Annotated in this window: 369 protein-coding genes, 4 tRNA genes, 1 other RNA gene, 3 pseudogenes and 3 riboswitches (2 of these 380 only partly in view); of the genes and pseudogenes, 204 read left to right on the forward strand and 173 right to left on the reverse strand. The window is 66.1% G+C overall.

What is annotated here, in order from left to right; all coding sequences use genetic code 11:
- The 3 genes from DESTE_RS13345 to ahbB form a co-directional block, all read right to left on the reverse strand.
- On the reverse strand, positions 1 to 139 hold the beginning of the coding sequence (locus DESTE_RS13345) for a cobalt-precorrin 5A hydrolase (RefSeq protein ID WP_245590849.1). Its footprint begins 1,298 nt before the window's first position; only the first 139 of its 1,437 coding nucleotides appear in the window; it begins with the start codon at positions 137 to 139; its stop codon lies beyond the left edge, outside the window.
- 185 nt (positions 140 to 324) lie between these two features.
- Complete coding sequence (hemL, locus tag DESTE_RS13350; RefSeq protein ID WP_035068138.1) at positions 325 to 1,602, reverse strand: glutamate-1-semialdehyde 2,1-aminomutase; 1,278 nt, start codon at positions 1,600 to 1,602, stop codon at positions 325 to 327.
- A gap of 287 nt (positions 1,603 to 1,889) precedes the next feature.
- A complete protein-coding gene (ahbB, locus tag DESTE_RS13355; protein WP_035068139.1) occupies positions 1,890 to 2,390 on the reverse strand; it encodes a siroheme decarboxylase subunit beta in 501 nt (166 codons plus the stop codon).
- 480 nt (positions 2,391 to 2,870) lie between these two features.
- Between ahbB and DESTE_RS13360 the strand changes: the two genes are divergently transcribed.
- Entirely contained in the window at positions 2,871 to 3,863 is a 993-nt protein-coding gene (locus DESTE_RS13360; protein ID WP_035070398.1) for an NAD(P)H-dependent glycerol-3-phosphate dehydrogenase, read from the forward strand.
- A 15-nt stretch (positions 3,864 to 3,878) separates the two neighbouring features.
- Here the strand turns inward: DESTE_RS13360 and DESTE_RS13365 are convergent, their stop codons facing one another.
- The gene (locus DESTE_RS13365; protein WP_035068140.1) at positions 3,879 to 4,274 is read right to left on the reverse strand and encodes a secondary thiamine-phosphate synthase enzyme YjbQ; all 396 of its coding nucleotides are present in this window, start codon (positions 4,272 to 4,274) and stop codon (positions 3,879 to 3,881) included.
- Between the two features lie 356 nt (positions 4,275 to 4,630).
- Here DESTE_RS13365 and selB point away from each other — a divergent pair, with 356 nt between their 5' ends.
- A complete protein-coding gene (selB, locus tag DESTE_RS13370; RefSeq protein WP_035068141.1) occupies positions 4,631 to 6,583 on the forward strand; it encodes a selenocysteine-specific translation elongation factor in 1,953 nt (650 codons plus the stop codon).
- A gap of 136 nt (positions 6,584 to 6,719) precedes the next feature.
- Here the strand turns inward: selB and DESTE_RS13375 are convergent, their stop codons facing one another.
- The 4 genes from DESTE_RS13375 to DESTE_RS13390 all read right to left on the reverse strand — a co-directional run bounded on the left by DESTE_RS13375 (position 6,720) and on the right by DESTE_RS13390 (position 10,115).
- Positions 6,720 to 6,983, reverse strand: coding sequence for a hypothetical protein (locus tag DESTE_RS13375; protein WP_035068142.1), 264 nt, complete (start codon positions 6,981 to 6,983; stop codon positions 6,720 to 6,722).
- Positions 6,984 to 7,397: 414 nt separating this feature from the next.
- On the reverse strand, positions 7,398 to 8,324 hold the full coding sequence (locus tag DESTE_RS13380) for an ATP-binding protein (protein WP_035068143.1): 927 nt from the start codon (positions 8,322 to 8,324) through the stop codon (positions 7,398 to 7,400).
- Positions 8,312 to 9,643 (reverse strand): P-loop NTPase, encoded by a 1,332-nt coding sequence (locus DESTE_RS13385; RefSeq protein ID WP_051384468.1) that lies wholly within the window; start codon positions 9,641 to 9,643, stop codon positions 8,312 to 8,314. The genes DESTE_RS13380 and DESTE_RS13385 overlap by 13 nt, the downstream gene beginning before the upstream one ends.
- A gap of 82 nt (positions 9,644 to 9,725) precedes the next feature.
- Positions 9,726 to 10,115 (reverse strand): DUF5320 domain-containing protein, encoded by a 390-nt coding sequence (locus DESTE_RS13390; RefSeq protein WP_035068144.1) that lies wholly within the window; start codon positions 10,113 to 10,115, stop codon positions 9,726 to 9,728.
- Positions 10,116 to 10,350: 235 nt separating this feature from the next.
- Between DESTE_RS13390 and DESTE_RS13395 the strand changes: the two genes are divergently transcribed.
- The 4 genes from DESTE_RS13395 (at position 10,351) to DESTE_RS13410 (ending at position 14,312) form a co-directional block, all read left to right on the forward strand.
- Positions 10,351 to 11,793, forward strand: a complete 1,443-nt coding sequence (locus DESTE_RS13395) for a sigma-54 interaction domain-containing protein (protein WP_035068145.1) — start codon at positions 10,351 to 10,353, stop codon at positions 11,791 to 11,793.
- A 287-nt stretch (positions 11,794 to 12,080) separates the two neighbouring features.
- Entirely contained in the window at positions 12,081 to 12,512 is a 432-nt protein-coding gene (locus tag DESTE_RS13400; protein WP_051384469.1) for a NifB/NifX family molybdenum-iron cluster-binding protein, read from the forward strand.
- Between the two features lie 4 nt (positions 12,513 to 12,516).
- Complete coding sequence (locus DESTE_RS13405) at positions 12,517 to 12,915, forward strand: NifB/NifX family molybdenum-iron cluster-binding protein (RefSeq protein WP_035068146.1); 399 nt, start codon at positions 12,517 to 12,519, stop codon at positions 12,913 to 12,915.
- Between the two features lie 2 nt (positions 12,916 to 12,917).
- The gene (locus DESTE_RS13410; protein ID WP_035068147.1) at positions 12,918 to 14,312 is read left to right on the forward strand and encodes an iron-sulfur cluster carrier protein MrpORP; all 1,395 of its coding nucleotides are present in this window, start codon (positions 12,918 to 12,920) and stop codon (positions 14,310 to 14,312) included.
- Between the two features lie 123 nt (positions 14,313 to 14,435).
- Here DESTE_RS13410 and pnp read toward each other — a convergent pair whose 3' ends face one another.
- From pnp to rimP, 9 genes are all read right to left on the reverse strand, one after another.
- Positions 14,436 to 16,724: a polyribonucleotide nucleotidyltransferase gene (gene pnp, locus DESTE_RS13415; protein WP_035068148.1), complete on the reverse strand. Its 2,289-nt coding sequence runs from the start codon at positions 16,722 to 16,724 to the stop codon at positions 14,436 to 14,438.
- 230 nt (positions 16,725 to 16,954) lie between these two features.
- Complete coding sequence (rpsO, locus tag DESTE_RS13420) at positions 16,955 to 17,224, reverse strand: 30S ribosomal protein S15 (protein ID WP_007526356.1); 270 nt, start codon at positions 17,222 to 17,224, stop codon at positions 16,955 to 16,957.
- Between the two features lie 23 nt (positions 17,225 to 17,247).
- On the reverse strand, positions 17,248 to 18,174 hold the full coding sequence (gene truB / locus DESTE_RS13425; protein WP_035068149.1) for a tRNA pseudouridine(55) synthase TruB: 927 nt from the start codon (positions 18,172 to 18,174) through the stop codon (positions 17,248 to 17,250).
- A 5-nt stretch (positions 18,175 to 18,179) separates the two neighbouring features.
- The gene (locus tag DESTE_RS13430; protein WP_035068150.1) at positions 18,180 to 19,172 is read right to left on the reverse strand and encodes a DHH family phosphoesterase; all 993 of its coding nucleotides are present in this window, start codon (positions 19,170 to 19,172) and stop codon (positions 18,180 to 18,182) included.
- A gap of 327 nt (positions 19,173 to 19,499) precedes the next feature.
- The gene (locus tag DESTE_RS13435; RefSeq protein ID WP_035068151.1) at positions 19,500 to 19,790 is read right to left on the reverse strand and encodes a DUF503 domain-containing protein; all 291 of its coding nucleotides are present in this window, start codon (positions 19,788 to 19,790) and stop codon (positions 19,500 to 19,502) included.
- 123 nt (positions 19,791 to 19,913) lie between these two features.
- The gene (gene infB / locus DESTE_RS13440) at positions 19,914 to 23,186 is read right to left on the reverse strand and encodes a translation initiation factor IF-2 (protein ID WP_035068152.1); all 3,273 of its coding nucleotides are present in this window, start codon (positions 23,184 to 23,186) and stop codon (positions 19,914 to 19,916) included.
- Positions 23,183 to 23,434, reverse strand: coding sequence for a YlxR family protein (locus DESTE_RS13445; protein ID WP_035068153.1), 252 nt, complete (start codon positions 23,432 to 23,434; stop codon positions 23,183 to 23,185). The genes infB and DESTE_RS13445 overlap by 4 nt, the downstream gene beginning before the upstream one ends.
- 7 nt (positions 23,435 to 23,441) lie before the next feature.
- A complete protein-coding gene (nusA, locus tag DESTE_RS13450; protein WP_035068154.1) occupies positions 23,442 to 24,797 on the reverse strand; it encodes a transcription termination factor NusA in 1,356 nt (451 codons plus the stop codon).
- A gap of 23 nt (positions 24,798 to 24,820) precedes the next feature.
- Positions 24,821 to 25,537: a ribosome maturation factor RimP gene (rimP, locus tag DESTE_RS13455; RefSeq protein ID WP_035068155.1), complete on the reverse strand. Its 717-nt coding sequence runs from the start codon at positions 25,535 to 25,537 to the stop codon at positions 24,821 to 24,823.
- A gap of 441 nt (positions 25,538 to 25,978) precedes the next feature.
- Here rimP and flgF point away from each other — a divergent pair, with 441 nt between their 5' ends.
- The 11 genes from flgF to fliW all read left to right on the forward strand — a co-directional run bounded on the left by flgF (position 25,979) and on the right by fliW (position 38,341).
- Entirely contained in the window at positions 25,979 to 26,758 is a 780-nt protein-coding gene (gene flgF, locus DESTE_RS13460; RefSeq protein ID WP_035068156.1) for a flagellar basal-body rod protein FlgF, read from the forward strand.
- Between the two features lie 415 nt (positions 26,759 to 27,173).
- Positions 27,174 to 27,956 (forward strand): flagellar basal-body rod protein FlgG, encoded by a 783-nt coding sequence (gene flgG, locus DESTE_RS13465; protein WP_035068157.1) that lies wholly within the window; start codon positions 27,174 to 27,176, stop codon positions 27,954 to 27,956.
- Positions 27,957 to 27,972: 16 nt separating this feature from the next.
- On the forward strand, positions 27,973 to 29,013 hold the full coding sequence (gene flgA, locus DESTE_RS13470) for a flagellar basal body P-ring formation chaperone FlgA (RefSeq protein WP_035068158.1): 1,041 nt from the start codon (positions 27,973 to 27,975) through the stop codon (positions 29,011 to 29,013).
- A gap of 54 nt (positions 29,014 to 29,067) precedes the next feature.
- A complete protein-coding gene (locus DESTE_RS13475; RefSeq protein ID WP_035068159.1) occupies positions 29,068 to 29,784 on the forward strand; it encodes a flagellar basal body L-ring protein FlgH in 717 nt (238 codons plus the stop codon).
- Positions 29,785 to 30,401: 617 nt separating this feature from the next.
- Positions 30,402 to 31,526 carry a flagellar basal body P-ring protein FlgI gene (locus DESTE_RS13480; protein ID WP_035068160.1) on the forward strand — a complete coding sequence of 375 codons (1,125 nt, stop codon included), beginning with the start codon at positions 30,402 to 30,404 and terminating at the stop codon, positions 31,524 to 31,526.
- Between the two features lie 206 nt (positions 31,527 to 31,732).
- Entirely contained in the window at positions 31,733 to 33,439 is a 1,707-nt protein-coding gene (locus DESTE_RS13485) for a peptidoglycan DD-metalloendopeptidase family protein (protein WP_035068161.1), read from the forward strand.
- Between the two features lie 4 nt (positions 33,440 to 33,443).
- Complete coding sequence (flgN, locus tag DESTE_RS13490) at positions 33,444 to 33,908, forward strand: flagellar export chaperone FlgN (RefSeq protein WP_035068162.1); 465 nt, start codon at positions 33,444 to 33,446, stop codon at positions 33,906 to 33,908.
- Complete coding sequence (gene flgK, locus DESTE_RS13495; RefSeq protein WP_035068163.1) at positions 33,909 to 36,017, forward strand: flagellar hook-associated protein FlgK; 2,109 nt, start codon at positions 33,909 to 33,911, stop codon at positions 36,015 to 36,017. It begins immediately after the preceding gene.
- A gap of 18 nt (positions 36,018 to 36,035) precedes the next feature.
- Positions 36,036 to 37,559, forward strand: coding sequence for a flagellar hook-associated protein FlgL (gene flgL / locus DESTE_RS13500; protein ID WP_035068164.1), 1,524 nt, complete (start codon positions 36,036 to 36,038; stop codon positions 37,557 to 37,559).
- Between the two features lie 12 nt (positions 37,560 to 37,571).
- A complete protein-coding gene (gene csrA, locus DESTE_RS13505) occupies positions 37,572 to 37,811 on the forward strand; it encodes a carbon storage regulator CsrA (RefSeq protein WP_007526389.1) in 240 nt (79 codons plus the stop codon).
- Entirely contained in the window at positions 37,787 to 38,341 is a 555-nt protein-coding gene (gene fliW, locus DESTE_RS13510; protein WP_084559464.1) for a flagellar assembly protein FliW, read from the forward strand. The genes csrA and fliW overlap by 25 nt, the downstream gene beginning before the upstream one ends.
- A 149-nt stretch (positions 38,342 to 38,490) precedes the next feature.
- Here the strand turns inward: fliW and nifA are convergent, their stop codons facing one another.
- Positions 38,491 to 40,218, reverse strand: coding sequence for a nif-specific transcriptional activator NifA (gene nifA / locus DESTE_RS13515; protein ID WP_035068165.1), 1,728 nt, complete (start codon positions 40,216 to 40,218; stop codon positions 38,491 to 38,493).
- A 267-nt stretch (positions 40,219 to 40,485) separates the two neighbouring features.
- Complete coding sequence (locus tag DESTE_RS13520; RefSeq protein WP_245590850.1) at positions 40,486 to 43,125, reverse strand: mechanosensitive ion channel family protein; 2,640 nt, start codon at positions 43,123 to 43,125, stop codon at positions 40,486 to 40,488.
- A 382-nt stretch (positions 43,126 to 43,507) separates the two neighbouring features.
- Between DESTE_RS13520 and DESTE_RS13525 the strand changes: the two genes are divergently transcribed.
- From DESTE_RS13525 to DESTE_RS13550, 5 genes are all read left to right on the forward strand, one after another.
- Entirely contained in the window at positions 43,508 to 44,653 is a 1,146-nt protein-coding gene (locus tag DESTE_RS13525; protein WP_051384470.1) for a hypothetical protein, read from the forward strand.
- Between the two features lie 3 nt (positions 44,654 to 44,656).
- Positions 44,657 to 45,964, forward strand: coding sequence for a c-type cytochrome (locus DESTE_RS13530; RefSeq protein ID WP_035068166.1), 1,308 nt, complete (start codon positions 44,657 to 44,659; stop codon positions 45,962 to 45,964).
- Positions 45,965 to 46,032: 68 nt separating this feature from the next.
- A complete protein-coding gene (locus tag DESTE_RS13535; protein WP_035068167.1) occupies positions 46,033 to 47,955 on the forward strand; it encodes a cytochrome c3 family protein in 1,923 nt (640 codons plus the stop codon).
- Positions 47,956 to 48,237: 282 nt separating this feature from the next.
- Positions 48,238 to 51,270 carry a formate dehydrogenase-N subunit alpha gene (gene fdnG, locus DESTE_RS13545; RefSeq protein WP_156925365.1) on the forward strand — a complete coding sequence of 1,011 codons (3,033 nt, stop codon included), beginning with the start codon at positions 48,238 to 48,240 and terminating at the stop codon, positions 51,268 to 51,270.
- A 7-nt stretch (positions 51,271 to 51,277) separates the two neighbouring features.
- Entirely contained in the window at positions 51,278 to 52,012 is a 735-nt protein-coding gene (locus DESTE_RS13550) for a 4Fe-4S dicluster domain-containing protein (protein ID WP_035068170.1), read from the forward strand.
- Between the two features lie 144 nt (positions 52,013 to 52,156).
- Here DESTE_RS13550 and DESTE_RS13555 read toward each other — a convergent pair whose 3' ends face one another.
- Positions 52,157 to 52,765, reverse strand: coding sequence for a TetR/AcrR family transcriptional regulator (locus DESTE_RS13555; RefSeq protein ID WP_035068171.1), 609 nt, complete (start codon positions 52,763 to 52,765; stop codon positions 52,157 to 52,159).
- 394 nt (positions 52,766 to 53,159) lie between these two features.
- Here DESTE_RS13555 and DESTE_RS13560 point away from each other — a divergent pair, with 394 nt between their 5' ends.
- Genes DESTE_RS13560 through DESTE_RS13575 form a run of 4 tightly spaced genes read left to right on the forward strand, consistent with a single transcriptional unit; the run spans position 53,160 to position 59,847 of the window.
- On the forward strand, positions 53,160 to 53,849 hold the full coding sequence (locus DESTE_RS13560) for a TetR/AcrR family transcriptional regulator (protein ID WP_051384471.1): 690 nt from the start codon (positions 53,160 to 53,162) through the stop codon (positions 53,847 to 53,849).
- Positions 53,850 to 53,866: 17 nt separating this feature from the next.
- Positions 53,867 to 55,117: an efflux RND transporter periplasmic adaptor subunit gene (locus DESTE_RS13565; protein WP_035068172.1), complete on the forward strand. Its 1,251-nt coding sequence runs from the start codon at positions 53,867 to 53,869 to the stop codon at positions 55,115 to 55,117.
- 18 nt (positions 55,118 to 55,135) lie between these two features.
- Positions 55,136 to 58,330 carry an efflux RND transporter permease subunit gene (locus tag DESTE_RS13570; RefSeq protein WP_035068173.1) on the forward strand — a complete coding sequence of 1,065 codons (3,195 nt, stop codon included), beginning with the start codon at positions 55,136 to 55,138 and terminating at the stop codon, positions 58,328 to 58,330.
- A complete protein-coding gene (locus DESTE_RS13575; RefSeq protein ID WP_084559466.1) occupies positions 58,327 to 59,847 on the forward strand; it encodes an efflux transporter outer membrane subunit in 1,521 nt (506 codons plus the stop codon). Before DESTE_RS13570 ends, DESTE_RS13575 begins: the two co-directional genes overlap by 4 nt.
- 154 nt (positions 59,848 to 60,001) lie before the next feature.
- Here the strand turns inward: DESTE_RS13575 and DESTE_RS13580 are convergent, their stop codons facing one another.
- The gene (locus tag DESTE_RS13580) at positions 60,002 to 61,408 is read right to left on the reverse strand and encodes a sigma-54-dependent transcriptional regulator (protein ID WP_035068174.1); all 1,407 of its coding nucleotides are present in this window, start codon (positions 61,406 to 61,408) and stop codon (positions 60,002 to 60,004) included.
- A 10-nt stretch (positions 61,409 to 61,418) separates the two neighbouring features.
- Positions 61,419 to 64,907: an ATP-binding protein gene (locus DESTE_RS17300; RefSeq protein WP_281172075.1), complete on the reverse strand. Its 3,489-nt coding sequence runs from the start codon at positions 64,905 to 64,907 to the stop codon at positions 61,419 to 61,421.
- A 572-nt stretch (positions 64,908 to 65,479) separates the two neighbouring features.
- Here DESTE_RS17300 and DESTE_RS13590 point away from each other — a divergent pair.
- The 12 genes from DESTE_RS13590 (at position 65,480) to DESTE_RS13645 (ending at position 82,088) form a co-directional block, all read left to right on the forward strand.
- Entirely contained in the window at positions 65,480 to 65,767 is a 288-nt protein-coding gene (locus DESTE_RS13590; RefSeq protein WP_015946165.1) for a phage regulatory CII family protein, read from the forward strand.
- A 254-nt stretch (positions 65,768 to 66,021) separates the two neighbouring features.
- Positions 66,022 to 68,160: an ATP-binding protein gene (locus DESTE_RS17305; protein WP_245590851.1), complete on the forward strand. Its 2,139-nt coding sequence runs from the start codon at positions 66,022 to 66,024 to the stop codon at positions 68,158 to 68,160.
- Between the two features lie 57 nt (positions 68,161 to 68,217).
- Positions 68,218 to 68,670 carry a response regulator gene (locus DESTE_RS13600; RefSeq protein WP_035068175.1) on the forward strand — a complete coding sequence of 151 codons (453 nt, stop codon included), beginning with the start codon at positions 68,218 to 68,220 and terminating at the stop codon, positions 68,668 to 68,670.
- A 175-nt stretch (positions 68,671 to 68,845) separates the two neighbouring features.
- Positions 68,846 to 71,548 (forward strand): PAS domain S-box protein, encoded by a 2,703-nt coding sequence (locus DESTE_RS13605; RefSeq protein WP_245590852.1) that lies wholly within the window; start codon positions 68,846 to 68,848, stop codon positions 71,546 to 71,548.
- A gap of 66 nt (positions 71,549 to 71,614) precedes the next feature.
- Entirely contained in the window at positions 71,615 to 73,432 is a 1,818-nt protein-coding gene (locus tag DESTE_RS13610) for a methyl-accepting chemotaxis protein (protein ID WP_035068177.1), read from the forward strand.
- A 75-nt stretch (positions 73,433 to 73,507) separates the two neighbouring features.
- On the forward strand, positions 73,508 to 73,873 hold the full coding sequence (locus tag DESTE_RS13615; protein WP_035068178.1) for a response regulator transcription factor: 366 nt from the start codon (positions 73,508 to 73,510) through the stop codon (positions 73,871 to 73,873).
- 101 nt (positions 73,874 to 73,974) lie between these two features.
- Positions 73,975 to 75,462, forward strand: a complete 1,488-nt coding sequence (locus DESTE_RS13620) for a PAS domain-containing sensor histidine kinase (RefSeq protein WP_035068179.1) — start codon at positions 73,975 to 73,977, stop codon at positions 75,460 to 75,462.
- A gap of 250 nt (positions 75,463 to 75,712) precedes the next feature.
- Positions 75,713 to 76,525 (forward strand): HD-GYP domain-containing protein, encoded by an 813-nt coding sequence (locus DESTE_RS13625; RefSeq protein ID WP_035068180.1) that lies wholly within the window; start codon positions 75,713 to 75,715, stop codon positions 76,523 to 76,525.
- A 279-nt stretch (positions 76,526 to 76,804) separates the two neighbouring features.
- On the forward strand, positions 76,805 to 77,263 hold the full coding sequence (locus DESTE_RS13630) for an RrF2 family transcriptional regulator (RefSeq protein ID WP_035068181.1): 459 nt from the start codon (positions 76,805 to 76,807) through the stop codon (positions 77,261 to 77,263).
- Positions 77,264 to 77,677: 414 nt separating this feature from the next.
- Entirely contained in the window at positions 77,678 to 78,418 is a 741-nt protein-coding gene (locus DESTE_RS18085) for an RrF2 family transcriptional regulator (protein ID WP_156925366.1), read from the forward strand.
- Complete coding sequence (locus tag DESTE_RS13640) at positions 78,415 to 80,793, forward strand: PAS domain S-box protein (protein ID WP_156925367.1); 2,379 nt, start codon at positions 78,415 to 78,417, stop codon at positions 80,791 to 80,793. Before DESTE_RS18085 ends, DESTE_RS13640 begins: the two co-directional genes overlap by 4 nt.
- Positions 80,790 to 82,088: a hybrid sensor histidine kinase/response regulator gene (locus DESTE_RS13645; RefSeq protein ID WP_051384473.1), complete on the forward strand. Its 1,299-nt coding sequence runs from the start codon at positions 80,790 to 80,792 to the stop codon at positions 82,086 to 82,088. The genes DESTE_RS13640 and DESTE_RS13645 overlap by 4 nt, the downstream gene beginning before the upstream one ends.
- Here DESTE_RS13645 and DESTE_RS13650 read toward each other — a convergent pair.
- From DESTE_RS13650 to tmcD, 11 genes and pseudogenes are all read right to left on the reverse strand, one after another.
- Positions 82,085 to 82,366, reverse strand: coding sequence for a type II toxin-antitoxin system RelE/ParE family toxin (locus tag DESTE_RS13650; protein WP_035068183.1), 282 nt, complete (start codon positions 82,364 to 82,366; stop codon positions 82,085 to 82,087). The two genes, DESTE_RS13645 and DESTE_RS13650, sit on opposite strands and share 4 nt — an antisense overlap.
- Positions 82,363 to 82,614 carry a CopG family ribbon-helix-helix protein gene (locus DESTE_RS13655; protein ID WP_035068184.1) on the reverse strand — a complete coding sequence of 84 codons (252 nt, stop codon included), beginning with the start codon at positions 82,612 to 82,614 and terminating at the stop codon, positions 82,363 to 82,365. The genes DESTE_RS13650 and DESTE_RS13655 overlap by 4 nt, the downstream gene beginning before the upstream one ends.
- Before the next feature lie 117 nt (positions 82,615 to 82,731).
- Positions 82,732 to 84,780, reverse strand: coding sequence for a hybrid sensor histidine kinase/response regulator (locus DESTE_RS13660; RefSeq protein WP_035068185.1), 2,049 nt, complete (start codon positions 84,778 to 84,780; stop codon positions 82,732 to 82,734).
- A 413-nt stretch (positions 84,781 to 85,193) separates the two neighbouring features.
- Complete coding sequence (gene divK, locus DESTE_RS13665) at positions 85,194 to 85,589, reverse strand: DVU0259 family response regulator domain-containing protein (RefSeq protein ID WP_035070439.1); 396 nt, start codon at positions 85,587 to 85,589, stop codon at positions 85,194 to 85,196.
- 348 nt (positions 85,590 to 85,937) lie between these two features.
- A pseudogene (locus tag DESTE_RS18470) lies at positions 85,938 to 86,270 on the reverse strand (response regulator); the annotation flags it as partial.
- A gap of 266 nt (positions 86,271 to 86,536) precedes the next feature.
- A complete protein-coding gene (locus tag DESTE_RS13670; protein WP_035068186.1) occupies positions 86,537 to 87,454 on the reverse strand; it encodes a universal stress protein in 918 nt (305 codons plus the stop codon).
- A 5-nt stretch (positions 87,455 to 87,459) separates the two neighbouring features.
- The gene (locus tag DESTE_RS13675) at positions 87,460 to 88,026 is read right to left on the reverse strand and encodes a hypothetical protein (protein WP_035068187.1); all 567 of its coding nucleotides are present in this window, start codon (positions 88,024 to 88,026) and stop codon (positions 87,460 to 87,462) included.
- Positions 88,027 to 88,111: 85 nt separating this feature from the next.
- Positions 88,112 to 88,558 (reverse strand): acidic tetraheme cytochrome c3 TmcA, encoded by a 447-nt coding sequence (gene tmcA, locus DESTE_RS13680; RefSeq protein WP_084559469.1) that lies wholly within the window; start codon positions 88,556 to 88,558, stop codon positions 88,112 to 88,114.
- Positions 88,559 to 88,577: 19 nt separating this feature from the next.
- Positions 88,578 to 89,915, reverse strand: a complete 1,338-nt coding sequence (gene tmcB / locus DESTE_RS13685; RefSeq protein ID WP_035068188.1) for an electron transfer complex ferredoxin TmcB — start codon at positions 89,913 to 89,915, stop codon at positions 88,578 to 88,580.
- Positions 89,916 to 90,026: 111 nt separating this feature from the next.
- A complete protein-coding gene (gene tmcC, locus DESTE_RS13690; protein ID WP_035068189.1) occupies positions 90,027 to 90,686 on the reverse strand; it encodes a TmcC family electron transfer complex membrane anchor subunit in 660 nt (219 codons plus the stop codon).
- A 21-nt stretch (positions 90,687 to 90,707) separates the two neighbouring features.
- Positions 90,708 to 92,060, reverse strand: coding sequence for an electron transfer complex subunit TmcD (tmcD, locus tag DESTE_RS13695; protein ID WP_035068190.1), 1,353 nt, complete (start codon positions 92,058 to 92,060; stop codon positions 90,708 to 90,710).
- A 626-nt stretch (positions 92,061 to 92,686) separates the two neighbouring features.
- On the opposite strand from tmcD, the gene DESTE_RS13700 reads away from it, so the two are divergent.
- Together DESTE_RS13700 and DESTE_RS13705 are read left to right on the forward strand one after the other, a co-directional pair.
- Positions 92,687 to 94,096 (forward strand): outer membrane homotrimeric porin, encoded by a 1,410-nt coding sequence (locus DESTE_RS13700; RefSeq protein ID WP_035068191.1) that lies wholly within the window; start codon positions 92,687 to 92,689, stop codon positions 94,094 to 94,096.
- Positions 94,097 to 94,586: 490 nt separating this feature from the next.
- Positions 94,587 to 95,408: a hypothetical protein gene (locus DESTE_RS13705; RefSeq protein ID WP_035068192.1), complete on the forward strand. Its 822-nt coding sequence runs from the start codon at positions 94,587 to 94,589 to the stop codon at positions 95,406 to 95,408.
- 14 nt (positions 95,409 to 95,422) lie between these two features.
- Here the strand turns inward: DESTE_RS13705 and DESTE_RS13710 are convergent, their stop codons facing one another.
- Genes DESTE_RS13710 through DESTE_RS13720 form a run of 3 tightly spaced genes read right to left on the reverse strand, consistent with a single transcriptional unit; the run spans position 95,423 to position 98,042 of the window.
- Positions 95,423 to 96,193, reverse strand: coding sequence for an OmpA/MotB family protein (locus DESTE_RS13710; protein WP_035068193.1), 771 nt, complete (start codon positions 96,191 to 96,193; stop codon positions 95,423 to 95,425).
- A 3-nt stretch (positions 96,194 to 96,196) separates the two neighbouring features.
- The gene (locus DESTE_RS13715; RefSeq protein WP_035068194.1) at positions 96,197 to 96,949 is read right to left on the reverse strand and encodes a motility protein A; all 753 of its coding nucleotides are present in this window, start codon (positions 96,947 to 96,949) and stop codon (positions 96,197 to 96,199) included.
- A gap of 1 nt (position 96,950) precedes the next feature.
- Positions 96,951 to 98,042 carry a FapA family protein gene (locus DESTE_RS13720; protein ID WP_035068195.1) on the reverse strand — a complete coding sequence of 364 codons (1,092 nt, stop codon included), beginning with the start codon at positions 98,040 to 98,042 and terminating at the stop codon, positions 96,951 to 96,953.
- 435 nt (positions 98,043 to 98,477) lie between these two features.
- Here DESTE_RS13720 and DESTE_RS13725 point away from each other — a divergent pair, with 435 nt between their 5' ends.
- Positions 98,478 to 99,479 (forward strand): GlxA family transcriptional regulator, encoded by a 1,002-nt coding sequence (locus DESTE_RS13725; RefSeq protein WP_035068196.1) that lies wholly within the window; start codon positions 98,478 to 98,480, stop codon positions 99,477 to 99,479.
- A gap of 288 nt (positions 99,480 to 99,767) precedes the next feature.
- A complete protein-coding gene (locus DESTE_RS13730) occupies positions 99,768 to 100,364 on the forward strand; it encodes a DJ-1/PfpI family protein (protein ID WP_035068197.1) in 597 nt (198 codons plus the stop codon).
- Between the two features lie 95 nt (positions 100,365 to 100,459).
- Here DESTE_RS13730 and DESTE_RS13735 read toward each other — a convergent pair.
- Positions 100,460 to 100,536: transfer RNA gene (locus DESTE_RS13735), tRNA-Glu, on the reverse strand.
- Between the two features lie 111 nt (positions 100,537 to 100,647).
- Complete coding sequence (locus DESTE_RS13740) at positions 100,648 to 101,226, reverse strand: DciA family protein (RefSeq protein WP_245590853.1); 579 nt, start codon at positions 101,224 to 101,226, stop codon at positions 100,648 to 100,650.
- A 552-nt stretch (positions 101,227 to 101,778) separates the two neighbouring features.
- Here DESTE_RS13740 and DESTE_RS13745 point away from each other — a divergent pair.
- The 4 genes from DESTE_RS13745 (at position 101,779) to pstA (ending at position 108,007) form a co-directional block, all read left to right on the forward strand.
- Complete coding sequence (locus tag DESTE_RS13745; RefSeq protein ID WP_035068198.1) at positions 101,779 to 104,298, forward strand: methyl-accepting chemotaxis protein; 2,520 nt, start codon at positions 101,779 to 101,781, stop codon at positions 104,296 to 104,298.
- Between the two features lie 159 nt (positions 104,299 to 104,457).
- A complete protein-coding gene (locus DESTE_RS13750) occupies positions 104,458 to 105,492 on the forward strand; it encodes a PstS family phosphate ABC transporter substrate-binding protein (protein ID WP_035068199.1) in 1,035 nt (344 codons plus the stop codon).
- A 91-nt stretch (positions 105,493 to 105,583) separates the two neighbouring features.
- Positions 105,584 to 106,828 carry a phosphate ABC transporter permease subunit PstC gene (gene pstC, locus DESTE_RS13755; RefSeq protein WP_035068200.1) on the forward strand — a complete coding sequence of 415 codons (1,245 nt, stop codon included), beginning with the start codon at positions 105,584 to 105,586 and terminating at the stop codon, positions 106,826 to 106,828.
- 9 nt (positions 106,829 to 106,837) lie between these two features.
- A complete protein-coding gene (gene pstA / locus DESTE_RS13760; protein WP_035068201.1) occupies positions 106,838 to 108,007 on the forward strand; it encodes a phosphate ABC transporter permease PstA in 1,170 nt (389 codons plus the stop codon).
- 98 nt (positions 108,008 to 108,105) lie between these two features.
- Here the strand turns inward: pstA and DESTE_RS13765 are convergent, their stop codons facing one another.
- The 3 genes from DESTE_RS13765 to DESTE_RS13775 form a co-directional block, all read right to left on the reverse strand.
- Positions 108,106 to 108,741: a papain-like cysteine protease family protein gene (locus DESTE_RS13765; protein ID WP_035068202.1), complete on the reverse strand. Its 636-nt coding sequence runs from the start codon at positions 108,739 to 108,741 to the stop codon at positions 108,106 to 108,108.
- A gap of 379 nt (positions 108,742 to 109,120) precedes the next feature.
- The gene (locus DESTE_RS13770) at positions 109,121 to 109,636 is read right to left on the reverse strand and encodes a hypothetical protein (RefSeq protein WP_035068203.1); all 516 of its coding nucleotides are present in this window, start codon (positions 109,634 to 109,636) and stop codon (positions 109,121 to 109,123) included.
- 576 nt (positions 109,637 to 110,212) lie between these two features.
- Positions 110,213 to 111,445 (reverse strand): Fic family protein, encoded by a 1,233-nt coding sequence (locus DESTE_RS13775; RefSeq protein ID WP_035068204.1) that lies wholly within the window; start codon positions 111,443 to 111,445, stop codon positions 110,213 to 110,215.
- 486 nt (positions 111,446 to 111,931) lie between these two features.
- Between DESTE_RS13775 and DESTE_RS13780 the strand changes: the two genes are divergently transcribed.
- The 5 genes from DESTE_RS13780 to ahcY all read left to right on the forward strand — a co-directional run bounded on the left by DESTE_RS13780 (position 111,932) and on the right by ahcY (position 117,991).
- Complete coding sequence (locus DESTE_RS13780; RefSeq protein ID WP_035068205.1) at positions 111,932 to 112,915, forward strand: AAA family ATPase; 984 nt, start codon at positions 111,932 to 111,934, stop codon at positions 112,913 to 112,915.
- Between the two features lie 119 nt (positions 112,916 to 113,034).
- A complete protein-coding gene (locus DESTE_RS13785) occupies positions 113,035 to 114,468 on the forward strand; it encodes a vWA domain-containing protein (protein WP_051384474.1) in 1,434 nt (477 codons plus the stop codon).
- Between the two features lie 2 nt (positions 114,469 to 114,470).
- The gene (locus tag DESTE_RS13790) at positions 114,471 to 114,929 is read left to right on the forward strand and encodes a hypothetical protein (protein WP_035068206.1); all 459 of its coding nucleotides are present in this window, start codon (positions 114,471 to 114,473) and stop codon (positions 114,927 to 114,929) included.
- A 433-nt stretch (positions 114,930 to 115,362) separates the two neighbouring features.
- Positions 115,363 to 116,304: an ArsR/SmtB family transcription factor gene (locus DESTE_RS13795; protein WP_035068207.1), complete on the forward strand. Its 942-nt coding sequence runs from the start codon at positions 115,363 to 115,365 to the stop codon at positions 116,302 to 116,304.
- Positions 116,305 to 116,551: 247 nt separating this feature from the next.
- Positions 116,552 to 117,991 carry an adenosylhomocysteinase gene (gene ahcY / locus DESTE_RS13800; protein WP_035068208.1) on the forward strand — a complete coding sequence of 480 codons (1,440 nt, stop codon included), beginning with the start codon at positions 116,552 to 116,554 and terminating at the stop codon, positions 117,989 to 117,991.
- A 75-nt stretch (positions 117,992 to 118,066) separates the two neighbouring features.
- Here the strand turns inward: ahcY and DESTE_RS17705 are convergent, their stop codons facing one another.
- Positions 118,067 to 120,610, reverse strand: a complete 2,544-nt coding sequence (locus tag DESTE_RS17705) for an NACHT domain-containing protein (protein ID WP_156925368.1) — start codon at positions 120,608 to 120,610, stop codon at positions 118,067 to 118,069.
- Positions 120,611 to 120,846: 236 nt separating this feature from the next.
- Between DESTE_RS17705 and dhaK the strand changes: the two genes are divergently transcribed.
- The 3 genes from dhaK (at position 120,847) to ptsP (ending at position 125,437) form a co-directional block, all read left to right on the forward strand.
- Complete coding sequence (gene dhaK / locus DESTE_RS13810; protein WP_035070451.1) at positions 120,847 to 121,911, forward strand: dihydroxyacetone kinase subunit DhaK; 1,065 nt, start codon at positions 120,847 to 120,849, stop codon at positions 121,909 to 121,911.
- A gap of 358 nt (positions 121,912 to 122,269) precedes the next feature.
- A complete protein-coding gene (gene dhaL, locus DESTE_RS13815) occupies positions 122,270 to 122,902 on the forward strand; it encodes a dihydroxyacetone kinase subunit DhaL (RefSeq protein WP_035068210.1) in 633 nt (210 codons plus the stop codon).
- A gap of 3 nt (positions 122,903 to 122,905) precedes the next feature.
- Positions 122,906 to 125,437, forward strand: coding sequence for a phosphoenolpyruvate--protein phosphotransferase (gene ptsP, locus DESTE_RS13820; RefSeq protein ID WP_035068211.1), 2,532 nt, complete (start codon positions 122,906 to 122,908; stop codon positions 125,435 to 125,437).
- A 357-nt stretch (positions 125,438 to 125,794) separates the two neighbouring features.
- On the opposite strand, the gene flgM is transcribed toward ptsP, so the two are convergent.
- Together flgM and DESTE_RS13830 are read right to left on the reverse strand one after the other, a co-directional pair.
- Positions 125,795 to 126,106 carry a flagellar biosynthesis anti-sigma factor FlgM gene (gene flgM, locus DESTE_RS13825; protein WP_035068212.1) on the reverse strand — a complete coding sequence of 104 codons (312 nt, stop codon included), beginning with the start codon at positions 126,104 to 126,106 and terminating at the stop codon, positions 125,795 to 125,797.
- 46 nt (positions 126,107 to 126,152) lie between these two features.
- The gene (locus tag DESTE_RS13830) at positions 126,153 to 126,569 is read right to left on the reverse strand and encodes a DVU0524 family FlgM-associated protein (RefSeq protein ID WP_015946213.1); all 417 of its coding nucleotides are present in this window, start codon (positions 126,567 to 126,569) and stop codon (positions 126,153 to 126,155) included.
- Positions 126,570 to 127,117: 548 nt separating this feature from the next.
- Between DESTE_RS13830 and DESTE_RS13835 the strand changes: the two genes are divergently transcribed.
- Positions 127,118 to 127,783, forward strand: a complete 666-nt coding sequence (locus DESTE_RS13835) for a Maf family nucleotide pyrophosphatase (RefSeq protein WP_051384475.1) — start codon at positions 127,118 to 127,120, stop codon at positions 127,781 to 127,783.
- An 81-nt stretch (positions 127,784 to 127,864) separates the two neighbouring features.
- Complete coding sequence (locus DESTE_RS13840) at positions 127,865 to 128,383, forward strand: phosphatidylglycerophosphatase A family protein (RefSeq protein ID WP_051384658.1); 519 nt, start codon at positions 127,865 to 127,867, stop codon at positions 128,381 to 128,383.
- Between the two features lie 258 nt (positions 128,384 to 128,641).
- Here DESTE_RS13840 and DESTE_RS13845 read toward each other — a convergent pair whose 3' ends face one another.
- The gene (locus DESTE_RS13845) at positions 128,642 to 129,406 is read right to left on the reverse strand and encodes a LysE family translocator (protein WP_035068213.1); all 765 of its coding nucleotides are present in this window, start codon (positions 129,404 to 129,406) and stop codon (positions 128,642 to 128,644) included.
- Between the two features lie 752 nt (positions 129,407 to 130,158).
- Here DESTE_RS13845 and DESTE_RS13850 point away from each other — a divergent pair.
- The 7 genes from DESTE_RS13850 (at position 130,159) to DESTE_RS13880 (ending at position 137,304) form a co-directional block, all read left to right on the forward strand.
- A complete protein-coding gene (locus DESTE_RS13850; RefSeq protein WP_035068214.1) occupies positions 130,159 to 132,021 on the forward strand; it encodes a sigma-54-dependent Fis family transcriptional regulator in 1,863 nt (620 codons plus the stop codon).
- 222 nt (positions 132,022 to 132,243) lie between these two features.
- Positions 132,244 to 133,038 (forward strand): sulfotransferase-like domain-containing protein, encoded by a 795-nt coding sequence (locus DESTE_RS13855; protein ID WP_035068215.1) that lies wholly within the window; start codon positions 132,244 to 132,246, stop codon positions 133,036 to 133,038.
- Between the two features lie 115 nt (positions 133,039 to 133,153).
- A complete protein-coding gene (locus DESTE_RS13860) occupies positions 133,154 to 133,981 on the forward strand; it encodes an ABC transporter ATP-binding protein (RefSeq protein ID WP_035068216.1) in 828 nt (275 codons plus the stop codon).
- Positions 133,982 to 134,010: 29 nt separating this feature from the next.
- Positions 134,011 to 134,796: an ABC transporter ATP-binding protein gene (locus DESTE_RS13865; protein ID WP_035068217.1), complete on the forward strand. Its 786-nt coding sequence runs from the start codon at positions 134,011 to 134,013 to the stop codon at positions 134,794 to 134,796.
- Positions 134,797 to 134,857: 61 nt separating this feature from the next.
- A complete protein-coding gene (locus DESTE_RS13870; RefSeq protein ID WP_084559472.1) occupies positions 134,858 to 135,730 on the forward strand; it encodes an ABC transporter permease in 873 nt (290 codons plus the stop codon).
- 63 nt (positions 135,731 to 135,793) lie between these two features.
- Positions 135,794 to 136,810: an ABC transporter substrate-binding protein gene (locus DESTE_RS13875; protein ID WP_035070463.1), complete on the forward strand. Its 1,017-nt coding sequence runs from the start codon at positions 135,794 to 135,796 to the stop codon at positions 136,808 to 136,810.
- A gap of 224 nt (positions 136,811 to 137,034) precedes the next feature.
- The gene (locus DESTE_RS13880; protein WP_035068218.1) at positions 137,035 to 137,304 is read left to right on the forward strand and encodes a CBU_0592 family membrane protein; all 270 of its coding nucleotides are present in this window, start codon (positions 137,035 to 137,037) and stop codon (positions 137,302 to 137,304) included.
- 109 nt (positions 137,305 to 137,413) lie between these two features.
- On the opposite strand, the gene DESTE_RS13885 is transcribed toward DESTE_RS13880, so the two are convergent.
- The 9 genes from DESTE_RS13885 to hmcA form a co-directional block, all read right to left on the reverse strand.
- Positions 137,414 to 137,809, reverse strand: a complete 396-nt coding sequence (locus DESTE_RS13885; protein WP_035068219.1) for a response regulator — start codon at positions 137,807 to 137,809, stop codon at positions 137,414 to 137,416.
- A 194-nt stretch (positions 137,810 to 138,003) separates the two neighbouring features.
- Positions 138,004 to 138,456 carry an Rrf2 family transcriptional regulator gene (locus tag DESTE_RS13890; RefSeq protein ID WP_007526516.1) on the reverse strand — a complete coding sequence of 151 codons (453 nt, stop codon included), beginning with the start codon at positions 138,454 to 138,456 and terminating at the stop codon, positions 138,004 to 138,006.
- Positions 138,457 to 138,564: 108 nt separating this feature from the next.
- The gene (locus DESTE_RS13895; protein ID WP_035070466.1) at positions 138,565 to 138,921 is read right to left on the reverse strand and encodes a response regulator; all 357 of its coding nucleotides are present in this window, start codon (positions 138,919 to 138,921) and stop codon (positions 138,565 to 138,567) included.
- Positions 138,922 to 139,161: 240 nt separating this feature from the next.
- Complete coding sequence (gene hmcF, locus DESTE_RS13900; RefSeq protein WP_035068220.1) at positions 139,162 to 140,553, reverse strand: sulfate respiration complex iron-sulfur protein HmcF; 1,392 nt, start codon at positions 140,551 to 140,553, stop codon at positions 139,162 to 139,164.
- Between the two features lie 57 nt (positions 140,554 to 140,610).
- Positions 140,611 to 141,291, reverse strand: coding sequence for a sulfate respiration complex protein HmcE (gene hmcE, locus DESTE_RS13905; RefSeq protein ID WP_035068221.1), 681 nt, complete (start codon positions 141,289 to 141,291; stop codon positions 140,611 to 140,613).
- Between the two features lie 171 nt (positions 141,292 to 141,462).
- A complete protein-coding gene (gene hmcD, locus DESTE_RS18090; RefSeq protein WP_015946222.1) occupies positions 141,463 to 141,600 on the reverse strand; it encodes a sulfate respiration complex protein HmcD in 138 nt (45 codons plus the stop codon).
- A gap of 19 nt (positions 141,601 to 141,619) precedes the next feature.
- Positions 141,620 to 142,786, reverse strand: a complete 1,167-nt coding sequence (gene hmcC, locus DESTE_RS13910) for a sulfate respiration complex protein HmcC (protein WP_035068222.1) — start codon at positions 142,784 to 142,786, stop codon at positions 141,620 to 141,622.
- 1 nt (position 142,787) lies between these two features.
- A complete protein-coding gene (gene hmcB / locus DESTE_RS13915) occupies positions 142,788 to 143,915 on the reverse strand; it encodes a sulfate respiration complex iron-sulfur protein HmcB (protein WP_035068223.1) in 1,128 nt (375 codons plus the stop codon).
- A 21-nt stretch (positions 143,916 to 143,936) separates the two neighbouring features.
- Positions 143,937 to 145,619 (reverse strand): sulfate respiration complex hexadecaheme cytochrome HmcA, encoded by a 1,683-nt coding sequence (gene hmcA, locus DESTE_RS13920; protein WP_035068224.1) that lies wholly within the window; start codon positions 145,617 to 145,619, stop codon positions 143,937 to 143,939.
- An 895-nt stretch (positions 145,620 to 146,514) separates the two neighbouring features.
- Here hmcA and DESTE_RS13925 point away from each other — a divergent pair.
- A complete protein-coding gene (locus DESTE_RS13925; protein ID WP_425411695.1) occupies positions 146,515 to 147,339 on the forward strand; it encodes a sugar phosphate isomerase/epimerase family protein in 825 nt (274 codons plus the stop codon).
- A 154-nt stretch (positions 147,340 to 147,493) separates the two neighbouring features.
- Here DESTE_RS13925 and DESTE_RS13930 read toward each other — a convergent pair whose 3' ends face one another.
- Both DESTE_RS13930 and mscL read right to left on the reverse strand, forming a co-directional pair.
- On the reverse strand, positions 147,494 to 148,546 hold the full coding sequence (locus tag DESTE_RS13930; RefSeq protein WP_035068226.1) for an MBL fold metallo-hydrolase: 1,053 nt from the start codon (positions 148,544 to 148,546) through the stop codon (positions 147,494 to 147,496).
- Positions 148,547 to 148,871: 325 nt separating this feature from the next.
- Positions 148,872 to 149,321, reverse strand: a complete 450-nt coding sequence (gene mscL, locus DESTE_RS13935) for a large conductance mechanosensitive channel protein MscL (protein WP_035068227.1) — start codon at positions 149,319 to 149,321, stop codon at positions 148,872 to 148,874.
- Positions 149,322 to 149,990: 669 nt separating this feature from the next.
- On the opposite strand from mscL, the gene DESTE_RS13940 reads away from it, so the two are divergent.
- From DESTE_RS13940 to DESTE_RS13960, 5 genes are all read left to right on the forward strand, one after another.
- The gene (locus tag DESTE_RS13940) at positions 149,991 to 151,109 is read left to right on the forward strand and encodes a branched-chain amino acid ABC transporter substrate-binding protein (protein ID WP_035068228.1); all 1,119 of its coding nucleotides are present in this window, start codon (positions 149,991 to 149,993) and stop codon (positions 151,107 to 151,109) included.
- A gap of 102 nt (positions 151,110 to 151,211) precedes the next feature.
- The gene (locus tag DESTE_RS13945; protein WP_035068229.1) at positions 151,212 to 152,120 is read left to right on the forward strand and encodes a branched-chain amino acid ABC transporter permease; all 909 of its coding nucleotides are present in this window, start codon (positions 151,212 to 151,214) and stop codon (positions 152,118 to 152,120) included.
- Positions 152,121 to 152,430: 310 nt separating this feature from the next.
- The gene (locus DESTE_RS13950) at positions 152,431 to 153,678 is read left to right on the forward strand and encodes an ABC transporter permease subunit (RefSeq protein WP_035068230.1); all 1,248 of its coding nucleotides are present in this window, start codon (positions 152,431 to 152,433) and stop codon (positions 153,676 to 153,678) included.
- The gene (locus DESTE_RS13955) at positions 153,678 to 154,490 is read left to right on the forward strand and encodes an ABC transporter ATP-binding protein (RefSeq protein WP_035068231.1); all 813 of its coding nucleotides are present in this window, start codon (positions 153,678 to 153,680) and stop codon (positions 154,488 to 154,490) included. The genes DESTE_RS13950 and DESTE_RS13955 overlap by 1 nt, the downstream gene beginning before the upstream one ends.
- Entirely contained in the window at positions 154,483 to 155,187 is a 705-nt protein-coding gene (locus DESTE_RS13960; RefSeq protein ID WP_015946238.1) for an ABC transporter ATP-binding protein, read from the forward strand. The genes DESTE_RS13955 and DESTE_RS13960 overlap by 8 nt, the downstream gene beginning before the upstream one ends.
- Before the next feature lie 433 nt (positions 155,188 to 155,620).
- On the opposite strand, the gene DESTE_RS13965 is transcribed toward DESTE_RS13960, so the two are convergent.
- Entirely contained in the window at positions 155,621 to 156,889 is a 1,269-nt protein-coding gene (locus tag DESTE_RS13965; protein WP_035068232.1) for a LeuA family protein, read from the reverse strand.
- Between the two features lie 640 nt (positions 156,890 to 157,529).
- Here DESTE_RS13965 and nifH point away from each other — a divergent pair.
- The 10 genes from nifH (at position 157,530) to nifB (ending at position 168,759) form a co-directional block, all read left to right on the forward strand.
- Entirely contained in the window at positions 157,530 to 158,360 is an 831-nt protein-coding gene (gene nifH, locus DESTE_RS13970; protein WP_035068233.1) for a nitrogenase iron protein, read from the forward strand.
- A gap of 44 nt (positions 158,361 to 158,404) precedes the next feature.
- Positions 158,405 to 158,755, forward strand: a complete 351-nt coding sequence (locus DESTE_RS13975; RefSeq protein WP_035068234.1) for a P-II family nitrogen regulator — start codon at positions 158,405 to 158,407, stop codon at positions 158,753 to 158,755.
- The gene (locus DESTE_RS13980) at positions 158,752 to 159,126 is read left to right on the forward strand and encodes a P-II family nitrogen regulator (protein WP_035068235.1); all 375 of its coding nucleotides are present in this window, start codon (positions 158,752 to 158,754) and stop codon (positions 159,124 to 159,126) included. The genes DESTE_RS13975 and DESTE_RS13980 overlap by 4 nt, the downstream gene beginning before the upstream one ends.
- Positions 159,127 to 159,357: 231 nt before the next feature.
- Complete coding sequence (gene nifD / locus DESTE_RS13985; RefSeq protein WP_035068236.1) at positions 159,358 to 160,992, forward strand: nitrogenase molybdenum-iron protein alpha chain; 1,635 nt, start codon at positions 159,358 to 159,360, stop codon at positions 160,990 to 160,992.
- Between the two features lie 21 nt (positions 160,993 to 161,013).
- Positions 161,014 to 162,390, forward strand: a complete 1,377-nt coding sequence (gene nifK, locus DESTE_RS13990) for a nitrogenase molybdenum-iron protein subunit beta (RefSeq protein ID WP_035068237.1) — start codon at positions 161,014 to 161,016, stop codon at positions 162,388 to 162,390.
- A 229-nt stretch (positions 162,391 to 162,619) separates the two neighbouring features.
- Positions 162,620 to 163,870 (forward strand): radical SAM protein, encoded by a 1,251-nt coding sequence (locus DESTE_RS13995; RefSeq protein ID WP_035068238.1) that lies wholly within the window; start codon positions 162,620 to 162,622, stop codon positions 163,868 to 163,870.
- 24 nt (positions 163,871 to 163,894) lie between these two features.
- On the forward strand, positions 163,895 to 164,197 hold the full coding sequence (locus DESTE_RS14000) for a (2Fe-2S) ferredoxin domain-containing protein (protein ID WP_035068239.1): 303 nt from the start codon (positions 163,895 to 163,897) through the stop codon (positions 164,195 to 164,197).
- 203 nt (positions 164,198 to 164,400) lie between these two features.
- On the forward strand, positions 164,401 to 165,825 hold the full coding sequence (gene nifE / locus DESTE_RS14005; RefSeq protein ID WP_035068240.1) for a nitrogenase iron-molybdenum cofactor biosynthesis protein NifE: 1,425 nt from the start codon (positions 164,401 to 164,403) through the stop codon (positions 165,823 to 165,825).
- Between the two features lie 10 nt (positions 165,826 to 165,835).
- A complete protein-coding gene (locus DESTE_RS14010) occupies positions 165,836 to 167,458 on the forward strand; it encodes a nitrogenase component 1 (protein WP_245590854.1) in 1,623 nt (540 codons plus the stop codon).
- Between the two features lie 17 nt (positions 167,459 to 167,475).
- Positions 167,476 to 168,759: a nitrogenase cofactor biosynthesis protein NifB gene (gene nifB, locus DESTE_RS14015; RefSeq protein WP_035068241.1), complete on the forward strand. Its 1,284-nt coding sequence runs from the start codon at positions 167,476 to 167,478 to the stop codon at positions 168,757 to 168,759.
- Positions 168,760 to 169,011: 252 nt separating this feature from the next.
- Here nifB and DESTE_RS14020 read toward each other — a convergent pair whose 3' ends face one another.
- From DESTE_RS14020 to DESTE_RS14060, 9 genes are all read right to left on the reverse strand, one after another.
- Positions 169,012 to 169,722, reverse strand: coding sequence for an ABC transporter ATP-binding protein (locus DESTE_RS14020; protein ID WP_035068242.1), 711 nt, complete (start codon positions 169,720 to 169,722; stop codon positions 169,012 to 169,014).
- Positions 169,709 to 170,434 (reverse strand): ABC transporter ATP-binding protein, encoded by a 726-nt coding sequence (locus DESTE_RS14025; RefSeq protein ID WP_035068243.1) that lies wholly within the window; start codon positions 170,432 to 170,434, stop codon positions 169,709 to 169,711. The genes DESTE_RS14020 and DESTE_RS14025 overlap by 14 nt, the downstream gene beginning before the upstream one ends.
- Positions 170,431 to 171,558: a branched-chain amino acid ABC transporter permease gene (locus DESTE_RS14030; protein WP_084559473.1), complete on the reverse strand. Its 1,128-nt coding sequence runs from the start codon at positions 171,556 to 171,558 to the stop codon at positions 170,431 to 170,433. Before DESTE_RS14030 ends, DESTE_RS14025 begins: the two co-directional genes overlap by 4 nt.
- An 18-nt stretch (positions 171,559 to 171,576) precedes the next feature.
- Complete coding sequence (locus tag DESTE_RS14035; protein ID WP_035068244.1) at positions 171,577 to 172,470, reverse strand: branched-chain amino acid ABC transporter permease; 894 nt, start codon at positions 172,468 to 172,470, stop codon at positions 171,577 to 171,579.
- Between the two features lie 57 nt (positions 172,471 to 172,527).
- Positions 172,528 to 173,757, reverse strand: a complete 1,230-nt coding sequence (locus tag DESTE_RS14040) for an ABC transporter substrate-binding protein (protein WP_035068245.1) — start codon at positions 173,755 to 173,757, stop codon at positions 172,528 to 172,530.
- A gap of 224 nt (positions 173,758 to 173,981) precedes the next feature.
- The gene (gene gabT, locus DESTE_RS14045; RefSeq protein ID WP_035068246.1) at positions 173,982 to 175,283 is read right to left on the reverse strand and encodes a 4-aminobutyrate--2-oxoglutarate transaminase; all 1,302 of its coding nucleotides are present in this window, start codon (positions 175,281 to 175,283) and stop codon (positions 173,982 to 173,984) included.
- Between the two features lie 575 nt (positions 175,284 to 175,858).
- Positions 175,859 to 177,610 carry a sigma 54-interacting transcriptional regulator gene (locus DESTE_RS14050; protein ID WP_035068247.1) on the reverse strand — a complete coding sequence of 584 codons (1,752 nt, stop codon included), beginning with the start codon at positions 177,608 to 177,610 and terminating at the stop codon, positions 175,859 to 175,861.
- A gap of 353 nt (positions 177,611 to 177,963) precedes the next feature.
- The gene (locus DESTE_RS14055; RefSeq protein WP_035068248.1) at positions 177,964 to 179,328 is read right to left on the reverse strand and encodes an NAD-dependent succinate-semialdehyde dehydrogenase; all 1,365 of its coding nucleotides are present in this window, start codon (positions 179,326 to 179,328) and stop codon (positions 177,964 to 177,966) included.
- A 612-nt stretch (positions 179,329 to 179,940) separates the two neighbouring features.
- Positions 179,941 to 180,474, reverse strand: a complete 534-nt coding sequence (locus tag DESTE_RS14060; protein ID WP_035068249.1) for a rhodanese-like domain-containing protein — start codon at positions 180,472 to 180,474, stop codon at positions 179,941 to 179,943.
- Between the two features lie 379 nt (positions 180,475 to 180,853).
- Between DESTE_RS14060 and ilvN the strand changes: the two genes are divergently transcribed.
- The 4 genes from ilvN (at position 180,854) to DESTE_RS14080 (ending at position 184,949) form a co-directional block, all read left to right on the forward strand.
- Complete coding sequence (gene ilvN / locus DESTE_RS14065) at positions 180,854 to 181,336, forward strand: acetolactate synthase small subunit (RefSeq protein ID WP_035068250.1); 483 nt, start codon at positions 180,854 to 180,856, stop codon at positions 181,334 to 181,336.
- Between the two features lie 426 nt (positions 181,337 to 181,762).
- Positions 181,763 to 182,737 carry a phosphate acyltransferase gene (locus DESTE_RS14070; RefSeq protein ID WP_245590855.1) on the forward strand — a complete coding sequence of 325 codons (975 nt, stop codon included), beginning with the start codon at positions 181,763 to 181,765 and terminating at the stop codon, positions 182,735 to 182,737.
- 82 nt (positions 182,738 to 182,819) lie between these two features.
- Positions 182,820 to 184,115, forward strand: a complete 1,296-nt coding sequence (buk, locus tag DESTE_RS14075; protein WP_051384661.1) for a butyrate kinase — start codon at positions 182,820 to 182,822, stop codon at positions 184,113 to 184,115.
- A 273-nt stretch (positions 184,116 to 184,388) separates the two neighbouring features.
- The gene (locus tag DESTE_RS14080) at positions 184,389 to 184,949 is read left to right on the forward strand and encodes a TetR/AcrR family transcriptional regulator (protein ID WP_035068251.1); all 561 of its coding nucleotides are present in this window, start codon (positions 184,389 to 184,391) and stop codon (positions 184,947 to 184,949) included.
- A gap of 164 nt (positions 184,950 to 185,113) precedes the next feature.
- On the opposite strand, the gene DESTE_RS14085 is transcribed toward DESTE_RS14080, so the two are convergent.
- The 6 genes from DESTE_RS14085 to DESTE_RS14110 all read right to left on the reverse strand — a co-directional run bounded on the left by DESTE_RS14085 (position 185,114) and on the right by DESTE_RS14110 (position 194,726).
- The gene (locus tag DESTE_RS14085) at positions 185,114 to 186,820 is read right to left on the reverse strand and encodes a DUF4139 domain-containing protein (RefSeq protein ID WP_084559475.1); all 1,707 of its coding nucleotides are present in this window, start codon (positions 186,818 to 186,820) and stop codon (positions 185,114 to 185,116) included.
- Positions 186,821 to 187,204: 384 nt separating this feature from the next.
- Complete coding sequence (locus tag DESTE_RS14090; protein ID WP_035068253.1) at positions 187,205 to 187,603, reverse strand: cupin domain-containing protein; 399 nt, start codon at positions 187,601 to 187,603, stop codon at positions 187,205 to 187,207.
- Positions 187,604 to 187,771: 168 nt separating this feature from the next.
- Positions 187,772 to 190,195 carry a penicillin-binding protein 1A gene (locus DESTE_RS14095; RefSeq protein ID WP_035068254.1) on the reverse strand — a complete coding sequence of 808 codons (2,424 nt, stop codon included), beginning with the start codon at positions 190,193 to 190,195 and terminating at the stop codon, positions 187,772 to 187,774.
- An 11-nt stretch (positions 190,196 to 190,206) separates the two neighbouring features.
- Positions 190,207 to 191,097, reverse strand: coding sequence for a YkgJ family cysteine cluster protein (locus tag DESTE_RS14100; RefSeq protein ID WP_245590857.1), 891 nt, complete (start codon positions 191,095 to 191,097; stop codon positions 190,207 to 190,209).
- A gap of 1 nt (position 191,098) precedes the next feature.
- A complete protein-coding gene (locus DESTE_RS14105; RefSeq protein WP_084559476.1) occupies positions 191,099 to 192,871 on the reverse strand; it encodes an ArnT family glycosyltransferase in 1,773 nt (590 codons plus the stop codon).
- A gap of 346 nt (positions 192,872 to 193,217) precedes the next feature.
- Positions 193,218 to 194,726 (reverse strand): aldehyde dehydrogenase family protein, encoded by a 1,509-nt coding sequence (locus DESTE_RS14110; RefSeq protein WP_281172060.1) that lies wholly within the window; start codon positions 194,724 to 194,726, stop codon positions 193,218 to 193,220.
- 452 nt (positions 194,727 to 195,178) lie between these two features.
- On the opposite strand from DESTE_RS14110, the gene DESTE_RS14115 reads away from it, so the two are divergent.
- Together DESTE_RS14115 and DESTE_RS14120 are read left to right on the forward strand one after the other, a co-directional pair.
- A complete protein-coding gene (locus tag DESTE_RS14115) occupies positions 195,179 to 196,570 on the forward strand; it encodes an NAD(P)/FAD-dependent oxidoreductase (protein WP_035068255.1) in 1,392 nt (463 codons plus the stop codon).
- 267 nt (positions 196,571 to 196,837) lie between these two features.
- Positions 196,838 to 197,065, forward strand: coding sequence for a hypothetical protein (locus DESTE_RS14120; protein WP_035070487.1), 228 nt, complete (start codon positions 196,838 to 196,840; stop codon positions 197,063 to 197,065).
- A 179-nt stretch (positions 197,066 to 197,244) separates the two neighbouring features.
- Here DESTE_RS14120 and DESTE_RS14125 read toward each other — a convergent pair whose 3' ends face one another.
- Positions 197,245 to 198,114 carry a hypothetical protein gene (locus tag DESTE_RS14125; protein WP_035068256.1) on the reverse strand — a complete coding sequence of 290 codons (870 nt, stop codon included), beginning with the start codon at positions 198,112 to 198,114 and terminating at the stop codon, positions 197,245 to 197,247.
- 561 nt (positions 198,115 to 198,675) lie between these two features.
- Between DESTE_RS14125 and DESTE_RS14130 the strand changes: the two genes are divergently transcribed.
- The 4 genes and pseudogenes from DESTE_RS14130 (at position 198,676) to DESTE_RS18590 (ending at position 200,728) form a co-directional block, all read left to right on the forward strand.
- Positions 198,676 to 198,752, forward strand: a tRNA-Glu gene (locus tag DESTE_RS14130).
- Positions 198,753 to 198,999: 247 nt separating this feature from the next.
- Positions 199,000 to 199,800 carry an alpha/beta fold hydrolase gene (locus DESTE_RS14135; RefSeq protein WP_219729294.1) on the forward strand — a complete coding sequence of 267 codons (801 nt, stop codon included), beginning with the start codon at positions 199,000 to 199,002 and terminating at the stop codon, positions 199,798 to 199,800.
- Positions 199,801 to 199,964: 164 nt separating this feature from the next.
- Positions 199,965 to 200,195, forward strand: a pseudogene (locus DESTE_RS18585) (transposase); the annotation flags it as partial.
- Positions 200,196 to 200,242: 47 nt separating this feature from the next.
- On the forward strand, positions 200,243 to 200,728 hold the full coding sequence (locus DESTE_RS18590) for an IS5 family transposase (RefSeq protein ID WP_281172061.1): 486 nt from the start codon (positions 200,243 to 200,245) through the stop codon (positions 200,726 to 200,728).
- 284 nt (positions 200,729 to 201,012) lie between these two features.
- On the opposite strand, the gene DESTE_RS14140 is transcribed toward DESTE_RS18590, so the two are convergent.
- Both DESTE_RS14140 and DESTE_RS17720 read right to left on the reverse strand, forming a co-directional pair.
- Entirely contained in the window at positions 201,013 to 201,324 is a 312-nt protein-coding gene (locus DESTE_RS14140) for a type II toxin-antitoxin system RelE/ParE family toxin (protein WP_035068258.1), read from the reverse strand.
- The gene (locus tag DESTE_RS17720; RefSeq protein ID WP_084559478.1) at positions 201,311 to 201,556 is read right to left on the reverse strand and encodes a type II toxin-antitoxin system ParD family antitoxin; all 246 of its coding nucleotides are present in this window, start codon (positions 201,554 to 201,556) and stop codon (positions 201,311 to 201,313) included. Before DESTE_RS17720 ends, DESTE_RS14140 begins: the two co-directional genes overlap by 14 nt.
- Before the next feature lie 169 nt (positions 201,557 to 201,725).
- Between DESTE_RS17720 and DESTE_RS14145 the strand changes: the two genes are divergently transcribed.
- Positions 201,726 to 203,645: an SWIM zinc finger family protein gene (locus DESTE_RS14145; RefSeq protein ID WP_035068259.1), complete on the forward strand. Its 1,920-nt coding sequence runs from the start codon at positions 201,726 to 201,728 to the stop codon at positions 203,643 to 203,645.
- A gap of 48 nt (positions 203,646 to 203,693) precedes the next feature.
- Here the strand turns inward: DESTE_RS14145 and DESTE_RS14150 are convergent, their stop codons facing one another.
- Positions 203,694 to 204,740, reverse strand: a complete 1,047-nt coding sequence (locus tag DESTE_RS14150; RefSeq protein ID WP_035070490.1) for a Fic family protein — start codon at positions 204,738 to 204,740, stop codon at positions 203,694 to 203,696.
- A 203-nt stretch (positions 204,741 to 204,943) separates the two neighbouring features.
- Between DESTE_RS14150 and DESTE_RS14155 the strand changes: the two genes are divergently transcribed.
- The 6 genes from DESTE_RS14155 to DESTE_RS14180 all read left to right on the forward strand — a co-directional run bounded on the left by DESTE_RS14155 (position 204,944) and on the right by DESTE_RS14180 (position 214,613).
- Positions 204,944 to 206,812: a transporter substrate-binding domain-containing protein gene (locus DESTE_RS14155; RefSeq protein ID WP_084559479.1), complete on the forward strand. Its 1,869-nt coding sequence runs from the start codon at positions 204,944 to 204,946 to the stop codon at positions 206,810 to 206,812.
- Complete coding sequence (locus DESTE_RS14160; protein WP_051384478.1) at positions 206,809 to 208,257, forward strand: sigma-54-dependent transcriptional regulator; 1,449 nt, start codon at positions 206,809 to 206,811, stop codon at positions 208,255 to 208,257. Before DESTE_RS14155 ends, DESTE_RS14160 begins: the two co-directional genes overlap by 4 nt.
- A gap of 364 nt (positions 208,258 to 208,621) precedes the next feature.
- Positions 208,622 to 209,482: a substrate-binding domain-containing protein gene (locus DESTE_RS14165; protein WP_035068260.1), complete on the forward strand. Its 861-nt coding sequence runs from the start codon at positions 208,622 to 208,624 to the stop codon at positions 209,480 to 209,482.
- A gap of 242 nt (positions 209,483 to 209,724) precedes the next feature.
- Positions 209,725 to 210,945, forward strand: coding sequence for an alpha-hydroxy-acid oxidizing protein (locus DESTE_RS14170; RefSeq protein WP_084559481.1), 1,221 nt, complete (start codon positions 209,725 to 209,727; stop codon positions 210,943 to 210,945).
- Positions 210,942 to 212,918, forward strand: coding sequence for a cytochrome b/b6 domain-containing protein (locus DESTE_RS17310; RefSeq protein WP_051384479.1), 1,977 nt, complete (start codon positions 210,942 to 210,944; stop codon positions 212,916 to 212,918). Before DESTE_RS14170 ends, DESTE_RS17310 begins: the two co-directional genes overlap by 4 nt.
- Positions 212,919 to 213,293: 375 nt before the next feature.
- Entirely contained in the window at positions 213,294 to 214,613 is a 1,320-nt protein-coding gene (locus DESTE_RS14180; RefSeq protein WP_245590858.1) for a diguanylate cyclase, read from the forward strand.
- Positions 214,614 to 214,655: 42 nt separating this feature from the next.
- On the opposite strand, the gene DESTE_RS14185 is transcribed toward DESTE_RS14180, so the two are convergent.
- Entirely contained in the window at positions 214,656 to 216,083 is a 1,428-nt protein-coding gene (locus DESTE_RS14185) for a UDP-N-acetylglucosamine 2-epimerase (RefSeq protein ID WP_035068262.1), read from the reverse strand.
- A gap of 722 nt (positions 216,084 to 216,805) precedes the next feature.
- On the opposite strand from DESTE_RS14185, the gene DESTE_RS14190 reads away from it, so the two are divergent.
- The 3 genes from DESTE_RS14190 (at position 216,806) to DESTE_RS14200 (ending at position 220,787) form a co-directional block, all read left to right on the forward strand.
- Positions 216,806 to 217,270: a hypothetical protein gene (locus DESTE_RS14190; protein WP_245590859.1), complete on the forward strand. Its 465-nt coding sequence runs from the start codon at positions 216,806 to 216,808 to the stop codon at positions 217,268 to 217,270.
- Between the two features lie 252 nt (positions 217,271 to 217,522).
- Positions 217,523 to 220,342, forward strand: a complete 2,820-nt coding sequence (locus DESTE_RS14195; protein WP_035068263.1) for a PAS domain S-box protein — start codon at positions 217,523 to 217,525, stop codon at positions 220,340 to 220,342.
- A gap of 271 nt (positions 220,343 to 220,613) precedes the next feature.
- Positions 220,614 to 220,787 (forward strand): twin-arginine translocase TatA/TatE family subunit, encoded by a 174-nt coding sequence (locus tag DESTE_RS14200; RefSeq protein ID WP_035068264.1) that lies wholly within the window; start codon positions 220,614 to 220,616, stop codon positions 220,785 to 220,787.
- A 199-nt stretch (positions 220,788 to 220,986) separates the two neighbouring features.
- On the opposite strand, the gene DESTE_RS14205 is transcribed toward DESTE_RS14200, so the two are convergent.
- Positions 220,987 to 222,309 carry a nucleoside recognition domain-containing protein gene (locus DESTE_RS14205; protein ID WP_245590860.1) on the reverse strand — a complete coding sequence of 441 codons (1,323 nt, stop codon included), beginning with the start codon at positions 222,307 to 222,309 and terminating at the stop codon, positions 220,987 to 220,989.
- Between the two features lie 530 nt (positions 222,310 to 222,839).
- Here DESTE_RS14205 and DESTE_RS14210 point away from each other — a divergent pair.
- Complete coding sequence (locus DESTE_RS14210) at positions 222,840 to 224,066, forward strand: chemotaxis protein (RefSeq protein ID WP_035068265.1); 1,227 nt, start codon at positions 222,840 to 222,842, stop codon at positions 224,064 to 224,066.
- 497 nt (positions 224,067 to 224,563) lie between these two features.
- On the opposite strand, the gene DESTE_RS14215 is transcribed toward DESTE_RS14210, so the two are convergent.
- From DESTE_RS14215 to DESTE_RS14225, 3 genes are all read right to left on the reverse strand, one after another.
- Entirely contained in the window at positions 224,564 to 226,528 is a 1,965-nt protein-coding gene (locus DESTE_RS14215; RefSeq protein ID WP_035068266.1) for a sigma-54-dependent transcriptional regulator, read from the reverse strand.
- Between the two features lie 145 nt (positions 226,529 to 226,673).
- Positions 226,674 to 227,966: a peptidase U32 family protein gene (locus DESTE_RS14220; RefSeq protein ID WP_156925372.1), complete on the reverse strand. Its 1,293-nt coding sequence runs from the start codon at positions 227,964 to 227,966 to the stop codon at positions 226,674 to 226,676.
- A 105-nt stretch (positions 227,967 to 228,071) separates the two neighbouring features.
- A complete protein-coding gene (locus DESTE_RS14225) occupies positions 228,072 to 228,983 on the reverse strand; it encodes a PHP domain-containing protein (protein WP_035068267.1) in 912 nt (303 codons plus the stop codon).
- A gap of 282 nt (positions 228,984 to 229,265) precedes the next feature.
- On the opposite strand from DESTE_RS14225, the gene DESTE_RS14230 reads away from it, so the two are divergent.
- The 7 genes from DESTE_RS14230 to DESTE_RS14260 all read left to right on the forward strand — a co-directional run bounded on the left by DESTE_RS14230 (position 229,266) and on the right by DESTE_RS14260 (position 233,863).
- Complete coding sequence (locus DESTE_RS14230) at positions 229,266 to 229,466, forward strand: Trm112 family protein (RefSeq protein ID WP_035068268.1); 201 nt, start codon at positions 229,266 to 229,268, stop codon at positions 229,464 to 229,466.
- Between the two features lie 318 nt (positions 229,467 to 229,784).
- Positions 229,785 to 230,198, forward strand: coding sequence for an Hsp20/alpha crystallin family protein (locus DESTE_RS14235; RefSeq protein WP_035068269.1), 414 nt, complete (start codon positions 229,785 to 229,787; stop codon positions 230,196 to 230,198).
- A gap of 207 nt (positions 230,199 to 230,405) precedes the next feature.
- The gene (locus tag DESTE_RS14240; RefSeq protein WP_156925373.1) at positions 230,406 to 230,951 is read left to right on the forward strand and encodes an Hsp20/alpha crystallin family protein; all 546 of its coding nucleotides are present in this window, start codon (positions 230,406 to 230,408) and stop codon (positions 230,949 to 230,951) included.
- A gap of 150 nt (positions 230,952 to 231,101) precedes the next feature.
- Entirely contained in the window at positions 231,102 to 231,650 is a 549-nt protein-coding gene (yfcE, locus tag DESTE_RS14245; protein WP_035068270.1) for a phosphodiesterase, read from the forward strand.
- A gap of 93 nt (positions 231,651 to 231,743) precedes the next feature.
- The gene (locus tag DESTE_RS14250) at positions 231,744 to 232,889 is read left to right on the forward strand and encodes a tRNA dihydrouridine synthase (RefSeq protein WP_425411696.1); all 1,146 of its coding nucleotides are present in this window, start codon (positions 231,744 to 231,746) and stop codon (positions 232,887 to 232,889) included.
- Positions 232,890 to 233,052: 163 nt separating this feature from the next.
- Complete coding sequence (locus tag DESTE_RS14255; protein ID WP_035068271.1) at positions 233,053 to 233,415, forward strand: MerR family transcriptional regulator; 363 nt, start codon at positions 233,053 to 233,055, stop codon at positions 233,413 to 233,415.
- Positions 233,408 to 233,863, forward strand: coding sequence for a carboxymuconolactone decarboxylase family protein (locus tag DESTE_RS14260; protein ID WP_051384480.1), 456 nt, complete (start codon positions 233,408 to 233,410; stop codon positions 233,861 to 233,863). Before DESTE_RS14255 ends, DESTE_RS14260 begins: the two co-directional genes overlap by 8 nt.
- Before the next feature lie 188 nt (positions 233,864 to 234,051).
- Here the strand turns inward: DESTE_RS14260 and DESTE_RS14265 are convergent, their stop codons facing one another.
- The 6 genes from DESTE_RS14265 to nifU all read right to left on the reverse strand — a co-directional run bounded on the left by DESTE_RS14265 (position 234,052) and on the right by nifU (position 239,748).
- A complete protein-coding gene (locus DESTE_RS14265) occupies positions 234,052 to 234,588 on the reverse strand; it encodes a hypothetical protein (protein WP_035068272.1) in 537 nt (178 codons plus the stop codon).
- Between the two features lie 319 nt (positions 234,589 to 234,907).
- Positions 234,908 to 235,330: a VOC family protein gene (locus DESTE_RS14270; RefSeq protein ID WP_156925375.1), complete on the reverse strand. Its 423-nt coding sequence runs from the start codon at positions 235,328 to 235,330 to the stop codon at positions 234,908 to 234,910.
- A 162-nt stretch (positions 235,331 to 235,492) separates the two neighbouring features.
- A complete protein-coding gene (gene epsC / locus DESTE_RS14275; protein WP_035068273.1) occupies positions 235,493 to 236,446 on the reverse strand; it encodes a serine O-acetyltransferase EpsC in 954 nt (317 codons plus the stop codon).
- Positions 236,447 to 236,505: 59 nt separating this feature from the next.
- On the reverse strand, positions 236,506 to 237,438 hold the full coding sequence (gene cysK, locus DESTE_RS14280) for a cysteine synthase A (protein WP_035068274.1): 933 nt from the start codon (positions 237,436 to 237,438) through the stop codon (positions 236,506 to 236,508).
- 268 nt (positions 237,439 to 237,706) lie between these two features.
- Entirely contained in the window at positions 237,707 to 238,906 is a 1,200-nt protein-coding gene (nifS, locus tag DESTE_RS14285; RefSeq protein ID WP_035068275.1) for a cysteine desulfurase NifS, read from the reverse strand.
- Positions 238,903 to 239,748, reverse strand: a complete 846-nt coding sequence (gene nifU, locus DESTE_RS14290) for a Fe-S cluster assembly protein NifU (protein WP_035068276.1) — start codon at positions 239,746 to 239,748, stop codon at positions 238,903 to 238,905. The genes nifS and nifU overlap by 4 nt, the downstream gene beginning before the upstream one ends.
- A 296-nt stretch (positions 239,749 to 240,044) precedes the next feature.
- On the opposite strand from nifU, the gene DESTE_RS14295 reads away from it, so the two are divergent.
- Positions 240,045 to 240,326, forward strand: a complete 282-nt coding sequence (locus DESTE_RS14295; RefSeq protein WP_156925376.1) for a hypothetical protein — start codon at positions 240,045 to 240,047, stop codon at positions 240,324 to 240,326.
- A gap of 64 nt (positions 240,327 to 240,390) precedes the next feature.
- Here DESTE_RS14295 and DESTE_RS14300 read toward each other — a convergent pair whose 3' ends face one another.
- Both DESTE_RS14300 and DESTE_RS14305 read right to left on the reverse strand, forming a co-directional pair.
- Positions 240,391 to 241,374 (reverse strand): HD-GYP domain-containing protein, encoded by a 984-nt coding sequence (locus tag DESTE_RS14300; RefSeq protein ID WP_035068278.1) that lies wholly within the window; start codon positions 241,372 to 241,374, stop codon positions 240,391 to 240,393.
- A gap of 276 nt (positions 241,375 to 241,650) precedes the next feature.
- On the reverse strand, positions 241,651 to 242,667 hold the full coding sequence (locus DESTE_RS14305) for an HD-GYP domain-containing protein (RefSeq protein ID WP_035068279.1): 1,017 nt from the start codon (positions 242,665 to 242,667) through the stop codon (positions 241,651 to 241,653).
- Between the two features lie 315 nt (positions 242,668 to 242,982).
- On the opposite strand from DESTE_RS14305, the gene DESTE_RS14310 reads away from it, so the two are divergent.
- On the forward strand, positions 242,983 to 244,566 hold the full coding sequence (locus DESTE_RS14310; protein ID WP_245590861.1) for a methyl-accepting chemotaxis protein: 1,584 nt from the start codon (positions 242,983 to 242,985) through the stop codon (positions 244,564 to 244,566).
- 350 nt (positions 244,567 to 244,916) lie between these two features.
- On the opposite strand, the gene DESTE_RS18595 is transcribed toward DESTE_RS14310, so the two are convergent.
- The 8 genes from DESTE_RS18595 to DESTE_RS14350 form a co-directional block, all read right to left on the reverse strand.
- Positions 244,917 to 245,408 carry an amphi-Trp domain-containing protein gene (locus DESTE_RS18595; protein ID WP_051384481.1) on the reverse strand — a complete coding sequence of 164 codons (492 nt, stop codon included), beginning with the start codon at positions 245,406 to 245,408 and terminating at the stop codon, positions 244,917 to 244,919.
- A 66-nt stretch (positions 245,409 to 245,474) separates the two neighbouring features.
- Positions 245,475 to 246,692 (reverse strand): GAK system CofD-like protein, encoded by a 1,218-nt coding sequence (locus DESTE_RS14320; RefSeq protein ID WP_035068280.1) that lies wholly within the window; start codon positions 246,690 to 246,692, stop codon positions 245,475 to 245,477.
- A gap of 11 nt (positions 246,693 to 246,703) precedes the next feature.
- On the reverse strand, positions 246,704 to 247,843 hold the full coding sequence (locus DESTE_RS14325; protein WP_084559482.1) for an HprK-related kinase B: 1,140 nt from the start codon (positions 247,841 to 247,843) through the stop codon (positions 246,704 to 246,706).
- Positions 247,840 to 248,802 carry a GAK system ATP-grasp enzyme gene (locus DESTE_RS14330; RefSeq protein ID WP_051384482.1) on the reverse strand — a complete coding sequence of 321 codons (963 nt, stop codon included), beginning with the start codon at positions 248,800 to 248,802 and terminating at the stop codon, positions 247,840 to 247,842. The genes DESTE_RS14325 and DESTE_RS14330 overlap by 4 nt, the downstream gene beginning before the upstream one ends.
- Positions 248,784 to 250,559 (reverse strand): PhoU domain-containing protein, encoded by a 1,776-nt coding sequence (locus DESTE_RS14335; protein WP_035068281.1) that lies wholly within the window; start codon positions 250,557 to 250,559, stop codon positions 248,784 to 248,786. The genes DESTE_RS14330 and DESTE_RS14335 overlap by 19 nt, the downstream gene beginning before the upstream one ends.
- A gap of 179 nt (positions 250,560 to 250,738) precedes the next feature.
- A complete protein-coding gene (locus DESTE_RS14340; RefSeq protein WP_035068282.1) occupies positions 250,739 to 251,011 on the reverse strand; it encodes an amphi-Trp domain-containing protein in 273 nt (90 codons plus the stop codon).
- A 135-nt stretch (positions 251,012 to 251,146) separates the two neighbouring features.
- Positions 251,147 to 252,493, reverse strand: a complete 1,347-nt coding sequence (locus tag DESTE_RS14345; RefSeq protein ID WP_245590862.1) for a hypothetical protein — start codon at positions 252,491 to 252,493, stop codon at positions 251,147 to 251,149.
- Positions 252,477 to 253,199: a GAK system XXXCH domain-containing protein gene (locus tag DESTE_RS14350; protein WP_051384483.1), complete on the reverse strand. Its 723-nt coding sequence runs from the start codon at positions 253,197 to 253,199 to the stop codon at positions 252,477 to 252,479. The genes DESTE_RS14345 and DESTE_RS14350 overlap by 17 nt, the downstream gene beginning before the upstream one ends.
- Before the next feature lie 841 nt (positions 253,200 to 254,040).
- Between DESTE_RS14350 and DESTE_RS14355 the strand changes: the two genes are divergently transcribed.
- A complete protein-coding gene (locus DESTE_RS14355) occupies positions 254,041 to 255,252 on the forward strand; it encodes a M48 family metallopeptidase (RefSeq protein ID WP_035068284.1) in 1,212 nt (403 codons plus the stop codon).
- 165 nt (positions 255,253 to 255,417) lie between these two features.
- On the opposite strand, the gene DESTE_RS14360 is transcribed toward DESTE_RS14355, so the two are convergent.
- Positions 255,418 to 257,052, reverse strand: coding sequence for a glutamate synthase-related protein (locus DESTE_RS14360; protein WP_035068285.1), 1,635 nt, complete (start codon positions 257,050 to 257,052; stop codon positions 255,418 to 255,420).
- Between the two features lie 527 nt (positions 257,053 to 257,579).
- Here DESTE_RS14360 and DESTE_RS18095 point away from each other — a divergent pair.
- Positions 257,580 to 257,723, forward strand: coding sequence for a hypothetical protein (locus DESTE_RS18095; RefSeq protein WP_156925377.1), 144 nt, complete (start codon positions 257,580 to 257,582; stop codon positions 257,721 to 257,723).
- A 31-nt stretch (positions 257,724 to 257,754) separates the two neighbouring features.
- Positions 257,755 to 258,171 carry a secondary thiamine-phosphate synthase enzyme YjbQ gene (locus DESTE_RS14365; protein WP_035068286.1) on the forward strand — a complete coding sequence of 139 codons (417 nt, stop codon included), beginning with the start codon at positions 257,755 to 257,757 and terminating at the stop codon, positions 258,169 to 258,171.
- Between the two features lie 77 nt (positions 258,172 to 258,248).
- On the opposite strand, the gene DESTE_RS14370 is transcribed toward DESTE_RS14365, so the two are convergent.
- The 5 genes from DESTE_RS14370 to DESTE_RS14395 all read right to left on the reverse strand — a co-directional run bounded on the left by DESTE_RS14370 (position 258,249) and on the right by DESTE_RS14395 (position 263,009).
- The gene (locus DESTE_RS14370) at positions 258,249 to 259,220 is read right to left on the reverse strand and encodes a membrane protein (RefSeq protein WP_035068287.1); all 972 of its coding nucleotides are present in this window, start codon (positions 259,218 to 259,220) and stop codon (positions 258,249 to 258,251) included.
- 247 nt (positions 259,221 to 259,467) lie between these two features.
- Positions 259,468 to 260,178 carry a flagellar brake protein gene (locus DESTE_RS14375; protein ID WP_035068288.1) on the reverse strand — a complete coding sequence of 237 codons (711 nt, stop codon included), beginning with the start codon at positions 260,176 to 260,178 and terminating at the stop codon, positions 259,468 to 259,470.
- 101 nt (positions 260,179 to 260,279) lie between these two features.
- Positions 260,280 to 260,750 carry a ribonuclease HI gene (gene rnhA / locus DESTE_RS14380; protein ID WP_015946296.1) on the reverse strand — a complete coding sequence of 157 codons (471 nt, stop codon included), beginning with the start codon at positions 260,748 to 260,750 and terminating at the stop codon, positions 260,280 to 260,282.
- 88 nt (positions 260,751 to 260,838) lie between these two features.
- A complete protein-coding gene (locus tag DESTE_RS14385) occupies positions 260,839 to 261,363 on the reverse strand; it encodes a TPM domain-containing protein (protein ID WP_035068289.1) in 525 nt (174 codons plus the stop codon).
- Positions 261,364 to 261,614: 251 nt separating this feature from the next.
- Positions 261,615 to 263,009 carry a phosphomannomutase/phosphoglucomutase gene (locus DESTE_RS14395; protein ID WP_035068291.1) on the reverse strand — a complete coding sequence of 465 codons (1,395 nt, stop codon included), beginning with the start codon at positions 263,007 to 263,009 and terminating at the stop codon, positions 261,615 to 261,617.
- An 83-nt stretch (positions 263,010 to 263,092) separates the two neighbouring features.
- Here DESTE_RS14395 and hflK point away from each other — a divergent pair, with 83 nt between their 5' ends.
- The 8 genes from hflK (at position 263,093) to ribB (ending at position 274,499) form a co-directional block, all read left to right on the forward strand.
- Positions 263,093 to 264,304, forward strand: coding sequence for an FtsH protease activity modulator HflK (hflK, locus tag DESTE_RS14400; RefSeq protein WP_035068292.1), 1,212 nt, complete (start codon positions 263,093 to 263,095; stop codon positions 264,302 to 264,304).
- A 1-nt stretch (position 264,305) separates the two neighbouring features.
- Positions 264,306 to 265,160: a protease modulator HflC gene (hflC, locus tag DESTE_RS14405; RefSeq protein ID WP_035068293.1), complete on the forward strand. Its 855-nt coding sequence runs from the start codon at positions 264,306 to 264,308 to the stop codon at positions 265,158 to 265,160.
- Between the two features lie 383 nt (positions 265,161 to 265,543).
- A complete protein-coding gene (locus DESTE_RS14410; protein ID WP_035068294.1) occupies positions 265,544 to 266,239 on the forward strand; it encodes a LexA family transcriptional regulator in 696 nt (231 codons plus the stop codon).
- 276 nt (positions 266,240 to 266,515) lie between these two features.
- Positions 266,516 to 268,423 (forward strand): response regulator, encoded by a 1,908-nt coding sequence (locus DESTE_RS14415; RefSeq protein WP_051384484.1) that lies wholly within the window; start codon positions 266,516 to 266,518, stop codon positions 268,421 to 268,423.
- A gap of 388 nt (positions 268,424 to 268,811) precedes the next feature.
- A complete protein-coding gene (locus tag DESTE_RS14420; protein WP_035068295.1) occupies positions 268,812 to 271,031 on the forward strand; it encodes a PAS domain-containing sensor histidine kinase in 2,220 nt (739 codons plus the stop codon).
- A gap of 272 nt (positions 271,032 to 271,303) precedes the next feature.
- A complete protein-coding gene (locus tag DESTE_RS14425) occupies positions 271,304 to 272,197 on the forward strand; it encodes a sigma-54-dependent transcriptional regulator (RefSeq protein ID WP_281172062.1) in 894 nt (297 codons plus the stop codon).
- Positions 272,115 to 272,765: an AAA-type ATPase lid domain-containing protein gene (locus tag DESTE_RS18600; protein WP_281172063.1), complete on the forward strand. Its 651-nt coding sequence runs from the start codon at positions 272,115 to 272,117 to the stop codon at positions 272,763 to 272,765. Before DESTE_RS14425 ends, DESTE_RS18600 begins: the two co-directional genes overlap by 83 nt.
- Before the next feature lie 576 nt (positions 272,766 to 273,341).
- A riboswitch (FMN riboswitch) is annotated at positions 273,342 to 273,501 on the forward strand.
- A 284-nt stretch (positions 273,502 to 273,785) separates the two neighbouring features.
- Positions 273,786 to 274,499 carry a 3,4-dihydroxy-2-butanone-4-phosphate synthase gene (ribB, locus tag DESTE_RS14430; protein WP_051384485.1) on the forward strand — a complete coding sequence of 238 codons (714 nt, stop codon included), beginning with the start codon at positions 273,786 to 273,788 and terminating at the stop codon, positions 274,497 to 274,499.
- Between the two features lie 245 nt (positions 274,500 to 274,744).
- Here the strand turns inward: ribB and DESTE_RS14435 are convergent, their stop codons facing one another.
- On the reverse strand, positions 274,745 to 276,349 hold the full coding sequence (locus tag DESTE_RS14435) for a YihY/virulence factor BrkB family protein (protein ID WP_245590863.1): 1,605 nt from the start codon (positions 276,347 to 276,349) through the stop codon (positions 274,745 to 274,747).
- Between the two features lie 333 nt (positions 276,350 to 276,682).
- Between DESTE_RS14435 and DESTE_RS14440 the strand changes: the two genes are divergently transcribed.
- Together DESTE_RS14440 and DESTE_RS14445 are read left to right on the forward strand one after the other, a co-directional pair.
- Positions 276,683 to 277,846: a lytic murein transglycosylase gene (locus DESTE_RS14440; RefSeq protein ID WP_051384486.1), complete on the forward strand. Its 1,164-nt coding sequence runs from the start codon at positions 276,683 to 276,685 to the stop codon at positions 277,844 to 277,846.
- A gap of 282 nt (positions 277,847 to 278,128) precedes the next feature.
- Positions 278,129 to 282,190, forward strand: coding sequence for an ATP-binding protein (locus DESTE_RS14445; protein ID WP_035068296.1), 4,062 nt, complete (start codon positions 278,129 to 278,131; stop codon positions 282,188 to 282,190).
- Positions 282,191 to 282,249: 59 nt separating this feature from the next.
- On the opposite strand, the gene DESTE_RS14450 is transcribed toward DESTE_RS14445, so the two are convergent.
- From DESTE_RS14450 to rfbC, 9 genes are all read right to left on the reverse strand, one after another.
- Positions 282,250 to 283,314 (reverse strand): amino acid ABC transporter permease, encoded by a 1,065-nt coding sequence (locus tag DESTE_RS14450; protein ID WP_156925378.1) that lies wholly within the window; start codon positions 283,312 to 283,314, stop codon positions 282,250 to 282,252.
- Positions 283,315 to 283,415: 101 nt separating this feature from the next.
- The gene (locus DESTE_RS14455; protein WP_156925379.1) at positions 283,416 to 284,294 is read right to left on the reverse strand and encodes a transporter substrate-binding domain-containing protein; all 879 of its coding nucleotides are present in this window, start codon (positions 284,292 to 284,294) and stop codon (positions 283,416 to 283,418) included.
- Positions 284,295 to 284,446: 152 nt separating this feature from the next.
- The gene (locus DESTE_RS14460; protein ID WP_035068297.1) at positions 284,447 to 285,388 is read right to left on the reverse strand and encodes an amino acid ABC transporter permease; all 942 of its coding nucleotides are present in this window, start codon (positions 285,386 to 285,388) and stop codon (positions 284,447 to 284,449) included.
- A 128-nt stretch (positions 285,389 to 285,516) separates the two neighbouring features.
- Positions 285,517 to 286,770, reverse strand: a complete 1,254-nt coding sequence (gene qrcD / locus DESTE_RS14465) for a menaquinone reductase integral membrane subunit QrcD (RefSeq protein ID WP_035068298.1) — start codon at positions 286,768 to 286,770, stop codon at positions 285,517 to 285,519.
- 9 nt (positions 286,771 to 286,779) lie between these two features.
- Positions 286,780 to 287,547, reverse strand: a complete 768-nt coding sequence (gene qrcC, locus DESTE_RS14470) for a menaquinone reductase iron-sulfur cluster-binding subunit QrcC (RefSeq protein WP_035068299.1) — start codon at positions 287,545 to 287,547, stop codon at positions 286,780 to 286,782.
- A 12-nt stretch (positions 287,548 to 287,559) separates the two neighbouring features.
- On the reverse strand, positions 287,560 to 289,635 hold the full coding sequence (gene qrcB / locus DESTE_RS14475; protein ID WP_035068300.1) for a menaquinone reductase molybdopterin-binding-like subunit QrcB: 2,076 nt from the start codon (positions 289,633 to 289,635) through the stop codon (positions 287,560 to 287,562).
- 12 nt (positions 289,636 to 289,647) lie between these two features.
- Entirely contained in the window at positions 289,648 to 290,283 is a 636-nt protein-coding gene (gene qrcA, locus DESTE_RS14480) for a menaquinone reductase multiheme cytochrome c subunit QrcA (protein WP_035068301.1), read from the reverse strand.
- 165 nt (positions 290,284 to 290,448) lie between these two features.
- Positions 290,449 to 291,975 carry a mannose-1-phosphate guanylyltransferase/mannose-6-phosphate isomerase gene (locus DESTE_RS14485; RefSeq protein ID WP_156925380.1) on the reverse strand — a complete coding sequence of 509 codons (1,527 nt, stop codon included), beginning with the start codon at positions 291,973 to 291,975 and terminating at the stop codon, positions 290,449 to 290,451.
- Positions 291,972 to 292,553 (reverse strand): dTDP-4-dehydrorhamnose 3,5-epimerase, encoded by a 582-nt coding sequence (gene rfbC, locus DESTE_RS14490; protein ID WP_035068302.1) that lies wholly within the window; start codon positions 292,551 to 292,553, stop codon positions 291,972 to 291,974. The genes DESTE_RS14485 and rfbC overlap by 4 nt, the downstream gene beginning before the upstream one ends.
- Before the next feature lie 241 nt (positions 292,554 to 292,794).
- On the opposite strand from rfbC, the gene DESTE_RS14495 reads away from it, so the two are divergent.
- The 19 genes from DESTE_RS14495 (at position 292,795) to DESTE_RS14555 (ending at position 311,478) form a co-directional block, all read left to right on the forward strand.
- Positions 292,795 to 294,444 (forward strand): response regulator, encoded by a 1,650-nt coding sequence (locus DESTE_RS14495; RefSeq protein WP_035068303.1) that lies wholly within the window; start codon positions 292,795 to 292,797, stop codon positions 294,442 to 294,444.
- A 203-nt stretch (positions 294,445 to 294,647) separates the two neighbouring features.
- Positions 294,648 to 294,739: transfer RNA gene (locus DESTE_RS14500), tRNA-Ser, on the forward strand.
- Between the two features lie 286 nt (positions 294,740 to 295,025).
- Positions 295,026 to 296,231, forward strand: a complete 1,206-nt coding sequence (gene gmd, locus DESTE_RS14505; RefSeq protein WP_035068304.1) for a GDP-mannose 4,6-dehydratase — start codon at positions 295,026 to 295,028, stop codon at positions 296,229 to 296,231.
- Positions 296,232 to 296,248: 17 nt separating this feature from the next.
- Positions 296,249 to 297,187 (forward strand): GDP-L-fucose synthase, encoded by a 939-nt coding sequence (gene fcl, locus DESTE_RS14510; RefSeq protein WP_035068305.1) that lies wholly within the window; start codon positions 296,249 to 296,251, stop codon positions 297,185 to 297,187.
- Positions 297,184 to 299,022, forward strand: a complete 1,839-nt coding sequence (locus DESTE_RS14515; protein ID WP_051384488.1) for an ABC transporter ATP-binding protein — start codon at positions 297,184 to 297,186, stop codon at positions 299,020 to 299,022. The genes fcl and DESTE_RS14515 overlap by 4 nt, the downstream gene beginning before the upstream one ends.
- Positions 299,023 to 299,163: 141 nt before the next feature.
- On the forward strand, positions 299,164 to 299,739 hold the full coding sequence (locus tag DESTE_RS17730) for a class I SAM-dependent methyltransferase (protein WP_198015367.1): 576 nt from the start codon (positions 299,164 to 299,166) through the stop codon (positions 299,737 to 299,739).
- A gap of 32 nt (positions 299,740 to 299,771) precedes the next feature.
- Entirely contained in the window at positions 299,772 to 300,656 is an 885-nt protein-coding gene (locus tag DESTE_RS18100) for a glycosyltransferase family protein (protein WP_156925381.1), read from the forward strand.
- Between the two features lie 635 nt (positions 300,657 to 301,291).
- The gene (locus tag DESTE_RS17735; protein WP_198015368.1) at positions 301,292 to 301,924 is read left to right on the forward strand and encodes an FkbM family methyltransferase; all 633 of its coding nucleotides are present in this window, start codon (positions 301,292 to 301,294) and stop codon (positions 301,922 to 301,924) included.
- A 1-nt stretch (position 301,925) separates the two neighbouring features.
- On the forward strand, positions 301,926 to 302,885 hold the full coding sequence (locus tag DESTE_RS18105) for a hypothetical protein (RefSeq protein WP_156925382.1): 960 nt from the start codon (positions 301,926 to 301,928) through the stop codon (positions 302,883 to 302,885).
- Complete coding sequence (locus tag DESTE_RS18110) at positions 302,885 to 303,565, forward strand: hypothetical protein (RefSeq protein ID WP_156925383.1); 681 nt, start codon at positions 302,885 to 302,887, stop codon at positions 303,563 to 303,565. The genes DESTE_RS18105 and DESTE_RS18110 overlap by 1 nt, the downstream gene beginning before the upstream one ends.
- Positions 303,562 to 304,461: an alpha-1,2-fucosyltransferase gene (locus tag DESTE_RS17740; RefSeq protein ID WP_084559486.1), complete on the forward strand. Its 900-nt coding sequence runs from the start codon at positions 303,562 to 303,564 to the stop codon at positions 304,459 to 304,461. The genes DESTE_RS18110 and DESTE_RS17740 overlap by 4 nt, the downstream gene beginning before the upstream one ends.
- A complete protein-coding gene (locus tag DESTE_RS17320) occupies positions 304,458 to 305,456 on the forward strand; it encodes a glycosyltransferase (protein ID WP_084559487.1) in 999 nt (332 codons plus the stop codon). The genes DESTE_RS17740 and DESTE_RS17320 overlap by 4 nt, the downstream gene beginning before the upstream one ends.
- A gap of 144 nt (positions 305,457 to 305,600) precedes the next feature.
- Positions 305,601 to 306,107: a glycosyltransferase family 2 protein gene (locus tag DESTE_RS18115; RefSeq protein WP_156925384.1), complete on the forward strand. Its 507-nt coding sequence runs from the start codon at positions 305,601 to 305,603 to the stop codon at positions 306,105 to 306,107.
- The gene (locus tag DESTE_RS18120) at positions 306,094 to 306,528 is read left to right on the forward strand and encodes a hypothetical protein (protein ID WP_156925385.1); all 435 of its coding nucleotides are present in this window, start codon (positions 306,094 to 306,096) and stop codon (positions 306,526 to 306,528) included. The genes DESTE_RS18115 and DESTE_RS18120 overlap by 14 nt, the downstream gene beginning before the upstream one ends.
- Positions 306,525 to 307,802: a glycosyltransferase gene (locus tag DESTE_RS14535; protein ID WP_035068308.1), complete on the forward strand. Its 1,278-nt coding sequence runs from the start codon at positions 306,525 to 306,527 to the stop codon at positions 307,800 to 307,802. Before DESTE_RS18120 ends, DESTE_RS14535 begins: the two co-directional genes overlap by 4 nt.
- Positions 307,759 to 308,631, forward strand: coding sequence for a glycosyltransferase family 2 protein (locus DESTE_RS14540; RefSeq protein ID WP_245590864.1), 873 nt, complete (start codon positions 307,759 to 307,761; stop codon positions 308,629 to 308,631). Before DESTE_RS14535 ends, DESTE_RS14540 begins: the two co-directional genes overlap by 44 nt.
- 4 nt (positions 308,632 to 308,635) lie before the next feature.
- A complete protein-coding gene (locus DESTE_RS14545) occupies positions 308,636 to 309,430 on the forward strand; it encodes a DUF5672 family protein (protein WP_035068310.1) in 795 nt (264 codons plus the stop codon).
- A 99-nt stretch (positions 309,431 to 309,529) separates the two neighbouring features.
- Positions 309,530 to 310,324 carry a glycosyltransferase family 2 protein gene (locus tag DESTE_RS14550; RefSeq protein ID WP_051384490.1) on the forward strand — a complete coding sequence of 265 codons (795 nt, stop codon included), beginning with the start codon at positions 309,530 to 309,532 and terminating at the stop codon, positions 310,322 to 310,324.
- A 17-nt stretch (positions 310,325 to 310,341) separates the two neighbouring features.
- Complete coding sequence (locus DESTE_RS14555) at positions 310,342 to 311,478, forward strand: glycosyltransferase family 4 protein (protein WP_051384491.1); 1,137 nt, start codon at positions 310,342 to 310,344, stop codon at positions 311,476 to 311,478.
- A gap of 158 nt (positions 311,479 to 311,636) precedes the next feature.
- Here the strand turns inward: DESTE_RS14555 and DESTE_RS14560 are convergent, their stop codons facing one another.
- Positions 311,637 to 313,439, reverse strand: coding sequence for a PAS domain S-box protein (locus DESTE_RS14560; RefSeq protein WP_245590865.1), 1,803 nt, complete (start codon positions 313,437 to 313,439; stop codon positions 311,637 to 311,639).
- Positions 313,440 to 313,608: 169 nt separating this feature from the next.
- Here DESTE_RS14560 and DESTE_RS14565 point away from each other — a divergent pair, with 169 nt between their 5' ends.
- Positions 313,609 to 314,847 (forward strand): OmpP1/FadL family transporter, encoded by a 1,239-nt coding sequence (locus tag DESTE_RS14565; RefSeq protein ID WP_035068311.1) that lies wholly within the window; start codon positions 313,609 to 313,611, stop codon positions 314,845 to 314,847.
- A gap of 98 nt (positions 314,848 to 314,945) precedes the next feature.
- Here the strand turns inward: DESTE_RS14565 and DESTE_RS14570 are convergent, their stop codons facing one another.
- Complete coding sequence (locus tag DESTE_RS14570) at positions 314,946 to 315,710, reverse strand: SagB/ThcOx family dehydrogenase (RefSeq protein WP_084559488.1); 765 nt, start codon at positions 315,708 to 315,710, stop codon at positions 314,946 to 314,948.
- A 413-nt stretch (positions 315,711 to 316,123) separates the two neighbouring features.
- Between DESTE_RS14570 and DESTE_RS14575 the strand changes: the two genes are divergently transcribed.
- From DESTE_RS14575 to DESTE_RS14585, 3 genes are all read left to right on the forward strand, one after another.
- Entirely contained in the window at positions 316,124 to 317,869 is a 1,746-nt protein-coding gene (locus tag DESTE_RS14575; protein WP_035068312.1) for a methyl-accepting chemotaxis protein, read from the forward strand.
- A 228-nt stretch (positions 317,870 to 318,097) separates the two neighbouring features.
- Entirely contained in the window at positions 318,098 to 318,568 is a 471-nt protein-coding gene (locus DESTE_RS14580; RefSeq protein ID WP_035068313.1) for a cytochrome c family protein, read from the forward strand.
- Between the two features lie 256 nt (positions 318,569 to 318,824).
- Positions 318,825 to 320,846: a methyl-accepting chemotaxis protein gene (locus DESTE_RS14585; protein WP_035068314.1), complete on the forward strand. Its 2,022-nt coding sequence runs from the start codon at positions 318,825 to 318,827 to the stop codon at positions 320,844 to 320,846.
- Positions 320,847 to 320,984: 138 nt separating this feature from the next.
- Here DESTE_RS14585 and DESTE_RS14590 read toward each other — a convergent pair whose 3' ends face one another.
- The 4 genes from DESTE_RS14590 to DESTE_RS14610 form a co-directional block, all read right to left on the reverse strand.
- Positions 320,985 to 322,739, reverse strand: coding sequence for a 4Fe-4S binding protein (locus DESTE_RS14590; RefSeq protein ID WP_035068315.1), 1,755 nt, complete (start codon positions 322,737 to 322,739; stop codon positions 320,985 to 320,987).
- 16 nt (positions 322,740 to 322,755) lie between these two features.
- Complete coding sequence (locus DESTE_RS14595) at positions 322,756 to 323,736, reverse strand: DUF362 domain-containing protein (RefSeq protein ID WP_035068316.1); 981 nt, start codon at positions 323,734 to 323,736, stop codon at positions 322,756 to 322,758.
- Positions 323,737 to 324,393: 657 nt separating this feature from the next.
- A complete protein-coding gene (locus DESTE_RS14605; RefSeq protein WP_035068318.1) occupies positions 324,394 to 324,699 on the reverse strand; it encodes a hypothetical protein in 306 nt (101 codons plus the stop codon).
- A 478-nt stretch (positions 324,700 to 325,177) separates the two neighbouring features.
- The gene (locus tag DESTE_RS14610) at positions 325,178 to 325,504 is read right to left on the reverse strand and encodes a hypothetical protein (RefSeq protein ID WP_035068319.1); all 327 of its coding nucleotides are present in this window, start codon (positions 325,502 to 325,504) and stop codon (positions 325,178 to 325,180) included.
- Positions 325,505 to 326,134: 630 nt separating this feature from the next.
- Here DESTE_RS14610 and lepA point away from each other — a divergent pair.
- From lepA to DESTE_RS14630, 4 genes are all read left to right on the forward strand, one after another.
- The gene (lepA, locus tag DESTE_RS14615; RefSeq protein ID WP_035068320.1) at positions 326,135 to 327,940 is read left to right on the forward strand and encodes a translation elongation factor 4; all 1,806 of its coding nucleotides are present in this window, start codon (positions 326,135 to 326,137) and stop codon (positions 327,938 to 327,940) included.
- 527 nt (positions 327,941 to 328,467) lie between these two features.
- A complete protein-coding gene (gene lepB, locus DESTE_RS14620; RefSeq protein ID WP_035068321.1) occupies positions 328,468 to 329,064 on the forward strand; it encodes a signal peptidase I in 597 nt (198 codons plus the stop codon).
- A gap of 300 nt (positions 329,065 to 329,364) precedes the next feature.
- Positions 329,365 to 330,978, forward strand: coding sequence for a YifB family Mg chelatase-like AAA ATPase (locus DESTE_RS14625; protein ID WP_035068322.1), 1,614 nt, complete (start codon positions 329,365 to 329,367; stop codon positions 330,976 to 330,978).
- 83 nt (positions 330,979 to 331,061) lie between these two features.
- On the forward strand, positions 331,062 to 331,727 hold the full coding sequence (locus DESTE_RS14630; RefSeq protein ID WP_035068323.1) for a hypothetical protein: 666 nt from the start codon (positions 331,062 to 331,064) through the stop codon (positions 331,725 to 331,727).
- A 26-nt stretch (positions 331,728 to 331,753) separates the two neighbouring features.
- On the opposite strand, the gene DESTE_RS18125 is transcribed toward DESTE_RS14630, so the two are convergent.
- The 19 genes from DESTE_RS18125 to DESTE_RS18130 form a co-directional block, all read right to left on the reverse strand.
- Complete coding sequence (locus DESTE_RS18125; protein ID WP_156925386.1) at positions 331,754 to 332,377, reverse strand: hypothetical protein; 624 nt, start codon at positions 332,375 to 332,377, stop codon at positions 331,754 to 331,756.
- Positions 332,378 to 332,464: 87 nt separating this feature from the next.
- On the reverse strand, positions 332,465 to 334,933 hold the full coding sequence (locus tag DESTE_RS14635; RefSeq protein ID WP_035068324.1) for an ATP-binding protein: 2,469 nt from the start codon (positions 334,931 to 334,933) through the stop codon (positions 332,465 to 332,467).
- Between the two features lie 569 nt (positions 334,934 to 335,502).
- A complete protein-coding gene (locus DESTE_RS14640; protein ID WP_051384492.1) occupies positions 335,503 to 335,991 on the reverse strand; it encodes a TadE/TadG family type IV pilus assembly protein in 489 nt (162 codons plus the stop codon).
- Between the two features lie 18 nt (positions 335,992 to 336,009).
- Positions 336,010 to 337,230 carry a VWA domain-containing protein gene (locus tag DESTE_RS14645; RefSeq protein ID WP_035068325.1) on the reverse strand — a complete coding sequence of 407 codons (1,221 nt, stop codon included), beginning with the start codon at positions 337,228 to 337,230 and terminating at the stop codon, positions 336,010 to 336,012.
- A gap of 64 nt (positions 337,231 to 337,294) precedes the next feature.
- Entirely contained in the window at positions 337,295 to 337,753 is a 459-nt protein-coding gene (locus tag DESTE_RS14650; protein ID WP_084559490.1) for a TadE/TadG family type IV pilus assembly protein, read from the reverse strand.
- 105 nt (positions 337,754 to 337,858) lie between these two features.
- Positions 337,859 to 339,040: a tetratricopeptide repeat protein gene (locus tag DESTE_RS14655; protein WP_035068326.1), complete on the reverse strand. Its 1,182-nt coding sequence runs from the start codon at positions 339,038 to 339,040 to the stop codon at positions 337,859 to 337,861.
- Positions 339,041 to 339,113: 73 nt separating this feature from the next.
- Positions 339,114 to 340,094: a type II secretion system F family protein gene (locus tag DESTE_RS14660; RefSeq protein WP_035068327.1), complete on the reverse strand. Its 981-nt coding sequence runs from the start codon at positions 340,092 to 340,094 to the stop codon at positions 339,114 to 339,116.
- Positions 340,095 to 340,106: 12 nt separating this feature from the next.
- Positions 340,107 to 341,072, reverse strand: a complete 966-nt coding sequence (locus DESTE_RS14665) for a type II secretion system F family protein (protein ID WP_035068328.1) — start codon at positions 341,070 to 341,072, stop codon at positions 340,107 to 340,109.
- 32 nt (positions 341,073 to 341,104) lie between these two features.
- On the reverse strand, positions 341,105 to 343,030 hold the full coding sequence (locus tag DESTE_RS14670; RefSeq protein WP_035068329.1) for a TadA family conjugal transfer-associated ATPase: 1,926 nt from the start codon (positions 343,028 to 343,030) through the stop codon (positions 341,105 to 341,107).
- 2 nt (positions 343,031 to 343,032) lie between these two features.
- A complete protein-coding gene (locus tag DESTE_RS14675) occupies positions 343,033 to 344,475 on the reverse strand; it encodes a transcriptional regulator (RefSeq protein ID WP_035068330.1) in 1,443 nt (480 codons plus the stop codon).
- A gap of 12 nt (positions 344,476 to 344,487) precedes the next feature.
- A complete protein-coding gene (locus DESTE_RS14680) occupies positions 344,488 to 344,814 on the reverse strand; it encodes a hypothetical protein (RefSeq protein WP_035068331.1) in 327 nt (108 codons plus the stop codon).
- On the reverse strand, positions 344,811 to 346,295 hold the full coding sequence (locus DESTE_RS14685; RefSeq protein WP_035068332.1) for a type II and III secretion system protein family protein: 1,485 nt from the start codon (positions 346,293 to 346,295) through the stop codon (positions 344,811 to 344,813). The genes DESTE_RS14680 and DESTE_RS14685 overlap by 4 nt, the downstream gene beginning before the upstream one ends.
- A complete protein-coding gene (cpaB, locus tag DESTE_RS14690) occupies positions 346,292 to 347,116 on the reverse strand; it encodes a Flp pilus assembly protein CpaB (RefSeq protein ID WP_035068333.1) in 825 nt (274 codons plus the stop codon). Before cpaB ends, DESTE_RS14685 begins: the two co-directional genes overlap by 4 nt.
- Positions 347,117 to 347,128: 12 nt before the next feature.
- Positions 347,129 to 347,719: a prepilin peptidase gene (locus tag DESTE_RS14695; RefSeq protein WP_035068334.1), complete on the reverse strand. Its 591-nt coding sequence runs from the start codon at positions 347,717 to 347,719 to the stop codon at positions 347,129 to 347,131.
- Between the two features lie 198 nt (positions 347,720 to 347,917).
- Entirely contained in the window at positions 347,918 to 348,094 is a 177-nt protein-coding gene (locus DESTE_RS14700; RefSeq protein WP_007526888.1) for a Flp family type IVb pilin, read from the reverse strand.
- 41 nt (positions 348,095 to 348,135) lie between these two features.
- On the reverse strand, positions 348,136 to 348,312 hold the full coding sequence (locus tag DESTE_RS14705; RefSeq protein ID WP_035068335.1) for a Flp family type IVb pilin: 177 nt from the start codon (positions 348,310 to 348,312) through the stop codon (positions 348,136 to 348,138).
- Positions 348,313 to 348,364: 52 nt separating this feature from the next.
- Complete coding sequence (locus tag DESTE_RS14710; RefSeq protein WP_015946373.1) at positions 348,365 to 348,541, reverse strand: Flp family type IVb pilin; 177 nt, start codon at positions 348,539 to 348,541, stop codon at positions 348,365 to 348,367.
- 497 nt (positions 348,542 to 349,038) lie between these two features.
- Entirely contained in the window at positions 349,039 to 350,658 is a 1,620-nt protein-coding gene (locus tag DESTE_RS14715) for a sigma-54-dependent transcriptional regulator (protein ID WP_035068336.1), read from the reverse strand.
- 462 nt (positions 350,659 to 351,120) lie between these two features.
- Complete coding sequence (locus DESTE_RS18130) at positions 351,121 to 352,224, reverse strand: tetratricopeptide repeat protein (protein WP_198015369.1); 1,104 nt, start codon at positions 352,222 to 352,224, stop codon at positions 351,121 to 351,123.
- A 316-nt stretch (positions 352,225 to 352,540) separates the two neighbouring features.
- Between DESTE_RS18130 and DESTE_RS14725 the strand changes: the two genes are divergently transcribed.
- The 6 genes from DESTE_RS14725 to DESTE_RS14750 all read left to right on the forward strand — a co-directional run bounded on the left by DESTE_RS14725 (position 352,541) and on the right by DESTE_RS14750 (position 358,800).
- Positions 352,541 to 353,164 (forward strand): hypothetical protein, encoded by a 624-nt coding sequence (locus DESTE_RS14725; protein ID WP_035068338.1) that lies wholly within the window; start codon positions 352,541 to 352,543, stop codon positions 353,162 to 353,164.
- A gap of 508 nt (positions 353,165 to 353,672) precedes the next feature.
- Positions 353,673 to 354,800, forward strand: coding sequence for a branched-chain amino acid ABC transporter substrate-binding protein (locus DESTE_RS14730; RefSeq protein ID WP_035068339.1), 1,128 nt, complete (start codon positions 353,673 to 353,675; stop codon positions 354,798 to 354,800).
- Between the two features lie 294 nt (positions 354,801 to 355,094).
- Positions 355,095 to 356,000, forward strand: a complete 906-nt coding sequence (locus tag DESTE_RS14735) for a branched-chain amino acid ABC transporter permease (RefSeq protein WP_035068340.1) — start codon at positions 355,095 to 355,097, stop codon at positions 355,998 to 356,000.
- Positions 355,997 to 356,989, forward strand: a complete 993-nt coding sequence (locus DESTE_RS14740; RefSeq protein WP_035068341.1) for a branched-chain amino acid ABC transporter permease — start codon at positions 355,997 to 355,999, stop codon at positions 356,987 to 356,989. The genes DESTE_RS14735 and DESTE_RS14740 overlap by 4 nt, the downstream gene beginning before the upstream one ends.
- Complete coding sequence (locus tag DESTE_RS14745; protein WP_035068342.1) at positions 356,986 to 357,753, forward strand: ABC transporter ATP-binding protein; 768 nt, start codon at positions 356,986 to 356,988, stop codon at positions 357,751 to 357,753. Before DESTE_RS14740 ends, DESTE_RS14745 begins: the two co-directional genes overlap by 4 nt.
- Before the next feature lie 330 nt (positions 357,754 to 358,083).
- Positions 358,084 to 358,800 carry an ABC transporter ATP-binding protein gene (locus DESTE_RS14750; protein WP_035068343.1) on the forward strand — a complete coding sequence of 239 codons (717 nt, stop codon included), beginning with the start codon at positions 358,084 to 358,086 and terminating at the stop codon, positions 358,798 to 358,800.
- 299 nt (positions 358,801 to 359,099) lie between these two features.
- Here the strand turns inward: DESTE_RS14750 and DESTE_RS14755 are convergent, their stop codons facing one another.
- Positions 359,100 to 359,504 (reverse strand): response regulator, encoded by a 405-nt coding sequence (locus DESTE_RS14755; protein WP_035068344.1) that lies wholly within the window; start codon positions 359,502 to 359,504, stop codon positions 359,100 to 359,102.
- Between the two features lie 408 nt (positions 359,505 to 359,912).
- Between DESTE_RS14755 and purT the strand changes: the two genes are divergently transcribed.
- Positions 359,913 to 361,094 carry a formate-dependent phosphoribosylglycinamide formyltransferase gene (gene purT / locus DESTE_RS14760; RefSeq protein ID WP_035068345.1) on the forward strand — a complete coding sequence of 394 codons (1,182 nt, stop codon included), beginning with the start codon at positions 359,913 to 359,915 and terminating at the stop codon, positions 361,092 to 361,094.
- A gap of 335 nt (positions 361,095 to 361,429) precedes the next feature.
- Positions 361,430 to 362,668: a tRNA guanosine(34) transglycosylase Tgt gene (gene tgt / locus DESTE_RS14765; protein ID WP_245590866.1), complete on the forward strand. Its 1,239-nt coding sequence runs from the start codon at positions 361,430 to 361,432 to the stop codon at positions 362,666 to 362,668.
- 184 nt (positions 362,669 to 362,852) lie between these two features.
- Here tgt and DESTE_RS14770 read toward each other — a convergent pair whose 3' ends face one another.
- Positions 362,853 to 364,949 (reverse strand): sensor domain-containing diguanylate cyclase, encoded by a 2,097-nt coding sequence (locus DESTE_RS14770; protein WP_035068346.1) that lies wholly within the window; start codon positions 364,947 to 364,949, stop codon positions 362,853 to 362,855.
- Between the two features lie 774 nt (positions 364,950 to 365,723).
- Here DESTE_RS14770 and DESTE_RS14775 point away from each other — a divergent pair.
- The gene (locus DESTE_RS14775) at positions 365,724 to 368,024 is read left to right on the forward strand and encodes a thioredoxin domain-containing protein (protein WP_035070579.1); all 2,301 of its coding nucleotides are present in this window, start codon (positions 365,724 to 365,726) and stop codon (positions 368,022 to 368,024) included.
- A 204-nt stretch (positions 368,025 to 368,228) separates the two neighbouring features.
- Positions 368,229 to 368,319, forward strand: a riboswitch (glycine riboswitch).
- Between the two features lie 3 nt (positions 368,320 to 368,322).
- A riboswitch (glycine riboswitch) is annotated at positions 368,323 to 368,419 on the forward strand.
- 497 nt (positions 368,420 to 368,916) lie between these two features.
- Here the strand turns inward: DESTE_RS14775 and DESTE_RS14780 are convergent.
- Positions 368,917 to 369,975, reverse strand: coding sequence for a DUF2459 domain-containing protein (locus DESTE_RS14780; protein WP_035068347.1), 1,059 nt, complete (start codon positions 369,973 to 369,975; stop codon positions 368,917 to 368,919).
- A gap of 261 nt (positions 369,976 to 370,236) precedes the next feature.
- Here DESTE_RS14780 and DESTE_RS14785 point away from each other — a divergent pair, with 261 nt between their 5' ends.
- Positions 370,237 to 370,638, forward strand: a complete 402-nt coding sequence (locus DESTE_RS14785) for a hypothetical protein (protein WP_035068348.1) — start codon at positions 370,237 to 370,239, stop codon at positions 370,636 to 370,638.
- A 124-nt stretch (positions 370,639 to 370,762) separates the two neighbouring features.
- Here the strand turns inward: DESTE_RS14785 and DESTE_RS14790 are convergent, their stop codons facing one another.
- From DESTE_RS14790 to DESTE_RS14800, 3 genes are all read right to left on the reverse strand, one after another.
- Positions 370,763 to 372,619 (reverse strand): diguanylate cyclase, encoded by a 1,857-nt coding sequence (locus DESTE_RS14790; protein WP_035068349.1) that lies wholly within the window; start codon positions 372,617 to 372,619, stop codon positions 370,763 to 370,765.
- Between the two features lie 278 nt (positions 372,620 to 372,897).
- The gene (locus DESTE_RS17325; protein WP_051384493.1) at positions 372,898 to 373,590 is read right to left on the reverse strand and encodes an MgtC/SapB family protein; all 693 of its coding nucleotides are present in this window, start codon (positions 373,588 to 373,590) and stop codon (positions 372,898 to 372,900) included.
- A 219-nt stretch (positions 373,591 to 373,809) separates the two neighbouring features.
- Entirely contained in the window at positions 373,810 to 375,108 is a 1,299-nt protein-coding gene (locus DESTE_RS14800) for a BPL-N domain-containing protein (RefSeq protein ID WP_051384494.1), read from the reverse strand.
- A 195-nt stretch (positions 375,109 to 375,303) separates the two neighbouring features.
- Here DESTE_RS14800 and DESTE_RS14805 point away from each other — a divergent pair, with 195 nt between their 5' ends.
- From DESTE_RS14805 to DESTE_RS14830, 6 genes are all read left to right on the forward strand, one after another.
- Entirely contained in the window at positions 375,304 to 377,988 is a 2,685-nt protein-coding gene (locus DESTE_RS14805; protein ID WP_035068351.1) for a valine--tRNA ligase, read from the forward strand.
- 413 nt (positions 377,989 to 378,401) lie between these two features.
- Positions 378,402 to 378,854: a DUF3795 domain-containing protein gene (locus DESTE_RS14810; RefSeq protein WP_035068352.1), complete on the forward strand. Its 453-nt coding sequence runs from the start codon at positions 378,402 to 378,404 to the stop codon at positions 378,852 to 378,854.
- Between the two features lie 221 nt (positions 378,855 to 379,075).
- Positions 379,076 to 380,587: a uroporphyrinogen-III C-methyltransferase gene (gene cobA / locus DESTE_RS14815; protein WP_035068353.1), complete on the forward strand. Its 1,512-nt coding sequence runs from the start codon at positions 379,076 to 379,078 to the stop codon at positions 380,585 to 380,587.
- A gap of 520 nt (positions 380,588 to 381,107) precedes the next feature.
- The gene (locus DESTE_RS14820; RefSeq protein ID WP_035068354.1) at positions 381,108 to 381,542 is read left to right on the forward strand and encodes an MOSC domain-containing protein; all 435 of its coding nucleotides are present in this window, start codon (positions 381,108 to 381,110) and stop codon (positions 381,540 to 381,542) included.
- A 72-nt stretch (positions 381,543 to 381,614) separates the two neighbouring features.
- Positions 381,615 to 382,298: a phosphoribosylglycinamide formyltransferase gene (gene purN, locus DESTE_RS14825; RefSeq protein WP_035068355.1), complete on the forward strand. Its 684-nt coding sequence runs from the start codon at positions 381,615 to 381,617 to the stop codon at positions 382,296 to 382,298.
- 463 nt (positions 382,299 to 382,761) lie between these two features.
- Positions 382,762 to 383,373, forward strand: coding sequence for a LysE family translocator (locus DESTE_RS14830; RefSeq protein WP_035070584.1), 612 nt, complete (start codon positions 382,762 to 382,764; stop codon positions 383,371 to 383,373).
- A 105-nt stretch (positions 383,374 to 383,478) separates the two neighbouring features.
- On the opposite strand, the gene DESTE_RS14835 is transcribed toward DESTE_RS14830, so the two are convergent.
- From DESTE_RS14835 to DESTE_RS18495, 3 genes and pseudogenes are all read right to left on the reverse strand, one after another.
- Positions 383,479 to 385,980: a sensor histidine kinase gene (locus DESTE_RS14835; protein WP_051384495.1), complete on the reverse strand. Its 2,502-nt coding sequence runs from the start codon at positions 385,978 to 385,980 to the stop codon at positions 383,479 to 383,481.
- Entirely contained in the window at positions 385,977 to 386,753 is a 777-nt protein-coding gene (locus DESTE_RS18490) for an ABC transporter substrate-binding protein (protein ID WP_051384496.1), read from the reverse strand. The genes DESTE_RS14835 and DESTE_RS18490 overlap by 4 nt, the downstream gene beginning before the upstream one ends.
- Positions 386,747 to 387,238, reverse strand: a pseudogene (locus tag DESTE_RS18495) (ABC transporter substrate-binding protein); the annotation flags it as partial. The pseudogene DESTE_RS18495 and the gene DESTE_RS18490, both read right to left, overlap by 7 nt.
- A 226-nt stretch (positions 387,239 to 387,464) precedes the next feature.
- On the opposite strand from DESTE_RS18495, the gene amrA reads away from it, so the two are divergent.
- The 9 genes from amrA to DESTE_RS14885 all read left to right on the forward strand — a co-directional run bounded on the left by amrA (position 387,465) and on the right by DESTE_RS14885 (position 399,136).
- A complete protein-coding gene (amrA, locus tag DESTE_RS14845) occupies positions 387,465 to 388,169 on the forward strand; it encodes an AmmeMemoRadiSam system protein A (protein WP_156925388.1) in 705 nt (234 codons plus the stop codon).
- Positions 388,170 to 388,569: 400 nt separating this feature from the next.
- The gene (locus DESTE_RS14850) at positions 388,570 to 389,736 is read left to right on the forward strand and encodes an MFS transporter (protein ID WP_035068358.1); all 1,167 of its coding nucleotides are present in this window, start codon (positions 388,570 to 388,572) and stop codon (positions 389,734 to 389,736) included.
- A gap of 58 nt (positions 389,737 to 389,794) precedes the next feature.
- Positions 389,795 to 390,346, forward strand: a complete 552-nt coding sequence (locus DESTE_RS14855) for a hypothetical protein (RefSeq protein ID WP_156925389.1) — start codon at positions 389,795 to 389,797, stop codon at positions 390,344 to 390,346.
- Between the two features lie 7 nt (positions 390,347 to 390,353).
- Complete coding sequence (locus DESTE_RS14860; protein ID WP_035068360.1) at positions 390,354 to 391,286, forward strand: universal stress protein; 933 nt, start codon at positions 390,354 to 390,356, stop codon at positions 391,284 to 391,286.
- A gap of 3 nt (positions 391,287 to 391,289) precedes the next feature.
- On the forward strand, positions 391,290 to 393,920 hold the full coding sequence (locus DESTE_RS14865) for a PAS domain-containing sensor histidine kinase (RefSeq protein ID WP_035068363.1): 2,631 nt from the start codon (positions 391,290 to 391,292) through the stop codon (positions 393,918 to 393,920).
- On the forward strand, positions 393,898 to 396,069 hold the full coding sequence (locus tag DESTE_RS14870) for a sigma-54-dependent Fis family transcriptional regulator (protein ID WP_035068364.1): 2,172 nt from the start codon (positions 393,898 to 393,900) through the stop codon (positions 396,067 to 396,069). Before DESTE_RS14865 ends, DESTE_RS14870 begins: the two co-directional genes overlap by 23 nt.
- A 473-nt stretch (positions 396,070 to 396,542) precedes the next feature.
- A complete protein-coding gene (locus DESTE_RS14875) occupies positions 396,543 to 397,364 on the forward strand; it encodes an ABC transporter substrate-binding protein (RefSeq protein WP_035068366.1) in 822 nt (273 codons plus the stop codon).
- A 213-nt stretch (positions 397,365 to 397,577) separates the two neighbouring features.
- Entirely contained in the window at positions 397,578 to 398,273 is a 696-nt protein-coding gene (locus tag DESTE_RS14880) for an ABC transporter permease (protein ID WP_035068369.1), read from the forward strand.
- Positions 398,274 to 398,320: 47 nt separating this feature from the next.
- Entirely contained in the window at positions 398,321 to 399,136 is an 816-nt protein-coding gene (locus tag DESTE_RS14885; protein WP_245590867.1) for an ABC transporter ATP-binding protein, read from the forward strand.
- A 432-nt stretch (positions 399,137 to 399,568) separates the two neighbouring features.
- On the opposite strand, the gene acs is transcribed toward DESTE_RS14885, so the two are convergent.
- The 7 genes from acs to DESTE_RS14920 form a co-directional block, all read right to left on the reverse strand.
- Positions 399,569 to 401,707: an acetate--CoA ligase gene (gene acs, locus DESTE_RS14890; protein ID WP_245590868.1), complete on the reverse strand. Its 2,139-nt coding sequence runs from the start codon at positions 401,705 to 401,707 to the stop codon at positions 399,569 to 399,571.
- A 2-nt stretch (positions 401,708 to 401,709) separates the two neighbouring features.
- Entirely contained in the window at positions 401,710 to 402,843 is a 1,134-nt protein-coding gene (locus tag DESTE_RS14895; protein ID WP_035068372.1) for a LytR/AlgR family response regulator transcription factor, read from the reverse strand.
- Between the two features lie 497 nt (positions 402,844 to 403,340).
- Positions 403,341 to 405,365 carry a methyl-accepting chemotaxis protein gene (locus DESTE_RS14900; protein ID WP_035068374.1) on the reverse strand — a complete coding sequence of 675 codons (2,025 nt, stop codon included), beginning with the start codon at positions 405,363 to 405,365 and terminating at the stop codon, positions 403,341 to 403,343.
- 394 nt (positions 405,366 to 405,759) lie between these two features.
- Positions 405,760 to 407,550: an amino acid ABC transporter permease gene (locus DESTE_RS14905; protein WP_035068377.1), complete on the reverse strand. Its 1,791-nt coding sequence runs from the start codon at positions 407,548 to 407,550 to the stop codon at positions 405,760 to 405,762.
- 191 nt (positions 407,551 to 407,741) lie between these two features.
- Positions 407,742 to 408,569, reverse strand: a complete 828-nt coding sequence (locus DESTE_RS14910) for a transporter substrate-binding domain-containing protein (RefSeq protein WP_035068379.1) — start codon at positions 408,567 to 408,569, stop codon at positions 407,742 to 407,744.
- A 219-nt stretch (positions 408,570 to 408,788) separates the two neighbouring features.
- On the reverse strand, positions 408,789 to 409,520 hold the full coding sequence (locus DESTE_RS14915) for an amino acid ABC transporter ATP-binding protein (RefSeq protein WP_015946413.1): 732 nt from the start codon (positions 409,518 to 409,520) through the stop codon (positions 408,789 to 408,791).
- Between the two features lie 524 nt (positions 409,521 to 410,044).
- A complete protein-coding gene (locus DESTE_RS14920) occupies positions 410,045 to 411,469 on the reverse strand; it encodes a sensor histidine kinase (RefSeq protein ID WP_035068382.1) in 1,425 nt (474 codons plus the stop codon).
- Between the two features lie 562 nt (positions 411,470 to 412,031).
- Between DESTE_RS14920 and DESTE_RS14925 the strand changes: the two genes are divergently transcribed.
- Together DESTE_RS14925 and DESTE_RS14930 are read left to right on the forward strand one after the other, a co-directional pair.
- Positions 412,032 to 413,003, forward strand: coding sequence for a tetratricopeptide repeat protein (locus tag DESTE_RS14925; protein WP_084559492.1), 972 nt, complete (start codon positions 412,032 to 412,034; stop codon positions 413,001 to 413,003).
- A gap of 251 nt (positions 413,004 to 413,254) precedes the next feature.
- Positions 413,255 to 413,587 carry a PilZ domain-containing protein gene (locus DESTE_RS14930; RefSeq protein WP_035068385.1) on the forward strand — a complete coding sequence of 111 codons (333 nt, stop codon included), beginning with the start codon at positions 413,255 to 413,257 and terminating at the stop codon, positions 413,585 to 413,587.
- Positions 413,588 to 413,806: 219 nt separating this feature from the next.
- Here DESTE_RS14930 and DESTE_RS14935 read toward each other — a convergent pair whose 3' ends face one another.
- The 7 genes from DESTE_RS14935 to DESTE_RS14965 all read right to left on the reverse strand — a co-directional run bounded on the left by DESTE_RS14935 (position 413,807) and on the right by DESTE_RS14965 (position 421,349).
- Positions 413,807 to 414,751, reverse strand: coding sequence for a YceI family protein (locus DESTE_RS14935; protein ID WP_035068388.1), 945 nt, complete (start codon positions 414,749 to 414,751; stop codon positions 413,807 to 413,809).
- A 139-nt stretch (positions 414,752 to 414,890) separates the two neighbouring features.
- On the reverse strand, positions 414,891 to 415,817 hold the full coding sequence (locus DESTE_RS14940; protein ID WP_035068390.1) for a pirin family protein: 927 nt from the start codon (positions 415,815 to 415,817) through the stop codon (positions 414,891 to 414,893).
- Positions 415,818 to 416,140: 323 nt separating this feature from the next.
- A complete protein-coding gene (locus tag DESTE_RS14945; RefSeq protein WP_035068393.1) occupies positions 416,141 to 416,464 on the reverse strand; it encodes a hypothetical protein in 324 nt (107 codons plus the stop codon).
- A 326-nt stretch (positions 416,465 to 416,790) separates the two neighbouring features.
- The gene (locus tag DESTE_RS14950) at positions 416,791 to 417,990 is read right to left on the reverse strand and encodes an aminopeptidase (protein ID WP_035068395.1); all 1,200 of its coding nucleotides are present in this window, start codon (positions 417,988 to 417,990) and stop codon (positions 416,791 to 416,793) included.
- Between the two features lie 521 nt (positions 417,991 to 418,511).
- Positions 418,512 to 420,224 carry a tetratricopeptide repeat protein gene (locus tag DESTE_RS14955; RefSeq protein ID WP_035068398.1) on the reverse strand — a complete coding sequence of 571 codons (1,713 nt, stop codon included), beginning with the start codon at positions 420,222 to 420,224 and terminating at the stop codon, positions 418,512 to 418,514.
- Positions 420,225 to 420,815 carry a hypothetical protein gene (locus DESTE_RS14960; protein WP_035068400.1) on the reverse strand — a complete coding sequence of 197 codons (591 nt, stop codon included), beginning with the start codon at positions 420,813 to 420,815 and terminating at the stop codon, positions 420,225 to 420,227.
- Between the two features lie 63 nt (positions 420,816 to 420,878).
- Positions 420,879 to 421,349, reverse strand: a complete 471-nt coding sequence (locus tag DESTE_RS14965; protein WP_035068403.1) for an AraC family transcriptional regulator — start codon at positions 421,347 to 421,349, stop codon at positions 420,879 to 420,881.
- Between the two features lie 315 nt (positions 421,350 to 421,664).
- Here DESTE_RS14965 and DESTE_RS14970 point away from each other — a divergent pair, with 315 nt between their 5' ends.
- Positions 421,665 to 421,940, forward strand: a complete 276-nt coding sequence (locus DESTE_RS14970) for an HU family DNA-binding protein (protein WP_007526990.1) — start codon at positions 421,665 to 421,667, stop codon at positions 421,938 to 421,940.
- Between the two features lie 160 nt (positions 421,941 to 422,100).
- Here DESTE_RS14970 and DESTE_RS14975 read toward each other — a convergent pair whose 3' ends face one another.
- Both DESTE_RS14975 and DESTE_RS14980 read right to left on the reverse strand, forming a co-directional pair.
- Entirely contained in the window at positions 422,101 to 422,505 is a 405-nt protein-coding gene (locus DESTE_RS14975; protein WP_084559493.1) for a helix-hairpin-helix domain-containing protein, read from the reverse strand.
- Between the two features lie 32 nt (positions 422,506 to 422,537).
- On the reverse strand, positions 422,538 to 423,896 hold the full coding sequence (locus tag DESTE_RS14980; protein ID WP_035068406.1) for a glycerate kinase type-2 family protein: 1,359 nt from the start codon (positions 423,894 to 423,896) through the stop codon (positions 422,538 to 422,540).
- Positions 423,897 to 424,269: 373 nt separating this feature from the next.
- On the opposite strand from DESTE_RS14980, the gene DESTE_RS14985 reads away from it, so the two are divergent.
- Positions 424,270 to 424,824, forward strand: a complete 555-nt coding sequence (locus DESTE_RS14985; protein ID WP_035068408.1) for a BON domain-containing protein — start codon at positions 424,270 to 424,272, stop codon at positions 424,822 to 424,824.
- A 121-nt stretch (positions 424,825 to 424,945) separates the two neighbouring features.
- Positions 424,946 to 425,104: a rubredoxin gene (locus DESTE_RS14990; protein ID WP_035068411.1), complete on the forward strand. Its 159-nt coding sequence runs from the start codon at positions 424,946 to 424,948 to the stop codon at positions 425,102 to 425,104.
- A gap of 138 nt (positions 425,105 to 425,242) precedes the next feature.
- Here the strand turns inward: DESTE_RS14990 and DESTE_RS14995 are convergent, their stop codons facing one another.
- The 5 genes from DESTE_RS14995 to DESTE_RS15015 all read right to left on the reverse strand — a co-directional run bounded on the left by DESTE_RS14995 (position 425,243) and on the right by DESTE_RS15015 (position 430,459).
- The gene (locus tag DESTE_RS14995) at positions 425,243 to 426,346 is read right to left on the reverse strand and encodes a pyridoxal-phosphate-dependent aminotransferase family protein (RefSeq protein WP_035068412.1); all 1,104 of its coding nucleotides are present in this window, start codon (positions 426,344 to 426,346) and stop codon (positions 425,243 to 425,245) included.
- 328 nt (positions 426,347 to 426,674) lie between these two features.
- Positions 426,675 to 427,646 carry a glutamate racemase gene (gene murI / locus DESTE_RS15000; protein WP_084559494.1) on the reverse strand — a complete coding sequence of 324 codons (972 nt, stop codon included), beginning with the start codon at positions 427,644 to 427,646 and terminating at the stop codon, positions 426,675 to 426,677.
- Positions 427,637 to 428,530, reverse strand: a complete 894-nt coding sequence (locus DESTE_RS15005) for a pyridoxamine kinase (protein ID WP_035068414.1) — start codon at positions 428,528 to 428,530, stop codon at positions 427,637 to 427,639. Before DESTE_RS15005 ends, murI begins: the two co-directional genes overlap by 10 nt.
- Positions 428,531 to 428,715: 185 nt before the next feature.
- Positions 428,716 to 429,336: an NYN domain-containing protein gene (locus DESTE_RS15010; RefSeq protein WP_035068416.1), complete on the reverse strand. Its 621-nt coding sequence runs from the start codon at positions 429,334 to 429,336 to the stop codon at positions 428,716 to 428,718.
- 169 nt (positions 429,337 to 429,505) lie between these two features.
- The gene (locus tag DESTE_RS15015) at positions 429,506 to 430,459 is read right to left on the reverse strand and encodes a sulfite exporter TauE/SafE family protein (protein ID WP_035068419.1); all 954 of its coding nucleotides are present in this window, start codon (positions 430,457 to 430,459) and stop codon (positions 429,506 to 429,508) included.
- A 536-nt stretch (positions 430,460 to 430,995) separates the two neighbouring features.
- Here DESTE_RS15015 and DESTE_RS15020 point away from each other — a divergent pair.
- From DESTE_RS15020 to ffs, 6 genes are all read left to right on the forward strand, one after another.
- A complete protein-coding gene (locus DESTE_RS15020) occupies positions 430,996 to 432,084 on the forward strand; it encodes a TOBE domain-containing protein (protein WP_035068421.1) in 1,089 nt (362 codons plus the stop codon).
- A 408-nt stretch (positions 432,085 to 432,492) separates the two neighbouring features.
- Positions 432,493 to 433,797, forward strand: coding sequence for a histidinol dehydrogenase (gene hisD, locus DESTE_RS15025; RefSeq protein ID WP_035068424.1), 1,305 nt, complete (start codon positions 432,493 to 432,495; stop codon positions 433,795 to 433,797).
- A 281-nt stretch (positions 433,798 to 434,078) separates the two neighbouring features.
- A complete protein-coding gene (locus DESTE_RS15030) occupies positions 434,079 to 434,975 on the forward strand; it encodes a phosphoribosylaminoimidazolesuccinocarboxamide synthase (RefSeq protein ID WP_035068426.1) in 897 nt (298 codons plus the stop codon).
- A 140-nt stretch (positions 434,976 to 435,115) separates the two neighbouring features.
- Positions 435,116 to 435,880: an enoyl-ACP reductase FabI gene (locus DESTE_RS15035; RefSeq protein WP_035068428.1), complete on the forward strand. Its 765-nt coding sequence runs from the start codon at positions 435,116 to 435,118 to the stop codon at positions 435,878 to 435,880.
- A gap of 709 nt (positions 435,881 to 436,589) precedes the next feature.
- Positions 436,590 to 436,681, forward strand: a tRNA-Ser gene (locus tag DESTE_RS15040).
- Between the two features lie 21 nt (positions 436,682 to 436,702).
- Positions 436,703 to 436,798, forward strand: an RNA gene (gene ffs / locus DESTE_RS17770) — signal recognition particle sRNA small type.
- A gap of 215 nt (positions 436,799 to 437,013) precedes the next feature.
- Here ffs and DESTE_RS15045 read toward each other — a convergent pair.
- From DESTE_RS15045 to mnmL, 4 genes are all read right to left on the reverse strand, one after another.
- Positions 437,014 to 437,316, reverse strand: a complete 303-nt coding sequence (locus tag DESTE_RS15045) for a hypothetical protein (RefSeq protein WP_035068431.1) — start codon at positions 437,314 to 437,316, stop codon at positions 437,014 to 437,016.
- A gap of 74 nt (positions 437,317 to 437,390) precedes the next feature.
- Entirely contained in the window at positions 437,391 to 437,717 is a 327-nt protein-coding gene (locus tag DESTE_RS15050; RefSeq protein ID WP_035068435.1) for a hypothetical protein, read from the reverse strand.
- 8 nt (positions 437,718 to 437,725) lie between these two features.
- Complete coding sequence (locus DESTE_RS15055; RefSeq protein WP_035068437.1) at positions 437,726 to 438,373, reverse strand: methylated-DNA--[protein]-cysteine S-methyltransferase; 648 nt, start codon at positions 438,371 to 438,373, stop codon at positions 437,726 to 437,728.
- Between the two features lie 268 nt (positions 438,374 to 438,641).
- On the reverse strand, positions 438,642 to 439,778 hold the full coding sequence (gene mnmL / locus DESTE_RS15060; protein WP_051384499.1) for a tRNA modification radical SAM protein MnmL/YtqA: 1,137 nt from the start codon (positions 439,776 to 439,778) through the stop codon (positions 438,642 to 438,644).
- Positions 439,779 to 439,859: 81 nt separating this feature from the next.
- Here mnmL and DESTE_RS15065 point away from each other — a divergent pair, with 81 nt between their 5' ends.
- The 13 genes from DESTE_RS15065 to DESTE_RS15125 all read left to right on the forward strand — a co-directional run bounded on the left by DESTE_RS15065 (position 439,860) and on the right by DESTE_RS15125 (position 452,442).
- Complete coding sequence (locus tag DESTE_RS15065; protein WP_007527040.1) at positions 439,860 to 440,900, forward strand: rod shape-determining protein; 1,041 nt, start codon at positions 439,860 to 439,862, stop codon at positions 440,898 to 440,900.
- Positions 440,901 to 440,985: 85 nt separating this feature from the next.
- Entirely contained in the window at positions 440,986 to 442,002 is a 1,017-nt protein-coding gene (mreC, locus tag DESTE_RS15070) for a rod shape-determining protein MreC (protein ID WP_051384500.1), read from the forward strand.
- A 197-nt stretch (positions 442,003 to 442,199) separates the two neighbouring features.
- A complete protein-coding gene (locus DESTE_RS15075) occupies positions 442,200 to 442,670 on the forward strand; it encodes a DEAD/DEAH box helicase family protein (RefSeq protein ID WP_035068440.1) in 471 nt (156 codons plus the stop codon).
- Positions 442,654 to 444,912: a penicillin-binding protein 2 gene (gene mrdA, locus DESTE_RS15080; RefSeq protein ID WP_035068443.1), complete on the forward strand. Its 2,259-nt coding sequence runs from the start codon at positions 442,654 to 442,656 to the stop codon at positions 444,910 to 444,912. The genes DESTE_RS15075 and mrdA overlap by 17 nt, the downstream gene beginning before the upstream one ends.
- Positions 444,909 to 446,024 carry a rod shape-determining protein RodA gene (gene rodA, locus DESTE_RS15085; protein ID WP_035068446.1) on the forward strand — a complete coding sequence of 372 codons (1,116 nt, stop codon included), beginning with the start codon at positions 444,909 to 444,911 and terminating at the stop codon, positions 446,022 to 446,024. Before mrdA ends, rodA begins: the two co-directional genes overlap by 4 nt.
- A 59-nt stretch (positions 446,025 to 446,083) precedes the next feature.
- Entirely contained in the window at positions 446,084 to 446,425 is a 342-nt protein-coding gene (locus DESTE_RS15090; protein WP_035068447.1) for a bactofilin family protein, read from the forward strand.
- 186 nt (positions 446,426 to 446,611) lie between these two features.
- Positions 446,612 to 447,028: a F0F1 ATP synthase subunit B gene (locus DESTE_RS15095; RefSeq protein WP_015946448.1), complete on the forward strand. Its 417-nt coding sequence runs from the start codon at positions 446,612 to 446,614 to the stop codon at positions 447,026 to 447,028.
- A 39-nt stretch (positions 447,029 to 447,067) separates the two neighbouring features.
- Positions 447,068 to 447,637, forward strand: coding sequence for a F0F1 ATP synthase subunit B (locus DESTE_RS15100; RefSeq protein ID WP_035068449.1), 570 nt, complete (start codon positions 447,068 to 447,070; stop codon positions 447,635 to 447,637).
- Positions 447,634 to 448,185: an ATP synthase F1 subunit delta gene (gene atpH, locus DESTE_RS15105; protein WP_035068451.1), complete on the forward strand. Its 552-nt coding sequence runs from the start codon at positions 447,634 to 447,636 to the stop codon at positions 448,183 to 448,185. Before DESTE_RS15100 ends, atpH begins: the two co-directional genes overlap by 4 nt.
- A gap of 4 nt (positions 448,186 to 448,189) precedes the next feature.
- A complete protein-coding gene (gene atpA, locus DESTE_RS15110) occupies positions 448,190 to 449,698 on the forward strand; it encodes a F0F1 ATP synthase subunit alpha (RefSeq protein ID WP_007527059.1) in 1,509 nt (502 codons plus the stop codon).
- Positions 449,699 to 449,712: 14 nt separating this feature from the next.
- Complete coding sequence (locus DESTE_RS15115) at positions 449,713 to 450,594, forward strand: F0F1 ATP synthase subunit gamma (protein ID WP_035068454.1); 882 nt, start codon at positions 449,713 to 449,715, stop codon at positions 450,592 to 450,594.
- Between the two features lie 17 nt (positions 450,595 to 450,611).
- On the forward strand, positions 450,612 to 452,027 hold the full coding sequence (atpD, locus tag DESTE_RS15120) for a F0F1 ATP synthase subunit beta (protein ID WP_035068456.1): 1,416 nt from the start codon (positions 450,612 to 450,614) through the stop codon (positions 452,025 to 452,027).
- Positions 452,028 to 452,037: 10 nt separating this feature from the next.
- Positions 452,038 to 452,442: a F0F1 ATP synthase subunit epsilon gene (locus DESTE_RS15125; protein ID WP_035068458.1), complete on the forward strand. Its 405-nt coding sequence runs from the start codon at positions 452,038 to 452,040 to the stop codon at positions 452,440 to 452,442.
- Between the two features lie 582 nt (positions 452,443 to 453,024).
- Here DESTE_RS15125 and DESTE_RS15130 read toward each other — a convergent pair.
- Positions 453,025 to 453,261, reverse strand: coding sequence for a hypothetical protein (locus DESTE_RS15130; RefSeq protein ID WP_035068462.1), 237 nt, complete (start codon positions 453,259 to 453,261; stop codon positions 453,025 to 453,027).
- A 581-nt stretch (positions 453,262 to 453,842) separates the two neighbouring features.
- Here DESTE_RS15130 and DESTE_RS15135 point away from each other — a divergent pair.
- The 6 genes from DESTE_RS15135 to mnmA form a co-directional block, all read left to right on the forward strand.
- Entirely contained in the window at positions 453,843 to 454,190 is a 348-nt protein-coding gene (locus DESTE_RS15135) for a DVU0772 family protein (protein WP_035068465.1), read from the forward strand.
- Between the two features lie 442 nt (positions 454,191 to 454,632).
- Complete coding sequence (gene dnaK, locus DESTE_RS15140; protein WP_035068466.1) at positions 454,633 to 456,549, forward strand: molecular chaperone DnaK; 1,917 nt, start codon at positions 454,633 to 454,635, stop codon at positions 456,547 to 456,549.
- A gap of 402 nt (positions 456,550 to 456,951) precedes the next feature.
- On the forward strand, positions 456,952 to 458,964 hold the full coding sequence (locus DESTE_RS15145) for a type 1 periplasmic-binding domain-containing protein (protein ID WP_245590869.1): 2,013 nt from the start codon (positions 456,952 to 456,954) through the stop codon (positions 458,962 to 458,964).
- A 24-nt stretch (positions 458,965 to 458,988) separates the two neighbouring features.
- Positions 458,989 to 459,276, forward strand: coding sequence for an Asp-tRNA(Asn)/Glu-tRNA(Gln) amidotransferase subunit GatC (gene gatC, locus DESTE_RS15150; RefSeq protein WP_035068468.1), 288 nt, complete (start codon positions 458,989 to 458,991; stop codon positions 459,274 to 459,276).
- A 449-nt stretch (positions 459,277 to 459,725) separates the two neighbouring features.
- The gene (gatA, locus tag DESTE_RS15155) at positions 459,726 to 461,237 is read left to right on the forward strand and encodes an Asp-tRNA(Asn)/Glu-tRNA(Gln) amidotransferase subunit GatA (RefSeq protein WP_035068470.1); all 1,512 of its coding nucleotides are present in this window, start codon (positions 459,726 to 459,728) and stop codon (positions 461,235 to 461,237) included.
- A 45-nt stretch (positions 461,238 to 461,282) separates the two neighbouring features.
- Positions 461,283 to 461,373 carry the beginning of a tRNA 2-thiouridine(34) synthase MnmA gene (gene mnmA / locus DESTE_RS15160; RefSeq protein WP_035068471.1) on the forward strand. 965 nt of this gene lie beyond the right edge of the window, so the window shows 91 of its 1,056 coding nt (coding positions 1-91); the start codon lies at positions 461,283 to 461,285; its stop codon lies beyond the right edge, outside the window.

Consider the following 461,373-nt stretch of genomic DNA (forward strand, 5'->3'; position numbering starts at 1 on the left):
TCGGCACGCACAGCCGTTCCGGCAGGTACAGCACTCCGCCCAGTTTTCCGGCAATGCGCCGCGCCAACGCGGCCCCGCCGGGGGTCAGCGCGTACACGGCCATGGGCCGTTCGGAGGTCTGGCGGGGCGTGTGGGGCATGGCGGTCATGACGGGGTTGGGTGTGCTTTCGCGGGCTGTTCTTTCGGGGGGGCGGTTGGCCCACGGCTCGTCCGCCGGTTCCGTGCCGGCGCGTTCGTGCGTCCGGGGCCACAACGCAAACGGGGGCGGGGCCGTACCGGCATCCGCCCCCGTGGTCGTCGGTTGGTGGCTGCGGCGCGCCGTGGCTAGGCCGTCAGGGTAATGGACCGGGCGGCGTCCAGCAGCGCGGCAAGGTCCGCGTCGGTATGGGCGAACGAGACCATGGCCGCCTCGAAGGGCGACGGCGCAAGGTAGATGCCCTTGTCGCGCATCTGCTTGTAATAGCTGGTGTACAGGGCCGCGTTGGCGGTCTTGGCGCTGGCGAAGTCGGTGACCGGCTGGTCGGTGAAGAACACCGTGAACATGGAGGCGATGGTGTTCACCCGCACCGGCACGCCCTTGGCCGCCAGAATGGTTTGCAGTTCCGCGGCCAGCGCGGCCACGCGGGCTTCCAGCGCGTCGTAGTCGGACTTCTTCAGTTCCGTCAGGGTGGCGATGCCCGCCGCCATGGCCAGCGGGTTACCGGACAAGGTGCCCGCCTGATACACCTCGCCGCAGGGGGCGATGCGGCGCATCAGGTCGGCCCTGCCGCCATACGCGCCCACGGGCAGGCCGCCGCCGATGATCTTGCCGAGGGTGGTCAGGTCGGGCGTGATGCCGAAACGCTTCTGCGCCCCGCCGTAGTTCACGCGAAAGCCGGTGATCACCTCGTCGAAGATCAGCAGCGCGCCGTGCTCGGTACACAGGTCGCGCAGGCCCTGCAGAAAGCCGTCCACGGGCAGGACCAAGCCCATGTTGCCCGCCACCGGTTCCACGATGATGGCGGCGATGTCCTTGCCGTGCAGGGCGAACAGTTCCGCCACGGCGGTCAGGTCGTTGTAGGGGGCCAGCAGGGTGTCGCGCACCGTTGCTTCGGGCACGCCGGGGGTGCCGGGGATGGACAGGGTGGCCACGCCCGAACCGGCGCTGGCCAGAAAGGCGTCCGCGTGGCCGTGGTAGCAGCCCACGAACTTGATCATCTTGTTGCGACCGGTGACGCCGCGCGCAAGGCGCAGGGCGCTCATGGTGGCTTCCGTGCCCGAATTGACCATGCGCACCATTTCCACGGCGGGCAGGGCGTCGATGACGGCTTCGGCCAGGATCACTTCATCCTCGCAGGGTGCGCCGTAGCTGGTGCCCCGGTCCACGGCGGCGTGGATGGCGCTGGCCACCACGGGGTGGGCGTGGCCGAGAAGCATGGGGCCCCAGGACTGGACGTAGTCGACGAAGGTATCGCCGTCCACGGTGGTCAGGTGGCTGCCCTTGGCGTGGGCCACGAACAGGGGGTCGCTGTCCACGCCCAGGCAGGCGCGCACGGGGCTGTTGACCCCGCCGGGGATGAGTTGCTGGGCGCGTGCGAAAAGTTCCTTGGAGCGGTGGTCCATGCTGCGTTCTCCGTGGTGTCGCCGAATGGGGTGGCGGTAGTTGGCGAAGCGTGCGGTGGCTTGCGGGGCAGATTGGTGGCGTAGCCTGTGGTTATCGCGGTGTCGTTGTCAGCGGAAACCGCCTTGCCCGGCGGACAAAAATAGTAATTCCTCGCATCACGTCCGCATCAGCCATCCGCACCGGAAGACCGGCGCGGAGTGTAAGGAAGAAAGGCAGTCTCTCGGAATATGGAAGGGGAAAAGAAGCGGACAGGCGGCAGGGCCGCGAGCCGGTCGTACGTCCCTGCCTATTCCGGAAAATAGACCATGGAGGTCTTTTTCAGCTCGCGCAGCGATTCGAGCACGGCGTACTCGTCGAGCACGGTTTCGCGGCGCAGCTGTTCGATCACTTCCAGGTGTTCCGTCTCGTGGCGGCCATGGATCATGGTGTACAGTTCGTACGGCCAGTCGGGCGCGGACGAGGGGCGGTAGTAGGCGTGCGAGATCAGCGGGTGTTCGGCGGCCTGCTTGCCAGCCTCTTCGGCCTGCTGTTCGGTGACGCGCCAGGCCACCATGGCGTTGTGGGTCCACCCGGCGCGCTGGTGCTTGATGCTGGCGCCGAAGCGGCGGATGGAACCGTCTTCCTTCATGCGGCGCAGCAGGTCGAGCACGGTGGCCTCGTCGGCGCCCACGGCGGCGGCGATGTCTGCGTACGGGGTGGCGCTGTCGGGCAGGTTCTTCTGTACGATGGCCAGAATGCGGCGTTCAATGTCCGTGAATCGGGGCGCGGTGTCGTCGGGACGGCTCATGCGTGGTCCTCGTTCGGTTGCGGTTCGACACACGCTGATACCCCGTCCCACCGGACGACGCAACCCGCAGGCAGGGTGAGGGGGGGGCGGGTATGGGCTGGGACCGTGGGACCGGGGCGTGTGGCCGTGGCGCGTGGCCGTGGCGCGTCCGGGCGTGCGCGCAACGTGGCAGCAGGGCAAGGGATGGGGGCAGAACGACGCGTGCCGTGTGCCGTGCGCGGGGGGGTGACCGGACAGCGTGGCAGCGGGGCGGCGCCGGGTACCGATTCGGGCGGGAGACATCGCCCGTCCGTCACTCGTCCGTCATCATCCGGCACCGGATTGCCGTATGAGGTCGCGGCGCGCCTGCCTTGTGGCGGCTCGCGCTTTGCCATATCCTTTCGCACCATTGATGGACTCGGCACGTCTGACATACTTGGCACACTTGGCACACCACGGGCCGCTTGCGGCCACGGAGAACACGACATGACCAGCGACGCCATGCGCATCGCCGTCATCGGGGGCGGCAGCTGGGGCACGGCCCTGGCCCACCTGCTGGCGGGCAAGGGCTACGATGCGCGCCTGCTGCTGCGCGACGCCGATGTGGCGCAGGCCATCAACACCCGGCACGAAAACCCGCGCTACCTGGCGGGGCTGGCCCTGCATCCCGGCGTGCGCGCGCATGTGGCCGCCGGTGAGGCGCTGGAAGGCGCGGACGTGGTGCTTTCCGTGGTGCCCTGCCAGCAGGTGCGCGGGGTGCTGCGCGGGCTGCGGCCCCTGTTGCCGCGCGAGGTGGTGTTCGTCAGCGCCAGCAAGGGCGTGGAGGCGGGCAGCATGCGCACCATCGCAGAGATGGTGGCCGAGGAACTGGCCGGGCTGGACCCGCACTACGCGGTGCTTTCCGGGCCGTCCTTCGCGGCAGAGGTGGTGCGCAACCTGCCCACCGCCGTGGTGCTGGGCTGCACGGATGCGGACCTTGGCGCGCGGCTGCGCGAGGTGTTTTCCACCCCCGGCTTCCGCACCTATTCCAGCACGGACGTGCGTGGCGTGGAGCTTGGCGGCGCGGTGAAGAACGTCATCGCCATTGCCGCCGGGCTGTCCGACGGTCTCGGCTTCGGCAGCAATGCGCGGGCCGGGCTGATCACGCGCGGGCTGGCGGAAATGTCCCGTCTGGGCGAGGCGCTGGGCGCGCGGGCGTCCACCTTCATGGGTCTTTCCGGGCTTGGGGATCTGGTGCTGACCTGCACCGGCGACCTTTCGCGCAACCGGCAGGTGGGGCTGCGCCTTGCCGAGGGGCGGGCGCTGGCCGACATCGTCACCGAGATGCGCATGGTGGCCGAAGGGGTGAAGACCACAGAGGCCGTGCACGACCTTGCCGCCGCCATGGGCGTGGACATGCCCATCACCGACGCCATGTACAGCGTGCTGCACGACGGCGCGAACCCGCACGACGCGGTGCGCGAACTGATGACGCGGGAGCTGAAGGAAGAGTAGCCTGCCCTGTTCTGGCTACCCCGGCAACCACTGCACCCACAGCTTCCTGTCGCGCGGGCCGTCGAATTCGCAGAAATACACCCCCTGCCATGTGCCAAGGCGCAGCCGCCCGCCATCCACGATGAGCAGCAGGGACGGCCCGAACAGGCTGGTCTTGATGTGCGCGTCGCTGTTGCCTTCGGCATGGCGGTAGTCGCCGCGCCGGGGGACGATGGTGCCCATGTTCACGGCAATGTCGCGGGCAACATCCGGGTCGGCGGCCTCGTTCACGGTCACCGCGCCGGTGGTGTGCGGGCAGAACAGCACCAGCGCACCATCGGTCCAGCTCTTGCGGGTCACCAGTTCCTGTAGCTCTTCGGTCACATCCAGCAATTGTTCGCGCGTGGTGGTGCGCAGGGACAGCGTTTCCATGGGGATCTCCTTTGGGGGAATCTGGACGCGTTTTCGCTGTTTTATCAGTGCACACAGCGTGTTGCGGGTGTGTTTGCCGTCCTGCCAGCTTGAGTCCGTGCTGCTTTTTGCCTACAACCACATGACGATGCGAGGCAAGTGAGGTTTATGCCGGGGTGTTGCTCCCGCGCCTGCCTGCCTGCGTCTGTGCCGCTTCCATGCAGCCCCTGCGAACATTGAGGGGTGCAGGGGACAGCGTCCCCTGCCCGCCGGAGGCACAATAAAAATCTCCGGCATTGGGCGCAGCGGATACAACCGCCCGCCGGAGGCATCTACAAACGCTCTCCGCCGAAGGCACAACACCCGGGAGTACACGCATGCCTGTCGTCATGGGCACCGCAGGACATATCGACCACGGCAAGACCTCGCTGGTCCGCGCGCTGACCGGCATCGACTGCGACCGGCTGGAAGAGGAAAAGCGGAGGGGCATCACCATCGAGCTCGGCTTCGCGTTCTGCGATCTGCCGGGCGCCGGGGCTGATGGCGGTCGGCTGGGCATCGTGGACGTGCCGGGGCACGAACGCTTCGTCAAGAACATGGTGGCCGGGGCGTCGGGCATCGACTTCGTCATGCTGGTCATTGCGGCGGACGAAGGGGTGATGCCCCAGACCCGCGAACATCTGGAAATCTGCTCGCTGCTGGGCATCCGGCACGGATTGGTGGCCCTGACCAAGGTGGACATGGTGGACCCGGAATGGCTGGACTTGGCGCAGGAGGACGTGGCCGGGTTCCTGGCCGGGACGTTCCTTGAGGGCGCGCCCATCTTTCCGGTGTCCTCAACCACCGGGCAGGGGCTGGATGCGCTGCGCGAACACCTGGCCATGCTGGAGCGCGAACTGCGCCCGGTGCGCCGCAGCGACCTGTTCCGGCTGCCCGTGGACCGCGTGTTCACCATGAAGGGGCACGGCACGGTGGTCACCGGCACCATGGTGTCCGGCAGCGTGAAGGTGGGTGACGAGGTGCTGCTGTACCCCGGCGGCGCGCAGACGAAGGTGCGCAGCCTGCAAAGCCATGGCGGCCCGGTGGACGTGGCCCCTGCAGGGCGGCGCACCGCGGTCAACGTGCAGGGGCTGGACGTGGAGGACGTGCAGCGCGGCGACGTGCTGGCCCACCCCGGCACGCTGTTTCCGTCCTTGCGCTGGATGACCCGGCTGACCTGCCTGTCGTCCGCGCCCACGCCGCTGAAGAACCGCACCGAGGTGCATTTTCACCACGGCGCGCGCGAGGTGCTGGCGCGGCTGTACTTCCCCGACCGGGACAAGCTGGCCCCCGGAGAAACCGCACTGTGCGAGGTGCGCTTTACCGAACCCATGGTGGGCGTTGCGGGCGACCGCTGCGTGGTGCGCTCGTTCTCGCCGCTGCGCACGGTGGCCGGTGGCGCGGTGCTGCACCCGCTGGGGCTGGACCTGCGCCGCAAGGACGCTGAATTTGCCGACAAACTGGCCTTGCTGGAAGGGTTGCCCGACGTTCACGAGGCGGGCGACGCCGCCACGCAGGAGGCGGCCACCCAGGCCCTGCTGCGGCTGGCCGGTTCCGCCGGGGCGCGGTTTGCCCAGCTTTCGGTGCTGACCAACCTGGAATCCAAGCGGCTGGACAAGGCCCTGCAAGCCCTGGGGGCCAAGGGGCGGGTGTTCTGCTTTGACCGGGACGAGCGCGCCTACGTGGACGCGGAGACGGTGCGCCGTCTGGCGGCGGGGTGCCTGACCCGCGCGGCGGAATACCACGCCCGCGAACCGCTGAAACCGGGTATGGCGCGCGGGGCGCTGTCCGCCGGGTGGGGGCGGGGGCTGCATCCCAAGCTGGTGCATTTCATCATCGAGCGGCTGCTGAAGGCGGGCGAACTGGTGGCCGAAGGCGACGTGCTGCGCCTGCCGGGGCACAAGGTGTCGCTGGCGTCGGACCAGGAGGGCCTGCGCGCAAAGATTCGCACGGCCTATGCAGAAGGGGGCAGCAGCCCGCCCAATGCCAAGGACGTGCTGGAACCGCTGGGGCTGGAATTCAAGGAAGCGGCGGCGGTGTTCAAGCTGTTGCAGGACGCCGGGGAACTGGTGAAGGTGAAGGACGGCCTGTACTTTCCCGGCCCGGTGATGGCGGATCTGAAGGCCCGCGTGACCGCGTGGTTCGACACCCACGACGACCTCGACCCGGCGGGGTTCAAGGAACTATCGGGCGGCCTTTCTCGCAAGTACGTGATTCCGTTGCTGGAATATTTCGACAAGGAGCGCGTGACCATTCGCGTGGGGGACAAGCGCCAACTGCGAGGACGGTAGCCAGCAGAGCGCCTCGCGCGCGGGCTGCCCGCCTGGCAACGCGGGCAGGCATGCGGGAGCAGCCTTTTTCAAGGCATGAAAAAGCGCCGCCACCGGAGGGTTCCGGTGGCGGCGTTCTGTGTCTGTCTGCGGAAAATCAGAACAACAGCGCGCGCAGGCTGCCCAGAAGGCCGCCGAAAGTGCCCTGAGATGGCCCGGCCATGCCGGGCGGCAGCGGCAGCACCACGTCTCCGGCGTCGGGGTCTGGCTGGGCGGCAAGGCGCTGGCGCAGGGCCGCGTAGGCCTGGTCCAGGCGTTCCTCTTCGCTGCGGCGTTTGCGCTCGGCATCGCGCATGGTGCGTTCGTGGCGCTCCATGGCGTCCTGGTGCCGCTTCAGCAGGTGTTCGACATCGTCGTGCATCACGAACCTCGCTGTGGCCGGATCCCGCTTGCAGGCCCCCCGGCAATGACGTGCGGAGTCATTCTTCCTGTACGCAGGTCACGAATATCTTTAGAAAATTGTTGCTCGAAATATAGCGCTCCCACGCATTTTCTGTCAATCGCATGAGATGCGCGGGTAAGGAAAAACCTGTGGTCCGGCTGACGACCCGCAGGTTCTCATGTCATGTCGCAGGGATTCGGCAACATACGGTTCCGGCGGCGAAAGAGGGACACTTGTCGTGGCGTGCTATTTCGCACAAGACAGATGTGCAGGGTGGCGATGCCGTGGCATGTCCGCCGAAGGTGCCGGGCGATTCCGTCAGGTCCCAGGTGCCGTGGGCGTCATGCCTCTGCTTCTGCTGACGTGGCCGTCATACCTCTGCTGACGTGGCCGTCATGCCTCTGCTGACGTGGCCGTCATGGCCTGCAACCTGCGCCACACCTCGCGAAACAGGGCGCCTTCGGCATGGGGCGCGAATTCCGGCACGGAAAGCCCGGCGAACTGGGCGGCCATGAATACCGGTGAATGGGGCATGCTGCCGAGCATGGGCAGGCCGTGGTCGGCGCAGAATGCCTCGATCTGGCGAGCCATGCCGACGTGGATGTCCGCCTTGTTCAGCAGCACGGACGCATGCACGCCGAAATGCCTGGTCAGGGCATGTACCCGTTCCAGATCGTGCAGGGCAGAAACAGTGGGCTCCGTCACCAGCAGGGCCGTGTCCGCCCCGGCCAGCGAGGCGATGACCGGGCAGCCCACCCCCGGCGAACCATCGATGAGCACGGTGTCCGCGCCCAGCGCTTCGGCGATTTCGCGGGCGCGGGTGCGCACCGTGCTGACCAGCTTGCCGGAATTTTCCTCGCCGATGCCGAGCGCCGCGTGCACCATGGGGCCGAAGCGAGTGTCGGAAACGTACCATTCGCCGCAGTGGCGTTCATCCAGCGCCACGGCCCCCTCGGGGCAGACGTGGGCACAGGCGCCGCAACCTTCGCACATTTCGCGCGCCACCTGCGGCGGCGCGTTCAGGGCGCCGTAGCGGCAGGCTGTGGTGCAGGCGCCGCAGCGGGTGCACAGGGCGGCGTCAATGCGGGCCAGCACGCCGCTGTGAAAGTCGTGCCGCTCGCGCACCACGGGCGCCAGCAGCAGGTGCAGGTCCGATGCGTCCACGTCGCAATCGGCCAGCACCAGTGCGGGCGGGGGCGTTTCGCCTTTACATGCGGCGTCCTTCGGGGCCGCGTCTTCTCGGGCAACCGCAGCCAGTGCCGCCGTGACGCTGGTCTTGCCCGTGCCCCCCTTGCCGCTGATGACCACTATCTGCCGCATGTTGGCTCCTTGCCGCCCGTGGTTGCGCCGGTTTCTTCTCTTGTTGTGCCCGGAGCCGCCACGCCTGTCGAACTAGTTGAACCGGCCAGATCAGCCAGATCAGCCAGACCGGCCAGATCAGCCAAGCCTGCCGACTCCGCCGGACCGGCCAGTCCCAGGCCGTCCCATGGTCGGCGCGGACCGTCGGCACCCCTGGCCATGTCTTCCAGCACATCCGCCAGCCGTGCGTAGGCCGCGCGCACCTCGGGCGCGGCGTCGTGCATCAGGCTGCCCGTGGCTCCGCATTCCGCAGCCGCCCGGCTGAAGGGGATGACGCCCAGCAGGGGCACGCCTTCTTGCGCGGCCCAAGTGCGGACGGGGTCACCGGGTGGGGTGCATCCGGCGGTTTCTGTCGGCGGCTGTGCGGCGGGCAAGCCCATGCCGCCCCCCATTCCGGCCCGATTCAGCACCACGGCATGAGGCAGGCGCAGGTGGCGCGCAAGGCTTAGGGCCAGGCGCAGGTCGTGCAGGCCGAAGGGGGACGGTTCGGCCACCAGCAACAGCAGGTCGGCGTCGTGCACGGCGTTGATGGCGGCGCAGGCGACGCCCGGCGGACAATCGCAGATGACGAAGGCGCACGACTCCGGTGCGGGTCCGTCCTTCGGGGCGGTGGCGCACGGCGGGACGGTCGGGAACGGCGCGTCCTTCACCGCCTTGATCAGCGGGGTGGCCATGGCCTCGCCGATGCGCAGCACCCCGTCACGAAAGCGCAGGGCGGGGGCGGCGTCCGGACGTGCGAGGCCCCTTTCCGCCGTGGCGGCCCTGCCGGTTTGGTCCGCTCGGCCTGTTTGGTCTGCCCGGTCTGCCCGGTCTGTTTGGTCTGCCCGGTCTGGCCTGTTCACCATATTCCCCCTGTCCGCACCGTTGCCCATGGTCGGGCGAATGCGGGCGATGCCGCCGCGCACCTCGCCCACCAGGCGCGTGGCATAGGTCATGGCGCCCGTGGGGCAGACCAGCGCGCACAGGCCGCAGCCGTGGCACAGGTCCGGAAAGTCCAGCACCGTATCACCCATGAACGCCAGCGCCTTGAAACGGCAGGCATCCACGCAGCGGCGGCATGCAGCGCCAAGGCACAGGGTTTCGTTCACCCGGGGTACGGGCAGGGTGCACTGTTCGCGCGTCTTCCATTCCACGGGCAGGAACAGATGCGCGTTGGGTTCCTCCACGTCGCAGTCGGCAAGCGCCACGTGGTGTCCCCGCGCGGCAAGCAGCGCGGCAAGGTTCACGGCCACGGTGGTCTTGCCCGTGCCCCCCTTGCCGCTGGCAATGGCCAGTTTCATGCGGCCTCCGTTGCCGTACCGAATGCATGCAGGCCGCCGGGGACGGCGTTTCCCGGGCGGCCTGTCCGAATTGCGGCGGCTGTCATTGGTCGTCGCCGGTGGCAGGCGGCATGGCCGGGCCGCGTCCGCGCCCGAATCCGGCTCCGCGTCCCCTGCCACGTCCCAGACCGTATCCCTGCCCATATCCCTGTCCAGATCGCTGGCCAGCGCCCCTGCCGAAGCCCCTGCCGCTCTGCGCGCCATTGCCCGCACCGTTTCCCGGTCGCAGGGCGTCGATGACGTCACGCGCCGTATCCAGCACGTTGCCGAGGTTGGCGGCCAGTTCATCAAGGGCGGAAGCTTCGGCGTTGGCAGCATCGTCCATGGGCGGACCTGCCTGTCCGCGTCGCGCCCGCGCCGTGCCGCAGCGGCCCACGCCGCGCCCGGTGCCGGGGCCGCGTCCCATGGGGCCTGTTCCGTTCATGCCAGGCATATGCGCCTCCTGGTTGCAGGTGAAGCCGTGACCACACGGCCACATCCGACAGTGAGCATGAACCGTTCCAGCCTGTTCCCGCCAATGATGCCAGTGGATTAGACGCGCCAGAAACCACGCGGAGAAAAAACGGGCGCAAAACGCGCCCATGTGGTAGGTGAGTGCTTGCATACATTGTGAGGCGTTACTTTCCACGTCGTATCCGGATGACACCCGCCGGAACAAGGAGCGGACCATGGCCCTGCCGCGTGACATATCCTGCGAGACCATCATGGAAAGCGTGGCCGACGGCGTGTTCACCGTGGACCTTGACTGGCGCATCACCTCGTTCAACCGGGCGGCGGCGGAGATCACCGGGGTGCCCCCGCACGAGGCCCTGGGCAGGCGCTGCCGCGACGTGTTCCATTCCAGCATCTGCGACGGGGCCTGCGTGCTGCGGGCGTGCATCGAGCAGGACATGCCGCTGGGCAACCGCTCGGTGTTCATCCTGCGCCCGGACGGGCGCAAGGTGCCCGTAAGCATCAGCGGCGCACCCCTGCGCGACCGGCGCGGCAGGCTGATGGGCGGGGTGGAGACCTTCCGCGACCTGTCCGCCCTGCACCTGATGCGCAAGCAACTGGACGGCCAGCACACGGTGGAGGACATCGTCACCCGCAGCGCGGCCATGATCCGCCTGCTGGGCATCCTGCCCCAGGTGGCGGCCAGCGACGCGCCGGTGCTGGTGCTGGGCGAATCGGGCACCGGCAAGGAACTGTTCGCGCGCGCCATCCACAACCTCAGCCCCCGGCGGGGCAGGCCCTTCGTGGGGGTGAACTGCGGGGCCCTGCCGGAACACCTGCTGGAATCGGAACTGTTCGGCTACAAGGCCGGGGCGTTCACCGACGCGCGGCGCGACAAGCCGGGCCGCTTTGCCCTTGCGGACGACGGCACCATCTTTCTGGACGAGATTGGCGACATGCCGTTGCCCCTGCAGGTGAAGCTGCTGCGGGTGCTGCAGGAAAAGGTGTACGAGCCGCTGGGCGCGGTGCGCCCCCAGGCCGCGCCCGCGCGGGTCATCGCCGCCACCAACCGTGACCTGGAACGCCTGGCGGGCGAGGGGGGATTCCGCAGCGACCTGTACTACCGGCTCAACGTGGTCATGCTGCGCCTGCCCGCCCTGCGTGAACGGCCGGAGGACATCCCCCTGCTGCTCGACCACTTCGTGGCGCAGCGCAACCTGCTGAGCGGCAAGGAGATCGAGGGCGTGTCAGAGGACGTGCTGCACCTGCTGCTGCGCTATCCCTTCCCCGGCAACGTGCGCGAGATGGAGAACATCGTCGAGTACGCGTTCATCCTGTGCCAGCGCGGGTTCATTCAGTTGGAACATCTGCCGGAATACCTGCTGGGTGCGCAGAGCACGCCCGTTGGCCAGGCTGCCGGTCCTGCCGGATATGGCGAGGGACAGATGACGGCGCATGCTGCGGAGCAAGGACGGATCACGCCCCCCCAGGCCGTGCCTGCCCGACCCACACCCGCCCAGGCCGTGACAAGCAGTCCGCGCACCATGGCCACCGCCAAGCTGGACGCCGTGCGCGAGGCGTTGCGGCGGCACGGCGGGCGGGTTATGGCCGCCTGCCGCGAACTGGACATATCCAAGGATACCCTGCGGCGCATCCTGAAGGGCGGCGGGGCGGATTGAGGCCGCGGCCTGCGCGGGGCGCAGGGCCGGGAAGATTTTACCTGTGCTGATGCATGGTTATATGGCAGTGGCGAGTGAAACGTGGCTGCCGTGCTGTCACTGCAGGATGAATACGGGCGCAAAATGCGCCCGTATTTCGTTTGTGGGCGTGTTTTACGCCACCATTATGGGGCCTGCATGGTGCTTCGAAGGGCAGAGCGCGCGTAACATGCCGTGATTTAATAATGTTTCAGGATGGCATCCTGCATGCTTCAGGGGGGACACGGCCGCCGCGCCGTGGGGACACCATGAATGCCCATGTCTGCCTTGCCTGCTTCGAGGACCGCCTTGCCACGCTGCTGGAAACAGCTGCCGAGCTGCGCTGCGTGCGCATGACCGGCGGCGTTCCGGCGGAACGGACCGTCCTCCCCGTGCCGGATGGCGGCCCCGCGCCGCTCATCGACGTTCTGTCGCGCCATGGGGTTTCCCTGTTGGTGTGCGGGGGCATTCGCCCCTGCTGGCGGAGCGCCGTGGAGATGGCCGGGATAGCCGTCCTGCCGTGGCTTTCGGGCAGCGAGACCGACGTGTTGTCCGCCCTTGTCCGGGGCAGGACGGACACACTTGCCATGCCCGGTTGCCGCCCGCTTCCGGGCAGGGGCGGCGGGCCACGGCGCGGCGGCCCATGCACCACAACAGGCGCGGGCTGCTTTCGGCGGCGGCGTCGCAACGCAGGAGAATGACAGGATGCAGGTTCTCATCACCGTGCAGGACGCAGCACCGGGCAATCCGCCCGGCGTTGCGGGGGCCGACGCCCTTCTTGATGCCCGTCTGGACCCGCGCTTCGGGCGCGCGCAGGGCTATCTGCTGTGCGATACGGCCACGGGGGCGGTGCGCAGGCTGGATGCGGCCTCCAACATGTCGCTGGCGCAGGGCGCGGGCATTCAGGCCGCGCAAGCCGCCGCCGACGCCGGGGCCGAGGCCGTGATTACCGGCCATGTGGGGCCCAAGGCCTTTACCGCGCTGCGCCGGGGCGGCATCGCCATCTATCTTTCAACGCACGCCACCGCGCGTCAGGCCCTGCGGGCGCTGGCGGACGGCAATCTGGCCCCGGCGGCGGAGCCGGACCGGGAGGGACACTGGTAGCCATGGGTACGGACACGCACGAACAGGAGCACCGTTGCGGCTGTGGCGGGGCCGGTTGCGGCGGCGAACAGCATGTGGAGGCCACCGGGGGCTGCTCCGGATCGGGCTGCGGCGGGCACGGGGATCATGCTGCGCATGACGGGCATGACGCCAACGGCCCGGCAGACGGCACGGAAACCCCGGTGCGCATGGCCGGGCGGGTGGGCGCCAGGCTGGTGGTGCTGAGCGGCAAGGGCGGCGTGGGCAAGAGCACCGTGGCCGTGAACCTTGCCGTGGGGCTTGCCCGCACCGGGCGCAAGGTGGGCCTGCTGGACGTGGACGTGCACGGTCCCAGCGTGCCGCGCATGCTGGGGCTTGGCCGGGCCCGGCCCGTGGCGGGCGATGGCTGGATGGCCCCGGTAAGCGCGGGGCCGAACCTGCGGGTGATGTCGCTGGGGTTCTTTCTGCCCGACCCGGAAGTGCCGGTGATCTGGCGCGGCCCGGTGAAGATGGGCATGGTGCGCCAGTTTCTGGTGGACGTGCGCTGGGGCGATCTGGACGTGCTGGTGGTGGACTGCCCCCCCGGCACCGGGGACGAGCCGCTTTCGGTGCTGCAACTGCTGGGTGAGGATGCACACGCGGTCATCGTCACCACGCCGCAGGGCGTGGCCGTGGACGACGTGCGCCGGTCCGTGGGGTTCTGCCGCCAGCTCGGCAACCCCATCCTGGGCATTGTCGAGAACATGGGCGGCTATGTGTGCCCCAAATGCGGCGAACTGACCCCGCTGTTTCCCGCCGGGGGCGGCCAGCAGCTGGCCCGTGAGACCGGCGTGCCGTTTCTGGGCAGCATTCCCCTGCACCCCGATCTGACCAGTGCCGGTGATGCCGGGCACAGTCTGCTGGAGGCGGACCCGTCCGGCGGACAGGAACCGGTGCATCCGGTAATCCGGGCCTTTCAGCCGGTGGTGGGCGCCGCCGGGGCGGTGTGCCCGGCTGGTGATTCCGGAAAGCCCGGCGATTCCATACCGGGCACCCCGGCCAACAGCAACGGCGGCCCTGCGTCGCAAGGAGCATCGGACATGAAGATCGCCATACCGCTGGCGGCGGGCAGGCTGTGCCAGCACTTCGGCCATTGCGAGCAGTTTGCCGTGCTGACCGTGGACCCGGGCGACGGCACCGTGAAGGGACAGGAACTGCTGACGCCCCCGCCGCACGAGCCGGGCGTGCTGCCCGCGTGGATCGCGGACACGGGAACCCGGCTGGTCATCGCCGGGGGCATGGGGGCACGGGCCCGCCAGTTGCTGGAAGAGCGGGGCGTACAGGTGCTGGTGGGCGCTTCCGCCGCAGACCCGGCAGATATTGTGGCCGCGTGGTTCGGCAACCGGCTGGATCTTGGCGCGAACACCTGCGATCATTGATGCCAAGCCGCTAAGCCGTGCGGGCGTTCCCCCCGCCAGGCCGTGCGGCGCGGCAATGAAAAACGGGCGCGGGGATATCTCCCCGCGCCCGTCTGTATTGCGCTTTGCTGTGATGCGGTGCGCCTAGCGGCGGTCGCCGCCACGGCCACGGTCGCCACCACGGCCACCGCGATCGCCGCCACGGCGGTCGCCGCCCCGGTCACCACGGTCGCCACGGCCACCGCGATCACCACGGTCGCCCCTGTCCCCACGGTCACGCGGCGGGCCGGAGGGGCGGGCAGTGTCTTCGGGGTTCCATTCGACGCCCTGCTCTTCCAGCAGCACGGCCTTGCGGCTGGCACGGATGCGGTCGCCGTTGATCTCGATGACCTTCACGGTCATGTCTTCGCCAAGGCGCGCCACGTCGCCAGCCTGTTCCACGCGGTTGGTGTCCAGCTGCGAGATGTGCACCAGGGCTTCGAGGTTGGGCAGGATTTCGACGATGGCGCCGATTTCCAGCACCTTGCGCACCTTGCCCACGTAGTTCTTGCCCAGTTCCGCGCGCTGGTCGTAGTACTGCACCATTTCGCGGGCCATTTCCATGGCTTCGTAAGTGGGGGCGAAGATGGAGACCTTGCCGCTGTCCTCGATGTCGATGGACGCGCCGGTGGCAGCGGTGATGGCCTTGATGTTCTTGCCGCCGGGGCCGATGATGATGCGGATGACGTCGGGGTTGACGAACACCTCGGCATGCTGCGGCGCGTACTTGGACAGCTCGGTGCGCGGGGCTTCCAGCACCTTGGCCATTTCGGCCAGGATGTGCAGGCGCGCCTCGCGGGCCTGGGCCATGGCGCGGGCCATGACGTCGGTGGGCAGGCCGGTGATCTTGATGTCCATCTGGACGGCGGTGATGCCTTCGGCAGTGCCCGCGATCTTGAAGTCCATGTCGCCGAGGGCGTCTTCATCGCCAAGGATGTCGGTGAGCACCAGGTACTCGCCCTCTTCCTTGATCAGGCCCATGGCCACGCCAGCTACCGGGGCGGTGACGGGCACGCCCGCGTCCATCAGCGAAAGGCTGCCGCCGCACACGGCGGCCATGGACGAGGAACCGTTGGATTCCATGGTTTCCGCCACCACGCGCAGGGTGAAGGGGAAGGATTCGTCAACGGGCAGCACCGGCTTCAGCGCCTTTTCGGCAAGCGCGCCGTGGCCGATTTCGCGGCGGGACACGCGCGACATCTTCACTTCGCCCACCGAGTAGGGGGGGAAGTTGTAGTGCAGCATGAACTTCTTGGTCACGTCGCCCACCAGCGAATCCATGCGCTGGCTGTCGGTGGAGCTGCCAAGGGTGGCGACCACCAGCGACTTGGTTTCGCCGCGCGAGAACAGGGCGGAACCATGGGCGCGGGGCAGCAGGCCCGCTTCGATCAGGATGGGGCGCACGGTCTTGGTGTCGCGACCGTCGATGCGGGTGCCTTCCTTCAGGATGCGGCGGCGCACCAGCACCTTTTCCAGCGCGCCCAGCATGTCGCCCACTTCGCGGCCAAGGTTGGCGTTCTCGGCCAGGGCCGGGTCGGCCAGCAGGGCTTCAAGCACCTTTTCCTTGACGGCCTTGCGGGCGTCCTTGCGGGCCATCTTTTCGGGGATGCGCAGGGCGACTTCCAGCTCGGCGGTGGCCAGTTCGGCCACGCGGGCCTTCAGCTCGGCGTTTTCCACCGGCGGGGTCACGGTCATCTTGGCCTTGCCCACCAGTTCCATCAGCTTGAGCTGGGCGTCGATGAGCGGCTGGATTTCCTTGTGGGCCCATTCCAGCGCGGCCACGATGACGTCTTCGGGCACGAAATGGGCTTCACCTTCCACCATCACCACGGAATCGCGCGAGGCGGCGATGACGATGGCCAGATCGCTGGCTTCCATTTCCTTCAGGGTGGGGTTCAGCACGAATTCGCCGTTCACACGGCCGATGCGCGCGCCCGCCACCGGGCCTTCGAAGGGAATGGGCGAGATGCACAGCGCGGCGGAAGCGCCGGTAAGGGCCAGCACGTCGCTGTCGTTTTCCTGGTCGGCGGAAATGACGTTGGCGAGAATCTGCACTTCATCGCGGAAGCCCTTGGTGAACAGGGGGCGCACCGGACGGTCGATGAGGCGCGAGACCAGGGTTTCGCGTTCGCTGGGGCGGCCGATTTCGCGGCGGAAGAAGCTGCCGGGAATGCGGCCAGCGGCGTACATCTTTTCGGAGTAGTCCACGGTCAGCGGGAAAAAGCCCATGTCGCGTTCCATGGGCTGGGTGCACGCGGTGACCAGCACCACGGTGCCGCCGCACTGCACCCAGACCGCGCCGTGCGCCTGATTGGCGAGGCGGCCGGTCTCAAGGATGATTTCTTTTCCGCCGACAACGGCGGAGACGCGGGTAGCGTTGAAAACGCTCTGCATTGTTGCGTACCTCTTCGGTTCAGCGAAGGGGATTCCGGGGAGAAGGCCATGCTGCGACCATGACGTTCCAGTTGGTGTGTCATGGATGTGGCCGGTGCCGACTGTTGCGGCTTCCGGCATGGCACTCTTCCCGGACCCCCCTTCACACTGCGTGTTGGGGGCGACTCGGCGCCCATGCGCATGGCGCAGGGCCCGCCGTCACGCGACGGCGGGCCCCGGTCCATGGCGGATTACTTTCTGAGGCCCAGCTTCTCGATCAGCGCACGGTAGCGCTGAACGTCCTTGGCCTTCAGGTACTTGAGGAGCTTGCGACGCTGACCGACCATCTTCAGCAGGCCGGTACGCGAATGAAAGTCCTTCTTGTGCGTCTTGAAGTGCCCGGTGAGCTGTTCGATGCGGGCGGTGAGCAGGGCAACCTGCACTTCGGGCGAACCGGTGTCGCCTTCATGCTTGGCGTGCACATCAATGATGCTCTTCTTCTGATCGACGTCCATGACCACAGCTGTATCCTCCAAAGTGGATGTTATTGACTCCACAGTCCCCGAAGCACGGTCCAGACCGGCTGCGCGTTCACGATGCGCGTCTCGGCCAGGGCCACGGGCGTGTCGTCCGGAGCGAGCATGATGGCCTTCAGGCCTTCGGCGAATGGCAGTTGCGCCATGGCCTCGGGCTCGTAAGGCAGGGCCGTCCCGTTGCGTACCGCCGCCTCCTGCGCCGCGCCTATGCGCAGCTTGGGCCAGTGGGGCAGGGCTCGCGTGACGGGTATGACCCGCTCCGGCAACCGCTCGGGCTCGGCCAGCACGGCATCAAGCTCGTGCGCCTCGTCAATACCGAACGGGTGACTGTACTCCCGGGTCAGTTCCGTAAGCATGGCGCCGCACCCTAAACGCATCCCCAAGCTGTGGGCCAGGGACCGTATGTAGGTGCCGGAACTGCACGTTACCCGGAAGGTCGCGGACGGCAGGTCGCACGATACGACCTGTGCCCGCGAAATTTCGACGGTCTTCGTCTTTACCGGCGTCTCGCGCCCCGCACGGGACAGCTTGTAAAGGGGCTGCCCCTGATGCTTGGCGGCGGAGTAGGGCGGCACTTCCTGTTCGGTGCTGCCCAGCCAGTTTTCCACCTCGCGCCGGATGTCGTCCGGGGTCACGTGGTCGTACGGGGCGGTGGCCGTCACGCTGCCTTCCGCGTCCCACGTATCGGTGGTGGTGCCAAGGCGAAGGGTGCCAAGATACACCTTTTCGCCGTCGGCCATCAGGTGGCCGGAAATCTTTGTGGCATGCCCCAACAGCACAAGGAGCACCCCCCTCGCCATGGGGTCGAGGGTGCCCGCGTGCCCGATCTTTTTCTGGCCAAGCCGTTTCACCCTGGCGATGCACTGTGCCGAGGTGGGCCCCTGGGGCTTGTTCAGCACCAGAAGGCCATGCTGCTGCGCTGGCAGGACAGCCATATACCTTATGCCTCTTTGCCGCAGGGCGCAAGCTGGGCGGGAATGGCCGCCAGCACGGCCCGCGCGGCCTCGTGCGGCTGCATGTCCAGTTCGGCCCCTGCCGCATTACGGTGCCCGCCGCCGCCAAAGGCCGCCGCAACCACGCGCACGTCATCCGTACCGCTGGAACGCAGGCTGATCTTGCTGCGGCCAGCGCCGTCACCGCGCACCATCAGCGATACGCGTACCCCGGCAAGGCGGCGCAGCTGAGAGGCGTACCCCTCAAGGTCGTCCTTGTCTGCCCCGTGCAGCGCGAACATGTCGTCGGTGATCACCGACACCGCCACTGCGCCGCCGCAGTGCAGCTCTATGCCCTGCATCAGCGCGCCCCACAGGCGCATGCGGCCGATGGACCAGTTGTTTTCCAGCCGGTCGTGGAACAGGCCGGGCTTCAGCCCCAGACGCACGATTTCCGCCGCCAGTTCCAGCAGTTCGCCACTGGTGCTGCCGTAGCAGAAGTTGCCGGTGTCCGTGCAGATGCCAAGGTACACCGCCTCGCCCAGCGGGCCGGAAAGCGGCACGCCCAGTTCGCGCGCCAGCATGCCCGCCATCTGGCAGGTGGCCGCAAGGTGCGGTTCCACCCAGTTGCCCACCGTGCCGAACATGGGATTGCCGAGGTGATGGTCGATGTTCACGCTGCGCAGTTCCGGCAGTCTGGCCTGCAGGTCGCCGCCCACGCGGTGCGCATCGCCGCAATCAAGGATAACCGCCAGGCGCGGGGTAAAACCTTCCAGTTCCGCCCAGGTGCGGGCCACCGGGCCGCCCATGTCCACCCAGCCGTACTGTTGCGGCACCCCGCTGGTGTTGTACAGCCGGAACCGCTTGCCCAGCGCGCGCAGCACATGCGCCATCGCCGCCACCGCCCCGATGGCATCACCGTCCGGGTTGGCGTGGCTGGCCACGAGGATGTCGTCCTCTGCCCTGATGATGGCGGCTATGCTGGCTGCGGTGTCTGTCATGGTGGGGTTCCTGCGGAGCGGGGGAGTTTACTATCAGGAGAGGAGCCGGGGAGGGGACCTTTTGCGGCAGCCGTTATGTGAGCGCTCGCGCGAACATTACGGATGGCGTCCGCAAAGCGTAAAAAGGTCTCCCTCCCTGGACCCCTCCCCTCCAAACTTTTCAAATGGGGGGCGACGTTGCCCGAGTAGGGCACCTGGCTTTGCGCGGCGGGATTTTCGTTTGCTGGCAAGGAAAACAAGACAGCCGGGAGGGAGCGTACTCTTTGGTACGTGACCGATCCGGGTGGCGACGTTTGACGCAGCCAGCAGGCGAAGGGCCCGTCGCGCCTATTCGGCGGCGAAAAATTCAACGTCGCTATACGTCATCTCTTCGGGGCACACGGCTTCCATCATGGCCAGGCACTTGTCGAGGCGGCTTTGCAGGTGCCGCTCGCTGTTGCTTACCGAAACCACGGCCAGCGACAGCCGGGTCAGGGAATCCTGGTTGCGCACCTCGGCGATGGACACGTTGAAGGTGTTGCGCACCTTCGTCTTCAAACTGTTGGCGATGCGCCGCTTCCCTTTCAGGGAATCGTTGCCGTGCAGCTCAAATTCCACCGTGAGCACGCCGATGATCATGGGGGTGCCGCGCCGCGTGGCGCATCGTTGACGAACCGGCGGGGCAAATCCCGCGCCAGTAAATCGGCAGGGCAGGAGGCTTGCGCCCCCTGCCCGCCGGAGGCAATCGTTGTCTGTCTATCCTTACAGCGTGGCGGCTTCTTCGACCATCTCGAAGGCTTCGATGATGTCGCCGATCTTGATGTCGTTGAAGTTTTCAAGGCCAACGCCGCATTCGTAGCCCTTCAGGACTTCCTTCATGTCGTCCTTGAAGCGCTTGAGGGACGTGATCTTGCCGGTGTAGACCACCACGCCGTCGCGCAGCAGGCGTACCCCTGCGTTGCGGGTGATCTTGCCGTCCGCAACGTGGCAGCCAGCGATGGTGCCCACCTTGGGCACACTGAAGGTCTGCCGCACTTCCACCTGACCCAGGTACACTTCGCGCTGCACCGGGGCGAGCATGCCTTCCATGGCGCTCTTCACTTCATCCACGAGCTTGTAGATGATGTCGTAGAAGCGGATGTCCACGTTCTCCTGCTCGGCGATGTCCTTGACCTTGGCGGTCGGACGGACGTTGAAGCCGATGATGATGGCGTCGGAGGCCGATGCCAGCAGGATGTCGGATTCGGAGATGGCCCCGGCGCCGCCGTGGATGATGTTGATGCGGACCTTCTCGGTGCTGAGCTTGCGCAGCGCCTCGGAGATGGCTTCCAGCGAGCCCTGCACGTCGGCCTTGACGACAAGGTTGAGCACCAGGGCTTCCTGGTCGTCGGCGCGGCGGGACAGGAACGTTTCCAGGGTAACCTTGGATTCGCGGGCCAGTTCCTTTTCGCGCTGCTTCACGGCGCGGGTTTCCGCGATGCGGCGGGCGAGCTTTTCGTCCGTCACGCACACGAATTCCTCGCCAGCTTCGGGCACGCCCTCGAAGCCCTGCACTTCCACCGGCATGGCGGGGCCGGCTTCCTTCACCTTCTTGCCCTGGTCGTTGAACATGGCGCGCACGCGGCCGCTGAACACGCCGCACACGAAGGTGTCGCCCTGGCGCAGGGTGCCTTCCTGGATCAGCACGGTGGCCACGGGGCCACGGCCCTTGTCCAGCTTGGCTTCCACGATGTGGCCGCGGGCGGGCTTGTCGGGGTTGGCCTTGAGCTCAAGGATTTCGGCTTGCAGGGCCAGCAGTTCCAGCAGTTCGTCAAGGCCCTGGCGGGTCTTGGCCGACACGTGGCTGAACACGGTATCGCCGCCCCAGGCTTCGGACACCAGGCCCATTTCCGCCAGTTCGCGCTGCACGCGTTCCGGGTTGGCGCCTTCCTTGTCCATCTTGTTGACGGCAACCATGATGGGCACGCCAGCGGCCTTGGAGTGGTTCACCGCTTCGCGGGTCTGCTCCATGACGCCGTCGTCGGCGGCCACCACCAGCACGACGATGTCGGTCACCTGCGCGCCGCGGGCACGCATGGCGGTGAACGCTTCGTGGCCGGGCGTATCGAGGAACACGATTTCACCCTTCTTGGTGGTCACGTGGTACGCGCCGATGTGCTGGGTGATGCCGCCCGCTTCGCCCATGGTGACGTTGGTCTTGCGGATGGCGTCGAGCAGCGAGGTCTTGCCGTGGTCGACGTGGCCCATGATGGTGACCACGGGCGGCCGATGCTGCAAGGCTTCGGGTGCGTCCACTTCCTTGGGGATCAGGTAGTCGTCTTCCGAGAAGCCCACCTTTTCCACTTCGTAGCCGAATTCAGAGGCCACAAGGGTGGCGGTTTCGATGTCCAGCGACTGGTTGATGGTCGCCATGACGCCGAGGCCGAACAGCACCTTGATGATTTCGGTGGACTTCAGACCCATCTGGTGGGCCATGTCGGCCACGCGGATGGCTTCCTCGACCTTGATCTTGCGCTTGGCGGCCTTCAGCGGCTGGGTGGCGGTGGCGGCCTTCATGTCGCGGCCCTTGCGCCCCTTGCCGCGGCGGGCGCCGCCACGGGGGAAATCGTCGTCCTCGCGGCCACGCGCGGCGCGGTCGGCGCCGGGCTGGAAGTCCACCGTGCGGCGGCCCTTCAGGCGCTTCTTCTTGCTCTGGCCTTCGTCGCCGCCTGCCGGGGGCTGGCCCATGCCGGGACCACCAGGGCCGCCGGGACCACCAGGACGGGGACCGTAGCCGGGGCCGCCGGGGCCACCGGGACGGGGACCACCGGGACCGCCGGGACGGTAACCGCCGGGGCGATCACCGCCGGGGCCGCCGGGACCACCAGGACGGGGACCGTAGCCGGGCCGATCGCCACCAGGACCGCCGGGGCGGGGGGCGTAGCCGGGCCGGTCGCCGCCGGGACCACCAGGACGGGGACCGTAGCCGGGGCGATCACCACCGGGACCACCGGGACGGGGCGCATAGCCCTGCCGGTCGCCAGCGTAAGCGGGCCGGTCGCCGCCGGGGCCGCCGGAGCGGGGCTGATAGCCCTGCCGGTCGCCATAAGCGGGGCGGTCGTCCCTGTCAGGGCGGTCGCCTTCGCGCGGGTAGGGGCGCGGAGCCGGAGCGGAAGGATCGGGACGGGAAATGACGCGGACCTGCGGTCCGGGCACGTCGGGCGTGCGCTTCTTTTTCCTGCGGCGGTTGCCGTCCGCGTCGTCCTCGTCACCGTCCATGCCTTCACCGCGCGGGGCGGCGTCGGCTGCCACGGGGGGCAGGATGGACGGCTGGGGAGTGGCGTCGGGCATGGCCGAAGCGTCGGGCCGGGCCGGACGGATGATCCGCGCAGTGGGCGTGGCGGGCTTTTCGGCCTTGGATTCGCCAGACTTGTCAGCCTCGGCAGACGCAGGAGCCTCGGAGGGTGCGGAAGCAGCCTGTGCGGCTTCTGCCTGCACGGCGGCGGGCTTGTCCGCCCCGACCGGGCCGGCGGGTGCAGCGGCCACGGGCGCCGCGGGGGCTGCCTCTGCCGGTGCTGCCGTGACGGGCGCGGGCTCGTCGTGGCGACGGATGATGCGCGCGGCGGGCGTGGCAGCGCGTGCCTCGGGCGCCGCGGGGGCTTCGGCGCGGGCGGCACGGGTGGGCCGTTCGTCAGCTGCGGGCTGCACGGGCGCTTCGGCCTTGGCGGCTTCGGTGGCGCCAGCGTCGCCGGCGTCGGCACCGCCAGAGGCGGCTTCGCGCTCTTCGGCACGACGACGCACGGGGGCTTCGCCCTCTTCGCCGTCGCGGCGGCGGCGGCGCACGATAACGCCGGGCTGCACCACCTTGCGGTCAACGCCCGCTTCGGCGGTCTGGCCCTGATGGCGTTCGCGCACGCGGCTGACCTCGTCGGCGGTGAGCATGGTCATCACGCTCTTGGCCGGTATGTCGAGATCGCGCAGCGTGTGGAGCAGATCTTTGGTGGACATGCCCAGCTCCGTGGACAGGTCCTTCACCCTGGTCTTGTCGTCGGTCATTCCTGAACCCCCTTGCGCTTCCTTCGCCAGCCGCCGAACTTCCGGAATCGCTCCCGGCATTCGGGGCTTTCGCATACGTAGAACCCGCGTCCAGGCAGTGTCTGCCTTTCGTCCGGAACGGGGTCGGCCCCCGCCCCGGCGGCGTCCGTCGGGGGGACGTACCGCAGAAGCTCGCGCTTTGCAAAGCGGCGCCTGCATATGACGCAGGTGCGTAATGGTATGTGCTTCCCGCGGATGGCGTCATCCATCCGCGTACTATTCCTTCGCTTCGGCTTCGGTTCCTTCGCCCTGTTCCTGTGCAGGCGCCTCTACGGCGTCCTGCCCGGACTCCGGAGCGGCTTCCGCATCCGGTTCGGCAGTCGCGTCGGCATCTTCCTGCGCCTGGGGCGCAAGGAAGTTGATGGCTGCGCGCAGGTCGGCGATCTTGCCCGGCGCAAGGCCCAGCGCCGAGGCGAGTTCCTCGTCGTCGGCCTCGCGCAGGCGTTCGATGGACTGGAACCCTGCCGCGATGAACTGTTCGATGGAGATTTCGGCGACGCTGGCGATCTGCTCGAGCCCGCGTCCGATGGCGTTGGCCTCGTTGTAGCGGGTTTCGGTGTAGATATCTATCTTCCAGCCCAGCAGTTTCGCGGCCAGCTTCACGTTCTGGCCCTTGCGGCCGATGGCGTTGGTAAGCTGGTCGTCGGGCACGATGACTTCGAGCAGGTTCTCTTCCTCGTCCACCACGATGCGCGAGATCACCGCCGGGGAAAGGGCGTTGCGGGCGTATGTGGCGATGTCCGGGCTCCAGACCACGATGTCGATGCGCTCGCCGCGCATTTCCTGCACGATGTTCTGGATGCGCGAACCGCGAATGCCCACGCAGGCGCCCACCGGATCCACGTCGCGGTCGCGCGACATGACGGCGGCCTTGGCGCGGCTGCCGGGGTCGCGCGAAACGCCCATGATCTGCACGGTGCCGTCGTCCACCTCGGGCACTTCACGGCGGAACAGGGCCGCCATGTAGTCGCGGTGCGCGCGGGAAACGATGACCTGCGGGCCGCGGCCTTCCTTGCGCACGTCGATGAGGATGGCCTGCACCCGGTCGCCGCGCTTGTAATGCTCGCGCGGGATCTGTTCTTCCTTGGGCAGCAGCGCTTCGGTGCGGCCAAGGTTGATGATCCACCCGGCCTTGTCGCGGCGCTGGATGATGCCGCTGACGATTTCGCCCCGGCGATCCTTGTATTCCTCGTAGATGATCTCCTGCTCCGCGTCGCGCATGCGCTGGATGATCACCTGCTTGGCCGACTGGGCGGCGATGCGACCAAGGTCCTCGATCTTCACGCGGAAGCCCATTTCGTCGTCCAGCTGTACGCTGGGATCGTGGGTGCGCGCGTCCTCGAGCGAAATTTCGCTGTTCGGGTTCTCGACCTCTTTCACGACGATCTTGAACTGATAGACGTCTATCTCGCCGGTCTCGTCATTGTAGCTGACTTCGGCGTCCATTTCGTCGCCGAACTTGCGGGCCACGGAGGTGCGGACGGCTTCCTCCAGGGTGTCGATCAGCATGTCGCGGTCAAGGCCCTTGTCCTTGCTGATCTGGTCGATGGCCTTCTTGAGTTCCAGGCTCATGGGTACTCCTCCGGATCGGTGGCCTAGTCCGTGGTGTCGTCGTGCGGCGCGCCGCCGCGTGCGGGCTTCTTGGGCTGCGCCTTCTTGCGCTGGCCGGTCTTGCCGCCGGGCTGGGGCCGGGTCGTGTCGGGAAAAACGTGGACGAGGTGCGCCTTTTTCACGTCGTCCCACGCCACACTGATGGGGGCGGGGTCTTCGTCGGGGCGGGGCGCGGTGTCGGGCAGAAAGGTGAGGGTGTCGCCTTCCACCCGTACGATGTCAGCCCGGAACTTGCGGCGGCCCGGCCATTCCGGCTGGGGCGCCGCAAGGGTGAGTTCGATGGTGCGGCCAACGTAGGGGACCGTCTGGGATATCTCGAAGAACGGGCGTTCCAGCCCCGGCGAGGACACTTCGAGCACGTAGGCGTCGCGGATCACGTCTTCCACGTCCAGGGCAAGGCCAAGCTGGCGCGAAAGGCGGGCGCACTGGTCTATGGTCACGCGTTCGGGGGTGACGCCGTCCGGGGTAACGCCGTCCGGGGTAACGCCTACAGGGGCGACATCATCTTGTGCGGTGTCTTCCGGCGTGGCGCCTTCGTTCGTGTCGGCGGGGGCGGGCATGCCGGGCCTGGCGTCCACGTACACGCGCAGCACCATGCGCCCCCCGTCAAGAATCTCGATGCCCCACAGGGCAATGCCCAGGGCGTCGGCCAGGGGCGTGGCAATGGCGGCGACGGCGTCGCGGAGGGGATGCGTGCTCATGATGCGGGGTAACGTCCGTTGTCGTGGGCGGCGGAGCCGCAGCAAAAAAAAAGGGGGCCAAAAGGCCACCCGGAATGGCCGCGTACGGCCCTCAGGATGTCGAAGCGGCGTTGCCGTGGAGCGGTAAGGCGTGGCGCTCCGTGAAGCGATTCCAGAGGAATATCGGCAGCCGCTTCTGTCAAGACGCGAATATATAGTATGAGACCGGGGGCATGTCAACAGGAGATGGCGCGGGGATTGATGCGGACCGCGCGGGGGCTGGCCGCAGGGGGCGTGAACGCGGGGATGAAGACCGTCGTTGTTCCGTCGGTCAGGTCCGCAAGTCGTGCCTTTCTGTCGGGGTACATGCGTTGCCACGCACCGGAATGATGCAGGTTTCCGGGTGTGGCCCACGCCTTGCAAATCCACTGGCGCGGGCAGCATGCCCGCAAGGAGGCACGCATGCAAGAAGGCATGTTGTCGAGCCTGTTCGGCGCGCTCACCAATGAGCATCGCATGAACAATATCTCGAACAATCTCGCGAACGTGAATACCACGGGCTACAAGCGCGACGTCATATCCTTCAAGGATACCATGCAACTGTTCGCCCATGACCAGATCATGGAGCCCATTGCAAACGTGCGCTCGAAAAAGCTCTTTCCGGAGCCCATGCATGTGGCCCGGCCCCGCATAGCCGTGGCCCACACGGACTTCGAGCAGGGCAGCATGCGCTACACCGGCAACCCGCTGGACGTGGCCATCTCCGGCAACGCCTTTTTCAAGGTGCGTACCCCCGAAGGCGAATTCTACACCCGCAACGGCAACTTCATCCAGACCGCCGAAGGCCAGTTGGTAACCGCCATGGGCCATGCGGTGCAGGGTGACGGCGGCGACATTGCCCTGCCGCCCGGCGAGCAGGTGCAGATATCCGACGACGGGCAGATTTTCGCGGGCGGCGCACTTGTGGGCCAGTTGAACATGGTCACCGTCAACGACCTGACCGCCCTGGAAAAGCTGGGCGGCAACATGTACCGGCTGCGGCCCGGTTCCAACGCGGGCGAGGTGCCCGCCGAAGGCGCCTACGTGGCCCAGGGCTACCTGGAGGCGTCCAACGTCGAGGTGGTCTCTGAAATGGTGAACATGATCGAAACCCAGCGGCAGTTCGAAGCGTACCAGAAAGTGATGCAGACCACCGATTCCATAGATCGGGAGGCAACCCAGAAGGTGGGCAAGAAAGTCTAGGGAGTGTGTGCAAACGGTCCTTTTGCCCGCTGGCTTCCGACCCGAAGGGCGCGAAGCGTGGCCGTTGGGCGAGTCTGCGAGCCCTACGGACATCGTGCGCAACGCGGTCAAACTTCGCCTGCCATTTCAGTCAAATACCGAAGAGCGCGTTGCGGTCCTCATCCGTAAGGCTCGCAAACTCGCCCGACGGCTGAGGCATATTCCTTCATGGCAGTCTTGTTTTCCTCGCCAGCGAACAAAAAACCTGTTTGCAAACACTCCCTAGCGCTCCAGCCGCCCCAAAGCTTCTGACAACCGCCTCCGCGTGGGCATGCGTGACCTGCGCATCCGGCATTCGGTTTGCAAACACCAGGCTGGCGGGCAACTACCGCCGGACAACTGACGGAACCAACCTCCTTGCAAGGAGACAACGACCATGATGCGTTCACTCTGGACGGCCGCCACCGGCATGGTGGCCCAGCAGCTCAACATCGACGTGATCTCCAACAACCTCGCGAACGTGAATACCACGAGCTTCAAGAAGAGCCGCGCGGAGTTCGAGGACCTCATGTACCAGAACATGCGCATCGCCGGTGCCGCCACCGAGGGGGATAACCGTATTCCCACCGGTATCCAGGTGGGCATGGGTGTGCGCCCCACCACGGTGCACAAGTTCTTCACCCAGGGCGACTACTCCAACACCGGCAACTCGCTGGACCTCGCCATCGAAGGCGACGGCTTCTTTCTGGTGCAGGTGAACGGCGAAGACGCCTACACCCGTGCGGGCGCGTTCAAGCTGAACCAGGACGGGGTGGTGGTGACCGCCAATGGCTACACCCTGCAGCCGGAATTCACCGTGCCCGCCGAAACCAAGAACATCACGGTGACGGAAAACGGGCACATTTCCGCCCTGGACACCAATGGTGACGCCCTGGCCGAGGCCGACATCCCCCTCTACACCTTCATCAACCCGGCGGGCCTCGAAGCGCGTGGTCGCAACCTGTACGTTCCGTCCGAGGCATCGGGCGAGGCGGTGGAAGGCGTGCCCGGCGAAGACAACGTGGGCACCATTGCCCAGGGCTTTCTGGAAATGTCCAACGTCGAGGTGGTGGACGAAATGGTGAACATGATCGTGGGCCAGCGCGCCTACGAAATGAACTCCAAGGCCATCCAGACGTCGGACACCATGTTGCAGACCGCCGTGCAGCTCAAGCGCTAGACCGGGGAGACACCGCATGATCCGCCACCGCCGTTCCGCACCCACCCGCCATTCCGCCGTCATGGTATCCGCGTTCGCCGGTCCCATGGCCTGGCTGGCCGCACTGGCCCTTGCCGTCGGGCTGCTGGCCTTCGGCCTTGCCCCGGCCCGGGCTGGCACCGCCGACGCGGGCTGGCGCATCCGGCTGCTGGACGCCGCCGTGGTGTCCGGCGCAACGGTGACCCTGGGCGAGATCGCGGAGCCGGTGGGCCCCATTTCTCCGCAGGCCTGGCGCGAACTGGCCGCCACCCCGTTGTGGCCGTCGCCCACCGAGCCGGGCCGCCCCATGAGCGTCAACCGCCCGCGCCTGCAACAGGCCCTGCGCGAGGCCCTGCGCGATACCGAGTCGCTGTGTCTGTACCCCGGCACGCTGGTGCTCCAGCGCGGTGGCGCGGTGCTGCGCGAAGGCGACCTGCGCGCCCTTGCCGTCAGGACTCTGACACCCGCCCTGGCCGCCATGCCCGGCGAGGCGTCCATGCAGGACTATCGCCTCCCTCCCTACGTCTTTCTGGCACACCCGCAGCAGCAGGTGGTGATGGAAAACACTTTGGCCGCCCCCGGTCGCAACACCCTGCGTTTTTCCGTGCGTGAGGTGGACGGCAGCACCGTGCGCAAGTTTACCGGTTCCGCCTTCGTGGACGTGTGGGCCGACGTGCCCTGCGCCGCCCAGCCCGTGAACAGGGACGACGTGCTGACCCCGGACAAGATCACCCGCGTGCGCAAGAATCTGGCCTACCTGCGCGAACCCGCCTGGGACGGCCTGGGCGGCCCGTGGCGCCTGACCCGCCCTGTGGGCGCCGACCAGGTGATCTACCAGAGCGATCTTTCCGGCGTGCCCACCGTGCGGCGCGGCAGCGTGGTGACCGTGCTGTACGATTCCGGCTCTGTGCGCCTGCAGGTGCAGGGCGAGGCCATGGCCGACGGCGGCCTTGGCGAGACCATTCCCGTGCGCAACATGCAAAGCAAGCGGCAGATATATGCCGCGGTGAAGGATGGGGGGACGGTGGTCGTCCGGTAAGGGGTCCCCTTACGGGCAGAATTCGCCTCATCCGCAATTTCAAGGAGAACCGTCATGAAACGCAGACTGCTCGCCGCCGGGTGCGCCATGCTGTTGCTTTCCGGGTGCAATGCCGCCCGCCAGCAGCCTTCGCCGGTGCCGCCGGTCACGCAGCCGCAGGCCTATACCGAACCCGAGGACGCCGCCGCCAACCCCGGATCGCTGTACAGCGAATCGGACTCGGAGTTCCTGTTCTCCGACAACCGCGCCCGCCGGGTAGGCGACATCGTGCTGGTCAAGGTGGTGGAAACCGACAAGGCCAAGAACAAGGCAGATACCACCGCCGACAAGACCAGTACCAACGAACTGGGCGTCAGCGCCTTCTTCGGGCAGTCCAGCGCGTCCATCAACCCCCTGAACCCCACGGGGCCATTCAGCGGGGCCGTGGGAGCCAACCCCGTCCTGGGCACCAGCTCCACTTCCAAGCATTCCGCCACCGGCGAAACCAAGCGTGAAAGCACCGTTACCACCACCATCGCCGCCCGCGTGCTGCGCGTGCTGCCCGGCGGTCTGATGGAAGTGGAAGGCGCCCGCGAAACCCGCGTCAACGACGAGACGCAGTACATCGTGGTCAGCGGTCTGGTGCGCGCCCGCGACGTGGCCTCTGACAACTCCGTGACCTCGTCGCAGATGGCCAACGCCCGCATCGAGTACTACGGAAAGGGCACGCTGGCGGACAAGCAGAAGCCGGGGTGGTTTACCCGTCTGATGGACAACGTCTGGCCTTTCTAGTGCGAACGCGGCGATTCCGCCCGCATGCATCGTCAAACATTGCCGCCGCCGGGGTCGAGTACCAAAGAGTACACTCCCCCGGCGGCGACTTCGTTTTCCTCGCCTGCGAACGGACTTGCCGCGTTCGCGCTACGCGACGCGTGTAAGGAGTGAAGAAGCAACACGCCCTCGTCGTCGGCCCCGCTTTCCTTGCCTGCGGGCAAGCCGGGCGCATTTCCTGTGCGTTGCCAGGCACGGGGGAAGAGGAAAAAACGTTTTTCCCCTCTACCGATAGGGTGTGGTGCGAAGGCGGCGAGTCCGTTCGCAGGCAAGGAAAACGGGATGTTCGCGACGGGAGTGTACGGGTTGGTACATGACCGGAGCGAACATCCCGTTTGACGATGTATGCGGGCGGAATCGCCGCCTTCGCGCTGGCACGGTGTTGGCAATAGCCGTAGGCAGCGCCGGAATACCGTCGGATACCCGTCGGTGCCGCGCCCTGCGGAATGCTTATTTCCTGACCGTCAGCAATCCGCGCGCCCCATCCCTTCGCGCACGTCCGGCCAATATCCGGCGCACATTCGGGGGGGGCGCCGCGTAACGGGCTGCCCGCGCAGCCGGATTTTCGGAGAAACGCCATGTCGCCCAGCCTTCGTTCCCTCACCGCCCGCCTTCTCGTCGTCCCGCTGCTTGTGGCCCTGTGGCTGCTGGCCTTGCCGGGCGGCGCGGGGGCCGTGCGCATCAAGGACATCGCCAGTTTCGGCGGCGTGCGCGACAACCAGCTCGTGGGCTACGGCCTGGTAGTGGGCCTGGGCGGCACGGGCGACAAGAAGGATTCCACCTTCACCATGAGTTCCATGGTCAACATGCTGGAACGCATGGGCGTGGCCGTGGACCAGACCAAGATGAAGCCCAAGAACGTGGCCGCCGTCATGGTCACCACCCGCATGCCCGTTTCCGCCAAGCCGGGCACCCGCCTGGACGTCACCGTGTCGTCCATGGGCGACGCCACCAGCCTTCAGGGCGGGGTGCTGCTGCTCACGCCGCTGAAGGGCGTGGACGGCAAGGTGTACAGCCTGGCGCAGGGACCGCTGGCCCTGGGCGGCTTTTCCGTGGAAGGGCAGGCCGCCCGCGCCCAGAAGAACGTGACCACCGTGGGCACCATCCCCGGCGGGGCCATCGTGGAGCGGGGCATTCCCTTCCAGTTCAACAGCCAGGATACGCTGACCCTGCACATGTCCAGCGCCGACTTTTCCACCACCATGCAGGTGGTGGAGCGGCTGAACCGGGTCATGGGCGGCAGCTACGCCAAGGCCCAGGACGCCACCACCGTGGCCCTGGACGTGCCGCCCGCCTACCGGGGCAACCTGGTGCCGCTGATGGCCTCCATCGAAAACATCGAAGTAACCCCCGATGCCCCGGCCAAGGTGGTGGTGGACGAAAAGACCGGCACCGTGGTGCTGGGGCGCGACGTGCGCATCTCTCGCGTGGCCGTGGCCCACGGCAGTCTGCAGGTCACCGTGCAGGAAGGCATGGACGTTTCGCAGCCCGGCCCGTTCAGCCAGGGGCAGACCGTGGCCACCCCACGTACCGACATCAACGTGCGTGAAGAAAACCGCCGTCTGATGCTCATGGAAGGGGCCACGTTGCAGGAACTGGTGGATGGCCTGAACGCCATCGGCGCCACCCCGCGCGATCTGGTCTCGATCCTTCGGGCCATGAAGACGGCGGGGGCGTTGCATGCCGATCTCGAAGTCATCTAGCTGCGGCACAAGGGCCTTTTTGCCTCTGCCGTCGTCAGAACGCTTTTTTGTTCCGGTCGAGTACCACAAAAGTACGCTCCCTCCACAAAAAGAGCGTTCTTCCTCGGCAGAGACAAAAACTCCTCTTGTGCCGGGGCTCGCGCCGCCAACCGGATTACCCGGTTGCAGATGCGCGAGGTTCCAGCCCAGTCGGAAGGACAGTAGCCATGACCGCTCCCGTTGATCCGAAACTCGCCACTGCCGCCTCGGCCCAGCACGAGCTTACCCAGCGCAAGCTCGAGATGGATGCCCTGCGCAAGCGCCTGCGCAACGATCCGTCCAAGGAACAGAAGCTGCGCGAGGCGTGCGAGGGGTTCGAATCCATCTTCGTGCAGAAGATGTGGGAACAGATGCGCGCCACCCTGCCCAAGGAAGGCTACCTGCACAGCAAGGAGGAGGAATTCTGGCAGTCCATGTTCGATCAGGAGCTTGCCAAAAAGATGACCGCCGCCGGGGGCATCGGGCTGGCGGACATGATCTACGAACAGCTTTCCACCAAGTTGACCGACGCCAGCCGCACCACTGCGCCCAGTTCCGTGCGCGAACCGGTGCCGGTGAAGCCGGTGTCGCTGGTGCCGCGCATGATCACCCCCGCGTCCGAGGGCGCGAGCGGGGCCAACGGGATCAACGGGGTCGGCGGGAAGACCGGTGCCGCTTCGTCCATGTACGAGCCCGCCAGTCCGGAAGCGCCCGTGGCGGGCGACGCCCAGGTTCCGGGCACGGCCGGGACGGACGCGAAGACCGTATCGGCAAATCAGGCTGAACCGGCAAATCAGGCCCCATCGGCAAGTCAGGCCATCGTCCAGCAGCATCTGGCCGAACTGGAGCGTCAGGTTGCCGCCGCATCCTCGGCTGACGCAGCCAGCCCGGCGGCATCAGGCGTAGCGGCGGCAGCAGCGGGGATTGCTGTCCCGGGCACCGTTGCCGCCACTGGCGCAGCTGCCATCCAACCCGGCACGGCACCGGCTGCCGCAGCCGAGGCCGGGCAGGCCGCGGCCGTTACCAGGGCCCAGCGCCGTGCCGCACGGGACAAGGACGGCGCCATGCACGGTCTGCCCTCCGCGTCGGTGGCGGACGGGAATACACGCAAGGTGCGCAGCCCCATGCGCGACGCCCAGTTGGGCCCGCCCATCGTGCATCGTACCGGGGCCATGAAGCGGGTGTCCTCGCCCTCGGCCACGCGCACGCTTAATGTGCCTACGGGCGCGCCATCAGCCGCAGAATTGCAGGCCGCGCAGGCGGCACAGGCCGCCGTATCCGGCGACGGGGCCGTCGGCGCAGCCTCCCCGACAACTGGCGCAACGTCCCCGACAACTGGCGCCGCAACTCCGGGCGCCGCATCGTCAGCCCCCACGGCCACCCCGGCCAGCACTGCCACTCCGGTTGCCCCGACTTCCAAGGCCTCTCCAACGGGCGGCCCTGCGGTGGCCTCTGGCACTCCGGGTTCCATGACCTGGCCGCATGAGGGGCGCATCGCCTCCGGTTTCGGCTGGCGCAACGACCCCATCACCGGCGAACGGGCCTGGCATCCGGGCGTGGACATTGCCGTGACCGAGGGCGACCCGGTGCGCGCGGCGTGGGACGGCAAGGTGGTCTTTGCCGGAGAACGGGCCGACTACGGCAGGCTGGTGGTGCTGGAGCATCCCGGCGGCTGGCGCAGTTTTTACGGCCATAACGGCAGCCTGGACGTGCACGAGGGTGACGCTGTCCGCGCGGGCACGGAAATTGCCAAGGCAGGGGAGACGGGCCGCGTTGCCGGGCCGCATCTTCACTTCGAGGTGCGCCAGGGCGAACTGGCGGTGAACCCGGAATACGCGGCGCGCAGCCTCGCTTCCGGGGGTGTCGCGGCACAACGGACCCGCACCGGAGGATAACCAGATGTACGATCAGATACGCGGCAATCTTGTCCGGCAGACCAAAGGGCTGGAGGTGCTGGCCCTGCTGCTCGAGGAAGAGTTTGCCCACTTGCGCGGGCGCTCCCCCGACGCCGTGAGTGCCGTGGAATTTTCCATCCACGAACTGATGCGCCAACTGGCCTGCGAACGCGTGGACCTGAAGGCGGTCATGCAGCGCACCCGGCTTTCGGAATACGCGGACATGCTGCCGGAGGAGCAGGGCGAGGAAGTGCGCGCCCTCATCGCGCGCATCGACGCCCAGGAACAGCACTGCGCCCGGCAGGCCTCGCTGAACGCGGACCTTGCCCTGGCCCTGCTGGACCAGAGCCAGGAGTTGCTGGACTACCTGCATCGCCGCCTGGTTCCCCCCAAGCAGGAAACCTACGGACGCAAGGGCGGCATGACCACCACGCGTGCCGAGGCGGCGCTCATCCGCGGGAGGTTGTAAATGGCCGGGGTCACCTCGCTGCTCAACATGGGGCAGCTCTCGCTGCTGGCGAACCAGACCGCCATCCAGACCACGGGCAACAACATCGCCAACGTGAATACCGTCGGGTATTCGCGCCAGGCGGTGCGCTTCGAGGAGTATCCCGCCCTCGACGGCTTTCCGGGTCAGATCGGCACTGGTGCGTACGCGGCGGAGGTGTACCGCTATTTCAACGGCTTCGTGGAAAAGTCGTACCTGGACAAGTCCTCGCAGCAGGCCCGCTGGGATGCGCAGTACGCAATGCTGCAAAGCGTGGAAAGCCTGTTCAATGAATCGACCACCCCCGGCATCAACGCCGCCATGTCGCAGTTCTTTGCCGACTGGCAGGCCCTTTCGCAACGGCCCGACGACAAGGCCAGCCGCGACGCGCTGCTTTCGCATTCCGACAACCTGGTCAAGCTGCTCCAGAATTCCGAGTCCAACCTGCGCGTCATGCAGCAGCAGATGGACCAGTACCTGAAGCAGGAAGTTGACGAGGCCAACAGCCTGATCAAGCAGATTGCGGAACTGAACCGGCAGATCGAAATGCACGACGAGCCGGGCAAGAACAACGCCAACACCCTCATCGACAACCGCAACCTGCTGGTGCGCGAACTGTCGCAGAAGCTCGACGTCGACGTGATCGACAACGGCAGCGGCAAGTTCACGGTGGTCACCAAGGCCGGGCACACCCTGGTGGACGGGGTGAACGCCTTCTCGCTGGACTACCAGGGGCCGCAGTCGCAGCAGTCGCTGACGCCCGGTTCGAATTTCGACGGCGAGATCCATTTCGACGGTTCGGACGAGTACGAATATACCCTCGACGTGGTGCAGTCCGGCGCGGTGACCAGCGGCGCGGGCGCGGCCATGTTCCGCGTCTCGCTGGACGGCGGCAAGACCTGGCTGAAGGACGAGAGCGGCAACGACAGACTGTTCGCCGCCCGTCCTGAGGACCAGAAGGTCAAGGTGCAGGGGCTGGACATCTATTTCAGCGGGGCCACCCAGGACCTCACGGCGGGCGACCGCTTTACCGTCACGCCCAAGAGCGGCGTGTACTGGGTGACGCCCACCACCTCGCCCCTGAACATTTCGCCCCAGACCATGGCCGACGGCACCGACAACCCCCGGCGCATCACCGGCGGGACCATCGGCGGGTTCATGATCTTTCGCGATACCCAGGTGGGCCGCTACGTGGACCGCGTGAACGCCCTGTCGGAATCGTTGATCTGGGAAGTGAACCGCCTGCACAGCCAGGGGGCGGGGCTCGACCACATGTCGGTCATGAGCGGCACCTACGGCGTGTCCGACCCGTCCATCGCCCTGGGGTCCGACAGCTCCGGCCTTGCCTGGCTGGACAGGCTGGAGGCGGGCAACTTCAGCATGTACGTGTATGACGCCAACAGCGGCGCGTATCTTTCCAACGCCTCAGGCCCGCTGGATTTCGACAGTGCCACCCCGGGCATCCAGAACTTCGACCCCAACGTGCATTCACTGAACGACGTGCGTGACGCGCTGAACAACACCTTCGGCACCTACGTCACCGCGGACATCGTGGACAACAAGCTCGTCGTGCGCAGCAACGACGGCTACAAGTTCGGCGTGGGGTCCGACTCCGCCGGCCTTTTGGCGGGCCTTGGACTGAACACCTATTTCCAGGGGTCGGATGCCTCCACCATTGCCGTGCGGCCCGACGTGCGCAGCGACACCAATTTCATCAATGCCGGCAAGGTCAACGGCGGCAACGAGGCCAACGAGGGCGACAACGACACCGCCACGGCCATCGCCGGGCTGGCCACCAAGGAAGTGACCATCGCCACCACCTTCGAGCGGGCCAGTTCGCAGACCCTGTCGGAATACTACAGCGCCATCGTGGCCACCGTGGGCGCGGATACCGCCTCCACCAAGTTCAACGCGGCCTACACCGCGACCCTGGCCAAGGATCTGGACGAACGCCAGAGCGCATCGGCCGGGGTGAACCTGGACGAGGAAATGGCCAGTCTCGTCAAGTTCCAGCACGCCTACAAGGCGGCGGCCAAGCTGGTGACCACGGCGGACCAGATGATGCAGACGCTGCTGGGCCTCAAGCAGTAGCGACGGAAGGAGTCTCCCATGGCAGGACGCGTTTCGCAGCGGACCATGTTCGACAACTACATCTCGAACATGAACTATGCGCTGTCCAACCTCATGGAATCGAATATGCAGGCGGCCAGCCAGAAGCAGGTCAACCGCCCGTCGGACGATCCCGTGGGCATGGCCCGCATCCTGAACTACCGTGCCTCGCTGGCCACCAACGAGCAGTACCAGAAGAACGTGGGGCAGGCCGAAAGCTGGCTGAGCCTTGCGGATACGACGCTGACCCAGGTCAGCACGGTGCTGACCCGCATCAAGGCCCTGGCGGAACAGGCCGCCACCGGCACGGTAAGCCCGGAGAACCGCAAGGAAATCAGCTACGAAATGCGAGAGCTGTACGGACAGCTCATCAACCTTGCCAACACCGAGAACGAAGGCCGCCACATTTTCGCGGGGCACAAGATCGAGGACTCCGCCTACGTGGCCGGGCTGGCCGTCACCGCCAACGACCCGGCACTGTCCAACACCTCGTTCACGGTGGACGGCGGGGCCAGCAACACCATCGTGTTCCAGTTTCTGGAAAGCGGCACCATCGGCACCGATGCGCTGGACTACCGCTACTCCGAAGATGGCGGTTCCACCTGGAAGACCGGCACCCTGGCCTCCAACGCCGCGCCGGTGATGCTGGGCGGCGCACGCCTGACCATGTCGCCCGGGGCCACCGTGACCGCCGTGGATACCGGCAACGAGCACGAGACGGACAACGGCACGTGGCTGTACATTCGACCGACAGCCATCTACAAGGGCGACGACATGAACTCTTCCGGCCTCACGGCCGAGAGATACGGCGCCGCCGACATCGCGGCCACGGCCGATGGTTCGTTCTCGCGCGACGTCATGGTGCGCATCGACCAGTCGGGCACGCTTTCCGGCTCCATCAGCTATTCGTACAGCATGGATGGCGGCTCGAGTTGGGTGCCCGCCACCGCTTCCGGCACGGGCGGCCCCGTGTCGCTGCTGGTGCCCGGCGGCTTCCTGACGCTGGCCTCCAACGGGGGCAACGCGCTGACGGCGGGCGACCAGTTCGTCATCCGGCCGCACCGCGCCTCGCTGGAATACGAAATTTCGCCCGGCGAATACATGTCGGTGAACAACGTGGGCAAGGACATCTTCGGCGGCCTGTACCAGGCGCCGGGGCAGGCCAGCCCCACGGCGGTGTACGACGGGGACGGGCGCAACATGTTCGAGGTGGTGGGCAGGCTGATTGCCTTCACCGAAACCAACAGCCAGACCGGCATCCAGCAGGCGCTGGACGAGTTGGGCACAGCCTCCAAGGTCATTCTGACGGCGGCGGCGCGTGTGGGCGGCAAGGAAAACCGGCTCGACGTGGTGCAGGGCATCCTGGAGTCGCAGGAAGACGACCAGACCATGCGCATGAGCAGCATAGAGGACGTGGACGTGGCCAAGCTGATGACGCAGCTCGCGCAGCAGCAACTGACCTACAACAGCGTGCTCAAGTCGTCCTCCATGATCATGCAGATGAATCTCACGAACTTCCTGTAAGGGCCGGGCCACATGCTCATACTTACACGCCGGCCGGGCGAAAGCCTGTACCTTGGCGACAACATTCGCATCACCATCCTTGGCATGCAGGGAAAGCAGGTCAAGATCGGGCTCGACGTACCCGGCGACATGGTCGTGTACCGAGAGGAAGTCTACCGGCGCGTCATGGAGGAAAACCGCATGGCGCTCGAAACCAGCAACGCTGACCTGCTCGCGGCGACACAGATATGGCACGACAGAACGAAAGAGTGATCCAGACACGGCTTGGCCGCCAGAGTGTGGCGCTGGACAAGGTGCTGTATTTCCCCCGGGGCCTCATGGGCTTCGAGGACAAGCACGAGTTCACGCTGCTGCAACTGCGCGAGGGTGCGCCCTTCCTGATCCTGCAGAGCATGGACGACCCGCGTCTGGGCCTGCTGGTGGGCGACCCGTACAGCTTCATCGAGGACTACCCCATCCGCATCGGCGATGCGGAGCAGAAGCTCTTGCGGCTGCGCACCATTCGGCAGGTGGCCGTGCTGGTTACCGTGTCCATTCCGCCGGGGCGGCCCGAAAAGACGGCGCTGAACCTTACCGGCCCCATCCTGATCAACCACGAGGCCCGGCTGGGCCTGCAAGTGCCCCAGACCGACGGGCGTTTTCCCTCGCAGTACTACCTGCACGAGCAGGGCAAGGGCCCGGCGGAAAGCGCGCAGGGCGGGGATGCCGCGGGCGCCGGACCGATGGAAGGCGCGGCGGGAGAGGCTTCGGAACCCGAAGGGGGGCCGGACGGCGTGGCGTAGGCCCGGTTGCTTCGGACAGCCGGACGGAAATCATGCATGCGAAAGGGCGGCTCCTGATCAGGGGCCGCCCTTTCGCATGGTGTGAGCAGAACCGGTGGCACGACAGGCTCCCGAAATTCCCGCGTGGCCGGTGGAGGATGGCTGGTGCGTCAGTCGCCCCGGCGGGCGCGTTCCCCGGCCACCAGGCCGGAAAGTCCCATCTTGCGGATGCGGTAGCCCATCTGGCGCGGGGTGATGCCCAGCGCGGCGGCGGCGCGGTGCTGTACCCAGCCGTTGCGGCGCAGGGCGGCGATGATCTCGTTGCGTTCGATGTCGCGCAGGGTGGTGGGGTGGGCATCGCCGAAGATGTCCGGACCGCCGTGGAAGTCCGGACCGCCGTGCCCTGAGTCCGCAGGGCCGTGACCCATGGCGGAATTGCCCGCCATGTTCCCCGCCATGCCTCCGGAAAGAGGGGCGTGCGGGGCCTGATGTGCCTGATGTGCCTGATGTGTCTGATGCGCCGGGTGCGCGGGGTAGGGCCAGTCGGGCTGGGCGTTTTCCGTGGCGGAATGCTCCAGCAGCGGCTCCAGAAAATGCCGGTCGATCTGCCCCGATTCGGACAGGATGGCCAGGCGTTCGATGAGGTTTTCCATCTCGCGCACGTTGCCGGGCCATTCGTGGCGGCGCAGCAGGGCCAGGGCATCCGGGGCCAGGGTGATCACCCGGCGGTAGTCGCGGGCGGCCTTGGCCAGAAAGTGGTTGAGCAGGCGCTCCACGTCATCGGGCCGTTCGCGCAGGGCGGGTACCCGGATGGGGAACACGCACAGCCGGTAGTACAGGTCCTGGCGAAAACGCCCCTGTTCGGAGAGCAGGGCGAGGTCGCGGTTGGTGGCGGCCACGATGCGCACGTCCACGCGGTGGGTCTGGTTGCTGCCCAGACGCTCGAACTCGCGGTCCTGGATGACCCGCAGCAGCTTGGCCTGGATGCCGGGCGGCAGTTCGCCGATTTCGTCCAGAAAGATGGTGCCCCGGTGGGCTTCCTCGAAGCGGCCCGCCCGCACGGCGGCGGCGCCGGTGAACGCGCCCTTCTCGTGGCCGAACAGTTCCGCCTCCAGCAGCGTTTCCGGAATGGAGGCACAGTTCACCTTCACGAAAGGGTGGACCATGCGGTCGGAAAGATTGTGCAGCAGCCGCGCGATGAGCGTCTTGCCCACGCCGGATTCGCCCAGCAGCAGCACCGTGGCCTTGGTGGGGGCCACCCGCTCTATCTGGCGCTGTACGTCCAGCATGGCCGCGCTGCGGCCCACGATGTAGTCGCCCCGTTCGTCCAGCACGCGGGTGCGCAGCTTGACGTTTTCGCGCCGCAGGGTGTCCACCCGCTCGTTGAGCTGCTCGTTCAGGCTCAGGAACTGGGCCACCAGGGTGGCGACGATGCCCAGGAATTCCACGTCTTCCGAGGTGGACACGTCGTCGCTGAACAGGCGGTCCACGTTCAGCACGCCAATGGGGGCGCCCTGCTTCAGGATGGGCACGCCAAGGAAGGATATCTTGCCCTTTTCCACCTTGCGCGCGCCGGTGCGGTCGAGAAACAGGGGGTCGGTGCGCACATCGCGCACGATGTAGGGGCGGGCGGTCTGGAAGATGGTGCCGGTCACCCCTTCATCCAGCCGGTACACGCCCCGCCCGCGTTCGGCGGGGGTGAGCCCGTGCGAGGCGGCGATGACCAACTGTCCCGTCTCGCGGTCGGGCAGGGTGATGGTGGCGCGCTTCATGGAAAGGGTTTCCGAAAGCACGCGCAGGACCTCTTCGAGGGCCTGTTCCAGGTCCAGGGCCCGGTCGAAGACCTGGCTGATGGCGTAGAGGGCCTTGAGTTTCAGGCTTTGCAACGTGCACGGCATGCCGGATGCGTTGCAAGGATGGTTCCGCCGTGGCTGGACAACCAGGGACGGGAAATCAGAAAGCGATTTCAGATGGTTGTGTGGGCGGATGGCGGAATGCCAAAGACGGGAGCGATGCTTGTTTTGACAATTAACGAAAAAAACGAGCGCAAGAAATGCCATTTTTGAAAAAATGGCATTTCTTGCGCTTTGTTACGTCCAGATACGGCGTTGCTGGCCGGTGGCCCAACCGCCGCAGGCGCGGCATGCGTGCAATCGCCGCAGGCGTCAGGCCCCGGAGCGGGAAGCGCCGTCCTCATCATCTGGCGTGACGTTTCCAGCCCTGGCGCGGGGGGCGACGGGGTTTTCCGCCGCGCCCGCATCCGCCGGTTGCGCGGGAGCCGAGGGGGCAGCGGATATCGGGGGCACCGCTGGCGCGGGCAGCCCCTCCATGCCGCGCACGTGCACGTCCAACTGCGGGAAGGATATCTCGATGGCGTTCTCGCGGAACAGGCGGTCGATGGTCCTGCGCAGGTCGGATGCGGCGGACACGCCGTGGTTCAGGTCGTCCACCCAAACCCGCAGCACGAAGTCGAGGCTGCTGGGGCCGAAGTCCTGGAACAGCACGTTGGGGGCGGGATCGCGCATCACCCGCGGGTGTTCGTCCGCCGCCTGCATCAGCAGTTCGGTCACCTTGTCGATGTCCGAGCCGTAGGCCACCCCCACGGCGATGTCGCGGCGCATGCGCATGCTGTTGCGGGTCCAGTTGGTGAGCCGGTTGGACACGAGCTCCGAGTTGGGCACGAAGATCACGGCGTTGTCGAAGGTTTCGACGGTGGTCGAACGGATGCTGATCTTGCGCACCGTGCCCCACGTCTCGCCGATCTGGATGATGTCGCCCTCCAGCAGCGAGCGCCCGAAAATGAGGATCAGCCCGCTGAAGAAGTTGTTGAAGATGGTCTGCAACCCGAAGCCCAGCCCCACGCTGAGGCCACCGGCGATGACCGTGAGGCTGGTCAGGCTGACGCCCAGGGCGTTCAGCACCACCAGGCCGAACAACGCCCACAGGGCATAGGTCAGCCCGGTCTGCAACGGAGGGATCACGCCGCGCTCCACGCGGGGCAGGCGCGCGGGCAGGTTGTCGAGGAAGGACGTGCCCACGGCGATGGCCGAGCGGGTAAGGTAGAACAGCAGCACCAGGCCCAGCACCCGCAGCGAGTTGAACGACACCGAGCCCACGTTGACGTTCAGTTCCAGCGCCTGGCGCATCATGTACGGCCCGCCGGGGAAGGCGGACATCCACGGCAGCAGGGTGGCTGCGGCAATCACCCACATGGCGGGTGCGCCAAGGCCCAGCACCAGGCCGCGCAGCAGGGCGCGCATGCCCTTTTCCGGCAGGCGTTCCGCCAGCAGGGTCACAAGGGCCACCAGCACCGCGCCCAGTTGCAGGGCCACGGCCACGGCCAGCGCCACCAGAAAGAACGGGATGGCCAGCCGCGCCCAGCCGAGCACGGCGGCCAGCAGCGAGACAATGCACAGCGCGGGTTCGCAGGCCAGCAGCACCCGTTCCAGCAGGGGCAGCACGCGGGGCCTGCCGCGCCGTGCGCGCACGGCCAGCACCGCCACCATGCACAGCGCCCATACCGGGGCCAGCAGCACGGCGGGCGGATTCAGGAACAGCAGCAGCACGCCGATGGCCGCCGGGGCGAACAGCAGCAACAGGGGCGAACGTTGCGGCACACCGGCAAGACCGGAAGAGCGCAGGCTCCAGACCAGGGTCAGTTCGCCCAGCAGCAACATGAGGTGCGCGGGCACCACCACGGCCCGGTACACCTCGCCGCCGCGCGCCCACGAGGCGAAGTGCAGGGCGATGCCCACGGCGATCCACGGCCAGCTGCGGGCGGCCACGTTGCGGCAGCTTTCGGCCCAGCCGCCGGGCAACCGGCAGCCACGCCGCAGGGCCAGCCTGCCCAGCAGGAGCAGGGGCACGACCAGGAAGGCAAAGCGCAGCAGCAGCGCGCCCCAGTCGCGGGGGGTCTGCGGAAATTCCGTGGCCAGGCGCACCTCGGTCGTGTCCGACCAGGCGGCCAGGTTGCCGGGCAGCGATTGCCACACCGAAAGGTCCATCAGCGAACTGGAGGCCACCAGATAATAGACGCGCCACAGCGCGGGCAGTTGTGCGTCGATCTGCTCCAGCGCCTGGGTCAGCTTGGCGTCAACAGCGTGGCCGGGGTCCAGGGCGCGGGCCAGGCGGGTGCGCAGGGTCGTCAGGTTCTTGCGGCCCTCGGTGAGCTTGGCGAGATACGCGGACAGATCCTTGGAAAGTTCGCTGGACCGTTCCGTGGCCAGGTGCTCGGACAATTCCTTGTCCAGCGCGTTGAAGTCGTCCAGGCGCTGGCGCACGGCGGCGTCGGTGGTTTCCATGGGGGCCAGCCGGCCTTGCAGGGTGCGCTGCACGCTTGCCAGTTGCCGACGGATGGCGGCCATTTCGCTGGGGTGGTTGCGGCTCAGCTGGTACAGGGCGAACAGTCGCTGATAGTCACGCTGCACGGCGGACACCTGGATGTCCAGCGCCCTGGCCATGTCGGGCAGCGCCTTGCGCAGCCGGTCGGTTTCTTCCACCAGGGCGGTCAGTTCCTGCGCGCGCGTCTGCCAGATGAGGTCCATGGACTGCAAGCCGTCCGGTGCATCCTGCTGCGTGTCGCCCGGCAGGGCGGCGTCGGCGGAGGGGCTCTGCGCGGCCAGTGCGGTGCCTGCGGCGGTCAGGCCGGGGCCGAGGGGGGCAAGGCCGACCAGCAGGGCCATGACCAGCAGGGCCGTGACCGGCAGGGCGAACAGCAGGACGCGCGGCAGGTGCGGGCGGCGGTGGCTGGTGAACGCGCGGGATGGCGGGGTGTTGGCCGGGTGATGTAGGGCGACATGAAGCATGGGGGTCTGCATCCTGTGGAGTTGCTGTTCGCGGTGCCCGGTAAGGGGCCGACGGGTGCCCGGCGGGGCCGGACAGAAACCGTGCATGAGCCGGACGTGAACCGGACTTCACCCTATACGCCGCCCCGGCTTGTTGTTCAACGTGGCCGGATGCGCTGGCGGCGCTTTCCGCCCGCGGTTCTGATTATTCTACGGAACCACTTGCCCGGTTAGGGAAATTGGGCGAGAATGCAGGTATTCACGTCAACCATAGCCCCCATCGGGCACGCGTTGCGAGCAATGCGTGCCCGGCATGAGCGCAAGGACCGTTCCGGCCCCGCTCGCCCGGCACGACCGGAAGAACCGCACAAGCCATGGTTGGCGAATCCAGGAGGAAACCGGCATGACCCCGGCTTTGCCGCCCGCCGCGCTGGTGCCCGTGCCCGACCCCATACCGGGGCCGTGGGGATGGTTCCAGGCGCTTCTGCTGCTCACCTTCGTGGTGCACCTGCTGTTCATGAACGTGGTGCTGGGCACGGCGGTGATCACCCTGTTCCGCTCGCTGCGCACGCCATTTGCCCCCAATGACCAGATCAACGTGGACATCCGCGAAACGGCGGCCTGGGTGCCGCGCGCCATGGCCCTGGCCGTGAACTTCGGGGTGCCGCCGCTGCTGTTTCTGCAGGTGCTGTACGGGCAGTTCATCTACCCCAGTTCCATCCTGATGGCCACGTGGTGGCTGGGGATCGTGGGCTTCGTGATGATGGCCTACTACGGCTTCTACCTGTATGGCCTGGGGCATGCCGTGCTTGGCCCGCGCCGCACCCTGGTGGCGGGCATCAGCGTGGCGCTGCTGCTGGTCAACGCCTTCGTGCTCACCAACAACGCCACCCTGATGCTGGACCCGGCCCGCTGGACCGGCTACGCCGCCTCGCCGGGCGGCACCCTGCTGAACTGGGGCGAACCTTCGCTGGTGCCGCGTTACCTGCACATGGTGGTGGGCGCGGTGGCCGTGGGCGGACTGTTCATTGCCGGGCGCGCGCGACTGCTGCAAAAGGCGGGCGGTCCCGTGGCATCCGGCCCGCAGGGGCCGCAGGACTGGAACCTGCGCATCACCGAAGGCCTCAAATGGTTCACCCACGCCACCTACGCCCAGTTCGTGCTGGGCGCGTGGTTTCTGCTCAGCCTGCCCGGCCATCTGACGAAACTTTTCATGGGCGGGCACGGGCTGGCCACCGGCGCCTTCGCGCTGGGGCTGGCGGGCACCGTGCTGGCCCTGGTCGCCGCCCGGCAACGCCGGGTGTGGCTGGCCGCCGGGGCCACGACGGGCGTCATATTCCTGATGGCGTCCATGCGCGCCGTGCTGCGCGACGCCTGGCTGGCCCCGCACCTGAATGCCTCCATGGCCCAGGCGGCGGCCACTCCCGTGCTACCGCCAATGGTCGGACAGGACGGCGCGGCGGCGCTGTTCGTGGTGTCGCTGGTGGCCGGCGTCGCCGCCGTGTGGTGGCTGGTGGTCATCGCCCGCCGCAGCGGGAAGGAGGCGTAGGCCATGCAGTACCCGGTCTGGCAACTGCCGGTGAACGGCGGCCTGCTCATCGCGCTTATTTCCGTCATTCATGTATTCGTGGCCCAGTTCGCCGTGGGGGGCGGATTCTTTCTGGTCATGGCCGAGCGCAAGGGCCACGCGGAAGGCAGCAACGAGATATTGCAGTGGGTGAAGCGGCACAGCCGGTTCTTCGTGCTGCTGACCATGGTTTTCGGCGGCGTGACCGGGGTGGGCATCTGGCTGATCATCTCGCTGGTCAGCCCGGCGGCCACATCACAGCTGGTGCACCTGTTCCTGTACGGCTGGGCCACGGAGTGGGTGTTCTTTCTGGGCGAGATCATGGCCCTGCTGGTGTACTACTACACCTTCCAGCGTTGCATCTCGGGCCGCATGAGCAAAAAGGATCACATGGCGGCGGGCTGGCTGTACGCGCTGTTCGCCTTCCTGTCGCTGTTCATGATCAACGGCATCATCGGGTTCATGCTCACCCCCGGCGAATGGCTGCGCACCGGCAATTTCTGGGACGGGTTCTTCAACCCCACCTTCTGGCCCGCGCTGGTGTTCCGCTTTGCCCTGTGCCTGCTGCTGGCGGGCCTGTTCGCCATGATCACCGCCCTGCGCATACCCGGCCCGGCAACGCGCGAGGCCATGGTGCGCTGGTCGGCCAAATGGGTGTGCCTGCCGTTCATCGGGCTGCTCTTGGGCGCGGCATGGTATTTCACCGCACTTCCCCCTGACCAGCAGGCCATGATCCTGCGCCGCACCGACGACATCCGGCCCTTCGCCCTGGCCTGGCCAGTGGTCACGCCGCTGCTGTTCCTGGGCGGGCTGGCCTTTTTCGTGAAGGCCAGCGGCCAGGCGCGGGCCGTGCTGGCGGGTGTGGTGCTGTTGCTGGGCCTTGCCCAGGTGGGCACCTTCGAGTGGATGCGCGAGACGGGGCGGCGGCCATGGGTCATCCACGGCTACATGTATTCCAACGGCATCCGCGCGGCGGACGTGGAGCGCATGCAGCGCGACGGCGCGCTGTCGCTCACCGCCTGGGCGGGCACGCGCCAGGTGACCGACGACAACCGCCTGGACGTGGGGCGGTTCCTGTGGGCGCAGCAGTGTTCCAGCTGCCACGGCATGGGCAACCCCATGCTGGACATGGCGCCGCGCGCGGCCAAGCGCGGCGTGGCCGGGATGGAGGCGCAACTGGCCGGGCAGGGCAAGCTGCTGCCCTACATGCCGCCCTTCTGCGGCACCCCGGCGGAGCGCCACGCGCTGGCCGTGTACATCGCCCATGAGGTGGAGCGGCGGACGGGGCGGTAACCCCGCCTGACACATCCGACGAACGCCTTTGTGATTTTTCGGCAGCAACGACGCAGGGAGATGCGACGATGAACAAGACCGACACCCGCATGACCGAGAACCTGTTCCGCGTGTGGCTGATCGTGGTGGCCGTGTTCGCGGTGGGCTTTCTGGGCGCGCAACTGTTCGCGCCGTCCATGCGGCCCGCCGCCAAACCGGCGGTGACGGGCCAGACCGCTTCCGGCCAGACCGCCACGGCTCCTCAGGCAGGGGCTGGGGCAGGGGCTGGCACCGGTTACGGGCAACTGGTTACCGACGTGCCCCCGTTCGACCCCGGCAAGGACGCGTATGTGCTGGTGGCGTGGAGCAGACAGGGCATGCAGCACGTCACCGACGCGGAGCCCGCGTGGACCCTGCTGCCTCCCGGATCAACCCTGCGGGCGCAACTGGTGCATCGCGGCCCTGGACCGCAGGCGGTGACCGAGGGCGCGACCCTGACCTGGCGGCTGGACGGCGAGGCCAAACCTTCGGTCGCGCGGCCCGCCGCCGTGGCCGATTCGTCGCTCACCCCCGCCGGGCAGGCCGCCACCACGCCTGCCGCGAAGCCTGCCGATGCCGCCACGCAGGCGAAAATCCCGCAACTTTCCGGTGAATTTAAGCTGGTGGAAGGCACCACCCTGTACGAGGCCACGGGCATTCCCGTGCTGCCGTATACTGGTGCCGGTGGAAAGGACGGGTTCAACCCGTACCCCACGGTAACCGTGGAGGCGCGCGACGCCATCGGCGCGTTGCTGGCCGTCACCCGCTGCGTGCTGCCGGTGTCCACCGAGATGGGCTGCCGCAACTGTCACGGCGGTGAATGGAAGGTGGGCGGCGTGGCGGGCATTTCCCCGGCCACCGCCGCCGACGTGCTGGAAGTGCACGACCGCATCAACGGCACGGATCTGGCCAGACGGGCCAGGTCCGGCACCACCGTGGTCTGCCGCAGTTGCCATGAACCGCCGGACAAGGCCGACGCAGCCAAAGCGGGCGCAACGCCTTCCGGCAAGCCCATGCCCCCTGCCATGTCCGCCGCCATCCACGGCTGGCATGCCGCCTACATGGCCGGGCGCGGCGCGGATGCCTGCAATTCCTGCCATCCTTCCGCGCCCGACGGGGCCACCCGTTTCTGGCGCGACTACCACGTGACCAAGGGTCTGGACTGCACCCGTTGCCACGGGGCCATGGAAGACCATGCCCTGTCCCTGCTGCGCAAGGAGCAGGAGGCGGGCAACCCCGCCGCCGAACGGCTGATGGCGGCCATCACCCCCGTGGCTGTCAAGGACGCGAAAGACATCGCCCCGCGCACCCCGTGGGTGAACCTGCCCGATTGTGCTGGCTGCCACGACTTTGCGGAAAAGCCCAAGTCGGCCACCGCCAGCGCCTTCAACAAGTGGACCGCCGACGCCGCCGGGCTGTACGCGGAACGCACCGACGACACCACCATGCTGCGCTGCCCGGCCTGTCACGGCGCGCCGCACGCGGTGTACCCGGCGCGCAACCCGCTGGGGCGCGACCGCGACAACATCCCCCCCATGCAGTATCAGCAGTATGCCCGCGCCATGGGCGCTTCCGGCAACTGCTCCGTCTGCCACGGCGAGACGCCGGAATTCTCGGTGCACCACCCGCTGGTGGAGCGCAAGGCGGTCACCGTCACCGTGCCGCAGGGGGCAAAGCTGGGCAAGCCGCGCGTGCCCTTCCCGCACGAGGCGCATACCCCCACCGTGGATTGCGGGACCTGCCACCACAAGGGCTACGTGGACGGCGGCCCCATGAAGTGCGCCAGCAAGGACTGCCATGACGTGGTGGTGGACGCCGAAACCGGCACCCCCAAGGACCGGGAGAACCCGCGCTACTTCCGCAACGCCTTCCACGGCGACGGGCCCAGCTGCAACGCCTGCCACGCCAGGCTGCTGGCGGCGGGCAAGGCGGCGGGGCCGGTGGAGTGCCGGGACTGCCACAAGCTGAAATGATGCGTGCAGGCAGGCCGTAACGGCTTGCCTGCAATTCCATTGATGCCACCGGGGCGCGCGGAACACACCGCGCGCCCCGTCTGTTTCCGGGGGCTTGCGTGCCATTCTGTCAGGATAGACATATATAGCTGATAACGTGAAGAAAAAGGCCTTCCCATATCCTCGCGGTGTGGTATGCAGGAGATGTCGGGCGTCAGCTTTTGCGAGGCGGCATGCCGTTTCCCGCCTGCGCCCGGCGCGCACCTTTTGCGCGCAACCCGCATCCTTTTCAGGAGGCACGCCATGAAAATGAACCGACGCAGCTTCATCAAGCTCGCTGCATCGGGCGCCGTGGTCACCGCATTCGGCGGGCTGGGCATCAGTCTTGCCCCGGTTGCGGTACACGCCGAAGGGCTGGCCATCGACAAGGCCACCCTGACCACTTCCGTCTGCTGCTATTGTGCCGTGGGCTGTGGTCTGCTGGTCTGGACCGACCCCGCCACCGGGCGCACCATCAACATCGAAGGCAATCCGGACCACCCCACCAACGAAGGCACCCTGTGTCCCAAGGGGTCGTCCATCTGGCAGACCACGGAGCAGAGCCAGCGCATCACCAAGGTGCTGTACCGCGCCCCCGGCAGCGACAAGTGGGAGGAAAAGTCGTGGGACTGGGCGTTGCCGCGCATCGCCCGCAAGATCAAGGACACCCGCGACGCCTCGTTCGAGGCCGTCAATGACAAGGGCCAGCCGGTCAACCGCACCCGCGCCATCGCCTCCGTCGGGTCCGCCGCCATCGACAACGAGGAGGGCTGGCTGCTGCAGGCCATGCACCGCTCCCTCGGCCTGGTGTATCTGGAGAGCCACGCCCGCATCTGACACAGTTCCACTGTGGGGGCTCTGGCAGAGTCCTACGGACGCGGCGCGATGACGAATCACTGGATCGACCTCAAGAACAGCGACGTGTTGCTGATCATGGGCAGCAACGCGGCGGAAAACCATCCCATCTCGTTCAAGTGGGTAACCCGCGCCCAGCAGCGCGGGGCAACGCTGATCCACGTGGACCCGCGCTTCACGCGCACCTCGGCCAAGGCAGACCTGTACGCGCCCATCCGTTCGGGCACGGACCTGGTGTTCTTTGGCGGGCTGATCAGGCACATTCTCGACAACGAGCTGTATTTCAAGCAGTACGTGGTGGACTACACCAACGCCGCGTACCTTGTGGGGCCGGACTACGAGTTCAAGGACGGCCTGTTCTCCGGCTTCAACCCGCAGACGGCCAGTTACGACCGCAAGAAGTGGGCCTTCGTCACCGACGACAAGGGCGTCAGCCTGAAGGATCCCACCCTGAAGGACCCGCGCTGCGTGTTGCAGGTCATGCGTCGTCACTATGCCCGCTACGACCTGAAGACCGTGGTGAACGTCACCGGCATGCCGGAAGACAAGGTGCTGGCGGTGTGGAATGCCTTTGCGTCCACCGGCAAGCCCGACAAGGCGGGCACCATCCTGTACGCCATGGGTCAGTGCCAGCACACCGTGGGCGTGCAGAACATCCGCGCCCTGTCCATGATCCAGATGCTGCTCGGCAACATCGGCATCGCGGGCGGCGGGGTGAATGCGCTGCGCGGCGAATCCAACGTGCAGGGCACCACCGACATCGCCCTCTTGTGCGACAACCTGCCCGGCTACCTGCCCATTCCCCGCGCCATCTGGGCCGATTACGACGCCTACGTGAAGGCGGGCACCCCGGTCACGGCCGATCCGCAAAGCGCCAACTGGTGGTCCAACCTGGACAAGTACGCGGCATCCCTGCTGAAGGCCATGTACCCCACGGCGGACCACAAGGAAGCGTACACCTGGCTGCCCAAGATCGACGACACCAAGGTGGTGGAATACTCCTGGCTGTCGCTGTTCGAGCGCATGTACAACGGCGGCTTCAAGGGCGCGTTCGTGTGGGGGCAAAACCCCTGCGCGGGCGGGGCCAACGCGGGCAAGAACCGCAAGGGTCTGACCAACCTGGACTGGATGGTGGTGGTCAACCTGTTCGAGAACGAGACCTCGCTGTTCTGGAAGGGCCCGGGCGTCAACCCCAAGGACGTGAAGACCGAGGTGTTCTTTCTGCCCGCGTGCATGAGCGTGGAAAAGGACGGCTCCGTGGCCAACTCCGGCCGCTGGCTGCAGTGGCGTGAAAAGAGCGCGAAGTTCATGGGCGATTCCATGAGCGACGGCGACATCGTCATCCGGCTGTTCGAGGAAGTGCGCAAGCTGTACAAGGCAGAGGGCGGCAAGCACCCGCAACCCATCCTGAACCTGGATACCGCGTACCTGAAGGATGGCGTGTACGACGCCAGCGCGCTGGCCAAACGGCTCAACGGCACCTTCATGAAGGACGTGACCGTCGCGGGCAAGGAGTGGAAGGCAGGCCAACAGGTGCCCGGCTTTGCCGCGTTGCAGGCCGACGGCTCCACCGCGTGCGGCTGCTGGTTGTTCTCCGGCAGCTACACCGAACAGGGCAACATGATGGCCCGGCACGACCGCACCCAGACCCCGGAACAGGCGGCCATCGGCCTGTTCCCCAACTGGTCGTATTCCTGGCCCGCCAACCGGCGCATCCTGTACAACCGCGCCGGGGTGGACCAGACGGGCAAGCCCTTCGACCCCAAGCGCGCGGTCATCGCCTGGACCGGCGAAAAGTGGGTGGGCGACGTGCCCGACGGCGGGTGGAAACCCGGCGAGAAGCTGCCGTTCATCATGATCCGCGAAGGGCGCGGCCAACTGTTCGGTCCGGGGCGCGTGGACGGTCCCCTGCCGGAACATTACGAACCCTTCGAAAGCCCGCTGGCGGGCAACCCCCTGTCGCCGCAACGGGTCAACCCCACGGCCCTGCACTTCGCGCACGAGGAAAAGGCCGTGCGCGACCCGCGCTTCCCCTATGTGTGCACCACCTATCGGGTGACCGAGCAGTGGCAGTCCGGCACCATGACCCGCAAGACCGCATGGCTGAAGGAAATGCAGCCCGACGGTTTCTGCGAGATGAGCCGTGAACTGGCGGCAGAACTGGGCGTGAAGAACGGCGAGCAGGTGGTGCTGGAATCGGTGCGCGGCAAGGTGCAGGTGGTGGCCATCGTCACCCCGCGCCTGAAGCCGTTCACCGTCATGGGCGAAACGGTGCATCAGGTGGGCATTCCCTGGCAGTTCGGCTGGGGCCAGAAGAAGAACGCCACGTTCGACTCGGCCAACCTGCTGTCGCCTTCGGTGGGTGATCCCAATACCGGGATACCTGAAACGAAGGTATTCATGGTCAACGTGCGCAAGGCACAGCCCGGAAAGCAAGGGTAGGTGAGTCATGAGCGAGAACAAGGGCAAGACCTTCTTCATCGACCAGACCCGCTGCACCGCTTGCCGTGGCTGTCAGGCCGCGTGCAAGCAGTGGAAGAAGCTGGCCGCCGACGAAACGGTGAACACCGGCAGCTACCAGAACCCGCCGGACCTCAACGGGCACACCTTCAAGCTGGTGCGCTTCAACGAGGTGGAAGTGGACGGAAAGCTGAAGTGGGTGTTCTTTCCCGAACAGTGCCGCCACTGCCTGGAACCCCCGTGCAAGATGATGGCCGATGCCTTCATCCCCGATGCCATCATCCAGGACGAGGCAACCGGCGCGGTGATCTACACGGAAAAGACGAAGGATCTGGACTACCAGACCATCCGCGAGGCTTGCCCCTACGACATCCCCCGCAAGGAGGAGTCCACGGGCCTGCTCACCAAGTGCAACATGTGCATCGACAGGGTGCGCGCGGGCATGCTGCCCGCCTGCGTGAAGACCTGCCCCACGTTCACCATGCACTTCGGCGACCGCGACGAGATGCTGGCCATTGCCCGCGCGCGGCTGGCCGAGGTGCAGAAGACATCCCCGGCGGCCCTGCTGGCCGATTCCGACCTGGTCCGGGTGCTGTACCTGTGCGAAGTGCACCCCAGCCACTACCACCATCACATGGTGGCCGACGCGGGGAGCGGACCGGACCGTATCGGTCCGTTCAGCCGCCGGACGCTGCTGGCCATGCGGCCCTTGCGCATGGGGTAGGGGCATGGCCTAAACGCGGTGGCTTTCGCTGCTTTCGGCAAATACAGGCAAAACATACGGGCCGCCCGCGCGATGCGGGCGGCCCGTTGCATTTCGCCATGCCGGAATGCCGCGCCAGCGGCGTTTGCGCTGTGCGGGCAATCGCTACGCCGCGTAAGCGGCAAGAAAGACGGTGACGGCAGCCTCCACGGCGTTTCGGGCCTCTGCGTCACTCACCTCGGTCTTCACGCAGAGCATCACCGGCATCTGCACGGTGGACTGACACAGGGCCAGAAAATGCTCGGCGGCCACCTCGGCATCGGGGATGCGCAGCACGCCCAGCGCGTCCGCGCGGGTGAGGTACGCCGCCAGCAGTCGCCTGCCGCGCAGAAGGCATGTTTCATAAAAGATGCGTCCGATCTCCGGAAAGCGCGGTGCCTCGTGGTACAGCAGGCGCAACACGGCCTGCGGCTCCTGGTCGGTGATCAGGTTGATGTACCGTGTGCCCAGCAGGCGCAGCACTTCGCCCAGATCGTCGGCGTGGGGGGGCAGGTCGAACACGGCGGCGCCGCGCACGCGCACCCGGTCTTCCATGTAGGCTTCGAACAGGGCTTCCTTGCTGCCGAAATAGGCGTACAAGGTGCCCTTTGAGCCGCCAAGGGCACTTGCAATGCGCGACATGGACGTGCCCTGGTAGCCGTGTTCGAGAAACAGCGGTCCGGCGATTTCGAGAATTTCGGACCTGCGGTCCCGGGGGGGGCGGCCTAGCGCCATATGCGTCTCCTGAGTCGATGAAGTTATCACAACATAACCCGACATGGGGGGAGTTGACAGTCACGTTTCCAAACCGTACTGTACGGTCATTAAAATATAGGGAACGAGGCGAGAAACGCAAGCACGAATCCTTCGCAAGCAGTTTCCGCAAGGCATCACCGCGGAACAAAAGGATTTGGCTTCGGGACATGCGTGTGTCGCCCGCTCGACGGAATCCATAAAGGCCGCCGGTTGCGGGTGCCCGATTCAGGGCATGCGGGCAACTGGCGGCATGCGGTCCCGGCCCAGACCGGGGCCGGTTTCGATCACACTCCGAAGCGGGGTGTGATGATTTTTTGGATGGATACTCTCGGTACGACAATCCCGCGTGGTAGCCTCGTAAGGTGGTAAAAGCATGTGCGATGTGCAGGATACCGAAACCCGCACCCGATTGCTGCGCGCGGCCAGGGTGGTCTTTGCGTCCGACGGACTGAAGCGCGCCACCATCCGCAAGATCAGCACGCTGGCGAGGGCCAACATCGCGGCGGTGAACTACCACTTCGGCAGCAAGGAAAACCTGTACGTGGCCGTGCTGCGGGACCACCTGGAGCAGAAGCTGCGGCGCAATCCGCGCGATGCGGGCGTGAGCAGCCTCACTTCTCCGCGCGGGCGACTGCGGGCCTATGTGCGCAGCATGCTGGCCCAGTTCGCCAGCGACGGCGATGCGGTGTCGGTGCGCCTTGGCAAACTGCTGTCGCAGGAATTCGTGCAGTCCTCGTCGCGGTGCCTGCAAACGGTCATTGAAGGCTGCTGCGGTCCCGCGCACGCCATGTTGCTGGACATCGTACGACAGCTTCTGCCCGGCGGCGACAGGCAGACGGTGTCGCGTTGCGCCGGGAGCATCGTGGGGCAATGCGTGCTGCACGCCCACGCCGGAGAAGTCATCCGTCTCATTTCACCCGACATGGTGCTGAAGCCCAGCAACGTCGAAGCCATGGCGGACTTCATCGTCGAGTTCTCTCTGGGCGGCATGGAACGTCTTGCCCTTGCTCTGCCCGGTCACGCCCCCTCCCCCATGCGGGAGCAACATCCAGAAGTTTCATGAAAGGTTCAGGAAAATCCATGCGCAACACAATGAGACACGCACTCGTCGTTCTTTTTGCCGTGCTTGCGGCGGCGCTTGCCGGTTGCGGCCAGGACCGGCCCGCCGCCGGTCCCGCCCCGGAGCCGGAAGTCACGGTGATCACCGTCACCCCCCGACCGGTGACGCTTTCCACCGTCCTGCCGGGTCGCACTGCGGCCCTGCTGGTTTCCGAGGTCCGCCCGCAGGTCGGCGGCATCATCCAGAAGCGGCTGTTTCGTGAAGGGGCGGACGTGAAGGAAGGCGAGGTGCTTTACCAGATCGACCCCGCCACCTATCAGGCTGCCCACGACAGCGCCAAGGCCGCGCTGGCCAAGGCCGAAGCCGCCGTTGAACCCGCCCGGCTCAAGGCCGAACGGTACGCGGACCTGGTGCAGACCGACGGCGTGAGCCGTCAGGACAACGACGACGCCCAGGCCGCGTACAAGCAGTACCTGGCCGAAGTGGCGTCGGCCAGGGCCGCGTTGGAAACGGCGCGCATCAACCTTGGCTACACCCGGGTTGTCGCGCCCATTTCCGGGCGCATCGGGCGCTCTTCCGTGACTCCCGGTGCGCTGGTCACCGCCAATCAGGCCGATGCGTTGGCCACGGTGCAGAAGACCGACCCTGTGTACGTGGACGTCACCCAGTCTACCGGCGAGTTGCTGCGTCTGCGCCGCGCCCTTGCCGATGGGCGGTTGCGCAAGGCCGGGACCGACGGCGCCAGGGTGAAGTTGCTGTTCGAGGACGGCAGCGCCTATCCGCTGGAGGGCGCGTTGCAGTTCTCGGACATTACCGTAGACCCGAACACCAGCGTGGTGACCCTGCGCGCCCTGTTCCCCAACCCGAAGCGTGATCTTTTGCCCGGACTGTACGTGCGCGCGGTGCTGGAAGAAGGCCGTGATGAAAGCGCCATCCTCGTGCCGCAGGCCGCCGTGGCCCGCGATTCCAAGGGCAACCCCATGGTGCTGCTGGTCACCGTCGAAAACATGGTGGAGCGCCGCGCCATCACCGTGGACCGCGTGGTTGGCAGCGATTGGCTGGTCAGCGGCGGCCTTGCCGCAGGTGACCGGGTGATAGTGGAGGGCCTGCAAAAGGTGCGGCCCGGCGGCAAGGTGCGGGCCATCGAGTCTGCCGAGTCTGCCGCGTCCGCCACATCTGCCGCGTCCGCCACGTCTGGGCAGACACCCGCGACAGGACAGGCCCCCGCCCAGGCCGCAGGTACGGCGGCCACCCCGGCCGCGCGCCAGTAGGCGCGGGGAGCGAACACCATGTCCAGATTCTTCATCGACCGCCCGGTCTTCGCCTGGGTCATCGCCATCATCATCATGCTGGCGGGGGCCTTGTCGATATTGAGCCTGCCCATTTCGCAGTATCCGAAAATCGCCCCCACGTCGGTGACCATCAGCGCATCGTATCCCGGCGCTTCCGCCAAGACCATGGAGGACACCGTCACCCAGGTCATCGAGCAGAAGATGAAGGGCATCGACAGCCTGCGCTACATGGCCTCCACCAGCGACGCCACGGGCCAGACCTCCATCACCCTGACCTTCGATGCGGACACCAACCCCGACATCGCGCAGGTGCAGGTGCAGAACAAGCTCTCGCTGGCCACGCCCCTGCTGCCGGAAGCCGTGCAGCGCCAGGGCATCACGGTGAACAAGAGCACCTCCAGTTTCCTGATGATCATCGCGCTGGCCTCGGACGATCCGTCCATGACCGGGCGCGACCTTAGCGACTATGCCGCCACCTACCTGCTGGACCCCATCAGCCGTGTGGACGGCGTGGGCGAAACCATGCTGTTCGGCGCCCAGTACGCCATGCGCGTGTGGCTCGACCCACACAAGCTGCTGAACTACAAGATGATCCCGGCGGACGTCAGTTCCGCCATCACCGCCCAGAACGCCCAGTTGTCCGTGGGCCAGATCGGCGGCACCCCGGCAGTGCCGGGGCAGGGCATGAGCTTCACCATCCTGTCGCAGTCCCTGCTGCAAAGCCGCGAGCAGTTCGAGAACATCGTGCTGCGGGTGAACCAGGACGGTTCCACGGTGCGCTTGTCCGACGTGGCGCGCGTGGAACTGGGCAGCGAAAGCTACGATACCGTCTCGCGCTTCAACGGCAAGCCCTCTACCGGCATCGCCATCAAGCTGGCCACCGGGGCCAACGCCCTGGACACGGTGAAGCGCGTGCGCGCCACCATGGAGGAACTGTCCAGGAACCTCCCCCAGGGCATCCGCTGCGTGTTCCCGTACGACACCACTCCCTTCGTGCGGGTCAGCATCGAAGAGGTGATCAAGACGCTGGCCGAGGCCATCGTGCTGGTGTTTCTGGTCATGTACCTGTTCCTGCAGAACATGCGGGCCACCATCATTCCCACCATCGCCGTGCCCGTGGTGCTGCTGGGTACCTTCGGTGCGCTGGCGGCCTTCGGGTTTTCCATCAACATGCTGACCATGTTCGGGGTGGTGCTGGCCATCGGCCTTCTGGTGGATGATGCCATCGTGGTGGTCGAAAACGTGGAACGCATCATGACCGAGGAGGGCCTGGCGCCCAAGGAGGCCACCCGCAAGTCCATGGGCGAGATCACCGGGGCGCTGGTAGGCATCGCGCTGGTGCTTTCGGCGGTGTTCATCCCCATGGCCTTCATCAAGGGGTCGTCGGGGGTCATCTACCGCCAGTTCTCGCTCACCATCGTGTCGGCCATGGCCCTGTCGGTCGTCGTGGCCCTCGTGCTCACCCCGGCCCTGTGCGCCACCTTCCTCAAGCCAATGCACAAGCACGAGCATCAGGCGCAGCGCGGGTTCTTCGGCTGGTTCAACCGCATGTTCGACCGCACCAGCCGGGGGTACCGCAATCAGGTTTACGGGGTGGCCGGGCGTGTGGGACGGATGATGTGCATCTACGTCGTCCTGCTTGCCGGGGTGGGCTTCATGTTCCTGCGCCTGCCCACGTCCTTCCTGCCGGAAGAAGACCAGGGCACCATCTTCAGTCTGGTGCAGTTGCCCACCGGGGCACCGCAGGAGCGCACCCTTGAGGTGCTGCGCGAGGTGGAACACCACTATCTGGTGGAAGAAAAGGACGCGGTGAATTCGCTGTTCACCGTAGCGGGCTTCAGCTTTGCCGGGCGCGGTCAGAACGCGGGCCTTGCCTTCGTGCAGCTGAAGCCGTGGGACGAGCGCAAGGGCGCGGGCATGAGCGCCGCCGCGGTGGCCGGTCGTGCCATGGGTGCCTTCTCGCGCGTCAAGAACGCCATCATCTACGCCTTCACGCCTCCGGCGGTGACGGAACTGGGCAATGCCTCCGGCTTCAACCTGTTCCTGCAGGACCGGGCGGGCATCGGCCACGAGGCGCTGATTCAGGCCCGCAACCAGTTGCTGGGCATGGCCGCGCAGAACCCGGCCATCGCCGTGCTGCGGCCCAACGGCATGGAAGACACGCCGCAGTTCCAGATAGACATCGACCAGGCCAAGGCGGGCGCGCACGGGCTGACCATGGATGTGGTGAACAGCGCGCTGTCCACGGCCCTGGGGGGCACCTACGTCAACGACTTCATCGACCGCGGCCGCGTGAAGAAGGTCTACCTGCAGGGTGACGCCCCGTACCGCATGATGCCTGAAGACATCAACGCGTGGCATGTGCGCAATTCCCAGGGCAACATGGTGCCGTTCTCTGCCTTTGCGTCCAGCCGCTGGACCTACGGTTCGCCGCGGCTTGAACGCTATAACGGGCTGCCCGCAGTGGAACTGCTGGGTTCCGCCGCTCCGGGCCGCAGCACCGGCGACGCCATGCAGGCCATCGAGGAAATGGCGTCCAAACTGCCCGCAGGCGTGGGCATAGAGTGGACCGGCCTGTCCTATCAGGAACGCATGAGCGGCTCGCAGGCCCCGGCGCTGTACGCCATCTCCATCCTGGTGGTGTTTTTGTGCCTGGCCGCGCTGTACGAGTCGTGGTCCGTGCCCACGGCGGTGATCCTGGTGGTGCCGCTGGGCATTATCGGGGCGCTGGTCGCCACCCTTGGCCGGGGCATGAACAACGACGTGTTCTTTCAGGTGGGCCTGTTGACCACCATCGGCCTTGCGGCCAAGAACGCCATCCTCATCGTGGAATTCGCCATGCACCTGGTGAAGGAGGGCAAGCCCCTGCTGGAGGCCACGGTGGAAGCCGCGCGTCTGCGGCTGCGGCCCATCCTGATGACCTCGCTGGCCTTCGTGCTGGGGGTGCTGCCCATGGCCATCAGCACGGGCGCGGGGTCCGGCAGCCAGCGGGCCATCGGCACCGGGGTCATCGGGGGCATGCTTTCGGGCACGGTGCTGGCGGTGTACTTCGTGCCGGTGTTCTTCGTGATGGTCTACAAACTCGCCACACGCGGGCGAAAGGCCGCCGGGCCGGGCAACCCGGATTCCGGAACCGCCGCCCTGCCTTCCAACGACAAACCTGCCGGAACCCCCGGTGAGGTGACGCGATGATCCGCACCACATGCATGCTCAAGGCCGCACGGCTGGCGGCAGCGGCGACGCTGGTCGCCCTGACCGTCATGCCGCTGGTCGGCTGCTCGCTGATACCCGAATACCACCGGCCCGCGCCGGACCTGCCCGCCGCCTGGAACGCGGGCGGCGCGGCGGGGCAAACCGCTGCCGCAGCCGCCATTCCCCAAACCATTCCTCAGGACTGGCGGCAGGTGGTGGCGGACCCCCCCATGGCCGGGCTGATCGAGCTGGCCCTTGCCAACAACCGCGACCTGCGCGTGGCCGTGCTGCAAATAGAGAAGGCGCGTGCCCAGCACGCCATCGCCCGGGCCGACCTGTTTCCGCACATCGACGCCAGCGGCGGGGCGGACATGGGCCGCACTTCGGCCCCGCTGTCCAGCACAGGCGATGCGTATACCTCGCACACGTACAGCGTAGGCGTGGGCTTCAGTTCGTTCGAACTGGACCTGTTCGGGCGCGTGCGCAGCCTGAAGGAACAGGCCCTGGAGCAGTACCTGTCCACCGATGCCGCCGCCCGCAGCGTGCAGCTGACCCTGGTGGCCGAGGTGGGGCAGGCTTACCTGACCCTGGCCGCCGACCGCGAAAAGCTGGATCTTGCCCGCGAGATACTGGAGACGGAACGCGCCTCGTTCGCGGTGGTGAAGAACCGGTACGACAAGGGCATCGCCGGGGAACTGGACGTGGCCCAGGCGCAGACCACGGTGGATACCGCCCGCGTGAACGTGGCCGCCGCCGAAGCCACGGTGACGGCGGACGAGAACACCCTGGCCCTGCTGGTGGGCGGGCCCCTGACGCCGGACATGACCCCGGCCCGCACACTGGCCGACGTGGCCCCGCTGGCCGAGGTGCCCGCCGGGTTGCCGTCGGAGGTGCTGACCCGCAGGCCCGACGTGGTGGCGGCGGAGCATACCCTGAAGGCGGCCAACGCCAACATCGGCGCGGCGCGGGCGGAATACTTCCCGCGCATCGGGCTGACCGCCAGCTACGGCAACGCCAGCACCGAGATGAACGACCTGTTCCGCGCGGGCTCCCGCACCTGGAGCTTCGTGCCGCAGGCCACCCTGCCCATTTTCCATGCCGGGGCCATTCGCGCCGGGGTGGAATCTGCCGAGGCGGAACGGGACATCCAGGTGGCGCAGTACGAAAAGACCGTGCAGACGGCCTTCAAGGAAGTGTCCGACGCGCTGGCGCAGGGCACGTCGCTGACAACCCAGGCCGAGGCCCAGGCATCGCTGGTGCGGGCCACAGGCACGGCCTACGAACTGTCCACCCGGCGGTATGAGCGCGGCGTGGACGGCTACCTCGCCAAGCTCGACGCGCAGCGCTCCCACGCCGCTGCCCGACAGAATCTGGTGTCCGTCCTGCTTTCGCGGCAGGCCAACCGCCTGACCCTGTTCAAGGCGCTGGGAGGCGGCTGGAACGGCCAGCCCATGCCCGGCACCGGTCATGCGCAGGCGAAGGACACCGCGGCACCCGCATCCGCCGGGGCCAACTGAGGGTGACCAGCCCCCCCCCCTAAACCTGGTCACCCCAGTCCGTTCCCTCCTCCGGATGGCGCCCGGCGGTGCGTCACACGAAAGCCCCCGCGAATTCGCGGGGGCTTTCACGTTTCCGGAGTGATTCCGTGCGGATGACCTGGCGAAACAGCACCTAGCGCAGCTTGCGCAACAACCGGTAGAACTGCGCGCGCGAAAGGCCCGAAAGCTGCTGGGCCTTGGCCATGTCGCCACCGGCGTAGGCCAGCAGGTTCTGGAAATAGTCCACGGCGGCGCGTTCCAGCGCCACGTCGCGGTAGGTCATCCAGGTGGGGATGGACAGCCCGGCCAGAGGCAGGTTCGGCGAATCGGCCTCGGCGGGTTCCGGGCGCATGCCTTCGGCGGCGGCGCGCATGTGGCGCACCCGGATGTGTTCCGGCAGGTGCACCGGGTACAGGGTGCGCACGCCGCCCGCGAAGGCGATCATGGTTTCCATGGTGTTGCGCAGTTCGCGCACGTTGCCCGGCCAGTGATGCGCGCCAAGGGCCCGCAGCAGTTCCTGGGTCAGGATGCGCGAGGGCAGGTTGTTGCGTTCGCAGTACTGGTGCACGAAATGTTCGGCCAGGGGGCGCAGGTCGTCCTCCCGCTGGCGCAGGGGGGGCAGGGCGATGTGCATGGACCGCACCCGGTACAGCAGGTCCTCTCGAAATTCGCCCCGCCGGACCATCAACTGCAGATCGCGGTTGGTGGCGGCCAGCAGCCGGAAGTCGCACTCCACTTCCTGCCTGCCCCCCACGGGACGGAAACGCCGTTCCTGCAACACGCGCAGGAAGGTCTTTTGCAGGTTGGGGGACAACTCGCCGATCTCGTCCAGAAACAGCGTGCCGCCCGAAGCCTGGCGGATCAGCCCTTCGGCGTCGCGGTCAGCCCCGGTGAAGGCCCCGCGCACATGGCCGAACAGCACGCTTTCGGCCAGGTTTTCCGGCAGGGCGGCACAGTCCACCACCACGAAGGGGCGCCCGGCCCGGTCGCTGTTCTCGTGGATGGCCCGCGAGGCCAGTTCCTTGCCGGTGCCCGTTTCTCCGGTGATCAGCACCGGCACGTCGCTGTGCGCCGCCTTGGCCACCAGGTCCAGGCATTCCATGAAGGCTGGGCTGGTGCCCACGAGGCCTGCGGGGTTGAACTGCCGCCCCTGCTGGGCGGTGCGGGCCAGCTTTTCGTTGCGGAATTCCAGTGCCCGCAGGACGGCCAGGCGGACGGCGCTGACCGGCGTGCCCTTGGTGATGTAGTCCCACGCGCCGTTGCGCACGGCCATTTCCGCGGACTGCTCGGCGTCCGCGCCGGTGATGATGATCACCTCGGGCCGGGGAGGCGAGGTCACGAAGCGGGGCAACGCCTCCAGCCCGTTACCGTCGGGCATCATCACGTCCAGCAGCACCACATCGCCGAATCCCGCATCCGCATGGGCCAACCCGTCGGCCAGCGAAGCGGCGCGCAACGGTATGTGGCCCATGTCCTCGACAAGGTCGGCCAGGGTTTCCGCCACCAGCGGATCGTCGTCGATGATGAGAACTTCAGGCATCCCTGAAGCTTTACGCCTTTTTCAACGAAATATGCAAGTGTTTCGATAATTCTTCGCCCGTGAACGGCTTGCCGATCAGGGTCAACCCCGTATCGGCCAGTTCTTCCGGTGTGATGTCGCATTCGTTGCCGGTGCACAACACCAGCGGCAGCACATACCCCTGCCTGCGGATGGTGCGCGCCAGTTCCGGGCCGGACCGGCCAGGCATGCGCAGGTCCAGCAGGGCCACGTCGTAGCGGCCCGCCGCCAACAGGCGCAAGGCGTCATCGGCGCTGTCGGTGCCGGTGGACCGGTGACCGAGGGCATGCAGCATTTCCGATACGGACTGACGGAAGTCGTGCTCGTCGTCCACCACCAGCACGTGCAGCGACGTCCCCTCCGGCATGTCCGGCGCCTGCGCCTGGGCGGCGGCAACGGGGGCGGCCACGGTATCCGGCATGTCGGCAAGGGGCAGCAGCACGTCGAAGCGCGCCCCCTGCCCCGGCTGGGAATGGGCGCGCACCGTGCCGCCGTGCTTGCGGATGATGCCGTGCACCATGCTGAGCCCAAGGCCCGATCCCGTCCCCTGCGGCTTGGTGGTGAAGAACGGCTCGAACACCCGTTCCAGTTGGGGGGCGGTCATGCCCAGCCCGGAATCGGCCACCGAAAGGCACACGTACCGTCCGGGCGACAGCTCCGGGTAGCCGCGCAGCACCTCGTCGCCGCCAAGATCCAGCGTTTCCAGCGAGACGTCCAACAGGCCCCCGTCGGGCATGGCATGCACGGCATTGGTGCACAGGTTCAGCAACACCTGGTGGATCTGGGTGACATCGCCGTGCACCGGCAACGGGGCGGCAGGCAGCAGGGTGCGCAGGGTGACGCTGGCCGGGATGGACGGTTTGACCAGGTGCAGGGCGTCCGCCACGGTGCGGCACAGGTCCAGGGTGACGTAGGGTTCGTCCGTCGGGCGGCCAAAGGCCAGCAACTGGCGCACCACGTCGCGCGCCCGCAACGCGGCGCGCAAGATGCGGTCGGACCGCGCGGCGGCCCTGCCGGTCAGGCCCGTGTCACGCAGCATCTCGATGTTGCTCATGATCACGCCGAGGATGTTGTTGAAGTCGTGGGCGATGCCCCCGGCCAGGGTGCCCACGGCTTCCATTTTCTGGGCCTGGCGCAGTTGCCGTTCCAGGGCCACCTCGTGGGCCACGTCCTCGGCCAGCCAGGCCACCCGGTGCACCCGGCCCGCCTCGTCGGTGACCGGGTACAGGGAATGGTCGAAGATGTAGATGCCCCGCGCATCCCGGAAGGTGGCCGGGGTTGCCGTGGCCACCACGCTGGCCAGTACGTTGTGCCGCCTGCTGCGCAGGTCTTCGGGGACGTAGCTCCCCAGCCTGTGCCCCTGCATGGCATCGGGGGTGGTGCCCAGGCGCCCGGCGCCGGTGGCGTTGCAGGCCAGCACCCGGCCCGAAGGATCGAGCAGAAAGGCGCTGAGGCGCGGCGCGTTGAGCAGGGCACGCAGGTTTGCCTCGCTCTCGCGCAGCGACTGTTGCTGCATGATTCGGGCAAAGGCGCTGCCGCCCTGGGCGGCCACGGCCTCCACGTGGTGCCGGGCCGCCTTGTGCATGGCGCCGGGGCCGCGCGTGCCCGTCAGCAGGCAGGCCACGGCCCGGCCCTCATGCAGTACGGGCAGGAGGTGGGCGCAGCAGATGGACGACGCGGCGGCCAATGCGTCCAGTTCCACGTCGCCGGTAAGCATGCAGCACAATTCCTGTTCCGGCGAAGTTTCGGGCACGGGGCGGCCTGCCTCCATCAGGCGCGAGGCAGGCGTGCCCGACGGCAGGCAGCGTACCCTGTCCAGCAACACCGGGTCGAACCCCTGCGCCGCGACCAGCCGCCATTCGTGCCGCGTTTCGCCGTCCGGAACGTCCGGCGAGGTCGGCGCATCCGATGCAGGGGACACATCGGGCAACTCCACGCGCAGCCATGCCGCACCCGCGTCCACGCTTTCGGCGTGCAGGGCCGTGCGCAGGCACAGCCCCAGGCAGTCCTCCACCGTGGTGGTGATGCCGAGCGCCAGCAGCAGGTCGCGTTGCAGGCGCAGCAGTTCGTCGCGCTGGCGCTGGTCGGTGATGTCCTGGACCATGCCGTGCACCACCACCGATCCCTTGTGCCCCGTGCGGGCCGGAGTGTCGAGGGTCACCTGCTGGCGGGCGTGGCGATATTGCCCCGAGGGGCCCAGGTAGCGGTATTCAATGAGAGTGTCCTTGCAGTGGGCCATGGCGTGGTGCAACTCTTCGGCCATCCGCACCCTGTCGTCCGGGTGGACGCGCTCGAATACCCGCGCGAACGAAGGCGCTTCTGCCGCCACGGGAAAGCCGAACATGCGGAACAGGTTGTCCGACCACTGTCCCCGGCCGGTTTCCAGGTCGCGCCAGTAGCTGCCCAACTGCCCGGTGCGTTCGCCGTGTTCCAGCAGGTCGCGGCTGCGGCGCAGGGCCAGTTCGGCCCGGCGGCGCTCGGCCACCTCGTGCCGCAGCAATTGGTTGGCGCGGCGCAACTGGGCGGTGCGCTTGCGGATGCGGTTGTCCAGGCCGCGCAGGGCCCGCCGCGTTGCTTCGGCGGTGCGGGCCGCCTGCAACAGATGCGCGGTGGTGTGGGCAAGCCCTTCAAGTTGCATGTCGGTAATGGGATCCAGGGCAGGCAGGTGCACTCCCAGCACCCCGCCGGAAATACCCTGGCCGACGCGGATGGCGTAGGCGGTGAACATGCCGCAGTCGCAGGACAGGGGCGCATCGGCTTCGGGGGTGGCGTGCAACACCGGGCGACGGGTGCTGGCCGAGGCGGCGCGGCCCACCGGGCCATGCCGGAAGGGAATACGGAAGATGCGCGGGTCGGGCTGGACCTGTCCCGCCGGGTTTGGCTGGCAACAGGGCGAGGGCGGTTCTTCCACCACCAGGTGCAGGCAGACCGGGGGATTGCGCGGGGTGGCGGGGCATGAGGCCGCGGCGTGCGGGCACTGGCCGCAACGGTCGCCCTGCCGGGCCAGCCAGATGCGGCAGGATCCGGCGCCGAAGATGGACAGGATCTCCCGTGCCAGCAGACGCAGCTTTTCCTCCGGCGCTCCGCTGTGGATGAGCGCGGCACGCAGGTCGTTGAGCCGCTGCACCCGTTCCACGCGCTGCATGGACTCGTGCAGGGACGACACGTCGTGCACCACCGAATGCAGCAGGGCCCGGCCATTCAGCCACACCGGCCCGCTGTGCACTTCCACGTCACGCTCCAGGCCTGACGCGACACGATGGCGGAACCGGAAGGCGGTGCGTTCCCGGTGGAAGGCCTCGGCCATGCGCGCGGCCAGTTCGTGCTCGTCCAGGGTGTTGATGGCGGCTATGGGCATGCCCGCCATGCGTTCTCGCGGGTGCCCGTAGAAGCGGCAGGCGGCGGGGTTGGCGTCCACTATGCTGCCGTTTTCCGGATCCACCAGCAACATGGGGGCCACGCTGTGCTCGAAGAGCGGAATGGGGTCGCCCTGCGGTTCGGTGGGCGGGCTTTCAGGACGGGCGGGACTGGCGGAACTGGCGGAACTGGCGGAACTGGCGGAACGGGCGGGACTGGTGGAACTGGCAGGGCTGGGCTGACTGCCCTGCCCATCCGGGTGACCCTCCGGGTGATCATCGGGGGCCACGGCAAATGCCGCGACGGGGGGGCGAGACTGGCGAGATTGGCGAGATTGGCGAGACATGGGGTGGAGAAACCTCGCGGATGGCCGGGGTGTCTGCCCGGCGCCCTTTTTCCGTGTCCGCCCTGCGTCGGCTGCCGTGGGACACGGCTGGCATGTCTGGGGCTGGCGGCGCGGCGGGGAATAGGGGTTGTCTCACATAATGATATGCCGTCTCATTTTACGAGACATGAATCTCACTTCCGGATACAGGGTTAGAGATAGCGTTCCCCGTAAAAAAGAGCAACCCTAATGGAAACAATGTGTTGTGGAATCCGGGTGAGGACGGAGTGTCCGCTTGCTCCGGTCCGTGCCCCGGCATGGTTCTTGATATTCTCCTGGCATGTTGGCCACCAATGGCCGGAGGAGGGAACATGTCCGAGAAGTGGATCACCCGAATGGTGCAGGGGGCGGTGCTCAGCAGCAGGAGCCAGGCGCGCGAAGTGGCGCGCACCATCGGCAAGCCCTATCCCACCCTGATGCGCGAACTGAACCCGTTCGACCTTGGGGCAAAGCTGGGCGTGGAAACGTTTTTCCAGATACTGCGCACCACCCGCGACGTCACGCCGCTGGAGCAGATCGCGCAGGAACTGGGCTACAGGCTGGCTCCGGTGGATGGCGGCGAGGAGGACCCCGGTCACGGGGCGCACCCCGGACGGTAGTCATGCCGTTTTGGGGGAGTGACACGACGCTGGCGTTGCGGCGAGGAAGCAGGTGGCCCGGCCCGGCCCGGTGCACGGGCAGGGCGACGCGGTTGGCGTTGCGTGCGCTGACCGCCGCTCTGGCTTTGCTGTTGTTGCTGCTGCCGCAGGGGATCGGTTGTCTGGGGGGATGGCCAGCCTGGACGGCGCATGCCCCTGCGGGAGTCGCATGGGCGGCGGAGGACAACTGGCGGCATGCCGATGCGCCATCGGCCATGGACCTTGAGGAGACCGATGCCTCCCCGTCGGAATCGGCCATGCGGGCCAACGACGGATTGCCGCCAGACGCCCCGAAGTTGCGCATCGGCCTGCTGCCCACCTATCCGCCGCTCAGCTACATGGTGGAGGGGGTGCCCGCGGGCTTCGCGCGCGATCTGGCAGAGGCCGTGGCCCGCGCGGCGGCGCGCAGGGCGGTGTTCCGCGCCAACGACAACGGCCCTTCCCTGCGGGGTGAACTGTTCGAAGGCAAGCTGGATGTGCTGGCCCTGGTGGCGGAAACGCCGGAACGCCAGGCACAGTGGGAGTTCAGCGAACCCGGTGTGGAACTGTCCGAGCGCATTTACGTGCGACGCGACAGCGCCGCGCGCCCGCGTGGCGTGGCCGACCTTTCCGGACTGCTGGTGGCCGTGGTGGAGAATCATTCCAGTCACCAGTACTTGCGGGCCATGCCGGGGCAGCGCCTGCTGCCGGTGGCCACACCACTGGACGCGGTGATGGCGGTGGCCTGGGGGCGGGCAGACGCCCTGGTGGCGCCGGAACCCGTGGTGGAGCATATCATCCGCCGCCTGCCCACGGACGCCCCGCTGGAACCTGCCGGCCAGCCGTTGCGCACGTTGCGGTTCTCGTTCGGCGCAGCCAAGGGCAACACCCCCCTTGTTGCCGTACTGAACGAGGCCCTCGTCAAGGTGCGGGCTTCCGGCGAATATGACGCACTGTACCGCCGCTGGTTCGGCGGCAACGTGTTGTCGCGCTACAGCGACAGAGAACTGCTGCTGGCCGGTGTGGCCTTTGTGCTGCTGACCGTGTTCCTGGGCGCTTCGGTGGTGCTGCTGTGGCGCACGGTGCGCCTGCGCCGCGACGTGGAGGCGGGCACCGTGGCCACGCGCGAGGCGCGGGCATCGATGCTGCGCGAGGCCATCAGCAGGCAGCGGGCCGAGCAGGAGGCGGAGCGCTTCTTCGCCCTGTCGCTGGATCCGGTGGCCATCATTACCCAGCAGGGCGTACTGCGTCGGGTGAACCCGGCCTGGGTGCGGCTGTTCGGTTTTGCAGAGGACGAAGTGGTGGGTCACCCGTTTCTGGATTTCGTGCATCCGGACGACGTGGAAGCCAGCCGTCCCGCGCTGGCAGGCGGTGCGAACGGTCTTGTCGGTGTGGCAGCGACCTTGGTGGAGAACCGTTTCGGCTGCAAGGACGGGGTGTACCGCTGGCTTGGCTGGACTTCGGTGGCCCTGCCCGAGGAAGGGCTGGTCTACCTGTCCGGCCGCGACATGACCCAGCGCAAGGAGGCGGAGCTGCACCTGAAGCATCAGGCGGAGGAACTGCGCCGCTCCAATGCGGAACTGGAGCAGTTTGCCTACATCGCCTCGCACGACCTGCAGGAGCCGCTGCGCAAGATCGCAAGCTTTCTCGATCTGCTGGCCAAGCGCTACGTGGGGCAGCTGGACAGCGACGCCGACGAGTTCATCGGCTTTGCCGTGGACGCAGCCCGTCGCATGAAGGACATGATCGAGGACCTGCTGGCCTATTCGCGGGTGAGCACGCAAGGGCGCGAGTTCGCGGACACGGACATGGAGCAGGTGGTGGACACCGTGCTCTCGGATATTGGCCTGCTGTTCGAGGAAGCCGGAGCCACGGTGGAGCGGGGGCCATTGCCCATGATCCGGGCCGACCGGGTGCAGATGGAGCAGCTGTTGCGCAACCTGCTGGGCAACGCGGTGAAATACCGGTCGGAGGCGGCCCCGAGCATTTCCATAGGGGCGGAGCGGGCCACGGAGGCCGGGCATTCCGGCGGCGCCTGGGTATTTCACGTGCGCGACAATGGCATTGGCATGAAGCCGGAGCATTTCGAGCGCATCTTTCGGGTGTTCCAGCGGCTGCACGGGCCGGGCCGCTATCCGGGCACCGGCATCGGCCTTGCGGTGTGCAAGAAGATCGTGGAGCGGCACGGTGGCACCATCGGCGTGGAATCGGCGCCGGGCAAGGGCAGCACGTTCCGGTTCGTTATGCCCGACAAACCCGATGGCCCCGGCAAACCCGACGGCCCCGACAGGCCTGACAGGACCAACAGGCAGGACAGGCAGGACGGGGACAGGCAGGGCGCGCAGGCCCGGCAGATGGGATGGGCCCCGTCGTAAGGGGCGTCCATCGTTCACGGCATCCGCCAATCGAACAAGACTGCACGGGAGAAAGACATGAGCGGCATGCATCAGGCAAGACTCATCGACATCCTGCTGGTGGAGGACGATCCCGGCGACGTGCGCCTGACGCGCGAGGCACTGAAAGGCAACCGCGTGTCCAACCGGCTGTTCGTGGTGGAGGACGGCGAGGAGGCCATGGCCTTCTTGCGGCGCGAAGGCCAGTACGCCGATGCGCCCCGCCCCGACCTCGTGCTGCTGGACCTGAACCTGCCGCGCAAGAACGGGCGCGAGGTGCTGGAAGAGATCAAGAGGGCGCCGGAACTGCGTACCATCCCCGTGGTGGTGCTGACCACCTCGCGGCAGGAACGAGACATTCTTCATGCCTACGACCTCAACGCCAACTGCTACATCACCAAGCCCGTGGGCTGGGAGCAGTTTCTGGAGGTGGTGGGGCAGATCGAGCATTTCTGGATGGGCATCGTGACGTTGCCGGTGAAGGGAGACTGACGGAGGTCTGCAACAAGGGGCGGCATGACGGAGCGGGCGGCGGGGCCAGGAGCACCGGCCATGGCCGCATGAATGAAAGACGCTGTGTCAGGCCTTCTGCGTGCGCGTCTGGCACGCAGGGCCAACCCCGGCGAACACCGGACCATACCGGAGCAGACCGGAGCAGACCGGAGGCATGATGGACCACGCCGGACCACGCCAGACCACACCGGAGCAGACCGGAGGCATGATGGACCAGGGGCAGGTACGCATACTGCTGTTCGAGGACGACCCCGGCGACGCCAGGCTGCTCAGCCTGCTGCTTGCCGGGTCGGGCTTGCGGCATGCCATCGAGCGGGCGGAAACGCTGGCCGAGGGCCTTGCCCTGCTGGACGGCGGCGCATTCGACGTGGCCCTGCTGGACCTCAGCCTGCCCGACAGCCAGGGTTGGGATACCCTTGGCTCACTGGTCTCGCATGCGCCGGAACTGCCGGTGATCGTGCTGACCGGGCTCTCCAGCCCCAGCTTCGCCGAAGAGGCCGTGGCGCGCGGCGCGCAGGACTACCTGCGCAAGGGCGAGGTGGCCGAAGGGCTCATCGTCCGCACCATCCGCTACGCCATCGATCGCAAACGGGCGGAGGGCGCGCTGCGCCAGCACCGCCAGCGGCTGGAAACCATCATCAGCGCCAACCCGGACGGCATGCTGGTGGTGGACGCCGATGCCCTGGTGCGCTTCGCCAACCCGGCGGCGCTGACCATGCTGGGGCGCGAACTGCCAGAGTTGCCCGACCTGCCCGACCTGCTGGGGCAGCCTTCGCCCGTGCCGGTGCGCGACGACGAACTGGACCTGTGCGGCGACGGGGACAACCCGTGCCTGGTTGAGGTGCGCACCGCTCCGGTAACCTGGGACGACGGCCCGGCCACCCTGGTGGCCCTGCGCGACATCACGGCCCAGCGCCAGGCGGAACGCGCCCTGCGCGAGGCGGAACTGCGCTACCGCACCATCTTCGAGCATTCACTGGACGGAATTTCCGTCTACGAACACCGCGACGACGGCAGCGCCCCCCGGCTGGTGGACTGCAACCGGGGCTACGAGCGCATGGCCGGGCGCACCCGCGACGATCTGCGCGAGATGGACGACGTGCGTTCGTTGCAGGTGTTTCTGGGTGGGCGCAAGGCCCCCGATCCCTTCCGCGACGACGGCGGACTGCGCGGTCCGCAGAGCGCCGTGTATTCGTGGCTGCGGCCCGACGGGCGCGAGAACTGGATAGAATCGGTTTCCGTGCCCGTGCGCTACGGCGACAAGGTGCTGGTCTTCGGCATCGGGCGCGACGTCAGCCGTCGCCGCAAGCAGGAAGAGGCGTTGCAGCAGAGCGAGGCGCGCTTTCGCGCCGTGTTCGAGCATGCCCCCCTGGGGGTGTTCATCTCGGACCAGGACGGCAGCCTGGTCAAGACCAACCGGCTGTTCAACGTGCTGCACGGCTTTGCCGCGGCGGAACTGCCCCTGGGGCACTTTTCGGAGCTGGTGCACGGGCACGAGGCGGGCGACGTGCGCGCCCTGTTCGCGGAACTGCACCGGGGCGAGCGCAACGGCTTCTTTCTGGAAACGCAGCACCTGCGGCGCGACGGCACGGTCTTTCCCGTGCGGCTGGCCGTGGCGGCCATCCGGGGGCGCAAGGGCGACCTGCAATACGCAGTGGGCATGCTGGAGGACATCAGCGAGCGCCGTGCCGCCGAGGCGGAGTTGCAGGGGTATCGCGCCCGGCTCGAGAACATGGTGCTGGAACGCACCCGTGACCTGGAGCAGGCGTTGCGCACTGCGGAATCCCATCGGGAGAAGATCGACCTCATCCTGCGCTCCGTGTCCGAAGGCCTGCTGGTCACCGATCCGGGCCACCGGGTGGTGCTGACCAACCCGGCGGCGGAGGACATCCTGGGCCTTGCCGCGCCCGGAGACGTGGAGGGCGAGGCGGTGGTCGACCTCATCGAGGACGATCCCCTGCGCAAACGGCTGGTGCACTGTCTGGACGACACCATGGGCGGCGCGCCCTGCCAGTTCGGCTTTTCGCGCCCCACGGAAACGGGCGGCGTGCATCACTACACGGCCAGCACCTCGGAGGTGCGCGACGCGGGTGGCGGGCGGACCGGCGTGGTCACCGTGCTGCACGACGTGACCAGCGAACGCGAACTGGACCGCATGAAAAACGAGTTCCTGACCACCGCCGCGCATGAGTTGCGCACCCCGCTCACCACCATCCTGGGGTTTTCGGAACTGCTGGTCACCGGCGACGACATACCCCCCGTGGAGCAGCGCCAGTACCTTGGCTACATCAACGAGCAGGCCACGCTGGTTACCGGCATCGTGGCGGACCTGCTGGACATTTCACGCATCGAGATGGGCCAGGGCTTCAGCCTCAAGCGCAGGCCCTGCGACCTGGTGGCCCTGATCCGCCGCAAGGTGGCCGCGCACATCGTGGGCACGCGCCGCCATTCGTTCCGGCTGCTGCTGCCCGAAACCCCGGTCCCCGCCGTGGTGGATGCGGACAAGGTGGCCCAGGTGCTCGACAACGTGCTGAGCAACGCCGTCAAGTATTCCCCCGGCGGCGGCGTGGTGGAGGTGCGGCTGCGCCCCGGCCAGGGCGCGCACGAGGTCAGCGTGCGCGACAACGGCATGGGCATGAGCCCGGAACAGCTTTCACGGGTGTTCGAGAAGTTCTATCGGGGAGATGCCTCGAATACCGGCATACCCGGCACGGGCCTGGGCATGAGCATCGTGAAGTATCTCATAGAGGCGCATGGCGGCGAGGTGGCGGTGGAAAGCGCCAAGGACGTGGGCACCACCGTGCGCTTTACCTTGCCGACCGGGGGTAACGGGGCGAACGGGTCGAACGGAATATGAGCGGGCATGAGCCACGGGAGTCCAGGATACTTGGGGACTGGGGCCGCATGCCCCGAAGGAGACGCCATGACCGGCGAACGTGAGCGGCGTGGAGCATTCGGCATCAAGGCCAAGATCATGGCCATCGCCATCCTGGGGCCCGTGTGCATCGCGGGCGTCATGGCCGTGCAGCGCATCGGCGACATTCGCGAGGGCGCGCACGAGGCCATCCTGCAACAGAGCCGGGCCGTGGTGCTGATGGCCGAGGCCGCGCGCGACGAGATGTCGCGCAAGCTGGAGAGCGGACTGATACGCCCGTTCGCGGAACTGCCGCCCGACAAGGTGGTGGGTGCGGTGCCGGTGATCACCGCCATCAAGATGGCCAGGGTCAACGCCGAAAAGCTGGGCTACGAATTCCGCGTGCCCAAGATGCACCCCCGCAATCAGGCCAACGAACCCACGGACGTGGAGCGGAAGGTGCTGGACCAGCTTGCGTCCTCCGGCCAGCAGGAACTGGTCCTGCGCGAGCCGGACCACATCCGGTATTTCCGGGCCATCAAGCTGACGCGCGAATGCCTGTTCTGCCACGGAGACCCCAAGGGCGAGCGCGACGTGGTGGGCGGCATCAAGGAAGGCTGGCGCGAGGGCGAGGTGCACGGCGCGTTCGAGATCATTTCGTCGCTGGACGCGGTGAACGCCCAGGTGCGCCTGGCCGCCCTGACCGTGGCGGGCTGGGCGCTGGGCATCGTGATGGTGGTGGTGGCCTGCGCCTGGCTGCTGGCCAGCCGGTCCATCGCACGACCGTTGCAGCGCATCCGCGACGTGGCCGGGCAGGTGGCCTCCGGCGACCTGACGGCGGATGTCGAGATAGCCAGCCGGGACGAGGTGGGCAGCGTGGCCGAGGCCATTCGCACCATGACCGGCAACCTGCGCCGGGTCATCGGCGAGGTGATGGAAACCACCCACGGCGTCACGGCGGGCAGCCGTGAACTGTCCGAGACGGCGGTGAACATGGCCCAGGGCGCCACGGAGCAGGCCAGCGCGGTGGAAGAGGTGTCCGCCTCGGTGGAACAGATGACTTCGAACATCCAGCAGAATGCCGAGAACGCGGCCGAGACCGACCGCATCGCCCTGCGCTCGGCAGAGGACGCCCGCGAGGGCGGCCAGGCCGTGGCGCAGACCGTGCGGGCCATGAAGACCATCGCGGAAAAGATATCCATCGTGCAGGAAATCGCCCGGCAGACCAACCTGTTGGCCCTCAACGCAGCCATTGAGGCGGCCCGGGCGGGCGAGCACGGCAAGGGCTTTGCCGTGGTGGCCTCCGAGGTGCGCAAACTGGCCGAGCGCAGCGGCACGGCGGCGGCGGAGATCGGCGAGCTGTCGTCGTCCAGCGTGGCCCTGGCCGAGCGCGCGGGCAGCATGCTGGGCACGCTGGTGCCCAGCATCCAGAAGACGGCGGAGCTGGTGCAGGAGATCGCGGCGGGCAGCAAGGAACAGAGCGTGGGCGCGGAGCAGATCAACAAGGCCGTGCAGCAGCTCGATTCGGTGATCCAGCAGAACGCCTCGGCCTCGGAAATGATGGCCGCCACGTCGGAGGAACTGGCCGGGCAGGCCACGCAGCTGGCCCAGACCGTGGCCTTCTTCCGGCTGCCTGGGGGCGGCGGTGCGCCGCCCCTGTCCGTGGCCAGGACAGGGCCGTCCGGCATGTCTGGTCAGCCGGGGCCGTCTGGCCTGCCGGGCCGCAAGGGCGGCCCGGAGATACGCCGCCCGCAGCGGGACCACCCGCACGTCGCCATCACCGAGGATGGACTGCATGGCGAACGTCCCGCCAGGGCGGGACAGCCCGGCGTGACCCTGGACCTTGACGAGGCGGCCACGTCCGACGCCGACTTCGAACGGTACTGATGCCCGCTGGCCCGGAACCGCCTGTGCTTTTCCGGGCCGACACCCCGAATCTGCCGCATGCAAGGGGGATGTGCCATGAAACGGATACTCATCGCCGAGGACCAGTACGAGGTGCGTGAACTGGTGCAGGCCACGTTGCGAATAGGCAACTATCAGATATTGCAGGCCGAGAATGGTTTGCAGGCGGTGGAGATGGCCCGCCTGCATCGCCCGGACCTGATCCTGATGGATGTGATGATGCCCGGCGAGATCGACGGGTTGGAAGCCACCCGGCGCATCCGGGCCGACCCGGTCACGGCGGGGTGCCGGATCATCATGCTGACCGCCAAGGGCCAGACCCAGGACCGTGAAGAGGGGCTGCGCGCCGGTGCCGACGACTACTTTCCCAAGCCGTTCAGCCCGCTGGCACTGATCCGCAAGATCGAGGAGTTTCTGGGATGAACGGTGCGCGCGAAGGGACACTCCCTGAACATCCGGAACATCCGGAATCTCAGGATTGCCCGGTCTCCCCGGCCTCCCCAGGCTCCAGGGAACCCAGGGGCGTGCGCCCCGCCGTGCGTCCTGACGTGCGCCCCGCCGTGCACCCCGCCGTGCACGCTGACGCCGGGCCTGGCGCCAGGCCCGGCATCCCCAAGGACGACGGCCTCACGGGACAGGATGCGGCGCGGGCGCCGGATGGTCCCCCCTTTCGCCCGTCCGATTTCGCGGGGCTGGCCGAGTGCGGCGAGGTGTCCATGCAGACGGTGCGCTACGCCGAAGACCTGGCGGCGCTGTACACCGTGGAGCGGGCCCAGCGCGCGGAATTGCAGGCTGTCAACGAACGGCTGCGCGCGATCATCGATTCCATGGCCGACGGCATGCTTACGGTGGACGCGGCGGGCATGGCGGTTGCCGTGAACACGGCGGCCTGCGCCATGCTGGATCGTCCTCCGGCAGAACTGGAGGGGCGACCGCTGGTGGAATTGCTGGGCGAGGCGGGCGCGGCGGCGGTGTTGCCCGGGAGCGGGCACGGAGCCGACGCCTCCGGCGGCGCGGGGGCGGGCGGGGAGTCCGGGCCGTACATGCCTGAGCAGGACATGTACGGGGCGCGGGTGGTGGAACTGGATCTGCCCTCGCCCGAAGGCGTGGCCCGGCGGGTGGTGCGGGTGGCCACCTCGCCCATGCGCGACGGTGGCCGGGTGCTGGTGCTGCACGACATCAGCATGCAGCGCCGGGTGCAGCATCTGAAACAGGATTTCCTGGCCATCATCTCGCACGAGATGCGCACCCCGCTCAACGGTATCCTGGGGCTGGGGGACGTGCTGCTGGACGAGGCGCGCCGCCGGGGCGATTCCGACGCCGAGGAACTGCTGGGCCACCTGTTGCAGGCCGCGCGGCGCATGCACGCCATGGTGCGCGAGGTGGTGCGCTTTGCCGAGGTGCAGGGAGGCCGCGTGGAGGCTGCGGACGCGCCCGTGGAAGTATGCCGGGTGCTGGCCGGGGTGCTGGAGGAACTTTCCACCTTTGCCGCCGCGCATGGCGTGGTGCTGGGGCCGATGCCCATGTGCGGGGTGTCGGTGACGGTGCGCGGCAACGCGGGGCTGCTGCGTGAACTGTTCCTGCACGTGGTGCACAATGCCATTCGCTTCAACCGGCAGGGCGGCATGGTGACCCTGCGCTGTCGCCCTTCGCGTGACATGGACGGACCCGGCGGGCCGAATGGGGCAGAGGCCCAAGGAAGGCCGGGTGGTGCGGACGGGCCGGGGTGCGCGGCCCGCGAAGTGGTGGTGGAAGTGGCGGACACGGGCATGGGCATCGGCGCGCAGGAGCGCGAGCGGGTGTTCGAAAGTTTTTATCAGGCACAGGGGTACATGACGCGCAACCGCGAAGGGCTGGGCATCGGGCTTACCCTGGCCCGGGCCATCGCCCGCCTGCACGGGGGAGAGGTCACCCTGTCCAGCGAGGTGGGCCGGGGCACCACGGTGTCGGTACGCCTGCCTGCCTGTGTGGGGGCGCATGGTGCGCCCGCACGGGAAGCGACGACCGGATGACGTTTGGGGCGCGGCCGCATGCATGGGTGCCCCCCCATGCGTGCGGGCCGTTCGCCCACTCCGGGGCAGGACGGCGGACGGGGGGTTCGCCGTGCGGCCCACCCGCCCCGGAGTTGACCACCCCCCCCACCCCGGGCCGCGCCGGGTCCCGCGCGAGCGCACGCTCGAAGCCCGGCGCGGCCACAGGGAAGACGGGCGAGACCACCACGGCCCGGCCACGGGCAGAGGACGCACAGCACGGGAGGACGGCATGGCGCAAGACACCACGCACGATGATTCACGGTATCCCGAACGGAAACCTCCTGACGAGGCGGCGGAAGAGGCCTGCCTGGCCATGGAGGAAACGCGCGAGCAACTGCGCCTGGCCCACGGGCAGTTGCGCGCCTTCGCCGACGACCTGGGGCGTACCGTGCTCGACCTGCGCGCCTCGCGCGCGGAACTGGAGCGCTCGTACCTCGATACCCTGAACCGGCTCACCCTGGCCGCCGCCTACAAGGACGACGACACCGGCGATCACATCCTGCGCATGGCCTTCTACAGCGAAGGCATAGCCGCCGCGCTGGGCATGCACGCCGACGGGCTGCGCGACCTGCGCGTGGCCGCGCCCATGCACGACGTGGGCAAGATCGGCACGCCCGACGCCATCCTGCTGAAGCCGGGCAGGCTCACGCCGGAGGAGTTCACGGTGATGCAGCAGCACGCCGTCATCGGCGAGAAGATACTGTCGGCCTCGTCGTCGCGGGTGGTGCGCATTGCCGCCTCCATCGCGGGCACCCACCACGAACGCTGGGACGGCGGCGGTTATCCGCGCGGCCTTTCGGGCGAAGCCATTCCGCTTGAAGGACGCATCGTGGCCGTGGCCGACGTGTTCGACGCGCTGACCAGCAAGCGGCCCTACAAACCCGCCTTCGAATTCGACAAGGCCCTCGGCATCATGCGTGAAGGGCGGGGCAGCCACTTCGATCCCCGGCCGCTGGACGCCTTTCTGGAAATAGCGGGGGATCTGTGGGCCGCGCGGGAGGGGGTAAGTTCCACCCTGCGCACGGGTGAGCACGCCGGGTGAAAGGCCTGTTCATGTGGATCGGGCGAATCGGGCTGTGCGGCTGCACGTGGTGCGCGAAGAATTGTTTCATGCAGTTTCTCTTGCGGAACATTGTTTCGGATTGAAAACATCCAGGATGAGAATGATCCAATACAGCGGCGCTTCAGTGGGCACGTCGCAATGTCGGAGTGTGCCGATTTTGACTAATGGTGTTGAAGGGCGAGCGGGCATGGTGTAGGTGTACCGCAGCGGACGGGGTGCAACATCGCGCGCCGCCGCAACGGGAGACCCTGAAACAGCATGAAGCTCACCGCCAGAACGCGCTATGCGGCACGGGTGCTGGTTGCCCTTGCGGTGCACGGTACCGAGGGGCCGCTGACCACCACCGTGCTGTCGCGCCATACGGACATCAGCGTCCAGTTTCTGGAGCAGATACTCAAGGATTTGCGCCGCGCCGGGCTTACGGTCAGCGCGCGGGGGGCCATGGGCGGCCACCGGCTTGCCCTGCCGCCCGCCAGGATATCCCTGGGCACGGTGGTGCGGCTCATGGAGGGGGGCATCCGCATCGCGGAGCATTGCGAACTGCCCGCCACCCCCGGCGACAGGCTGACCTGCCTTGGCTGGACCCGCGCCGCCGATGCCGTGGAATCCGCGCTGGACTCGATTACCCTGGACGATCTGGCCAAGGGGCTGCCCGACCTGACGGACCACGACCTGCCGCATGACGGCTCTGCCCACGCGGACAGGCCGGGGGCCTGACGCTGTCCTTCGGCAGCCATCATCCTCTCTTTCCGCTGCGTCCACATTCCCCGATCTCTTTGGAAGACAATGGCGTCCCGCCCGTACAGGCAGGACGCCGTTTCATTTTCATGCAGCATGGCGCCCGTGATGCGGTGTGCCTTGCTGTATCCGTACCGGCGTATGCAATGTGGATTTTCAGCGTGGCAATCCGTTCAATCCGGATTGTCCTGATGGGGAGTGAATGCGTTAGCTGTGCGACGTTGTTGAATATACCATTGCGGTATGCTATGGTGCAGTGGTGCGCATGACGCATGCACCATTTCCCGCATGCATGTGGGTGGAGTGGATGCGACGTGCGCGGACGCGGCATGGCACGGGCGTGTGGGGCTTCGTGAAGGGCCGCGAGGAGATCGCCAACCGAGGGGGCAGGGCATGCGATTGCTGACCAACAGCCGCTACGGCACGCGGATGATGCTGGATATCGCCCAGCACAGCCGCCTGGGGCCGGTGCTGATGCGCGACGTGGCGCGCCGGCTGGATGTATCGCAGAAGTATCTGGAAAAGATCAGCCGATCGCTGAAAGAGGCAGGCCTGCTGGTAAGCCAGCGCGGGCCCAATGGCGGGCATCGCCTGGGGCGCGCGCCCGACGACATTTCCGTGGGCGACGTGGTGCGCGTGCTGGAAGGCGGTGCGGAAATGGTGGGGTGCGGTCGCGACGAAGAAAACTGCAGCCATGCCCCCGGCTGCCTCACGCGCATGGTCTGGAAGGAGTGCAGCCGGGCCATGTTCGCCCGGCTGGACGCCATTACCTTTGGAGAATTGTTGCGCTACGTGGACCAGGGGGTGAAGTTCGGCGACTGGTGCCCCGGCACCGTGGCCGAGCACCGCCGGGAGGCGGAGCGGGAACTGCGCGTCCTGAAAGGGCTTGCGGAACCGGCGGGCATGGCAGAACCGGCGGGCATGGCAGAATCGGCGGACGGCGGCTGGCAGGCGGCGGCGTGTGACGCTGCCAGTGCCGCCCAGCCCATCCAGTCTGCCCCATCTGCCACATCTGGGTTGTCCGCGCGGCCCGGAATGTCCGGCCCGCGACGGGTATCGGAGCCGTGCGAACCGGAAGGTCCGGCGGGTATGGACGGGCCAGCCGGACCGGAGAACCCGGGCGATCCGGCATGACCGGGTGGGTCCGGCGCCTGCGCGGCCTGCCGGGCGGCAGCCTGGCCGCCAAGGTTGTGGCGGGCAGCGGCGCGGCCCTGTTCCTGGGGGTGCTGGTGCTGTCGCTGGGCAGCATCCGCTACCAGCGCGAACACCTGCACGACGAACTGGCCGCCGGGGGCGACCGCCTGGGCACCACCATCCGCCTGGGCGCGCGCTACGCCATGATGCTGAACGCCCGCGACGAGATCAACCAGATCATCAGCGACGTGGCCCGCCAGAAAGACATCGTCTCCATCCGCATCTACAACAAGGAAGGCGTCATCAAGTTTTCGGGCGACCCGGACGAGGTGGAGCGCCGCACCAACATCCGCGACGAGGCCTGCGCCGCCTGCCACCGCACGGCGGAACCGCGCCAGTGGCTGGCCCTGCGCGAGCGCACCCGCGTGTTCACCGACCCGGATGGCCGCCGCCTGCTGGGCAGCCTTACCCCCATCATGAACGAGCCCGGCTGTTCGGGCGAGCCCTGCCACTTCCACCCGGCGGACAAGCTGGTGCTGGGCGCGCTGGAAGTGGTGCTTTCGCTGGAGGACGCGGAAACCGAGGTGCTGGCCTTCCAGACCCGGGTGGTCACCCTGGCGGCGGCGGTGTTCCTGCTGGGGGCCACGGCGGTGCATCTGTTCCTGCGGCGCTTCCTGACGCGGCCCGTGGCCCGGCTCATCGAAGGCACCCGCGCCGTGGCGCGCGGCGAGACGGTGGACCTTTCCGACGTGCGCCAGCAGGACGAGATCGGCGAACTGGCCGGGGCCATCACCCGCATGGACCGCGACATCACCCAGAAGCGGGCGGAACTGAACCGCCAGCGCGACGAGTACCAACGGTTGTTCGATCAGGTGCCCTGCGCCATCACCGTGCAGGACCGCAACCTGCGGCTCTTGCGCTACAACCGCATGTTCCGCGAGAACTTCACGCCGAAGCCCGGCGATTTCTGCTTTCAGGCCTACAAGGGCCGCACCGGCAAGTGCCCCAACTGCGCCGTGGAAATGACCATGCAGACCGGCCTGCCCCACTGCAGCGAGGAAAGCGGTTTCCATACCGACGGCAGCCGGGCGCACTGGATCGTGCACACCTCGCCCGTGTTCGATGCGGAGGGGAAGGTGACGGCGGCCATGGAAATGACCCTGGACATCACCGACCGCAAGGAACTGGAAGAAAAGCTGCGCCGCTCCGAGCTGAAATACCACGCCATCTTCAACCACATTCCCAGCGCCGTGTTCGTGCTGGACCAGCAGACCCTGGAAGTGGTGGATTGCAACTCCACGGCGGAAAAGGTCTACGGCTGGCCGCACGAGGAAATGAAGGGCCGTTCGTTCCTCGACCTGTTTCCCCCGGACGAGCGCGAGCGCTACGCCTCGCAACTGCGGGCCTTCACCGTGCTGAACCGCGCCCGAAACGTGGCCCGCGACGGCAGGCCCTTTCACGTGGACATCATGCTTTCCCCGGCGGAATACCTGGCCCGGCAGGTGTTGCTGGTGACCACCACCGACATCACCGAACGGCTGGAGGCCGAGCAGAAGGTGATCCAGGCGGGCAAGATGGCCACCCTGGGCGAAATGGCCACGGGCGTTGCCCACGAACTGAACCAGCCGCTGACGGTCATCAAGACCGCAGGGGGGTTCCTGCTGCGCAAGGTGACGCGCGGCGAACCCATCGACCCGGAAATCCTGGCCACCATGGCCCGCGAGATCGACGGCCATGTGGACCGGGCCAGCCGCATCATCGGGCACATGCGCGACTTCGGACGCCGGGCGGACCTGGCGCTGGAACGGGTGGACGTGAACGCGGTGCTGCAAAACGCCACGGAATTCTTCAGCCGCCAGTTGTCGCTGCGCGGCATCGACATCGAATGGCGGCTGGCCGAGCCGCTGCCCCCGGTCATGGCCGTGCCCAACCGGCTGGAGCAGGTGTTCATCAACCTTCTGCTGAACGCCCGCGACGCCATAGAGGAACGCAGCGAGAAGGAACCGGGCGCGCCGCGCCGCATCACCGTGGAGACGGTGGCCGACGACCGCCGGGTGACGGCACGGGTGTGCGACACCGGCGGCGGCATACCCCCGGCGCTGCTGCCGCGCATTTTCGAGCCGTTCTTCACCACCAAGAAGGTGGGCAAGGGCACGGGGCTGGGGCTTTCCATCAGCTACGGGCTGGTCAAGGAGTTCGGCGGGTCCATCCAGGCGTCCAACGTGGCGGAGGGCGGGGCGTGCTTCACCCTGCATTTTCCGGTGACGTCCAGAGCGATGGGGGCGATGGGGGCGGTGGATAGCGTGGGAGCGGGGGGGGCGGGAGGAGCGGATTCTGCCGCCAAACCGGTACCCGGTGAAGGGGGCGCGGCATGAGCGCGCCCCCATCCCAACGGCCACTCTTGCCCCTTTTACTTGTGGACGACGAGGAAGGCATCCGCACCGTGCTGGCGCTGCTGCTGACCGACATGGGCTGCGCGGTGCGCACGGCGGCGTCTGGCGCGGAGGCGCTGGCCGTGGTCCGCGCGAACCCGCCCGCCGTGGTGCTGACCGACGTGCGCATGCCCGGCATGGACGGCATCGACCTGTTGCGCGCGGTGAAGGCGGAATTTCCCGGCGTGGAGGTGCTGGTGCTGACCGGGCACGGCGACATGGAGCTTGCCGTGTCCAGTCTGCGCCATGGCGCGGGCGACTTTCTGACCAAGCCGGTGGCCCCGGAGGCGCTGGAAGTGGCGCTGGACCGCGCCCGCCAGCGCATGGCCCTGCGCGAGGCCCTGCGCCGTCATACAGAGGAACTGGAACAACTGGTGGCCCAGCGCACCCGCGAGCTGCTGCACGCCGAACGGCTGGCCGCCGTGGGCGAGACGGCGGCGGGGCTGGCCCATGCCATCAAGAACGTGGCGGGCGGGCTGGAAGGGGCCATGTTCGTGCTGGAAAAAGGGCTGGAACTGGACCGGCGCGACTACCTGGAACAGGGCTGGCGCATGGTGCGCGACGACGTGGCGCGGGTGCGCGATCTGGCCATGCGTTTGCTGGACATGGGCCGGGCAGCGGCGCTTGCCCCGCGCCCGTGCGACCCGGACGCCCCCCTGCGCGACGTGGCCCGGTTGCTGGCCCCACGCGCGGCGGCGGCAGGGGTGACGTTGGCGCTGGACGCCGGGGCCGGGCCGGAACCGGCCATGCTGGACCCGGACGCGGTGCATCGCTGCCTGACGGATCTGGCGGTGAACGCCATCGAGGCGTTCGAGGCGGATGGCGGGGTGGTTGGGGGGCAGAACGGCGAACAATCTGCCGATGACGACACGAACGTCATCCGGCAGGTGCTCCTGCGCAGCCGCCGGGTGGCGTTGCCCGACGCAGCGGGTGGTGATGCCGCACGAGCCGGGGAGGCTGGGGCTGTCAGCGTGCCCGGCATCGAATACGCGGTGGAGGACAACGGCCCTGGTTTTCCTGAACAGGTCGGGCAGGAGCAGGCGGGCAGTGCACCCTCAGACGACTTTGCCGCCTTCGTTTCCGCCAAGCCGGGCGGCAGCGGCGTGGGCCTCATGGCCACGCGCAAGCTGGCCCGCGAGATGGGCGGTGAACTCGAGTTTCACCGTGCATCGCAGGGCCACGGGGTGCGGGCGGTGCTGCGGGTGAGGACCGGAGAGTGGCCGGGGCGGATGCCCTAGGCTGGCGGCCACGCCCTGCGGGTATGCAGCACGCGGATGACGTCGATGTCGTGGGTTCCGGCGGCAGCGTACACGATGACATAGGGCAGGTCGGCGAGTCGCAGTTCACGGGTGCCCGCAACGCGACCCGGCCTGCCCCGCGCGGGCAGCGCGGCCAGCGATTCCACGGCGGCGACGATGCGGGCGGCCACGGAAGACGCAACCTCCGGCGAATCCAGCCGGATGAAACGCACCGCTTCCACAAGGTCGTCAGCAGCGGATTCCGCCCAGCGGATCACCGGGCGGCCCGGTCAGGGTCAACGCCAAGCGCGGCAAGGCGGTCGCGGACGTCCCCGTGCGCAACGGTGCGCCCGGCGGCGAGGTCGGCCTGGCCCTTGCGGACTTCCTCATGGAACCATGTCTCGTGGGCCAGGTACTTGGCCAGTGCGTCCTGAATGATCCACGCCCGGCTGCGGCCCAGGGCCTGGGCCATGCCGTCGATGGAGGCGAGGGTGGCTTCGTCAAGCCGGATGGATGTGGGCTTCATGGCAAACTCCGTGTAGTCTTGATGACTACATATGCCGTGCCCGCCTGCCGCGCAAGTGCCGATTGCCGACGGTGCCTAGTCCCTTCAGTGGCAACGCCGTTTCATCCACACTGGCGGTCATGCGTCGCTGGCATGCCGTTCCCCTTCCTCCCCATCCCCCCGCCTTACCGCGTCCGGCAGGCGGCGCGGCAGCGACACGGTGAAGGTGCTGCCCTCGCCGGGTTCGGAGGCCACGGCAATGTGCCCGCCGTGCTGCCGTACCACCTGGCTGGCCACGAACAGGCCGATGCCCGTCCCCGCGGTGCCCTTGGACGAGAAGAACAGGGTGAACAGCTTCTCGCGGGTTTCGCGGTCCATGCCGGTGCCGTTGTCGATGATGGTGAAGGTCACCTCGTCCGGCGTGCCGCGCACCCGGAAGGTGACGGCGTGGTCCTGCTTGCGGGTGTCCGCCGCACAGGCTTCCACGGCGTTTTCCAGCAGGTTCACCAGCGCCGACGACAGCGCCCCGGTGTCCCCCTCGAAGGTGCCGAGGTCGGTCGTGTCGCCGGTTGCGCCAGCCTCCGCTCCCGTCGTCGCTTCCGTTCCCGGCCCGGTTCCTGATCCGGTTCCCGGCCCGGTCGCCACGAAATCGCGCACAAAGCGCACCCCGCGTTCCGTGGCCTTGGCCTCCACCAGCGCTGCCGTTTCTTCGGCAAAGGCGCGGGTGACCACCACTTCCCAGTTCAGTTCGCGGTTCTTGGCGTAGTACAGAAGGTCCAGCACCATCTTGCGCAACCGGTCCACCAGGTGGCGGATGTCCTGATGGCTGTCCTGCACCCGCGCCGCGTCGCCGCGCGCGATGCCGCTGCCAAGGCGGTACACCCCGCCGTCCAGCGCGGTGAGCAGCCCCTTGATGCCGTGCGCCGTGGACCCCAGCAGCAGCCCCAGTTGCGACAGCCGGTCCTGCAGACGGCGCAGTTCGGTGATGTCCGTGGACATCTCCATGACCTCGGTGATGGCGCCCTCGGCGTCGCGCAGGGGGGCCGTCCACACCAGCACGTTGACCTGCCGCCCGTCGCGCGCGGTGACCACGGTTTCCGCCTGATGGGGCCGCCCGTCGTCAAAGGTGCGCCCGGCAGGGCAGCCGGAACAGGGGGCCAGACGGTGGGCAAAGGCGTCGTGGCAGCGGCGGCCGGTGGGGTCGCCGAAATCCTCGCGGTATCTGCGGTTGGCTTCCACCACGCTGAAGTCGCGGTCCATCACGGCCACGTAGCAGGGCGATTCGTCGAACAGCTGGCGGAACCGTTCGCGGGTCAGGCGCAGGTCTTCGCGCAGGCGGCGCACCTCGGAAATGTCCACCGAAAGCTCCAGCACCAGTTCCACCTCGCCGTCGTTGCCGTAGATGGGCGCGGTGTTCACGATGACCGGTATCTCCTGCCCGTTCCTGCCCAGCAGTACCTCGTTGGAGCGGAACCCCTCGCCCGTTTCCAGCACGCGCATCACCGGGCACAGCCGGTCGCCGGGGCCGCGCCCGGCGTAGGCCTCCCAACTGCGGCTGCCGATGCGGTGGCCCAGGCGTTCCTTGTACAACTGGTTGGTGGAAACGATTTCGAGGTCGGCGTTGTGCACGGCCACGAAGCAGGGCAGTTCGTTGAACAGTCCGCCGTCGTCCAGGGCGCTGCACAGTGAACGGATGCCGCTGGCAATGCCGTCCATGACCTGCAACGCGGCCAGTTGGCGTTCCGCCTCCACCAGTCGGGCCGACTGGTCGCGCACCATCTGCTCCAGGTTTTCGGTGTACCCGCGCAGGCGCTGGCGCATGGAGATGCGTTCCTCGGCGCGGCGCAGGGCCACTTCCAGCATGTCGTCGTTGACGGGTTTGGTGAGAAAGTCGGTGGCGTCGCGCTTCAGGCTCTGGATGGCCAGATCCATGTCGCCGTGGCCGGTCAGCATGATGACCTCCACCTCCGGGTCGGCGGCCTTCAGGCGTTCCAGCAGGTCCAGCCCGGACAGGCCGGGCATCTTGATGTCGGTGAGCACGATGTCGGGCCTGCGCTCGGCGAACCGGGCCAGGGCCTCTTCGCCGCTGGCGGCGGTGGTCACGTCGTACCCCGCGTCGGCAAGCGAGATGCCGAGCACGGTGCGGATGCCTTCCTCGTCGTCCACCAGCAGGATCGATGCGCCCATGCGCGGCTCCTCTGAATCCGGTTCACGGTCGGGGGCACGGTCCCTGTGTCGTGCGTGCGTGCCCGGACGCGGTCATCGGGAAAGGGAGGGGGAGGTCCCGGTATTGTCGTGCCCCGGGCGTTGTCGCTCTCCCGGCGAGCGGCGGGCATGCGCGGGGCGGGCGCCACCCGTGGCGGATTGTTTCATGCTGTGCAAAAAAGAACAAGGACGGGCCGCCGGGGAGGGCATTGCCCGCCCCGGCGGTACGTGGCGCGTGGCATGTGGCACGACATGTCAGCAACAAGCGCGTGCGTGGTCCGGCGAACGGTATGCGTGCCCGAGCGGACGGCATGCGCCGCCGACGCGGGCCGCAATGCCTGCCGTCGGCGACCAGCCGCCGGCTGATCCCTGTCGTGCCAGTGGTAACTGCCGCGCTACTGGTGAGTCACTGGCGCTTCCGCCGCCAGTTCCCCGCGTTTTTCCAGCGTTTCGCGGATGATTTCCAGCAGGCGGTTGGGGTCGAAGGGCTTTTTCAGCGACGCCACGGCGTTGCGAATGGCCAGGTGGATGCCCGACAGCCCGCTGATGACGATGACCGGTGTGTCGCGAAAGGCGTCTTCCTTGGTCATCTTGCGGTAGAAGCGCGGGCCCCACTCGTTGGGCATTTCCAGGTCCAGCGTCACGAGGTCGGGCCGCTCGCGCTGCAGCACCTCCAGCGCCTCGCTGCCGTCCGAGGCAGAGCAGGTGGCGTACCCGTTGTCGGAAAGGATATCCACCATGTACTTCACGATGTAGGGGTCGTCGTCCACGACCAGTATCTTGTACGGCATGCGCTCATTCTCCTTGGCGTCGTGCGTGGCGGCGCGCGGTGACGCCGTTGCCTGCCCTGTCTTCCGGGGTATTCCGTCCGGGGTCGCCCCGGTTCCGTCCTGTTTCGTCCATGCTGCCTGTTCTGCCCGTCCTGCCCGTCCTGCCCGTCCTGCCCGTTCGGGCCGTCCTGCCATTTCCGGCGTTCCGTTTCCGGCTGCGTTCAGCGCCCGGTGGGCCAGTTCCAGCAGCCTGTCGGGCCGGGGGGGCTTTTCCACGTAGGCGAACGGCTCGTTCACCTCCGCGTCCCTTCCACCCCCGTCCGCAGCCTGGCACATGGACAGCCCGTGGGCAAAGGTGGCCCCGCCCACGCCGGACAGCATGATCACCGGCACGGAACGCAGGGCGGGGTCGGCCTGCATGGCGCGGTACATGGGCAGGCCCCCGCCGCCCGGCATCATCACGTCCAGCACCACCAGGTCGGGGCGGCGCTTGCGGGCAGTTTCCAGACCCTCCGCGCCGTTGCGGGCTGCCACTGCCTCGTGCCCGTCGGTTTCGAACAGGGCCTTCAGGAAGAACCGGAACGACAGGTCGTCGTCCACCACCAGCACCAGCGCCATGGGCCTACCCGCTCGGTTGTTTTTTAGAAGGGCTGTTTTCAAATTAGGTTTTTCGTTCGTTGGCAAGGAAAACAAGCCCGCCATGAGGGAGTGCCTCAGCCGTTATGCGAGTCTTCGAGCATTACGGCTGAGGACCGCAACGCGTACTCTTCTCGTATTCGACCGAGCCCTAGCCGTTAGGCGAGCGCATAGCGCGAGTCTTACGGATAAGGACAGCAAAGCCTTGGCGGGCGAAGTTTGACCACTCTGCGCTCTCGATGCCCGTAAAACTCGCAGGCTCGTTTAACGGGCACGCTACGCGCCCTTCGGGTCGGTCAGCCAACGGGCGAAAGGACAATTTGAAACAGCCCCTAGGCTACCCGTTCTTCATGGGTGACACTGGCCACCGGACAGGCGGAGCGCAGCACCACCTGCTCCACGGTGGACCCGATTTCCGCGTCCTCGGCGGGAACATCCCTGGCGTGGTGGGCCATGACGATGAGGTCCGCCTTGCGGTCGCGGGCGTACTTCAGGATTTCCACATACGGCGTGCCTTCCCAGATTTCCACCTGGTAGTTGTCGTAGTCGGTCATCTTGCTCACGTACCTGTCCTGCATCTGCTTGCGCGCCCGCTCCAACTGGCGTTCGATCTCGGCCTGGCTGGGGTACAGCCCGGAACCGCCAAGGTCGCTGGCGTGGAACAGGTACAGCTTGGCGCCCACCTCGCGCGCGGTCTTGTAGGCAAACTGGAAGGCCGCGTCGGCGGGCTTGGAGAAGTCGGTGCTGAAGACGATGTTCGAGAACATGTGCCAGCAGGTGTTGCAGGGCCGGTTGACGATCAGCACCGGACAGCGGGCGGACTTGGCCACCTTCTGCATGGTGTTGCCGATGATGGAACGCACCCGCGAGGCGGCGGCGTCCTCGTCGCGCCCGTGCGCGCCCATGACGATCAGGTCCACCCCTTCCTGCCGGGCAAAGCGCAGGATTTCGGTGTGCGGCACGCCCACGGCCAGTTGCAGCGCGGCGTTGGGCGGGCCGAATTCCTTGAACTGGGTCTCGTAGACGTGCTTCAGTTCCTCGGTGACCCATTCGCGGTAGTCCGCGTCGGCCACTTCTTCCTCGCCCGACTTCAGGTCGCGCACGTACTGGCCGAAGCCGCGCGTGGGCACCCCCAGCACGTGGAAGACGTACAGGCGCGCCTCGTTGCGCCGGGCCAGTTCGAAGGCCACCTTGGCCGCGTTGTCGCATGCCGGCGAGGCCGACGTTGCAAAGAGGATCTTACCGAACATGGCGTTTACCTCCGTAGGCTGCAGTGTCTGGCGCCGCCCTGGAAGCCGAGCTCCCATGCGAGGCCCTCGATGACTTCGAACAGGCTGAAGGTGGTCTCGCAGTCGAGCACCCGCGTCCTGTCCCCGAAAACCACGTGTCGCAGGCCGCCCAGCGAGAGCGGCAGATCCAGAAGGGCGTCGAGAGGGATGAACCTGATTTCGTGTTCCGTTTCGCCGTCGCGGCCGCAGGGGCTGCCCGCCCCCGGCGCGAGAGCCCGCAAGGAAAGGTAGATTTCCGCGCGCGGGCCGCCGGGGTAGCCGATGAGGTCCACCGTCTTGCGCAGGGCAAGCCCGGTCAGCCCCTCGGCCCGGCAGTCTTCGGCCGGGCAGCGGGCCGCCTCGGCCACGGCGGCGGGCAGGAACGGGCCAAGGCGTTGCAGTTCGGCGTGCCGGGTCAGCAGGGCGAAGAACGTGCGCAGCGTGCAGCCCGCGTCCAGCACCGCCGCCAGCCGCAGGCAGGGCAGCGGATCGGCGTGGGTGCTTCCGTCGGGGGCGCGAAGCGTTCCGTCGGGGGCAAGGTGCACGGTGTCCATGTATTCTCCGGGGTGTTCTCCGTCCGGTGTGACGCAGGATGCCGCAGGGGGCCGGTTACCGTTGTTGCCGTGTTGCCGTTGCGTCTCAGACCTTGGTGTGGCAGCCGCCGCAGGTGGTGGGGCCCTTGCCCTGTTCCTTGTGGCAGCCCATGCACTGGCGGTGGTAGGCGCGTTCCAGCGGGGTGCCCTTGCCGCTTTTGCCGCCATGCGCGGAATGACAGTCGGCGCAGGGGGTGCCCTCGGACGTGGCGGCCGTGGCGTCGCGCCGTCCGTCCTCGGTGGTGCCGTGGTGGCAGGTGCCGCATTCGTCGATCCTGGCCTTTTCGTTGTGCGTGTCGTGCACGAACCGGGCGGCGGGGCGCGACTGCGGGGCCAGGGCTTCCGGGGCCAGGTGCTTCATGTCTTCCTGCGCCGGGGCCATGGCCACGGGCGGCAACAGCAGGAACAGCAGCGCGGCGGCCAGGATCGCGGTCACGATCGCCAGTTGGCTTGCCATGCGGTTTGCCTGCGGCAGGGAACGTGGTGCCTTCATCGGGTGCTCCTTGCCGTGCCTACGCGGCGCCGGGCTTTTCCATGCAGTCGTAGATCAGGTCGCCCAGGAACTTGGTGTGCATGCCGAGCTTGTAGTGGTTGATGATGTCTTCGAGCCCGCCGTGGCAGTTGTGGCAGGGGGCAACCACCGTGTGCACGCCCGTGGCGGCAAGCTGGTCGGCCTTGGCCTTGTTGCCCGCCAGGCGCACGCCCTTGAAGGGCGGGCCGCAGTTGATCACCCCGCCGCCCGCGCAGCAGCACAGGTTGTGTTCTCGCGTGGGGGACATTTCCACCACGTTGGAACACAGGGCGTGGGTGACCTCGCGCAGCTTGTCCATCAGGCCGCGCCCCCGGATGATGTTGCACGGGTCGTGGATGGTCACCGGCTCGTCGAACTTCTTGGCCAGCTTTATCTTGCCCTCGGTCAGCAGTTCCCAGAAAAATTCCACGGAATGCACGATGGGCACGGGGTGGTTCTTCCAGCCCAGCCAGCGGTTGCCCACGTCATACACGGACCGGAAGGCGTGCCCGCATTCCCCCATGACGATGCGCTTGACCTTCAGCTTCTGGGCCAGTTCGAAGTGGCAGCGCTTCAGTCGCCCCATCATTTCGTAGTCGCCCGTGAACATGCACATGTCGCTGTTGTCCCAGCCGGGGGACGAGGGCATGGTCCAGTCCACCCCGGCCTGGTCGAAGATCACCGCCGCCTGGTAGATGAGCTGGGTGCGGAACTTGGGTTCCGGCGCGATGACCGAGTACATGAAGTCCGCCCCTTCCTTGTCGAAGGGGATGCGCAACGCGGGAATTTCGCTGCGCGCCTCGTCTTCCTGCCACACCAGGCTGTCCATCCACTCGTCTTCCTTGACCCACATCTGGTTCATGGTGCCGGAGTGGCTGTGCGCGGTATCCTGGATGTACAGCGGCACCACGCCCAGGCGATGGCAGATGCGCCGCACCAGGCTCATGACGTAGCCGGTGTCGATGCCCACGGGACAGTAGTGCACGCAGCGGCGGCACAGGTTGCATTCCGTGTAGGCGATCTGGGCCATGCCGTAGATGTCGTCCGGGTCCACCTTGCCGCCGGTGCGCAGCAGCTTCCACATGGTCTGTTCCATCTTGCCCACGGGCGAATAGGTGGGGTCGCCGTCGTGCGAGATGCAGTAGTGGCAGGCGTCGGCGCACATGCCGCAGCGCATGCAGGTTTCATGGTAGACGGCCAGGCGCGCCCCGGCCTCGCCCCTGGTCACCGCCTTGACCACGCGTTCGATGCGTTCGCGCGTCAGGGCGGCCACGCCCCGCACGAGGTTGGCGTCTTCTATGCGGCGTTCCGCGATGCCCGAGAATTCCGTTGCGCTCATGTGGTTGTCTCCCGTGGGATGGCGCGGTGCGCCCCTCCGATGAATCCGGTCGGTCCTTCCGCCTGCCCTGTCTTGCCTGTTTTGCCTGTCCTGCCAGTCTTGCGGCCCTGCCTACCAGTCGGGGCAGTGGCGCACCCCGCCGAACTCCGAGCCCATGTAGGCCCTGGTGAAGGGCGAGAAGATGGCGTGCGACAGCCGGGTGAAGGGCAGGGCCATCAGCGTGGCCTCGCCCGACAGCACGTGCAGGGTGGACAGCAGCAGGTTGTCGCCGATCTGCTGCTTGGCCAGGAAGGCGGTGATGCACGGCACGGCCACCAGCGCCAGCACCAGCCAGTCCATGGGCCGGGTGACGAAGCGGACCGTGGGCAACTGAAGCCTGCGCCACGCGAAGAACCCGCACAGCAGGATGACCAGCACGGTCAGGGTGTCGGCGATACCTTCGGGTAACGACCAGACATTGACGCCGAAGGCGTAATCCCACAGTACCGCGTGCCCCGGCGCAAAGAGCAGCAGCAGGCCAAGCGCGGTGTGAAAGGCGAAGGTGGCCACGGTGACGGCCGGGTTGGCCCGCCAGCCCAGGGTGGCGAAGGGGGTCGCCCAGTGCGCCATGGAGCGCGCGGCGAAGCGCACATCCATGTAGGCAACGGCATTCATGTCCTTCTTGCGGGCCAGCGCCCACATGGAGGCCAGGCGCCAGGCCGACCCGCCCAGAAACACGGCCCAGGCAACCCAGGCCAGGGGCCCCACGGCGAAATTGTACAGTTGCTGCATTGCAGTGCCTCCGCTGGCCCGTCAGGCCCTGAAGTCGTCGGGGGTGGCAACCCACCGTTCGCACGCGCCGTCGCGGATGCCCCGCAACAGTACGGTTGTGCCGGTTCCGGAATCGGCGGGGCCGAACATCGGGTCCCACGCCGTGGTGAAGGCATCGCGCCACGGGCGGCCATCCAGCAGCACCGTTTCACGGTTGCCCTCGCGCACCCGCACCGCCACGTGCCGTCCGCACGGGCTAAACACGGGCCGCCAGGCCATGTCCCACTTGCCGGGCCAGACCACGCCGTCCACCACCACCTGCCAGACGGTGTTGTCGTTGCTGGCCAGGGCCGCGGCGCGGGTGCCGTCGGGCGACAGGACAAGGTCGGTGATCACCGGTGCGGTGAACGGCCAGGGCGATGCATCGCGGGCCACGGTGAAGTTGCCGTATCCGGGGGCAACGATGGCCCACAGGTGCCGCCCGTCGCGGCTCCAGGCGGGCGACCAGCACTGGAAGAAGCGCGCTTCCCACAGCAGGGTGCCATCCAGGGCCATGCCCCAGCGGCCATCCTTGCGCACCGGGGCGGCCACCGCGCCGGTGGCCGGGTCGAAGCACGGTTCCCACACGCAGGGAAAGGCGGCGGGCCACGGTGTGCCGTTGACGGCCACGGTGTATTCGGAATGGGAAAGGCGCACCTGCGCGGCCACCTGGTCGTTGCGGTTGTCGAACACGGGTGTCCACACGTTCATGAAGTTGCGGCCCCACGCCTCGCCATCCACGGCAATGCTGTACACGCCCCGTACGAAGGTCTCGATGTCGGCCTGGCCCAGCGGCACGGTCTGCACCACGGCGGCGGTGCGGCGTCCATCGGGGCTGAGGGCGAAATTGTTGGCGTTCTCGTACAGCGTTTCCCAAGGCTCGCCGTCCACGATCATGCCGTAGCGCATGTCCTGCTGCACGGCGGCGGTCAGCTTGCCGGCGGGGCCGTGCAGCAGCGACCAGATGAATCCGTAGGTTTCCGGCCACGCTTCGCCGTCCACGGCCACGGTCCATTCCCCGTCCTGCTGGACGATGGCGGCCAGCCGCCCGTCGGGCAGGAAGCGCGGCGACCAGACTTTCTCGAAACCCGCGTCCCAGACGCCGTCGTCCACGCGCATGGTGAAGCTGTCGTCCTCCTGCCGGACCACGGCGGCCACGTGCATGCCGTCGTGCGACATCAGCGGTTCTTCCTGCCATTGGTGGCCGGGCAGCGGCGCAAGGGACGGCGCGATGACCCGCCTGCCCGGTTCCCATGGGCCGGGGCCGGGTTGCGGAAGCCCCGTTGCGGCGTGCGCGGCGGGTGGCGCTTCCGGCTGGCCGTGGGCCGCTTGCGGGGTTGCGGTGGATGTGGACATGCGAACCTCCTGTTCTGCGTTCGTCGTTGTCATGTCGAGCGCAGAAGAATGATCGTTGCACCGTATTGTGGCGTCGCGAATGCGAATGTGTTTGAAGGCTGTGTAGCACAATAAAGACTACCGTGGAAGTGGTGTTGCGAAAAATAGTAGTCTACTTGCGTGGTAGATTTGATTGTATACTGCATTGGTATAGTAGAAATACAACCGTTGCGGTAGGAAATGCATGGTTGCTGTCGTGTGTCATGCTGGAACGTGACGGCAGGCGTGCGAGGTGGCGGCTTGGTTGCGTGTCGATATGACGCGAAACGTTTCAAGCGTGTTTCAATATTGGAATATTCGCGCGCGGGCAGGCCCGACGGGGACATTTGCCCGGAGCGTGCGCGGCAAGGTGCCCGTGGCGCCAGGCAGTGCGCTTGCGATGCGGTTCCGGGTGCCGGATGTGCAGGGGGAAACGCGCCGCTGGTGAGGAACGAAATGTTTTTGTTTATGAGATTGACTGTGAAAATCATTTTCAGTATCTAGCACGGAAACGTCCACCGTACCCCTGCGCGGCGCGGCGTTGCACGGGGCCGCGCGGCGCCACTGTCGCCCGGTCCGCAGCATATTCCTGCAAGGAAGGAGGAAACATGAAACGTTTGATCACGCTGTTGCTCGGCGCGGCGCTGCTGTGCGGCGCGGTGACTTCGGCGAACGCCGCCACCATCGAGGCCAAGGGCGAATGGGCCTTCGACTTTTCGTGGACCGACGGCATGAACTATCGTTCCGCCGATGACGGCGGCGAGAGCGAAGATGATTTCGCGGCGCACCAGCGACTGCGCACCCAGATCGACATCATTGCCAGCGAATCGCTGCGCGGCGTGGTGTTCCTGGAAATGGGCACCACAACCTGGGGCCAGGAAGACGGCGCGCTGGGTTCCGACGGCAAGTCGGTGAAGGTGCGCCGGTCGTACATCGACTGGATGGTGCCCGAAACCGAACTGAAGGTGCGCATGGGCCTGCAGGGCATGGACCTGCCCGGCGCCACCTTCGGCGCCAGCCCCATCCTGAGCGACGAGGACGTGGCCGCCCTGGTGCTGAGCTATGCCGTCAACGACAACGTGGGCCTCACCGCCTTCTGGGCGCGCCCCTACGACAACGATTCCGGCAACACCGCCGACGACAACAACGACTTCGACGAAGTGGACGTGTTCGGCCTGACCGCGCCGGTGACCCTGGACGGCGTCAGCGTGACCCCGTACCTCCTGTACGCCTCGGTGGGCAAGGACGTGGACGGCACCGACACCGAATCGTGGGAAATCTTCCAGGACGGCATGCAGAGCCTTGGCCAGAGCACCGGCCTGCTGACCGGCGACGACACCACCACCCACAATGCGTGGTGGGGCGGCGTGGCCTTTGAACTGACCATGTTCGATCCCTTTGCCGTGAAGATGGACTTCACTTACGGCAACAAGGACGCCGACGAAGACTACGCCACCCGCGAAGGCTGGCTGGTTTCGGGCATGGTCGAATACAAGATGGAGATGATGACCCCCGGCGTGTTCGCCTGGTACGGCAGCGGCGAAGACGACGACCTCGACAACGGCTCCGAGCGCATGCCCTCCATCTCGCCCAACGCCTGGGCGCCCACCAGCTTTGGCTTCCCCGGCTCCGTGTTCAACCAGGACAGCCAGTTCGCCCTCAATGGCGCGGGCCTGTGGGGCGTCGGCGTGCAACTGGCCGACATCTCGTTCGTCGAAAACCTGTCGCACGTCCTGCGCGTGGCCTACATGCGCGGCACCAACGATTCCGAATTGGTGAAGGATACTTCCGGCCTCGCCGACGCGCTGGCCCCGGCTGGTGGCGGCGTGTTCCTGACCGACGAGGACAGCGCCTGGGAAGTGAACTTCGACCACACCTACCAGATCTACGAAAACCTCACCTTCATTCTTGAAATGGGCTACATCCGCCTGGATCTGGATGAAGATGTCTGGGGCGCCAACGGCGAAGACCTGAACGCCGCCAAGAAGCTGACCTTCAACCTGGTCTACGAGTTCTAGCCGTGTCGCACTGCGGCCGCGCGGCGTGACCGACGCAGGGTGCCGGCCGCAAGAACGACAGGGCCGTACCGGCACTGCTGGTGCGGAATGCAACGGGGCATGGCCTTTGGGCCATGCCCCTTCGCGTTTTTCTGCGGGCGGAATGAAAGGGGGATGGAGCGTCACATTTTTTTGAGAAAGTACAACGTTGCATAAATGATGTGTGAGGCAGGCAGCGCATGTCTGGAGCAAGTCGCCACTGGGGCGGCAACGCATCGCAATTACAGTGTACAATGCGGAAAGCCGCGTGCTATGTCGAAGGGGACGGTCATGGGCGGGAAGTGTCGTGCACCGCGTTGTGTGGCTGACGATACCCTGTCGGCGTGCCGCCCCATGCATGATGGTGCGCATGTTGCGTACGCATGCTGAGGGGGGGGGCGTTTCCGGCGCGCTTGCCGTATTTCCCGGCGGGGTGTCACCCACCCCGCTCTCCGCAAAAGGTGCCCCCTCCATGCCCATTGACGGCTGGCTCGAAGCCCTGCCCGGTCTGGATGACCGCACCGCGAACCTCGATGTGGCGGATGACGTCGTCCTGTTCGCCCGTCGTGCCCACCCGCTGCTTTCGGCCCGCACGGTGCGCCATCAGGTTGCCCGGCTGAGCGCGCACCTGCTCGCGCTGGGAGGGCCGGGCACCATGGACGCCGGGCTGCGCCACGCGCTGATCGGCTATTCCCTGTACACCCGCCAACTGGGCATGGTGCAGGACCACACCACCAAGCACATCTGCCGCGACAGCTGCGAACGCCCACCGCTGGGCTGCTGCAACCGGAGCCACAACGTGGTGTTCAGCCTGTCGGACGTCATGATGCAGCACCCCACGGGTCTTGCCCTGCGCATGGGCGATGCGCTGGCCCGGCTTCAGGCCGAGGAGGGAGCCCACCATGCCCACGGCGCGCCCATGGGGGAACGGGGCTGCCCGTACCTGACGGCCACAGGCTGTACGCTGCATCTCTTCAAGTCGCCGCTGTGCGTGCACTACCTGTGCCCCACGGTGGCCGACGCCCTGAACGCCGCGCACGGTCCGGAGGCCGAGCCCTTCGTGGCGGGTATGCGCCGCGCCGCCAACCGGCAGCTGGAACGCAGCGCCGACTTCATGGAACCGGGCCTGATCGAGACGGCGGTGAAGATGTTCGCCCCCGGGGGCTGGTCTGGTGATTCGTCTGGCGATTCGTCTGGTGAGCTGCCGGGCGGCGGGGCTGGCGGGGAGAAGGGAAGCGGGATGGAAGGCTGGCCGGGTGGTGGGTCGGACGGCGGGGGATGGGGCAAGGCCTGAGGCGTGCCGCCGTGCTACCGACCCGCGCCTCCCCCATAGGGGCGAAAGAAGAACTCCACCCGGCGGTTCAGCGCCCGGACGTCGGTTTCCTCGGGCACGAGGGGGCGGGTGTCGCCGTAGCCCACGGCCTTGACCCGGCGCGGATTCAGCCCAAGGTCGAGTATGTGCCGCAACAGGACCACCGCGCGGGCCGACGACAGTTCCCAATAGGTGGGATATGCTTGGCCGATGGGCTCGCGCGAGCCGGTGTGCCCTTCCACGATCAGGTCGTACTTGTGCTTCAGCAGCAACGCATGCACGGAGCGGCAAAGCTCCGCCCCGGCAGGCGTCAGTTCCGCCGTGCCTTCGGCGAACAGCACGCGTGAATTCACCCGCAGGGTCACGCCGCCCTCTTCGGCGCTGACGATGGCGTTCTTCGTGACTTCCGCCCGTTCGTTGACCATTTCCTTCAGCATGCGCGCAACTTCCAGCAGTTCCTTTTCGGCCTTGACCAGGTCCGATTCGTCCAGGGCGCGAATTTCGGGCGCGGGAGAAAAGGCGGCCTGCACGTCCTGCGGTCGTTCACGCTGCACGCCGAAAGCCTCGCGGATGGAGCCCAGGGTAACCTGGAATTTGGCGATGTCCGTCTTGGCGAACGACAGCAGCAGGATGAAGAAGCACAGCAGCAGCGACATCATGTCCGCAAAGGTCACGATCCACTCGGGGACCTCGCTGCCCCCGTCGCCGCCGTCGTCGCCCCGGTTCGGGGGGGCGGGGCGCTGCTCCTGGTCGTTGTTCGCCGCCACGGGCTAGCCCTTTTCGCGGATGTTGGGGGGCAGGAAGGCCATCAGCTTTTCACGGATCAACGTGGGGTGCTCGCCGTTCATGATGGAAAGCACCCCTTCCATCTTCAGTTGCAACAGCAGTTGCTCGTCGATGGACCGTTCCTCGAGCTTCTTGGCCATGGGCAGAAACACCAGGTTGGACAGCACCGCGCCGTAAAAGGTGGTCAGCAGGGCCACGGCCATGGCCGGGCCGATGCTGCCGGGGTCCGAGAGGTTCTGGAGCATGTTCACGAGGCCCACCAGGGTGCCGATCATGCCGAAGGCGGGCGCGGCGGAACCCAGGCCCTTGAATACGGCCTGACCCCGCCGGTGGCGCTGCTTCATGAAGTTGATCTCGGAATCCAGCAGCGACTGCACCTGGAATTGCGACGAGCCGTCGGCCACCATGCGCACGCCCTTTTTCAGGAATTCGTCGGCCAGGGCCACCTTTTCCAGCGCAACCAGGCTTTCGCGCCGGGCCTTGTCGGCCAGGCCGCAGATGTCGTCCACCACGCGCAGGGGATTTTCCTTGCGGAAGCGGAAGGTGCGCACGGCGATGCGCACGGAGCCCAGCACCACCTCCATGGGGAACATGACCAGGATCGCGGTGATGGTGCCGCCGATGACGATGACCACCGAGGGAATGTCCACGAAGGCCAACAGCGATCCACCCATCATGATGGCCGTGATGATGAGGGCAAGGCCCCCCACGATGCCGAGCAGCGTTGCAAAGTCCATGTCAGGTTTTCTTTATTGCGGGCTGGAGGGTGTGTATTTCGCCGCCGTGCCATTCGAAACGCACGTCGGACAGGAAATCCTGTATTTTCAGCACCTGAAGGCCCATGCGCACCTGCACGCCGGGGCGCACCTCGCCCGGTACGGCCACGGAGCAGGCCGAAAGGCTGGTCGTGTCGGCGATGCGGCGCAACAGGTCGTTCTTGCAGTCGTTCAACCTGCGAAGGGCAGAGGCGTAGCGTTCCGCGCGCGCGGTGGCATTGCGGCCGATCATGCCGCCGCGCCCGGCCAGTCTGGTGCAGGCCAGCATGATGTCTTCGGCATGCTGCAGCCGGGCGTTGATGCGGCGCAGGGTGTCCACCAGAAACGGGTCGGAGCCCACCTGGACCCGCGTCAGCGTGGAAAGGCCGCCGCCCAGGCGTCCGCGCACCTCTATGCGGGTGCGGGCCGTGGCCCTGCCGCCCACCAGCCTGTCGCCCACGAACAGGGTTCCTCCGGCCAGCAGGTAGTTGTGCATGGCCGATTCTGCCACCACCATGTCGCCGCCCGACGACAGCCGGGCGTTTTCCACAAAGCTGGCGTGCACGCCGTCCGTGGCGCGGATGTCGCCCTCGCCTCCGGCCTTGATGCCGCCCGCAGCATCCAGAGTGCGGCAGCGCACATGGGCCCCTTCCAGCAGGCCAGACACGCGCAGGGCACGGGCGTGCAGGTGAAAGCCCTGCCGCACAAGGCCGTTGACGGTCATGTCGCCGGGGTAGCGGATGTTGCCCACGTGGTAGGTGACGTCTTCGTCCACCAGCAGGAAATCCGGCACGGACAGACGGCTGTCGTCCCATTCCAGATGGCCGTCGCGGGTGGCGCGGACCTGATCCGGCCTTTCGGGGTCGAGGACGCACCCTTCGCCCAGCAGTCTGGCCGGGTCGTCGGCGCCCTGCCGTCCCGGCGGGGTGGGTACGATTTCCGCGATGATCATGCCCGCGCAGACGGTCTGCACGTAGCCCAGTTCCCGGTAGTCGACCCGGCCGTCGGCGCGGTGGCGGGGGATGCACTGCCGCATGGCGCAGGTGGGGTCGATGAGGTTCAGGCTGTATGGCATGGCCGCCCCGGGAGGCAGGTGAAATGTGCGCGCGATGCTGTGCAGGGTCCGGGTGGTGGGCGATGCGCGCGGACGGACTGTGCGCCATCATGATGGTCCGGTCTGTGACCGTGCATGGCGGTTCGTCAACGCTGCTTCGCAGATTTTGCTCAAGATGTCGGGCTACTTTTCTATCCTACAACGTTCCTGAGATATCGTGCAAGGGGGCTGCGGGAATTGCCCCATCATGCATGGGAACCGGTGCTGTTATGTGGGCAGCTGTTGCCGCAGAATATTCGGGTGTGTGGGAGGTGATGGCAGAAAATGCGTGATACGGGGCATTGCCGCCATGGAGGTGTGCGCATAGACTGTGCGCAGTGCCCGTCCGCCAGCCGTTCTCCCTTGTCTTCCCTTCCGTTCCCCCTTCCGTCACGCGCAGCCCTGTCCGGAGGCCCCATGCCGCAGCTTGCCCGCCCTGTCGTGTTCGTTCTCTATCCCGGCTTCGTGGGGCTGGACCTTGCCGGCCCGCTCGACGTGTTCTCCTGCGCGGCCCGGCTGGCCGAACGACAGGGTCGCCCCACGCCGTACCGTTGCCATTTCGTGGCGCAGGTGGCGGGGCCGGTGGTGTCGTCGTCGGGATTGTCCGTACTGGCTGATGCCGCGCCGGACATGTTCGAAACGGGTGGCTCCGGGCCGGGGGGTGCGGCCCCGCACACTCTGGTGGTGCCTGGCGGGGTGACGCCGGGCAGGGAAGGGGACGACCCGGACCTGCGCGCCCTGGTGGCCGGGTTGGCCGCGCGGTCGCGCAGGGTGATTTCCGTCTGCACGGGGGCGTTGCTGCTGGCCGCCTGCGGCGTGCTGGACGGGCGTCGGGCCACCACCCACTGGCAGGCCTGTGCCCGGCTGGCCGCTGCCTATCCGGCGGTGCGGGTGGAGCCGGACGCCATCTTCGTGCGGGACGGCAGCGTGGTGACCAGCGCCGGGGTGACGGCGGGCATCGATCTTGCCCTGCACCTGGTGGAAGAGGACCTTGGCCCGGCCACGGCCATGGAGGTAGCCCGGCTGCTGGTGGTGTACCGGCGGCGGGTGGGCAACCAGAGCCAGTTCAGCGCGCCGCTGCGGGCGCAGGCACGGGCCGGGGCGCGGTTTGGCCCGCTGCACGCATGGATGGAGGCCCGCCTGGGCGAGGAACTGGACGTGGAACGTCTGGCCAGGCAGGCCCACATGAGCCCGCGCCACTTCGCGCGGGTGTTTCCGCAGGAGACGGGCATGAGCCCGGCGCGTTACGTGGAGCAGTTGCGGCTGGACCGGGCGCGCGAACTGCTGGAATCGGGCGAATCGCACATGCAGACCGTGGCCGTTGCCGCCGGATTCGGCAGCGAGGAACGGCTGCGCCGGGCCTTCCAGCGGCGCATGGGGGTGACCCCCAGCCAGTACCTGGAGCATTTCAGCCGCTGACGCGGCGCGCCAGAGCCGGAAGGCCCGTTCATTTTCGGTAGTGCATGATGCCCCGCGGTTCCGCCCATGGCGCAAACTGCGGGGCATGTGTCGTTGTGGCGGTCCGATGCGGTGATGCATGCTGGTCTGGTCCGCTGCGCCATCCGGCGGCATGTGCAGGCATGTGCCTTACGAGTGCCCCACATGTGCCCCACATGAGTCTGACATGCAGCGGACGCCGGGGTTGTCCGGCGCACCACCAACCGCATCAACCGCATCAATCGCAATCATCGCACCAAAGGAGCACCCATGACCACGTACGGCCTGTACATTTACGAACAGGTGGCGGAGCAGGACTTCGTCGGCCCGCAGCAGGTGTTTGCCGCGTCCCGGCACATCGCGGGCGGCAACGACACCATCGTGACCATTGCCGCGCGGCCCGAACCGTTGCGGGGCGCGAGCGGCCTGCGCATGATCCCCGACCACACCTTTGCCGATGCGCCGCCGCTGGATGTACTGGTGCTGCCCGGTACCGCCGACGTCACCCGCCACGCCCTGTCCGATCCCGGCCTGCTGGAGTGGGTAACGGCCCAGGCCGCCACGGCGCGCTGGGTGACCGCCGTGTGCACCGGCACGCTGATCCTGCATGCGGCGGGCCTGCTGCGTGGGCGCAAGGCCACCACCCACTGGGCGTATGCGGAAGAACTGGGCCGCGATCCGCAACTGACCCTGCTGCCCGACATGCGCTACGTGCGCGACGGCAACATCGTCACCTCGCAGGGCGTTTCGGCGGGCATCGACATGGCCCTGTGGCTGGTGGGGCAGATTCATGACCCGGACCATGCCCGCGCCGTGCGCAGGCTGATCCAGTACGACCCGGCCCCGCCGTATACGGCGGAGGTGTAAGGCAGGAGGCAGGGACGGGCGCAACCGCGGCCATGTCGCGGCGGCGCCCAAACGGAAAAAGGCGTACGCGGTTGCGTACGCCTTTTGGCTTGCGGTGGCGTCCCCAAGGGGATTTGAACCCCTGTCGACGGCGTGAAAGGCCGTTGTCCTGGGCCGGCTAGACGATGGGGACACCCTGTGCGTCTTGCGACGCGGAAGAGACGGATACTCCGAAGCTGCGGTGTGCGTCAAGCGAAAAAGATGGCGGCGCGGCAAGTGGGTGCGGAGGGGATGGCGGAAGGGGTCATTTCCTGTCGCCGGTACTGCCCCGTTCAGGGCGTCCTGTCTGCCTGACCTGTTCCGCCTGCGCGCTTTGTCCGGCCTGTCCGTTTTGTCCGGCGGCACCGCCTGGCCTTGTGGCGGCATCACCGATTTCGCGGAACATGCGCACGTAGCTGGCGTAGGCGCGGCCAACGGGCGATTCGGGGTCAAAGGCGCCCAACAGCCCGCCCAGATTGTCCGGCCTGGGCGGCACGCGCGGCGGGGGTGCGCTGCGCGTCACGCGCACCTCGTCCAGCGGCGTGCGGCGTTGCAGCAGGTGTACCTCTACCCGTTCGAAGTACGGTCCGTCGGACACGTCGTCCATGAAGGCGTTGACCCGCTCCAGGATTTCCGGCGTCAGGAAGGTCAGGTCCTGCATGGCCATGTTGTCCTCTGCGCCCACCAGCAGGATGCGCTTGCGGTGGCCCAGCGGGTAGGCCAGCACGGCAATGTCCGTGCCCATGACCATGTCCCAGTTCTCCCACAGGCGTACAAGGCGCATCCGTTCCGGTGCGCCGCGACGTTCCAGAAAACCGCGCAGGGCCTCGCCGATGGTCTTCACGATGATCTCCGGCGGGCGGGCTCGGTGCAAGGTAAGCGGTGGGAGTTGATCGCCATGCGCGCGGTGTAGCACGTCCGGCCCGGAAACGCACCGGGTACGGGATGGGTGTTCCCGGCCCGCTACGGCCCCGTGCTGGCGTCCATGATCCGTCCCATCGGACATGATCGTGATCCGTCCCACCGAAAGTTGCCGCAACGCAAACGCCACATGCGCCAACCCGTGGAGAAGGCAGTGAAACCGCCACGTGTTACGGAAACGTGACGCCGCCGTAACCTGATCTTCGCTCCGGTGCCCCATGAATACGCCAGCCGCCGGGGAGGGTGGCGCGCCCCGACCGACGACCGTGTACCTGCCTGCGAGCTTCAGCCGGGCAGGCACGGGACGAGCGGGCTGGGGGCACCCGGACGCCCTGGCGTCCGGCAAGACGGAGGTCCGCGCAGCGGGTTCCGTGCCGTAGCGCGCGCCTGGCGTGCGCCCCAACCTTCCGTTCCCGCCCCGGCCCGCATCCACGCCGCTCGGATTCGTTCCCCGGCATACCTCAAGGACGGGCGCATGCTTTCCACCCTTTCGTTCCGCACCAAGCTCATCGCGGGTTCGCTGGCCATGGTGCTGGTGACCATGACGGCCATGCTGGTCACCAGCCTGGTGGACGCCCGGCGCGGCTATCTTGCGCAGGGGCGCGCATCGTTGCGCAACGTCTCGCAGATACTCATGGAATCCGCCAGGTTCCAGGATACGCTGAACCGCAACAAGATCGGTTCCGACCTCAAGCTGATGCAGTTGCAGTTCGGCCTGGCCGGGTTTCCCATCCCCGAGATTTTCATGGAGGTGGAGGCGGAACTGCGCGATGCTGACACCGGCCAGACGACCAGGGCGATTCTGCCCGGCTTCAAGCTGGGGTCCACCTACCTGCATGAGAGCACGGACCTCGTGGACCGCATCCGCGACCTGGCCGGGGTGGGAGCCTCAGTACTGCAACTGCATGAAGGGCGGCTGGTGCGCGTCAGTTCCAGCGTGGCCGATCCTTCCGGCAGCGCCCGCTGGACATATCTGGCGAAGGAGCATCCCGTGACGGCGGCGGTGCTGGCAGGCAATGGCTACACCGGGATTCTCAAGATGGGCGGCCAGTGGAACCTGGCCGCCTACGCCCCGGTAAAGGGCATGGACGGCAGCGAGGTGCTGGGCGCGGTGGAGGTGGCCCGCCCCCTGCTGACGCCGGAATTCGCCGCCGCCGTGGTGCGCCACAACGTGGGCGGCAAGGGGTATTCCTTTGCCTTTGACGGGGCGGGTACCATCCTTATTCATCCTGACCCGGCCATGGTGGGCCGCAACGTTTTCGACCTGCCGTGGGGCGCCGCCCTGAAGCCGGGCGCCGTCCCGCAGGAGCAGGGCCCCGCATCTGCCCGCATGGGCAAGGGCGATTCCCGCGCGCTCATCTATACGGATGGCGGCGAGGAGTACGAAGCCTGCGTGGACCGCTATGCCCCCTGGGACGTCACCTTCGTCACCACCGTCAGCCGCGCGGAACTCATGGACGGCGTGGGCGAGCGACTGTGGCGCGGTGCGGGCATCGCCGCCGCCGTGGCCCTGCCCGTGGCCGCGCTGGTCATCTGGCTGATGGTGCGCCAACTGATGGTGCCCATGCAGCGGCTGGCCACCCTTGCCCAGCAGGTGGCGCGCGGCAACTTCGACTATACCTTTCACTACGCGGCGGACGATACCATTGGGGCCACGGTGCGCGCGGTGCAGGCCATGGTGGGCGAACTGCGCATGCGCCTGGGCTTCAGCCAGGGGGTGCTGGACGGGGTTGTGGTGCCCTGCGTGGTGGTGGACCTGGCCAACAACATCACCCACGTCAATGCAGAGGCCCTGAATGTGCTGCGGCGCGCGGGCGCCCCGGCGGAATGGCTGGGCCGCCAACTGGGCGAACTGGTCTACGGCAGCACCGCCGATGCCGCCCGCCCGGTGCTGACCCGGCGCAGCATGGAACGGCGCGACCGTGTGGCGGAAGACGTGGTGCTGGACCCGCAGGCCGACGGGCGCGAGGTGGTGCTGCACATGGTGGCCACTCCCATCTACGACCTGGATGGCGAACTGATGGGTGCCATCTCGTTGTGGGTGGACCTGACGCACGAGCGCGCCCAGCATGCCCGGCTGGATGCCCAGAACGCCGTCATTGCCGCCACCGCGCGCGAGGCGGAGGATATCGCCCGCCGGGTTGCCTCGTCGTCCCATGAACTGGCCGAGCAGGTGGCCCACTCCAGCGACGGGGCGGCCCGCCAACTGGCCCGCGTGGAAGAGGTGACCGCCGCCATGGACCGCATGAACGAGACCGTGGCCGAGGTGGGCCGCCGCGCCGCGCTGGCCGTGGACATGGCCGGGTCCACCATGCAGGTGGCCGAGGATGGCCGCGACGTGGTGCGCGCCTCCATGGACGTGATGCACAAGGTGCACGGACAGGTGGAGCGGTTGCAGGAAAACGTGGCGGAACTGGGGCGCGAGGCGGAAGGCATAGGCCAGATCATGGGCGTCATCAGCGACATTGCCGACCAGACCAACCTGCTGGCGCTGAACGCGGCCATCGAGGCGGCGCGCGCCGGTGAGGCCGGGCGCGGCTTTGCCGTGGTGGCCGACGAGGTGCGCAAGCTGGCGGAAAAGACCATGAACGCCACCAGCCAGGTGGGCGAGCGCATCCGGGCCATCCAGCGGGCCACGCGCGGCTTCGTGGACAGCACCGCCACGGTGGCCGGGGCCGTGCGCGAAAGCGATGCGCTGGCCACACGCTCTGGCGGGGCGCTGGACGACATCCTGGCGCGCATTGGCGATTCCGGCGGCGAGGTGCGGGCCATTGCGGACATGGCAGAGGCGCAGACGCGCGGTGGCGCGGACGTGGGCCGCGCCGTGGCCGAAGTGGATGCCATCGCCCGCGAAACCGCCCAGGGCATGGCGGAATCGGCCGATGCCGTGGCCGGGCTGTCACGCCTGGCCGGGGAACTGCAGCACGTCATGGACGGCATGGCCTGTGATGGTAGTGGCGCAACCCACTGCGATGACAGTGAATCACAGGCGTGACACGGTGCGGGCGCGGCGTGCGGCACGGGAAAATCACGCGACACAGGATTGTAACGGTCGTCACAACAGGCCGTAACTTGCGCTGGATACTTCTTGTGGCGCGTTGACGCTGAATCGCACACAATTACCCCCAACAGGGAACCGTCAGGGAGGTTTGCAATGAAGTCGTTCAAGAAAGTGGCGCTTGCCGCCGCGCTTGTGCTTTCGCTGGCCGGTGTGGCCGAAGCCCGCGACCAGATCCGCATCGTGGGCTCCAGCACCGTGTATCCCTTCTCCAGCGCCGTGGCCGAAGAATTCGGCGCCACCAACAAGCAGTTCAAGTCGCCCGTGGTCGAATCCACCGGTTCCGGCGGCGGTCACAAGCTGTTCTACGCGGGCGTCGGCCCCGACACCCCGGACGTCACCAACTCTTCCCGCCGCATGAAGGTGGAGGAATTCGAGACCAACGCCAAGAACGGCGTCACCGACATCACCGAAGCCAAGATCGGCTTTGACGGCATCGTCATCGCCCAGAACATCGGCAACGCCGACATGAACCTGTCCCTGAAGGACCTGGCCCTGGCCGTGCTGGAAGAAGTGCCCGTGGACGGCAAGCTGGCGCCCAACCCCTACAAGACCTGGAAGCAGCTGAACCCGGCCCTGCCCGATCGCAAGATCGTCATCTACGGCCCGCCCGCCACTTCCGGCACCCGCGACGCCTTCATCGAAATGGTGGTCGAAAAGTTCACCGGCAAGGACGAGACCTTCAAGGCCGTGCTTGGCAAGGACGCCACCCAGTACAAGAAGATTCGCCAGGACGGCCCCTACGTGCCCGCCGGTGAAAACGACAACCTCATCGTGCAGAAGCTGACCAAGGACACGGAAGCCGTGGGCATCTTCGGCTACAGCTTCCTGGCCGAGAACAAGGACCGCATCAAGGGCTGCACCGTGGAAGGCAACGCCCCCACCTTCGACAACATCTCTTCGGCCAAGTACCCCATCTCGCGCGCGCTGTACTTCTACGTGAAGGACGCCCACGTGGGTAAGATCGCCGGTCTGAAGGAATACGTGGACCTGTTCATGTCCGAAAAGATGATCGGCGACGCCGGTTACCTGAAGACCATCGGTCTCATCCCGCTGCCCGCCGCCGAACGCGAAAAGGTGCGCAAGGACGTGACCAGCCTCAAGAAGCTGACCGCCGCCGACCTGAAGTAGCAACAAGCCGCACGTGCCGGGGAAGGACATCTCCTTCCCCGGCCTTCACCATTTCCGGGGGGTGCGCGCCCTCCGGCCAACGGGAACGCACATGACCATGGGAAGCGCGTTGCAGATGGCCCTGATGGCCATATTGCCGCTTTCGGTGCTGGCGTACATGGCAGCCCGCCGCAGGGCGGGGGCCGATAATGCGCGGGGCACGGAATTTCATTCGCCGCTCGTGTACTACGGGTGGTATTCGTGCCTGTGGGTGGCCCTGCCGTCCATGGGGCTGTTCGTGCTGGCGGGGCTGCTGCACCTGCTGCACATCGCCACCGTGCCCGGGCCGGTGCTGGCGGGCGGGGGCGTGGCCCTGGCCGCGTTCGGCCTGGTGTGGTCGCAGCGGGCCATCGGGCGAGACTTCCGCGCCATCCACAGCGTGGAGGGCGCGGTGCGCTGGGCGCTCATCGGGGCCTCGTGCCTTTCCATCCTCATCACCATAGGCATCGTTGTCTCGGTGGTGTTCGAGGCCATGCAGTTCTTCCGCCTGGTGAACCTGTGGGACTTCCTGACCGGCACCAAGTGGAGCCCGGAAACGGCCTTTCTGATTTCCACGGGCCGGGCCGACGGCAACGTGGCCACGCCGGAATTCGGATCGTTGCCGCTGTTCGCGGGCACCTTCTACATCACCGCCGTGGCCATGCTGGTGGCCGTACCCATGGGGCTGTTCGCCGCGGTGTACATGGCGGAATACGCCAGCCAGCGGGTGCGGCGCATCGCCAAGCCCGCGCTGGAAATCCTGGCGGGCATCCCCACCGTGGTCTACGGGTTCTTCGCCGCCATCACGGTCAGCCCGCTCATCGTGCACCTGGCCGAGTCCATGGGGCTGGAGGCGGAATACACCAACGCCCTGGCGCCGGGACTGGTCATGGGGGTGATGATCATTCCGCTGGTCTCCTCGCTGTCGGACGACGTGATCAACGCCGTGCCCCAGGCCATGCGCGAAGGTTCGTACGCGCTGGGCGCCACCACGTCCGAAACCATCCGCAAGGTGGTGCTGCCCGCCGCCCTGCCGGGTGTGGTTTCCGCCGTGCTGCTGGCCGTGTCTCGCGCGGTGGGCGAAACCATGATCGTGGTCATGGCCGCCGGGCTCATGCCCAACCTGACGTGGAACCCGTTGAAGAGCATGACCACGGTCACCGTGAGCATCGTGGATTCGCTGACCGGCGACCAGGCCTTCGACAGCCCGCAGACCCTTTCGGCCTTCGGGCTGGGGCTGGTGCTGCTGGTGCTGACGCTGGTGCTCAACGTGGTGTCGCTGGTGGTCATCCGCAAGTTCCGCGAACAGTACGAGTAGGGGGGCAGCATGGCATCATTGTTCGGCATCGACGAAAAGAAACTGCTGCGCAGGCGGCGCGCGGCCGAAAGGCGCTTTCGCCTGTGCGCCATTTCCGCGCTGTTCCTGGCCGGGGCGTTCCTGGTGTTCTTCCTGTTCGACATCACCATGAAGGGGTACCCCGCCTTCCAGCAGGCGGAACTGCTGGTGACCGTGAACTACACGGCCGAGGCGCACGACAACCCCTACGCCGCCATGGATCCGGACACGGTGCAGATTGTCTCGCGCAGCTTCACCCGGCTCATCCCGTCCATGATGGCCGAGAACAGCCGGCTCATCGGCACCTCGCAGGAACTGTGGGTGCTGGCCAGCGCGGACACCGACCAGTACATGAAGGGGAACCCCAACCGGCTGCGGCCCAGGCACCAGACGCTGGTGGACACCATGCGCCAGGAAGGCAGGGCGCGGCTGTCCTTCAACTGGGGGTTCTTCGAGGCGGGCGATTCCAAGCTGCCGGAACTGGCGGGCATTCGCGCGGCGGCCATCGGCTCGCTGTACGTGCTGCTGATCACCCTGGCCATCAGCTTTCCCGTGGGGGTGATGTGCGCGGTGTATCTGGAGGAATTCGCGCCGGACAACCGGCTGACCCAGATCATCGAGGTGAACATCAACAACCTGGCGGCCATCCCGTCCATCCTGTACGGGCTGCTGGGGCTGGCCATCTTCATCAACTTCATGGGCGTGCCCCGTTCGTCCGCCATGGTGGGCGGGCTTACCCTGTCGCTGATGACCCTGCCCGCCATCATCATCAGCACGCGGGCGGCCATCCGGTCCATTCCCCCGTCCATTCGTGAGGCGGCACTGGCCCTTGGGGCCACGCCGTTGCAGGTGGTGTGGCACCACGTGCTGCCGCTGTCGCTGCCGGGCGTCCTGACCGGCACCATCATCGGCCTGGCCCGCGCCATGGGCGAAACCGCGCCCCTGCTCATCGTGGGCATGATGGCCTACATCCCGGAAGCGCCGGAAAACTTCAACAGCGCGGCCACGGTGCTGCCCGCCCAGATATTCACCTGGGCGTCTGATTCGCAGCGGGCCTTTTCCGAACGCACCGCAGCGGGCATCATGGTGCTGCTGGTGTTGCTGCTGGGCATGAACGCCACGGCCATCTGGCTGCGCAACAAGTACGAGCGCAAGTGGTAGGGGCGGCGCGAGCCGCGCTTGGTGCTAGGAAACAGGCAGAGATGCACGAACGGCGGCCCCACAGGGGGCCGCCGTTTTCATGTTCTGCGCACGGGAAATCAGCCGTTGGTATAGACGGACAGCAGAAAGCCCACGCGGTCGGAGTATTCGGCCATGTCGAGCGTCTTCAGTTCCGCATCGGCGGGGTCGATGATCGTCAGCTCCGAAAAGGCCACGCCCCTGGAGGGCGGCAGGAACGGCAACAGGGGATTGACGAAGGAATAGCGCGCGCCCACCACCAGCACCGCATGCCCGACGCCGGTTTGCTGGTTCGTTATGCCGAGCATCACAGGCTGGTTGTTGCCCAGCGTCTTGACGAGATGCATGGCTCCCGCCTCGGTGAGCGTGGTGTTCACGAAGCCCATGGAACGCAGCATGTCGGCCACGCTGCCCGCCTTGCCTGCGTCGTCGGTCTTGCTCTTGTACCGTGCGACGATGGTCTCCTGGTCGATGTATCTGCCGTCGCGCGACCCGATAAGACACTGGACGCATGCCGCCCAGCAGTATTCCTCGTCCTTCTGTTTTTCCGGCTTTGCTATCTGTGTACAGCTGATGGTGTAATCGTTGGTTCCAATGCTCTGGGACTTATACATGAAGTTGGTCTGCGGGGTGACGGTAATGGCCTTGCCATTCACCTTGATCTTGCTGCTCAGATCGTATGCCGCCTGGAAAGCGTTGCTGATCTCCTTGCGCATGTCATGCTGCTTCGACAGGATATCCACATTGTATGTCTTTCTGTAATATTCGACGGAGGTGATCCGTTGTTCCAGTGTCGGAACAGGGATGGGCCCCACCGTGGTCATTCCCGTGGTGACGCAGCCGCTCAAAAGGATGAGGAGGACGAGGGCGGGTAAAAATGACGGCGCATGCATGTCACTGGCCCTCTTGCCGGGTGGCGTCCTGCGCGGCTTGCCCCGCATGCTGCTGGGAGGTGGAGGTTGTTCCCGCAGGTTTCGGAGGATTGTAGGCGAAAGGTTTGCCGTACGTTCCGCATCCGGCGAGCGTCGCAAGCAGAAAACATGCTGCGAGACATTTCATTTTCATGACAAGGCCCTCCCGGTTTTTGATGGTTGATCAAGAGTTGTATTTTTTCCTTCTTGTTTCCTGTACTTGCATGAGCATTTTCTTGAGGATATCCTCGTAGATATCCTTCGTTGTGGTGAATTGGTCGTCCAACGCCCTGCGTGCCTGAGCGCACTGGGAGATTTCCTGGACGTGCATGTTGAAATACACGTCTATATTCCGTTCAAGGGAGACGATGTCTTCGGATATCGGGTCGTGAGCGGACATTCTGGAAAAATACACCTTGGCCATGGCGCAGGCCGCATCATAGGGTTCCGTCATCGTGACGGAATTGTACGTCTTGGAGTGTTCCCTGCGGGTTTCCACGTCGTCGGGGCGCTGTCCGCATGCAATGCCAAGCTCAAGATCCTTGACCTGCGACATCAAATTCATCGTCGTTGTAATCGATTTGGAGAAATATCGTATTGTGTCTTCCTGCTTCTGCAGAAGTTCGAGCTGATAGCGTTCTTTTGATTCACGTTCGCTCATGACCCACGGAAACAGAATACTGACCAGCATGGCGGTCATGAGGGGAGTATTCAGTATCAACAAGGTGGTAATGAATTTTTTGGATGAACAGCACGGATGTGAGTGTGCATCATGAGGATGTAATGGGCAGTTGCGTATGCTCATGGTTGTGCAGGGGGTGTTTCGATTTCTATTTCAAGGCGATTTGTCCGGAATGGACGCTAATTGTTTATGAGGTGCGCATTGCTATGCAGATTTTCAGATGAATAATGTGTTTGAAATTTACTATAAATACAAATTGTTGCAGTGTGTTTATGGCAAGATGTATCGTGCTGCATGCCTGTGTTGCAGGCATGAATGAGCCATGCGCGCACGACAGCCAATGCAGAACATATTCTCCAAAGGGTGATGTTTGCGGTAGTATGCCTTGCTTCAATACTTTATTCAATATCTATTTTCATATATCCGTATGATCGTTTGCCATGGAACAGACTCTGGGGGGCCAGAGTCATCCTGCTTTGGAAACGGCGTTGATCGGGATGGCGCGGGCCGCGCCCGGTATCGTCCGCCCCATGTGACGACGAACGGCGGCCCCGAAGGGGGCCGCCGTTTTCGCGCGCGAGGGGAGGGGGACGGCTACAGCGCGGGGCCGCCCACCACGGCGTCGGGGAACAGGGGGGGGAAGAGATCGGAAAGGGCAAAGGTGGGCAGGGCCACCCGCACCGGGGCCACATGGGTGGCTGCCTGAAGCAGTCCCGTCCGCAGCAGCAGGCTGAGCACGCGGCGGCCCGTGCGCTGGCTTTTACCGAGCACCATGGTGGCCATGCCGCGTTCCAACTCGCCGGTTTCAAAGACCAGGGCCAGCAGGCGGGCCACCAGCGCCGCGTCCTCCGACCGGAGGACGCCCGCCGCCTGGGGAATGCCCACAAGATGCCGATGCACCACGGTCTGGTAGCGCAGGGCGATGTTCCGGACGTTGAGGCTGGCGGCCATGAAGCTGATCTGGTCCAGGCAGGTTTCGAGGACGAACGCGCAGAAGTCCGCCAGGTCGACCAGGCCGAAGCGGCCGTCGCGTTGCGGGTCGGCGGCGTTCAGGTGGATGAAGTACCCTGCCCGGTCGCGGGAGATGCCGCGTGAGAAGGACCAGGCGCCGCTCTCGTTGATTCCGGCCGCGCGCAGGTAGAGTTCGGTCAGCAGGCGCACCACGCGGCCGTTGCCGTCACGGAAGGGGTGAAGCCACGTCAGCCTGTGGTGGCTGGCGGCCGCCGCGATGAGCCTGTCCAGTCCGTGGTGGCGGTCTGGCGCGTATGCTTCGGCAAACTGGCGCATCAACCCGGGCAGGTCGCGGGCCAGCGGGCCGTGGATGCTGGCCCCGCCGTCCACGGACACTTCGCGGTCGCGCAACTGGCCGGGCGTCACGGAAATGTCGGTGAACCGGCCCCCGGAATGCACATACTGGTGCGCCTCGGGCAGGTGGCTGAAAAATTCGCGGTGCATGTCCAGCAGGAAGTCCGTGGAGCAGATGTCGCGGGGCGCTTCTGCCAGTTGCCGCAGCAGGGCTGACTCCGTTTCCACGTGGGCGAGGCCCAGTTCCTGCGCGTAACGGCGTTGGTCGTCGGGCGAAAAGCGCTGTTGGTACGCGGCCTCGATGGCGAAGATGGACGTCCTGCTGCCTTCGATCAGGTTGCTGTGGTAGCTGTTCAGCAGTTTGACGCGCTCGCGCAGCGTATCCGCCGTCAGTGGATGCAGGCTGCCGTCCAGTTGGGCGGAGGCGCGCACCACCGCCAGCGCCTGATCGCGCAGTTCATCAAGGTGTTGCCCCTCGGGCAGGACAGGAGCCAGCGTGGCCGGTATGTTGTCCGGTTTCATATGCCGAATATATAGGGAGATACGAACAAAAAGGCAATGTGTTTTGGCCGGTTCATTGGCCGGTTCGTAGCGTGGGTTTGGGGAGGAGGATTCGCCCGCCCACGGCAGCGGGAGAAGACGGTTGCGACTTTTGTTGACTTCGATTTTCATTTTCAATACACAGGGAGTGCCGCCGACGTGGCCCACCCGGCACCGATGACGCCGCCCCCCTGCGTCACGGAAGCGAGACAAACGGGCCGCAACCCCCATCGGCGTCACGCCTGCTCCGTGGCTGTTCCGCATTGTGCCTTAATCCGGCGGGATGCGGCGGCGGCCCGGCAGGGCGGCGTGCCCGGCATGTGCCTTCCCCCAACATGGTGTCCGTCCAATACGCCTCGCTGCGGGGTTTGCCGGGTGCGCCGCGCCTTACGGCGGCGTTGTCCGGCTTCGTCGATACCATCTGCCGCCGTCCCCCCTTCTCGCCATTCCTTCACCCCCGGAGCCTTCATGATTCCTTCCCAGATTGCTCGCGCCCTTGCCACGCTGGTGGCCATTCGCCGTCCCGTGTTCCTGTGGGGTGCGCCGGGCGTGGGCAAGAGCCGGGTGGTGGCGCAGGTTGCCCACGACCTTGGCATGGACCTGCGCGACATCCGCGCCGTGCTGCTGGATCCCGTGGACCTGCGCGGCCTGCCCACCATCGACGCCGCCGGGCGCGCCCGGTGGTGCCCGCCCTCGTTCCTGCCCGATGACGGACGGGGCATCCTGTTTCTGGACGAACTGAACGCCGCGCCGCCGCTGGTGCAGGCTGCCTGCTACCAGTTGATTCTGGACCGCCAGCTTGGCGAGTACCGCCTGCCCGATGGCTGGGCCGTGGTGGCGGCGGGCAACCGCGAGCAGGACCGGGCGGTAACCCACCGCATGCCCACCGCGCTGGCCAACCGCATGGTGCACCTGGACTTCGAGACGGACCTCGACGACTGGCTGGGCTGGGCGCAGACGGCGAACATCCGTTCCGAGGTCACGGCCTTTTTGCGCTTTCGCCCGCGCCTGCTGCACGACTTCGACCCCGCCGTGGCCGATCGCGCCTTTCCTTCGCCGCGCACCTGGGAATACGTGTCCGACATGCTGGCCGCCGGGCCTGACGAGGCCGTGGAATACGACCTGGTGCGCGGGGCCGTGGGCGAAGGGGCCGCCGCAGAATTCGCGGGATTTCTGCGGGTGTGGCGCGACCTGCCGGAGCCGGACGCCGTGCTGGCCGCTCCGCATGACGCCCCCGTGCCCGACGAGCCTGCTGCCGCCTACGCCATCTGCGAGGCGCTGGCCCGCCATGCCGCGCCCGACACCATGGATGCGCTGGTCTGCTACGCCGACCGCCTGCCCGTGGAATTCGGCGTGCTGCTGATGCGCGATTCCGTGCGCGCCGACACCACGGTGGTGGAAACGCCGTCCTTCGCGCGGTGGGCGCAGGCCAACGCCCACGTGCTGCTGTGAGCGGGGCCGTGCATCCGGAGATTGCCGACTTCCGGCCCGGCAGGCGGGGCGTTGCACCGGTTGTTGCGGGTTTGTCGGGGGAGGTGGCAGGCGGTGTGTCCGCCGGGGGAGCGCACGGTGTGGGCGCTGCGCACGTCACCGCCGGGGTGATGACCTCTTTCCCCGCCGCCTCCGTCGCCCCCGAATCCCCCGACCCTTCTGCGCTCGCGCTGGAAACCGAGGCCCACGGGCGCATGCTGCGCGCCCGCGCCGCGCTGGTGCTGGATCACCCCTTTTTCGGCTCTCTGACCCTGCGCCTGCATCTGAAGGCGGACCCCGCCTGCGACGGCCTGTGGACCGACGGCGTGACCCTGGGCTTCAACCCGCGCCGGGTGGCCGCCCTGCCGGACGCCATGGTCACGGCCATGCAGGCGCACGAGGTGCTGCACGTGGTCTGCGGCCACCACGTGCGCCGTGACGGGCGCGACGAGGGGCTGTGGAATCGGGCCTGCGATTACGCGGTGAACGGCATCCTGCTGGACGCGGGCTTCACCCTGCCCGCCGGGTTTCTGGACGCGCCGGAACACCGGGGCCGCACGGCGGAAGACATCTACGCCGTGCTGTCGCGCATGCAGGAAGAAGAGAAGGGCGGCGGCACGGGCGACAAGGCCCAGGGCGAGGCCGAGGCCAGCGGCGCGCGTTCCGGCGCGTCCGGCGGCCAGCCGGAAGACGCCCCGGCCACGCAGCGCCGCAGCGATCCGGAACAGGCCCCGCCGGAACTGCCGGAAGGGGACGACGCCGACGGGCGCGGCGGCGACCGCACGGGCGAGGGCGAAGGCCGCGACAACGTGGAAACGTCCTTTTCCGGCGAGGTGCGCGACCATCCCCAGTTGCAGGGGGACGCGTCCGACGCCGCACGCCGCCGGGCAGAGCGCGACCTGCGCATCGACCTCGGGCAGGCGGTGCAGGGGGCGCGCTTCATGGGCGACCTGCCCGCCGGGCTGGAACGTCTGGCCGGGCAGGCCCTGCATCCGCCGCTGGACTGGCGCACCCTGCTGCGCCGGTTCATCTGCCAGTGCACGGCCAACGACTATTCATGGACGCCGCCCAACCGGCGCTACGTGCACATGGGGCTGCACCTGCCGTCGCTGCGTTCGCAGGACCTGCCGGAACTGGTGCTGGTTATCGACAGTTCCGGCTCGGTGGACGACGTGTCGCTGGCGCGCTTCTGCGGCGAGGTGTCTGCAATATTGCAGGATTTCGATACCCGGCTCACGGTCATCTACTGCGACTGCGCCGTGCAGGAGGTGCTGCACCTGACCCGCTGGGACCTGCCCCTGCGCCTGACCCCGCGCGGGGGCGGCGGCACCGACTACCGCCCGGCCTTCGCCCGCGTGGATGCCGACGGCCTGCGCCCGGCCTGCCTGATCTGCCTGACCGACCTTGAATGCAACCGTTTTCCCGTGCCGCCGCCGTACCCGGTGCTGTGGGCGTCCACCCGGCCCGTGGGGGCGGGCAGTGGCGACGACGCTCCGCCCTTCGGCGAGGTGCTGACCCTGCACGAAGGAGCCTGACCATGCGCATAGAATGGCGCATCGACAAGCAGCGCGGCAACCTGCGCCCCGTGCTGCGCTATACCGTGTCCCTTGAACCGCACGAAAAGGCGCTGGCCGTGCCCCCGGTGCGGGTGCAGTCCACCATTCCCGAGCCGCCCGATTCGTGGCGGCCCCACTGCTACCCCGGCGAAAGCGAACGCGCGGGCGAGGCCCCCAAAGGCGCGTACGTGCTGGATGCCCCCTCGCATGCGGGGCGCGAGGCGGAAACCACGCTGCGCCTGCCCTGGCGAGAGGACAACGCGTACCCGGAGGTGGAGGCGTCGTTCGCCTTGTTGCGTGACGCCTGCGAGGCGCAACTGACCAGCGCCCACGCCAGCGAACCCATGACCCTGCGCGGTGAACTGCGCGCCACCGAATCCATGCGCCGCCACATGGCTCCGGCGGTGGTGGCCGAGCGGTTGTTGCGTCTGGCCAGGTAGATGGTGTCGCCACGAGTGTCTTTCTGCCCTCTGCCTGCGTCAGAACAGCGTTGCATTCCGGTCGGATACCATAAAAGCGCGCTGCGGTCCTCTTCCGTAAGGCTCGTAAACTCGCCTAACGGGAGAGGCATACTCCCTTCATGAAAGCTGTCCTTCCCTGGCAGAGAACAGAAATCCTGCTCGTGACGACACCATCCAGGGGCCGTTTCCAACGCCTATTCCTTCACCTGCCGCCTTCACGGTGCGGGCTGTGCCCGTCTGCGCCGCCCCATGCGTCCGTGCCGATGCATGGGGCGGTCGCGCGCTGTATGCGCCGGAGCGGATACTTGCAAATCAAGTTTTCTTGATGTATGGATATCAAGGCATCCGGAAACGGTGCCCGGCGCGTGGAGAACCATGTGTCATACTTCAAGAAATACTGCGCGGGAATCCCATGTCGGCAGCACTCGACTACTTCAAGGCCCTATCCGACGACACCCGAATGCGGCTCATGCACGTGCTGAACAAGCACGAGCTGAACGTGAACGAACTGGTTTCCATCCTCGAAATGGGCCAGTCGCGGGTGTCGCGACACCTCAAGATACTGACTGGGGCGGGGCTGCTGGTCTCGCGTCGCGACGGGTTGTGGGTGTTCTACGCCGCCCCGGCGGAAGGTGAGGGCCGCGACTTTCTGGACGCGGTGGCCCCCTTCATAGCCGAGGACATGACCCTGCAGGGCGACATGGCCATGGCCGAGAAGATCATCGAGGAACGGGCGCTGAAGACCCGCCAGTTCTTCAACGCCATTGCAGAGGACTGGGACGAACTGAACCGCGAGGTGCTGGGCGGGTTCGATCTGGCGGGCGCGGTGGCGGAAGCCATGCCTGCCGCCAGCGCGGATGGCGTGCCCGGCTGCCGCGTGGCCGTGGACCTGGGCTGTGGCACGGGCACCGTGCTGGAGCGCATGCTGCCCCGCGCGCAAGAGGTCATTGGCGTGGACGGTTCTCCGCGCATGCTGGAAATGGCCCGCCGCCGCCTGTCCGACGCCGGGGCGCGCGTATCCCTGCGCATCGGCGAACTGGATCACCTGCCCCTGCGCGACGGCGAGGCGGACTTTGCCTCCATCAACATGGTGCTGCACCATCTGTCGGAACCGGTGGCGGCCCTGCGCGAGATTGGCCGCACCCTGCGCACCGGCGGGCTGCTGTTCCTCAGCGATTTCGACCACCACGACAACGAACGCATGCGCACCGACTATGGTGACCGCTGGCTCGGCTTCGACCGGGCCGCGCTGACGGCCCGCCTTTCCGAGGCGGGCTTTGTCGTGCGCCGGGCCGACCTGCGCGAGGTGAGCAAGGGCCTGTCGCTGCACCTGATCGTGGCGGAGAAGTCGTAGTCGGCGCGGCTGGCCCCGGCTTGATGGAATCGGCCAGTTCCGGCCAGTTCCGGTCGGAGCCGGCCAGCAGAAATACGTCGCCCATCGACAACTATACTCCCGCAGCATGCCGTCCACAGGTACAGTGGGCGGGCAGATTTCCGGGGCGTGCGCGCTACGCCGCACACCCGATGCACGCCGGGCCGCATTCCGCATGCTGCGCCGGCACACCGCAACAGCAACCAAATCCTTCCCTACGGAGGCACAGATGACCGATGCCAAGCGGGCGCAAGCCCTGGACCTTTCCCTTGCCAACAAGGTGGCCGACATGGCCCTGGCCGACTTCGGCCACAAGGAAATGCAGCTTTCCGAGCGCGAAGTGCCGGGGCTGATGGAACTCATTCGCATGTACGGTGTCAGCAAGCCGCTGAAGGGCCTGCGCGTCACCGGTTCCCTGCACATGACCATCCAGACGGCCATGCTCATCAAGACGCTGTACGAGTTGGGCGCGGACATCCGCTGGGCCTCGTGCAACATCTTCTCTACCCAGGATCACGCGGCAGCGGCCATTGCCGATTCCGGCATGGCCAAGGTGTTCGCCTGGAAGGGCGAAACGCTGGAAGACTACTGGTGGTGCACCGAAATGGCGCTGACCTGGCCCGACGGCAGCGGCCCCGACCTGCTGGTTGACGACGGCGGCGACGCCACCCTGATGATCCACAAGGGCGTCGAGGTGGAAGGTAACCCCGAATTGCTCAAGCAGGCCTACGACAACAAGGAATTCCAGATCATCATGGATCGCCTTGCCCTGGCCTACCAGAACGATCCGGGCCGCTGGCAGCGCGTGGCCGCCCGCGTGCGCGGCGTTTCGGAAGAAACCACCACGGGCGTGCACCGCCTGTACCAGCTGGAGCAGGAAGGCAAGCTGCTGTTCCCGGCCATCAATGTGAATGATTCCGTGACCAAGTCGAAGTTCGACAACCTGTACGGCTGCCGCGAATCGCTGGCCGACGGCATCAAGCGCGCCACCGACGTGATGGTGGCGGGCAAGGTGGTGGTTGTTGCGGGCTACGGTGATGTGGGCAAGGGCTGCGCCCAGTCCATGCGCGGCTTTGGCGCGCGCGTGCTGGTGACAGAAATCGACCCCATCTGCGCCCTGCAGGCCGCCATGGAAGGCTACGAAGTGACCACCATGGAAAAAGCCGTGGAAGAAGGCGACATTTTCGTCACCGCCACCGGCAACTACAAGGTCATCACCGGCGCGCACATGGAGGCCATGAAGGACGAGGCCATCGTCTGCAACATCGGCCACTTCGATAACGAAATCGACATGCACTACCTGGAAACCACCCCCGGCTGCACCTGCCTGAACATCAAGCCGCAGGTGGACAAGTGGACCCTGACGTCGGGCCGTTCCATCATCGTGCTGGCCGAAGGGCGCTTGGTGAACCTGGGCTGCGCCACCGGCCACCCCAGCTTCGTCATGTCCAACAGCTTCACCAACCAGACCCTGGCCCAGATCGAACTGGCCACCAACCCCGACCTGGAACGCAAGGTGTACATCCTGCCCAAGAAGCTGGATGAACAGGTGGCCCGCCTGCACCTGGCCCGCCTGGGCGTTATCCTGACCACCCTGACCAAGGAACAGGCCGACTACATCGGCGTGCCCGTGGACGGGCCGTACAAGCCGGGGCATTACCGGTACTAGGCGAAGACGGGATTGAGAAAATGCGAAACCGCCTCCGGGAAGGAATTCCCGGAGGCGGTTTAGTTTGCTGTCTAGCTAGGGAAGGCGTTGAAGAGCATCTTTGTCGAGATATTTTTCAAAGAAGCTTTTGAAATCAGTATGGATTGCTCCATTGTTACAGAACGCTTGAATTGCAGGCCAGTATTTTTTGGTTACTTTTATAACATTCCCTGGTCCTGTTTTTGATTTGGCAACAATGGTGATAATGCCTTTTGTTTGGAGAAATTTGACGAATTCTTTTGCAAAGGGTCTATATATGATATCTGTCCCTTTTATGAGAGATATGTCTTGATGCGTTCCTGAAATTCTAGACTGCAATGTTCGTGTTACCTCACGCGCTGCTTCATACCAAGGTTGTCCAGCAAGCGGATTAAGGTCATCTGTCTTGTCTATAATAGCTCCGCTGGAGTATAGCCATTGACGAGCGTCTTTTCCTGTTAAGATAGAGGATGTATTTGTTATGAATTTGTCGTATGCGTATATGCTTTCAATGTCAGATCCAGAGAAATCCGTTCCTGTCATTAGCGAGTTATCAAACATCGCGCCGTCAATGATTGATCCATGAAAAGATACATTTCTAATGTCTGCATTCCGGAAATCAGTATCTAGTATGATGCTATTCTTTATAGAAGCGTGGGACAAATCGTGACCATTGAAATTGTATCCACTAATGTCGATGTCTTCAAGTGCTGGTGATTTCCCGAGAAGCTGATGCCAATTCGGTGTTTCCTTTGTTGCTATGCGGTATAGTATCTTGAAAAGCATGTTGCGATATGATGGTAATTTTGATGTGGTATATGCAGTGATCATTTTTTCTTTTGCGTAGCTGTCCTCTTTGACTTTGTCGGCAATGAAATCTCCAATTAAGTCCGTTATGACTATGTCTTGAAAGTTGTCATAATGTGTCTCGTTTTCAATAGAGTCGCAAATAGCATCCGCGACAAGGTATTCTCTGAGGCTTGAGTGTGAAAAACCTACTTTTGATTCTGTATCTAATTCGTCAACAGGGATGTCAATTTGTCCAGTCGTGTCTCGGAATTGTCCCTCTGTGGTCAGGCCTGAATGTCTTCTGCATATTCTATAGTAGCTTTCAAGGAGCTGTTGTGGAGTGTCTGTTCGTCTGAGGTCGTGTTCAAAGAGCCGTTCAACAAGCTTGCGAATTGTTGCTGGGGGTGCAAAAGCATCGCCGCCTCTCTGCTGCAGGATTAAGGCGAGGTTTCTTAAAAAAGTAAGGCGGTCAGAATGGCTGAGACTTCCTATTCCTTGGTCTCTGAGCAAGAGGTTGTTAATTACAATCTGATATATTGTTGCTTGTGTTAAATCGGATGCATTTTGGGGGATAAGTGCTTCAGGTGTGAGATTTGTGTCTTTTTCAGTGCTCACAATGGTTTCTGCAACACTCGTGAGAAGTCTTGCGATTACAGCGCGTTGCGCGATGTTGTCGAGTGTTGAAAACTTATGGAATAGACCTATAAGTTTCTTATAGGCATCAGAGTTCGCTCCGAGGACGATCTGGAATAGTTTTTTCCTTTGCTCATATGTTAAATCGGAGATCCGTGCAAATTGTGTAGTTTCAATTTGCGCCTTGAGTGATTTTGATAGTGCACTTTGCTGTGTTGCTTCAATCTTGTCGAACGGGTGCCGTGAATTTCTTCCGTCTGATTCTGGGACTAATATTCGTTCAGATTTGCTTTCAAAGTAATTCGGCCTGCTTGTCATTATCGCTTTGCAGTTTTCTGATATCCCGGATAGTAATTCCTTTAGGTTTTCCCGTATCGTCTCTTGCTTTAAGTGCTGTGCCATTTCGTCAAACGAATCAAGCAAAAAAACAACCTTTCCTGAATTCATTAAATATGCAAATGCATCATAGTGAACGCCTGATAGGCGGTAAGTGTCAAATGTTTTGAGAATAAGATTTTTAAAATCAAAAGCTTTTGTGAAGCTCTGCAATGGGATGAAGAGTGGGAGCGGTGAAGTGTTTGGATTTGATTTGTAGTCAGAGATAAGTTCGTAGAGGAGCTTCTTTAGTGTCCATGATTTGCCAACGCCGTAATCCCCAAGTACTGTTAACCATCGACTATCGCCCTCAAGCCATCGTTTTAAAAATGAAATAGATGGTTTGCTATCCTTGTGTGACCCTTCGTAATGGATGGTGTTGGGTTGATATTCTTTTTCTATTATTTCGCGCTGTTGATCAGATTCTATGTGCAATACATATTGGTCGAAATTTACAAGCCTACTTAATAGGTTTTGTAGGCTGTATATGTCAATTCCTCTGCTTTCTGCGTATCCATTTGCTTCTGGTGTGTAGCCATTCGTTGAAACATGCATAAGTACAGCTTTGTCTTTAAACGTTTCTTTTGCAGATTTTAATTTATCAATATCACGTTGTAGTTTTTCAACTCCAACGGGTTTTGCGTAGTCAGCGCATTCTATGACAATGATTTTACGCACAAGTCCCTGAAGTTCTTGTGCTATCACATCAATCTCGCGGTGATTTATGGCGATGCTAGTTGTTACTTTATGTCCACTGATTTCAAATAAATGAGCCACCGTTGCGACTAGTTTTGTTTTGTCCATTTTGCCCTTCTAATTTTTGGGATATGGCTGTTTATCAAAAAAATATAGTTTTTCATTTAAAAGATCAAGTTTTGTAAAACAGCAAATAACACTGGGTACACGGGGTTGATCTTTGTCAACGCCCTGACGCTACCTCATCCGCTACCTTCTTCCCTCTGCCCCGTTCCCACCGCTTCGGAAATCGCGTAGGGTCAGGCGTGACTGTCCCTAACGAGCAAAACCCACGAGGCATGACCATGAAGAAATTGATCAATGCAGTGGAAAACGTGGTTCGCGAACAGTTGCAGGGCATGGCGGCGGCGCATCCGGAACTGCGGGTGAACATCGACCCGCATTTCGTCTGCCGCAAGGAAATACCGCAAGGCAAGGTGGCCATCGTTTCTGGCGGCGGCAGCGGGCACGAACCCATGCACGGCGGTTTCGTCGGCCACGGCATGCTGGACGGCGCCTGCCCCGGCGAGGTGTTTACCTCGCCCACGCCCGACCAGATGTACGAGTGCGCAAAGGCCGTTGATCGCGGCGCAGGCGTGCTGTTCATCGTCAAGAACTACACCGGCGACGTGATGAACTTCGAAACCGCCGCAGAACTGTGCCACGCCGACGGCGTGAAGGTGCAGAACATCCTTATCGACGACGACGTGGCCGTGAAGGACAGCCTGTACACGGCTGGCCGGCGCGGCGTGGGCACCACCGTGCTGGCCGAAAAGATCGTGGGCGCGGCGGCGGAAGCCGGGTACGACCTCGACAAGTGCGCCGACCTGTGCCGCAAGGTGAACCAGTATGGCCGCTCCATGGGCATGGCGCTGACCCCCTGCACCGTGCCCGCCGCAGGCAAGCCCACCTTCGAACTGGCCGAGAACGAGATAGAAATCGGCATCGGCATCCACGGTGAACCGGGCACCCAGCGCGCCCCCATGAAGCCCGTGGACGAACTGGTGCAGATCATGGCCACCACCATCATCGACGACCCGGCCTACACCCGCACCGTGCGCGAACTGGACCGCGCCAGCGGCCAGTGGGTGGACAAGACCCTGACCGATGCCTCCTTTGCCAAGGGCGACAAGGTCATCGCCTTCGTCAACAGCATGGGCGGCACTCCGGTCAGCGAACTGTACGCCGTGTACCGCAAGCTGGACGAAATCTGCGCGGCGCGCGGCATCTCCATCGTGCGCAACCTGATCGGCCCGTACATCACCTCTCTGGAAATGCAGGGCTTTTCCATCACCCTGCTGAAGGTGGATGACGAGATCCTGAAGTTCTGGGATGCTAAATCCGTCACCCCCGGCCTGCGCATGGGCTAGGCGGGTTGTGGTCTTTTTGCCCGCTGCCTGCGTCAGCAAGATTTTTTATTCCGGTCACGTACAATAAGAGTACGCTCCCTTCATAAAAAATGCTTGCTTCCTTGGCAGCGGACAAAAATCCGCACAACCCGCGCAGATTGCGATAGCGCAGCGCACACTGAAGCGCGGCCTGCACCAGTCAATCGCAGAACTCGCGTAGCCCGCACCAGAACAGTTTCCTTACCGACCATGAATCCCGGTCCGGCGGATGACATGCACGTCGCCCGCCGGACCGGAATCCGTAGACGCAAACGGAGGTGAGGCCGTTTTCACCGGTCCGCCACAGCCTTTGTCCACCATATTTCCACAAGGATGCCCCATGCAGATCACCCGCGATCACATCCTCACATGGCTCGCCAGGCTGGGCGACATCATGCGCGACAACCGCACGTATCTCACCGATCTCGACGCCGCCATCGGCGATGCCGACCACGGCATCAACATGGACCGGGGCTTCAGCAAGGTGCAGGAAAAACTGCCCACCTTCGCGGACAAGGACATCGGCGCCATTCTGAAGGATACCGGCATGGTGTTGCTGTCCACCGTGGGCGGGGCCAGCGGCCCCCTGTACGGCACCTTTTTCATGAAGGCCGGGCTTGCCGTGGCGGGCAAGGACGCCCTGGACGCCCCCGACGTGCAGGCCCTGCTGGATGCCGGGGTGGAGGGTGTGGTCTCGCGCGGGCGGCCCGTGCTGCACGACAAGACCATGTTCGACGCCTGGAAGCCCGCCATCGACGCCTACCGTGACGCCGTGGCGGGCGGGGCAGACCTGCTGGCCGGGCTGGATGCCGCCGTGGCTGCGGCGGAAGACGGCATGCGCGCCACCATTCCGTTGCAGGCCCGCAAGGGCCGCGCCAGCTACCTTGGCGAGCGCAGCATCGGCCATCAGGACCCCGGGGCCACCTCCACGGTGCTGTTGCTGACCGCCCTGCGCGACGTGGTGCGGGGGTAGCCCATGGTCGGCATTGTCGTGGTCACGCACAGCGCCGTGCTGGGGCAGGGCGTGAAGGAACTGGCGGAGCAGATGACGCAGGGCCGTGTGCCGCTGGCCGTGGCGGGCGGCATCGACGACCCGGACCACCCCATCGGCACCGACCCCATGCGGGTCATGGCCGCCATAGAAGCAGTGCAGCAGGGCGACGGCGTGCTGGTGCTGATGGACCTTGGCAGCGCCCTGATGAGCGCGGAAACGGCGCTGGACCTGCTGCCGCCCGAAGTTGCGGCGCAGGTGCGGCTGTGCCCGGCCCCGCTGGTGGAGGGCGTCATGGCCGCCGCCGTGCAGGCATCCATCGGGGCGGACCTTGAAACCGTGCTGCGCGAAGCGCAGTCCGCCCTGGCGGCAAAGGCCGAACTGCTGGGCATGCCCCTGACGCAGGAAGGCGGCGGGGTGGTCGAGTCACCGCCCCCGGCGGCGGGCGCATCCCCGGCAGCCAGCCATGAACTGACCCTGATGGTGCCCAACCGCCTTGGCCTGCATGCCCGGCCCGCCGCGCGCATCGTCACCGCGCTTGGCCCGTTCGTGGCCGACGTGCAACTGGCGCGTGGCGAACGTGTTGTTTCTGCCCGTTCGGTAAACCGTATCGCCACGCTGGCCGTGCGTGGGGGCGAAACCGTAACCTTCCGGGCCACCGGGGCGGATGCGGAGCAGGCCCTGAAGGCGCTGGCCGACCTTGCGGCGCAGAACTTCGGCGATTTGCCCGATGCAACCACGCCGTCCGGCAAGTCCGTTGCGGCTGGACTGGACGGGCAGGGCAAGCCCGCTGCTGCGGGTGCGCCCGCCGCCAGAGGCGGCATCCCCGCCTCGCCGGGCATTGCCGTGGGACCGGCTGTCTGGCACCGCCCGGCGTTCGACGCGCCGCCGCCGGACCTGGTGGCGGGTGATCCTGACAGCGAGGCCGCACGGCTGGACGCCGCGCTGGATGCGGCCCGCCGCGAACTGGCCGCGCTGGAACGGCGCACCGCCGCCATGGCGGGCAAGCAGGAGGCGGAAATCTTTGTCATGCACCGCCTGTTGCTGGACGATGCCACCATCGCGGGGGATGCGCGTCAGCGCATCGCGGAGCGCCGCGAACCCGCCGAGGCCGCATGGTATGCGGTGATCGACCAGGCGGCGGAAAGTTTCCGGCAACTGCCGGAAGGCTACATGCGCGAACGCGCGGCAGACCTTGTGGACGTGGGGGCGCGCGTGCTGCGCCTGCTGACCGGCGCGCCGCCGTCCGGACCGCGTCTGGACCGGCCCTCGGTGCTGCTGGCCACGGACCTTGGCCCTTCGGACATGGCCCACCTGGACCCCGCGCTGGTGCTGGGCATCGTCACCGCGCAGGGCGGGGCCACCTCGCACGCGGCCATCCTGGCCCGGTCCATGGGCATTCCGGCGGTGGCGGGCGCGGGGGCGTTGGCCGCCAGCGTGGCCGATGGCGTCACCGTGGCGCTGGACGGCGCCACCGGAGAGGTGTGGATTGCCCCAGCGCCCGATGTGCTGTCCACCATCGAATCCCGCCGGGCCGCGTGGCTGGCCGCGCGGCAGGCCGCACTGGCCGGGGCCGCCCGGCCCGCCGTGACCGTCGATGGCCGCCACCTGCACGTGCACGCCAACATCGGCACCCCCGTGGACGCCGCGCCCGCCTTGCAGAACGGCGCGGAGGGCGTGGGCCTGTTCCGCACCGAGTTCCTGTTTCTGGACCGGGCCGCCGCCCCGGACGAGGAGGAGCAGCGCGCCGCCTACGTGGCCGCTGCCGCCGCCATGCCCGGCCTGTCGGTGGTGGTCCGCACCCTGGACATCGGCGGCGACAAGCCGGTGCCCTATCTGGGCGACTTCGCGGCGGGAGAGGACAACCCCTTCCTGGGGCTGCGGGGCATCCGCTTCTGCCTCGCCCGGCGCGAACTGTTCCTGACCCAGTTGCGCGCCCTGCTGCGCGCCGCTGCCGAACATCCCCTGCGGATCATGTTCCCCATGGTGGCGCACCCAGGCGAACTGGCCGCCGCAAAGGCCCTGCTGGAAGAAGCCCGCGCCGCGCTGGCGGCGGAAGGGCTGCCGCACGGCCCGGTAGAGGTGGGCATCATGGTCGAGGTGCCCGCCGCCGTGGCCCTGGCGGACCAGTTGGCGCGCGAATCGGCCTTCTTCAGCATCGGCACCAACGATCTGGCCCAGTATGTCATGGCCGCCGACCGGGGCAACGCCGCCGTGGCCGACCTGTCGGACGCGCTGCACCCCGCCGTGCTGCGCATGGTGCGCGACACCGTGGCGGCGGGCAATGCGGCGGGCATACCCGTGGCCATGTGCGGCGAACTGGCGGGCAACGCAGAGGCCATCCCGCTGCTGGTGGGGCTGGGGCTGGACGAACTGAGCATGAACGGCCCGGCCATTCCGCGCGCCAAGGACGTGGTGCGCGGCTGCGACATGACGGCCTGCGTCAGGCTTGCGGAGCGGGCGCTGGACCTGCCCGATGCGGCAGCCGTGCGGCGCTTGCTGCGGGAAGGCGGGTAGCCGTCGTGGCGCACCGTTGCGACGTGAGTTGATACCGAAAGGGGCCGCGCGGTTGCATCACCGGGCGGCCTTTTCTGTGTGCATCGCGTGCCGCGCCGGACGCGCGGCCCCGCCGTTGTTCGGGCAGGGGCAGTGGGAAGTGAGCAGCGGACAGAAGGAGAAACGCGACAAGGCGGAACCATCGAAAAAATGGCTCCGCCTTGACGTGACATGTACAGGCCGCGCAACACCGCGCGACCAGAAAAGCCCAACGGGTGACCTGGACGGTGCGCATGCTTTCCCGCCCGGCAATCGGCCAGCGCCGACTGTGCCCGCGAAACGCGGGCCGGAAACGGGTGGGCGGGGCGCCCGAAGCCGCTAGCCGAACAGGTCCTGTTCTTCCTTGAGCAGCTTTTCGGCCACGGCGCGCGAGTCCACCTGATACTCGCCGGATTCCACCTTGCTCTTCAGCGCGTCCACCTTTTCCTGCCGCACGTCGGGCGCGGCAAGGGCTGCGGAATACGCTTCCGTGCGCAGCTTCGCCTCGTCGGAAAGGCTTACCCGGTCGCCCTGCGAAGAGGACGCGGTGTCGCTTTCCTTGCGGGCGGCGGTGCGCTTGGTCTGGAGCTCGGACTGTTCCAGCTTGGTCCTGTACGGATCCAGGTTCTTGAGATAGTTCTTGATTTCCATGGTAACCTCCCCGGGGGAGCATACCGTTTATCGGAACGTGGATGGCCTAAAGCATGGTATCGTCCACTGTTTCGAGAGCAATGTGCCATAGCCGGTCAAGGATTCTCGCCTTCTCCGCTGGCGCTACCTCGACGGGGCCTTCCGGCCCGGCGCGGAACACCTGGATGTCCAGCTGCGTCGGAGGATACGTGAAGGTGAGCGTTTCTCCCAATTCCTGTTCCAGCTTCTGCCGAATCTCTCGTACGACGGGGTTGTCGCTTCCCGCAAGCAGAAGATTCTCCATGATCTCACGAGCCACACGTTCCACCATGAATCTTCGCTTTACCTCAGGAGGAATGGCGCTTTCCTCCTCGCCCGACGCGAGACGCATGGCCTGCCGGTAGCGGGCCAGCCTGCGCGCGGTCACAAGCTGCTTGTCGTAATGCAGCAGCATGTTGCGAAGGTAAAACGAGTTCGTGGTCACGGTAGTCTCCCCTCATATCGCCTATCGGCTATCCAAAGGGGAAACTTTAGGGGGCGGACGCATTTTTTTCCGAAAAAATTTTCCGGCCAATGCGAAGAGGGAAGACCCGCCCATGCACTCACCCCTCCTATCGGCGGCTGGCGCGGAAACATTAGGTGATTTTGCGGTGTGACTGCATTCTTTTAGGGAAGGTAGGGAATGCCCCCATCATGCGTGGGGTGTACTGCATATGTACGCCGGGGTATGAATGCACTGTCGCATGGTGCTGTGGGTACATGCATGCGGTGCGGCTGTACGTGGGGCATACTTGCGCCCGGCGCTGCCATGGGGCATGACACGCAAGGCGTGCCGCCCGCTGCCCGCACGCAGCTCGTATGGGAAAGGGAGGCTGGCCAGGTTGCTCTGGCTGACCCGCAGGCACGGCTGGCGTCCTGGCAGATGCCCGGTCTCCGGGGCCCGGCTGTACCGGGAAACCGGCTGCCCGGCCTGACGTCGGGCCTTTCCCGCACAGGGCGCGACCGTTACCTTCTTTCCGGAGCCGCAACCGCATGACCGATCACACCCCGCAGACCCAGCCTTACCCGGCGGATATCCCCGGCGTTGCCACGCCCGCAGGCCCCTTCCGGGCGTTGCTGCCCGTGGTGCTGGCCTCGGGTTCGCCCCGCCGCCGCGAGTTCCTGCATTCCCTCGGGTTGCCGTTCGAGGTGTACGGCAACGGCGCGGCTGAGCCGGAGCCACGGCCCTCGGAAGCCCCGTCTGCATACGCCCGTCGCGCTGCGGCGGCCAAGGCAGCCTCCGTGGCTGCAACGCGCCCCGGCTGTGTGGTCATTGCGGCGGACACGGTGGTGGCCTTGCACGGCGAGATCATGGGCAAGCCGCGCGACCGCATGGATGCCGTGCGCATGCTCTCCCGGCTGGCGGGGCACACCCACGATGTGGTAAGCGCCTGCTGCGTGGCCCTGCCGGACGGCAGCAGTGAGATATTTCACGCCGTCACCCGCGTGACCATGTGGGATGTACCCACAACCGCACTGGCCGCCTACGCCGCCACGGGAGAACCCGACGACAAGGCCGGGGCCTACGGCATCCAGGGAGTGGGGGCGTTTCTGGTGGAATCCATCGCAGGCTCGTGGAGCAACGTGGTGGGGTTGCCGGTGGCGGAACTTGTCCGGCTGTTGCTGCATCACGGGTGCATCGAGCCGGCAGGCGAGTAGGTTGCGATACGCGTTGCAGTGGCGACACGCACGCGTCGTGTCCGCAACGCGGGACGAGAAGTACGGAGCACACCCATGCACATGACGCACGACAACGGTTCTGAAGGCTGCACCTCGCCGCGTGAAGCACAAGGTCTGGACAAGCTGGCGCTGGAAGTGGCCCGGGTGTGGTACGCCGGGCGCAGCCCCGTGGCCCCCGGCACGGTGGGGTCTGCCGTGGCCGCACTGCTGGCGCCCTGGCTGTTCCTGCCCTTGCCGCTGGGCTGGCGCGTGGTGGTGCTGCTGGCGGTGTTTTGCGGCGGGGCCTGGGCGGCGGGCCGCGCGGCGCGCGTGCTGGGGCGGTGCGACCCCGGCAGCGTGGTCATCGACGAGGTGGCCGGGCAGTGGGTGACCATGCTGCCCTTTGCCACGTTGTCGCCGCTGGGTGTGCTGACCGCCTTCGTGCTGTTCCGGGTGTTCGACATACTGAAGCCCGGTCCGGTGGGGGCCTCGGAATCGTGGTTGGATGGCGGCCCGGGCATCATGATCGACGACGTGGTGGCCGGGGCCTGCGCGGCGGCGGTGCTGGCCGTGCTGCTGTGGCTGGGGCTGCCGGGGTAAGAGGAGGCGGGGCTCCGCTGATTACGAACAATATGGCAAGTGCCGCCTGACGGCACGACGGCCCGCGTACCCGGAACCACCGGGTACGCGGGCCGTCGTGCGTTGGGTGTGCTGTGTGTCGTGCGGCGTTGTTTGTGTGGCGTGGTCCGTGCGACATGGTTCGTGCGACATGGCCCGTGCGACATGGCCCGTGCGACATGGTTCGATCTGGCAGTTGCCCGCTGACGGTGGGCAGCGCCGTGCTGCTGGCGTGGCGGATCAGCCCCGCTCGGCCAGCGCCAGCCGGACGCCCAGATACAGGAACAGCGCGCCAAGGCAGCGGTCGCCCCACCGGGCAAAACGGGCCGCCAGCGCCCCGGTCTGGAAGATGCTGCCCAGCCGTGCGGCGCCCCAGGCCACCAGCAGGTTCACCAGCGTGCCGTTGACGGTGAAGATGCCCCCCAGCATCAGAAAGGCCAGCGGGGACGGGGGCGCGCCCGCGCCGCCGCCATCCACGAATTGCGGCAGAAAGGCCAGGAAGAACAGCGCCACCTTGGGGTTCAGGGCATTGGTCAGAAACCCCTGCGCGAACACCCCTCGCAGGGTTGTCCGCGGGGTCTGGCCGGTGGAGGGGCCGCTCTGGTCGCGCCCGCCTGGCGTTGCCGCGTTGCGGGATGCGGGACCGGCGGGGGGGACGGGTACCGCCGGACCTTTGCGGGTCAGCAGCATGGTGCATCCCATGTACAGCAGGTAGGCAGCGCCCAGCAGCTTCATCACGGTGAAGGCCGTGGCCGATGTGGCCAGCACGGCGGACAGGCCGAGGGCCGCAGCCGCGATATGCACTGAGCAGCCCGCGCCGACGCCCAGCGCCGCCGCCACCCCGGCGCGCAGTCCGCATGTGCCGCTCGTGCCACATGCGCCACATGCGCCACATGCGCCACATGCGGTAGACCGGGCGATGATGTACAGCATGTCCGGGCCGGGGGTGATGTTCAGCAGTAGCCCCGAGGCCACGAACAGCCAGATGTCGTGCACGCCGTGCATGGCGTCCCTCCGATGTTTTCGCCCTCATGCTCCCCGGTCCGCCGGGCGTCAACCCGGAGCATGCCCGGAGCATGCCCGGAGCATGCCGGGCGGGTGTCCGGCAATGTGCGCCGCGCTCCTGTGGAAAATGTGTATTTCTTTTTTATAATACTGGAATAAAACTAATTTTTTTACACGTGACATGTGCGCCCGGCACAGGTCATGACCTTTGGAAAGGCGCATGGAGGACGCGCGCGGTCGCCTTGGGCGCGCGGTCGCCTTGGGCGCGCGGTCGCCTTGGGCGCGCGGTCGCCTTGGGCGCGCGGTGTGCGCAACGGTGTGCATATCTTTGATATCATGTTGAGATGAAAACCAATTCAAATACTCGGGGGAAGGATGGGATCAAGGTGACGGGAGGCCATTGGGCGGGGCGCCGCGCACCGGTGGAGAAGGGAAGGCGCCGGCCACGAAACCCGGAGCGGGGAGCGACCAGGCGGAAGGAGCCGTGGAACTTGTTTCCGACATATGGGCTCCGGCCCGGACACGGGTACGAAACTTGCTTTTTTCTCGAGGCGGGTCGTCTTCTGGCCGGGGGCCGGGGGCCGGGGGCCGGGGGCCGGGGGCCAGGGGCCGGGGGCTGGGGGAGTCCGGGGGCTGGGGGATCCGGGGGCAGGGGGATCCGGCAGGGTTCCGCGCCCCCGGCGTTGTCCGGTGGATGCCCTGCCGATATCGTTTGCCGCCCTGCCGGAAATTGTCGTCAAGCGAGGTGAAGTATGCTGCCCCCTGAAGTTCTGGAAAAGCGCATAGCCTATGAAAAGATGCTGGCCGAGATATCGGAGGACGCCGTACTGGTGCACGATATCAAGGACTTTCTCATGAACTCCATCCACAAGATGGGGGAGATTCTGAATGTGAGCCGGGTGTTTGTCTTTCAGTACAACGCCCCTGACGACGTGTTCCGCTGTCTGTGCGGATGGGATGAGCCGGATGCGGTCGGAGAAAGGAAGGAGGATGGCTTCAGCCTCTCCATCCCCTGGGCCACGCGGCAACTTGAAGCCGGCAACATCATCAACTACCGCGATATTCGTGAAATGCCCGGTCCCTGCTACAGGAAGCATCTCTTGCGGGAAGGCATAAAGTCCACGCTCAACGTGCCCTTGTTCATCAAGGGGGAACTGTACGGCTTTGTGGGCTTTGACGAGCATCGTTATCACCGTGCCTGGCAAAACGAGGATTTGTACATCCTGACGACTGCCGCCCAGATTATCGTCCGCACCATCGAGAACAAGAAATACGAAGAGAAACTTGAAGAGCACCGCAATATCCTTGCGTCCATCTTTTCAAGCGTGCAGGACGCCATCATAACCGTTGATCCATCGTTGCGCATCCTGGAATCCAACAAGGCTGCGGGACGCATTTGCGGAATTGCCGATGCACAGGGAAAGCACTTCGCCGAGTGCATCGGTTCCTGTTCGGGCAGATGCATCGAAGTGCTGCAAAAAACGCTGGAAGAAAGATGTTTGATACACGACCGGCAGATACTCTGCTGCCCGGACGCCACCGAGGGCAAGATCGCCACGGTGAACTGCTCGCCCCTTGTCAGCGGCAACAGCAACTTTGTGGGGGCGGTGCTTGTGATCCGGGACATCACCCGCTTGACGCGCCTTGAGACGGTGCTTCGGGACAGGCAGTACTATCAGGGTATAGTGGGGAAAAGCGAAAAGATGCAGGAGCTTTACCGGCTGCTCCGGTCTTTGGTGGACGTCAATGCGACAGTGCTCATCTCTGGCGAATCCGGCACAGGCAAAGAAAAGATCGCCCATGCCCTGCATTACGGGGGCCAGCGCGCGGACAAGCCGTTCATCAAGGTCAACTGCGGCGCCCTGGCGGAAACGCTGCTGGAAAGCGAGCTTTTCGGCCACGCCAAAGGCGCGTTCACCGGCGCGGAAAAGGAAAGCAAGGGACGGTTCGAGGCGGCGGACGGCGGCACCATCCTGCTTGATGAAATCGGCGACATTTCCGCAAAAATCCAACTCAAATTGCTCAGGGTGCTGCAAGAGAGGGAATTTGAAAGGGTGGGTGAGCACAGGCCGCGCAAGGTCAACGTGCGGGTCATAGCCTCTACCAATAAAGATCTGAAAAAGGCCATTGCCGCAGGACAGTTTCGCGAAGACCTGTTTTACCGGCTCAACGTGGTCAATGTGGACGTACCGCCCTTGCGGCACAGGAAGGAAGATATCCCCGCCCTGGTGGACCACTTCTGCATGCTGTTTTCCGCAAGCTACCGGAAAGCCATCGACGGTGTGTCGCCGGAGGTTTTACGGGTTCTGCACGAGTACGACTGGCCCGGCAACGTGCGCGAACTGGAACACGCCATCGAGCATGCGTTCGTGGTGTGCCAGGACAGAATCATCGGCCTTGCGCACATCCCGTCAGAAATCAGGGAACAAGCCCAGCGCAGACGGCCCGGCCCGTTCGCGGGCAGGGCCGCGGAAGACCGGGCGAGCATCGTCAACGCCCTTGCCAAATGCGGCTGGAACGTGTCCAAGGCTGCCCGCCTTCTCGGCACCAGCCGCTGGACCCTGTACCGCAGGATGCAGGAGTTCGCGGTCGAGCGTCCCGCCGAACATCTGTAGCATGCTACGCCTCTGTGGCAGGCAAAGGTGTAGCATGCTACATGGCGCGGCCCGCAACAGGCTTGCCAACGCGGTTTTCCCTGCACGCCAACAATCGGGAAATTCAAGAAAAAAATCTCATTCCGGTCATTTGCCCCCTTGGCATACGCCTTGCTCTCCCTCCGGTAACGCATTGGAAAGGTTTGGCACGTCAGTTCGCAACAACCTTCACAGGAGAGCAGTATGCACAGGATAATCTATAACTGGATGTATCCGCGTTCCCTGACAACGGTGTTCATGAGGGCGATCACCAACAGGGGAGACTTCAACACCATCTTCGAGCCCACGCTTCCTCTTTACTGGAGAGAGCGCAACGAAAAGGGCGTCCAGTCTCACCAGGACTACGCAGGCTGGCCCGTGGACTACGAAGGCATCAAGGCGAAGGTCTACCAGATCGCGGAAACGAAGCCTACGTTCGTGAAAGAGTGCACCTACCACGCCATCGATCATTACATCAACGACAACGAGTTCATGCATCGCGTCACGCACACGTTCCAGATCCGCAATCCCAAGTACGTGGTGCTGTCCTTCTGGAAGGTCATCGGTTCCCAGCGGGCGCTGCGCATCGAGGACATCGGCCCGGTGGCCTCGTCCAGGATGTTCCACCGCCTGACCGAGCTTGGCCTGCACGCCCTTGACGGCGGCAAGACCCCCCTGGTCATCGACGGCGACGACTTCCAGAACGATCCCGAAGGGATCATGGCCGCCTGGTGCGACGCCATCGGCGTGGACTACAAGCCCGAAAGCATGAAGTGGGCGCCGGAATGGCGGCCCGAGTACAACCACTGCGAGGGCTTCTACGGCGACGTAAGCCAGAGCACGGGCGTGCAGAAGAATGTCGAGGCCTTCATGTACGACGAAAAGGTCGTGAACGCCCTCTTCGAAGACCTGCCCATGCTCAAGATGCTCTACGAGCACTGCCTGCCCTACTACGAGGAACTGTACTCCTACAGGCTGAAGCCCAAGAAGCTCGCGTAGCGAACGGGGCCGAGGCATGACGCAGGCAGCCATTCAGTAAGGATACGGGTTCCCCGCGCGCCCTGCCGTGCAGGACACGGCGGACGCGCGGGGAATGACTGAAGGGGAACATCGTATGCAAACCCGGGAAGGCCATCTCCAGGTCGTCAACGCCGTAAAGGTCTACGACCCCGCCGGGGCCAACGTGCGCGCGGTGGACGATTGCAGCTTCGAGATCAAGGCCGGCGAGTTCGTGGCCATCGTCGGCCCTTCGGGCTGCGGCAAGACCACCCTCCTGAACATGACCGCCGGCTTCGAGAACACCACGGCGGGAGAAATCCTGATGGACGGCAAGGTCATCGCCGCTCCCGACAAGGTTCCCGTGCCGGGGCCGGACAGGGTGGTGGTCTTTCAGGCCGGTGCGCTCTTCGACTGGATGACGGTGCTGGAAAACATCGTCTTCGGCCCGGTGAGCACCGGAGCCATGACGGCAAGGGACGCCAGGGCCAAGGCGCTGGACCTCATCCGGGGCGCGGGGCTTGCCGGGTACGAGAACGAATATCCCATCCGTATTTCTTCCGGCATGAAGCGGCGGGTGGAAATCCTGCGAGCCCTGATCAACGAACCCAAGACGCTGCTTCTGGACGAGCCGTACCGGGCCATGGACGCCATCACCAAGGCCGTCATGCACAAGTTCCTTCTCGACGTCTTCGACCGGGTGCACAAGACGGTCATGTTCATCACCCATGACCTGGACGAGGCCGTCTACCTGTCGGACCGGGTGGGCATCATGACCACGCGACCGGGCAGGTTCAAGACCTGGATCAATGTGGACCTGCCCCGACCGCGCGACTTTACCATCAAGAAGACGCCTGAATTCCTGGAGTACAAGCGGGCGACCCTGGAAGCCGTGCACGAAGAGGCGAAAAAATCCTTTGAACGCGGTGAGCGCGAAGGCGCGTAGCCGGTTACGCAACACACCGGAGACAGACCATGGCTGACGCAATGCGGATGGAAAACGTCTGCGTCTCCTTCGGGAACAAGCAGATTCTCGACAACATCTCGCTCGCCATTGAGGATGGATCCTTTTCGTGCATCTGCGGCCCTTCCGGATGCGGCAAGACCACCATCATGTCCGTCCTCGCCGGCTACCTCATGCCGGACAGCGGCAGTTGCACCTTCATGGGCAGGCCCGTCACCGGTCCCAGCCCCGACCGGCTTGCCGTGTTCCAGGAAAATACGCTGTTCCAGTGGATGACCCTTTGGGAAAACACCCTCTTCGGACCGAAAATCCAGGGCAAGGACATGAAGGCCGCGGCGGAAAAGGCGCGGGAGCTCATTGCCCTGACAGGCCTGGAAGGCTTCGAGGGCAAGTATCCGGGGCAGCTCTCGGGCGGCATGCAGCGCAGGGCGGAGCTTATCCGGGCCCTGATCAACGACCCGCGGATACTGCTCATGGACGAACCGTTTCGCGGCCTCGACGCCATGACCAGGGGGATGATGCAGGAGTATTTTCTGCGTGTGTTCGAAAGCACGGGCATAACCATGCTGCTCATCACCTCGGAACTGGACGAGGCCGTGTTCATGAGCGACACCGTGTACCTGCTCACCACCATGCCGGCCACCATCAAGAAGCGGATGCCGGTAGCCATCGGGCGTCCGCGCCTTTTGGAGCATCAGACTTCGCAGGAGTTCGCGAACATCCAGACCGAGGCGTTCGCCATCATGGAAAGTGAGGCGCTCAAGGCGTTCGAGCACATACCGTCAACCAGAACATAAGCCCCGGCAGGACGGCTCTGTACCGCCGCATCCTGCTGGCTGCGACAACGAGGTGGCCCCCATGACCCAGCCCACAGCACAACCGGATCATGCCCCGGGCACGACCCCCACCGGTTCCGCCGGTCCCGCCGGTTCCGCCGGAAAGCCCAAGGCGTTTTTCTCCGGATACCGGCCCAAGGTTGAAAGTCTGATCACCTGCACCACCCTGGCCATCATATTCCTGGTCTGGTTCGAGGTGACGCGCAGACAGGTCGTGCCCAAGATATTCATCCCCTCGCCCCATGACGTGTTGATGGGGTTCAACGAAACCATTTTCACCGGTTACCACGGCAAGGGGCTCGCGTTTCACTGCCTGGTGAGCCTTGGCCGCGTGCTGCTGGGCTGGGTGGTGGCCTGCTTCATCGCCGTCCCCCTGGGCCTGGCCATGGGCCTGAGCTCCAAGGTACGGGCCGTGTTCGACTATCTGATCGAATTCTACCGGCCTCTCCCGCCGCTGGCCTATTACACGTTGCTGGTCCTCTGGTTCGGCATCGGCGAGCTTTCCAAGGTGCTGTTGCTGTTCCTTGCGGCCATTCCCCCGCTGACCATCGGCGCCGTGGAGGGGGTCAGGGAGATCAGCCCGTCGATCATCCAGGCGGCGCGCTCACTCGGCGCCAATTCGCGGCAGGTTTTCTACAGGATCATTCTGCCCGCGACCACTCCGGCCATCATCACCTCCATGCGCATCAGCCTCGGCTTCACCTACACCGTGCTGGTGGCGGCCGAGATCGTGGCGGCCACCGAGGGCATAGGCTGGATGGTCTGGGACGCCAGCAAGTTCATGCGCTCGGACATCATTTTCGTAGGTATCATCACCATGGGCGCCACCGGCATCGGCCTTGACGCCTGCCTCAGGATCGCCGCCAGGCGGCTTTTGAGGTGGAAGTACAATTGACGCGGCATATGGAGTGACATCGCAATGCCCCGCCTGAACCGGATTTGCGGAAAGGAGAAGACCATGCGCAAAATCAGCCTGATATGTGCGTTACTGGCAATTGCCCTGCTCATCGGCCCCGCGTACGCCCTGGCGGCGGAAAAACCCAGGAAGGTGCGCATCGGCTATCTTTCTCTGGTGAACGCCCAACTCATAGCCAAGAATCTCAAGCTGCACGAAAAGGAAATGGGCGTCGAAATCGAGTGGTACCGCTTCAATTCCGGTCGCGACGTCAACACGGCCATGGCCTCGGGCAGCCTGGACTTCGGCAACGTGGGCCTGCCGCCGGTGGCCATCGGCATTTCCGGCAACCTTACCTACTGGGGCATCCTGAACGCCAACGTGCTCGGGGCCGGCGAGGCCCTGGTGGTTCGCAATAACATCAACAGTCTCAAGGACCTGGAAGGAAAGACCGTGGTGGCTCCCTTCGGGTCCACCACCCATTACCTCATCATGAAGGCCATGATCGATGCGGGCGTGGACATCAGCAAGGTCAAGCTCATGGACATGGCCCCGGGCGAAGCCCTGGCCCCTTTCATCCGGGGCGATATCGACGCCGCCTACATCTGGGAGCCTTCTCTGGGTCACGTGGTGGCCAACGGCGGCAAGATCCTGCTCACCAGCGCAGACATGGCCCGGCAGGGCTACCTGACCTGGGATATTATCTCCGTACAGCCGGAATTTGCCAACAAGTATCCGGATCTGGTCAAGAAATTCATCAAGAGCGAACTGGCCGCCATGGAGTACTGGGAAGCCAATCCCGAAAAGTCGGCGGAGATCATTACCGAGGAACTGGGCGGCATTTCGGTTGACGACGCCAGGCGCATGATGCGCGGCACAGTGCTCGTCAAACTGGACGATCAGTTGAGCGCCGCCTATCTGGGCACCTCGCAGAAAAAGGGCCGCACGGCCAAGGACATCGTGGCCGTCGCCAGGTTCCTGCAGGAACAGGGCCGCATCAAGAACCCGGTGACGCTGGAAATGGCCGAGAAGTTCCTGCATCCCGAATTCCTGGAAGCCGTCAAGGCCGAGGCGCCATAACAGGGAACGGCCGTTCCGCGGCTGAAGACCGGCATGCATCCATAAAAGCGGGCGGGGCCGTCTGCAACGGCCCCGCATGACGGGCGCGCGCAAATCCGGTGGACACCAGCCTCCACGTCGAAGCACCGGTCGGTTGCGCGCGCCCTCTTTTCGCCAGAAAACGGGAAATCCCGCCACGATCCGGCCACGATCCGGCCACGATCAGGCAGACAAGGGCGACGGCCATGACCTACACCATCTACGATTTCATCGGCAACATCGGGCTGTTGCTGCTGCTGGGCACCTACTTTCTGCTGCTCCTGAACAAGATTGAAAGCCGCTCGGTGGTCTATTCCCTTTCCAACGCCGCCGCCTCAACGCTCATCGGCATTTCCCTGCTTGTGGACTTCAACCTTTCAGCGTTTCTGGTGGAAGTGTTCTGGCTGGCCATCAGCCTGTTCGGCATCGGGAAATGGTGTTACCTGCGGCGCAAGACGACGCCCACCGACGCCTGACGTAAAAGGGCGCAGCCGGTGCGGCGCAGGCTCGCCGCACCGGCTGCGCCCGGAGCACTCATGCCGCTTCCGCCGCCGGAAGCCATGTCCCCGTGACTGCGGATGGTTCCTACCCGGCGGCGATCAGCCCCAGGGTGCGCAGTTCGGCCAGCAGGCGGTCGAAGTCCAGCGGTTTCACCAGATAGGCGGAGATATGCCCCTGCTCGAAGGCACGCAGGGCGATATTGATGTCGGTGACGGCGGTGGTGACCAGCACGGGCACGCGCGGCAGGCCGCGTTCCGTTTCCACGGTACGGATGCGTTCCAGCACGGTCAGGCCGCTTTCACCGGGCAACATCAGGTCCAGCAGCACCACGTCGAAGGGAACGTCGCCGTTCAGGGCCTGCATGTAGGCCGAGAACGATTTTTCCGCATCATCCGTACAGACGGTTTCGAAGTGAGGGTGCAGCGTCAGGTGCAGGACACGGGCGCTGAGGGCGTCGTCTTCAACTATGAGAGCTCGCATGTGGCCTCCGGGCGGCACGCTGTCGTGGCAACACGCGCCCGGTACACGGGGCGCTGCAGGATAACCCGTGCAATGTAGCCCGGAATGCCCGGTGAATGGAAGGGCGATTTTGCGAAGGCGCATGCAGGAAGGCGCCGCGCGCGGGGGCAGTGGGAGCAGGCAGGGTCCTGGTCCTGGGCGTAGTTTGGGTCGCCTCAGTCCTGGGCGTGCGGGGAGATGTGGCAGGCGTTCTTGGGGCACAGGCTGGCGTCGCGCATCAGGTCGGCCAGGGTGAAGCTGTTGAGCTTCTTGTACATGGCCCGCGAGGCCTCGTCCCAGATGGTGCGGGTCAGGCATACGGCCATGCGCGGGCAGCAGGGGTTTTCCTCGTCGCAGGTGTAGGGCGCCAGCGATTCTTCCAGCGCAAACACCACGTCGCCCACGGGAATTTCCGCAGCGGGCTGGGTAAGCTGATAGCCGCCGTGCGCGCCCAGCGTACTGCGGATGTAGCCCGCCTTGCGCAATACCCGGATGAGCTTTTCCAAATACTTGACGGAAATGCCCTGCCGCTTGGCAATATCGCGGATGGACACGGGGGCCTCCGTGCCATGCATGGCGATGTCGAGCAGCATGCGGGTGCCGTAACGGCTGCGGGTGGTCAGTTTCATGCGTCTGCCGTGTGGTTTGCGGCGGTGTCCGTTGGCCGGGCCGCGTTCGTATCATGCCGTGTCGTTGCCGGGCTGCCCGCTGCGCAGCGTGCGTGATTGTTCGTTCCGTTACTGGCCCAGGGCGCGTCGCACGATGCCCAGCATCAGGTCCGGGTCGAATGGCTTGTCCACGGTGCCCACGGCGTTGGGCACCATCAGGTGCAGCCCGCCAAGGCCGGTCACCAGCACCACGGGGATGTGCGCGCCGCCGGGCAGGTCCATCAGTTCGCGGTACACGCGCGGACCCCACTGGCGGGGCATTTCCAGGTCCAGGGTGACCAGGTCGGGCCGCCGGGCGCGGGCCATTTCCACGGCGTCGGGGCCTTCGGTGGCCGCATCGGCCCGGTAGCCGTTGGTTCTGAACAGTGAGACGAGGTAGGCGGCGATGTCCGGGTCGTCTTCCACCACCAGGATGGACTTGGCCAGAGTGTTCTGGGCCAGAGTGTTCCGGGCCGGGGTGTTCCGGGCCTGGGTGGCGTTGGCCATGCGTCGCTCCGGGCCTCCGTTTGCGGGCCGGGCCGGGGCGCCCGTGCCATCGTGCGAGGGATGGGGGCGTTACCGGCGGGCCGGGCGGGGGGTGGCTCTCCCCATCCGGCGGCCATGCGGTCGCGTGCGGGGGGCGGGCCTTGTCATGATGTCATGCAAGGCCCGCACGTCCGGCGCGTTCTATTCGTCTTCTTCCTGCGGCTTCAGGTGCTCGGGCACGATGGCCATGCCGATGAGCAGCGGCTTCAGGAACGACCAGCGGATGCCGATCTCGTATTCTTCCTCAAGGTCGCGGATGGCGTCCCAGCAGTTGTGGCAGGGGGCCACCACCAGCTTGCAGCCGGTGGCCAGGATCTGGTCGCGCTTGGTCTTCAGGGCCACGTTGCGCTGGTGGCGGTAACGACCGATGCCGTTGAACCCGCCCCCGCCGCCGCAGCAGTAGTTGTGCTCGCGGTTGGGCGCCATTTCGCGGAAGTCTTCCGCGATGTAGCTCATGATGATGCGGGTGTGCTTGGCAAGGCCGTGGTTGCGCACGTAGTTGCAGGAATCCTGCAAGGTCACGGGTTCCTTGATGCGCTTTTCCGGGTCGATCTTCAGCTTGCCGGTGGTCAGCGCCTCGGACACCCATTCCACGTAGTGCAGGAAGGGCACCGGGGTCTGGCCGCTGGGCAGGCCCGCCCAGTAGGGGCCTTCGATGACCGTGGCGCGGTGGGCGTGGCCGCATTCGGTGCCCACGACGCGCTTGGGCCGCAGCTTTTCCACGGCGGCGTACACGCGTTCCACCTGCATCTTGCAGCCCGCCCAGTCACCGGCGAACATGGTCAGCGAGGTCTGCTCCCAGCCTTCGCTGGGCACGGTCCAGTTCTCACCCGTCAGGTGGAACAGGATGGCGGCCTCGGCAAGGTCTTCAGGATAGTGCTTGGGTTCGCGGGCGTTCAGCACGTACATGGTATCCGCGTCTTCCTTGTCGACGGGGATTTCCAGGCCCGGCCATTCTTCCTGCTGTTCCTCGGCCATCCATTCGCAGGTTTCCACCCAGTCTTCGGTGGTCACGTCCATCTGCGCGCCGTACACGCGGTGCATGCCGGAGCCGATCTTCAGTTCCCACGGCACGAAGCCCTGGGAGAAGAGCAGGCCGCGCAGGTAGCTGAACATGACGCCCATGTCGATGCCGTGGGGGCAGTACATGCCGCAACGGTTGCAGCAGGTGCACTGCGACCACGCCACTTCCATGGTGTGCATCATGAACGCGGTGTCCACCTCGCCCTTCTTGCGGACGATTTCGCCCAGGGTGGACTGGATCTTGTAGGCGGGCACCTGCTTGGGGTCGCGGTCGTTGACCCGGTACAGGAAGCAGCTGTCGGCACACATGCCGCAGTGGGCACAGATTTCCAGCCACGTCTTGGTGCGAGACTGCAAGGTCTTTTGCAGCGAAGCCTTCAGGGCTTCGACATCGACCTCCATCTCGGCCATTTCCTTGTAGTATTGCGCACCGCCCTTGTCGCCGAGCAGGGCCTTGAGGTCCTCTTCGGTGTTGACCGGACGTCTGTTGCAGAACGTTCCTTCAGGCATGGGATGCTCCTTTCATGTCCATCGGGTCGTGGCACGGTCGGATAACGGCCGGGGCCGTTACCAGGGGAAGGCCGTCCCGCGGCTGTAGCCGCCGCGCTTGATGGCGTAGTCCATGCCGAGCTGGCCGCGCGACATGAAGAACAGCACGATGTGGGACAGCTTGGTGAACGGGGCCACGATGAGCAGCAGTTCGCCCGTGATGATGTGGGCGAGCAGCCACGTTTCGTAGTTGGCCACGTGCAGCCGGGCCACGAAGCCGGTGACGAACGGCGCCGCCGAAACGGCGAGGATGAACCAGTCGTAGGCGGTGGTGAGGATGCGCACCTCGGTGAGGGCGATGCGCCGCAGCGCGATCATCACCAGGCCGATGATGGCGGCCACGGTCAGCGCGTCGGCGATGCCCATGGGCAGCACCGGCAGGCTGAAGCCGAACCGCTCGGCCAGGATGATGTTGTGCCCGGCAAGGAACAGCGGCACCAGCACCGCGCCGATGTGGAACAGGAAGAAGGCAACGGCGAAGTAGGGCTGGTCGCGCCAGCTTTGCGTGCCGAAGGGCATCATCCACTTCAGGGCGGAATGGACGCCGCCCTTCAGGCCGTGCGCCAGGTGCGGCCCGTAGGCCACGCGGTCAAGCTGCCAGCTCAGGCCGCGCACGTACCAGACCACTCGCGCCGCAAGGCCGCCGAAGAAGACCAGCAGCGCCACCCACAGCATGGGACCGGTGAGGAATGCGTACATGGTTTGCTCCTATGGCAGGCCATGTTTACAGGTGGATCTTTCGCCCGTTGGCGGCGTCAGGCTGCGCCTGCCATCTCGGTCAAATACCAGAAGAGTATGTTCCCTCATGGCAGGCTTGCCTTCCTTGCCAACGAACGAAATCTCTCACTGTAAACACGCCCTGGTCACTGCTTAGTATTTGCGAATCTTCTTGTCGCGCCCGGTCAGGAACAGCCAGTAGCATACGAAGCCCACCAGAGTGGCGCCCATCAGCAGATAGGTGATGTTCTTGGTGTGCAGCATGAACTCGTGCAGGGTATGGATTTCCATAGCGTGCTCCTTGGCTGCCCTAGTGGGCGTCCTTGTAGTCGGGATGCTCGTACAGCACCGGCATGCGCGTGGCGATGAACCGGTAGACCGTGATGATGAGCGTCACGATGAACACCGAAACGCCGATCTCCATCCAGTGCGGGAAGTAGCGGTCGGCGGCGGGCAGGTTCCAGTTGAAGGCGACGAGCGACACGTTGAAGCGGTTCAGCACGATGCCGAGCACCGCGTTGATGGACGCGATGCGCACCACGGTGACGTTCCTTTCGCGCACGCCAAGGGCGTACAGGAACGAGGGCAGCGCCACGAAGCCGAACATCTCGACCAGGAACCAAGCCCCGTAGCCGGTGCCAAGGTAGGCCCAGTCGTTGTCCATGGCGATGTCCATGGTCTTGATGAAGAAGTACCCGGCAAGCACGAACGAGGCGGCCTTGCCGAAGCCGAAGATCACGCCTTCGGCCTCCTTCAGGTGGGTTTCGTCCATCTTGTGGTGCAGCCCGGCGTGGGCCAGGGTGCCTTCGAAGATGACCATGGAAAGGCCCGCCACCATGGACGAGATGAAGAAGAACACCGGCAGGAAGCTGGAGTACCACAAGGGGTGCAGCTTGCCCGGGGCGATCAGGAACAGCGCGCCCAGCGAGGACTGGTGCAGGGTGGACAGCACCACGCCGAAGATGGTCAGCATGATGGTCAGCTTGACGATGACGTTGCGCAGCTTGCGCAGGCCCAGCCATTCCAGCGCCGCCGGGGACCATTCCACGAACAGCACGGTAAGGTAGGTTGCCACGCACAGGCCCACTTCGAACAGCAGCGAGGTGGTGCCCTGCGAGTACACCAGCGGGTAGGGCAGGCGCAGCGGGTGGCCCAGGTCGTAGTGCAGCGCCACGACCACGAAGAAGTAGCCGAGGAACGCGGTGGTGATGGCCGGGCGCACCGCAGAGTGGTAGCGCTTCATCCCGAACAGGTAGCACGAGGCCGAGGTGACGTAGCCGCCGGCGGCCAGAGCCACGCCGCACAGCAGGTCGAACCCGATCCAGATGCCCCACGGGTTGTTGTCGGACAGATTGGTGACGGCCCCGATGCCCTGGGTGAAGCGGATGAAGGTGATCACCGCGCCCACGGCCAGGATGATGCCCGTGATGATGTTGCCGGGCGTGAACAGGCCGCTCTTGGTGTTGGCGTCATGCATGTTATGCATCCTCCTTGCCTTCGCCGCCGTCGCCATTGTCGCCGGTGTCGGCGCCCTGGCTTTCGGCACGCAGGGCGGCGAACTTCTCTTCGAAGGCCTGCTCCGCCTGTTCCATGGCCTTCTTGACCTCGCGGGTCACGGCGGCGTCCTTTTCCTTGGCAGCCTTGGCAAGGGCGGTATCCATGGCCTTGGCCGCATCGTCGCGCGCCTTGGCCAGCGCGGCCTGCACGGCTTCTTCGCGCTCTTCGGCCGCAACCTTTTCCTTGCGCTTGGAGATGGCGTAGGCGCCGGTCAGCAGCACCGGCCAGATGCCCACCACCATGGGCACGGAACCAAGAGCCCCGGCCGTGTATTCCGGCGCGGACTTGGTGCCCATTTCCTGCTGGCCCACGGCGTCGAAGGGCACGCCGGCCAGGTACATCCACGCGGTGCCGCCCATTTCCAGTTCGCCGTAGACGTGATCCTGGTACCGGCCGGGGTTGCTGCGGATGCGGTCGTGGGCGATGCGCACGAGGTCTTCGCGCTTGCCGAAGGTCAGGGCCTCCTTGGGGCAGGCCTCGACACAGCCGGGCAGCTTGCCTTCCTGGATGCGCGGGTGGCACATGGTGCACTTCTGGATCAGCGGGTCGAAGGGCTCGTCGTACTGGAAGGCGGGCACGTTGAACGGGCACGCGACCATGCAGTAGCGGCAGCCTACGCACAGGCTGCCGTCGTAGGTGACGGAGCCGTCGGGGTTCTTGGTGAAGGCCTTGACGAAGCAGGCCGAGGCGCAGGCGGGTTCCAGGCAGTGGTTGCACTGCTGCTTGCGGAACACCGGATGGTCCAGACCGGCCACGTTGTACTTGTTGACCACCGTCCAGTTGTTCGCATCTGTGCGGCGCGATTTTTCAAGCACCGTCAGGTCGTCGAACTTTACCTTGGGCGCGGGCAGCTTGTTCACCTCGTTGCAACCCTGCTCGCACTTGCGGCAGCCGATGCAGCGGGTGGTGTCGTGCAGCACCCCGTAACTGTCCTTGTAGCCCTTGAAGCTCTGGTTGCCCGCCGCGACGGCCTTTTTCGCGCCTACAGCGCTCATGGCCGTGGAAACACCGGCGGTGCCCAGCAGGGTCAGGAATCTTCTCCTGTTCATGGATAACTCCTTACCGGTTTCCTATTTCGCGCGTTCCTTGTGACACTCGGCGCAGGCCGTATCCGCGGGCTTTTCCAGCTTCATGCGGTTGTGGCAGCCCATGCACTGCTGGTGGTAGGCAGCCTTCAGGCCGGGGCGGTCGCCCTTGGCGGCGTCAAAGGGCTTGCCGTGGCAGCTGGCGCATTTGGGCGGCGTCTTGCTGGCGGGGCTGTTGTGATGGCAGCCCGCGCACACGGTGGCCTTGTCGGTGTGGAACGTGCCGGCCAGCTTGTCATCGCCGATGGCGGCCATCAGGGTGTTGATGATCTTGCGGTGCGGCAGCTTCGAGGGTTCGTACTTGTCGGACAGAACGCCGATGGTCACGAACTCGGGGATGTCGTCGGCAGGCAGGGTGCCCTTGGTGGTGCGGCGGGCGGCCAGGGTGGCGGCGGCCACTTCGGCGCGCTGCTCCTTGGTGGCCTTCAGCAGGCCGCCGTCGGCCACGGCCTTGGCGTCCAGCGGACCGGAGGGGCCCACCGGATCGGCGTGGCACACCGCGCAGGCGGCTTCGGGCTGGGGCTTGGCGCCGGTCTTCATGAAGCCGTGGCAGCCCGCGCAGGCCGGGGCCTGCACCTTCTGGTTGTGGCAGCCCACGCAGCTCTTCATGGAATCGGGCTGGTGCATGGCCTTCTCGATCTGCACGAAGTTGCCGTCCTTCACGCCTTCCAGCGTGTGGCAGGTGGTGCAGTTGTCGATCTTCACATGGTGGCAGGCGCGGCAGGTGTTGCTGGCCGCTTCGTGCACCTTGTGGTTGAAGGCCACGGGCTTCATGGAACCCTTCATGCCCTTGGGGGCATCCTTGGCGCCGGGGCCCGCCACGGGCAGGACCATGGCGGCGTCAGGCTGGCCGCGATCCAGGCGGGGCACTTCGCGCACCACCTTGAACCTGGCCTGCATGGCCGGGTCGTGACAGCCCGCGCAGGAGACGGGACCGCTGTCGGTCTTGGCCGGGGCGGCGGCCACGCTGCGGTGACAGGTGATGCACTGGGTGTGCGCGGCTTCGCGCAGCGAAGGCTTCTTTTCCACGCGCGCGTCGCCGTGGCAGGCGCGGCAGGAATCTTCCTTGTTCTTGACCCAGGAAAGCTTTTTGGCGGCTTCGTCGTACACGTGGTGGCAGGCGCCGCAGTTCTTCTGCGGGTCATTCACCGGCGCGATGGCCTTGGCGGCCACGTGGCGGTAGTGCAGCGACTTGTCGAGGCCGATCTGCTTCCACGAAGAGGCAACGGGATTCGGGTTGTGGCACGAACGGCATTCGCCGTCCTGCGGCCCGGTCTTCTTGCCCGCCTTGGCCTGCTCGGTGTGACAGCCGATACAGTTGGCGTGGTAGATATTCTTCAGGTCGGCGGCGGTGGTGTCCTCAAGGCGCATGAATTTGAGCGACATCTTGCCCTTGTCGTCGTTCTTGTGGCAGGTGGCGCATTCCTTGCCGGGCGCGGCGACCTTGGCCACGGCCTCGGAATGCCGATCGTGCGGGAAGGTGACCTTCGGCAACTCCAGGTCGCCGAATTTCGCCATGACGCCGATCTCCACCAGGTCGGCGCGCTGCTCGCCCGTGGAGCCGGGAAGGGGCTTGGTCGTGCCCCGCGCATCCAGTCCGAAGACCGTGACCGCAGCCACGGCGACCAGAGCTCCCGCCCATCGCAGCAGTGATTTCGCGTTCATCATAGTGGCAGTCCTTTGAAATGAGTGAAACGCTTCCTCTGACAACCCTCAGTCGGCGTGCCGCCAGCCGGTTCCCTGCGGCTTGCGCGGCGGCACGTTCAGACAGAGCCCTGCCACGAAACGGAACCGCGCCGATGCCCCCCATGCCGGGGCACCCGCGTGTGGTCCGCATCGTGGTTCCTCCCTGTGGCGTTCACGCTATCCAGATGTATTGCCTGTGATGTCACACGGTTGTGCAACATGTGCAGGTTCATTCACCGGGTTTTTTCCGGCCGTTGGCGTCGGTCGGAAGGCGCGCGAATACCCTACTTCTAGGGTATGGAATAATTCCTACCGGAGGGGTATGCGATAATTAAGGGTGCGTCAAGCACATTTTGCGAAAAATCGGGGTTGCTCGAAGGCTTTCGCGTGTTGGTATTATTGGCTGATATATTTAATAAATTTTATGTATGTGAATGGTTGCAAACCGGTCTTTTTTAGTCCGGATTAAGGTGGTACGCCGCGTGGCGGTGGGGTGGTTTTTGCGAGGGTGCGCCCAAAAGGGTAGGGCAGGCGCGAAACGGGGGTGGATGCCGGAATACGGGTGTCGGGTTGCCGAAAAGAGGGTGCAGTATGCGGAAGGCGGGGGGTGGTCGGCGAAAAACGGGGTAAGGTCTGTTTTCTGTCGGGGGCGGCCCGGCACGGACGGAGGAAGGCTGCTGACAAAGTCTGCTTTTGTAAGCCTCCGGCTGCCGCAAAAGGGTCCCTCCCCCGGAAAGTTTTGGGTTTGTCAGCAGTCTGGGAGGAAGGTTCCGTTTCCGAATGGCCCTCCTGGCCGACCAACGGCGCGGGGCCCGTCCCGCGTTGCGTGGTTGGCCCCGGGCGGGCGCTGTGCTACACGCCCCCCATGCACACCTTCGTGAATCTCCCCCTCAGCTGGGTGGCCCGAGACCCCGCGTGGCTCGACCGTTTCGTGGCCGATGGGCTGGCCCCGGAACTGGGTATCGATACCTTTGCCGTGCAGGAACTGACTCCGGACTGGCACCGCGACACCGCGCGCCGTCTGGCCGAAGCCGGGTTGCCCTGCGCCGTGCACCTGCCGTTCTTCGACCTGCACCCCGGCAGCCTCAATGACGCTGTCCTGGCCGCCAGCCGCGACACCCTGTGCCGCGCGGCGGAACTGGCGGCCCTGTATGCGCCGCGCCACATGGTGGGGCACGCCGCCTTCGACCACAGCCAGCACGATGCCGCCCTTGACGCGTGGCTGGAGCGGTCTTGCGGCACCTGGGCGGCGGTGCTGGGCGTGTGCGATGCGCCCGTGCACATCGAGAACACCCACGAACGCGACCCCGAGCCGGTGGCCGCGCTGGTGGATGCCCTTGCCGCCCGTTGCGGCGTCCACGCGGGCATTTGCTTCGACGCCGGGCACTGGCACAGCTTCGCGCGCGGCGCGCAGCGGCGCGACATGCGGCGCTGGCTGGATGCCTTTGCCCCGCGCCTTGCCCACCTGCACCTGCACGACAACGACGGCAGCGACGACCAGCACCTGGGCCTGGGCACCGGGTCCATCCCGCTGGACGACCTGTTCGGCGGGCTCATCGCGCGCGGGCTGCACCCCACCGCCACCATGGAGCCGCACGACGAGGCGTCCTTTGCCGTGTCCCGCGCCTGGCTGGCCGCGCGCAAGCACTACGCGGACGTGCTGACGCCCCCGAGCGCCCTTGCTGCCGCCCCCTCAGCCTGATGGGGCACCCGGCTGCGTGTGACGGGACTGCCCGCCGTGTCAGCCGTTTTCCCTGTCTGTTCAGCAAACGAAGCGCGCCGCCCGGTATGCCGGACGGCGCGTTGTGCATTGCGATTGCTGCGGGTTGAACATGGCGGCAGCAGCCATTTCGCGTCTACAGCCCGTCGGCGTAGTTCACGGGCAGCCAGGCGTAGCCGTCCTTGCCATCGCCCTTGCCGCCATTTCTGGCACGCACCCGGCCAAGGCCGGGGAAGGGCAGGTGCGACCCGGCCACCCAGCAGCCCTCGGCGGCCACCTGGGGCAGCAGGCGCAGGCGGGTGGCCACGGCGGCCTTCTGGTCCACGTCGAAATCGATGGACACGTCCGGCCGGGCAAACTGCACCGGTGTACTATGGATGATGTCCGCCCAGAACAGCAACGCCGTGCCGCCTGAGGCCACACGGAAACCGCAGTGCCCCGGGGTGTGGCCGGGCAGATCCACTGAAGTGACAATCGGCAGTTCGGCCAGTGGCGCGGCCCCCGGCGCAAAGGTGTGCAGTCGCCCGGAATTCTTGTAGGGGGCCAGGGCCTTGCGCAGGGCCAGCAGCCCGGCCTTGCGGCCTTCCGGCGCGGCGGAGAAGGTGGCGTCGCTGGTCCAGTAGTCCAGTTCCGGCGCGCTCACGTGCACCCTGGCGCCGGGGAACACGGGAGCCCCGGCGGCGTCCACCAGCCCCAGGGCGTGGTCCGGGTGCAGGTGCGAGAGCAGCACGTGGTCGATGCCGCCGGGCGTGTATCCGGCGGCGCGCAGGTTGTCGGGCAGGTACCCGCCCCGCGCGCCGAAGAAGGCCCCCGCGCCGGTATCCATGAGCACCCGGCGCGTCCCGGCGTCCAGCAGAAAGCAGTTCACGTTGCTGGTGGCGGGTTGTCCGGCGGGGATGCCCGCATCCTCAAGCAACGCGTCGATATCCTTGCGGTCCGCGCCGTGCAGGATGGCGGGGTCGAGTTTGCCGTGGGCGTCGAACAGCGCGAACACCGTCACGCCGCCCACGGGCAGGCGGAAGAAGCCGGGGGCCTGCGTGGTATGGGGCGTGGCGGGCGCACCGCCTGTCGGAAGTTTCGACGCGCCGGTTTCCGCGCCGCCGGTGGCGGCGTTGGCCGCGGTTGCGGGCAGGGTTGCCAATGAAGCCAGGGCCAGCAACGATTGCATGAAGCGTCTGCGGTCAGGCATGCGAGCCTCCGGAATGGTTGGGGGCGACGGATGGCGGGTGCGCCGGGTGCCGGGGCGCGGGCAGGCGGGGTGGCAGTCAGGGGTTGGTGTCCATCGTAACAGAACAGCACGTGAGGGCGCGCAGGCAAGCGGGCACCCGCAGGATACCGGCTGCCCGATCCTGTCCATTCTTGTCGGCTGCTGCCTGCCCGTGCCGTTCTTGTCCGTCGCGACTAACCTCCGCTGGCATCCGCTGGCCGCCGCTACGCCGCCGGAGGCGACACCGGAGGCGCAACGGCGGCGCAGCCCCATGGGGACCCGCACGACGGGCAGGGCGCGGTACGCGCTATCCGCCTATCTCGGCGGTGCAGTGGGGGCAGCGGGTGGCGCGTGCGTCGATCTTGCTGAAGCAGAACGGGCAGTCCTGCTGTTTGGGGGCGGCCGGACCCTCCAGGCGTTCGCGCAGGGTGTTCACCCCGCGCACCAGCAGGAACACGGCAAAGGCCACGATGACGAAGCTGACCACCGTGTTGGCGAACACGCCCGCGTTCAGGGTTACCGCCCCCGCCTGTTTGGCGGCGGCCAGGCTGGCGTACGGGCCGGGCGCGGCGCCGTCGCGCAGGGTGACGAACAGGTTGGAAAAATCCACGCCGCCCAGTACCAGGCCGATGGGCGGCATGATCAGGTCATCCACCAGCGACTTGACGATGGTGCCGAACGAGGCGCCCAGAATGACGCCCACGGCCATGTCCAGCGCGTTGCCTTTGACCGCGAATTCCTTGAATGCCTTCAGCATGCGAACCTCCTAGGTGCGAGAGAATATCTGATGCTATGCACGCATCGGCGCGCGGTGGCAACCCCGTAGCGGCGTGGCGCATCCCTGCCGTCCCCGGAAGGGCGGGTGGAAACGGATGGGGCAACGGAGAAGGGCGCGGGCAGGACGCCATGGGGCATTGCCAGCGAGACGGGCGAAGACAGCACCCCTGAAAGGGAACGGCATGACAAGGGGACCGATGCATCTGCCGTGATGCTCTTGACGGATGAAGCGATGCAAGGGTAGGGCAGTGCGCCCGGTGCGAAACGAGAGGGCGGCGCAGGACCGTGGCGCGCAGCGCATGCGAGTGCGCCTGTCAGTCAGGCGTGTGAGTGCGTTATCCGGCACGTGCACCCGCACGCGCATGCTGCGGAGCGGAGAACATGACCTGCGGCAGGTTTTCCGCCACGAAGCGATGCCAAAAATGACAATGCGCGGGGTGTCGCCGGAATTTCGCCAAAACATCGGATAGTTGTCGTAACCGGTAGGATTTGACAGCTTTCCGGATTCCGTGGCATCAAAAAGTGTTGGTCGATGGTGGCATTCCTGCCCGACGCGCTGCATTGCCGTGCGTGCGCGGGGTGGTCGCCGTTGCGGCAATGTCTTTACAATATTGTCCACTCATTCCGTCAACATTTCGGAGGATCGAGCATGCGTAAAGGATGGTTCAAAGGCCTTGTTGCGGGTCTTGTCGTGGCCGTTATGGCCTGCCCGGCGTTTGCTGCGGACACCATCAAGTTCGGCGTGGCCGGCGCCCACAGCGGCGACCTGGCCTCCTACGGGCTGCCCACCGTCAACGCCGCCAAGCTGGTGGCCAAGATGATCAACGCCAAGGGCGGCGTGCTCGGCAAGCAGGTGGAAGTCATTCCCCAGGATGACCAGTGCAAGCCCGAACTGGCCACCAACGCGGCCACCAAGCTGGTGTCCGACGGCGCCAACGTGGTGCTCGGCCACATCTGCTCCGGCGCCACCAAGGCCGCGCTTCCCATCTACAAGGAAGCCAACATCGTGCTGATGTCGCCCTCGGCCACCAACCCGGCCCTGACCCAGAGCGGCGACTACCCCAACTTCTTCCGCACCATCGCCTCTGACGATCAGCAGGCCAAGCTGGGCGTGGACTTCACCATCGACAAGCTGGGCAAGAAGAAGATCGCCGTGCTGCACGACAAGGGCGACTACGGCAAGGGCTACGCCGAATACGCCAAGCAGTTCATCGAACAGGGCGGCAAGGGCACCGTGGTGCTCTTCGAAGGCGTGACCCCCGGCGCCGTGGACTACTCCGCCGTTGTGCAGAAGATCCGCAACTCCGGCGCCGAAGCCGTGATGTTCGGCGGCTACCATCCCGAAGCCTCGAAGATCGTGCAGCAGATGCGCAAGAAGCGCATGGACCTGCCCTTCGTGTCCGACGACGGCGTGAAGGACGACACCTTCATCAAGGTTGCCGGCAAGGACGCCGAAGGAGTGTACGCCTCCAGCTCGCGCGACGTGAGCTCGCTGCCCCTGTACAAGGAAGCCATCGAAGCCCACGTGAAGGAATTCGGCACCGAACCCGGCGCGTTCTACAAGGAAGCCTACGCCGCGTCGCTGGCCCTGCTGAACGCCATCGAAAAGGCCGGTTCCACCGATTCCGCCAAGATCATGAACGCCCTGCGCACCGAATTTGTTGAAACTTCGGTGGGCAAGATCAAGTTCGACAAGCGCGGCGATGCCGAAGGCGTCGGCTTCTCCATGTACCAGGTGAAGAACGGCAAGTACGTGGAACTCAAGTAGTTCGACGGAAAGCATCGCATACGACAGGGGGGCGGGCCACAGGCCCGTCCCCCGAGTTTTGACAAGGTGCGGCCAGGGCCGCGCATGTACGGGAAGGCACTAATGGATTGGCAGTATTTCTGGGAACTCTTCTTCGGCGGGCTGACGCGCGGCTCCATCTATGCGCTCATCGCGCTCGGCTACACCATGGTGTACGGCATCATCGAGCTGATCAACTTCGCCCACGGCGAAGTGTACATGCTGGGCGCGTTCACGGCGCTGATAGTGGCCGGGGTGCTTGGCATCTACGGCTTTCCCGCCGTGGCCATCCTGATCATCGCCGCCGTCGTGGCCGTCATCTACTGTGCGGCCTACGGCGTGACGCTCGAAAAGATCGCCTACAAGCCCTTGCGCGACGCGCCGCGCCTCTCACCGCTCATCTCGGCCATCGGGATGTCCATCTTTCTCCAGAACTACGTCATTCTGGCCCAGACCTCGGACTTCATGCCGTTTCCCAACCTGGTGCCGCAGCCCGAATTTCTTGAACCCATCGCGCACATCATGGGCGCCAGCGAAGTGCTGATCATCGTCACCTCCGCCGTGTCCATGGCCGCGCTGACGCTGTTCATCAAGTACACCCGCATGGGCAAGGCCATGCGCGCCACGGCCCAGAACCGCAAGATGGCCATGCTGCTCGGCATCGACGCCGACAAGGTGATCTCGCTCACCTTCGTCATCGGCTCGTCGCTGGCCGCCGTGGGCGGTGTGCTCATCGCCTCGCACGTGGGCCAGGTGAACTTCGCCATCGGCTTCATCGCGGGCATCAAGGCGTTCACCGCCGCCGTGCTGGGCGGCATCGGCTCCATTCCCGGCGCCATGCTGGGCGGCCTTGTGCTTGGCTGGTGCGAAAGCTTCGCCACCGGGTACATTTCGAGCGACTACGAGGATGCGCTGGCCTTTGCGTTGCTTGTGCTCATCCTCATCTTCCGGCCTTCGGGCATTCTGGGCAAGGCCAAGACGCAGAAAGTCTAGGCGGGGACGATTTCCAAATGGTCCTTTCGCCCGTTGGCTGTGTCAAACTTCGCCTGCCATGTCGGTCGAATACGATAAGAGTATACTCCCTCATGACAGGCTCGTTTTCCTTGCCAACGAACGAAAGTCCTGATTTGGAAACCGCCCCTGGCCGGTAGCCTCCCAACTCCCGGTCGCGTATCGGGGGGGAGGTCCGCAGACCTGGCACGGTAACCCCCAAGTTTGCCGATATTCCACGGGCGCGGCAACGACCGCCCCGCCGGGTGCCGGAACACGCAGGACACAACGACGCATTCCGAGGAAAGTCTTCATGCAAGGTCTCAAGAAATCCATACTGGTCAGCCTGTGGTTCATGTTCCTGACCTTTCCGCTCATGGTCATCAGGATCGACAGCCTGAAAGGAACCATCGACTGGCGCTGGGAGAACATGCTGGGCATGGGCGTGGGCACGTTCGTGCTGTCCTTTGTGTGGCGGTTCATGCTGGCCCGCAAGGAAGCCGGGCGCGCCGCCACCGCTGGCGGCGCCATGTCCACGCGCGGGGCGTGGTTCGAACGCCTGCGTAGCGACCCCAAGGCCGCCGTGCCCGCCCTGGCCGTGTTGCTGGCCGCGTTTCTGGTGCTGCCATGGGTGGTTTCCACCTACCAGACCAACATCATGATTTCCGCGTTGCTCTACGTGATGCTGGGCCTTGGCCTGAACATCGTGGTGGGGCTTTCGGGCCAGCTGGTGCTGGGCTACGTGGCCTTCTACGCCGTGGGCGCCTACTCCTATGCCATCCTGAACAGCAACTTCGGCCTCGGTTTCTGGGCGGTGCTGCCCATCGGCGGGGCCATGGCCGCGTTGTTCGGCATCCTGCTGGGCTTTCCGGTGCTGCGCCTGCGCGGTGACTACCTGGCCATCGTCACCCTGGGCTTTGGCGAAATCATCCGCCTGGTGCTGGAAAACTGGAGCAGCTTCTCGCAGGGGCCCAGCGGCATCGCCAACATCGAGCGGCCCGGCCTGTTCGGCATGCAGCTTTCGGTCAGCGACGCCACCACCTATATCTACTACCTCATTCTGGCGGCGGTCATCGTCACCATCCTTGCGGTGACGCGCCTGAAGAATTCGCGCATCGGCCGCGCGTGGCAGGCCCTGCGCGAGGATGAAATCGCCTGTCAGGCCATGGGCATCGACATCACCACCACCAAGCTCACCGCATTCGCTCTGGGCGCGTGCTGGGCGGGTTTTGCCGGGGTCATCTTTGCGGCCAAGACCACCTTCATCAACCCGGCCAGCTTCACCTTCCTGGAATCGGCCATGGTGCTTGCCATGGTGGTGCTGGGGGGCATGGGCTCGGTCATCGGGGTCTCGGTGGGCGCGCTGGTGCTCATCCTGCTGCCCGAATACCTGCGCGCGTTCTCCGAGTACCGCATGCTCATCTTCGGCGCGACCATGGTGCTGATGATGGTCTTCCGCCCGCAGGGCCTCGTTTCGCCGGGGCGCACCAAGTACAACGTGCCCGACGCCGAAGGCGCCGGTGCTGACGCGGCGCGCCCCGCCGCCGGAGGCAACGCCTGATGTCCGCAACCACCGCCAATGCGGCTGCCGCCGTACTCGACGTCCGTTCCGTTTCCATGAATTTCGGGGGCCTGCGCGCCCTGAACGAAGTTGACCTGCAAGTGCGCCAGGGCGAGATAGTGGCGCTCATCGGCCCCAACGGGGCGGGCAAGACCACGTTCTTCAACTGCATCACCGGCATCTACGTGCCCACCGAAGGCACCGTGCACGTGACCCCGCGCGATGGCCGCACCGTTACCGTCAACGGTCTGAAGGCCAGCCAGGTCACCGCGCTGGGCATGTCGCGCACCTTCCAGAACATCCGGCTGTTCCCCACCATGAGCGTGCTGGAAAACGTGATGATCGGCCGCCACTGCCGTACCCGGGCGGGCATTCTGGGCGCGCTGCTGCGCGACCCCAAGACCCGCGCCGAGGAACAGCGCATCGTGGAAGAGAGCTACGCGCTGCTGCAAAGCGTGAACCTGCACCAGCACTACAAGGACGAGGCGCGCAACCTGCCCTACGGCGCCCAGCGCAGGCTGGAGATTGCCCGCGCGCTGGCCACGGAACCCTTCCTGCTCTGCCTCGACGAACCCGCCGCCGGCATGAACCCGCAGGAAACCCACGAACTCAAGGAACTCGTCATCGAGATCCGCGAGCGCCACAAGCTTTCCGTGCTGCTCATCGAGCACGACATGAGCATGGTCATGTCGCTGTCGGACCGTATCTACGTCATGGAGTACGGTTCGAAGATCGCCGAGGGCACCCCCGAGGAAGTGAGCAAGAATCCCAGGGTCATCAAGGCCTACCTGGGCGAGGAATCCCATGCTTGAGCTGCGTAACGTCAATGCCTTCTATGGCAACATCCAGGCCCTGCGCGACATCAACCTGACCATCGGTCAGGGCGAGATCGTCACTCTTATCGGCGCCAACGGCGCGGGCAAGACCACCACGCTGATGACCGTGTGCGGCGCGGTGCCCCCGCGCACCGGCGAGGTGCTGTTCGAGGGCAAGCCCATCCACACCATGAAGCCCAACGAGATCGTGCGTCTGGGCATCAGCCAGGTGCCGGAAGGGCGGCTGATCTTTCCCGACCTGACGGTGCAGGAAAACCTGGACCTTGGCGCGTTCCTGCGCAACGACAAGGACGGCATCGCCCGCGATCTGGACTACATCTTCGGCCTGTTCCCCATCCTCGCGCAGCGCCGCAAGCAGGCGGGGGGCACCCTTTCCGGCGGCGAACAGCAGATGCTGGCCATTTCGCGCGCCATCATGGGCAGGCCGCGCCTGCTGCTGCTGGACGAACCCTCGCTGGGCCTTGCGCCCATCATCATCCAGCAGATCTTCGACATCATTCGCAAGATCAACGCCGACGGCACCACGGTGTTCCTGGTGGAGCAGAATGCCAACCAGGCCCTGAAGATCGCCCACCGTGCGTACGTCATGGAAACCGGGCGCATCACCCTGGAAGACACCGCCGCCAACCTGCTGGTGAACGAAGACGTGAAAAAGGCCTACCTCGGCATGTAGCCGGGGCGGCTGACCATGTGGCCCCGTACGCGGGGCGTGCACATTGCCTGGCGTGGGCGGTCCTTTCCGAAAGGGGAGGGCCGCTCTTTTTTGTCGGCGGGGTGGAGAAGCGGGCAGGTGCGACCAGATGCAGGCGGGTGCGTGTAGGTACAGTCAGAGTCAGGCCGTTGCGCCGGAATGTGGCAGGTCGCCTGGATGCCACCGGGCGCGGAATGTGAACAGGGGCCGCCGTCCCTCCTCCGCGCGGAATGGGACGGACGGCCCCCGTATCAGAGCCCGTTGTTCGCGGGGCCGCCACTCCGCAGACGCGCTCCTGGTGGACGCGTACGCGGGGTGTTCGGTCGCGGTCAGGCGGGCAGCGGGCCGAGGAGAAGCGCCGACAGCATGGCGCAGGCCATGGCTATGGCGACAGAGGTACAGAACAGGCGCATGGTCATGCCTCCCGTGTACGTGCCGGACCGCGCTGGCCTTGATTGGCGCGGCGCGGTTGCCGGTTGTTGTCGGTGGTTGAAGTAATGGTCGGCCCGGATTGCGGGGCGTGGGCCTGCGTGCTTCGGGCATCAGGCTGTTGCGCCAGTTCGGCGAGTTCCGTGAGCTCCGCCGTGGTCAGCGGACGGCGCAGGGTGGCGGAAAGTTCTCGCACCGCCTCGACGATGGCGGGCAGTTCGTCCGGGGGGGGCAGGATGGAAAGTTCGGACAGGGCGGCGGCCACGGCGGCCACGCCGCTCTTGCGGCCCACGCCCATGCGGCGATTGCCGCCCACGAGTTCCGGCGGGAAGGGTTCGAACAGGCCCGGGTCGCGCCGCACGCCGTGGGCGTGCAGGCCGCTTTCCACGGCAAAGATGTCGCGTCCGGCCACGGGCCAGTGACGCGGTACGGACAGCGAGGCGGCCTGGGCCACGTGGGCGCACAACCCGCGCAGGGGCGCAAGGTCGAACGACGCCCGGCCACGCACCACCAGAGCGGCGGCCAGTTCTTCCAATCGGGCCACTCCGGCCCGCTCGCCAAGACCCAGTACGGAAACGTCGGCGCAGTCCGCGCCGCATTCCAGCGCGGTGAGGGCGTTGGCCGTGGCCATGCCGCAATCGTTGTGGAAATGGGTGCCGATGGAGACCCGGCGCGCACGGGGGGCCGAGCCGTCCAGCCGGGCGTTTTCCAGTTCCGTGCGCAGCGCGCGCACCATGTCCGCCACCTCCAGCGGGGTGTACAGACCAACGGTGTCGCTCAGGCGTACCCGGTGCGCGCCGTGCGCGGCGGCGTGGCGCGCCACGGCGACCACGAAGGCACGTTCCGCGCGCGAGGCGTCCTCCATGCCCACGGTCACGTGTTCGATGCCCAGCATGCGCGCTTCGGCCAGGGTGGTGGCCAGCAGGTCGAGCAGGGCGGGCCTGCCCAGGCCCAGCCGCCGGGCAAGGTGCGCATCGGATACGGGCACCCCCACGCAGACCCGCCGCGCCCCGCAGGCCACGGCGGCGCGCAGGTCCTCGGGGCGGCAGCGGCACCACGCGGCGGCTGCCAGGCCAGGGGCCACGCGCGCCGCAAGTGCCAGCATGTCCGCAAGGTCGTCACGCCCGGCCCAGCCCACCTCGGCTTCCGGTACGCCCACGGCGGCAAGGCCGCGCAGGACGCGCTCGCGGTCGGCAACGGACAGGTAGGTGCCGAAGGACTGTTCCCCTTCGCGCAGGGTGGTGTCGAGCAGCATGGGGCCTCCGAAAAGAATGGCGGAGCCGTCCCGACCCCACAGGAACAGGTGCGGGTGTTGGCGGGGAAAGAGGTCGGGACGGACCTCCGCGTGAACCGGATGCCCTACCCCTGCATCGTCAATGCCAAACCCCCATCAGATGGAAAGGCGGTGCGGGGTGCGTCCGGCTCACATCCGGCTCACATCCGGCTCGTGCCGCCCCTGCATGCCTGCCCGGCGTAACCCGCTGGCGGGTCGCGTTTCATTGCATCCCCTAGTGCCCCTGCGCTTCGGTGCGGCTGACACGGTGCCGCCATCCTTCGTGCCGGTGCTGCTGGCCTTGGCGTACACGCGCGTCGCAAATCCTGCCGTTTTGCCGCATCGCTCCCTCTGTCTTCCTTTTCAGGCCCTGTTCCGATCATGTCGGGCACAACGCATTTGTCGCATACGACAAAATAGTCGGTGCATACGTGTAGCGTCCGACGTGCGTCATGAACTCGTGGCGCGCGAATAACGTATGCCATTTTAACCTATTACCTCTTGTTGCACGCACTGGCACGGGGTTTGCCCTATGCGTGTCGTTGCATGGGCACGCCAGTCACGGCGAACACACCCCGGCCAATCCAACACCCGGTCGGGCGTGAATCTTCAGGAGGATATCATGAGAAAGGTGGCCATCTACGGTAAGGGCGGCATCGGCAAGTCCACGACCACGCAGAACACCGTCGCGGGTCTCGCGGAAGCTCTGGGGCGCAAGGTCATGGTCGTCGGCTGCGACCCCAAGGCCGACTCCACCCGTCTGCTGCTGGGCGGCCTGGCCCAGAAGTCGGTGCTCGACACCCTGCGTGACGAGGGCGAGGACGTGGAACTCGATGATATCCGCAAGCCCGGCTACTCCACCACCCTCTGCGTGGAATCGGGCGGCCCCGAACCGGGCGTCGGCTGTGCGGGGCGAGGCATCATCACCTCCATCAACATGCTGGAATCCCTCGGCGCGTACGAGGAAGACCAGAAGCTGGACTACGTGTTCTACGACGTTCTCGGTGACGTTGTGTGCGGCGGCTTCGCCATGCCCATCCGCGACGGCAAGGCCGAGGAAATCTACATCGTGTGCTCCGGCGAAATGATGGCCATGTACGCGGCCAACAACATCTGCAAGGGCATCATGAAGTACGCCGAATCGGGCACCGTGCGCCTTGGCGGCCTGATCTGCAACTCGCGTAACGTGGACAACGAAAAGGAAATGATCGAGGAGCTGGCCCGCAAGATCGGCACCCAGATGATCTACTTCGTCCCGCGCGACAACCAGGTGCAGCGCGCCGAAATTCACCGCCAGACCGTCATCGAGTTCTCGCCCGAACACGGCCAGGCCCAGCACTACCGCAATCTGGCGAAAGCCATCGACGAAAACGAAATGTTCGTGGTGCCGAAGCCCCTCCAGATCTCGGAGCTGGAAAAGCTGCTGATGGATTACGGCCTGTTCGAAGCCTAGACGAACCATTTCCACCACCACCCACAATCTGAAGGAGAACGGCGATGATGATCATGGTTCGTGCCATCGTGAGACCCGAAAAATCCGACGACGTACTGGCTGCCCTCATGGCCGCAGGCTTTCCGGCCGTGACCAAGATGTCCGTGGCCGGGCGCGGCAAGCAGCGCGGCATCAAGATCGGCGAAATCACCTACGACGAAATTCCCAAGACCCTGCTGATCAGCGTGGTGAAGGCCAGCGAAAAGCAGTTCGTCATCGACACCATCATGGAAGCGGCCCGCACCGGCGCCAAGGGCGCCTTCGGCGACGGCAAGATCTTCGTCACCTCGGTTGAAGAGGTCTACACCATCAGCTCCGGCGTGAAGGAACCCGACATCGAGGAGGCCGCGGCATGAAGGAGATCATGGCCGTTGTGCGCCTGAACAAGATGAACCAGACCAAGAAGGCGCTGACCGAAGCGGGCGTGAACGGTTTCTACGCTCACGAGGCCTTCGGTCGGGGCAAGGGGCTGGTCAGCAGCGACCTGCTGGAAGGCGCCAAGGAAGGGTTCGAAGAGGCCGTGGAACTGCTCGGTGAAAAGGGCAGACTGTATTCCAAGCGCGTGGTCACCGTGGTGGTGCCCAACGACCAGGTCAGCGACGTGGTCGAGGCCATCATCAAGGTGAACCAGACGGGCAAGCCCGGCGACGGCAAGATCTTCGTCACCGCCGTTCCGGAAGCCCACCGTGTGAGAACCGCCGAGCATGGCGACAAAGCCATCCTGTAGGCGCGTTGCAAGGGTTCTTTTGCCCGCTGACGGACTGACCCGAAGGGCGCGAAGCGTGGCCGTTAGGCGAGCGTGCGAGCCTTACGGACATCAAGAGCGAAGCGTCAAACTTCGGCCGCCGACTCGGTCAAATACAAGAAGAGTATGTTCCCTCGCGGCCGCCTCGTTTTCCTGGCCAGCGAACAAAACTACACCTTGCAACCACGCCTACTGCTAGCAACGAGGTACATCATGGCTTTGAAGCACAAGAGCATCCCCGACGTCGCGACCGTCAAGGAAGAACTGCTCAAGAAGTATCCCACCAAGGTCGCCCGCAAGCGTGCCAAGCAGATCGTCATCAACGACGTGAAGGACGGCGACGTGGTGCCCGAGGTGCAGGCCAACGTGCGCACCACGCCCGGCATCATCACCATGCGCGGCTGCACCTACGCAGGGTGCAAGGGCGTTATCCTGGGCCCCACCCGCGATATCGTGAACATCACGCACGGGCCCATCGGCTGCGGGTTCTATTCGTGGCTCACCCGCCGCAACCAGACCAAGGCGCCGTTCGAATCGTCCGAAAACTTCATGCCCTACGCCTTTTCCACGGACATGCAGGACGAGGACATCATCTTCGGCGGCGAAAAGAAGCTGATCGCGGCCATCCAGGAGGCCTACGACACCTTCCACCCCAAGGCCATCGCCATCTTCGCCACCTGTCCGGTGGGCCTCATCGGCGACGACATCCACGCCGTGGCCCGCAAGATGAAGGAAAAGCTGGGCATCAACATCTTTGCCTTCAGCTGCGAAGGGTACAAGGGCGTCTCGCAGTCCGCGGGTCACCACATCGCCAACAACCAGATCTTCACCCACGTGGTGGGCGAGGACGATACCCCCAAGCTTGGCGAATACAAGATCAACATGCTGGGCGAGTACAACATCGGCGGTGATGCCTTCGAACTGGAACGCGTGCTGGAAAAGTGCGGCATCACCCTGGTGTCCACCTTCAGCGGCAACTCCACCTACGAGCATTTCGCCACCGCCCACCAGGCCGACCTGAACGCCGTCATGTGCCACCGTTCCATCAACTACGTGGCCGAAATGATGGAGACCAAGTACGGCATCCCGTGGATCAAGGTGAACTTCATCGGTGCGGAATCCTCTGCCAAGTCGCTGCGCAAGATCGCCCAGTACTTCGGCGACAAGAAGCTGATCGACCGGGTGGAAGAAGTCATCGCCGAAGAAATGCCCGCCGTGTACGCGGCCCTGGAAGAAGTGAAGCCCTTCACCGAAGGCAAGACGGCCATGCTGTTCGTGGGTGGCTCGCGCGCTCACCACTACCAGGACCTGTTCACCGAAATGGGCATGAAGACCATCGCCGCCGGGTACGAATTCGCCCACCGCGACGACTACGAAGGCCGCAAGGTGATGCCCAGCATCAAGGTGGACGCCGACAGCCGCAACATTGAAGAAATCGAGGTCACCCCGGACGCCACCCGCTTTGTCCCGCGCAAGTCTGACGAAGACCTGAAGCGCCTCACCGAGGAAGGCTTCACCTTCAAGGATTACGAAGGGATGATGCCCCAGATGGAATCCAACACCCTCGTCATCGATGACCTGAACCAGTACGAGGCCGACAAGCTGATCGAACTCCTGAAGCCCGACGTGTTCTGCGCGGGCATCAAGGAAAAGTTCTCGGTGCAGAAGATGGGCGTGCCCATGAAGCAGCTGCACAGCTACGACTACGGCGGACCCTATGCGGGCTTCAAGGGCGCGGTGAACTTCTACACGGAAATCAAGCGCCTGGTCACCAGCAAGGTCTGGTCCGACCTCAAGGCCCCCTGGGAAGAAAACCCCGAGCTCTCGGCAACCTACGTCTGGGAATAACGGGCAAGGAAGGGAAACGACATGCTGCTCAGACATACCCCGACGGAAATCAAGGAGCGCTCGGCGCTCAACATCAACCCGGCCAAGACCTGCCAGCCCATCGGCGCCATGTACGCGGGCCTGGGCATCAAGGGCTGCCTGCCGCACAGCCACGGTTCGCAGGGCTGCTGCGCCTACCACCGCAGCACCCTGACCCGCCACTACAAGGAACCCGTGTCGGCGGCCACCAGCTCGTTCACGGAAGGCGCCTCGGTGTTCGGCGGACAGGCCAACCTGTTGCAGGCCATCGAAAACATCTTCTCGGTGTACGAACCGGAAGTCATCGCCGTGCACACCACCTGCCTGTCCGAAACCATTGGCGACGACCTGAAGCAGATTGTCGACAAGGCGGAGAAGGAAGGCAAGGTGCCCGCGGGCAAGCAGGTGATCTTTGCCTCCACGCCCAGCTACGTGGGTTCGCACGTCACCGGCTTCTCCAACATGGTCAAGGGCATGGTAAAGTGCCTGGCCGTTTCTACCGGCAAGAAGAACGGCAAGGTCAACATCATTCCCGGCTGGGTGGAACCTGCGGACATGGAGGAGATCAAGCGCATCGCCGGCATGATCGGCGTGTCCTACACCATGTTCCCGGATACCTCCGGCGTGCTCAACGGCCCGCTGACCGGCGAGTACCACATGTTCCCCGATGCGGGCACCCCGGTCGAGGACATCCGCGCCGCGGGCGATGCCATCGGCACGCTGGCCCTGGGCGAATGGTGTTCCGCCGATGCGGCCCGCACCCTGGATTCGCAGTGCAAGGTGCCCTGCCGGGTGCTGGACATCCCCATCGGGCTGAAGGCCACCGACCGCTTCATCGACACCCTGCGCACCGTGGCTGGCACCTCCGTGCCCGACACCGTGAACTTCGAACGTGGCCAGCTCATCGACGTCATCTCGGACTACCACCAGTACTTCTTCGGCAAGAAGGTGGCACTGGTGGGCGACCCGGACCAGCTCATCGCGCTGACCGAGTTCCTGCTGACGCTCGACATGCAGCCCGTCCACGTGGTTACCGGCACGCCGGGCAAGAAGTTCGAGGCGCGCATCAAGGAATTGTGCGCGGGCAAGGGCTTTGACGTCAATGTGCGCGCCGCGGGCGACATGTTCCTGCTCCATCAGTGGATCAAGAACCAGCCCGTCGATCTCATCATGGGCAACACCTACTGCAAGTACATCGCCCGTGACGAAGACATCCCCTACGTGCGCTTCGGCTTCCCCATCGTGGACCGGGTGGGCCACCAGTACTTCCCGGTGACGGGGTACAAGGGCGGCATCCGCCTGATGGAAAAGATCCTGGGCGTCCTGCTCGACCGCGCCGACCGTGACGCGCCCGAGGAGAAGTTCGAACTGGTCTACTAGGGCGTGCGGTCACGAGCGTCCTTTTGCCCTCTGCCTTCGTCAGAACAAGTTTTTATTCCGGTCACGTACGAGAAGAGTACGCTCCCTCCATAAAAAATTGTCCTTCCTTGGCAGAGCACAAAAATCCTGCTCGTGACGACACACCCAGCAACCGCATCCTTTCCGCCCGGCGCCGCTTGGCACCACACGGAGCCTTGAGGCGCCGGGCGGAGAACCCCACGGAGACACCATGAGCGGCGCACCCCACTGTATGCACACGAACGGACGGCCCGGCGGCTGGCTGCTGCTGCCGGTGGCGCCGCGTTCCAACGCCCGCAGCCGTCATGGCGATACGGGCGTGAGCACCCCGTGCGCCTGCGGAACGCAGCCTGCGTCCCCTGCCATGCTGCCGCACGAGGCGCTGGAGCACCTGCGTACGGTCATGGAATCGGGCGCGGTGGTGGACACGGTGGGCATTGCCGGTCCCGGCGATCCGTTCGCCGTGCCCGACCGCACCCTGGAAACCCTGCATCTGGTGCGCGCCGCCTACCCGCACATCACTCTGTGCGTGACCACCAACGGCCTTGGCGTGGCCAGCCATGCCGCCGCACTGGCGGACCTTGGCGTCAGCCACGTCACCCTGCTCATGGACGCCGTGGACCCGGAACTGGTGGACACCCTGTACGCCTGGATCCGCCCCGGCACCCGCACCCTGCGGCCCGGCGAGGGCGCCGCGCTGCTCGTGGACGAGCAGGCCGTGGCCCTGGCCGCGCTGGTCAAGGCGGGCATCGAGGTCGCGGTGTGCGTCACCGTGTACCCCGGCATCAACGATACCCATGTGGGCGACATCGCTGCCGCAGCCAAGGTGCTGGGCGCCTCGGGCATCTACGTGCTGCCCTTCGTTCCCGCCGAGGACACGGCAGGCCCTGTGCCCGCTGCCGACGCGGCCACCATGGACGCCGCCCGCAACGCGGCCGCCGCCTGGCTGCCCGTGCTTGACGCCTCTGCCCGCGACGGTCTGCCCGTCGCGCGGCGCACCGGCATGGGATGCGGCGAACCCGTGGCCGTCACCGCAGGCTCCGGCCTGCCGGTGCCCGGCGGTGACAGGCCCTACGTGGCCGTGGCCAGCAGCGATGGTTTTGACGTGGATGAACACCTTGGGCACGCCCGCCAGTTTCTGGTGTACGGGCCCAAGGCCGGTCCTGGGGACGGACCCCAGAACGATCCCACGGTCGGTCCCATGGTCGGGCCGGTGGAGTTGCTGGGCGTGCGCCCGGCACCGCCCGCCGGTTCCGGCGACGCCCGGTGGGAGGCGCTGGCCGCCGTCCTGTCCGACTGCACCTACCTGCTGGTGTCCAGCGCGGGCCAGCGCCCCGTGGAATACCTGGCCGGCAAGGGGCTGCGCGTCATCCAGACCGAAGACAACATCGAGGGCCTCGTGGACGTGCTCTACGGGGGTGGCAAGAAAGGCAGGAAACGCGGCAAGGGCCGCACAGTCTAGGTATTGCAAGGGAGAGGAAGGACCATGCCCAAGCCGACGCATCAGATTCTCGTATGCCAGAGCTTCCGTCACAAGGGCGAACCCAAGGGCGTCTGTTTCAAGCAGACCGACGGGTTCCTGCAGTACCTCGAAGAGGAAATCCTTGATCGCGGTCTGGACATCCTGGTCACTGCCACCGGGTGTCTGAAGGCCTGCGAGGAAGGCCCCGTCCTCGTGGTGCAGCCGCAGAACTGGTGGTTCAAGGGCGTGGACAGCCACGACGCCATCGATGCCATCCTCGACGGCATCGAAGACGGCGAACCTAATGCCGAGTATTTGATGTACTAAAACAGAATCTTCCGGGGAGGGGACCTTTTAAAAAAGGTCTCCCTCCCCGGACCCCACCCCCCCAAACTTTTTATTTGGGGGCACCCTCCCGAGAGGGGTGCAGGGGACGGCAGCCGTTATGCGAGTCTTCGAGCATTACGGATGGCGATCGCAACGCGCAAAGCCCCTTGCCCGCCGGAGGCGTAAAAAGAAGGAAGGCGACCATGACCACCGCAACCGCACCCAACACCACCGCCACGGCAGAATGCCGCGACGCGGATCTTCTGGACGAACGGAAGAAGCAGGTGCACCGCGCCGGGCAGGGTCCCATCGACATGGCCTGCAACCGCGAGAGCCTCGCGGGGGCCGTCAGCCAGCGCGCCTGCGTGTTCTGCGGCTCGCGCGTGGTGCTGTACCCCATCGCCGACGCGCTGCACCTGGTGCACGGCCCCATCGGCTGCGCCGCCTACACCTGGGACATCCGGGGGGCGCTTTCGTCCGGGCCGGAACTGCACCGCCTGAGCTTTTCCACCGACCTGCAGGAAAAGGACGTCATCTTCGGCGGCGAAAAGAAGCTGGCCGCCGCGCTGGACGAACTGATCGACCTGCACCAGCCCAAGGCCGCCTTCGTCTACTCCACCTGCATCGTGGGCCTGATCGGCGACGATCTGGGCGCCGTATGCCGCAAGATGTCCGAGAAGAAGGGCATCCCGGTCATTCCCGTGCAGTCGGAAGGCTTCAAGGGCAACAAGCGCGAAGGCTACCTTGCCGCGTGCAAGGCCATGTTCCAGCTGGTGGGCACCGCACCCACGGACGATGTTTCGCCCCTTTCCGTGAACATCCTCGGCGACTTCAACCTGGCGGGCGAAATCTGGATCGTGCGTGGCTACCTTGAGCGCATGGGCATTCAGGTGGTGGCCAACATCACCGGCGACGGTCGCGTGGACGACATCCGCCGCTGCCACGGCGCCGCCCTGAATCTGGTGCAGTGCAGCGGGTCCACCATGGATCTGGCCAAGATGATGAAGGAAAAATACGGCACCCCGCACCTGCGCGTGTCGTACCTGGGCATCGAGGACATGGCCGATTCGCTGTACGCCGTGGCCGAACATTTCGAAGCCGTGGACCCCGGCATCGTGGAACGCACCCGCGACCTCGTGCGCGAGGAACTGGCCGCCCTCATGCCGCGCCTGCGCGACATCCGGCGCGACCTTTCCGGCAAGCGCGCCGCCATCTACGTGGGCGGTTCGTTCAAGGCGTTCTCGCTGATCAAGGCCTTCCGGCACATCGGCATGAACGTGGTGCTGGTGGGCTCGCAGACCGGCACGCAGGAAGAGTACCAGGAACTGGAAACCGTGTGCGACCCCGGCACCGTCATCATCGACGACGCCAACCCGCTGGAGCTTTCGCACTACGTGCGCGAGCTGGACGTGGACGTGTTCGTGGGCGGCGTGAAGGAACGCCCCATTGCCCACAAGCTGGGCGTGGGCTTCTGTGACCACAACCACGAGCGCAAGATCGCGCTGGCCGGTTTCGAGGGCATGTACAACTTCGCCCGCGAGGTGCACGCCTCGGTCATGAGTCCCGTCTGGCGGTTCGTGCCCCGCCGGTCCCGGCGCGCCGCTGTTACCGCTGGCGCGGATGCATAGGGGGTGTGTCATGACGTTTGAGTATGTTGCCAATGACGGACTGTGCGCCGACGAGTATTCCGGTTCCTGCGACTGTGGCGGAAGCTGCGCGGATAGTTGCGCCGATAGTTGTGCAGACGGCTGCGCCGAGGGTTGCGACTGTTCCGAAGCGCCGGAAACCGGCCTGGAAACTGCCCCTGACGACAGTGGCCTGACCCCGGTGGCCCTGAAGACCGCGCCTGCCACCAGCGGCGGCAAGCCCGGCAAGACTCCGCGCCCCAAGCGCCCCGATTTCGTTTCCACCACCAACGCCTGCAAGCTGTGCACGCCGCTGGGGGCCATGCTGGCCTTCCGGGGCGTGGAGGGCGCCGTGCCCTTCCTGCACGGTTCGCAGGGCTGCGCCACCTACATGCGGCGTTACGTGATCAGCCACTACCGCGAACCCATGGACATCGCCTCGTCCTCGCTGGGCGAAAAGCAGGCCGTGTACGGCGGGGGGCCCAACCTGAAGAAGGGCATCCTCAACGTCATGAAGAAGTACGAACCCGTGCTGGTGGGCGTAGCCACCACCTGCCTCACCGAGACCATCGGTGATGACGTGGGCGGCTATCTGCGCGAATTCCGCAACGAATTCGGCGACCTTGACCTGCCGGAAATCGTCCATGTGCACACGCCCAGCTACAACGGCACGCACATGGAAGGCTGGAACGCCGCCGTGCGCGCCCTGGTGGACCAGCTGGCCAAGGACAAGGTGGAACCCCACGGCAAGGTGGCCCTGCTGCCCGGCTTCGTTTCCCCGGCGGACCTGCGCCACCTGCGCGACCTGATTACCGATTTCGGTTCAGAAGCGGTTATCCTGCCCGACCTGTCCGACCCGCTGGATGGCCCGGCGCTGGAAGACTACACCCCGCTGCCCGAAGGCGGCACTCCGCTGGCCGATATCCGCGCCCTGTCCGGGGCTGCGGGTGTCATCGAATGCGGGCGCTCGCTGGCCATGACGCCGACCGGATCCACTGGCCCGGCCACGGCAGGGCGGGTGCTGCACGAACGCTTTGGCCTGTCGTTGCACGGAGTGGGGCTGCCCATCGGCCTGCGCGAAACCGACGCCCTTGTCGCCGCGCTGGAAGCCGTCACCGGCAAGCCGCTGCCCCGCAAGCACGAACTGGAACGCGGACGGTTCGTGGACGCCCTGGTGGACGGCCACAAGTATGTGTCCGGCAAGCGCGCCGTGGTCTACGGCGAGGCGGATCTGGTCATCGGACTCGTCTCCCTGCTGACCGAGATCGGCGTGCACACCGTGCTGGCCGCCACCGGCACGCGCGGGGCGCATCTGGCCGAATCCATTGCCGCCGTTACCGAAGGCCTGCTGCCCGAAATGCCCATGGTCATCGAGGGCGCGGACTTCGAGGAAATCGCCGACACGGCAGAAGGACTTTCGCCCGACCTCCTGGTGGGCAACAGCAAGGGCTACCGCTACGCCCGGCAGTGGAACATCCCCCTTGTGCGGGCGGGCTTTCCCATCCACGACCGCTTCGGTGGCCACCGCCTGCTGCATGTGGGCTACGCCGGTGCCCAGGCCCTCATGGACCGCATCGTCAACGCCGTCATCGAGAAGACCCAGACCGATAGCCCGGTCGGCTATTGTTACCTGTAGGAATCAAGGAGACCGCCATGAAGCCGCTGCGCACCACCCCCCCCGGCCATCCGTGCTTTGATCGCAACAGCGCCTCGTCCTGCGGTCGCGTCCACGTTCCCGTGGCGCCCAGGTGCAACATCCAGTGTGGGTACTGCAACCGCAAGTACGACTGCGTCAACGAATCGCGTCCCGGCGTGACCAGCGCAGTGCTTTCGCCGCGCCAGGCCCTGGACTACGTGGACAAGGTGCTGGCCGCTGACCCGCGCATTACCGTCATCGGCATTGCAGGCCCCGGCGATCCCATGGCCAACCCCGCGGAAACGCTGGAAACGCTGCGCCTGGTGCATGAAAAGCACCCCGAGCTGCTGTTCTGCCTTTCGTCCAACGGTCTCGGCCTGCCGCCGCACCTCGACCGGCTGAAGGAACTGGGTGTCACCCACGTCACCGTCACCATCAACGCGGTGGACCCGGCCATCGGCGAAAAGCTGTACTCCTGGGTGCGCGATGACAAGGTGGTCTGGCGTGGCCGCGAGGCGGCGGAACTGCTGCTTTCGCGCCAGCTGGAATCGGTGCGCGGCCTTGTGGAGCGCGGCATGATCGTCAAGGTGAACACCATCCTGGTGCCCGGCGTGAATGACCACCATGTGGAAGAGGTGGCGCGCGTTGTGGGCGAACTGGGGGCGACCATCCAGAACATCATCCCGCTGAAGCCCACGGCAGACACCCCGCTGGCGCATCTGCCGGAACCTGACGCCGCCGCCGTCAACGCGGCGCGCAAGGGCGCGGGCGAGCACATTTCGCAGATGACCCACTGCAAGCGCTGCCGCGCCGACGCCGTGGGCCTGCTGCACGAGGACAAGTCCGCCGAGATGGCCGAAACCCTGCGCGCCTGTGCCGCCGTCAAGACCGAGGATGCCGAGCGCCCCTATGTGGCCGTGGCCACCCGCGAAGGCATGCTGGTCAACCAGCACCTGGGCGAGGCCGCCCGGTTCCAGATCTGGGGGCAGGGCGTGAACGGGTTCTTCCTGGTGGAAGAACGCCTTGCGCCCAAACCCGGCTGCGGCCCCGAACGCTGGAAGCAGGTGGCCCATACCCTGCACGATTGCCGCGCCCTGCTGTGCGCCGCCTTCGGCGCGCACCCGGAAGGGATTCTGGTGGCCGCCGGGGTGCAGCCGGTGGAAGCCTCCGGCTTCATCGAGGACGCCCTGGAAGTGGTCTTCGGCAACGGCAACACCGCCGCCCTGCGCGGTCGCAAGGGCGGGGTGGGCAAGACGTCGTGTGCTGGGGGCGGGTGTCGCGGTAACGGCGAAGGCTGTTAGTTTCCGCAAGTTCTCCGCGCGCTGGCTTCGTCGGATTCCGGTTTTACTCCGGTCACATACCAAAGAGTATGCTCCCTGCGTAAAATCCTCATCCTCCTTGCCAGCGCACGGACTGCTTGCGGAAACTGAAGGTCTGCCGGTGCCGTACGGTGGCAGCTACGCCATCTGAAAGTTGAACAGTAAAACGGCGGTCCTCCTTGGGGAGGGCCGCCGTTCTTTTGCGTGGGAAGGAGGGGGACGCCTTGCGGGGGCCTAGATGCCCAGGTACGCCTCGCGGATGTACGGGCTGTCCAACAGTTCGCCAGCCGGGCCTTCCATGGCGGCGCGGCCGTGTTCCAGCACGTAGCCCCGGTCGGACAGGCTCAGCGAGTGCTTCACGTCCTGTTCCACCAGCAGCACGGTCAGCCCCTTGTCGGCAATGGCGCGGATGGTGCGGAAGATTTCCGCGATCAGGATGGGCGCAAGCCCCAGCGAGGGTTCATCCAGCATCAACATTTTGGGACAGGCCATCAGGCCCCGGCCTATGGCCACCATTTGCTGTTCGCCGCCGGAAAGGGTCATGGCCGCCTGGTTCTGGCGTTCGCGCAGGCGGGGGAACATGGTGAAGACCTCTTCCAGCGTCCGTTCGCGCACCGCGTAGGCCTTCTTGTTGTGCGCCCCGGCCAGCAGGTTGTCCTTCACGCTCATCAGCGAGAACAGCCGCCGGCCTTCCGGCACGTGCACCAGACCGTGGTTTACCACTTCTTCCGGCGGCAGGGCGTGCATGGGCGCGCCGTTGAAGGTGATGGACCCGCTGTCGGGCCGCAGCAGCGCCGATACGGTCTTCAGCATGGTGGTCTTGCCCGCCCCGTTGCCGCCGATGATGGACACCACCTCGCCTTCGCGGACGGAGATGTTCAGGTCGTACAGTACCTGCACGTCGCCGTAGGCGACGTTGACCTTCTCCATGTCAAGCAGTGCCATAGTTCTCTCCCAGGTAGGCCTTGATGACGTTTTCGTCCCGGGCCACCTGTTCCGGTTTGCCGCGGCATATCTTCTGGCCGAAGTGGATGACCACGATCTCGTCCGACAGGGCCATGATGGCCCGCATGATGTGCTCGATGACGAAGATGGTCATGCCGCGCTCTCGCAGGGCGCGGATGATGTCGATCATCTCGTCCACCTCGGTGGGGCGCAGACCCGCCATGACCTCGTCGAGCAGCAGCAGCTTGGGGTCCGTGGCCAGGGCGCGGGCGATTTCCAGCCGCTTGCGGTCGGCGATGGTCAGCGAACCGGGCAGGGCGTTGCTCTTGCTGCCCATGCCCAGCAGTCGCAGCACCTCCATGGCCTTGTCGCGCGCCTCGTCGCGGCGGTCGGTGACGGCAAAGGCCCCCACGGTCACATTGTCCAGCACGGTCATGGACTGGAAGGGCTTGACGATCTGGAAGGTGCGGGCAAGGCCCTTTTTGCACAGGTCCCACGGCTTCTGGCCGGTCACGTCCTCTCCGTCGAACAGGATGTGCCCCTCGGTGGGTTTGTACAGCCCGGCCACGCAGTTGAAGGCGGTGGACTTGCCCGCGCCGTTGGGACCGATGAGGCCGAGAATCTGCCCCCGCCCGATTTCCAGGCTCAGGTCGTTGACGGCGATGAGGCCGCCGAAGCGCATGGTCACTTCCTGGACTTGCAGCAGGCTCATGGACGTTCCTCCTGAGGCGATGCGGAGCCCTGGGTGGTGGGTGCCGCCGGTGTGGCATGTGTTGCGGGTGCGCCCGGCCCGTCTGGTCCGCCTTGCGCATCTGGCGTACCCGGATCATCCGGCGGAGCCGGGGCAAACCGCGCGGCCACCTTGTCGAACAGCCGCAGCAGCGGCTCCGTAAGGCCACGCGGCTGGTACAGCATGACGACGATCAGCACCACGCCGAGAATGATCAGGTGCAGTCCCGGCAAGGTGGCCGAGAAGTAGATGCGGCTGAATTCCGTCACCGGGCGCAGCAGCAGCGCGCCGATGATGGGCCCGGCGATGGAGCCGCGCCCGCCGATGAGCGCGATGAACGCCAGTTCGAAGGAAAGATCCAGCGTCAGCACGCTCTTGGGGTAGATGAACAGGGTCAGCTGGGCCAGAAAGGTGCCGGCCAGCGCCGTGAGAAACGACGAGATGGCCATGGCGGTGACCTTGTAGCGGGCCACGTTCACGCCAAGGGCCTGCGCCGCATCCGGGTCTTCGCCGCCGCTCTTCAGGTAATAGCCCATCTTGGAGCGGGATATGGCCGCAGTCATGGCCAGCACCGCCACCAGCATGGTCAGGATGATGTAGTAGTACGGTTCCTTGCTGGCGAACTGGAAGGCCCAGAAGCTGCCCTCGCCCGCCTGCAGCGGCGGTATGTTCAGCCCGCGCGGGCCGTTCAGCTTCAGGGGGCCCAGCATGTCGATGTTCTCGACCATCACCCGGATGCCTTCCACGAAGGCCATGGTGGACAGGGCAAAGTAGGCCCCGCGCATCTTCAGGGTGGGCTTGCCGATCAGGTAGCCCACCCCGGCGGCCAGCACGGCCCCCACCAGCATGCCTATCCACGGGCTGATGCCGTACTGCAGCCAGAGAATGGTGGAGGTGTAGGCCCCTATGCCCACGAACACCGAATGCCCCAGCGGCAACACCCCGGCAAAGCCGCCCACCAGGTTCCAGGTGGTGGTCATGTACGCGTACAGGTACAGGATGATCAGGATGTGCAGGTAGGTCGCGCTGCGCACCACCAGTGGCAGGGCAAAGGCGGCCAGCGTTACGGCGATGAGACAGTTCCGCTTGAATTCCTGTTGTGTCATGTGTCGCTCGTGGTGCGCTTACCAGTCCTGTTGCTGCCCGAACAGGCCGGAAGGTTTGACGAAAAGCACCAGCAGGAAAAGGGCGTACACGATGCCTTCCGTCCAGGTGGAGGTCATGAAGTTGGGTCCGATGGACTCGATGAGCCCGATGATGACCCCGCCGACCAGGGCGCCCCAGATGGAGCCCAACCCGCCCAGCACGACGATGACGAACGACTTGATGTCGAAGGGAATGCCCACGGTGGGGTAGACGTTGTAGAACGGCGTCAGCACCGCGCCGGAAATGCCGGCCACGGCGGTGCCGATGCCGAAGGCGATGTTGAAGATCTTCCACTGGCCGATGCCCATCAGGCTGGCGGCCTCGCGGTCCAGGCTGGTGGCGCGCACGGCGCGGCCAAGCCGGGTGTGTTGCAGGAAAAGGTGCAGCCCCCCGGCGGTGGCCAGGGTGGCCAGGGCCCCGTACAGCTTAGGCACGGAGACGAAAATCTCGCCCATTTCCAGCATCTGGCCTTTCAGCGGGTTGGGGTTCAGGGCGCGGTAGTCCGGGCCGAACACCAGCAGGGCCAGGTTGTCCAGCACGTACCACAGGCCGGTGGTGACGATGATGACCGTGATGGGTTCGCGCACGTTCTTTTCCGCGATGAAGATGGGGCGGATCAGCAGGTGCTGGACCCAGTACCCGAACAGGAACATGGCCGGAACGATGATCACCAGGGCCGGGTAGGGGGACAGTCCGGAAAGGGTGACGGCCCAGTAGGCGACGTACATGCCCACCATCAGGAACGAGCCGTGGGCGAAGTTGATGACCTTGAGCACCCCGAAGATCAGGGTCAGCCCCAGGGCCACCAGACCGTAGATCAGGCCCATAAGTACGCCGTTGATGCAATCCTGTGCGAGAAAGACCGGATCCATGAAAGCTCCAGGCGGTTTGCGGGGCAGGGCGCGTGCCCTGCCCCGCGTCTGTCGCGGCTACTTCTTGGGCATGGGGAACACGGGGGTGTACCCCGCGCGGCGGGCAGCCTTGGGCCACACGGTGATGCGCTCAAGCCCCTTGCCCAGGTCGTTGATCTGCACGATGGCAAGGGCGGCGTTAAGGTTCTGGCCGGATTCGTCGAACTTGATGGCGTCGTAGGTCACGATCATGCCGGGACCGGTCTTGTAGTCGGTTTCGGCCAGGGCCTTGCGGATGGCGGCCGGGTCGAGCGAACCGGCGCGTTCCAGCGCGTCGGCCATCACGTACATGGCCACGTAGGCGTCCACCGCCTCGCCGGTCAGGTTGGTGCCGTACCTGGCGCGGTACTTCTCGTTGGCTTCCTTGGCGCCGGGCTTGTTCACGTCCGCTTCCCATTCCACGATGTCGAAGACGTAGCGGGCGTTGACGCCGCAGGCGGAAAGGAAGGTGGGGTCGGCATGGCCGCCGCCGGAACCCAGGATGACCTTGGGGCTGACCTTGTAGTCGGCCAGGGTGTTGGTGAGCAGGATGGCGTCTGCGGCGTTGGAGACCAGCAGCAGCACGTCGGGCTTGGCGCGGCGGATCTTGTTCACCAGCGGGGTCAGGTCGGTGGAGGACGAGGAGTAGGGTTCGTCCAGCACCACCTGCATGCCGGAAGCCTTCACCAGTTCCTTCCACTGGGCGGCAAAGCCGGTGCCCCAGTCGCCGTTTTCATACACGAAGGCCACGGAGGACAGGGTGCCGCCGAATTCCTTCTGCATGTCCTTCAGGAAGGTGAACTGGTCGCGCGTCCACCACGAATCCTTGGCGGCAATGCGGAACACGTTCTTGAAGCCGCGCTCGGTGATGGTGTCGCGCACCGAAACCGGCACGATGTAGGGCACGCCGTAGCGTTCGGCCACCGCCGTGGTGGGATAGGTGACGCCGGAGTTCCAGGCGCCGGTGATCAGGTGCACCTTTTCCGTGTTGATGAAGCGTTCGGCCTCGGTCACGCCCACGTTGGGGTCGGACTTGGAGTCGGCGTACAACAGTTCGATCTTGGCCCCGCCAAGCGACTTGATGCCGCCCGCGGCGTTGATTTCCTCGACGGCCATTTCGCGGGCCTGCTTGCCCTGCTGCCCCACGGAGGCGGACGGGCCGGAAAGGGGCAGGATGTTGCCCACCTTCACGGAGGGGGCGGCGAAGGCCATGGCCGGAACGGTCAGGCACAGCGTCAGGACTGCGGCCAGCAAGCGTGAACTTTTCATTCCTCTCTCCTTTCGGGGCTGTTTCCAAATGGTCCTTCCGCCCGTTGGCTTCGTCAAACTTCGCCTGCCATTGCTTTGCTGTCCTCATCCGTAAGACTCGCAAGCTCGCCTAACGGCTGAGGCTCAGTCAAATACGAGAAGAGTATATTCCCTCATGGCAGACTCGTTTTCCTTGCCAACGAACGGAAAACCTGCTTTTGAAACAGCCCCTCGCGCGGTGGGGGTTATGCGATGGCGGCGAAGCCCTCGTCGATGATGGCCATGGCCTTGTCCAACTGGGCATCGGTGATGGCCAGCGGCATCAGCGTGCGGATGACGTTGCCGTAGTTGCCGCACGAAAGCAGGATGAGACCCTTTTCGAAGCAGTACGCGGTCAGGGCCTTGGCCTTGTCCGCTGCCGGGGTCCTGGCGGTGCGGTCGTGCACCAGTTCAAGGGCAATCATGGAGCCCTTGCCCCGCACGTCGCCGATGATGGCGTATTTCTTCTGCATTTCGCCGAAGGCGGCGAACAGCTTTGTGCCCAGCGCCTCGGACCGGGCCACCAGGCCATCGGCCTCTATGGCTTCCAGCGCGGCCAGCGCTGCGGCGCAACACACCGGGTTGCCCCCGTAGGTGCCGCCAAGGCCGCCCACCTGGGGCGAATCCATCAGTTCCGCCTTGCCCGCCACGGCGGAAATGGGCATGCCCCCGCCGATGGACTTGGCCATGCACACAAGGTCCGGCTCCACGCCCCAGTGCTCCATGGCAAACATCCTGCCGGTGCGGGCTGCGCCGGTCTGCACCTCGTCGGCGATGAACACGATGCCGAATTCCTCGCAGATGGCCTTCAGCCTGGCGAAGTATTCCGGCGGCGGCGTGGCGAAGCCACCCTCGCCCACGATGGGTTCCACGAGCAGGCAGGCGATGTTCTCGGGCGCGAAGCTGTTGACGAAGGCCTTGCGCAGCAGGTCGGCGCAGGCCACATCGCACGAGGGGTATTCCTTGCCCATGGGGCAGCGGTAACAGTAGGCGTAGGGAATACGATAGATTTCCGGCGCGTAGGGGCCGAAGCCGAACTTGTAGGGCTTGACCTTGCTGGTCAGCGACATGGCCAGCAGGGTGCGGCCATGGAAGCTGTTTTCGAATACCACCACACCCTGCCTGCCGGTGGCGTGGCGGGCGATCTTGACGGCGTTTTCCACCGCCTCGGCCCCGCTGTTGAACAGGGCGGCCTTTTTGGGGAACGACCCCGGCGTGAGCGCGGCCAGTTTTTCGCACAGGGCCACGTATTCTTCATACATCACGATGTGGAAGCACGAGTGCAGCAGCTTGTCCGCCTGCCGCTTGATGGCCTCCACCACCTTCGGGTGGTTGTGGCCCACGTTCATCACGCCTATGCCCCCGGCAAAGTCGATGAACTCGCGCCCTTCCACATCGGTGATCACGGCCCCTTCCGCCTTGGCTGCAAACACCGGCGCCGCGTTGAACACGCCCTTGGCGACGGACTTGGCCCTTCGATCCATCAGGTCTTTGGTCTGTTGATTCATGGGAACCCTCTCTGTGGGATGCTGTTGCCTGGGTTCCCCTCTATCAACCTGTGTGCCGTTGGTAAGTTAGCCTTTAATTCAAGTGCGTTATATGTTGATTTGGCGACATTGCCATGTCCTTTCGATGCACATATGAATCATTCTGAGTTGTTTATGGCTGCCTTGCCTTCAAAAATGATTCGCTATTGTATCAGTGGTGTAATTATTAATTAAATTTCTCATTGAGCAACAAGTCAGTGTACGTTTGTTACGAAAATGTGCATTTTTAATGTAATGAAATCAGATTGCTGCAGGTAGAGACACGGGTTGCCGCGCACGTGTGGTGAGCCGGTGTGATTTGTTTTTGCATCGGGGATGCTGCAAGGGCCCGTTGCGGAGTGGGACCGGGCGGCGGCAGAGAGTGCGCGCGAATGCTGGCGGGCGGTTGGCGTAAGGGGCGGGGGAGGGTGCACGGGGCCTGGCGGTCGTGGATTTCGGCTTGCGTCGGGAAGGCGGGAGAGGGCGCGGAGAGCGCAGGGGCGGTGAGGGGGAAGCGGGGGGGGCGGAAGATGGCGGCGTGGCCGGGGGCAAGGCGGCTATTCGGCGTTGCGGGGCGGGCGGATGCCGTGGCGGCGCAGTTTGCGCACCACCGTGGGCTGGCTGATGCCGAGGTAGGTGGCCATTTCGCGGGTGCCGTGGCAGACGGCGCGGGCCTTGATGAGCATTTCGCGTTCCACCGCATCCACGGCGGCGGTGAGCGAGGTGGTCGCCTCCGCGTCCTGCTGCTCCGCCTTGTTGCCGATCTGGTCTTCCAGAAAATCGTCCAGCACCACGTCGTCGCACATGACCACGCCCTGGCGGATCAGGCCCGTCAGTTCGCGCACGTTGCCGGGGAAGGGATACTGCTGCAGCGTGTCCAGAAAACGGGGGGTGATGCGCTTGTGCGTGCCGTAGCGTTCGTTGTTCTGCTTCAGCAGCAGGGTGACCAGTTCGAACAGGTCTTCGCGCCGTTCGCGCAGTGGCGGGATGGACACGGTGAAGGTCTTCAGGCGGTACAGCAGGTCTTCGCGAAACTTCTTGGCCTCGGTCATGGCCTTCAGGTCGCGGTTGGTGGCGGCGATGATGTTGCATTCCAGCGGGCGGGGCTTGTTGCTGCCGAGCGGCAGGAATTCCCGTTCGTCCAGCGCCTTCAGCAGCTTGGCCTGTCCGCTGGGTGAAATCTCGCCCACTTCGTCGAGGAACAGCGTGCCGTCGCCCGCCAGTTCCATCAGCCCCACGCGGCCCGTTTCCAGCGCGCCGGTGAAGGCGCCCTTCTCGTAGCCGAACAGTTCCGCCTCGAACAGGCTGTCCGGCAGGGCCGCGCAGTTCACCGAGATGAAGGGCTTGGTCTGGCGCGGGCCGCTCTTGTGGATGAACTTGGCCAGCAGTCCCTTGCCGGTGCCCGATTCGCCAAGCAGCAGCAAGGTGGTGGCTTCCAGCTGGGCCAGTTTGAGGCAGGTCATCAGCACGCGGCGCATGGACTTCGATTCCGCCACCACCCCGCCGCGTTCGTACTCCAGCATGGTCAGGCCTTCCAGTTCACGCTGCACCTTTTCCTGCGCGCGGCGGGCCTGCTCCAGGTTTTCCTGCAGGACGTTCAGGTCGGTGATGTCGCGTTCGTTGGCCACCACCAGATACAGTTCGCCCCGGTCGTTGAAGGCCGGGGTGCCGGTGACCAGCAACTGGCGCCCGGTCTTCTTGATATTCTGGATGATGGTCTGCTGGCGCTTGGTCTGCAACACGCGCACGGTGACGGAATCGTCGATCAGTCCGCGCTCCAGCAGGGTGCGCACGTTCTGGCCGCGCAGGGTGGCGGCGTTGACGCCGTTGAGCTTTTCCGAGGCGTTGTTGATGTCCAGCACCACGCCGTTCTCGTCCGAAACCCAGATGCCGTCGCTGGAGGAATCGAAGATGGTTTGCAGGCGCAGGGCCAGGTTCTGGTAGGTTTCCAGATTGCAGGCCATCTGCTCGAAGCGTTCCGGCCGTTGCAGGCTGACCACGGCGCCCGCCAGCTTGCCGTCCTGCATCAGGGGGGTGATTTCGTAGAAGAGCTGGTTGCCCTTGTCCACCATGCGGCCCACACCCGCCTTGAATTCCGCCGTGGTCAGGGCCTTGCGCACCTTGGGGGTGGCCAGCGGCAGAATCTGGTCGCCTTCGCAGCCGATGCAGTCTTCCACGTAGCGGCCGCGCTTGTGCAGGAACAGCCTGGCGCTCTTGTTCAGGTAGAGCACGCGGCAGTTCAGGTCCAGCGCGACCACGGCGTAGCTGGCGGCATCCAGAATGGCGAGCAGGTCGGCATGTGTCGTCATGGTCACCCTGTAGCAGACAACATGGTGTCCGGAAAGCGGATGCGTCTCGGACGGTGAGGCGGGGCAGCGTGAAAATCGGAATGGCGAACCGGGGCTGTCTCCCGATTAGGATTTTCGTTCGTTGGCAAGGAAAACGAGCCTGCCATGAGGGAGTATGCCTCAGCCGTTGGCGAGTCTTCGAGCCTTACGGATGAGGACCGCAACGCGCTCTTATCGTATTTGACCGACATGGCAGGCGAAGTTTGACCGCTCTGCGCTCGATGCCCGTAAAGCTCGCAAGTTCGCTTAACGGGCACGCTATGCGCCCTTCGGGTCGGTCAGCCAACGTGCGAAAAGACAATTGGGGGCAGCCCCTACCCCACGCAGATGGACTTGACGTTGACGAATTCGCGGATGCCGTAGGCGCCCAGTTCGCGCCCGTAGCCGGAATTGCCGATGCCGCCGAAGGGCAGGTGCACATCGCTGCGCACCAGGCTGTTGATGAACACGCACCCGGTGCGGATGCGCGCGGCAATCTGCAGGGCGCCTTCCTCGTCGCGCGACCAGACGGAGCCGCCAAGGCCGAAGGGGGTGTCGTTGGCCAGGGCCACGGCCTTGTCCACCGACGACACGCGGAACACCAGCGCCACGGGGCCGAACAGTTCTTCGCGGCACACGGGATCGTCGGTGGGCACGTCGGTGATGATGGAGGGCGGGTAGAACGCGCCCGGCCCTTCCGGAATGGCGCCGCCCATGCGCACGATGCCGCCCGCGCGCACGCAGCGGTCCACCTGTTCCTGCAATTCCTTGCGCAGGCCCGCCGAGGACATGGGGCCCATGTCCGTGGACTTGTCCAGCGGGTTGCCCATCACCAGCTTGCCGAAGCTTTCGCCCAGCCGGGCCAGGAATTCGTCGTACACCTCGTCCAGCACGATGAAGCGCTTGGCCGCGATGCAGGTCTGGCCGGTGTTGCCGCAGCGGGATTGGGTGGCCACCTTCACCGCTTCTTCCAGATCGGCATCGGGCAGCACGATGAAGGGGTCGCTGCCGCCCAGTTCCATGACCGATTTCTTCAGGCGGGCCCCGGCGGCGGCGGCCACCTTGCGGCCTGCGGGCTCGCTGCCCGTAAGGCTGACGGCGAAGACCGAGGGGTGGTCCAGCACCGCTTCCACCTGTCGCGCGCCTATGAGCAGGGTGCGGAAGACGTGTTCGGGAAAGCCCGCGTCCTTGAAAATCTGCTCTATGGCCAGGGCGCACTGGGGCACGTTGGAGGCGTGCTTGAGCACCACGGTGTTGCCCGCCATCAGCGAGGGCGCGGCAATGCGGAACACCTGCCAGAAGGGAAAGTTCCAGGGCATCACCGTCAGCACGGTGCCCAGCGGTTCATAGGTGATGAAGGCCTTGCGCCCCGCGCCGGGCACGGGCACGGGGGCCAGCATGGCCTCGCCCTCCGTGGCGTAGTAGTCGCACACGGCGGCGCACTTCAGCGCCTCGCCTTCGCCCAGGCGCACCGGCTTGCCCATTTCGCGGGCCATGATTTCCGCCAGCCAGGGGGCCTGGTGGCGCAGTTCGTCCGCGGCCTTCTTCAGATATTCGGCGCGGCGGGCATGGCTGAGCAGGCGCCAGTTTTCCCAGGCGGCGGCGGTGGCGTCCAGGATCTGGCGGGTGTGCTCGGGCGTATAGGCATCGAACGAGGCAAGCACTTCTCCGGTGGCCGGGTTGAGACTCTGGATGGCCATGTTGCGGACTCCTTGCGGGTGGTGGGAACGATTGGGGCAAGCGGGGCCGGGGGCGCGGGATACCGTAGCGGACCGGACGGCCCGTGCCCGCCGCGACCGGGTGCCGATGCGGCAGGGGATGGCGATGGCGCTGCTGCGTGGTGGACGTTGGGAACGCAGTGTGGTCACGATATGCAGACACGCTGCTGCCGCCGTGCGAAGCAGAGACTGTGCCTCAATGCGGAATGCATGTAACTACGTGTAGTTGCGAGCTCGTCCGACAGGGCGGCCTTTCCGGTGCGATGCTAGAATGAATCGGCAGGGTTCGCAACCTCGCAAGTATGCGCAGGTTCTGATGCGATTGTGCATCGCATGGTGGGGTCGAAAGGCGCGGAAAAGGGGAACGTAGGCGGGGAAGTGGTGGGGTGTTGATAAAACATGCTGAAACTGCAGATGATTTCTTACAGGAAACGGCTCGCGCCCGGAGAGGCATGCGGCAAGCTCGTGCTGTGAACGGAGGTGCGGCAGGAAGATTTCGATTCATGCATGAATCAAAATCTTGACCAAGAGGCAGGGGGAGGGGGGCAGGCGGCTCCGGTGAAGGTGGTATGCCTTCACCGGAGCCCGCCGTTGCTACGGCTTTTCCACCGGCAGCTTGGCCTCGCCCCAGGCCAGCATGCCGCCGTTCATGTGCAGGATGGAGGTGAAGCCCATGTCGCGCATGGCGTCCACGGCCTTGCCGCTGCGGTTGCCCGAACGGCAGTACACAACATAGGTGCGGTTGCGGTTCAGCGACCCCACGCGGTCGTGGAAGTCCGACGCCTTGACGTCGAAGTTGCGCGCGTCGACAAGGTGCCCTTCGGCGAATTCCGCCGGAGTGCGCACATCAAGGATCATGAAGGCCTCGTCGCCCTTGTGCTGCTGCATGAGGACGGTGACTTCTTCCGGCGTCACGTTGCGCGGTTCGGCGGCCTTGACCTCTGCGGCGCGGGCATTGGGGGCCAACGCGCCCGTGGGCAGGATGGCGGTGGCGGCGTACACCGCCACGCACAGGGCAGCCAGGCCCAGCAGCAGGGTGCGCAGTGGCGTGCGCCTTGCGGCGTACGGGATGCGGGCGTGCTCCGCGCGCGGGCTGAATTCCTCGTCGGGTTCGGAACGGTAGGTCATGGCGGTGTCTCCCTGGTGGTGTGTCTTGTTGCCGCCCGTCAGTCTGGCTGGCGGCATGCGCGGCGCGTTGCGCCGCCGTATCGGATACCGTTAGTCGGGATGGGGGCGCAATGCCTGGTGTGTTCCTTTCGGTTTCGCACCGCGCTCTGTTCCGGTGCGGCCCAACCCGCCCCGGTTTGGTTCAGTCCAGCCCGGTCCGCTCAATCTCTTGCCCGTAGCCTGCCAGTCACATGGGCGTTGTTGCCCGCCAGAGGCGAACGCATGGTCTTTCTGCGGCCATTCCCGCACCGGTCACGCGTTGCCGATATCCGGTCAAGGCGTTGCGTGAAGCGCCACCGTCGCGCTATGCTCCACCTCATCGACACATGGGAGTGCCGCCATGAAACATACATTGTCCGTGCTGGTGAAGAACAGGGCCGGGGCCGTGGCCGAGGCCACGGACGTCTTCCGGCGCCGGGGCATCAGCTTTCGTTCCATATCCTGCGCCGAGACCGAGGATTTCGACGTTTCCCGCCTTGTGCTGACCGTGGAGGACCACGAGGCCGAACTGGAATCCATCGCCGACGAACTGCGCGCCCAGGACGTGGTGGCCACGGTCGAGGACCTTTCACGCCGCGACTTCGTGGACCGCGAACTGGTGCTGGTGAAGGTGGACGTGACCCGCGAAACCACCACCCAGATCATGCAGGTGTGCGAGGTGTTCCGGGCCAGCGTCATCGGCATGGGCCAGGAAACCATGACCGTGGAAATGACCGGCGACACCCAGAAGGTGGATGGCTTCATCCGCATGTTGCGCCCGTTCGGCATTCGCAGCCTGGCGAGGACGGGGGTGGTCGCCATGAAGCGCGGCGATGACGACTAGCAGGGGCGGCGATTTTGCCGGATCGCTGCGTCAGCCGCCATTTCCGCTCTGGTCACGCACGGAAGAGTGCGTTCCCATCGCGGAAACGCCGCCTTCCTTGCGCTCCAGCAAACTTGCCACCCCTGCATGAAGAGATTTGCAATGCGTACGCTCCCTTGCGCGGCAGCGCTTTTCCTTGCCCACGGGGCAAAATTCCTGCGGGCATCGCGCAGGGGCGGCGATTTTGCCGGATCGCTGCGTCAGCCGCCGTTTCCGCTCTGGTCACGCACGGAAGAGTGCGTTCCCATCGCGGAAACGCCGCCTTCCTTGCGTTCCAGCAAACTTGCCACCCCTGCATGAAGAGATGGCCAAACGTACACGTTTCCCCCCGCGTCCTCGTTTGCTGCTTCCCGTTCACGACGTCCATATCCAGCGGAGCATGCCGGTTTGACCACTGAAGCAAAGATTTGCCAGGGCCCGCACACGGGCGGGCAGGGGCCGCGCGGCCTTGACGAGTTGGTGGCGCGCGTGGCCGCCTGCGGGGCACGCCCGCGCATCGTTCTGGCGGCCTGTGCAGAAGCCCACGCCTTGGGCGCGCTGCTGGACGCCATGGACCGGGGCATTGCCCAGCCCCTGCTGGTGGGCGACATGGAGCAGGCCGCGCGCATTGCTGGCGAGCTCTCGCGCGACATTTCCGACATCGCCGCCGTGCACGCCCCCGACCCGCGCGAGGCGGTGCAATGTGCCGTGGACATGGTGCGGCGCGGCGAGGCCGAGGTGCTCATGAAGGGCCTCGTGAATACCGATGTACTGTTGCGTCGGGTGCTCAACCGCACCACGGGTCTGCCGCCCAAGGGCGTGCTGAGTCATGTGGCCGTGTTCGAACTGCCCGTACCGGGCGGCGGCACGCGCCTGGCCATGATGACCGACGCCGCCGTGAACATCCGCCCCAACCTGCAGCGCAAGCTGGAAATCGTGCACAACGCCGTGGCCGTGGCCCGCGCGTTGGGCATTGCCCGGCCCCGCGTGGCCATGCTGGCCGCCACGGAAAAGGTCATCCTGCCCGCCATGCCCGCCACGCTGGATGCCCAGATCGTGGCCCGCATGGCCGATCAGGGCGAGTTCGGCGCGGCGGACGTGGCCGGGCCCATGGCGCTGGACATCGCCATTTCGCCCGACGCCGCCGCCCGCAAGGGCGTGGACCATCCCGTGGCCGGGTGCGCGGACATTCTCGTGGCGCCGGACATCGAGAGCGGCAACATCCTGTATAAGTCGCTGACCACCCTGGCCCATGCGGACATGGCCAGCACCATGGCGGGCAGTTCCGCGCCGCTGGTGGTCACCTCGCGCGGGGACAGCGAACGGTCCAAGTTCTGTTCCATCGCGCTGGCGGGGTATCTGGCCCTGGCCGCAAGAAGCTAGGCAAACCGGCCTTCCGGCTGTTGGCGGTTCCGCTTCCGGGCCGCCGCATCCGCATGACACAGCCTTTCGAGAGGATACCCATCTGAGTTCCCAGCCTTCACGCACCGCCAGCCAGTCCGGCGAACGCATTCTGGCCATCAACCCCGGTTCCACCTCCACCAAGGTGGCCCTGTACGAGGGTGCAACCGAGGTGTTTTCCGAAACCGTGGAGCACCCGCGCGACGAGCTTGCGGCCTTTCCCACGGTCATCGCCCAGTACGCCTACCGCCGCGCCGCCGTGGACGCGCTGCTGGCCGAACACGGCATGGCCGACATGCCCCTGGCCGCCGTGGCCGGGCGCGGCGGCCTGCTGCCGCCCATGCCCGGCGGGGCGTGGCGCATCACCCCGGCCATGCTGGAAACGCTGGAGCAGGCCCGCTACGGCGAGCACCCCTGCAACCTCGGCGCGCCGCTCGCCCATGACTACGCCGCCCGCTGGGGCGTGGCCGCGTACATCGTGGACCCGCCCGTCACCGACGAGATGGACGAGGTGGCCCGCATTTCCGGCCTGCCCGCCCTGCCGCGCCGCAGTGTGTTCCATGCCCTCAGCCAGCGCTCCGCCGCACGGCGGGCCGCCGAACTGCTGGGCGTTGACTATGCGGCCAACCGCTGGCTGGTGGCGCACATGGGGGGCGGCATTTCCGTGGCGGCGCACCGCTGCGGGCGCATCGTGGACGTCATCAACGCGCTGGACGGCGACGGCCCCATCGCGCCGGAACGCACCGGCCGCCTGCCGTCGCTGGGCGTGCTGTCGCTGGTGCAGGACGGCACCTACACCTTCGAACAGCTCAGGCGCATCATCCTGCGCGAGGGCGGCATGTGGGCGCATTGCGGCACCAACGACCTGCGCGTGCTGGAGCGGCGCATGGACGGAACGTCTCGCTGCGATAAGGACGGTACGTCCCGCTGCGATAAGGACGGTACGTCCCGCTGCGATAAGGACGGTACGTCCCGCTGCGATAGGGACGGGGCGTCCCGTTGCGATAAAGACGGAACGGACGGCGCCCCGCCCGACGCCCACGCCGCGCTGGTGTTCGAGGCCGTGGCCTACACCATCGCCAAGGAAATCGCCTCGCTGTCGCCCGCGCTGATGGATGGCGGCAGCGGCGCCGGGTGCGGCCAGCCCGCCACGGGCGATCCCGCGTGTCCGCCCCGTATCACCGGGGTGGTGCTGACCGGCGGCATGGCCCGCAGCGTGCGGCTGACGGAACGGTTGCGCCAGCGGCTGCAATGGCTGGCCCCGGTGGTGGTGCTGCCCGAGGTGGAAGAAATGCACGCCCTGGCATCGGGCGTGCTGCGCGTGTTGCGCGGCCAGGAGATACCCGGCGACTACGTATAGGGGGCGCACGGAGCCTGTCGGAGCTGACGGGGCCTGACGGGCGTTGGCAACCCTGACGGGCCGCCTGCGGGACGGATTGACGGGCATGTGGACACCCATCCCGATGCATTCCGGCGGGGGCGATGGGCATCGCTCTCCGGCATGCGAATCCGACGCTGCGCAAATTCCCGTGCTTGACGCCGCCTGCGGGAACGTGTCTATGGTGTGCTGCGCAACGCGCGTTCCGCACCTTTCGCTCTTCCAGCGGCGGACGCATCCAGAAAAGAGGCACGCATGGCATCTTCCAAAGACCTGATACTGGAAAACGCACGTATCCTGTTTGCCGCCAACGGCTTCAAGGGTACCACCATCGCCCAGATCGCCAAGACGTCCAACGTGACGGACGCGGCCATCTACCGGCACTACCGTTCCAAGCAGGAAGTGTTCGACGTCATCGTCGAAACCTATCTGGAAGAGTACCGGAAGCTGATGGCGGCCATCAAGGAACGGCAGAAGAGCGGCTATTGCCTGTTGGAAACGCTGATCCTGGACCACTGCGGATTCATCGACAAGCGCCTGACGGACACCCGGGTGCTGCTGAATACCTACACCACCATTCCCAGCGCCCGCGCGGTGATGGACGCGCTGTCCACCAGCCTGTTCCAGACCGTGGAGGCCTGCCTGATCCGGGGCATCCGCGACGGCACGGTGCGCGACGACATCGACGTGCCGGAAACGGCGCGCATCGTCGGCATCCTGTTGCTGGGGCTGAACCGCCGCCGCATCTTCTGGCCGGAAACGCCGGATCTCGCGCAGGGCGTGGTGGCCTTCTGTCAGCGCAGCATCAAGAGCTGACCGGACAGTTGACCATGCGGCATGCGGGATGGGGCGTTCCGCTCCGCGCTCGCCGCACACGCACCCCCCTGGTTCTTTTGCCGTGAGCATACGAAACGGCCCGTCCATCCGGACGGGCCGTCGTCGTTTTCGGGGGGGCAGTTTCGCCAATCCCTTGCCTGTTTCTATCTGCCGTCATCCAGACGCATGTCCGCCGGGGCCGTGGCCCGCACCGCGTGCCGGATGGTGGCGGTGGCGCGGGGGGCAACATCCAGGTTCCATACCAGGTGGTGGTTTTCCGTGGCGGGCCTGGGGTCGGATTCCACGCTGAGGTTGATGGCCGTGTCGCGCGGTTGCGGTTCCGCGTCTTCCACGCGCACGGACACCGGGGTGGCGCGCCGGTTGGCCACCTCGATGGTCCAGGCCCAGGTGCGGGTCTGCTGCTTGTTCACCAGCCCTTCGCGGCCGCTCTTGCGTTCGTCCAGGCGCATGGTGGCGGATACCATGGGGTCGCTGCCGAAAAAGATGTCGGCCTTGTCCTCCGCCAGGCTGAAGGTCGCACTGCCCACGCTGGCCCCGTCGGCCACGTACAGCGCCTCGCCCGCGGGGTAGTGGCGCGGTTCGGGCAGGGTGACGGCGGCGGTAAGGAAGGCGCGCGGGTCTGCCGCCGGGCGCACGGTGTGCCGGAAGGCAGCAGGCCATGTTTCGTTGCGCAGGGCCACGCGGGCGCTGCCGCCTGCGGGCAGGGTGCGCTGACCAAGGTCCCACACCTCGTAGGTGGCCTTTTCGTCCACAGGTGCGCCGGACGCGGCGTCGGCGCGCAGGGCCACGGCCTCGGCGGCCATGGGGGCCGCCTTCATGGCCATGGGCATGGGCGTCACGCCCAGAACGGGCCGCAACTGCCAGTTGCGCAGGGGCGGCGGTTGCAGGGCCGTGCCCGGTTCCACCGTGGCCACGGACAGGCGCGCGCCATTCCAGTCCACGGAACTTCCCTGGCGGATTTCCGCCTCGAAGGTGAACCCCACGCTGTCCTTGTCCGGAAAGGCCTCCAGCCGGTAGGCGGGTCGCCAGCCCGCGTCGCGCAGGGTGTAGGCATACGACACGGCCAGGGGGCCGCGCGCCGGACTTGCCAGCAGCACCGTGGCCACCGGCGCCGTGCGCGCCGCGCCGCCCGCGTTGTTCAGTTCCTGCTCCAGCCTGTCGATGCGCGCGACCAGCGCGGCTTCCTTGTCGCGCAGGTCGGGCAGGGTGGCGTTCAGTTCCGCCAGACGACGGGCCATCTGGGCGTCCAGCCGTTCCAGGTCGGCTGTGGGGGCGTTGGTTACCGGGGGCTTGGACCACAGGGCCATGCGCGCCTCGGTGGCGGCGATGGACCCGGCCACGGACGCGGCCTCGCGCCGCAGTCCGGCCAGTTCGACCCGCAGGCGCGCCACGCGCGGGGACTCGGCCGCGTCGGCTTCACGAATGCTTATCGATGCCACTCCGTTGCCGGGGATGGTCACGGACAGGGTAGCCGGGTCCGCCCCGGCGGGCAGGGCCACCCGGAACGATTGTCCGCCCCCGGGCGCGGTCTCCACCGTCACCCGGTCTTCCACCGTGACCCGCGCGGAACGGGGGTAGAGCACCACGGATGCGGGCGCGGCGGGTAACGGATCGTCTGCCCGGCTGTCGGATACGGACGGCGGAGATGCCGCAGCCGACGGCTGGGCGGCCTGCACGGGGCATGCGGCCAGTACGAGCAGGAGCGCCAGCAGGGGCAGGGCGGGTGACAGCACGGACGACAGGACAGAAGATGCGGCGGACGCCAGGACGGACGGCAGGGGCTGCGCCTGGCCGAGCGGGTGCGCCCCGCGCGCGCCGTGCGCCCCGTGCGCCCCATGCGCCCCATGCATCAGATGTGCCCGGTGCGCAAAACATGCTGGACAAGGGGAACGCAGGGACAAGATCGGTCGGCGCAGGGCGCCTCCGGTACGGAAGGTGAACATGTCGACCCTCTACCACGTTTCGTGCGGCGGTGCGAGTGGGCGGGATGGCATGCGGCATCGGAACGTCGGACGGGCCGAGGTTGCCCCGCGTGGCAGGCCATCAGCCGGGTGGCGTGACGCATTGTCGGCAAGCGACCGGTCGCCTGTCGAAAGTACCCCCGTGGGCGTGCCGCAATGCGTCCGGATGCGGCAACTTGTCGATGGTTGCCAGGCTGTTGCCGGGCCGTGTCGGTCCGGCAACGGGCAGCCTGCGCTACATGCCCGACGTGAGCGTGCGGCAGGGGCGTGCGCCTACCCGGCGACGGGGTCCAGCAGGTCGGTGTCCCCGTGGCTGTAGGGCGGGGCGCAGCAACACAGCACCAGCAGCGGCACATCTCCCGTGTTGGCGATGCGGTGCGGCGTGCCGGGGGCAATGTGCACGGTGTCGCCCGGCCCTACGGCAAAGCTGGCATCGCCCAGGGTCATCAGCCCCTGCCCGGCGGTGACGTGGTATAACTCCTCACTGTGCGGGTGGCGGTGCAGCAGGGTGACGCAGCCGGGCGGCACTTCCGCCTCGGCCAGCGACTGGTTGCGGTTGCCGTGCACGGCGGGGTGCATCAGTTCGCGGATGATGGAGCCGTCGCGGGTGACGTAGGGCACGGCTCCGGCGCGGGAGGTGACTGTGCCTGCCGGGGGCTTGGGGCCTTGCATGTGCTTCCTTCGGGCTGCACCCGGGGTTTGCGTTCATGGTGCGGGCAGGCCGCCTGTCCTCGCCTTCGAAACGAAGCGCCCCGGCCCACGGTCCTCGAAAGTCCTCATGGAGCCGGGGCGCATGCATCCGGTCGTGTCCGTCATGTATGCCCGGACAGGCATTTCACGCTAGTACAGCTGCTTCAACAGGTCTTCCGCACTCTTGGTGTCGTCGTCGCCACGGTGCACCGGGTCGCCCGCCGTGGAGGTGGGCTGGGTGCCCAGCTGGAACGGCAGCAGATAGCTGGTTTCGGAACCGGGCCCGGCGATCTGGCCGGTCTTGCCGTCCACGCGCACCATGACGATACCGGGCGGCATGGGGAAGTCGTCCGGCGGGTACGAGGGCTCCACCACCTTGCGATAGTCCACGAAGATGGGCAACGCGGCGCGGCTGCCGGTTTCGAACTTGCCCATGGGCGCCACCTGGTCGAAGCCCACGTACACAGCGGTGACCAGGTGCGGGGTGTAGCCGATGAACCAGGCGTCGCGCTCGTCGTTGGTGGTGCCGGTCTTGCCCGCCAGGGGCCTGCCCAGCACCTTGGCGCGGGTGGCCGTGCCGTCCTGCACCACTTCCTTCATCAGGGTGGCCATGATGAAGGCGTTTTGCGGGCTGAGCACCTCACGCACGTCGGGTTTGGACTCGAACAGGGTCTCGCCCCAGGCGTCGCTGATGGAATGGATGAACCGGCGCTTGGCCACGCGCCCTTCGGCGGCAAAGGCGGTATACGCCTCGGCCATGTTGATGGGCGAAACGGCCACCGCGCCCAGGCTGACGGAAAGCTCGTTGGGGAACGGCCCTTCCAGCCCCAGCGCCGTGGCCCGCTCGATGACGGCGGGAATGCCAATCTTCTGGGCCACGCGGATGGTGCACAGGTTGCGCGACTTGGCCAGCGCCGTGCGCAGCAGGGTGGGGCCGTAGAACACGCCCTCGAAGTTTTCCGGCCGCCAGATTTTATCGGTGTACTCGTTCAGGTACACGAAGGGCGCGTCCAGCACCACCGACCCGGCGGTAAAGCCGTGGTCCATGGCGGCGGAGTACACGATGGGCTTGAACGACGAACCGGGCTGGCGCCTGGCCTGGATGGCCCGGTTGAACTGGCTGTCGCTGAAACTGTAGCCGCCCACCAGGGCCAGCACGTCGCCGGTGTCCGGCTCTACGGACACCACGGCACCCTGCACGTCGGGGTACTGTTCCAGCGAAAGCTGGACCACCCCGGCCTGCGAGACCAGCGTGGGGTTGTAGCTGGCGGCCTTGCCGTCGGCCCCCAGGGCGGAAACCCACACCACGTCGCCCACTTCCAGCACCTTTTTGGCGTCCTTGACGGCGGGCACGTTTTCGGGGGCGTAGCGGATGTCCGGGGTACGGCACCAGGCCATGGTCTTCACGTCGATGAAGCCCCGGTAGCCGCCCAGGCGCACTTCCGCGCCCTGCGGCACCACCTTGGTCACCAGCGCCCGCGCCCATGCGCCGTCGGCCAGCGTGGGGGGGGTGAAGTTCTCGTGCTTCAGGAAGGCGTCGTATTCGGCGGGCTTCAGCCTTTGCAGCGGGCCGCGCCAGCCGTGGCGGTGCGATGCGTCGTCCAGCCCGGTGCGCAGGGCCTTTTCAGCCGCCGCCTGGTGCACCGGCTCCATGCTGGTGCGCACGTGCAGGCCCAGTTCGTAGATGGCGTCCTCGCCGTAGCGGTCCACCTTCAGGCCCAGGCGCTTGACGTTGGCCTCGCTGAAGAAGTCGATGAGCTGGCGGCGCACCTCTTCAAGGTACCACGCGCCCTCGCGCCAGCCGCTGTCGTCCATGGACCGGTACACCAGGGGCTGGGCCACGGCCTCGTCGTATTCGGCGCGGTTGATCCAGCCCAGCTCCAGCATGCGGTGCAGCACGTACATCTGGCGCTGTCTGGTGGCGTCCGGATCGCGGAAGGGGTTGTACTTCGAGGGGGCCTGGGGCAGACCGCCGATCACCGCCGCCTCGGCCAGCGACAGTTCGTTGACGTGCTTGCCGAAGTAGGTGCGCGCCGCGGCCTCCACCCCGTAGGCGCCGCCGCCGAGGTAGATCTGGTTCAGGTAGATGGTGAGGATTTCGTCCTTGCTCAGGTATTTTTCCAGCCTGTAGGCAAGGATGGCTTCCTTTATCTTGCGCTCGTAGCTTTTTTCCGAGGTCAGCAGCAGGCGCTTGACGATCTGCTGGGTGATGGTGCTGCCGCCCTGCTTGATGGACCCCGCCTGCATGTTCTTGAGGAATGCGCGGAAGATGGCGACGGGGTCGATGCCCTCGTGCCGGTAGAAGCCGTCGTCCTCGGCCGCCAGAAAGGCCTGGGGCACGCGGGGCGACATCTTGTCCAGCGGGGCCAGGAAGCGCTTTTCACGGTAGAAATAGCCCATCACGCTGCCGTCGCGGGCATACACGGTGGTGACGAGGGGGGGACGGTAATCGGCGATGCGGGTGAAGCTGGGCAGGTCGTGCGAGGCCCAGATGACCAGCATGGCGGCAAGCCCGGCAGCGGCGGCAATGCCAAGCGCGCCGACGATGCCGAGGGTGAGCAGCAGTTTTTTCATGGGGGTGCGCGTTACAACGTTTCCGGCCCGTCGTCCAGAGCGCCCGGTTTGCCGGGCCGGGGCGGCCTGCGGCGGCCACGCGGCGCGGTGCGGGGATCGGGAATGGGCTGGGGTTTTGGCAGGAGGACCGCACCGGTGGAAGCCGGGGCGGCGGCATCGTCATTGGTGGGGGCGGACGGCGTCTCGAACGGCAGCCCGGCCTCGAAGGGGTCCAGCGGGGCCAGTCCCCAGGCCAAGCGCAGGCGCCCGAACAGGCGGCGAACGTCCTTTTCCGCCAGGTGCACGGCGGCCAGCACGTTGGCGAGGGTGCGCCCTTCGCGCACGGCCACGCAGTGGTCCGGGGTGAACAGGGTGATGCGCTCGCCGCGCATCCACAGGGGGAATAGCCGACAGTACCAGGGCCGCACCTCGCGCGGAAGGCGGCAGCCCTCCACGCCCAGAAAGGCGCAGTCGCCCTGCCGGTCCACGGCCAGGCGCAGGTGTTCGCCATGCAGGGGAAACAGGGCCTCCACGGCGGCTTCCTCGCCGGGGAACAGGCGCTTCATGCCGTCCACGAAGGGCCGGGTGTTGCGCTCGGTGGCGAATCCGCCCACATGGTCGCACCATTCCACGATGCGCTCCCATTCCGAGCGGGACAGGGGGAAGCAGAATTCCTCCTCGCCGGGGGTGGTGGAGCAGCACGTGGGCCCTTGGGCCGCGCAACGGGCGCAGGCCGAAGGGTCGGGCGCGGGCGTGTCGCGTTTGGCATGGGGACGCACGCAGGGGACGCCCGTTTCGCCAGTCGCGCCCGTCACGCCAACCGGGCCAACCGGGGCAACCGGGCCAACCGGGCCAACCGGGCCAGCCACATCGGGCGTTTCCGGCGTCTTGGACGTGCGGGGAGTGCGGGGTACGCGTGCCATGTCAGTAGGCTCCGGAGCCGGAACTGGGCCAGTTGCCGTTGAAGCCACGCAGCACCACCACCCAGAACGGGCGGCCCGGCTTGCCCCGGTGGGTGGACTGGTAACGGGTGACCTGCACGGATTCGAACATGCCTTCGAGCTGGCGGGGCATGTCCGGTCCGTCGCGACGCACCAGCACCGCGTCCCAACCCACCTTGTCGGCGGGCGAGGGCCAGATGTCGTACTGGCTCATGCGACGGCCGAAGTCGGCGCAGTAGGTAACCGGCTGGCCGGGGGCGTAGAACGCCAGCGAGGCGGTCATGTCGTAGGCGTCGGAAAAGAAGAACACCCGGTCCGGGTCGGGCAGTTGCCGGCGCACCTCGTCCAGGTGCTCGCCAAGGTCGGCCCAGCCCTTCAGACGGGTGGCGGGGTTGTATTCCGGCGGCAGGGGCAGCGCGTCCTGCGCGTGCACCAGCCCGAAGGTCAGCACGCCCAGTATCGCCCACACGGGCGCCAGCCTGCGCCACACCGTGGTGCGCGTACCCCCCGAGAACAGGGTGGCATCGCGACGACGGGCGGCCACAAGGTCCGCAAGGGCGCACGCGGCCAGCATGATGCCCGCAACGTAGCTCATGGCGGGCCAGTTGGGGTAGATGCGGGTGTGCAGGCTCCACAGGGTCATGCCGCCCCACAGGGGCCAGAATCCGGCGGCCAGCAGGATGTCGCGGCGCAGCCGGTCCGGATCGCCACAGGTGGCGGAAGGTGCGGCGGCACTTCCGCCTCCCTTGCCCACGGGCGTCTGGCCGGAGCAGGCGTTGCGCAGGGCGCGCCAGCCGCCCACCAGCATCAGGCCCAGCCACCACGGGGTGATGATGCCCGCCTGCGCGCCGAGGTGCTCCGGCAGGCGGTCCAGCCGCAGGAAGGTTTGCGCGGCCTTGCCCGCCACCCCGGCCAGGGTGGCCACGTGGCGGAAGCTGACCCAGTCGTTGGAAATGTTCCAGATAAGGATGGGCAGCATGCCCACGGCGGAACCCGCCAGCATGACCAGCAGCACCCGCGCGGCCACGCCGCGCGCCAGCAGGCCGTGGCGCGAAAGGCCCCACAGCCACAGCACCGCCACGCCCGCCATGGCCAGCATCATGTACTTGGCCAGCACGCCCAGCGCCATGCACGCGAACAGCAGCGCATAGGGCATGCGGCGGCGCGGCTCCTGCGATATCCAGTGCAGGCAGAACAGCGCGCCCGCCCAGCACACCAGCAGGGGGCTGTCAGTGGTCATCAGCACGCCGGATGCCATGAACAGCGGGGTGGTGTTGGCCACGAACAGGGTCAGCACGCCCAGCGCGGGCGCACGGAACAGCCGGGCCGTACCCGCGTACAGCAGGGTCTGGGCCAGGGCGGAATTGACCACCGCCCCCATGCGCACGCCGGTTTCCGTGTCGCCCAGCAGGGCCGTCCAGCCGTGGATGAGCCAGGCGATGAGCGGCCCCTTGGAATAGTAGGACAGCTGCAACCTGCGCGACCAGTCCCAGTACTGCGATTCGTCCTGCACCAGATCCAGCTGGCCGGAGACCACGAACCACAGCCGCACCAGCGTGGTGACGGCGATGATCAGGCCCGCGCACAGGGCGGGGTTGCGTTCCCAGATGGGGGCCGTGGGCAGGGTGGAGGGCATGGCCGCCGCCTTGGCGCGCGGGGTGCGCGGGCCGTGACCACCATCGGCGGTTGTGCCGGTGATGCTGCCGGATGGTGTGACGGACGGGCGGAATTCGGGCCGGTGTATGGATGCGGACATGCGCGCGAAAATGACCTGTGGGGATAATGATGATGGAAGGCGGCAGGCGCGGGCGGTGCCGCGTGCCGGGGAGCGTGGCCGGTGCACGTCGGTCGGGTGCAAACCGGTCAGGTGCGAGCCGTGCTGGCGTGAACCGTTGCGGCATGCATCGCTCCGGATCGGTGCCGCTGGGAATGTAGCCTCTCGCAGTGGGGGTGTCCAGAAGGGCGGGATGCGGCGGTGCCAGCCGACTCCGGGGAGGGGCGGGGATGAAGCGCCGTCTGCGGCGCCGGGCATGCGGACGGGCGGGACAGGTTCGTGCGGCGGCGGGCCGTGTGTTGCGGCGGTCCGCCGTCGCAAGGGGAAGCTACTTGTACAGCCGCTTGAGCAGCTTCAGCTTCAGGTCCGAACCGGGGGCGAAGCGCAGGGGGATGTCGAAGAAGTTGGAACCCACGGCTGCCGCGCGCGGGGCCGAGAAGGTGGCCAACCCGGCAGGGCCTGCCACCGCGCCATACCCGGCTTCGCCAACCCCGCCCTGCGGCAGGCGCGGGTTGGCAAGGTGGGTGGCCGCGTCGTTGATCAGCACGGCCCCGGCGCGAGTGGTTTCCATCAGCCGTTCGCCGCGCGCGTGGGCGGTGGTGAAGGCGTACAGCGCGGTAAGCGCGGGCAGCCCGGCCAGGAGGGCCGTGGCCTCGTCCAGCCGGGTGTAGGGGCGGACCACCAGTACGGGGCCGAAGCCTTCCTCGCGCAGCACCGGGCTGTCGTCGGGCACGTCGGTGATCAGGGCGGGCGGCACGTACAGGGAAGCGCGGTCAGCCTGGTTCGGGGCATCGCCGGGGCCGAAGGGCAGGGTGCGCCCGGCGGCCAGCCGTTCGGCCTGGCGCACGAACCCGGCGGCGGAGACCATGCGGCCAAAGTCCGCGCTGGCGCGCGGCTGCGGGCCGAAGGCGCGTTCCAGTTCGGTGCGCAGCGCGTCCAGCACGCGGTCCAGCACGGTGCGCTGCACCAGCAGCACGTCTGGCGCGGCGCGCACCTGCCCGGCATGCAGAAACTTGGCCCACACGATGCGCCGGGCGGCCATGGCGATGTCCGCGTCGCCGTGCACCAGCGCGGCGGATGGCCCGCCGGTGATGGCGGCATACGGGGTCAGCGTGGGGGCGGCCAGGGCGGCGATGGTCCGCGCGCCGCGCGTGTCGCCGTCGTACCACACGAAGTCGGGCGCGGCGGCCAGCAGGGCCTCGTCCGTTTCCGCGCCGCCGCTGACCACGGCCACGTGCTCCGGTTCGAAGTACTGGCGCACCATCCGGGCCACCATTTCCGCCGTGGCCGGGGCTTCCGCCGTAGGGCGCAGCACCACGGCGTTGCCCGCGCCGACGGCATCGGCCAGGGGCACCAGCAGGCTGCGGAACGGATCGGCCCAGTGGGCGTACGTCACGACGCGTCCCAGCGGCTGACGGCGCACGTAGCTGCGCGCCTTGAACTGCCCCAGCGACGAAAGCACCCGCCGCCCGCCGCAGAAGCCGGGCACGGCCTTGATCAGCCAGTCGATCTCGTGCAGCACGGGCACCACCTCGCGCACCAGAAAGGGGTGCTCCGGGCGGCCATAGTCGGCGCGGATGGCGTCGGCCAGACGGTCGCGGTAGCCCTGCACGCCTTCGCGCAGGCGGCGCAGGGCGTCCACCCGCGCACCGGAGGGCAGCACCGCGCCCGAGGCTATGAACGCGGCCTGGCGGGCGGCCAGCGCGGCCATGTCTTCACCGATGACGGAAGGGTCGGTGGCGGAGGGGACGGAGGATGCGGTGGGGGCGCCGACAGGCGCGGGAGTTCCGGAAGCGGAGACGGATGCGGCAACGTCGTGGGCGGCGGACTGGGTCATGGCGCACTCCTTGGCGGACGTTCCGGCACGGGGCGGATGCGCCCCGCCCGATACGCAATGTTCGGGGGACTGCTGGCGGCTGGCCGGGGCGCGGGACGCCGACTGGCGTCGTGAAAGCCCCGCGTGCGACGGACGGGCATGGGTGCGTGCCCGGTACGGACCGCCATTTTCCACAGATAACGCATCCCGCGTCGTCACGCCAGAGGGAAAGGGCGGGCCGGGGACCCTTGACAGGTCTGGCATTGCGGTGCAGCATACACTGGCCTTCGTGCGGCCCGGCGTCTGGAGCCTGCTGTTCTGCAGCAGCCAATGACGCTGACGGGGCCGGTCACTGCGGGCGCACGCGACACCGCTTGCGCCCCTTCGGCGTGCCCGTGGCACGGCGTGACGCAGGTGCCCCTTTCCCCATGCCGCGCGGATGCCGCAATGATCCGTCAGGGAGAGTTCTTACCATGTCCAAGGGTTCCAATCAGTTCGATGTCATCGTCGTGGGCGGCGGCCCCGCCGGGCTGTTCGCCGCGTACCATCTTGCCGAGCATTCCGGCCTGCGCACCTGCCTCATCGAGCGTGGGCAGGACGTGCGCAAGCGCAGCTGCCCCATCAACAAGACGCAGAAATGTCTGAAGTGCAAGCCGTGCCACATCCTGTCCGGCATGGGCGGGGGCGGCCTGTTTTCGGACGGCAAGCTCAATTTCATCCACAAGCTGGGCAAGACCGACCTTACCCAGTTCATGCCCCGTTCCGAGGCGGAGGCGCTGATCAACGAAACGGAGACCATCTTCAACCGTTTCGGCATGGACGGCCCGGTCTACCCCTCGGACATGGAGGCGGCCAAAGCCATCCGCAAGCAGGCCAAGAAGCACGGCATCGACCTGCTGCTCATCAAGCAGAAACACCTCGGCAGCGACTGCCTGCCCGACCATATCGCCTCCATGTGCGCGCATATCCACGACAAGGGCGTGGACATCCGTACGGGTGAAGAAGTGCGTTCGCTTACCGTGGAAAACGGTGCGGTGCGCGGCCTGGTCACCGACAAGGGCGAATATGCCTGCAAGGCGGTAATCATCGCCCCCGGCCGCGTGGGCGCGGACTGGGTGGGCGAACTGGCGCGCGGGCACGGCCTGGCCGTGAGCCAGCGCGGCATAGAGGTGGGCGTGCGCGTGGAAGTGCACAAGGACATCATGTCGGACATCACCAACGTGATCTACGACCCCACCTTCTTCGTGCAGACCGACAAGTACGACGACCAGACCCGCACCTTCTGCACCAATCCGGAAGGGTTCATCGCGCTGGAGAACTATCAGGACTTCGTGTGCGTGAACGGCCACGCCTACCGTCACCGCAAGTCGGAAAACACCAACTTCGCCTTCCTGTCCAAGGTGGTGCTGACCGACCCGGTGTCCGACAACCAGGGCTACGGCACCGCCATCGGGCGGCTGGCCACCATCATCGGCGGCGGCAAGCCCATCTTGCAGCGCTTCGGCGATTTGCGGCGGGGCCGCCGGTCAACGTGGAACCGCATCAACAAGGGCTACATAGAACCCACCATGACCAACGTGGTGCCCGGCGACATCGCCATGGCCCTGCCGGAACGCATTGTCACCAATCTTGTGGAAGGGCTGGAGCAACTGAACAACGTCATGCCTGGCATCGCCAACGAGGAAACGCTGCTCTACGCGCCGGAGATCAAGTTCTTCGCCACCCAGGTGGAGACGGACAACCGGCTGGAAACTTCGCTCAAGGGGCTGTTCGTGGCGGGCGACGGGCCGGGCGTCGCGGGCAACATCGTGTCCGCCGCGGCCACCGGGCTGATCCCGGCCAAGGCCATCATCGAACGGATGTAGCCGGGCGGTGCGCCGCTGCTTCCGGGAATCGGGGGCCGCGACGTGGATGTACAGGCACGAAACGGACGGGGCGTCTTGCGGGGCGCCCCGTTTTTTCGTGTTGTCTCGTCTCTTCGGTTGGATGGCGCCCGGCGGATGGCGCCTGGTACGCATGTCGGGATGGACTGCCCGGAGGTGACGTGCCCTGCGCGCCTTGAACATCGCGGGTTCGGCCTTATGTTTGGGGACAGGACTCCAACCGCGCCCGGCGCGAGGGAGGTAATGCGCATGTTCACAGGTATAGCGCGCGTGCCGAAGCACGTATGGGACAGCGACCCGGCCGTCCGGGATGACTTCGAACGGTTGATCGAACGGCTGGAAGGGCTGGCCCTTGATGTGGGGCTGGACCCCGACCGCAACATCTGCCTTACCGACAACAAGGAGGATGTGCGGGTGGGCATCAGCGAGGAAATGGACGAGTATCTGCGCGAGGAGCCCGGCACCTGGCGCATGTAGCGGATACGGCACGTTGGCCCGGAAGGGAGCAGGGATGCACCCCGACGGGCGCTGACCGGGCACGGCCCGGACGTGCCGCATGAAGGGAACAACGAAGGGGCGCTCCGCCTGTGGCGGAACGCCCCTTTTCATATGTGCGTGGATGTCCGGCACCCGGTGCTTGCCCGATTCGTTCCCGCCTACGAGCAGGATGACGATACCGAGCTTGGCGGAAACACCCGGATGGCCCAGGTCAGCGCCAGCGCGAACAACGCCGAGACGATGCCCACGGCGGCGTCCCAGAACGGCGGCGCGCCAAGGGCGATGCGCATGAGCAGGGTGGCGATGACGTAGCCGGAGTTGCGGAACACCGCGTGGAACGAGGGCATGAAGGTCTGCGCCACCAGCACCATCAGGATGTCCGCGAAGATGAGCACCGTGTAGATGGTCTCGAAGAAGTCGAACGACTGGCCGGTGGTGGCGAACATCCACCCGTCCCACAGGGCGATGCCGATGAACGCCAGAAACAGGCCGAGGGCCAGGATCTTCTTGGACATGACGTAGTGCATGCGGTCCATGGCCGAGGTGATGTACCCCTGCGGCCGCTGCACCTTGTAGTACAGGCCCAGACACAAGAAGATCACCAGCGCGGCGCTGGCCGATACGATGATGTGCAGCACGGGCTGAAAGTCGAGCGACAGGGTGATGGGCTCGTGCATGTGCGAAAGCTCCTTGAAGGAGTTCCGCAGCAGGATCAGCGCGAGAATCTCGAACTGCTTGCCCACCGAGCGCGACAGCGAGCAGGACAGCACCAGTATCAGGCTCATCACTTCCAGCACCAGCAGCATGGTGAAGGCAAAGTTGACGGCCTGGAAATGGTTGGAGGGAACGAAGCGGGTCAGCTCCACCGGCAGCCCGGCCAGCAGGCCGCGCCGGTTCAGTTCAATGGCGATGATGCCGCCGATGAACGCGAAGATGAGCGCAAGCGCCACCCGGCGCTGGGTGCGCGGGTGTTCCCAGTAATGGTCCAGCAGGTCGAAGAGATTGGTGAGTGGTTCTAGGCGGAACATGGTCGTGCCCGGGCGCGGGGGCCTGATGGATGGTTTCGTGTCTTTCGCGGCTACGCGGAGTGCGAGCCGCGTGCGCATTGACCAGTATCATCCGCCTATAACAGAAAATAATGACAAACAGAAAGGGATTTGCCTGAATTTTCCGAACCGTCGGTTGGTCCGCCCCGGCATTGCCGTATGGGCTCGGGACCAGGTTCACCGGCAAATCCCTTTCATCGGGAAGTGTTCCGTCGGCATTATTCCTTCATATCCTCCGCCGGGGTTTACCTGCGGCTGCCAGGGGAGCACCCGCGGGCCTCTGACATGTATGTCTGGGAAGCGGGGGCCTTCCCGGACTTGCATGACCTTTCCCTTGTCATACAGATAAGGCCGCGCGTCGGGGCGTCAAGCGCGGCGGACGGCGGTTGGCGTTATTTTGTGAGGGGGCGTCTGGTGTGGGTGTATCACTGCGTGGCGGGGAGAAGGGGGGCTGCCCGGTCCGCCGCCCCCGCCGAAAAAACAGTTGACGCGCGGTCACCCCGTTGGCTATTGAATCGCTCCGCGCCACTGGCGCGCCGGTGCGTCCCCATCGTCTAGTCGGCCCAGGACAACGGCCTTTCACGCCGTCGACAGGGGTTCAAATCCCCTTGGGGACGCCAAGAAAATTCAAGCACTTACATGAAAATGTGAGTGCTTTTTTCGTAGCGAGGCAAATCTGCCCCACGGTATGCCCCACAGCTTTTGAGAATTTTGAAATAATGCTACCAAAAGTAAGTAATCGCAAAGGTGATACAGAATATGGATCGGATAAAATTGGCTGCAAGACTCTGCTTGCTCTTGAGTTGCTATGTTCAAGTCGTCTGTGCTTCCACCTCGCAAAGCTGTAGTGAAAATGAGAATATGACCATGTTTAATCATAATACAGGAAAATATTTGGATATAGATGGAGCAAAAATTTATTTTGAAGAAATTGGCAGCAAGAATAAGCCGGCTCTTTTGCTGCTGCATGGTGGTTTTCAGACTATTCAGGATATAAATCCTATAGCATTCTTCCTCGTTGACGATTTTTATGTGATAGGAATCGACAGCAGAGGACACGGAAAATCCACATTGGGGCAGATTCCTTTGACATACGAACGGATGCAAAAGGATGTTGAGGCAATACTCAAGCATTTAAGAATAACCAAAGTGAGCATCATCGGATTTAGTGACGGCGGGACAGTCGCGCTCAGGATAGCTGCGGATAATGTTATCGCGGTGGATAAATTGATATCCATTGGAGCTTCGTGGGACGTGAAGGAGCTTTCTGGCTCAGAAGCAATGTACAACGAGATAACTCCTGAAAGTGCACAGGCTATGTTCGCTGATTTTTATAAGATTTACATAAAAATCAACCCTGAACCTGATTTCAATAAGTTTACGGCGGCTATGCTGGGCTTGTGGCTGGACAAAGAAAAAACCGGCTATCCCAACGAAAGTGTTGCTAAAATCGATTCGCAAACTTTGCTGATCCGGGGTGATAAAGACTTTTTAACCACTCTCACAGGCACAGTCACACTGGCTGGAATGATAAAAAATGCCGCGTTCCTGAATGTGCCTTTTGCCGAGCACGTTGTATACGAAGAGCAAAAGGCTATTTGCAAGGCGGTAATCAAACAATTTTTGACCGTTAATAACTCTCAATCACCCGGTAAAGGAAACGATTAATTCCGAGGCTTCGCCCCTGAAAGGATGAGCGTTTCCTTGATTTTTTTCCACCTCCGTATTTTTGTTCAGAAGGTCTTGAAAGGGGCGACCGTATTAGATAGTGTCGTCATTTGAATTTACAATGAAGCGCTCGCGTGATATTCTCTTTGACAACAGGGGGATACATGCAGGCAGCACATCGACGGCACGACATATCAGACCGGGTTTGGGAACTTTTGAAGCCTCACCTGCCGGGACGTGAAGGAGTCCGAGGCGCTACAGCACGCGACAATCGCCTGTTTATCAACGCCGTATTTTGGATTCTACGCACAGGTGCACCTTGGAGGGACCTCCCGCCGGACTATGGAGATTGGAAAAACACTCATCGTAGGTTTTGCCGCTGGCGAGACAAGGGGCAATGGGAGATGTTGCTTGAAACCCTTGTAAATGAGCCTGACTTTGAATGGTTGATGATAGATGCAAGCCACATCAAAGTGCATCCTCATGCGGCAGGTGCACGCGGTGGGAATCAGGACATGGCCCGCACAAAAGGGGGCTTAACTCCAAGATACACCTGGCCGTGGATGCGCATGGTATGCCGATCCGAATGTTTATTACAGCAGGTACCGTTGCTGATTGCGCACAAGCTCAGAGGCTTGTCGAAGGCATAGATGCCGAAAACTTGCTGGCTGACAAAGGATACGACAGCGGCATATTTGCGGAGAGCCTTGAGGCTAATGGAGTCACTCCGGTTATTCCGCCCAGAAAAGGGCGCAAGGCTCCGCGCGACTACGACAAACACCTATATCGCCTCAGACATCCGGTAGAAAACGCATTCTTGGAATTGAAGCGATGGAGAGGTGTTGCGACCCGTTACGCGAAAAATACGTCCTCATTTTTGGCCGCTGTTCATATCAGATGTATCGCAATTTGGACAAAAATCATTTGACGACACTATCTAGCCTAATACACTGTGTTTACAGATATTTTTCCGGATATTGACAAAAACGATTTCGGCGAATAGTAATATATCTTCGATGCTTGGGACGTGCCTGTCCATCTCCTTGGGCACGCCAAATTCCGGAATCGAGAGAGCGGCAAGGTATGAAACTACCTTGCCGCTCTTGTTTTTGCAGTCCCGGTTGCAACCCACGAGTCCGGCAGAATCTGGGGCATCCACAGGTGTTGAGGGTATCCTTGCACCATGGGGGGGCGTGCTGCTTCCGGTGCCCACTACTCTTGCTCCTGGAGGTGCATATCCACGTCCATCCGTCCGTGCAGGATGCGAATCACATCAAGGTATTCGTCTGAGGCACGGAAATAGACGACATGCATCCCGACCTTATATTTCCAGTAGCCTTCTCTGGCGGCAACCCGTTGCCAGACCCTGCTGCCGGATGCCAAGCCAGCAATGGCGGCCATGATGCCGTTGTGGTAGTCGTTCGCTTGTTCCAGCGACCATTGCCGGAACGTGTAGAGCCAGATTTCTTCAATATCTGCCTCGGCCAGGGGCGAGAATCTGCGGATGCGCTCACTCCTGGGCATGTTTTGCGCGCATCCTCTCCAGAAAGGATTCATTGTCGAAAAGGGCAGGTTCTCCTGATTTTTCCCCAGCTACCAATGCGCTTTGCAGGGATTTCAGTTTGAGATCGCGCTCTTCCAGCAGCCGAAGGCCAGCCCGCACAACGTCACTGGCGGAGCCATAACGGCCAGCCTGCACTTGCGAATTGATGAAGTTGGTGAAGTATTCACCCAAAGACACAGATGTGTTTTTCATTTCGCGTCCTCTTTGGTAGCTGTGGCAATATTTGGTATATATTGGTATCGTTGGGGGCAAGTCAATGTTTGCCCGTGCGTTCGCCACATCCACGGTCTGCCTCCGGGCTGCGCACCTGGCCGTCAAGATTTCCAGCAAAGTTCCGCTGACAACCATACCGGAGAACGCGATGAAGCAAGCGCCGCTGTTTCCCGGCGTCGAGTCGTTGACCATGAACGACATCGTGGCCTGGGCCGGGCACAGGGTGGCATCCCGGGGTCAGAAGTACCAGCGGGACGGCATGGTTGCGGCCATATCCATTGCTGCGGACGGAACCCTTGTGGCTGATGTGCATGGCAGCGAACCCTATTCGGTCATGGTATCCGTCGGAGAGGGCGGATGTCTCCGGTCTGTCTGCTCCTGCCCCTACCACATCGACTGCAAGCACGGGGTAGCCGCGCTGCTTGAGTATATCGAACGGATCAATGGCGGCGGGGAAGTACCGTCCGCATCTTTCGGCACCTCGTGTTTGCGGGATTCTCATCCCGATGGCGGGGGAGGCCGTTTGCCTGCGACTGGATACGTGGATTCGATTGTTTCCGCGCCGTTGGCGGATGGGGCTGGTGAGGATTTCCACCTTGAGGAGTACCTTGCCGGGCTGGGCAGGAAGCAACTTGTCGCCTGCGTGGTGCGGCTGGCCGGTGACATTCCGCAACTGCGCTCGTTCCTGAGAGAAGAGATGCTCGCACGTCGCAAGGACGCCCCAGCCTTGCTCTCGGAACTGCGCCGCGAAATACGGCGAGTCACCCGAATGGAGGCGTGGAGCGATCCTTGGGCGGGCAGGAGCAATGTTCCCGACTATTCCGGAGTGCGCCGGAAGATGCGCGTGTTACTGGATACCGGGAACTATGATTCCGTACTTGCGGAAGGAGATAATCTTTTACGGCTCGGGAAAGATCAGATCGAGCACAGCAGTGACGAAGGGGAAACCCGCGATGAAATCGCAAATTGCATTCCCCTTTTGCTGGAAGCGTTGCGCTGTTGCTCGTTTCCTGTGGCCGAAAAAATTTTATGGACCTTGGATGCCTTGCTTGGGGATGACTACGGCGTTTGTGATTCCCTGAAGGACTTTCTTGAAGAGGCGCATCCGCCCGCAGCATGGAATCTGGCGGCGGAAAGCCTGGCGGCCAGGCTGGAAAGGCTGCCCGTTACGAAAAATGACATCATGGCGGAATACCGACGTAATGCCGTCAGTGACTGGCTGGCTCGGGCGTTGGAACGCGCCGGACGGGGAGGCGAGATTCTCCGTTTGTATGAAGCGGAAGCGGAAGCCGCCGGAAGCTACAAGCGGCTTGTCGACCATCTGATGCGTGAGGGCAGGGATGCGGACGCGTTGCGGTGGATAGAGGAGGGCATCAGGACGGCGGAAATCAGTGCCGTTGGACGTGTGTGTGGCTTGCGCGACTGCCAGCGCGCAATCCATGCGAAACAGCAGGATTGGCAGTCGCTGCTGCTGCTCGAAGTCGAAGAATTCCTGCGCAAACCCGATGCCGACAGTTTCGCGGAGTGCCGCGCCGCAGTGCCTACCGGCGACATCTGGCCGGGGGTTCGCCGGGCGCTTCTGGATTTTCTCATTTCCGGCGGCATGCCGTGGGAACACTCCGATTGGCCTTCCGGACTCCGGAAGCCCGCAATAGAGGGATGCCGCGACCGTGGTGCATCCGGTTTCCCGATGGTTTTCTCCCTTGTGGCTATTGCGATCCAGGAAAAACATCCGGAAGACGTGGCTCGATGGCATGCCATGCTCCCTGCGGAGAAAGGCGGCAATCCGTTTCATGATACCGCGGCCATGGCGATGCAACGAAGCTTTCCGGAAAAATCCGTGAAGATATGGCAACGCATTGCCGAAGACTGCATATCCAGGACAGAAAAACACGCCTACATGGAAGCCGTGAACTATTTGCGGAAAATGCAGAAATTGATGTGCTCCCAAGGATTGGACGCGGAATGGCGAGCGTACGCCATTTCCCTGAAAACCCGGAATTCCAGAAAAAAACGCTTCCTGGAATTGCTGGATTCGATGGACGAACGCCCCCTCCTGAAACGATAACTACCGCCGTAACGGGAGTGCCCCCGCATGATCGGGGCGCTCTGCCTCTTACCCAAGCCTGTACCACACCCCCCGGCCCTTGCCCTGCATGGCAAGCTGACCGCTTTCCACCAACTTGCGGAAGTGTTCCTTCAGGGTGTTCCGGCTGGCCCCGGTCAGAATGGTCATTTCCTTCAGCGTTACCCGGCCATGCGCGCGGGCATGGTCCATGATGCGCAGGGAAAGTTCCGGCAGGGTCGCCAGCAGGATGCGTTCCCGCTCCACCTTCCGTTCCAGCCGCTGCATCTGCTGGTGCAGGGCACGCAGAAAGAACAGCAGCCAGGGCTGCCAGTCGGGCGTTTCGGTGCGGATGGTCACCTGCGTCTGGCGCAGTGCCAGGTAGTAACCTTCCCTGTTGTTCTCGATGGCGCTTTCCAGCGAACTGTACGGCGTGTAGCCGTAGCCGCAGCGCAGCAGCAGAAGCGTGATCAGGATGCGCGACAGGCGTCCGTTGCCATCCTGAAAGGGGTGGATGGCCAGGAAGGCCACGGTGAAGATGCCGATGACCAGCAGCGGATGCAGGCTTCTGGTTTCCAGCGTGGCGTTGGTCCATTCGACCAGTTCGCGCATCAGGCGCGGCGTGTCGAAGGGGGCTGCGGTCTCGAAGACGATGCCGATCTGCCGCCCCTCCCCGTCGAAGGCCGCCACGTTGCTCGGCGCGGTCTTGTACCCGCCCCGATGGCGTTCGTCCTTGTGGCTGTGGCGCAACAGGTCCCGGTGCAACTGGCGGATGTGGTTTTCCGTCAGGGTGATGTGCTCCCATGCCTGAAAGATCTGCTCCATGGTCTGCGCGTAGCCTGCCACCTCTTCCTCGTCGCGCGTGGTGAAGGCATGGTCGGAAAGGTGCGCCAGCAGCCGTTCCACCTCGCTGTCGGACAGCCTGCTGCCCTCGATGCGGGTGGACGAGCCAACGCTTTCGATGGTGGCCACCCGGCGCAGGGCCGAAAGGCGTTCGGGCGCAAGGGTGCCCAGTGCCTTCCAGGCGCCCTTGAACTCATCTATTTCCGCGATCAGGCCAAGAAATTCCGGCGTGATGCGCAAGGTGGTGGTGATCATGTCCGTATGTTCATCCGAAAACATCCGATTCGTCAATCCATAATTGCATCCGTTTTCATCCGATTATGGGCGGCAATGTGGCGCGATCATCCCCCCGTGGTCCTGTCGCCTTCAACACTCCCCATCACATTGACGCCACCCCGCCGAGTTTCTATGAGTGGCGGGTGCGTACTCCCAGCAGCAAACCGGCATTCCGGCCAGCCATGAACGGCCCCGGCCCTGCGACCAGCAGCATCCTGCCGGGCGTGGTCCGTGTGCTTGCCCTTGTCGTTGCGCTGTCCCTCGCCTCCACGGTCCCCCCGGCCCGTGCCGCTACCCCGCACGCCGTCCAGTCCGTGGAAGCAGCCGCTGCCCAACGCGCCCTCATCATCGGCGGCGACAGAAACTATCCGCCCTACGAATATCTGGACGACAAGGGCCAGCCCACCGGCTTCAACGTGGACCTTTCACGCGCGGTGGGAGAGGCCATGGGCGTGCCCGTGCGGTTCGTGCTCATGGACTGGTCGCGCCTGCACACCGCCCTTGCCGACGGCACGGTGGATGCCCTGCAACGCACCCCGTATTCCAACCTGTGGCTGCGCGAGGCGGAACTGACCCCGCCGCACACCACCATCAACCACGCCATCTTCGCCCGCAAGGGCACGCCCGCCGTCTCGTCGCTGGAAGAACTGGCCGGAAGGAAGGTCATCGTGCACCCCGGCGGCAGCATCAACGACATCCTCGACGGCATGGGCTACGAGAAGGACCTGATCTTTTCCAAGACTCCCGTGGGCGGGCTGCGCCGCCTTGCCGGGGGCGAGGCCGACTACGCAGTGGTGGCCATGCTGCCCGGCATGTTCACGCTGGAGCATGACGGCATCGACAACGTGCGCGTGGTGGCCAAGAGCGTCACCAGCCAGCCCTACGGTTTTGCCGTGCGCCACGGCGACGAGGCCACCTTGGCCCTGCTGGGCGAAGGGCTGGCGCTGGTCAAGCAGTCCGGCCGCTACCAGGAACTGCGCCGCAAGTGGTTTGGCGTCATGGACACGGAGGGCATCTCCGCCCGGGTGGTGGCGCGCTACGCCGCCGTGGTGCTGGGACCGCTGCTGCTTCTGTTGTGCGCGGCGGCGCTGTGGACGCGTTCGCTCAAGCGGCAGGTGGACCAGCGCACCCGCTCGCTCTCCGACGCCCTTTCGCAACTGCGCGAGAATCAGCAGCAACTGGTGCAGGCCGACAAGATGGCCGCCCTGGGGGTGCTGGTTTCCGGCGTGGCGCACGAGATCAACAACCCCAACGGGCTGATCCTGGTCAACGTGCCCATCCTCAAGAAGCTGAACGCAGAGGCCATGCGTGTGCTGGACGAGGTGTACAGCGAAAAGGGCGACTTTGCGCTGGGCGGCAGCAGCTATTCGCGCATCCGCGACAAGTTGCCCCGCATCGTCGAGGTGGTGGAGGAAAGCGCCCAGCGTATCCGGCGCATCGTGGACGACCTGCGCGACTTTTCGCGCGTGGCCCCGGCCAGCGACCATCAGCCCTTCGACCTTGGCGAGGTGGCGCAGAAGGCCATCCGGCTGGTGGGCAGTTCCATCAACAAGGCCACGTCGCGGTTCGATACGGATTTCGCCCCCGACCTGCCGCCGGTATGGGGCAACCCCTCGCGCATGGAGCAGGTGGTGGTGAACGTGCTGCTGAACGCCTGCCAGGCCCTGCCCGCGCCGGAAGACGGCGGGGTGGGGGAGGGGGGAGGCCTGCGCGACCCACGTGACCAGCGTGACCCACATGTCCCACATGTCCCACATGACGGGCGCGACCGACGTGACAGGGGCATCACCGTGACCACCGCCGCAGGGCCGGACGGCAGGTCGGTGGTGCTCACCGTGGCGGACGAAGGCGTGGGCATCGCGCCACAGGACATCCCCCGCCTGACCGACCCCTTCTTCACCACCAAGCGCGCCAGCGGCGGCACGGGGCTGGGGCTTTCCGTCTCGGCGGGCATCGTGCAGGAGCACGGCGGCAGCCTGGACTTCACTTCCGAACCGGGCCGGGGCACCACCGTGCGCCTTGTGCTGCCCGTGGCAGGCGGCGCGTCATGAGCGGATACTGCCCGAACACCCCGGAAAGCCTCGCGGCCCCCGGCATCCTGCTGGTGGACGACGAGGCGGACTGGCTGGCCTCCATGACCCTGCTGCTGGAATTTTCCGCCGGGCTGTCCGACGTGCGCGCCTGCCAGGACAGCCGACAGGTCATGGACATTCTGGACGCGGGGGGCATCGGCCTCGTGCTGCTGGACCTGACCATGCCGCACGTTTCCGGCGCCGATCTGCTGGCCGCCATTGCCGAACGCCACCCCGACGTGTGCTGCATCGTGCTTTCGGGCATGAACCAGCTGACCACCGCCGTGGAATGCATGCGCCTTGGCGCGTACGACTACTACGTCAAGACCGACGACGAATCGCGCATCGTGGGCGGCATCCTGCGGGCCATGCACATGCTGGAACTGCGCGCCGAAAACCGCGAGGTGGCCAGCCGCCTTGTCTCCGGGCAATTGCGCCAGCCAGAGGCCTTTGCCGCCATCCACACCCGCAGCGCAGCCATGCATGCCATTTTCGCCTACATCGAGGCCGTGGCCAGAAGCCCCCGGCCCCTGCTGGTCACCGGCGAATCTGGCGTGGGCAAGGAGAGTCTGGTGCGTGCCGCCCACGAACTGAGCGGCAGGCGCGGCCCGCTGGTGGCCCTGAACGTGGCCGGGCTGGACGACGCGGTGTTTGCCGACACGCTGTTCGGTCACGTGCGCGGGGCCTTCACCGGGGCGGACGCGCCGCGCCGGGGGCTGGTGGAAGAGGCGGCGGACGGCACGCTGTTCCTCGACGAGATCGGCGATTTGTCCATCGCCTCGCAGGTCAAGCTGCTGCGCCTGCTGCAAGAGGGCGAATACTACCCGCTGGGCAGCGATCAGCCGCGCAGGCTGTGCGCCCGCGTCATTGCCGCCACCCACGCGGACCTTGCCGCAAGCGAGCGGGAAGGGCGCTTCCGGCGCGACCTGTTCTTTCGCCTGCGCACCCACCATGTGGCCGTGCCGCCCCTGCGCGAGCGGCCTGAAGACATTGCCCCGCTGCTGGACCATTTTCTGGGCGAGGCGGCGGCAGCCATGGGCAAGCGCAAACCCACCCCGCCGCCGGAACTGGCCGCGCTGCTGGCCGCGTATCCCTTCCCCGGCAACGTGCGCGAACTGGCGGCCATGGCCTACGACGCGGTCAGCCTGCACACCGGGCGCATGCTGTCCATGGACGCCTTCAAGCGGCACATCGGCACGCCGGAAGCGGCAACCGCCATGGCCGTTGCCGTGGCGGAGGGCGACAACCCCTTTGCCGGGCTGCCCACCCTGCCCAGCTTTGCCCAGGCGGAGCGGCTGCTGCTGGACGAGGCCATGGCCCGTTCCGGCGGGCGGCAGACCCTGGCCGCGCGGCTGCTGGGGGTCACCCAGTCCGCCCTGTCCAAGCGCCTGAAGGCACAACGCCGCGACGACGACGCCAGCTGACGCATTCCCCCGCCATTCTTCCCTTTCATCTGCGCCATCGGATTTCCCCGCCGCCGTGTCCCGGCGATGGGGTATTCCGAATGGCATGGCATGCCGTTGGGCAAGCCGCGCCGATACGGCGTGAACGCTTGCCTTTTCCGTTTTCGGCGGAATTCCATTCCATGCGGCATACCCCTTCGTGCCTTTCCTCCTTCTGATTTGTTCAAATAATCACATTGATTCTACATTGTTGCCGGAACGCTTCGGGCTGGCATCGTACCTGCTTTGGGTGTTGCGACCACAGACGGGCGGATGGGCTGCATCGTCCCGCCGTGGCGCGCGTGGCATGGGGTCGCGCGTGGCAACGAACGAAGAAGGAGTGCGTATGCAACAGGCTGGTGCAATCAAGACCGCCGCGCGGCGGGGGCTGTCCGGCGTGCTGAAGCTGGCCGCGGCATGGGCCGTGGCGCTGGGCGTGGCTGTTTCTCCCGCCACCCCTGCGTGGGCAGCGGGAGACTCGGTGCCGCTGACCTACGAAGGGGCCAGCACCGTCGGCGGGGTAATCCTGCCGGAGGCCACAAAGCTGTTCACGGCAAAGTCGGGCGTGCAGTTCGGCGCCATCGGCACCGCCGGTGCGGGCGCGGGCTTCAAGGCGGTGGTGGCGGGCAAGGTGTCGTTCGGCGGCCTGGCCAGCGAACCCACCGCGCAGGAAAAGGCCCAGCTCACCGACATCGTGGTCATCGGCTACGACGTCATGGGCGTGTTCGTGCACGGCGCGAACCCCATCAAGGGCCTGAGCATGACCCAGCTCAAGGACATCTTTTCCGGCAAGGCCACCAACTGGAAGGACGTGGGCGGGGCCGACGCCCCGATCACCGTGTACAGCGAAAAGCTGGACGGGGGCCGGGCCACGGTGAAGGCCTTCAAGTCCATGGTGCTGGGCGACACCCCCTACGGCCCGGTGAAGGAACTGGACGACGCCACCGACTGCGTGGCCGACGTGGTGAAGGACGCCGGGGGCATTACCGCCGCATCCATGTCCTTTGCCCTGCCCGGCGCGGTGGCCGTGCCCGTGAACGGCGCCAGGCCCGATGCGGCTGGCGTGCGCTCCGGGGCCTACCCGCTGAAGCGTCCCCTTTCGCTCATCGCCGTCAATCCGTCCGCCGACGTCAAGGCGTTCTTCGAATTCATGCTCACGCCCCCGGCGCAGGCCGTGGTGGCGAAGTCGTTCGTTCCCGCGAAGTAGGGGCAAATCGTTTTTTTGCTCGTTGGCGTCGTCAAACTTCGCCTGCCATAGCTCTGCTGTCCTTATCCGTAAGGTTCGCTTCACTCACCTAACGGCTAAGGCTCGGTTGAATACGATAAGAGTATGCGCCCTCATGGCAGGCTTGTTTTCCTCGCCAACAAACAAAAATCCTGATTTGGCCTCACTCGCATGATCGACGACACATCCCCGTGCAACCGACAACACAAGGAAGGCGTTTTCCGATGACCAAGGACATGAACGATACCGACGCGACCCGCCGCAACTTCATCAAGGCAGGCATGGTGGCCGGGGCCGCCGCGCTGCTTACCCCCGTGCTTGCCAAGACCGCGCAGGCCGCTGCTCCCGTTGACGCCGCGGCGCCCGCTGCCGCCGCCGCCCCTGCTGCACCTGCCGCACCCGGCGCCAAGCTGAAGATGGGCGACGTGCTGCGCGTGGCCCGCGAAAAGCTGTACCCCATCTGTCGCGTGTGTCCGGAATGCGACGGCGTGGCCTGCGCGGGCGAAGTGCCCGGCATGGGCGGCATCGGTTCCGGCCAGGCCTTCAAGAACAACTACAATGCGCTGGCCCGCATCGAACTGGTCATGCGCACCTTCCACGACGTCAAGAAGCCCGACCTCACCACCACCCTGTTCGGGCAGAAGCTGTCCATGCCCGTGACCTCCGCCGTCACCGGCGGCGTCACCTACAACATGGGCAACAAGATGACCGAAGAGGAGTACATCAACTCCATTCTCGGCGGCTGTCTTGATGCGGGCACCCTGGGCTGGGTGGCCGACGGCATCGGCGACAAGATGGAGGTCTTCGAGCGCCGCATTTCGGTGCTCAAGAACCAGTTCGGCGGCAAGGGCATCGTGACCATCAAGCCCAAGACCAACGAAGAGATCATCAAGCGCATCCGCATGGTGGAAGAGGCGGGCGGCGTGGCCGTGGCCATCGACATCGACTCGGCTGGCCGCGCGGCCCGCGCCGTGCCCGGCCAGACCGTGGAGCCCAAGACCCCGAAGCAACTGGCCGAACTGGTGAAGTCCACCAGCCTGCCGTTCATCATCAAGGGCATCATGACGGTGGAAGAAGCGAAGATCGCTGTGGAAGTGGGCGCCAGGGGCATCTGCGTGTCCAACCACGGCGGGCGCGTACTCGACTACACCCCGGCAACCGCCACGGTGCTGCCCGCCATTGCCGCCGCCGTGAAGGGCAAGACCACCATCCTTGTGGACGGCGCGGTGCGGCGCGGGCAGGACGTGCTGAAGTTCCTGGCACTGGGGGCCGATGCCTGCCTGTGCGGTCGCCCGCTGGTGCGCGGCGCGCACGGCGCGGGCCGCGACGGCGTGGCCCTGATCATGAACACCATCAAGGACGAACTGACCGTGGCCATGACCCTGACCGGCGTGGCCGACGTGCGCAAGGCCACTTCCAACATCATCGCGAAGGTGCAGGCATGAAACGAGCCTGGAGTCTCCTGCTCCTGGCTCTGCTGACCGCCTGGCCGGGGCTTGCCCTGGCGACCAGCGAAGGGAAGGCCCTGCGCTACGGCGGCGGAGGCCAGGGGACCGTCATGTTCGACGGCAGGCTTCACGCGTCCAAGGGCTTCCGGTGCGACGACTGCCACTCGAAGCTCTTCGACACCAAGAAGACGGCCCATATCACCTTGGCCGACCACTTCACGGACAAGGCCTGCTTCAAATGCCACAACAACACCAACCAGGCGGACAAAGCGAGCGGCGCGGGCGGCACGGGCGGCACGGGGTATCCGCCCACGGCCTCGCGCGACTGCGCCACCTGTCACCGCAAGGTGGCGTCCAACGCGGTCACCTCCACCGACGCCATGGGCGGGGTCATCGCCACGCCCTTTGCCGGTGATGAGGCGCAAAAGGCCCTGCTGCTGTCCGGCAAGCGGGGCGTGACGGCCCAGAGCACGGCCTGCCTGTCCTGCCACGGCGCGGACACGCCGCCCCACCCGGTGACCGAGCGCGGCAAGACGCTGAACCTGCACATCGACAGGGCGGGCTACATGCACGGCACGCACGCCAACCTGCCGTGCGCCACCTGCCACATCGGCCAGAAGGGCGAGGACAGCTTCCTGCTGCAACCCCACGCGGTGGCCAGGCCGGACAACGCAACCTGTCTGTCCTGCCACAACGTGGGGCTGGCGCATCAGGTGAAGGCCTTCGGCCAGAGCACCCACGCCCAGAAGCTGGGCGACAAGGTGTCCTGCGACAGCTGCCACAACCCGCACGCCCAGCCCAAGAACCCGGCCAAGGTGGCCTATGCGCCGCTGACGGCCATGTACAACGCCCAGTGCCTGACCTGCCATGGCAACGCAGGCAAGCTGCGCGAACTGTCGGGCCGCTCCGTGCCCGACGCAAAGTCCGCGCACTCGTTCCTGGCCAACTGGGATGCCCACAGCCGCTCGGTGATGTGCGTGGAATGCCACACGCCCAACGACGCCGACGGCAGTATGGCCAAGCCCGACTCGCACGCCATAGGAGAGAAGAAGACCGCCCTGCGCAACTGCGCCACCTGCCACACCTCGGGCGAATCGCTCATCGTGGTGCGGGCCAGCGTGCATGTGGAAGGCGCGGGGCCGGTGACCTCCGGCTACTTCCCGCCCAAGCGGGTGATGCCGGAACTGGACCGTCCGGCCGCCACCGGCCTTGCCGCCGTGATCGCCCTGGTGGTGCTGCACGGTCTGGGCCGCATGGTCACGGGCAGGAAGGAACGCGGTCCCCATGGCCCGCATGGTCTGTTGACTTCGGAGTTCGTGTACCCCGGCTTCGTGCGGGTAACCCACTGGATCAACGCCGCGCTGTTCGTGGTGCTGGCCTACACCGGCCTTTCGGTGCGCTTCACGGAAAGCCCGTGGGCACTGGGGCTGGAGGCGGCGACCCGCATCCACAACGCGGGCGGCGTGCTGTTGGCCCTGAACTTCCTGGCGTACGTTGTCAGGGCGTTCCTGACCGGCGACATCCGCCAGTACCTGCCGGGGCCGGGCGAAGGCCTGCGCGCCCTGTTCATTCAGGCGCGCTACTACTGCTGCGGCATCTTCCGTGGCGAGGCCCATCCCTTCCCGGTGACGGCGCAGCGGCGGTTCAACCCGTTGCAGCGCGTGGCATACCTTGCGGTGTTCCTGCTGGGCATGCCGGTGCTCATCGCTTCGGGTCTGCTGCTGCTCCTGCCGGAATCGGTTTCGGCGTCCATCGGCCCCCGCCAGTTCCTGGTGGCGGCGCACTTCGTCATCGTGATCTGCTTCGCGCTGTTCTGCGTGGGCCACCTGTACCTTGCCACCACCGGGGCGACCCCGCTCAGCTTGGTGAAGGGCATGATCAGCGGGCGGCACGAGCACGAACCGCACGAACCGCACGAACAGGACGAGCAGGGCGGGCACCGTCCCATCGGGAAGGACGGCAACACGTAACCTCGCACGGTCCCGGGCCAGACCGGTAGCGGCCCAGAGCCGACCGGTTTCGGCCCGGGGCAGTCCGGTCACCTCCAACCAGCGACAAAGACGGGCGCCGGAGATTTCTCCGGCGCCCGTCACGCATTGGCGCGTTGCGGGATAGAACCGTGCGCACGGTAAAGGCGGAATGATACTTCTTGCCCGACCGGGGAGTACCAGTACACAATGCGGACAGTGGGCGCACTCCCATGCGCCCGGTCGCATTCCGTCCCGACGCGAGGGTTTTCGATGTCCCGAGGGGTTCTGCCGTTTCTTTCCCGTCTCTCCCTGCTTGCAGTGCTGCTAGCCGGGGCATCTCCTGCCCTTTGCCTGGCCGATTCCGGTGGAGCCGACGTGCGGTTCACTCCGGCGGAGCAGCATTTCATCCGCGAGTCCGGCCCCATCACCTTGTGCGTGGACCCGGACTGGCCGCCCTTCGAAAGGGTGGAAACGCGCAACGGGCAGCCGCGCCATGTGGGCATTGCCGCCGACATCATCGCGCTGGTGGCGCAGCGCACCGGCCTGTCCTTCGAGCTTGTGCCCACGGCCACGTGGGATGAAAGCATTGCCGCCGCGCGGGCGGGCCGCTGCCAGGCGCTCAGCTTCTTGAACCAGACCCCGCAGCGCGAGGCGTGGCTGGGCTTCACCGATCCCCTGCTGACCGACCCCAACGTGTTCATCACCCGGGTGGAGCACCCGGCCATCACCGACCCGGCGGCGCTGGAGGGCGAACGCATCGTGTTCCCGCAGGGAACGGCCATGGAGGAACTGGTCCGCAGGGACTACCCCAACCTGAAGGTGCTGGTGGCGGAATCGGAGGCCGAGGCCATCCGCATGGTGGAAGAGCGCAAGGCCGACATGACCATGCGTTCTCTTATCGTGGCGGCCTACACCATTCGCCAGCAGGGGTTGTTCAACCTGAAGGTCGCGGGAAAGCTTCCGGAATACGAGAACAAGCTGCGCATGGGCGTGGTGCGGCACGATCCCCTGCTGCGCACCGTGCTGAACCGGGGCATCCGTTCGCTGACCGTCGAGGAACGGCAGCAGGTCGTCAACCGGCACGTGCCCATTACCGCCCAGACGTCGGTGGATTACTGGCTGGTGGCCCGCGTGGCCGGGTTTTTTGCGCTGCTGGCCGGGGTGGTGCTGTGGTACAACCGCAGGCTCAAGCGCATGAACGCCGTGCTGGAGCGGCTGGCCCGCACCGATCCGCTCACCGACCTGCCCAACCGCAGCCGTCTGAACGAACTGTTCCGGCGCGAGGTGGAGCGGGCCCAACGCTATCGGCGGCCCTTTTCCATCGTGATCCTGGACATCGACCACTTCAAACGCGTCAACGACGACCTCGGCCACCTTGCGGGCGACAGGACCTTGCAGGCCTTCGCCGGGGTGGTGCGCGACAGCGTGCGCGGGACGGATACCGTGGGCCGCTGGGGTGGCGAGGAGTTTCTGGTGCTCTGTCCGGAAACCACGGGGGAAGAAGGCGTGCAACTGGCCGAACGGCTGCGCGTCGCCATTGGCGGCACACCGTTTGAAAGTGGCCGCAGGCATACGCTCAGTGCCGGCGTGGCGACCTTTTGCGCAGGCGACAGCGTGGACGCCCTGCTGCACCGGGCGGACACGGCCCTGTACCGAGCCAAGAACGGCGGGCGTGACCGGGTGGAAGTGGCGTAGCCGCCCCGCGTCGGGTCGTGGCCGCGAACGCTGGCGGCTCTTTTAGGCCCGGAATTCGGCGTGCGGGGGCAGCAGCGGGGCAAGGCCGGTCATGAACCGGTCCAGCGCCAGGGTGATGCGCCGGGAGGCATGATCGTCGCCGGGGGTGGCGCAGGCCGCCGCCATGGCCGCGTGATGCGCGCCATCATCCAGAAGGGCCGCCGTCTCGCGCAGGATGGCGGCCTTGTCCGTTCCCACCAGTCGGGCGCGACCGGCGCGCACCGCGTCGGGCAACTGCGGGCTGGCGCGCAGGGCCAGCACCGGCACGCCCAACGCGGAGGCCTGTTCCAGCACGTCCTCCGCATCGGTCAGCACCAGGCGGGCGTCGCGCAGGCAGACCACGAACTCCGGCAGCGGGGGCACCGGCATCAGGCGCACGTTGGGCACCGCGCCCAGCAGGGGGATGGCCGCGTCGCGCAGGGGACGGTGGCGGCCCACCGGCACCAGGAAACCGGTGTCGCGGCGGTCCAGCGCCAGTTCGCGCACGGCGGCGCAGATGTCCTTCAGCGCCTGCGGGTTGGCGTGCAGGCCGTGCAGGCTGACCAGCACGGTGTGTCCCCGGGGCAAGGGCCGGGCCGGGCGGGGACGTGGCGTGGCAGGCGCGACGGAAACCGGCATGGCCGTGACGTCCGCCGTGTCGGAGACGTTTTTCGGCACCCTGCGCAGGGATACCGGGCGAATGTCCGGCACCCTGTGGGGGGGAGTGGCGGCGGGCCCGGCCTGTTCCGTTTTCTGGTCTGGGTTCTGTTCCGCGTTCGGGGCAGCGGGTACGCCGGGATCGGCGGTGGCGCCAACAGGCATCCCGCCGTCCGGAGCCGGGCCGCCGACCTGTCCGGCTTCCGCGAACCGGTGCAGGCTTTCCGCCATGGTGGTTCCGGTGACGGCAATGCGCGCGTCGTCCACGCCCTCGTGCAGCAGCGCCTCGCGCGCCTCTGCCGTGGCAGCGAAATGCAGCGAGGCCACGGCTGCGATGCAGCGGCGGTTGCCTTCCTCCGGCGAGGGGGCGCCCGTCTGTTCTTCATGCGGCCCGGCGTCGATATGGGCCACCGGCACGTTGTTGTGGAAGGCGGTCAGGGCCACGGCCAGGGCCGTGGTGGAGGCGCCCTGCACCAGCACGATGTCCGGCCGCAGGCGCGAAACCACCAGCCCGAAGCGCAGCACCGCGTTGCCCGCCAGCAGATGGAACTGGCCTTCGTCGATGTCGCCGGGCAGGCTGAGGTCGATGTCGCATTCCATGTCCAGATCCGCCAGCGTGCTCACGAACCGGTCGCGATGCAGGCCCGCGCTGACCACGATGGGGTGGAACCGGGCGGCGCCTTCGCGCAGGGCATGCACCACCGGGGCGCAGGCGATGGCCTGGGCGCGGGTGCCCACCACCACCATGACCCTGGCCCGGCGTTGGGCGGGAATGTGAACGACGTTGTCTGCCATGGCGGCCTCCGTTGCGGCGGGCAGGCGCGCTGCGGCGTGCGGACGGTGGATTCCGTCCCGGCATCTGCCGCCGCGCACGGCGCCTGTATCGCGCGGTACTTTGGGACTGCATAGCAGAAGTGCGCCATCCTGTTCGGGGCGGGATGGCATATTTACACAGGTTGACACTATTTAATGCAGCTGCGCGCGCGGGCTTGCCCTGGCGGCGTTGAGCGGTTAGCCAGAAGAGGCGGGGCCGCATGGCCAGCCGGTGGTCCGGTCCTTCAGCCGGAGCCAGCCCGTGCCAGCCATGCCCGCGCATGCCCGCTCATGTCGGTCCGTGTCGAGCCGTGCCGGTCCGTGTCGAGCCGTGCCGGTCCGTTCGACCCTCCCGATTCACGTCCACCACACGCCCCCTCCATGCCATGAACATGCCCAAGCCCTGCCGCACCACCGGACCCGCCTCGGTATCCGGCCATGCTTCGCACCCCGCCCCACCGGGCCGCGCGCACGCGCAGGGCGTCTGCCCCAGGTGCGGGGGGCGAGTCTGCCAGCCCGGCTATTTGGGGCAGGCCCGTCAGGCTGCTCAAGCCCATCCGGCCCGTCGGGCAAATCGGGACACGCCCGCAGACCGGCCAGACCGGCCAGACCGGCCAGACTGGGCAAATCGGGCAGGCCGGGCGGGACGGGCATCGGAGCGCGGGGAGGGCGGCCTCGGCAGACTGCTGCGGCAGGGGCTGGCCGTGCCCGTGCGCTACCTGCGGGCAGCGCCCCTGCCCCATGCCACCGGAGGCGTATCCGCCCTTATCGGCGCGGGGCTGGCCCGCGTGGCGCTGGAAGCACTGGCGGAAGAGGCGCTGGCCATGGGGCTGCTGCTGTTCATGCCCGCTTCCGGCTGGTTCGGGCTGGCCCTGCTGTGCGGGGCCGACGGCCTGAGCCGCTACCGCGAATATCTGCGGATGCGCCGCATGCTGGACCGCTGGGGGTTCGCCCCCCGCCTGCTGCGGCCACTGGCCTCGTCGCGCTGCCAGCGCGACGCCGCCATGCAGGCCGCGCGCGAGGCAGGCTGCGCCGACAGGACCCGCGCCTATTACCGCAAGCTGGGATACCGCTGGTACCATCTGCTGCCCGACAGGGTGGTAGCCAATCCGCTGGCGTTTCTCGACCCCCGGTTTCTGAGGGCCACCTTTTTGCCCGGCAAGCGCTAGGGCCATTTCCGGATGGTCCTTTCGCCCGCTGGGCAAACGGACAGAGGGCGCGGAGTGGGCCGGGGGTTGCAAGTTCCTGTCGCGCGGGGCCTCGTTGTGGTGTACCCTGTACCGATGCGAAGAGCGACTTCGGCACGCTCCCGGTCCGTACCATCGGGCCACGCGGGGCAGGCTCAACGGAACTGGTGGCGGAACTGCTGACGGAATTGATGACGGAACGGGCGCGGTGCGCGCCGCAGGGGAGCGATTGGCATGGCAGCCGACGACGGCCACCACGATCACGGCACCGCCGCAGCCGGGCCGGGCTCCGCACCTTCCGAGCGCGCGGAAGTCCCCGGTGACGTGGTCGAGCGCCACCGCCTGCTGCTGGAGCACCTGCCCAACGGCTATTGCCTGCATGAAATGCTGTGGGATGAGAACGGCCAGCCGCGCGACTACCGGTTTCTCGACGTCAACCCCGCCTTCGAAGCCATGACCGGCCTTTCCCGCGACAGGGTGGTGGGGCGCACCCTGCTTGAAGTGCTGCCCGGCATCGAGCGCCGGTGGGTGGATATCTACGGGCGGGTGGTTTCCTCCGGCGAAAGCACCGCCTTCGAGCACCGCGACAGGCTGACGGGCAGACATTGGGAAGTGCGGGCCTGGCGCGCCGGGCCGAACCGGTTCGCGGTGGTCTTTTCCGACGCCACCCGCTGCCGGGTCATGGAAGACGAGTTGCGTCGCTCCTCGGCCATGCAACGGGCCATGATCCGTAACATCCCCTTCGATTTCTGGGCCCGCGACACCAGTGGCCGCGTGGTCATGCAAAGCGATATTTCCGTGGCCTTGTGGGGCGACCTGACCGTGTCGCCCGACAGCGAGCGGGACGTGCCGGAAGAGACCCGGGCCGGTTGGGCGGACATCAACGCCCGCGCCATGGCGGGCGAGACGGTGCGCCACGAGCACGAGGTGCAACTGCGCGACGGCGCCCGGCGCGTCTTTTCCAGCATGGTCACCCCCATCCGGCCCGTCCCCGCCATCCCCGCCATCCCGGCCATCAGCGACGAGGCGGCCGACGGGTTGCTCGGCATTCTCGGCATCAACATCGACATCACCGAGCAGCGCGCGGCGGAACAGGCCCTGCGCCGCAGCGAGGCGCGGTTCCGCTCGCTGATAGAGAACGCCCTGAACCTGCCGGTGCAGGGTTACGACCGCGAGCGGCGGGTGTTCTTCTGGAACTCGGCCAGCGAACGGCTGTACGGCTTCACCCGCCAGGAGGCCATGGGCAGGCGGCTGGAGGAATTGATCATTCCCGAGGAGATGGCCGACGTGGTGCTGCGCGACGTGGCCCGCTGGGTGGAAACCGGCATCCCCCCCCGCGCGGGCGAACTGCGCCTGCGCCACAAGGACGGCAGCCCGGTGTCGGTGTTTTCGTCACACGTGGCGTTGCAGGGGCCGGGCGGCGAACCGGAGATGTACTGCATCGACGTGGATCTCAACGACCTGCGCCGCACCGAACTGGCCCTGCGCGAGAGCGAGCAGCGCTTCCGCACGCTGGTGGCCAATCTGCCGGGCGTGGTCTACCGCTGCGAGGCCAGGCCGCCATGGCGGGCATTGTACGTCTCTGCCCAGGTGGAGCAGCTGACCGGACATCCGGCGGCGGAATATCAACAGGGTGACCTGGCCCTTGAACACATCATCCATCCCGACGACCGCGCCGGGGTCATAGCGAACATGGCTACGGCCACCGATCCGGATGGACATTTTTCGTTGGAATACCGGGTGCTGCACGAGGATGGCACCCTGCGCGCGGTCATGGAGCAGGGGCGGCGGGTGCACGACGAGGCGGGCCAGGAGTTTCTGGACGGGGTCATCCTGGACGTCACCCCCCTGCGCCAGGCCCTGAGCGACCTTGCCGCCGCGCGCGACTTCCTGGACGCGGTGATGGAGGCCATGCCCTCGGCCCTGGCCGGGGTGGGGCCGGACGGTTTGATCATCCATTGGAACCGCGCGGCGGAAGAGGCCTCCGGCCTTTCGCGCGATGCCGCGCGCGGGCGCCCTGCGGCAGAGGTGCTGGCCCGGCTGGTGGGCGAGGCCCCGCATGTGTTCGAGGCCGTGGCCCGGCGGCAGGCCGCCCGGTTCGAGGGGGTGCCCCGCGTGACGGACGGACGGCTGCGCCACCTGGACGTGATGCTGTTCCCCCTCCTGGCGCAGGATGCCGCGTCCGGCGTGCCGGGGGCCGTCATAGTGCGGGTGGACGACGTTACCGAGCGTACCCGGCTGGCCGACATGCTGGTGCAGACCGAAAAGATGCTGTCCGTGGGGGGGCTGGCGGGCGGCATGGCGCACGAACTGAACAACCCGCTGGGGGCGGTGTTGCAGGGCGTGCAGAACATCATGCGCAGGCTGGACCCGGATCTGCCCGCCAACGCCCAGGCCGCGCGCGATGCCGGGGTGTCCCTTGGGGCCATGCGCGCCTACATGGAGGCCCGGCGCATTTCCGAAATGCTGGAAGGCATCCGCGATGCGGGCACCCGCGCGGCGGACATCATCGCCACCATGCTGGAATTCACGCGGCCCGGGCAGGGGCGGCGCACCACGGCCCGGGCGCATGCGCTGGTCGAGCGGGCGCTGGCCCTGGCGGGCAGCGACTACGACCTGCGCCGCCAGTACGATTTCCGCAAACTGCGTGTGGTGCGCGATTTCGCCATGGACGACGATACCCTGACCTGCGTGCCCACGGAAATCGAGCAGGTGCTGCTGAACCTGTTCAAGAACGCGGCCCATGCCATGGCGGAAAAGCGCTACCCTGCCGGGCAGGAGCCTGCCCTGCGCGTGACCACCCGGCGCGAGGGCGACGAAGTGCTTATCGTGGTCGAGGACAACGGACCGGGCATGGAGCCGGAGGTCCGGCGGCGGGTGTTCGAACCGTTTTTCACCACCAAGCCGCCGGGCGTGGGTACCGGGCTGGGGCTTGCGGTCAGCTACTTCATCGTGGTGCGGACCCACGGCGGCAGCATTGCCTGCGACGGCGTGCCCGGCGAGGGGACGCGGTTCATCGTGCGGTTGCCGGCACGGCAGCCGGCAGACAGCTAGGGCGCTTTTACCGGACTTGCGCGTGAGGGGGCCCTTCTCGCGGCTTCCGAACGCCATCTGTGGAATTTTACGGCCCGGAGCCATGCTTCGGGCCGTGGTTGTTTGTGCAGGTTGCACGCACAATGGGGGTCATGGTTGCACAAGTTGGCGCATCATGGCATTCGCGCGTATGAAATGGCAGAGGCGTGCGGAGTCGGGAGAGTGTCCCGGCATGCACCGCGCGCTGAGGGCGGAATTTTTGCGCGCAGCATGCGCTCCACAGGATGGAATCATGATCGGCGAACTGTTTCAACCGATGCATTTATTGGTGGTGGGTATAGTGGCCCTGTTCGTTTTCGGCCCGGACAAGCTGCCCCAGCTGGGAAGGACATTGGGAAAAGCCGTGCGTGAACTGCGCGGCGCCATGAACGAACCCGATGAGGTCACCAAGGACAACACGAAGTAGGTGGGATTTTCCGGCTGGTGGTACCCGGCGGGATACCCCACCAGATCCCCCAGACCAGATCCCCCAGACGGGCCTGGGGGATGCCTGTGCCGGGTGCTATGCCGGGCGAATACGAACGGGGCGGACACGGAAACAACCGTGCCCGCCCCGTTCGCGTGTTCCTGCGTCGAGCGTGTTCCTGCGTCGAGCGTGGTCGGCGTCAGTGCGCGGCCAGCCACCATATGGTGGTGACGGCAGTCAGGCTGGCCACGCGGAACAGCTGGCTCTGCACCAGCAACGCCAGCCCCAGGCGAGGGGTGAAGATGCCGGTGTGCGAGGGCAACTGGTGGCGCAGCGCCCGGATGGGGGTGGCCACGATGGAACCCAGTATCAGCGCCAGCGCGGTCTGGGCCGTATCCAGCGAGCCCGCGTCCAGCAGTGCGGCGGCAGCGGCCACCCCGGACGAAAATTCGGCGGCGGCGGAAAATATCACCACCCCGGCGGCCTGCACCGGCAGGATGCCCAGCCCGAAGCCGCCTGCGGCCCCTGCTGCCCCTGCTGCCCCTGCTGCAAGGTCGCGCAGGGTGTCGAACACCCCGACCTGGTGCAGGGCGTACATGGCAAGATAGGTCGGCGCGGTGAACAGGGCCATGCGGCCGATGCGGCGGCGGAACCGCGTGCCAACCAGCGCCAGCGCCGCCCGCAGGCGCTGCGCCGGGGTGGCGGGCACGTCCGGGTGCGTCGTGCCGTGAGCGGCCACGACGCCGGACCGCTTTCCGCCATGGTGGGCCACGTCCTGCCCGGCCGAGGGCAGGTCGCCATCGCCCGCGCACCCGTCCGCTGGCACGGCCCGACGGGTAAGCAGCAGCACCAGCGCCGTGCGCAGCAGTGCGGCCACGCCGTTCAGCGACAGGTAGATGATGCCCGCAGTGCGCGCCAGCGGCCCCACCACGAAGAACGTGGTGGGCAGGTGCAGCAGAAAGACCGGCAGGCCGGAATTGAGCAGGTACGACAGGCGCAGCTCTCTTACGGACAGCCGCCCGGCGGTGTGCGCCTCCATGAGCAGCGAATTGGACGCGGCGGCGGACAGAAAGGCCGTGGCGAAGGCCGCTCCGCTGTCGTCGGGCAGGCGGCCCCAGCGGGTTACCGGGCGGGCCAGCCGGGCCAGCAGCGGCGTCCAGCCAAAGGCCTCCACGGCCAGCCCCATGGCCAGCCCCATCCCCATGATCACCAGCATGTGCAGCAGGGGGCGCACCAGTCCCGGCCACGCGGCATGCCACGCCAGCAGGCGGGGGTCGCGCGCCAGGATGGCCCCCAGGGCCACGGCGCAGGCCAGCAGCGGCACCGCCACCCCCATGCGCGACACGCGGCGGCCACCGGCCTTGCCATGTCCAGCGGGCCTTGCGTGGGGGGCGCGGCCATGCGCGGGAGGGTTGGCAGCGGGAAACGCGGACGAGGAAGAGGGCGCGTCCCCCACGCCAGGTGCGGCGGGCGGCTGGGACGGGGCGGATGCGTCGTGCTGGCGGGGGGGCTGCATGGGCATGACTGTGGCGGTTTGGCCCGCGAGGTGTCTGGGCGCGTTTGGGGCGCCTGGAATCGTGGTGCGGTTTTCGGGGGCTGCCGCCGTTCGGCAGCGTGCGAGGGCTCTGCGGTTTGTAGGCCCGGCGGCGGTGCGGCGCAAGGGAAAACCGGGAGTCATCTGGAAAGGGCGACGGCACATGGTTCGGCCCGAACCGGCCAATATTAGGGCAATATCAGGGCAATATCCGTTCCCGCCCCAGGCCGGTTCCCGTGGATTGTCCGGCGGGAACCCGTCGCGAAAGGGGGCTGGTGTCCGGTGGCCCTTTGCCGGGAAAGGCGCTACATTACGCGCCGAACGATGTCAGGCCGCACGACGGCGGGTTGCCGCCGGGCCGACACGCGGGTGCCATCATCCGGGGACGGTTTCGGCATACCCTGTGTCGCGCGACAGGCATGCGGCCTGGGCAAGGCGCCTGCGGGGCGCCCGGGGCATCGGCGCATTCTTCGGATTCTCATCGGGGCATGGCGCGCCAGCGCCTGCCGGGAGGAATCATGGGGCAGACCGGCATTCTGCTGGAATCCGGCACCAATGAACTCGAAATCGTCGAGTTCTTCGTGGACGAGGCCGTGTCCGATGGCGCGGCACCTGGCGGGCCGGACAATTCCGGCGCATTGGGCGCCGATGCCGGGCTTGCCGGGTCGGGCGGCATGTCCGAAGCCCTGGGCAGGGACGGCGACTGCGTGGCGGAAGCGGCCGCGGGTGGGGGCTTTGGCGCGGCCGCCCCGCTTGCATGCGGCTCGCTGCGGCGCCGCTACGGCGTCAACGTGGCCAAGGTGGTGGAAATCATCCGCATGCAGCCCGTCACCGCACTGCCGCAAATGCCCCATCCGGCGGTGCTGGGGGCCTTTCCGCACCGCGACGGGCGGGTCATCCCGCTGGTGGACCTGGCCAAATACCTGGGCATCCCGCGCGACACCAGCGGCGAACCCAAGATCATCGTCACCGAATTCAATACCGTGGTCACCGGGTTTCTGGTGTCCGGAGTGAACCGGATTCACCGCATCAGCTGGACCGACGTGGAGGCTCCGGGCCGTTTCCTGCAGGAGGCCAGCCGCAATTCCATCACCGGCATGGTCCGGCTGGACGAACTGGTGGTGTTTCTGCTGGACATGGAAAGCATCGTGGCCGAGATGCACCCGGACCTGTCCATCCGCATGGAACGGCCCCTGGGCCCGGCGTCCGCCGGGGGGCGGGGACAGGCGGGGGGCACTGCGCCCGGCAATGGCCGTGCGGGTGGCGAAGCCGGTGCAGGCGCTATGCCCATGGACGCCGGGGTGCCGGAGGTGCAGCCGGACCTGCCGCCGCGCCGCTATCGCATCCTGCATGCCGACGATTCCGGCAGCGTGCGCCGCCTGGTGCGCAGCCTGATGGAGGCCAGTGGACGGTTCGAGCTGTTGCAGGCCAACGACGGGCAGGAGGCATGGGAAATGCTGGACGGGCTGCGTCGCGAGGCCGAATCCAGGGGGGCCCCCCTGTCCGAGCTGGTGCAGGCCGTGGTCTCGGACATCGAGATGCCGCGCATGGATGGGCTGACCCTGTGCCGCCGCATCAAGGAAGACCCCGTGCTGCGCACCCTGCCGGTGGCGCTGTTTTCGTCGTTGGTCTCGGAACGGCTGGGGCACAAGGGCGAATCGGTGGGTGCGGACGCGCAGTTCGCCAAGCCCGATTTGCAGCTGCTCAGCCAGAAGGTGCTGGAACTGCTGGGCGAATCCGCCTGACATTCCTGGCCACGGGCCGTGGCGTGCGGAACATTCTGCACGTGTTGTTCGTACTTCTCCGAAAACGTGCGGGGCGCGACGTTCTCATGGAACGCGCGCCCCGATTTCGCCCGCAACGCACCGACTGCGCCACGGACCCCTGCGGCTGGAATGCGTCCGACGCATTCCCCCGTACCGGCTGGCCTTGTCCAACCGCCCTCCGGCACGGATCGGGCATCGACCGACATGCCCGGTGTCTGTTGCCATATACTTACCAAGAAGCGTGCCACTCGTGCTGCGATGACGTGGCGGTTGGAATATGCTGGAATAGCAGTACGTTGTCATTATTACTGGTTGCCTAACCAATCAATATGGGGCGTTGGTTACGGTGCCGTCCGCGATGGTGGACGGCACCGGGCCGGATTGATCCGCGATGCCGGACGCTACGGAGAAGCGAATGTCCGCGATGGCGGACGGTGACATTCATAGTGCCGGGGTGGCTGGCGACGGTCGTGGGGTCAGCGAGGCGGCACGCCGTGCTTGCGCAGCAGATCGTACAGATGCGACCGGGACAGCCCGGACAGGGTGCAGGCGGTGCGGATGTCGCCACCGGCGCGGTGCATCAGTTCGTGCAGGTAGGCAGTGAATTGCGCATCGCGAAAGTCGAAGAAACGGGGCAGGCCGTCGGCAAAGGGTGCGTCGGCATGAAGGGTGGTTGCAGCGGGGGCAGTGGACATGCCGGTCGCTGGTGAGGTCCGGGGCCCATCATCCTCAAGGGCGCCATGGGGCGACAGGCCTGCAAGGCCGGTCTGGCCAAGGGGATCTTCGCCATAACCATTGTCGCGCCCGGCCCGTGCTGGCCGTTCGCCGCCGTTGCCGCTGTCCGCGCCGGGCATGTCTCCATGTCGCGCGCGATCCGTGGTGGGCGTGCGCGCCGCAGGAGCGGTGCGTTCCGGGGACGGGGCATAATGGGGCGAAGTGTAGATGGCGTAGGGTGCGCGCGGTCCCCAGCCGGGCGAAACGGGTGGCGTGGGCTGTACCTGTCCGGGCGGAACCTGTCCGGGATGTGCCTGCTCGGGGTGTGCCTGCTCGGGGTGTGCCTGTCCGGGCCCGGCGACCTGGCTGTCCGAGGGGGCGTTGCCGTCTTGTTGCGCGGGGGCGCTTGCGGGGCGGTTCCTGCCCGTTCGATCCACGCCATTCACGGAATCTGCTGCGTTGCCGATCCGCAGCGCAGGCGCGGCGCGTTCCCCGGTTCCGTACAGGCAGGACGGCCCACCAAGTTCGCCGTAGCCAGCCGGGGCGGCGGCCCCGTTGCGCGCGGCGGCGCGGGCCAGGCAGATGCGCAGGTAGTCCGGCAGGTGGCGGGCGAACAGCTTGGGGGCGTCCTGCGAGGCCAGCACCGCCCGCTCCAGGGTATGGATGAGTTCGCGCACGTTGCCCGGCCAGTGGTAGGCCAGCAGGGTTTCGTGGAAGTCGGGCGAGATGTCCTTTTCCGGCAGGGCAAAGCGGGCCCAGATGCGCGGCAGGTAATGCCCGGCCAGCGCCGTGACGTCCTCGCATCGTTCGCGCAGCGGCGGAATGCTCACCACCACCGTGCGCATGCGGTAGAGCAGGTCGCTGCGAAAGGTGTTGCGCTCGGCCATGTCTTCCAGGTCGCGGTTGGTGGCCGCGATCAGGCGGAAATCGCTGGTGATTTCCGTGCGGCCGCCCACCGGGCGAAAGCGGTGTTCCTGCAGCACGCGCAGAAACATCTTCTGCATGGACAGGGGCAGTTCGCCCACTTCGTCCAGGAACAGGGTGCCGCCGTCGGCCTGCAACACCAGGCCGTCGCGGTTGGAATCCGCCCCGGTGAAGGCCCCCTTGCGGTGGCCGAACAAAATGGACCCGGCCAGCGAACGCGGCAGCGAGGCGCAGTCCACGGCCACGAAGGGCGCGGCGGCGCGGGGGCTGTTGTCGTGGATGGCCCGGGCGAACAGTTCCTTGCCCACGCCCGTTTCGCCGGTGACCAGCGCGGCGGCGTCACTGCCCGCCGCCTCGGCCACCACGTCCAGGCAGCGGCGGATGGCCGTGCTGACCCCCACGATGGAATGCTTCAGGCGCGACGAGGGCCGCTGGGCGGGCAGGCGGGCACGATAGTCCAGCGCGCGCAACAGCGGCAGCACCACCCGGTCGGCGGGCAGGGGCTTGCGCAGCCATTCCCACGCCCCGTGGCGGATGGCCCGTTCCGCGCCGTCCGGGTCGCCCCCTTCTGCGGTGACGATGATTTCCGGCTGGCCGGGCAGGGCGCGCAGGCCGGGCATGGACTCCACCCCGTTGCCATCGGGCAGGGTGGCGGCTAGAAAGACCACGTCGGCGTCGTCGGCCAGCAGACGCCCCTCGACCAGGCCCGCCGCGCGCGAGGCCCGGTGCCCCAGCCCTTCGGCGATGCCCGCCACCAGTTGGGCGAAGGCGGCGTCGGCGTCGATGATCAGCACATGGGCCATGGATGTTCCGTAAGGTTCCGTAAGATTTCGTAGGTTTACGCAGGGTTTCGCGGGGTTGCGTGGCAGGGCGCGCCAGTGTGCGCCAGTGTGTTGCGGACGCCGGGAATACGGATGCCTGAGCAGCGGTGCCGGAAGGTTCCCGCCGTCAGGCCCGCACGAACAGGCCGGGGGCCAGTCCCTCGTGGGCACAGTGCAGCACCCCCGCCATGCCGGGGTGCAGCCGGTCCACGGTTTCGCCCTTGTGGTTTTCCAGCCGGAAGTCGCCGGGTTGCAGTTCCGGCCTGTGCAGGCCGGGCAGCAGCAGTTCCAGGGGCTTTTCGGCGCGCCAAGGGGCGCGCACGGATACGTGCCACGCGGCGTTGTCCGCAGGCTGCTCGATGCGCGCGACCACCGGGCGGCGCATGGCGTCGTGCGGCAGGCCCCGGTTCAGCCGTTTGCCGCCGGGCAGGAAAAAGCCGGTGGAAAGCGGCCTGCTGGCGGTGTTCAGCAGTTCGTACAGGTAATCCTCGTGCCGGAAGGTGCGCCGGGTCAGGTCGTCCAGCGCGGTGCGGTAGGCGTCGGTAACCTGGGCCACGTAGCCCGCGCTCTTCACCCGGCCTTCGATCTTCAGCGCGGCCACGCCCACGGCGGCAAACCAGCGCACGTACTTCACCAGGCACAGGTCGTTGGGCGCCCAGAAGCTGGAGTGGAACGGGCCGTCCTGTACCGCTTCCCACGCGATTTCGCCGGGCCGGGTCTTTTCTTCCACGGCCAGGGCCATGCCCATGTACTCGAAACGGCAGGGGTGGGTGCACTGGCCGAGGTTGGCCGGGCGGTTGTTCATCCAGGCGGAAAGCAGGCAATGGCCGGACACGGCAAGACACATGGCCCCGTGCACGAAGGCTTCGAATTCCACGCCGGGACAGGCCCGGACCAGGGCGCGGATGCCGTTCAGGTCCAGTTCGCGCGCCATGTTCACACGGGTGGCGCCCATGTCCTGCCAGAACAGGGCGGCTTCCGCGTTGGCGGTGTTGGCCTGGGTGGAAACGTGCAGCGGCAGATTCGGCGCGCGGCGGCGGGCCATGCGGGCAACGCCCGGGTCGGCCACGATCAGGGCGTCCACGCCAGCCGCGTGGGCCTCTTCCATGGCGGCTTCCACGTCGCGCAGGTGGCGCTGGTGGGGCAGGCTGTTCAGGCAGTAGTAGACGTGCGCATTCACGGCATGGGCGCGCCGGACCGCCTGCGGCAGTTCGTCGGGCGAAAAGCCTTGTGCGCCCGCCCGCAGGTTGGGGCCGCGTCCGCCAAGGTATACGGCGTTGGCGCCATAGCGCAGGGCCGCGTCCAGCTTTTCCATGTCGCCCGCCGGGGCCAGCAGTTCGGGCAGGGCAAGGCGCGCGGAAGCGGGATGGTCCGCGTCTCGCGGGGACGGGGGGGGGTGTGCTGTGAAACCGTTGCTCATGATGACCATGCGTGGTTGAGGCTGTGGTGTGGGTAGGTTGATGGCCGACGGCCCGTCTTTGGTTGGCGGGTTGGCGGGGTTGCGGGGCGCTGCGGCAGGGCGCGCCTACACCGGCAGCCCCTGGCGGCGTCTGCGTTCCTTCAGGTCGTCCAGCACCGCGGTGGTCACGCGCAGGCCGCCGCGCCCGCGTCCCAGCGATATGCCGGGCTTGCCCGCGCCGTGATAGTCGGAGCCGCCGGTCAGGGCCAGTCCGTGCCGGGCGGCCAGGTCCACGCAGCGGCGGGTGTCGGCCTGGGAATGTTCGCTGTGGTAGGCCTCTATGGCGTCCAGGCCGTGGGGCTTGAGGTCGGCCACGGTGTCGTCCAGCCATTCGGCAAAGCCGTTGCCGGGGTAGCGGAACAGCATGGGGTGGGCCAGGGACACGGTGGCGCCCACGGAACGCAGCAGGGCCACGCCTTCGACGGGGGACAACGTTTCCTTGGCCACGTAGGCCCGGCCACCGGGACCGATGTACCGGGCAAAGGCCTCTTGCGGCGAGGAGACGTAGCCCTTGTCGTGCAGGATGCGCGCGAAGTGCAGGCGGCTGACCGATTCGCCGCCGGAGATGGCCTCCACCTCGGCGTATTCGATGTCCACGCCGCACTCGCGCAGTTGCGCCGCGATGCGCTGGTTGCGGATGGCGCGGTGGTGGCGCAATTCGGCCAGGGTGGCATCCAGCGGGTTGGCGTCCAGCGGGTTGGCGCCCGGATGGGGGCCGTCGCCTTCGGGCAGCCACAGGCCCAGGATGTGCAGTTCGCCGTGTTCGCAGCGTACGCCCAGTTCGCACCCCCGGATGACCTCGATGCCGCGCTGGCGTCCTTCGCGCACGGCTTCGTCCAGGCCGGACGTGGTGTCGTGGTCGGTAAGGGCGATGGCGGCCAGTCTGGCGGCGGCGGCCTTGCGCACGAGGTCCGCCGGGGTGTCGCTGCCGTCGGATGCGGTGGAATGGGAATGCAGGTCTATGAAACGGATGGACATGGCTGCTCCGGATGCCTGATACCCCGCGCCTTCCGGGGCATGGCCTGACCATGTCGCGGGCGGAACGGCGGGGTACGGAGGATGCTACGTGCCGCCACGGCGGGTTGTCAACAAAGGCGTCCGGCATCCCGGACAGGTGCTGTCCCCCGGGCTGTCGCGCGGGCCGGGCGCGGGTGTTTTCGGGGCTGCCGGGCTTGTCGGGCTTGTCGGGTCTGGCGCGCCGCTTGAGCGGGCGGCGGCTTCGGGCTATGGTGCGCGCACAATGCAACCAAGGAGCATGCCGTGTCGCTGAACAAGGAACTGCTGGAAATCCTCGTCTGCCCCAAGTGCCGCCAGCCCGTGGAACCCGTGGACAACGAACGCGGCCTGAAGTGCGCCCAGTGCAAGGTGGTCTACCCCGTGCGCGACGAGATTCCCGTGATGCTGGTGGAAGAGGCCGTTCCCGCCGAAATGTGGGAACAGGGACAGCGTTCGGTGAAGTAGGGCCGGGGCTTTTGCGCATTGCGGCCCGGCGTGAACCGGCCAGGCCCAGTGCGCCCAGTGCGCCCGGTGCGCCCGGTGTGTCCGGTGTCCAGTGTGTCCGGACTGGCCCGGCAAGGCCCGCGCGGAGCGGCGTGGCAGCCTGTCCCGCCACGGTGCCACGGTGCCACGGTGCGCCGCGCCCCTGCCGTTCGTCCCGCCCACGTACACGTTGACAGCGCCGCCGGGGGTGTTAGCTATCCCTGTGCGGCCCCGGCGCGTCGGCCAAGCCGCGTGCCGTGCTCCGCGCCGTCCGCAATCCGCCCACCAGAAGAGGTGCGCATGGTTATCGACTTCAGCGCGTTCTACGAATTTCCCAACCTGCTCGACCGCCTGGCGGGCGATGCGGGGCGCAATCTGGCGGCCACGCGTGGCCGGGCGCAGTTTCCGCCGCTGAACATCGGCGAGGACGACGCGGCCATCCGCGTGCGCGCGCTGGTGCCCGGCGCGGACCTGGACGGGCTGGACATCACCCTCACCGACAAGACACTGGTGCTCAAGGGCGAACTGCCCGTGGTGCGTGGCCGGTACTACCGGCAGGAGCGGCCCACCGGCCCCTTTCAGCGGGTGGTGACCCTGAACGTGCCCATCGACCGCGACCGGGCCACGGCCACCATGAAGGACGGCGTGCTGGAGATCGTGCTGCCCAAGGCACAGGCCGTGAAGCCGCGCACTGTTCACATCGAAGTCAGGTAGGGGCTGCTTCGAAATTGTCCTTTCGTCTGTTGGCTTTGTCAAACTTCGCCTGTCATTACGGTTGAATACGTTAAGAGCGCGATGCGGTCGCCAGCCGTAATGCTCGAAAACTCGCATAACGGCTGCCGCATGCTCCCTCATGCCAGGCTCGTTTTCCTTGCCAGCAAACGAAAATCCTAATTTGGAAACACCCCCTAGGAGGCTGCCATGACGCCCCCAGACCGCCGCCCCCGTTTTCCGCATCCCGCCGCCCGCCCCGCCCGCCAGAGCGAACGGGGAGGCGCGGAGAATCGTGCCCGGCAGGGCCGGTTCGCCTCGTCGCCGCAACCGCCGCGCATGCGTCCCCAGGCCGATCTGGTGGAGCGTGAGGACGGCTTTCACCTGTTTCTGGACATGCCCGGCGTGGCCCACGACGACCTGGTGCTGGACGTGGAAGGCGACGAACTGACCGTGCGCGGGGTGACCCGCTTTGGCGATTGCCGCGACATGGGAAGGGATGCAGGGCACGACGGAGAAGTGGAACCCGGCGTCACGGAAGGTCCCGCCCCCTCGCCTTGCGGTTGTGGCGCGACGGGCGGCCCCCGCGTGCACGCCATGGAGTTCGGCGACGTGGAATACCACGCCGTGTTCACCCTGTCGGACATGGTGGACGCCGCGCGCATTTCGGCCCAACTGGCCAACGGCGTGCTGACCATCCGCATGCCCAAGCGCGAGGCCGCCGCGCCGCGCAGGATATCCGTCGAACATTTATAGTCCGCGCATTGCGCAACAGGCCGCATCCCGAGCCGATTTTTCGCAGACGTCTTTTCCGTGCACACGTTCCGGGCCACCGCCCCACGCGGTGGCCCGTTCCCTTCCCGGCGCGCCGTGCCGCGCCAGCCATACCATCAGGAATTCCCGACCATGAAACTGCTCATCGCTTCCGACCTGCACGGCTCGTTGCCGCGCACCGAACTGGTGCTGGAACTGGCCCGCACCCACCACCCCGACGCCCTGGTGCTGCTGGGCGACCTGCTGTACCACGGTCCGCGCAACCCGGTGCCGGAAGGCTACGCCCCGCGTGAAGTGGCGGCCCTGCTCAACGACTGGGCTCCGCGCATCATCGCCGTGCGCGGCAACTGCGACGCGGAAGTGGACACCATGGTCCTGCGCTTTCCCCTGCCGGAAGCGGCGTGGATTTTCGCCGACGGACTGCGCATCTGGGCCAACCACGGGCACCATCACCAACTGCCCGACCGCTTCCCGAACCTGGCCCCCGGCGACGTGTTTCTGTGCGGGCACACCCACATCCCCCGCGCGGAAACCGTGGACGGCCTGCACATCTGGAACGTGGGCTCCACCACCCTGCCCAAGGACGGCTACGTGGCCTCGTACGGCCTGTTCGATGCAGGCACCCTGTCCATCCGCGACCTGGGCGGCAACGAAGTGCTGCGCCACACCCCCGGCGCGTAGCCCGCGCCCATGCCGCATTCCGAGCCGCATGACCTCATGTCCGACGCATCCCCATCAAGCAGATGCCCATCGAACACGCATGGGCCTGACACCATGACCGTTCCTGCCCCCGACACCGGCCCCGGCATGGCCCAGGCAACCGCCGCTCCGGCCACCAGACTGGACGATGCGGCACTTGCCGCGCGCCTGCGCCAGCCGCTGGCCGTGGGCGGGCGCACCGTGCCGGGGCGACTGTGGCTGGCCCCCATGGCCGGGCTGGGCCACGCCGCCTTCCGCGAGGTGGTGGAAGGCTACGGCGGCTGCGGTCTGCTGTTCACCGGCATGTGCAACGCCCGCGCCGTGCCCACGGAGCGTCCGGAAAAGTCCGAGGCGTTCTCGTGGCGCGCGGGCGAGCCGCCCCGGCTGGTCTGCCAGTTGTTCGGGGCGGAGCCGGAACACATGGCCGAAGGCGCGCGCCGGGTGCAGGACGAAGGCTTCTTCGGCGTGGACCTGAACATGGGCTGCTCGGTGTCCGCCATCGTCAAGCGCGGCTGCGGGGCAGACCTGCTGCGCGACCCGGAGCGCGCCGTGCGCATGGTGGCAGAGGTGCGCCGCGCGGTGGACATTCCGCTGTTCGTCAAGTTCCGCACCGGCTGGTCGCCAGACCCGCAGCCCGCCGTGGACCTGGCACGCCGCTTCGAGGACGCCGGGGCCGACTGCCTGGTCTTTCACCCCCGCGTGGCCCCGGACCGGCGCACCCAGCCGCCCCGGCGCGCCCACATCGGGCTGGTCAAGGCGGCGGTGTCCATCCCGGTCGTGGGCAACGGCGACGTGTTCACGCCGGAGGACTGCGCCAGCCTGCTGGACGACACCGGTTGCGACGGCGTGTCGTTGGGCCGCATCGCCGTGGCCCGCCCGTGGGTGTTCGCGGCCTGGACAGGAGCACTCGACGACGACCCGGACCGCAACCCCGCCCCGTGGCGCGACGCCCCGCTGGCCCTGCTGGACGCGTTGGCCCGGCGGCACGGACCGGCCCGCGCCGTGCGCATGTTCGGCAAGTTTCTGGTCTACCTTACCGGCAACTTCACCTACGGCAACGGGCTGCGTGGACGGTTGCTGCGGGTGACAGGCCGGACGCCCGCCTCTTTTGGAGCGGACGATCCCGGAGGCCTGCATGCCCTGCGCGAAGCCCTGCGGACCGAACTGGACCCGCTGCCCGCCGTGCTGCGCCGTCCCAGCGCGCTGCTATTCGGCATGTAGGTCCGCCCGGCATCGGGCATTACACCGCATTCTTTCCAGGCTTCACGTGCTCACGCCCGGCCCACCTCGTGATGGTCCGGGCGTGTTTTTTTGCGTGGCCCGTGAAACCGCTTGACTTCGAGCGTACTCCAACTTGTAGGCTCCGGAAAAAGGAGGAAGGCCCATGCGCATCCGCGACGTGGCGGAAACCACCGGACTGAGTGCCCACACCCTGCGCTGGTACGAAAAGATCGGACTGTTGCGCTCGGTGGAGCGCGACCGGGGCGGGCGCAGGGTGTTCACGCAGGACGACCTGCGCTGGCTGGAATTCATCGGCAGGCTGCGCGAGATGGACATGCCGGTGCGCGAAATGGTGCGCTATGCAGAGTTGCGGGAGCAGGGTGATGCCACGCTGGCCGACAGGCGGGAACTGCTGGAAACACATCGCCAGCGCGTGCGCCAGCGCATGGACCGGCTGGCGGCGTGCCTGACCCATCTGGATGACAAGATTGCCTGGTATCGCGGGCAGGAGGACGACCATGCATGACGACGTGAAGACGGCTCAAACGGAAGGGTCGGAACAGGCCGCAGGAGCGCAAGGGGCGGAAACCCGCTACCAGCGCGGACTGCGGGTGCTGTCGCAGGTGGACGGTACGGCGGGCGAACAGGTGGTGGCGAAACTGGCGGAATTCGCGCCGGATTTCGCGCGGTTGCTGGTGGAGTTTCCCTTTGGCGACGTGTATGCCCGGCCCCAGCTTGACCTGCGCGAGCGCGAGATTGCCACCATCGCCGCGCTGACGGCCATGGGCACGGCGCGGCCCCAACTGGAGGTGCACATTGCCGCCGGTCTGCACGTGGGCCTGACCCGCGATGAGATCATGGAGGTGATCATGCAGATGGCGGTGTACGCGGGCTTTCCCGCCGCGCTCAACGGCATTGCCGCCGCGCGCGAGGTGTTCGGGCGGCATGATGCGGCACAGGGTGGCAGGGGGTAGCAGGGGCGGGGCGTAGAGGGGGGCGATGCAATTGGTCCGGACGGGCCGGGATTGACACGTGCCCGCACCAACATCCCGCGACGGAAGCTCGTCGCGGGATGCAAGGACAAAGGCTATCCAGTCGGACGGCAGGGAATCCGGAATGGCCCCCGCCAACCTCTTCGGGGCAGCGCATGTGATGCCCGTTGCTACCGAGGCCAGGCCAGCAGCACGTCCTCGCGGCGCAGGGGCAGGTCCAGCGCGTCTTCCGGGGCTCCGGAAATGGCCGCGTCGGCCAACCCCGCCACGTAGCCGGGCGGCAACGCCCACACCCCGATGGCCGGGCCGCCGTCCATGCGGATGGCCAGCGCCACGGCTTCTTCGTTCAGGCCCAGGATGCGCGCGGGCCTGCGGCACCATGGCAGCCGTGCCACGGCGGGCAGGGGCGGCGCGCCCTTGGGTCGCTTGGGCATGCACGGTTCGCCGCGCAGGCGAAAGGACACCAGCACGCTGGTCCAGTCCCCTTCGCTGCCGTCGGCGCGGGCGGGCGCCAGCGCGTCGTCCTGCCGGGCGAACAGCCGGAACACCTCGACCCGTGCCCGGTGGTAGGTGTCCGTGCGGCGGCAGCGCACCCCGCTGCGGTGGATGGCGAAACATGTTTCGTTGATGGCAAGCAGACGGCGGGTTCCCGTGCAGGTGACGCCGGGAATGGTGACCATGGAATCGGCAAGTAACTGGAACGGCATGTCGGTTCCTCCTGCTGATAGCCTACTTTTCCGGTAGGCTATCTGGAGGCGGAAGGCAAGAAAAATCGGACGAAAATCATTTGAGTATGATTTATTCCAATATGCGTTGTTACAGCATGTATTGGTACGAAATGCGTGTTCCGCTGAAAAGATGTTGAAAGGGCGGGCTGAAAGAAAACGGGTTCCGCGCCATGCACGCGCGGAACCCGTTGCGTTTCGGAATGGGAAAAGGGAAGGGAGATCGTCGCCCGTCGCCCGTCGCCCGTCGCCCTTGGCCGAACGTAGCCAGGCTTGGCGGCACTTGCCCCCCTTGTCCCACTCAGCCGAGTACGATCCGCCCGGCCTCGTCCAGCTTCAGTGAAGGCACGTGGGCCACTTCCCACGGGTGGCCGTCCGGATCGGCGAAGTAGCCGGTGTACCCCCACGGCTTGTCGCGCGGGGCATCCAGCACCGTGCCGCCCGCGGCCACGGCCTCGGCCATCAGGGCGTCCACCATGGCCCGCTCGGTAACGTTGTGGGCCAGGGTGATGCCCCCCGGCGCGGGCCTGGCCCCGGCCATGCCGCAGTCCTGCAGCAGTTCATCGCGCGGGTGCAGGGCCACGGCAAGTTCGCCCACCTGAAAGAACACGATCTTGTCGCAGTCCGGGTAGGCGGGCTTCCAGCCAAGGGCCTCGTAAAAAGCCCGGCTGCGGGCAAGGTCGGCCACGCCGAGCGTCAGCAGGCAGATGCGGGGGATGGGCATGGGGCCTCCTTTGGCGGTGCGCGCCGGATACGGAAAGATACGCGGGGCAACCTATCCCTTCGCGCCGTGCAGGTACAGCGGGGTGCGCTGCCCAGGACGGGGCGCACGGGACGCGTCTGGCTGGAACATGTCTGGCCGGAATTCGTCAGTCCGGCCCGTCGCCTACGTCCGCCCCACCAGTTCCTCGTCGGGCTTGGGCTTGGCCGAACGTTGCTGCACGATCTTGGAGCCGGGCGGCACGTCGTGGGTCACCCACACGTTGCCGCCGACCATGGACCCCGTGCCGATGGTCACCCGGCCAAGGATGGTGGCCCCGGCGTACACCGTGACGTTGTCTTCCAGGATGGGGTGGCGCGGGTTGCCCTTGATCAGCACGCCGTCGCCATCCTTGGGGAAGGACAGCGCGCCCAGGGTCACCCCCTGGTACAGGCGGCAGCCGCGCCCGATGATGCACGTTTCGCCGATGACCACGCCGGTGCCGTGGTCGATGAAGAATTCCTCGCCGATGCGCGCGCCGGGGTGGATGTCGATGCCGGTGCGCGAGTGGGCCATTTCACTGATGATGCGCGGGATCAGCGGCACCTCCATGCGGTACAGCTCGTGCGCGATGCGGTGGTTGATCATGGCCGCGATGGATGGGTAGCAGAACACCGTCTCGCCGGGGCTTTTGGCGGCGGGGTCGCCTTCGTAGGCGGCCTTCACGTCGCTGGCCAGCATGCGGCGGATTTCCGGCAGCCGTTGCAGGAACTGGATGGCCTTGTCGCGCGAGTGCAGTTCACAACTGCCGCATTCACGGGCGAAGTCAGCACAGGTGAAACACGCCCCCCGACGGATCTGCTCGGACAGGATGCGGAAGATGGAATCGAGGTTGGCGGCCAGATGGTAGCGCATCGATTCCAGATGCACGGTGGCGGTGCCGAAAAAGCCGGGCAGCAGCGCGGCGCGCAGGCGGCTGACCATTTCGGACAGGGCCTCCAGCGAGGGCATGGGCGCGTCGTGCAACGAGCGGTGGTAGACCGCTTCGTACGATTCCGGCGCGCACAGATCGGCGGCGATGCGTTCCAGTTCGGGCATGCCTTGCAGCGAGCGGGCGTCGAGGTCGTCGAGTTTCTTCATGCGCGTGCGATCCGTCGGGGTTTGGGGGTGATGGGGGGCGGCGTGCCGGGATACGTCGATTAATCCGGCATTTCGGTAAACAGCGGAGTGGACAGATACCGCTCGCCGGTATCGCACACCACGAACACCACGCGCTTGCCCGCCATTTCCGGGCGGCGCGCCACGGCCATGGCGGCAAAGGCGTTGGCCCCGGACGAGACGCCGCACAGAATGCCTTCCTCGCGCAGCAGTCGCCGGGCCGTGGCCAGGGCGTCCTTGCCAGGCACGCGGATGATCTCGTCGTAGACCCTGGTGTCCAGCACCGGGGGCACGAAGCCCGCGCCGATGCCCTGGATGGCGTGCGGTCCGGGCGCGCCGCCCGACAGCACGGGCGATTCGTCCGGTTCCACGGCGAACACCTTGATAGCCGGATTCAGCTCGCGCAGCCGCTTGCCGGTGCCGGTAATGGTGCCGCCGGTGCCCACGCCCGCCACGAAGGCATCCACCTTGCCGTCGGTGTCGGCCCAGATTTCCTCGGCGGTGGTCTTGCGGTGCACCATGGGGTTGTCCGGGTTCACGAACTGGCCCAGCATCACCGCGCCGGGCGTTTCGGCCACGATGCGCTCGGCTTCCTCTATGGCGCCGCGCATGCCCTTGGAGGCCGGGGTAAGCACCAGCCGCGCGCCAAAGCCGCGCAGCAGCGCCTTGCGCTCGTTGCTCATGCTTTCGGGCATGGTCAGGACAAGGGTAAGGCCGCGTACCGCCGCCACGAAGGCCAGGCCCACCCCGGTGTTGCCGCTGGTGGGTTCCACCAGCAGGCCGCCGGGGGCCAGTTCTCCGCGTTCCATGGCCCCGTCGATCATGGCCAGGGCAATGCGGTCCTTCACCGAGGCACAGGGGTTGTTGAATTCCAGCTTCGCCACCACTTCGGCCGCGCAGCCTTCACTGACGCGGTTCAGGCGCACCAGCGGGGTGCGGCCTACCAGTTCCGTCATGTCGCGGGCGATCTTCATGCGAGCCTCCTGTGGGTGTCCGGTGCGGGTGCCGGGAGCGGCGCCGCGCACGGCGGCCTGCGCCGTCCGTCAGGTTGTGTACGAGAAAGGGGAGGGGAGCGCCCCCTCCCCCCGAGTGTGCAGTAACGAATGTACGGATGCAGCCGGAACTGCTGGCGATGTCTAGGGATGCCACAAACGGTGCGGCGCGTACAGGGGCAGGCCGCCGAGTGTGGCGGACGTCACCGCGTGGCGGCATTGCACCGCACGGTGCGCGACGCAGTGCGCCTTAGCAGCTGCACGCGGGCTTGCCCAACGCCGCCTCGGCCTCGCTTCCGGCGCGGAAGGGCGACATCTCGCGCAGGCGGGCAATGACGCGCGGCAGTTCGCGCACCACGTGGTCCACCTCTTCTTCCGTGTTGAAGCGCGAAAGGCTGAACCGGATGGAGCCGTGCGCGTAGGTGAACGGCACGCCCATGGCCCGCAGCACGTGCGAGGGTTCCAGGCTGCCGGACGTGCAGGCCGAACCGGAACTGGCGCATACCCCCAACTGGTCGAGCAGCAGCAGGATGGCCTCGCCCTCCACGTACTTGAACGAGATGTTGGAGGTGTTGGGCAGGCGGTTGGTCACATCGCCGTTGACGATGGCGTCGGGAATGGCGGCCAGCAGCCCCTGTTCCAGCCTGTCGCGCAGGGCGCGCACGCGGGTGTTCTCTTCCGCCATGTTGGCGGCGGCAAGGTCGCAGGCCATGCCAAGACCGATGATGGCGGGCACGTTCTCGGTGCCGCCACGGCGTCCGCGTTCCTGGTGCCCGCCGCGCAGGAAGGGCCGGTAGGCCGCCCCGCGCCGCACGTACAGCGCGCCGATGCCCTTGGGGGCGTGCAGCTTGTGGCCGGACAGCACCAGATAGTCCACGGGCAGCTCGCGCACGTCGATGGCCAGCTTGCCCACGGCCTGCACCGCGTCGGTGTGGAAGGGCACGCCGCGCTCCTTGCAGATGGCGGCGGCTTCGGCCACGGGGAAGATGGTTCCCGTCTCGTTGTTGGCGAACATGATGGACACGATGGCCGTGTCCTTGCGGATGGCCTCGCGCAGTTCGTCAAGATTCATGCGGCCCTTGTCGTCCACGCCCAGCAGGGTCAGTTCGTACCCGTTCTTTTCCAGGTGCTGGGCCAGGCTGAGCACGGCGGGGTGCTCCACCCGGGTGGTGATGATGTGCTTCTTCTCGGGCTGGGCGGCCAGCGCGGCCCGGATGGCGGTGTTGTCGCCCTCCGTCCCGCACGAGGTGAACACGATCTCTTCCGGCGTGGCCCCGATGAGCCGGGCCACCTGTTCGCGCGCCTCGCGCACGGCGTGGCCCACCTGCCCACCAAAGGTGTGCATGGACGAGGGGTTGCCGTACAGTTCGCTGAAATAGGGCAGCATGGCCGCAAGTACGGCCGGATCCACGCGGGTGGTGGCGTTGTTGTCGAAGTACACGGTGTTCACGCTGCCGCCTCCTTGACCACGATGTTCTCGTCCACATGGTCGCGCAGGGTCTTTTCCACAAAGCCTTCCAGCGTCAGGCGGCTGGAGGGACAGCTGGTGCACATGCCGCGCAGGGCCACGTAGACGGTGGAGCCGTCCATGTCCACCAGTTCGATGTCGCCGCCGTCCTGCTGCAGGCGGGGGCGGATTTCGCCTTCCAGCACCTTCAGGACCAGCTGCATGCGCTGCACGTTGGTGAGCTTCTTGGGTGCGGCGGCCAGCGGGGTTTCACACACCGGGGCCTTGCCCAGTTCCGCATCCAGCAGCTTTTGCAGTTCGCCCACGCATTCGCCGCAGCCGCCGCCGGCCTTGGTGTAGTGGGTGATTTCCTCCACGGTCTTCAGGCCGTTTTCGCGGATGGCGCGCACGATCTGCTCGTCGGTCACGCCAAAGCACTTGCAGACCAGCTGGCCCTCGTGGCTGTGTTCCACGGCGGGTTCGCCGCGCCAGTTGCGGATGGCGGCCTCCAGCGCTTCCTGCCCCATGACCGAGCAGTGCATCTTTTCCTTGGGCAGGCCGCCCAGAAATTCGGCGATGTCGCGGTTGGTCAGCTTCAGGGCTTCTTCCACCGTCATGCCCTTGATCAGTTCGGTCAGGGCCGAACTGGAGGCGATGGCGCTGGCGCAGCCGAAGGTCTGGAATCTGGCGTCCACGATGCGGTCGCCGTCGATCTTGAGATACAGCTTGAGGGCGTCTCCGCAGGCAAGGCTGCCGACCTCGCCGATGGCGTTGGCGTCGTCAAGGGAGCCCACGTTGCGCGGGTTCAGGAAGTGCTCTCGTACCTTGTCGGTATACTCCCACATGTTGCGTTCCTCCGGGGGGCGTTAGCGCGGTCGGCTGAGCACTGGCAGAGCATTGGGCTGAGCACTTGGCAGGGCACGGCGCGTCATTATCGGGCATATAACAACGTACGTCCGGCCGGGGAAGGGGCAGAGCGGATTTTTTTGGTCAGGATTGGGTGGAGGAACAAAAGTGAATGGATTTATTTGATATGAACTACTTGAGGAAGTTGTGAATATAACGTGTGTTTTGTAGTTGTAATACGTTTTTTATGTTAGCTTCAGGTGAAGCTCAGGGGGAGGCGCAAAGGAGTATTATGATGACTTATGTTCAAGATTTTAACAGATGGATTGAGGAGTATGTTGATTTCGATGATGTCGGTGGTTTCGAGGACCTTGTGAATGCTGTTGAAGACGAAGAGGACATAGGTGATTGGACTGTTTGGCGGGCTGAGAACGGGTTGTTTGTTCGCTCGGATGAGTCCACAGATTTGAGAATCGCGTCAGATAATGCTGAAGATTCATTCATGTGGACACTTGCGAAGCATGCGGGAGATCCCGAGTATGATATAAGATCTTGGATAGCACGTCAAAAGAAATAGAAAGAGGCCGTGCATGTACATGCACGGCCTTAAATTTGATGCGATATAACACAAGGCTCAGTTTCTACACCACGTTGGCACCGGAAAGAATCATCACGAAGCGCTTGAAGATGTCGAGGTCGATCTGCTCGCGCATCTCGTTCATCATCAGGCGCAGCACCTGGAAGGCGTTCATGGCCGGGGCGTAGGGGCGGTTGGAGGTAAGCGCGTCGTAGATGTCGGCAATGGTTATGGCCCGCACCGGCAGGGGAATTTCGCCGCCGGAAAGGCCGCAGGGGTAGCCGGTGCCGTCCAGTTTCTCGTGGTGGAACAGGATGCAGTTGATGGCGTCCTGCGACAGGGGCATCAGCGTGCACGCGCCCACGCCGAACACCGGGTGGCGGTTGACCTCGATGCGTTCGTCCAGCGACAGCGCACCGGGCTTGGCCAGGATGTCCGGGTTCACGAAGGTCTTGCCGATGTCGTGCAGCATGGCCCCCAGGCCGAACTGCACCAGGCTTTCCTCGTCAAATCCGTAGCTTTGCAGGATGGCCTGCGAATACACGAAGACGTGCAGCGAGTGGGAATAGGTGTGGTAGTCGTGCGCCACCAGCGATGCCACGGTCTTCAGCGAATTTTCCAGCGTCAGGAAGCTGATGCCTTCGGTGACCAGGGCCAGGATGCGGTCGAAGGTGGCGCGCTTCAGGCTGCGGGGCAGCTTGCGTTCGAACACCTCCTGCACGATTTCGGTGGAGGTGGCGTAGAACAGGCGCGCCCGTTCCGGCAGGGGGATGGTTTCGTCGGAAAGGATGCGCCCCAGGTACAGTTCGCGGTGTTCGCGGTACAGGGGGTGCTGCGCCCGGTGCACGTAGATGTGCTCCACCCCGTGCGCGCGCAGTTGCAGGCGATGGCGCGGGGTGAACTGTTCACCTTCGTGGGCGTATAGGACGAACCCCTTCTCCTGCCTGATGTACACGCCGAAAGAACCCGACATGTCAGGCAGAAGCATCGTGGTGGGCACCGCGAAGAATTCCGAGGGGTCCTGTTGCGCAGCCGATGCCTGTGTCATTTCCAAGAATTTCCTGGATGTTGCAGTGGTGCCGGACCGTTATGGACGCACCTCTCCCCTCGCAAAGGCATGACGGAAAGCACAAGCATTGTCAACTTTTTCTAGACTTTCTCTGCAACATATGGGGGGTGCGGGGCTGGCAAGGCGTCGAACCAGCCTGACGGACCCCGCAACGTGCGCAAGCGCGCATGCGGGGGCTTCAGCCGCTCAGCTTGTTTAGCCCGCTCAGCCCGACCAGCCCGTTCAGTCCGGCCTCGCAGCCCCGTTTGTACCGGATCAGTCCATCTCGGCGCCGAATCCGCCGTCCAGCATGGCCCCGGACAGCACCAGCACGAAGCGCCGGAACATTTCCATGTCCAGGGTGGATGCCATTTCCGCGCGCATGCGGTTCAGCACCTCGAAGGCGGAGGTGGCCGTGGGCGGGCCCCCGCGCGTGGAGGTGAGCGTGTCGAAGGTGTCGGCCACGGCCAGGGCGCGCACCACGGGGGGAATCTGTTCGCCCGAAAGGCCCGTGGGGTAGCCGGAACCGTCCATGCGCTCGTGGTGGAACAGGATGCAGTTGATGGCCTCCTGCGTCAGGGGCACCTGGGCGATGGTGGCCACGCCCTGCGCGGGGTGGGTGCGGTACACCGCCTCTTCGTCCGGCGTCAGGCGGCTTGCGCGTTCGATGATGGTTTTCGGCACGCGGGTCATGCCCACGTCATGCAGCAGGGTGCCTATGCCCACGCGGATCAGCGCCGCATCGTCCAGCCCCAGGGTTTGCGCCAGGGGCATGGTGTAGATGAGCACATTGATGGAGTGGGTGTAGGTCTTGTAGTCGTGCGCGATGAATTCGCCGAGGGCCTGCAGCGAATCGGCGCTGGTCAGAAAGCGGATGGACTGGGTGACGAAGTAGTGCAGCCTGCGGAACGTTTCACTGTCCAGCGGCACGGGCATGCGTGCCTCGAAGGCGTCGCGCAGGATTTCGGTGGAGGCCCGATAGAAGGTGCCCGCCCGTTCCGGCAGCGGAATGGATTCGTCCTGCAATATGGCGCCCAGGTTCTCTTCCACGTAGCGGGTGTAGTTTTCGCGCTGTTCAAGGCGCACGTATACTTCACGCACGCCGTTCTCGAACAGGTTGGTGCGATGCCGTTCGGTGAAGGCCTCGCCCGCCGCGGCATACAGCACCAGGGTGTTGCCCTGCCGCAGGTACACGCTGAACGACCCCACGGCCTTGGGAAAGATCATCAGCGGCGATACGGGGAAGAAACGCGGATCGCCCGCCGGAGTGTGTGAAGGAATGGTTTCTTTCATGGGATGTTACGCAGCGGACATGAAAGTTGCCCGGAAAGGAGTGTGTTGTCGCGCGGCGAGCATACCGTTGTCGCGCGGCGAAGGAAAGGGCCTTGTGCATGCGGCCGGGCGGGGCTGAAAACCGCGGGGAATTTCTTGAAAGGCCCCGCCCGCTCGGCTAACGTTTCTTTCGATTGCGCCGATAGGCAGTAACGTGATGCATGCCGCCAAATGCATCCGTTGCGGACGCACGCAGCAAATGCTCCCGGCGCGGGGCGGCGCCGCCAGACTCGAACCGCCATTTTGCCGTGTCCTGTGACATAAGGAGATGCCTCGATGATGCAAGGGTTGCGCATCCGGACACTTATCTTCCTGCTCGCACTCGTTCCCCTGATCTGTCTGGGCGGTTTCGCCTGGCTCGGTTCCGTCGGAACCGGCTCCATCACCCCCGGCGCCATCTGGCTGGCCGGGGGCATCACCGTGGGGTGCGCGGTGATGCTGGCCGTTGCCCTGGCCGTGTTGCTGCACGCCAAGGTGGTCAAACCGCTGGGCGAGATCACCTGGCGGCTCGACCGCCTGAAGACCGGTGATCATTCCGTCTGTTTCGCCTGCGACGGCGGCGATGAACTGGTGGAGATGCGCATCGCCCTTGATGGGCTTATCGGCCAGTTGCGCAGAAACCTTTCATTTGCCCAGGGCGTGCTGAAGGGTATCGATACCCCCTTCGTGGTGGTGGACCCCAAGGAGGTGCTTACCTACACCAACTCCAACCTGCTGCATATCCTGGAACACGACGGCCAGCCGGAAAGCTTCTACGGCCAGAACGTGGCCCAGTTCTTCTACGGCGACGCCACCCGCCGCACCGTGCTGCGCGACTGTATCGAAAACGGCGCCATCGCCCGGCGCGAGGTGGATCTGACCGGGCGCAAGGGCGGCAAGCGGCGCATCTTCATCAATGCCTCGCCCCTGTACGACATAGAGGGCAAGCTGATGGGCGCGCTGTGCATCTATCAGGACCTTACAGACCTGCGCGCCCGCGAGGCCGAACTGGAAGCCACCAACAAGCGCATTGCCGATGCTGCCCATGAGTCGGAAGGAATATCCGGCGAGGTGGCCCGCACCTCGGCCACCCTGGCCGGGCAGATGCGCAACGCGGGCAGCCTGACCGACAGGCAGGCCAACCGCATAGGCGAGACGGCAGCCGCCATGGACGAAATGAACAGCGCGGTGCTGGCGGTGGCGCGCAACGCCTCCGACGCCGCCCGTCAGGCCACCGATGCCCGCGCCAAGGCGGAAGCCGGGGCGGGCGTGGTGGAAAAGGCCATGGCCGCCATCGACGAAGTGAGCACCATGGCCGCCCGGCTGAAGGCCGACCTTGGCACGCTGGGCACCCGGGCCGAAGGCATCGGCAGGGTCATGGAGGTCATCAGCGACATTGCCGACCAGACCAACCTGCTGGCCCTGAACGCTGCCATCGAGGCGGCGCGTGCCGGTGACGCCGGGCGCGGCTTTGCCGTGGTGGCCGACGAGGTGCGCAAGCTGGCGGAAAAGACCATGAACGCCACCCGCGAGGTGGGAGAGGCCATCCGGGCCATTCAGGAAGGCACCCGCGATTCGGTGGCCGGCATGGAGGCGGCGGTGCACGCCGTGGAACGCTCGCGTGGGCTGTCCGCCGAGTCGGGCGCGGCCCTGGCGGAAATCGTCACCCTTGTCGTGGCCACCAACGATCAGGTGCACGCCATCGCCACGGCGGCGGAGCAGCAATCGTCCACCAGCGAACACATCAGCAGTTCCGTGGCCGAGGTGCGCGACATTTCGGGCAAGGTCACCTCCGAGGTGGAGCAGGCCGGTCGGGCGGTAAGCGCGCTGGCCGACATGGCCGGGCAGTTGCGGGGGATCATTCACAACATGACCGCGTAGGGCTGTCCCCAAATGGACCTTTCGCCCGTTGGCGTCGTCAAACTTCGCCCGCCATGCGCTGCTGTCCTCATCCGTAGGGTTCGCTTCGCTCACCTGACGGCTGAGGCTCCGGTCGAATACGATAAGAGCGCGCTGCGGTCCTCATCCGTACGGCTCGCAAGCTCGCCTAACGGCTGAGGCATACTCCCGTCATGGCGGGCTTGTTTTCCTTGCCAACGAACGAAAATCCTCATTGGGGAACAGCCCTTGAAGCGTCGCAGGTCAACGCTTCGATTCGAGATGAAAAGGCCGCCCGTCGGAATGCTCCGGCGGGCGGCCTTCGTGTATGTTCCGTCCGGTGTGGCGCGGGGCTACTTGCCGCCGGGCTTGGGGGCGTCCTTGGGGGCGGCGGGCTTGGCCGGTTCGGCGGGCTTGGCGGGTTCGGCCTTGCCCTGGCTTGCCGTGGCCGCCGGAGCCGAAGGCGCGGGCTTGGCAGGGGCTGCGGCAGGCCTGGCTTCGGCGGGCTTGGCCGCTTCTGCAGGGGCGGCGGTGGGGCAGCCCTTGTCGCAAGGCTTTGCGGGATCGGTCTTGGGCAGGTCGGCGGAGATGGTCAGCGGATCTTCCACCACGGCAGGGGCCGCACTCCACTCCAGTTCCAGCGAGAACTTCTGCTTGTCGCCCTTGCGGCGGGCCTCGATTTCCACGTTCACGCTCTGGGGCGGGGTGAGCACCACGGACTCGCCGCCGCGTTCCACCACGATGCGCCCTTCCTTGAAGCCCTTGAGCAACGCTTCCAGGTAGGCCACCGCGTCGGCGTAGGCCATGTGCTGTTCAATGCTCACCTTCTGCTTTTCACCGTCCATGGGAATCCTCCATTCGGTTGGTAGCGGTTGTTGCCGGTGTGCATGGTACGGGCGCCCCGCAGGGCGTCAGCACAGCGAAAGCAGCACCGGATTGAGCAGGCGTTCGTCGATGTACGGGGCCGACTGGCGGCTCACCAGCGGGCAGTCCAACACGCGGATGCCCAGCCCGGCCAGGCGTTGCGCAAGGCTTTTGGACACGCCGCCGGGGTAGCGGCCCCCCTTGCTGTCCACCAGCACGAAGTCCAGCACGTCGCGCGGGGTGATGGCGTCCGGCGCGTCGCTCTGCAGATGGCGCAGCAGCCTCTCCACCTGCAATTCCAGGGTGTGCCCCAGCAGTTCCGGGTCAATGCCGGTATTGGGCACGAAGACCTTGGGGCAACGGGTGGCGGCCAGGGCCGCACCCACGCCCGTGGGCAACAGGTTGGCGATGACGCTGGAATAGAAGCTGCCCACAGGGTAGCACACCAGTTCTGCGGTGCCGATGAGTTCGCGTGCCTTGGCCCGCAGGCGCAGGTCTGCCGGGGTGGTGTCGTCGGGTGACTTGCACAGCCAGATGTCGTCGATGCGGGCGGTGAGCGGCGGCGCGCCGTTCTTGCCGGTAAAGCGGTGTTGCCCGCCGATGATCCGGCCATCGGCCAGCTTCACGGCTAGGTGCAGGTCTGCGTTGGCGATGGGCCGCACCACCCCGCGTACCTGCACCAGCTTGGAAAAGATGAAGATCACCGGGTCGAGGTGGCGGCGGTTCTGCAGGTAGCCCGATGCCAGCACGATGTTGCCAAGGCTGGCCCCGCGCGGGTCGAAGCCCCCGTCCTTGTCCAGCCCGGCGTGGTCAATGAATGTACCGATGTGCGAACGCACGATCTTGCGCAGCGGGTCGGGTATGGCCCGCACAAGTGGGTGCCTGCCCTGGGCCAGAGCGGTGAGTGTGTCGGCCAGTTCTGCCCGGTCGCCCTCGGCGGGCAGGCGGAAGGCGAACAACCTGAACACGGCGGGGTTGCCGTGCAGGCTGCGGTCGGCCAGGGCCATCAGCCGGTTGCGCAGGTCACCCACGGCGGGCATGGCGAAGGCCTGGCGCAGCCGGGCGGAACTGCCGCCCGAGTCGAACGGGGTGATCAGGTGCACCGAGTTGTGGGTGTACCGCGCAAGGTCGGTGGAGGCGTCGCGCAGGGCCGTGCCCCCGCTGAAGAACAGGATGTGCGGGCCAAGGTCGGGCGCGCGGGTGAAGCGTTCCACCTTCACCGGGTCGGGCAGGGTTACCTGCCGGGTCAGCAGCAGCCGGGCCATGCGCGCCCGCCCTACAGCGTTCCGGCGGACAGGAAGTGCATGCAGGCATCCGCCGCCGCGTCAAAATCCACCCCGCCGGATAGCTCGATGATGGGCACCCCGGCCAGCCCCCGCGCGTACTCGGTATGGCTTGGGTCCTGCTCCCAACCGCCGGGGGCGGGCAGGTAGAACACCCCGGTGGACTTCATGAACGCGGGCAACAGGTCGGGCCGGTCCTGCGCGCTGTCCATGCGCACCCGCAGCGGCTCGCCCGTGTTGCGCCGCCAGTTCAGGATCACCAGCGCATCCAGCGGGGCCTGCGGTATGAACCGCCCCGGCCCGAAGCAATCGGCAATGATGGCGTCGTACTTGCGCTCCAGGTGCCACAGGTCGTCGGGGGGCAGGGCGGAAAGGGTGATGCGTTCTTCTTCGGTCAGCACCGCGGCAAGGTCCGGGTTGGCCAGGATGGTGCCGGGGTTGATGCGCGGCTGCTTGGGAATGCCCAGACAGCGCGGGGCGGCGGCGCCGTTCCGCTCCACCAGCACCCGGTCGTTGCTGACGAAGGTGGCCCCCCGGCTCATCAGCCGCAGGGACAGGGTGGATTTGCCCATGCCGGAAAAGCCCGCCACGGCCAGACCGCGCCCGGCGTGGGATACGGCGGCGGCGTGCCCCAGCAGGCAGCCCCGGTTCAGCATCAGTTCCAGGTAGCGGTTGTTGATGAAGTTGACCACCTGGTTGTCGTTGGCGGTGCATGGCCCCACGGCCACGTTGTCGCCATGGCCGAAGGCAAAGAGCATGCCCGTCAGCCGCTTGTGCACCAGGCGTCCGTCCGGCAGGTCCAGATACTCTTCCTTGATCTTGCGTTTGCCCGCGTCGGGCTGTTTTGCCGTGAAGGGCAGCCCCCAGTCGCGGCGCGGGGCCTCGTGCGCGGTGACGCGAATGACGTCCGCCCCGGCGGGCACGCCGTGTTCCGACACCTGCGGAGCCAGGAACTCGCCGAAGTAGCGGGTCAGTTTGGCGTGCAGTTCCGGCGCGTTGGTGGCCACGCGGACGTACGCGTCGTTGATGCGCAGGGCCAGTTCGTGGGTGGCGGGGTACCAGCCGCGCACGTCTGCGGCCAGTGCGGCGCGCGTCAGGTGCGGGGCCAGGGTGCGTGCGGCGGTGGCGCTCATGCGGCGGGCTCCATGCAGTTGGGCTCGACAGGGGGCGTGATGGTGGGGGCCGATCCGCAGCCGCCGGACAGGGCTCTGTCGGCCAGGCAGCACTGCACGTGCTCCAGCAGCAACTGCGCGGCATCCAGCCCGCTGGTTTCCAGAATGCCCCGGAACCCGCCGAAGGCCGACACCTCGAAAACGTAGGGGCCGGAATCGGTCAGGGCCACGTCCACGCAGGTGAAGTCCAGCCCGAACAGGGCCTGCGCCCGTCGGGCCATGTCGATGATTTCCGCCGGGGGCTCGAACGCGGCGTACTTGCCGCCGTTGACCGTGGTGGTGTTCCAGCTGCCGTTGGTGCGGCAGCGGGCATAGGTGGTCAGGTACCTGCCGCCCAGAAAGACCACGCCCAGATCCTGCCCGCCTTCCAGCTCTATGGTTTTCTGGATGTACAGGATGGAATGGTCGGCCTTGTAGGCAGCTATCCTGTCGCGCAGATCGGGCAGGCCGGGGCCGTCCTCCATGATGGTCATGCCCCGCGCCTTGGTGGAATACAGCGGCTTGAACACGGCCCGGCCATACTCGCGCACGGCTTCCACGGCATGGTCCACGTCTTCGGTGATGGTGGTGGGCGGCATGGGGATGTCGCCGGACTGCAGGGTGATGGTGCAGCTCAGCCGGTCCAGCACCCGCAGCACCCGCAACGGGGCTGAGAACACGGGCAGGCCGCGCTCGTTGAGCAGGCGCAGCATTTCCAGCCGGTCCAGCAGGTCTGGCGAGTACCACGCGCCGATCTTCTTGATGATCAGCGCATCCAGCGTGGAAAGGTCGGTGCCTTCGTACATGCAGCGGCCCGACGGCAGGTCCAGCCGCACCTTGTCCATTTCGATGAGCAGGCGGCGCCCGGTGGCCCTGCCCACGGTGTCGGCCAGCAGTTCCGACGACCAGCCTCCCTTGGTCCCTACGACGCCAATGCGCACGGCGTTTCCTCCCTCATGATGGCGTTGCAGCCGCAGTCCAGCACCTCTGCCGGCAGGCGGAAGCTTTCCCACGAACCGCGATGGGCCACGATGCGCTCCATCAGGTAGTGCGAGCGCAGGTACATGTCCTTGGCGAAGTGGTGGTTCAGTTCGAAGCGGGTCGACGTGTACAGCGAGCGGGCCAGCGCAAGGGCCAGCCGCGCCTGGAAGGTGGCGTCGCCCCGTGCGGCGGCCACCCCGGTGGCGAACAGCAGGAATTCGCGCATCACCCAGCGGATGCGTTCGCGCAGGGCGGGTTCGAACACCGGCAACCGGTAGTTGGAAACCAGGAACACCGAAATGTCCTGCACGTAGTCGCAGTCGCGCGAGCGGTACAGGTCGATGAATCGCACCGCCTGCCGGGCGTGGTCGTAGACCAGGTTGTTCACGTTGAAGTCGCCGTGGATGAACACGGTGAACGGCGCGGGCAGGGTTTTTTCTATGGCCTCGCAACGGTCGATGAGCTGTTCGGTGGACAGGGCCCCCGCGCCGCACAGTTCCACGCCGTCGCGCCGCAGGCCGGGGTGCACCTGTAACACCGCTTCCATGCGCGAACGCATCTGACGCATGTAGTCGGTGTCCACCGGGCCGGGCGTGGCCGTCTTTTCCCAGATTTCGTGCAGGGTTTGCAGCAGCACGAACATGGCGTTCTGCAGGATTTCCCCGTCGCCGGTCAGGACGATTTCGTCCAGGGTGCACCCCTGCAGAAACTCCACCAGCAGCGCGGCGGAATCGTCGTCCTCGTGGTAGCCGAAGATTTCCGGCACCAGGTTGGGAAACAGGGTGGACCAGCGGGCGATGTTGTCCCGCTCCTTGATGATCTTTTTCTTGTTGCCCTGCTTGTAGATGGAACCGAGGCCGCCGGGTTCGGGCCTGGGCTGGCCGTCGGGCCCCGTCTGCACCGGGTTGCCGCAGGACGGACCGCCCCCGCCTTCCGCGTCGCCGGTGGAACTGCGCGCGCCCCGCACCCGTTCCACCCGGCCGATGCGACAACCGGAGCGGGTGCCCCAGATGGACCGGAAGTCGATGTCCGACAGCGAATCTCCAAACCCCGATGTGGACAGCGTTTTCTGCAACGCTTCGAACTGCTTGATTTTGATCTTCTCGCCCAGCACGCTGAAGATCAGCGCCTCGCCCACGTTCAGCAGGCTGTCGCCGATGCGCTCCAGGTACCGGAAGATGAAGATGGTGGTGATGCGGTCGTGCACGCTGCGGCCATCGGACATTTCGGCCAGGGTACGGTGGAACACCGCCTCGTACAGCCGGTCCAGCTCGTATTCGCTGCGGCAGATGGCCAGCGCGGCGGGCAGGTCTTCCTTTTCCAGTGCGGGGATGATGCGGTTCAGGCTGGCGTCTATCTCGGCGAAGATGGGATCGTACTCGTCGTCCCGCAGCCTGCCGGGGTCGGAAAGGTGGGCCATCTGCCCCAGGATGTTCACGCAGAAGTCGGCGATGCGCTCCAGGTTCACGGCAATGGTGTGGATGGCCCGGATGCGGTGTATCTCGCGCCGGTCCAGCGAGTTGTCCGTGTGGATGCGCGAGAAGCACTTGTTCTCGATGATGGTCTTCAGGTTGTCGATGTAGTCGTCGCGCCCGGTGATGCGGTCGAACAGCTCGCGCGTGGGGGCACGCATGAATTCGTGCGTGGCGCGCAACTGGCCCGAAACCTCGAGCACCAGGAACCTGAAGTTTTCGCTCAGTCCTTCGAAGGTGATCATGTGCGCAGCATCTCGCCTTTGGAACTGTCCGTTGAAGAATGCGGGCTGCGGCTCACGAGGCCGTCAGGCCCGTCAGGCCCGTCGGGCCAGCCACGCCTGTCACGCCAGTTGGCAGGCATGCCTGTGTTTTCCCGGCGCCAACCGGGGGCGGCTTACCGGCACCTGCGCAGCCGCGGGCATCAGTTGCTGCTGACGGACAGCGTCCTGTCGGTGGTTTCCACGCGGGGGGCGTCCTTCCATTCCAGCTTCAGGCTGACCTTGCTCGACCCGCCCTTGCGCCGGGCCTTCACTTCCACCTGCAAGAGGCCCTGCGGGTACAGTTCGATGCGCTCGCCGCCCGATGACAGCACCAGGTGCTTGCTGCCCACGCCCTCGGTGAGCGCTTCCAGAAAGGCGCGGATGGATTCGCAGTCCTGCAACGATTCGAAGACGAACTTTTCTTCCGAACTCATGGGTGTCTCCTGTCTGCTTCGTGTATGCCGCCCGCCGGGGGCGGGGGCGTGCCGTGCGGGTGAAGGTCGGGTGACGCCGGGGCGCGATGCGGGCAGTGCTCCGCAGATGACGACTGCCCCCCGGTGCGGGAAATGCTAGCCGGAAAGGCGCGCCCGGTAATCCCGGATCACGCTGGCGCGGCTTACCCCGGTCAACGAAAGGCGCTTGCGCACGGCGGGGTCGTCCCAGGCCGGTTGCAGGCCCACCTCGCGGGCGGCCTTTTCCGTGTCCTGTTGTTCGCGCGGGCGGGTCTTTTCGCCCAGGTGGCAGTCGTCGCCCATGAACACCAGTATCTCGCGGCGTGAAAGGCCCGGCCCCCGGTTCTTGCGGTTGACCACGGAAATGAGGAATTCGGTGTACCGGCTGGACTGGGGGTTCCACACCTCGTAGCCGTCCACGTCGTACTCCGCGAGCAGGATGGGCCAGAACTGCTCCGGGTGGGGAATGACCACGCAGCCGCCAAGGCCGTGCGCTTCCTCGATGAATTCCGTGGCCCGGTAGAAGTAGTCGAGCGGAAAGCGCCGCTTCACCTGTTCCTTCACCGCCTTCAGGTAGGCCTGCACCCGGTCGATGAAGGTGTCTTCCCAGTCGCCGCGCAGCCCGTCGATGAAGTTGCGCAAGAGCTTGTTCTTGATCATGTCCTCGGGCATGGCCGCACCGTGCGTTTCCAGCAGGCGGGCGAACTTGCCGGTCATCAGCCGGGCGAAGGCCAGCACGTCTTCGTCGGCGCCGGTTTCGCGCACGGCAGGTCCGGCCACCTCGTCGCTGGGCTGCACCACGGCGCGCACATAGTCGTACAGTTGCGAGGCGCGGTACTTGCGGGTGTGGGCCAGCATGGAACGCAGGGTGTGCGCCCCGGTGTGCGTCCTGTCGCCGGACAGCAGGGAATACGCGGGCTGCGGCGGGCTGCCGGGCGTGCTGCGGGGTGGGGGGCTGGCGGGCCTCGTGACGTCGGTGGCGTCAAGCGGGGCTGGGCCGATGTGCGCGGGGTGCGCGCCAGGCGCAGTTGCCGCCACGCGGCTGCTTTCGAAATGCAGCAGCAGTTGCACCTTCTGGTTGAAGCCGCTGGAGTAGCAGTCCACCTCCACGCCGGTGTAGCCGTCCCAACTGGTCAGCTCGTTGTGCTGGGTGGGGATGATCAGTTCGGCCTCGTGCCCCGGAAACATGGCCTCGATGCGCTGGCGGATCAGCCCCATGGGTACGAATTCGGGGTGCCAGTGCGTGGCAAGCACCTCGCGCTGTGATTCGTGCACGGACGGGGGGGTGGTCACCTGTTCCGCCTGCCAGGGAGCCAGGTCGGTGACGATCAGTGAGCGGAACAGGGCGTCCTCCTGCTCGGTGATGTCGTCAGGAAGGGCCTGCAGCCGGGCTTCCAGATCGGCGCACTGGCGCGCCACGGGTTTGACGATCTTCATGGCGGGCGGCCTATTTGTAGCGGTCATGGCACAGCACCATGAGCCGGTAGAGTTCTTCCACGGCGTGGCGGATTTCGGGCATGACGGGCGGCGTGACGGGCGTGATCACGGCGGCCCCGCCATCCCCGGCTGGTGCGGCGGCGGAATCTGCCGCGTCGGCAGGGGCAGCGGCAGGGATGCCGCCCGTGCCCACGGCCTCCAGCGCCGCGCGCAGGGCTTCGGTGGCCGCCAGATACGCCGCGTAGTGCTCGTCGCCGTAGCCGGGGTACTCCACCATCAGCAGCGAATCGGACAGGAAGGACGCGGCGGCCTGCGGCGGGGGCATCACCCCGGCCTGCACGGCCTGGCGCAACGCCTTGAACGACGCGCGCATCCGCTTTTTCAGCGATTTGTACGAGGGGTGGCCCGCAGCGCGAACGGCGTGGCTCGCACCCGCACCGGTGCCGGTGGTGGTGGTTCCGTCAGCATCGGCGGCACCGGCGGCTGTGGCGGCTGCGTCGGGTGTCTTGACCTTGAGCACCACCTGCATCTGGCCGAAGGCATGCTTGGCGTTGAGCTTGAACTTGCGAAAATCTCCCAGCCCCGATGCCAGCAACGGGTCCGCCTCGTCTTCCGGCACGGCGGTGGCCGGCTCTCCGATGGCGTCCCCCCGCTCCAGGGCGTCGGCGATGCGCCGCAGCACGGCGGGCAGTTCCTGCCGGGTGGTGGAGAACGTGGTCTTTCTGCTGCCCATGGTGCGACCCCTGATATGTATCGGATGGTGTGCCGGATGGTGTGCCAGGTGGTGTGCCAGGTAGTGTGCCGGATGAGACGTCTGACTGTGTGCCGCTTGCAGGCGCCCGTGGCAGGCTGGCCCGTACCGCGCAGTTCCTTGCGCCGCGTGCCGATCCTGCCGCCGTCACGCTCGCCAGCCGCAACTGGCCGCCATCATTTGCCCCCGTTGCCCCAGGCACGGGGCGTCATGTTTCCGCCCCATGTGACGGTTGCGGAACGTGGCGTTCCGGTCATGTACACACGGCTGCGCCCGTCCTTGATGGCTGGACGGTGGCGGCAACGTTACAATGATACTCCGAAGGTTACGTTTGCATGACGGGGTGCGCGCGGGGCGCTTTCTCGTGCGTGCGGCCTTTGGCCCGGTTTGGCCTGCCCGTTTGGTCTGCCGGTTTGGCTCACCAGTTCGGCCCGGCGGTGCGGCATCGCCTGTCGCAGTTGCGCCACGGAGCGGATTGCGCCGGGCCACGTGGCGGATGGTGCGGAATGTACAACGGCCATGCGACGGCGCGTCAGGGCGGCGACCTGCGCGTGTTGCAGTGCACGCTTGCAAGGCACGGTGTTTGCTTCGCATTCCGGGATGCACGAACGCGGCATGTTCTGCCGTATTACGATGTGATGTCGTGGCGTGGTGATGCCATGCACTGTGGTATTTCGCAGAGGGCTTGCATGAACCGACGCGACACGGTATGCGGCGGCAACGGGACACTTGCCGGGAGGCTTGTTCCGCGCAAGGGAGTGACCTGCGCCGGGTGAGGGGAAAAGGATGCCCGCGCGGGGCAATGCACTGGAATGGAGGTGGCATGGCAATATTTCAGGCAAGGATGCAGTGGCGCTCGGGCGGCCTGCCGCCGTTCGCGTCGGCCTTCGCGGCCCCCCTGCTGATCCTGATGCTGTCCCTGGCGCTGGCTCCGGTTTTGGTCGGCTGTGGCCGCAAGGCCGTGACCCCGACTCCCGTCGCCGAGGCGAAAAAGGAACATTGCCCTCAGCCGGTTGCCTCGGTGGAACGGCGGATGTGCCAGCGCGAACGGCTGTGGAACGTGGGCTATGCCCTGCGTGAAGCCAACGCCCCGCTGTGCGGCGGGCGCACCGTGCTGGATGACGGCGTGGTGGTGGTCAGCACCGACACGCTGGACGACATGCTTTCGCCAGTGCGCTGGGGCGATTTGGGCGCTTACGTGGAAATGCGCCGCTGGCGTGATGCGTATGTGCGCGAGTATGGGCTGGATGGCCGTCACCGGGTCATCAGCGTGCTGCGCGGCAGCGGCGGCGAAGAAGCGGGCATCCGCCCCGGCGACGTGCTGGTGGCCGTCAACGGGCAGCCCATGCCCACCGGCAAGCTGGCCGCGCGTACCCTGCGTTGGCAGGTCACCAAGGCCCTGGGCGCGGGCGATACCGTGACCTACACCGTGGAGCGCGACGGCCTGCGCATGGATGTGCCGGTGCGTTTCCACCGGGTGTGCGACACCACCATGGATGTGGAAGTGCGCGACACCGTGGATTCCTTTGCCTCCGGCCAGGCAATTTTCGTGACCATCGGCCTGCTGGAACGCTTTTCTGACGATAACGAACTGGCCGCCGTGCTGGGGCGTGAAATGGCCAGGCATGTTCGACATAACGGGCAGGGCGGCCAGAGTGGCCAGAGTGGCCAAAGCGGGCAGACCAAAGCTGGCGCGGTATCGTCAGCAACGGACAGGCCGGGCGTGCGCGGTTATTACGGCATGCCCCCTGCGGGCGGGCTGGTGAAGCCCGAAACCGCCGCAGCGGACCGCCAGACCGGCAGCCCCGACATCGACCGTCTGGCCTTGTACTGCATGGCCCGCGCCGGGTACGACCACCGCCGGGCCGCGCCCATGTTCGAGGCGCTGGCGCAGCTGCCGCCGTCGCGCCGGGCAGTGCTGGAAGGTGAAGCCATTGCGGCAAGGGGCGATGCGCAGGTGCGTGCCGCCCGGCTGGCCATGGCCGCAGCCGAGATCGACGGCAGGTTGGCCCAGGGGCAGCCGCTCATTCCGTAGGGCGCGGCTGATGCCGGGCCTGCGCTGTCGCATGCTCTGACGAGAAAGCAAGAACGGGGCGGAAACCTGCATGGTTTCCGCCCCGTGTTCATTCGTGTGCGAGGGTGATGGCGGCAGGGGGCGGTGCGGTGCCGTGGTGGCCCCGAAGCTCCCCCGCCAGTTTCGCTACGCCTTCAGGATGGCCCTGGCAAACTCGTCCTGCACGTCGGTGATGAACGGAATGCCGGTCTCGCGTTCGGTCTCGCGGTTGCCGGAGGCGATGTCCTCGCGGCGGATCTGGTCCAGCGAGAAGCGGCGCGCGCCCGCCATCAGCTGCTGCACGCCCGCGCCCAGCTTGTCCAGCAGGGTCCACATGGCAATGGCCCCGTAGGGCAGGTCCTTCATGCCTTCGCGGCCAATCCTGGCCTGCACGTCATGATACCCGGCGAAGATTTCTTCCGCCGTGGTGCCATGCTCGGCCACGGTCTTGGGCAGCGCGTCCCAGTTGCCGTTGACGCGGGCGCGGTTTTCCGGCTTCAGCACGCCTTCGATGTTGGAGCCGAGGAAGCCGGGAATCATCATGGCCCGGCCCATGCAGATCATCTTCACATAGGGCGCGCCAAGGGCCAGCCCCTTGAATATCTGGCTGGGCTTGGCGAAGCCGCCCGCGAAGGACATGTCTACCACCTTGCGGCCGCCCGCGGCCAGCAGGGCCGCGTATTCTGCGGCCTTGGCGTGCAGCAGGATGGAGGGCACGCCCCAGGTTTCCATCATGTCCCACGGGCTCATGCCGGTGCCGCCGCCCGCGCCGTCGATGGTCAGCAGGTCCAGTTCGCACTCCGAAGCCAGGCGGATGGACATGGCCAGGGCCTCCATGCCGTAGGCGCCGGTCTTCAGCGAGATGCGGCCAAAGCCCAGCGAACGCAGGTAGGCCACCTGGGTCATGAAGTTTTCGCGCACCTGCTCGTAGCCGGAAAGGTCGGTGTAGCCCAGGCGGCTGTGCCGGGCAAAGCCCTTCACCGCGCCGGTGCGGTAGCCTTCCTGCACTTCGGGCCGGGTGGGGTCGGGATCCACCAGGTAGCCGCGCTGCTTCAGGAACTGGGCGTACTCCAGGCTCTTCACCTCGATCTCGCCGCCGATGTCCTTGGCGCCCTGGCCCCACTTCAGCTCGATGATCACCTTGTCGCCGTACTTGCCTGCCACGTATTCGGCCACGCCGTTGCGGGTGTCCTCCACGTTCAGCTGCACGATGATGGCGCCGTGCCCGTCGTAGTAGCGCAGGTAATTGTCGATGCGGCGTTCCAGTTCGGGGGCCTTGGTGATGCGCCCGTTCTCCAGTACGGCTTCGCGGTCGATGCCCACCACGTTTTCGCCCACCACGATGGGCACGCCACAGATGGCGCAGCCGGTGGCAAAGGCGTCCCAGTAACGGGCCGCCACGAAGGTGGAACCGAGCGCGCCGGTCATCAGCGGGTAGCGGCAGGTGGTCTTGTGCTGCGCGCCGAAGGACGTGGCAAGGGACACGTCGGTGAACAGGGCGTCGCCGGTGGCGGCCTTTTCGCCCGCGCCGCAGGCCCCGTAATTGTAGCCCTGGATGCGCAGCGAGTTGTACGATACGCCCACGTGGGTGGTGTTGCCGCTGCCTGCGGTGACGATGCCGAAGTCGCGCGGGTACAGGGTTTCGCGCCCCTTCATGCACGAAAGCCAGGTTTCGCACTTGCCCATGCAGTCGGCGCGGCACAGGGTGCACAGGCCGGATTCCGCCGTGTTGCCGCGGTTGGTGGTGCCAAGGACGTCATTGCTCTTGAGCCACTGGGACATGCTGCCTTCCTCCGGGATGGTCCGTGATATTCCAGATGATGGAAAACGGGCCATACCGCCCGGTATCGGGCAAGGCAACGCGGGCATGCATGCCCGCGCGCATGTGATGCGACGGGTGTTTCTGATGGTTGCATGGCAGCGGGCGGGTGGTTGGCGGCACTTCCATGCAATGCTCGTCCGAAGGCGCGATGAGCGCGGCGGCATGGACCACATCATGCGTGCACGAGCACGCCATGGCGGGAAAAACGGGCGTGGCCGGTGTTTCCGTCACGCGGGCGTCAATGGATATGGCGGACTGTTGCAGTGGGATGGCCGCCGGTGTATCCGGGAGCACACACAGGAATGCATGATTTTTACATTTTCGGTATGAGACATTTTTGTCGCAAAAATGTGCATATTCTGACAATTTTGTATTGAAAAATTGATATCGCGCACAACAATTCCCGAAATATGGCGATTTGAGGAGGAGTGGTTGTCAGGGTGTGCATGAATCTCTTCTGTGACGAGAATGTGCAAAGCATGAAAAAATGAAACTGCCTGATGCGACCCGCGCCGTTGCGCCGCTGCCACATCCGGCCGAATTGGCCGAATTGGCCGAATTAGCAGGACAGGCAGAATTGGCAGAGCAGGCAGAACTGGCAAAACTGTCCGAACTGGCGCAATGGGTCTGACGGGCGCGCCTGATACAGGAGGAGAGACGGCATGAAATCGTGGCGCAAGGAATTGTGGTTCAACGTGCCCACGCGGCGGGCGTTCATCAACATCACCCCGCAGGTGGATATGGAACTGGCGGAAAGCGGCATTCGCGAAGGGTTGTGCCTGGTCAACGCCATGCACATCACTGCCAGCGTGTTCATCAACGACGACGAAAGCGGCCTGCACCACGACTACGAGCAGTGGCTGGAACGGCTGGCCCCGCACGAGCCGGTGCGCCAGTATCGCCACAACGTGGGCGAGGACAACGCCGACGCGCACATGAAGCGCCAGATCATGGGACGCGAGGTGGTGGTGGCCGTGACCGAAGGCAAGCTGGACCTGGGGCCGTGGGAGCAGGTGTTTTACGGAGAGTTCGACGGCGGGCGGCGCAAGCGGGTGCTGGTGAAGATCATCGGCGAATGACGCGGGTACGCCGTGGCCCGATGGGGCAGAGGCTGCGGTGGGGAGGACGTGCGCGCCAGCGGCGCGTCATGTCTGCTTCAGGGGAGCGTCAACCAATAGTACCCCACGCCCACCAGCGTGATGGACGCGGCGCGCAGGGCCTGGTTGACCACGATCAGTTCCGCGGCCAGCGCGGGCCTGAAGTATCCGGCGTAGGACGGGAACTGGTGGCGAAAGGCCCGCATGGGCGTGGACAGCACGTTGCCCGCCAGCAGGGCCAGCACGACCTCCCTCTCGGTCAGCGCCCCACCGCCCAGCACGGCCCCGGCGGCGGACACCGCCGCGCCGAATTCCGCCGCCAGATGCAGCAGCACGATGCCCAGCGCTTCGGGCCGCAGAAAGGCCAGCGCGCCCATGTGCCGGGTCATCCACGCTTCGGCCAGATCGAACCAGCCCGCCTGCTGCATGGCGTACATGGCCGCGTAGGTGGGCACGGTGAAAAAGATCACCCGGGGCATGCGCTTGCGAAAGCGCATCCAGGCCGTGTGCAGCCCGGCCCGCCAGCCTTTGGCTTCGTGCCCGTCCAGGCGGCAGGTGACGCAGCCTTCGGGCAGCGGTGGCAGCAGCACCCGGCCGCAGACCACCGTCAGCGCGGTGCGCAGAAAGGCGGCCAGCAGGGTCAGTCCCACGTAGACCACGGCGGGAAAGCCCAGCACCGGCCAGGTGATGAAGAACAACGTGGGCAGGTGCACGAAGTAGCTGGGCAGGCTGTTGAACAGGTTGGCGAAGCGCAGTTCGCGCCGGGTCAGTTCCCCCTTCTCGTAGCTTTCGGCCAGCAGCGAGTTGGACGCCACGGACGAGAAGAACGCCAGCGAGAACGAGGCCCCGGCCACGTCGCGCAGGTGCCCCAGGCGCACCAGCGGTGCGGCCAGGCGGGCGACACCACGCGTCCAGTTCAGCGATTCGATGCAGTTTGCCACGAACAGCCCGACGGACATGGACAGCACCAGACGCAGCAGCGGGCGGCCAAGGCCGTCCCAGAGATGCCAGGTGGTCTGCGCGTCGGTCATGCGGTGCTCCGTGCGAAAGGATGCGCGCCAGACGGCGCGGCGTGCGGGCCGATGGCCGCGCATGCATGAGGCATCAGGTAGCGGCGGGGCGGTGGGGCGTCAAGCAGGGGGACGCCGAAGTGGACAGGGCCGGGACAGGTCATGTGGAATAGGGCCGGGATATGGGACAGGGCCGGGGTATGGGACAGGGCCGGGATATGGGACAGGCTCTGGACAGATCCGTCGGGCACGCCCCTTCGGGATGGACTCAGATCAGGCAGGACACGTTGTCGAGGTAGCTGGAAAGCTCCAGTTGCGTGTCGGTGCTGAGGTCGGCGAACTTCAGGCCCAGCTGCATGCGGTTGCCGTCCATGGAAACGCTTTTCACCAGGCACGAAAGGGTGGTCTGGGCCGTTCCTTCCGAGGCAAAGAAGCCGCACTGCAACACCAGCATGTCGTCCACGGCGGTTTCGCGGATGGGGTCGTCGCGCTGCAATTCCAGCGAAACCTTGCAGCCACCCTCGCTGAGGTCAAGCAGGATGCACTTGTACACGCCGTGGTGGCCATGCACGGCGGCGGGCAGCAGGCAGTTGACCCGGCGGTGCTGGCGCAGGTCCACCTGTTCCATGGCGTCGGGGTAGTCCACGAACAGCAGAAAGCCCGGCTTGACGATGTGATTCAGCACCTGGCTCTTGAAACCGAAAATGGTGCCCCCGGCTATGTAGCGCAGGGTCACCATCTCTCCGTTCAGCAGGCGCGCGCGGATGCCGGGCACCAGCGGCATCTTCAGGATCAGGTACTCGAAGTGCTGCAACCCCACCAGTTCGCTGGACAGGTTTTCCTTGGTGCCCGCGATGTTCAGCAACATGCGCGTGCCAAGGGGCAGGTCGAGGGCGTGGCCGTTGCGGGTGCGGGTGACCATGGCACGCTCCGTGGCCCGTTCGACGGGGCGTTCGGTGATTGCGGTGCGGTGGGACATGCGCGTTTCTATACGGATTCACGGAAAAAAAGAATGGGGGCGAACCCTACCGGGGCCGCCCCTCCATCGAAAAGCCTGATGTGTGCGGCGCGTGCCCCGGCTTATTCCCGGTAGCCCGTGTCGGGCGGCAGCCCGCGCGACGATGCCTGGGTGCGGGCCAGCACGTCGCAGCGTTCGTTCTCGGGGTGGCCGGAGTGGCCGCGCACCCAGTGAAAGCGCACCTGATGCAGGTCCAGCAGGGGTTGCAGGCGCTCCCACAGGTCGCGGTTCTTCACCGGCTTCTTGTCGCTGGTCTTCCAGCCGTTGCGGCGCCAGCCCGCCAGCCACTTCTTTTCCACCGCGTTGCGCACGTACTGCGAGTCGGTATACAGGTCCACGCCGCACGGCTCCTTGAGCAGGGCCAGCGCCTCGATCACCGCCAGGATTTCCATGCGGTTGTTGGTGGTAAGGGCAAAGCCCCCCGAAAGCTCGCGTTCGGAGCCGTTGCAGCGCAGCACGGCGGCCCAGCCGCCGGGGCCGGGGTTACCGAGGCACGAACCGTCGGTGAAGGCCTGGACGTTCTTCATGGTCATGGAATGGTCCGATGGTGAGGTTGCAGGTGATGCGGAAGGGGGCGGGCCGGGGAGCAGGGGCAACCGGCCAGCGGCGTGGCCAGGCCGGTCAGTTCTCGCCCAGGCGGTCCCACAGGTGTTTCAGCGCGCGCACCAGGCCTTCGGCCCATTGGCCAGATGCCATGGCGGGGCGCAGCCAGTCGTTTTCCAGCGTTTGGGCCAGGGCGTCGCCGTAGGCCTTGCGCAGCAGCGGGGGCAGTTCCACGATGACCTGGCCCTTGGCCGGGCACAGTCCCACGAACAGGGTCTGGGCGTCCAGTCTGGCGGGCAGGACGGGGGTATCGCGCCGGATGTGGATGAGCAGCTTTACCCCGTGCACTTCGCGAAAGGCGTCCACCAGTTCGCGCAGCGCCGTTTCCTGCCCGTCGGTCAGCAGGTCCGCCTCGTCCCACACGGCGGAGGAGGCGCGCACCTCGGCAAAACGGCGTTCGTTGTTTGCCCAGAAGGCCCACGCCGTCACTGCGAACACGGCGATGAGCAGCATGGTGCGCAGAAAGAACTGCCCCGGCGTGTCGGCGTTGACCAGCGGCAGGCGCGGCTCGCCGCGTTCGCGCTTGGGAAACCGGAGGAACATGGATCAGGCTCCTCTGAGCCGACCGGTCTGGCCCGTCTGGCCTGTCTGGCCGATCTGGCCGATCTGGCTGACCTGGCTGCCCTGGCCCGTCTGGCTGACCTGGCTGACCTGGCTGATCTGGCCGGTGTGGTCGGTCTGGCCGTCCAGGCTGCGGGCCCGGCGGCCTGACTGGTGAGTCCGGCTGCCTGCCTGGTGAGTCCTTCTGGCTGACCGGCAAGTCCGGCTGGCAGGGGCGAGCGGATGGACCCGGATCACGCGGTGGCGTCCGTGCCCGCGCGGGCTTCGGCTATCCAGGCGGTGAGCGGCGTTTCCACCAGGGCGCGGATTTCGGCCAGTCGCTCCGGCGTTTCCGCCTCGAAGCGCAGCACCAGCACCGGCTGGGTGTTCGAGGCACGCACCAGTGCCCAGCCGTCGGGCCAGGTGATGCGCGCGCCGTCGATCTCGTTGACGTCGTACAGCGCGCGGAAATGTTCCTGCGCGCGGCGCACCACGGCAAACTTCACCTCGTCCGGGCAGGTCATGTGCAGTTCGGGCGTGGCGTGCGAGGGCGGCCAGCCGGGCAGGGCCGTCAGCGGCACGTCGGACGCGGACAGGATGCGCAGCAGCAGGGCGGCGGCGTAGATGGCGTCGTCGAAGCCGTACCACCCCTCGTTGAAGAACATGTGACCGCTCATCTCGCCCGCCAGCGGCGCGCCCACCTCCAGCATGCGGGCCTTCATCACCGAATGGCCGGTGATCCACATGGCGGGCTTGCCGCCGTGGGCCTCTATGTCGCGGAACAGGCGGTGCGAGCACTTCACGTCGCCCATCACCTCGCCCCCGGGCACGCGGGCCAGCAGGTCGCGCGCGAAGAGCGAGAGCAGTTCATCGCCGAACAGCAGGCGGCCCTGCGCGTCGACCACGCCCAGCCGGTCGGCGTCGCCGTCAAGGCCAATGCCCAGGTCCGCGCCTTCGCTGGCCACACGGGCCATCAGGTCGCGCATGTTGGCTTCCACCACCGGGTCGGGATGATGGTTGGGAAAGGCGCCGTCCGGGTCGCAGTACTGCTCGATCACGTTCGCGCCCAGGCGGCGCAGCAGTTCGGCGCACAGTTCGCCGCCCGCGCCGTTGCCGCCGTCCACCACCACCTTGAGCGGGCCGTGGGCGCGTGGGGCCAGTTGCACCCGCTGGGTCACGGCTTCCATGTAGGCGGGCACGATGTCCACGGTACAGCCCACGCCCTTGCCCGAGGCAAAGCGCCCGGCGGCGAAGATTTCGTAGATGCGCCGGATTTCCGTGGTGTGGATGGTGGTCTGCCCGGCCCACACCTTGAAGCCGTTGTATTCCGGAGGGTTGTGGCTGGCGGTGATCATGATGCCGCCCTGGCGGTCCAGGTGGCGCACGGCAAAGTACAACAGGGGGGTGGGCACCATGCCAATGCTGACGACATCGATGCCGCAGGCGATGAGCCCGGCGGTGAGCGCGTCGTGGTAGGCGGGTGAGCTGTGGCGGCAGTCGTGGCCCACCACGGCGGCGTCGATGCCGCGTTCCAGCAGGTAGGTGCCGCAGGCGCGTCCCAGGCGCTCCACCCATTCGGCGTCGAAGTCGGCATCGACGATGCCGCGTATGTCATAGGCCCGGAACGGGCGGTCGGAAATCGGTTTCATGGCTGCTCCGGCAGGCGGGGTGGGGCCGCAAATCGGCGTCATGCCTTGACCGCACTCCACATCTGCCCTATTTTTGAGGTATTATGAACTGGGATTGGGAAAAACTGCAAGAAAAACGGCAGCGGCACTCCGGGTGGCGCGGAGGCTCCGGCGGGTCCGGCGGCTCCGGCGACGGGGACGAAGGTGGTTCCGGCGGCTCGGGCGGTTCCGGTGGCTCTGGCGGTTCCGGTGGCTCTGGCGGCCCCGGAGGCCCCGGCGGTTGGGACGACCCCTCCGGACCGGACTTCGAGAAGCTCGGCGAGACCTTCCGCAAGTTTCGCGAATACCCCTTCCCCGCGGGGAAGGTGGTGGCGCTGGTGTTCGTCCTGTTGTGGGCGGCGTCGGGCATCTACATCGTCGAGCCGGACGAACTGGGGGTGGTGCTGCGCTTCGGCCGCTACGACCGCACCGTGGAGTCCGGCCCGCACTACCACCTGCCGTTCCCCGTGGAATCGGTGTACACCCCCAAGGTGACCCAGGTGCAACGCGCCGAGGTGGGCTTCCGCTCGCTGGCGCAGGGTTCGTCCTTCCAACAGGGGGGCGGGCGCATCGTGCCCGAGGAAGCCGCCATGCTCACGGGTGACGAGAACATCGTCAACGTGCAGTTCAGCATCCAGTTCCAGATCAAGGACCCCGTCCAGTACCTGTTCAACGTCACCAATCCTTCCGCCGTGGTGCGCAGCGCGGGCGAGGCCGCCATGCGCGAGGTCATCGGCAACAGCCGCATCGACGCCGCGCTCACCGACGGCAAGCAGCTCATCCAGAACGAAACCCTTACGCTGTTGCAGGACATCCTGGACATCTACCAGGTGGGCGTGCGCGTGCTGGCCGTGCAGATGCAGGACGTGCACCCGCCGAAAGAGGTCATCGACGCCTTCAAGGATGTGGCCAGCGCCCGCGAGGACAAGAGCCGCATCATCAACGAGGCCGAGGCCTACCAGAACGAGATCATCCCCCGCACCCGCGGCCTTGCCGCGGAAGTGATCAACCAGGCCGAAGCGTACCGCCAGGCCCGCGTGCGCGAGGCGGAAGGCCAGGCCAACCGTTTTCTGGCCGTGCTGAAGGAATACAACAAGGCCAAGGACGTGACCCGCAAGCGCCTGTACCTGGAGGCCATGGAAGAGGTGCTTTCCGCGCCCGGCATGGAAAAGATCATCATCCCCGGCGAGGCGGGGGCGCGCATGCTGCCCTATCTGCCGCTGGACGGGGCGCGGCCCCGTGGCGACGCGGGCCCGGCCCGCAAGGGGGGCGAATAGCATGGAACGCCGTACCATAACCGTGCTCATCGCCCTTGCCGCGCTGCTGGTCATGGGCAGCCAGTGCATGTACAGCGTGCACCAGACCCAGAAGGCCATCGTGCTGCAGCTGGGTGAACCCGTGGGCGGCGTGGTGCTGCCGGGTCTGCACTTCAAGCTGCCGTTCATCCAGAACGTGGTCTACTTCGACGCGCGCATTCTGGACTACGACGCCCGCTCCGCCGAGGCGCTGACCAGCGACAAGAAGGCCATAGTGCTGGACAACTACGCCCGCTGGCGCATCACCGACCCGCTGACCTTCTACCGCACCGTGCGCACCATTCCCGGCGCCCAGGCCCGCCTGGACGACACCGTGTATTCACAGTTGCGCGTCTTCGTGGGGCGCAACACCCTGACAGAGGTGGTTTCGTCCAAGCGTTCCGAGATCATGGGCGCGGTGACGGCCCGTACCTCGGAACTGCTGCGCGAGTACGGCATGGAGATCATCGACGTGCGCATCAAGCGCACCGACCTGCCCACGGAGAACCAGCGCGCCATCTTCGGCCGCATGCGCGCCGAGCGCGAGCGCCAGGCCAAGCAGTACCGTTCGGAAGGCCAGGAAGAATCGACCAAGATTCGCTCGACAGCCGACCGCGAGCGGACCGTGCTGATGGCCGAGGCCACCCGCAAGTCCGAGATCCTGCGGGGCGAAGGCGATGCCGACGCCGCCCGGATATTCTCCGAAGCGCTTTCGCAGTCGCCGGAGTTCTACGACTTCCAGCGCAGTCTGGATGCCTATCGCAAGGTGTTCCGCGACAACACGCGCATCATTCTCACCCCCAGCGACCCGTTCCTGAAACAGTTTCAGGGCCGGTAGTGTAGCATTGTTACACTTTTCGCCCAGAAAAGTGTAACATGTTACGCGCCGTTGTCCTGATACCGGAAAGCGCGTTGCGCTATACAGGATGCTACCCCCGGAAATCATGACTCTATCCATTGGTGGCACCGTTCTTGTATTGCTATAGGGCGTAACGCCCCGGAGCGCGGGCGGCAGCGAGCGACGCAACGTTGCCGATGCGGTGCAGCCATATGGTGGCGAGCGCCCGCATCACGGCATTGACGTGTCGCTCGTTCCGTGCGAGGCAACACTGCAAAGACGCACCGCAACCGCCTGGAACGCGGAGCGCGCACGCACCGGGGACCGGTTTCCGCCGCGCCGGGTCGCGGCTTGGGGCCGTAATTCTTGAATGGGAGAACACCGTGTCCACCTTTGAAGAAGTTTTTGAACGCATCAAGCTGGCCACCAATACGCGTACGCAGGTGGAGCTTGCCGAGGTGCTCGACATCCGGCAGTCCAGCATTTCCGACGCCAAACGCCGCAATTCGGTGCCCTCCGACTGGTACATGAAGCTGTTCGAGAAGTTCGGCCTGAACCCCGACTGGCTCAAGAAGGCTGCTGGCCCCATGTACCTGCGCACCGAGCAGGGCTATCAGCCCCTGGATGCCCCGGCAGCGGGCATGGTGCTGGAAGATCCGGCCCGCTACGGCGACCCGGATGCCAAGAGCAGCGTGGTGACCGTGCATTCCATGCATTGCGAAGTTACCGAACAGGGCGGTGGCCCGCTGAAGGCCATCGGCAAGCTGTCCGTGCCGCAGTCGTACTCCGGCCCCTCCGTGCAGGTGGTGCGCATGGATGCTTCGAGCATGGAACCGCTGGTGCGCAAGGGCGCGTATGTGGGGCTGGATACGGCGCAGAAGAATGTCGTGTCCGGTGAACTGTACGGCGTGTACGTTCCTTACGAGGGCGTGGCGCTGAAACGCATCTTCCTTGATGCGGAAAAGGCCCGCTTCGTGCTGCGTTCCGAAAACCCCGCCCACCCAGAACAATACCTGCCCGTGGACAAGCATGCGGAACGCATCGTGGGCCGCGTGGCCTGGGTGCTGCAACGCTTCTGATCGCCTTTTTCCGTGGCTGCGCGAGACGCGCGGACGCGAAAGATGACAAGGCCACTCCGAAAGGGCCGTGCCGTGAAAACGGCGCGGCCCCTTTTCGTTCCGGAATGGGGGAAAACCGGTACGGGCAGGGTGCTGCGCACCCCGGATGCCTTGCGTTGAATGCGGAAACGCGTCATACCCTGACGCATATATGCCCGGCGCGCACGTTGCCGCCGTGCCGTCGCCCGGCCCTGCTCCGGTTCCATCGCAACCATTTCACCGTCGCGGACAGCGCCCATGACGCAACAGCAGTCCCTTCCGGAATCGGCCCGCCCCTCGGTGGTCATCGTCGATGACGAGCAGATCGTGGCGTTGGACATCCGGCGCACCCTGGAACGCCTGGGGTATGCCGTGCCCGCCATGGCCGCCGACGGGGAAGAGGCCGTGCGCATGGCGGGAGAGCTGCGGCCCGACCTCGTGCTGATGGATATCCGCCTGCGCGGTCCCATGGACGGCATAGAGGCGGCTGGGCGCATCGCCGGGCAGTACGGTGTGCCCGTGGTGTTCCTGACGGCCTTTTCCGATGCGGCTACCCTGGAGCGGGCCAAGGCCTGCGGTCCGTTCGGCTTTCTGGTGAAGCCCTTCGAAGAGCGCGAACTGCATTCCACCATCGAGGTGGCCCTGCTGAAGCACCGCGCCGTGCGCGACCTGGACGAGGCCCGGCGCACCGCCGAGAACGCCAGCATCGCCAAAAGCGCCTTTCTGGCGGGCATGAGCCACGAGATACGCAATTCGCTCAACGGCATCCTGGGCATGACCGACCTTGCGCTGGAGGCGACCGAGGACGAGGAACAGCGCGACCATCTGGTCACCGTGCTGGAATCGGCGGAGACGCTGCTGGCCCTGCTCAACGACGTGCTGGACTTCTCGCGGCTGGAGGCACGGCAGATCCGGCTTGTGGAACGTCCCTTCGAACCTGCGGCCGTGGTGCGCAAGGTGATGCGCTCGGTGCAGTCGGAGGCGGCGCGGCGCGGCCTGGCCCTGTCGTGGCGGGTTGCGCCGGAAATTCCCCCCGTGCTGGCGGGCGACCAGGTGCGGCTGACCCAGGTGCTGGCCAACCTGGTGGGCAACGCGGTGAAGTTCACCCATGCGGGCGTGGTTTCGGTGGAGGTCGCGCCGGTGCCCTCGCCGCCGAGCCTGTTCGAGTCGCTGTTTCCTCCTGGCGAGCCGGGCGGGGCCACCCTGCTGTTCACCGTGCGCGATACCGGCATCGGCATCGCCGAGGACCGGCTGGATTCCATTTTCGAACTGTACGCCCAGGCTTCGGACGACACGGGCGCCATGTATGGCGGCTCGGGCCTTGGCCTGTCCATCTGCCGCCAGCTGGTGGGCATGATGGGCGGCAGCATCTGGGCGCGCAGCACGCCCGGTGTGGGCAGTTCGTTCCACTTCACGTGCCGCCTGCGCCCTGCGCCCGTCCCCCAGGCAGAGGCAGAGCCCCCGTTGCGGCGGCGGGCCTCGGATGCCTCTCCCGTGCCTGGGCAGCGCTCCCCGGCGGGGCGGGGATATGTGGCCACACCCGGCGCACTGGCCCGCCAGCTTGGCGCGGTTCCATCGGCGTCACCGCTTCAGCCGGCGCCGCCATCGGGCCCGCAGCCCGGTGAAACATCAGGGCAATATGAGCAATCTTGGCAAGTTGGGCAACTCGAGCAAGTTGGGCAACTCGAGCAAGTTGGGCCAGCCGGGCGGCCCGTGCCCCATCCCGTTTCGCACCATGCCGTGCCCCAGTCCGACGAACCGGCGGCCCGTTCGCTGCACGTGCTGGTGGCCGACGACAGCGAGGTGGCCCGCACCATCGCCGCGCGCCTGCTGCAACGGCGTGGGCATACCTGCGCAACGGCCCAGGACGGCGTGGAGGCCCTGACCCGGCTCGCGGCAGAGCGCTTCGACCTGGTGCTGCTGAACATGGAGATGCCGCGCATGAACGGGTTCGAAACCCTGCGCCGCATCCGCAATTCCATGCACCCCGGCGTCAGCCCGGCCTTGCCCGTGGTGGCCATGACGGCGCATGCCCTTGCGGGCGACCGTGACCGCATGCTGGCCGCGGGCATGGACGGCTATGTGGCCAAGCCCATCCAGCCCGCCGCCTTTCACGAGGAGATCGACCGGGTGGCGCGTCTGGCCGGACTGGTGCGGCACGGCTGATCCGCCAACCCGCGGCGCCCTCCTCATCGTGCGCCCCGTCATCCCGGTCTGTTCCGGCCTTGCCGCGCTGTCCCCCGATCCGCGTGTCTCCTTTGTCCCGGCTCTTTTCCGGATGGGGGCCTGGCGTGGCATGCCGTGGCGCTGTGTCTGCCAGTCAGCCGGGCGCTGAGTGCGAAATCGCACTATTTTGCCTTCGAAAATCAGCTTTTGACGCTGTGTGCGAAAAGGAACACTATGCGGCATCATCATGCACGCATCGGACGACCACGCGGCACAGCCCGTCCCATCCGAGGGGGATGAAGCCTCTCGCACGCCGGACGCGTCCCGCCTTGCATCCGCGCCCGCAGGAGACGGACTTTCCGGAGGGTTGACGGTTGCAGGCCGGGTGATGCGCCTGCCGCGCCGCCTGCCCTCGCCCGTGGCCGCGCTGCTGTCCCAGATTGCCGACGTTCCCGGCGCGCCGTATGCTGCTCCCAGGAATTCTCCCGACCCGTCCGGCCAGTCCGCCCCGTCCGGCCCGCCCGCCCAGTCCGCCTCGTCCGCGTCCACGAGCGGCTTCGGCTATGCGGCCTCGGTCATTCTGCCCCAGACCGGCTGGCCCGCGTCGGAATTCCTGCCGCGCCTGGTGGGCGAACTGTCCTCCCCCGGCAACCTTTCCGTGCTCGAGCGCGAAATGCACCGCCAGGCGACAGGTGCGCCCACGCCGTATTCCCTGTCACTGCGTGGTGAAACCGGCACTCCGGTGGAACTGCTGGTCACCCCGCGCCCCTTGCGCGGTGTCGCGTCCGGAGCGTCTGGGGCATCCGGGGCATCTGGGGCGTCTGGGGGCTTCGGCGCGCCGGGAGATTCCGTGGCTGGCGGGACTGGCGTGGCTGGCGACCCCGCTGTCTCCGGCGGCGAAGGCCCGGTGCTCTGCGCCACCCTGACGGCAACCCCGCTGCCCAGCCAGTCCAGCGAGGGGCCAGCCCCGGCCTGGAGCGAGCGGACCCGGCTGCTCAACCTGCTGGACCGCCTGCCCGCCTACGTGGTGCTGCTGGGACCGGACTATTCCATCCGCTATGAAAACAGGGGCTTCCGCCAACTGTTCGGCCCTGGCGTGGGCCGCCCCTGCTACGAGGTGATCCGGGGCCAGAACCAGCCCTGCGCGCTGTGCCCGCCCTTCGACGTGTTCGATTCGCGCACCCTGTGCGTGTGCGAGTGGGCCTGCCCGGAACGCCGCTCCGCCTTTCGCATCTATTCCTATCCCTTCGAGGACGTGGACGGATCGCCCCTGGTGCTCAAGCTGGGCATCGACATCACCTCCGGGGTGCGCGCGCAGGAGGCCTTGTCCATCAGCGAGGGGCGCTACCGCTCCATCACCGACAACCTCACCCTGGGCATTGCCGTGCTGGACAGGGCCCTGGGCATCACCGCATCCAACCCCCGCCTGCGCGAATGGTTCGGCGATGCGGCCGCGCCCGGCGGACTGCTGTGCCGCATGCTGGCCGAGCACTGCGGCGAGGACAACACCCGCTGTCCCGGCTGCGCCTGCCTGGCCACCTTCCGCGACGGGCAGACCCACGAATGGCGGCTGGAAACCACGGCCCGCTCCGGCGGACGCCGCTCGTACCGCCTGACGTCGTGCCCCATCCTGGCGGGCGACGGCGGGGTGGATTCGGTCATCGTCATGCTGGAGGACGAAACCGACCGCCTGCGCGTGGAGGAGCGGTTGCAGCGCGCCCGCAAGCTGGAGGCCATGGGCACCTTGGCCACGGGCATCGCCCACGAGATCAATCAGCCCCTGTCGGCCCTGCAACTGTACGCGGGCAGCCTGGAGATGCTGGCCGAAAAGGACCGGCCGCCGGACCGCGAAACCCTGTTGGCCCGGCTTTCGCTGATCCTTGGCGAGACGGCGCGCATCCGCGACATCATCGACCACATGCGGGCCCTGGTGGCCCACGGCGACACGGCTCTTTCACCCACCCAGGTCGGGGCGGCGGTGGACCGGGCCCTGGGGCTGGTGGGGGCGCAACTGCGCGCCCACCGGGTGACCGTGGAGCGCGTGCTGCCGCCGGACCTGCCCGCCGTGCGCGCCAACCCGGTGCAGTTGGAGCAGGTGGTGATCAATCTGGTGGTCAACGCCATGCATGCGCTGGATGCCCGTGAACCGGCGGACGGGCAGGACCGGCGCATTCGCATCGAAGCCGCGTACCGGCCCGTTCAGCGCGGCGGGGCCGAGCGCCCCGAACTGCCAGACCGGCCAGATCGGGCAGACCGGGCAAACAGGCCGGAACTTTCGGACAGACCGGAGAGGCCGGACACGCCGGATGCGGGCGCCAGGCAGGGGGGAAGCCCGGCCGATGGCGAGGCCCCGGCAGGCCGCGTGCTGCTGACCGTGGCTGATAACGGACCGGGGTTGCAAGGGTTGGAAGACCGGGTGTTCGATCCCTTCTTCACCACCAAGGACCCGCACAAGGGGTTGGGGCTTGGCCTCGCCATCGTGCACAGCTTCGTGGAGTCATGGGGCGGCGAGATTTCCGTGTCCGGCGGCGAGCCGCCCATGACCGGAGCCGCGTTCACCCTGGCCTTGCGCCAGGCCTCGCCGCCGTGGTCCGGCTCCGACAGGTAGGCGCTCGTCCCCTGTGTGGGGGAGAGGGCGCGACGCGCTCCCGAGGAACGCCGGGCAGACCGGCCGGAATGCCCGACGGAATGCGACAGACTGCGGACTGACCGACAGCGAGGTGGGGGGATGGCGCGATGCCCCACGCCACAGCCAGATGCAGCCAGATGCAGCCAGATGCGGCCAGATGCGGCCAGATGCAGCCAGATGCGGCCAGATGCGGCCAGATGCAGAAGACGTTGTCACCCCGACGTCCATCACGATGCCTAAAGGATATCCACATGCGCATACTCATCGTCGACGACAATCTGCCCAGCCTCCAGAGTCTCAGCCTGGTCCTGCACGATCTGGGGTACGAACCGACCCCCTTCGAAGACCCCGTGGCCGCGCTGGCAGAGGCCCGTACCACCTGGTTTCCGCTGATCATCACCGATATCCGCATGCCCGGCATGGACGGCCTGACGCTGCTCTCGCACCTGAAGGAAGACCCCTCCACCGCAGAGGCCGACGTGGTGCTGATCACCGGCCACGGCGACATGGAAACCGCTGTCGAGGCGTTGCGGCGCGGGGCCTACGACTACCTGAACAAGCCCATCAACGCCCGAGAGCTGGCGGCGGTGGTGGAGCGTTGCGCCGAGCATCAGGCGCTGCTCATGGAAAACCGGGAATTGCGCGAGCACCTGGACGAGGCCGTGGAGGAACGGGCCGACACCCTGCGCCGCGAACTGGAATCGGCCCGCACCCGGCTGCGCCAGGTGACCGGCATCGGCGAGGTGGTGGCGGCATCGCCCGCCATGTCCGGGCTGCTGGACGAGACGCGGGTGTTCCATGCCGAACCGTCCGTGCCCGTGCTTATCGAGGGCGAAACGGGCACCGGCAAGGAAGTGGTGGCCCGGCTCATCCACTACGGCGAATCGGGCAACGACACCCCGTTCATCGCCCTGAACTGCGCGGCCATCCCGCATGAGCTGTTCGAGGCGGAGCTGTTCGGCCACGAGCCGGGGGCCTACACCGGCAGCCGCGCCGGGGGCTCCCCCGGCAAGCTGGAACTGGCAGGGGGGGGGCACCCTGTTTCTGGACGAAGTGGCGGAAATGCCCCTTTCCCTGCAGCCCAAGCTGCTGCGGGTGCTGGAAGAGCGCTGCTTCTACCGGCTGGGCGGGGTGAAACGCCGTGAATTCAAGGCCCGGGTGGTCTGCGCGGGCAACCGCGACCTTTCGGCCATGGTGGAGAACGGGCAGTTCCGGCGCGACCTGTACCACCGGTTGCGGGTGGGGCACCTGCGCATTCCCCCGCTGCGCGAACGGCCGGAGGACATTCCCGTGCTGGCCGGGCTGTTCCTGCAACGCGAGGCGGTGCGCAAGAAGAAACGCTTCACCGCGCTTTCGCCCGACGCCCTGCGCCTGCTGGGCCGCCACCCGTGGACGGGCAACGTGCGCGAACTGGAAAATGCCGTGGAACGCGCCGTGCTGCTGCACGACGGCCCCGCCCTCACCGCCCGGCACCTGAGCTTTCTGGACGAACACGGGGTGGCCGACATGCCAGCGCCCGTCACCACCGGACAGCCCGGCTCGTGGCAGCTGGACCCGGACAACCTGACGCTGCCCGACGCCCCCTTCGACGTGGAGGCGCTGGTGGACGGCCTGGTGCGCAAGGCCGTGGAACGGTTTGGCGGCAACAAGAGCCGTGCGGCGGCGCATTTGGGCATTTCGCGGTTTGCCCTGCACCGGCGGCTGGCCAAGTAGCCGCACCCGTCCTGTGCAAATACGGGATTACCCTACCTTTGTGATGGGTACAGCATGATAATGTGCGGGAACGCCCTACCGTGCGAAATTGCACGTTCGATTTCGCACAGCGGGATGCTCGATCAAAGCTCGCGCTTCGGGGGAACGGGTTTGTGATTCTGGTATCAACTTGTTTTTGAAGGAAAATAATTCCGGCTAGTGGCTGCTCACATTGTGGCACGCGGCTTGCTAACGGAAAGAAGACTGCGGGACACAAGCCATATCGGCGGTCCCCCCCCGACCCCCGTAGTCGAACACAGGCTCTGATGTGCCGGACCACTGGCGGATATCCCCCCCCCATCCGCCCAAGGTCCGGGGTGTTACTTCAGATCCCCCCTTTCGGAAGCCTTCTGTACGGACACCCCCCCCGTCCCGCAGAAGGCTTTCGACTTTTTTGCGCCGGTGGAGGGGAGAAATGGGGGATGGCGTTTCTTTCGCGCGGTACCTGCCGCCTTCCCCGTCATCATCCGTGCCTCCCTCTGTTCCCCTTTCCCTGGTGGCGCTTGCATCGCGTTCCCGGTGGATGTAGCATCCGGCCCGAATCCTCAGGGCGGGGTGAAAGTCCCCACCGGCGGTATTCCCGCGCGGCACGCCGCGCCGGAGAGCCCGCGAGCGCCCGTTCCGTCGTGGAGCGGGGTCAGCAGACCCGGTGAGATGCCGGGGCCGACGGTAACAGTCCGGATGAAAGAGGACGCGGCGCAACGCCAGCCGACCCCGTGGGCAATCCCTGTCCGCCAGGGGGCGTGGCGTAGCGCATGACGGCATGGCCGCAGTGCGGCGTGCCGGTGCATGGCCTTCCGGCGGGCGCGGCTGCGACGCGTGCCCCGGTGTCCTGCCCGGCGCGTTGTTCGCGTGGTTGTCCGTCACGCCGCGTTTCCACACGCCCTGATTCTGGACCTCCAGCCTAGGAGATGCGCCATGAATCAGCCGTCCCTCACTTCCGCAGCGGCCGGTACCTCCGGCCCCCCCATGTCCCCCGTTATGCCCGTGCCGCAGGCCGGGCCTGCCACGCCGCGTGCCCTGGCCCCTCTGGCAACGGTCGAGCAGGCCCTTGACGCCCTGCGCGCGGGGCGCGGCATCCTTGTCGTGGACGACGAGGACCGCGAGAACGAAGGCGACATGATCTTCGCCGCAGAAACCCTGACCGAGGCACAGATGGCCCTGCTGATCCGCGAGGGCAGCGGCATCGTCTGCCTGTGCCTTACCGATGCCCATGCCGACGCACTGGACCTGCCGCCCATGGTGACCTGCAACACCAGCCGCAACGGCACGGCCTTCACCGTGACCATCGAGGCGGCGGAAGGCGTCACCACCGGCGTTTCCGCAGCCGACAGGGTGACCACGGTGAAGGCGGCGGCAGCACCCGGCGCCCGGCCGGAACACCTGCGTCGCCCCGGACACGTCTTTCCGTTGCGCGCCCGCCCCGGCGGCGTGCTGGAACGGCGCGGCCATACCGAGGCCACCGTGGACCTGATGCGCCTTGCGGGCCTTTCGTCCTGCGGGGTGCTGTGCGAACTGACCAACCCCGACGGCACCATGGCCCGCCTGCCGGAAGTGCTGGCCTTTGGCGCGCGGCAGGACATGCCCGTACTTACAGTGCAGGCGCTTGCCCAGTGGCGCGCCCGGCATGACGCGGACATGAACCATGGCACGAGTCGTGACGGGCTCTCCCGCAAGGGGGCGAACATGGCGTAACGGTACGGTGCGCTCCGGCCTCTTCTTCCCCCCGTTTCACGGCCCCCCCGGCGACTGCGACGCCAGGTGCTGCAAGCGACAGGGGAGGAACCCCGGCTGCCGGAATTCCGATCCGCCTGGCGACTGCGACGCCGGGCGAAAGGGCACGGCGGCGGGAAGGGCCGGAACGTCGGATGTCCGAAGGAATGAATCGGCGGCGCGGCGGGAACATCCCGGCGCGCCGCCGTCGTTGTGTCGAGCCTTTTTCACGCCTTGCCGTTGCGGCGGGGACCGCCCTTGCCGGTTCCGTCGATGCCCTCGGTGGCGGTGTGCCCTGCGGCGGGTGGGCCACCATTCACCGCGCCGCGCAGCAACTCGCGCAGGGTCGGTTCCCGCGTTTCGTCGTCATCTGCGCCGCCGTGTGCATCGTCTGGCGGGCCACCATGCGCACCGGTCCATACCTCGTCTGGCGGGCCTTCCGGCGCATCTTTTGGCGCTTCGTGGTCGCTGGCAGGGGCCGCGTCGAACCAGTCGGGCAGGGTGGCGTCGTGGTAGGCGCGCAGGGTGGCGTTGGCCGGACTGGCGGCCATGTCCCCGGCCAACCTGGCCAGGGTGTCGTTGATGAATTCGAAGGACGTGGCCACCCGTTCCTCGCCCTCGCCGCCGGTGCGTCCGGCCAGGGCCAGCAGCACGTCGGCGATGTGCAGCCCGTCGGGCGGCGTGCCCAGCACCCAGGCCGGGGTGTCGTCGCACACCCGCACCACCATGCCTTCGCGGGCCAGCCGGTCCAGCACGTCGTCCAGCACGTGGTCCGGGGCATCCAGCAGGGCGGCCATGCGATGGCCGGGCACGGCGCCCGTGCCGCGCACGAAGGCACGGGTAAGCAGCAGCATGGCCAGCACGGCCAGCCGGTCGCGCTCAAGGCGGCTTACCCGACCGGCGCGCAGGTGTTTTTCAAAGGTGGGGGCGTTCTGCACCGCATGGCATACTTCCACCCCGAACAGCACCACCGCCCACGAGACATACAGCCACATCAGGAACAACGGCACCTGCGCGAAGCTGCCGTAGATCAGGCCGTAGCTGGCGAAGCGGGCCTGCCAGACCATGTAGGCGTACTCCGCGCCCTGCCAGGCCATGGCCGCCAGCAGCGCCCCGGCCATGGCCGCGCGCGGGCGCACCTTCGTGTTGGGGATATACGCGTACAGAAACAGCAGCACCACAAAGACCATGAACAATGGCACCAGCTTGAGCAGCAGCAGATAGGCTGCACCCACCGGGGCCACCTCCAGCAGCCTGCCCAGCACCCTGTCGCTGCGCAGGCTGGCGCCCAAGGTGACGGCGGTGCCCATCAGCAGGGGGCAGACCAGCATCACCGAAAAGAAGTCGGTGAACTTGCGCCATGCGCTGCGGCCCTGGCGTACCTTCCAGATGGCGTTGAACGCGCGCTCGATGTTGGCCATGAGCATGCCCGCCGTCACCAGCAGAAACGCCGCGCTCACCGCGCCCATGCGCCCCGCGCTGGTGCGTTCCACGTATTCCAGGATGCGGGCCACCGTGTCCGGGTTGCCCGCGGCAAGGCGCAGCAACAGCATCTGGGTGACTTCCGCGTTGTGCACCCCGAGGCCCTTGGTGATGGAAAACACCACGGCCAGAAAGGGCACCATGGACAGCACGAAGGTCATGGTCAGGGCGGATGCGCGCAGCAGGCACTGGTCGTCCACGAATCCCAGCGCCGCCAGAAAGGCGCGCCGCACCAGCCAGATCAGGCCGCGCCGGGTGGGCGGGCCGGTTTCGGCGCGCTCGAGCCATACGTCGCTGGTCACGTAGCGGCGCACGCGTAGGGCGCGGTCGCGCAGGGTGGGTCCGTGCATCCGGCCTCCGTGGGATGAGGGCTGGCGGAAGGCAATGCTGGCAGGGGGCGCGGCAGCCCCTTGCCATGGGCTTGGTCTGTTCGTACCATGCGTTCCATGCAAGCGTATCAGACCGGGACCAATGCAGGCAATGACGCGGTGCAGGCACCATGCGTGCGCCATGCGCCACATCCATCCCATGCCGCCCAGCCGTCCGAGACCCTTCAGGCGTCCGGCAAGGCACGGCTTCTCGGCCCGGTAGGTAAGGACGGCCCGGTCAGTAAGGTCGGCCCGGTCGGTAAGGTCGGCCCGGTCAGTAAGGACGGTGCTGATGGCGGTTCCGGCCGCGCGGTCTTGTGGCGCGCGCTGGCCTCCGCCGCGCTGTGCGCCCTGTTGCTGACGGGGTGCAGCGGCACCCGGCAGGCCGCCGCGCCGGAAGGCGCAGCCATTACGCCGCCCCCCGGCGAGGTGCGCGTGGAATCCGCAGCGCCCCCCTCTGGCGACCCGCACACTCCCGGCAGTCCCGCCGCCTGCTGGACCCCGCTACGGGGGCGTCTGGCCGCGGACGGCATGTCCGGCGGGCGCATCGATGCGTTGTTCGTCCAACTGGGCGATGCGGTCTCGCCAGACCCCATGGGCCGCAAGGTCAAGGAACTGTACACCACCAAGTTCCTGCGACCGGAACCGCAACCCGTGCCGCCCGGCCAGAAGCCCAGGCCCGTGCGCCCGCCCATGTACCCCGGCGTGGTCACCGACGAGAACGCGGCCAAATGTCGCGCCTTCCTGACGGAAAACGCCCGCTGGTTCTCGCTGGCGGAATCGCGCTACGGCGTGCCGCGCGAGGTGGCCGTGTCGCTGCTGTTCGTGGAAACACGCCTGGGCACGGCACTGGGCAAGGGCAACGCCTTCCGCAATCTGGCCGCCATGGCCGCTGCGGACAGCCCGGACATGGTGCCCGGCTACATCGCCGCGCTGCCCGGCGCGGACGGCAACCTGGACTGGATTTCGCTGCGCATGCGCCAGAAGTCGGACTGGGCCTACCAGGAACTGAAGGCCCTCATCCGCCACGCCGAGGCGTTGGGCCAGGACCCGCTGACCATGCCCGGTTCCATCTACGGGGCCGTGGGCATCTGCCAGTTCATGCCCACCAATATCCCGGCCTATGGCGTGGACGGCGACGGCGACGGCCGCGTGGACCTGTACACGGTGGGCGATGCGGTGTTCAGCCTGTCCAACTATCTCGGCAGGCACGGCTGGCAGCCCGGCATGCGCAAGGATGCGCGCTACAACGTGCTGAAACGCTACAACAACAGCGCGGCCTACGCCAACACCATCCTGGCCCTGGCGGACAAGGTTGCGGGCAAGCCCGCCCAGCCGCAGAAATCCTCGAAATCCGCCCAGCCTCCACGCATCGGCCAGGCCGGGCAACCCGGCAAGGCCGCAGCCGCAACGCCCAAGGCGCAGGCCGGGCCCCAGCAGCCAGCCAGGGCATCCGCTACCGCTTCTGCCGCGCAGTAACCTGCGGGGTGGCGTTGTCCACCCCCATTTCCTGCGTCCTGAACGACGCCGTGCCGTTGTTCATCGCCGGGGGCAGCCGCAGGGCGGATTTTTCGCGTTCTCCCGTCCCCCTTTCCGTCTGCAAGCCGTGTTTCCGCCATGCAACTCTGCCGGCGTTGCCCCATGATGCCCCTTCCTTGTCGTTTCCTTCGGGGCATCACGCGACCGTGTAACGGCAGAGTAATAATGGTGGGGCGATGGTCCCGGAGTTAGCTTCTGGCATCGCCGTCCCAAGGAGGCCCGATGTCCGCAGACCACCGCCCCGAACCACCGCCCCTCGGGCCGTCGCCTGCGCCCGTGGCGTCTGACGCCCTGCCGGGCTCCCTGTCCGACGGCCCCCCTTCCGCCCCCCTCGTTTCCCCGGCCTTTCCCACATCGGTGCGGGGCATGTTATCCGCGCTGGTCCTGCCGCTGGCAACCCTGGCCGTGCAATGGGTGTTGTGGGAGTATATCCGGCCCTATGCGTGGTTCCTGTTCTATCCCGCCGTATTCCTCGCCTCGCTGTCTGGCGGACTGGTGGTCGGCATGTTCGCCACCCTGCTGTCGGCGCTGCTGGTGCAACTCTTCTTCATTCCCCCGGTACTGTCCTTCATTGTGGAGGAGCCGGCGGACGTGGTTTCCGTGGCCATGTTTCTGGCTATCGGGCTGATGATCAGCCTGGCCCACCAGCGGGTGCGGGAGGGCATCCGCCGTGTTGTCGAAGCGCAGGAGCGGCAGCAGGCCGTCAGCGCAGAGGCGGAAGAGACCAACGTGCGGCTGCGCGCGGCCAATGCCGAACTTGCCGCCCGGTGCGCACGTGCCGACGAAATGGATACCCTGAAGACCCGTTTTTTCGCCAACATCAGCCATGAACTGCGCACGCCGCTCACCCTGCTGCTGGGACCGCTTGAACGGCTGCTGGCCGAAACGCCGGAGGGCGACGAGCACCGCCAGGCGCTGGGCGCCATGTTGCGCAACGCCCGGTTGCTGCACCAGCATGTGGACGACATGCTGGACCTTTCGCGGGTGGACGCCGGGGCCATGCAACTGCGCCATGCAGATGCGGACCTGTCCGCGCTGACGCGCACCACCTGCGCCTATTTCGACACCCTGGCCGACCAGCGCGGCATGCACTACGGGGTGCAGGCGCCCCTGCGCCTCGATGCGCAGGTGGACACGGACAAGTACCGCCGCATCCTGCTCAACCTGCTGTCCAATGCCTTCAAGTTCACCCCGGACGGGGGTAGCGTTTCCGTAACCCTGGAACGCCGGGGCGACGAGGCGCTGCTTTCGGTCAGCGACGATGGGCCGGGCGTGCCCGCGCACCTGCACGGCGCGGTCTTCGAACGCTACCGTCAAAGTGGCGAAGGGGAGCGGGGGCTGCATGGCGGCAGCGGCCTCGGGCTGGCCATCGTCAAGGAATTCGTGGAACTGCATGGCGGATCCGCCAGTGTCGGGCAGGGGGCCGAAGGAGGGGCGCTGTTCCTGGTGCGGCTGCCCCTGGCCGCGCCCCCCGGCGTGGAGGTGGCCCCGGCGGACCCCGCTGGCGCGCCGCCCGGCTACGCCCAGGGACCGGACTGGCCGGCCTCCGGCCATGTCCCGCAGTATGCCCCGGCAGCGGGCAGGGACGGCGGGCTGGTGCTGGTGGTGGAAGACAACCGCGACATGACCGCCTACATCGTGGACATCCTGCGGCCGCACCATCAGGTGGCCGTGGCCTACGACGGTGAAGAGGGGCTGCGCAAGGCGCTGGACCTGCGGCCCGACCTCATCCTGTGCGACGTGATGATGCCCCGCGTGGACGGCCAGCGCATGGTGGAGCAACTGCGCCGCTACCCCGGCATGACTGACGTGCCGGTGCTGATGCTGACTGCCAAGGCGGACGACGAACTGCGGGTGCACCTGCTGCACGGCACGGTGCAGGGGTACATCCAGAAGCCGTTCACGGAGGCCGAACTGCGGGCCAGCGTGCACGCCGAACTGCGGGACCAGGCCCGGCACAAGGCCGAGCTTGACGAAAGCGAAACCCGTTTTCGGGTAACCTTCGAGCAGGCAGCCGTGGGCCTTGCCCTGGTGGCCCCGGACGGAAGCTGGCTGCGCGTCAACGGCAAACTGTGCGGCATCGTGGGGTATTCGCCGGAAGAACTGGTGGAGTTGCGCTTTCAGGACATCACCCATCCCGAGCACCTGGACAGCGACCTTGTGCAAATGCGCCGGGTGCTGGCCGGAACCATCGACAGCTACACCCTGGAGAAGCAGTACCTGCGCAAGGGCGGCGAGCCGGTGTGGGTGAACCTGACCGTGGCCCTGGTGCGCAAGCCCGACGGCACGCCCGACTACTTCATCTCGGTGGTGGAGGACATCCAGCAGCGCAAGACCTTCGAGCGGCGCCTTGCGGAAAGCGAGGAACGCTTCCGGCAGGTGGTGGAACACGCGCCGGAGGCCATCTTTTTGCAGAAGGAGGGCCGGTTTGCCTACGCCAACCCCGCGGCGCGTTCACTGTTTGGCGTCGATGACCCCAAGGAGATCATGGGACGTGGCGTGCTGGAATTCTTCCACCCCGACGACCGGGACATGGTGGCCGGACGCATCCGCCAACTGAACGAGGAGCGCCGCACCGTGCCCCGCGGGCACGTGCGCATCTTGCGCAGGGACGGCATAGTGGTGGATGCGGAAACGTCGGCCGTGCCCTTCAGGCTGGGGGCGCGCGACGGCGCGCTGGTCTTCGTGCGCGACATCAGCGAGCGGCTGCGGGCGGAACGCGAGATACGCGATCTCGCACGCTTTCCCGGCGAAAACCCCAATCCGGTCATGCGGGTCAGTCCAGGCCTGGTGCTGCTGCACGCCAACCGGTCCAGCAGCATCTTTCTGGACTGCTTTGGCGCAAGGGTGGGCGAGCCCTTCCCGGAACCGTTCGCCGAAGTGGTGGCCAAGGCCCTGCGCACGTGGACGGTGCAGACCTTTGAGGTTGAATGTTGTGGCTGCATTTATGACATGACCGTGAACCCCATTGCCGACGGCGGCTATGCCAACATCTACGGCCTGGATATCACGGAGCGGAAGAACGCCGAGCGCGAACTGATCAACGCGCGCGAGGCGGCGGAAACCGCCACCAGGGCCAAAAGCGCCTTTCTGGCCAACATGAGCCACGAACTGCGCACCCCCATGAACGGCGTGCTGGGCATGCTGCAACTGCTGGACGCCACCCCTCTGGACCCGGAACAGCGCGGCTACGTGCAGGTGGCCCATGCGGCGGGCAGCAACCTGACGCGCCTTCTGGGCGACCTGCTGGATCTGGCCAGGGTGGAATCGGGGCGGCTGAGCATCCGCGAGGAGCCGTTCGATTTCACCGGGCTGGCGCAAGAGGTGCTGGCCGTGCTGCGGCCCGAGGCGGACCGCAAGAATATCGTGCTGGAGGCAGTGGCGGATGGCGTGCCGCATGCCCTGCTGGGCGATCCGTTGCGCATCCGCCAGATGTTGCTGAACATCGTGGGCAATGCGGTGAAGTTCACCGATAGGGGGCACGTGCGGCTGCTGGCCCGGTTCGAAGCGCCAGCCAAGCCAGCCGAATCGGGCAAGCCAGGCGAATCTGGCGGGCGTGGGACGCTGTGTATCGATGTGGAGGACACCGGCATCGGCATCCCCCGCGACATGCTGGACACCATCTTCGAGCCGTTCACGCAGGTGGAGGACGCCGTGACGCGCAGGCACGGCGGAGCCGGTCTGGGGTTGTCCATCGTGCGGCGCATCGTCGACCTGATGGCTGGCGAGGTCTCCATGGTCAGCGCGGAGGGGCATGGCACCACCGTGACGTTGCGCCTGCCCTTGGCCGCAACGGACAAAGTGCCCGCGCCGGATCCGACGCGCAACGGGTTGGCCGAGGTGTCCGTTCGCCAGGGGCGTCTGCTGCTGGTGGAAGACGACCACGTGAACCGGCTGACCGTGCTCTGGATGCTGGAGAAACTGGGCTACGAGGCCCTGGCCGTGGGCGATGGCGCGGCGGCGTTGCAGGCGCTGCGGGACGGGTGCTTCGATGCGGTGCTCATGGACGTGCAGATGCCGGTCATGGACGGCCTGCAGGCAACGGCGGCCATCCGCAATGCCACGGACCTGCCGGGAGGGGCGGAGATTCCGGTCATCGCCCTGACCGCGTACGCCATGGAAGGCGACCGCGAACGGTTGCTGGCGGCGGGCATGGATGACTACATCGAGAAGCCGGTGGACGTGCAGGCGCTGCGCCGGGTGCTGTCCCGGTTCGTGGGCGTGCCTGCTCTTCCGGCGCCTTCCGAGGCGTTCGACGGAACAGTCGTTTCGGAAAAAGCGTAAGCAGGGGGCCAGCCCCCGCCCGCAAGAGAAGGGGGCGGCAGGGCGGCGCCGCGTCCGGGCTACATGGCCCGGCGCAGGCGTCGTTCCACGTGGCGCGCCGCCAGCGAGCAGGAAAAGGTCAGCATCAGGTACAGGGCCGCCACCGTCAGCCAGATCTCGAAGGTCAGGTAGGTGGCGGCCATCAGTTCCATGCCCTGAAAGGTCAGCTCGCGTATGGAGATCACCGACAGGATGGCTGAATCCTTGATGGTGGAGATGAACTGCCCGGCCAGCGGCGGCACGATGAGCCGGAAGGCCTGCGGCAGGATGACGTGGCGCAGTTGCTGCCGCCGGGTCAGCCCGGTGGAAGCCGATGCCTCCCATTGGCCGCGCTCCACACCTTCCAGCCCGGCGCGGACGATTTCGGTGATGTAGGCGCCTTCGTACAACCCAAGAACGACCACCCCGGAAAGGAACACCGGCAATTGGCCGGGCGGGGCCAGCAGCAGGGCGGATGCCCGCCCAAGCCAGGTGTGTACGCCCGAGGGGAGGATGGCCGCCGCGCCCTCGGCCACGGGGGCGAACAGCCCGGCCAGAAGCGGGGCGAACTGCGAACTCACGAAGAAGTGGAAGATGAACACCAGCACCAGCGGCGGCAGGTTGCGCACCCCCTCCACGTAGGTGCGCGCCACCATGCGCCGGAACAGGCGCGGGCTGGCCCGCAACAGGCCCATGCCCGTGCCGATGCACAGGGCCAGCAGGGTAGACCATAACCCAAGGCGCACGGTGACCAGCAGGCCGCTGGTCAGCGTACCCGGCACCCATCCGCCCGTCGCACCCTGTTGCGTGTCGTGGCGCAGCAGGAACTGCCACACCACGCCCCAGTTCCAGTGGTAGTCCAGGCGATCGGCTGCGTTCCAGAACAGCCACGCACCAGCGGTAAGCAGCAGGGCCAGCAGGGCAATGTCCAGCCTTCGGGCCGCCGGGGGGGACAGAAAGTCCTCAACCGCCGTGGGGGCTTCCGGCGTGTGGTCGCGCCGCGCCGTCTCATCCGCGTATTCCTGGTGCGGAAGGCGTGGAGGTCGCGGGGGAAAGGCCGGAACATTGTGTTCCGGCGGCAGGGCCGGGAACGGGCGGGGACGCATGGCACTCCGGGGCTGTGCTGGTGGCGGGATGCGACGGGCAAGGAGCGACCGGCATGCCGGGCCTCATGTGCAGGTCCGGCATGCCGTCTGGCTGCGGCAGCCTATTTCAGCTGCGCTTCCCATTCGTTGGTTTCGAACCAGTAGTGCTTGCGTTCCTTCAGCCAGCCTTCGGCATCCACCAGACGGATCCAGTTGTCGAACACGTTCAGGGTGTCCACGTCGCCCTTGCGTACGGCAAACCCCACCGGTTCGCTGGTGAAGGTGCCGGGTACGGGCAGGAACAGCTTGTCCGGGTTCTTCAGCACCTCGAAGGCGGGCAGCGGCGCACTGGAAACCATGGCGTGGGCGCGGCCCGACAGCACTTCCTGAATGGCCGGGGCCTCGTCGTCGAACAGGCGCAGGGTGGCCTTGGGCAGGCGTTTCTTCACGGCTGCTGCTGCGGTGCTGCCGGTGCGGGCGGCGATGGTCACCTCGGGCTTGTCGAAGTCGTCCAGGGTGGTGAAGCCTTTGGCCGTGGCGCGGTTGGCCATCAGGGCCATGCCCGCGTAATCGTAGGGGATGGTGAAGTTGACCTTCAGATTGCGGTCAGGCTTCACGCTCATGCCGCCAATGATCACGTCGAACTTGCCGGTAAGCAGGGCGGGGATGATGCCGGACCACTTGGTGGGCACGAATTCAACCTTCACGCCCAGGTCTTCGGCCAGACGGTTGGCCACTTCCACCTCGAAACCGACGAACTTGCCGGTCTTGTCCTGCATGGCCCACGGCACGAAGGTGGAAAAGCCCACCCGCAGCACGCCGCGTTCCAGCACGCCCGCGATGACGCTTTCTTCGGACAGTTTCTGGCGGACGGATGCGTCTGCCGCATGGGCCGGGGCGTGCGGCGTCAGCAGCGCCCCAAGCATCAGTAACAGTGCCGACAGCAGGGCCAGCAGCAGGGCCGGGCCGTGGAGACGGGCAGGGGAGGGGATTGCATGCATGAGGGTGCCTCCGTTGCGGGGCGCGCGGTTGCGGCGCGCGGGCTGCGCCCCGGCGGCATGGCGTGCCGCCGGTGGGCGGGGTGGCCGCGTCAGGCATCACCGGCTACCGCTGAACAGTGACGTCCGGCGGGTGCCGGCGGATGCGGGACGCGTCAGAATTCGTAGCGCAGGCGCCGTTCCAGCAACTGCGCCAGGGCCGAAAGGGACAGCGTGAGGGCAAGGTACATGCCCGCCACGAGAAACCAGACCTCGAACACCAGAAACGTGTCGGCGGCCACCGCCTGGGCCTGCATGGCCAGATCGTGCAGGGCGATGGTGCTGACCAGGGACGAATCCTTGACCAGGGACACCAGTTGTCCGGTCAGGGGGGGCAGGGCGGTGCGTGCCGCCTGGGGCAGCACCACCTCCATATAGGTTCCAGGCACGTCCATGCCAAGGCTGCGTGCAGCTTCCCATTGCCCCGTGGACACGGAAAGGATGCCCGCCCGCAGGATTTCGGCGATGTACGCCCCCTCGAACAGCGAAAGGGCCAGCACCCCGGCCGCAAAGCGGCCCAGGCCCAGCAGCGGCGCCAGCACGAAGTAGACCACGAACAACTGGATAAGCAACGGGGTGTTGCGCACCGTCTCCACGTAGACCATGGACAGGGTGCGCCCCACGCGCGAACCGGACTGGCGCAGCAGGGCGGCCAGCAGGCCAGCCAGCAGCGCCAGCCCAAGGCTGGCCGCCACCACCTGCAACGTCACGCCAAGGCCGTCCAGCAGCGGCCCGGCGCGAAATCCTCCATCCGCCGCCGTGGTGAACAGGTGCCGCCACAGCCGGTGCCATTGCCAGTCGTAGCCCGATGCCGCCGTGCCGCGCAGGGTAATCCACACCAGCGCGCCCATCAGGCAGCAGTACCGGGCCACGTCGCCAAGCACGGCCAGCAGGGCACGGCGTGCAGGCGGAGGAGGAGGGCACTGCGGCCCCTGAGGGGGCTGAGGCGCGGAGGCGTGCGCGTCGTGTGCGTGGTGGGCGGCGCGGGGCCCTGGTGTGTGCAATGGGGCCGAGCGGTCCCGGCCGTGTCGGGAATTTTCCATTCTGTGGCGGAGCATACGCCGCAACACGCCCCCTGCCAAGGTGCACGGTGCGGACAGGATGGTGGCTGGCGTGAAAAAGGGCGGGACAGGTTGCCCTGTCCCGCCCGTGAATGCGCGTATCCGTTGGCGCAAAGGCCGCCAGGCTACTTGTTCAGCTTCACTTCCTGCGGGAACACCGGCAGGTAGCGGTACGACAGGCTGAGGATCAGGGCCGCGTAGGCCATGATCATGGCGCTGGCGCCCCATTCCGCCCAGTTGGGGGCGTAGGTTTCCCAGCCGTCGAAGGGCATCACCGGCGCGGCCAGGGCCTGCACGGTCATGACGTAGCGGTTGATGGTCACCCCGATGCAGTCAAGGATCGCCGCGGTGTAGAACAGCGTGCGGTTGTTGCGCGTGGACGGGATGATCAGGATGATGGCGGGCAGCACGCCGCAGGCGAACAGTTCGGCCCACAGCAGCCACTTGCCGTAGATCCAGCCGTAGAAGACCTGGTCGAAGGTCAGGCCGGAGCGGGGCAGGATGTCATTGGCCCACGCCCAGGTGTCCGCCAGCTTGAAGACCATGTACACGGTCAGCATGGTGCCGGCGATCTTGCCCATCAGGCTCTTGATTTCCCAGCTGACCAGCTGCTTGCCGGTCATCTTTTCCATGATGGTGCACACGAGCACGGTGAACACCGGCCCGGAACCCACGGCGGAAAGGACATACAGGAAGAAGGTCCAGGGCCAGATGAAGAAGCCGTCGCGCGCGATGTACGGGCGGGCGAAGAGCACGCCGTACATGCCGCCCAGCGACCCCTGGTGGAACGTGGACAGGAAGGCGCCGATACCGGCGAAGAGCGGCATCATCAGGTGGAAGTTGTGGGCGATGGCGTGCACCAGCTTGTTGCTGTTCAGCTGCTTCTGCTCAAGGATCAGCGGCACGTACTCGATGACCAGCACGAGGCAGTAGCAGGTGATGCAGAAGATGACTTCCGTCAGCATGGAGTGCACGTTGGCGTGCCAGTAGCCGAACCATGCGCGCAGCGGCTGGCCCACGTCGAGCACCAGGACGAGCATGGCGCCCGAGTAGCACAGGAAGCCCACGATGACCGTGAGATTGATGATGTTCTTCAGCGGGTCGATGTTCAGGATGTAGCGGAGCAGGCCCGTGAAGAACGCGCCCGCGCCCAGTGCGATGACCGCAAGGTCGAAGGTGATCCACAGCCCGAACCCGAAGTAGTCGTCCAGCCCGGTAACGCCCAGGCCTTCGGCCAGCACCCGGTACGCGGCGTACAGGCCCCAGCCGAACACGGCCATGACGATGGTGATCCAGACCAGGAACTTGGACAGCGAGCAGCGCGTGCAGCCTTCGGGGAACAGCGCGGCGTCGATGGGAAGGTCGTAGTTCTTATCCATGGCCGCCCCCTACCCTTTGACCTTTTCGTTTTCGAGATAGTTGTCGCCAAGGCGGCGCACCCATTCGCGACGGCTGAGGTAGTAGACCTGGGGATCGGTGCCCAGGCGTTCCAGCAGCCGGAAGGCGTACTTGCTCTTCACGAGTTCGTGCACCTTGTGCGCGGGGTTGTTCACGTCGCCGAACACGATGGCCCCGTTGGGGCAGGCCTCGGTGCACGAGGTGATGTAGTCGCCGTCGTTGAGGGCGTTGGGATCACGGCCTTCCACACGGGCCTTGTCCTTGGCCTGCATGAAGCGGTGGTGGCAGAACGAGCACTTTTCCACCACGCCGCGCGGACGCACCGAGACGTCGGGGGTCAGGGTCTTGTCCATGCCTTCGGGCCAGGTCGGGTCGAACCAGTTGAAGTACCGGGCATGGTAGGGACACGAGGCCATGCAGTACCGGCACCCGATGCACCGGGGGTAGACCTGGCTGACGATGCCGCCTTCCTCGTTCTTGTCGGTGGCGATGACGGGGCACACCGACACGCACGAAGGCTTGCCGCACTGCATGCAGGGGCGGGGCAGGTAGGCCACTTCATGCTCGGGGAAGGGCTTTCCGTTGGTCAGTTCGAATACGACCAGCCAGTTCAGCGACTTCAGCTTGTTGCTGGCGTCCGGCTGGGGGGCAATGTTGTTCTCGGCCTGGCAGGCGACCATGCACGCGCCGCAACCCGTACATTTGTCCAGGTCGATGGCCATTCCCCACTTGATCTTGAATTCCTTGAATGAGGACATGACGTACGTTCCTTATGCTTTGGCGATGTTTACGCCGGCGCTGGTCCAGACCGAAAGGCCCGTGCCGGGTTCCGCACCAGCTGCGAGCAGGCGCATGACGTTTTCGCCCTTGCCCTTGCTGAACTCGTCGAAGGCGGTGTGCCCGTGCCCGGCAGGCACGGCCACCGTGTCGTTGATGACGCCTTCGAACACGTTCACCCGCGCCATGAACTTGCCGGCGGGGTTCGAGAGCTCGATGCGGTCGTGCATCCGCAGGCCCAGCTTGGCGGCCGTGGCCCCGTTCATCATCACGTAGAGCTCCTTGCCCTGGATTTCCCAGCGCCGGACGGTCTTGGTGTTGAAGGGCGGGGTGGCGGTCTTGCTGGTGCCCACGTTCAGCTTGGCGACCGGGGCGAGAGCGACGGGGAAGGCCGGGGCCTTAACGTCAAGAGCCTTGGAAAGTACGTCGGCGCGCAGGGCGATGCCGTTGACCGGCAGCACCGCTGCGCTCACGTGCGCGTTGGTGGTCGAAGGCTCGGTGAAGCTCGCGCCGCGGGCTTCGGCCTTGGCCTTCAGGGCGTCGGCGAAGGCGGCGACGCCAAGGTCGGCGCCCAGCTTTTTCGCCACGCCGATGACCACGTCGCCAGCCGGGCGGGCGTCCACCAGGGGCGCCAGCGCGGGCACGGCAAGGGCGTAGACCACCTGGCCGGAGCCGTAGGGGGTGTCCACGTCGTCGAAGCGTTCGAGGCCCATGGGCACCGGCAGCACGAGGTCGCAGGCCATGGCGGTTTCATCGAGGAAGCTGGTGAAGGCCACCTTGAAGGGCACCTTGGCCAGCGTGGCCTTGATGGCGTCGGCCTGGGGCAGCGCGTAGACGGGGTTGGCTTCGTAGAAGACCACCGCCTGCGGGGCGGCGGACTTGCCGGAAGCCACCTTGCCGAGCCACGCCACCAGGTCGTTCTGCAGCAGGGCCTTGCGGTCCATGGCGGCAGGCACCACCTTGCGGGCGTAGGGCAGGGCGCGGATGCCGCCTTCGCGGTTCATGGAGCCCAGCAGCGCGTTCAGGGCAAGACCGGCCAGCACGGGGGCCGCGCCGCCGCCCTGTCCGAACTCGGACCCGGCGATGACCAGCGGCCGCTTGGCCTTGGCCAGTTCCTGGGCCACGACGGCAAGGCGCTTGGCGTCCACGCCGGTCTGCGCGGCCACCTGTTCGGGGGTGAACCTGGCGGCCAGGGCCTTGAAGTCGGCGAAGTCGGCGGCGGGGCTGGTGGCGCCCGCCTTGATCAGCAGGTTGGCCAGGCCCAGCGCCAGCACCGCTTCGGTGCCGGGGCGGATGGCCAGCCACACGTCGGCGGTGGCGGCGGTGTTGTTCTGCACCGGACCCGCATAGGCGAAACGCACGGCCGGGGCTTCGCCATGGGGGCGGCCCACCCGGAAGGCGTGGCGGTTGCGGATGACCGGGCCCCAGGTTTCGAGCACGTTGGCACCGATGGCGAGCACGTAGTCGCTCTTCTCGATGTCGTACCCAACCTGACCTTCGCCGCCCATCAGTTCCCATGCCTTGGCGGCGGACTGGGCCTCGCCGGGCATCAGGAAGCAGGACGCGGAGCCCATCTCGGCGGCCAGCGCCGTGAACAACTCGTTGATGGTGCCGGTTTCGTCACCGGAGACGACGGCAAGCTTGTTGCCGCCCCTGGCCTTTTTCAGGCCTTCCACCAGCATGGCTTCTGCCTCTTCCCAGGTGATGCCCACGTACGCGCCGTCGGCGGTACGCTTCAGCGGGCGCTTCATGCGGGAGGGGCTGTACAGCAGTTGCACTTCCGCAGCGGCGATGGACGAAAGCCCGCCGCCGAGGGGATGATCGTTGTTGGTCAGCACGCGCACCGGGCGGCCGTCCACCAGCCGCACCTTCACGCCAACGGCGGACGGACACAGCTTGCTGACGGTGGGCACGTACGAATTGGCGCCGTCGATGTTGCGGGGAATCCACGACCAGTTCTGCGTCCAGATGGATACGTCGTCCAGGCTTTTCCAGACGACGGGGGTGGCGAGAATGCCCGCGGTGGCGCCGCCGATGAACTTCAGGAAACCTCTTCTGTCCAGAGCCATAGCACCACCCCTTTACTTGTGGCAGACGAAGCAGGCATTGTTTGCACTCGTCACGCCGTAGTGGTTCTCATTGGCGTGACAGCGTTCGCATTGCCACATCTTCATGGTTTGCTTGCTGTAACCGGTCAGCTTGTTCTCGAAGTGGGTCGGTGCGCTGTCGGAGTTGGCCACGTCGGGGTGGCACTGGGCGCACAGTTCCGACTCCTTGAAGTCGTGACACTGGTTGCAGCCGTCAAGGGAATGGGCGGCATGGCTGAAGAAGACGTTGTCGGGCTGGATCTGGTAGACCAGCCACTTAACTTCCTTGCCGGTTTTCACGTACTCGTTGACGAAGCGGGCTTCCTCGGGGTCGGAACCCATGACGTCGGAATGACAGTCTGCACAGCTGGCCGTGGAGGGCAGACCCGCGAAGGTCCCGTCCTCACGCAGCACGTGACACTGCTTGCATTCCATGCCCGCGCTTTCCATGTGCACCTTATGGCTGAAGCGTATCGGTTGTTCCTTCTTGCTGTAGATCATGTCCGGGAACACCCACCAGCCGAAGATGAGCGACACGACCAGGCCCACGAGAAACGGTGTGATGCCGCCGCCGCAGCACTTCCCGCCATCCTTCGCGCAGCCTGAACTGTTTAACTGCCTGTCCTCCATACCCTTCGCCTCATTAGCTGATTTGAGAGATGAATAACGAATGCCCACACTTGCCACGACAACCTTACTAGGCGACAGTTTGAAAGGCTGTCAAGGTGAAATATTTCACGAATCCGCTTCCATTTCGCGCAACTAGGTGAAATGACGAGCCGCCTGAACGGCCACTCAGCCCTCCTTGCGGCGTCCGTACACGTCGTCAAAGCGAACGATGTCGTCTTCGCCCAAATACGGACCACTTTGGATTTCAATGAGTTCAAGAGGAATGCGCCCCGGGTTGGTCAACCGGTGAAGCGTGGCTTTCGGGATGTCCACCCATTCATTCTCGGTCAGGGTGCGTTCCTCGTTGCCAACTTGCACAAGCGCGGCGCCTTTCGCCACCACCCAGTGTTCGCTGCGGTGATGATGCATCTGCAGCGACAGTCGCGCGCCGGGGTTTACCTCTATGCGCTTGACCTTGCGGCCCGGGCCCTCGTCGAGCACCGTGTAGTTGCCCCAGGGGCGGCGCACGGTAAGGTGCACGTCCACCAGCGGACTTTTTTCGGCCTTCAGCTTCTCCACCACGTCCTTCACCCGCTGCACCTGGTCCTTGGCGCAGATGAGGGTGGCGTCGCGGGTCTGCACGGCAATGACGTTGGAAAGCCCGATGGCCACCAGCTTGCCCCCGCGCGAGAGCAGCAGGCAGTCGTCGCAGTCGAGCGCCATGGTGTCGCCCTGGATCACGCAGCCGCGTTCGTCCTTGGCGCCTAGGCGGTACAGGGCTTCCCAACTGCCCAGATCGTCCCAGCCGAAGTCGGCCTCGACCACGGCGATGCGGTCCACGTGTTCCATGATGCCGTAGTCTATGGATATGGACGGCAGGGTGGAGTAGCCGTGGGTCAGCGGAATGCCGGGGGCCAGGGTGGTGTCCTTGCGGGTGGTCCACCAGGCGGCCAGCGCGGGCTGAAACCGTTCCACGGCGGACAACAGCACGCCACCGTTGAACACGAACATGCCGCTGTTCCAGAAATGCATGCCCTGGCGCAGAAAGTCGCGCGCGGTTTCCAGGTCCGGCTTTTCGACAAAGCCGTCCACGGCGAAGGCGGCGCCTATCGCGGCGGCATCGGCGTTCGGCAGGACTTCACCCCTGCGAATGTAGCCGTAGCCCGTTTCCGGCGTGGTGGGTGGCACCCCGAAGGTGACCGTCCACCCTTCGGCGGCAAGGCCTGCCCCGCGCGTGACGGCGGCGCCCCAGCGGGCCTCGTCGTGCAGTTGATGGTCGGAGGGGAACACCGCCAGCAGGGGGGGCTGGGCTTCGCCTTCCGCTTCCGTGTCGCCCATGGCGGCATCCAGCCCCAGCAGGATGGCGGGCAGGGTGTTGCGGCCCACGGGTTCTGCCAGCACCTGGGTATCCAGCCGTTCGTCCAGGGCGCGGGCCTGGGCGCGCACCTCGAACACGTGCTCCTCGTTGGTCACGATGTGCACCCGTTCTGGCGGGAACAGCGAAAGCACGCGGCGCACGGTCTGCTGCAACAGGGAAAGATCGCCGTTCAGGGCCAGCAGCTGCTTGGGAAACAGCGCCCGTGAAAGAGGCCACAGCCGGGTGCCGGAGCCGCCCGCCAGGATGACGGCATGGCAACGGCCAAGCGCGGCGGATGCGGAAACTGCCGGGGAACAGGCGACCGTGGCGGTGACGTTGGCGGGGGGGATGGTCATGCGTCGGCCTTTGCCTGGGGGGCGGGTTCGAAGATGAACGGCGACTGGAAGTCCCGCAGCCGGGGCAGGCGGCGGTCCTTGTCCGAAAGGATGGGGGTGATGTCCGGCCAGGTGATGCCCAGGTCCGGGTCGTCCCAGGCGATGCCTCCCTCTATTTCGGGGGCGTAGTAAGCATCGACCTTGTACTGGAACTCGGTGCCAGGCGTGAGGGTCATGTACCCGTGGGCGAAACCGCGCGGCACGAACAGCCGCGCGAAGTTGCGTTCGCTCAGTTCGCAGCCGTACCACTTGCCATAGGTGGGCGACCCCACCCGCAGGTCCACGGCCACGTCGTACACGGCGCCGCGAGTGGCCCAGACCAGCTTGGCCTGGGTGGCGGGGGGCAATTGGAAATGCAGCCCGCGCAACACGCCGGGCTGTTCCGACCGGGCGTGATTGTCCTGCACGAATCCGGCGGCAACGCCCAGGCGATCGAACAGTTCGCGGCGGTAGGTTTCGAGAAAGAAGCCGCGCTCGTCCTTGAACACGCGGGGTTCAAGTCGGAGCAGGCCGGGAATGCCGGTTTCGATGATCTGCACGAGGCCTCCGGTGCCTGCGAATGTGGAATTCCCAAAGCGCTTACCCGATTGGGGGGCTTTTTTGAAGCCCCGACGCACGCCAATTCCGCGTCGGGCGCGGATTGCCAAAACCGTTGCCCATGCCCGTGGATTTGGGATACAGAAACGCAATTGTGGTGAACTTCGCAGTCCGTGTTTTATGTATGGATATGCCATGAGCGAGCAAGAGACGGCGTGGAAGGCGCCTGCACAGGGGATGGGAATGGTGTTCGAAGATGCCGGAACGGCACGCGAGGCCGCGCTGGAGGCGGAGATTGCGCAATTGCGGGAAGAACGTGACGCCGCGCGCGCGGCAGAGCGCACCCTGCGCGACATTCTGACCTCCATTCCCGACCTGCTGACGGTGCACGACCGGGCGGAACAGGTGGTGTTCAGCAACTGGCAGGGCGACAACGTGCGCTGGGAGACGCAGGGCGGCGACCAGCACGGCAGAAGCTGCTTCGGGTGCTATTTCCGTGGTGAGAAGTCCTGCGATGCCTGTCAGATAGCAGAGGTGTTCGACACCGGACGCCAGAAGATCATCGAGTTGTACAACCCCGATTCGCGTACCTTCCGTTCCATCACCGTGTTTCCGGTGCGCAACGCCGCCGGTGAGGTGGCCATGGTGGCGGAATACGTGCGCGACGTGACCGAAACCCGCCGCATGGAGCGCGAACTGCGCGTGGCCAAGGAGGCCGCCGAGGCGGCGGACAAGGCCAAGAGCGAGTTCCTGGCCTCCATGAGCCACGAGATACGCACCCCGATGAACGGCGTGCTGGGCATGCTGGACCTGGCGCTGGACACCCCGCTGGACGAGGAACAGCGCGAATTCCTGGAGGCGGCGCAGAATTCCGCCGAATCGCTGCTGGCGCTCATCAACGACATTCTCGACTTTTCCAAGATCGAGGCGGGCATGGTGGAACTGGACAGCCAGGTTTTCCGCCTGCGCAAGCGCCTGTCCACCCTGCACACCATGTTCGTGCACCGGGCCGAGGAAAAGGGCCTGGGTTTTGCCTTTCTGGTGCCGGAAGACGTGCCCGACGGCCTTGTGGGCGACCCCATGCGGCTGCGCCAGGTGCTGGTGAACCTGCTGGACAATGCCCTGAAGTTTACCGAACAGGGCCGCGTTTCGCTTGCCGTGCACGCCGTGGAAGCCACGCCGGAATCGACGCTGCTGGAATTTTCCGTCACAGATTCCGGCCCCGGCATTCTGGACAAGCACCGCGAACATATCTTCGAGCGGTTCGTGCAGGCGGATGGATCGCTGTCGCGCCGTCACAAGGGCACGGGCCTTGGGCTGGCCATCTGCAAACGGCTGGCCCTGCTCATGGGCGGGGACATCCGCGTGGACAGCGCGACGGGGCAGGGCAGCACCTTTCACTTCACGGCCCGCTTCGATACGGCGCGCCTGGAAGGCGAGGAGGCCGCACGCGCGCCGGTGCAGACGCCCGAGCCGGAATGCCGGGCGCGTATCCTGGTGGCGGAAGACCACCCCATGAACCTGATGTTCATCGAGAAATTTCTGCAAAAGCAAGGCTATGAGGTGCAGTCCGTGACGGACGGCAGCGAAGTGGTGCCCGCGCTGCGCAAGCAGGAATTCGATCTGGTGCTGATGGACATCGCCATGCCGGTCATGGACGGCATGGAGGCCACCCGCATGGTGCGGAAGGCCCAGGGCATGGCCACCAGCAGCGGCGTGCCCATCATCGCCATGACCGCCCACGCCATGAAGGGTGACCGCGAGCAGTTTCTGGCGGCGGGCATGGACGACTACATCGGAAAGCCCATCAATTCCGACAATCTGCGCAGCCTGCTGCTGAAGCACATTCAGAAGTGTCGCCGGAACGGGGCAGCGGGCAACGGAGCGGCATAGGTGCAGGCGGCGGGGGCTGGCACTGCGCCCGCGGCATGGGCAGGATGCTTTGCGCCGGGATGTTGTGCCGGGGCGGCGGGCGCCACGCACAGGGTGTGCGCGTTCCCACAGCCTTGACCACCATCGGCGAGGAGGGCATAACCGCCCGGCAGGCTGGGCAACCGTGCATCCCTCATGATGCGCACTGCCCGCTAGTACATTGCGGAAGGGTGGCAGAGTCCGGTTTATTGCGGCGGTCTTGAAAACCGTTGTGGGGGGAACCCCACCGGGGGTTCGAATCCCTCCCCTTCCGCCAGACGCAATTTTTCATGTCCGCGTGAAGGGCGGCCAGCACCTATGGCCGCTCTTTCTTGCTTTCTGCCCCGTCGCCGTTCTGGCGGAGGGTATGCAGCGTTCGCCGACTGCACTAAGCAGCGGGTTGCAGCCAGCTTGCCTGCTGAGTCCGCAAGGACTGCACGGCCAGGCATCTTGCGGAGCCAGGGCCGGGTACAGGAAGATTTCCTGTCGACTCTCGTGCGTGCTGAAATCGCCGGGTAGTGCCGGGTTGCTGTGTCAGACGGAATGCACAAGGAACATGGTATATGAAAAAAGCGTTGATCACCGGGATAACAGGTCAGGATGGCGCATATCTTGCGCGCTTTTTGCTCGACAAGGGATATGAGGTCCATGGCATCAAACGCCGTTCGTCCCTGTTCAATACCCAGCGTGTAGATGCCATCTATCAGGGTGTGCACGTCAAGGGTAAGCGGTTCTTCCTGCATTACGGCGATCTTACGGATAGTACCAACATCATCCGGCTTGTTCAGAAGGTTCAGCCTGACGAGATATACAATCTCGGTGCCCAGAGCCATGTGCAGGTTTCCTTCGAAGCCCCGGAATACACCGCCGATGTCGATGCGCTGGGTACGCTCCGGGTGCTGGAAGCCGTTCGTCTTCTGGGTCTGGAAAGGAAAACCCGCATCTATCAGGCCTCCACGTCCGAATTGTTCGGCCTGGTTCAAGAAGTGCCCCAAAAGGAAACCACGCCGTTTTACCCCCGTTCTCCGTATGCCTGCGCCAAGCTGTACGGATACTGGATTACCGTGAACTACCGCGAGGCGTACGGCATGTACGCCTGCAACGGCATCCTGTTCAACCACGAGTCGCCGTTGCGGGGTGAAACCTTTGTCACCCGCAAGGTGACGCGCGCCCTGCCGCGAATCATTCTGGGCATGGACGACTGCCTGTACATGGGGAACGTCAATGCCCTGCGCGACTGGGGACATGCCCGTGACTACGTGCGGATGATGTGGCTGATGCTTCAGCAGGATGCGCCGGAGGATTTCGTCATCGCTTCGGGCGAACAGCATTCCGTGCGTGAATTCATTGATGAAGCGTCCCGCAGTCTCGGTCTCGCGCTGTCCTGGGAGGGAGCCGGGGTTGAAGAGGTGGCCAGGGTGGCCTCTTTCGACAAGGCCGTTCTGATGGCCCTGCTCGACAGGCAGATGCAGGGCGAGGCTTCGTCCACCAAGGATGCGTTCATGGTGGAAACGCTGGCGGCCATGGAACGCAATCCGTTGCTGAAGCCGGGCAGCGTCGTCGTGCGCATTGATCCGCGCTATTTTCGTCCCACGGAAGTGGAGACGCTGCTCGGCGACGCCTCCATGGCCCGGGAGAAGCTGGGCTGGGAACCGCGCACCACGTTCGGTGAACTTGTCGAGGAAATGGTGGAAGAGGACTTCGCTGCGGCTCGGCGTGACAGCCTGTGCATCCAGGCGGGGTTCGATGTACACGAGGTGCGTGAATGATGCGAAAGGCTCCCCCCATGCAGCCCGCCAGCCGCATCTATGTGGCTGGCCATCGGGGCTTGGTCGGCAGTGCCATTGTTCGCGCCTTGCAGGCGCAAGGATTCAATGACCTCGTTCTCCGCACGCACGCCGAACTGGACCTCTGCGACCAGCATGCGGTTGCCGGATTTTTCGCGGCGGAAAAGCCGGAATACGTGTTTCTGGCGGCCGCCAAGGTGGGCGGCATTCATGCCAACGACACCTATCCCGCAGACTTCATCCGCGACAACCTGCTTATTCAGACGAACATCATTGACGCCGCATATCGCAACGGCTGCAGGAAACTGCTGTTTCTGGGATCCTCCTGCATCTATCCCAAGCTGTGCCCGCAGCCCATCAAGGAAGAGTACCTTCTCACCGGTCCCCTGGAACCGACCAACGAGTGGTACGCCATTGCCAAAATCGCGGGCATCAAGATGTGCCAAGCCTACCGGCGTCAGTACGGGTTTGATGCCATTTCCGCCATGCCGACCAATCTGTACGGTCCGGGCGACAATTACCACCCGGAGAACAGCCATGTGATCCCGGCGTTGATCCGGCGTTTTCATGAAGCGAAGGAGAAGGGGCTGCCGGAAGTGGCCATCTGGGGTACGGGGACGGCACGACGAGAGTTTCTGTACGTGGATGATTTGGCGGATGCTCTCATTCTTATGATGCAAAAATATTCTGCAGCGGGACACATCAACGTGGGCTGCGGTGAAGACGTAACGGTTTTGGGTTTGGCGAAATTGGTGGCTAGGGCTGTGGGCTACACGGGTGCGATAGAAACCGATCCGACAAAACCCGATGGCACGCCCCAAAAGCTGTTGGACGTGAGCCGCCTGAACGGAATGGGCTGGCAGGCGCGGACAGGGATGGGAGAAGGTTTGGCGAAAGCATATGCGTGTTTTTGTGGCCAGATAGGGGCTGGAGCATGAACGGAGATACTTCATTGCTACAATCTCTTCGTGCATTGCTGTGTATTGTGCCGAAATCAGAAAAAAAACGTTTTTTCAGCCTCCTTTTACTCTCCGCCTTGATGGCGTTGTGTGAGTTGCTGATTGCCGGGCTTGTATCTTTGCTTGCTATGGTTTTTGGGTCACCGAAAACTATTCACAGCTACAACCCGATGCTATGGATTCGGCAGCATGCGAATTTTACTTTTTGGGAAGATGTCCGTTTGTTCGCGCTTGCAGTTCTGGTTTTTGTTTTTATTGCAATCGCTTTGAAAAATATTTTGCTGATTATACAGCAGTGGAACATTTCCAGTTTTTCAGAATCTATAGGAAAAGTCGCTAAGGAGCGGGTTTTTAGGTTTTATCTGCGTGCTCCATATATGTGGATCATGCGTACTGGGGTGTCGGATTTGCGGTTTGGGCTTCACGCCAGCAATCAGTTGTCGCTGTCTGTACTTGCCGCTTTGCAGATATTTGCAAATGTGTTGCTGATGGGGGGGCTGCTTGCGGGGTTGATGGCTGTCTCACCGGTTACATCACTGATGCTTTTGGGTGTGTTGGGGGGGGGAGGGGCTGTCATTATGAAAACTATCCGGGTTTCTTTAGATAGACTTTCTCAAGCCTCATTCGGGGCGGACAGCACTGTACACAAGATTACCCACCTTGCGCTCCACGGTTTGAAGGAAATGCGGCTTTATGGGCGGGATGCTGAGCTTTTAGCTTCTTATGAGAATGGGCTATCTGCTTACCGTCGGGCTAAGGTTCACGCTCAAACATGGCAGAGGGTCCCGGTTGCTTGCCTAGAAAGCTTGGGAGTTGGGTCGTTGTTGTGTGTCATGCTCTATTTGCTTTTTGTGCAACACTTAGACATACATAGAATTTCAGGAATTGTGGGGTTTGTGGCTGCGGCGGCATGGCGCGGATTGCCTGTGGCCAGCAGGCTTGTGGATTCCATTGTGGTCATGCGACAAGGGGGGCCGTATCTGCATGCGGTTGCACAGCTTCTTGAGCTTGAGAAGACTATGGAACCGTCGTTGCTGTATTCACAAGTGGCCGATAAGTCTTCCGTTTCGTATCAGAGCAGCATTGTGTTTGACAAGGTAACATTTCAATACCCAGGTGCGACTGCACCCGCAATTCGCGATGTAAGCTTGGTAATGCCAAAAGGAACAACTATTGGCATTGTTGGCGTTTCGGGTTCAGGAAAAAGCACTCTTGTGAACTTGCTGACGGGTCTACTTCAGCCGAATTCCGGAAGTGTACGTATTGATGGTGTTCCTCTGTGCAGGGAGAATTTTTCGACATGGCTTCAGTATGTAGGTTATGTCGCCCAAGCCCCATATATTTTTGATGCATCTCTAGCAGAGAACATAGGCCTTGTGTGCTGGGGAGAGGATGTTGACAGGGAGCGTGTTTTAGAATGTTGTCGTATGGCGTCTCTCGATTTTGTGGACGACTTAGAGGATGGAATCGACACAATTCTAGGTGACCGAGGTACGCGTCTTTCTGGTGGCCAAGCGCAACGAGTTGCCATTGCAAGAGCTTTATATGCTTCACCTGAACTCATTATCTTTGATGAAGCAACAAGTGCGCTTGATATGAAGAACGAAAAAGCGATTATTGAAACGATACTGTCGTTACGGAGTCAAGTTACAATGATTATTATCGCTCACCGTTTGACTACGGTTGAAGGATGTGACCATGTAATTTGGCTTGATAAAGGCAGTGTGCGTGCGGCTGGTGAAAGTGTCGCGGTCTTGGCTGAATATAGGGAGTCATTACACGCTGCTGAGCAGATCGAATATTGTGATAGGTAAAGACGGGGCAGTGGATTCAACACATAAGGGCGCGTTCTGCTAGGCGAAACATTCTAGCCGATTCGCTGGCCAGGTAGGCAGAGAATGTCTGCGAGGAGTTCTGCGATGTGTGGCTGTGCAAAATTAAGAATTAGGTGGTTCATGCTGAAGTTGCTGCAAAGATTATATCCCTCTTTGCTAAGCGACATTCCCGTTCGAGCTATCGTCTTGTCTAAGGTGGTGTTAGGACTCGGCGTGCGAGTGGAGAGGATGGCAGAAGTTGGAGTCTGGCGTGGGCATAGCAGCGCCGGTTTTTTGCGACTTTTGTCTACAGTCAAAGAGTGCTTTTTAATTGATTCGTGGGCGGCGTACGATGGTTACATTTCGTCTGGTGACAGTAAAGTAAACTCCAATCTCTCTGTCGATAAAAAAATCTGTGAGGATCGTGTTTCATTTTTTGGCGGTAAGGTTGAAGTTTGCCACGGATTTTCCGAGGATGTTGCCGACAGAATTCCTGATAAGTCTTTGGATTTTGTTTTTATAGATGCAAATCATAGCTATGAGTATGTTAAGCGTGATATTCTAATATGGAAGCGAAAGGTACGGCTTGGAGGTGTTTTGGCGGGGCATGATATAGATGCCCCTGCATTCCCTGGTGTTAGGAGAGCGGTTGAAGAGAGTATAGCTGGTAAAATCAATACTGGTGATGATGCTGTTTGGTGGACTGTTGTTGCCTGATGCGACCTGCCTGTCTTTAAAGGAGGCGTGATGTGTTAAAGCGTGAGTCCTCACGGGTCGGAGCGTATGTTACAACGGACAATAATTATGTTGAATATGCGGTGATAGCGCTCCAATCTTTTCGTAGATTTTTCCCAGGTTTGGATGCTTTTATTGTTACTGACGAAGAGGGGTTAAGTTGTGAAAACCGTGGATTGCTGCAGAAGCATTCGATAGGCGTACTCAATGGTGAGTGGTATAGGAATTTTTCAACAATAAGACCCAAGTGGCCTCCGATTGTTTATGCAATGCTTGAGGGGCCAAGTCTGTTGTATAAGGCTGGGTATCAATATTCTATAGGGCTTGACGCAGATGTTATATGTCTGCGTTCCTTTGATCTTGATGCGATTGTTCGGCAAATTCATAACTTTGCAGGTATTGCCAATCAGGAATCCATTTTTTTAAATTTCACTGACCGGATTCGACTGCATGAATTTCTCAAGCGAGTGCATGGTCAGGATTTTGAAATAAGCAGCATCGAGTCGCTGGTAAATCCTAATACAGGTGTCGTGTTTTGGAATAATGCGTGGGCTGATGGGTACGATCTCTGTGCAAAGGCTAAATTTTGCTATGACAATCTAAAAGATTTGCTTATCGCAGTGGATCAATCTTTGCTTGCTGCGGTTATAGCAACGTATGGATTGAGATATACAGTGCTGGGCCACGAATATAATTATCGGCTGGGTAACGTTTGGGATCAGAGATTATCGTTACTTAAGGAGCAGATTAAGGTCGTTCACTTTACTGGTCCTAAGCCTTGGGGGAGATATCCTATTGCTTCCCTAGCTTTGCTTCGTGCTTATTTTCGACAGCGTTTTTTTCGAAAGCAGTGGAGATTGATCCGCAGGGAGTTATATGGCGATAAACCGATACGGTAACACGGTGGAGGTTTCTGGAGTTGTAAGGCTTCCATGTCTGTTTCGGGATATGTGTGTCGTTGCCTGAGCGCAGGGAGTGCGGCATGCTGGTGAAATAATTGATAAGTTTAAGGATGGCCCCGAACGGGCTATTCTTATGGCGCGAATGGTGCTTGGAGGTTGTTAGCAGAGAAGGGGGGGGCGGACAATTGTGTTTGTGGGCCACAATATGAGTGTAATTTCTGCACTATGCTCCACATCGCTGCTGGTGGAGTGGGTAAATTGTTTTTTCCGGTGACACCGCAGCTTGTCAGTATGTGTATGTGGAGTCGTAGGAAACCAGGAAAGAGACTGGGTGGCATGCCGAAGGTGAGTGTTGTAACGTGAAATAGTTTTTCCCTCCAAGGCATGATTTAACACCTAGGGTGTCTTTTTCAGTAGAAAATGTTCGCACAAATCTGCTCTGGATTTCTGTGAGAGGCGGGATGCTTGCTCCAAGAGTGGAGTGGAAGTTGGTTCATTAAACGTATATGTGAGGGGACATGTTAAAAAAAATAATGTCTTGCTTGTTGAGGTGCACTGCCATCCCAGGGGAAATGTGTAAACACTCGCGTCATTCTTTCTATCCTGTTAGTGGAACATGTCAGGTTCCCAGGTTGGGTGATATTTATGAGCTTTTTTGGGGAGAGAAGAGTGACGGCGTTTTTGTGGAGGTAGGTGCATTCGATGGGGAGTATGCAAGCAATACCTCTTGTCTTGCTGACATTGGGTGGAAGGGGCTTTACATTGAGCCGATTGCTTCACATTTTGAAGAGTGCGTTGCGCGACATGCTAAGAATGCAAGTACAAAGGTTATCCATACGGGCATAGCATCAATCTCTGGAGATAAAGAAATTCATTCCCTTGGTCCTTTGTCTACACTCGATAAATGCAGTTATGAAAATCTGAACAATATGGAATGGTCCAAAAAATATGCATCATGTAAAGATACTGAAGTTGTCTCTTTGATGCGACTTGAAGATGTTTTAGTTAAGGAAAATATTGTTCCAGGGTTCGATCTGCTGGTTGTTGATGTAGAAGGGTATGAAGTAGATGTTTTTAAAAGTTTTTCCTTGAATGAATGGAAGCCTTCAATGATGATTGTTGAGCTTCACGATGTTTCACCAAATTACAAGCAGCTTCATAATGATTTAAGAGAATTGTATAGTTCGATTCTTGCGTGCGATTATGTTGTTATCTATAAAGATTTTACAAATACAATTTTTGTTAAGTCTAGTATGTATAAATAAGGTGGGTAACTGGCGTGATGGGCTTGTTATTAATAGCCTGTGTCGCGAAAAGGATTATCGTTATGGAGTTAATGTTGTGAACGTCCTTCCAAGTCTGTTCAGGTATATGTGTGTCGTTGTCTGGGCGCATGGATTGCGGTATGTTGATGAAATAATTGCTAAGCTTGAGGATGACCCCGATTGGACTATTCTTATGGCGAGAATGGTGCGAGGATTTTCTCCAGAAACATTCATTTTGAAAGTGTACGGGTGTGATACTTATCCCCTAGAGCATTTGTATGACAAGATTCGGTATTTGAAGCTACTGCCAGGTAACGCGCTTTTTATTTTTGTTAAATGTCATAATACAGACGGTAGAGTTATGGGGTCAGGGGCCTTTCGAGCGTGGCAAGCTGACAAGATGGTCACATTTAAGCGCTATTTTCGCGAGAAATATAATCCGCGCAATCCTGACGGAAGCACGGGGCATGATCATGTAATTCATGGAACTGACAACGAAAGTCAAACGGATTACATGCTAAAGCTGCTAGGTTATGCTGATGGTATTCGTATTTTTGAAAGAGAGGTGCCATTTGCAATGCCTCACCATATTCAGTGGACGGGAAAGTATCGACTTACCAGCCTGCCGTTAGCCTCTTTACGGGCCAATATTTTGTTCCGCGATGAAGGTCATGTGGTGAGCCGTTTTGTGCGGCTTGAAGAGACGCCGCAATATTTGGGTGTTACCGTGCCTGATATCTACAAAAAATACCTAGAGGAGTTTCAATACACATATTTATGCGATCATTATTCCCATAGGAAGTATTCAGCACTGCAATTGGTCGATATTGTGAGATTGCTAAGAAAGAATCCGGTCCTTGTTCGCCGCAGCGGGGACAACTATGCTCTTTTGGACGGAGTGCACAGGGCTTCAGTTGCGTTGGCGAAAGGGGTTCAAACCATTCCGGCGGTAATTGTGTAATGAATATTGATATTCTTGAGTATTTGTCATTGCTGGATAATTATGTTGTTCTACGGCGTTCGGATGTTTTTCCAGAAATTCGCTTTGGAGGAGATGTTGACCTCCTTGTTGAAGATAGGGATAACGCGGAGAAGATTTTTGTAGAGCATTTTCTGCAAGCAGATGTCGATGCCTACTCTATACAGGTCGAGCGGAGAGCAGGGCACACGCACATTGATGTGTTCATGGAAAATGTACTTTTTGTCCGTTTCGACCTGATTGATTCTTTTGCGTTTCTTAGCAGGATTCATGTCAAGCCTGGGTTTACTGCACATGCTTTGACGAATAAAATAAGTGAGATTATTGATGGAAAGGTAATTTTTTTCCCAGCACAGCTTGATGATCTTCTTATCCGGTATTTGGAGTATATAGAATATTTTGAAACTATTCCGACGAAAGAGAAGCATTTGGCATATGTGTTAAAGCATGCTGAAACCGTTTCGTGGTCGGATTTCATCAATCATGTGCATAGGTTTACCAAGTTAATTCACGATGCCTACGTAGAAAATTCTAACAAGAAAGACGCATGCTGCATCGGAGTAGGATTTAGGAAGCGTCTTGACTCCGTTATCAGGTGTCTCTCCCCTACGCTAAGAGAGCAATTAAAGAAAGTATATCATTTTCTGAGAGGTTGCATATGACCTCCCATGTGGTTGTCGCTGCCATTCGCGGCGGACTAGGGAACCAGATGTTTCAGTATGCTGCCGGGCGGGCACTGGCCTCGCGTCTTGGTGTTGAGTTGAAGCTTGATCTGTCTTGGTTTTCCTCTGTCCCCTGTGGCGCTACGCCTCGTCGCTTTATGCTCGATGCGTTTCCAAATATTAACATAGTCGAGGCAACTGGGCGTGAATGTGAGAGTTTGATTTATGCCCCCGGCAGTTTTTTTGCTCGCCTGTTACGTTGGCCCCGTCGCTATGCCCAGAGTTATTATGTAGAGCCCCACTTTGGGTATTGGGAAGGCTTTGAGCAAATTGTTTCGCCCGCATATCTTTTGGGTTACTGGCAAAACGAACGTTATTTCAGCGGCTTTGCCGAGATCATACGGCATGATTTTGGTTTTCCTCCCTTGCCTTCTGGTGTGGTCAAGGAGGTTGCTGGCCATATTCGTGGCTCCCGTCATGCTGTGGCCGTGCATATTCGCAGAGGCGATTACGTCTCCAATCCTTCGACTTTTCAGTGGCACGGCCTGTGTGTTTTGGACTATTATTATGCTGCGCTAGAAGTAATTGCAGCACAAATTGGTTCCGCACCGGAATTGTTTCTTTTTAGTGATGACCCAGGTTGGGTGCGTGAAAATTTTGATACACGCGGCATGTCTTCTGTTGTCTTGGATTTTCAGGCGCATGTTGATGCTCCTTGTTATGATATGCATCTTATGAGTCTATGCACGCACCATGTTATCGCGAATAGCTCTTTTTCTTGGTGGGGGGCTTGGCTTTCAGGTGGGAATGGGGTTATCTGTGCGCCCAATCGGTGGTTTGCTGATGAAAGAAGAAAATATGACAACCCTTCTCCATATGCTTGGGTACGGCTATGACATTGCCTGCTGTTACTGTGCTGATGTCTGTCTATAATGGTGACGCTTGGCTGTGTGAAGCGGTAGAGAGCATCTTGGGGCAGACGTTCACGGGTTTTGAATTTTTCATCATTGATGACGCATCCACTGACGCCTCTTTCGAAATTTTAGCTAGATATGCTGATAGGGACAGCCGTATCCGGCTGTTTCGCAATGAAGCGAGTCTCGGGCTGGCTGCGAGCTTGAATGAATGTCTGCCCTTAGTGCAAACGCCCTATATTGCCCGTATGGATGCGGACGATATCGCCCTGCCGAGTCGGTTTGCGAGGCAGTTGCATTTTTTGGAACGCCATCAAGAAATTTCTGTTTGCGGCGCGTGGATCGAGTGTTTCGGTGTAAGTGTCGGCATCGGACGGAGACCGGTTGAGCATGGAGCCATCACCGCCAGCCTGTTGTTTTTTAATCCGATAGCCCACCCCACGGTTATGGCGCGTACCGCGGCACTGCAACGCGTTCAGTACGACCCGGCCTTCGCACGGGCCCAAGATTACGAACTCTGGTCTCGCATGATTCTTGATCACGGTCTCCGGTTTCACAATTTGCCGGTGGTACTACTGCGGTACAGGACGCATCCCTCTGATTATTTTCTGCCTTGGCACGTGGAAATTCTACGGCGTAATGTTCAGCGACTTGGAATTAAACCTTCCGACAGGGAGCTGAGACTGCATGAGGCACTGTCTCTGGGCAGGTACGCAGAAGCGATGCGCGAATCAAGGCTGGAGGATGTTGTTAATTGGTTGAACACTTTGTTCGCAGCCAGCGTGGCTACGAGCCTTGTTGCGACAAGGATGTTTGAGCCAGTGTTGCAATACTCATTTTTACAGTGCCTGTCATACGCGCCATTGAAGGTTATTTGGCGGGTCATGCCTTTTGTGCGGTTTGTTTCGCAAAGCAGGATGAGGTTTTGGGGGCGCATGGCTCGGTGTGTTTTGAAAAAAACTTTGTGTCATGACTAGGAAGGTGGTGTTCACCGGAGTTTTTTGGAGACTAACGAGTAGAGATATTCTATTAAATGATCAAATCTGAATTCGTTTCACCGCGCGGGATCCGGAAGTGCTTTTAATACTCAAGGGCCACAAGGTCGTCGTTCTGGAGAACTCATGCCTGCGCCAATAATTGTGTTTCCGTATAATCGTCCGGATCATTTTCGTAAGACTATTCAGTCGCTGCGAGAAAATAACCTTGCCACCGTGTCCGACCTGTATGTTTGCGGCGACGCGCCTAGAGATGACGCCTTCATTTCAAATGTTGAGGCGGTGCGCGCTTTGTGCCGTGAGATTGATGGGTTCCGATCCGTCTCCGTGGTTGAACGAGTGAAAAATCTTGGTCCTTGCGAATCTTTCCGACGTGGTATTTCGGAAACGCTTGAACGTCATGATGCTGCCGTCATCTTTGAGGACGACACGGCCTGTTCCTCGAAAACACTTTCCTATTTCAATGCGTGCCTGGAGCGTTACAGAGACAGGCCTGCTGTATTCTCCATCACCGGATGGCGCCCGCCTTCTTCTTTGTTCCAGGTTTCCAAGAAATATCCCTATGGCGTTTTTTTATGCCCAGAAACGGCTCGTGGGGCTGGGCAATCTGGCGTGACAGATGGAACAAGATAGACTTGGGTTTCAGCGATTACGATGTTTTCGCACGGGAAAAAGGCTGAAATATGCCTTTGCTGCGTGCGGAAGTGATCTGCAGTATATGCTGGATGCACAGCGTTCCGGTAGGATCAATACGTGGGATATCCAGATTTGTTATGCTCAGTTCAAGCAGCATGCAGTTACTGTATATCCAGTGAGGTCGTATACGGCAAATATTGGTTTAGATGGTTCGGGGACACACTTTAAAGAGAACGGAAGTCGTTTTATCTCAGCATTGGGAGATGGCCATGAGGCCAGACGTTTTCCGGAACATATATTTTTTGACGACAGGATACTGGTTGCATTTCGTAAGGTCTACGCAATGCCCGGCCTTGCAACTCGCATCGTCAACAAGGTTTGGCGCATTTTTTTCGGAAGGAACCTGATCGTCCGATGAGGATACTGCACGCTACCACGCAGGACGTCGCCGGTGGCGCGTCCATGGCCGCAATGCGCCTGCACGGGGCTCTGCTGGCGCAGGGGAGCGATTCTCGCGTTGCAGTGCTGGCCAAGGAGGGAGAGGCGCCGAACGTCTCGTTGCTCGGGGGCAAGCTGTCCCGCAGGGTGTTGCGACCGCTTGTGTTGCGGCTTGAAGACAATCTTCTCGATGCCGTCTATTCCCGTCCGCAATACCCCGCGCATACCACGTTTTCCGTAACGCCCTCATGGAACCATGCCCGTCTCAACGTGCTGCCGAAAGACATCCTGCACCTGCACTGGGTGGGCGAGGGCTTTCTGACGCCCTTCTCGCTGGGGCGTCTGTGCGGCCCCGTGGTCTGGACCATGCATGACACCTTTCCGTTTACCGGGGGCTGCCATTTTACCTCGACAGGCTGCACGCGCTATCGGGGCATGTGCGGCCACTGCCCTGAACTCGGCAGTTCGACGGCGGCGGACATTTCGCGCCTGCACTGGTGGTGGAAGCGTCGTGCCATCAGGCGGATACGTCCCTTCATCGTGAGCCCGTCAAGGGAATACGCGGAGAGAGCGCGGCAAAGCGGCATGCTGGGCGATTGCCCGGTCGAGGTCATTCCCAACGGGCTCGATGTCAACGCTTTCCGGCCCATTCCCCGGGAGCAGGCGCGTGCCCTGCTGGGGCTGCCACAAGACGGGAAGCTGCTGCTCTTCGGCGCGCTGCTCGCCACTGGCGACAGCAACAAGGGGTTCGATCTTCTGCTTGATGCGCTGCACCGGTTGCGGGGCATGGGCATGGCGGACTTTTCCGCTGTCGTCTTCGGTTCCGCAACGCTGGGGACAACGCTTCCCTGCCCCGTGCACGTTCTTGGCAGGCTGCACGATACCGTGACGCTTGCCCTGGCCTATTCCGCGGCCGACGTTTTCGTCTGCCCGTCCCGGCAGGAGAATTTTCCCAACACGGTAATGGAGGCCATGGCGTGCGGGACGCCTGTGGCCGCCTTTTCGGTGGGGGGGCTGCCCGATCTGGTTGAGGATGGCGTGACGGGGCTTCTGGCCGCACCTGCGGATGCGGCGTCGCTGGCGCATGCCATTGCCCGGATAGTGAATGAACCCGCGGCAGCCGCGCGCATGGCCGGAGCGGCACGGCGCAAGGCCGTTGGCGAATACTCGCTCCCGGTCCTGGCGAGGCGTTACGCGGATCTCTACGAACGTGTTCTCGAACAACGGCGTGGCGGTGGGCAGAATGTCGTCTGATGTGTTTTTCACGGTGATCACCGCAACGTACAATGCGGCTGCGACGTTGCCTCACCTGCTGGATTCGCTTGCGGCCCAGACGTGCCGCGACTTCGAATTGCTGGTTCAGGATGGTGCGTCCCGCGATGAAACGCTTGCGATTCTGGAGCGGCACCGTACGAGCCTTCCGGCTCTGTCCGTCGCGAGCGAAGCGGACAGCGGCATCTATGACGCATGGAACAGGGCGCTTGCGCGAGTGCGCGGCGAGTGGGTGATCTTCCTGGGGGCAGACGACATGCTGGTGGACGAGGGCGTGCTTGCCGCCGTGAAGGAGCGGCTTGCCCGCGTGCCGGAAACGATCCTTTTTGCCTCGGGCGATGTCGTTGTATGCGACGGGGCGCAGGATATCGCCGTGCAGCGCGGGCTGGACGAGGGCGCCCCGGAACGCTTGCGCGCTGGCGAGCCCGCCGTGCATTCGGGGTTGTTCCAGCGGGCGCGTGTGGTTGCGGCCGGGGGGTTCGACACTGCCTACAGGATCACGGGTGACCACGACTTTGTCATCCGGTGCTGGCGGAATGCGTCGGACGGCATGCGGTTGGGACTTCCCGTCACCCGGATGGGCGTCGGCGGCGCGACGAGCAGCCTGCGGAACGTGCTGCGGTTCCGGTACGAGTTCGCGCTGGTCATGGGCAGGCGCTTCGGCCTGAAGGGAATGTGGCCCCATATCCCCGCCGTGCTCAAGGGAACGCTTCCGTATCTGTTCTACAGGTTGCTGGGGCCGGAAAGGGCTCTCGCGCTCTATGGCAAGCTGCGGGAACTGCGCAACCTTCCTCCTGCGTCCCTGCGGTAGTTCCATGCAGTGCGCTGTTGCCATCATCGCCTACTTGCCAACGCCTCCCGAGGGAGAGCGGGCCTCTTACGAGCGCTGTCTTGCCGTCCTGGGGGAGCATCCCCTGAAACTGGTCTGCCCGGAGTCCCTGGATATTTCGCTGTATGTCGGGTTGGCCGCCGAGCACGGAAGGCGGATCGAGGCTGTCCGTTTTCCCGACGCCTGTTTTCGTAGCGTGGCGACATATAACAGGTTGATGCTGACGCCGGATTTCTATCGCCGGTTCAAGGCGTACGAGTACATTCTCGTCTATCAACTGGATGCGTGGGTGTTTCGGGACGAGCTTTCCGACTGGTGTTGCAGGGGCTACGCGTATGTCGGCGCCCCTTTCTTCACGGACAGGGGCGAGATGTTGCCATTTGCCGGAAATGGCGGTTTTTCCTTGCGCAGGGTCCGTACATTCCTGGACATATTTGACGGCGCTCCTGCGGCAATAAAGTGGAACTATGGCTTTCTTGCGGTGCAATTGCCTGCAAGGAATCGTTTCCGAGCATTCGTGAAGCGCGTTTTGCACGTCTGTTGCATGGGTGTCTGCCGTGTCAGCCCGCTTTGGTATTGCACGCACATGTCTGGAAATGAGGACATGCTGTACGCTCGGGCACTGTCGCTCATGGGAAGAAAGAATGTTGCGCCGCCATATATTGCCGCTTTTTTTTCGTTCGAACGCTTTCCGGAAGTGCTGGATGCGATGACGGCGGGAAAAACGCCTTTTGGATGTCATGCGTACGAAAAATATGGCAAGGAATTTTTCTCATTATAATGAGTGATGCACTTCGTGCACTGTCGCGCAGGGGCGCCCCGTGCGTCTGCGCCACAGCGCCGGTTGTGTACGATATGATGCCTGTTGTGGAGTTTGGATATGAACATGGCCCCGCTGGTGACCGTGATTACCGTGTGTCGCAACGCGGAGGCAACAATTGGCCGCACGTTGCAAAGCGTTGCCGAGCAAACGTATGCGCCTGTGGAGTACATCGTCGTTGACGGCGCTTCGACGGATGCCACCCTTGAACGGATAGCCGCGTGCCCGGCTGTGACGCGCTGGATCAGCGAGGCCGACAACGGTATAGCGGATGCGTTCAACAAGGGCATCGCGATGGCCCGGGGCGAGTGGGTGGGGATTCTTAATGCGGATGACTGGTACGAGCCACACACCGTTTCCACAATTGTGCATGCAGCAGGTGATGCGGATGTCGTACACGGTGCAGTGCGGTACTGGGATGGTGATGCGCGAAAAGAGGTGTACTACCCGAACCAGAGCGCGTTGCGGCGTGAGATGACCATCAACCATCCTTCCGTGTTTGTGCGGCGTTCCGTGTATGAGGCCGTGGGCGGTTTTGATGTGACGTACAAGTACGCAATGGATTACGAACTGATGTTGCGCATTCTTGCGGCCGGTTATCGGTTCCGATCCGTAGAAAACGCCGTGCTTGCGAACATGCGCTTTGGTGGGGCGTCGGACGTGAACTGGACGGCGGCGCTGGGCGAAGTGCTGCGTGCGAAAGGTCGGCATTTCCCGGCTCCGCTGAAGAACAGGGCATATTTCTGTCTGCAGCTTTTGCGGGGGAAGACCCGCAGGCTTCTGGAAAAATACGGGTGCGACGAGGGGGTGCGCGCATTCCGGAAGCGCTGGTCCGTCATGGACAAGCGCAAGTAACCGCAGGAGCCATCGCAATGGAACGTCCCGCAACTGGCAGCTTCGGCATCCGGGTGCTCTTCGTGTCCCTGCGCGCGGACTTCGGAGGCGGCCCCGAACATCTCTGGCAGTTGCTGCGGCATTTGCCTGAAGATTTCGAGGCATGTGTCGCGTGTCCCGCCGACTATCCCTACCACGGAAGATACTGCTCGCTGGTGGGTGAGGCCAACGTGTTCGTGCTGCCCCACCGGGCATTCCGGTGCGCCAGCCTTTTCGGGCTCGCAAGGTTCTGCCGGGAACACGGCATCGCCGTGCTGCACTCCCACGGCAAGGGTGCCGGACTGTATACACGTCTGCTCGCGTTGCTGACCGGCCTTGCCTGCGTACACACCTTTCATGGGGTGCACATGAAGGAGTACGGCCCACTGAAGAGGTGGCTGTATCGCATTGCGGAAAAGGGCATGTCGCTGCTCACGCGCGCAGGCGTGGCAGTGTCGCGGGGGGAGAGGGCGCAGATACTGGAAGAAGGGCTGATGCCCGAGGCAAGGCTGCGCCTGATCGAAAACGGGGTGGCCGTGCCGGAGGTGCCCGTTTCGCTGCCGGCTGTCCCTCCGTACCGGGTCGTTTCCATAAGCCGCTTCGGCATGCAGAAGCACAGTGAGTTTCTTGTCGATATCCTTGAGGCGCTGCAACGCGACGGCAGGCTTGGCGACTTTCACGTGGTGGTGGTGGGCGACGGCCCCGGCCGCGAAGTCGTGGAAGCCCTGGCGCGGGCACGGCATCTGGACGACGCTCTGGAATGTGCGGGGGCCATGCCTGAGCCGCAGGCGCTGTTCGCGGGGGCGCTTTGCTACATTTCCACTTCGCGCTGGGAAGGTATGCCGCTGGCCGTGCTGGAGGCCATGGCGCACGGTCTGCCTCCGGTGGTGACGGATGTGGTGGGCAACCGCGATGTGGTTATCCATGGCATGACGGGGCTGCTGTACCCGGAGCATGACGCGCGTGCCGCCGCAAACGCCCTGCTGCGGCTGGCGGACGATACTGCCCTGCGGGCGGCGCTTGCGGTTGGCGCAAGGAATCACGTGCTGGAGCACCATGACGTGCGCCTGATGGCGGATGCCACGTATGCCCTGCTGCGCCGTGTCGCCGGCGGGGGCGAACGGGGTGCAGGGTAGGCCCCGGCAACGGAACAGCTGCGGGCCGCATTCGCGGGGGCATCGGAAGCGGATGTTCCAGCCTGGGGATGACGCGGGCAGGCGTTGACGGTTCGTTTCACCCAGCCAATTGCGCGTAGCGCGCCCATCTTTTTCGACAGGCCCCGCCTCGCTCCTCCCTACGCGATCCCCCGCACCAGCCAATCAATCGACCTCCCCGTTCTTAATCCCGCATCTATGAGCCAGTCCGGCGGGATGCGTCCGTTCTTGCGCGCGTTGGAGATGGACGCCGCGGACACGTTCAGGAACCCCGCCAGTTCGCGGTCGGTGCGCGCGCCCGCCGCCTCCTTCAGGCGTTCCAGCACCATGGGGGCCTGCCGCAGTCCCACCTCTCCCGAAACGTCGCGCGCCACCACGTATACGCGCGGTTCGCCGTAGATGGTGTCGTTGTACACCAGCCGCGAGTGCACCGTGGAATAGCTGCCCGACAGGTTGCGGATGCGGCATTCGAAGTGCTGCTCGCGGTGCTCCCGCATGGCCCGCAGCAGGGCCTGGCGTACGGCGGGCAGGTCATCCGCGTGCAGCAGGTCCAGCACCGGCCCCATGTCCAGGGTATAGGCGTCGTACGGCTCTTGCCGCCCAAAGATGGCCGGGGTCAGCGTCTGGCGTGACCGTCGCAATATCCGCCCCTGATCGTCGGTCACCACCACCACGTCGCCCTGGTGGGCGTGCAGTTGCTCGATGAAGGCGTTTTCCTGCACCACCTTGGCGGAAATGTCCTGCGCAATGCCCAAAAGGCCGATGACCTCCTGACGGTTGTCGTCGAAGATGGGCCGCCGGATCACCCGGTACCACACCGCCGGGTCCAGCAGATGCGGCACCGCAGGGTGTTCCAGTTCCTGCTTTTCCTCGAACACCTTCAGGGCGGCCTCTACGGGGTAGCGGGCCAGTTCCGGCGGCAGGAACTCGTATTCGGTGCGGCCCATCACCTCGTCGCGCGTGCGGCCATAGGCAGCAAGGTACGCGTCGTTGACGGCCACGATGCGCAGGTCGCGCCCGCATACCCAGGCCAGGCCCGGCAGGGCGTCCACCACGCGCGAAAAATCGCTGGCCAGCTTGGACGAAAAGGCAAACGGGCGCTCCTGAAAGTAGCCGCTGTAGGCCACCATGCGGCCCGCAGCATCGCGTATGGATTCCGCCGTGTACCACAGGGTCAGGGGCGATCCGTCCTTGCGGCGCAGGGTAACCTCGCCGTTTTCCACTTCCGCCCGCTTGATGAGTTGGCTGACGATGCGCTTGCGCGCCGTGGAGGTGAAGTAGAACTCCCGCGCGGACCGGCCCACCAGTTCGTCGCGCGTGTAGCCGCAGATGGCGCACAGCGCCGGGCTGACTGCCTGGATCACCCCGCTCGGCAGGATGGTGAACCCCATTTCCTGCCCCCCCTCGGTGGTGCGCAGCCTGCCCCAGGCCAGATAGAGGGTGCGGAGCCGGGGAGCGGGGGTATTACCGCCTCCGCGGTCGTCCGCATTGTCGCCCGCCTCCGCAGGCATGCCCGTTCTTGCGCCCTTCCCCTCGTGCGCGTTCCCTTCGCCATCCGTGCCCGCTACGGGCACCGCCACACAGGTCCAGCTTATCTGTCGGATGCCCGCGCCGTCGGGCAGGGTGATGCGGGTGCGGCTTTCGCGCACCGGCACGCCGTCTTCGGGCACGGGGGGCACCTCTTCCTGCAGCCAGCCATGGGCAGGGGACGGGCCGCCAGGTGCGGGCATGTCCTTGGGGGCAGTCGGCGCTTCGGGGCTGGGCCCCACGTCCATTCCCGCACCGCGCGACAACCGGGCGAGCTTGTTGGCGTACAGCACGCCGCCATCGCCATCCAGCAGCAGGGCGGGAGTGTCCATGGCATCCAGCCGGGGAGCATAGAATGCGGCGAGGTCGGTGCTGGTCATGTGTTCGTCCCCGGTCATGGGTTCGTCTTTGGCCATGGGTTCGTCCCTGGCCATGGGTTCACCACGGTTGAATGGCACGGCATGGCATTCATGGAATATGAATAAAAAACATTTCGATGTTCATTGACGCTGTATTCCTGCCTGCTACACTCCCGACGTCCTGTCAACATTCGGCGGGCATATTCTGCAAGTACGGGAAGTTGTCATGCGTAAACCGTTGTTCCTGCTGTGTCTGGTCCTTGTTCCGCTGCTGCTGCCGCTGCACGCGCACGCCTCCGGCTATGCCGTCTACGAATGGAGTGCCCGCGGCACCGCGCTGGGCGGGGCCATGGTGGCCCGCGATGCCGATCCCTCGTCCGTGGCCTACAACCCTGCCAATATCACCGACCTGCCGGGGGCGCAGGTGCAGGTGGGCGCCACGGCCATCAAGCCCAGCGCCACCATGGACTTCAAGAGCCCGGCCGTGCAGGACCGCGAATTTTCCGACGCCATCTGGGGGCTGCCCACCGCCTATTACACCCAACAGTTGAACGACCACTACTGGTTCGGGTTCGGCGTCTTTTCGCGCGTGGGGTTGGGCACCGACTACAGCGGCGGCGACAGCTGGGCCGGACGCTACAACTGCTCGTACGCGGGCATCCAGTCGCTTACCTTCAACCCCAACCTGGCCATGAAGTTTTCCGACCAGTTCTCCCTGGCCGTGGGGGTGGAGGCCACCTATCTGCGCTTCATGTACAAGTCCACCTTGCAGCCGCCGGTGAACGTGGAGCAGGACATCGACGCCGACGGTTGGGCCTACGGCCTCAACGCCGGGGCACGCTACAAGCCGTACGACTGGTTGGCCTTCGGCCTGGCCTGGCGCAGCCAGATCGACCTGAAGGTGAATGGCGACGTGGACTTTTCGCAGAAGGGGGCGGTTCCCGCGCCCGCCAGCGGGGACATTTCCGGCACGGAACCCCTGCCCGAGTCGATCACCTTCGGCGTGATGGTCAAGCCGATGGACCGCCTGAGCCTTGAGGCCGACGTGGTATGGACCCGCTGGAGCGCCTACGAATCCCTGACCATGAATTACGATCCGCCGCTGATGGGCGCGTACCCCACGGTCAGCAAGAAGAAGGACTGGAACGATACCTGGCGCTTCCAGTTTGGCGCGGAATACGCCCTGACCGACAGCGTGGACCTGCGCGCGGGCTACGTCTACGACCAGAGCCCCGTCAACGGTTCCTACGAGGACTTCGCCGTGCCCTGCTCCGACCGGCAGATCGTCACCGTGGGCGCCGGGTGGAAGGTGGACCAGAACTGGGTGGTGGACGTGTTTTACGGCTACCTGTGGATGACCGACCGCCACTACGACGCCCGCCCGGCAGACTACATCTACGACGAAGTGGAACGCGAGGATGCGCACGCCCACATGGCGGGGCTCAGCGTCACCTACAAGTTCTAGCCGCCAAATCAGTTCCGGAGGTTGCTCCGGCTTCTCACGAATCCGCGAACAGCTTCTGGTTCTCCCCAGCCGCCCGCCGTTCCCTCCGGCGGGCGGTTTCAGTTTCCGGGCCAGCCCACGGTCTGGCTGATGACGATGCGCCGGTCGGCGGACAGGCGCAACGCCGTGTGCAGGGCGGCCTCGTCGTAGCTGGCGCGCACCACGTTGCCGAGCCCGGCGGACGCGCAGAACAACCCTGCTCCCTGATACATGGAACCCGCGTGCATGGCCGCGTACATCGGATCTTCGGACGCGGGGGCGGTGTAGACGAGGGAGAGCGGGGCCGTGGCCACGAACGACTGGCGGGCCAGCAGGGGGCGCAGGTCGCCTTCGGCGGCGGGGTCCAGGGCGTGCGCAACGCCGTCATAGCGCCAGGCCCCGTCGGCGCGCACCACATACACCTCCATGCCCTGGCGGTTTTGGGCCGTGGGCACGGTGCGGCGCCCGTCAGGGCGGTTGACGCCCCACGCGGCCCACAACAGGTTGCCCAGCACCTGGTCGGGGATGGCGTCATCTCGGAAGGACCGGGTGGAGGCGCGCGCCGCCAGAGCCTGCATCAGCGGCTTGTTCCCCGTCCCGCCCGCCGCGCCGGAGATGTCCGGCGGCGGCAGGGGCACGGCACCCCGTGCGGCGCGGGCTTCTCCGGTATGCAGTGGGCGCAGGGCGCGCCGTGCCAAACTCCCCAGTCCTTCGCCAGTCTCTCCGGCAGATCGCCCGGCCGGGCCGGGCAAACCGGTCACGGCCAGCGTGCCGCCCAGCAGGGTCAGGGCAGCCAGCAGGGCGCGCCGCGTCATGCGGACGCCCGAGGTGATCATGTGGGGCATGGTGAACCTCCGTGCGTGTCTCGCGGCGGAGCCGGGACGTGGTCTTCCGCCATTGATGCAGGGTCGCGCGATGTGTCGTCTCCGTCAAGCAGAGGCGCCGGGCCGTCACCCGAGCCAGTGCCTCAAGGTGCGCATCCTGACGGGAATCGGACAGGGCAAGGGCGACAGTTGGTGGGCTTCTGCCTGCGGACATGCCCTTCGCCTTTTGCCGCATCCGCTTGCGGCGCTACGTGTGCGTACTGAATGCTGCCAAGAATCTAATATCGAATAACTACGCTTGTTGCGAGTATGCGAACCGGAAATGTTTCCTCCGCATCCGGGACATGCTTGCGGATGAGCAGGGCGCGCAATGTGTCCATGTGGACACGATGGACAGGAAACGCATCGCGTGTGTTGTGCAAGGAGAACCGGTCATGAAACTGTCTTTAAAACTTACGGTGACATTCGGTGCGCTTCTCGCGCTGATGTTGGGCCTTGGTTTATACGGGAATTACATGTTTGCAGGCATTGTGGGGCAAACGGGCGAGCTGACGGGAAACTGGTTGCCAAGCCTCAATCAGGTGAGTGACATCCGTGCGTCGATGAATGCCGTGCGCCGTGCGGAATTGCAGCATGTCCTGTCCGAGGAAAAATCGGATATGGATGAGGAGGAACGCAATCTTGAAAAGGCGCGGACGGAGACGCTGGAGTTCGTGCGCGGTTACGAACGACTTATTGCAAGTGAAGGCGAGCGCCGCCTCTACGAACAGCTGAAGACGCAGGTGAACACGTATTTCGCGGTACTGCCGGAACTCATTCCCCTTTCCCGCGCCATGAAAACGGCAGAGGCGCGTGATCTCTCGACGCACAAGGGGCGGCCCGCGTTTCGCGGGGCGTTGCAGACCCTGTTGGCCCTGGTGGACATGAACAACAAGGGCGCTGCAGAGGCGGGCTCGTTGACGGAGAAGACCGCGTCCACCGCCCGCACCGTGAATCTCGCGCTGGTGCTGGTTTCGCTGGCGGGTGGCATTGCCGCCACGTTGTACATCATCCGCTCCACGCTGGCCCAACTGGGCGAAGACCCCGGCTATCTGTACGAAGTTTCGCGCGAGATAGCCGCTGGCAACCTTGCGGTGAACTTCCGCACCAGCCGGCACAAGGGCGTGTATGACGCCATGCAACAGATGGTAGGCACGCTGAAGTCCAAGATCGCCGAGGCAGAGGACAAGAGCCGCCAGGCCGGGGTCAAGGAGCAGGAGGCCCTGACCGCCATGCGCGAGGCCGACGAGGCCCGCCGCCAGGCCGAAAGCGCCAAGCGCGACGGTATGTTGCAGGCCGCGCAAAAGCTGGAAAGCGTGGTGGAGGTGGTGTCTTCAGCGTCGGAGGAACTGTCCGCCCAGATCGAGCAGTCCGACAAGGGCACGGAAGAGCAGGCGCGCCGGGTGGCGGAAACCGCCACGGCCATGGAAGAGATGAACGCCAGCGTGCTTGAGGTGGCTCGCAACGCGGGCGGCGCCGCCGACGTCTCGGAAAACGCGCGCCGCATGGCCGACGAGGGCTCGACCATCGTCGGCAAGGTGGTGGACGGCATCGGGCAGGTGCAGCAGCAGTCGCTGGCGCTGAAGCGCGATATGGAAGAACTGGGGCGGCAGGCGGAATCCATCGGCCAGATCATGAACGTGATCAGCGACATCGCCGACCAGACCAACCTGCTGGCGCTGAACGCCGCCATCGAGGCGGCACGCGCGGGCGATGCCGGGCGCGGCTTTGCCGTGGTGGCAGACGAGGTGCGCAAACTGGCGGAAAAGACCATGCACGCCACCCAGGAGGTGGGCGCGGCGGTGCGGGGCATCCAGCAGGGCACACGCACCAACATGGAGCACGTGGACCGTTCCGTGGGCACCATCGAGGAAGCCACCAACCTTGCCCGTCGCTCGGGCGAATCGCTGCGCGAGATCGTGCGCTTCGTCGATGCGGCTGCCGATCAGGTGCGCGGCATCGCCACTGCCTCGGAGCAGCAGTCCGCCGCCAGCGAGGAAATCAATCGCGCCGTGGAGCAGGTAAGCGCCATTTCCACGGAAACGGCCCAGGCCATGCGCGAGGCGGCAACCGCCGTGAACGAACTGGCCAACCAGTCGCAGGTGCTCAAGCGCCTGGTGGAGGAATTGAAGCAAAGCTGACCGTCGCACGCCGTCGCACGCTGGCACTTTGCCGCGCGCGGTCCGCCCCATGGGTGTGCCGCGCGCTTTTTTGTCTGGTGTTGATGTTGGCGCCATTATAAAGGAAAGCCGTACGGCAATGTTGACGTATGGTGACAATTGCCCTACTACGGCCACAATGTTCTGTGCTATTTTTCACAAACGGGCGGGCTTGCGCAAGAGGGGAACCGCCCGCTTTCGGGGAGATTCATGGTCCGTTTTCGATCGATCAGCGCCTTGTGTTGCGTGGCCGCCCTTGCGGGGGTGATGGCGGCTGCGACGGCTTCGCCTGTCCGGGCGGCCTCGCCCTATGCGGGCAGCGCCGCATGTCAGCCCTGCCATGCCGGGGAATACGAGAAGTTCCAGAAACATTCCAAGAAGGCCAGGTCGTGGAAGAGTGTGGCCACCATGGCCCCCAAGCTGACGCCGGATGAGTTGCGCGGCTGCTATGAATGCCACGTGACCGGGTATGGCAAGGGCGGTTTCGTGGACTATGCCACCACCCCGCAGTTTGCCGACGTGGGCTGCGAAACCTGCCACGGACCGGGCGCGGCCCACGTCGACGCGGGCGACCCATCACTTATCGGCAAGCCCACCATGGCCACCTGCGAAGGCTGCCACAACGCAAGCCGGGTGCGTTCGTTCGGTTTCAAGCCGTTGTTGCACAGCGGCGCGCACTAGGGGCCGTTTCTAACTTATCCTTTCGTCCGTTGGCGTCGTTAAACTTCGCCTGCCATGGCGTTGCTGTCCTTATCCGTAAGGTTCGCTTCGCTCGCCTAACGGCTAAGGCTCGGTCGAATACGATAAGGGCGCGCTGCGGTCGCCATCCGTAATGCTCGAAGACTCGCATAACGGCTGCCGCACTCCCTCATGGCAGGCTCGTTTTCCTTGCCAACGAACGAAAATCTTGCGTTATAAACAGCCCCTAGGAGGCACCATGGGGGGAACTCTCGCGCGTTCGCTCAGCCTGCGCACCTCGCTTCTGGTGACGGTCATCGCCGTCAGCGTGTTCGCGGTCATCATCGGCACCGGGGCGTGGCGCCAGCGCCACGCGGCCCTGGAGGAGCTTGAAACCGTGGTCCGCCGCGAGTCGGGCATGATCAAGACGGCCATCGACCGCCCCATGCTGCTCGGCAACGACGCGGGCACCCGCGCCGAATTCGCCGAACTGGCCCGCCATTACGCGGATACCACCGTGCACCTGGCCAGCTTCAACGGCAACATCACCTATTCCACCCGGCCAGAGGCGGAACGGCGCGACCTTTCCGAGGTGCTGACCGACCCCGGCCTGCGCGACCTGACCGGCCGCGCCCGGCGCGAAGCGCTGGAAGCGTCGCTGCTTCTGGAGCGGGACGGCAGGTCGGTGTTCGCGCATGTCGTGGGCATCCGCAACGAACCGTCATGCCATCACTGCCATGGCGCTTCGCAACCATTGCTGGGGCAACTGGTGGTGATGCAGGACGTCACGCCCATTCTGGCCGGGGTGAACGGGCGCATCCTGGAAAGCGCGGGCATCTCGGCAGCGGGGCTGGTGGCCCTGCTGGCCGGGGTCATCCTGTTCATCCGGCGGGCCATCGTGGCCCGGGTGCAGCGCCTTGCCGACGCCAGCACGGCCATTGCCGGGGGCGACCTGAACGCCGACCTTGCCGTGGGCGGCCATGACGAACTGGCGCGCCTGGCCGCCAACCTGCACGGCATGGTGGGCGGTCTGAAGAAGGAACTGGGCTTTTCCAAGGGCATCCTGAGCGGCATGACCCTGCCCTTTCTGGTGGCGGGCACGGATGGCCGCGTCAGCTACTGCAACGCGGCCCTGTTGCGCATGCTGGGGCTGGACGGCACGCCGGAAGCCCAGGCTGGCAAGACCGTGGGCGACCTGATGTTCGGCGAACCGCAGCGCGACACCGTGACCGACCGCGTGCTGCGCGAACGCAGCGCGCACACCGGCCAGCGCGTCGACCTGGACAGCCGCAAGGGCGGGCAGGTGCACGTGGTGGTGGATTCGGCGCCGTTGCTGGATCTGGACGGCAACCTCATCGGCGCCTTCAGCGTGTACACCGACATTACCGAAATGCAGCGCCAGCAGGCCCGCATAGAAGAACAGCACGCCCGCATCGCCCGCGCGGCGGAGGCGGCGCGGCAGGTTTCCGCGCGGGTGTCCTCCGCGTCGGGCGAATTGTCGGAGCAGGTGGAAGAGGCCAGCAGCGGTGCGGACGAGCAGCGCGGGCTGGCCGTGGAAAGCGCCTCTGCCATGGAGCAGATGAACGCCTCCGTCATGGAGGTGGCCAGCAATGCCGGTTCCGCCGCCGATCTGGCTGGTTCCGCCCACGAGCAGGCCCGGCAGGGCTCGGCCGTGGTGGAAGAGGCCGTGGCGTGCATCAATCGTGTGGCCGAGCAGGCCCGCGTGCTGGAACACGACATGGGCGAGCTGGGCATCCAGGCCGAGGGGGTAGGGCGCATCATCGGCGTCATCGAGGACATCGCGGACCAGACCAACCTGCTGGCGCTGAACGCGGCCATCGAGGCGGCGCGTGCCGGTGACGCCGGGCGCGGTTTTGCCGTGGTGGCCGACGAGGTGCGCAAGCTGGCCGAAAAGACCATGCAGGCCACGCGAGAGGTGGTGGGCTTTGTGGAGGCCATCCGCGCCGGCGTTGGCCGCAGCCGTGCCGCCACCGACGAGGCCGTGCGGCTGGTGGAGCAGTCCACAGGGCTGGCCGGGCGCAGTGGCGAGGCCTTGCTGGCCATCGTGGGCACCGTGGACCGCACGGCGGAGCAGGTGCGGGCCATCGCCACGGCGGCGGAGCAGCAGTCCGCCGCCAGCGAGCAGATTACCCGCGCGGTGGACCGCATCAGCACCATCTCCGGCCATACGGCCGATTCCATGCGTCATTCCGCAGGTGCCGTGAGCGATCTTGCCCGGCTGGCGCAGGAGTTGGATGGGATTATCGACGACATGCGCTGACGCCCGGCAGGGCGAGCGGAGAGATGTCATCATGGCCGTCGGGAGTCCGGCGGCCATGTTGTTTTGCGGGCGAGGCTGGAAGAAGACGGGGCCGTGCAGTGGGCTTGGGTATGGCAGCCGCTACGGGGGTGAACTCCGCTATTCGGTGAAACCGGGCGGAAGGTCGCCGGATTGTGGCATTCCGTCGGATGGCGGCATCCCGCCGTTGTCAGGGGATGGCGGACCCTCTGCATCGTGCGCCTCGCCGGGCTTTTTGGGCGTGAACACCAGACGCAGGCCGCGCGCTTCCGCTGCTGTGCGCATGCTGCCGGTGGCTATGCGCAGGGCGTCGCGCGGGCGAATGACGATGGCCTTCTGGCCGGTGGCCTGTATGGTTTCCGGACAGTGCCTTTCGCAAAAGCCGCATCCGGCGCAACGGGCCGGGTCCACGTGCGGCACGCCCACGGGGTAGCCGGGCTCCGGCTTCAGGGCGATGGCGTCGTAGGGGCACACCTCGTCGCAGACCAGGCAGCGCTTTTTCTTGGCCCAGGCCAGGCAGTGGTCGCGCAGCACTTCTGCCGTGCCAATCTTGGCGAAGGTGCGTTCGTCGGCCAGCCGCCGGATGGCCGTGGTGGGGCAGGAGTGGGCGCAGGCGTGGCAGGCCGGGTCGCAGAAGCCGCGCGCCGGGGTGACCACCGGGCTGAACATGCCCAGCGCGCCGCTGGCCAGCCATGCGGGTTGCAGGGTGTTGGTGGGGCAGGCGGCGGCGCACAGTCCGCAGCGTACGCAGCGGGCCAGAAAGTCCGGCTCGGGCAGGGCGCCCGGCGGGCGCAGCACCCCTTCCGGCCTGCCCAGCGCCGGGGCGGCGTGGCCCAGCGCGGCGGCGCAGGTGCCCATGGCCAGCCCCGCCAGCAACGCACGGCGTTGCGACCGGGCATGGGGCGGCAGTTCCGCCGTGGCCTCCGCCGTACGTGCTGCGTCCCTGCCGGGAACATCCCGGAAGGCGAAGCGGACCGCGTCCACCGGGCAGACATCCGCGCAGCGCAGGCATTTCAGGCATTCGGCGTGGTCCGTTGCGCGTGGGGCCGCCACCGGGATGGCCCCGGCAGGGCATTGCCGTGCACAGGTACCGCAGGCGGTACAGGCATGCTCCACCCGTCGCCGCCACGGGGCCGCACGGCCCGCAAGGCCCATGGCGGCGCCCGCAGGGCAGAGCATGCGGCACCACAGGCGCGGGGCCAGCACGCCACCCGCCAGCACCACCGCGAAGAACCCGACGATGTAGCCGGTGGCCGCGTAACCGGGCACTGCCACTTCCGCGAAGGCCAGGCCGGTGGCCCCCACCTGGCGGGCCAGAGGCGCGGCCAGCGACAGGCCCCATTCGGCCAGCCGGGCCACGGGCGGCCAGGCCGCCAGGGTCCAGAACCGCGCGGCCAGCGGTAGCGGCGCGGCCCAGAACACCAGGTCCAGCCCGGCCAGCGCCGCCGCCAGCACGGCGGCCAGCACCGCGTACTTGGGCAGGCGCGGCACGGCGGGCAAGCGTATGTCGGCGCTCTGGCTGGATACCCGTCGCCCGGATGTGCGTCGCCTCCGTCCTTTTGCCAGGCGTTTCCATACGGCGTCACTGGCGTCCACCATGGCCCCGAACGGGCACACCCAACCGCAGAACGCCCGGCCCAGCAGCAGGGACAGGGCCAGCACCACCAACCCCGGCACCGCCGCGCCGATGACGGCGCGCCCCGCGATGCTGGCGGCCAGGGCCATGGACGGATCCAGCCGTACCAGCAGGTCACGCGGCAGATCACGGGGCAGGATTGCGTTGTCGGGCAGAACCTGCCCCGCGCCCCACGCCAGCAGCACGAAGGCCGCAAGGCACAGCCAGCGGCTGACCAGCCGCGCGCGTTGGCGGTTCATGCCGTGCGGCTCCGGCCTACAGGGTGATCCGCGTGACGGTGCGCGCGGCAAGATCCATGGAACCCAGGCCCCGTTCATGGGCCAGCCTGATGTGGCTGACCTGCCGCGCGGCAAAGCGCCGCCCGTACCATTCGAACGATTCCACGGCGCAGGCGTCGGCGGATACCGGGTCGGCGGAGGCGATCACCGTGTTTTCCTGCAGCACCTTGCCGGGGCCGCCGGGTCCGCCGGTGGACAGCACGTAGGTGCCGTCGATGACCGTGAGTGCGGCGCGCAGCCTGGTGTTCAGGTCCACGATGGCGGTGTCGAGATCGTAGCGCGAATGCATCACCCCGCGCTGGCGGATCAGTCCCATCATGCCCTTGAGCCCCAGCGAGACGCCGGTGGAACTGTGCGACTTGGCCGTGGGCGCGGCGATCAGCACGTCTGCGTCCAGCGCGTCGCGCAGGAAGGTGTTGGCGGTCATCTGCTGCGCACCGTCGATGTCCAGTTCGCGGTAGAAGCGTTCCGCCGTGGGGGCCTGCACGATGTCGCCGAACTCCGCGCACGCGGTGCGGATGCCCGAACGCTCGATGCACTGCTCCGCCGGGGCCAGCGGGTTGTCCAGCACCAGTACGGACGCGGCCCCCGCATCGCGGCACATGCGTACCAACGCCGCCACCACTTCCGGGTGGGTGTTGGTGCCCAGGCTGGCGGCAGAGGCAAAGGACATGTTGGGTTTGATGACCACCTTCTGCCCGGTCTTCACGAAGCGCCCCATGCCGCCCAGCATGCCCACGCAGGCATGGGTGGCGGCGGCGGGTGCACCCTTGACCACGGCGACATCGGGGGTGGTGCCGGACGCTGAGGTGGCGGACTGGGCAGCCTGGGCCACTCCTGGGCCGGACGGCAGCGGGAAAAGGGGCGCATGCATTGACGACACACCGGGCAGGGGTGCCCCGGCGGCCAGCCACAGCGCGCCGGACAATTGCCATTTCAGGAAGTCCCTGCGACGCATGTTGCCTCCTTGCGCCGGGCGGCGCGGCTGCGGGCGGGGTGGGGAGCTGTCTTGTCGGGTGGGATGCCGGTGCGCGGGAACCGGGAAGCGACGGGATCTGCCGATTTCATGCCCAGAACATGTGGGGGGCTGGGCACATGATCCCGCAGCCCGAACGGTCCGGAAAATCCGAAAGGCCCGGAAGGCGGCGCACCGTGAGCCGACATATACCACCGTTGCCGGACGGGGAGCAATGGCTGACGAAAGGCCGCTGCGTGACGGTCTCGTGTCTGCTTGCGCGCCCCTGCCGATGGCGGGCGCGGCAGGTTGTTGACAAAGTCTGCTTTTGTACGCCTCCGGCGGCCAAGGGGCTGCCGCCCCTTGGAACCCCATGTTTTGTGCTTTCGTAATGCCCAGGAACCACAAACGAAAGTTTTGGGGGGAGGGGGTGCAGGGGAGGAGACCCTTTTCCAAAAGGGTCCCTCCCCCGCAAGAATTTGGGTTTGTCAGCAGTCTTGCGCGCCCCTGCCGATGGCGGGCGCGGATCGGGGGTGTCCGTTGGCCCGCAACGCAACGCGCCCCCGGTAAGGGGGGCGCGCAGGCAGGGGCGGAACCGCCGTAGTGGCGGTGGACGGTATGGTTGCGGCGTGTGCCGCTGGCCGTACCGCCCGAAGATTGCTAGTGCCCCTCGCCCAGGCCGGGCAGGGCGTCGGAGGTCAGGCCGGGCGCGCTGGATGAACCGGCGGCGGGGGCAGACATGGCGCCGGACATCATGTGCTGGCCGTTGCCCATCATGTGGCGGCCATTCTGCATCATTTTGCCCATATTGGCGCCCATGTTGGCATGGCGGCTCTGCATGGTGGCGTAGCCGGGGCAGGACTGCATGCCCATGGCGGGGGTGGAAACGTTCTGGGCGGCCAGTGCGGCGCCGGCGGTGAGGGCTACCAGGGCCAGGGCGGCGGGAAGGATGCGGGTAATCTTCATGATGATCTCCTGTGGGTGATTTCCGTTGCCGGATGATGTCTCTGCTAAAGCATGCGGCGTGCCAAGCGGGTATCTTGCTGAAATAGATGTGATTATAAGGAGGAAGTGCGTGGGGTGTTGTCAGGGCGGATGATTCTTGGGCAGTCTGTCGGTGTCTGCCTGTCCAATCTTCGGACAGTTGTATGAATTTTGTACAGCAATCAGGAGGGTAGTTGCGATGGTGGGGTTTCGCAGAGTGATTGCGATGACGTGTACACTGAAGGCATTTCCGAAATATTGGTGGGATGCAGGCGCACATGTCGTGCCCGTATAACGCAACACGCCCCCTTTGCAGGGGGCGTGTATGCCGCAAGGCGGAATGGTGGAACCGTCGAGGATGAGGTGTCGGTTCAGCCGGTGGAGATACTGCTGTCTGTAGCGGAAATAAAGGCGGCCCCGGCGCAGCTTGTCGCATGACGCAGGGGCCGCTTTGCGCGGTCTAGCTGTTGCGGATGGGGGCCTTGCCGTCCATGCCGGGCATCACGTGCCCGGCCCCGCCCGGCTTGGCGTCCATGTTCCCCATGTTCCCCATGTTGCCCATGTTCCCCATGTTGCCGTGCCCGTCCTTCATCATCTGGCAGCAGCCGCAGCCCTGCATGGGGGCGGCGTCGCCACCGGGAGCCTTGTCCGCCGGTGCGGCAGCGGCCGGGGGCGTGGCGTGGGTATTGTGGTCGCCAGTGCTGCCCGCCGCAAGGGCCGAGCCTGCGGTGATGGCCAGAACGGCAAGGGCGGCCAGAGCGGCGGGGAGAATGCGGGTGATCTTCATGAAAGGCTCCTGCAAGTGGTTTCCGTTTCCGGGTGTGTACTGCGCATAAGGCAAAGGGCGTGCCATGGCGCGCGTGGCAGGGGAATTTGCCTGCAATGCGTTGCGGCGCTTGGGTTGGCGGCGACATGCCCACCCTGGTATTGCCATACGGGGTGTATGATTTCTGGACGGTTTTTTGTGCAGGATGTGCAAACCGGACTGTGACTGTCCGATTTTTGGACAGTCGCCGAACAGTCTTCGGAGAGTCCCGGACATGCCCCGGGTAGACCCGGAACATGCCCGGAACATGCCCAGAACATGCCCAGAATATGCCGGAACAGGTGCGGCGTGTGCTCGGCAATCGGAAGCAGCGTTGCACCCGCCCGCATCGCCCATGCGCGGTTTCGGCGCATCGCCGGGGTCACGGCTGGCCCGCCCCGGCCCGGATGCCGCCCGCACCGTGCGCTGCGGGGCGGTTGGACTTCCGACCCCGAATGCAGTATGAAACCCGATTCGAATGGTACGGCGACGCGCGCCGGGCCGAGACGCCACCCCGTGGCCGGTCGGCGCGCATGGCTCCACAGCGCCCGTACCCACCCCATGCCCCCATACATTTCAGGAGGCGCGCCGCCGCAGGGCGGCACCCACACTATGCCCAGACAGGAACACATCCGCAATTTCAGCATCATCGCGCATATCGACCATGGCAAATCCACCCTGGCCGACCGTATCCTTGAGGTTACCGGGCTGGTCAGCGACCGCGAAAAGCGCGACCAGTATCTGGACCGCATGGAGCTTGAGCGCGAGCGCGGCATCACCATCAAGGCCCAGTCGGTGCGCATCCCGTACACGGCCAAGGATGGCCGCAAGTACGTGCTGAACCTCATCGACACGCCCGGCCACGTGGACTTCAACTACGAGGTCTCGCGCTCGCTCGCCGCGTGCGAAGGGGCGCTGCTGGTTGTGGACGCCTCGCAGGGCGTGGAAGCCCAGACCCTGGCCAACGTGTATCTTGCGCTGGACCACAATCTGGAAGTCATTCCGGTCCTGAACAAGGTGGACCTGCCCAGCGCCGATGCAGACCGCGTGAAGCACGAGATCGAGGAAAGCATCGGCCTCGACTGCTCCGACGCCGTGGCCGTCAGCGCCAAGACCGGCCTGAACGTGGACAAGGTGCTGGAAGCCATCGTCGCGCGTCTGCCCGCGCCCGAAGGCAACCTGAACGCCCCGCTGAAGGCCCTGATCTTCGATTCCTGGTACGATTCGTATCAGGGCGTGGTGGTGCTGTTCCGCATCGTGGACGGCGTGCTGCGCAAGGGCGACCGCATCAAGCTGTTCGCCACCGAGCGCAGCTACGAAGTGATCCGCCTTGGGGTGTTCTCGCCCGAAATCGTGGACATGACCGAACTGGGTGCTGGCGAAGTGGGCTTTCTGTGCGCCAACATCAAGGAACTGGGCGACGCCAAGGTGGGCGACACCATCACTCATGTGGACCGCCCCGCCGAAATACCCGTGGAAGGCTTCAAGGAAGTGCAGCCCATGGTGTTCTGCGGGCTGTACCCCACCGATTCCGCCGACTACGAACAGCTCAAGTACGCGCTGGAAAAGCTGCAGCTCAACGACGCGGCCTTCTCGTACGAGCCGGAAACCTCGCAGGCGCTGGGCTTCGGCTACCGTTGCGGGTTCCTTGGCCTGTTGCACATGGAGATCATCCAGGAGCGGCTGGAGCGCGAATTTCAGGTGGAACTCATCGCCACCGCACCCTCGGTGATCTACAAGATCGACACCGTGGACGGGAAGAAGAGCGACATCGACAACCCCTCCAAGCTCCCAGACCCCACCAAGATCGCCGCGCTGTACGAACCCTACGTGCGCATGGACATCCACGTGCCCAACGATTACGTGGGCAACGTGCTGAAGCTGTGCGAGGAAAAGCGCGGCATTCAGAAGAACATGGGGTACATCGCCTCCAACCGCGTGGTCATCACCTACGAACTGCCGTTCGCCGAAATCGTGTTCGACTTCTTCGACCGGCTGAAGTCGGGCACCAAGGGGTACGCCTCGATGGACTACGAGTTCATCGACTACCGGCAGTCGGCCCTGGTGAAGCTGGACATCCTGATCAACGCCGAAGCCGTGGACGCGCTGGCCGTCATCGTGCACCGCGACAAGGCCTACCACTACGGCCGCGCGCTGGCGCTGAAGCTGAAGCGCACCATCCCGCGCCAGATGTTCGAGGTGGCCATCCAGGCGGCCATCGGGCAGAAGATCATTGCCCGCGAATCCATTTCCGCGCTGCGCAAGAACGTGACCGCAAAGTGCTACGGCGGGGATATTACCCGTAAGCGCAAGCTGTTGGAAAAGCAGAAGGAAGGCAAGAAGCGCATGAAGCGTATGGGCAACGTGGAGTTGCCGCAGGAGGCCTTCCTTGCCGCTCTCCAGGTCGGCGACGAATAATTTTGCGCCATGGGGGCAATGACTGCGTCAAACGGAGGAGCCGCTCGGGTCACGTACCAAAGAGTACGCTCCCCTCGCGGACTCCACCGTTTTCCTTGTCCTTGCCGCCCCTGCCGCAAAATTATCGGGAGACAGCAGTCTGTTCCTGCCGTCCGTGCGCACCGCTACGGGCGCGTGCGCGTGAAGATACGTGAGCGAAACCCTTGCCACCCCTGTCGCGAAATTGCGGCGGGTGAGGCGAGGGAATGAGTCCCGCGTGGCGCCTGTGCGCGCCAGCGGTTTGAAAAGAGAATGACGTGAACGATGCCGGGCGGCAGGCGCAGGATGTGCGGCAGCCCGGCGGTTTCAGCGCGCCGTTCCCGGCATTCCCCACAATGCGGGCGCGGCGCAGGGCATGCCCCTGCGGCCACTGCATCAGCGGTGGCGCGCACCGGCCCCGCCTTGGGCGACAGCCTTTGGCGGGTTTTCGATGAACCGTAAATCCCCTTCCTTTCACGGGCGAGTGAACGGACGGTGGAGGCACCCGCATGCAACAGAAAAGCCTGCTGTTGGAATACGTGGAGGCGCTTGTCGTCGCCTTTGCGCTGGCCATGCTCATTCGCACCTTCGTGGTGCAGGCGTACAAGATTCCTTCCGGTTCCATGCTCGAAACCCTGCAGATCGGCGACCATCTGCTGGTCAACAAGTTCAGCTACGGCATCAAGCTGCCCTTCACCCACAAGGTGGTGGTGCCCGTGGGCGACCCGCAGCGCGGCGACATCATCGTGTTCGAGTACCCCGGCGATCCGTCCATCGACTACATCAAGCGCATCGTGGGCCAGCCCGGCGACGTGATAGAAGTGCGCAACAAGCAGCTGTACCGCAATGGCGAGGCAGTGCAGGAGGCGTACATCCGCCATTCGCAGCCCGGCATCGTCATGCCCGTGCGCGACAACTTCGGCCCGGTCACCGTGCCCGAGGGCCACTATTTCGCCATGGGCGACAACCGGGACGATTCGCAGGATTCCCGCTTCTGGGGCTTTGTCCCGCGCGGGGCCATCCGGGGCAAGGCCTGGGTCATCTACTGGTCATGGGAAGGCTTGGGCAACGTGCGCTGGGACCGCATCGGCACGGTTCTGCACTGATCCCGCGCGGCGCCCTGGGTGCCGATGTGGTGATCAGGCCCTGCCGCCCGGTCTGCCCGCCCGCATTGCAACATATCCGTCCCGTCCCGCGCGTCATTGCGGGGCGGGACGTTTTGCTTTAGTGGTTGTGCGGTATCGCAGGGTGCATGCAGTGGCACTATGGCGCAGCACGGCAGTTGGAGGCGCGTGCTTCCTCATGGCCGAATTGGCCGCCTTCGCGCCAGCCCTGCCCGGACGAGCCCTATCGGACCTGTCGTTTCCGCTTCGCCCGCTCCTCACTCTTTTTGCGCAGGGGGCTCAATGATCGTTCGCGTGGCCTGTGCCGCCCTGCACGGGGTGGACGCCTTCCGGGTGGACCTGGAGGTGGACCTTGCCCGGCAGGGCATGCCCGCCTTCGTCATGGTGGGTCTGGCCGAAGGGGCCCTGCGCGAATCGCGCGAACGCGTCTTTGCCGCCATGCGCGCCTGCAACCTGCGTCTGCCCCCCGCCCGCATCACCGTCAATCTCGCCCCCGCCGACCGCCGCAAGAGCGGCAGCGGCTTCGATCTGCCTCTTGCCATCGGTCTTTTGGCCGCCGCAGAAATCCTGCCCCAGGGCTGTACCGACGGATGGTTTCTGCTGGGCGAACTTTCCCTTACCGGCGAACTGAAGCCCGTGCCGGGCGTGCTGCCCGTGGCCGTGCGCGCCCGTGCCGAAGGGGCGCGCGGCATGCTGGTGGCGGCGGACAACGCCGCCGAGGCCGCCGTGGTGGAAGGGCTGCCGGTCTACCCGGTCCGTTCGCTGGGCGAGGCCGCCGCCTTTCTGGCCGGGCAGGCGGACATTGCCGCCGTGCCCTCCGGCGGGCGCGCCGCGTGGGAACGCGGCCCGGACTGGCCCGTGGACTTCGCCGAGGTGAAGGGGCAGGAGCACGCCAAGCGGGCCATCGAAATCGCGGCGGCGGGCGCGCACAACCTGCTGTTCATCGGCCCGCCCGGCAGCGGCAAGACCATGCTGGCCCAGCGCATTCCCACGGTGCTGCCGCCGCTCTCCTTCGAGGAGGCGCTGGAGGTGACCACCATCTACAGCGTGGCGGGCCAACTGGACGGGCAGGGGCTGATCACCCGCCGCCCCTTCCGCGCACCGCACCACACCGTGTCCGACTACGGGTTGGTGGGTGGCGGGGCCAACCCGCGCCCCGGGGAGATTTCGCTGGCGCATCGCGGGGTGCTGTTTCTGGACGAATTGCCCGAATTCAGGAAGACCGCGCTGGAAGTGATGCGCCAGCCGCTGGAAGACGGCGTGGTGACCATTGCCCGCGCCGCCGTCTCATTGACCTATCCTGCGGACAGCATGCTGGTGGCGGCCATGAACCCCTGCCCCTGCGGGTACAGGACCGACGACAGGCATACCTGCACCTGCCTTGGCCCGGCGGTGCAGCGGTATCGGGCGCGGCTTTCCGGCCCGCTGCTGGACCGCATCGACCTGCACGTGGAGGTGCCTGCCGTGCCCTACAAGGATTTGCGCGGCGGGTTGACGGGCAGCACCTCCGCCGAAATGCGGGACCGCATCGCGGCGGCGCGGGGCGTGCAATCGGCGCGCTACGCGGATACCCCGTGCCGCACCAACGCGGACCTGACCGGCAAGCTGCTGGAGGAACACTGCGCCCTCGGCCCGGACGAGCACGCCTTTCTGGAAGGCGCGGTGCATGCCTTGGCCCTGTCGGCGCGGGCGTACACGCGCATCCTGCGCATTGCGCGGACCATCGCGGATCTGGAGCATGCGGAGCGGGTGCTGGCCGCCGGGCAGGCAGCGGGACAAGAGGCCGGGCGTGATGGCGCGGACCCGGCAGTTCCTGTTGCCGCTGCCGGTCCCATCCGGGTGGAACATCTGGCGGAGGCCATCAACTGCCGCGCGCTGGATCGCGAACGGCTGTAGACAGGGAATGCAGGGCCGCGCAACGGCGCGGCGGTACGGGACACACACATACCACGGCACCGGTCCGTATCCTGGGGGGATACATGGACGAAAAACGGTATTGCGTGCATGCCGCTTTGGGAACGCGCGGCGAACGGCTGCGGCTGGTGCGGGTACGGCCCGAGCACTGCCAGCGTGACGGGCAGGAACCGTCGGAACTGCCGCAGGGCTCAGTGGAACAGGCGCAAGGCTCCGCCGTATCGCCCGGCATGGTCGGCGCTTCCCTCGTGGATTCCTTTTCGCATGGCGAGCCCCACCCGCTGCCACTGCCCGGCGCGCGCCCGGTGGTGCTGGCCGAAGGGCTGACCGCCCGGCAGGCCGAGCGTCTGGCCGCCTTGCTGTCCGGCCTGGTGGATGCTGATGTGTCGCAGGCTGGCGGAACCACGGGTATGCAATCGGGGGCAGGTAACGGCGGGATGCCGTGCGCCGCCCCCGCGCGAGTCGGGGACAAGGGCATTGCCGTGCCCGAAGGGGCGCAACGCAAGGCCCGGGCCGGGCTGGACCTGCTGCGCGAGGCGCTGCTTTCCGTCATGGCCTGCAACCCCAGGGGGCTTACCGGCCCGGAGTTGTTGCTGGCGCTTGGGCTGCCAGGACTGCCGACCAAGCCGGGCGGGCGGGGCGAACGCCCCGGCGGTGAGGAACTTCTGGTGCAGGCACTGCTGGCGTTGCTGCGCGAAGCGGGCGCGGTGCGCGGGGGGGAAGGGCACTGAACTTTACCCGCGCGTTATGGGTGGTGCTACAACCTGCTGCAATATATACAGAGCACGCTTTCAATATCTCGGGGATCAAGGGTGTTGAGGGGGGCAGGGAAAGCACTGACGGGCAGCTTGTCCCCTTGGAATTTTTTCATGAGGTTTTTCTTAACAAGCACATTGGCGCCTTCCAGCGCTCCACAGTGCAAATGTACCATCTGCGGATGTGACATGTAGTAATGGCCAAATCTTTCGGAAAAATCGTAGTAAAAAAGTGTACCTACACCTGCCAATCCGGAAAGAACCTCCTGTGTGGTCATGTGAAGCTTGTCGAATCCTATCCGCGCGGCTTCGTCCAGGCGCGCGGCTGCGGGGAGCAAGCATTGTTCAATGGCAGCCTCTAGCTTAAGCCTTCCTATCCTGCGTTGGTGACCGCACATTTTCCCTTCGTGTCCGATGGAACGAGCCGCCTTTCGTATGCGGTTTTCAAGTGTGTCATCGGCTGCGTAATGAGCCCTCTCCCTGTCGTGGTACGGCTTGTCGCAATGAATGAAGGTGGCAACTATGCCCGCAAGGGTTCCGTCAAGGTGCCATTGCTGGCATTTTTCGTAATCATCTTCAGGGGGCCTGCATCTGTTTATGCGTTTTTTAGGCCGGCATGTCGTCATGTGTTGTCCTGTGCGATGGCTTGGGGGGGCGGCGTTTCAAAGCTGCCGTATTGAGTAATGGGACAGTTTTCTGGCGGGTAAGGTGCATTACCCCTTCCCGTTCTCCAGCCCCAGCTCTGACAGGGCGGCGGCAAGGTCTGCCCGCAGCAGGGGTTTGGCCAGCATCATGCTGACGCCTGCCTCCATGGCCGCATCGTGGCCCAGCCCCTCGCTGAAGCCGGAACACAGCACCACCGGCAGGTCGGGCCGCAGGGCGCGGATCTGGCGGGTCAGTTCGGTGCCGGTCATGCCGGGCATGGTCTGGTCGGTGACCACCAGCCGCCAGCTTGCCGGGTCCGCCCGAAAGCGGTCCAGCGCATCAAGGGGATTTGCGGTCACCACGGCCCGGTAGCCCAGCTTTTCCAGCATGGCCCCCATGATGGCCGCCAACGGTGCCTCGTCGTCCACCACCAGCGCAAGGCCGCTGCCGCTGTGGGCGGAATCGGGCCCCGTGGTGGCTTCTTCGCCCGCCTGCGGCGCCAGGGGCAGCAGCACCTCGAACTCCGTGCCCACCCCCACGGTGGACTGCACCGCAACGGCCCCGCCGTGGGCGGTGACGATGCCGTGCACCAGCGCAAGGCCCATGCCCGTGCCCTCGTCCGGCTTCTTGGTGGTGAAGAACGGATCGAAGATGTTCTCCAGGATGTCCGACGGGATGCCGTGCCCCGTGTCGCGCACGCGCAACCGGGCATAGCCGCCTGGGACGGGCAGGGAACGGGCGGCGGCCTCGTCTTCGTCCAGTTCCACCGCGTCCAGCGCAAGATGCAGTACGCCGCCATGGTCCTTCATGGCGTGGGCCGCGTTGCCGCACAGGTTCATGATCACCTGCTGCAACTGGCTCAGGTTGGCCAGCAGCGGTCCGGTATCGGCCAGGTCCAGGCGGATGTCCACGTTGGCGGGCAGGGTGGCCCGCAGCAGGCGCACCGTTTCCTTGATGGGCGACAGCGGGGGCAGCGGCAGGCGCGAGGGTTCCTCCTGCCTGCTGAAGGTCAGGATCTGGCGGATCAGGTCGCGCGCGCGGCGTCCGGCGGCCAGCACTTCTGTCAGTCGGCGGTGCTGGCCGTCGCCGTTTTCGGTCTGGTCCAGGCTCATTTCCGTGTAGCCCATCATTACGCCCAGGATGTTGTTGAAATCGTGGGCTATGCCCCCGGCCAGCGTGCCGATGGCCTCCATTTTCTGGGCCTGGCGCAACCGGGCTTCCAACTGCTTGCGGCTGCTGATGTCGTGGGCCACCAGCACCGTGCCGGGTGCGGCCCCTTCGCGGCCCGGTGCCCCGTCGAACTGGCCTTCGGCAAGGAAGGGCGACAGGGTGACCAGAAAGTGCCCGCCAAGGCTGGGCAGGTACAATTCCTCGGTGCGGCTTTCACCCCAGGGCATGGCCCGGACAGTCACGGACAGGTCATCGGGCATGACGGCCGCGCACACGTCGTCGGCCATGACGGATGCCCCCAGCACGTCGTTGCAGTGGCGGCCCACAAGATCCTTGGGGTGCAGGCCCAGCAGCCTGCCCAAGGCCATGTTGCTGCGACGCACCCGCTGGTCCGCGTCCATGATCATGATGATGTCGGGCACGCTGTCGAAGGTTTTTTCCCATTCCTGCTTGGCACGGATGATCATGTTTTCCACGGCCTTGCGGCGGTCGATGTCTTCCACCGTGCCTTCGATGCCGGAAATTTCGCCGGTGGTGCCGCGCTGAACGCGGGCGTTCACCGAAATCCAGAAGGTGGACCCGTCGGCCCGGCGGGCCGTGGTTTCGAAGTCGCGCACCTCGCCCGTATCGCGCAGGGTGTTCAGCATGCGGTCCAGGGTGGCCCGGTCCAGAAAGCCGCCGGGCAGCCAGCCGTCGGGCATGGTGGAGCCGGGGGCGACACCGGCGGCGCCGCCGGACCGGATGGCCGCAAACAGCGCGTCAGGCGAGGGATAGCCGAACATGTCGGCAAAGGCGGGGTTGGCGCTGATCAGTTCGCCCCACGGGCGGCAGCGAAAGATGCCGAGCACGGTGCCTTCCACCATGCCGCGCCACTGGCGGGCGTCGCGGTTTATCTCGCGCCAGTGCACGGACAGGGTGCGCCGCCGCTCCGCCTCGCGCACCAGGCGCATGAAGGCCGGGCCAAGGTGCCAGTCGTCGGCGCAGAGCACTTCGTCCGCGCCTTCGCGCACGGCCTCCAGGGCCAGCCCTTCGTCGGCGGTGGGGGCCACCAGCACGAAGGGCACGTCCTCGCGCACCCCGCGCACCAGCAGCAGCACTTCCTGCCAGGTCATGCCGGGGGCCTCGGATTCGGCCACCACCATGTCCCACGGCTCTTCGGTGATCAGGCGCGAAAGCTCGGACGGCGTTTCGGCCAGCATGTACGAAGGTTCCAGCCCGCAGGCGGCAAGCCGCGTGACCAGCCCGCGCGCGAACTCCTCGAACTCGGAGACGATGAGCAGGCTGAGTCGCGCCGCGCGCGTTGCCGTGGCGTCCTGACCGGAAGTGTGGCCGGACGTGCTGACGGTGGGGGGCGGCGGTGCGGACATGGCTTCCCTGTGGGTAGTGGGCGGGTGGGGCGCGGGATGGAGACCAAGCGCGGTTTCCGCAAGCAGCGCAAGGGCGGCGGACCGCCGGACCGGAAAACGGCGTGCGAATGCGGGCCATTCCGGCGCCAGGATACCCGGCATTGTCGCTGGCCTGTCCGCAGGACCGGCTGGTGGACCGGCTGGTGGACTGACTGGCGAACTGACCACCGGACCGGCTGCCGGAGCAGTCACCGGACCAGTTGCCAGACTGGTCCCCGGACTGGGGGACCGACTGTCCGACGGACACCCGCGAACCGCCGTACTCCTCATGATAGCAGAACGGGCCACGCCCGCAAACCGGGGTGGCCCGCCGTGCGTCGGCATGGACACCGGTCCGCCTGGTTCCGGTCCATGTGATTCCGGTCCATGTGATTCCGGCCCGAACGGGTGTTGGGCAAGCCCCCCCGCGTGCCGGGCCCCCGGTTCCGGCAGGCCGGAAAGTCCTGGCGCAGACTCTCCGGGCCAGCCGGAACCGGCGACGATGTCGTGTGCCTCGGGCACGCAGTGCAGCGAAAGCCCCAGGCGGCGGGTCATTTGCAGATCGCCCAGGGTTCGTTGACCATCCGTTCGCGCCCGCTGACGGTCATCTGCGGCGGCAGCAGCGAACCTATCAGCGGCGTCAGCGGCGCATAGCTGTAGTCCACCTGCACCTCCACCGTCTGGCAGGGGTCTCCGCCGTTGTTTTCCACGGCGGCGGCCCCGGTGCCGTTGGGGTAACTGCGCACCAGGATGGTCACGCCCGTGCCCGTGGACCCGGACAGCACCTGGGTGAGGGGCCGGGCCGCGTCCTTGATCAGCGTCACCCGGTTGCCGGTGTCGAAGCCTTCGCCGGTGACGGCAAAGCGTGCCCCCACCTGCGCGGCCTTTTCCACGGTGGAGCGGGCAAAGAGATTGTAGCCGAATTCCACAAGGCCGAAGAGCATGGCCAGCAGCACGGGCAGCATGAACGCCACCTCCAGCGAACCGACCCCGTCCTCGCCGCGCCACAGACGCAATGGCCATATGCGGCATGCACGCATGGTGTCCTCCCTGCCGCGCTAGCGCAGCAACCGCCAGCCAAGCTGCCGCCCGATCTTCTTGAAGATTTCCTCAAGATCGTAGGCAGAGGGCGCGTCGTAGTAGTGGTCGTTGGTGCCCGCCTTGCTGGAGGCGATGGCCTTCATCAGGCTGATGTCCGTGGAGTCCGAAGCGCCGTAGCGGATGGCGAAGATCTCTATGCCCTTGTCCTTGGCGATCTGCGCCTCGCTCAGCATGGCGGCGTTCAGCTTGCCGCCGTTCTCGCAGTGGGTGTTCATGTCGAACATCCCGTAGTAGGCGTTGGTCCAGTAGGCGTTGGGCGTGTAGTTGAGGGCGTAGTTGCCGCCGCACTTGGCGTCTTCCGTGTCGCCATCGGTCAGCACGATCATCACCTTGCGCATGTCCTTGTTGGACGAGCCCTGGGTGAACGGCGCTTCCGGGGTGAGCACGTGGCGTCCCCACTTGATGCCTTCGGAGATGACGGTGCCCGAGGCATCGCCCAGGGCGTCCTGCTCGGCGATGGCGCTGACGATGGTGGCGCGGTTGCCGGTCAGGGCCTGCACGCGCGGAATGCTGTCGCAGGTGCCCTTGGGCACGTTGAGCGACGAGCCCACGGGGTAGCGGTACTTGGACAGCTTGTACTCTTCCAGTATCCACGAGGGCGCCAGGGTGCCGTCGGCGTTGCGGCAGCCGTCGGCCAGGCCGTCCACGCCCGCGGGAATGTGCACCTTGCCGCGGAACGGCACCAGCCCCACCTTGACCGAGGTTTCCATGCCTTCGGGCATGATCAGCTCGGCAAGCTGGGTGGCGGCCGCGTTGGCCTGCTGGATGGCCGTGCCCTTCATGGAGCCGGTGTTGTCGATGACGAAGACCACTTCCAGGTTGTTGTACCCGGCGGTGGCCTGGGCGCGCACCGTGGTGGAACCGATGCCCAGGGCGCCCATGAAGATGGTGTCCACGGTGGCCTCGGCCTTCACGATGACGCTGCGTTCCTCGGTGCCGGGGGTCACGCCCTTCAGCACGGCGGCGGGGTAGTTGGCGGCCATGTATTCGTTCACGGCCCCCCGCACCAGCCCCTTGTCCAGTTGCGGGTCGTAGGGAAGTTGCAGGCTGCCCGCCAGGGCCGCCGCATCCACGGCGCCTTGCAGGCGGTTGTGCGCGAGGTAGAGCATGCCCGAATCGATGCCAAGGCCGGCAAGGCCCAGCACCACGGGCAGCAGCACGGCCATCAGCATGGCCATGGAACCCCGCGTGCCACGCCACAGGCCGCGCGCGAGGGCGCGAAAACCGGCAGGCCGGGCCGCGTTACGGCGTGGGCATGCTGGTGCTTGCGGAAAACGTGTAGAGCGCGTCATGGGGGTCTCCGTTGTAGGGATTGCTCGTGAATACCGACTTGTAGGCATACTGCACGGTTACCGTGACCATTTGCTTGCCCGTGTCCTTGACGGCGGTGGCCGTCAGGGCGTTGGGGTCAAGCGTGGTGGCCAGCGAGCGGACAAAAGGCTGCACGCCCGCCACGTCGTCGTTCATGACCACGTGGCGCGCGCCCGCGCGGCTGGCCTCGGTCAGGGCGGAGTAGGCGCGGATGGTGTTGCCTCCCTCCACCAGCACGTAGATCAGTGCTGCAATGACCGGCAGCATCAGGGCCACTTCCAGCGCGGCCAGGCCGCGCTGGGCCAGCGCCCGCGACGACGGAAGGTGGCGCAGCCCCCTGCGCGTTCCGCCGGACGGGGCCGGTGGCATGGTGTTGCGTGTTTCGAACATGGTGTTCACTCCTTGCGATGGGCCGCCCCCCGGCGAACTCCATCTGCGTTGCCCCCAACGGACAATGGTGGGCGCGCGTGACGCGCCCGAAATTCCTCGCGGCGGCTACTTGCCGTCGCGCAGTTCGCCCTCGCGCACGGTGGCCGAAGCGCCACGGGCCTTCAGCGGGGTGGATGCCGGAGGCAGCGTGACCGGGGTGGCGATACCGGGCGCGCCCTGTACCGGCCCCATGCCTGCGGCCCTTGCGGCCCTTGAGGCCCCTGAGGCCCCTGAGGCCCCTGAGTAGGGACCGGCCATGGGCAGCGGCGCGGCGGTGGCCGCAGCCGGGCCCTGACCCTGCGCGATGCGCGCGGCCAGGCGGGCGCGCTTCAGGTTTTCGGCGGCGCGGGCGTAGTAGCGCGGTTCCACTTCCAGGGCGCGTTGCAGGTGGTACAGGGCCAGGGCATGCTCGCCCTGCTGCGAAAGATACACGCCCAGGTTGTTGTGCGCGGCGGCCTCGCCCCCGGCGTTGCGGAACGCCTCGAAGGCTTCGTCGTAGCGGCCCAGACGGCACAGCGACAGGCCCATGTTGTTCCACACCCGGTTGCCGGGCGCACCGTAGGTGATGGCCGCGCGGAAGTGGTCCACGGCGGCGGCGTCGTTGCCCAGCATGGCCTGCGCGATGCCCGCGTTGTTGTGCAGTTCGCCCGAGCGGGGCATCTGTTCCAATGCCCGCAGGTACACGGCCAGGGCCTTGTCCGGCTGCCCCTGGTAATTGTGGATGGCGCCCAGGTGACTGGCCGCCCCGACAAGGCGCGGATCCAGCGCCAGCGCCCGTTCGAAACGGCTGCGGGCCTCGGTCAGGTTGCCTTCGGCAAAGCTGAGCATGCCCGCCGTTTCCCAGGCCCGGGCGTTGTCCGGGGTCAGGGCGATGGCGGCGTCGATGTCGGGCCGCGCATCCGTGGTGGCGCCCCGCGCCACCAGCAGCGCGCCGCGCTGGTAGCGGGCCTCGGCCAGTTTGGGATCGAGCTGGCAGGCCCGGCTGAACTGTTCGAAGGCCAGTTCCGGGCGATCCTGCGAAAGGAAGACCAGACCGCGCTGCAAGTGTTCCTGGGCGTTCATGGCATCCGCCTGGGGCGTGGGTTCCACCCCCTCGCCATCATGCAGCAGGTCCTTGCCGCTGTGGTAGCGTTCCATCAGCGAAAGGTTGGAGCCGCGCGTGGGCTGCTGCGCGCCGCAACCGGCAAGCAGCAGGGCGCAGAGCGCCAGCAGGGCAAGGGCGGGACGGGTGGCGGTGCGGGCGGTCATGGCGTTTTCCTTGATGGTTGCAAACCGGGCGATTTTCTCTTTGTGCCCCGGCTGGGGATTTCGTTCGCTGTGATCACTGCCCCATCTGGGCGAAAACCTGCATCAGCTTGATGAACGCGGGCCCCATGATGGTCACGAACAGGGCCGGAAGAATGCAGAACACCAGCGGGAACAGCAGTTTCACCGGCATCTTGGCGGCGATTTCCTCGGCCCGCTGGAAGCGCGTGGTGCGCATGGTGTCGGAATAGACGCGCAGGGTGCTGGAAATGCTGGTGCCGAAGGCATCCGCCTGCACGATGAGCGTGACAAGGCTGTTCACGTCTTCCAGCGCCACGCGCGCGGCCAGGTTCTTCAGGGCCTCCGCGCGCGACTTGCCCGCGCGCAGTTCCAGAATGACCAGGTTCAGTTCCTCGGCCAGCACCGGGTTGGTGGCCGCCATTTCGCGGGCCACGCGCGAGAACGCCTGGTCAAGGCCCATGCCCGCTTCCACGCAGACCACCAGCAGGTCCAGCGCGTCGGGCAGGGAGTGGATGATGTCCAGCCTGCGGGCCTTGATGCGCCGCGACAGCCACACGTTGGGCGCGTACAGGCCCACCACCGCGGGGCAGATGAACAGCAGCGCCACCATGCCGACGGGAATGTCGTTGCCCGCCAGCAGGCGGACCACCAGGCCCAGCAGCAGGCCGCACAGGGTCAGCCCGGCCTTGACGCCCCAGAACACCACCGGGGCGCGGCGGTTGCGGTAGCCCGCGCGCACCAGGGCCAGACCCGCCTCGTTCACTTCCTCACCGTCGTCCTTGACCACCTTCTGCCCCACCCGTTCGGCCATGGCGTTCAGCGCGGCCTTCAGGGAGGAAAGCGGGGATTCCGGCAGGGCCGGGGCGGCCACGGCCACGGCACGGGCGCCCGCCGCATGCCGGGTAAGGCGGCCATGCATGCGCTGCACCCGCTGGCGGTTGCCGAACACGTCGCGCAGGGCATGCGCCACCAGCAACACCGCGCCGGAGGCCAGCAGGGCGACCAGGAAGGGGATCATGGTTTCGTCGAACGTCATGGCGGTGTCCCCCTATACCCTGATGGTGGTCATGCGCTTCAGCGCAATGCCGCCGATGGCCATCTGGAACAGCGATCCGGTGAGCAGCATGTTGCCTTCGGGCGTGGCGTACAGGGCGCTCATGAAGTCGGGGTTCAGCAGGTTGATGATGAACCCGATGCCGAAGGGCAGCACGAACAGGATCCACGCGGTCAGGCGGCCTTCCGCCGAGAGCACGCGCACCCGTCCGGCAAGCTTGAACCGCTCGCGGATCAGCCGGGCGATGTTGGTGACGATTTCCGCCAGGTTGCCGCCGGTTTCCCGCTGGATGTTCACCGACACCACGAAGAACTTCAGGTCCGGGCAGTCCACGCGGCGGGTCAGGTTGTACAGGGCCGCGTCCGCCGGGATGCCGAAGTTGATTTCGTCCAGGGTCTTCTGGAATTCCGGGCCGATGGGGTCGGCAAATTCGTCGGCCACCATGCGCATGCCCTGATTGAAGGCATGCCCCGCCTTCAGCGCGCGGGCGATGAGGTCCAGTGCGTCGGGCAGCTGGCGCTGGAAGCGGCCCATGCGGGCATTGCGCTTGCGCTGCACCCACAGGAAGGGCGCGTAGCCCAGCGCCAGCGGCGGGGCCACCAGCAGGAACAGGTTGTCCACCAGCAGGTGCATGACCAGAAAGCACGAGGCCGCGCCCAGCACCGAGGCCAGCAGCAGCACGCCCAGAGTGGCCCGTACCTGTGCCTGCTCCAGCGCCAGGTCCATTTTTTTCGTCCACGACTGGGCGGCCAGCATCCGGTGCAGCCAGTCCACGTCGGACAGGGCGCGGCGGCGTTCCAGGTCCACCCGGTCCTGCTCGGTGCGGGCGCGCAGCAGGTTTTCCATGCGCTGCCCCACGCGCTGCGCGGTGGCGCGGCGGCGGCCGTAGACAAGGTCCAGCATGCCCATGACGAACACGAACATGGCGATGACCGAGAGTACGGCGATGACGAGCATCATGGCGAAACCCCTTTGCGTTCAGGCTGCCGCGCTTACTGCGACAGGCCGGGATCGAACAGTGCGCCGCCAAGCTCGATGCCCATGGCGGCCAGACGCGGGGCGAAGCGGGGCCGGATGCCGCCGGGGCGGAACCGCCCCTGCACCTTGCCGTTTTCGTCCACGCCGGTCTGTTCGAAGGTGAAGATGTCCTGCATGGTGATGGCGTCGCCTTCCATGCCGGTGAGTTCGGAAAGGCTGGTCATCTTGCGCGAGCCGTCGGCCAGGCGCGAAACCTGGATGATCACGTCCACGGCGGACGAGATGTACCGCTTCAGCGACAGGGTGCCGATGTTCAGCCCGGCCATGGCCACCATGGTTTCAAGGCGCATCAGGCAGTCGCGCGGGGTGTTGGCGTGGATGGTGGTCAGCGAGCCGTCGTGGCCGGTGTTCATGGCCTGGAGCATGTCCAGCACCTCGCCACTGCGCACTTCGCCCACGATGATGCGGTCGGGCCGCATGCGCAGGCAGTTCTTGACCAGGTCGCGCGCGGTGACCTGCCCGTGCCCTTCGATGTTGGCGGGCCGGGTTTCCAGCCGCACCACGTGGTCCTGCTTCAGTTGCAGTTCCGCCGCGTCCTCGATGGTCACTATGCGTTCGTCGTGCGGCACGAAGCGCGACAGGCAGTTGAGCATGGTAGTCTTGCCCGAGCCGGTGCCGCCGGAAACGATGATGTTCAGCCGCGCCTTGACGATGCCGCGCAGCACCTCGCCCATTTCCGGGGTCAGCGCGCCGAAGCGGATCAGGTCTTCCAGTTCCAGCGGGTCCTTGGAAAAGCGGCGAATGGACAGGCTGGGGCCGTCCAGGGCCAGCGGCGGGATGATGGCGTTGACGCGCGAACCGTCGGCCAGGCGGGCGTCCACCATGGGCGATGCCTCGTCCACGCGGCGGCCGATGCGGGCCACGATGCGGTCGATGATCTTGCGCAGGTGGTCATCGTCCAGGAAACGGGTGTTGACCCGGATCAGCTTGCCGCGCCGTTCCACGTAGACCATGCGATGGTTGTTCACCAGGATGTCGTTGACCGTGGGGTCGCGCAGCAGCGGTTCCAGCGGGCCAAGGCCCATGACCTCGTCGCGGATGTCCTCGACCAGTTGGCGCTGTTCCTGCGCATTGAGGGGGGCCTGCCGGAACTCCTCGCGCAGCAGTTTTTCCACCAGACGCGAAATTTCTGCGGCCAGCCTGTCGGGCGGCAGCGATTCTGCGGCGGCGAGGTCCATCATCTCCAGCAGGCGGTCCTGCAGGCGGGCGCGGATTTCGTAATAGTGGTCGCCGTGCAGGGTCAGCGTGGTCACGTCGCACACCTGCTCTGCGCTGGCGGGGCGGGCGGCGGGGCGGGCCATGGGACGAGATTTGCCTGTCTGGGAGGTCTGGGAAGACTGCCCGTCCGCGTGCTGTGCGTTTGCAGGCTGCGCTTCCGGTGCGTCGGCGCGGGGCGAGGTGGTCGCCGCGGGTTCGGACGCCGATGCGGATTCGGTGCGCGGCGCGCGGAACAGGGTGGCGTCGTTGACCGGCACGCGCGGGATGGGTGCGTTGTCGGTCTCGTTGTCGGGCGCATCGTCGTCCCCGTCGTACCCCAGATCAAGGGGCACATTCAGGGCCCCGTTGAGGGCCCCGTTGAGGGCCCCATTGAGGGTAGAGAGCGGCGCGGAAGATACGGAGGCTTCCTGCGCGTCCCGCAGGTTGGCGGCGGTTCCGTTGCCGGAAAGGTGGCTGAGGGCGTTGAGGCCGGAAGCGCCCAGACGAGGCACTGGCCGCGACGGTGCGGATTCGGGGGAGCGATCCAGGCTGTCCGGTTCACTCTGGATATGCCCGTAGATGTCGGCGTCCGCGTTGGCGGATGTCGGGATCACGGATTCCGGCGTCAGCGCGGGGGCGGGTTGCCGCCGCGTGGTGCGCATCAGGCGTTCGGCCAGTCTCATGGCTATCCCCTTGCGCCCTGCAGCAGGGCGCCGTGCGGCAGCAGGCCGCCCCGTTCGTGTTCGGGGTCGCGTTCCATGCCGCGCCGATTGGGTTCGTGCGTATCGTCGCCCTTGCGGTGCAGCAGCCGGGCGAACAGGCTGCCCGCCTTCATGCCGGGGGCGGCGCCGCCGTTGCCGGGCGTTGCGGGGGCGGGGGCCAGTCGTTCCGCCAGCTTGGCCAGCGAGCGCGCGGCCACCGAGCGGGGGGCCGCCTCGCACAGGGGTACGCCCTGATTGATGGCCGACACGGCCGCGCCGTAGTCGTCGCCCACGGTGGCGAACACCTTGCGTTCCAGCAGCCGTTCGGCCTCGCTCAGGTCCACCCCGGCCTGGGGCGACATGCGGTTGACCACCAGTTGGATGCGTGCGGCCACGGACGGCGCGGCGGCGGCCACGTCGTCCAGCAGGCGGCGGGCTCCGGCCAGTGCGGGCAGGGCCAGGTCGGTGACCAGCAGGATGGTTTCCGCCTCCTGCATGGAAACAAGGGCCAGTTCGTCGGCATACGGGCCGCCGTCCACCACGGTGACGGAGTACAGGGCGCGGGCCAGATCCAGCACGGCCTTCACCGCGCGGGGGCTGATGGCGTCCAGGTCGTCGCCGGTGTCGGGCGAGGCGAACACCTCAAGGCCGCTGGCGTGCCGTTCGGCCAGGCTGCGCAGGAAGGTGGCGTCCAGGCGGCCCAGGTTGCGCGCGCCGTCGGCCCAGGTGCGGGAATATTCCATGTCCAGGAACAGCGGCACGTCGCCCTGGGGCAGGCGCATGTCCATCAGCGCTGCCAGGGGCAGCGCGGCAGGCGCAATGGCGGGGCCGCCCGTGGCAAGGGCCATGCCGCCCATGGCCTGCATGTCGCGCGCGGCGTTGGCGTTGCGCCCGGTCAGATTTCTGCCCGCTTTCTTCGCATCGGACGCGGGGGCGGTGCCGGTCAGGGCCCGTGCGGCCAGCACGGCCAGGTTCACGGCCACGGTGGTCGCGCCCACGCCGCCCTTGGCGCCCATGATGTGGATGATCCGACCACCCGGAGTGGTCGGCACCGTCGAGGGGGCTGCGGCACGGGCGGTACGGCGGCGGCGGGCGTAGCCTTCCAGCGCGGCCAGCACCTCGTCCGAACGGAACGGCTGGGACAGGAATTCGCTGACCCCGGCGCGCATGGCCCGGATGATCAGGTCCGGGTCCTTCTGGCGCGAGGCCACGAACACTTCCCCCACGCGGGGGTCGGTCACCAGCGAGGCGATGGATTCGAAATCGTCTTCAAGGTCGTCGCTGAATTCAAGGATGACGAGACCGAGGTCGTCGGCTTCACCGGGGGAGACCAGGCGGAAACCATCCTGACGGGCGAGGACGCGGGTGAGTTCCTCGCGCGTGGCGAGGCGCTTGGTGAGCAGGCATACGGGATGGGTGATGTTCATGGCGGCCTCTTGCTATTTCGAGCCGATCTTGAGGCGAAGGGTGTTGCTTTCGTCGGTTTTCTTTTCGCCCTCGCGCATGTTCTTCATGACGCGCTCGCCCACCCGGCCGTCCAGGCCGATGACGGGGTCGTCATCCGCCGGGCCGGGGTTCAGGCGCTGGGCGTCGCGCTGGGCGCGAAATGCCTCGCCCTGGGTGAAGGTCCATTCGGAGATGGGCGAATCCTTGGACGGCCCGGCGCAGCCCGTCAGGACGGACAGGCCAGACAGGACGGACAGGGCGATGACGGTCGCAAGCAGGGGCCGCAGGACAGGAGAGATGATCCGGTTGCGGGCGCTCATTTCGTGCCTCCCTGGGCATGGCCGGGCAGCACGTGCCCGAACTCGCCTTCCATGCCCGAGGGGGCATCGGCGGTGTTGCGGGGATCGGCATAGGCGGCGGGTGCGGTAATGGCCGGGGCCGCGCCTTCCATCTTGCCCTGCAGGAAGAATTCGAATTCCGAGGGTTCGCGGAAGCCGTCCGTGGGCAGCTTGGCCGTGGCGCCGTCCAACGGCTTGGCCAGGCGCGGCGTGACGATGATGACCAGTTCGGTTTCGTTCTTCTGCCAGTTGCTGGAGCGGAACAGCGTGCCCAGCAGGGGCAGGTCGCCCAGCACCGGGTATTTCCTGATGCTCTCGCGCACTTCGTCGCGCAGCAGGCCCGCCACGGCAAAGCTCTGGCCGTCGGCCAGCTCCACGGTGGTGGCGGCCCGCCGGGTGGAGATGGCGGGAATGGTGAACCCGTTGATTTCGATGACGTTGGCGTAGTCCAGCTCGGAAACTTCGGGGCTTACGCGCATGCTGATCAGCTTGTCCGAGACCACCGTGGGGGTGAAGCCCAGGGTCACGCCGTACTTCTTGAATTCGATGGCCACGGTGCCCAGACCCTGCGGCACGGGGATGGGGATCTCGCCCCCGGCCAGGAATTCGGCGTTTTCGCCGCTGCGGCAGATCAGCGTGGGCTCGGCCAGCACCTTGACCAAGCCGTTCTGCTTCAGCACGTCCAGAAAGCCCATCAGGCTCGCCCGGCCCGAGGTGGCGCGGAACATGCCGGTGACGTTGGGGCTGAGCACGGCCCCTGTGCCGCCCATGCCCACCACGCCCTTCTGGCTGTCCAGGGTGAACAGCTGGTTCAGCATGCCGAAGGCGAAATCGTTGTTCCAGGCGTAGGTCAGGTCAATGCCCAGACGTTCCAGCACCGTCTTGCGCATCTCGGCCACCTTCACTTCCAGCATCACCTGGTGCACGCCGCCCACCTGCATGAGGTTGGTCACCTTGTCCGGGGCGTACATCTTGGCCACGTCCAGGGCGGTGGTCATGCCCGCGCTGCTGCGCACGGTGCCCGCCAGGGTGACGGATTCACCCACGGCCATGACCATGATGTCCTTTTCGTCGGGCAGCACGCGGTGCAGCATTTCCTTCAACTGGGCCAGATCCGGGGTGACCTGGATGTCGTAGACCTGGGTGATGGCCCCGGCCCCGTTCCACAGGGTGAGCGTGGTGCCGCCCGGCTTCTTGCCGGTGACGTAGACCTGCTGGGGCGACAGCACGACCACGCCCGCGATGGCTTCGTCGGCCACGGACACGCGGGCAGCAGGCTGCGCGGTGCGCACCACCGTGGACTTGCCCACGGCCAGCGGCACGGCCTGTGGCGTGGCGTCGGCCCGGGCCTGCGTGGCGGCCAGAAGCAGCACGAATGCCAGGGCGGCGCAGGCTACGCTGACGGCGCGCAGGGAACCGACGGCATGAACCGCCGCGCGGGTGAGGGGGGCGGGGCGGCTCATTGCGGGAACCTCAGCGTTGAACGTTCGGTGCCGGAGATCATCTCCACCTTGGTTTCGCGCACCTTGGGGACCGGCTTGCCTTCGGGGGTGCTGGTCAGCAGGGCCAGGGTGCCGGGCACGTCGGTGCCGGGGGTCAGCACCTTGCCGTCGTCGGCCGGGTTGCGCAGGGCGAAGTGCAGTTCGCCGCGCGAGGCGGCAAGGGCCAGCGGTTCGGCCTGCGGGGGCGAAATTTCCAGGGTGTACACGTCCACCGAAGAGGTGGAGGTGTCGTCGCCTTCCTGCTTCAGTTCGGTGCCGGTGGCCAGCACACGCACGTTTTCCAGCACCAGCTTGGTGCGCGACTTGGACTTTTCGCGGGTTTCGTCGTCCAGGGTCACCAGCACGTCCACATGGTTGCCGGGGCGGATGAACCCGGAAAGGCCCAGCACCTTGTTGCCCTTGACCGCCACGGCGCGCATGCCGGGGGCGATCAGCGTGCTGACGCCGCCGTGCGCCTCGCCGTCCTGCAGCAGGCGGGCTTCGGTGATGGGTTCACCAGCGGCCACGGCGGATGACAGCACCCGGCCCACGGGCATGGTGTCCTTGGTGAACGCGCCGGAGGGCGCGCTGGACTTCAGGAAGGGGGCCAGCTTGATCTGCTCGGCCTGCAGCTTGGCGCCGCGCGGCACGTCGGCGGCGGCCACCGCCAGTTCGACCTGTTCGGGGGCGGCCATCTGGGGGGCTGCGGCGCGGTTCACCTGCATGAACCGGAACACCAGCACCCCGGCCACCAGGGCCAGCACCAGCGCGAGGGAAATCTGGATCAGGGAGGAGGCGCGCATGACGGCAGCCCCCTACAGGATGGCGGCCCAGGCGGGCAGCAGGGCGGACATGGCCGTGGGGAAGGCGGCCTGCGCCATGGCCAGGCCCGTGCCCAGCGCGATGGCCACGCCGTAGCACAGCCGGGGCAGGCGGGCGCTGGCGGTGGCGGGCACGTAGTCGAAGCGGCCGGTGACGGCCAGCAGTTCGACGGACACCCGCAGCGAGCGCAGCACGGCGCGCAGTTGCGGCAGGTGGAAGGCCAGCACGCCCAGCGCGTACACGCCGCCGGCCAGGCTGGTCCAGATGAAGGCGCGGAACACGGTCTCGGCGCCCAGGAAAGCACCGGCGGCGGCCAGCAGCTTCACGTCGCCCGCGCCCATGACCCGCAGCAGGAAGGGGATCAGCATCAGGCCGAGGCCCAGGCCGAAACCGGACAGGGAGAAGAGCAGGCCGTCCCAGGCGCCGGAAAGGCCGCCGGTCCATGCGCCCAGTGCCGCGTTGGCCACCACGCCCGCCAGCATGGCCGGAAAGGTGAGCCAGTTGGGGATGCGCATGGCGCGCAGGTCGGTGGTCACGGCCACCAGCAATACGGCGGCAAGGGGGGCGGCAAGGATGGGGTTCATGGGGCTCTCCTCTTGTAACCGGGGTGACCGGGGAACGGGGTGTCGCCGTTTCCGGGCGGACGGCCCTGTCGGCAAGTGCCGGTTCGGGCGGGTTCTCCATCGCAAGGTCCGCGCTTTCGATGGCGAAGGGGCCGGGGGTTTTCGCCCCGGCCCCTCCGAGTGCAGCGTGGCGTGAAGCCGAGTCGCCGTCGCGGGGTGCTACGAGCCGGGGGTGGGCATCTTGGAATCGATGTACGAGAAGGTGGAGCTGACCTTGGTGCCGAGCGCGGTGACGGCGGCAACGATGACGGCGGCGATGAGGGCGGCGATGAGGCCGTATTCCAGGGCGGTGGCGCCTTCTTCGTCACGGATCAGGGCGGTGATGGACTTCAGCATGATCCTACTCCTTTCGGGAATTTGTGCGATTATAAACGGGCCTACGAACCGGGGGTGGGCATCTTGGAATCGATGTACGAGAAGGTGGAGCTGACCTTGGTGCCGAGCGCGGTGACGGCGGCGACGATGACGGCGGCGATGAGGGCGGCGATGAGGCCGTATTCCAGGGCGGTAGCGCCTTCTTCATCATTGATCAGGCGGGCGACGATCTTCGACATGGCTGTTCTCCTGTGATTCGTTCGTTGATGTTTGCTGCGGTCGCGCCGTGGGCTACGAGCCGGGGGTGGGCATCTTGGAATCGATGTACGAGAAGGTGGCGCTGACCTTGGTGCCGAGTGCGGTGACGGCGGCGACGATGACGGCGGCGATGAGGGCGGCGATGAGGCCGTATTCCAGGGCGGTGGCGCCTTCTTCGTCACGGAACAGGGTGGTGATGCGTTCAAACATGGTGTCTCTCCTGCGTGGGGGCTTTGGGGTTGGCCGGGGGGCCGTTGTTGCCTCCCATTCAGCAACCCGCGTGCCAAGGCGCGTCATGCAGAACGTAATACGCGTTAACATTCTGAAACAGTGCGAAATATTTTTTTACATGAGCCAGAAGGGGCTGTTAGAGCGGATGATATGGGGGCGGATGGGGCGGGGCACGGGTGCATGCCGTGGGGAGGAAATCCACAAATCTTGGAGTGGCGATGGCAAAAGGGCGGGTGCAGAGGGGGCAGGACAGGGAAGGCGGGGCAGAAGGTCAATGGCGCAAGCGGGCTGCACGCGAATCTAGGATTTTTGGAGCAGCCCTTGGCAGGGAATGCTGGCGGGGCTGGGGCGCGGCGTCGGGGCTGGGCACGCGGCCATGCCGAAGGGGATTGCGGCAACGCCGTGAAGCGTGGCGGGGAGATGGAATGCGGGGGGGGGAGGGGAGCGGCTCCCGTGCAGGCGCGGCGGAAGGGAATCTAGGATTCCTGGATCAGGGGCAGTCCGTTGCGCGGCTTGATGCCGTGCTTCTGCAATTTGGCCCACAGGTTCTTGGCCGTCAGTCCCAGCAGCACGGCGGCTTCGGTCTGGCGGCCTTCGGCGCGGCGCAGGGCATCCAGCAGCAGGTTGCGTTCGACCATGCGCATGGTTTCGCGCAGGTCGATGGGGCCGGTAAGGGCCGCCGCCGCGAAGGCGTGGCTGGAGGCAGCACCCGCAGAGGTGCTGGCGGGGGGCGTGCTGGTGGACGACATGCTGCCGGACGCCGGGGTGTCGGCTGCGTGATCGCCGTCAGCGTTGTGGGCACCGCCCGGCGCGGGGGCTGTGCCGCAGGCTGCGTTGTCCGTTCCTGACGGGTCAACCGCTGCGGACGGGGAGAAGGCGTACCCTGCTCCATGCCCGGATGCCGTCCCCTCGGACGCGGCGCCGGGCACGCGGCCCAGGGCGCGGTCCACGTCGGGGGCGTCGATGGGGCCGTCGGCGGCGATGGCGGCGCGCTCGATGACGTTGGCCAACTGGCGCACGTTGCCCGGCCAGTCATAGGCGCACAGGGCGGCAACGCCCGCCGGGGTCAGCCCGTGCACGGGCAGGCCCAGGGTGCCTTGCAGCCGCCGCACCACGTGCTGTGCCAGCAGGGGGATGTCTTCCTTGCGGCTGCGCAGCGGGGGCAGATGCACCACGGCCACGCCCAGGCGGTAGTACAGGTCCTCGCGGAAGGCCTTTTCGCGCACCCGGTCGGCCAGGTTCTGGTTGGTGGCGGCAATCAGCCGCACGTCCAGCGATATGGGCTTGCGTCCGCCCAGGCGTTCCACCTGCTTCTGCTCCACGACCCGCAGCAGCTTGGGCTGGATGGCCAGGGGCATGTCGCCTATTTCGTCCAGCATCAGCGTACCGCCCTGGGCCAGTTCGAACTTGCCGGGCTGTGCGTTGGCCGCGCCGGTGAAGGCCCCCTTTTCGTGGCCGAAGAGCTCGTTTTCGAAAAGATGCTCGGGAATGGCCGCGCAGTTCACCTTGACGAAGGGTGCAGCCGCGCGGGGCGACAACGCCCGGATGGTGTCCGAGGCCAGTTCCTTGCCGGTGCCCGATTCACCCATGATCAGCACGGTGGTGTCCAGCGGGGCCACCTTTTCGATGAGCGCCTTTACCTCCATGATGGCCCGGCTTTCGCCGATGATGCGGCTGGCCGGGCCGTCGCGGCGCAGCGAATCGCGCAGGGCGGCGATTTCCGCCTGCAGGCCGCGTTTTTCCATGGCCCGGCGGATGACGATGTCCATTTCCTTCAGGCTGAAGGGCTTGGAGAACACGTCGTAGGCGCCCAGCTTCACCGCTTCCAGCGCCAGTTCGCGCGTGGAGTAGGCGGTCATGACGATGATGTCGGTGCCGGGTGCTGCGGAGCGCAGGTGGGGAATGGCTTCCACCCCGGACATGCCGGGCAGCATGACGTCGGACAGCACCAGATCGAAGCCGCCGCCCCGCAACAGGGCGATGCCGTCCTCGGCGCGTCCGGCAGTGGTGACGCGGTGGCCGCGTTCCTCCAGCGCCTCGCGCAGCATGGACTGGAAGGCGGTGTCGTCTTCGATCAGCAGGATGTGGCCGCTCATGCGTTGCCGTGTGTCCGGATGCCGGTGGATGGGGCGGGCATGTGCCGTGGCAGCGCCATGGCGCGGTGTGCCGGGGTATTGCCCGGGACAGGCCGCAGGGAGACATGCCGCAGGGGCGCGGCGGCGCGGCGGCGAGGCCGGACGTCGCGCGGACCCCGCAAGGGTACAACGGACCGGTGGGGAGGGCAAATGGTTAGATTTGCACACCTGTCCGTCCCGTCGGGTTCTGGCCACAGGGATATGCCCTTGTGTATGAGGGGGTTGCGCACGGAGGCCGTTGGGGCAGGGCGGCCAAACGTCGTGCGAACGTTGTGCTGGCGTCGCGCAGGTATCGCACAAGCGTCGCGCGGTGGCAGGGCGGACGCCTGGCGACCGGAGGTGCCGGGCGTCCGCGCCGGGTGCCCGGCGGGGCCGGGGTGACTGGAGTGACTGGGGTGACTGGAGTGACTGGGGTTATCGGGACTAATTACCGGTCTGCGTCACACGCGGGGGCAGGGGCGATTTCACCAGCCGTGCGTTGAACTTCTTGCGCTGGTCGGGCGAAAGCTGGCGCAGCAGGGGCGGCAGGTCCTTCATGGCCCGCGGTTCGCCCAGCGCGTCGGCACAGGTCAACCAGTAGGCGGCCTGGGGCCAGTCCTTATGGGTGCCCCGGCCTTCGCGCAGCATCAGGCCCAGGTTGTAGGCGGCAAGGCCGTTGCCCTTTTCGGCGGCCCTGCGGAACAGGCGCACCGCCTCGCCAAGGTTGGTGGTGCTGGCCCTGCCGCTGTCGATGAGCACGGCCAACTGGTTCATGGCGTTGACGTACCCTTTGGAAACGGCCTGCCGGTACAATGTTTCTGCGCGGCGCAGGTCCTGCGGAACGCCCAGCCCTTGCTCGTGCAGCACGCCCAGGTTGTAGGCGCACCGCGCGTCGCCAAGGGTGGCTCCCTTTTCCAGCCAGCGCGCGGCTTCCATCGGGTCGTAGCTGGGCATGATGGGAGAAAGCAGCATGTCAGCCATGAAGTGCGCGGATGCAACATACCCTCCGGCCAGCGCGGCATCCATGTGTTGCCGGGCCTTGTCCTTGTCCTCGGGCACGCCCTGCCCGAAGAAGTACATCAGGCCCAGCAGGTGGTGCGGCAACGGATCCTTGCCCTGAGTGGCCAGTTGCAGCCAGTGCGCGGCCCGCGTCAGGTCCTTGGGGACGAGCGGGTCGGTGCCGTCGGAATACAGCATGCCGAGAAGCAGTTGGGCGCGCGCATTGCCTGATTCCGCATCATGGGCAAGCCGGGCAAGTTGCCCGCTGGTCAAGGGGGTTCTAGGGGGTGTCCTGGCTGTGGAGGCGGACTGCCCCGGCGTGTCTTGCTTGCCCTTGGTGTCTGGCCGGGGCGTTGCCTGTTCGGTTGTTGCCCATGCGTTGCCGACCAGCGGAAGCGGGGCCAGCAACACGGCGGCCACGAGCAGCGCAACCGGCCCGATCGGCGACATGGCGGCGGGCACGGCGCGGGGCGCGTCCATTCGGAGAAGGTGGCGGGGAAGCGGGGCGAGGAACTGGCGGAGCGTGGCGAGCGGGCGAAGAGAGGACATGCGGGCCTCCGAAGCTGTTTCATGGGGCATGGCATACCGGTGCGCCGCAGGGCAAGGGGTTGCCGCACCTCGGGACGGTGAGGTAGGTGTGTGATCCGATCCTATCCGATCCGATCCGATCCGGTCCGATCCGATCCGGTCCGGTCGGGCCTGATCCGGCCCGGCTGGCCGGTGGGGGAGGGGCGGCGTTGCATGCCGCCTTCGGCATCGCCCGGCCCTGACTGTTTTCGTCCGGCCTACCCCCGGTTTCGGCCAGTTCCGGTAGCCGTTCGCCAACTGGCGCATGGCCCACAACCGCCTTTCGCAGGAGTTTCGCATGCAGCTTGGCCGCATGGCGCGCAGCGCCCTTCGTCCCATGATCGTCGGCGCCGACATAGAGGTCTTTCGCCAGCACTGCGGCGGCAGCCTTGGCGGGCTGTTCCACTGCATGCGCTACCTTGGGCCGCGCCTGCTGTGGGATGGCGGGACGCAGGAGTTCGTGGATGAGGCGGGCGCAGTTATGGGGGACGTGGGGGACGTGGTGGCCGTGGCGGGCCTGGATGCACTGGCCGGGGAACTGGCCGTGTTGCGCGATGCCGTGGGCGCGGCGCTGGCGGGCAGCGCGTCCGCCGCCGTTCCCGTGTCCATGGACGGCACCCTGCTGCGCGGGCAGGACGGCTCTGCCCATTATCGCATCTGCGACCTGATCCATCCGGACCTGCCGGTGTGGCGGCAGGTGAACCTGCTGGCGGACCTGTTCTGCCAGCTGGAACAGCGGGTACCCCACGTACGCCCGGTGCCGCACGAGCATACCCCGGCCATGAAGACGGAAACCCGCGTGGCCCGCTGGCTGGCCACCTGGAAACGCCCCGGATGCGGCGGCGTGCTGCTGAAACGCCCCGAACTGGTCTATGCACCCGGACGGGAGACGCCAGACGCGTGCGGCGTCGTCATGCGTTGACCGCGTGTAGCGTCGTCATGCGGTAATCGCGTGTAGCGTCGTCATGCGGTAATCGCGTGTAGCGTCGTCATGCGGTAATCGCGTGCGGCGTCGTCATGTGTTGAACGCCGCCCCGGCCTGCCCGGCAACTACATATTTCCTGATGCGTCCTGTCGGCACCTCTTCCGTACTCCCAATTCCTGCCAGACCCATGTCCGCCGTGCACCGGACCTGTTCCGGCCTGGCCCCGGCCCCTCGCCCGTCTGTCCCGTTCATTGGCATGACGTACAGTTATCGTGTCAGAGGGATTGCTTTTCTTCGGCTTTTTCCGCAAAATGTCGTTTAGCGGCCCGCATCAGGCGCGGCCCGGTCATTTGTGTTGACAATAACGTCGACAAACATGTCCACCCACAGGGACGGTACCACGACGGGCCTGCCGCCCGCCGTGTCGCACCATGCGAAGAGGCGAGGAAAAGGTATCGGGGAAACAGTCTAGCGAGGGATCCGCGGGTTCCCGGGAGGTTTCGACATGAAACACGTTGTAAAGGCGCTGACGCTCGCACTTGCCGCTTCGCTGCTGATGGCCGCCACGGCCTTTGCGGCACCGGTAAAGATCGGCCTGATGTGCCCCCTGACCGGCAAGTGGGCCAGCGAAGGGCAGGACATGCGCAACATCGTCACCCTGCTCGCCGATGAACTGAACAAGGCTGGCGGCATCAACGGCAACAAGATCGACCTTGTCGTCGAAGACGACGGCGGCGACCCGCGCACCGCGGCCCTGGCCGCGCAGAAGCTGACCACCTCGGGCGTCATTGCCGCCATCGGCACTTACGGCTCGGCGGTTACCGAAGCCTCCCAAAGCATCTACGACGAAGCGGGCGTGGTGCAGATCGCCACCGGCTCCACCGCCGTGCGCCTGACCGAAAAGGGCCTGAAGCGCTTCCTGCGCACCGCCCCCCGTGACGACGAACAGGGCATGGTTGCCGCCAAGCTGATCAAGGCCAAGGGCTACAAGGCCGTGGCGCTGCTGCACGACAACTCGTCCTACGCCAAGGGCCTGGCCGACGAGACCAAGGCGCTGCTGGACAAGGCCGGTACCAAGATCGTGTTCTACGACGCCCTGACCCCGGGCGAACGCGACTACACCGCCATCCTCACCAAGCTGAAGGCCGCCAACCCCGACATCATCTTCTGCACCGGCTACTACCCCGAAGTGGGCATGCTGCTGCGCCAGAAGATGGAAATGAAGTGGAACGTGCCCATGATGGGTGGCGACGCCGCCAACCATGTCGACCTGGTGAAGATTTCCGGCAAGGAAGCGGCCAAGGGCTACTTCTTCCTCAGCCCTCCCGGACCGCAGGACCTGGACGCCCCGGCGGCCAAGGCCATGCTGACCGCCTACAAGGCCAAGTACAACGGCGTGCCCGGTTCCGTGTGGTCCGTGCTGGCCGGTGACGCGTTCAACGTCATCGTCGAGGCCGTGAAGGCCACCGGCAAGGCCGATTCGGGCGCCGTTGCCGACTACCTGAAGACCAAGCTGAAGAACTACCCCGGCTTCACCGGCCAGATCTCGTTCAACGAGAAGGGCGACCGCGTGGGTGACCTGTACCGGGTGTACGAAGTGAACGCCAACGGCGAATTCATTCTCCAGCCCTAGCAGCCTTGCGCAGCCGGATACGGCTTGCACGACGGGGCGGGCGCTGCCGCCCGCCCCGTTTCCACCGCCCCTGCGGCAGCCGGAAACGTCCGTGCCTTCCGGCAGCATGTGGACACGGCGCAGCCGGCAACGGCGCCGGGCGGCGGATCGACGAAACAGATGGCCACGGGGCCGTACCGGGGCGCATGACGCCCCATCCGCAGGCGGACCCTCACCGGGGTCCGCGTTTCGCGCCGCCGCGTTCCGGCCATCCGCCGGGGCATGGCGCGCGGGGGAAGCAGCACAGGAACGCCTATGGAAGAATTCTTTCAGCAGTTGACCAACGGTCTTGCGGTGGGGGGCATCTACGCGCTCATCGCGCTGGGCTACACCATGGTCTATGGTGTGCTCAAACTCATAAATTTCGCGCATGGTGACCTGTTCACCATCGGGGCCTATCTCGGCTTCACGCTGTTCACCGCGTTTGGCCTGTCGGGCGTGCTGTCCGGGCCGGCGGGCGTGGTGCTGGTGCTGGTCATGGTCGTGGGGCTGGTGGCGCTGATCGGCTACCTGCTCGAACGCGTGGCCTACCGCCCCCTGCGCTCTTCCAGCCGCCTGTCCGCCGTGGTTTCGGCGCTGGGCGCCTCCATTTTCTTCCAGAACGCGGTAATGCTCATCTACGGGGCCAAAATCCAGGTTTACCCCAACGACATCCGGCCCAGCTATGTGCTGTCCTTCATGGGCATCGACGTGCCGCTGGTGCGCATCCTGATGATCGCCGCCTCGCTGGGCCTGATGCTGGCCCTGTACTGGTTCACCCAGCGCACCCGCATCGGCGCGGCCATGCGGGCCACGGCCATCGACCAGGGCGCGGCCAAGCTCATGGGCATCGACGTCAACCGGGTGATCTCGCTGGTGTTCATGATCGGCCCGGCCCTTGGCGGCGTGGCCGGGGTGATGGTGGGCCTGTACTACGGTCAGGTGGACTTCACCATGGGCTGGGTCTACGGGCTGAAGGCCTTCACCGCCGCCATCCTGGGCGGCATCGGCAACATTCCCGGGGCCATGGTGGGCGGCCTGCTGCTGGGCGTCATCGAGGCGCTGGGCGCGGCCTACATCTCCATCGCCTGGAAGGACGCCATCGCGTTCCTGGTGCTCATCCTCATCCTGATCATCCGGCCCACGGGCCTGCTCGGCGAACGGGTGGCCGACAAGATATGACCGTGTCGCGCACCACGAGCTACGCGGGCATCGCGGTGGTGGTGGCGGTGCTGCCCCTGCTGCTGAACCCCTACTGGACCGACGTGTTCGTCAGCATCGGCCTGTATTCCGTGCTGGCCCTTTCGCTGAACATCATCCTGGGCCAGGCCGGGCTGTTCCACATGGGCCACGCGGCGTTCTACGCCGTGGGCGCCTACGTGACGGCCATCGCCAACACCATGTGGGGCGTGCCGGTGCTGTGGGCCATGCCCTTTGCCGGGCTGGCCGCCGCGCTGTTCGCCATGGTGGTGGCGCGGCCCATCATCCACCTGCGCGGCGACTACCTGCTCATCGTGACCATCGGCATCGTCGAGATCGTGCGTATTGCGCTGATCAACAACGTGTTCGGGCTTACCGGCGGGGCCAACGGCATCTTCGGCATTTCGCGCCCGATGCTGTTCGGGTTCAAGATCGCCAAGCCCATGCACTTCTATTATCTGGTCTGGGCATACGTGGCGTTCTCCATCCTGCTGTTCCGCAGGCTGGAGAATTCGCGCTTCGGCCGCGCGCTGAACTACATCAAGGAAGACGACACCGCCGCCGAGGGCAGCGGGGTGAACACCGCTTCGTACAAGCTGTGGGCCTTCGTGCTGGGCGCGTTCTGGGCAGGCATGACCGGCACCATCTACGCGGCCAAGATGACCATCATCTCTCCGGAATCGTTTTCGTTCTGGGAGTCGGTGGTGCTTTTCGCCATCGTCATCCTGGGCGGCGGCTCCAACCGGGGCGTGCTGCTGGGGGCGTTTCTGCTCATCGGGCTGCCGGAATTCTTCCGTGAATTCGCCAGCGCCCGCATGCTGGCCTTTGGCCTGGCCATGGTGGTGATGATGATCTTCCGTCCGCAGGGCATGCTGCCGCCCAGGCCGCGAGCCTACACGCTGCCCGAGCGCATCCGCTGCATCACCGGCAAGGGCGGCGACGCCGCCGCACAGGCGGGGGGTGGGGTATGAGCCTGCTTGCGCTGCGCAACCTGACCAAGACCTTCGGCGGCCTGGTGGCCGTGAACAACGTGACCTTCGACGTGGCCGAAGGGGCCATCGTCGGGCTCATCGGCCCCAACGGGGCGGGCAAGACCACGGTGTTCAACCTGATCACCGGCAACTACAAGCCCGATTCCGGCGACATCTTCTTCGATGGCCGCACCATCAAGGGGTTGCCCACCCATCGCATCGTGCAGCAGGGCATTGCCCGCACCTTCCAGACCATCCGGCTGTTCCAGAACATGTCGGTCATCGAGAACGTGCTGGCGGGCTGCCACTGTCGCATGCAGTCGGGCATGCTGACGGCCATGCTGCGTACCCCGGCCCAGCGCGCGGAAGAAAGCCGCGCCCTTTTGCGCGCCACGCGCGAACTGGAGTTCGTGGGGCTGGCCGACGAGCACGCCAACCTGGCCAGGAACCTGTCCTATGGCAACCAGCGCCTGCTGGAGATCGCCCGCGCTCTCGCCACCGACCCGCGCTTCATCATTCTGGATGAACCCGCCGGTGGCATGAACGACCAGGAAACGGCGGCGCTCATCGACACCATTCGCGCCATCCGCGACCGGGGCATCACCGTGCTGCTCATCGAGCACGACATGAGCCTGGTCATGAAGGTGTGCGAGAAACTGGTGGTGCTGGAATACGGGGCGCTGCTGGCCGAGGGCGTGCCAGCGGCCATCAAGGATGATCCGAGGGTGATCGAGGCGTATCTCGGCGTCGATACCGACGATTAGAATCCGCCCCCGAAAGGTCCTTTTGCCCTCTGGCTGCGTCAGGCTCGTCCCGTGCGAAGGTCGAATATGAAAGAATACGCGTTGCGGTCGCCATCCGTAGGACTCATGAAGCATTCGTCCAACGGCTGCCGCACTCCCTCCGCCCGGAACTCGCCTTCCTTGCCAGAGAACAAAAATCCTCTTTCGGGAACGGATTCGCGGGCGGTCAGGCGACACGGTCACCAGCCCGGACATGGCGGTTGCAGCCATACCGGGCAGATGAACGACAACAGTATTGCCGGAACATGCCACCCCTGCGAGCCTTGGCTTTAACGGGTACCTGGAGAGACGATGTTTCTGGAATTGCGCGACCTGCATGTGAAGTACGGCAACGTCGAAGCCCTGCACGGCATCAACGTGCACGTGGACGAAGGCGAGATCGTGACCATTCTTGGCGCCAACGGCGCGGGCAAGACCACCACGCTGATGTCCATCAGCGGGCTGGTGCAGCCCAGCCAGGGCGGCGTCTACTTCAAGGGCAAGGCCCTGCACGAGATGCCCAGCCACGCCGTGGTGCGCGAGGGCATCACCCAGTCGCCCGAGGGGCGGCGGGTGTTCGGCACCCTGACCGTGCTGGAGAACCTGAACCTTGGCGCTTTCACCAGCAACGACAAGGCCCGCATCCGCACCACGCGGGACTGGATATTCGAGCTGTTCCCCCGTCTGCAGGAACGCAAGGACCAGCTTGCGGGCACCCTGTCCGGCGGCGAGCAGCAGATGCTGGCCATCGGCCGCGCCCTCATGGGCGATCCCAAGGTGCTGCTGCTGGATGAACCCTCGCTGGGGCTGGCCCCCATCCTGGTCAAGTCCATTTTCGAGACCGTGCGCGCCATCAACAAGACCGGCATGACCGTGGTGCTGGTGGAGCAGAACGCCCGCGCCGCGCTGAAGCTGGCCACGCGCGGCTACGTGCTGGAAGTGGGCCGGGTGGTCATGGAGGATTCGGCGGCGAACCTGCTGGCGAATACCGACGTTCAGGATGCGTATCTGGGCGGCTCTGGCCATTAGGGGCATGCCTTCAAATTGTCTTTTCGCCCGTTGGCGTCGTCAAACTTCGCCTGCCATGGCTTTGCTGTCCTTATCCGTAGGGTTCGCTTCGCTCACCAACGGCTAAGGCTCGGTCGAATACGAGAAGAGTATACTCCCTCATGGCAGGCTCGTTTTCCTCGCCAACGAGCGAAAATCCTAATTTGAAGCCACGCCCCTGAAAGTGCTCGCCGCTGAAAATCGCCCCATGTATAAGCAAACAAAAAGGCGCTCCGGAAACGGGGCGCCTTGCACTTTTGGGGTGGCCGGGCGGGGAAGGTTCACCCCGCCAGATGGGCGGCGATGGTGGCCATGAGTTCCTGGCGGGTGATGGGTTTGGTGAGCACCCCGTTGCAGCCCGCGTCGATGCAGCGGCGCAGGTCCTCGTGCCTGTCGTGGGCGGTCAGGGCCACAACGGGTACCGGGCGGCGGCCCAGCAGGCGTTCTTCCTCGCGCATGGCGCGCACGGTGTCCGTGCCGTCCATGTCCGGCATCACCACGTCCATCAGCACGAGGTCCACGGGATGCTCGCGGAAGATGCGCAGTGCCGCGCGACCGGAATCGGCCTCCAGGCAGCGCAGCGGCGTGTCGCGCAGCAGAAGCAGCAGCAAGGCCCGGTTGGGGGTGGCGTCATCGACGATGAGCACCGTGGCGGGGGGCAGCGGGTGGTCGGTGGCGGTGGTCATCCAGGACTCCGGAAAGCGGCCTTGTGCTCGGCGCGCTGGTGAGGGGTGCCGGACGGCGTGCGGCGGACGGGCGATGCAGTGGCGGAGGTCGCTCCTCCATGTGTCCTGCTTAGCCCAAGACTGCCCGTAGCCGCAAGGTGGGGTGAAGTGGCGCACCATGTACCGGCGGGGGTGCGGGGGCATGCATCCTTGGGGCCTTGTGGCGCAGTGGAGTGCATGGGCGCGGCGGCCCTTTTGCGGCCCGGCTGCTGCCGCGATGCAGGCCGCAGGGGCAGATCCGCTGGCCCGTGGTCGCCGTGCGATTCTCCGCGCGCCTCTTGCGCGGTGCGGGCGGGCATGGCACACCCGTGCGGTCGGCACGGCCTTTCCCTTCATCCTCAGCATGCCCACGCGGCGCAGGAGCAGCACATGGTCACCATCGGCACCCCCAACACCCCCTCCGCAACCCGCATCCTGCTGCTCGGCTCCGGCGAACTGGGCCGCGAGGTGGCCATCGAGGCCATGCGCCTTGGCGTGGAGGTGATTGCCGTGGACCGCTACCCCAATGCGCCCGCCATGCAGGTGGCCCACCGCAGCCACGTGGTGTCCATGCTGGACGGCGCGGCCCTGCGCAGGATCATCGAGGCGGAACGCCCCCACTGCATCGTGCCGGAAATCGAGGCCATCGCCACGGAAACCCTGCTGGAACTGGAGAAGGAAGGCTTTCGCGTGGTGCCCACGGCCCGCGCCGCCCGCCTGACCATGGACCGCGAGGGCATCCGCCGTCTGGCCGCGGAGGAACTGGGCCTGCCTACTTCCCCCTACCGCTTTGCCGCAACGGAAGCGGAATACCGCGATGCCGTGGCCGCCGTGGGCCTGCCCTGCGTGGTCAAGCCGGTGATGAGCTCGTCCGGCAAGGGGCAGAGCACCGTGCGCACCGATGCCGACGTCATGAAGGCCTGGGAATACGCCCAGACCGGCGGTCGCGCGGGTGGCGGCAAGGTCATCGTGGAAGGCTTCGTGGATTTCGACTACGAGATTACCCAGCTTACCGTGCGCCACGCGGGCGGCACCACCTTCTGCGACCCCATCGGGCATTTGCAGAAGGACGGCGACTACCGCGAATCGTGGCAGCCCCAGCCCATGAGCCAGGCCGCCCTGGCCGAATCCCGCCGCATGGCGGAGGCCGTCACCGGCGCCCTTGGCGGGTGGGGCATCTTTGGCGTGGAACTGTTCATCAAGGGTGACGCGGTGTACTTCAGCGAGGTGTCGCCCCGCCCGCACGACACCGGGCTGGTGACGCTGATGTCACAGAACCTCAGCGAATTTGCCCTGCATGCGCGGGCCATTCTGGGGCTGCCGGTGCCCGCGCTGCGCCAGAACGGCCCCGCTGCCTCGTGCGTGGTGCTGGCCGAAGGCGACAGCACCTCGCCCCGCTTCCATGGCATAGACGCCGCCCTGGCCGAGCCGGACACCGGGCTGTGCCTGTTCGGAAAACCTGAAGTCCACGGCAAGCGCCGCATGGGCGTGGCCCTGGCCCTTGGCGCAAGCATCGAGGAAGCCCGTGAGAAGGCCCGCCGCGCTGCCGCCGCCGTGCAGGTGCAACTGTAGCCCCTGTAGCCACTGACGGACACGCATCCCGACGCATTGCATGCGCCCGTTCCGGGGAACCGGAGCGGGCGTTTTGCGTTGATGGCGGGGGCGAGGAGCAGATGCACTGCGTGATGGTTGACGCAAGCCGCGACAGGCGGGACAGCCGCGACATGTGGGACATGTGGGACATGTGGGACAGGCGGGACAGGCGGCAGGCGACGCGGGCGTGACGGGTTACGCAGGTGAGGGCGTGGAACTGTTGCGAAGGGCGGGTGGGCTGCCGCGCGTTGCCCCGGCATTCGGTGCGCCGCCCCCCCTTTTCAAACGTGCGACGCGCCGCTATGGTGCGCGCCATGCCGAACCAGACCGAAATTTCCACCGCCATGACCCCGGCCGAAGCCCCGGCTTCCGCGCCTGTTGCCGAGTCCGCCTCCGCGCCCTTCTCCGCATCCGGCCCCATCCACGCCGAGGCCCCCGGCACCTTCCGCATCCACGCCACAGACGGCGCGGCCCGCACCGGCGTGCTGCACACCGCGCACGGCCCGGTGCGCACGCCCATCTTCATGCCCGTGGGCACCGTGGGCAGCGTGAAGGCCGTGGCCCCCGACGATCTGGACGCCATCGGGGCCGAGATCATCCTCGGCAACACCTACCATCTGTACCTGCGCCCCGGCGACGAACTGGTGGCCCGGCGCGGCGGGCTGCACGGCTTCAATGCCTGGAAGAAGCCCATCCTGACCGACAGCGGCGGCTTTCAGGTGTTCAGCCTGTCGGCCCTGCGCAAGATCACCGAGCAGGGGGTGGAGTTCCGCTCGCACCTCGACGGCTCCAAGCACCTGTTCACGCCCGAGAAGGTGGTGTCCATCCAGCGCAACCTGAACTCGGACATCATGATGGTGCTGGACGAATGCGTGCCCTACGGCGCGGACAAGCCGTACACCGAAAAGTCGCTGGCCCTCACCACCCGTTGGGCGCAGCGCTGCCGCGACGCCTACCCCAGGGGCTCGGCGGGCAACCTGTTGTTCGGCATCACCCAGGGCGGGTTCTTCAAGGACCTGCGCGAACGCTCCATCGGCGAACTGACGCAGATCGATTTCGACGGCTTTGCGCTGGGCGGGCTTTCGGTGGGCGAATCCAAGCCGGAAATGATGGACATCCTGTACCACAGCGCGCCCCTGCTGCCCGTGGACAAGCCGCGCTACCTGATGGGCGTGGGCACCCCGCTGGACATCATCAACGGCATCGCCGCCGGGGTGGACATGTTCGACTGCGTGCTGCCCACCCGCAACGCACGCAACGGCACGCTGTACACCTCGCTGGGCAAGATCAACATCAAGCGCAAGGAATTCGCCGAGGACGACGGCCCGCTGGACCCGGCGTGCAACTGCTACGCCTGCCGCACCTTCTCGCGCGCCTACCTGCGCCACCTGTACGTGGCCAAGGAGTTGCTGGCCTTCCGCCTGAACTCCGTGCACAACCTGACCTACTTCCTGGACGTGGTGCGCGGCGCGCGTGCCGCCATCGCAGAAGGGCGCTTTGCCGCGTACAAGGCGGGGTTCGAGGCGATCTATCCCGAGGAAGTGGTGGCGTAGGCCCAGGCCGCGCAGCAACCACGAATCAGTCCGAAATGACACGGGGCCGTCACGACAACGTGGCGGCCCTTTTCGTTTCTGCATGCGACGGTTGGTGTTGCCCCGCCCGGTCCCGCCCGGTCCCGTCAGGTCTCGTCCCGTCTGTCATGCCAGGTCATGTCATGCCATGCCAGGTCAGGTCTGGTCAGGCCGCGTCCTGCCCGTTTCCGGCAGCGCCTTCCTTGCTCGTGCCGTCCGTAAAGGTGGGCGTGGCCCGCTGGGCGCATACCCGATTGCGGCCCCCTTCCTTGGCGCGCATCAGCATCTGGTCGGCACGGCGGATCAGGTCGTCCAGCGAATCGTTGGCCCCCCGGTATTCCGCGGCCCCCACGCTGACGGTGCAGCCCACCCACGCATCGCGCACGGCCACCGGGGCGTCCTCCACGGCGGCGCGGATGCGTTCCGCCGTGCGCAGCGCGCGTTCCAGCGCCGTTTCCGGCAGCAGCACGCCGAATTCCTCGCCCCCCAGGCGACCGATAAGGTCGTTTTCGCGCAGTGACAGCCCCATCACGTCGGTGATGTGGCGCAGCACCATGTCGCCCGCCTCGTGCCCCCAGGTATCGTTGACGGCCTTGAAGTGGTCGGCGTCCAGCAGCAGCACCGAAAGCGGGCGACCATAGCGCAGGGCGCGCGCCGCCTCGTCCTCCAGCCGGGCCATGAAGTGGCGGCGGTTGGCCACGCCGGTCAGTTCGTCCGTGGTGGCCAGTTGCTCCAGGCGCAGGGTGTCTTCCACCTGGTCGGTCACGTCCAGGAAGAAGCTTTCCACCTCCTGCGCCTCGGGCGTGCCGGTGCGCCGGGCATACAGCGATATCCAGATGGCCTCTCCGCCGCGTCGGTACCAGCGCAGCCGCTGGCCGGTCACCACCTCTCCGGCGGTCAGGTCGTCCAGCATGGCCAGGCGGTCCATGGGTTCGGCGTAGAGGGGAATGATGGAATCATCCAGCACGGCACGGGCGTGGGCCACGTCGCGAAAGCCCAGCAGGGCCGCACCGTGCTGGTTCAGAACGTTGATGGTGCCGTCCCGGGTGGTGCGAAAGATGCCGATGGGCGCGTTTTCCACCAGTTCGCGGTGCTGGCGTTCGGCGTCGCGCAGGGCGGCTTCCGCATCGCGGCGGGCCGTGACCAGTTCGTTCAGGTGGCGGTTCAGTGCGCCGAATTCGTCGCGGCCGGTAAACAGGTTGCGCACGGTAAAGTCGCCCCGCGCAACGCTGCGCATGTATTCGGCAAGCTGGCCCACCCGGCCGGATGCCCCCGCGGTTGCCACCGCAAACAGCACGGCGAACAGGATGAGCATGCCGCCGATGGCCAGGATGGTGCCGTAGCGGATGGGTGCCACGGCGCGCAGCAGTTCTTCCTGCGGCACCAGCAGCACCAGCCGCCAGCCGGGGCCGGGCACCGCGCGCACGGCGGCCAGCACCCGTTCGCCGTCCACGTCCAGATAGGTGGCGCCATTGCCCGCGTTGTCGTCAAGCGTGCCGCCGATGGTGCGGCCGCTTTGGGCGGGCGCGTGGGCGGTATAGGTGCCGCGCGCCAGGTTGCGCAGGGGCGTGGTGTCCACGCGGTCGGCCAGTGCGGCCCCAAGCCCCGTGGCGGTGACGGAGTGCCCGTCGGCGGTAAGCACCAGCAGTCCGCTGCCCGAGGGCAGGGCCACGCCGGAAAGAATGGTGCGCAGCCCGTCGGTGGTGATGTCCAGTCCGAGCACGCCCAGCGGCTTGCCGCCCGCCGGATCGTCCACGGTGGCCACGGTGCTGACCACGGTCTTGCCGGTGATGAATTCGGTATACGGATCGGACCAGCCCACCACGCCGGGGTGCTCCATGGCCCTGCGGAACCACGGACGCGTCCTGGCGTCGAAGTCGGGTGGCAGTTCGCGCAGGGGCTGGATGGCATGGACCCGCCCCGACATGTCCGCGAAATAGACGAAGTAGGCTTCGGAACGCAACCGCAGGAAGCTGGACCAACTGGCCATCAGCCCCTGGTGATCGTAGGGCCGCCCGGAAAGGCAGGCCACCACGCGCGGGTCCTGGCGCAGGCTGGCCACGGCGCGGGCGTATTCACCCGCGTACTGGCTGACGATGGCATTGGCCAGGGTGTCGGCCTGCAGTGCCATGGCCGACTCGGCCCCGCGCAGCATGGCGTCCCTGGCGCGTACGTAGGAGAACGTCCCGAGCGCGACCAACGCAAGGGACGAAAGGATGGCAAGAAGCAGCAACAGGCGTTGCCGTAGGGAAATGACCCGCATGTCGGTCCTCGCGCCGGGGGAAGGGGCGCACGGTCAGGAGGCATGGCCGGAAGGCATGGTTTGGGGCGCATGGCTGTGGGCATGGCCAAACGTTGCGGAAACCTACAGGATGCGGCGCCGTGTCGCAAGCATTCCTCAAGGGCGGGCGCCGGTTGGCGGGCAGGGCGCGCCCTGGCTCGGACACACGGCCCTTTTGCCCCGGGCCCGCATTTTCCGTGTCGTTTCGTCCGCCGTCGCACGATAGCCGCACTGCCGCCATGCCCGGCCTTGCCGTCCTGCCGCCCGGTCCTGCCGCCTGGCCCTGTCTGCCCAGTCCTGTCCGTCCAGCTCTGTCCGTCCGTTCGGCCTGGCCGTTCGGCCTGGCTGTTCGGCCCGGCTTCCTGTCGCTTCCTCTGCCCCTTTGCCCACTTGACGAGCCGTGGTGCGGGCCTTTTCTTTTTTTGCAGCCACGTTGCCCGCATGGCGCGAGTCTGATAGGGCATGCATAAGGTCGGGTACATCCATTCGCCTGCTGCCGCGAGCATGGACCCCCGGCCAGTGCGCGCCGTCGGGAGGGGAACGGGCGTCCGCGCGGCGGACGGCCCGGCACCGGGGCCGTGCACCGTCACGGCCGTTCAACGCCCGCGACACCACAGGGCAAAGGGGCAAGGGGGATATGCCATGTCCGACCTCTCCGGAAAGTCCACCACGCCGAACGGGATGCACGACGCCCCCGAAAAGGGGGACACCAGTCACGCTGCCGCCAGCCCGACCGTCACCATTCCGGCTGCCGCCATGCTGGCGCGCAATCGCCTGTCCACTTCCAAAAGCCCGTACCTGCTCCAGCACGCGGACAATCCCGTGCACTGGCACCCGTGGGGCGACGAGGCCCTGCAACGCGCCCGCGACGAGGACAGGCCGCTGTTCGTCAGCGTCGGGTATTCCACCTGCCACTGGTGCCACGTCATGGCCCACGAATCGTTCGAGGACGACGAGGTGGCCCGCCTGCTCAACGACGCCTTCGTGTGCGTCAAGGTGGACCGCGAGGAACGCCCGGACATCGACGCCGCCTACATGGCCGCCTGCCAGATGCTGACCGGCACCGGGGGCTGGCCGCTGACCATCATCGCCCTGCCCGACGGGCGCCCCTTTTTCGCCGCCACGTACCTGCCCAAGCATTCGCGGCCCGGCCGCATCGGGCTGATGGACCTGGTGCCGCGCGTGCTGGAGGTGTGGCGCCACAAGCGCGACGACGTGCTGGATTCCGCCGACAGCATAGTGGACCATGTGCGCCGCCATGCCGAGGCCATGCTGCGTCCGCCCGCCGATGGCCGCCTGCCCGGCGCGGGCACCCTGCACGCCGCCTGCGAGGCCATGGCCTCTGAATTCGACGAGGCCAACGGCGGTTTCGGCGCGGCCCCCAAGTTTCCCTCGCCGCACAATTTGCTGTTTTTGCTGCGCTGGGCGCGGCGCAACGGCCATGCCGCCGGGCAGCCGGGGCTGACGCAGGCAGGCTCCGTGCCGACGGGAGAAGAATCCGGCGGGGCAAAGGCCCTGCGCATGGCCGCGCAGACCCTGCGGGCCATCCGGCGCGGCGGCATCCACGACCACGTGGGCTACGGGTTTCATCGCTATTCCACCGATGCCCGCTGGCTGCTGCCCCATTTCGAGAAGATGCTCTACGACCAGGCCATGCTGATGCTGGCCTACGCCGAGGCGTGGCTGGCCACCGGCGACGGCGAGTTCCGCCGCACGGCGGAAGAGACCGCCGCCTATGTCCTGCGCGACCTGACATCGCCGGAAGGGGCCTTTTACAGCGCCGAGGACGCCGACAGCGAACTGGATGGCGCGCACGGCGAAGGGCTGTTCTACACCTTCACCCTGGCGGATATCGAGGAAGCCTGCGCCCCGCTGGATGCAAGACCGGACGAGGACATGGGCGGTGACATGGGAGGTGACATGGGCGGTGACGGGGACGGTGGCGCAGCCCGTGCCCCCGGCGCGGACCCGGCCTGCATTTCCGACGCGGACCTTACGGCCCGGGCCTTCGGCTGCACGGCCTACGGCAATTACGACGACGAGGCCACCCGCAGCCGCACGGGTCGCAACATCCTGCACCTGCCCCGCGCCCCGCAGGATCTGGCGCGCGATCTGGGCCTGTCCCCGCGCGAGGTGGAGGAACGGCTGGAAGCGGCCCGCGCCGCCCTGTTCGATCTGCGCGCCCGCCGTCCGCGCCCCCATCTGGACGACAAGGTGCTGGCCGACTGGAACGGCCTGGCCATTGCCGCCATGTCGCGCTGCGCCCAGGCCTTCGACGCGCCGCATCTGGCGGAGGCCGCGGCCGCGGCGGCGGACTTCGTGCTCACCCGCATGGCCACTCCGGAAGGGCGGCTGCTGCACCGCTGGCGCGACGGCGAGGCCGCCGTGCCCGGCCTGCTGGACGACTACGCCTTCATGATCTGGGGGCTCATCGAACTGTACGGCGCCACCGGCGAGGTGCGCTGGCTGCGGCGTGCCCTGCGCCTGCAAGAGGTGCAGGACACCTTCTTTCACGACGCCGAGGGGGGAGGCTACTGGATGACCCCGGCGGACGGCGATGCCCTGCTGGTGCGCCGCAAGGAAGGGCATGACGGCGCGCTGCCCTCGGGCAACGCCGCCGCGCTGTTCAACCTGCTGCGCCTGGCCCTGCTGCTGGGGCGGCCCGAATACGGCGAACGGGCGCGGGGGGTGCTGCGCGCCTTTGCCACGCAGGTGCGCCATCACCCCATCGGCTCCACCATGTTTTTGTGCGGGGTGGATTTTGCGCTCAGCGGCGGACGCTCGGTGATCGTGGCGGGCGAGCCGGACCAGCCGGATACCGAGGCCATGCTGGCCGCCGTGCGGGGCACCTATGCGCCCACCACGGTGCTGCACCTGCGCACGACGGACAACGCGCGCGACCTTGCGGCGCTGGTGCCGTTCACCGCGCACCTGGCCCCGCTGGAAGACCGGGCCACGGCCTGGCTGTGCGAAAACTACGCCTGCTCCCCGCCCATCACCGATCCGGCGGAACTGAAGGCCCGCCTGCTGGCCGTGCGCCCCCTGGCGCAAGGGTAGCAGGCGGAATTGCCCTGACGGCATCTGCCGCAGGGACAATGCGGTACGGGCGGGGCAGGTGGGCTTTGCTGGTTATGTGGCCGTGCGGAATGGGAGCGGACTGTTTGCGCGAACGGTGTATTTTTTATTTGATGTTAACGTGTTACGACACCGCTTGCGTTTCCTCCGGCAACCGGATACACCCCCAGTCACGCTTGGTTTCGGATGACGACAGCAGGAGAGACCCCAGCCGGCGGCAAACGGCATGGGGCGCCGACGAAGTGAATCTTTCAGGCGAAAGGACTGCTGCCCGACGAACCTCTGGAGAGCCTCCATCCGTGGAGCACCGAAGGAGCAAACCGCCCGTGTCCTCGCAGGGAACCGGGGCGGCGAAACTCTCAGGTAAAAGGACAGAGTGCCACGCGTGACTCCGGCAGGCATGCGCCCGCCGCGCCCCGTGCGCAGCGGCTCCCGCCCGCGACCCGGCTGACTGGCCGATCCCTTGCGATCGTGCCCGGCGCCGGGGTGCCGCCGGAACCCACCGTGCCCCAGGCAGTCCCGCCCCGTGCGGACTGCCGTCCTCCGCTTCCACACCGGCTTTCCCGGCAGGCGAATCCGCCATGCTTTCCGACACCCTGGTGCCCGTACACCCGTGCCGGAAACGTGCGCATTCGTTCCGCCGCATGGGGTCGTCACAAATGCGTGCCGGAACCTTGCGTGGCGGAACGTGCGCGCGGCGGCCCAATTGCCGCCGCGCGGCACGGCCGCAACGCGAAGTTGGCAACGCCCTGTCTCCTGGGCGAGTCATGTGGTCGCAGGCCGGAGGGGCGGTCCCTTCGGCCTGTCGCCGTTTTTGGGCCTGCACAGGCCCAGGGAGAGGGGAAGGGACGAAAGGCGCACCGCCGCCGGTGGGTCAGCGTGGTGCGGCAGGCAGGTGGTACAGCACGAAGTGGGGCAGGGGCGTCCACACTGGGGTGCGCGCCCCGGCTGCCGCCAGCGCGTCGGCTGCCCAGGTGTTGCAGGTGCGAAAGGGGCTGAAGCGCCCGGTGGCTTCAAAGAACAGGCTGCCGGGCCCGTAGCCCGTGCCGCCGTTTTCCGCAGAGGCCCCGTTTTCCTGCGCGGCATTGCTTTCCTGCGTAGTCCCGATGCGCACGGGGCGTCCCTCGGCGTCGCGGTGCAGGCTGCCCGCCACGAAGGCCACAAGGTTCCGGTAGCCCTGTCGCGGCAGGTGCAGGATGCGGGTATCCGCGTCGGGCAGCGGCGGGCCGGACATCACCTCCACGTGCAGGGCCGCAGGCGCCAGGGCCAGAGCCTTCAGGGCCGCGCCGGGGCGCATCCTGTCCCAGGTGGGCGTGGCCAGGTAGAATTCCCGCGCACCCCAGCCTATGGCCAGGTGGGCGTTGTCCGGCAAGGCTGCCCGATCAGCCTGGCCAGCCAGAGTCGGCGGGCTGTCCCTTCCGCCGTCCGGCGTCTTTTCCGGTCCGTCGCCCGCCCTGTGACCCAACCTTCGCACGTCCGTCAGCCCCAGCACGTCCGCAACCCCCGGTTCCCCCGCCACCCGCGCGGGCAGCACGATGTCCGCATGCACCCCGTTGCTGATCACATGGATGGTCACCGGCGGAGCGTTGCGCGTTGGGGCTTCCGCCAATCCCGTATTTTCGCCGCCCGGAGTGCCCGATGTGCCCGATGTGTCGATAACGCCCGGCAGAGCGGACACGGGCGCACCGTTCAGCTGTTCCGTGGCGTTGCGCGCCGCGCCCCCAGGCAGGCAGCAAGCGGGCGACAGCAGTCCGTCAGTCGGACGCGGCATGGCGCCCAGCACGGCCACGGTCAGCAGATACCCCAGCGGCAACAAGGCCAGGCCGCGCACTGCCCATGCCAGGGCACGGAACAGGGCACGGAACAGGGCGTGGCGCAGGGGGCGGTGCGGCGGTTTCGGCGGCTGGTCGGGATGTGGAGGGGGGGACGGCATGCGTTTTCCTGCGGCGGCACGGGGGAAGGGCAAGCAATGGCCATGGTATGCGTAACCCGGTGGATTGCCAAGGCATCGGGTTATGGTGCGTGATATCGATGATAATGCATGGGGGTTTTTCGGAAAATCATTTCACACAGACGTTCGTTTCAGTGTACGCTGGCGACAGGATTCTCTCCTCCCGTCCGAGCCCGGCATCCTGCCGGGGCGCGGCGGGCTTGCGGTCACCCCCCTTCACCCTCCAACCGCAGGAGTGGCACCATGCAGGAAGTCAGACTGCACCGTAACGGACGCGAAGACCTCGTTTTCAGCGGCGAACATCTGGCCACGGTGGATGACCGCGAATGGATGGGCATAGCCCCCAACTGGTGGGAACTGGCCCTGTACCGGTCCGAGGCGGGGGGCTTCGTGCTCTCCTCCGTGTTCTACCTGAATTTTCCCCGTCACCGCGTACTGCGCGGAGCCGTGGTGTTCCAGAGCATCGCCGACGTGCGCGACTACGTGGTCAACGCGTGCAACGGCCCCTCCATGATCGCCGACGGCCTGCTGGGCCGGGCGCGCAGGCGCATCCGCCAGTTGGACGATCCCATTCCGCCGTTGCCGCAGTTCGCGCCGGTATCCGACTACGAATCCTTCGGAGAACGCGAGATTCCCTATGCATGACGCAGGATGCACGATGAAAATCCCCCTGCCGTTCGTGGTGAGGGGATGCCATGAAACGGCGGCCAGGGCCGCCGTTTTTTGCAGGAGGAGGGCGGAAGTCGGTGCCTCCAGAAGGCCCGGTGCCTTACGCGGTGTGCCGGGGTACGTACGGATGGAACTTGAAGTCGTCCTTCAGCATGTGCCTCATGACCACTTCGCGCGTGACGATGCCGATCACATCGCCAAGGGGCGTCTGGGAGCGTTCGTACTGCGCCTTCAGGTCGTGGGCGGCGCCGAGGAGAGCGGCGTGTATCAGGGCGTGCTCGTCGGCTTCGGGGTAGCCGATCCTGCGCTGGAAAAGCTCTTCGTCCCGGAAGTGGATGGCCAGATCGTCGACCAGGTCGTGGAGCAAGGCCAGGCAGTCGGCGTGCGGGGTATCGTGCAGGAAGGCGGTCAGCAACTGGTTGCCAAGTTCGAGCAGATGGCGGTGCTGGCCGTCGATGTGCTGGTCGCCGCATTCGTAAAACGGGCTCCACACGAAGCGCACCAGTTCGCCCCGAGGCGGCAAGCTTTCGTGCGCGGCCAGTGGCGGCGCGGCGACTACCCTGTCCCGGCCCTCCGTCTTGGACTGGTACAGGGCGCGGTCGGCCATGTTGATGACCTGGCGCGGCGTTACGTCCATCCCCCCCCGCACGGTGGTCACGCCCACGCTGATGGTGAGGTGCCCCACAGGCGAGCCGGAATGGGCGGTGTTCAGGTCGGCCACGGCCCGGCGGATACTCTCGGCCACCTTGAATGCGCCCTGTTCCGGCGTGTTCGGCAACACGCAGGCGAATTCCTCGCCGCCGTAGCGGGCCACCATGTCCGGCGCGCGGTGCACTATGGCGCTCAGGGTACGGGCCACGACCTGCAGGCAGGAGTCGCCCGCGGGATGTCCATAGGTGTCGTTGTAGGCCTTGAAGTGATCCACGTCGATCATGAGCAGCGACAGCACGTCCTCGGTCCGCTGCATCCGGCGCAGTTCCATGTCCAGCACCGTATCGAAGCGGCTTCTGTTGAAGATGCCTGTCAGCGGGTCGCACATGGCCTTCTGCTGCCACATCAGGCTGCAACTGTCCGCGTTCAGCAACTGGCTGTTGTGCAGGCTCACCGCCAACGCCACCAGCGTGGTACTGCACAGGAACGTCGCGAGCATGAAGGTGGCTTCGCCCGTGGTGGGCATCTGGAATGGGCCGAATCCCCAGGTGGCCATGTAGGTCACCGCCATCATGCTGACCGTGAGCACCAGCGTCAATCCGTTCAGGCGCACATGGTAAGCCAGCAGCAGCAGCAGCGGCAGGATAAGATAGACGAGCCCGCCGAACCCGTTGAACGCCGGGAACAGGCACAGCAGGATGCCGCACAATCCCCCCGCGATCCAGCGGCATTCGGCACGGGTGGGGAGAGGGTACGTGGTCCAGTTCCGGTATAGGGGGTAGACCAGCAACGGGCCGAGGGAGAGTCCCATAACCAGGGTGGCGAACAGGTTCATGGCCTCGGGCCGGGAAATGCGCTCGCCAAGGAGTTGCTGCGACGTGATGATGCCGGCCCCCACGAGGGCGGCGGGCATGAAGACGTAGCCCATGACCCGGAACAGGTCGGGCACGCTGGTGGGCGGCTTGGTGAAGACACGCCGCATGAGCCACGCGGCTATGCCCCCGGCCATGGCTTCGGCCAGGGCTTCGGCCAGGGTGAAGTCGAAGGGCTGGGCCGAGTTTGTCAGCAGCGATACGGCCAGCGACAGCAGCATGACGAGGGGAACACCCAGCCAGCCGACACGCAGGCAGATCACCATGGCGACACCTGAGCCCAGGCTTAGCGGGGTCTGCCTGCTGAGCGGGAAGGGAAAGGCGACAATGTCCACCCACACGGCACAGCAATAGATGCTGAGCGCCTTGAAAAGCCATGCTTTGCCTGGCAGGCCGGGAAGCGGGAAGGCTTCATTGGATGCATCGTCGTTCATACTATATGGCTATACGCGATTCCCGACCGTGGGCAAGGTGGTGGAATGCCCACCCCAGCGCGGCCCGGGTAGGCCCATGTCGGCCCGGAACGGTCGGAAGCGCCTCGGATGCTGTGCTGCGGGGGCGGGTGCGCGCTGTGTTTCGTGGAAGTAGCAGTGCCGGATGTGCAGATTGAACAGCCAGCCCGAAAAATGGACTGCAATGGAGGCCGGTTGGGCGTGCATGCAGGGATATGGGGGAAAGCCCCCATGCGAGGTGTCGTTGCCCCCGTGCAGGGTTAGGGGACGCCCGATTCGCCAAGGTACACCGACGACACGTCGGGGATGGTCCGTACCATTTGCACCAGGGCGTGCCAGTCCAGGTCCTCGTCGGTGGCGATACGCACCACCAGTCGGCAGCGGTCCGTGGCGGCGTCGCATTCGTAGACCGAAATCTGCACGTCTTCACACCCGAAGCCGTGCAAGGCGGCCACCACCGCGTCGAAGGGGGCGGACCCACCCGGAGAGGACACGGTGAGCGTGTAGTAGCGTTGCGCATGGGCCGACACGCGGTGCATCTGCGGTGACAGGTAGACGATGGCCGTCACCACCAGCGCCGTGCACAGGGCGGGCACGTACATGCCGACGCCAACGGAAAGCCCCACCCCGGTCACCACCCACAGCATGGTGGCCGTGGTCAGGCCGCGTACCCGGCTCTTGCCTTTGAGGATGGCCCCGCCGCCGATGAACCCGATGCCCGACACGGCGTACGAGGCCACGCGGGCGGCATCGGCATGGGCGATGGCGGAGATGTACAGCGAAAGCTGGCCCAGCAGACAGGCGGCCACGGCCACCAGCATGTTGGTGCGGAAACCGGCGGCCTGTCCCTTGCGTTCCCGCTCGTAGCCCACCAGCGCGCCAAAGACGGCGGAGGCGGCAAGGCGGGCGATGTCGGGCAGCAGGTCGTGGAGTTGGGTGACGAATTCGTTCATGGCGTGTGGCCCTGTGGCACGCGCCCTCGTGACCGGGCATGCGGAGAGGAGGTGCGGATGCCGGGAACGGCTGCGGGTGGCGGGGACGATGGGGAAGTCCGCCCATGCAGCCTACGCCCGGCTGGGGACGCTGTCCATCCGGTATCGGCCGGTATCGGAGGGATGACCGGGCGTGGCGGAAGGCGGCACGCCGCGCCGCCGCCACGCCATCCTGCCGCGCTACCCGTGCAGTTGCAAAAACACCAGCCGGTCCAGCACGTCCAGCAGTTCCGCGTACAGGCCGCCGCTGGCCATGGGCGGGCCGAACAGGGCGGCGCGCTGTTCCTTCAGGCTCTGGCGCGAGACTGTTTCCGGAAAGGTCTTGGACAGGGTCATGGCCAGCCGTTCGGCCAGCAGGTAGCCGGTGACGCCCTTGTGGAACAGGGCCAGCCGGTTCAGGAAGTCCGCCTTGCGCTCGTGCCAGTAGTCTTCGGCGGCGGGGGTGGGCGGGGTGGATACGGCGGTGCACACCGCCGCGTGCAGGTTGTTCAGGTTGGCGCCGGGAATGCCCGCGCGCCAGCCGATGAGCCATGAATTGCGGCGAAAGAACAGGCAGTGGTTGATGCCGATGGTCACGATGTCGTCGAACAGCGCGCGGGCGCGCAGCAGGCCGTCGTCGTGCCAGCGGGCGGGCAGGGCGTCCAGTTCCCATGCGGGCACCAGCGGGTTTGCGGCGCGCAGACCGCCGGAGGGGGGGGCGGTGTTACCGGGGGGAGCCGGGCAGCCGGAAGCAGATGGGCTTTCGGTCAGGCGTTCCACCAGATGCGCCAGCCACAGGTTGGCCTGGGGCGATTCCGGCGTTTCGAGGTGGGTGTAGCTGAGGGTGTAGCTGCCCGCGCCGTACCTGCCGTGCAGGATGCACGGCTGCCCGGCCAGAAAGGTGGGCCGCAGGCGGATGCCGTACAGGTCCTCCCATTCCGTGAAGGTGCCGGGGGGCAGGGTGTCCAGCGGCAGGTCCGCCACCCAGAAGTCGCTGCCCGGTTCGGTGTAGCGGGCCAGGATTTCCACGTCGTGGCCGTCTTCCGGGGCAAAGCGGCCCGGCCACCACACCGGCAGGGCCGGTTCCGGCGGCAGGGCGTGGGGGACAAGAGGGTGCCCCGCGCTGACCGTGGCATGTATGTGGCCGGACACGAAATGCTGCATGCGGTCGGTGAACGACGCGCGCGACCACGGGCACAGCCCAAGGCCGTGTTCTCCGGTAAGGCCAAGGCCCGCGCCGCCGCAGAAGCCAAGGTAGCGGCCGCCACCGGCCACGTAGTCGCGCACGGCCCGCATGCCCGTGTCGCCCAGTGCGTCGGCCTTGAGGCGGGCGGTGCCGCCGGGCACCAGCAGCAGGGCGGGGGGATTGCGGGAAAGCAGGCCGTCGGCTATCTCTTGCGCCCGCACCAGCCGGTACGGCAGGCCCATGCTTTCCACCGCACGCCAGGCCAGCAGCCCCCAGACGTGGGATTCGTCCCAAAGTATGTGAAGGGTTGACATCTCTCTGCCGCTCATTAGGGTGGGGAAGCCGTTTTACCGGGGCATCGCCGGGCCTTGCCGTCATGACGAAACGTCCGCGCGGCATGCCCGGCGCGGCGTTTCGCCCGTGATCGGGAACACGTTGCCGGGCATACGCTGCCGGGCGCATCGCCCGCCGGTGCGGCACCCTACATCATCTTTTCCGGAGATTACAACATGTCGGACAACGCGCTGCCCAAGGGCTACGAGCCTCGGGACGTCGAATCCCGCTGGCGTGCCCACTGGGAGGGGAACAATACCTTCACCCCCGATCTGGACGCCCCCGGCGAACCTTTCTCCATCGTCATACCGCCGCCCAACGTCACCGGGGCCCTGCACATGGGCCACGCCCTCAACCTGACCATTCAGGACATCCTGTGTCGTCATGCCCGCCAGAAGGGCAAGAAGGTGCTGTGGGTGCCGGGCACCGACCACGCGGGCATCGCCACCCAGAACGTGGTGGAACGCGGGCTGGCCAAGGAAGGCAAGGGCCGCCACGACCTGGGCCGCGAGAAGTTCATCGAGCGGGTATGGGAATGGCGCGAGGAATACGGCACCCGTATCCTGAACCAGATCCGCGCCATGGGCGCCTCCGTGGACTGGACGCGCGAGCGCTTCACCATGGACGAAGGCCTTTCGCGCGCCGTGCGTCAGGTGTTCGTGAAGCTGTACGACGACGGCCTGATCTACAAGGGCGACTACATCATCAACTGGTGCAACCGCTGCCACACCGCCCTTGCCGATGACGAAGTGGATCACCTGCCGCGCAAGGACCACCTGTGGCAGTTGCGCTACCCGCTGGCCGACGGCAGCGGTGAACTGGTCATCGCCACCACTCGCCCGGAGACCATGTTCGGCGACACCGCCGTGTGCGTGCACCCCGAGGACGAGCGCTACACCGCCTTCATCGGCAAGATGGTGAAGCTGCCCCTGACGGACCGCGAGATTCCGGTCATCGCCGACAACTACGTGGACCGCGAATTCGGCACCGGCGCGCTGAAGGTCACCCCCTCGCACGACCACAACGACTGGGAACTGGGCCACCGCCACAAGCTGGAATTCCTTCAGGTCATCGACGAGAACGGCGTGATGAACGAACACGCCGGCATCTACGCGGGCCTGACCAAGGAAGAATGCCGCAAGCGCGTGGTGGCCGACCTTGCCGACCAGGGCATCCTGGTCAAGGAAGAGGAACTGGACCACAGCGTGGGCCATTGCTACCGCTGCAAGTCGGTCATCGAGCCGCACGTGTCCACCCAGTGGTTCGTGGCGGCCAGCAAGATGGCCCCGCGCGCCCGCGCCGCCGTGCCCGCCAGCACGCAGATTTTCCCCGACAACTGGGAGAAGACCTACTACAACTGGCTGGACAACATCCGCGACTGGTGCATCAGCCGCCAGATATGGTGGGGCCACCGCATTCCCGCGTGGACCTGCGGCGACTGCGGCAAGCTGATAGTGGCCGTGGACGCGCCGGAACGCTGCTCCTGCGGCAGCGGCAACCTGACGCAGGACGAGGACGTGCTGGACACGTGGTTCTCGTCCGCGCTGTGGCCGTTCTCGACCATGGGATGGCCGGACGACACGCGCGAACTGAAGACCTTCTACCCCACTTCGGTGCTGGTCACCGGCTTCGACATCCTGTTCTTCTGGGTGGCCCGCATGATGATGATGGGGCTGCACTTCATGGACGAGGTGCCGTTCCGCCACGTGTACATCCACGCCCTGGTGCGCGATGCCGAAGGCCGCAAGATGTCCAAGTCCACGGGCAACGTCATCGACCCGCTGGAAATGATCGACAAGTACGGCACCGATTCGCTGCGCTTCACCCTGGCGGCCTTCGCGGCCATGGGGCGCGACATCAAGCTGAGCGAGGAACGCATCGAGGGGTACCGCCACTTCGTCAACAAGCTGTGGAACGCCGCGCGGTTCGCGCTGATGAACCTGCCCGACGACGAAGCGCCCGCCCCGGTGGACCTGGACACCGTGCAGGGGCTGCACCACCGCTGGATCCTGCACCGGCTGGAAGAGATGAAGGAATCCACCGACGCCGCCATCGTGGGCTACCGCTTCAACGATGCGGCGCAGGGGCTGTACCGGTTCATCTGGAACGAGTTCTGCGACTGGTACCTGGAACTCATCAAGCCAGACATGCAAAGCAATGGGCCAGACATGCAGAGCAATGGGCAGGCCGGGGGCGAACGCAAGGCCGCGGCGCAGCACGTGCTGCTTACCGTGCTGCGCGAAACCCTGACCCTGCTGCACCCCATCATGCCGTTCATCACCTGCGAAATCTGGGCGGCTCTGCCCGGCAACGCAGGCGCCGACCTTGCCGTGCAGCCCTTCCCCGCCGCGCGCCCCGGCTGCGTCCGGACAGAGGACGCCGCGCGCATGGAGCTGGTGCAGGGCGTCATCGGCGCGGTGCGCACCATCCGGGCGGAACTGAACATCGCGCCTTCGCTGCGCCTGACCGCGCTGGTGCGCACGGCCAACGAGCACGACCGGCAGGTGCTGGAAGAAAACCGCCAGATGCTGCTGGTGCTGGCCCGGCTGGAAAACGCCGAGTTCGGCCCCGCCATCGAGGCTCCGCGGGCTTCGGCCAGCAACGTGGTGTCCGGCAACGAGGTCATCGTGCCGCTGACCGGCGCCGTGGACTTCGAGGCGGAGCTTGCCCGCCTGGACAAGGAACTGGGCAAGATCGAAAAGGATCTGGTGCAGGTGAACAAGAAGCTGGCCAACGAGAGCTTCGTGGACAAGGCCCCCGCCGAGGTGGTGGCCAAGGAACGCGCCCGCGCCAGTGAACTGGCCGATGCCAAGGCCAAGCTGGAGGCGTTGCAGCAACGGTTCCGCGAGGCCATCAGCTAGGGTCGTTTCCAAAAGGTCTTTCATCTGTTGAGATGAAATGACAACGCCGCGCCGGGCAACCGGCGCGGCGTTTTGCGTTGTGGCAAATTTGAATTCTTGCGGGGGAGGGACCCTTTTGGAAAAGGGTCTCCTCCCCCGCACCCCCACCCCCCAAAACGTTCATTTGTGTTTCTCGTATGATCCGGAAATACAAGGTATGGGGGCAAAGGGCCTGATCCGCCGAAGGCGTACCAAAAGCAAACTACGACAGTAAGCCGAACTCCGCACGGGCGTCGCACCTTGCCACCCCGGCATGAATCCGCCATACCGGACATGCGCGTTTCGTGATGGCGCGGCCATGTCCCCTCTCCATAACGTTCGCCCGGTTCCCGTGCGCATCACCTCCATCCCCGTGAAGGCTCTCCGAGGCCCCCATGACCGACACCGCTCCCCTGCATCTCGTCGCCCCGTGCGGACTGGACTGTTCGCGTTGCGTGAACTGTAGCGAAGGGCAGGTGGCCGCCCATGCCACGGCCATCCGCGACATCCTCGGCCCAAACTTCGGCCCGTTTGCCGAGCGGCTTGCAGCCATGAACCCGGCCCTGGCCGAGTATCCGGCCTTTGCCCGCGTGCTGGACGCACTGGCGGAAGGCACCTGTCCCGGCTGCAAGACCGAGCGCCGCACCTGCCTGCCCTCTTGCAAGGTGGCCGGGTGCGCCGCCGCGCGCGGGCTGGACTTCTGTGCCGACTGTGCGGACTACCCCTGCGCCGACACCGGCCTGCCGCCCCGGCTGGAACAGAAGTGGCGCGCCAGCAACGACCACATTCGTGCTGCGGGGCGCGACGCCTTCCTGCGCGCCCTTGCCGAAACGCCCCGCTACCTGTAGGCTGCGGCGGTCGAAAAAGCCCGGCACACGCCCTGCGTTACGTTCGGTCTGAACGGGCGGCAGGGCTGGCTGCGACCAATGGCCAACGCGGCGTCCATTCGGACGGTCGGTGCGCCATGCCAGCGTTCGTGCCCCGTACTGTCCAAATACACAGACGCAATTCCGTGCAGGTTCGCGCCCCATGCGCGCCCACGCGCGGCGCGACACATACCGGAGGAAGGATGAAGGTCTATCTCATCGGCGCGGGGCCCGGCGACCCCGGCCTGCTCACGCTCAAGGGCAAGCGCATCCTCGAATCGGCGGACGTCATCGTCTACGACTACCTCGCCAACGACGCGTTCCTCGCCTACGCCAAGCCCGGCGCGGAAATCATCTACGTGGGCAAGAAGGGCGGCGACCACACCCTGTCGCAGGACGGCATCAACCGCCTGATCGTGGACAAGGCCAAGGAAGGCAAGACCGTGGCCCGCCTGAAGGGCGGCGATCCGTACATGTTCGGGCGCGGCGGCGAAGAGGCCGAAGAACTTCTGGACGCGGGCGTTCCCTTCGAGGAAGTGCCCGGCGTCACCAGCGCCGTGGCCGGTCCCGCCTACGCGGGCATCCCGCTGACGCACCGCTCCTACTCCTCGTCCGTGTCGTTCATCACCGGGCACGAAGACCCCACCAAGCCCGGCTCGGTGCACAACTGGAAGGCCCTGGCCGACAGCGCCAGCACCCTGGTCTTCTTCATGGGCATGAAGAACCTGCCCGAAATCTCGCGCAAGCTCATCGAGGCGGGCATGCCCGCCGACACCCCGGCGGCACTGGTGCACTGGGGCACCACCGCCCGGCACCGCAGTCTGGTGGCCACCATCGCCACCCTGCCGCAAGAAGGGCCCAAGCACGGCTTCACCAATCCCTCGCTCATCGTGGTGGGGGGGGTGGTCAACCTGCACGACCGCCTGAACTGGTTCGAGCAGAAGCCCCTGCTGGGCAAGGGCGTGGTGGTCACCCGCGCGCGCGAGCAGGCCAGCGGCCTGGCCGAGGCCCTGCGCGAACTGGGCGCCGACGTGGTGCAGTTTCCCACCATCGAGATCATTCCCCTTGCCGACTACGCCCCGGTGGATGCGGCCATCCGCGACCTGCCCGGCTATGACTGGGTGGTGTTCACCTCGGTCAACGGCGTGAAGCACTTCTGGAGCCGCCTTGCCGCGTGCGGGCAGGATTCGCGCGCGTTGGCCGGGCGCAAGGTGGCCGCCATCGGCCCCGCCACCGCCGATGTGCTGCGTACCAAGGGCATCGAACCGGACTTCATCCCCGAAAAGTACGTGGCCGAAGGCGTGGTGGAAGGCATGCTGGCGCGCGGCATGGGCGGCAAGCGCGTGTTGCTGCCCCGCGCCCGCGAGGCGCGCGAGGTGCTGCCCGACGAACTGCGCAAGGCCGGGGCCGTGGTGGACGTGCTGCCGGTGTACGAAACCGTGCCCAGCACCGCCCGCAAGGACGACGTGCTGGCCCGCATGCAGGAAGGGCGCATCCATTGCGTCACTTTCGGTTCGTCGTCCACGGTGGACAACTTCTTTGCGCTGGTGCCCGTGGACATGGTGAAGGCTCACCCCGAGATGAAGCTGGCCTGCATCGGTCCCGTTACCCGCAAGACGCTGGAAGGCTACGGTCTGACCTGCCACATCCAGCCGGAGGATTTCACCATTCCTGCGCTGGTTGACGAGTTGGTCAGGCGTCTGCCCGAGATGTAGGGCTGTCCCTAAATTGTCCTTTCGCCCGTTGGCGTCCGACCCGAAGGGCGCGAAGCGTGGCCGTTGGGCGAGCTTGCGAGCCCTACGGACATCGTGCGCAACGAGGTCAAACTTCGCCTGCCATGGCTTTGCTGTCCTTATCCGTAGGGTTCGCTTCGCTCACCAACGGCTAAGGCTCGGTCAAATACGAGAAGAGCGCGCTGCGGTCCTCATCCGTAAGATTCGCTTCGCTCACCTAACGGCTGAGGCATATTCCCTCATGGCAGGCTTGTTTTCCTTGCCAACGAACGAAAATCCTAATTTAGAGACAGCCCTTGGCCGCGCCAGGCGTCACAGCGTGGAATTGTGGCTCAGCAGTTAGCTTTGGTCCGGTGCCGGACCGAGCGCCAGTGCGACGCTATTTGACAGGCGGAACGTCCCGTGTTGTGAGGAATGCGTGACCGGAGTGATTCGGTCCGCAATTCCGCCCGGCCCCGTGCCGGGCGCGGCATCCTTACGACATTCAAGGGAGGGGCACCGCATGGGCATCGTACGTGCCGTCTGCATCAGCGAGCGGAAAGGCGAGCGCAAGCGGGTGGTGGATTTCATCACCCTGCGCGAGGACTACGGCGTGGAAGAAGACGTCCACGCGGGCAGCGGCAGGCAGGTCAGCCTGCTGGCCGTGGAAAGCGTGGACATCATGCGCCCGCGCATGCCGGAACTGGCCGCGGGTGACTTTGCGGAAAACATCCTGGTGGAAGGGTTGCCCCTTACCCGCTGCAAGGTGGGCGACAGGCTCACCGCCGGGCCGGGCATCCTTCTGGAAATCACCCAGATCGGCAAGACCTGCCATTCCAAGTGCAACATCCACAAGACCGTGGGCTTCTGCATCATGCCCACCGAAGGGGTGTTCGCAAAGGTGCTGCGCGGCGGCGCGCTGCGCGCCGGGGATGCCATCGACATGACGGAAGGGTAGCCTGCGTGCGGACACCCGCCGCCGGATGACATCCCGCCGTAACCCTCAATCCCCCCGCCCCCAGGGAGTCTCATGACGCTGCAACTGGCCGTGCTGGCCTCCGGCAACGGGTCGAACCTGCAAGCCATTCTGGACCGTATCGCCAGCGGCGCGCTGGATGCCAGGGTGTGCCTTGTGCTGTGCAACAAGCCAGAGGCCCGCGCTCTGGAGCGTGCCCGCGCGGCGGGTGTTGCGCACATGGCTCTTTCCCCGGCGGACCATCCAGACCGGGTGGCCTTTGATGCGGCCATGGTGGCGGCCATCAGGGCGCACGGCGCGGATACCGTGGCGCTGGCCGGGTACATGCGGCTGCTCACGCCGGGGTTTCTGGCCGCGTTCGCGGGGCGGGTGGTGAACATCCACCCCGCGCTGCTGCCGAGCTTTCCGGGCTTGCGCGGTGCGGCGGATGCGCAGGCGTATGGGGTGACCCTGGCGGGGTGTACCGTGCATTTCGTGGACGAGCAGATGGACCATGGCTCGGTCATCGTGCAGGCGGCGGTGCCGGTGAACGCGGGTGAGCCGCTGGATGACCTGAAGGCACGAATTCACGCCATGGAGCATCGCGTCTACCCGCAGGCCTTGCAGTGGCTGGCCGAGGGGCGGTTGCGCGTGGAGGGGCGGGTGGTGCGGGTATTGCCTCGAAGGGATGGTGGCGTTTTGCAAGGCATCCCCGATGGCCCGTGGCTGGTGTGGCCGCCGCTGGAACAGGGATTTTAGATGGGCCTGATGTCGCTTTGCTTGCGGTAGCGCGTACACGCTGCCGGCAGAATCCGAGCTCTGCTGTCGCTATCCGTAAGGTTCGCGCTCTGCGCTCACCTAACGGCTACCGCTCTTTTGCCGCCGGGCGGCGTTGAATTGGCGTTTTTGATGCTCACGTACAAAAGTACAGCTCTGCTTTCGCCCGCTGTAAGACTCGCGCTTCGCGCTTGCCTAACAGCGGGCGATCTGCGCTCAAAAACGCCAATTCGCCTTGCCCGGTCGACAAAACCCGTAATTCTTCGCATCGTGTCCGCACCAGCCATCCGCGCCGGAAAGACCGGCGCGGAGTATAAGGAAGAAAGGCAGGCCCACGACAACCGTTGAAGTGGACTTTCCTTTGTTCCTGATGGAGTTCCGGTGGATCATACTGGCTGTGGTTTTCGTTGAGCGGCCTGTCCTTCAACCCCCTCCCTTCCCCGTCATGCTCTACAATCTCGTTGCCCTGTTCGGCCTGTGCATGGTGGGCCGCATGAGTCCCGGCCCGGACATGATGCTGCTGGTGCGCCACGGCGCGGGCGGCCCCACGCGCGCGGCCTATGCCTGCGTGCTGGGCATTTGCTTGGGGCTCACCTTTCACGTGACCTGGGCGGTGCTGGGCACCGGGCTGTTGCAGAACAGCCCACGCGCGTTCCAGGCGGTGCAGTTGGCCGGGGCCGCGTATCTGGCGTGGGTGGGGTGGAAGGCCCTGCGGGCGCGGGCCGACGACGGGGGCGAGGGGGCAGCGCCGCCTACCCTGCGCGAGGGCTTTCGTGACGGGCTGTTCTGCAACCTGCTGAACCCCAAGGTAACGTTGTTCATCCTTTCGGTGTTCACGCAGTTCGTGGCCCCCGGCACGCCCACGGGCGAGCGGGTGGCCTACGGAGCGGTCATCGTGCTGGAGGCGCTGGTGGGCTGGACCATCTTCGTGCGCTTTCTGGATACCGCGCCCATGCGCCGCTTCTACGAGCGGCACGGCCTGCATCTGGTGCGGCTGACCGGCGCGCTGCTGCTGTTGCTGGCGGGATGGAGCGTGGTGTCCTTCTTGCGCGGGTAGCGGCTGCCGCCGGATGACCCTGTGGACCGTGCCCCGTCGTCCGCTGCCGGTCGTCCGCTGCCGGTCGGGCGTGCCTCGCCCGAAATCCATGCCCGGCGTTGGCCGCTACAACGGGCAGCCGGGATGGCCACGCGGCACTTCGGGCGCCTGGCTGCTGCCGGGCAGGGGCAGGCGCAGCGTGAAGGTGGTGCCCCGCCCCGGTTCCGAGGCCACGTCAAAGCAGCCCGCATGGTTGCGGGTGACGATGAAGTAGGACACCGACAGGCCAAGCCCCGTGCCCACGCCCACCTCCTTGGTGGTGAAGAACGGCTCGAACACCCGCCGCCGCACGTCTTCCGGCATGCCGGTGCCGTTGTCCTGCACGTCGATGCGCATCCATGTGCCTTCGCGTCGGGTGCGCAGCACGATGCGCGGCTCGTCCCTTCCGGGGCCACCATGCAAGGCGGACGGTACGGCCGGTGCGGATGGGGCCGCATCATCTGCCCCTTCTCCTTCCGCGTGGGTCCCGTCCCTGTGCGTGTCGTCTGGCCGCACATCGTTTGGTCGCATATCGCCTGGCCGCATGTTCCCCGGCCGTGCCGCAATGGCCTGGGCCGCGTTGCGCAGCAGGTTCAGCAGCACCTGGGCTATTTCCTGCTCGGAGCAGACCACCGGCGGCAGCTCCGCAGCGTAGTCGCGCACGATGGCGATGTTGCGGAAATCGTAGCGCTTCTTCAGGTCGTAGTCGCTGGCGGCAATGTCCAGCGTGCGGTCCAGCAGGGCGTGCAGGTCTATCGTGGTGCGGCGCGCCCCGCTGTTGCGGCTGAATTCCAGCATGTTGGTGATGATGTTGGCGGCCCGGCAACCCGCTTCGCGGATGCTGTCCAGAAATTCCAGCACCCGCCGTTCCGCTAGGTAGGCGCGGATCACCGGCAGCGGGCAGCCCAGGCGTTCCGCCACCTGTTCGTTGGCGGGCAGCCCGTCGGCCAGCCGTCGCTGGATGTTCTGCGCCCCTTGCAGGATGGCCCCCAGGGGGTTGTTGATCTCGTGGGCCATGCCCGCCGCCAGCCCGCCCACGGACAGCATCTTTTCCGACTGCACCAGCACCTCTTCCATGCGCACCCGGTCGGTTACGTCGTCGATGCGCAGCACGCCCCCGTCCCCTTCCGGGGCGCCGGTCATGCCGCTGCCCATGGGGTACAGCGAAACGTCTTCGTAGCGGTAATGGCCCCCGATCAGGGTGACCATCCGCTCGCGGTCCACCGGGGTGCGGCGGGCCATGGCGGTCGCCAGCCGTGCGGCGGTGTCGGCATGGTCGGGCAGCAGTTCGGCCAGCGCGGCGCCCGACGGGGTCACGACATGCCCGGTGCGGCGCAGTGCCGCCGGGTTCATGCGCACCACCCGGCAATGTCCGTCCAGGGCGATGATGGCCGAGGGCATGGCGTCCATCATCTGTTGCACGTAGGCGCGGGTGCGGCGCAACGCTGCCTCGCGCTGGCGCACCGTGGCCGCCATGTCGCGAAATTCGCGGTCCATGTCGGCCAGTTCGGCCAGCCGTTCCCCGCCTGAAGGCGGCAGATCGTAGCTGCCGCCCGAAACCAGGCGGATGGACTGGCAGAACCCGGCCAGGGGCCGGGCAATGGTCCACTCCAGTTCGGCCAGCAGCGATACGGCGAACACGGTCAGCAGCACCGTGAGCAGCAGCAGGAAGATGATCATCTCGCTGGCCACCTCGGACAGCACGGCTCCCTGGCGCTTCAGGGTGACGATGGTCCAGTCGGGCCCGGCCACAATGGCGGTGCAGGCAAACCAGGTTTCGTCGCCGTAGCGCACGCGCTGCACGGTGGATTCGGCGCTGCGCGTCCCCTCGCCGTTGGGTTTGAAGAAGGGCAGGTGCCCGATGTTTTCCTGGCGCTGCACGCGGGTCAGGTCGGGGTGGGCGATGAGGTTGCCGTAGGCGTCGGCCAGCAGCACCGCGTTGTCGTCGCCCGGCAGCAGTTCCAGCACGTGCTCCTGCAGCGTGTTCAGCCGCAGGGCGCCCACCAGTTGCCCGCCGCCTTCGATGGCCTCGCTGATGTACACCACCACCTCGCCGGTGTCCGGCAGGGGGGCGGGGCTGCCCAGCAGATAGCCGCGCCTGTCCCCGCCCGGGCCCTGCGGGTCGCGCAGCACGGGAAAGTCCACCATGATCGGGCCGTCCGGCAGTGAAAACACCACCCGATGCGCGTTGTCCAGCAGCATGATGCGCGCGAAATGCTGGCGCAGCGAGCGCCTGCGGCCCAGTTCCTCCGCCACGCGGGCGGGCGAGGGCGAGGCGGGCAGGGCCGAGGCCAGCCGGGCCAGCGACAGGGCGGCGTTGTCCACGTGCTCTTCAAGGTAGCGGGCCAGGGTGGCCGTCAGCAGTGCGCTTTGCCGTTCGAAGTCGGCCTTGCGCCCAAGGTAGGTGAAGGTGCCCGCGAAAGCCAGGATGCACAGGCCCAGCAGCATCAGCCATATCAGCAGGCGGGTGTGCAGCAGGCGGCGCAGCGAGCGCGGCGCGCGGACGGGGGCAGAACCGTGTTCCAGACCGTGTTCCGGGCTGCCGGGGGCGCGGGATTGCCCGTCTGGGGATGTCGGGGTTGCGTTCATTGCAGTGTCGCGAATTCGCCGTCGCGGATGGTCAGGATGAAGGAGCGGCGGTGCACGTCGCCGTACCGGTCGAGGCTGATGGGGCCAAGCACGCCGGTAAGGTTGCGGACTTCCGGAAGGGTTTTGCGCAGCCTGGCCGGGTCGCCTCCGGCGCGTGCCAGGGCCTCGCCCAGAACCATCACCGCCTCGTAGGCGAAGGCCGCCGCGAAGTTGGGTACCCAGCCGAAGCGCGCCGCGTAGGCGGCGTGGAAGTTGCGGAAGGCGTCGTCGTCAAGGTCGGCGGCGTAGGCGTGGGCAAAGACGATGCCCTCCACGTCGCGGCCGCCCGCCAGGATCAGTTCGCGGGTGTAGCCCCAGGAGGAACTGTACAGCGTGGGAAAGAATCCGTCGCGGTGGAAGGCCTGGGCGGCCATGGCCACGTCGCGCGCCGGGCACACCAGCAACACGCCGGATGCGGCCGATTGCCGGGCGTGGCGGAGCGCCTGGGCGAATTCCTGCCGGTCGGCGGTGGCGTATGGCAGGTCGGCGGCCACGGTGCCTCCCAGTTCGCGGAACCGGGTGGCGAACGCCTCGGCGAAGGGGGAGGAGAAGGGGGCGTTGGCGGTCTCGTGCACAATGGCCACCTCGCGCAGGCCCGTGGCGTAGGCATGCGCGGCAAGCGCCGTGGCCCAGGTGGTGTTGACCGGGATGACGCGGAAGAAGCCGTCCTCCCTGCCTTCCAGTTCGGGGCGCTGGTGGTGGGAGAGATCAGCGGCACCCCGGCGGCTTCCCACAGGGGCAGGGTCGCCACGGTCTGGCCGCTGGTCATGTGCCCCACTCCCACCTGCACCTTGCGGGCAAGCAGCCGGGTGACCGCCGCGCGGGCTTCTTCGGGGGTCGCGCCGTCATGTTCGGCCACCAGTTCAAGGCGGCGGCCAGCCACCCCACCGGCGGCGTTCAGGTGCTCGATGGCCAGTTGCGCGCCGTTGCGCCCCTGTACGCCAAGGTCGGAGTTGAGCCCTTCGAGCTGCCCGACAAAGCCGATGCGCACTGTGGCCGGTTCGCGCGGCAGGATCAGGACGACCGCCAGGACCACGCCGACAACGATTACGGCGGCCATGGCGGTCATGGTGACATGACGGGAATGCCACGGGGTGCGGCCCGGTTGGGCGCCCCGGTTCGGGCCACTCTTGTGGGCCAGGATATGCCCCTGGTCAGGAGTACACCCTTGGTCCGGGGTATTCCCCTGGGCAGTGGCGTCGTGGTCTGGTTGCGCCATGTGACCTCTCGCTATGGGGCCGATGCGTCAGAATCCTATAGCGGGCAGGGGTGAAAGTCCATCGGCTGCCGATAAGCGACCGGCAAGGGCGACCGGGACGGACGATGGCGTGGGCCGCGTCCTTCACCGTTGCTGTGGACGCCCCGGGCGGGCTCTGGCACCATGAAACCGCGCGGTCACCGCCGGGCGGCATGGTGCCGCCACCGGGCCGCGCAAGGGAGCCCCCATGCCCGCGCCCCATGACCCCGCGGATTCGACTCGCGTGAAAGATGCGGTTGGTGCCGATTCCGGCGAGTTCCGGCTGGAACTGTCCGCCGACGAACGCGCGTGGCTGCTCGATCTGGCCCGCTGGGCCGTGCTGCACAGGCTGGCCGAATCCGGGCCCATGCCGGACGGAGACACGTCGGACGCGACGTTGGGGGACAGGGGCGGGATGGCGGACGGTCCGGCTGCCTCCGAGGTGCCCGCGCCGCCTCCCGGCGTGCTGCACCGCTCCCTGGGGGCCTTCGTCACCTTCAAGAAGGACGGTCACCTGCGCGGCTGCATCGGCTCCATGGTGGGCGACGGGCCGCTGTACCTCACCGTGGCCCGCATGGCCCGTGCGGCGGCCTTCGAAGACCCGCGTTTTCCGCCGGTGACGGCAGCCGAGGCGTCCGCACTGGAATTGGACATCTCCGTGCTCGGCCCGCTCACCCGCTGTCCGGAACCGTCCCTGGTGCGGGTGGGGCGGCATGGGCTGCTGGTGCGCCAGGGCTACCGTTCCGGGGTGCTGCTGCCGCAGGTGCCGGTGGAGTGGGGCTGGGACCGCGAGACCTTTCTGGCCCAGACCTGCCGCAAGGCGGGGCTGCCGTCCGGCGCATGGCGGAATGCGTGGAAGGACGGGTATACCGAACTGTACTGGTTCGAGGCCGAGGTGTTCGGCGACCTGTAACCCGGTCTGCCGTTCCGTACATCCCACCTTGCCGTTCCCTGTCGGGGGTTTTCCGCCGCCACGGTCCGTTCTGCCGTTTCCGGCGGACACTCCGGTCGCGCGCGTGTCCGGCCGCAACTGGCCGTGACCTGCCCGCAACTGGCCGCGACCTGCCCGCAACTGGTCGCGACTGGTTACAATCGGCCGCGACCGGCCACGACCGGTCGCAACCGGTCGCAACCGGTCGCAACTGGCCGCAACTGGCCGCAGGCCCACGCTCACCTCGTTGACAGTGCGCACGCGCGGGCGTAGGGCACGCCTTCCGGCATCTGCCCGTGCGCGGGTTTCCGACCCGCTCCATGCACCCCTTCCCGTCCCCATCCGGCGCGGCGTTTACCGCGTGCGCCCGCAGGAGTCTTGCGTGCAGCGCATTCCCGATCTGCCGACAATTCCCAACCGGCCCATGTACATATTCCTGCTGGTGCTCACCGTGGCCAACGCCGTGGGGTACCAGGGGTGGAGCACGCTCTACACCAACTTCGCCGTGCACGAGGCGGGGCTTACCGGCGTGCAGAACGGCCTTGTGCAGTCGCTGCGCGAGGTGCCGGGCCTGCTGTCCATCGGGGTCATCCTGCTGTTGCTGGTGCTGCGCGAACACCGCCTGGCCGCGCTTTCGGTGGTCATGCTGGGCGCGGGCGTGCTGGCGGCAGGGTTCTTTCCGACGTTCGGGGGCATCGTGTTCACCACCATGCTCATGTCCTTCGGGTTCCACTACTTCGAGACCACCAATCAGTCGCTGATCCTGCAATACTTCGACGTGCGCACCGCGCCGCTGATCATCGGGCGGCTGCGGGGGCTCAATGCCGGAGGCAACCTGGCCATCGGCGCGGTGATCTTTCTGGCCGCCGGGGTGCTGCCCTTTTCCGGCCTGTTCGCCATCTCGGGCGGGCTGGCGGTGCTGGCCGGGCTGTGGGCGCTGACGCAGGATCCGCGCGCCCAGGGGCTGCCGGTGCAGCGGCGGGGCATGGTCATGCGCAAACGCTACTGGCTGTTCTACCTGCTCACCTTGCTGGGCGGGGCGCGGCGGCAGATATTCATCGTGTTTTCGGCCTTTCTGCTGGTGGAGCGGTTCGAATTCGGCGTGCGCGAGATGACGCTGTTCTTCATGCTGAACAACGCGGTGAACTGGTTCCTGAATCCGCTCATCGGCAAGGCCATCAACGCCGTGGGCGAGCGCAGGCTGCTGGTGATGGAATGCCTGTCGCTGGCGGGCATCTGCCTGGCCTACACCGTGGTGGAAGACCGCTGGCTGGTGGGGGTGCTGTACGTCATGGACCAGATATTCTTCAACTTCATCGTGGCCGTGCGCACCTACTTCCAGAAGATAGCCGACCCGGCGGACATTGCGCCCAGCATGGCCGTGAGCGTGGCGGTGAACCACGTGGCGGCGGTGGTGGTGCCCGTCGTGGGCGGCATGTTGTGGATGATGGACTTTCGCATTCCGTTTTATCTGGGGGCCGCGCTGGCGGGGTGTTCACTGGTGGCGACACTGTTCATGCGGGTTCCCGTGCGGGGCGCGTCTTGCTAAATGGTCCGGCAGCGACTACCCTTGTGGGACGATCCGTGAACCGCAAGGAGGTTGTGTCATGCCGCGCCCGTTCCCGCTCCGCACGCCCGCATCGAAACCGCGCCCATGGGCGCCCCTGCTGCTGTCCGTTTCGCTGTTCCTGATCGCCGCCGCACTGTTGCCCCAATTCTCGCCGCTTTCTGGAATCGCCGGGAACGGTCTCGCGCTGGCCGCGGAGGCCGCCCCCAAGGCCGTGGCCGACAAGCCCGCCCCCAACGTGGACCGGGCCGTGCAGGTGGCCGTGGAACTGGAGGGTACCGACAGCCTTGGCGCGCGACTGGCCTTTCGCCTGAAGGATACCTTCAACGCCAGTTCGCTGTTCGTGCTGTCCGAAAAGGATGCCCCCAAGATACGCGTGCTGCTTTCCACCACGCCGGAATTCCCGTCGCGGCCCTCGGTGGGCTCGGCCTATTCGGTGGTCTGGGTGTTCTCGCAGAGCGAAGGCACCTTGCGTCACTACCTTGCCCGCGAGGTGGGCGTGGTGACGGCGGAAGGCGTGGACGACCTGGTGGCGCACATCGCCGAGCGTACCGACGGCATTTCCGTCCGCTACGGCTACCTGTTCCAGTAGGCCTGTCATGGAGCGCCACCTGCTGCTGACCATGGGGGGAGATGGCGGCGAATCGTGGAACCTGCGCTTCGTGGCCGGTTTCTTTCGCCGCAAGGAGGCCTTGCGGCTGACACTGTTCTACGTGGTGCCCGACGCCTACGCCTCCGGCCCCGGCGAGGTGATCCTGTCCGACGTGCAGATGCGCCAGGGGCTGGAGCAACTGGCCAGGGCGCGCCGCTGGGCGGTGGAGCACGGCTTTGTGCCGGAGTACGTGGAAACGCGCGCGGTGCCCCGCCAGTTCGGCGTGGTGCGCGACATCGTCGAAGAAGCCCACAAGGGCCTGTACGATGCGGTGGTGTCGGGCCGCCGGTATCTGGGCTGGCTGGAGCAGACCTACACCACCAGCGTCTCGCGCGGGCTGCTGGGCGAAGAGATCGCCTTTCCCCTGTGGGTATGCCACCAGCCGGAACCGGACCTGTCCGATGTGCTGCTGTGCGTTGACGGATCCGGCGAGAACCTGCGCATGGCCGACCATGTGGGATTCATGCTGGCCACTCCCGGGGCCGAGGACCACACCGTGACCCTGCTGCATTGCAGGGAGCCGGGCAACGGTACGGGCCATCATGGGATGGGCGATCATGGGCTGGCCCATCACGGCACGGGGAATGGCGGCGTCGATGCCCTGCCGTCCGGCGAAGACGCCATCGCCGCCGCGCGGGAGGCCGTGCTGGCCAACGGCGTGGACGAGTCGCGGGTGCGCGTGCTGATGGTGCGTGCCCGGGACAGGGCCGACAAGGCCGAAACCATCCTGCGCGTGGCCGAGCAGGACAGGTTTGCCGTGGTGGCGGTGGGCCGCCGCACGGCCCTGCCGGATACCCTGATGCGCCGCATGTTCGGGCGCAGCGTCAGCGAACGGCTGCACGACCGGGTGAACCGTTTTTCCCTGTGGGTGAGCAAGTAGACCATGCCCAAGCGCGCCGTTTCCCGTACCGGCACGGCTCCCGGCACCGGGGGTGCGTCGTCGGAATTGCCCGGCGCGGGAGGTGCGCCCGCGTCCGCCAATGCGGCCAGTTGCGCCAATTCCGTGGATCCCGTGAATTCCGTTCCCTCTCACTGCCCGTCCAGTTCTCCCAGCCCCACCTGTCCCGCCCGTACCGCCCATGCCACGCGGACGGAGGGCGGCGACCCGCGCGGGGTTTTGCCCGATCCCCCGCCGGAACTGTTTCCCCGGCCTGCCGCGCAAGGCTCCGTCCAGACGCCCGACGAAGAGTTGCAGCGCCTGCGCGCCGAGATGGCCGTGCTGCGCCACCGGCTGCGCAAGGCGGAAGCGCGCCTGCTGCCCCTGGATGCCGACCCCGAAACCCCGGACATGCTGCTGGACGCGGTGCCCCTGCTGGCGCTGTGCATCGACGCGGACGGGCGGGTGCGCATGGTCAACCGGGGGTTCGAATCGTTGTTCGGCATCTGGCGCATGGAGGCACGCGGCCATCGGCTGGAGGAACTGGTGCCCCCCGACGTGGCCACACGGCTGGCCCCCCTGCTGACCCGCGCCTTTGCAGGTGAACCCCGCGTGACCGGCGAACTGGCCGTCGGCGGACGGGCGGGCGAGCGATGGTTCAATGTCACCCTTGCCGGGCGGGGCCTGCCGGGCCGCAGCATCATGTGCCGCGTGTTGCTGGTCGGGGTGGAAATTACCGAGGCGGTCATCGCCCGCCGTGCCCTGCGCGAGATAGGCGAAACCCGCCGTGCCCTGCTGGACGCGGCACCGGGCGCGGCCTTTCTGATGGAGCCGGACGGCACCATCGTGGCCCACAACAGCGCCGCGTCGCGTCACGCCTGGCGCGACGGGCAGGACATGACCGGCGAGAGCGTGTTCACCCACATGCCGCCGGACATGGCCGCAAGGCGTCGGACAGAGCTTGTGCATTGCGTGACCACCGCGCGCTGCTGTTCCTTCGAGGAGCACGACGGCAGCCGCGTGCTACGCCACAATCTGGTGCCCGTGTTCGACGCGCAGGGCCGGGTGGCCCAGATTGCCGTATACGTGCACGACGTGACCACCCAGCGCCGGGCCGAAGAGGAACTGCACGCCAGCCTGGAGCGCAAGGACCGCATGGTCCATGCCCACGAGGCGGCCCTGGGCCGACACGAACGGCTGTTGCGGCGCATCTACGACGATGTGCCCGTGGGGCTGCTGCACACCAGTGCGGCGGGCAACGTCATCGAGGCCAACCGGGCGTTGTGCGCCATCACCGGGCTGACCCTGGGCGAAATGCGCGGCACTCACGTGCTTGATCTGGTGCTGCCCGAATACCGCGAGACGCTGACCCACGAGATGCAGCGCAACCGGGCGGAGCGCGACCGGGTGGCCCGGTTCGAGGTGCGGGTGCGCAGGCCCGATGGCGAGATACGGCTGTGCCGCGTCACCTCCACGGTGATCTGGGGCACCGACGGCCTGCCCCTGTTCGGGCTGGGCGTCGTGGAGGACCAGACCGAACTGCATCGCCTGCGGGCCGAGGCCGTGCGGGCCGGGCAACTGGCCGCCCTGGGCGAACTGGCCGCCGGAGTGGCGCACGAGATCAACAACCCCATCAACGGCATCATCAATTGCGCCCAACTGATGCTGGACGACGTCGATGCGGCGGCGCAGGGCGGCATGCGCCACGAACCGCAGCCCGAACTGGCCGGGCGCATCCTGCGCGAGGGCCAGCGCATCGCGGGCATCGTGCGCAACCTGCTGTTCTTCGGACGCGACCGGCGCGACACCGACGTGCGGGTGGACCTGCGCGAGGTGCTGCACGACGCCCTGGCCCTTACCCGCACCCACATGGAGGGCGACGGGGTGGTCATCGAACTGGACCTGCCCGACGTGCCGCTGATGGTGGTGGGCCGCCCCGGCGAATTGCAGCAGGTGTTCATGAATCTTCTGGCCAACGCCCACCATGCCCTGAACGCGGCGGCGACTGGCGGATACGGGGAGCAGGGAGAACATCCAGAACTGGCAGAACAGGCAGAACAGGCAGAACAGGCAGAACAGGGTCGACTGGGTGAACCCGGTGTCGCCCCGCGCCCCAAGCGCCTGACCCTGACGGCGGCGCGGTCCTCGCTGGGCCCGCAGCGCGAGGCCGCCCGCAAGGGCATGACCCTTGACGGAGGGGGCGATGGCTGCCGGGGCGTATGCATTCCCGAACGTCGCGCCGCGCGGCGCAGGGGCGGGCGGCTGACGGTGAGCGGCCCGTGCGTGTGCGTCACCATGGCCGATACCGGCACGGGCATTGCCCCGGCGGTGCTGGACCGGGTGTTCGAGCCGTTCTTCACCACCAAGCCGGAGGGCAAGGGCACCGGACTCGGCCTGTCCATCAGCTATGGCATCATCAAGAGCCATGGCGGCACGCTGATGCTGGACAGCGACGGCGTTTCCGGCAGCCGCGCCGTGGTGGTGCTGCCCGAGGCGCAGTCCGATATTCCGCCCGAGGCCCGGCCCGAACTCCCGCAAGACGCCAGCGCGGGGTCGCCAACTGCGCCAGACACGCCAGACACGCATGCTCCAGGCAGCCGAGGGGAGGTCGCCCATGGCGAAGATACTGCTCGTTGACGACGAGGAGAGCATCCGCTTCACCCTTTCGGCCTTCCTGCGCCGCGACGGGCACGTGGTGGTCACCGCGTCCAGCCTGGACGAGGCGCTGCACGCGCTGGAACCGGCCAACGGCGGCCCGCCGGACCTGGTCATCACCGACATCATCCTGCGCGGCGGGAACGGGCTGGACTTTGCCCGCACCGTGCGCGAGCGCTGCCCCTTCGTGCCGGTCATCCTGCTGACCGGGCGGCCCAGCGTGGAATCCGCCGTGCGGGCGGTGGCGGAAGGGGCGGAACAGTACCTGACCAAGCCGGTGGACAAGGATCAGATGCTTCAGGCCGCCCGGACGACCCTGCGCCACAAGGCCCTGGAGGATGAGCGCCGCGCCCTGGTGGCCGAGCGCGAGAACCTGCGGGTGCATCTGGAAGCGGTGTTCCAGGCCGTACCCGACGTGCTGGTGACCGTGACGCCCGACCTGCGGATACAGCGCATGAACCTGGCCGCGCGCGAACTGCCGGGCGGCGCGCGCGATGCGCGCCAGACGGCGGGGCGGCGCTTTGACGAGTCGCTGGGGCTGTTCGCGCCGCTGTTCCGTCCGGTGCTGGACGAAACCCTGGGGGCGCGCCGGGCCTCGCGGCGTCGCCGGGTTTCCGCCCAACTGGCCGACGGGCGCGAGCAGGTGTTCGAGATAGAGGCCGCGCCGCTGGCGGGCAGCGGGGGTGAATTTCTGGGTGCGCTGCTGGTTGCGCGCGACGTCACCCGTCTGGCCGGGCTGGAAGAAGCCCTGGGCCACCGGACGGGCATGAACCAGATCATCGGGCGCAGCGCACCCATGTCCGAGCTGTTCCATCTGCTGGACGAACTGGCCCAGACCGACACCACCGTGCTCATCACCGGCGAATCGGGCACCGGCAAGGAACTGGTGGCCGAGGCGCTGCACCGGGGCGGGCCGCGCGCGTTGGGGCCGCTGGTCAAGGTGAACTGCTCGGCGCTGTCGGAACACCTGCTGGAAAGCGAACTGTTCGGCCACGTGCGCGGGGCCTTCACCGGGGCCGTGCGCGACAGGGTGGGACGGTTCCAGCTGGCGCACGGGGGCACCATCTTTCTGGACGAGATCGGCGACGTTTCGTCCGCCGTGCAGCTCAAGCTGTTGCGGGTGTTGCAGGAACGCGAGTTCGAACGGGTGGGCGACACGCGCACCGTGAAGGTGGACGTGCGGGTCATCACCGCCACCAACCGCCCCCTGGCCGAGCTGGTGCGTTCCGGCAAGCTGCGCGAAGACCTGTACTACCGGCTGCGGGTGGTGGAACTGCACCTGCCCGCCCTGCGCGACCGGCTCTCGGACATCCCCCTGCTGGTGGACCACTTCGTGGAGCAGTTCAACATCCATTTCCATCGTCGCGTGGCCGGGGTGACCCCGATTGCCCTGCAGGCGCTGATGGCGCATTCCTGGCCCGGCAACGTGCGCGAACTGCGCCACGCGCTGGAGCACGGCTTCATCCTGTCGCGCGGCGACGTCATCGACGTGGACGCCCTGCCGCCCGAGGTGCGTGCCGCCGTCGGCTTGTCGGCCGCCACCGTGCCCGTGCCGCGCAGCATCGCCTGCGACACGGACCTGCCGCCGCAAGGGACGGGCGTCCAACGGGACGGGGGCAGGGGCATGGGCCATGGTGTGGGCCGGACTCCCCACGAGTCATGGGCATCCGGCACCCCGCCTCACGGCCAGACTGCCGACGCACCTGCCCCCCGCGCCGGGAGGAACCATTCCGGCTTTTACCCCGACGGTCTGCCCGTGAACCTGCCTGCCCCCGGGCGGGGAGGGGAGACGGCGCCTCCAGAATCGCCGGTACCGGGCGGACCGACCTCGCCAGCCATGCCAGTCATGCCTACAGGCCCGGCGGGGGGGGGCTATGGCGGCCAGGTTGGCGAGGAACACGCGCCCTACGGCGCAGAGGCTGGCCGCCGCCTGCGGCTGACCCCGGAGTTGCTGGCCGGTGCCCTGCGCAGGGCCGGGAACAACAAGGCCCGCGCGGCGCGGTTGCTGGGTGTTTCGCGCCAGACAGTGTACCGCAAGCTCGTGGAATTCGGCATGTCCGAAGGCGCAACCGGTGAGGCGACAGCCGAGGCGGACGGCGGCACGAGCGAGGGAGGCCCGGCAGGCCCGTAACCCCGCCAGACCGGATTGCACGGCACGTCCCCGTGAATCCGCCGCATCCTGCTGCCGTTCAGGCCAATTGGCCACGTGTGTCCCATCGCCCCGCCCCGGTACTTCCGGGGCGGGGCGATGGCGTTGGACTTCGGCTGCCGACGTTGCCGCGCACGTCCCGACGTGACCACCGGAGGCGGGGGCATGCCTGTGTACGGAGTTGGAAGGGGCAGAAGTTGGCCGCCATTTCCACGTTCGGGCACTTCGATCTGTTTTTTTCAGCATGTTTGTTTTGGTAGCTATTGGTTTTGAGAAGATTTTATAGGTAATGATTGGTTTGTTTCAGTCGCTATTCAGGATTGATGGTGTCAATCCTTGTGCACGTTTTCTACTTGTTTCGTGACTGTTTAGGCTGCTAACAATGAAGCCCATTGGAGAAGGACCGGACACCCAACGACAACGACCAACGCCAAACGACAACCCCGGAGGATGCCATGCGTCGTCTGCTTCTCGTTCTTTGCCTGTTCACCGTATTGCTGCCCGCGCAGTCCATGGCGGCGGACAAGGTGCTGATGATGGCCACCACCACCAGCACCGCCGATACCGGCCTGCTCGACGACCTCGCCCCCGCCTTTCAGAAGGAAACGGGCATCGAGCTCAAGTTTACAGCCACGGGCACCGGCAAGGCGCTGGAAATGGGCCGCAGCTGCAACGTGGACGTGCTGCTGGTGCACGACCCCGTGGCAGAGGCCAAGTTTGTGGGCGATGGCTTCGGCATTAACCGCACCCAGCTGATGTATAACGATTTCGTTATGGTGGGCCCCAAGGCCGATCCGGCGGGCGTGAAGGGCAAGACCGTGGCCGAGGCCATGAAGACCCTGTCCGCGGGCAAGGCCCCGTTCATCAGCCGCGGCGACAAGTCCGGCACCCACGCGCTGGAACTGCGCCTGTGGAAGGAAACCGGCGTGGGCGTGCCCGAAGGCAAGGAATGGTACGTGGAAGCCGGGCAGGGCATGATGCGCACCATCGCCATGTGCGCGGAAAAGAACGGCTACACCCTGACCGACCGGGGCACCTGGATCAAGTACGAGGCGGGCCTGAAGGAAGCCGGGCCGCTGGCCATCGTGGTGGAAAAGGACCAGAAGCTGTTCAACCAGTACAGCTCCATCACCGTGAACCCGGGCAAGTGCCCCTCGGCCAAGGCCGACCTGGCCGACGCCTTCACCAAGTGGATGGCCAGCCCCTCCACCCAGAAGCGCATTGCCGACTTCAAGCTGATGGAAAAGCCGCTGTTTACGCCCAACGCGGGCAAGTAAACCGCGTCGCAGGTGCATACCCGGCGGCGGGGCGGCAGAGCCGTTCCGCCGCCTTCGCATGGGAGCCGCCGTGCCTGCGGCGCGGGAGAGGTGGCGGCTTTTGTCCGTCGCTGTGCCGTATGCAGTCCCGTTCGCCCGCAGGCTGTCCCGTTGCCCCCGTTGCCGACAGGATGGGATGGCGTATAGAGTCCCCCGCAAGGAGACCCCAGCCCCATGGATTATCTGCTCGACGGCCTTGCCACCGCCCTGCACCTTCTGGTCAGGGGCGATGCCGAAACCTTCTCCGCCGTGTGGATCACCCTTGCGGCGTCGGGAATGTCCATTGCAGCGTGCCTTGCCATCGGCGCGCCGCTGGGCTTCCTGATCGGCTACCACGATTTTCCCGGTCGCCGGGCCGTGCGCATTGCCGTGGATACGGCGCTGTGCTTCCCCACCGTGGTCATCGGCCTGCTGGTGTACCTGCTGCTGTCGCGGCAGGGCCCGCTGGGCGGCCTGGGACTGTTGTTCACCATTCCCGGCATGTCCGTGGGCCTGACGCTGCTGGGAATACCCATCGTCATGGCCATGACCGCGCTGGCCGTGGAACAGGCCGATGCCCGCCTGCGCCTGACCCTGCTCACCCTGGGGGCCGATGGGCGCCAGATGCTTTTCGCCACCCTGTGGGAAACCCGCTACCACCTGATGCTGGCTGGGGTTGCGGCCTTCGGACGCATCGTGTCCGAGGTGGGCATTTCCATGATGGTGGGGGGCAACATCAAGTGGCACACCCGCACCATCACCACGGCCATCGCGCTGGAAACGGGCAAGGGCGACTACGCCCTGGGCATCGCGCTGGGGCTGGTGCTGCTGGCCATTGCCCTGCTGCTGAACCTTGTGCTGGCGGGGTTGCGCAGGAGGGCCGGGCGATGAGCGGACCCGAGATGCGAAATGCGCCCCCGACGTCTTCGGAGATGCGCATGTCCGAGCTTGTCGATGATGCCCCTGCGGCGGGACTGGAACCCTTGCCGGATGCGGCATCGAGCGGGCAGTCCGCTGCGGAGTCGAGTTCCGGCGTGCTGTGCGCCCGTTGTCACCAGCCGCTCTATCGGCTGGAGGACGTGGTGTGCCGGTACGGCGAACGCACCGTGCTTGACGTGCCCCGGCTGGACATCGCCGCCGGGGGCATCACCGGGGTGGTGGGGCCCAACGGCGGGGGCAAGTCCACCCTGCTGCGCCTGCTGGCCCTGCTGGACGCCCCCTGCCAGGGCGGACTGCACTTTGCGGGTGAAGCCGTGGGGCCTTTGTCTTCAGCGCGCACGGCGGATCTGCGCCGTTCGGTGACCCTGCTGTTGCAGGAACCCTACCTGTTGCGTCGCAGCGTGTACGACAACGTGGCCTTCGGCCTGACAGTGCGGTCCGGGCGGGCCGGGTGGTCCGGCCTGTCTCTGCGATCCGGGCGCGGCGTGCACGAAACGGCGGATGCCGTGCGTGCGGCGCTGGAACTGGTGGCCCTGGACCCGGACGTGTTCCTGCGCCGCCGCTGGTTCGAACTTTCCGGCGGTGAGGCCCAGCGCGTGGCCCTGGCCGCCCGGCTGGCCTTTTCGCCGCGCGTGCTGCTGATGGACGAACCCACGGCCAGCCTGGACGAGGAAAGCGCCGCGCGCATCGCCGACGCCGCCCGCGCCGTGGCCCGGCGGGGCACCACGGTCATCGTGGTCTCGCACGACCGCGACTGGCTGGAACCGCTGGCGGGCCGCATCCTGAAGGTGCGGCGGGGGCTGGTGGAAGGGTAGCCCTGGCACGGGCAGGCCCCTGTCCGCCGCAGTGCCCGTTCTTCGAGCGCGCCCGGCATTGCCGCGCGGCTCCTCCCCGTGCGCCCGACATCCAGAGAATGAAGCGAACGCCGCCCCCACCATGCGAGTGGGGCGGCGTTCGCATTTCGGCCCTTCGGGGCGTCGGCTGTCCGATGTCCAGAAGTTGTAGACTGGTTTTCAGGACCGTGAAAGCCTGTTCAAAAAACTTTAGACTCTGGCGTGATTTTTCTAGAGATGACGGTTGGTGCGGGTTTGGCCCGTGGCGCGATTCTTCCGGCTCCCCGCGAAGGCAAGCGCCGGGTACAGGCCGTGGTATTGCATGGCGAGGGTGCGCGTGGTCGGAACGGAACGGGAATTGGTGCGTGTTGGAGCCTGCGCAGGCAGGAAAGTCCCCTCCCCCGCCGTCACTGGTTATACATATCCATCCTCGAGCGTGGACAAATCTCCAGTGTCCCTGCCCAGTTCCTCGCTGCGCAGCACCCGGCGCATGATCTTGCCGCTGCGGTTGCGGGGCAGTCCCTCGCGGAAGGACACCTCGCGGATTACCGCCACCGGTCCCAGTTCGCGCCGCACGTGCTCCACCAACTCGGTCGCCAGGTCGTCGGCGTTGACCATGGTGCCCAGCGGCGGGTGGTCGTCCACCAGCACCACGAAGGCCTTGGCCACCTCGCCGCGCAGGGCGTCTGGCACGCCGATGACCGCGCATTCCGCCACCGAGGGGTGCGAGGCCAGCGCCGCTTCCATCTCTGCCGTGCCAATGCGGTGTCCGGCGATCAGCAGCACGTCGTCGGCCCGCCCCTGAATCCAGAAGTAGCCGTCCTCGTCGCGGCGGGCCACGTCGCCGGTGCAGTACCAGCCGGGAAAGCGTTCCCAGTACAGGCGGCGGTAGCTTTCGTCGTCGTTGTACACCCCGCAGGACATGGCGGGCCACGGGCGCTTCAGCACCAGCAGGCCGCCGCGCCCCGGTCCCACGGGCTGGCCGTGCTCGTCCACCACGTCGGCCTCGATGCCGGGCAGTGGCCGGGTGACCGAGCCCGGCTTCAGCAGCGACACGGGCAGCGGGCTGAGCATGATCATGCCGGTTTCCGTCTGCCACCAGGTGTCCAGCACCGGGCAACGCCCGCGCCCCACGTGGCGGTGGAACCACAGCCACGCTTCCGGGCTGATGGGTTCGCCCACCGTGCCCAGCAGGCGAAGGGTGGTCAGGTCGTGCCGGGCCACGTGCTGCGCGCCGTGGCGCATCAGCATGCGCACCAGGGTGGGCGCGGTGTACAGGATGGTGATGCCCAGGCGTTCCACCATGGACCACACCCGCCCCGGTTCGGGGTACAGGGGGTGCCCTTCGTACAGCACCGTGGTGGTGCCCGCCATCAGCGGTCCGTACACCACGTAGCTGTGCCCGGTGATCCAGCCTGGTTCCGCCGTGCACCAGAAGATGTCCGTGGGCTTCACGTCGAACACCCAGCGCATGGTGCGGTGCACCCCCACCATGTAGCCGCCGTGGGCGTGCACGTGCCCCTTGGGCTTGCCCGTGGTGCCGGAGGTGTACAGCAGGAACAGCGGGTCGGTGCTGTCCATGATCTCGGTCAGCGCCTCGTGGTGCTGCCCGCGCACGGCATCGTGGTACCAGATGTCGCGGCCCTCGGTCATGGGCGTTTCCACGTGGGCGCGGTGCACCACCACCATGTGGCGCACCCCGGCGGCAAGGTCGGGCGGCAGGGAGCGCACTGCTTCGTCGGCGATGGGTTTCAGCGGAATGACCCGGCCATTGCGATAGAAGCCGTCCACCGTGACGATGACGGCGGGGCGGGCGTCCTCCATGCGGTCGCGCAGCGAGCGGGCGGAAAAGCCCCCGAACACCGTGGAATGCACCGCGCCGATCTTGGCGGCGGCCAGCATGGCGAACACCGTTTCCGGCAGGGGCGGCATGTAGATGATCACCCGGTCGCCCTTGCCGACGCCCAGGCCGCGCAACGCGTTGGCCAAGCGGTTCACCTCGCGGTACAGCTGATAGTAGGTGAAGCTGCGCGTGTCGCCCGATTCGCCTTCCCAGATCAGGGCCAGGCGGTTCTTGGTGCCGGTTTCGATGTGCCGGTCCAGCGCGTTGTGCACGATGTTGCAGCGCGCGCCGGTGAACCAGCGGTGGAAGGGGGCGTTGCCGCCGTCGTGCACCGCGTCCCAGCGGCGGAACCATTCCAGCTCTTCCGCCGCTTCTTCCCAGTAGCCGTCCGGGTCGGCGGCGGCGCGGGCGCGGGCGCGGGCCACGTCCTGCGGGTTGACCACGGCCCCGGCAACCACCTGCGGCAGGGGGCGGAACACGCGTTCCTCGCGCAGCAGGGCATCAATGGTGCCGCCGGTAAAGGGCAGGTCGCGCAGGGGCGGCACGGTGGCCGAAGGCAGGGCGCCATCGTCATGTGCATCGGGCGCGCCAGACACGCCAGACGCGCCGGGTGCAACGTCGGTCAGCACGTCGGGGCCGATGCCGGGCGCGGTGTGGGCCGGAGTGTCCGGCGCTGCGGAAGGCTGTGCGGGAAGTTTGCGGCGCGGCATGGCTAAAGCCCCAGTATCTCTTTCAGTTCGCCCAGCCGCCTGCGGCTGATGGGCAGTTCGATGCGGGTGCGGCCCATGGTGCGCAGCATGCAGTTGCCGCCCGGCACCGAGGCGATTTCCGTCACCATGTCCAGGTTCACCAGATACTTGCGGTGCACCCGGAAGAACCGGTGCGGGCGCAGCCTGCCTTCCAGCACCTTCAGCCGGTACGAGGTCAGATACTTGTCGGTGGAGGTGTGCACGTAGCTGTAGTCCTCGTAGGCCTCCACGAAGACGATTTCGTTGTACGGCACCAGAATGGTGGTGCCGTCCTGGGTGATGGCCAGCTTGCCGATTTCCACCGGGCGGAAGCGGCTGGTGTAGTCCCAGGCCGAGCCCAGGGCCGAAAGAAAGCTGTCCTGCTCCTCGTCACCCAGCGCCAGTTGCAGGGTCTGCACCGGGGGGCCGTCTTCCGGACTGCCGGGGGCATGCCCGTCGTCGCGCCATTCCTCGTGCCAGCCGTCCTGCCAACTGCCAAGGGGTTCGATGTCGCCGGAAGCGATGGCCGCGCGCACGGCGGATGGGGGAGCGGCTGTGGCAGCGGCTGCCGGGGTATCCGGGCGGGCGGCGGTTGCCTGTACAGGCGCAACGGAATTGGCTGGCTGCGGTCGTGATGGGTGGTCCGTATCCCCTGGGGCTGGCTGCGCGGACTGGTCCTGCTGCGGTTGCTGGGCCTGATGCGGCTCGCGCCAGCGGGCCCCCGGTTCCGGGGCCAGCCGGAAGTTGGCGCGGAACTGGTCCAGCCGACCCACGGTGCGCTGAAAGCGTTCGTCCGGGCAGGGAAAGATGAGGTAGTCGGTGGCGTCCAGATCGAAGGCCTCGAAGGCCAGCTTTTCGTCCCCGGCAATGAACACCAGCGCGGGGCGGTCGCGGCGGCCCAGCAGGCGGCGGGCCAGTTCCAGGCCCGATGTCTCGCCGCCAAGGTCCACACCAGTGAAGAACACCCCGTAGGGCAGGGCGTCGAGCAGGGCCCAGGCCTCGTCGCCGTCCACGGCCTCGCCCAGCACGCGCAGGAAGGGCACGGGCGCCAGCAGACGGCGCAGGCGTTGGCGCACTTCCGGGTCGGGGTGGGCGAGCAGGGTGTTCAGGCGTGTCATGTATGACCGTCGTGCCCGTCGGGCCAGTCGAGATCGTCGTGACAGGGGGAGGACCATGGGGGGCGGACCATGGGCGGCGGGGCGCAGCCGTTGTGCTGGCAGGGCCGGGGCGGACCGCACCGGGAACGGTCCGTCGGAATCCGGCAGCGGAACCAGTCGGCAGAATCCGCTCGACATGACCGCGTCCATGCGCCCGGAACAATGCCATTCACCGTGCACTGTACATGCGCCACGGGAATCTGAAAAGGGGCGGCAGGTTGCGCAGGGAAAGGTTGTGCGAACAACCATGGAGGGGGCGCAGCATGCCCTGCGCCATGCGGGCAGCCGCAACCGGAAGCGGGGGCCCCGCGTCGCACGGGGCCCCCGCAGGGGACGGGCATGGGGCGCACGGACCGTGCGCGCGGAGCGGCGGCTCCGCACCCAGGGAGGTGGACCGTTGGCGCATGGTCCGCCATGCCCGTCGGCAGTTTCTGGCTTGGCGCCAAGCCGGTGGCGTGTCAGTTCTGCATGGCGGCAACAATGGCCGCCAGATCGGCGCTCATGCGGCGCACGTCGTCCATGGCCGCGCCAATGCCGCGCAGGGCGGCCCCGGTTTCGTCCGCAGCCCCGCGAATTTCGGTGGTGGAGCGGGCAATCTGCTCGCTGGCGGCGGACTGCTGTTCGCTGGCCGTGGCGATGGCCCGCACCCGGTCCGCCGTGTCGGTGGCGATGTGATGGATGGCCGCCAAGGCCTCGCCCGCGCCGGACGCCAGTTGCGTGGCCCGTCCCACGATGGCCGTGGTTTCTTCCGTGGCGCGCACGCTGCGGCCGGAACTTTCGCGGATGGCCCGCACGAATTCCTCTACCTCGCGGGTGGCGGTCATGGTCTTTTCGGCCAGTTTGCGCACCTCGTCGGCCACCACGGCAAATCCCCGTCCGGCGTCGCCCGCGCGGGCCGCCTCGATGGCGGCGTTGAGCGCCAGCAGGTTGGTCTGGTCCGCGATGTCGCTGATGACCCCGGCAATGCGCCCGATGCCCTCGGCCTTGCCCGCCAGGTCGCCCATTTCGTTCCGCAGGTTGCGGGCCGTCTCGTCCACCTCGGCAATGGCGGCCACGGCGCGCTGCACCACCTCGCGCCCTTCGGCGGCGCGGCGCAGGGCCTCGTCGGCGGACCCTGCGGCATCGGTGGCCCCGCGCGCCACCTCGGCCACGGTGGCGTTCATCTGCTCCACGGCCACGGAAACCTCGGCGGTGCGGGCCTGCTGCATGTCCGAGCGGCGCAGCGATTCGCGCACGCTCTCGTCCACCCGGCGCGCGGCGTCCACCACGTCGCCGCCCACCCGGCCCGCGTTGTCGGCGGCCTCGGCCAGGGCCTCGTTGCGTTCCATGACCAGGCGCTGCTGGCGGCGCAGTTCGGAAACGTCCACCAGGCAGGCCATGACCCCCAGGGGATTGCCGTCCAGATCGTGCACGGGGCAGGCGGTCATGTCCGCGCCGCGTTCGCCCTCGTCGTCCAGGGGCAGATCGGCCCGGCGCAGCCTGTTGCGGCGCAGGGCGTCGTCGCAGATGGCGGCGGCATGCGGGGTGGGCAGGGCGCGCGCGCCGGGCTGGCCCGCCAGTGATGTGCCAGAGCCGCTTCGGCCCGACAGCGCGGCCAGGGCGTCGTTGGCCCACTGCACCGTGCCGTCGGTGTTCAGGATGGCGCAGGGCACCGGCAGGCTGTGCAACACCCCCTGGGCAAAGCCGATGCGCTGGCGGATCCGGGCCACCATGGCCCGCATGACGCCCACAAGGGTGCCGACTTCACCGGAAAAGGCGCGGGCCTCGTCCTCGGTCAGATCGTCGTAGCGGCCTCCCTCCACGGCACGGGCATAGGCGGTGGCCCGGTCCAGCGGGCGCACGATGGCCCGCACGATGCACCAGCCGAGCAGCAACAGCGCGGCCACCACGCCGCCGGATAGCAGCAGCACCCGGATCCGCCCGGCGGCCAGGTCGTGTTCGAAGCGGGCCAGGCTTTCGGCGTACGAGGCGTCGGCGTCGGTCACCAGGGCGTCGAAGTGCCTGCGCGAGGCCTCCGCCAGCGGCGTGGCCGAGGCGTGGTACTGCGGGTAGCGCAGATGCCGGTCCGTCGGGGGCAGCTGGGCCAGCCCCCGCACGAAGGTCATGCCGTCCTCCACGAACCGCATGGTGGAATCCTCGGCCTCGGCCACCTTGCGCCGGGTCTCTTCGCTGGCTGCGGCGCGGTTCAGCCCGCGGAACCCTTCGCGGATGGAGGCGGCGGTGCGTTCCAGCCCGGCCAGGTCCTTCTCCAGGTTGCTGCCCAGCATGATGTTGCGGGTAAGGCGGCTGACGTAGTTCAGATCCTTGCCGATGGACAGGGTGGCGATCTTGCCGGCCAGGCTGTGCTGGGTCACCCCGGTGAAGTCCGCGCGGATGGCGCTCATGGCGTGCAGGGCGATGGCCGCCACCAGACCGGTGGCCACGATGCCGCAGGCGGCAAGCAGCAGGATGCGGGCGCGTACGCTGGACAGCCGGTGCGACATGGACGTCTCCTTGCGGAAGGGGTGCACGAATGGGCGTGATTCTTGCGGATGGGCACGAAGGACCATCCGTAGTGAGCAAGGGGCGTGCCATACCCTTGGGGCAGGCAATGGCGCGGCATTGCGGCGTGAAGACGGGCCCCCCGCCGTGCGGAAGCCCCTTCTGCTGCCTCCTTGAGGTTGCAGCTGTTGCTTCAAGTTTGCAGTCGCTGCTTTCGGTTATCAGTGTGCAGGGAACGGTGTCTCAATGGTATTGGAGGGCGGCGGAAGGCATCGGCGCGGGCATTTGCCGCACCACGAGAAAGCCCCCGCGTCGCTTCCGGAGAAGGACGGCGGGGGCTTTGTGGGCAGCGATGGATCAGGGAAACGGGGGGCGAGGCGCGGTGCGCCCGGCGCGCTACATGCGCAGGCTGATCTTTTCCGGCGACAGCCTGCGTTCCAGCCGCGCCGCGAACACCGACATGGAGTAGCAGCAGATGAAGTAGAGGAAGGCCACCGTGCCGTAGATCTCCATGGGGTGGACCATCAGGCGGTTGTTGATGCCCTGGGCCACGAAGGTCAGTTCCAGCACGCCCAGCACGAAGGCCAGCGAGGTGTCCTTGAAGATGGCGATGAACTGGCCCACGATGGCGGGAATCATCTGCTTCAGGGCCTGGGGCAGCACGATCTTGCGCATGGCCTGCAGGTAGGTGAGGCCCGTGGAATAGGCCGCTTCCAGCTGGCCGGCGGGGATGTTCTGGATGCCGGTGCGCACGATTTCGGCGATGTAGGCGCCGGTAAAGGCCGTCAGCGCCCACGTGGCCGACCAGAACACGTTCAGCGTGGTGCCGAACATGACCGGGATGAAGAAGTACACCCAGAAGATGACGATGATCAGCGGGTTGCCGCGAATCAGTTCGATGTACAGCAGGCAGGGGATGCGGAACACCCGGTTGGACGACGAGCGCCCCACGCCCACGGCAAGCCCGATGAGAAAGCTGACCGAAATGGCGATGACGGCCATCAGCAGCGAATAGGCAAGGCCGCCAAGGCCCAGGAACATTTCATCCGAACGCCCGTTGGGAAAGTGCCAGATGAGCAGGGAACGCAGGTTCTCGAACACCACGTGCCACTGGAAACCCAGCAGTCCCTTGCCCACCGAATAGAACAGCCCGGCCAGCAACGCCACGAACAGCCCCTTGCCCGCCAGCACGGCGGCGCGGGCGGCGTGCCCGCCAAGCTGGTGCAGCATGGCCGCCAGCGGGGTGTAGGTGGTCTGGGCGGCGGAGCGGCGGCGGGCCCGCAGGGCGCGGGTGACGGGCCGGATGAACAGGCGGCGAAGCAGCCCCAAGGGCGCCAGCAGCGCGCCCACCGCCAGCACCGGCACCGAGCGGCTGGGGGCGGTGTCGAGCCGCATGCGGCCGTTCACCCCGTTGAGGATGAACGAGATGATCAGCGACAGCGAAAGATACAGCACCGTGGCGGCGCTGGTGGCCTCGAAGCCCTTGAAGGTCAGCGATTCCACCTGCTGGGCATGCCAGGTAAGTTCCGCCACGCCCACCACCATGGCCAGCGACGAGTTCTTCATGTTGTTCAGGAACTCGCTGCCCAGCGGCGGAATGATGGCCCGGAACGCCAGCGGCAGGATGATGGTGCGCAGCACCTGGAAATAGGACAGGCCCGAGGAGTAGGCCGCTTCCAGCAGCCCCTTGGGGATGGACTGGAGCCCGGCGCGGATCACCTCGGCCATGAACGAGGCGGTGTAGATGGACAGGCCGATGGTGGCGCACCAGAACTCGAACTGGATGGAGAACAGCGCCTCGCGCGCGTTGTCGGGCAGAATGGCCGGAAAGGCGAAGTACCAGAAGAACAGCTGGATGAGCAGCGGCGTGTTGCGGAAGAATTCGATGACGCAGGTGGCCGTGGCCCGCAGCGGGCGGAACAGCGAAAGCCGCGCGAGGCCCAGCATGGTGCCCAGCAGCAGCGCAAGGGCGGAGCTGATCAGCGAGATGCGCACCGTGTTGGCGAGGCCCTTCAGGATTTCCGCGCCCATGACCACGCCGTAGGTCTCGTTGCGCGTGAAGAGCATGCTCCACTTGAATTCGTAGCCGAAGTCGAAGACCCAGCCGCAGTAGTAGATGGCGAACGCCGCCAGCGAGATGAGGACTGCGTTCTGGACCCAGGTCTTTTCCAGCCAGTATCGGATCATGTGCCGTTCCGGAGAGGGGCGCGCCGTGCCCCTGCGGGGTGCGGTGGCGGCGGCGCGTGCGTGGTCGTGGTGCTTGTGCGGGCGTGCGGCCGCAGGGTTGCCGCCCGTCCGCGCGCTGATGCGCGGGTCTTCAACAATACGCAAGCCCGGACGGGCCGGGCTTGCGCACAATGTTCAGCAGGTGTGGTCGGTTAGGGCCACATTTCGATCTGGCCGGCCAGCGGCATTTCGAACGGGGTGCCCGGGCCGTACCACTTGTTGTAGATCTTCTTGTAGGTGCCGTCCTTCCACATGTCCTGGATGGCGGCGTTCACGGCGTCACGCAGGGCGGAATCGTCCTGGGGCATGGCCATGCCGTAGGGTTCGTCGGACAGGAAGTCGCCCACCAGTTCGAACTGGCCGGGGGTCTTGGCGGCGTAGCCGACCAGGATCGAGGCGTCGGTGGACCAGCCGACCACGCGGCCGTTCTGCAGCGCCTGGAAGCACTCGGATTCCTTCTGGAAGGAGATCACGTTGGTTTCGGCGTTGGGGTCACCCGCTTCCTTCAGGGCGCGGCGCACGTTCACTTCAGAGGTGGTGCCCTGCATGGTGGCGATCTTCTTGCCCACCATGTCCTTCACGGACTTGAACTGGCCCTTCTTGGACAGGATCTTCTGGCCGTCGAAGAAGTAGGTCAGCGAAAAGTCGACCGACTTGTCGCGCTCGCGGGTGTGGGTCATGTTCGACACGGAAAGGTCGATCTGGCCCGACTGCACCAGGGCGATGCGGGTCTTGTTGTTGACCTGGACGCGTTCGATTTCCACGCCCATGCGCTTGGCCACTTCGGTGGCCATGTCGTAGTCGAAGCCGCCCCATTCGCCCTTTTCATTGTAGAAGGCGCCGGGGATGGAGTCGGTCATGATGCCGACGCGGATCTTCTTTTCCTTCTGGATGCGGTCGAAGACCGGACCGGCCATGGCCACGGAGGCCATCAGCACGGTAAGGGCCGAAGCCATTGCAAGCAGTTTGACCAAGCGCATATCCTTCTCCCTGTTTTGGGTTGCCCACGGCCCCCGCACATGCGGGCAGGCCCCTTGCGGGGCTGCGGCCCCTTCGGCAAAAGGGGCGGCGGGCCGACAACGGCAAGAAAGGCTCAACGGTCGGAACACGTCACGGCGGACGTGTCATGGCAATGCGTAGCGCGGAAAATCGTCTTCAAGGCTGAACAAGCCAGGGCTGCCTTCTGGTGAAAGCAGCCCCTAGTGCGTCAGAATCTTGCTGAGAAATTCCTTGGTGCGGTCGTGGACGGGATTGCTGAAGAACGCCTCGGGGGTGTTTTCTTCCACCATGACGCCCTGATCCATGAAGATGACCCGGTCGGCCACTTCACGGGCAAAGCCCATTTCGTGCGTCACGCAGACCATGGTCATGCCCTCGCGGGCAAGCTGGCGCATGACGTCGAGCACCTCGTTGATCATTTCCGGGTCCAGCGCGCTGGTGGGTTCGTCGAACAGCATGATGCGCGGCTTCATGGCCAGGCCGCGCGCGATGGCCACGCGCTGCTGCTGCCCGCCGGAAAGCTGGCCGGGGTAGGCGCCCGCCTTGTCGGGAATGTTCACCTTTTCCAGCAGTTCCATGGCCGTTTTTTCGGCTTCGGCGCGGGGGGTGTTGCGCACCAGCAACGGGGCCAGGGTGATGTTTTCCAGCACGGTCATGTGCGGATACAGGTTGAACTGCTGGAAGACGAAGCCCACTTCGGCGCGCAGCATGGTGAGGTTGGTGCGCGGGTCGTTGATGTCCACGCCGTCGACGACGATGTGGCCCTTCTGGATGGGCTCCAGCTTGTTGATGCAGCGGATCAGCGTGCTCTTGCCGGACCCGCTGGGTCCGCAGATGACGACAACCTCGCCCTGCTTGATTTCAAGGGTGATATCCTGCAGCACATGCAGTCCGCTGGCGTACCACTTGTGCACATGGTCGAATTTGATCACGCGGTGCTCCACGGTTCGGTCTGGGCGGGCTGGGGCGGTCTTGCGCACGGTTGTACGCGGTGTGGCTGCCGGATGGATGATGCCATGGCGGCTGCCGACGCGCCCCGCGCCTGCGAAGTAGCAGAATACGGGAATACGGGCAACCCGTGGAGTTACGCTTTTGACATTAATGTTTCAATTCACGGCGTTGCGTCGCAAACGTGCGACAGGCCCGCGCCGGATATCGCCCTTGATGGCGGGTGGTTGGCACAGGTAAAGGCCGTTGCGGTCCGCATGCCGGGCCGCGGTTTTGCGAAATTGTCAGCGCCAGACGGGGGCGCCCCTGTCATTTGCGTGTGTGCCACGGCAGGTGTGCAAAGCCGACGCGCGCCCGCAGAGCGCACGGCACGGGCAATTGCCTGGCCGGGCGCATGGGCCCGCCGGGGGCGATCGGTCTGGCCCGGTCAATGAGCACGGTCCGGGAAATGAGTGCAGTCCGGCCAATGAGCACGGTCCGGGAAAGCCGGTCCATGGCCAGATCACGGTCAATCGCGGGGCGGGGTGTCGCAGGGCAGCAGGAAGAAGAAGGCGTTGCCGCCTTCCTGCGCCTCGTAGCCCACGCGCCCGCCATGCAGGTCCACGATTTCCCGCACGAAGTGCAGGCCGTGCCCGGTGCCGTATTCACCAAGGGTGTTGGACCCCCGGAAGTCCGGTTCGAACAGGTGGGGGGAGTCGTCATCGGCCACGGCAGGGCCGGTGGTGAACACCTCCACCCGCGCACCGGGCTTGCCGGGGCCGAAGGCGTCGGCCACGCGGCAGATGCGGCAGCGCACGGCCAGGCGCCTCGCGCCCGGCGTGGGGCGGGTGTACTTCACCGCGTTGGACAGCAGGTTGGCCAGCACCTGGCTGATCAGCCCCACGTCGGCGGAAACGCGCACGTGCTCGCAGTCCGGGCGCATGTTCATGCGCACCGTGATGCCCTTTTCCTCCAGCCGCGCCCGGAAGCGTTCCAACTGCGGCAGCACCACGCGCTGGGCGATGTCGATTTCCGTCTTCTGGAGCACGTAGTGCCCCTGGTCGAAGTGGCTCTGGCGCAGCAGCGTTTCCAGGAACAGGCTGGACTGCAGGAAATGGCGATAGATTTCGCGGTACTGCTCGTCCAGCCGCTCGTGCAGGTAGCCCAACTGGCGGATGGCCTCCGCCTCTGGCCCGCTGGGCATGCGCCCGCCCGCGCTGAGGGTTTCACGCAGTTCGCCCATGGCCTGTATCTTGCCTTCCAGCTGCCGGAACAGCAGCTTGAAGTACATGTTGGGTACGATGACATTGTGGCCGATGTCGTGCACCAGGCTGCGGATGAACCGGATGTGCTCGCGGTTCTTCATGTGCAGCAGCCTGTTGTGCAGTTGGAACCCCACGCGGTTGGCGTATTTTTCGTAGTAGAAGCGGTCGTGATCGGTAAGGGGGGCTGCGGGGTGCAGCACCATCATGCCCAGCACGTCGCCCACGGGGGTGAAGGGCAGGCTTTCGCGGTCGGCATGGCGACCCCGCACGGGGATGCGGTACTGCCCGTCCTGCATGTGCGGCCCTTCCGCCAAGTGGTCGCGCTGGGGCGGGTTGTCCGCGAAGGGGGGCATGTCCGGATTGCGGCGCACCAGAACGCCCGAGGCGTCCAGCACGTACAGCTCGGCCTGCATGTCGAACAGGATGCGCGGCACCAGCACGGCCAGGGCGTACAGGTCGGGCAGGGCGTCGAATTCCTGGGCCAGGTCGAAGAACACGTTGAAGGCGCAGATCCGCCGCGCGCTGAAGTTGTAGCGCGTGTAGTCGGCCAGCTTGGCCCGGACGCGTTCGGAAACGTGGTCGGGGCCCAGCACGGGCGGCGGAGCGGGGGGAGAGGAATTGGACGGCGGATTGGGGGGGACCGGTGGGACCGGCGGAACTGGGGGGGCGGGGGGCTGTTCGGACGTCATGACAACCTGCTGGGCAACCCGCGGCCTGCGGGGCTTTCGGGGGCCGTGCGGGCGCCCGTAACCGGAACGTTCCGGCGTTGGGGCGGCCCGGTTTGGCGGTCCGCTCGGGGCAGGTGACGGAGGCGTCGCATGCCGAGCGTTGGCCGGTGGAGGGCGGGGCATCCGATGGCTGCTGGTCCGCTGCCATCATGCATCATTTCATGCGCCGCGCCAAGGGTTCGGGCCGGGTTTGCGCATGGCTGCGGAGCACGTGCACGTGCGGGGGGATGCAGAGCCCGCGAATGGTTGACGTGCCGGTGGTGCATGGCGCTCGCGGGGGATTCCCAAGTCTCATTGACGCGGCGGGGCGGGCCATGCCATCACCCCGTGAAGAATCGGAAACGCGCGGTGCGCGGACTGCCCCGGTGCACCGCCGGGGGCCACGGAACGCTGCCCGACCAATCCGGCAGGACCAGTCTGGCCGAGCCTCTGGCAGAACCAGTCCGGTCGAGCCAGGCTGGCAGGACCAGTCCGGCAGAGCCAGTCTGGGCAAGCGGTCAGACACGCGCGCGAAGGGGGGCACATGGTGCCGCAGGTATTGGGGGTGTATGTTTCCATGCGCACCGAGCGCACGGGCATGGGCACCACGAGCAGGGAAGTTTCGCAAAAGATCTACTGGCTGGCCGCCTGTCAGGCCGACGGGGCAGAGGGCCCCGCCGGGCCGGGCCAGCCGGAACGGGCAAGTCAGGCAGGACTGGCAAGTCAGGCAGGACTGGGAAGTCAGGCAGGGAAGGCAGACGGCGGGCGGTACATCCTGCAACCACTGACCGAGGCGCATCTGCCCTCGGGGTTGGTGAAGGATCTGCCGGAGGCCGATTTCATCGAGCACTTCCTGCCCGACACGGACTGTTACGAAAAGTTCATCCGCCCGGCAGCCGAGGCGCTGGCCGCCTATATCGACGACTTGCCCGCTGACGTGCCCTTTTCGGTGGAGCAGTTCAGCCCGCTGGCCCTGCCCTTCGACCAGTTGCGCGTGCTGGACGGGTTGCTGGCCGTGCTGCGGGGCAGGCCGGGGCTGGTGCCCCGCGCGCACGACGTGCCCGACCTGCGGGCCATGCTGGCGGGCATGCGCCAGTTGCGCATGGTGCCCGACTTCCAGAACCGCGTGGCCGGGGTGGCCATTGGCCTGCGCAAGCGCGGCGATTACGCGGCGGCGGAATATTATTACGAGCGCGCACTGGCCGTGAGCGGCCAGGAAGACCGCATCCTGTTCAATCTGGCGCGGGTGTACTACGAGACGGGGCGACCCCAGAAGGCCGCCGACTGCCTGCGCCGCGCGCTGGCGGCCAATCCGGGGCTGGCCGTGGCCGAGCAGTTCCTGCGCTTTGTCCTGACCGGGATGCGCTCCGGCGGGTCCGAAGGGGGCGAGGCGCCAGACGCGTCTCAGCCGGAATCTGGCCCGGACAAGTCTCACCCTGACAACGCCGATCCGGATGATGCGGCATCGGCTGCGCCCGAGGCGGGCACTTCGGGGGCAGCCCGCTCCGGCGCATGACGGTTCCCGGTCCCGCGCGGAACGGGGGCAGTCATCCCGAGCGCCTGTCCCGTTCATTCCTCGCACAGGTCGTGTTCGCCTTTTGCTGGGCAACGTGGGAATGTGGCGGGATACAGCGGGATACAACGGGACATAACGGGACATAACGGAACATAACGGAATATGGCGGCATCCTGACGAATCACGGCGGCACCGCCGCAGCACCCGGCCCCGGCGGCATGACCCCGTGGCCCATCCGGCAAGGAGAAATCATGAGCGACGACCGCCGCGTCTTTCCCCGGCTGCAACTGGATTGCCCCTGTTTCGTCACCCTGCGCCGCGACGCCGGAGACCTGCCGTGCATGCTCGGCAACATCAGCGCGGGCGGGGTGATGCTGCAACTGCCCCCCTTCTGCGCGACGGAAGGACTGCCCTTTGGCGAAGTGGTGAACCTGGTCGAGGTGCCCAAGGCCCTGGCCGATGCCCTGGAAGGGGCGCAGGGCCGGGTGGCCTGGTGCAGCGGCGTGCAGGCGGGCATCTGCTTCGACGATGTGCTGCCCTTCAACGTGGACGACATCATGGACATGCTGGACGAGGTCTGCTGAACCGGCCTGACTTCTGCCCCGACTTCTGCGGGGTCAGGGGCGCCATGGGGCCGGGGCACACCCGTTGGCCATCGGCTCCGCTCCGCGTTGCCCGTCTTTCCGATGTCTCGGGTTCGCCTGCCTTTCTCCGTTCTCATCCCCGTAACGGACGCACGCGGCCGGGCGGTTTTTCGCCCGGCCGTTGCTGTTGTGTCGTTGCAATCCGTCATTCGCGTTCCGTCACCGACGCCCGGCAGGTGTGTACACCAGCCGGAAATCCAGCGAGATGGCGTCATCCACCCGGTGGTAGCCCAGGTGCCTGAAGAAGCGCGCCGATCCGTACAGCACGCCCCAGCGGGTGCGATCCAGGTCGCAGTGCCCGGCCAGGGCCAGACCGCCCGCATCGCCGAGGCTGCGCACGGCCACGTTCAGCGCCAGTTTTCTGTGCACGCCCCGCAGGATGAATAGCCCTGCCAGCCGGTAGTTGGGGGTGGTGGCCGTGGCCGAGGGCAGCGGCGTGAGGGCCATGTCCTCCAGCGCGGCCTGCGGGAACAGGGTGGTGAAGAAGAAGTCGTCCGAGGCCAGATGTGCTTCCAGCACCGGGCGCAGCGCGTCGTCGGCAATGTCCAGGTCCCGGATGGTGCGCATGTCCATGCGCAGATCGCCCGTGCCGCGCCCGCGCGAGAAGGCCAGCGTCCCCCCGGCGCAGTTCACGGTGCCGTGGTGCGCGCCGTTGTCGTTGCGGCCTGTCCAGCGGATGACGGAAGCCGCCGCGTCCAGCGCATACCGGCCATCGGGCATGACCACCGGCGGGTGCGCATCCGGGCGGACATGGGGGGCGTTGCCTTCCAGCGGCAGGCCCGCGCCGCACCATGCCTCCAGCCCGCCCGCGAACCAGCGCACGTCGGCGTGCCCCTGGCGTAGCAGCTTTTCCGCCGCCATGCGTCCGTCCAGCGAGCCCGCGCCCGCCCCATAGACCAGCACTGGCGCCGTGCGGTCCGGGGCCAGCGCGGCCACGGCGTCGCAGAACACCACCTCGTGCACGCAGGCCTGCACCGCGCCGGGGATGTGCCGCTGCTCGAAGTGCTCCGGCACCATCACGTCCAGGACGATGCCCGTGCGCCCTTCCACGAAGGCCCGCGCTGCCGCGAGCCCGATCTTGCGAACCGTGTGCCCCGTGGTCATGTCGCCTCCTTTTGCCTGTCGCCGCGCGTTCACCGTCCGTTCCCGTCTGGCTCCGTCTGGTTCAGTCGGCCCTTGCCCTTCATCTGGCGGGCATGGCCGACGGGGCGTGTTGGCCGGGGCGGATGCGGCGCGAGGGCTTCTATCGGTCCAGCCCGCCAGGTGTCGGATGGCGGATGAAGGTGCCCGCCCGCACCTCGTGGAACGCCGTTTCCAGTTCCGCGTCGGTGTTCATGACGATGGGGCCGCGCCATGCCACGGGCTCGCCCAGCGGGCGGCCCGTGAACAGCAGAAGGCGCAGGCCGTCCGCGTCCGCCCGGAAGGCCACGGTGTCGTTGCCCTCTGTTGCGTGTGCGCCGTCGGCCCGTTTGAACAGCGCCAGGGTTCGGTTGGCCACGGCGGTTTCCCCTGCCGTCTCCCCGACTGTCCCGATAATCACTCCCGTGCCGTCGATGACGTAGGCAATGGCGGTATGCCCGTGCGGCACGGGGTGCTCGTGGGTCACCCCCGCCGGAATGGTCAGGTCCAGGTAGCCGGGGTCGGTGACGATGTCCGCCGCTGGTCCCGTCACCGGTCCCGCCGCGCCGGGAACCGTCCCGGCGATGACCTTGGCCGTCACGCCCTGCGGCAGTTGCGCCACGGGGATTTCATCCGCCGTGATGCTGCGGTAGCGCGGCTCCATCATCTTGTGGCTGGCGGGCAGGTTGGCCCACAGCTGGAACCCGTGCATGGCCCCATGCGCGTCGCCCTTGGGCATTTCCTGGTGGATGATGCCGCTGCCCGCCGTCATCCACTGCACGTCGCCGGAAGAAATCACCCCCTTGTTGCCCATGCTGTCGCCGTGTTCCACGTCGCCGCGCAGGATGTAGGTGATGGTTTCGATGCCCCGGTGCGGGTGCCACGGAAAGCCCCTGATGAAGTCCTCCGGCCTGTCGGAGCGAAAGTCGTCCAGCAGCAGGAACGGGTCGAACATGGGGGCCTCGTAGTAGCCGAACATGCGGCGCAGCCGCACGCCTGCGCCTTCGGTGACCGGTTCCCCGTGCAGGACGAGTTCGACGTTTCTCGGCATGGCGTGCCTCCCTTCTTGTGGTGATGGCCGTGTGTCGCGCGGGCCGTGGCCGTCGTCGGGCAGTCGCCGGGCAGTCGTCAAATGATGGGGCAGCCGCCAGACGGCAGCGCGCGCCACGGACCCTGCGCCACCTTGGCACAGCGTGCGGGCGGGGGCAAGGCGCGGGAGGAATATTGGAGGAGGGCGCGAAAACGGGACAGGCCGCAAGGCAGACGGGCAGCGAGAACCAGACGAGAACCAGACGGGCCACAGGCGAGAGAGGCGCGGGCGGTGGAGGCAGGACGGTGATGTGGGGGGCGGGCGGTCGCCGTGCCCCCATTCCGCTAGTGCCCGGAATAGGCCAGCACGTGGTTCAGTCCGGCGTTGGATTTTTTCATCTCCGTGCCGGTGATCAGGAAACGGGTCAGCCGCCAGGCGTCCATGTCGATGTGGTCGATGCGGCCCTGACAGTCCGGGGTCAGGTGGGGGGCAATGGCATCGGCCAGTTCCTGCGCGTCGCAGTACGGGCCTTCGTAGGCGATGCGCAACAGGTCGCCCTCCAGTTCCACCCATTCCTCGCCGATGGCCGAGGCCGCCGCGCGCAGCATGTCCTGCCCGGCGGGCCACACTGAGCCGTAAACCTTTTCCTGAATCATGTCGCGGGCCATGCCGGGATCCTTTGCGTGTGTCCTGCTGTCGGTGGATGTTTTCCGTGCGCCTTTGGCGCGGGGGATAACCGTTTTTTTGCGTGCCTCCGGCGGGCAGGAGGCTGCGCGCGTTGCGATCGCTATCCGTAAGGTTCACTTCGCTCACCTAACGGCTGCCGTCCCCTGCACCCCCATCATGACATTGCTCACAACCTGGACAACCCAATCAAGGGGTGCAGGGGACAACGTCCGCGCTGCGATCGCCATCCGTAATGCTCGAAGACTTGCATAACGGCTGCCGTCCTTGCCCGCCGGAGGCGTACGGAAAATCTCCCCCGCCTCTCCCTCTACAACCGGAACTCCCCGTCCTCGTAGACCACCACGCGCGTGCCCCCCGGCGTGACGGCGGTAACCCTGCGCGGGGTGGTGGCCACCAGGTCCCAGTGCAGGCTGGAACTGTTGAAGCCCAGGTCGCGCCGGGCGTCGGCGGTAAGTTCGTCGGACGGGCCGGAAAAGGTGTTGGCGTACGACTGGCCCAGGGCCACGTGCATGGAACCGTTCGGGCCGCCGTGGTTCTCGTCGTACAGGGTATTGGCCATGAACCGGGTGATGCGCGAGAAGCGCCGGTCCACCAGGGCGAATTCGCCCAGCATGGCCGCGCCGGGGTCGCTGTTCAGCTGCCCGGTGGCAAAGCCTTCGCCCTGTTCGGCATCCAGCCGCACCACCCGGCCCTGCCGGAATTCCAGCCGCACCCCCTGCACGATGTTGCCGGAACGGAACGACGGCAGATCTGCGGTGTACACGCCCTCCACGCTGCGCCAGTCGGGCGAGACGTACAACTCGAAGCTGGGAATGTTGCGCCCGGTCACCCCGGCCCAGCGGCGCATGCGTCCCACGCGCAGGCGCAGGTCGGTGCCCTCGGCCTCCACGTGCAGGGTGGCGTCGCCCAGTTCGTCCAGTTTCGTGCGGATGCTCTCGGCCTGTCTGGCCACGCGGGCCCAGGTGGCGGCAGGGTCCGCCTCGCCCAGCAGGCAGGCCCGGCGCACCTCGTCGGCGTAGTCGGCCAGCGAAAGCCCGGCCTGCCCGGCCAGGGCCGCCGTGGGCCAGATGCACAGGGTCCAGCCGTAGGCGCCCATGTCCTCGCGCAGGTGGGCGATGTCCTGCAACGGGCGGCGGGCGGCCTGGGCCATGGCGATGCGTTCCGGTTCTATGGAGGCGAGATGGGTGAGCGATTCCGGCGCGATGATGGTGATGCATCCGCCAAGGTGGCTGTACAGGTCGCGCTCGCCGGGGATCAGCGTGGTCAGGCGCTTGTTGTTGGCCTTGGCGTACAGGTCGTGCTCCATGCGCGGGGTGGGCTGCATGCGCGGCACGGGAATCATGCCCATGTCGTGCAGCCTGCCGCACAGTTCCTCGGCCAGGGGCAGGCCCGGCAGGTCGAAGCGCACCAGCACGAAGTCGCTCTTGCGCAAGGGGGCGCGGCGGCCCCGCGCCAGGCCCCACAACATGACGTCGGCATATTTTTCCAGGGTTTCGGCATCGTACATGGCGTGCTCCAATGGGTGCGCGGTGCGCAAAGATGTCGCCGCGCGGCGAAGTTATCATTGCCGGGGCATCATGCCGTGCTAGAGTGGACGCGTGGTGCCCCGGAAACCCGTTTACGGTCTCCACGCCGCCCCGCTCCGTACCCGCGTACGGGAATCGGGATACGTACGGCAGCATGCGTATCCCCGAAGGGACGCGGCACGGGCAACCCGGCCACTCATCCTCCCCCTTGCAGCGTCGGCCGCGTTCCAGCCCCTCGGAGCGCGGCCGACCACTTTTGCCGCGTCCGGCGGGGAGAGGGGGACGGGATGGCCGCGCGGGGCCGATGGGGATGCCGGACACCGGCAACGGCAGGCCCGCGCATCCCGTCCGGCCCGCCATGCCCCGTCCGCCATATCCAGCGTTATATCCAGCCCATCATACCTGCATCGGCGGTTCTGCGCCATTCGGGGTGGTACGGCCAATACGCCCGAGGGGCGCATCCGGCCATATCACAGGAGGCCATACCACAGGGGGCCATGTCTCAGGGCAGTGTGCGCGGGGCCGGGCTGTCGTCCGGCAGTTCGTACAGGCTGGCATCCCGTCCGGCGTCGCGCGGCGTGCCGTCCGTAGCGTCCTGTGCCCGGGGGGGCGTCGGGGGGGAGTGTTCACCGGACGGAACATGCTCGTTGAACGTATCCACGTCCTGCGCAGCGTTCCGGGTGGCGTCAGGCATGGCTTCGGGCGTGGCGGTGGCGTTGCTTCCGTTCGGGCCGCCGTCCGCGCGCGGTGCAGCCGTCCCGTCCGTTGACGGGCGGCATTGCCCGCGTCCCCGTGCCAGACTCAGCCCCTCGCAATCGCCCAGGGCACAGGCCCGGTAGAAATCGTCGCACATGGGGCCGGGTTCGCCGCGTACCTGCCACGCCGCCCCGCGTACCCGCCAGTGGGCGGCCACATCGGGCCGCAGGCGGATGGCGGCCGTTGCGTCGGCCACGGCCAGGGCGGGCATCTGCAAGCGCAGATGGCACACGGCACGTGCGTGCAGGGCGCGGGCGAAGCCGGGCCACAGCTTCAGGGCGCGGTCCTGCGCTTCCATGGCGTCCTGCGGGCGGTCGAGCAGCAGCAGGGCCTCGCCCAGCGCATTCCACAGTAGCGGGTTGCGCGTATCCAGCGAGACGGCGCGGCGCATGTGGCGCAGCATGGCCTCCGGCGCAAGGCCCCAGCCGCCCACGGTGGCGCCCGTGGGGGTGACAGTGGGCGGGGCGGTGGAAGAGGCTGGTTCGTCCGCAGTCTGTCCGTCCGCAGTCTGTCCGTTGGTGGGCTGTCCGCCGTTTGCCTGCCCGCCAGCAGCGCCCGTGCCGACGGGGATGCCGGACAGGCAGGCGCGGTACAGTTCCAGCGCCTCCAGCGAGCGGGCCAGCGCGCCCAGCCGCTGGGCGAAGGGGCTTTCGTCGTCGCCGCCGTGGCGCGCCACGTGGCGGGCGGTGGCCTGGGCCGCGTCCAGCGCCTCTTCGGTCAGGGCGGCCTCGCGGCGCAGCACCTCTTCGTGCAGTTCCAGCAGCGGGTCGTTGCGCAGCACGGCGCGAACGGCATCGGCGGTATCCGGCACGGGGGCGGCCCCCGCTGATGTCGGCAACGTGGCGTCCGATGCTGCCTCTCCTGTCCGGGAGGGGGCGGAAGCTGGGGCGGGTTCGGAAGACGGTGAAGTCGGTGACGTCGCCGCATCGGGCAGCGCGTCTGGCAGTGCATCGGGCGCCAGCGTATCTCGCGGGGCAGGCCCCGTGGCCGCGCCCGCGCCGTCTCCGGCCTCAGGTCGGGGAGCGTTTGCGGCGGGTTCCGCCCGCGCGGGCGGGTCGGCCAGAACAGTCACGGCCACGCGGACTTCGGGGGGGTAGCCCTCCACCCTTGCGTCGACGACGCGGGTGGTCAGCACGGCGGATGCCACGGCCAGACGGCGTTGCGGATCATGCGCGGCCAGGGCCGCGAAGGACGCGGCGGAACCTTCCAGCAGGGCGGGCATCCCTTCGCGCAGCGCGGCCAGGCGCGCGGCGGAGCGGGCGATGACGATGGCGGATTCCTTGCGCAGGCCGCCGCCGAAAGGCACCGTGACGGTGCTGGCGGCGTGCGCGGTGGCGGCTGTCGCCAGCAGGATGGCGATGCCGCAGAGCAGCGGGGCAAGCCCGGTGCGGAGGCAGGCGGAAGGGGGCGGCACCGGGCCCGTTGCAAGGCCCGGCGCCGCCCGTCCGGAATGACGCATCTACTTCTTCACGGTGCTCTGAATCTTGCGGGCCGCGGGTTGCAGCACGTCGCGCAGGGTTTCGGCCAGCAGCTTTTCGGCCACGTCGGAGGCCGGAAGAACCTGCTTGGACTGGCCGCCGGAAAGATGCTCGGTGTACAGCACCTTGGTGTAGTCGGACACGGAAACGGCCAGCTTCATGGAGGTGCTGAACTCGGTGGTCTTCAGTTCCTTCAGCCACACCTCGTTGACCACGCCGGTGACGATGTAGTCGGGGCCGCCCGCGCGGGCCTGTTCCGGAGTCAGGGCAAAGGACACCTGCAGGCCCTGGCGGGCCAGTTCGTCGGCCAGCGAGCGGCTGACCCAGTCGGACACCGTGGACGAGGCCACGAACGAGGTGCCGTCCTTGCGTTCACCCACCTGCACCACGGGGCGCTTGTCCTCGAACATGACCACGGTCACGCGGGGGGCGGAAGGATCGGGCAGCACGGAGGCATCGGGCGGCGAGTAGAGCAGGCGGACCGAATTGCCGGGGGCGCAGGCCGAAAGGGCCAGCGCGGCAAGAACCAGCAGCAGCGCAGCGAGGGTGCGCGAGACGTTGTGGCGAAGCATTGTTCCTCCTGTGCGCGGAGCGCGGTGCGCGGCGCATGCATGTTCGCCGCGGGGCGGCGGGGGTTACAGCGGAGCCAGTGGCAGGTAGAGGCGGGTCAGCAGTTCGTCTTCCGGCGTGGCGCCGGGGTCGTTGAGATAGGCCTCCATGCGTGGTGCGCCCAGGGGGGTGCGCCCGCTGGCGGGCAGCCATTCCCAGTACAGCGCCGACCACGACCACGGCAGGGTGGCATAGGGCCCCTTGTGCACGGCCACGGCGTATTCCCGCGAACGGATGACCCGCACGATGACGTAGTCGTCCGGCTCGAAGTCTTCGGGCACGGTGACCATGGCGTCGTAACGGATGCGCTCCGGCGGGGTGATTTCCGGGTCGTCGTGGCACAGGCCCAGGAACATGGTGGAGGCGACGGTCACCTGCCGCCGTGCGATCCACGGCGTGAGCAGCTTCCACGCCTGCGGCCCCGATTCGGCATAGGGCCCCAGCACGCGGATGCCAGCCACGCGAAGTTCCGGCAGGCGTTCGATGCGCACTTCCATGTGACCTGTGTCTCCCTGTTTCCCGTCTCCCTGTTCGGCCTCTATAGCGCAAGCGGGGCCGAAATCAAAGGGTTGCGGGGTGCGTTTTGCCGTTGTTACGGCTTGTTCCGGCCCGGCAGTGGCAGTGGGGCGGCTGCGCACGGCATACCCTGATGGGGCGCTTTTTGGTGACAAATCAAGGAACGACGCGCCTTCGTGGGCACAAACTGTTGACAAGGGGGCCAACCTCTGTAAAAGCTGCGCCCTTGCACCACGTGCATGCAATACCGCGCCGCCGGAGCGCGCGCGGACCGAAACCCCCATATGGAGATACCGATGACCAAAGCTGAACTGGTTGAAAAGATCCGCGCCAAGGCCGGTCTTGCCTCCAAGGTCCAGGCCGAAGGCGCCCTTGACGCCACCATCGCCGTGCTCGCCGACGCCCTGGCCGCTGGCGAATCCGTGACCTTCACCGGCTTCGGCAGCTTCAAGGTGACCGAACGCGCCGCGCGCAAGGGCCGCAACCCCCGCACCGGCGAAGAAATCACCATTCCTTCCGGCAAGGTGGTGAAGTTCACCCCCGGCAAGCTGCTGAAGGATTCCGTGAAGTAGGCAGCCCACGGGCCGCAGATTTCCGCGCCCCGCGTCTCCGGCATGGAGATGCGGGGCGTTTCGCGTTTTCGGGGATGGGTGGGGAAGGAATGCACGGACATGCGCTGGGAAAAGGGGTGCGCGTTCAGGGGTTCGGCCCCGCCCGCCTGCTTTCCGTGGCCTATTTCGTGGTGTCGCCGGGGCGGGGGGGCAGGGTCGCGTGCAGTGCGCCCGCCTTGCGGTGCGGCGTCCAGGCGAACCAGTCGCGCCGGGCGGCGGGCAGATGCGGGTCGCGCGCCTGGGCCACGGCGCAGGCGAACACGTCGAGCACGCACGGGTCGTGGCGTTGTCCGGTGACGGCGCACAGCCGGTCGTACAACTCCTGCGGGTCTGCCGCCGCCAGATCGTCCAGGGTGCGCACCCCCAGCAGATCCAGGTCGCGCCGGGTGGCCGGGCCCACGGAACGCAACCCTGCCAGGGGATGCGCCGGGCGTGGTGCGGGCCGGGTGCCGAACTTGCCGTCGGGTCTGCCAACGGCCTTGCCCGTAGCCTTCGTTCTGGTGGTTTCGCGGGTGTCCTTTACCATGTTTTTCCTTTCGTTACGCGGGCCGGACAGCCTCAGGCGGCGGGCTTGCCCTTGGGCGCATCCACCAGCAGCACGGCCAGATCCATGACGTTGGTCAGGGTGGGGCCGGTGCGCAGCAGGTGCCCGGTGCGATCCAGGAAGTTGTAGGCGTCGTTGTCGGCAAGGTGGCCGTGGGCGTCCACGCCGCAGTCGCGGGCCACGCACAGGGTGCTGCCCGAGGCGTAGCCCCCGGCGGCGTCCGTGGGGCCGTCGGTGCCGTCGGTGCCCGCGCAGAGCATGGCGATGTGCTGGCAGTCGGCCAGTTCGTCCATGCGGATGGCGGCGGCCAGGGCCATTTCCTGGTTGCGTCCGCCAAGCCCTCCGCCGGTGATGGTGACGGTGGTCTCGCCGCCCGCCAGCAGGCAGAACGGCCCTTCGGTGTGGGGCATGCTGTCGGCGGCGCGGGTGGCTTCTTCCACCAGTTCGCGGGCACGCACGCGGGCTTCGCCGGTCATGGTGTCGGTAAGGATGCGCGGGCGATAGCCGTGCGCGGCGGCTGCTTCCGCCGCCGCTTCCAGGGCCAGCCGGTTGCTGGCCACGATGCAGTTCTGCACCGCGCCGAACACCGGGTCGCCGGGTTTGGGCGTTTCCGCCGCCATGCCGCGCAGGCCCGCCGTCAGCCGTTCGATGACCGGCGCGGGCAGCCTGTCGAGGATGCCGAACCTGTCTGCGATGGATGTGCAGTCGGCATAGGTGGACACGTCGGGCGAGGTGGGGCCGGAGGCGATGACGTCCAGGTCGTCGCCCACCACGTCGGAGATGATCAGCGAAACCACCTGCGCCGGGGCCGCCGCGCGGGCCAGGTTGCCGCCGCCGAAGGCGGACAGGTGTTTGCGCAGGGCGTTGATTTCGTGAATGGTGGCCCCGCATTCCAGCAGCAGGGTGGTGGCGGCGCGCATGTCGTCCAGGGTGATGCCCGGTTGCAGCGCCGGGGTGAGCGCGCTGGCCCCGCCGGTAAGGGCGCACAGCACCAGGTCGCGCGGGCCCGCCGTGCGCACCAGGTCCAGGATTTCGTTGGCGGCGCGTTCTCCGGCGGCGTCGGGCACGGGGTGGGCGGCCTCGCGCAGGGCGATGCGCCGCAGCGGGGCGGTGTGCCCGTACTTCACCACCACCACGCCGTCGTGCAGCCGGTCGCCCAGGATGTCCTCCAGCGCGACGGCCATGGGGGCCGCGCCCTTGCCCGCGCCTACCACGTAGATCCGGTCGTGGGCGGCAAGGTCGTAGTCGCGCCCCGCGATGTGCAGGGTGTTGCCGCTGCGGCGCACGTGGCGGTACACGGCGCGGTCGGGGGCCACGGCGTCGAGGGCGCGGGACAGGATATGGTCGAGGACGGCGCGCTGTTCGGGGGTCATGCGGCGATCTCCTTGGGCGTCGTTAGGGGGCGTCGTTAATGGGGTCGTTTCGGGAACGTGTTGGGCGGGGCGGGGTTGCTGCGGCTTGCGGAGCCCGGGCCGTGGCGTTTCCGGACCCGCGCGCGTGAGGCGCGGGCGGGGCGGGAGGCCGCGTGCCGCATGGTAGGTGGGGGCAATGCCATGGTCAAGAGGGACGCTCCGTCCGGCGGCAGTCCCCCCGCAGGGTGTCCGAACGATGCAGGCCCCGGTGACAGCGCACCCGTCGCGTGCTATATTTCATCGTGAATCCTCGCGCTCGCGCCACGCCCTTCTGGCATTGGGGCAGCCGGACGCTTTGGAAACCAACCGCAGAAACAACATGCAGGAGACAGCCATGAAACGCCGCATCCTTTCCGCCGTCGTGCCGGTGCTGCTGCTGGCGGCCTCGGTGCTTGCGCTTTCCGGCCTTGGCGGCTGCGCCGTCTATTCCGTGCCGCAGGACGAACGCACCGTGGGCACCATGGTGGATGACAGCACCATCCGCACCTCCATCAAGACCGACCTCATGCAGCGCGACGCCTCCGACGGGTATGCCGTGAAGGTGTACAGCTACGCCGGCCGGGTGTTCCTGGTGGGCGAGGTGCCTTCGTCGTTCCGCGACCCGGCGGTGACCATCGCCCGCAAGGTCAAGGGCGTGCGCTCGGTGACCACCCACTGGTTCGACCCCGGCACCGGCCACACCGCCGACGACCTGGCCATTTCGACCAAGGTGCGCACCAACCTCATCGCCGAAAAGGCCCTCAGTTCCACCCAGATCGACCATGAAGTGTACGGCGGCCACGTGGTGCTGCTGGGCATGGTGCGCGCGCAGGCCGACGTGGACCGCGCCGTCATGGTGGCGCGCTCCGTGGGCGGCGTGCGCTCGGTGACGTCGTACCTGATTCCGTAGCGATTCCGGCGCGTCCGGATCGTTTTTCCGCATCCGGGCGGCCTTTTCCGCATTTCTTCATCCGCGCGCGGGCCGTGTGCGGGTGACCCAAACGGCGCCGACATGGCGCAAGGAGACACCGATGCAGAAGTACAAGTGCCCCTGCGGCTATGTGTACGACCCCGCCGAAGGCGACCCCGAACACGGCGTGGGCCCCGATACGCCCTTTGCCGATCTGCCCGAGGACTGGGTGTGCCCGTGGTGCGACGCGGAGAAGGAATACTTCGAGCCCGTGCAGTAGCCGAGCGGCCCCTTTCCGCAACGCAGGATGACAACGCCCCCGGCGCATGATGATGCGCCGGGGGCGTTTCTTGCTGTGCAACGGGACGCCGGGTCGGCAAGCCATCGGTCGCTGCCCGTGGCTGTTTCGCGTGGCGGGCTAGTCCTGCATCACGCTTTCAATCACATCCAGCGCCGCGTCCACCAGTGCTTCGGTGGCCTGCGTGCCCATGTGCCCAAGGCGGAACACCTTGCCCGCCATGGGGCCGAAGCTGCCGGACACGATCAGCCCGCGCTCGCGCAGGCCCTGTCGCCATTCCGGCCACGCGAAGCCTTCCGGGACCAACGCCGCCGTCACCGTGGGCGAGTTCACCGCGCCCTGTGCCGTCCACAGTTCCACGCCCAGCTTGGCGAGGCCCGCGCGGCAGCGTTCGGCAACTTCCCGATGCCGGTCAAAGCACGCCTGCATGCCGCCCTTTTCGTTCAGGATGGCCAGCGCGCCTGCGTTGAGCGCGGCGGTGCCGTGCCAGTACGGAGTGTACGGACAGCGGCCATCCTGCTGCACGGTGCGGAAGGGAGCGATGGCGTCGTAGCCCTGGTAGCCCACGGATTCGATGACCTCCCACGCCGTCGGGCTGACGGACAGAAAGCTCATGGACGGCGGGGCGGAAAGGCACTTCTGCGAGCCGCCCAGCACCAGGTCCGCGTGCCAGGCGTCGGCCTGCACGGGCGCGCCGCCCACGCTGGCCACCGCGTCCACGTAGAACAGCGGCACGCCGCAAGCCTGCTTCAGCGCGCCAAGGTCGGCCAGCGGGTTCAGCGTGCCGGACGGCGTTTCGCAGTGCACGGCGGTGAGCATCCTGGGCCTGAAGCTGCGGATGGCGTCTTCGATGCCGGTCAGGTCGTCGATGGTTTCGTCGTACGGCAGCGAGACCTTCAGCACTTCGCAACCGATGGACGCGGCCATGTCGCCTATGCCGTCGCCGAACACGCCGGTGCCCACGGACAGCACCTTGTCGCCGGGCACGAGGCAGCTTTTCAGCGCGGCCCACAGGGCCAGCATGCCCTCGCCGGTCATCAGCACCATGTCATGCTGCGTGCCCATGAGCTGTGCAAGGTTGCGGCCCGTTTCCGCATACAGTTTCAGGTAGTCCGGTTCGATCTGGCCGGAGCCGTAGTCGCGGGTCATGGCCGCGAGCACGGCGGGGTGCAGGGTGACCGGGCCGGGCACCATGGGGATGGGGGCGTATGGCTTGTGCGCCATGGGGGTGACCTCCGGTGGTTGCAGGGCTGTGGGGTTTGCGCGCGTTGGAAACAAAAGTGAGAGATTTTTTATACGCCTCCGGCGGGCAAGGGGCTATCGCCCCTTGCATCCCCTGAGTGTGGTCTTCATGCAAAACGCAGGGGATTCCGTCTGTTCTCGAAAACGTATCGTCCCATTTTGGGGGCGCAGGGGGCGATGGCCGCTATGCGATCGCCATCCATAATGCTCGAAGACTCGCATAACGGCTGCCGTCCTTGCCCGCCGGAGGCTTACAAAAGCTGTCCCCTTCTTCGTGCCACACCCAAGCGGCAACAGCATGTCGCACAGACTACAGGTCGATGAGTTCCACCTCGTCCGGCGCAATGGCCGTGCCGAGGAACAGCCCGCCGGTGCGGGCGAAGCGGGGCACGTCGTCGGTGGTCAGAAAGCGCGCCTCGCCGCATTCGTTGCCGCCCGGCCCCGTGCGCAGGGGGCGCACCAGCCCGGCGGCCTGCAATTCCGCCTGCACGGCAAGGGCGGTGGTGGCGGCGGAATCGACGATGACCGGTTCCGGCCCGATGACGTTGCGGATGGCCCGCGCCAGCAGCGGAAAGTGGGTGCAGCCCAGCACCAGGCAGTCGGGCGTTTCCGGCGTGTCGCTGCCGGACGCGGGGCGAAAGATGGGGTCCAGGTAGCGGGCGGCGATGTCTTCCACGATCTTGCCGTCCACCCAGCCTTCTTCGGCCAGCGGCACGAACAGCGGGCAGGGCTGCCCGATGATCTGCGCGTCGGGCCGCAGGCTGTGGATGGCCTTGTGATAGGCGCGGCCACGGATGGTGGACTCCGTGGCGATGACGGCAATGTTGCCCCGGCGCGTGGCCCGGCAGGCCGCCTGCGCGCCCGGCTGCACCACGCCCACCACCGGCAGGCCGGGGTTGGCGGCGCGCAGGGCGTCCAGCGCAACGGACGTGGCCGTGTTGCAGGCCACCACCAGCAGCTTGATGCGCCGCTGCACCAGTCTGGACGCGGCCTGCACGGCGTAGCGGGTGATGGTTTCCGCGCTCTTGGTGCCGTAGGGCAGGCGGGCGGTGTCGCCCAGATACAATATGTCCTCGCAGGGCATGCGGGTGCGCAGGGCCTTCAGCACCGTAAGGCCGCCCACGCCCGAATCGAACATGCCGATGGGCAGGTGCGCGGCGTCGGGGGCGGATAGGGCGGCGCTGGATGTGTTGGAGCAGGAAGTGCCGGGGGCTGATCCCCCCGCGTTGTCATAGTCGTAGCCCGTGGCGGCGGTGCCGCACGCGGGGCCGTCTACTTGCATCGGTCCTCGTCCTCCAGAAGTTCGTAGCTGCTCACGGTTACCGGGGCGCGCAGGGTGTCCAGCACACGTTCCAGCAGGATGCCCTCGCGGCTGGGCGAATTGTGCCCGAAGGTGGCGCGGATGCCCAGCGTGACGAAGTGCACGGCGCGGTCCATGGCAATGGGCAGGCTGTCGCCCTGCAACAGGCTGCCGGTAAGCACGCTGGCAAAGGTGTCGCCCGTGCCGGGGTAGTGGGCGGGTATGTACTGGCAGTCCACCTTCCAGAACCTGTCGTGGGTGCTGTGGTAGGCTGCAACCGAACTGACGCCCGCATGCCCGGCCACCGGCACGCTGGTGATCACCGCCACGCGAGGCCCCATGGCCGTCAGGCGGCGCAGCCAGACCATGAGGTCCGCCGTGGAGATGGATTCGCGGTAGGGTTCGTCCAGCAGCAGGGCAGCTTCCGTAAAATTGGGGGTGATGATGTCCGCCTTGCGCACCAGCCAGCGCATGCGCTGCACCATCTCCATGTCCATGGTGGGTTCCAGCTGGCCGTTGTCGCCCAGAACAGGGTCCACCACGGCAAGGCCGCCCTCTACCCGGCACATGTCGATGCACCGGGCCACGATGTCCACCTGCGCCGGGGAACCCAGAAAGCCGCTGTACACTGCGTCGAACTTCAGGTTCAGGGCCTGCCAGTGGTCCAGGAACAGGCGCATCTGGTCGGTAAGGTCCAGAAAGCTGTAGCCGGTGAAGCCCGCCGTATGGGTGGACAGCACGGCGGTAGGCATGGGGCACACCTGTGCGCCCATGGCAGACAGCACGGGTATGGCCACAGTGAGCGAGGTGCGGCCGAAGCCGGAAAGGTCGTGAATGGCCGCCACGCGCGGCACGGCATTGCGCATTGCAGGGCTCCTTGCGCGGAGTTCCGGACTGGCCGGGGCATGCCGGGCGGCGTCAGGGGGGATTGGCAGGGCGATGGATGCCCGGATGTGCATGGTGCGCCCGGCGGGCACACCATCACCACGGAGCGGGGCAAAAGGCAAGGGGGGAGGGGGCGATACTGGTTGCGGATGGGGGTGATCCTGTCTCAGCGGTAGTCAGCGGGGTCGATGCACGTGTCGTACAGGGTCTTATCGAACGGTTTCCAATCGGTTTGATTGATGCCGCGTGGGCGAAGGGGATTGGCGGGAAATGCGGAAGCGATCTTGATCCAGCGTCCTTTCTCGCGGGCGATGGAGCGTATGGTGGCTGCGGCTTCGGAAAGATCTTGGTCCTGGCTGAACACCAGGGCCACGTCGTAGGCGTTTTGGCGAGCCAGTGTGATGATGTCGATGGCAATACGCACGTCAACACCTTTTTCCCTGCCAACACGAAGCGCCAACGTGTCGCCATTCGGGCAGGTGTACTCTTGAGTGCTGTATCGAAGAGGGCGTGAGAAGACATGCATGTTGGGCAATCTTCCCAAAGCAGCAAGTTTGTTATTCCAGAAGGTGTTCCACATGGGGCTTTCGGCGGCATCGGGAACGCCCGTGTAGAATCTTGTCTCGGCAAGATTCCACCCTTCCCGTGCACAAAGAGCAAGGGCAAGCGCCTGTGGGGAAAAATTGGAGTACGTATACCCGAAGGAGGCCTTGACGGAATAGAAAACATTCTGACCGTCAAAAAAGGCAACCGTGCGTTTGCTGGCCGGTTCGGGATGCGGTGGCATGCTCTCCCCCCCCTTTCTAAAAAAATAACCCCGCCGAAGATTGGCAACCCGAAGGTGGCGCAAAGTCCGGCGGGGAAGAAGTCAAGGCATGGAGAACCGTAGCGTCGGCCTCCTGAAAAATCAATAGGGATTCTTGAAGGTGAAGTCAACGGCAAGGTTGCCCGGTGGGCTACCTGAAAAACTCCACCACGTACTTCCCCGCCGTGAACAGCAGGATGACGCACAGCATCCACTTGATCAGGTTTGCGGGCACGTGCTTCTGGCAGCGCGCGCCCAGGTACATGCCCGCCATGCCGCCAATGCCCAGCAAGAGGCCCAGTGTCCAGTCCGGGGCCACGGACATGTGCGGGTACAGCGGCGCGATGGCCATGTAGAAGGACACGCCCGCCACCGAGGTGACGAAGGTGCCCATCAGGGCCGCGCCCGCCACGGTGTACACCGGCAGCCCGAAGAACGAGACGAAGAACGGCGCAATGATGGCCCCGCCGCCAATACCGTACACCCCGCCCACGATCCCCACGATGAAGCTCAGGCTGAAGATGCCCACGGTGCGAAAGCTGTAGGTTTCGCCGTAGAAGCTGTACGAGATGCGCGACAGGCAGCACTCGTTCATGCACACGGCTGGCAGGTCGTCGGGGTTCTTGCCTTCCGCCGCCGCCTTTTCGCGGTGGGTGCGCACCAGCGCGCGGAACTTTTCCTCCGCCGTGGCCTTGCCGTTGCCCGCCTTCTTCTTTGTCAGGTCGCGCACCATGCGCAGGGCGATGTAGGCCAGCACGCACGCGGCAAACAGCTTGAAGTCGCGCGCGTTGGGCAGGTACGTCACCCGCACGAAGGCCCCTATCAGCACCCCCGGCAACGTGCCGATGATCACCACCCACGTCAGCGGCCAGACCATGCGCCCTTCGCGGATGTAGCGATACACCCCGCTGGGAATGGCCACCACGTTGTAGAACTGGTTGGTGGCGCTGACGGACGGGTTCACGTAGCCCAGAAAGGACATCTGGAAGGGCAGCAACAGGAACGCGCCGGACACGCCCCCCATGGACATGAAGAACGACACCACGAAGGCCACCAGCGGCGGTAGCCACGGTTCCGCGTGTATGCCTGCGACGGGGAAGTACATGGTGGCCTCCTGTGTCGGGATGACCAGGGTGGGGGGCGATGGAAGCGACAGGGCGACCGGACCGGTGGAGTCCCGACGGGGCCGATGGGGACTGTGGGCAGAGGCTGTGCCGATGGTCGGTGCGGCAGTGCTTTTCGGGTGCTATTCTGTTGACACGCTTTTTATAATCTTCGTGTCAATTGAAAGATACGACACGGCCTGTTCGTTGTCACGGATTATTTTATTTTCATGTCTGTGCGCGAAATGAATCACGGCTTTGATTTTCGCGCATCTGCGCCTATATGGTAGAAATTCTGGCAACGAACGGGCCGCACCCGGATTACAATTGGGCCGTATCCTGACGGCATCCGGACCGCATCCGAACCGCATCCTGACCGTATCCGGGGCGTTCTGGGCCGTATCCTGACCGTATCCCGGGTGTCCGCAGGCCGCATCCGGTCCGGCCACACCCGCGCCAAAGACAGTCACGCCGAAGACACCCGGCACCGGACACTCGCCTTGCCCGGCACCACGCGTACGCAACCAACGGGACACCCATGCGACAGGACGACAGCCTCGAACGAATCTGGGAAGCGCTGGCCGAAAACGTGGCGGAACGCCGCCACAACCCGGCGGGCATGCTCTCCATTCCCGACGACGTGAAGTATCTGGACACGGTGGAGCTGGCCCGGCTGGAAGAAGCCTTCCGCCTGTGGGCCGCCCGCCCGGCACGGGGCGACGTGCGCCGCTCGCGCCTGCGCATGCTGCTGGTGTTCCTGCTCATTCGCCACACCGGGGCGCGCCTGGGCGAGGTGCTGGCTCTGGCCCCGGGCCGCGACATCGACACGGCGCGTGGCGTGGCGTACCTCGGCGAGCCGCAGCGCGAGGTGCAACTGCCGCCCGACCTCGTCACCCAACTTGCCGACCTGCTGGACGAAGCCGTGGCGGGCGAGGGCGAACACCCCTTTGCCGTGGACCAGGCCCATGTGCGCCGCAAGTTCTACGAGCGCGCCCACGACTGCGACCTTGCCCCCGACCTTGCCAACCCCAGCGCCCTGCGCCGCTCGCGGGCCATCGAACTGCTGCGGTCGGGCCTGCCGCTGCCCGTGGTGCAGCGCCTGCTGGGCCATTCCACGGCCAGCCTGACGGCGGCGTACATCGATGTTTCGACAGAGGACATGCAGCGCATGGTGGGCCACGCGCTGGACCGCGAGCAGCGCCGCCGCACCAGCGCGCGCAACGCCTTTTACGGGCGCATCGCGGCGGTGGTGCGCGGCGACGTGCAGTCGGTGGTTTCGGTGCAGACGCCGTCGGGCATCCGGGTGGCCTCGGTCATCACCAACGACAGTCTGGACAATCTGGGGCTGCGCCCCGGCGTGTTCGCGGCGGCAGAGGTGAAGGCCCCCTGGGTGGTGCTGACCGTGGGCAGCGAAGCCCCGTCGTCCACGGCGGGCAACGTGTACCCGGCCACCATCGCCAAGGTGGTGGTGGGCGCGGCCACGGCGGAAGCGGTGGCGCGCCTTGCGGACGGCACGGAAATCTGCTCGGTGCTTACGGCGGACCGGGTGCGCGCGCTGGACCTGGCCGTGGGCACCCCGGTGTGGGTGCTGATCAACGTCTTTTCGGTCATCCTGAACGTAAGCTGACGGGCGGCGCGCCTGCCCTGCCCGCTGGCAGGTGCGCCCGGTTGCTGTCTGCTGCGTGCCTCTTCAACGCGTCGCCCTGGCTGCATGTGGCCCCGGCGTTCACGCGGCATGCCCCGAAGCACCCCTCCGTGCGACGCGGTGGCGTACAGCCCGCCGCTCCGCTCCTGTTCGCCGCCTCATCGTCAAGGAGCTCCCATCGTCAAGGGGCCCCATCATCAAGGGGCCCCATCATCAGGGGGCCGAACCGTGCGCCAGTGCGGCACTCTCGACTTTTGCCCGCCGCTCCGGTATGTGGCGCGAACACACCCACTGCCGCCTGTGCGCGCAGGCAGCCCTTGCTGGCCTGCCCGCCGCGCGGCACCCCGCTGCACACCGCCGCATACAGGTCGCACTCTCAAGGAGGCCGCCATGCCATGCCGTACGCTTTTCCTCCGGTCGGTGGACGACTGGAAGGAACTGCAGGCCCTGCTCGCGGGACGCGACAACCCCGGCGATACCGTGGAACCCGCCGTCCGCGAGATTCTGGATACCGTCCGCGCCGGGGGCGATGCCGCCCTGGCCGACTACACCAGCCGTTTCGACTGTCCCGGCTTCGACGCCGCGCGCATCCGCGTGGATGAAGACGAAATCGCCGCCGCCCTCGCAGAGGTCGGCCCCGACGACAGGGCCATCATCGCCGAAGCCGCCGCCAACATCCGCGCCTTTCACGAGGCGCAGAAGGAACGGTCGTGGTTCACCACCCGGCCCGACGGTTCCGTGCTGGGCCAGATGGTCACCCCCGTGGACCGCGCCGGGCTGTACGTGCCCGGCGGGCAGGGCGGCAACACCCCGCTCATTTCCAGCCTGCTGATGAACGCCATCCCCGCCCAGGTGGCCGGGGTGCCGGAAATCGCCGTCATTTCGCCGCCCCGCAAGGACGGCACGCTGAACCCGTTCATTCTCGCCGCCGCGCATCACCTGGGCATTACCGAGGTGCACCGCGCGGGCAGCGCCTGGGCCATCGCCGCTCTTGCCTTCGGCACCGAGACGGTGCGTCCCGTGGACGTCATCGCCGGGCCGGGCAACATCTGGGTGACCACGGCCAAGCGCCTGCTGATCGGCCGGGTGGGCATAGACATGATCGCCGGGCCCAGCGAGATACTCATTCTTGCCGACCACACCGCCCGCGCCGACTGGGTGGCCGCCGACATGCTGTCGCAGGCCGAGCACGACCCGCTGGCCTCGTCCATCTGCATTACCGATTCGCCCGCGCTGGTGGACGCCCTGAAGCTGGAACTGGCCGCGCAGTGCGACACGCTGCCCCGCGCGGACATTGCCCGCAAGGCGCTGGCCGACTGGGGCGCCATTGTGGTGGTGCCCGACATGGCCACCGGCGTCGCCATCAGCAACATGATTGCGCCGGAACACCTGGAAGTGCTGACCAAGGATCCGTGGGCGCTGCTGGGCGCCATCCGGCACGCCGGGGCCGTGTTTCTGGGCGGCTGGTCGCCGGAACCGGTGGGCGACTACTACGCCGGTCCCAACCACGTGCTGCCCACCATGGGCACCGCGCGCTTTTCGTCGGCCCTTTCCGTGCAGACCTTCTGCAAGCGCACCAGCGTCATTTCGGCCACCGCCGCGTTCACGCGCGGGCATGCCGCCTCCATTGCGCGGCTGGCCAGGCTGGAAGGGCTGGAGGCGCACGCCCGCTCGGCGGAATCGCGCAACAGGTAGCAACGGGCCGGGGCGTTGCGCCGCCAGGCGTGGCGGGCGCCACGGCCATCCTGCACCGTGGGCATTTTTCGGCGCGCATCCGGTTGGGTGCGCATCTGGACGGGCCGCCCGTCTTGTATGGCGTGCCCGTCCCGCGTTATCGTATCCGAAGGCCCGACGGTCCCCCCCCGTGCACACGCGGCAGGGTGCCCGGGCTTGTGGGCATCAGCCCCCGTGATGCCGCAAGGCATCGCGCGGCATCGGCCCCGTAACCGAAGAAAACCGAAGACAAGGGAAGATACATGCAGGTCGTCACGCAAACCGACATCAAGGAATACCCGCTGCTTTCGCGGGGCAAGGTCCGCGACATCTACGAGATCGACGCGCAGACCCTGCTCATCGTCACCACCGACCGCATGTCGGCCTTTGACGTGATCATGGGTGAACCCATCCCCTACAAGGGCGTGATCCTGAACAGCATCACCCTGTTTTGGATGAACCGCTTCGCCGGGCTGGTGAAGAACCACCTGATCGAGCATGACGTGAACCGCTTTCCCGCGCCGCTCGCCCCCTACCGCGACATGCTGGAAGGCCGCGCCGTGATCGTGAAGAAGGCCAGGCCCCTGCCGGTGGAATGCATCGTGCGCGGGCACATCACCGGTTCCGGCTGGAAGGACTACAAGGCCACCGGCGCGGTGTGCGGCCACAAGCTGCCCGCCGGGCTGCTGGAATCGGCCAAGCTGGAAACCCCGCTGTTCACGCCTTCGACCAAGGCCGAACTTGGCGAGCACGACGAGAACATCAGCCTCGAACAGGCCGCAATGCTGCTGGGCGGCGACCTTGCCGCCAAGGTGCAGGAACTTTCCATCGCCATCTTCTCGCAGGCGCGCGAATACGCCGAAGGGCGCGGCATCATCATCGCCGACACCAAGTTCGAGTTCGGGTTGGTGGATGGCGAACTGATCCTGATCGACGAGGTGCTGACCCCCGATTCGTCGCGCTTCTGGCCCGCCGCCGGGTACGCGCCCGGCAAGGGGCAGCCCAGCTTCGACAAGCAGTACCTGCGCGACTGGCTGGCCTCGCAGCCGTGGGACAAGACCCCGCCGCCCCCGGCCCTGCCGGAACACGTGGTTGCCGAGACGGGGAAGAAGTACCGCGAGGCGTATGAGATTCTCACCGGGCAAAAATTGTCCGTCTAGTTTCCGCACGTTTCATTACGGCTCGCGGTGTTCTTGAGGGCCCTTTGGGGAAGAACGCCGCGCCGCCGCACGCCGGTATGCCGCGCCGCGCGCCGCATGCCCGTTTTTTGCCATCTACCCAGAACCACAGGGAGAACCGCATGCTGCTCGCAGGAAAGAAGGCTCTGATCTTCGGCGTGGCCAACAACAAGAGCATTGCCTACGGCATTTCCAAGGAATTCAAGGACCAGGGCGCCCAGCTGGCCTTCAGCTACGTGGGCGAGGCCATCCAGAAGCGCGTGGAACCCATCTGCGAAGAACTGGGCGGCGACTACACCTTTGCCTGTGACGTCACCGACGACGCCCAGGTGGCCGCCGCCGCCGACTTCGTGCGCGAAAAATGGGGCGCCGTGGACGTCATCGTCCATTCCGTGGCCTTTGCCCACCGCGACGATCTGCACGGTCGCTTCATCGACACCACCCGCGACGGCTTCAAGCTGGCGCTGGACGTTTCCGCCTATTCGCTGGTGACGCTGTGCAAGGCCTTCGAGCCGCTGCTGAACCCCGGCTCCTCGGTGCTGACCATGACCTACTACGGCTCGCAGAAGGTCATCACCAACTACAACGTCATGGGCGTGGCCAAGGCCGCGCTGGAAGCCTCCGTCCGCTACCTTGCCGTGGACCTGGGCGAGAAGGGCGTGCGCATCAACGGCCTGAGCGCCGGTCCCATCAAGACCCTGGCCGCGTCGGGCATCTCCGGTTTCAAGAACATCCTGAACCACATCGAGGAACATGCGCCCCTGCGCCGCAACGTGACCATCGAGGACGTGGGCCGCGCGGCGGTGTTCCTGGCCTCCGACCTGTCGTCCGCCATGACGGGCGAGGTGGTGTTTGTGGATTCGGGCTATAACGTCATGGGCATCTAGCACGCCATCCCCAAACGGGCGCTTTTGCCCGATGGCGTCGTCAAACGGCGTTTTTGCGCGGGTCGAGTACGAAAGAGTACACTCCCCTTGCAAAAACGCCGTTTTCCTTGCCCTCGGCACAAAATCGCTCCGTTTGGGGATGGCGTGCCGTTGCGCGGGCGCGGGTGGGGAAGGTGACGGTTGCTTGCCGGGTATCATGTGCGCTCCGTTGCGGGGAAACGCGTCATGCGCCGGGGTTACGGCATTCTCACGCTGTTGCCGTCCGGATGGGGCGGGCGTAGGGATGCGGATGCGCCGGAGCTGGCGGGCGTGTTGCGCCCGCTCCGGCAGTCGTACGCAAGGAGCAATCCCCCATGTGGGACATTTTGATATTGGTGGCCATTCTGGTGGTATGGGTTGTGGTGGCCGGGCGCTTTCTGCCCACTGGCGGCGGGTGCTGAGGCCCGCCACGGGTACGCCGGGAGCGTGCCGGAACGGAAGAGGGTGCGGCGTGCGGTGTGCGGCATGGAGAAGAGCGGAAGTAGGTGGCGTGCGGGGCGGCTAAGGGCAAGCGCGTGTCCCTGACTTGTGGGGCGGAGGATGACGGCGCAACCCCGTTTGCGCTGCGGCCAGATAGCCCATGTGGGGCGTCGCACAAAGGTTTGGCGAACAACCCGCACTTTTCGCTTGCCATGCTGCCCCGGCGTCTGCTAGACACTGCCTCTCGCACGGAGAGGTGTCCGAGCTGGTCTAAGGAGCACGATTGGAAATCGTGTGTACGTTAACAGCGTACCGGGAGTTCGAATCTCCCCCTCTCCGCCAGTAATTTTCCGCTTGATTACAGATCGGGAGCCGGACGGCGGCAACGCCGCCAACCCCGTCAGGTCCGAAAGGAAGCAGCGGTAACGGTTGTGGCCGGGTGTCCGGCTCCCTGAAGGCACAAGGTAACTTGTGCCTTCATCTGTTGTGTGCCGTGTTCATACCGCACGTGCACATCGGCGGCTCTGGATGCGCCCGCACTGCGGGCGCATCCGGGCGGGTCAGCCCCATTCATGGGGAAGTCTCGGCATACCACCGCCTCCTCCAAACAAGACGGCCAGCGCAATCGGGAGCGCTGGCCGTCTCGTTTTTGTGATCTCGAATAGATGGATTGCCTAGCCGAGTTTTTTTATGATGTAGTCGTAGACCTTTTTGCGAGTGTTAACGTCGCTAGATCTGTTCATGAAGCAATCTTCGATGCTGTGGGTTGTGGAGATAGCTTTGGTGGCTGCCGGTTTTAGTTCGGCAAGGCATTTTTTCAGCATCGGTTTGACTTCGTACCACTCCTGCTCATTGAACAATGTGGAATCGATTTTGATTTCCTTGGGGTCGTCTCCATCAACGACGGTGTTGCTGTACTCGTACTTCGTGGTAATCTCTGCCTCGTTCCACGTGAATTTGCGTTTAAGCTTTGCCATGCGAGTCTCCATTTGGGTAGAGGTTTTAAACTCGCAGCAGGATATAGGTTGCATAATATTTTAACAAGTGTCCCTCACGCCCCAAACCTCCCCGCGCCGTGCCCCATGCGGTTCACGTTGGCGGCCTCGCGGCTGGGCAGGGTGTATAGCCGCACCTTGTGGCTGCGCGGGAACTCCCGTTTCAGCAGGGTCTTCAGCAGGCGGCGCACCGCATCGGCGGTCAGTCCGGTCCAGGTTTCCTCATGGAAGCCTGCCTCGAACACGTCATAGCTGTCCGGCCCGGTGCGCACGATGGTCACCGAGCGGTTGCGCTTGTAAGTGCGCAGGTCCAGGCAGTGGCCCGTTTCCAGCCGGGGCAGCCGTTCGCACACCGCGGCGGTAAGGGTGGTCTTGTCCAGCATGGACCGGGTCAGTCCTTCATGGTGTCGTCGATGGCCCCTTCCAGCAGCAGCAACCAGCGTTTCATGGGCAGGCCGGACGCGCCGAAGCCGTGCAGCCGGATGTTGCGGCCAGAACCGCCCAGCACCCGGTGACAGGGGATGACCAGCGGCCACGGGTTGCGCGCCATGATCTGCCCCACCCCGCGCGCCGCGCCGGGGCGGCCTGCCAGTGCGGCCAGTCCGCCGTAGGTGGTGATCTGCCCGTGCGGTACCTTGTCGCGCAGGGCCAGCAGCACGTCGCGGGTGAACGGGGTCAGCCCGTCCAGCAGAAAGGGCAGGTCGGGCCAACGGACTGGCTTTCCGGCCACGTAGTCGGCCAGTGCGGCCTGCACGGCGCGGCCATGTGCGGTGACCGGGCCTGCGGGCAGGCCGGGCCAGGCATCCGGGCGCGGATTGGTCCAGCCGTCGCGTGCAGCGGGCGCGGTAGCCAGCGCCGCACCGTCCCAACTCATGGTGATTTCGCGCAGCCTTTTCGCCCCGTTGTGTGCGCGCCAGTGCAGGATCAGCGAGAGCGGACCGGCCACCAGGCGTTCGCGCACCTCGTCGAATAGTGCGGTGTCGGGGATGTCGAGCGCGGCGGTGCCGCGGCGGGGAGTGGCTGAACGACGTTGGGGCATGCGGCCTCCGAGGGTAGGAAAGCAGATGTGCGCGGGGCTGCCTGTATTTGCAGCGTGCAGGTCGTGCCCGGCTGGGCAGGATCGACGGCCTGCCGCTTCCATAGCCGGAAAGCCCGGCGGCGGAAAAGGGGGGTCCGTTGCGCGGGCCGGGCGCGGCCAGATGTGGCCGGATGTGGCCGGATGTGACCGGATGCGCCAGGTGTGCGCCGTGCGCCCTGCGCGAACCAGACGCGAACCAGACGCGCTCAGGCCGTCAGGGAGAGCGGAGTCACTCCCGGCCCGTCACGGGGCGCAGATGCGGGAATGCTGCGCAGGCCGCCGCGTACTCCGCTTCCCATGCGCGGGCGTGTGCCGTATCGCACAGGCGCGGCGCGGCCCCCGGCAGGCGATGGGGCGGCACGGAGAACCATGCAGGCGGGCCTGACTTTGCGGGCAGGGCTGACGGTCCCGTCTGGCCCGTCTGCGCATCCGGTCCGCTCGGGGCATCTTTCGCCACGTCCTTTCCCTGCCACGTATCCCGCTGGGCCAGCAGTTCGTGGATGCGCGCGGTGGTGGCGCGCTTGTCGTTGGCCCAGTCCGGGGCCAGCAGTTCATCCCCCGCCGGATCGCCGGTCAGGCGCTGGATGACGATTTCCGGACGCAGCCGGGGCAGGGCGCGGGCAATGAGGTCCGCGTACGCCTCGCGCGCCAGCGGGGAGTAGTCCCCGGCCCGCCATTGCCGGGCCAGTGCGGTGCCTTCGCACACGTACAGGCCGTGAAACTTCACCCCGTGCACCGGCAGCCGGTTCACCCAGTCCACCGTGGCCAGAAAATCGTCGCCGCTCTCTCCGGGCAGCCCGGCAATAAGGTGCGCGCATACCCGCAGCCCTCGCGCGGCAGCAGCCTGCACGGCTCGTTCGGACGTGGCGGCGTCGTGCCCCCGGTTGATGCGGGCCAGCGTGGCGTCGTGGGCGGACTGCAACCCCAGTTCCAGCCAGACCTCCGGAAGGGGGAGTGCCGCCACCATGTCCAGCCGTTCATTGTCCACACAATCAGGGCGAGTCCCCACTGCCGCCCCCACGATGCCCGGCAGTGTTGGCAACACGCCGAGAACATGGCGTAATTTGTCAATTGGCCCATATGTGTTGGAAAACGATTGCAAATAGGCTATGAACAGACCGGCGTTGCGCGTGCGGGCGTAACGTCCCGTCCAGACCGTCCACTGTTCTTCCAGCGTCAGCCCATCTTCGCCAAGCCCGGAACCGGATCCGCGCGGGTTGCAGAACACGCAGCCCCCGCGCGACAGCGTTCCGTCGCGGTTGGGGCAGGAGAAGCCGGCGTCGAGCGGCACCTTCTGGACGCGCGCGCCGAAGCGCAACCGCAAATACGTCGCCAGCAGGTGCAGCCGGGTCGTGGTGTTTTCCATTGACAATGGCTGTCCTTTTGGAAGAATGCCCTGTTTCAAACGTTGATACGCATTCCCCCTCAGAGAGGCAAGTAAGATAACATGGCAAAGATACTGGATTTCGTCCTTGGAATGTTTTCCAACGACCTGGCCATTGACCTGGGTACGGCCAATACCTGCGTCTACGTCAAGGGCCAGGGCATCGTGCTGCGCGAACCTTCGGTGGTTGCGGTGAAAAAGGACACGCGCGGCAACAACGTGGTGCTGGCCGTGGGCCACGACGCCAAGCGCATGCTGGGCCGCACCCCCGGAAACATCCAGGCCATCCGGCCCATGAAGGACGGCGTCATCGCCGACTTCGAGATTACCGAGGCCATGCTGCGCCACTTCATCTCCAAGGTGCACAATTCCCGCCGCCTGGTGCGTCCGCGCATCATGATCTGCGTGCCCACCGGGATCACCCAGGTGGAAAAGCGCGCGGTGAAGGAATCTGCCCAGAGCGCGGGCGCGCGCGAAGTGTACCTGATCGAGGAACCCATGGCCGCGGCCATCGGCGCCAACCTGCCCATTCAGGAACCCACCTCGAACATGGTCGTGGACATCGGCGGCGGCACCACCGAAGTGGCCGTCATCTCGCTGTCGGGCATCGTCTATTCGCGCTCGGTGCGCGTGGGCGGCGACAAGATGGACGAGGCGATCATGACCCACGTCAAGCGCAAGTACAACATGCTCATCGGCGAATCGTCGGCGGAAGAGATCAAGATCAAGATCGCCTCCGCCTACCCCATGGACCCCGAGCAGCAGCTCGAGGTGAAGGGCCGCGACCTCGTCACCGGCATTCCGCAGAATATCATCATCACCTCCGAAGAGGTGCGCAAGGCCATTTCCGAGCAGGTCGAAAGCATTGTCCAGGCGGTACGCATCGCGCTGGAGCAGACCCCGCCGGAACTGGCGGCCGACATCGTGGACCGGGGCATCGTGCTCACGGGCGGCGGCGGCCTTCTGAAGGGGCTCGACCAGCTGCTGCGCGAAGAAACCTCGCTGCCCATCACCGTGGTGGACGATCCGCTCTCCACCGTGGTCATCGGCACCGGCAAGGCGCTGGACAATCTGCACATCCTGAAGGAGGTGTGCATAGATTAACGCCTCGCTCAAGCGCATCATCCTGCTTCTGGTACTGGCGCTGTTCCTGTACCTTGGCCTGTATACCTGGAACCAGAGAACCGGCGTGCTCGACAGGCTGGCGGAACACGCCGGTCTGGAATTCGTGGGCGCCATCCTGAAGCCGGGCGTGTGGGCGAGGGACCAGGTCGTTTCGTCGTGGAACAATTACCTCGACCTGGTCGGGGTGCGCGAAGAAAACGAGGCGCTGCGCGAGCAGGTGCGCACTCTTTCGCAACAGGTGCAGGTTGCCTCCGAAGCGCGGGCCGAACTGGCCCGCCTGCGCGCGTTGCTGGAACTGGAACCCCCCGAAGGCTGGCGGCCCCTTGGCGCGCGCGTGGTGGCCAACAGGCTTGGCCCCCAGGCCGCGCTGGAATCGGCCATCATCAGCCGGGGCTACTATTCCGGCGCGGGGCCGGGCACGCCCGTGGTCACCCACGAAGGCGTGGTGGGCCGCGTGTACCGCGCAGGGCCGTACACCGCCACCGTGTTGCTGCTGACCGATCCGGGCAGCCGCATCGCCGTGCTCAGCGCCACCAACCGCACGGCGGGCATCTTGGTGGGCACCGGCCCGCGCGGCCTGCTGGAAATGAAATACGTGCCCCAGAACGCCCGCATCGAGGTGGGTGAACTGGTGTTGACCTCTGGCCTTGAGGGAGCCTTTCCCAAGGCGGTGCTGGTGGCCCGCGTGGAAAGCGTGTCCCAGTCCGATCTTTCGCTGTTCCAGACCGTCTACGCCAGCCCCCTGGCCGACCTGGAGGCCCTGGAAGAGGTGCTGCTGCTGGAACGGCCCCCCGTGCAGCCCGGCGCGCACACCCCGCCCCTGCCCGCGGTCAATGCCACGCAGGGGGGGGGGCCGGGCGCCGGCCACGGCCCCGGGCAGGGCAATGCCACCTCGGGGCACGGCGGCCAGCGCGTGCAGCCCGTGTTGCCTGCCCAGCCTGTCCAGTCCGGTCAGCAGGGGGCACGAGCGCCACGTCCGCAGCCGTCCGCACAGCCGACCGCACAGCCGTCTGGGCAACAATCCGGGCAACAGTCCGGGCAGCCGCCTGCACAGCAGCCTGGGCAGTCCCCCCGGCAATAGGCAGTATTCGACCGATCCGCGCGCATGGGTTGGCCCCCGCGCGGATGTCCCCGTTCGCACGCGACATCCTGATCCGGGCCGACCCAGGCCGATCCGGGCCGACCCCGTCCAACCCAGTCCAACCCAGTCCAATCCACTCCAACCCGGTCCAACCCGAGCAGGTTGGGGCACAACCACCCAGTAATGCCGGAACATTCATGAATTTCAGCAATCTTGCCTGGTGGGCCTGCTTCATCTTTGCGGGCGTGTGGCTCCAGCAGGGGCTGCCCGGCATTGACGTGCTGGTGGCCGGGCTGCTGGTGTCGCTGCAGGAACGCCGTCACTACCAGACCTTCTGGCTGCTGGTGGTGCTGTTGCTGGTGCAGGAAGGGGCGGGCACGCTGGCCTTCGGCTCCACGGCCCTGTGGTACGGCACGCTGGTGGTCTTCTTCAACGTGGGGCGCTGGCTGTTCGAGGCGGAAAACATGGCCTTCGTGGTGCTGCTCAGCCTGGGACTTGGCGCGTGCCATTTCCTGTACACGCTGATGATGGCCTCGTTGCAGCAACTGGACATTCCGCAGGACAGGCTGTTCATGGAAAGCGTGTGGCAGGCCTGCGTCATTCCCCCGGCCTGGTGGCTGACCCATTTCGTGCGCCGGAGATGCATGGGCGATGCGCATCCAGTTTGAGCCGGAAGGCTTCCAGCCGCCCCGTGCGGGCCTGATACTGCTCCAGTGCATCGTGGCTGGGCTGTTTTTCCTGTTCGTGGTGCGCTTCTGGTATCTGCAGATCCACCGGGGCGAGGAATTCGCGCGGCTGGCCCGCGAGAACCGGCTGCGTCAGGAACGCATCTACGCCTCGCGCGGGCTGCTGCGCGACCGTGACGGGCGTCTGCTGGCCGAAAACCGGCCCGCCTTCGGCCTGGCCCTGGTGCGCGAAGACTGCCGCGACATTCCCTCCACCCTGGCCCAGGTCAGCGAGTGGACGGGCATTCCCCTCGATCAGCTCACCGCCAAGTTCAATCAGGACCGCCAGCGGGTGAAGCCCTTCGAGCATCTGCTGCTCATTTCCGACATGTCCTTCGACCTGCTGGCGCGCATCGAGAACCGCGTGCTGCAATGGCCGGGCCTTGAGATCGTCACCCGCTCCAAGCGCAACTACCCGCAGGGCGAGCTGATGGCCCACATCCTGGGGTACGTGGCCGAGGCCAACGAAAAGGAACTGGAAGACGACAAGGATCTGAACCTTGGCGACTTCGTGGGCAAGCAGGGGCTGGAACTGGTGCTGGAGCGCCGTCTGCGCGGCCAGAAGGGCCTGCACCAGCTGGAAGTGGACGTGCTGGGCCGCCAGTTGAACAAGAAGCTGGTGCAGGAGCCGGTGAGCGGCGAGAACATCGATCTCGCCATCGACCTTGAGTTGCAGCAGGTGGCCTGGGACGCGCTGGAGGACGAAACCGGCTGCGTGGTGGCCATGGACCCGGACACCGGCAAGCTGCTGGCGCTGGTCACCAAGCCTTCGTTCGACAACAACGCCTTTGCCGCCGGTCTTTCGATGAAGGAATGGACGGCCCTGCGCGACAACCCCCGCCACCCCCTGCAGAACCGCGTCATCCAGAGCGTGTATCCGCCCGGCTCGGTGTGGAAGCTGATGATGGCGGGCATGCTGCTGAACGAGGGCGTGAACCCCACGGACTCGGTGTGGTGCACGGGCGAGGTGGCCCTGGGCAAGCAGGTGTTCCGCTGCTGGAAGAAGGGCGGCCACGGCCGCGTGGACATGATGCGTTCGCTCATCGAATCGTGCGACGTGTACTACTACCAGATGAGCGACCGCTTCGGCATCGACAAGATCGAGGCCTTTGCCAAGGCCTGCGGCTTCGGCGCGCCCACGGGCATCGACCTGCCGCACGAAAAGTCGGGCCTGGTGCCCTCCAGGGCATGGAAGCGCCGCCGCTTCGGCGAGCCGTGGCACCGGGGCGAAACGCTGAACGTCTCCATCGGCCAGGGTTTCACCCTGGTCACGCCGGTGCAGGTGGCGGCCTTCGTGTCCGCCCTGATGAACGGGGGCAAGCTGCTGAAGCCCAGCCTGCTGGCAGGCGAGGACCCGATGGTGCGGGCCTCGCTGCCGTTCACCGCCGCAGGCCGCAAGATGATTCTCGACGGCATGCGCATGACCGTCAATGACGACCGGGGCACCGCCAAGGTGCTGCGCCGTCCCGATGCCGTCATGGGCGGCAAGACCGGCACCGCGCAGGTCACCAAGCTGAAGATGGTGGGCGACGTGCGTGTGCGCACCGAAAACCTGGCCTACGAGCACCGCGACCACGCCTGGATAGCCACCTGGGGTGAAAAGGCGGGCAAGCGGCTGGTGGTTGTGGTCATGCTGGAACACGGCGGCCATGGCGGTTCCGACGCCGGTCCCGTGGCGCGCCGGGTGTACGACAAGTTTTTCGGCCCGCCGCCGGGCGCATCGTCGGGTGCGGCGCAGCAAGCGCCTGCCGGGCAGGTTGTTCCCGCCAGTCCCGCGAGCCCGGCCACTTCGGATGTGGCCGCTCCGGCGCGGCAGTTGCAGCCCGCCCCCGCGGCCCCGGCCACGCCGCCCTCCCGTCCGGATCAGGCGGCGGGTGCGCCCAGGCAGCCGGGCCAAAAGGCCCAGCCCGATCAGCAGGACCAGCCCGATCAGCAGGACCGGCAGGACCAGCAGGACCGGCAGGAAGAAGGGCTGCGCATCGTGCCCACGGTGCGTTCGGCACGCCCTGCCGGACGTGACCGCGCGACGCCCTCCGAAGTCGAGGACGCCCGCGAAGGGCAGCGCCGCTACGATCCCGACATCTTCGATCCCGACGCCGCCACGCCGGACGGGCGGGGCAGCGACGACGGCGTGGTGCCGCCGCTGCGGCGCTTCCAGAACGTGGCCCCGGAGGACGGACAATGAGCCCCATCGACCGACGATTGATCACCCACATGAACTGGGGGCTGGTGGGCTTCACCGCGCTGCTGTTCCTGACCGGGGTGGCCAACCTCTACTCGGCCAGCGGCGTGCGCATGGAAGACGGCATCGTGGTGTCCACGTTCTACCAGAAGCAGCTGCTGTGGGGGATGATGGGGCTTGGCGGCATGGTCTTCTTCATGCTGTTCGACTACCGGCACATGAAAAGCCTGGCCCTGCCGCTGTTCATCATCACCATGATCCTGCTGGCCGCCATCCCCGTGTTCGGCAAGGTGGTGTACGGCGCGCGGCGCTGGCTGCCGCTGGGGTTCATGAACCTGCAACCCAGCGAGGTGGCCAAGATCGCCATCCTGATCATGGGGGCGCGCTTTCTGTCGCGCAGCCGCGAGCCGCTGGGCTGGAAGGGGTTGTTCGAGGTGCTGGCGCTGGGCGGCCTGCCCGCCGGGTTCATCGTCATGCAGCCGGACCTTGGCACCACGCTGCTGCTGCTGATGCTGCTGGGCGGCATCACCCTGTTCCACGGGGTGAAGGCCGGGGTGCTGAAGACCTGCCTGGTGGTGGTGCCTTCCATGCTGCCGCTGGCCTGGCTTCGCCTGCACGACTACCAGAAGCAGCGCATCATGACCTTTCTCGATCCCGGCAACGATCCGCTGGGGGCGGGGTACCACATCATCCAGTCGCAGATCGCCATCGGTTCAGGCCAGCTGTGGGGCAAGGGCTTTCTGGGGGGTACGCAAAGCCAGCTGCGCTTTCTGCCGGAAAAGCACACCGACTTCGCCCTGGCCGTGTTCGGCGAGGAATGGGGCTTCATCGGGTGCGTGCTGCTGGTGGTGCTGTTCTGCCTGTTCCTGCTCAGCATCTTCAACACCGCGCGCGACGCCAAGGACCGCTTTGGCAGCTACCTGACGGTGGGGGTGTTCTTCTATTTCTTCTGGCAGATACTGATCAACATGGGCATGGTCATGGGGCTGATGCCGGTGGTGGGGGTGCCCCTGCCGTTCATCAGCTACGGGGGCAGCGCAACCCTGGTCAATTTCTGCCTGATTGGGCTGGTGCTCAATGTCTCCATGCGGCGATTCATGTTCAAGACCTCGTGATTGCTGAAACTACGAAGCGCGACAGCGTTGCACTTTCGCTCACAAAGGAGGCGACACACATGGCAAGGGACGAGATAAACGCCTTCCTCGGCGCGGGCACCGTATATCAGGGCCAGCTGAGTTTTCAGGGCGCGGTGCGCATTGACGGCAACTTCGTGGGCGAGGTGCATTCCGAGGGCACGCTCATCGTGGGCAAGGACGCCAACGTGGAAGGGCAGGTGCGCGTGGGACAGCTGATCCTGTCGGGCCGCGTCACCGGTGAGGTGGTGGCCCAGCGCAAGGTGATCCTGCACCGCACCGGCAATCTGAACGGCAATCTTTCCACCCCCGTGCTGGTCATGGAAGAGGGCGCCGTCATCGAAGGGCGCATCACCATGCAGCCCGCGGAAAAGACGGAATAAACCCCCTCCGTTCACATGCCTTTTCCGGCCGCCTTCGGGCGGCTTTTTCATTTGTATCACAATGACGGCATGTTGGCTTCCAGAAGACTGTTTGGAAAGGAAAAAAGACTTTGACACCCCCGTGGTAATCAGCTAAATCCTACCCGACTTTGAGCTTAAATTCACAACCTCACCAAGGGAGCAGGCATGATCGATCTGAACATCACCTTCTTCTTCCAGTTGGTGAACTTCCTTGTGACGCTGGTTGTCCTGAATGCCATCCTCATCCGGCCGGTGCGGGATATCATCAGGCAACGACGTGACAAGATGTCCGGTCTTCTCGGCGAATCGGAGCAGTTCGCCGGTCAGGCCGACACCAAGCTGAAGAATTACGAGGCCACCCTTGTCAAGGCCCGCGCCGAAGCCACGGCCGAGCGCGACAAGGCCCGCGCCGAGGGCGTGGCCCGGGAGCAGGTGATTCTGGCCGATGCCGGCAGGCAGGCCCAGGACTACCTCGAAAAGTCCCGCCAGGAGGTGGCCGCGCAGGTGAAGACCGCCATGGACACCCTGAAGGGGCAGGTCGACGCGCTGGCCGCCAAGGCTACCGCCAAGGTGCTGGGCTAAGACTTCACGTCAGTGCGCAACAGCAAGGAGGGATCGGCGTTGAAAGGGCTGAAACACAGTGCAGCGGCGCTCGGACTGGTGCTTGTCACCGCCGGCGTGGCGCTGGCCTCCGAAGGCGGGGGCGAGCATCATGCCGACTGGGGCAACTTTGCCTTCCGTGTCGCCAACTTCGTCATCTTCATCGGCATCATCTACTGGGCCGCGGGCAAGAAGATTGTGGGCTTCTTCTCCGGTCGCAGGAAGGGCATCGAACAGGAACTGAACGACCTGGAAAGCCGCAAGGCCGAGGCCGCGAAGAACCTGGCCGATGTCGAGCGCCGCATCGCGAGCCTTGAGCAGGAGCGGCAGTCCATTCTTGCCGAATACCGCGCCCAGGGCGAAGCCATGCAGGCCGCCATCATCGAGAAGGCGGAAAAGACCGCCTCCCAGATCACCGAGCAGGCCGCGCGCACGGCCGAGAACGAGATCAAGCAGGCCATGGAGACCATGCGCGCCGAGATGGCCGACCAGATCATTGCCGCCGCCGAAAAGATGCTTCAGGAAAAGCTCACTGGTGAGGAGCACGAGAAGCTCATCGACAAATACTTAACGAAGGTGGTGCTCAATTGACCGGCAACATCGTAGCTCGCAGATACGCCCGTGCGCTTTTTGCGCTGGGCGCGAAATCGGGCGTCGGTGAGCTCGAGAAGCTCGGCAGCGACCTTGCCGCGCTCGCCGGGGCTCTCGACAAGGCGCCAGAACTTGGCCGCATCTTCCGCAATCCCATCATCACCGCCGATGAGAAGCGGAACGTCATCCTCAAACTGGTCGAGAAGTATGGCGTCAGCGCCACCGTCCGCAACTTCTGTCTGCTGCTGGCGGACAAGGGGCGGCTCGACTGCCTTTCCGACATACAGGCCTTCTACGGCGTTCTCCTCGACGCCGAAAAGGGCGTCATCCGCGGCGAGCTGATGACGGCCGTTGAACTTGCGGAAGCAAAGCGCGCACAGGTCAAGGCAGCTCTTGAACAGCAGGCCGGACGCAAGCTGGAACTCACCTTCAGCGTGAACAAGGACATCCTTGGCGGCGTCGTGCTGAAGGTCGGCGACCGGGTGCTGGATGCCAGTCTGCGCGCGCAGTTAGGTATCCTCAAAGACAACATCAAGAGGGGTGAGTAGGGCTATGCAGATCAAAGCCGAAGAAATCAGCAAGATCATCGAAGAGCAGATCCAAAGCTATGAGCAGCGGGTCGAGATGAGCGAAACCGGCACCGTGCTCTACGTCGGTGACGGTATTGCGCGCGTCTACGGCGTCCGTAATGCCATGGCCATGGAACTGCTCGAGTTCCCCGGCGGTCTCATGGGCATGGTGCTGAACCTTGAAGAGGACAACGTGGGTGTTGCTCTTCTGGGTGACGACACGGGCCTGAAGGAAGGCGACCCGGTCAAGCGTACCGGCAAGATCTTCTCGGTGCCGGTGGGCGACGCGGTCATGGGCCGCGTGCTCAACCCCCTTGGCCAGCCCATCGACGGTCTTGGGCCGTTGGACGCCAAGGACTTCCGCCCGGTGGAACTGAAGGCGCCCGGCATCATCGCCCGTAAGTCGGTGCATGAGCCCATGCCTACCGGCATCAAGGCCATCGACGCCATGACGCCCATCGGCCGCGGTCAGCGCGAACTGGTCATCGGCGACCGTCAGACCGGCAAGACCGCCGTCTGCATCGACGCCATCCTGGCGCAGAAGGACACCGACATCCACTGCTTCTACGTGGCCATCGGCCAGAAGAAGGCGACGGTTGCCCTGGTGGCCGACACCCTGCGCAAGTACGGCGCGATGGAATACACCACCATCATCTCCGCCACCGCGTCGGAACCCGCGCCGCTGCAGTTCATCTCGGCGTACTCCGGCTGCACCATGGCCGAGCACTACCGCAACAACGGCAAGCACGCCCTGATCATCTACGATGACCTTTCCAAGCAGGCCGTGGCCTACCGCCAGATGTCGCTGCTGCTCCGCCGTCCTCCGGGGCGTGAAGCTTACCCCGGCGACGTGTTCTACCTGCACTCGCGCCTGCTGGAACGCGCCGCGAAGGTCAACGATTCGCTGGGCGCCGGTTCGCTGACCGCCCTGCCGATCATCGAAACCCAGGCCGGCGACGTGTCCGCGTACATCCCGACCAACGTCATCTCCATCACCGACGGTCAGGTGTACCTGGAACCCAACCTGTTCAACGCGGGCATCCGCCCCGCCATCAACGTCGGTCTGTCGGTGTCCCGAGTGGGCGGCGCCGCGCAGATCAAGGCGATGAAGCAGGTTGCCGGCACCATGCGTCTGGACCTTGCCCAGTACCGCGAACTGGCTGCCTTCGCGCAGTTCGGTTCCGACCTCGACAAGGCCACCAAGCAGAAGCTCGACCGCGGCGCGCGCCTGGTGGAACTGCTGAAGCAGCCCCAGTACCAGCCCATGCCGGTGGAACAGCAGGTCGCCTCCATGTACGCCGCCACCCGCGGTCTGATGGACGACGTGCCCGTGCTGTCCATTCGCAAGTTCGAAGCCGAAATGCTCGACTTCATCAAGAACTCGAAGGCCGACATCCTGAACGACATCAAGACCAAGAAGGCTCTCGACGCGGACATCGAAGACCGCCTGAAGGCAGCTGTTGCCGAGTTCAAAAAGGGCTTCCAAGCCTAGGCGGGAGGTAACCGATGCCTTCTTTGAAAGACGTCAAGGTCAAGATCGCCGGGGTCAAGAAGACCAAGCAGATCACCAAGGCCATGAACATGGTGGCCTCGGCGAAGCTGCGCGGTGCCCAGCAGCGCATAGAACGGTTCCGCCCTTACGCGTCCAAGTTCTATGACATGCTGGGAGACCTGGCGAGCAAGGCGGACATCTCCGTCCACCCGCTTCTGGAAGTGCGCGAGGAAATCAAGACGTGTGGGATCGTCCTCGCCACCTCCGACCGCGGGCTGTGCGGCAGCTTCAACTCCAACCTCATCTCCACCGCCCTGAAGCTGGCCGCCAGAAAGGCCGCGGAAGGCAAGAAGGTCAAGTTCTACTGCGTGGGCAAGAAAGGTCGCGATGCGGCCCGCAAGACCGACCACGAGGTCGCCATGGCGCTTGCCGACCAGATGGGCAGCTTCGACTTCCAGCTCGCCAACCGGATCGGGCTGGACGTCATCAATGCCTACCTGACGCGTGAACTGGACGAAGTGATCATGGTCTACGGCGAGTTCGTGAGCATGGCCAAGCAGCTGCCCGTTGCGCTGCCCATCCTGCCCATCGCTCCCAAGGAAGAGGAGGCCGCCCCGGCTGCCCCCGCCTCCAACAAGGAGTACATCTACGAACCCGCCGTGGAGGGCCTGCTGGCCGAACTGCTGCCCCGCTTCATCAAGGTGCAGCTGTATCGCGGCCTGCTCGACACCTCCGCCAGCGAGCACGCGGCGCGCATGGCCGCCATGGATAACGCCACGCGCAGCTGCGACGACATGATCGGTTCCCTGACGCTGCTCTACAACAAGACGCGGCAGGCTTCGATCACGCGCGACCTCATGGACATCGTCGGTGGCGCCGAGGCGCTGAAAGGCTAATAAGGGAGCGTACACACATGAGTGCTAACATTGGCAAGATCGTTCAGGTCATCGGCGCCGTCGTGGACGTCGAGTTCCCGAGCGGCAACCTGCCGAACATCTTGAGCGCGTTGGACATCAAGAACCCCAACAACGTCGACGCGCCCGAGCTGGTCTGCGAAGTTGCCCAGCACCTCGGCGACAACGTCGTCCGCACCATCGCCATGGACGCGACCGAAGGTCTCGTGCGCGGCATGGAAGCGGTGGACACCGGCAAGCCCATCTCGGTGCCTGTCGGCAAGGCGTCGCTTGGCCGCATCATGAACGTGGTGGGCCGTCCCGTTGACGAAATGGGCCCCATCGATACCGACAAATACCTGCCCATCCACCGTGCTGCTCCGGAGTTCACCGAGCAGAACACCACGGTTGAACTGCTCGAAACCGGCATCAAGGTCGTCGACCTGCTCATCCCGTTCCCCAAGGGCGGCAAGATGGGCCTGTTCGGCGGCGCGGGCGTGGGCAAGACCGTTATCCTCATGGAAATGATCAACAACATCGCGAAGCAGCACGGCGGCATCTCCGTGTTCGCGGGTGTTGGCGAGCGTACCCGTGAAGGGAACGACTTGTACCACGAAATGAAGGACGCGGGCGTTCTGGAGAAGGCCGCGCTTATCTACGGCCAGATGAACGAACCGCCAGGAGCCCGCGCCCGCGTGGCCCTGACCGCCCTCGCCTGCGCGGAATACTTCCGTGACGTCGAGAACCAGGACGTGCTGCTGTTCGTCGACAACATCTTCCGCTTCACCCAGGCGGGTTCGGAAGTGTCGGCACTGCTCGGCCGCATGCCTTCGGCGGTGGGTTACCAGCCCACCCTGGGCACCGACCTTGGTGGCCTGCAGGAACGCATCACCTCCACGGTCAAGGGCTCGATCACCTCGGTCCAGGCCGTGTACGTGCCCGCGGATGACCTTACCGACCCCGCGCCTGCCACCACCTTCTCGCACCTTGACGGTACGCTGGTGCTTTCGCGTCAGATCGCGGAACTTGGCATCTACCCCGCGGTGGACCCGCTCGACTCCACGTCGCGCATCCTCGACCCCAACGTGGTCGGCGCCGAGCACTACTCGGTGGCCCGCGCGGTCCAGCAGGTGCTGCAGAAGTACAAGGACCTGCAGGACATCATCGCCATTCTCGGCATGGACGAACTGTCGGACGAAGACAAGATGACCGTCGCCCGCGCGCGCCGCATCCAGCGCTTCCTCTCGCAGCCGTTCCACGTGGCCGAAACCTTCACCGGCACGCCCGGCGTGTATGTGAAGCTGGAAGACACCATCAAGGCGTTCCGGGGCATCCTGAACGGTGATTTCGACCACATGGCGGAAGGCGACTTCTACATGGTGGGCGGCATCGAGATGGCCCTTGAAAAGTACAAGAAGCGCCAGGAGCAGCAATAAGGAGTGACCCATGGAAAAGTCGCTCCATCTCGAAATCGTCACGCCTGACAGGCTCGTGCTCAGCGAGAAGGTCGACTATGTGGGCGCGCCCGGCTACGAGGGCGAATTCGGCATCCTGCCGAACCACATTCCCTTCCTTTCCGCGCTGAACATCGGCAGCCTGTACTACAAGGCTGGCGGCAAGACGCACTGGATCTTCGTGTCCGGCGGCTTTGCCGAGGTTTCGGACAACAAGGTGACCGTGCTGGCCGAATCGGCGGAACGCGCAGAGGACATCGACCTCGAACGCGCCCGCAAGGCCAAGGAACGTGCCGAGCAGCGCCTGGCCCAGGCCAAGGAAAAGCTCGACAGCGCACGGGCCCAGGCCGCCCTGCAACGCGCCCTGGCGCGCCTGAGGGTGCGCAGCGCGGCCTAGCCACACTGCACGCCCGGTCAACGACGACATGCGACGGCCCGGAGGGAAACCTCCGGGCCGTTCAGGTTGTTGGCAAAGCCTGTTTTTGTACGCCCCCGGCGGCCAAGGACGGCAGCCGTCAGGCGAGCTTGCGAGCCTTACGGATGGCGATCGCAACGCGGCTGCCGCCCCTTGGAACCCCCTGTTTTGTGATTTCATAATGCCCAGGAAACACAAATGAAAGTTTTGGGGGGAGCTTTAGCCGTTATGCGAGTCTTCGAGCATTACGGATAAAGACAGCAACGCGGGGGGGCGGGGGAGGAGACCCTTTTCACGCTTTGCGGACGCCATCCGTACGGCTCGCGGACTCGCCTACGGCTGCCCCAAAAGGGTCCCTCCCCCGCAAGAATTTGGGTTTGTCAGCAGTCTGGACGACCTCCGAGCCGTTTGCGTTGGCTGGCGGCAAAACGAAAGCCGGGCCGGAAAACCGGCCCGGCATGCAGGCAGTACGCGTTGTCAGAGTTTCTGCCGCACGTGCCTCGTCGGCGTGCCCGGCTGCGTGAGGCTGGCGGAAAGGCCCGGGCTGAGCCAGACGGGCCGGGATTACCCCAGGGCCTTGGCGGCAATGGAGCGGAACAGCTTCAGGCTGTGCGGCTCGTTGCGGAATTCCGCCGAGGGAACCTTGGCTACGCCGTCGCCATGGCGCTTGTACGCGGCGGCGGCCTTTCCGGCCGAAATGTTCTTGCCGCCGGGGCAGACGACGTTGCCAGAAGGGCTCAGGGTGCAGCCCATGGCGGTGGCGGCTTGCATGAACTTGTGGGCGAATTCTTCCGGTTTCATGTATCCTCCCAGGTCGCGGTGTTGCGAAAAGGGCCCGTCGCCAGACCGCGCACCGACTGGCAGCAGGGCGGGCGGCAACAGGCGGAACCATGTCCGTTGGTGGGGCAAGGGCCGGACAGGCCCAGGGCCTTCCCACCGTCACCATAAAGACACACCAGGCACCAAGCGTCAAGTTGGCGATAACCGGCGTTCGTACAGGACATGCGCTTTGGGCTCGGAAGGCACAGGCGGCCACCTGCGAAACGGCATTGTTGCCGAGCGATGTTTTTCTGAAAAAAGCGTTGACTCGCTAATGGTAATTGTTACTGTGTAGTCGAGTGGTGCTTCCTCAGCCACACTCTCTCCTTCACATTGGCGACGGTTCACCTGCGGGCCGGGAGTGGCAGCCCGGCCCGCTCAGGTGACCGGATCACCCGGCGGAATGAGGAAGCCCAACATACGATGCTTCGAGCCATGGGCGACATGCTGTTCGCCAGTCAGAAATTTCAGGCCCGGGCGGCATCCCGCCGCCAGAGAGATATTTTCGCAACGGGCGCTTTGCAGGCCGCCCGGCATGCGCAACCTTACGGCAGGAGTGCCCCATGCAAGACCTGAAGACCTTCGGCCACATGGATATCGACTGGAATCTCAGCCCCGAGCACGCCGTGACCATGTACCTTGAGTGGGGCAACAACGACTGGCATGCGGAATACCCCCCGGTGCGCTCCAAGGACGACTATTCCACCTACTTCGTGGTGGACACCTGGGGGCCGCGCCCGGTGGTGCGCCTGGTGCGCCGCAACTCCGAGGCGGCGGAAGACATCTACAGCGCGCCGCTGCCCGAGCGGCTGGCCACTCTTTTCCTGGCCGAGTTCGGAGACCTGCGCGGCATCTACGAGCCCACCCCGGAAATCAAGGGGTGGCTGCGGCACGAGATGGGACTGGCCTAGAAATCAGCCTGCGCGGTTCCGGCGGTTGGCCGCAGGCGGCCTGGCAGAATTTCCCGAACCGCCCTTGATCTGAACTGGCTTGGCCTGACATTCGGCATTTCCCTCCCTCCTTCCTTTGCGATGACAAGGATCCCCGTTCGGCCCCGGCACTGTGTCGGGGCCGTCGGTGTTTTTGGGGCGTCCGGTGCGCACGCAGGCGGCTATCTGATGGCGTTTTCCGGACACGTGCCGCGTAGAGCCAGTCACCATTCGCTGGCCCGCAGCCCCGCATTTTACCCCTTCGGTGCATTTCCTTGCACGAAAAATTGGCCTTCCCCTCTTTACGACCGGCAACCCCGCCTTACTATTCACACCAGCCAATGCCGGAACGGCTCGCACCGGGACGGCGGCCAGCGCAAGATCACTTCGCGACGTGCTCGCGTACCCTTTGAGGAGGAAGACAATGGGCAAGATCATCGGCATCGACCTCGGGACCACCAACTCCTGCGTCTACGTGATGGAGGGCAAGGATCCCAAGTGCATCACCAACCCCGAAGGCGGGCGCACCACGCCCTCCATCGTGGCCTTTACCGACAAGGAGCGCCTTGTCGGCGACATCGCCAAGCGCCAGGCCGTCACCAACCCCGAGCGCACGGTGTTCGCCGTCAAGCGCCTGATGGGCCGCAAGGGCGACGCCCCCGAAGTGAACAACTGGAAGACCCACAGCCCCTACCGCATCGTGGCGGGCGCCAACGGCGACGCCGCCGTTGAGGTGCAGGGTCGCCAGTACTCCGCCGCCGAAGTTTCGGCCATGATCCTCGGCAAGCTGAAGGCCGACGCGGAAGCCTACCTTGGCGAAACCGTGACCGACGCGGTCATCACCGTGCCCGCCTACTTCAACGACGCCCAGCGCCAGGCCACCAAGGACGCGGGCCGCATCGCGGGCCTTGAGGTCAAGCGCATCATCAACGAACCCACCGCCGCCTCGCTGGCCTACGGCTTCGACAAGAAGGCCAACGAGAAGATCGCGGTGTTCGACCTTGGCGGCGGCACGTTCGACATTTCCATCCTTGAAGTGGGCGACAACGTCGTGGAAGTGCGCGCCACCAACGGCGACACCTTCCTGGGCGGCGAAGACTTCGACCAGCGGATCATCAACTACCTTGTGGAAGAGTTCCGCCGCGAGAACGGCGTCGACCTCTCCAAGGACCGCATGGCGTTGCAGCGCCTGAAGGAAGCGGCGGAAAAGGCCAAGAAGGACCTTTCCACCTCCATGGAAACGGAAATCAACCTGCCCTTCATCACCGCCGACCAGAACGGTCCCAAGCACCTGATGATGAAGCTTTCGCGCGCCAAGCTCGAAAAGCTGGTGGAAGACCTGGTGGACCGCACCATCGAGCCGTGTCGCAAGGCCCTGGCCGACGCCGGTCTTTCCGCCGCGCAGATCGACGAAGTGGTGCTGGTGGGCGGCATGACCCGCATGCCCCTGGTGCAGAAGAAGGTGGGCGAGTTCTTCGGCAAGGAGCCCAACCGCTCGGTGAATCCCGACGAAGTGGTGGCCATGGGCGCCGCCATCCAGGGCGGCATCCTGGCGGGCGACGTGAAGGACGTGCTGCTGCTGGACGTGACCCCGCTTTCGCTGGGCATCGAAACCCTGGGCGGCGTGTTCACCCGGCTCATCGACCGCAACACCACCATCCCCACCCGCAAGAGCCAGACCTTCACCACGGCGGCGGACAACCAGCCCTCGGTGTCCATCCACGTGCTGCAGGGCGAACGCCCCATGGCCGGCGACAACATGACCCTGGGCCGCTTCGAACTGACCGGCATTCCCCCGGCCATGCGCGGCACTCCGCAGGTCGAGGTCACCTTCGACATCGACGCCAACGGCATCGTCAACGTGTCGGCCAAGGATCTCGGCACCGGCAAGGAACAGTCCATCCGCATCACCGCCTCTTCCGGCCTGTCGGAAACCGAAATCCAGCGCCTGATCAAGGAAGCGGAATCGCACGCCGACGAGGACAAGAAGAAGCAGGAACTGATCGAGGCCCGCAACCAGGCCGACGGCCTGATCTACGGCACCGAAAAGTCCATCGCCGACCTTGGCGACAAACTGGACGCCGCCACCAAGTCCGACATCGAAGGCAAGATCGACGCCCTGAAAAAGGTCATGGACGGCAGCGACCTTGCGGCCATCAAGGCCGCGTCGGAAGAACTGTCGCGCGCTTCGCACAAACTGGCCGAACAGCTGTACCAGCAGAGCCAGCAGGGCCAGCCCGGCGCCGGTCCCGAAGCGGGGACCGATGCCGGTCAGGCAGGCGGCTCGGCCAAGGGCGACGACGACGTGGTGGACGCCGACTACACCGAAGTGAAGAAGTAACCAGCCGCCCTTGGCCCGCGCCCGCGCGGGTAGAGGGGTGGAATGCTCCGGGGCGCGTCCGCGCCCGGCCATGTCCCACGGGATGTCGGTCGGGACGCAGGGCGCGCCCTGCTTGCATTCCGGGGCCACAATGTATAGCCTGACGCGATTGGCCGCGGGGCCTGCCGGTGCAGTCCCCCGTTTCGCGGCCCCGGGTTGCGCCCCTGCGCCGGTTTCCGTCTTCGGCGCGTTTTTCGCGTGGCGGACCGCAGGCCAAATCGCAGGCCAGGTCGCAGGTCAGGTCGCAGGTCAGGTCGCAGATCAGGCAGCAAGCCAGGCCGCGTGGCAGCCCAGGCGGGCTCATGCGGCAAGCAACGGTCCACCCCCATGGCGCACGCCAGTGTGCACACCACGGTACCCACGATGCAGCACGTTCTTTCGCGCGCCACGGTCCTTGCCCTGCTCGCGCTCATGATGCTTTCCGCCGCCGGGTGCGGCGGCAAGCGGTCCATCATCATCCCGCAGGAACCGGTCACCCCGCAGGTGCAGCCGGTGCGGCGCTCGGCGCTGGACGAAGGCCACGAGGCCCTGAAACGCGGCGACGCGGCCACGGCGGAACGCATCTTCGGCATGATGACCGCGCGCACCGACATCACGCCCGAGGAACGCCTGGGCGCGTGGCGCGGCTACAGCATTGCCGCCGAGGCCAATGCCCACCCCAATCTGGCCCTGGACGGCCTGGACGGGTGGCGCAGGCTGGACCCGGCGGCGGACGCCGGGCAGGACTGGCAGGACACCTGGTACCGTGCCGTGTCGCGCATTTCCAAGACCGAAAGCCGCCAGCGCGCCACGACGGTGTTCGGCGACGCCGCCCGCCCGTGGGGGCTGCGCGCGCAGGCCGGGCTTATCGTGGCCACCCGGCAGTGGGAAGGGGGCGACATTTCCGGTTCGCTCCAGACCCTGTCCAACCTGTGGGCGCAGGCGGGCACGCAGGCCGGGGCCGCCGGAAGCCAGTCCTTCCGCGCCGCGATGGAAAATCGCCTGTTCGACGAACTGAAGCGTTCCGACAACGCCACGATGGAGCAGCTTGCCGCCACCGTGACCCCGGAAAACGAAGGCCGCTACCCCTACAACATCATCGAACTGGAGTCGGCCCGGCGCATGGCCGCCGCCAACGCCGGTTCGCTGCGCGCGCTGGAAACCCTTGCCCGCCTGCAGCGCAGCGGCAATTTCAACGACCCCAACCTGCTCGGCACCGTGCTGACGCCGTTGGAGCAGAGCGGCATGCGCGCCTCGCGCACCGTGGCTCTGGCCCTGCCCATGACCGGCGCCTTCGGCAACATCGGGTGGAAGATCTCGCGCGGGGCGGGCGCCGCCCAGTGGGAACTTTCGCGCACCGGTGTGGAGGTCGAGGTGGTGGTGCTGAACACCGAATCACCCGACTGGCTGGACAGGCTGGCCGCCCTTCCGCCCCAGTGCGTGGTGGTGGGCGGGCCGCTGCGCACCAACAGCTTCGGTGCCGCCAAGGAACGCGGCCTGACCGGCCAGCGCGCCTTCTTCACCTTTCTGCCGCAGCTTGATGGCGGCGAAGAAGGCCGCGTGGCGTGGCGCTTCTTCACCAGTCCCGACGACCAGGTCAACGCGCTGCTGGGCTTCACCCAGGACACCCTTGGCGTGACCAGCTACGGCGTGCTGCACCCCGACGACCCCTTCGGCGGCAAGATGGCTTCGCTCTTTGCCGAGCGGGCCCGCGCGCGTGGCGGCAGCGTGGCCTCCACCATGTCCTACCCGGTGAACAGGCATCAGGAATGGAACCGCGTCGCGGGCAGCTTCGTGAAGGTGCGCAGCGTCAACAACTACCCGGTGCCGGGGGCCACCTTTGAAGCCACCTTCCTGCCCGACAGCTGGAAGAACACCGAAATGCTGGTGCCCAACCTGTTCTTTCACGGTGAAGACCGGCAGGTGCTGCTGGGCACCGCCCTGTGGGAACAGGGGCTGGCCGGGCAGAAGAGCGTGGACGTGCGCAACTTCGGGCTGGCCGTGTTTCCCGGCGCGTGGAACGGTGCGCAGTCCTCGCCCGCCGGGGATGCCCTGGCGCGCAGCCTGCGCGAGGCAGGCAACCCCGACGCCCCCGATTTCTGGGTGGGCCTTGGCTATGACTTCGTGCGTTTTGCCGCCAACCTGGGCCTGCCGGAAAAGGGCTGGACCCCGGCCGAGGTCAACCGCCGCCTGGCCGACGCCCAGCGCATGCAGTGGGCCATGGGCGCCCTGCACTGGAGCGCCGACGGCCATGCCTCGCAGGACATGTTCCTGTTCACGCCCGCGTCCGACGGCTTCAAGCCCGTGGAGCCCACGGAGTTCAGCCAGAAGCTGGAACGCACCCGCGAACGCCACGAGGCCCGGGCCAAGGCCGCAGCCACCGCAACCCCGCAATAATCCGTACGCCATACAGGATCGATCATGACCACCATCAGCACCGATCAGGTGGCCGCCATCGCGCGGCTGGCCCGGCTGGCCCCGGACGAGGCGCAGCTGGAAACTTTCGCCCGGCAGTTCGGCGACATCCTGGGCTACATGGAGATGCTGAACGGACTCGACACCACCGGCGTCGAGCCGCTGTACAGCCCCGTGCAGCATGCCACGGCCCTGCGCCCCGACGAGGCCGCCCCGCGCTGCACGCGCGAGGATGTGCTGCGGAATGCGCCGGAGGCCGACCAGGAATTCTTCATCGTACCCCGGATCGTGTGATTTCCGGTGCGGGGATTCCGCGCCGTGGCGGCGTCAGGCTTCCTTTCCGGGGCTTGAAATACGGGAAGAGTATTCCTGCGCCCCGGAACACTCGCCTTCCTTGCCACGACACGGACTTCCCGCACCTGACACGCGGAGGCGCGCAACGGGAAGAAAAGGGTGCCTCCTCTCCTGAGCCGGAAATTCGTTGTGTTGGTCGTGCTGGCGCGACGGGTAAAGGCAGGAAGACCGAGCGGCAACGTACCTGACGCGCGAAGGCGCGAGGCTCGGTTGCCGATGTCTGTCAGGCCCGGTGGCAGGCAATGCAGGGGGCCCGGGGGAACATGTTCCCCCGGCGGGGTTCGGGGCGGCGCCCCGATTCCTTGCCCCCCTCTCGTGCAGATATTTTTCGGAAAGTTCACAGACAAGCCCCCGCGCAGGCGGCGGCATGCACAGCCAAGGATAGTGAGATGTCCGATACGTCCACCGCAATCGTTTCCCTGTCGCTGGCCGAAGTGCGCGACCGGCTGGTCCGGCGCGAACTGACGGCGGAGCAGGTCACCGCCGCGTGTCTTGACCGCATCACGGCCACCGAGCCCGCCATTGCCGCGCTGCTCACCAACCGGGCAGAGGCTGCGCTGGACGAAGCCCGCGCGCTGGACGCGGCCGGGCCGGATCCGGCAAAGCCCCTGTGGGGCGTGCCGCTGACGGTCAAGGACGCCCTGACCACGGCGGGCACCCGCACCACCTGCGGCTCGCGCATCCTCGGCGACTTCACCCCGCACTACGACGCTTTTGCCGTTGGCAAGTTGCGTGAGGCGGGTGCGGTGATCCTGGGCAAGACCAACATGGACGAATTCGCCATGGGTTCGTCCACCGAAAATTCCGCCTTCGCCCCCACCCGCAACCCGTGGAACGTGGCGCGTGTGCCGGGCGGCTCCAGCGGCGGTTCCGCCGCCAGCGTTACCGCCGGGCAGTGCTTCGGGTCGCTCGGCACCGATACGGGCGGCTCCATCCGCCAGCCCGCATCCCTGTGCGGCTGCGTGGGGCTGAAGCCGACCTACGGGCGCGTGTCGCGCTTCGGGCTGGTGGCCTACGGTTCGTCGCTGGACCAGATCGGCCCGCTGACCCGCACTGTTGAGGACGCGGCCCTGCTGCTGTCGGTCATCGCCGGGCACGACCCGCGCGACGCCACCAGCGCCACCCTGCCCGTTGACGACTACATGGGCGCGCTGGCCGCCCGCAAGGACCTGTCCGGGGTACGCATCGGCGTGCCGCGCGAATTCCGGGGCGAGGGCATCGACCCCGAGGTGTCCGCAGCCTGCGAGGCCGCGCTGGATACGGCCAGGGGCCTCGGCGCCAGCATCGTGGACGTGGAACTGCCGCACACCCCTTACAGCATCGCGGCGTACTATATCATCGCCCCGGCAGAGGCCAGTTCCAACCTGGCCCGCTTCGACGGGGTGCGCTACGGCCGCCGGGCGGAAAGCCCGCGCGACCTGGCCGACCTGTACGTGCGGTCCCGGGCCGAGGGATTTGGCGACGAGGTGCAGCGGCGTATCATGCTGGGCACCTACGTGCTGTCGTCCGGCTACTACGATGCCTACTACCGCAAGGCCGCCCAGGTCCGCCGCCTGATCCGCGAGGATTACGAGAAGGCCCTGACCCAGTGCGACGTGCTGTGCGGCCCGGCATCCCCGGTGACGGCGTGGGGCCTTGGCGAACTGACCAGCGACCCGCTGAAGATGTACATGATGGACGTGTTCACCCTGTCGCTGAACCTGGCGGGCCTGCCGGGCCTGTGCATTCCCGTGGGCATGGGCAGCCGTACCGGCATGCCCGCGGGCCTGCAGATGCTGGGGCGGGCCTTTGGCGAGGGCGACCTGCTGGCGACGGCCAACGTGCTGTCCGGCGCGCTGGGCGTGCCGGGGGTGGCGCCCGTCGCGCCCGCAGCTTCGGCAGCCGCCGGGGCAGGCGCGTAAGCGCATCCGGATGACTTCACCCCGTACCACGGCAGCACACGCAGCATGACAATCGCCGTCGCACTCAGCGGAGGCACCGACAGCCTGTTCGCGCTCCTGCTCCTGCTGGAGCAGGGGCAGGACGTGTTCGGCCTGC

It is taken from the genome of Nitratidesulfovibrio termitidis HI1 (assembly GCF_000504305.1).
GTDB lineage: Bacteria > Desulfobacterota > Desulfovibrionia > Desulfovibrionales > Desulfovibrionaceae > Cupidesulfovibrio > Cupidesulfovibrio termitidis.

Excerpts from the sequence above, each read along its gene's own strand:
- hemL (WP_035068138.1), bottom strand. The coding sequence starts at position 1,602 with ATGGACCACCGCTCCAAGGAACTTTTCGCACGCGCCCAGCAACTCATC.
- ahbB (WP_035068139.1), bottom strand. The coding sequence starts at position 2,390 with ATGAGCCGTCCCGACGACACCGCGCCCCGATTCACGGACATTGAACGC.
- DESTE_RS13360 (WP_035070398.1), top strand. The coding sequence starts at position 2,871 with ATGCGCATCGCCGTCATCGGGGGCGGCAGCTGGGGCACGGCCCTGGCC.
- DESTE_RS13365 (WP_035068140.1), bottom strand. The coding sequence starts at position 4,274 with ATGGAAACGCTGTCCCTGCGCACCACCACGCGCGAACAATTGCTGGAT.
- selB (WP_035068141.1), top strand. The coding sequence starts at position 4,631 with ATGCCTGTCGTCATGGGCACCGCAGGACATATCGACCACGGCAAGACC.
- DESTE_RS13375 (WP_035068142.1), bottom strand. The coding sequence starts at position 6,983 with ATGCACGACGATGTCGAACACCTGCTGAAGCGGCACCAGGACGCCATG.
- DESTE_RS13380 (WP_035068143.1), bottom strand. The coding sequence starts at position 8,324 with ATGCGGCAGATAGTGGTCATCAGCGGCAAGGGGGGCACGGGCAAGACC.
- DESTE_RS13385 (WP_051384468.1), bottom strand. The coding sequence starts at position 9,643 with ATGAAACTGGCCATTGCCAGCGGCAAGGGGGGCACGGGCAAGACCACC.
- DESTE_RS13390 (WP_035068144.1), bottom strand. The coding sequence starts at position 10,115 with ATGCCTGGCATGAACGGAACAGGCCCCATGGGACGCGGCCCCGGCACC.
- DESTE_RS13395 (WP_035068145.1), top strand. The coding sequence starts at position 10,351 with ATGGCCCTGCCGCGTGACATATCCTGCGAGACCATCATGGAAAGCGTG.
- DESTE_RS13400 (WP_051384469.1), top strand. The coding sequence starts at position 12,081 with ATGAATGCCCATGTCTGCCTTGCCTGCTTCGAGGACCGCCTTGCCACG.
- DESTE_RS13405 (WP_035068146.1), top strand. The coding sequence starts at position 12,517 with ATGCAGGTTCTCATCACCGTGCAGGACGCAGCACCGGGCAATCCGCCC.
- DESTE_RS13410 (WP_035068147.1), top strand. The coding sequence starts at position 12,918 with ATGGGTACGGACACGCACGAACAGGAGCACCGTTGCGGCTGTGGCGGG.
- pnp (WP_035068148.1), bottom strand. The coding sequence starts at position 16,724 with ATGCAGAGCGTTTTCAACGCTACCCGCGTCTCCGCCGTTGTCGGCGGA.
- truB (WP_035068149.1), bottom strand. The coding sequence starts at position 18,174 with ATGGCTGTCCTGCCAGCGCAGCAGCATGGCCTTCTGGTGCTGAACAAG.
- DESTE_RS13430 (WP_035068150.1), bottom strand. The coding sequence starts at position 19,172 with ATGACAGACACCGCAGCCAGCATAGCCGCCATCATCAGGGCAGAGGAC.
- DESTE_RS13435 (WP_035068151.1), bottom strand. The coding sequence starts at position 19,790 with ATGATCATCGGCGTGCTCACGGTGGAATTTGAGCTGCACGGCAACGAT.
- infB (WP_035068152.1), bottom strand. The coding sequence starts at position 23,186 with ATGACCGACGACAAGACCAGGGTGAAGGACCTGTCCACGGAGCTGGGC.
- DESTE_RS13445 (WP_035068153.1), bottom strand. The coding sequence starts at position 23,434 with ATGGATGACGCCATCCGCGGGAAGCACATACCATTACGCACCTGCGTC.
- nusA (WP_035068154.1), bottom strand. The coding sequence starts at position 24,797 with ATGAGCCTGGAACTCAAGAAGGCCATCGACCAGATCAGCAAGGACAAG.
- rimP (WP_035068155.1), bottom strand. The coding sequence starts at position 25,537 with ATGAGCACGCATCCCCTCCGCGACGCCGTCGCCGCCATTGCCACGCCC.
- flgF (WP_035068156.1), top strand. The coding sequence starts at position 25,979 with ATGCAAGAAGGCATGTTGTCGAGCCTGTTCGGCGCGCTCACCAATGAG.
- flgG (WP_035068157.1), top strand. The coding sequence starts at position 27,174 with ATGATGCGTTCACTCTGGACGGCCGCCACCGGCATGGTGGCCCAGCAG.
- flgA (WP_035068158.1), top strand. The coding sequence starts at position 27,973 with ATGATCCGCCACCGCCGTTCCGCACCCACCCGCCATTCCGCCGTCATG.
- DESTE_RS13475 (WP_035068159.1), top strand. The coding sequence starts at position 29,068 with ATGAAACGCAGACTGCTCGCCGCCGGGTGCGCCATGCTGTTGCTTTCC.
- DESTE_RS13480 (WP_035068160.1), top strand. The coding sequence starts at position 30,402 with ATGTCGCCCAGCCTTCGTTCCCTCACCGCCCGCCTTCTCGTCGTCCCG.
- DESTE_RS13485 (WP_035068161.1), top strand. The coding sequence starts at position 31,733 with ATGACCGCTCCCGTTGATCCGAAACTCGCCACTGCCGCCTCGGCCCAG.
- flgN (WP_035068162.1), top strand. The coding sequence starts at position 33,444 with ATGTACGATCAGATACGCGGCAATCTTGTCCGGCAGACCAAAGGGCTG.
- flgK (WP_035068163.1), top strand. The coding sequence starts at position 33,909 with ATGGCCGGGGTCACCTCGCTGCTCAACATGGGGCAGCTCTCGCTGCTG.
- flgL (WP_035068164.1), top strand. The coding sequence starts at position 36,036 with ATGGCAGGACGCGTTTCGCAGCGGACCATGTTCGACAACTACATCTCG.
- csrA (WP_007526389.1), top strand. The coding sequence starts at position 37,572 with ATGCTCATACTTACACGCCGGCCGGGCGAAAGCCTGTACCTTGGCGAC.
- fliW (WP_084559464.1), top strand. The coding sequence starts at position 37,787 with ATGGCACGACAGAACGAAAGAGTGATCCAGACACGGCTTGGCCGCCAG.
- nifA (WP_035068165.1), bottom strand. The coding sequence starts at position 40,218 with ATGCCGTGCACGTTGCAAAGCCTGAAACTCAAGGCCCTCTACGCCATC.
- DESTE_RS13520 (WP_245590850.1), bottom strand. The coding sequence starts at position 43,125 with ATGCTTCATGTCGCCCTACATCACCCGGCCAACACCCCGCCATCCCGC.
- DESTE_RS13525 (WP_051384470.1), top strand. The coding sequence starts at position 43,508 with ATGACCCCGGCTTTGCCGCCCGCCGCGCTGGTGCCCGTGCCCGACCCC.
- DESTE_RS13530 (WP_035068166.1), top strand. The coding sequence starts at position 44,657 with ATGCAGTACCCGGTCTGGCAACTGCCGGTGAACGGCGGCCTGCTCATC.
- DESTE_RS13535 (WP_035068167.1), top strand. The coding sequence starts at position 46,033 with ATGAACAAGACCGACACCCGCATGACCGAGAACCTGTTCCGCGTGTGG.
- DESTE_RS13550 (WP_035068170.1), top strand. The coding sequence starts at position 51,278 with ATGAGCGAGAACAAGGGCAAGACCTTCTTCATCGACCAGACCCGCTGC.
- DESTE_RS13555 (WP_035068171.1), bottom strand. The coding sequence starts at position 52,765 with ATGGCGCTAGGCCGCCCCCCCCGGGACCGCAGGTCCGAAATTCTCGAA.
- DESTE_RS13560 (WP_051384471.1), top strand. The coding sequence starts at position 53,160 with ATGTGCGATGTGCAGGATACCGAAACCCGCACCCGATTGCTGCGCGCG.
- DESTE_RS13565 (WP_035068172.1), top strand. The coding sequence starts at position 53,867 with ATGCGCAACACAATGAGACACGCACTCGTCGTTCTTTTTGCCGTGCTT.
- DESTE_RS13570 (WP_035068173.1), top strand. The coding sequence starts at position 55,136 with ATGTCCAGATTCTTCATCGACCGCCCGGTCTTCGCCTGGGTCATCGCC.
- DESTE_RS13575 (WP_084559466.1), top strand. The coding sequence starts at position 58,327 with ATGATCCGCACCACATGCATGCTCAAGGCCGCACGGCTGGCGGCAGCG.
- DESTE_RS13580 (WP_035068174.1), bottom strand. The coding sequence starts at position 61,408 with ATGCCTGAAGTTCTCATCATCGACGACGATCCGCTGGTGGCGGAAACC.
- DESTE_RS13590 (WP_015946165.1), top strand. The coding sequence starts at position 65,480 with ATGTCCGAGAAGTGGATCACCCGAATGGTGCAGGGGGCGGTGCTCAGC.
- DESTE_RS17305 (WP_245590851.1), top strand. The coding sequence starts at position 66,022 with ATGGACCTTGAGGAGACCGATGCCTCCCCGTCGGAATCGGCCATGCGG.
- DESTE_RS13600 (WP_035068175.1), top strand. The coding sequence starts at position 68,218 with ATGAGCGGCATGCATCAGGCAAGACTCATCGACATCCTGCTGGTGGAG.
- DESTE_RS13605 (WP_245590852.1), top strand. The coding sequence starts at position 68,846 with ATGATGGACCACGCCGGACCACGCCAGACCACACCGGAGCAGACCGGA.
- DESTE_RS13610 (WP_035068177.1), top strand. The coding sequence starts at position 71,615 with ATGACCGGCGAACGTGAGCGGCGTGGAGCATTCGGCATCAAGGCCAAG.
- DESTE_RS13615 (WP_035068178.1), top strand. The coding sequence starts at position 73,508 with ATGAAACGGATACTCATCGCCGAGGACCAGTACGAGGTGCGTGAACTG.
- DESTE_RS13625 (WP_035068180.1), top strand. The coding sequence starts at position 75,713 with ATGGCGCAAGACACCACGCACGATGATTCACGGTATCCCGAACGGAAA.
- DESTE_RS13630 (WP_035068181.1), top strand. The coding sequence starts at position 76,805 with ATGAAGCTCACCGCCAGAACGCGCTATGCGGCACGGGTGCTGGTTGCC.
- DESTE_RS18085 (WP_156925366.1), top strand. The coding sequence starts at position 77,678 with ATGCGATTGCTGACCAACAGCCGCTACGGCACGCGGATGATGCTGGAT.
- DESTE_RS13640 (WP_156925367.1), top strand. The coding sequence starts at position 78,415 with ATGACCGGGTGGGTCCGGCGCCTGCGCGGCCTGCCGGGCGGCAGCCTG.
- DESTE_RS13645 (WP_051384473.1), top strand. The coding sequence starts at position 80,790 with ATGAGCGCGCCCCCATCCCAACGGCCACTCTTGCCCCTTTTACTTGTG.
- DESTE_RS13655 (WP_035068184.1), bottom strand. The coding sequence starts at position 82,614 with ATGAAGCCCACATCCATCCGGCTTGACGAAGCCACCCTCGCCTCCATC.
- DESTE_RS13660 (WP_035068185.1), bottom strand. The coding sequence starts at position 84,780 with ATGGGCGCATCGATCCTGCTGGTGGACGACGAGGAAGGCATCCGCACC.
- divK (WP_035070439.1), bottom strand. The coding sequence starts at position 85,589 with ATGCCGTACAAGATACTGGTCGTGGACGACGACCCCTACATCGTGAAG.
- DESTE_RS13670 (WP_035068186.1), bottom strand. The coding sequence starts at position 87,454 with ATGTTCGGTAAGATCCTCTTTGCAACGTCGGCCTCGCCGGCATGCGAC.
- DESTE_RS13675 (WP_035068187.1), bottom strand. The coding sequence starts at position 88,026 with ATGGACACCGTGCACCTTGCCCCCGACGGAACGCTTCGCGCCCCCGAC.
- tmcA (WP_084559469.1), bottom strand. The coding sequence starts at position 88,558 with ATGAAGGCACCACGTTCCCTGCCGCAGGCAAACCGCATGGCAAGCCAA.
- tmcB (WP_035068188.1), bottom strand. The coding sequence starts at position 89,915 with ATGAGCGCAACGGAATTCTCGGGCATCGCGGAACGCCGCATAGAAGAC.
- tmcC (WP_035068189.1), bottom strand. The coding sequence starts at position 90,686 with ATGCAGCAACTGTACAATTTCGCCGTGGGGCCCCTGGCCTGGGTTGCC.
- tmcD (WP_035068190.1), bottom strand. The coding sequence starts at position 92,060 with ATGTCCACATCCACCGCAACCCCGCAAGCGGCCCACGGCCAGCCGGAA.
- DESTE_RS13700 (WP_035068191.1), top strand. The coding sequence starts at position 92,687 with ATGAAACGTTTGATCACGCTGTTGCTCGGCGCGGCGCTGCTGTGCGGC.
- DESTE_RS13705 (WP_035068192.1), top strand. The coding sequence starts at position 94,587 with ATGCCCATTGACGGCTGGCTCGAAGCCCTGCCCGGTCTGGATGACCGC.
- DESTE_RS13715 (WP_035068194.1), bottom strand. The coding sequence starts at position 96,949 with ATGGACTTTGCAACGCTGCTCGGCATCGTGGGGGGCCTTGCCCTCATC.
- DESTE_RS13720 (WP_035068195.1), bottom strand. The coding sequence starts at position 98,042 with ATGCCATACAGCCTGAACCTCATCGACCCCACCTGCGCCATGCGGCAG.
- DESTE_RS13725 (WP_035068196.1), top strand. The coding sequence starts at position 98,478 with ATGCCGCAGCTTGCCCGCCCTGTCGTGTTCGTTCTCTATCCCGGCTTC.
- DESTE_RS13730 (WP_035068197.1), top strand. The coding sequence starts at position 99,768 with ATGACCACGTACGGCCTGTACATTTACGAACAGGTGGCGGAGCAGGAC.
- DESTE_RS13745 (WP_035068198.1), top strand. The coding sequence starts at position 101,779 with ATGCTTTCCACCCTTTCGTTCCGCACCAAGCTCATCGCGGGTTCGCTG.
- DESTE_RS13750 (WP_035068199.1), top strand. The coding sequence starts at position 104,458 with ATGAAGTCGTTCAAGAAAGTGGCGCTTGCCGCCGCGCTTGTGCTTTCG.
- pstC (WP_035068200.1), top strand. The coding sequence starts at position 105,584 with ATGACCATGGGAAGCGCGTTGCAGATGGCCCTGATGGCCATATTGCCG.
- pstA (WP_035068201.1), top strand. The coding sequence starts at position 106,838 with ATGGCATCATTGTTCGGCATCGACGAAAAGAAACTGCTGCGCAGGCGG.
- DESTE_RS13765 (WP_035068202.1), bottom strand. The coding sequence starts at position 108,741 with ATGCGCAAGGAGATCAGCAACGCTTTCCAGGCGGCATACGATCTGAGC.
- DESTE_RS13770 (WP_035068203.1), bottom strand. The coding sequence starts at position 109,636 with ATGACCGCCATGCTGGTCAGTATTCTGTTTCCGTGGGTCATGAGCGAA.
- DESTE_RS13775 (WP_035068204.1), bottom strand. The coding sequence starts at position 111,445 with ATGAAACCGGACAACATACCGGCCACGCTGGCTCCTGTCCTGCCCGAG.
- DESTE_RS13780 (WP_035068205.1), top strand. The coding sequence starts at position 111,932 with ATGATTCCTTCCCAGATTGCTCGCGCCCTTGCCACGCTGGTGGCCATT.
- DESTE_RS13790 (WP_035068206.1), top strand. The coding sequence starts at position 114,471 with ATGCGCATAGAATGGCGCATCGACAAGCAGCGCGGCAACCTGCGCCCC.
- DESTE_RS13795 (WP_035068207.1), top strand. The coding sequence starts at position 115,363 with ATGTCGGCAGCACTCGACTACTTCAAGGCCCTATCCGACGACACCCGA.
- ahcY (WP_035068208.1), top strand. The coding sequence starts at position 116,552 with ATGACCGATGCCAAGCGGGCGCAAGCCCTGGACCTTTCCCTTGCCAAC.
- DESTE_RS17705 (WP_156925368.1), bottom strand. The coding sequence starts at position 120,610 with ATGGACAAAACAAAACTAGTCGCAACGGTGGCTCATTTATTTGAAATC.
- dhaK (WP_035070451.1), top strand. The coding sequence starts at position 120,847 with ATGAAGAAATTGATCAATGCAGTGGAAAACGTGGTTCGCGAACAGTTG.
- dhaL (WP_035068210.1), top strand. The coding sequence starts at position 122,270 with ATGCAGATCACCCGCGATCACATCCTCACATGGCTCGCCAGGCTGGGC.
- ptsP (WP_035068211.1), top strand. The coding sequence starts at position 122,906 with ATGGTCGGCATTGTCGTGGTCACGCACAGCGCCGTGCTGGGGCAGGGC.
- flgM (WP_035068212.1), bottom strand. The coding sequence starts at position 126,106 with ATGGAAATCAAGAACTATCTCAAGAACCTGGATCCGTACAGGACCAAG.
- DESTE_RS13835 (WP_051384475.1), top strand. The coding sequence starts at position 127,118 with ATGACCGATCACACCCCGCAGACCCAGCCTTACCCGGCGGATATCCCC.
- DESTE_RS13840 (WP_051384658.1), top strand. The coding sequence starts at position 127,865 with ATGACGCACGACAACGGTTCTGAAGGCTGCACCTCGCCGCGTGAAGCA.
- DESTE_RS13845 (WP_035068213.1), bottom strand. The coding sequence starts at position 129,406 with ATGCACGGCGTGCACGACATCTGGCTGTTCGTGGCCTCGGGGCTACTG.
- DESTE_RS13850 (WP_035068214.1), top strand. The coding sequence starts at position 130,159 with ATGCTGCCCCCTGAAGTTCTGGAAAAGCGCATAGCCTATGAAAAGATG.
- DESTE_RS13855 (WP_035068215.1), top strand. The coding sequence starts at position 132,244 with ATGCACAGGATAATCTATAACTGGATGTATCCGCGTTCCCTGACAACG.
- DESTE_RS13860 (WP_035068216.1), top strand. The coding sequence starts at position 133,154 with ATGCAAACCCGGGAAGGCCATCTCCAGGTCGTCAACGCCGTAAAGGTC.
- DESTE_RS13865 (WP_035068217.1), top strand. The coding sequence starts at position 134,011 with ATGGCTGACGCAATGCGGATGGAAAACGTCTGCGTCTCCTTCGGGAAC.
- DESTE_RS13870 (WP_084559472.1), top strand. The coding sequence starts at position 134,858 with ATGACCCAGCCCACAGCACAACCGGATCATGCCCCGGGCACGACCCCC.
- DESTE_RS13875 (WP_035070463.1), top strand. The coding sequence starts at position 135,794 with ATGCGCAAAATCAGCCTGATATGTGCGTTACTGGCAATTGCCCTGCTC.
- DESTE_RS13880 (WP_035068218.1), top strand. The coding sequence starts at position 137,035 with ATGACCTACACCATCTACGATTTCATCGGCAACATCGGGCTGTTGCTG.
- DESTE_RS13885 (WP_035068219.1), bottom strand. The coding sequence starts at position 137,809 with ATGCGAGCTCTCATAGTTGAAGACGACGCCCTCAGCGCCCGTGTCCTG.
- DESTE_RS13890 (WP_007526516.1), bottom strand. The coding sequence starts at position 138,456 with ATGAAACTGACCACCCGCAGCCGTTACGGCACCCGCATGCTGCTCGAC.
- hmcF (WP_035068220.1), bottom strand. The coding sequence starts at position 140,553 with ATGCCTGAAGGAACGTTCTGCAACAGACGTCCGGTCAACACCGAAGAG.
- hmcE (WP_035068221.1), bottom strand. The coding sequence starts at position 141,291 with ATGTACGCATTCCTCACCGGTCCCATGCTGTGGGTGGCGCTGCTGGTC.
- hmcD (WP_015946222.1), bottom strand. The coding sequence starts at position 141,600 with ATGGAAATCCATACCCTGCACGAGTTCATGCTGCACACCAAGAACATC.
- hmcC (WP_035068222.1), bottom strand. The coding sequence starts at position 142,786 with ATGCATGACGCCAACACCAAGAGCGGCCTGTTCACGCCCGGCAACATC.
- hmcB (WP_035068223.1), bottom strand. The coding sequence starts at position 143,915 with ATGAACAGGAGAAGATTCCTGACCCTGCTGGGCACCGCCGGTGTTTCC.
- hmcA (WP_035068224.1), bottom strand. The coding sequence starts at position 145,619 with ATGATGAACGCGAAATCACTGCTGCGATGGGCGGGAGCTCTGGTCGCC.
- DESTE_RS13930 (WP_035068226.1), bottom strand. The coding sequence starts at position 148,546 with ATGCCTGACCGCAGACGCTTCATGCAATCGTTGCTGGCCCTGGCTTCA.
- mscL (WP_035068227.1), bottom strand. The coding sequence starts at position 149,321 with ATGCTGAAGGCATTCAAGGAATTCGCGGTCAAAGGCAACGCGCTGGAC.
- DESTE_RS13940 (WP_035068228.1), top strand. The coding sequence starts at position 149,991 with ATGCGTAAAGGATGGTTCAAAGGCCTTGTTGCGGGTCTTGTCGTGGCC.
- DESTE_RS13945 (WP_035068229.1), top strand. The coding sequence starts at position 151,212 with ATGGATTGGCAGTATTTCTGGGAACTCTTCTTCGGCGGGCTGACGCGC.
- DESTE_RS13950 (WP_035068230.1), top strand. The coding sequence starts at position 152,431 with ATGCAAGGTCTCAAGAAATCCATACTGGTCAGCCTGTGGTTCATGTTC.
- DESTE_RS13955 (WP_035068231.1), top strand. The coding sequence starts at position 153,678 with ATGTCCGCAACCACCGCCAATGCGGCTGCCGCCGTACTCGACGTCCGT.
- DESTE_RS13960 (WP_015946238.1), top strand. The coding sequence starts at position 154,483 with ATGCTTGAGCTGCGTAACGTCAATGCCTTCTATGGCAACATCCAGGCC.
- DESTE_RS13965 (WP_035068232.1), bottom strand. The coding sequence starts at position 156,889 with ATGCTGCTCGACACCACCCTGCGCGAAGGGGAACAGTCCTTCGGCACC.
- nifH (WP_035068233.1), top strand. The coding sequence starts at position 157,530 with ATGAGAAAGGTGGCCATCTACGGTAAGGGCGGCATCGGCAAGTCCACG.
- DESTE_RS13975 (WP_035068234.1), top strand. The coding sequence starts at position 158,405 with ATGATGATCATGGTTCGTGCCATCGTGAGACCCGAAAAATCCGACGAC.
- DESTE_RS13980 (WP_035068235.1), top strand. The coding sequence starts at position 158,752 with ATGAAGGAGATCATGGCCGTTGTGCGCCTGAACAAGATGAACCAGACC.
- nifD (WP_035068236.1), top strand. The coding sequence starts at position 159,358 with ATGGCTTTGAAGCACAAGAGCATCCCCGACGTCGCGACCGTCAAGGAA.
- nifK (WP_035068237.1), top strand. The coding sequence starts at position 161,014 with ATGCTGCTCAGACATACCCCGACGGAAATCAAGGAGCGCTCGGCGCTC.
- DESTE_RS13995 (WP_035068238.1), top strand. The coding sequence starts at position 162,620 with ATGAGCGGCGCACCCCACTGTATGCACACGAACGGACGGCCCGGCGGC.
- DESTE_RS14000 (WP_035068239.1), top strand. The coding sequence starts at position 163,895 with ATGCCCAAGCCGACGCATCAGATTCTCGTATGCCAGAGCTTCCGTCAC.
- nifE (WP_035068240.1), top strand. The coding sequence starts at position 164,401 with ATGACCACCGCAACCGCACCCAACACCACCGCCACGGCAGAATGCCGC.
- DESTE_RS14010 (WP_245590854.1), top strand. The coding sequence starts at position 165,836 with ATGACGTTTGAGTATGTTGCCAATGACGGACTGTGCGCCGACGAGTAT.
- nifB (WP_035068241.1), top strand. The coding sequence starts at position 167,476 with ATGAAGCCGCTGCGCACCACCCCCCCCGGCCATCCGTGCTTTGATCGC.
- DESTE_RS14020 (WP_035068242.1), bottom strand. The coding sequence starts at position 169,722 with ATGGCACTGCTTGACATGGAGAAGGTCAACGTCGCCTACGGCGACGTG.
- DESTE_RS14025 (WP_035068243.1), bottom strand. The coding sequence starts at position 170,434 with ATGAGCCTGCTGCAAGTCCAGGAAGTGACCATGCGCTTCGGCGGCCTC.
- DESTE_RS14030 (WP_084559473.1), bottom strand. The coding sequence starts at position 171,558 with ATGACACAACAGGAATTCAAGCGGAACTGTCTCATCGCCGTAACGCTG.
- DESTE_RS14035 (WP_035068244.1), bottom strand. The coding sequence starts at position 172,470 with ATGGATCCGGTCTTTCTCGCACAGGATTGCATCAACGGCGTACTTATG.
- DESTE_RS14040 (WP_035068245.1), bottom strand. The coding sequence starts at position 173,757 with ATGAAAAGTTCACGCTTGCTGGCCGCAGTCCTGACGCTGTGCCTGACC.
- gabT (WP_035068246.1), bottom strand. The coding sequence starts at position 175,283 with ATGAATCAACAGACCAAAGACCTGATGGATCGAAGGGCCAAGTCCGTC.
- DESTE_RS14050 (WP_035068247.1), bottom strand. The coding sequence starts at position 177,610 with ATGACGACACATGCCGACCTGCTCGCCATTCTGGATGCCGCCAGCTAC.
- DESTE_RS14055 (WP_035068248.1), bottom strand. The coding sequence starts at position 179,328 with ATGGCCATCCAGAGTCTCAACCCGGCCACCGGAGAAGTGCTTGCCTCG.
- DESTE_RS14060 (WP_035068249.1), bottom strand. The coding sequence starts at position 180,474 with ATGACCTACCGTTCCGAACCCGACGAGGAATTCAGCCCGCGCGCGGAG.
- ilvN (WP_035068250.1), top strand. The coding sequence starts at position 180,854 with ATGAAACATACATTGTCCGTGCTGGTGAAGAACAGGGCCGGGGCCGTG.
- DESTE_RS14080 (WP_035068251.1), top strand. The coding sequence starts at position 184,389 with ATGGCATCTTCCAAAGACCTGATACTGGAAAACGCACGTATCCTGTTT.
- DESTE_RS14085 (WP_084559475.1), bottom strand. The coding sequence starts at position 186,820 with ATGCATGGGGCGCATGGGGCGCACGGGGCGCACGGCGCGCGCGGGGCG.
- DESTE_RS14090 (WP_035068253.1), bottom strand. The coding sequence starts at position 187,603 with ATGCAAGGCCCCAAGCCCCCGGCAGGCACAGTCACCTCCCGCGCCGGA.
- DESTE_RS14095 (WP_035068254.1), bottom strand. The coding sequence starts at position 190,195 with ATGAAAAAACTGCTGCTCACCCTCGGCATCGTCGGCGCGCTTGGCATT.
- DESTE_RS14100 (WP_245590857.1), bottom strand. The coding sequence starts at position 191,097 with ATGGCACGCGTACCCCGCACTCCCCGCACGTCCAAGACGCCGGAAACG.
- DESTE_RS14105 (WP_084559476.1), bottom strand. The coding sequence starts at position 192,871 with ATGTCCGCATCCATACACCGGCCCGAATTCCGCCCGTCCGTCACACCA.
- DESTE_RS14110 (WP_281172060.1), bottom strand. The coding sequence starts at position 194,726 with ATGACCCAGTCCGCCGCCCACGACGTTGCCGCATCCGTCTCCGCTTCC.
- DESTE_RS14115 (WP_035068255.1), top strand. The coding sequence starts at position 195,179 with ATGTCCAAGGGTTCCAATCAGTTCGATGTCATCGTCGTGGGCGGCGGC.
- DESTE_RS14120 (WP_035070487.1), top strand. The coding sequence starts at position 196,838 with ATGTTCACAGGTATAGCGCGCGTGCCGAAGCACGTATGGGACAGCGAC.
- DESTE_RS14125 (WP_035068256.1), bottom strand. The coding sequence starts at position 198,114 with ATGTTCCGCCTAGAACCACTCACCAATCTCTTCGACCTGCTGGACCAT.
- DESTE_RS14135 (WP_219729294.1), top strand. The coding sequence starts at position 199,000 with ATGTTTAATCATAATACAGGAAAATATTTGGATATAGATGGAGCAAAA.
- DESTE_RS18590 (WP_281172061.1), top strand. The coding sequence starts at position 200,243 with ATGGTTGATGATAGATGCAAGCCACATCAAAGTGCATCCTCATGCGGC.
- DESTE_RS14140 (WP_035068258.1), bottom strand. The coding sequence starts at position 201,324 with ATGCCCAGGAGTGAGCGCATCCGCAGATTCTCGCCCCTGGCCGAGGCA.
- DESTE_RS17720 (WP_084559478.1), bottom strand. The coding sequence starts at position 201,556 with ATGAAAAACACATCTGTGTCTTTGGGTGAATACTTCACCAACTTCATC.
- DESTE_RS14145 (WP_035068259.1), top strand. The coding sequence starts at position 201,726 with ATGAAGCAAGCGCCGCTGTTTCCCGGCGTCGAGTCGTTGACCATGAAC.
- DESTE_RS14150 (WP_035070490.1), bottom strand. The coding sequence starts at position 204,740 with ATGATCACCACCACCTTGCGCATCACGCCGGAATTTCTTGGCCTGATC.
- DESTE_RS14155 (WP_084559479.1), top strand. The coding sequence starts at position 204,944 with ATGAACGGCCCCGGCCCTGCGACCAGCAGCATCCTGCCGGGCGTGGTC.
- DESTE_RS14160 (WP_051384478.1), top strand. The coding sequence starts at position 206,809 with ATGAGCGGATACTGCCCGAACACCCCGGAAAGCCTCGCGGCCCCCGGC.
- DESTE_RS14165 (WP_035068260.1), top strand. The coding sequence starts at position 208,622 with ATGCAACAGGCTGGTGCAATCAAGACCGCCGCGCGGCGGGGGCTGTCC.
- DESTE_RS14170 (WP_084559481.1), top strand. The coding sequence starts at position 209,725 with ATGACCAAGGACATGAACGATACCGACGCGACCCGCCGCAACTTCATC.
- DESTE_RS17310 (WP_051384479.1), top strand. The coding sequence starts at position 210,942 with ATGAAACGAGCCTGGAGTCTCCTGCTCCTGGCTCTGCTGACCGCCTGG.
- DESTE_RS14185 (WP_035068262.1), bottom strand. The coding sequence starts at position 216,083 with ATGGCAGACAACGTCGTTCACATTCCCGCCCAACGCCGGGCCAGGGTC.
- DESTE_RS14195 (WP_035068263.1), top strand. The coding sequence starts at position 217,523 with ATGGCAGCCGACGACGGCCACCACGATCACGGCACCGCCGCAGCCGGG.
- DESTE_RS14200 (WP_035068264.1), top strand. The coding sequence starts at position 220,614 with ATGATCGGCGAACTGTTTCAACCGATGCATTTATTGGTGGTGGGTATA.
- DESTE_RS14205 (WP_245590860.1), bottom strand. The coding sequence starts at position 222,309 with ATGCCCATGCAGCCCCCCCGCCAGCACGACGCATCCGCCCCGTCCCAG.
- DESTE_RS14210 (WP_035068265.1), top strand. The coding sequence starts at position 222,840 with ATGGGGCAGACCGGCATTCTGCTGGAATCCGGCACCAATGAACTCGAA.
- DESTE_RS14215 (WP_035068266.1), bottom strand. The coding sequence starts at position 226,528 with ATGGCCCATGTGCTGATCATCGACGCCGACGCCGCCTTCGCCCAACTG.
- DESTE_RS14220 (WP_156925372.1), bottom strand. The coding sequence starts at position 227,966 with ATGAGCAACGGTTTCACAGCACACCCCCCCCCGTCCCCGCGAGACGCG.
- DESTE_RS14225 (WP_035068267.1), bottom strand. The coding sequence starts at position 228,983 with ATGTCCATCCGTTTCATAGACCTGCATTCCCATTCCACCGCATCCGAC.
- DESTE_RS14235 (WP_035068269.1), top strand. The coding sequence starts at position 229,785 with ATGGTTATCGACTTCAGCGCGTTCTACGAATTTCCCAACCTGCTCGAC.
- DESTE_RS14240 (WP_156925373.1), top strand. The coding sequence starts at position 230,406 with ATGACGCCCCCAGACCGCCGCCCCCGTTTTCCGCATCCCGCCGCCCGC.
- yfcE (WP_035068270.1), top strand. The coding sequence starts at position 231,102 with ATGAAACTGCTCATCGCTTCCGACCTGCACGGCTCGTTGCCGCGCACC.
- DESTE_RS14250 (WP_425411696.1), top strand. The coding sequence starts at position 231,744 with ATGACCGTTCCTGCCCCCGACACCGGCCCCGGCATGGCCCAGGCAACC.
- DESTE_RS14255 (WP_035068271.1), top strand. The coding sequence starts at position 233,053 with ATGCGCATCCGCGACGTGGCGGAAACCACCGGACTGAGTGCCCACACC.
- DESTE_RS14260 (WP_051384480.1), top strand. The coding sequence starts at position 233,408 with ATGCATGACGACGTGAAGACGGCTCAAACGGAAGGGTCGGAACAGGCC.
- DESTE_RS14265 (WP_035068272.1), bottom strand. The coding sequence starts at position 234,588 with ATGCCGTTCCAGTTACTTGCCGATTCCATGGTCACCATTCCCGGCGTC.
- DESTE_RS14270 (WP_156925375.1), bottom strand. The coding sequence starts at position 235,330 with ATGCCCATCCCCCGCATCTGCCTGCTGACGCTCGGCGTGGCCGACCTT.
- epsC (WP_035068273.1), bottom strand. The coding sequence starts at position 236,446 with ATGAAGAAACTCGACGACCTCGACGCCCGCTCGCTGCAAGGCATGCCC.
- cysK (WP_035068274.1), bottom strand. The coding sequence starts at position 237,438 with ATGAAGATCGCCCGCGACATGACGGAACTGGTAGGCCGCACCCCGCTG.
- nifU (WP_035068276.1), bottom strand. The coding sequence starts at position 239,748 with ATGTGGGAGTATACCGACAAGGTACGAGAGCACTTCCTGAACCCGCGC.
- DESTE_RS14295 (WP_156925376.1), top strand. The coding sequence starts at position 240,045 with ATGACTTATGTTCAAGATTTTAACAGATGGATTGAGGAGTATGTTGAT.
- DESTE_RS14300 (WP_035068278.1), bottom strand. The coding sequence starts at position 241,374 with ATGACACAGGCATCGGCTGCGCAACAGGACCCCTCGGAATTCTTCGCG.
- DESTE_RS14305 (WP_035068279.1), bottom strand. The coding sequence starts at position 242,667 with ATGAAAGAAACCATTCCTTCACACACTCCGGCGGGCGATCCGCGTTTC.
- DESTE_RS14310 (WP_245590861.1), top strand. The coding sequence starts at position 242,983 with ATGATGCAAGGGTTGCGCATCCGGACACTTATCTTCCTGCTCGCACTC.
- DESTE_RS18595 (WP_051384481.1), bottom strand. The coding sequence starts at position 245,408 with ATGGACGGTGAAAAGCAGAAGGTGAGCATTGAACAGCACATGGCCTAC.
- DESTE_RS14320 (WP_035068280.1), bottom strand. The coding sequence starts at position 246,692 with ATGGCCCGGCTGCTGCTGACCCGGCAGGTAACCCTGCCCGACCCGGTG.
- DESTE_RS14325 (WP_084559482.1), bottom strand. The coding sequence starts at position 247,843 with ATGAGCGCCACCGCCGCACGCACCCTGGCCCCGCACCTGACGCGCGCC.
- DESTE_RS14335 (WP_035068281.1), bottom strand. The coding sequence starts at position 250,559 with ATGATCACCTTCGAAGGACTGAGCGAAAACTTCAGGTTCCTGGTGCTC.
- DESTE_RS14340 (WP_035068282.1), bottom strand. The coding sequence starts at position 251,011 with ATGAGTTCGGAAGAAAAGTTCGTCTTCGAATCGTTGCAGGACTGCGAA.
- DESTE_RS14345 (WP_245590862.1), bottom strand. The coding sequence starts at position 252,493 with ATGACCGCTACAAATAGGCCGCCCGCCATGAAGATCGTCAAACCCGTG.
- DESTE_RS14350 (WP_051384483.1), bottom strand. The coding sequence starts at position 253,199 with ATGGGCAGCAGAAAGACCACGTTCTCCACCACCCGGCAGGAACTGCCC.
- DESTE_RS14355 (WP_035068284.1), top strand. The coding sequence starts at position 254,041 with ATGGCAATATTTCAGGCAAGGATGCAGTGGCGCTCGGGCGGCCTGCCG.
- DESTE_RS14360 (WP_035068285.1), bottom strand. The coding sequence starts at position 257,052 with ATGTCCCAGTGGCTCAAGAGCAATGACGTCCTTGGCACCACCAACCGC.
- DESTE_RS18095 (WP_156925377.1), top strand. The coding sequence starts at position 257,580 with ATGAAACTGCCTGATGCGACCCGCGCCGTTGCGCCGCTGCCACATCCG.
- DESTE_RS14365 (WP_035068286.1), top strand. The coding sequence starts at position 257,755 with ATGAAATCGTGGCGCAAGGAATTGTGGTTCAACGTGCCCACGCGGCGG.
- DESTE_RS14370 (WP_035068287.1), bottom strand. The coding sequence starts at position 259,220 with ATGACCGACGCGCAGACCACCTGGCATCTCTGGGACGGCCTTGGCCGC.
- DESTE_RS14375 (WP_035068288.1), bottom strand. The coding sequence starts at position 260,178 with ATGTCCCACCGCACCGCAATCACCGAACGCCCCGTCGAACGGGCCACG.
- rnhA (WP_015946296.1), bottom strand. The coding sequence starts at position 260,750 with ATGACCATGAAGAACGTCCAGGCCTTCACCGACGGTTCGTGCCTCGGT.
- DESTE_RS14385 (WP_035068289.1), bottom strand. The coding sequence starts at position 261,363 with ATGTTCCTCCGGTTTCCCAAGCGCGAACGCGGCGAGCCGCGCCTGCCG.
- DESTE_RS14395 (WP_035068291.1), bottom strand. The coding sequence starts at position 263,009 with ATGAAACCGATTTCCGACCGCCCGTTCCGGGCCTATGACATACGCGGC.
- hflK (WP_035068292.1), top strand. The coding sequence starts at position 263,093 with ATGAACTGGGATTGGGAAAAACTGCAAGAAAAACGGCAGCGGCACTCC.
- hflC (WP_035068293.1), top strand. The coding sequence starts at position 264,306 with ATGGAACGCCGTACCATAACCGTGCTCATCGCCCTTGCCGCGCTGCTG.
- DESTE_RS14415 (WP_051384484.1), top strand. The coding sequence starts at position 266,516 with ATGACGCAACAGCAGTCCCTTCCGGAATCGGCCCGCCCCTCGGTGGTC.
- DESTE_RS14420 (WP_035068295.1), top strand. The coding sequence starts at position 268,812 with ATGCGCCTGCCGCGCCGCCTGCCCTCGCCCGTGGCCGCGCTGCTGTCC.
- DESTE_RS14425 (WP_281172062.1), top strand. The coding sequence starts at position 271,304 with ATGCGCATACTCATCGTCGACGACAATCTGCCCAGCCTCCAGAGTCTC.
- DESTE_RS18600 (WP_281172063.1), top strand. The coding sequence starts at position 272,115 with ATGCCCCTTTCCCTGCAGCCCAAGCTGCTGCGGGTGCTGGAAGAGCGC.
- ribB (WP_051384485.1), top strand. The coding sequence starts at position 273,786 with ATGCCCGTGCCGCAGGCCGGGCCTGCCACGCCGCGTGCCCTGGCCCCT.
- DESTE_RS14435 (WP_245590863.1), bottom strand. The coding sequence starts at position 276,349 with ATGCACGGACCCACCCTGCGCGACCGCGCCCTACGCGTGCGCCGCTAC.
- DESTE_RS14445 (WP_035068296.1), top strand. The coding sequence starts at position 278,129 with ATGTCCGCAGACCACCGCCCCGAACCACCGCCCCTCGGGCCGTCGCCT.
- DESTE_RS14450 (WP_156925378.1), bottom strand. The coding sequence starts at position 283,314 with ATGCGTCCCCGCCCGTTCCCGGCCCTGCCGCCGGAACACAATGTTCCG.
- DESTE_RS14455 (WP_156925379.1), bottom strand. The coding sequence starts at position 284,294 with ATGCATGCAATCCCCTCCCCTGCCCGTCTCCACGGCCCGGCCCTGCTG.
- DESTE_RS14460 (WP_035068297.1), bottom strand. The coding sequence starts at position 285,388 with ATGCTCCGCCACAGAATGGAAAATTCCCGACACGGCCGGGACCGCTCG.
- qrcD (WP_035068298.1), bottom strand. The coding sequence starts at position 286,770 with ATGGATAAGAACTACGACCTTCCCATCGACGCCGCGCTGTTCCCCGAA.
- qrcC (WP_035068299.1), bottom strand. The coding sequence starts at position 287,547 with ATGTCCTCATTCAAGGAATTCAAGATCAAGTGGGGAATGGCCATCGAC.
- qrcB (WP_035068300.1), bottom strand. The coding sequence starts at position 289,635 with ATGGCTCTGGACAGAAGAGGTTTCCTGAAGTTCATCGGCGGCGCCACC.
- qrcA (WP_035068301.1), bottom strand. The coding sequence starts at position 290,283 with ATGGAGGACAGGCAGTTAAACAGTTCAGGCTGCGCGAAGGATGGCGGG.
- DESTE_RS14485 (WP_156925380.1), bottom strand. The coding sequence starts at position 291,975 with ATGACCATCCCCCCCGCCAACGTCACCGCCACGGTCGCCTGTTCCCCG.
- DESTE_RS14495 (WP_035068303.1), top strand. The coding sequence starts at position 292,795 with ATGGTGTTCGAAGATGCCGGAACGGCACGCGAGGCCGCGCTGGAGGCG.
- gmd (WP_035068304.1), top strand. The coding sequence starts at position 295,026 with ATGAAAAAAGCGTTGATCACCGGGATAACAGGTCAGGATGGCGCATAT.
- fcl (WP_035068305.1), top strand. The coding sequence starts at position 296,249 with ATGCAGCCCGCCAGCCGCATCTATGTGGCTGGCCATCGGGGCTTGGTC.
- DESTE_RS14515 (WP_051384488.1), top strand. The coding sequence starts at position 297,184 with ATGAACGGAGATACTTCATTGCTACAATCTCTTCGTGCATTGCTGTGT.
- DESTE_RS17730 (WP_198015367.1), top strand. The coding sequence starts at position 299,164 with ATGCTGAAGTTGCTGCAAAGATTATATCCCTCTTTGCTAAGCGACATT.
- DESTE_RS18110 (WP_156925383.1), top strand. The coding sequence starts at position 302,885 with ATGAATATTGATATTCTTGAGTATTTGTCATTGCTGGATAATTATGTT.
- DESTE_RS17740 (WP_084559486.1), top strand. The coding sequence starts at position 303,562 with ATGACCTCCCATGTGGTTGTCGCTGCCATTCGCGGCGGACTAGGGAAC.
- DESTE_RS17320 (WP_084559487.1), top strand. The coding sequence starts at position 304,458 with ATGACATTGCCTGCTGTTACTGTGCTGATGTCTGTCTATAATGGTGAC.
- DESTE_RS18115 (WP_156925384.1), top strand. The coding sequence starts at position 305,601 with ATGCCTGCGCCAATAATTGTGTTTCCGTATAATCGTCCGGATCATTTT.
- DESTE_RS18120 (WP_156925385.1), top strand. The coding sequence starts at position 306,094 with ATGGAACAAGATAGACTTGGGTTTCAGCGATTACGATGTTTTCGCACG.
- DESTE_RS14535 (WP_035068308.1), top strand. The coding sequence starts at position 306,525 with ATGAGGATACTGCACGCTACCACGCAGGACGTCGCCGGTGGCGCGTCC.
- DESTE_RS14545 (WP_035068310.1), top strand. The coding sequence starts at position 308,636 with ATGCAGTGCGCTGTTGCCATCATCGCCTACTTGCCAACGCCTCCCGAG.
- DESTE_RS14550 (WP_051384490.1), top strand. The coding sequence starts at position 309,530 with ATGAACATGGCCCCGCTGGTGACCGTGATTACCGTGTGTCGCAACGCG.
- DESTE_RS14555 (WP_051384491.1), top strand. The coding sequence starts at position 310,342 with ATGGAACGTCCCGCAACTGGCAGCTTCGGCATCCGGGTGCTCTTCGTG.
- DESTE_RS14560 (WP_245590865.1), bottom strand. The coding sequence starts at position 313,439 with ATGGCCAAAGACGAACCCATGACCGGGGACGAACACATGACCAGCACC.
- DESTE_RS14565 (WP_035068311.1), top strand. The coding sequence starts at position 313,609 with ATGCGTAAACCGTTGTTCCTGCTGTGTCTGGTCCTTGTTCCGCTGCTG.
- DESTE_RS14570 (WP_084559488.1), bottom strand. The coding sequence starts at position 315,710 with ATGCCCCACATGATCACCTCGGGCGTCCGCATGACGCGGCGCGCCCTG.
- DESTE_RS14575 (WP_035068312.1), top strand. The coding sequence starts at position 316,124 with ATGAAACTGTCTTTAAAACTTACGGTGACATTCGGTGCGCTTCTCGCG.
- DESTE_RS14580 (WP_035068313.1), top strand. The coding sequence starts at position 318,098 with ATGGTCCGTTTTCGATCGATCAGCGCCTTGTGTTGCGTGGCCGCCCTT.
- DESTE_RS14585 (WP_035068314.1), top strand. The coding sequence starts at position 318,825 with ATGGGGGGAACTCTCGCGCGTTCGCTCAGCCTGCGCACCTCGCTTCTG.
- DESTE_RS14590 (WP_035068315.1), bottom strand. The coding sequence starts at position 322,739 with ATGAACCGCCAACGCGCGCGGCTGGTCAGCCGCTGGCTGTGCCTTGCG.
- DESTE_RS14595 (WP_035068316.1), bottom strand. The coding sequence starts at position 323,736 with ATGCGTCGCAGGGACTTCCTGAAATGGCAATTGTCCGGCGCGCTGTGG.
- DESTE_RS14605 (WP_035068318.1), bottom strand. The coding sequence starts at position 324,699 with ATGAAGATTACCCGCATCCTTCCCGCCGCCCTGGCCCTGGTAGCCCTC.
- DESTE_RS14610 (WP_035068319.1), bottom strand. The coding sequence starts at position 325,504 with ATGAAGATCACCCGCATTCTCCCCGCCGCTCTGGCCGCCCTTGCCGTT.
- lepA (WP_035068320.1), top strand. The coding sequence starts at position 326,135 with ATGCCCAGACAGGAACACATCCGCAATTTCAGCATCATCGCGCATATC.
- lepB (WP_035068321.1), top strand. The coding sequence starts at position 328,468 with ATGCAACAGAAAAGCCTGCTGTTGGAATACGTGGAGGCGCTTGTCGTC.
- DESTE_RS14625 (WP_035068322.1), top strand. The coding sequence starts at position 329,365 with ATGATCGTTCGCGTGGCCTGTGCCGCCCTGCACGGGGTGGACGCCTTC.
- DESTE_RS14630 (WP_035068323.1), top strand. The coding sequence starts at position 331,062 with ATGGACGAAAAACGGTATTGCGTGCATGCCGCTTTGGGAACGCGCGGC.
- DESTE_RS18125 (WP_156925386.1), bottom strand. The coding sequence starts at position 332,377 with ATGACGACATGCCGGCCTAAAAAACGCATAAACAGATGCAGGCCCCCT.
- DESTE_RS14635 (WP_035068324.1), bottom strand. The coding sequence starts at position 334,933 with ATGTCCGCACCGCCGCCCCCCACCGTCAGCACGTCCGGCCACACTTCC.
- DESTE_RS14640 (WP_051384492.1), bottom strand. The coding sequence starts at position 335,991 with ATGCGTGCATGCCGCATATGGCCATTGCGTCTGTGGCGCGGCGAGGAC.
- DESTE_RS14645 (WP_035068325.1), bottom strand. The coding sequence starts at position 337,230 with ATGGCCATGCTGATGGCCGTGCTGCTGCCCGTGGTGCTGGGCCTTGCC.
- DESTE_RS14650 (WP_084559490.1), bottom strand. The coding sequence starts at position 337,753 with ATGTTCGAAACACGCAACACCATGCCACCGGCCCCGTCCGGCGGAACG.
- DESTE_RS14655 (WP_035068326.1), bottom strand. The coding sequence starts at position 339,040 with ATGACCGCCCGCACCGCCACCCGTCCCGCCCTTGCCCTGCTGGCGCTC.
- DESTE_RS14660 (WP_035068327.1), bottom strand. The coding sequence starts at position 340,094 with ATGACGTTCGACGAAACCATGATCCCCTTCCTGGTCGCCCTGCTGGCC.
- DESTE_RS14665 (WP_035068328.1), bottom strand. The coding sequence starts at position 341,072 with ATGATGCTCGTCATCGCCGTACTCTCGGTCATCGCCATGTTCGTGTTC.
- DESTE_RS14670 (WP_035068329.1), bottom strand. The coding sequence starts at position 343,030 with ATGAGACTGGCCGAACGCCTGATGCGCACCACGCGGCGGCAACCCGCC.
- DESTE_RS14675 (WP_035068330.1), bottom strand. The coding sequence starts at position 344,475 with ATGAACATCACCCATCCCGTATGCCTGCTCACCAAGCGCCTCGCCACG.
- DESTE_RS14680 (WP_035068331.1), bottom strand. The coding sequence starts at position 344,814 with ATGAGCGCCCGCAACCGGATCATCTCTCCTGTCCTGCGGCCCCTGCTT.
- DESTE_RS14685 (WP_035068332.1), bottom strand. The coding sequence starts at position 346,295 with ATGAGCCGCCCCGCCCCCCTCACCCGCGCGGCGGTTCATGCCGTCGGT.
- cpaB (WP_035068333.1), bottom strand. The coding sequence starts at position 347,116 with ATGCGCGCCTCCTCCCTGATCCAGATTTCCCTCGCGCTGGTGCTGGCC.
- DESTE_RS14695 (WP_035068334.1), bottom strand. The coding sequence starts at position 347,719 with ATGAACCCCATCCTTGCCGCCCCCCTTGCCGCCGTATTGCTGGTGGCC.
- DESTE_RS14700 (WP_007526888.1), bottom strand. The coding sequence starts at position 348,094 with ATGCTGAAGTCCATCACCGCCCTGATCCGTGACGAAGAAGGCGCCACC.
- DESTE_RS14705 (WP_035068335.1), bottom strand. The coding sequence starts at position 348,312 with ATGTCGAAGATCGTCGCCCGCCTGATCAATGATGAAGAAGGCGCTACC.
- DESTE_RS14710 (WP_015946373.1), bottom strand. The coding sequence starts at position 348,541 with ATGTTTGAACGCATCACCACCCTGTTCCGTGACGAAGAAGGCGCCACC.
- DESTE_RS14715 (WP_035068336.1), bottom strand. The coding sequence starts at position 350,658 with ATGAGCGGCCACATCCTGCTGATCGAAGACGACACCGCCTTCCAGTCC.
- DESTE_RS18130 (WP_198015369.1), bottom strand. The coding sequence starts at position 352,224 with ATGTCCTCTCTTCGCCCGCTCGCCACGCTCCGCCAGTTCCTCGCCCCG.
- DESTE_RS14725 (WP_035068338.1), top strand. The coding sequence starts at position 352,541 with ATGCAGCTTGGCCGCATGGCGCGCAGCGCCCTTCGTCCCATGATCGTC.
- DESTE_RS14730 (WP_035068339.1), top strand. The coding sequence starts at position 353,673 with ATGAAACACGTTGTAAAGGCGCTGACGCTCGCACTTGCCGCTTCGCTG.
- DESTE_RS14735 (WP_035068340.1), top strand. The coding sequence starts at position 355,095 with ATGGAAGAATTCTTTCAGCAGTTGACCAACGGTCTTGCGGTGGGGGGC.
- DESTE_RS14740 (WP_035068341.1), top strand. The coding sequence starts at position 355,997 with ATGACCGTGTCGCGCACCACGAGCTACGCGGGCATCGCGGTGGTGGTG.
- DESTE_RS14745 (WP_035068342.1), top strand. The coding sequence starts at position 356,986 with ATGAGCCTGCTTGCGCTGCGCAACCTGACCAAGACCTTCGGCGGCCTG.
- DESTE_RS14750 (WP_035068343.1), top strand. The coding sequence starts at position 358,084 with ATGTTTCTGGAATTGCGCGACCTGCATGTGAAGTACGGCAACGTCGAA.
- DESTE_RS14755 (WP_035068344.1), bottom strand. The coding sequence starts at position 359,504 with ATGACCACCGCCACCGACCACCCGCTGCCCCCCGCCACGGTGCTCATC.
- purT (WP_035068345.1), top strand. The coding sequence starts at position 359,913 with ATGGTCACCATCGGCACCCCCAACACCCCCTCCGCAACCCGCATCCTG.
- tgt (WP_245590866.1), top strand. The coding sequence starts at position 361,430 with ATGCCGAACCAGACCGAAATTTCCACCGCCATGACCCCGGCCGAAGCC.
- DESTE_RS14770 (WP_035068346.1), bottom strand. The coding sequence starts at position 364,949 with ATGCGGGTCATTTCCCTACGGCAACGCCTGTTGCTGCTTCTTGCCATC.
- DESTE_RS14775 (WP_035070579.1), top strand. The coding sequence starts at position 365,724 with ATGCTGGCGCGCAATCGCCTGTCCACTTCCAAAAGCCCGTACCTGCTC.
- DESTE_RS14780 (WP_035068347.1), bottom strand. The coding sequence starts at position 369,975 with ATGCCGTCCCCCCCTCCACATCCCGACCAGCCGCCGAAACCGCCGCAC.
- DESTE_RS14785 (WP_035068348.1), top strand. The coding sequence starts at position 370,237 with ATGCAGGAAGTCAGACTGCACCGTAACGGACGCGAAGACCTCGTTTTC.
- DESTE_RS14790 (WP_035068349.1), bottom strand. The coding sequence starts at position 372,619 with ATGAACGACGATGCATCCAATGAAGCCTTCCCGCTTCCCGGCCTGCCA.
- DESTE_RS17325 (WP_051384493.1), bottom strand. The coding sequence starts at position 373,590 with ATGAACGAATTCGTCACCCAACTCCACGACCTGCTGCCCGACATCGCC.
- DESTE_RS14800 (WP_051384494.1), bottom strand. The coding sequence starts at position 375,108 with ATGTCAACCCTTCACATACTTTGGGACGAATCCCACGTCTGGGGGCTG.
- DESTE_RS14805 (WP_035068351.1), top strand. The coding sequence starts at position 375,304 with ATGTCGGACAACGCGCTGCCCAAGGGCTACGAGCCTCGGGACGTCGAA.
- DESTE_RS14810 (WP_035068352.1), top strand. The coding sequence starts at position 378,402 with ATGACCGACACCGCTCCCCTGCATCTCGTCGCCCCGTGCGGACTGGAC.
- cobA (WP_035068353.1), top strand. The coding sequence starts at position 379,076 with ATGAAGGTCTATCTCATCGGCGCGGGGCCCGGCGACCCCGGCCTGCTC.
- DESTE_RS14820 (WP_035068354.1), top strand. The coding sequence starts at position 381,108 with ATGGGCATCGTACGTGCCGTCTGCATCAGCGAGCGGAAAGGCGAGCGC.
- purN (WP_035068355.1), top strand. The coding sequence starts at position 381,615 with ATGACGCTGCAACTGGCCGTGCTGGCCTCCGGCAACGGGTCGAACCTG.
- DESTE_RS14830 (WP_035070584.1), top strand. The coding sequence starts at position 382,762 with ATGCTCTACAATCTCGTTGCCCTGTTCGGCCTGTGCATGGTGGGCCGC.
- DESTE_RS14835 (WP_051384495.1), bottom strand. The coding sequence starts at position 385,980 with ATGAACGCAACCCCGACATCCCCAGACGGGCAATCCCGCGCCCCCGGC.
- amrA (WP_156925388.1), top strand. The coding sequence starts at position 387,465 with ATGCCCGCGCCCCATGACCCCGCGGATTCGACTCGCGTGAAAGATGCG.
- DESTE_RS14855 (WP_156925389.1), top strand. The coding sequence starts at position 389,795 with ATGCCGCGCCCGTTCCCGCTCCGCACGCCCGCATCGAAACCGCGCCCA.
- DESTE_RS14860 (WP_035068360.1), top strand. The coding sequence starts at position 390,354 with ATGGAGCGCCACCTGCTGCTGACCATGGGGGGAGATGGCGGCGAATCG.
- DESTE_RS14865 (WP_035068363.1), top strand. The coding sequence starts at position 391,290 with ATGCCCAAGCGCGCCGTTTCCCGTACCGGCACGGCTCCCGGCACCGGG.
- DESTE_RS14870 (WP_035068364.1), top strand. The coding sequence starts at position 393,898 with ATGGCGAAGATACTGCTCGTTGACGACGAGGAGAGCATCCGCTTCACC.
- DESTE_RS14875 (WP_035068366.1), top strand. The coding sequence starts at position 396,543 with ATGCGTCGTCTGCTTCTCGTTCTTTGCCTGTTCACCGTATTGCTGCCC.
- DESTE_RS14880 (WP_035068369.1), top strand. The coding sequence starts at position 397,578 with ATGGATTATCTGCTCGACGGCCTTGCCACCGCCCTGCACCTTCTGGTC.
- DESTE_RS14885 (WP_245590867.1), top strand. The coding sequence starts at position 398,321 with ATGTCCGAGCTTGTCGATGATGCCCCTGCGGCGGGACTGGAACCCTTG.
- acs (WP_245590868.1), bottom strand. The coding sequence starts at position 401,707 with ATGCCGCGCCGCAAACTTCCCGCACAGCCTTCCGCAGCGCCGGACACT.
- DESTE_RS14895 (WP_035068372.1), bottom strand. The coding sequence starts at position 402,843 with ATGACACGCCTGAACACCCTGCTCGCCCACCCCGACCCGGAAGTGCGC.
- DESTE_RS14900 (WP_035068374.1), bottom strand. The coding sequence starts at position 405,365 with ATGTCGCACCGGCTGTCCAGCGTACGCGCCCGCATCCTGCTGCTTGCC.
- DESTE_RS14905 (WP_035068377.1), bottom strand. The coding sequence starts at position 407,550 with ATGATCCGATACTGGCTGGAAAAGACCTGGGTCCAGAACGCAGTCCTC.
- DESTE_RS14910 (WP_035068379.1), bottom strand. The coding sequence starts at position 408,569 with ATGCGCTTGGTCAAACTGCTTGCAATGGCTTCGGCCCTTACCGTGCTG.
- DESTE_RS14920 (WP_035068382.1), bottom strand. The coding sequence starts at position 411,469 with ATGACGTCCGAACAGCCCCCCGCCCCCCCAGTTCCGCCGGTCCCACCG.
- DESTE_RS14925 (WP_084559492.1), top strand. The coding sequence starts at position 412,032 with ATGGTGCCGCAGGTATTGGGGGTGTATGTTTCCATGCGCACCGAGCGC.
- DESTE_RS14930 (WP_035068385.1), top strand. The coding sequence starts at position 413,255 with ATGAGCGACGACCGCCGCGTCTTTCCCCGGCTGCAACTGGATTGCCCC.
- DESTE_RS14935 (WP_035068388.1), bottom strand. The coding sequence starts at position 414,751 with ATGACCACGGGGCACACGGTTCGCAAGATCGGGCTCGCGGCAGCGCGG.
- DESTE_RS14940 (WP_035068390.1), bottom strand. The coding sequence starts at position 415,817 with ATGCCGAGAAACGTCGAACTCGTCCTGCACGGGGAACCGGTCACCGAA.
- DESTE_RS14945 (WP_035068393.1), bottom strand. The coding sequence starts at position 416,464 with ATGGCCCGCGACATGATTCAGGAAAAGGTTTACGGCTCAGTGTGGCCC.
- DESTE_RS14950 (WP_035068395.1), bottom strand. The coding sequence starts at position 417,990 with ATGTACGATGCCGAAACCCTGGAAAAATATGCCGACGTCATGTTGTGG.
- DESTE_RS14955 (WP_035068398.1), bottom strand. The coding sequence starts at position 420,224 with ATGCGTCATTCCGGACGGGCGGCGCCGGGCCTTGCAACGGGCCCGGTG.
- DESTE_RS14960 (WP_035068400.1), bottom strand. The coding sequence starts at position 420,815 with ATGCTTCGCCACAACGTCTCGCGCACCCTCGCTGCGCTGCTGCTGGTT.
- DESTE_RS14965 (WP_035068403.1), bottom strand. The coding sequence starts at position 421,349 with ATGGAAGTGCGCATCGAACGCCTGCCGGAACTTCGCGTGGCTGGCATC.
- DESTE_RS14970 (WP_007526990.1), top strand. The coding sequence starts at position 421,665 with ATGACCAAAGCTGAACTGGTTGAAAAGATCCGCGCCAAGGCCGGTCTT.
- DESTE_RS14975 (WP_084559493.1), bottom strand. The coding sequence starts at position 422,505 with ATGGTAAAGGACACCCGCGAAACCACCAGAACGAAGGCTACGGGCAAG.
- DESTE_RS14980 (WP_035068406.1), bottom strand. The coding sequence starts at position 423,896 with ATGACCCCCGAACAGCGCGCCGTCCTCGACCATATCCTGTCCCGCGCC.
- DESTE_RS14985 (WP_035068408.1), top strand. The coding sequence starts at position 424,270 with ATGAAACGCCGCATCCTTTCCGCCGTCGTGCCGGTGCTGCTGCTGGCG.
- DESTE_RS14990 (WP_035068411.1), top strand. The coding sequence starts at position 424,946 with ATGCAGAAGTACAAGTGCCCCTGCGGCTATGTGTACGACCCCGCCGAA.
- DESTE_RS14995 (WP_035068412.1), bottom strand. The coding sequence starts at position 426,346 with ATGGCGCACAAGCCATACGCCCCCATCCCCATGGTGCCCGGCCCGGTC.
- murI (WP_084559494.1), bottom strand. The coding sequence starts at position 427,646 with ATGCAAGTAGACGGCCCCGCGTGCGGCACCGCCGCCACGGGCTACGAC.
- DESTE_RS15005 (WP_035068414.1), bottom strand. The coding sequence starts at position 428,530 with ATGCGCAATGCCGTGCCGCGCGTGGCGGCCATTCACGACCTTTCCGGC.
- DESTE_RS15010 (WP_035068416.1), bottom strand. The coding sequence starts at position 429,336 with ATGCCACCGCATCCCGAACCGGCCAGCAAACGCACGGTTGCCTTTTTT.
- DESTE_RS15015 (WP_035068419.1), bottom strand. The coding sequence starts at position 430,459 with ATGTACTTCCCCGTCGCAGGCATACACGCGGAACCGTGGCTACCGCCG.
- DESTE_RS15020 (WP_035068421.1), top strand. The coding sequence starts at position 430,996 with ATGCGACAGGACGACAGCCTCGAACGAATCTGGGAAGCGCTGGCCGAA.
- hisD (WP_035068424.1), top strand. The coding sequence starts at position 432,493 with ATGCCATGCCGTACGCTTTTCCTCCGGTCGGTGGACGACTGGAAGGAA.
- DESTE_RS15030 (WP_035068426.1), top strand. The coding sequence starts at position 434,079 with ATGCAGGTCGTCACGCAAACCGACATCAAGGAATACCCGCTGCTTTCG.
- DESTE_RS15035 (WP_035068428.1), top strand. The coding sequence starts at position 435,116 with ATGCTGCTCGCAGGAAAGAAGGCTCTGATCTTCGGCGTGGCCAACAAC.
- DESTE_RS15045 (WP_035068431.1), bottom strand. The coding sequence starts at position 437,316 with ATGGCAAAGCTTAAACGCAAATTCACGTGGAACGAGGCAGAGATTACC.
- DESTE_RS15050 (WP_035068435.1), bottom strand. The coding sequence starts at position 437,717 with ATGCTGGACAAGACCACCCTTACCGCCGCGGTGTGCGAACGGCTGCCC.
- DESTE_RS15055 (WP_035068437.1), bottom strand. The coding sequence starts at position 438,373 with ATGCCCCAACGTCGTTCAGCCACTCCCCGCCGCGGCACCGCCGCGCTC.
- mnmL (WP_051384499.1), bottom strand. The coding sequence starts at position 439,778 with ATGGAAAACACCACGACCCGGCTGCACCTGCTGGCGACGTATTTGCGG.
- DESTE_RS15065 (WP_007527040.1), top strand. The coding sequence starts at position 439,860 with ATGGCAAAGATACTGGATTTCGTCCTTGGAATGTTTTCCAACGACCTG.
- DESTE_RS15075 (WP_035068440.1), top strand. The coding sequence starts at position 442,200 with ATGAATTTCAGCAATCTTGCCTGGTGGGCCTGCTTCATCTTTGCGGGC.
- mrdA (WP_035068443.1), top strand. The coding sequence starts at position 442,654 with ATGCGCATCCAGTTTGAGCCGGAAGGCTTCCAGCCGCCCCGTGCGGGC.
- rodA (WP_035068446.1), top strand. The coding sequence starts at position 444,909 with ATGAGCCCCATCGACCGACGATTGATCACCCACATGAACTGGGGGCTG.
- DESTE_RS15090 (WP_035068447.1), top strand. The coding sequence starts at position 446,084 with ATGGCAAGGGACGAGATAAACGCCTTCCTCGGCGCGGGCACCGTATAT.
- DESTE_RS15095 (WP_015946448.1), top strand. The coding sequence starts at position 446,612 with ATGATCGATCTGAACATCACCTTCTTCTTCCAGTTGGTGAACTTCCTT.
- atpA (WP_007527059.1), top strand. The coding sequence starts at position 448,190 with ATGCAGATCAAAGCCGAAGAAATCAGCAAGATCATCGAAGAGCAGATC.
- DESTE_RS15115 (WP_035068454.1), top strand. The coding sequence starts at position 449,713 with ATGCCTTCTTTGAAAGACGTCAAGGTCAAGATCGCCGGGGTCAAGAAG.
- atpD (WP_035068456.1), top strand. The coding sequence starts at position 450,612 with ATGAGTGCTAACATTGGCAAGATCGTTCAGGTCATCGGCGCCGTCGTG.
- DESTE_RS15125 (WP_035068458.1), top strand. The coding sequence starts at position 452,038 with ATGGAAAAGTCGCTCCATCTCGAAATCGTCACGCCTGACAGGCTCGTG.
- DESTE_RS15130 (WP_035068462.1), bottom strand. The coding sequence starts at position 453,261 with ATGAAACCGGAAGAATTCGCCCACAAGTTCATGCAAGCCGCCACCGCC.
- DESTE_RS15135 (WP_035068465.1), top strand. The coding sequence starts at position 453,843 with ATGCAAGACCTGAAGACCTTCGGCCACATGGATATCGACTGGAATCTC.
- dnaK (WP_035068466.1), top strand. The coding sequence starts at position 454,633 with ATGGGCAAGATCATCGGCATCGACCTCGGGACCACCAACTCCTGCGTC.
- DESTE_RS15145 (WP_245590869.1), top strand. The coding sequence starts at position 456,952 with ATGCAGCACGTTCTTTCGCGCGCCACGGTCCTTGCCCTGCTCGCGCTC.
- gatC (WP_035068468.1), top strand. The coding sequence starts at position 458,989 with ATGACCACCATCAGCACCGATCAGGTGGCCGCCATCGCGCGGCTGGCC.
- gatA (WP_035068470.1), top strand. The coding sequence starts at position 459,726 with ATGTCCGATACGTCCACCGCAATCGTTTCCCTGTCGCTGGCCGAAGTG.